A 461,373-nucleotide genomic window follows, 5' to 3' on the forward strand; every position below is an offset into this window, starting at 1 on the left:
GAATCATCATCACCAAACGCTGAAAAACCGCTGCTATGGGATACGACAACACAATCGAAAAAGTAACGATCATCAGCAGTTGCCCAATGAGCATGAGCGAGTACCGGCGCGCGGACCAGCCCACGACCTGCAGACAGCTGATAAAATAGTCGAACTTCGTAAAAGCACGTCCCACTATTTGCGGCACACAAAAAATCGAGGCAATCGTCCAGGAAATCGCCACATTCAATGCCAAATTGACGGTAATAGCATCACCGACATCGGTGCCCAAGAGCGCACTTCGAACATTGATGACGGCCGCAAGAACGCCCATGGAGAAGCCGATGGCCACCACGGCGACAACATTCGATCCCAAAGATGCACGCAGATAGGACAGCATGATTTTTACCGATATTGACCGACCACCTCTGACATCAGCCATTGATCGACCCGCCACCCAGCAGAATCGTTCGGTCGCAAAGATCCGCGATGGCCGCATCGTGGGTCACTATCAACCCATGAGCCTGGCTAGACCGCACTCGTTCCGTAATTTCCTTTATGGCCCGGCTTGCGTTTCCTTCATCCAAACTTCCCGTCGGCTCATCCGCGAACAGAATTCTGGGCTCAGAGGCGAGGGCGCGCGCAATTGCAGCTCGCTGCGCCTGCCCACCCGACACCGCTTCGGGCAATGAATTCCTCTCTCCCCCTACCGCCAAACGGTCCAGCACCTCACCGGGCAACGCCCCACTTGGCCTACCCGCCATTGACCAGGAAAGCTCTACGTTTTCGAGCAGGCTCAAGCCAGGGATTAGCAGATGATCTTGAAAGATCATCGAGACTGATTCCCTCAAGTTTTTCCGCACTTTTCTTTGAGGTAGATTTGATATCTGGATTCCATCCAACACACCTTGCCCCTCAGATAGATGGCCAATACCGGAAAGACCGTGAAGCAATGTCGTCTTACCGCAGCCTGAAGGACCCATCAGCGCCACGACTGCGCCGGCTTCGATGGCAAAGCTCACGTCCCGAAACAGCCACTCACCCCCCCCAGCTGGACCTCCAAACCGAAATCCCGCTTCAACTACTTCAAACAACGTTCTCCCCTTTCTAGAAGACATACTCATTCAAAAATGCGAGCCGGAGAACGCATTTCAGGCGGTCTACATCCCAAGGTACACTGGCGTGGCCACCGGAAACGTGTAGTTGGATTAGATCCTCGCGCTGATCCAGCCTAAATCTCAACTTGTCTCCGTCGGCAATACGGCATTCTTCAAAGGCCTCAAACGCCAATACCGGAAGACGCGAACCCGCCAGTTCGGCACCTATCCCCAGCTCGCATCGGCCCCGATTAGAAAGCCTGCCCAATATAAGACGATTATCAATATCGGAAAAATATACCCTGCTATTGATGGAAATGCAGCGATCGAAGATCAAACCCGAAAACCGAGCATCTCCACGGGCAACCGCCAAAGCGAGAGGAACCAAACCAGCGGAGACTGGCAAGGTCCGTTTCGTCGACCATTGCCTGCAGTGTACGAATATTCATATTCCCCACCTCTCTGCTTGCTCGGGTGTAAACCTATTGATAGCAAGGCTTCCGCCGACGATCAAGTCGCTCAACCTATTATTCGTTTTAAGTTCACGTTTTGTCAACCTATTCGTACGTCACTTTTATCGTAAGCACGCTCGATCATCGAGCGTTGATACGCTGGCGTTTTTTGGTCAATGCCCAGCGCTATAGTCGTTGGCCTAGACTCCAAGCAGCAGTCTGAACCGCTCAGCCCTTTGAAGTCCTTTACGACCGTTTTACGCCCGGGCCGACCCCTTTTCCGACGAAACCCGGTTTTATCGTGGCGCCGCCGTGGCTGCGAGCTCATTGGAGACCTCGGTATTCTTCGCTCGTTGGCGGATTCAAGCGGTCGATGCAACACCGATGATCTCGTCGAGTTTCGCAGCCGGCGTCATCAAGTTCAAGGTTTCCCGCAGACGGGTATTGAGCAGCATTGCGACCTCTGCGATCCGCTCATCGGTGACGTCGCGGAAATCGGTGCCCTTGGGGAAGAACCGGCGGATCAATCCGTTGGTCGACTCATTGGTCCCACGCTGCCACGGCGAATGCGGGTCACAGAAGAACACCTCGCAGCCGGTGGCGACGGTGAAGGTGGCGTGCTGGGCCATTTCCGCTCCCTGATCCCATGTCAGTGACGCCCGCAGGTGCTCGGGCATGGATCCGATCATCTCGCTGATCGCCTCCACGACGGTGCCGGAGGTGTGATCATCGGCGAGCCTGCGCATCATCACAAAACGCGATGTCCGCTCCACCAGGGTGATCACCGCCGATTGCTGGCCGGAACCGATGATCAGGTCGCCTTCCCAGTGGCCGGGCACCGCACGATCCTCGGCGGCCGCCGGGCGCTGGCTGATGTGGGCACCGTCAACCCAGGACTTGGCGCCGCGCCGCGAGGGCAACAGCGACCGGGGCCCGTGTGCGGCGCGACCAGTGTGCAGCGATTTTTCGATCTTGAGTTCCTGGCGCAACGCGCCTTTGCCCTGGACGTAGAGGCACTGGTAAATCGTCTCGCCGGAGATGGTCATCGTCCCATCGTCGCCGAAGCACTCACGCAGATCCAGCGCGATTAACCTGGGCGACCAACCCATGTTGAGCCGGTCGATGACCTCGGCGCGAAGCCGCAGGTTGGCGTCGAGTTTGCGTAACCGTGGCCGCCGCAATGCCGTGGTGGCCCGCTCCTGGGCAAAGGAGGCGACATACGTGTGGCCCGCCCCGGCGCCGCGCCGAAGTTCGCGGCTGACCGCCGATACCGAGGTGCGTGCCAATTCGGCGATGGCTTGTTGCGTGTGGCCCGCCATATCGGCCAAGGCGATGATCTGGCGTTGGGCGTACAGTAGCCGCGCGCCCCGTCCGACCGTCGCCCGATCGGTGTCGGTGTCGATGTCGTGCTGCAATGCGCGGATCGTTTCGTCGAACCTGGCCTGGGCATCGCGGGTTGGCAGCTGACGATGAGGCATCTGCCCATCCTTGCACCACCGCCGGATGGTGTTGTAGGAAAAGCCCAGTTGGCGGGCTATTTCCCTGCGGGTCATCCCCGAGGCGAGCATCTCGCCTGCGCGACGTTGGCATTCATCGCGTCTGGTGGCCGATCCACCGCGGCTGCCGCGCGCCAGTTCGATGCCGGCCGCCCGCAACCATCGCTTCGCGGTGAGGTGGTCAACTCCGGCTGCTGCTGCGGCGTCTGCGGCCGACAGTCCTGTGTCGGCGACCACGGTGATGACATGTTGGCGGGTTTCGAGCGGGTACATGAAACCGTGTCCTTTCCTGGCGGAAAGGTGTTGCATTCACGATCTGAACCCGAGGTTTTGTGGCTCTTCAGGATTTAGAGTGCGTTGATCTTGGTGTGCAGCTGTCCGGAGTGGATCAAGGATCGCAAGATGTAGTGCCCGAGGTTCTTGAACCCCAGAGCGATGCCGCGCAGATGCTCCAGGCGCCCGTTGATCGCCTCGACGGGCCCGTTGGACGCGCCGATATCGAAATACGCCAGCACGTCCTTCTGGCGCCGGTACAGCGTGTTTCCCAGCTGCTTAATCTCCTCTAACCCCTTCGGCATCGTCGATGAACGCAGCGTGCTGATCACCTTCTGCATCAGCTTCTTGCCCTCGGCTTTCTTCGGGTACTGATAGGCGGCGATGATCTGCTGATACACCGACCACGTCACCTCCAAAGCCACGTAGTCTTCGTCGGTGGCCCACAGTTGCTCGAGTCGCCGATGCTGTCGATCAGTGAGGAAGTCAATCCTGGTCAACAGGGTTTTCCGGTTCTTATACAACGGATCGTTTTTCTTGCCCCGCCGCCCGGTGGTCATCCGCTGCAGGCGCTGCCGGCACACGGTCAACTTGTCGGCGGCCAGGTGCACCACGTGAAAGGGATCCATCACCGCCTGCGCCCGCGGCAGGGCCTGTTTGGTGGCGGTGGCGTAGCCGGCAAACCCATCCATCGTGACAACCTCGACCCGGTCGCGAAAGCCCTGCCCACGCTGGCCGAGCCAATCGCTCAGTACCGCGGCGCTACGACCCGGGACCATGTCCAGCAACCGGGCCGGTCCGGCGCCGTCGATGACGGGGGTGATGTCGACGAGCACGGTGACGAACGAGTCCGGCTCACCGGCCCGGTGGGTGTGCTTCCACACGTGCTCGTCCACGCCCAGCACGCGTACCCCGGCAAGGTGGCCGGGGTCGTCATAGACCAGGTGCCGGCAGGCATCCAGGGCGAGGTCGTTGACCAGGTCCCAGCCCAAGCCCAGGGCTTTGGCGGTGGCGGAGATACTCATTTTGTCGATCGCCAACCGTTGCAGAATCCAGCGGGTCACCCGGCGAGTGACGGTGCGCCCGCGTTCGGCGCAGGCCAGTTCGCCCTGGTAGATCCGCTGGGCACAGGACTGATTCAGGCACAGGAACCGCGGCACGCGTACCTGCAACCTGGTGGGGAAGCCGACGACGGGAAGATCGGTCAGCCGGCGCACGACGTGATCACGCAGCCGGCCTGTGTGTCCGCAGCCCGGGCACTTGTCGCAGGAGTCGATGGGACGAGCACTGATGACCGTGAACTCGCCGGCATCCGCGGCATCGGTGATCGTTAATCCCAGCCCCGCGGTGCGGCAAATGGTGTCGGCGACGAGGTTGAACGTAGGCTGCATCGTAGGGTCCTGGTTCGGTCAGATGGTTGTGTGGTAACTCTCATCTTGTACCGGCCAGGGCCCCTACATGTTGTGCCACCCCGACATATCACTTCCCGCTAATTACGCACTCCAGATCCGGATGAGCCGGTTTTGTAAAGATCGAAGCCTGGAGTGCAACCGATCAAGCGCCCCGGAATTGTCTTATCGGCCTGAGCAGTGTGGGTAGGGGGCTCAAAAACACGCGGCGATTACGTTAGCTGACCACTACCATGAGCTTCTCGTGATTAAGGTTCTTGTCGGGTAGGGAGAGTCAGTCGCGGCCGCGGAGCTTGTCGATCTGACGGCGCTCGCGCTTCGTCGGCCTGCCGGCGCCACGGTCGCGCACGGGCAGCGCGGCGAACATCTCGCGCGGCGGCGGGGCGGGGGTCTTGTCCACGTAGCAGGTGCGGGCCACCGGCGCGCCGACGCGCTTGGCGATGGTGCGGGTGACCTCGACGATCGTCTCGCGGTGGTGGGCCCACACGCGGATCTCGTCGCCGGGTACGACCTGCTGGGCGGGTTTGACCGCGGTGCCGTTGATTTTCACGTGTCCGCCGCGGCAGGCATCCGCGGCCTGCGAACGGGTCTTGAGCAGTCGCACGGCCCACAGCCACGCGTCGACGCGCACGGGCGCGGAGTCGTCGGTGTGGTTCATGTTCCGATCCTGGGGTGGGGTGCGGGGTGCCCTCGCCCTACTGGGCGTCGCGGTAGTTGACGATCTTCTGGACCTTCTGCCAGTTGATGAAACCGCCGACGACGCCGATGACCGTCAGCATGACGAACAAGGACCACGACGACGCCAGCAGGCCGAACGCGACGCCGGCGGCGACGCCACCACCGGTCCACACCAGGGCATTGCGGCTGTACCGGCGCACCGCGTCCTTGCGCTGCTGGATCGGGTTCTGCTGATACGGCTGAAGGCTGCTCATGACGTCATTCTAAGCCGAGCCGCGGATGGTCTCGTCATCCCCTGGTCTTACCCGTCGGCGTCGGCGGCGGGATCACTCCCCGGTGTAGGTGCCGGGGCGCTTTTCCATGAACGCGTCGAGGGCCTCCCGGTGATCGCGGGAATGGTGCGCCAGCGCCTGCATGGCCGACGACAGCTCCAACACGCCGGCCAGCGACTGGTGCTGGGATTCGCGCAGAAGTTTCTTGGCCATGCGCACGGCGTTCGGCGGATTCTTGGCCACCCGGTCGGCCAGGGCCCGGGCGGCGTCGAGAAGCTCATCCTGCTCGACGACTTCGTTGACCATGCCCCACTCCAGGGCCTTTTCGGCGGTCACGCGGTCGCCGGTCAGGGCCATTTCGGCGGCGCGGGCGGGCCCGAGGGTCTTGGTCAGCAGCCAGGCGCCGCCGTCGCCGGGGATGATGCCGAGGCCGACGAAGCTTTCGGAAAACCACGCCTTCGTCGAGGCCACGCGCATGTCGCACATGAGGGTGACGTCACAGCCGGCGCCGACCGCCGGGCCGTTGACGGCGGCGATGACGGGGACTTCGCAGTTGTACAGCGACAGGGGGATGCGCTGGATGCCGGCGCGGTAGGACTGGCGGATCTGGTGCGGGGCGCCGCCGAACATCCCGGCGCGGTCGACCATGTCCTTGACGTTGCCGCCGGCGGAAAACGCGGGCCCGGCGCCAGTGAGGATCACCGCGCGGACATCGAGGTCGGCGTTGACGCGGTCGACGTTGGCGACGATCGCGTCGATGACGTCGGGCGAGGAGATCGGGTTGCGGATCTCCGGCAGGTTGATGGTCCACGTCTCCACGTGCCCGTCGCGGTCGACGAGCAGCACGTCCTGGGTCATTGTTCCTCCACGTTGCACGTTGGTCCGGCCCGGTGGCCCGGCGGCCGGCGCCTCCGATTCGTGACCCAGGTTACAGACGATTCACGCGCGGACCGGCTCTTCCGTCCACGTCTCCCCCGCTTCGCCGGACGTCAGCGCACCGTGCGTGATGGCCTGCAGCACCCCGTCGAGGCGGTCGGCATGCCCGGGTTCGATTTCCACGAGATGCTTTGCGACGGTTCCCCATTCGGTGTCCGAGATGACGAAACCGCGGGCGCGAAGTTCGGATTCGACCCGGCCGGCGTCGGCGGCGTCGACGGCGACGGACCTGATCTCGCGGCGCACCCGCCGGGCGCGCGGCACGTCGGCGAGGCATTCGGACACTGCGTCGGAGTACGCCCGCACCAGCCCGCCGGTGCCGAGCTTGACGCCACCGAAGTAGCGAATGACCACGGCGACCACGTCGGTGAGGCCGGAGCCGACGAGGACGTCGAGCATCGGGCGGCCGGCCGTGCCGGAGGGCTCGCCGTCATCGGACGACCGCTCGACGCGGTTGGCCCCGGGCACCTCGTGGATGTAGGCCGAGCAGTGGTGGCGGGCATCGGGGTACTCCGCCCTGGCCAGTGCGATGAGGTCGCGGGCTTCGTCGCCGTCGTCGGCACGCCCGATCCACGTGATGAAGCGCGAACGCTTGATCTCCAGCTCCCCGGTGGTCAGGGAACCCCGGGCCGGCACGATGAGGGGGGACATGGCGCCATTGTCGCACCCGTCGGTCGCCGGGCCGCGCGTCCCCTCTCCCGTCGCCTGCCGTGAACGCGGCAAACCCCTACGATCGATGGCATGAGCAACTACCGCGTCTGGGCCCCGTACGCCGCCGAAGTGGAGCTGTTGACGGGTGATCCCGCCTCCCCCGAGCACAGCGCCATGACCGCCGTCGAGGGCGGCTGGTTCGAAGCCGACAGGAAGATGACCGTCGGCGAGCGCTACGCCTTCCGGATGCGGGCCACCGCCGGGCACGGCGCACCCCAGCAGGATGACGCCGACGCCGACGGCTCCGACGGGTCCGGCACTACCACCGCGGCCGACCCCGTCGGAGACTGGACGATCCCCCTGCCCGACCCCCGTTCGCGCCGCCAGCCCGACGGCCCCCACGGTTTTTCCGAGGTCGTCGACCTGGACGCCCACGATTGGCGGTCGGCGGACTGGACGGGCCGCATTCTCCCCGGCGGCCTGGTCTACGAGCTGCACGTGGGCACGTACGCCGATTCGGGTGATTTCGCCGGCGTCGTAAAGCGACTCGATCACCTGGTGGACCTGGGCGTGACCCATGTCGAGCTGATGCCGGTGCAGCCCTTCGGCGGCGATCGCAACTGGGGCTACGACGGCGTCAGCTGGCATGCCGTCCACGAAGGCTACGGCGGTCCGGCGGGGCTGCAGAAGCTCGTCGACGCCTGCCACGAGCGCGGTCTGGCCGTCATCCTCGACGTGGTGTTCAACCACTTCGGCCCCGACGGCAACTACGTCGGTTTCTTCGGCCCGTACACCTCCGGCGGCGAAACGGGCTGGGGCGAGGTGGTCAACCTCACGGGCCCGGATTCCGACGAAGTCCGCGCGTACATCCTCGACGCCGTGCGCATGTGGCTCGTCGACTACCGCATCGACGGCCTGCGCCTCGACGCCGTCCATGCCCTGCACGATGAAGGCGCGTTCCACATCCTCGAGCAGATGCAGGTCGTCGCCGACACCGTCGCAGCCCAGACCGGAGTGCCGCGCAGCCTCATCGCCGAGTCCGACCAGAACGACCCGAAGCTGGTCCGGCCGCGCGCCGCCGGCGGGTACGGCCTCGCCGCCCAGTGGGACGACGATGTCCACCACGCCCTGCACACCGTCGTGTCCGGCGAGGACCACGCGTACTACTCGGACTTCGGCACCGTGGAGACCCTGGCGCAGACGCTGCGCGAGGCGTTCCACCACGCGGGCACCATGTCGACGTTCCGGGGCCGCGTCCACGGCCGGCCGCTGGATTTGTCGGTGCAGCCGCTGAGCGCCTTCGTCACCTACACCACCACCCACGACCAGACCGGCAACCGTGCCGTCGGCGACCGGCCGTCGATGAACCTCACGCCCGCCAAACAGGCGTTGAAGGCGGCGGTCATCGCCTGCTCGCCGTTTACTCCGATGCTGTTCCAGGGCGAGGAGTGGGGCGCGTCGACGCCGTTCGCGTTCTTCTGCTCCCACGAGTCGGACCTGCTGCTGCGCCTGACCCGCGAGGGCCGCATCCGCGAGTTCTCCCGCGCAGGGTGGAATCCCGAGGACATCGCCGACCCGGCGGATCCGCAGACCTTCGAGATGTCGAAGCTGAAGTGGGACGAGCTCGCCGACGCACCCCACACGGGGCTTCTCGACGCCTACCGCACCCTGTTCGGCCTGCGCCGCACCCGCCCCGCCCTGGGATCGCCGTGGGCGGATTCGGTGGCGACGAAGGTCGAGGGGCGGACGTTGCTGCTCACCCGCAGCGCCGACGGCGACGTCGTGCACCTGGCGGCGAACTTCTCCGACGAACCCGCCGAAGTCAGCGTCGACGCCGGGTACGACGAGCTGCTCCACACCCATCCCGACGCGCCCGCGGCCCTCGGCGACGGCGTGGTCACCCTCCCGGCCTGGGGCTACGCGGTGCTGGGATAGACGCGGGTCGTCCGCGGGCGGCGGCGCAACGGCCGACTGAGCGCCGACCGTCCGTCGGTCGTACCCCGGCCGAGCGCGTCAGGCCTGGCCCGATGACGTGACCTCGTCGGCAGCCTGCCCGCCGACGATCGCGCCGTAGGCCACCAGCACGAAGGTGATGCCGGTGGCGACCATCACCACGACCATCATCTGGTTCAGCCCCATCGGCAGCAGCGTCGCGACGCCGCCGAGGAGGGATGCGACGCCGGCGAGGAGCGTGGGAGTCTTGGCGCGCACGTGGGCCGCCAGCCACGCTTCCTCGCTGGCCATGGTCTTGCGCGTGCGGATGCCTGCGACGGCGTTGCGCTTGATCTTGCCCGACGCCGTGGCTCGCGCCACCCAGATCAGCAACAGCCCGGCGCCCGCCATGACGGCGAACATCACCAGACCCAGGATGTCGATTTCGTTCAACGCGATTCTCCTCGTTCGTGTCGTCGGCCCGCCGGCACCGCTACTCGGAAATGAGATCCGGCAGATCGTCGTCGCCGATGATGTCGTCGGCGGCTGCGACGGCGGCCTCGTTGGACTTCGCGTCGGCGGCGGCCTGGTCGACCGGCTCCGCCTCATGCCCGGCGCCGCCCTCGGTCTCGACCGGCTCCGGCTCCTTCGGGTCCGTCAGGTCGCCGTGGAGCGCATGGGTGACCAGGGCGTCGGCGATGAGCAGGTCGCCCATCACCAGCGTCGGCACCATGTCGGCCAGCTGCGCCCACAGCGGGATGAGGCTGCGCACGACGGAGTCGTCGACGTCGGGGTTGGCTGCCTTCTGGCGGGCCAGGGCGCGGGCGGCCACCGCGATGAGCAGCGACGTGCCCGGCACCAGCGTCCAGTGCAGCGACGGGTCGTCGGCGTCGATGCCGTCGAGCTTGTGGAACCGCACGTTGACGGCCTTGCGCAGCTTCGGCGACGTCCGCGACACCGCCTGGAACAGCGCCCGCGACGCCGCCGCCAGGCCCGGCATGATGCCGGCCTCGACGATGTCGGCGCGGTTGGACACGACTTCGTGGATGGCGGTGAAACGCGCGTCGTCGTCGGTCAGCGGCCCGGGCACCATGCGGTGGCCGTCGAAGACCTGCGCCAGAATCGCGGCGGCCTGCGGCTCCGGCAGCGCGGTGATCTGCACCGACGTCTGGTCGATGCACGCCGACTCCAGCGTCGTGTCCTGGCCCGTGGCCAGGGCGCGGATCAGCGCTTCGCCGCCGGCGCGGCGCAGGTGATCGATCTGGTCCTTCTGTTTCGCCACGCTTGACGACGGATCGGCCAGATCGGCCATCGCCGCCAGGGCCCCGAGCCACGGCACGCGGCGACGACCCGGCGTCGGCGTCTTTTCGGTGAAGTCGCCGAGCACCAGACCGGAGGCGACGAACATTCCCGGCTGGTCGCCCAGGCGGATCGTCGACCCGTTGAGCGCGGCCAGGCCCGTGCGCGGGTCGGCGGTGAGCAGGCGGCGGAGGTTGTCCGGGGTCAGCGACTCGGAGACCTGCGGCATGATCGTGGCGCGACCGGCGCGCAGGGTCTCGAACAGCGACCACACGCCGGTCAGCTCACGCACGCCCGGGGTGTCCGGCATCTCCTCGCCGGCACCGGCGTTCCCCGCCGCCGGCGCCTCGTCCACCACCACCGCGGCATCCGGGGCCGGCCACACGGGATGGCGATCGGACACGTGGCCGATGACGACCTGCGCGACCAAAGTGGCCATCTCGGCGGCGTCGTCGGCAAGCATGCACCGTCCATCGACGACGGGCAGCGCCATCGGCGAACGCCACGGTCGCGTCGGGCACCACACCCACGCGGTCATCGTCAGATCGGCGACGGCCGGATCGACGTCGACGACGAGCTCCGAGCCCTCGCGGACCACCGACCGCACCGGATCGGCGGCGGGGGCGGCGACCAGCGGCACGGACAGCCGACGGCGGCCGGTGACGCGGGTCCAGTCGAGGCTGATGGTGAGGTCGTCGAGCATGGCCACGCGGTCGGCGTAGGAGCCCAAATCGGCGAAGGCGTCGTCGCCGCGGCGGGTCAGCGGCACACGGCAAATGTCGCGCTCCCCCGACTTCACCGCCAGGTGCGCATGCCGCAGCTCGCCGGGCGCGGAGACCCGGAACACGCCGTGGGCGTCGACGCGGCCCGGGCGGGTGCGCAGGGTGCGGGTGCCGCGCACGGGGCTTTCGTCGCACAGCGGGATCTCGAACCGCAGACGGCCCGGCTTGACCCGAATCTCCATGTGGGCGCCCTCGTCGGTGGACAGGTCGACCACGCCGGACGATTCCGCCGCCCCCAGCCGCAGCACGGCGGGCTCGACCTCCAGGGGTTTGTCGCCCGAGGTCACGCGCACTTCGGCGGGGCTCAGGCCCGATTCCTCCGGGATGCGGAAACCGTCGCCGCCGCCGCGGTAGGAGACGTCCAGGTCCGTCTGCTCCGCCACCGCGAAGTGCGACTGGAAGCTGCGGCCCCGCGGGTTGGTCAGGCGGACGACGAACTCGCCCAGCCACGGGTAGTCGTCGTCGGTGAGCACGTCGACCGCGCCACCGGCGGCGGGCACCTCGAGGTCGTAGACCATGATCATGTCCTCGGCGAAGGTGCCGTAGCCGGGGAAATCGGCGACCTGCACGCGCCACGACTCATCGCGTCCGGACAGCGTCGGCGGGAACTCCGCGACGGGCCCGCCGGCGTGGACCGGGGTGCCGTGGACCGTCGACGCACCGTCGAGGCGGGCATGCGGGATGCTCAGCTTCGGGCGGCGCATCGGCGACGCGGAGCGAACTTCGCCGACGACGCCGGGGCGCACCACCTGCAGCGCATGGACGTCGCGCAGATCGGCCTGCGCCACCTGCCACAGCTCCCACTCGGCGGGGGCCGGCTCGGACAGCAACGGCACGTCGTCACCGGTGACGGGGTCGACCAGGCGGGCGTCGTTCGGGTAGACCACGTGCACCGACGTCGAGTGCAGCGACACCTTGTCGGTGACGGACTGGCCGTCGTCGCCGAAGATGAGCACGGGGTCCGCGGTGTCGATGGCGGGCACCCGCCAGCTCGGCCCGTCGCCGAGTTCGACGAGGACTTCGCGCACGGGTTCGGTGATGGGCACGACCGGTCGCGGCGCGTCGTCGTTCAGGGCGACTGCCGGTTCGGCGACGATGGTGCCGCCGTAGGTGACCAGCCACGACCGTCCGGCCGGCGCCGACGGGGTGGGCAGCTGCACGCAGACGCGGTGCTCCTGGTCATCGAAGAACAGCTGCGGGCGGCCGGTGGTGGCCACGACGCCGACGGCGGTGCGCCGCGCCGGGGTGCCGGCGGGCCGGGCGCGCAATTCCTCGCGGGCGGCGTCGAGCAGGATCGACGGCAGGCCGACCTCCTCGGGCCCGAGGTCCTCGCGGGATTCCCAGTTGGCGGGGTCGGCGGCGGTGGCCATGAGGTAGCCGAGGGTCGCCGCCACCAGGGTGCGGGCGCGCTTGGCCGCGGATTGCGACAGCACGCGCAGGGCGCGCGGCACGTCGGCGTCGGCGTCGGCGGCGAAGCCGGACACCATGGCATCGATGCGTTCGCGGACGGGCTGCAGCTTCTGCACCAGATCGCTTGACGACGCCCCGCCGCCACCTGCCCCGCCCTGGCCCCCGATTCCGGCGGCGTCCTCGATCTTCTCGATGACCAGCGGAATCACCGACTGCTGGACGCCGGCGTGGAGCATCATCAGGCGGGCGGAGTCCTCGCGGGTGCCGGGTTCGGCGGGGGCGCCGTCGAGAAGCGCGACATCGGGCAGCCCCAGCTCGGCGAGGATCTCCGGCACCCGCTCGACGACGTACTCGACGAACGCGTCGACGTCCGCCGACTCCGGGTCCAGCTGCAGGCCGGCGGTCCAGTCCGTCCACAGATCCGACGTCGACGCCACGCGGGCGGCGCGACCGACCAGGGACGCCAGCAACACGGCGGGAAAGGAATCGGCGACGCCGCGCGCACCGTCGACGTCGACCGTCTTGAGCAGCGGGCCGAGGAACCCGTCGATGCGCTCCACCTCATCCATCCGGATGCCGCACCAGGCCACCAGGGCCTCTGCGCCGCCATCCGAATCGGCGTCGGCGGCCAGGGCGGTCAAACGCCCCCGAAGATCAAGGTCCGCGGCGGCGAGCCAGGCGCGAAGGGGATTCGGATCATGCGGCGCATCGGCCATGATTGGGTTCACACTCTCCTCTTTTGGGGTCCCGTGGAGCGGGCCCGTCCGAAAGCCCGCGATCGGGCTTCATTCTAACGACGATCGCCCGGGGGCGACCTCATGGGCCGCGTCTCCGCCGGCGCGCACGTCCGGCAGCAGGGCGCGCACGGCCACCGCCGTCGCGACGCAGCACAACACCGCCGTCGCCGCAGCCCAGCCCATGCCCGCGGTGAACGCCGCATCCGCGACGTCGATGACCGTCGCCGCGAGATCCGCCGGCAACGACTCCGCCAACCCGTGGGCGGAGTTGACGTTGTCGGACAACTCCGCGGTCTGGGCCGAATCCAGCGGAAGGTCGACCGTCGACAGCTGGCGCGAATACGCGCTCACCAGCACCGACCCCAGGATCGCGGCACCGAAGGCCCCGCCGAGCTCGTAGCCGGTCTCCGACAGCGCCGACGCCGCACCGGACTGTTCCGGCGGGGCCGAGCCCAGGATGATCGTGTTGGTCACCGGGTCGATCATGCCGGTGCCCACGCCCAACATGACGAACGAGATGCCGAACCAGATCTGGGCGCCCGTGCCCGACGACACCGCCGGCCACGCGCCGGAGGCCTCCACGACGTGCATGGCCAGGCCTGCGGTGGCCAACGTGATGGCGGTGAGCAGCAACGGCCGTGCCGAGAACTTCCCCACCAACTCGCCGGTGACCACCGTGGCCGCCATCGAGGAAATCATCCCCGGCATGAGCAGCAGACCGGCGTGGACCGGGCTGATGCCGAGGACAACCTGCAGGTACTGCGTCAGGTAGAACATCGCGCCGACGAGGAGGAACGACGACATCGCGTTGACCATCACGGCCATCGCGTACGCGCGGTCCCGCAGCAGCCGAACGTCGACGAGCGGGTGCGGCGCGTTGTTCAGGTGCGCCACCAGGGCACCGGCGGCCAGCAGCGCCGCGGTGGCCAGCAGGGCCGGAATCCACCAGGACAGCCCCGCCGTCGCGGCCTTCAGCGCGCCGACGACGCCGAACAGCGCCACCATCGACAACACCGCGCCGACGATGTCGAACCGGCCCGGGGCCTGTGCCTTCGACTCCGGCAGCACCAGCAACCCGCCGACGACCACGGCGACGGCGACGGGCACGTTGATGATGAACACCGAACCCCAGTGGAAGTGCTCCAGCAGCCAACCGCCGAGCACCGGCCCGATGATCGCGCCGAGCGAGTAGCACGAAATCCACACCGCAATCGCCCGCGGCAACTCGTTCTTGTCGGGGAACATCGCCTTGATCAGCGACAACGTCGACGGCATCAGCGTCGCGCCCGCCACGCCCTGCAGCGCGCGGGCGATGATGAGCACCGTCGGGTTCATCGCGTAGGCGGCCATCAACGATGCCGCGCCGAAACCCGTGATGCCCCACAACAACAACTTGCGACGGCCGATGCGGTCCCCCAGCGTGCCCATGGTGATCAGCAGCGTCGCGATGACGAACGCGTAGATGTCGACGATCCACAGCAACTGCGTGCCCGACGGATCGAGGTCGCGCGAAATCGCCGGGAGCGCGAAGTTCAGCACCGTCATGTCGACCGCAAGAATGATCACGGCCAACGCCAGCACCGCCACACCCCACCAACGCAGCGGATACGAGGTCACGTCGGCGTCGTCAAGCTTGTTTTCGATGGTTTCATCGCGCACGAAAGACCCCTTTCTCTCCATGGCGCTGCCGGACCATCACCTGCCGGGGGTACGGCAGCCGGGGTCCTCCCCGGCATTCACCCGCGCATGCGGGGCCACCGTCCTCCCGCCTGGAAAGCAGGGGTCTTCGTCAGGCCGGCCCCGCGGCGTGGTCACCGCGGGGCCAGTCGTCTCAAGTGCACTACACAGCGTAACAGCGGTTTACACGCCCCCACCAACCGAAAAGCGCCCGCGTGACGAGGATTACGTCAAAAAGTCGTACTCCGGGGTGCCCGGCAGCAACCGGCGGCACTCCAACGGCGACGCGTCCATCCTGTCCATCAACGCATCGAGATCCGACGCATTGCGCAACTCGATGCCCACCAGGGCCGCACCCGTCTCGCGGTTGTTGCGCTTCAGGTACTCGAACAACGCGATGTCGTCGTCCGGGCCGAGGATCTCGTTGAGGAACATGCGCAACTGGCCCGGCTTCTGCGGGAAGTTCACCAGGAAGTAGTGCTTCAGGCCGCGGTAGACCAGGGAGCGCTCCATGATCTCCGCATACCGCAGCACATCGTTGTTGCCGCCGGAGATGATGCACACGACGACCTCGCCGGGACGGGCGTTGATCTGGTCGAGCGCGGCGACCGACAGCGCACCGGCGGGCTCGGCGATGATGCCCTCGTTCTGGTACAGGTCCAGCTGCGCCACGCACACCGCGCCCTCGGGGGCGATGATCGTGTGAATGCGCGAACGATTGCGGTCGACGATCTGGTACGGCAGCTCGCCGAGCTTCTTCACCGCCGCGCCGTCGACGAAGGGATCGATGGACGGCAGCTCGACCGGCTCGTCGGCGGCCATCGCGGCGGTGAGGCACGCAGCCCCCGCCGGCTCGACCGCGACGATGGCGGTGCGCGGCGACATGTCCGCGAAGTAGCTGGTCACCCCCGCGAGCAGGCCGCCGCCGCCGACCGGCACGCACACGGTGTCGGGGGTCAGCCCCTGGCCGGACAGCTGCGCCACGATCTCCGCGGCGACCGTGCCCTGGCCGACGACGGTGTTGAAGGAATCGAACGGCTCGATGACCGTCGCCCCCGACTCCTGCGCGTCGGCGCGGGCGGCCGACGACGCCTCGTCGAAGCTGTCGCCGGTGACGATGATCTCCACCGCGTCGCGGCCGTGGTACGCGATGCGGTCGCGCTTCTGCTTCGGCGTCTGATTGGGCACGAAAATGCGGCCCTTCACCCCCAGGGTGCGGCACGCGTAGGCGACGCCCTGGGCGTGGTTGCCGGCCGATGCGGCGACCACGCCGGCGGCGCGCTCCTCATCGGTGAGCTGCACCATCGCGTTGTAGGCCCCGCGGATCTTGTACGACCGCACGTCCTGCAGGTCCTCGCGCTTGAGGAAGACCTTCGCCCCCGTTTCCTCGCTCAGCCGCGGGCAGAACTGCAGCGGCGTCGGGGCGATGACCGACGAAATCCTGGCCTGCGCTTCCTGGATGTCCGCCGCGTGGACGAGACGGCGGGCGGTGTCGGTGGACGGCGCGGAAGAAGCGTTCATGGCCGTAGACGATACTCGCACCGCCGACGGGAAGTGGAACGCGGGGTCCACTGGATGGAACGGAGTCGGGCGGCGCCCAAATGCGCAGGCGGAAATCGACTATCGGGTACCCCATCGCCGCTGAATCCGACAATCGTTTCGGCGCGAACAGTAACGTCGGCGCCATGAACGCTTACGCCGTCTCCCGCCGCAGCGCCGCTGCCATCCTCGCCGTCTCCGCCCTCGTCCTCGGCGCATGCTCCGATTCCGGCGACGCCGCCGACGCAACCACCACCGTCACCGAAACCGCCGCGGAGGGAACCTCCGAGAAGCCGTCGCCCACCACCGAGGAGACGAGCACGTCCGAGCAGTCGGGCACCGGCGACGAATCCGACTCGGACGACGATTCCGCCGACGCCGGGTCCGGCGACGTCACCAAGATCGATGCCGACGGCATCGCATTCGAGATCGACGACATCGGCATGATGTGCTGGGTCGGACAGCAGGCGTTCCTCAACTGCCAGGGCACCGCCGAATGGACGCCGACGACCGGCCCCGGCCCCGCGAATTCGCTCAGCTTCGACATGAACGCCGAAAGCATCCAGGCGATGCAGGCAAATGCCAACATGGCCGACCTCGACATCGAGGAGGTCGACGCCGGCGGCCGCTACGAGGTCAAGGGCATCATCTTCGACCTCAGCGATTCCGGCCGCATGACGTTCACCGACGACCTGTCGGGCACGTCGGGTTACGTCACCGCGGATCGCTACGGCTGGAGCTGACGGACGCCCCCGGTTCGGGACCGGCGGTGCCGAAGCCACCGACGTCCCCCCTCCCCCTCCCCCTGTGGGGACGCTCCTGTGGGGACGGCGCCGGCGAGTCGGCCCTTCTGCCGGGCTATCCCAGGATCCCCGTGCCCATCGTCGCCTTGAGGTCGCCGAACAGGCTCGCCGACTTGGTCACGCGCAGATGCTCGCCGAGCACCATCAACGTGGAATTGTTGCCCTCCTTGAGATTCAGGTACACGTCTGAATCGCCCTTGTTGTTCACCAGCACGGACTTGAGCTTGGCGATGTTCTCCGGCGTGCATTGATCGGTGCGCATGGTCAACCGGATCGGGCTGCCCGCCCCGTTGAGCCCCAGGTCCGGGACCTTCAGGTCATCGCAGACGATGGACAGGCGATCGTCGCGGTACTGGACCCGGGCGCGGACCAGCACGATCGCGTCTTCGGCGACCAGCGTGGACACCATCGCGTAGGTGCGCGGGAAGGCGAGAACCTCCACCGACGCGCCGTTGTGGTCTTCCAGGCCGATGATCGCCCACGGCAGACCGTCCTTGTTCACGCGGCGATCCACGCTGGAGATGATGCCGCCGATGACGACCTCGGTGTTGTGCGGGACTTCGCCGCCGACGATCGTCGTGATCGCCGTGTCGGTCTGCTGCGCCAACGATTCCTCGAAGCCGTCGAGCGGGTGACCCGACACGTAGAGACCCAGCATTTCGCGTTCCAGCGCCAGCTCGTGCTTGCGCTCCCAGTTCTCCTCCGGGATCTTCACCTGGAAGACGTTGTCGGCGTCCTCGCCGGGTTCGTCTCCTCCACCGAAGTCGGCGAACAGATCGAACTGGCCCTTGTCGGCGGCCTTCTTCGTCGGCAGCGCCGCATCGACGGCGTCTTCGTGGATGAGCGTCAAGCCCTTGCGCGGGTGGCCCATCGAGTCGAAGGCGCCGCCCTTGATCAGCGACTCCGTCACGCGCTTCGAACACGGCAGCGTGTCGATCTTGTCCAGGTAGTCGGAGAAGTCCTTGAACGCGCCCTTCTCCCGGCGCGTGGCGATGATCGAGTCGACGACGTCGCGGCCGACGTTGCGGATCGCGCCGAGGCCGAAACGGATGTCCTCGCCCACGGACTGGAAGTTCATGGCCGACTCGTTGACGTCCGGCGACAGAACGCGGATGCCCAGGTGACGGCAGTCCGACAGGTAGATGGCGGACTTGTCCTTGTTGTCCGACACCGACGTCAGCAGCGCAGCCATGTACTCGGCGGTGTAATTGGCCTTCAGGTACGCGGTCCAGAAGGACACCAGGCCGTAACCGGCGGCGTGCGATTTGTTGAACGCGTATCCGGCGAACGGGAGGATCGTGTCCCACAGCGTCTTGATCGCCGCGTCCGAGTACCCGTTGGCCTTCATCCCGGCCTCGAAGTTGATGAACTCCTTTTCGAGCACCTCGGGCTTCTTCTTGCCCATGGCCTTGCGGAAACCGTCGGCCTGGCCGGCGGTGTAGTTCGCCACCTTCTGCGAGATCCTCATGATCTGCTCCTGGTAGACGATGAGGCCGTAGGTCTCGGAGAGGATCTCCTGCAGGGGTTCCTCGAGCTCGGGGTGGATGGGCACGATCGGCTTGACGCCGTTCTTGCGGTCGGCGTACTCCCAGTGGGCGTTGACGCCCATCGGGCCGGGGCGGTACAGCGCGAGGGCGGCGACGATGTCGTTGAACTCGGTCGGGCGCATGCGCTTGAGCAGCTCCCGCATGCCGCCGCCGTCGAGCTGGAACACGCCGAGCGTGTCGCCGCGGGCCAGCAGTTCGTACGTCGGGTCGTCGACGACGTCGAGGGTGTCCAGGTCGATGTGCTCGCCGCGGTTGGACTCGATGTTCTCCAGGCAGTCGCCGATGACCGTGAGGTTGCGCAGGCCCAGGAAGTCCATCTTCAGCAGGCCGATGGCCTCACACGCCGGGTAGTCCCAGCCGGTGATGATCGCCCCGTCGGCGGCGCGTTTCCACATGGGGATGTGGTCGAGCAGCGGCACCGACGCCATGATGACGGCGCAGGCGTGCACGCCGGTCTGGCGCACCACGCCTTCGAGGCCGCGGGCGGTTTCGTAGATGCGGGCGACGTCGGGGTCGGTTTCGATGAGCTGTCGGACTTCGGCGGCCTCGCCGTAGCGCTCGTGGGAGGGGTCGACGATGCCGGCGAGCGGGATGTCCTTGGCCATGATCGGCGGCGGCAGGGCCTTGGTGATGCGGTCGGCGATCTGGTAGCCGGGCTGGCCGAACTGGACGCGGGCGGAGTCCTTGATCGCCTGCTTCGTCTTCACGGTGCCGAAGGTCACCACCTGCGCGACCTTGTCCTCGCCCCACTTGTCGGCGGCGTAGCGGATCATTTCGTCTCGGCGGCGGTCGTCGAAGTCGATGTCGATGTCCGGCGCCGAGGGACGCTCGGGGTTGAGGAATCGCTCGAACAGCAGACCGTGCTCGATGGGGTCGATGTTGGTGATCCACGTGGCGTATGCGACCAGCGACCCCGCAGCCGAACCACGGCCCGGACCGACCTTGATGCCGATGTCGCGGGCGTGGGCGATGATGTCGGCGACGATGAGGAAGTAGGACGGGTAGCCCTTGCCGTCGATGACCTCGATTTCGTATTCGGCGCGGCGGATGTACTCCTCCGGCACCTGGGCGCCCTCGAAGCGCTTCTTCAGGCCCTCCATGACCTGGTGGCGCAGCCACGTCGTCGGCGTTTCGCCCTCCGGCACGTCGGCCTTGGGCATGCGGTCGTGCGGGTGCTCTTCCCAGATCTCGTCGTAGTCGCCGACGCGTTCGGCGATGAGCAGGGTGTTGTCGCAGGCGTCGGGCACCAGGTGGTCCCAGGTGTCGCGCATTTCGGCGGCGGACTTGATGTAGTAGCCGTCGCCGTCGAACTTGAAGCGGTCGGGGTCGTGCAGGGTCTTGCCGGTCTGCACGCACAGCAGAGCCTCGTGGGTCTTGGCCTGGTCGCGGGTGACGTAGTGGCAGTCGTTGGTGACCACGGGCGGCAGGTTGAGCTTGCGGCCGATTTCGAGCAGCTCGGAGCGCACGCGGGTTTCGATGTCGAGCCCGTGGTCCATGAGCTCGAGGAAGTAGTTGTCCTTGCCGTAGATGTCCTGCCACATTCCGGCGGCGGCGAGCGCTTCGTCGAATTGGCCGAGCCGCAGTCGGGTCTGCACGTCGCCGGAGGGGCAGCCGGTGGTGGCGATGATGCCTTCGGCGCGTTCGGCGATGATCTCGGCGTCCATGCGCGGGTACTTGCCCATCTGGCCCTCGTAGGAGGCCATGGACGACAGGTAGAAGAGGTTGTGCAGGCCCTGCACGTTTTCGGCGAGCATGGTCTGGTGCAGGTAGGAGCCGCGGCCGGAGACGTCGTCGCCCTTCTGGTGCGGCTCGCCCCACTGGATGCGCTGCTTGTTGAAGCGGCTCTCCGGCGCCATGTAGGCCTCGATGCCGATGATCGGTTTGACGCCCTTGGCCTTCATCTGACGGTAGAAAGCGTTGGAGCCGAACATGTTGCCGTGGTCGGTGACGCCGACGGCCGGCATGCCCTGCCGCGAAACCTCGTCGGCCAGCAGGTCGATCTTCGCCATCCCGTCCAGCATCGAGTACTCGGTGTGGTTGTGGAGATGCACGAAACTGGAGTTGGCCATGGCTCCGGATTGTAGGCGGTGGCCCGGATCGGGGGCCAATGGCCGCAAAGCTAGAACAAAAACCAACCCCTACCTGCATATATGCATGTTCCGATACGTGTGCAAGGTCACTGCGCCGCAACTTTACAATTCGCCCGCCCCTCCCCATACTTGAGCGCATCCTCACGTTTTTGCCGGCACAACTTCCGGCGATGCGTACCCGGCCGGATCCCCCGGTCGGAACCCTCCAAGGAAAGGACATGCGATGTTCGCGCCCATGCCCGATGGCGTCTACTCCCTCTTCCCGGCCCAGGCCCTGAACAACGCCATCGCCTCGATGGACCGCCGCCCGGTCGCGGCCGGCTACCTCGCCGACGGCGACGTCGTCTCCTCGGAGACCGACGCGACCCGCTACAGCTGGCTCGTTTAACCGCCGACCGCGCCCGATCGCCGGGCCCGGGCCCTGCATCACCGTCGGGTGATGCGGGGCTTTTTCGCTTTACGACGTCGACCTTCACCGCGTTCGCCGCCCCGACACCCCTGCGGCGTTGACGATCTTGGTCGATTCGTCCGTATCTTTCGTTTTCGGGGAGTAACCTTCCCCGCATGAATGCACCGGCCCTCCCCGCATCCGACCCCGTGCCCCGGCGGCTCCGGGCTGCGGTCGCCGACGAGCGCCTGCCCGCCCTCGTCGTCGACCTCGACGCCGTCGACGCCAATGCGGAGGACATGCTCCGCCGCGCCGGCGGAACGCCGATCCGCGTGGCGTCGAAGTCGCTGCGGATCCCCGAGCTGATCAAGCACGTCCTGGCAAAGCCCGGTTTCCAGGGGGTGCTCGCCTATACGCTGCCCGAAGCGCTCATGCTGCACGCCGAAGGAATCAGCGACGACATCCTCGTCGCCTACCCCACGGCCGATGACGCGGCGCTGGCCGAGTTGGCCGCCGACGCCGACGCCCGCGCCGCCATCGCGATCATGGTCGATTCCGCCGAGCAGCTGCCCGCGGTGGCCCGCCACGCGTCGGAGGATGCGCCGCTGCGCGTGTGCCTCGACGTCGACGCGTCGTGGCGGCCCGCCCCCGGCGTGCACGTCGGCACGCTGCGCTCGCCCACGCACTCGCCCCGCCAGGCGGCCGATCTGGCGCGCGCCGTCGATTCCACGCCGGGGCTGCGGGTCATCGGCGTGATGATGTACGAGGGCCACATCGCCGGCGTCGGCGACGCGGGCACCGGCCCCCGCGACGCGGCCATCCGGCTGATGCAGAAACTCGCCCGCAAGGAGTTGGCCACCCGCCGCGCGAAGGTCGTCGCCGCCGTCGAAGCCGTCGTCGGCCCGCTCGAACTGGTCAACGGCGGCGGCACCGGCTCGCTGGAATCGACGTGCGCGGAACCCGCCGTCACCGAGGCAGCCGCCGGATCCGGATTCGTCGCACCGACGCTGTTCGACAACTACCGCGCCTTCACCCTGCGGCCGGCCAGCTGGTTTGTCCTGCCCGTCGTCAGGCGCCCGAAGAAGAACACCGTCACCGTCGCCGGCGGCGGCCGCATCGCGTCGGGACCGGCCGGCCGAGACCGCCTGCCCAGCCCCGTGTTCCCCGCCGGCCTGACCTACGCCCCGGACGAGGGCCCCGGCGAAGTGCAGACCCCGCTGACCGGCGACGCCGCCCACACCCTGCGCATCGGCGCCCCCGTGTGGTTCCGCCACACCAAGGCCGGCGAAACCGCCGAACACGCCAACACCGCCATCGTCGTCTCCGACGGCGCCATCGTCGGCCGTTGGGCCACCTACCGAGGGAAGGGACTGATCTACTCGTGAAGGACAAGCAGTGGAGCAACTGGGCGCGCACCCAGACCTGCGTGCCCGGCACCGTCCACCAACCGGCCGATGCCGGGGAAATCGGCCGCATCATCCGTGACGCCAGGTCGTCGCAAAGCACGGTGCGCCCCCTGGGCGCGGGGCATTCCTTCACGCCCGTCGCCGTCACCGACGGCCACCGGATCCAGCTGGACAACATGGCCGGTTTCGTCGGCCGCGACGACGACGCCGGCACCATCACCCTGCGCGCCGGCACCCGACTGCGCGACGTGCCCGGCATCCTCCGCCCGCAGGGTCTGGCGCTGGCCAACCAGGGCGACGTCGACCCGCAGGCGGTGGCCGGCGCGGTGTCCACCGGCACCCACGGCACCGGACTGGGCTTCACCGGTTTCGCCGGCATGGTCAAGGGCTTCCGCATCGTCGGCGCCGACGGCGAGGAAATCCACGCGTACGAGGGCGCGCCGGGCGTCGCCGGCGAACTGTTCCGCCTGGCCCGCCTGGGGCTGGGCGTCTTCGGCGTGCTCACCGAGCTGACCCTGGAAAGCGTGCCCGCGTTCCGCCTGGCCGCCGACGAACACGCCGAGGACTTCGACGAGGTCCGGCGCACCTTCCCCGAACGCGTCGCCGCCGTCGACCACATGGAGTTCTACTGGTTCCCCGGCACCGACCTGGCGCTGGTCAAGGAAAACACCCGCCTGCCCGGCATCGAAAACGCCGACGGCTCCCCCACCTCCGGCCTGCTGAACCGGGCCGGGGAGTTCATCTCCGACGAGGTCATCAACAACGCCGGCCTGATGGCCGTCTGCGAACTGGCGAAGGCCACCCCGAAGCTGACCCGCCGCCTCAACGCCCTCGCCGCGAAGACCGTCACCACCCGCCGCTACGTCGACGACGCCCACAAGGTGTTCGTCTCGCCGCGCCGCGTCCGCTTCTCCGAGATGGAGTACGCCGTGCCGCTGGAGTCGCTGCCGGAGGTCCTCGACGAGGTGCGCCGCACCATCGACCGCCACCGCGCCTGGGTGTCGTTCCCCATGGAGATCCGCGCCGCCAAGGGCGATGACGTCGCCCTGTCCACCGCCTACGGCCGCGACAGCGCGTACATCGCCGTCCACCGCTACTACCGCGAGGATTACCGCGAGTACTTCAAGTTGCTCGAGCCGATTTTCCTCGCCGCGGGCGGCCGTCCGCATTGGGGCAAGTTGCACACGTTGGGCGCCGAGCAGTTGCGCGAGCGGTACCCGCTTTTCGACGACGTCGCGGAGCTGCGCCGCCGGGTGGATCCGGACGGCGTGTTCCTCAACGATCACCTGCGCGGCCTGTTCGAGGGTTAGCCGTGGAGCCCCGGTGGGTTGCCGACGCCACCCACCGGGCCGCGGACGCTGCTCCCCGTCGTCACTCCCCGTCGTCGTCTGCGGCGAGGGGTTCGACCCGACGGCGCCGGCGCGTGCGGCCGTGGCGCAGCACGATGTCGGCGACGAAGACGGCCACGGCCACCCAGATGATGACGTAACCGACCCAACGGATGGGCTCGAGGTGTTCGCCGGCGATGAAGACGGCGATGAACATCTGCATCATCGGCGTCATGTACTGCATCAGGCCGACGGTGGTCAGCGGGATCTTCTTCGCGCCGATGCCGAACAGCAGCAGCGGCAGCGCCGTGGCGACGCCGGCCGACATCAGCAGCAGCGCGTGTCCGATGCCGTGGGTGGTGAAGGTGCCCGTGCCCTGGCGACCCAGATAGATCAGGTAGGCGACGGCCAGCGGCGCCATGATGAGCGACTCCGCCGTCAGCGACGCCGTCGCCGACAGACGGACTTGCTTTTTCAGCAGACCGTAGAAGCCGAAGCTGAAGGCCAACAGCAGGGCCAGGATCGGGGGCCTGCCGACGCCGATGGTCAGCACGATCACCGAAACGGTGGCGATGGCCACCGACAGCTTCTGCAGCGGCGACAGGCTCTCCTTGAGGAAGACCACGCCCAGCAGCACGGAGACCAGCGGGTTGATGAAGTAACCCAACGCGGCTTCGGCGATGTGGCCGGTGTTGACGGCGTAGACGTACACGCCCCAGTTGATGGCGATGACGAACGACGCCGCCGCGACGACCAGCCAGGTCCGCGCCGAGGCTTCGCGCAGCTCCCGCCACTTGCGCATGACCAGCAGCAGGATGGCCATGACGACGAGGGTCCACACGAACCGGTGCGCGAGGATCTCCACCGGGCCGGCCGGTTGCAGGAGCGGGAAATACAGGGGGAACCCGCCCCACAGCAGATAAGCGAGGAAGGTCTGAATCACGGCGCCACCATATCGGGTGCCGGTTCCGGTTCGGGCAGCGGCAGCGGTCGGACGCCGAAACGCCCGACGACCGCGTCGGCGGCCAGCGCCTCGACGGCGACGACGCCGGGGCGGCCCTCGATCGACCGGAGCTGGCCGAGGGTGCCGCGCACGAGCAGGCCGGTGATCCCGACGCCGTGGTCGCCCTCGGCGGCGATTCCGGCGGAGCGTCCGATCAGGTCGAGTTCGCGGGCGAAGACGTCGGCGCGGGGGGTGCCGGCGACGGGTTCGGGCAGGCTGCGCGAAACGGTTGGCCCGACGAACATCGTGCCCACGCGCAACCCGTCGATGCCGTCGACGGCGGCTGCGGCGGTGGCGGCGTCGGCCGGCGGGTCGAAGGACACCAGCGCCCAGTGGCGTGCGTTGACGTCGGCGGTGGACCCGTCGGCCAGCGGCGGCGGGGTGCGCAGCGACTCCGAGGCACGCGCCGCATAGTCGGCGAGGGGCTCGCCGGATTCGACGCCGACGACGTCGCCGTTGACGTTCATGGGACCGTGGACCCGGTCGGACCCGGCCATGACCACCAGCACGACGGCCAGGCCGATCACGCACACGAGGGAGATGGCCGCCGCAACCGGGCCGACGCCCTCGCCGGACTTCTTCTCGGGCTCCGGGGCCCGGTGGCGGCTCACTGCGCCCTCAGCACGTCGAGGGCGTGCTGCAGGTCATCGGGGTACGGGCAGTCGATTTCCATCCAGCGTCCGTCGGCGGGATGCCGGAACCCGACGGACACCGCGTGGAGCCACTGGCGGGTCAGGCCGAGCTTCTCGGACAGCGCCTCGTCGGAGCCGTACATCGGGTCGCCGCAGCACGGGTGGTTGAGGGCGGAGAAATGCACGCGGATCTGGTGGGTGCGGCCGGTTTCCAGCCCGACCTCCAGCAAGGTGGCGGGGGCGAAGGCCTCCAGGGTCTTGTAGTGGGTCACAGCGGGTTTGCCGTCGCGGCGCACGGCGAAGCGCCACCCGGCCGACGGGTGCCGGCCGATGGCGGCGTCGATGGTGCCCGACGACGGATCGGGGTGGCCCTGCACCAGCGCGTGGTACGTCTTGGTCACCTCGCGGTTCTTGAACGCCCGCTTGAGCACCGAGTACCCGCGCTCGGAGCAGGCCACGACCATCACGCCGGAGGTGCCGACGTCGAGGCGCTGCACGATGCCCTGCCGCTCCGGCGGGCCCGACGTGGAGATGCGGAACCCCGCCGCGGCCAGGCCACCGATGACGGTCGGCCCGGTCCATCCCACCGACGGGTGGGCGGCGACGCCGACGGGCTTGTGCACGGCCACCAGGTCACTGTCGTGGTAGAGCACGTCCATGCCCTCGACGAGTTCCTCCTTGGGCATCAACGGCGCCTTCACCTCGGGCAGCAGCACCGACAGCCACGCGTCTTCCTGCAACCGGTCCGATTTGCCGACGGTGGCGCCGTCGATCTGCACGTCTCCGGCTGCCGCCAGCTCGGCGGCCGCGGTGCGCGACAGGCCCAGCAGCTTGGCCAGCCCGGCGTCCACGCGCATCCCCGCCAACCCCGGCGGCACAGGCATTTGCCTGGTCTCACGCATCGACGCCACTCTCCCCTCGCTCGCGGTGGTCGGCGTCCAGCTGGTCGTCGTCACGCTTTGCGACGGCGCCCGCCTCATCCCCGTCGTCCTCGTCCGCGGAATCCCCCACGAGTTCGTCGACGTCCGAGGAGAACATGATCCACGCCGCCAACATGATCACGCCCACGGTGATCGCGGCATCGGCGAGATTGAACACGGCGAAACCGCGCACCGACAGGAAGTCGACCACGTGCCCGAAGTAAAACGACGGATCGCGGAACAGCCGGTCGATGAGGTTGCCCGCCGCGCCACCGGCGATGAGCCCCGCCGACACCGCCGGCCACGGCGTGCGCAGCCACTTCGAACCGACGGCCACGGCGACGATGAACGCGATCTGGATCGTGGTGAACAACCACGTCGACTCCGTGCCCATGGAAAAGGCCGCACCGGGGTTGCGCAGCAGCGTCAACTGGAACCACTGCCCGATCACGTCCACCGGAGGCTCGCCCTCCAACGCGTCGACCGCGATGATCTTCGTCACCTGGTCGACCACGGCCACCGCCGCCACCGTCGCGGCCAGCAGCCCGCGCTTCGGGCGCCGATCCGACCACCGCCGAGCGGGGGCGGGGCCGGGCGGGGAACTCGTCGCTGATCCTGGGGTGCGGGAATTGGTCACCCGCCCATCATCGCCCATGTCCCCCGTTCGGGGCCAACGACGCTGCGAAGGTAGCCTGGACCGGGTGAAGATGCGTCGCCTTGCCCCCATGTTGCTCGCCGCCGGCCTGGCCCTGTCCGGCTGCGCCTCCGACTCCACGCCCGAGACCGCCCCGGTGCCGCTGGAAATCCCCACGGTCACCCTCGTCGACGCGGGCGACGGTGCCGCCGACGTCGTCGAATGGGCCGATGACGGGGCGACGCAGGAAACGTCGATCATCGTCACCCAGGGCTTCACCCAGCGCGCCGAGGGCGACGGCGCGGACGAGTCGGCCAACTCCACGACCCCGGACACCCGCCTGGAGATGCCCGTCACCGTCACCGCCTCCGGCACCGGCGACGAACGCTCCGCCGAAGCCGAGCTCGGCGTGCCCTTCGGCTCCAACGCCGAACTCAACGACGACATCGCCACCGCCGAAGGGTTCGTGGCGATGTGGGACGGCGACGCCGCCGGCCGCATGCTCGAACTGCGCGTCGGCGCCCCCGAGGAGTCCACCGACACCGCCCGCGCCGGCACCGAGGCGGCGCTGCTGCAATGGGCGCGGCTGCCCATCGTCTTCCCCTCCGAGCCCATCGCCCCCGGCGCGGTCTGGACCGTGGAAAGCCACGTCGGCGGCGATTCCTCGCAGCGCCAGACGCTGACCTTCACCCTCGAGTCCCGCGACGGAGACGACGTGGAGCTCGACGTCGAGGTCGAACAGTCCCCCACCGTCACCGCGCTCGACGCCGGCGACGGCCTGACCCTGCACGTCGTCGACTCCGGCACCGAGACCCGCACCGGTGAGCTGTCCATCGACCTCGGCTCTCCGCTGCCGACCGCGGGCCTCATCGACTACGTCACCACGATCACCTACGGCGAGCGGACGGACGCGGACACCGGCGACGGCATGGGCCCCGATGCCCGCATCGTCCAGCAGTTCCACCGGGCCGTGCAGTTCGGCAAGTAGCCGGACTTAGGCCGGCGGGGCCTCCGGGGCCGGCTCGGCCGGGGGAGCCTCCGGAGCCGGCGGCGCCTCGGGGGCGGGCTCGGCCGGCGGGGCCTCCGGGGCCGGTTCAGCCGGCGGAGCATCCGGCGCGGGCTCGGCCGGCGGAGCGTCCGGCGCGGCCGGATCCTCCTCGGCCGGCGGCGGGGGCTCGACGCCCTCGGGCAGGCACATCGGCGGCACCTGGTCCGGGGCGACGTTCTTCACCAGCTCACACGCCCACGTCTGCGACAGCTTCCACTGGCCGTCGACGTTGCGGAACTCGACGCTCTCGATCAGCTGGGGCTCCTGCTCCGGCAGGATGAAGTTCACGCCCGCCAGCACGGAGTCGGGGGTGTAACCGGGCAGCACCGGCTCCACGACCTCGAGGGTCGCACCCGACTCCTCCTTCGAGCGCGTCATGACGTCGAAAAGCTCCGCGGCTTCCTCGCCGTTTTCGACGGTCTGGGTCTTCTCCTCGATCGGCAGGTTCGGGTCGGTGGCGCGGGCCAGGATGTCGTTGAGCTCCATGGCCGTCGGGAACGCCGCAACCTCCGCCGTCGACGTCGTGGTGGCCGAGGTGGACTCGTCGGTGCCCTCCCCGTCATCGCCGCACGCCGCGAGGCTCAGTGCGGTGACGCCCGCGATCAGCGTCGCGGTCAGGCTTCGGTGGAACTTCATGTCACTCCTCATCGGACCGGGCGGGCCGACGGCCGGGCCCGGGATCCTTTGGCGGTGTTTCCGGTTTGTTCGGTACGCCCGACGATTCTACACCCGTCGGCACCTCCGTAGAGTGGTGCGCATGTCCGACACCGATGCCACGCCCGCCCGCCTCGTCGTCCTGACCACCGGCGGAACGATCGCCTGCACCAGCGACCGACAGGGGCATCTGCTGCCCACCCTCGACGGGGAATCCCTGGTCCGTCCGATCGCCGACCGGTTCCCCGCCGGTTCCGTCGAAATCGAGGTCCGCGAAGTCGCCCACCTCGACTCGGCGTCGATGACCCTGGCGGAGGTCGACGAACTCAACGCCGTCATCCACGAGGTCTTCGCCGATCCCTCCGTCGACGGAGTCGTCGTCACGCACGGCACCGACTCGATGGAGGAGACTGCGATGGCCGTCGACGTCTTCCACGCCGACGAACGTCCGGTCGTCTTCACCGGCTCGCAGAAACCGGCCGACCACCCGGAGGCCGATGGCCCGAACAACCTCTTCGAGGCCATGGTCGTGGCGATGGACGCCTCCGCCCGCGGCATCGGCGTGCTCATCGTCTTCGGCCACGCGGTGTTGCCCGTGCGCGGCGCCGTGAAGTGGCACACCACCGATGAGCTGGGCTTCGCCACCAACGCCCCCGAGGATCCGGTGCGCCCCGCTCCCCTGCCCCTCAAGGAGCTTTCCGACGTCCGCGTGGACATCATCGCCGCGCACGCCGGAAGCGACGGGACGTTCGTCGACGCCGCAGTCGACGCCGGCGCCGCGGGCCTGGTCGTCGAGGGCATGGGCGCCGGCAACGTCGGCACCGACATGGCCGCGGCGATCGGCCGCGCGCTGGAGGCGGACATCCCGGTGGTCATGTGCACCCGCGTGCCCCGCGGCGACGTCCACGGCAGCTACGGCGGCGCCGGCGGTGGCGCGACGCTGGCCGCCCGCGGCGTCGTCGGTTCCGGCTGCGTCCACGCCCCGCAGGCGCGCATCATCCTCGCCGCCGCCATCGCCGCCGGCGTGCACCCGCAGACCCTGTTCTAGGGATTCGGGTTCCGGGCTTCCGGGTTTTCGCCCGTCGCCCCGGGGTCGGCGGCATCCGCCGGCGCGCCGGTTTCCTTGGGCGGTTGGTCCGCCCATTCGGCGGCGTCGTCATGCTCGGTGAACCAGTCCTCCCAGTCGAGGCTGCACAGCGGCGAGCATTCGCGCAGGTCCGGGTCGTCCTCGGCCAGGCTGATTGCGCGGCCCGGCCCCGTCGTCCGCGACTCGAAACGCACCGACACCACACCATGGCCCGCCCCCTGCACCCACCCGTGCCCGTATTCGGGATGGTGGACGTCGGACGTCGGCGCCCACTTCGAATCCGAGGCGCGAAACGTGGGCAGCGTGCCGTCGCCGGTGAGCTCCACCAGTCCGGCGGGCACGTCGGCCAGGCCCGGGACGGTGTCCTCCACGACGTGGCCGCGATCCAATTCCGGGAAAAGCACCGACTGCATCGTCGCGTCGAGTCCGGACAGCCCCACGCCCACCAGCCGCACCGGACCGATCGAGGCCGGGTCGAACGCCAGCCGGTGGGCCACCGACAGCAGCGTCTCCGCGTCCTGCGTCGCGTACGGCAGCGTCTCCGACCTCGTGTGCAAGCTCAGATCGGACAACCGCACCTTGACGGTGATGGTGCGGGCGCCGCGGCCGTCGGAAAGCAGCCGCCCGTGGGCCTTGTGCCCGGCGCGCTCGATGGCCGAATGCACCTGCGCCATGGATTCGAGGTCGCGCGGGTAGGTGTACTCGGCGGAAATGGACTTCGCGATGTCCCGTTCCTTCACCGGCCGGTCGTCGATGCCGCGGGCCAGCAGCTGCAGCGCGGGCCCGACCGTGCGCCCCAGGGTGAGCTCCACGTCGCGCGGCTTGAGGGCCGCGAAGTCGGCGATCGTTTCCACGCCCTGCGCCTTCAACTTGGCTTCCGACACCGGTCCGACTCCCCAGAGCTTGCCGACGGGCAGCGGGTCCAGCAGTTCGTGCTGCCGGGACCTTTCGATGATGTAGACCCCATCCGGTTTCGCCAGCCCCGAACCGATCTTGGCGAATTGCTTGCCCGGCCCCGCCCCGATCGACGACGGCAGGCCCGTCTGGTCGCGGATGTCGGCCCGCAGCCGTTGGGCCCATTCCTCCACCGTCGCGGCGTCGGCGCCGACGAGTTCGGCGGGCTCCATGAACGCCTCGTCGACGCTGAGCTGCTCGACCACGGGAACCCGGTCGCGGATGATGGAGAACACCCGCCGCGACACGGGTCCGTAGATGCCCTTGCGGGGGCCGACGACGACGGCGCCGGGCGGCATGAGCCGTCTGGCCTGCATCATCGGCATGGCCGAATGGGCGCCGTGGGCGCGGGCCTCGTAGGAGCAGCCGGCGACGACTCCACGGCCGCTGACGCCGCCGACCAGCACCGGCCGGCCCCGCAGCGTCGGCCGGGTCAGCTGTTCGACGGACGCGTAGAACGCGTCCATGTCGATGTGGAGGACCCAGCGATGCATGATTGCCCAGCATAGGCGCCGCGCATCGACCGGTCCTGCGCGGGCTCCGTCCGGCGCATCACGCGACGTCGAGGTCCCGTCGCCCTCCCCGCACCGCATCCGCGTCCTTTTTCGTCGACCGCACGTGGGAGCGTGCGGTCACCAGCGACAGCGCGTACTCGACCGCCACCGGCGGCACATCCATCGCATCCGCGACACCGACGATGACGTCCTTGGCCCACGACACCGGCACCGCCCTGCCCATTCCCAGGTACCGCAGCACCCGCACTCCCGGATCCAACGCATCGGAGCCGGCGAGCAGGCGCATGTGGCAAAACGACGTCTCCCCCAATCCGTGCACGCTCGTCCATTCGTTGCGCAGGGCCATCGGGCTGATGCGCAGGCGTCGGCGGAAGCTCTCCAGGCCCACGATGCCCGCGTCGTCGAGCACCGTGGCCGCTTCCTCGGCGATCGTCGTCTTCAGCCGCCCCGCAATGCGGTTGCGCGGGAACACCGGGCGACGCGCGGCGGGCTCCTCCTCCGGCCCGCGGATGGGCCCGGTGCCCTTCAGCCCCGGCAGGTTGCGCAGCGCCACGGCCAGATCCCACGCCGTGACCGCCGCGATGCCCTCCTCCATCTGCCAGTGCCGCCACCGGTCGACGATCCGATCCACGTCGGCGTTGCGCGCCCGCACGGAAAACACCGCGTCGATGATGCATTCGGCGATGTCCGCCCGGCGCGCCCACGTCCACGGCCACGTCTTGCCCGGCCCGAACTCCTCCTCCAGCAACCGCGCCACGGCATCGACCGTGCCCAGGTACTCCAGCTCCTCCGGTCCCGGGCCGACGAACTCCTCCCACGCCGCGTCGTTCATCGCCGATTCGTCCTTCATCCCCGATTCCCCCTCGTCATTTGCGGGCCCGGCCCATCCGGTGCCCGTCGCCGGAAACGTTACGGCCCCCGCCCGCCGAGCGCTGCTCGGGAGGCGGGGGCCGAAGGTGGAACTGTGGATCGATCGGGGGCTGTGGATGCTCCCCGATCCGCGCCGTCGGCTAGGCCTTGACGACGTCGGCGGTGCAGCCGTCGCCAAGGTCGTGGGTCAGGGCGTCACCGTCGACGACGACCTCGAACGACGTCGCCAGCACCTCCGCGGCGATGAGGTCCTTGTGGCGCTCGGCCCACTCGGCGCGCTCGGCCGGGACGTTCACGGTCACCGTGATGCGGTCGGTGATCTCCAGGCCGGCGGCCTTGCGGGCGTCCTGCAGGCCGCGGATGCGGTCGGCCGCCCAGCCGCGCGACTCCAGTTCCTCCGTGACCGTCATGTCCAGGACGACCAGGCCGTCGACGCCGTCGACCTCGGCGGTGGACTCGGCGTCGTCGGCGACCAGACGGCGGGTGTACTCGCCGTCCTCCAGCGCGATGCCGCCGGCGACGACCACGCCGTCGACGACCTCGTAATCGCCGGACTTCACGGCCTTGATCACCGTCTGCACGTCCTTGCCCAGGCGCGGGCCCGCCGCCCGGGCGTTCACCGCGACCTCGAAGCGGCCGACGGAGGCGACGTCCTCGGTCAACACCACGTCGTCGACGTTGACCTCGTCGCGGATGATGTCCTTGAACGGCTCCAGCGCACTCGCGTCCGGGATGGCCACCGTCAGCTTCGGCAGGGGCAGACGGTTGCGCAGCTGATGCGCCTTGCGCACCCGCGAGGACGCCGAACACACCGCACGAACGTCATCCATCGCTGCAACGAGCGCCGCGTCGTCGGAAAGCTCGTCTGCGGTGGGCCACGGCTCGAGGTGCACCGAACGGCCGCCGGTCAGGGACTTCCAGATGACCTCCGACGCCATCGGCAGCATCGGCGCCGCCAGGCGCGTCAGGGTCTCCAGCACGGTGTACAGGGTGTTGAAGGCCTCCGGGTGCTCCTCGTCGCCCGCCCAGAAACGATCGCGGGAACGGCGCACGTACCAGTTGGTCAGGGCATCGCAGAACCAACGGATCTCGTCGGTCGCCCCGGCGATGTCCGTGTCGTCCAGCTTGGCCGTCGTCGCCTTCACCGTCGCCGCCAACTTGGCCAGGATGTACCGGTCCAGCACGTTGTCCGAATCCGTCGCCCGCTGCGCCGGCTTGGAGGCGTAGAGCTGCAGGAAGGAGTAGGCGTTCCACGTCGGCAGCAACGCCTGGCGCACGCCCTCGCGAATGCCCTGCTCGGTGACGATCAGGTTGCCGCCGCGCAGGATCGGCGAGGACATCAGGAACCAGCGCATCGCGTCGGAACCGTCGCGCTGGAAGACCTCGTTGACGTTCGGGTAGTTGCCCTTCGACTTCGACATCTTCAGGCCGTCGTTGCCCAGCACGATGCCGTGGGCGACGACCTTCTTGAACGCCGGGCGATCGAACAGCGCCGTCGACAGCACGTGCAGCGTGTAGAACCAGCCTCGGGTCTGGCCCGAGTACTCGACGATGAAGTCCGCCGGCGAGTGGGTGTCGAACCACTCCTTGTTCTCGAACGGGTAATGCTTCTGCGCGAACGGCATGGAGCCGGACTCGAACCAGCAGTCCAGGACCTCCGGCACGCGGCGCATCATCGACTTGCCCGTCGGGTCATCCGGGTTCGGGCGGACCAGCTCGTCGATGTCCGGGCGGTGCAGCGACTTGGGGCGGCGACCGAAGTCACGCTCCAGCTCCTCCAGGGAGCCGTACACGTCGACGCGCGGGTACGCGTCGTCGTCGGACACCCACACCGGGATCGGCGAACCCCAGTAGCGCGAACGCGAGATGTTCCAGTCGCGGGCGCCCTCGAGCCACTTGCCGAACTGGCCGTCGCGCATGTGCTCCGGCATCCACTCGATCTGCTCGCGGTTGAGCTCGACCATGCGGTCGCGGAACTTGGTCACGGCCACGAACCACGACGGCAGCGCCATGTAGATCAGCGGCTCGCCCGAACGCCACGAGTGCGGGTAGGAGTGCTCGATGGTCTGGTGGCGCACCACGCGGACCGCCGACTTCAGGTCGCGGATGATGTCCTTGTTGGCGTCGAAGACCAGCTGGCCCTGGTACGGCGGGGTCAGGGACGTGAACTTGCCGTCCATGTCCACCGGGATGACCAGCTCGATGCCGTAGCGCTGGCAGGTGATCATGTCGTCCTCACCGAAGGCCGGGGCCTGGTGGACGATGCCGGTGCCGTCTTCGGTGGTGACGTAGTCGGCCACGAGGATCTGGAAGGCGTTGGGCTGGTCGGCGAAGAAGTCGAAGATCGGCTGGTAGATCAGGCCCTCCAGCTGCGCGCCGGTGTAGGTGGCCACGACCTCGCGGTCCTTGCCCAGCTCCTTGGCGAAGGACCCGACCAGGTTGGACGCCAGCAGGAAGGTGCGGCCGACGAACTCGGCCAGCCCCTTCTCCCCGACGCGGACCAGCGAGTACTCGACGTCGGGGTGCACGGCCAGCGCCAGGTTGGACGGCAGGGTCCACGGGGTGGTCGTCCACGCCAGGGCGGCGGCGTCGGCAAGCTCCGGATGCTCCGCCAGCGTCGACTCGCCCGCCGACCCGGCCACCGCGCCGGTGATCGGGAACGTCACCGTCAGCGTCGGGTCCTGGCGCATCTTGTACGAGTCGTCCAGGCGGGTCTCGTGGTTCGACAGCGAGGTGTGCTCGGCCCACGAGTACGGCAGGACGCGGAACCCCTGGTAGATCAGGCCCTTGTCGTAGAGCTCCTTGAACGCCCACATCACCGACTCCATGAACCCGGGGTCCATGGTCTTGTAGCCGTTTTCGAAGTCGACCCAGCGCGCCTGGCGGGTGACGTACTCCTGCCATTCGTTGGTGTACTCCAGCACGGAGGAGGCGCAGTACTCGTTGAACTTGGCCAGGCCCATGTCCTCGATCTGGCCCTTGTCTGTGATGCCGAGCTGCTTTTCGGCCTCCAGCTCGGCGGGCAGGCCATGGCAGTCCCAGCCGAAGACGCGGTTGACCTGCTTGCCGCGCATGGTCTGGTAGCGCGGGACGATGTCCTTGACGTAGCCCGTCAGCAGGTGGCCGTAGTGCGGCAGGCCGTTGGCGAACGGCGGGCCGTCGTAGAACACGTACTCCTCGGCGCCGTCGCGCTCGTCGATCGACGCGCGGAACGTGTCGTCGGACGCCCAGAAGTCGAGGACGCGGTCCTCGAGGGCCGGGAAGCTGGGGCTGCCGGAGACGTCACCGAACTGGTCGGTGCGGGGATAGGCGCCGCCTGCGGGGGTGGGCTTGTTCACGTTGGTCCTCCATGGTCGCTGGTCCCCGGCCTGGGCCGGGTGAAAAGTGCCACGGGGACGCCTGCCGGCGCGGTACCACCCCGCTTGACCGGTTTCCCCCTTCGTCGGGAGGAGCGCGGCCCGCTCATCGTCCGGGCTGTGCGGGCCCGACCCGTCCGGTTCTACTGGGCGCGTCCCCTGCCCCGCCGCTGGTGACTGCGGGGCGCGGTCGGCGCCGTTCTTCCGGAACGCTCCCCGGTGATTGCCGGATCATCGCGCATACGAGGCACAAGTATAGACGGGCCGGCACGCAACGGCGAAGCGCCCGCCCCGTGTCCCGCGCGATGCGGGAACGGGGCGGGCGCCTGCGTGCGGGGTCGCTTTACGACGCCCCGCGCACGGAGCCTTTCGGCCCGGTCGGTTGTTGCGGCTAGTTGTTGTAGCCGTCGGCCGGAGCGGCGGACTCGCGGGAGTTGAGGTCCTCCAGCTGGGACTCGAGGAAGGTCTTCAGGCGGGTGCGGTACTCGCGCTCGAAGATGTGCAGCTCCTCGATGCGGGCCTCGAGGGCCTCGCGCTGCTCGTTGACGGTGGTCATGATCTCGGTGTGCTTGCGCTCGGCATCGGCCTGCAGCTCGGCGGCCTTCTCCTGGGCGGTGCTGATGGTCGCCGAGGAGCGGGCGTCGGCGTCGGAGATCATCTGCTCGGAACGCTGGCGGGCGTCGTTGAGGGTGGTCTCGGACTCCGTCTGCGCCTCGGAGATCATCTGCTCGGAGCGGCGGCGGGCGTCGGCCAGGGTCTCGTCGGCCTCGCGGCGGGCGGAGGACAGCGTCTCCTCGGCGCGGGCGTCGGCGTCGGCGATGGTGCTCTCGGAGTTGGTGCGGGCGATCGACAGCATCTCGTCGGACTCGCGCTTGGCGTCCGAGGTGAGGCGGTCGGCCATCTCCTGGGCCAGGCCCAGGACGCGGGCGGCCTGCATGTGGGTGTCGGCCGTGGCGGGCTCGTCGGCGGCGGCCGGGGCGGACACGAAGCCCTGCTGCTGGGTGCCGGCGTCGGCGGAACCGGCGGAACCGGCGGCCTCGGCGCGGGACTCGGCCTCGGCGGCGCGATCCTCGGCCTCGCGGACGCGGTCCTCGGCCTCGGCGCGCAGGCGGGCGGACTCCTCCTCCAGGCGGCGGTCGTACTCGGCGCGGAGCTCGGCCTCGATGGAGGCGCGCAGCGCGGTCTCGTCGACCTCGGGAGCCGGGACCGCGGCGGGGGCGGCCGCACCGGAGCGGGCGTCCTCGAGGTCGCGCTCCAGATCCTCGACGCGCAGGCGCAGGTCGGCGTTTTCGTCCTGCAGCTCGCCCAGCGCGTCCTCGACGAGATCGAGGAACTGGTCGACCTCGTCCTCGTTGTAGCCGCGCTTGCCAATCGGCGGCTTGCTGAACGCGACGTTGTGCACATCAGCTGGAGTCAGCGGCATGGAGAGTTCCCCTTCAAAATTCGTGGACGCTGTATTTTCACGGGACGCACCCGCCATCGTTGGCCGGGAACCCGCACGTCGGAACCGGACTCTCGCCCGGGTTCCGGGCGGGAAAACGCGATCCAAAAACGACGATACTTGTTTCTTCCCGGACCATACTACCGGCATCACACCTGCAACACACGTCCAGCGCACCACGAAAACCCCTCGATGCACCCGGGTTCGGTTGGTTAACACCCGCCCCAAACCCTAAACCTCCCGCTCAACCTGGGACTTTGAGCACATGACCGCAATCGCCGCCCCCGGGCGCCCCGGTCCGCGACCGTCCCCGAATATGCGGCGGCGGGTCGGATGCGGGGCGAAAACCCCACCCCCGACCGGGCCGGGACAAAGAAAACCGGCGGCCCACCATGTGGTGGACCGCCGGTCGGCGGGCATCAGAATGCGACGCCCTGCAGCACCATGCGAATGATCATCAGGATGAAGAAGAGCACCAGCACGGACATGTCCAGCTGCACGCCGCCCATCGGCATGGGCGGAATGGCCTTCCGCAGCGCCTTCACGGGCGGGTCGGTGATGGTGAAGATCACCTCGCCGACGACGGAAAACGCCCGACCCGGCTGCCACGCGCGCGAAAACGACTGGATCATCTCGATGACGATCCGCGCCAGCAGCAGGTAGGTGAACAGCTGGACCGCGATCAGAAGTACGCCGAGGAAAATCTGCACGTCTGAAGCTTAGACGGACAGTCGGTCACGCTCGGCATCGGAGAGCGTGACGCCCCCGGGCAGCAGCGTGAACCGGGTGCCGTCGGCCTCGATGACGCCGCGCAGGGCGAACGCCAGGCCGGCGACGAAGTCCAGGTAGCGCTTGCGCTCGGCCGGCTCGAGGTCGACCAGGTCGAACACGACGATGTCGCCGTCGCGGAAGGCCTCGCCGATGTCCTTGGCCTCGGAGTACTTGTCCAGGAAGTCGGTCTTCGGGGTGATGTGACGCACCGTCGGGGTGACGGGACGGTCCAGCGGACGCAGGTGCGGACGGGCGTAGGCGTCGTCGCGGTCCAGGTCGTGGTCGGAGCGGTCCTGCGGATCGTAGTCGCGCACGCCGGCGCCGCGGGACGGGTAGTCGCGATCGGAGTCGCGGTAGTCGTCGTAATCGCGGCCGTAGCGGCCGGACGAGCGGTAGTCGTCCTCGTAGGAATCGCGCTCGAAGCGGTCGTCGAAGTCGACGTCGCCCTGGGCCGGGGTCAGGCCGAAGAAGTCGGAGAACTTCCTGGAGAAGTTGGACATGTTCATCCTTTGCATGTCGTGGTCGGTGGTGCGGTGCTGCTCACAAACGTACCCGGGCGGGCGTGGCCGACAGGGCAGACACGCCCGGCCGAGGTGATGCGCCGGGACTTTTTCCGCCGCGTCCGTCAGGCCTCGCCGACGAGGACGACGACGCCGGCCTGGCGCCCGGTCGTGCCCTCCCGCCGGTAGGAGAAGTAGTCGGTTTCGGCGATCGTGCACCGCGGCTCGGCGTTGATGTTGGTCACGCCCAGCCCATGCAGTTGCCGCATCAGACCGGCGCGCACGTCGAGGCCCGGGGTGCCCTTCGTCGTCGTGGTCCGGGATCCCGGCAGATGCTTTTCGACGTCCGCCGCCATCGCTTCGGGCACTTCGTAGTTTTCGCCGCCGGCAGCGGCGCCCAGCAACGCGTGGATGTTCGCGGGGGTCGCCCCGAGTTCGACCATGGCCGCCACGGCCTTTGCGACGATCCCGTTGCGCGCCCCGATGCGTCCGGCGTGGACGGCGGCGATGACTCCCGCGTCGTCGTCGGAAAGCAACACCGGCACGCAATCGGCGACGAGGACGACCAACGCCAGGTCCGGCACCCTGGTGACGATCGCATCCGTGGCGGGCACCGGCTCATCGCGGGGCCCGTCGATGACGGTGACCGTGTTGGAGTGGATCTGCTCCATCCACACGAAACGGGCCGGGTCCAGCCCCATGCCCTCGGCGAGGCGGCGACGATTGGCGGCGACGGCGGCCGGATCATCGCCGACATGATCGCCCAAATTGAAGGAATCGTACGGGGACGCGGAAAACCCGCCGCGGCGGGTGGTGAGCACCTTGCGCACGCGGCGGGTTCCGCTCCCCTGCGGGGAGGTGTCGGTCATCGGCCCAAGCCCCTACGCCCAGCCGGGCAGGTCGAGGCCGTCGTCCTTGGGGGCGCGATCGTCGCGACGGTCATCGCGGCGGTCGTCGCGGTGCTGCCCGCCCCGGTAGGTGTCGCGACGCGAACCATCGGTGAACAGGCCGCCGGAAACGCGGGACCGCGGGGTGAACCCGGTGTCGCGGTCGTCGCGGCGTTCGTCGCGACGGTCATCGCGGACCTCGTCGCGGGCGACCGGCTCACGGACGGGCTCGCGGACCGGCTCGCCGCCACCCAGGTTGTCGCCGCCCGGCAGGGACGACGGGCGCTCCTCGGCCTCCGGCTTCGGCTGCGACGGGGCGACCGTGGCCTTGCGGGCGCGGTCCTCGAAACCGGTGGCGATGACGGTCACGCGGACCTCGTCGCCCAGGTTGTCGTCGATGATCGTGCCGAAGATGATGTTCGCGTCGTCGTCGGCCTGCTCCTCGACCAGCGTCGCCGCCTGGTTGACCTCCATCAGGCCGATGTCGGAACCGCCGGCGAAGGACAGCAGCACGCCCGTCGCGCCCTCCATCGTGGTCTCCAGCAGCGGAGAGTTGATGGCCATCTCCGCCGCCTTCTGCGCGCGGTTCTCGCCGCGGGCCGAGCCAATGCCCATCAGCGCGGAGCCCGCCGAAGCCATGACGGAACGCACGTCGGCGAAGTCGACGTTGATCATGCCCGGGGTGGTGATCAGGTCGGTGATGCCCTGCACGCCGTTGAAGAGGACTTCGTCGGCGGCGCGGAAGGCCTCCATCATGCCGATGTTCTCTTCGCCGATCTGCAGCAGACGGTCGTTGGGGATGACGATGAGCGTGTCGCAGGCTTCCTTGAGCTGCTCGATGCCCTCCATCGCCTGCTTCGTGCGGCGCTTGCCCTCGAAGGAGAACGGCTTGGTGACGACGCCGACGGTCAGCGCGCCGGCCTTCTTCGCGATCGATGCGACGACCGGGGCCGCACCGGTGCCGGTGCCGCCGCCTTCGCCGGCGGTGACGAAGACCATGTCGGCGCCCTTGAGGGTCTCCTCGATCTCGTCCTTGTGGTCCTCGGCGGAGGTGCGGCCGACCTCCGGGTTCGCACCGGCGCCCAGGCCGCGGGTGGCCTCGCGTCCGATGTCCAGCTTCACGTCGGCGTCGGTGAACATCAGGGCCTGGGAGTCCGTGTTGACGGCGATGAATTCGACGCCCTTCAGCCCCTCCTCGATCATGCGGTTGACGGCGTTGACGCCGCCGCCGCCGACTCCGACGACCTTGATCACGGCGAGGTAGTTGTTCGGGGAGGTCATGTGGCTCTGCTCGCCCTTCCTTTGTTGCGTTCCCGGCTTTGTTGTCCGCCCCATCATCGTTCATGAAATGGCGTTGGGCCGCCATCGCGGACCCGGCGTGTCGGCACCCTCAAGTAAAGGTTGAGGGCTAAGTTGGAGCCCGACTCCCCCATTGGCACCATCCGCCACACGGCCATGCCGTCGTCCCGGATGGAATCGCCGGTGGGGAAAATCAGTTGCGCAGCGTCGGCTCGGCGGGGTTGGAGACGTTCCAGCGCTGGCCCTCCCGATCGATGACGATCTCGGCGGCGCGGCCCTTCTCCCGGGCCCGGTCGGACGAACCGAAGTAGATCTCCCGACCGTCGTGCAGGATCAGGGAAATGTCCGTCTGCCCCGGCGCATCCACGCGGGCGACCTCCCCGCGCACCCGCTCGGGCAGCACGTCGAGCACGTCCAGGACCGCACGCACGATGTCCGGATCCGGATCGAGCTTGCCCGGCTCGGGATTTTCCACCCGCGGCACGCGGACGACCTCCACGCTTCCCGGCGGCGGCGGGGCTACGAGGAATTCCACCCCTTCCCCGTTGAAGAGGTGTTCGCCGTCGGTGGCCCGCATGTGGATCACCGCCGCGTGTTCCTGCACGTCGACGGTGACCGCCGACGGCCACGAACGGCCGACGGTGACCTTTTCCACCCATGGTTCGGCGGCCACGGCGCGCGCGGCCGCATCGGTGTCCACGCGGGCCAGTTTCTCGCCGACGACGATGCCGGTGGACTCGGAGATCGCGGCGGCGTCTCCGTTGACGACGCCCTCCACGCGGATCTCCTTCACCGTGGCCACCGGGGTGAACCACAGCACCGCCCACGCGACCGCCGCGACGACGACCAGCGCCAGGGCGATGATCCCGCCGCGTTTGACGCCTCCGGCTGCGCGCATCAGCCGAGCTCCCTCAGGATTTCGTCGGCGAGCATGGTCACGCTGCCGGCGCCGATGGTCAGGATGACGTCGTCGGGACCGGCGACCTCGCGCACACGGGCGGGCGTGGACGTGAAGTGGGGCTCGAAGATGGTCGGGACGGTGACCGACCGGGCGATGAGATCGCCGTCGACGCCCGGTTCCGGCTCCTCGCGGGCGCCGAAGACGTCGAGGACGATGACCTTGTCCGCCAGCGACAGCGCCTCGGCGAACTCGCCGGCGAACGCCTTGGTCCGCGAGTACAGGTGCGGCTGGAACACGGCGACGACGTTGCCGCAGCCGGCCTCGTCGACGAGTTCGCGAGCGGCACCGAGCACGGCGCGGACCTCGGTGGGATGGTGCGCGTAGTCGTCGTAGACGCGGACGCCCGCGAACTGCCCGCCCTCGATGCGTCCGTGGTAGTCGAAGCGGCGGCGCACGCCGGTGAATTCGCTGAGCCCCCGGGCCATGCGCACCGGATCGGCGTCGACCAGCGCACCGGAGACCAGGGCCGCCAGCGCGTTGAGGGCCATGTGACGGCCCGGCTGACGCAGCTCGAAGGTGATTCGATCGCCGAGCACGGTGGCCTCCACGCGGGCGCCGCCGCCGTGTGCGGTCCAGCCGTGGAGGACGCCGCCCGGCTCCAGCTCCGGGTGCGCCTCGAGCGCCTCGGGCCCGCCGTAGGCGTAGACGCGGATTCCCGCGGCCTTGGCGCGCTCGCCCAGCGCGGCGGCGTGCTCGTCCTCGGCGCAGACCACCAGCGCACCGCCGTCGACGATGCGGCCGGCGAACGCGTCGAACACCGCGTAGTACTTCTCGGCGGTGCCGAAGAAGTCCAGGTGATCCGGCTCGATGTTGGTCACCACCGCCACCTGCGGCGAGTACGTCAGCAGGGAGGCGTCGGATTCGTCGGCCTCGGCCACGAAGACGTCGCCGGTGCCGTGGTGGGCGTTGACGCCGGCCTTCGACATCAAACCGCCGACGGCGAAAGATGGGTCGAGGCCCGCGGCCTGCAGCGCGGCGACGCTCATCGACGTCGTCGACGTCTTGCCGTGGGTGCCGGCGATGAGCACGGCGCGGTTGCCCTCGAGCAGCATGCCCAGGACATCGGACCGCTTGAGCACCGGAATGCCCAACTCGCGGGCGCGGGCCAGCTCGGGGTTGGTCTCCGGGATCGCGGCGAAGGACACCACGACCGCCTCCGGCAGGCTTCCCGACGCATCGAGGTTCGCCGCGTCGTGCCCGATGGCGACGGTGGCCCCCATTGCGCGCAGGCCCACCACCGCGCGGGAGTCCTTCATGTCCGAACCGGACACGGTGACGCCGCGGGCGAGCAGCAGCCGGGCGACGCCCGACATGCCGGCGCCGCCGATGCCGATCATGTGCACGCTGGCCGGCAGGGTCCCCGGCGCGGGGGCGGCGCCGGTGGTGGTGGAATCGCTCATCTGGTGGTCACCTCGTGGAAGCAGCCGGGCGTCGGGCCCGGGACGTCTACAACTGTTCAATGTTATCCGCGACCGCTCATCGCCGTTCGCGGCCGTCGGCGGCGGTTCGAGCCCATTCACGGCTGGTCGCGACCAACCGCGGGCGTCATCCGCGGGCGCCGCGCACCGCCGCGTCGAGCACCCTGCGGGCGATCGCGTCGGCCGCGTCGCGATGTCCGGACGCCGCCGTCGCACGGGACATCTCGGAGAGTCGGTCGGCGTCGGAAAGCAAGGGAATGACCAGGTCGCGAATCGACGCCGGGGTCAGCGACGCGTCGGCGACGAGCAGGCCACCGCCGGCGTCGACGATGTCCGTGGCGTTGAGCGCCTGCTCGCCGTTGCCGTGCGGCAGCGGCACGTACACGGCGGGCAACCCGACGGCCGAAATCTCGGCGACGCTCATCGCACCCGAGCGGCACAGGATCAGATCCGCCGCCGAATACGCCAGGTCCATCCGGTCGACGTAGGGCACGGCGACGTACGGCGGGGTCGCGTCGGCGCCCCGGCCCTCCGGCAGCGTCACGGTGTTCTTTTTGCCGTGGGCGTGGAGCACCGCGATGCCCTTGGCGGCGAAGTCGTCCGCGGCACCCGAGGCGGCCTCGTTGATGCTGCGCGCCCCCTGTGAACCGCCGGTGACGAACAACACCGGACCGTCGGCGGGCAGACCGAAGAACTCGCGGGCCTCGGCTCGCAACGCGGCGCGGTCCAGCGTCGACAGCGCGCGGCGCACGGGAATGCCCACGACGTCGCCCGGCATGCCGGAGCCGGACACCGCAGCCAGTCCCTCGCCGCCGAGCTTGACGCCCAACTTGTTGGCCATGCCGGCGCGGGCGTTGGCCTCGTGCACCAGGAACGGGATGCGACGGCCACGGCGGCACGCCAGGTACGCCGGCGCCGCCACATAGCCGCCGAAGCCGATGACCGCGTCGGCCTCGACGTCGTCGAGCACCTCACGCGTCTGCGCCACCGCCCGGGCCACGCGGAAGGGAAGCTTGAACAGGTCGCCGGTGGGCTTGCGCGGCACCGGCACCGGCGGGATCAGCCGCAGGTCGTAGCCGCGCGCCGGAATGAGGGTGGTCTCCAGGCCACGGTGGGTGCCCAGGGCCGTGATGCGGGTATCCGGGGCGATCTCGCGGATCGCGTCGGCCACGGCGAGCGCCGGTTCGATGTGCCCGGCCGTGCCACCGCCGGCGACGACGATGGACAGCGGACGCCCGCCGGGTCCCGCGTAGGCCGATTCCTGCGGAGTCGCTTCGCTCACCTGGTCCTCCTGTCGGGGCCGCCCGGCCGGCGGTTGCCGCGGCCGCGGGGACGGCGATCCCCTCGTTCGGATTCACGGTACCGTTCCGCGACGCCTCGGGCGGAACCGCCGGGACGGCCCGTCCTGCTCTGCGGACGCGGGCGCGGTTCGGGGCGTTCGACGGCGGCGGTGCGGGTGGAGCGGTATCCCGGGCTTGCTTCACGACGCCGCTCGCGTGCCTCGAAGCGATCGCCGACGACATCGTCGGATCCGGTGACCGGAGGGCCGAATCGGCGGGTGTCGCGATGGCCGCGCGAGGTGCGCTCATCGCGATGCGACGGGTCGTACGGCAGCGGCTCGGGAATGCCCAGGATGCGGTCGATCGCCGGACGCCCCGACGTCTGCATCGCCGACACCGACTCCGGCTCGTGGCGCGCGCACGTGGCCAGCAGGCCCATCGACAGCAACGTCACGATGGCCGACGTGCCGCCCGCCGAAATCAGCGGCAGCTGCAGACCCGTCACCGGCAGCACGCCGACGACGTAACCGATGTTGATGAACGCCTGGACGACCGTCGCCGTCGTGATCGTTCCGGCCATCAAACGCAGGAACGGGTCCGCCTGCCGCTGGGCGACCCGCAGGCCCACCCAGCCCAGCGCGGCGTAGAGCAACACGACGATGACGGCGCCGATGAAGCCCAGCTCCTCGCCGATGATGGCGAAGATGAAGTCGTTCTTCGCCTCGGGCAAGTAGAACCACTTGGCGCGCGACTGCCCCAATCCCACGCCGGTCATGGAACCGTCGGCAAGCGAAATGATGCCCTGGTACGACTGGTACGCCGGACCCTGGGTCTCCTCGAAACGACCGAACAGGGTGTTGAAATACACCGAAATGCGAGCCGAGCGGAAACCCGTGGTCAGCGTCGCGATGCCCACCACGGCAACGCCGACGCCGACCATGCCGCCGATGACGTAGCGCGGCAGACCCGCGAACCACAGCAGCGCCAGCACCACGAAGCCCATCGACGCGACCATGCCCAGGTCACGCTGGAAGAACACCAGCCCCAGGACCAGCGCCGACACGATGCCGAAGGGCAGGAAAATCTGCTTGACCTCGGTGGCCGTGCGCAGGCGCTCCGACAGGAACTTCGCCCCCCACACCGCCAACGCGACCTTCGCCACCTCCGACGGCTGCAGGGACACGTTGCCGACGTAGATCCACGACTGCGCGCCGGTTTCCTCCAGGCCGACGCCGATGCCGGGAATGAGCACGAGCACCAGCAACGCGAACGCGACGACGAGACCCACCGGCGCGAGTTTGCGGATGGCCTCCACCGGGATGCGCATGGACAGCCAGAACAACAGCAGACCGACGGCGACCATCGCCGCCTGCCTCATGAAGACGCTCCAGACGCTGCCCTCCGTGCCCGACGACGCCATCGACGACGACAGCACCATGACCAGGCCGATGCCCGTCAGCAGCGCCGTGATGGCCAGCAGGACGTGGTAGTCGAACAGCGGGCGGGAGATCCAGTCGCGCAGCATCGCGCGCGTCTCCGACCCCGCGGCGGCGCCGTCCTCAGGTCGGTCGGCCTCGGCCCGGCGGCCGGGACGCACGTCGGCGTCGCGACGATCGGATCGCGTGCCGCGGTCCGGACGGCCGGATCGCGCGCCGCGGGCGGGGCGGGTCATCGACGGTCACCCTCGCGGGTGGCGGCGCGGGCGGCATCGGCGAAGAAATCGCCGCGCTGGGCCATTCCGGTGAACATGTCCAGGCTCGCGGCGGCCGGCGCCAGCAGCACCACGTCGCCCTCCTGCGCGGCACCTGCTGCGGCGGAGCAGGCCTGTTCCATCGCCGAGGCGGGATCGGTCTCCCCGATCACCGTCACCGGCATGCCCGGCGACGCCGCGGCGAGCGCCCCGGCAATGACCGGACCATCGACGCCGAGAACGACCGCCGCACGCATCCGGTGCGCGTGATCGGCGATGAGCGTCGTCACGTCGGCGCCCTTGAGCTGGCCGCCGGCGACCCACACGACCGACTCGTGGCCGCGCAGGGCGGCGTCGGCGGCGTGCGGGTTTGTGGCCTTCGAATCGTCGATCCAGTCGACGCCGCCGGCCGAATGGACGACCTGGCCGCGGTGCGCACGGACGGTGAAGCCGGCCAACGCCTCGGCGATGTCGACGGCGCGCACCCCGATGGAGCGCGCCAGCGCGGTGGCCGCCAGCGCATCGAGCACGCCGGCCGGCCCCGGGGGCGAAATGCCCTCGATCGGCGCGATGTCCACGCCGCCGAGTTCGGTGCCCTCGTGCGGTTCGTCGGTGGCGCGGTCGCCGAAGGCGCGGTCGATGATGCGCCCGTCGCGCACGCCGATCTGCCCCTCAGCCGGCTCACCGATGGTGAACCCGACCGCCGCCGGCGCAAGCTGCCCGGCATCGGCCAGCGCCCGCACGTGCGCGACGACCTCGTCGTCGTCGAGACCGAAGACGGCGACCCCACCGGTCAAGGCACGCGCCTTGTCGGCACCGTAAGCCTCGAAGGACCCGTGCCAATCGATGTGATCCTCGGCGAGGTTGAGCAGCGCACCGGCGTCCGGACGCAGGCCCGGAGCCCAATGCAGCTGGAAGCTCGACAATTCGGCGGCGAGGACGTCGACCCGACGTTCGGCCGTGAGCGCATCATGCAGCGCCACGCCGATGTTGCCCACCGCCGCGCCACGGTCGCCGAGCATGGCGGCCAGCATCGCGGTGGTCGTCGTCTTGCCGTTGGTGCCCGTGACCACAAGCCACGTGCGGGGCGCCCCCCACACGCCGGCTCGATCACCGGCGAAGGCGACCGCCACGTCGCCGACGACCGGCGCACCGGCATCGGCTGCGGCGACGAGCAACGGCGTGTCCGGCCGCCACCCGGGCGAGGTGACCACCGCGGCGGCGTCGGAAAGCAAACCCCGAGCCGCATCCGACGTGCACCAATCGACGCCGTGCGAGTCGGCCATGGGTCGGCCCCGCTCCGGGGAATCGTCGACGAGGCGGATCCCGGGGCACCCCAGGTCCTTCAGAAGCTTGATCGCCCCCTCCCCGGACACGCCCGCACCGGTGACCAACACCGGGCCGGAACGCACCAATGCCACGAGGTCGGTGGCCGCACCCGCCGCCGTCATCGCAGAACCCCCGATTGCACCAGCCAGTCGGAATAGAAGATCGCGGACCCGAGCATGTTGAAGATGCCCGCCAACAACCAGAAGCGGACGACGACGGCCGTCTCGGCCCACCCCTTCGCCTCGAAGTGATGGTGGATCGGCGCCATGCGGAACGGGCGCTTGCCCGTCGTCTGGAACGCCGCGATCTGAATGGCCACCGACGCGACCTCCAGGACGAAGATGAAGCCGATGATGACCATCAGCAGCTCGGTCTTGGTGACGAAGGACAGACCCGCGATGAGACCGCCCAACGCCAGCGAACCGGTGTCGCCCATGAAGATCTTCGCCGGCGCCGCGTTCCACCACAGGAAGCCCAGGCAACCGCCCAGGCCGGCCGCGGCGAGGATGCCGACGTCCAGCGGATCGCGGACGTCGTAGCAACCGGCGACGATGGCGACGTCGCAGGAGTTGCGGAACTGCCAGAACGCGAGGGCCGTGTACGTGCCCAGCAGCAGCGCCACCGCGCCCGCCGCCAGACCGTCGAGGCCGTCGGTGAGGTTCACCGCGTTGGTCCACGCCGCGATGACGATGAACACGAACACCATGAACACGATCATCCCGATCCACACCGGGCCCGGGGCGAGGTTCCACGTGGTGATGTCGCGGGCGAACGACAGGTTCGTCGATCCCGGCGTGATGCCCGAGGCGTCCGGGAACTGCAGCAGAAGCACGCCGAAGAGCAGGGAGGCGGCGAGCTGGCCGAGCAGCTTCGCCGTCTTGTTCAGGCCCAGGTTGCGGCCCTTGTACAGCTTGATGAAGTCGTCGGCGAAACCGAGCGCGCCCATCGCCAGGGTGAGGAACAGCACCAGCAGGCCCGAGGCCGTCGGCCCGGCACCCGTCTGGAGGTACCCGATCAGATGCGAACCGAAGTAGCCGACGAGAATGCCGGCGATGATGGCGATGCCGCCCATCGTCGGGGTGCCGCGCTTGCGGAGGTGGCTCTTCGGCCCCTCCTCGCGGATCTCCTGGCCGATGCCCTCCGCGGAAAAGCGGCGGATGAGCACCGGGGTCAGGAAGACCGACACGATGAACGCGAAGGCCCCGCTGTAGATGAGTTGAGTCACTTACCTCGCCTCTCGGTCGAATTCTGCTGCGTCACCGGTGCCAGAGCGTCGGCGACCCGCCATAGGCCGTCGGCGTAGGACGCCTTGATCAGGACGACATCACCGGGTCGGAGTTCCTTTGCGACGGCCTCGGCCGCCGCGTCGGTGTCCGACGCCCGCACAGTATTTAACCCCATGGCCTCGGCCGCGTCCGCGAGGGCACGCGCGTTGGCCCCCTCCCCGACGGCGACCAAGCGGTCGACGCCGCGGTCGGAGAGGTAGCCGGCGAGGGCCGAGTGCTCGTCGACGGCGGTGTCGCCGAGTTCGCCCATCTGACCCAGCACGGCCCAGGAGGTCGCGCCGTCGCGGGCGCCGGCGGCCAACACGAGGGCGTCGACGCCGGCGCGCATGGAATCGGGGTTGGCGTTGTACGAGTCGTTGATGACGGTCACGCCGTCGTCGCGCTGCCGCATCTCCATGCGCCGCTCGGAGGCGGCGACGTGGGCGGACAGGGCCTCGGCGACGGCGGCCGGGGCCAAGCCGGCCTCGATGCAGACCGCGGCGGCGGCCAGGGCGTTGGGCACCTGGTGGGCGCCGTGGACCCGCAGCGCAACCGGGTGGGCGGAGCCGTCCGGGCAGTGCAGGGTGAAGGATGCGCGGGCGAGGTCGTCGACGGTGACGTCGGTGGCCCGGTAGTCCGCGTCGTCCGAGTCCACCCCAAAGGAGACGACCTTGGCGCGGGTGCGCGGCGCCATGCCGGCGACCAGCGGGTCGTCGGCGTTGAGCACGGCGACTCCCCCGTCGGCGGCGGCGGGCAGCGCTTCGACGAGTTCGCCCTTGGCCTGCGCGATCGCTTCGCGGGAGCCGAACTCGCCGAGGTGGGCGGTGCCGACGTTGAGCACGGCGCCGATGCGCGGCGGGGCGATGCGGGCCAGGTGCGCGACGTGGCCGATGCCGCGGGCGCTCATTTCGGCGACCAGGTAGCGGGTGTCGCGGGTGCAGCGCAGCACGGTGTACGGGTGGCCGATTTCATTGTTGAACGATCCCTTGGGCGCGACGGTCTCGCCGTCGGTGCGCAGGATCGTCGCCATCATGTCCTTGACGGAGGTCTTTCCGGCCGAACCGGTCACGCCGACGACGACCAGGCCGTCTGCGGCCAGCTCGTCGACGTCGCGGCGGGCCAGTGCGCCCACCGCCCCGAGCACCGCGGCTCCGGAGCCGTCCGGGTCGTGCGCGAACGCCTCGGCGTTGGAGTTCTGCGCCCCCAGAGGCTTGACGACGACCGCCGGCACGCCGACCGGCCGGGCGGCCAGGATCAGGGCCGCACCGTCGGCGGCGGCGCCTGCGGCGAAGTCGTGGCCGTCGACGCGGGCGCCCGGCAGCGCCAGAAACACGGAGCCGGGCGTGATGCGCCGGGAGTCGAATTCGACGGGACCGGAAACGGGGGTCGCCGGGTCCGCGTCGTGGAGTTCACCGCCGACGATGTCGGCGATTTCCCCCGCGGTGCGTTCGATCATCTAGTTCTCACCTTCCTGGGCGGCGCCGCCTGCGGTGTTTCGGTCGCGGCGCGCGAGCGCCTCCCGGACCTGCTCGCGGTCGTCGAAGTGATGCATGACGCCGTTGATTTCCTGGCCGGTTTCGTGGCCCTTGCCGGCGATGACGACGGCGTCGCCCGCCTCGGCGAGACGGATGGCCAGGTCGATGGCCTCGGCGCGGTCACCGATGTTCTCGACTCGGATGGGGTCGGTTCCCTCTGCGGCGGCGCGCTCGTCGGCGGCGTCGACGGCACCGGCCGTGACGGCCTCGCGGATGGTCGCGGGGTCCTCGGAGCGCGGGTTGTCGTCGGTGACGATGACGACGTCGGCGACGCGGGCGGCCTCGGCGCCCATGAGCGGGCGCTTGGAGGAATCCCGGTCGCCGCCGGCTCCGACGACCGCGATGACGCGACCGGAGGTTTGGGCGCGCAGGGTGCGCAGCACTTCGCCGACGGCGGCGGGCTTGTGGGCGTAGTCGACGACGGCGAGGAAGTCCTGCCCCTCGTCGATGCGCTCCATGCGGCCGGGGACGGCGACTCGGGCGATGCCCGAGGCCGCTTCGGGACCGTCGACGCCGAGTGCGGCCAGCGCGGCCCAGGCGACGGCGGCGTTGGCGACGTTGAACGCACCCGGCAGCGGAACGTCGAGTTCGACGGGACCATTCGGGCCAGTCAAGGTCACGTGCTGGACTCCGTTGTCGGCGACCGAGACGTCACCGGCGCGCCACGTGGCCTGCGGCGCCACGCGGGATCCGGCGTCGGCGACCACGGCATCCTGCGCGTGGGCGGTGGCGACGGTGTCCACCGTCACGCCGGGGGCCTCGGCGATCTCCGCCATACGGCGGCCCCAGGAGTCGTCGACGCACGACACCACCCGCGGGGCGTGCAGCGCGGACTCGGGGCGGAACAACGCCGCCTTGGCGTTGAAGTAGTCCTCGAGCCCGTCGTGGAAGTCGAGGTGGTCCTGCGAGAGATTGAGGAAGCACGTCACGTCGAACGCGACTCCGTCGACGCGCCCCAGCGACAGCGCATGGGAGGAAACCTCCATCACCACGTGGGTCACGCCGTCGTCAAGCATCTCCTCGAAGAGCCGCTGCAATGCGGGCGCCTCGGGCGTCGTCAGGTGGCTGGGCACGGACCGGCCGTTGATTCGGGTGCCCGTGGTGCCGATGAGCCCCGTGCGATTGCCGGCCGCCAGCAGGGCGCCCTCGAGCAGGTACGTCGTGGTGGTCTTGCCGGAGGTGCCGGTGACGCCGACGACCGTGAGCTTTTCCGACGGCCGACCGTGCGCCTCCGCCGACACCGCGCCAAGCACCGCGCGGACGTCGTCGACGAGCAGAACCGGGCGGTCCGGACCGCCCGCGTCCCTCAGGATCTCCAAGCCCGCCGCGTCCGTGAGGATCGCCGCGGCCGGCGACTGGTCGGCGTACGACGCACCGTGGACCCGGGTGCCGGGCAGGGCCGCGAACAGCCCGCCCTCCGGGGTTTCGGCGGCGTTGAGCTCGACTCCGGTGATCGGAAGGTCCGCGCCGGTGTCCATGCCGGCGTCGGACGGCAGCACCGTGCCGCCGATCAGTTCGGCGAGGTGTCCGAGTGTGACGGTCATGTGCGCTCCTTGTGTGGTGGATTCGGTGTCGGTCCGGCCGCCGGGTGGTGGTCGACGGTCACGGTTGCAGCAGCAGGGTCCCCTCCTCGCGGGGGGACGGCGGGACGTTGTAGCGGTTGAGGGCCCAGGCGGCGATGTCGCTGAACAGCGGCGCCGCGGATTGGCCGCCCTGGCCGTGGACGCCCCGGACCGGCTCGTCGAGCATGATGCCGATGACGAACCGCGGGTCGTCCGCGGGGGCGATGCCCGCGAAAGTGATGTGGTACGCGGAGTTCGAGTACCTGCCGGTGTCGGGGTCGACCTTCTGGGCGGTGCCCGTCTTGCCGGTGAGCTGGTAGCCCTCGATGCCGTCGCCGGCTGCCGTGCCGGACTGCAGACCCGTCGGATCGGACTGCAGCACCGACTGGAACATGTCGCGGACGGTGCGCGCCGTCTCGGGGCTGACGACCTCGACCGGGTCGGGTCGCTCGGCCTCGACGACGGTGCCGTCGGGCGCGGTGGTGGACTTGATGATCCGCGGCGGGACGCGCACGCCGTCGTTGGCGATGGCCTGGTAGATCCCGGTCATCTGCAGCAGCGACATGGCCATGCCCTGGCCGATGGGCAGGTTGGCGAAGGTGCCGCCGGACCACTGCGGGCGCTGGGGCACCAGGCCGGAGGATTCGCCGGGCAACTCGACGCCGGTGGACTGGCCCAGGCCGAAATCGTGGATGAGCTCGGCGTAGCGGTCCGGGCCGAGACGCTCGGCGAGCATCAGCGTGCCGACGTTCGAGGACTTGCCGAAGATGCCCGTCGTGGTGAATTCCTCGGGGCCGTGCTGCCACGCGTCGTTGACGGTGACGCCGGACATGTGGATCGAGCCGGGCACGGTGAGGACCTCGTCCGGGGTGGTCACGCCGTCCTCGATCGCGCCGGCGGCGGTGATGATCTTCGCCACCGAACCCGGCTCGAACGGGTTGGACACCGGCGTGTTGCCGATGTTGCGGCCTTCCTCGACCTCGCGGCCGATGTCGCGGTTCGGGTTGGCCGTGTCGGACTGCGCCATGGCCAGGATCTCGCCGGTCTTCGCGTCGAGGACGACTGCGGAGGCTTCCTTCGCCCCGGAGTTGTCCTTTGCCTGCTGCACCTGCTGCTGCACGAAGTACTGCATGTCCGCGTCGATCGTCAGCTCGTAGTCGGTGCCGTCGATGGGCGGGTGCTGGTCGCGGGTGGAGCCGGGGATGGCGATGCCGTTGGCGGCGATGTCGACGGTGCGGCCGCCGTTGACGCCCTGCAGCGTCGCGTCGCGGGAGGCTTCGAACCCGAACTGGCCGACGCCGTCCATGCCGATCTTGCCGATGATGTTCGCACCCACCGCGCCGTTGGGGTACTGGCGGATGTCCTGACGCTCGGAGACGAGTTCGGGGAATCGTTCGACGACGGCGGCGGCCTTGTCGGGGTCGACGTTGCGCACGAGCACCTCGTAGGAGCTGTCCTCGTCGCGAAGCTTGTCCAGGATCTCCCGCGAGCTGATGCCCCCGGGGGTCTCGCGGATGCCGTCTTCCGCCGGCTCTTCCGCTGCTTGACGACGGCGACCCTCGCGGCCCTTGTCGGCGTCGAGGTCGGCGACGTCGAGCATTCCGGGAAGGGCGTCGGCGATGTCGCGGAGTCGCTGCTCGTACTCGGGGTATTCGTCCGGGTAGAGCTCGTGGGCCTCTTCGAGGTGCGCCCGCAGGCTCGAGGGGTGGGCGGTGATGCTGCGCGCCTCGAGGGTGAACGCCAGCGATGCGCCGTTGCGGTCGGCGATGGCACCGCGGCGGGCGGCGTCGACGATTTCGATGGTGCGCTGATTCTGGGCGCGGGCGGCCAGGTCGGGCCCGGCGACGAGCTGCACCCAGCCGAGGCGGACGATGAGGACGGCGACGATGATCGCGCCGATGACCTGCAGGGCCCTGCGGCGGCGCTGGAACTCGGTGCCGGAGGTGTCGATCCGTTCGGACGACGCCAACGCCCTGTTGCGGCGCGGCGACGGACGCGTCCCCGACTCGACGGGGATACGACGATCCCGGCGGTCCCGGAATTGCCCGGAATCGCCGCGGTCGTCAGGGGTACGGATCATGCCTCGTGCCTTCTCGATGAACGGACCACGGCGGCGTGCCGTGGTCGCATGCGGGCGTCAGTCTACAGCCGGGGCGGGCGCCCCTTCGGGATTGACGTCGTCCGCGGGAGCCGGTGCCGGGGCGGGGGCCGGCGCAGGTGCCGGGGCGGGGGCGGGAGCCGGGGCGTACGGGGCCTGGGCGGGCAGCTGCGGGGCCGCCGGGCTGGCCTCCTGGACGGCCGGGGCCTGCATGCCCGGGACGTATTCGGTCTCGGCGGGGTCCGAGGTCGGGGCATCGGGGCGCTCGGCCGCACCGTTGATGTCGACGATGCGCTGGTGCTCCGGGTCACCCGGACGCACCTCGTGGACCGCGCCATCCTCGCCGACGACGAGGATCGCCGGCTGTTCGACGTTGACCATGCCCATCTCGGTGGCGCGACGGGCGATTTCCGCGGTGGACCGCTGGAACTCGACGTCGCGCTCGAGGACGGAGATGCCGTCGCGCAGACGCTGCTCTTCCTTGCGGGCCGCGTTGAGTTCGAAGGACTGGGAGGTGGACAGGCCGGAGAGCACCATCGCGAGGATGATGCCCAGCACGACCACCATGATCGAACCGGCGGCGAAGCGGACGGTGGAACGGTCCTCCGTCGTGTTCGTCAGGCGGCGTCCCCTGAGGGAGACGACCTGCCGGGAACCGGTGCGCCCCCGGTACGCCGACCTGCGGCCCTTGTTTCGGCGGTGCGGGGCGGGGGCGGCCGGCGAGTGGACGCGGCCACGCCCGATCGTGCGGGTGGGGGCGTCGTCCGTGATGGTGGCTGCCATGGCTTCTCCCGTGGTCTACGCCGCAAGCGGCGGGTCGGTGGTGCGGTGGTGGTGAGTGGTGGTGCTGGGGGTGCTGTTATTCGGTTGTCGCCTTGTGGTGGTGGCCGCCGAGGGCTTTCCCGACTTCCGTCAATCCGGCCTGACGCGTTCGATGCATCGCACGCGCACCGGTGCGGCACGCGGGTTGTCCGCTATCTCCGCTGCGTCCGCCTTTTCGGCGCCGCGGGTGACCAACCGGAACTTGGGCTCGTGACCCGGAAGCTCCATCGGCAGCCCGGCCGGCGTCGTGGACTTCACGCGTTCGGCGAAATCACGCTTGACCAGGCGGTCCTCGAGGCTCTGGTAGCTCATGAACACCGCCCGGCCACCGACGGCAAGTCCCTCGCACGTCATGGGCAGGACGTTTTCCAGCGCCTCGAGCTCCCGATTGACTTCCACGCGCAGCGCCTGGAACGTGCGCTTCGCGGGATGCCCTCCCGTTCGGCGGGATGCCGCGGGGATGGCGTCGTAAAGCAACTCCACGAGACGGCCCGACGTGGTGAACGGCTCCTTCTCGCGTTCCCTCAGCACGGCCGCGGCGATTCGGCCCGCGAAACGCTCGTCGCCGTACGTCGAGAGGATCCGCGCCAGATCACCGTGCGAGTACCCGTTGAGGACGTCCGCCGCGGTCGGGCCCGTGGTGGGGTCCATCCGCATGTCCAGCGGCGCGTCGACGCGGTACGCGAAACCACGGTCGACCTGGTCGAGCTGCATGGAGGACACGCCGAGATCGAACAACGCGCCGGCAAGACCGACCTCGCGGGCCAGCGCGATGGCCGGGGCGTCCGGGGCGAGATTGCCGGAATCCTCCGGGTCGAAACCCGGGACCGCGACGGCGCCGTCGATGCCGATGACGTCCGCGAGTCCGTCGAACCGCGTCTGGACGCCGACGAACCGATCGCCGAAACGAGCCAGCCGCTCACGCGCCGACGTCAGCGCGGCGGCATCCCTGTCCAGGCCGATGAGGTGCAGGCCGGGGAACGTCTCCAGCAGGTGCTCCGCATGACCGCCGGCGCCGAGGGTGCCGTCGACGACGACGGCACCGGTCCCGTCCGGGGAGCCAACGCCGGTGATGCCTGGTTCGAGGAGCTCGGTGACCCGATGCAGGAGGACGGGCACGTGGCCGTGCTCGCCGGATTTGCGGTCGCCGGGAGTCGATGCGGTGGCCGCTGCCGAGGCACTTTCCGGCACGACTTCAGCACCGTTGGCCACTCCAGTCACATCGTTGACATCGGTCATCGGCACTCCCTCCGGAAGAATCGCAATCGGTTTCGTTTACCTCGCTCGGCGTCATCCGCGGGGCGCGTGCACAGGGCCCTGCCCGAACCGGACCTGGTATCGGGGAAGTACACCAGGGTCGGTTCGGACAGAGTCCTTGCGGACGCTCCCGTCCCGGGCGGCGCGGCGAGTCCTACAGAACCCCGAACAGCGAATCGTCTTCGCCGTCGGAGAAGTCCTCTTCGTGCTCCGCCTGGTAGGCCTCCCAGGACTGCTTGTCCCAGATCTCCAGAAAATCGATGGATCCGATGACCACGCATTCCTTGGTCAGGCCCGCGTATTTGCGGTGATCCGCCGACAACGTGATGCGCCCCGACCCGTCGGGCCGCTGTTCGTCCGTGCTCGCCGCCAGGTTGCGGATGAAGGCGCGGGCCCGGGTGTTGGTCCGGGATGCCTTCGTCGCGCGCTGTGCGAGCTGGATGAACTCGTCCTTGGGGTAGACGGCCAGCGAGTGGTCCTGCCCCTTGGTCACCATCAACCCGCCGGCGAGTTCGTCGCGGAACTTCGCCGGGAGCGTCAGGCGACCTTTGTCGTCCAGCTTCGGGGTGTAGGTGCCGAGGAACATGTCGTTTCCGGCTCCTCTCCCCTTGTCCGGCCGACGCGGTGGCGCCGCATCTCGTCATCTCATCGGTATTCGTCTTTTTTCTGCGATGTCGGTCGACCTCTCCAACATCACGGCCCACAGTACCCCACTTTGCCCCACAAGCAACACCTTCCGCCCCACTTTCCTGCGGTTTTTCAGCGCCTTTAACCTGTCAACCTGCATATTCGCAGGTGGAGCGTCCGCCCGTGCGCAGTGTCACGCAGCATGCTTGACGACGATTTCCACCGACCGGCGCGTCGCCTTCAAGTGCCGCAGGTCACACACCAAGGGGCGTGAGCAAAAGCGGAGGATCCGGGCGCGAACTGGCGAAATACAGCCTTCAAACAGGCCAAATGCAGGACCCATCGCGGATTCTCCCCTTTTTCGCCCCACGCGCCAATGCCCACCATCCCCCTCCCGGCAATGGCCAACGAAACGCCAGTGGGGCGAAGTGGGTGGCCGCGGTGGGGCGAAGTGGGGCGCTGCGGTGGAGCGGAGTGGTTAATGCGACGGATTGGAGTGGGACGCGGCAGCGGAGCGGTATCGGTCGCCGCGGCTGAGCCTCGTGGCGCACGAAAAAGGCCCCCTCATGGCGAGGGGGCCGGATGGCGGGTTATGCCGACGTGAGTCGTTGGATTACGCCGATGTGCATACGCCGACGCACACGGCCCGAACCCGCGAACCACGGCGCGGGATGGCGTTCCTTCGGGCTGGTTCGTCAGCGGTCCTGGAAGCGGCCGCGGAAGCGGTCTTCCATGCCGCCGCCTGCGGGTCCCTGGCGGCGGGGCTTCTTGGCGCCGGATCCGCGGGAACCGCCGACGCCGACGGACACGAGGGGGGAGCCGTCACCCGATCCGGTCAGCGCCCACACGCCGGCGCCGAACATGGCCAAGAATCCGATGATGCTCAGCGCCAGGAACCACAGGCTGGTGGTCGCCAACGCCATGCCGCCAACGAGAAGCAGCAGACCGACGCCGATGATGGCGATGACCCGGGGCGAGAATCCGCGCGGCGCGCCACCGTGTTCGAACCCCATGGATTTTCCGGACATCGTGGAGCCGAACTTCGGATCCTCTGCATACAGCGCCGATTCGATCTCGGCCAGCATCCTCTGTTCCTGCTCGGAAAGTCCCATGGGTTTCCTCCCCTGACTCACGGTCGGGCTACTCGTACTTCACATCATCCACGCCCCCCGGCGGCGACACCTGCCACCGCCGACGGCGAACGCTCTATGGGGTTCAACGGCCGACGCGCCTCTTTTGTTCCCGAACCTGCCCCCGCATTCCACGTGACCGGCCGGGGGCCGGAAGAAATTCCGACGGGTGTCGCCCGTAGGGCCAGTGTACGCACGTCTCCCCCAGACAAACCACCGCTTTCCCACATGATCAGGCGACGTCGGGAAGCATTCCGAAATCGGCCTCCACCTCGGCGAGAAAATCGGTGGCCAGAGCCTGCACTCGCCGGGCCTCCAATTCATCGACGCCACGGGCCAGCCCGATGCGCACATCCTCCCATCGCGGCGTCAGAGCCTCGAACCGCGCGGCCCACGGCGCGTACGCCGGAGCGTGCCTGCGCACCCGCGCCCAGGCTCCGTTGTCCGACTTGCGTCGCCGACCGGGCTTCTCGGCGATCGCCGCACCGGCCACCCGCAGCGCCGCCTGGTACGACAGGTCCAGTCGGTCAGCCGGCGACGCGGTCTTGGCCTGCGCGAGCAGCGAGTCCGCCCGCCCGAGGAAGGAAACGGCCTGAGCGGACAGCCCCGACGGCGCCACCACCGCACTCCTCCCCTGTTCCACGCGTGCCATTGGTCTTCTCCTTTCCTTCCATGTCCATCGCCTCGTCCGACGCACCACCACAGGCATCGACGAAGCTCCAATCATTCGTTCGATGGGTTCCGCACCACCGGCCCACCATCGCCTCCGCGACACCCCGAACAGTAAGGGCCTCCCCGGATTCCCCTTCAGAATATTCGAACACCCATTCGCACGCAAGGTTCGTTTACGCGCCCGAACACCGACTTTTCGCCGCGCCGCTGGCAACCCCGGTTAAGCTGTACGGGTGCGATACAGCGTCCTCCCCATGCCGGAACGGATTTTCCGGCTTCGGCTTCATGAGGCCGTCTCCCTTTACGTCGAGGCGATGGGCTATGACCCGTCGATCGTCGACTCACGCGTTCGGGCGTGGGCGTTCGCCCGTCACGAGCCGGGGTGGGCGGCGGTGGCCGCAGTGGCGCATCCGGAGGACGTCGCCCCGCATGTGGCGTTGGCCGACGTTTCTTTTCCTTTGGTCGGCGTCGCCTACTGCCAGTCGGGTACGCCGACTCAGTGGTGGCATGTCCAGGTTCGTGCGGGGATGGCGGAGCGCCGCACTCCCCTTCACGTCGTGTCGGACACGTTGACCGATTACGTGGAGTTGGCCGAAATTCACGTCGATCCGCGGCATCAAGGTGCCGGCCTCGGCGAACGCCTCATCCGCGAGCTCATGCACGGTCGTCGGGAGCGCCGTGTTCTCCTGTCGACTCCCGAGGTTCCCGCCGAGGCCAACCGTGCCTGGCGTCTGTACCGGCGCCTGGGTTTCGGCGATGTGCTGCGTCATTTCCATTTCGCGGGCGATTCGCGCCCCTTCGCGGTGCTCGGTGCCCCGCTTCCCTTGACCGCGGATGATTCGCTTGACGACGCCGCCGCCCCTGCGTCCACCCGACCGGAGGGAAGGAGTCCCCACGATGACCGCTGAGGGACTTCGTCGCCGGTTCATGGCACTGTTGGCGGTGATCGTGCCGGTGTTCGCGTTGGCGGGATGTTTCACCGCCGATGCTGCGGTGACCATCTCGGGGTCCGACCGCGTCAACGGCACCGTGCATGTGGCGATGCCGCAGAACGCGACGTCGCGGGAGAATCTCTGGGAGATTCCGGAGAACTTCGGTGATGCCGTGACCGTGGAGACGGGCCAGTCCGGCGACAGTCGCACCGCGACGTACACGCTGCGCGATCTCACGTTCGATGAGGTGCACGACCTCGTCGGTTCCGCGGCGGGCGACGCGATCGATCTCGAGCTCGAGCGCGTCGGCGGCAATCAGGTGTCGTTGAACGGCAAGGCCTCGCTGACCCGTTTCCCCGGTTCCCGGGTGACGTTGGCCATCGCGTTCCCCGCGCCGGTGACCGGCACGAACGGCACGGTCGACGGCGGGCACACGGTGCGCTGGACCATGGAGGGCGCACGCGACTCGACGTTTTGGGCGACGTCCCCGGCGGGCAGCACCGACCGTGACCAGCTGCTGTTGTGGGTCGGTTTGACCACCGCCGCAGGCATCCTCGCCGCCTTGTTGGTGGTTTTGTGGGCGCGCCGCGACCACGACATGCGCGACTGATCAGCGCTCCACCCGCCGACTCCCCAACTGACGGTCAGAAACCGCCCCGGACCATGTCCTGCCCGGTTCCCCACGCCGGCGCCATGCCGAGGTTGTGCAGGACCTCTTGGGTGGCGCGGGCGAAGTTGAGGGTCATGAAGTGGATGCCGGGCACGCCCTCGGAAATGAGGCGCTCGGCCATTTCGGTGGTGACCTCGATGCCCACCTTTCGGATCTCGTCGCGGTTGGCTTCCTCGTCGCCGGCCGCCGCACGCGTCAGACGCTCGTCGAGGGCAGGCGGCAGCGCCGAACCGGACAGCTCCAGCTGACGACGCACCGACCGCATCGACGTGATCGGCATGAGCCCCGGAATGATCGGCTTCGCGCCGTGTTCCGGGTCCGCCGCCACGAGACGGTCGCGCAACCGCAGGTAGTGGTCGACGTCGAAGAACATCTGGGTGATCGAGTACTCCGCGCCGGCACGCAGCTTCGCCAGCGTGTAGCGGGTGTCGGACTCCAGGTCGGGCGCACGGAAATGGCCCTCCGGGAAGGAGGCGATGCCGATTTCGAAATCGGCGAATTCCTCCTCGTCGCGGATCAGCTCGATGAGTTCCGAGGCGTACTGCAGACCATCCGGGGTCGGCGTCCAGTCGCCCAGCGGGTCGCCCGGCGGGTCCCCGCGCAGGACCAGCAGGTTGGTCAGGCCGCGTTCGAGGTACGCGCGCAGGATCTGCCGCAGCTCCGGAACGGAGTGTCCGACCAGCGTCAGGTGCACCAACGTGGTCAACGGCTCGCGGGAAACGCGTTCGGCGATGCGCAGCGTGCGGTCTCGGGAGGAACCGCCCGCACCGTACGTCACCGAAGCGAACGACGCCCCCAGGTCGTGGAAGGCCTCCGCGGCGCGCAGGAGTCGTTCTTCCGCCGCGTCATCCCGCGGCGGCATGAACTCGACGGAGAACGGGATCGGGCCGGGGCTCGGCAGGGTCAACGCATGGCGGATCGGAACCTGGCGGCCCACCGCCGGTGGCGGGAATTCGGACATGACCGGTTATCTTATGGGGAGAATGCCAGACGTGGCCGACCCGGGTCTCGTGTGGCGACGAATACAGGCGAATGCACCCGAAAGGTGGCGTAATGGCCGACTCTGCGAAGTACCCGGTGATCGACCCCGGAATGTCCCCCCGCGACGTCCCCGCCGCGGTGACCGGAGCGTTGACCGATTTCTTCGACGCCCGGTCGGCGATGGTCGCCGACATCGACGAGGAGTTCTCCCGGGTCATCGGTGCGCTGAGCGACTTCACGCTGCTCGGCGGCAAGCGGGTGCGGCCCGCCTTCGCCTGGGCCGGTTGGCTCGGCGCCGGGGGCGACAGGGGAATGCACGCCGATGTCGAGGACGCCGAGGCGGTGTTCCGGTCGGTGTGCGCGCTGGAGTTCATCCAGGCCTGCGCGCTGATCCACGACGACATCATCGACGCCTCCGACACTCGCCGCGGCAATCCGACGGTGCACAAGATTTTCGAGGCACGCCACAGAGACAACGGCTGGCGCGGCGACGCCGTCCACTACGGCCATTCGGTGGCGATCCTGGCCGGCGACATCGCCCTGGCCTGGGCCGACGACATGTTCCACGGGTCGGGTCTGACCGATGCCGCCCGCAATCGGGCCCGCGAGCCGTGGTGGCGCATGCGCACGGAGGTGTTGGGCGGCCAGCTGCTCGACATCACGGCGGAAGCGTCCGGCGATTCGCGCGTGGGCGTCGCGGAGAAGGTCAACCGCTACAAGACCGCCGCCTACACCATCGAGCGTCCCCTGCACATCGGTGCGGCCATCGCCGGCGCCGGCGACGACATCGTCGACGCCTACCGCGAGTTCGGCATGGACATCGGCATCGCCTTCCAGCTTCGCGACGACCAGCTCGGCGTGTTCGGCGACCCCGAGGTCACCGGAAAGCCGGCGGGCGACGATCTGCGCGAGGGCAAGCGCACGGTGCTGGTGGCCACCGCCCTGGAACGTCTGCGCGTCACCGATCCGGACGGCGCGCATCATCTGGACGAGAAGCTCGGCCGGGTCGACGGTCTCGACGACGTCGCCGAACTGCGGGATCTCATCCACGCTTCGGGTGCCGACGAGCAGATCGAGCTCGAGATCGACCGTCTGACCCGCCGTGGCCTGGAGGCCCTGGAGTCCGCGCCGATCGTCGAGGAACAGCGGGAGCGTCTGGCCGACATGGGCCGCCGCGCCACCGCCCGGGCCTGGTAGTCCCCGGCCCCGCCGGCCCCCGCCGGGTCACCCGCCCGGATCATCCGCCACAGACATCGAGGTCGAACCCCCTTGCAGAATCCCGCCCCCGCCTTCATGAAGTTCCTGCCGCTGTCGCCGGTGCCGGGCCCCCGGCGCCGCGTCCCCGCCGGTGATGGAGGACGGGAGCGGGACATCGTCGTCATCGGCGCGGGCCTGGCCGGGCTGACCGCCGCGCTGCATCTGACGGGTGCGGGCCACCGCGTCACGGTCGTCGATTCGGCCGACCATGTCGGCGGTCGTTGCGCCACCGAGGAGGTTCGGGTGCCCGGCGCGGGCGTGACCGTGCGCACCGACACGGGCGCCACGGTGTGGACGATGCCCCAGCTGGTCGAGTCGGCGCTGTCGGCCGTCGGCAAGCGGATCTCCGACGTGGACCCGGCGTTCCGGGTCGAACGCCTGGCCCCCGCCTACCATGCGATGTTCCACGATGGCCGGGCGCTGGACGTCTACGGCGACGCTTCCCGCATGGCCGCCGAGATCGCCCGGTTCGCGGAGGCAGGCGGCGATGATCCCGCCCCGCGCGTCGAGGGGTATCACCGGTTGCGCGAGTGGTTGGCGGAGATGTTCGCGTCGGCGTATCCGCATTTCATGGCGGCGAGTTTCGATTCTCCGCTGGACATGGTCGGTGATTCCGGCACGGCGGGCGATTTGGGGCATCTGCTTCAGCTCGGGGCGTTCGGTTCGTTGGGCGGCCGGGTGGAGTCGCTGCTCGGCGATGAGCTGTTGGCCCGCGTGTTCAGTTTCCAGGCCCTGTACGCAGGCGTTGCGCCGAAGAGCGCGCGGGCGGTGTACGGCTGCATCGCGCACATGGATACGTCGATGGGCGTCTTCTACCCCACCGCGTCGCGCACGGGGTCGGGCATGGGTGCGATCGCCGAGGTCATGGCGGAGGCTTTCGTCGGTGCGGGCGGCACGTTGCGTCTGTCCGCTCCGGTGACGGGTCTTGCGGTCGACGGTCGCGGCCGCGGCGTCACCGCGGTGGAATGCGGCGACGAGTCCCTGCCCTGCGACGGCATCGTCGCCACCGTCGATCTTCCGGTCGTGAAGGGTTGGCTTGACGACGCCGGCGCTCCGGCCAAGAAGCGGATCATCCCGACGAGGTCATCTCCGTCGGCGATGGTCGCCCACGGTGCCGCGCCGGTGGAGGTGACGAGGAAGTGGCCCGATCGGCATCATCTGATCTCCTTCGGCGAGGCGTGGGACGACACGTTTCGCCAGATTTCCTCGCCGCGCGGCGGTTCCCTCATGTCGGATCCGTCGTTGCTGGTCACCCGTCCCGCCTTCACGTGCCCAGACCGCATCGTCATCGACGCCGAGGGCCGGGAGTGGGAACCGGTCAGCGTCCTCGCGCCGTGCCCGAATCTGGCGTCGGCCGACGTCGACTGGGATCTCGTCGGCCCCGCGCACCTGGCGGAGGTCACCGCCGTCCTGGAGGACCGGGGGTTGACGGGCATCTCCGAGCGCTGGTCCGTCGGGCGACTCGACACCCCGGCGACCTGGGCCGAGCAGGGCATGATCGACGGCAGCCCGTTCGGGTTGGCGCACCTGTTCCGCCAGACCGGGCCGTTCCGTCCCCGCAATCTTTCCCCGCGCCTGCCGTCGAACCTCGTGTTGGCGGGATCCACGACGGTGCCGGGCGTGGGAGTGCCCACCGTCATGCTCTCCGGCGCTCTGGCCGCCGATCGATTCACGGGCGGTGCGGTCCGGTGACCGCCGACGCCGCAACCACGTCCACGCCGTCGCCGGGCACCGCACCGGTCGTCGACAAGCCCAAAGCGGCGCCGGCGGCCCGCGACCGCTGGTGGACCGACTCCGCGAAGCTCGGCTTCGTCGGCGCGCTGTTCGTGGCCCTGGGTTCCTACGGCGCCGGCGCGACCCGCTACCGCGGCGGCATCGTCGACGCGCTGGGCCTGGGGTGGATCACCTACGGGCATGGTTTCGCGCTGTTCGAGATCTTCATCTGGGTCGGCGTCGTCGGCATCCTCGCCGCCTGGCTGCTCGCCGGCCGCCGGCTCATCTTCGACCGCCCCGCCCCCGCCGTCGACCGTCTGCGCACGCTGAACCGGTCGCTGCTGTGGTGGCTCATCCCCCTGTCGGTGTCGGCCCCGGTTTTCTCGCGCGACATCTACTCGTACCTCATGCAGGGCGCGATGATGCGCGACGGCTTCGACCCGTACAGCGAAGGCGCGGCGGTCAACCCCGGCCCCATGCTGCTGGAGGTCTCCGCCGACTGGCGCAACACCACCACCCCGTACGGCCCGCTGCATTTGGGCATCAACGAGGTGATCACCCGCATCGTCGGCGACAACATCACCATCGGCATCGTGCTGTTCCGCATCCTGTGCGTGCTGGGGTTCCTGGCCATCGTGTGGTCGGTGCCGCGCATCGCGGTGAAGCTCGGCGGTGATCCGGCGTTGGCGCAGTGGCTGGGCGTGCTCAACCCGCTGGTGCTGCTGCACCTGGTGGCGGGTCTGCACAACGAGTCGATCATGGTCGGCCTGGTGTCGCTGGCGTTGGCGGCGGGACTGATGATGCCCCGCCTGCGCGGCGCGGTCGTCGCGGCCCTGCTCATCGGCGTGGCGGTGTCGTTGAAGGCGACGGCCGTCATCGCGCTGCCGTTTCTGGTGTGGATCGCCGTGACCCGCGGCGGCGAGCTGGCCGACTGGTCCGCCGTCTTCCGCCGAGTGCCGACGTTGCTGGGCTACGGCATCGGCATGTCCGCGCTCATGGTCGGCGCATTGACGGCGGTGACGTGGCTGACGGGTTCGACGTGGGGTTGGCTGACGGAGATCAGCGGCAACACGAAGGTGATCAACCCCCTGGCCGCGCCGTCGGCGGTGGCGGGCGCCATCGCGGCGGTGATGGCGTGGATCGACGACACGGTAGTGTTCAACTCCATCGTCGCCGTCACGCGTCGGGTGTCGTCGGTGATCATGGTCGTCGGTCTGGTGGCGTGCTGGTTCGTCTTCCGCCAGAATCCGCGCCGCAACGTCGCCGGCATGGTCGCGGCCTACGGCGTGGCCGTGGTGTTCAACGCGGTGGCCCTGCCCTGGTACTACGCCAGCCTGCTCACGCCGATCGGCACGTTCCGGCCGCCGCGGTGGCTGGTCCAGGGCACGGTGGTGGCCACGCTGATTCTGTGCCTGTCGTTTTCCGGCGGCGGCAACAACCGCTTTTACGACGTGCCGTGGATGATCGTCATCACCGTCGCCGCGTGGTTCGCCCTGCGGTGGCTGGTCAACGGCGACGTCCGCCGGGCGGTGCGGTGGCGGGGGTCGCTCGACGACGACCCGCCGCGGTGACTCCGCCGTCCGGATGATTTAAGCCGTCCGGGTGGTTTAAAACGCCATCGCCTGGGCGCGGCGGATGACCTCGCGCGCCAGGTGTCCGTGCAACGCGTCGATGGGGCGGCCGGGCAGCGACTCGTCTTCGGTCCACAGCCACGTCAACGCCTCGTGGGGGCGGAAGCCGCCGTCGGAGAGAACGGCCAGGGCGCCCGCGGCGAACTTGTTGACGCCGTCGTCGTCGAGAAGCAGCGCCGGCACCCGGGGCACTCCGCCGCGGTCGACGGCCACGAGCTTGCCCTCCTGCAGCATCGCGTGGACGCGGGTCACCGGCACGCCGAGTCGGTCGGCGACGTCGGGGACGACCAGGGTCTCTTCGTCGGCGGGCAGGACATCGGGGCACGTGGGGATCTTTCTCACGCCGCAACCTTACCGCGCCCGGCGGCGACGTCCGACCGCGTTGGCACCGGCGCGCGGCGGTCGGTCATACTGGTGGGCGTCACATGGGAGGAGAAGGGGCTTATGGCTGAAGTGAGCGAGGGCGACGTCCTCGACGGCCGGTACCGCATCGGTCCGCTCATCGCACGCGGCGGCATGAGTTCCGTGCACCGGGCAACGGATCTGCGGCTGGGCCGGGACGTCGCCGCGAAGGTGATGGACCCCCGATTCGTCCACGACGAGTCCTTCCGCACCCGGTTCGAGCGGGAGGCCCGCGCGGTGGCGCGCATGGCCGATGAGTCGCTGGTCAACGTCTACGACCAGGGCCATGACGCCGCGGGGCACGTCTTCTTGATCATGGAGTTGGTCGACGGCGGCACGCTGCGCGAGTTGCTCCGCGAGCGAGGCCCCATGCCCCCGCATGCGGCGGCCGCTGTGCTGGCCCCGGTGTTGCGGGCGTTGTCGTTGGCCCATGACCGGTCGATGGTGCATCGCGACATCAAGCCGGAAAACGTGCTCATCTCCGATTCCGGCAAGGTCAAGCTCGCCGACTTCGGGTTGGTGCGGGCTGCGGCGGATTCGAAGGTGACGTCGAATTCGGTGATCGTCGGCACGGTCGGGTACTTGTCTCCGGAACAGGTCACGGGCGCGGAGATCACCCCGGCGTCCGACGTGTATTCCACGGGCATCTTGCTCTACGAGCTGCTGACGGGGTCGACGCCGTTTTCCGGCGACACGTCCTTGGCGGTGGCCCTGCAGCGCCTGAACAAGGACGTGCCGCCGCCGTCGGAGGCCATCGACGGCGTGCCGCCGGAGTTCGACGAGCTCGTCGCCCGAGCCTGCGCCCGCGAGCCGTCCGCCCGGTTCGCCTCGGCCGCGGAGTTCGCCGCGGAACTGGAGGAGATCGTCGGCGTGCTGGGGCTGCCGCCGTTTCGGGTGCCCGCCCCGGTCGATTCGGCGGCGCACCGCGCGTCCCGGACGAAGGACGACCTCGCGGCGCCGGATCCGGAGGACGTGCGCGGAACCGAGCTTTTCGACGGCCCGCCGGAGCCCGGTTTGTTCGGGCCACATGCCCATGACCGGATGAACGAAACTCGCCACGACGTTCCGGCCGCTCCCCTGCCGGCACCCGGCATGTTCACCTCCCCCGATGACGGCGACGGCTACGACGACGGTTATGACGGCGAGGAGTACGGCGGCCACCGTCACGACGACCGGTACGCCGACCGGTACGTCGACGACGAATACCGCGACGAGTACGGCGACGAGGACTTCGCCGACCGTCCCGCCGACGACTGGGCGACTCGCCCCGGCGCCGTCGACGAGTGGGGCTCGCGCCACACCGCCGTCGACGCCGGTGCCATTGAGCGACGCGGTGGACGGGCGGCCACGCCGGACCGTCGTCAAGCACGGGCCCGGGAGGGACGCCAACGCACCCGGACCGGCTTCGCCATCTGGCTCATCATCGCCCTCGTGGCGACCCTGGGCATGGGCCTGGGCGCCTGGTGGCTGGGCTCCGGACGCTACGGCGAAGTGCCGTCGATCTCCGGCATGACCGAACAACAGGCGTCGGCGGCCGTGTCCGACGCCGGATTCGAACCGATATCCCGGCAGCAATACCACGACGTCGTGCCGCAATCGCAGGTCATCGGCACCGAACCGCTCGCCGGGGCACGCGCCGTCAAAGGAGCGCCCGTGACCGTCCTGGTCAGCCTGGGCCGCCCCACCGTGCCCGCGCTGCCCGCCGACCGCTCCCCCTCCCGGTACTCGACGATGCTGCGGGAACGCACCCTCGTCGAAGCCACCGGCGACCCCATGTATTCGGAAACCGTCCCCAAGGGCGCGATCCTCATGACCGACCCCGCCGCCGGGCAAACCGTCGCCACCGGGTCGACCGTCACCGTCCACCTGTCCAAGGGACGCGCCCCCGTCAACGTGCCCGACGTCGTCGGACTGCACATCGACGACGCCCGGGAAGTCATCGAGGACGTCGGCCTGACCGTGGCCGACGTCGTCGAGGAGTTCTCCGACACCCACGACCCCGAAACCGTGCTGTCCGTCAACCCCGAACCCGGCACCGGACTGGAACGCGGCTCCGACGTCACGCTCACCGTCAACAACGGCATCGAAGTCCCCGACGTGGAGGGGATGACGCTCGAAGAGGCCCGCAAACGTCTCAGCGACGCCGGCCTCGTCGTCCGCGACGTCACCCGCACCGAAGACTCGCCCCGCAAGGCCGGCCGGGTCGACTCGACCTCCCCGCAGGGCGGCACCATGGTCGAACCGACCGACACCAGCGTCGACATCGTCGTCTCCGACCGCGTCGAAGTGCCCAACGTCCTCGGCTCGACCATCGGCGACGCCCGCGAACGCCTCGAAGAACGCGGCCTGAAACTGCGGATCAACGGCAACGCCAGCGACGACGACCGCATCTACAGCCAGTCCCCCCGCGCCGGCAGCGACGCCAAACGCGGCGACACCGTCACCGTCCGCGGGTTCTAGAACGGGCGCGTCCGAGCCGACGCCGGGCCCGGACCAGCCGCGGTCCTGCCCCGGGACCCGATCGCGGCGCGGGTTCCGGTCCGAAGCCGAACGCCGGGCCGGTCCCGACTCGATCGACGGGCCGGCCCGGCGCACGGGCGATGGACGGGTTGATCCTTAGTTGCGGAGCATCTCCGCGACCAGGAACGACAGCTCCAGCGACTGCTGGGTGTTCAGGCGCGGATCGCACGCCGAGGCATAGCGGCCCGGCAGGTCGACGTCGGCGATGTCCTGCGCGCCGCCCAGGCACTCGGTGACGTCTTCGCCGGTCAGCTCGATGTGCAGACCACCCGGGTGGGAGCCGATGGAACGGTGGACCTCGAAGAAGCCCTGGACCTCGTCGACGATGCGGTCGAAGTGGCGGGTCTTGTAGCCGTTGGACGCGCTGTAGGTGTTGCCGTGCATCGGGTCGCACTGCCAGATGACCTTGTGGCCCGTGGCCTCGACCGCCTCGACGATGGCCGGCAGCACGGTGCGGACCTTGTCGTTGCCCATGCGCGACGTCAGGGTCAGGCGGCCCGGCTCGAACAGCGGATCGAGCTTCTCCACGTAGGCCACCGCCTCCTCCGGCGTGGTCTTCGGGCCGATCTTCACGCCGACCGGGTTGCCGATCAGCGCGGCCAACGCCACGTGGAAGTCGTCCAGGCCGCGGGTGCGTTCGCCGATCCACAGCTGGTGCGCCGACAGGTTGTACAGCTTTTCGTCGCCGGACTCGTCGTGGGCCAGGCGCAGCATCGCGCGCTCGTAGTCGACGACGAGCGCCTCGTGCGAGCAGTAGATGTCGGCGGTCTGCAGATTGGAGTCGGAGACGCCGCAGGCCTGCATGAAACGCAGGGCGTGGTCGATCTCGCGGGCCAGGTCCTCGTAGCGCGCGCCGGCCGGGGAATTGGTGACGAACTCGCGGTTCCACTCGTGCAGGCGGTGCAGGTCCGCGGTGCCGGAACCGGTCAGGGCGCGGACCAGGTTCATGGCGGCCGAGGCGTTGGCGTAGGCGCGGACCATGCGGGCCGGGTCGTGAACGCGGGCTTCCTCGGAGGCCTCGACGCCGTTGACCATGTCACCGCGGTAGCTCAGCAGCCCCTCGGAGTCGCGGTCGGCCGAACGCGGCTTGGCGTACTGGCCGGCGATGCGGGCCATCTTCACCACCGGGGTGGAGGCGCCGTAGGTCAGGACGACCGCCATCTGCAGCAGCGTCTTGATGTTGGCCCGGATGTGGGGCTCGGTGTTGGACTCGAAGGTCTCCGCGCAATCGCCGCCCTGGAGCAGGAAGGCACGGCCCATGGCCACGTCCGCCAGCTCTTCCTTCAACTTGCGCACTTCGGGGGCCACGACGATCGGAGGCACCGATTCCAGAATGCGTCGCACGTTGGCCGCGGCCTTCGGGTCCCACGAGGGCTGCTGCAGCGCGGTGCGGGACAGGGCGTCCTCGAAGCGCTCGCGGATGCCATCCGGCAGCGGCGGCAGGTCGGGGAGATCGTTCATGGGGAGGTCAATGGTCCAACTCACGCGTGCAATCGTAGCCGACCATGTCAACCTCGCCGTCACCGCGGCGGGCGGACCTTCGCGATCTCACGGAAACGCACGAGGTTGTGGCGGGCATCGGCCAGCGCGTCGTGACGCCCGTCGTCCTGGCGGGGCAGGCGCGGCTCGCCGGCCATTTCCCAGTACTGCTTGAGTTCCCTGGTGAAGCGCGGGATCTTGCGGGGCAGGCGGGTCATGTCGCCCCACAACTGCGCGAAGACGACGTGGTCGTAGGCGCCGACCCACGCCCACAGTTCGGGATCGCCTGCGCCGGGTGCCAGGAGAAAGCGCTCGAGTTCGTCGCGGATCACCGACCGCGGCTTCCACAACGGCGACGACGGATTGGGCAGCTGGCCAAGCACGTTGGCCCGCACCCACGGCCCCGCCGCCCGGGCGTCGAACTCCGAGGAAATCGCGTAATACTCGCGGCCGTCTTCTGCGACGACACCGATGGAGACCAGATCGATCGTCCGGCCGTCCTCGATGAACTCGGTGTCGTAGAAATAGCGCACGACGCCCAGGATAGCCCGGGCGTCGTGGTGGTTCTCCGGCGGGGACCCGCCGTTCGCGGGTCCACCGTCCGAGGGGTCGCCGCCCGCGAAGAGTCGCCGTTCGTCGTTTACAGCGCCGCGGGAACGGCGGGGGTCTCCAGGGGTCCACCCGGCTCGGTGCCCTCCGGGTAGCCGTCGCCACGCGACAGCGAGTCCTTGACGTCGGCGGCGTAGGCGTCGACGTAGGCCTGACCGGACAGCGAATGCAGGGCCTTCATCAAATCGTCGGTGAGGGCGCGGGCGCAGGCGTACTCGTCGCCGCGATCGCCGTAATCGGCCGGGTCCAGCGGATCGCCGATGACGACGCCGACCTTCTTCGGGCGGGGCACCCACGTGCCGATGGGGTTGGCCTTGTTGGTGCCGATCATCGCCACCGGGTACACCTTCACCCCGGTCTGCAGCGCCACGCGGGCCAGGCCGGTCTTGCCCCGGTACAGGCGACCGTCGGGCGAACGAGTGCCCTCCGGGTACATGCCCAGCACGTCACCGCGATCGAGGACCTTCACGGCCGCATCGAGGGCGTCCTGCGCGGCGTCGCCGGACTTGCGGTCGATGGGCACCTGGCCGGTGTTGGCGAAGAAAAATTTCTGGATCCGCCCCACCAGGCCGGGCGTGGTGAAGTACTCCATCTTCGCCAGGAACGTCATCTGACGGCGTGCGACCAGCGGGAAGAAGAAGGAATCCATGACCGCCAGGTGATTGGAGGCCATGATCGCGGGCCCCTCGTCGGGGATCTTCTCGCCGCCCTTGTACGTCGGGCGGTTCCACACCCGGAGGAACGGGCCCATGAGCACGTACTTGAAGAACTTGTACCAGGGATTATTCACCCGATCTAATATACAGGCCCTTTCACGTTTGACCAGTTCAGGGCGTTTTTCCCAGGTGACCGGGTGTCCGCCTCGCCAGATCCGCCACGCCGATCATGCCCGCGTCGGCACCCAACCGGGCCACCTCGATGCAGGCGGTGGGCCGGTGTCCGGCACCGGTGACTTCGGTGCCGAAGACCGCGCGGGCCCGCTCGAGGTACTGATCGGCGGCCTGGGCGACGCCACCGCCGATGACGATGAGCTCCGGGTCGAAAACGTCGGCGACCAGCGCCAGCGCACGGCCGACCCAGTCGGCGAAGTCCCCCACGGCGGCGACGGCGAGCGGATCGCCGGTTTGGGCGGCGAGCATGACGTCGGCCCCGGTGGCCGTGCCGTCGATGCACGCGGCGGCCAACGGCCCGGCGAATCGTCGCGTCGTGGCCAGCTCGCGGGCGGTGGCGGCCAGCGCCGTGCCGGAGCAATACCGTTCCAGGCATCCGCGCTTGCCGCACGAGCACGGCCGGCCGCCGGGGACGACGGTGAGGTGACCGAACTCGGGGGCGGTGCCGAACGCGCCGCGGTAGATCTCCCCGCCGCTCATCATCGCACCGCCGATGCCCGTGCCCAGGGCGAACAGCACCCAATCGCGGGCGCCGCGGGCCGCGCCGAAGCGGTACTCGCCCCAGGCCGCGGAATTGGCGTCGTGTTCGAGGGTCACCGGCAACGGCAGCCGTCTCCCCACCCGGGCGGCCACGTCGGCGTCGCGCCACGGCAGGTGCGGCGCGAAGCGGACCACGCGCCGGCCCGAGTCGAGGAATCCCGCCACCGCGAGCCCCACGGCCACCACATCGGGGTGATCGTCGAGCAGCGCGCCGGTCATCTCGACGATGCCGTCCTCCAGGTCCGTCGCGGTGCCGTCCGACGATCGCCGCATGCGGTCGATGACGACGCCGTCCGCGGACACCACGGCCGCGCGCAGGTTCGTGCCGCCGATGTCGAAGCCGATGGTGGGCCCGGCGGGCGCGGTGGTGGGCGTCGTCACGTGGGGCTCCTGGTGGGTGGGGTTGCGGGTCGGGTGGTTCAGCCGCTCACGGCATTTGCGCGGGATCCGCGCGGAACCAGACAAGAATATCCCCCCAACCGTCGACCCACGTATCCGGCGGCGTCACGCGCACCTTCTCCATGACGCAACGGGACAGGATCGCGGGCGCGTCGAACCTCCTGAGGATCCCGGCGACCTGCACGGCCATGCCCCTCGGCGACGCGTCGACGTCCACGGTGGGTTCGGCAAATGCGGCCGGATCGGCGCCGTCGTCAAGCAGGAAAGCTTGACGACGATCCGCGTCCTCCCCCTCACCCGCCTCACCGCCCGAGCCGGTTCCGCCGCTCGAGCCGGCGAATTCCGGAAACGCCAAATGCAGGGGCGCGCGGACGCGCAGCCGAAACAACGGCGCGCCATCGCCGCCGACGCCCAGATCCGCCAGCGTCAGGCGCGGCCGCCGCACGGACTCCGCCGCCGCGTCCGCCCCATCCGCTCCGGCAACCGAGGCCCCGGCGGCACCGGCGTCACCGGTCCCCGCCTCCACCACGACCCCCAGCCACGCCGCCACGGATGCCACCGTCGGATCAACCGGACCGGAGGCTCGCAGCCGAACGCCGCCGCCATCGACGACGCGCTGCCACGACCGGCCCCACGTCCACAACGCCTCCAGCAGACGCGCCCGCCGCGCCCGGTCCCCGAACACCGCCGGCATTGACCGATGCCGGTCGACGCGGGGGCTGATCAAATCGAGCATGTCCGACAACTGCGCCGGGCCCTGCAGCCTGCGCAACCACGACAATTGCCGGTCCGCGGTCTCTCCGATGCGCACTCCGGCCGGCGCGCCCTCCGCCGTCGCCTGGGCCTTCGCCCACACCAACAGCCGCTCCAGACCCGCGAAGCCGGTCAGCGCGTCCAACGCCGACGGGTCGGCGTCCATCTCCCGCAGCAGCCCGATCGCCTCCGCCATCGGGTCCGGCCCCGTCTCCGCCCACGTCAGATCCGCGGGCAGGAAATCCTCCGGGGTCCGGTCGCCCGGGGGCCCCGGCACGAGGTACACCGGGTGGCGCGGCGCCTCCGAAAGGGAGGGCATCGTCGGGTGCCCGGTGGCGGCGTCACCGCCCGGCGCGGGTTCGGGGGTCACTCAGACAGGCCCTCCACGCGGCGCTTCAGCGACTTCAGTGCCGTGTCGATGATGCGGTGCTCGGCCTTGCGACGCAGCATGCCCAGCATCGGCACGGCGGTGACGATCTCCAGCTCGTACACCACCTTCACCGCCCCGCCGTCGGCGTCGGACAGCGTGTAGCTTCCCGACTGCGACTTCTGCAGCTGCGACGACAGCAGCGTCCACCGCACGCCGTCGTCCGCCCAGTCGTATTCCAGCTCGAAGACGTCCTTGAGCACGGTCTCCAGCGTGAACTTGGCGCGCTTGGGGCGCAGCGGACGGTCGCCTTCCTCGGTGACCTCCGCAGCGGTGGTGCCGGTGGCCCACTGCGGGTAGGCGGTCACGTCGCCGACGACGTCGAGGATCCGCTCCCGAGGGGCGTTGATCAGGATCTGTCCCTGCGTTCGGTCGCTCATGCCCTCCGAGATTACCCGCGGCGCGCGTCTCCTGCGAGGATCCTGCGCAGGCGGGCACCCATGACCTCCCAGGTCCAGTGCGTGACGACGTGCCGGCGTCCTTCCTCACCCATCTGCCGGGCCCGTTCGGGCTTCGCGCAGATCGCCGTGATCGCCCGCGCCAGGGCCGCGATGTCGCGACCGTCGACGACGACGCCGGTGACGCCGTCGACGACCGTCTCCGGCGCCCCGCCCGACTCACCCGCAATGACCGGCACCCCGCAGGCCTGCGCCTCCAGGTAGACGATGCCCAGGCCCTCCACGTCGAGTCCCCCGCCCCGGGTGCGGGCGGGCATGGCGAAGACGGTCGCGGCGTTGTAGTGGTCCGGCAACTCGTCGAAAGGCACCGAACCGGTGAAGATGATGTGGTCGGCGACTCCCGACGCCGCCGCCCGGGATCGCAGCGTCACCTCGTAGGGTCCGGCCCCGACGATCATCAGGCGGGCGTCGGGAAGCGCCCTGACGACGGCGGGCATGGCCGCGATGAGCGAATCCTGCCCCTTGCGCGCCACCAGCCGGGAAATGCACACGATCAGCGGCTGATCGGCGGCGATGCCGTGACGGGCGCGAATGCGGGCGCCGGCGTCCGGGTCGGGGCGGAAACGCTCGACGTCGACGCCGGAGGGCAGCCGCTCGAACGCCGTGCGCGGACCGAAGGCGGCCGCAAACCGATTGCGCGTGTACCCGGAGATGTACGTCACCACGTCGGAACCGTCGCCGATGATCCGCAGCGCGCGCCGCGACACCGGCAACATGGACCAGCCGACCTCGTGGCCGTGCGTCGTGGAAATGATCCGCCGCGCCCCCGCCCGTCGGCACGCCCGCGCCAACAGGCCCATCGGGGCGGCCGCGCCGAACCACACGACGTCGATGTCCTCCTCGGCGATGATCCGCGCCGCCGCCCGCGCCACATGCGGCAACGGCAGCAAAACCCGATCCCTCAGGCGGTGGACCCGATACGGCAGCACCGCATCATGGTCACGGGTCTCCGCCCCCGGGATCCGCGTCGACGCCAACACCGTCAACGACTCCGGATCAAGCGTGCCGCAGAAATCCCGCAGATACGACTCGATGCCGCCCTGGCGAGGCGGAAAATCGTTGGTGATCAACAGGACGCGACCATGATCGCCACGCGGGTCGTCGTCACGCGGGTCGTCGTCGCGCAACACCCCGTCGTCCTGTCCCGGAACCGTCATCGGCTGCGGACCGCCCGCGGGTCAGTAGCGAACGGCGCCCATGTAGGGGCCGCCCTGTTCGATCGGGACGACCTGCACCGGCACGCCGTAGGTCGACGCGTGGATGATCATGCCGTCGCCCACGTACATGCCCACGTGCGTGATGCCCTCGTAGAAGCCGATGAGGTCACCCGGCTGCAGCTGGTCGCGGCTCACCGGGGTGCCGCCGGCCAACTGCGCCTGCGACGTGCGCGGAATGGACTTGCCCAGCTGCTGATACGCCCAGTACATCAGGCCGGAGCAGTCGAACGCGTCCGGGCCGGCCGCACCCCACGAGTACGGGGACCCGACCTTGGTCATGGCCGCGTCAACCGCGCCGGACGAGCCGAGCAGCGAGGCCAGGCCGTCGACGATCGGGTTGTCCTTGGCGCGCCACGCCGCGAGCTCCTCGGGCGACAGCGAGTCGACGCGCGAACGGACCTCCTGCGCCCGACGCTCCAGCTCGCCGGACTTCTTCTCCAGCTCGCCGCGCTGGTGCTCCAGGGAGCTGAGCTCCACGCCGGCCAGGGCCCGGGACGCCGCGGCACGTGCGAAACCGTCGGCGGCCTCTCGCTGGTGCCTCGACACCTCCGCCAGCGTCGCCTCCCTTTCGCGGGACATGCGGTTGACGTAGGACGACCGGTCCAGGGCGTCCTGGGCATCGCTGGAGCCGATGACCGCCGTGATCGGGTCGACGACGTCACCGCGCATGCGCTGCCGCGCGAAATCGGAAATGTCGCCGCGGTGCTTGTCCAGCTCGCCGCGGGCGGCTTCCGCGACGCGGGTCGCCGTCTCCACGTCGCCCTCCAGCTGCCGGACCAGTTCCTCCTGCTTGACGACGTCACCGTCGAGACGCAGCACGTCCTGGGAGTTTTCCTCGGTCTCGCGGGCCAGCTCCTCCAGCTCGGCGATGATGCCGTCTGCCGTGAGTTCCTGGGCGACGGCGGAGGGCACGATCGCCGCGGACGCGGCGAGAAACGCCACCACGGCGGTGGAGGCGATCACGTTGCGGAGATGATTCCTGCGGTGGCACACGATGCGGGAGGGCCTTTCGAAAACGGGATGCCGGCGCGCGGGGCGGTCGACTGGCGACGTTCGGCGCAGCATCGCAATACATGCCCTGGTCGGGCGGGCATTCTGCAGTGAACTTTAACAACGGTTTGAAGGCCGGTCGAATCACTTCGGCGTGATTCCGAGAACACTCCACCCACCGCGTGACGGGCGATGCCATCTGTGGCGGGAGTGACCATCGGGCGCTTTCGTCGACCCCGATGAAAACCCCGAAAAGCCGTGAGGCGGGGCCCGGGACGAATCCCGTGGCCCCGCCGATCACGGCAGGATGGCGTCGCCGTTAGAAGCGGACGACGGAGTGGACCGGCATGTAGTCGATGCTGGCCTCCTTGACGACGTCACCGGTCTGCGGGGCGTGGATGACGTTGTTGCCGCCGGAGAAGATGCCGACGTGGGTGGCACCCGGGTAGAAGACGATGATGTCGCCGAGCTGCTTGCCGCCCATGCCGACCGACTGGCCGCCATTGGCCTGGGCCTGCGAGGTGCGCGGGATGGACTTGCCGACCTGCTGGTAAGCCCAGGAGGTCAGGCCGGAGCAGTCGAAGCCACCCGGCTGGGCGCCGCCCCACACGTACGGGGTACCGATCTGGGAGCGAGCGGCGTCGACGATCTTCTGACCGGTGGAGACGGCCGGGGCGGCCGCGACGGAACGGCCGGCGATCTCGCCGGCACCCGGGATGGCGTCGATGAGGCCGGTGACGTCCTGGGCGCCCGCGATGTCGAGGGAGCCGACGCCCGGGATGGCGACCGGCGCGGCGGCGGCGGTCGGAGCGGTCAGAGCGGTGATGCCGGCGACGGTGGCGCCGAAGGCGGCGGCGTTGCGGGCGAAGTTGGAACGGCGGTGGTGCTTACCCATGTTGAAAAAACTCCGTGATCTCTTCCAGTTTCATGCCGACCGGGTTAGCTGACGGGTTCGGGAGCAAAGGAAGCTCTCCCTACCCTCCGACTCGCGCCGGTGGGATTCACCCCGGGATGGAGTGGGTCCCCGGCTCGGCGTCCTCGCGGGCGCCGATTAGGCTTGGTTTCCTGCCATGAGCGGCACCTCTGTGAGGGCCCCGCTTCAATGTCTCGGCAAGATTACGAAACGGGAACGGATCTTGTCCAGCCGCCACGCGAAAACTCCGCCGAAATCACTTCGTTACCGAGTTGCACCCCGTTCCGTTATGCACCCGTTATGAAACTTTGGCGAACGGACACCAAAAGCGTCACGCGACGATAAACTGCCAATGACCAGCACCGTTTATGAAAATGTCGGCATTGCGTCACAGGCCAACGATCGACAACGACGCCACCGAACTCATAACAATGTGAATTGCATCACTTTTTAGAGTTCCACCGTTGACGAGGGCACAACTTTCACACGCGCCACAGCGTCGTGACCACGACCTGCAGCATGCGCAGCCACCATGCGGAGAGCCCACGGCGGCGCAGCTCGCGGAGCCACCATGAGGAAAGCCCATGGCCCCGCAGCATGCGGAGCAGTCTCCGCCGGAGCGATCCGCACCCCCACCTACAATCGACCGGGTGACCGATTCCGATCCCGCCCAGCTATCCTTCGCCGACGCCGCCCACGGCAGCGGCGACGGGGGCGACTCCGGCGAAGGGCGCATTCCCGACGACCTGGGTTTGGGTGACACGACCTTCGTCGTCGTCGACTTGGAGACCACGGGCATGCGGCCCGGTGACGACCACATCATCGAAATCGGCGCGGTGCGGGTGCGCGGCGGAGTCGAGGAAGGCCGTTTCAGCGAACTGATCGATCCCGGAATGCCCCTGCCTTCCTTCATCTCGGATCTCACGGGCATCACGGATTCGGATCTCGACGGCGCACCCCAGTTGGGTTCGGCGCTCCCCCGCTTCCTCGATTTCGCCCGCGGCGCAGTATGGGTCGCCCACAACGCACCCTTCGACATCGGGTTCCTCCGGGCGTCCTGCCGCCAATTGGGGTTGCCGTGGCCCGCACCGACCGTCGTGGACACGCTGCAGTTGGCCCGTCGGCTGCTCGACCGGAATCGCACCGGAAGCTTCCGGCTCGGCGATCTGGCCCGGTACGTCGGGGCCGAAGTCACGCCGAACCACCGGGCACTCGACGATGCGGCGGCGACGGTCACCGTCCTTCATCACCTCATCGAACGCTTGGCAGGCCATTCCGTCGACACCGTCGGCGAGCTCGAACACTTTTCGCCGGACGTCGATCCGGCCCTCAGGGAGAAGAAGGCGCTCATCGCCGACGCGCCGCATGCGCCGGGCGTCTACGTTTTCCGGGGTTCCGCGGGCGATCCCTTATATATAGGAACGGCGGTCGATCTCCGCCGTAGGCTTCTCCAGTACTTCACCGGCGCCGACCCCCGTCGCCGGATGAGGGAAATGGTGATGCTCGCCGAGTCGGTCGACCTCGCCGAGTGCGCGCATGGAATGGAGGCGGAGGTGCGCGAGGCCCGGATGCTCGCCGCGACGCGTCCCCCTTATAACAGACAGCGCAAGGAACCGGGGCGCGGCTGGTACCTCAATCCCCCGACCGCGAAAGCGGGCCCGAAAGTGTCGCGCGTCGCCGCGCACGATGACGCCATCGGCCCGTTCCGCACGCGCAATGCCGCGCAGGCCGCGAAGGAGGCGTTGAAACTCGACGCCGGTTCCTTCCCCGTCGTCGCCGACGAGCTCCGGGCGGGCGGCGGCGACCTCATCGAGCGTCTCGTCGACGATGTCACCGCGGCCGCCGACGCCGGGCGCTACCGCAGGGCGGCGTTTCTGCGGGACATCACCGCGGATCTGATCATCGCCCTCGACGCGCAACAGAAGCTCGGCGCACTCGCCGCCGTCCCCCAGCTGCAGGCGGCATTTCCCGACGGTCGCGGCGGCTGGAATCTCGCCGTCGTCCGGCATGGACGTCTCGCGGCGGCGGGCCGATCGCCCCGTGGCGCGAATGCCGCGCACATCGCCGCCCTGTTGGCCGAATCGGCCGAGACCGTCATCCCCGGCGACGGCCCCTTCCTCGGCGCCAATCCGCATGAACTGCGGGTCGTGCACAATTGGTTGCTTCGCGACGACGTGCGCATCGGACCCAACGACGCCCCCTGGGTGTCACCGGCGCGGGGCGTGGGCCGATGGCGACAGTGGGCGACGGCCGCCGTCGAGGCCCGGAAGAGCTGATCGCGCCGATCAGCGCCCGGTGACCGCGGCGATGACCTCGGCGCACCGACCCGAGTCGAGGGTCTCGCGCGCAGTCTCGAGGGCGCGCGCCATCGCGGACTTCAGGTCACCGCCCTCGAGCCCCCGGGCCGCGACGATCGCGCCGGCCGAGTTGAGCAGCACGGCATCGCGGATCGGTCCCCGCAACTCCCCGTTCCACACCTTCCGGGCGACCTCCGCGTTGTAGGCCGGGTCGCCGCCGCGCAGGGAATCCGCCGGAGCGTAATCCATGCCGTAGTCACGCGGGTCGATGACGTCCTCGACGACCTTGCCGTCGTCCACCACGAACACGCGGGTGGGGCCAGTGACGGTGATCTCGTCGAGGCCGTCCGAACCGCGGACGACGAGGACGCGCTGACCGCGACGGGCGAAGGCGCCGGCCATCGTCTCCATCTGATTCTCGAAGGCGCACCCGATCAGGCTGCACGACGGCTGCGCCGGGTTGGTCAGCGGACCGAGGAGATTGAAAAGGGTGGGCACCGCGAGCTGGGAGCGGACCGGGCCCGCGTACCTCATCGCCGGGTGGTACGTCGCGGCGAAGAGGAAACGGAGAGTGAAGTCCGGGTGTTCCGGCGACGCCACGTTGCCGTCGGCGATGTCGACGCCCAACGCCTCGAGCATGTCCGCGCCACCCGACTTCGACGACGCGGCGCGGTTGCCGTGCTTGAGCACCGGAATGCCCGACGCCGCGACGATGACCGACGACATCGTCGAAATGTTGACCGTGTGGGCTCCGTCTCCGCCGGTGCCGACGATGTCCACGGCACCCGAAGCATCCGGGATGCAGGCGTCGGCCGCGTGCGACAGCATGGCGGTGGCGGCGGCGTCGAGCTCGGCGGCCGTGATGCCCTTGGCGAAGATGCCGAAAGCGAAAGCCGCAACCTGCGCGTCGACGGCCTGCCCCGTCATGATCTGATCCATCGCGAACCGAACGCCCTCCGTCGGCACCTCACGGCGGGCCCCGATGAGCCCCAGGACCTGACGCCAGTTCGCCTGATTCGTGCTCGTGGTCGGCTGGGTCATCGGTGGCTCCTTCTTCCTCGCGAAGCGACGGGACCGATCGTCCCCTGGGCGGGGATCGAATCCGCCCGTCGGCGAACGTACCTTACTTATACGGGGCATGCTCATGCGGGGCATGTCCTTCGACCGGGGACGAACCTCGTCCCCATGCGAGCCACGGCCTCCAATCGGGGGCGGGCCTCGTCCGGTAAATGGTACGGCCCGCAGCTCGACTCCGCCCCACGGGGGCACGATTGCCCCCGCATCACCATTGCATCGATCCCCGGGCCCGCATCCGCTAATATGGGCCCATCGGCACGTCCGGCTCATCGAAGCCTCAGGATGCGCACAGGCCCTGGATCCCCGCGGGGGCGCGGACCACGGAGCCTCGGGCAACGAGCCCGAATGGGGGAAGACGGCATCGTCGTAAAGCAACGCAAGAAGTTCCCGACGACCGGAAAAATTAGTGAAACTCTCAGGGACGAAAAACAGCGACCTGGGGTTTTGCAAAAAACTTTCCCAAAACGGGGGTTGCAACGTGACTCTTCCTTAAGAACAGGCCATACTGTCAAGCGTGACGAGCGCAGTTGAAAACACAGGTATGACAGCACCACGTCGTGCCGCGACACTGAACCGACCGAACATGGTCAGTGTCGGCACGATCGTGTTCCTGTCTCAGGAATTGATGTTCTTCGCCGGGCTGTTCGCGATGTACTTCGTGTCTCGCGCCAACGGCCAGGGCGATTCGTGGGATTGGGGAACCGGCCACCTCAACGTCCCGTACGCACTTACGATCACCGTGATCCTGGTGTCGTCTTCGTTCACTGCCCAGTGGGGCGTGTTCGCGGCCGAGCGGGGCGACGTGTTCGCCCTGCGCAGGTGGTATGCCCTTTCGACGCTGCTGGGTTCGATCTTCCTGATCGGCCAGGCGTACGAGTACGTCACCCTGGTCGGCCACGGCCTGACCATCCAGAACTCCGTCTACGGTTCGGTCTTCTTCATCACCACCGGCTTCCACGCCGCTCACGTCCTCGCGGGCGTGATCGCATTCGTCGTGGTGCTGATCCGTACCTTCAAGTCGAAGTTCACCCCGGCCCAGGCGACGGCAGCCATCGTGGTGTCCTACTACTGGCACTTCGTCGACGTCGTGTGGATCGGCCTGTTCATCACCATCTACTTCATCCAGTAGGCCGTAACGGCCGTCACCCCCGGTGCGGCCTACTACAGCCATCCACTTTCCACGCACAACAAAGGGAAAAAGATGGAAAACCATAACCCCGCAGCAGAGGACCGCACGTCCTCCGCGGCGGCCGGTCGAAAGGCCAAGGGCCGCCGCAAGATGCGCCGCACCGCCTCCGGTGTCATGGCGCTGGCCCTCGCCCTCACGGGCGCGGGCTTCCTGGCCAACGCCGTGACCCCCGACGCTCAGGTCGCCACCGCCCAGCAGGACGAGGCCGCCCTGATCCAGCAGGGCAAGGAGATCTACGACGTCGCGTGCATCACCTGCCACGGCGCCAACCTCCAGGGCGTCAAGGACCGCGGCAAGTCCCTCGTCGGCGTCGGCGAAGGCGCGGTGTACTTCCAGGTGCACTCCGGCCGCATGCCGATGCTCCGCAACGAGGCGCAGGCCGCCCGCAAGACCCCCCGCTACTCCGAGGAGCAGACCCTCGCCCTCGCCGCCTACGTGCAGTCGCACGGCGGTGGCGCCGGCATCGTCCGCGACGAGAACGGCGACATCGCCATGGACTCCCTCCGCGGCAAGAACGCCGGACCCAACGGCGAGATCGACCCCCTCGACGTCGCCCGCGGTTCCGAGCTCTTCCGCCTGAACTGCGCGTCCTGCCACAACTTCACCGGTCGTGGCGGCGCCCTGTCCGGCGGCAAGTACGCCCCGGTCCTGGACCCTGCCAACGAGCAGGAGCTGTACCAGGCCATGCTCACCGGCCCGCAGAACATGCCGAAGTTCTCCGATCGCCAGCTCACCGCTGACGAGAAGAAGGACATCATCGCCTACATCAAGCACTCGGCGGAGACCCCCGGCCCGTCCGGCTACCCGCTCGGCGGCCTCGGCCCCGTGACCGAGGGCCTGTTCATGTGGATTGCCGGCATCGTCGCCCTCGTGGCGGCCGCACTCTGGATTGGATCCCGACAGTGACCGACAACGTGAAGAAGAACTACAGCTCCGAAGAGCTGTCGAAGATGAGCAACGACGAGCTCGCCCGCCTGGGCACCGAGCTCGACGACGTGACCATCGCCTACCGCAAGGAGCGCTTCCCCATCGCCGGTGACCCGGCCGAGAAGCGCGCCGCCGCCGGCGTCATTTTCTGGCTGGCCCTCGCGGTGGTCCTTGGTCTGGCGTTCATCGCCGTGTACCTGTTCTGGCCGTGGGAGTACCGCGGCCACGGCGACGACGGTCTGTGGATCTACACCCTGTACACCCCGATGCTGGGCATCACCATCGGTGGTTCCATCCTCTCCCTGGGCGTCGGCGCGGTGAAGTACACCAAGCGCTTCGTGCCGGAGGAGATCTCGGTCCAGCGTCGCCACGACGGCCCGTCCTCCGAGACGGACCAGAAGACCATCGTCGCTCTGCTGAACGACTCCTGGGAGACGTCGACCCTGGGTCGCCGCTCCGCCATCAAGGGCCTGCTCGGCACCGGTGCGGTTCTCGCCGGCATCGGAATGATCCTGCCGCTGGGCGGCATGATCAAGAACCCGTGGAAGCCCCGCCACGAGATGGACATCACCGGCGACGGCACGCTCTGGACCACGGGCTGGACCCTGGTCGAGAAGGGCGAGAAGGTCTACCTGGGCCGCGACACCGGCGCCATCGCCGAGGAGGGAAGCCACGGCTTCTCCTTCACCGGCGTGTCCCGCCTGGTGCGCATGCGCCCCGAGGACCTGTCCGCCGGTGCGATGGAGACCGTCTTCCCCCTGCTGGAGGAGGACGTCAACGACGGTGACAAGTACTCGCCGGACGCCGAGGTTTACGAGGCTCACATGCACTCGATCCACGGCTCGCGCAACGCCGTGATGCTCATCCGCCTGCGTTCGCAGGACGCCGCCCGCGCCACCCTGCGCGCCGGCCAGGAGGACTTCCACTACGGCGACTACTTCGCCTACTCCAAGATCTGCACCCACATCGGTTGCCCGACCTCGCTGTACGAGGCCCAGACCAACCGAATCCTGTGCCCGTGCCACCAGTCGCAGTTCGATGCCCTGCAGTACGGCAAGCCGGTGTTCGGCCCCGCCGCCCGCGCCCTGCCTGAGCTGCCCATCGACGTCGACGAGGACGGCTACCTCTACGCCAACGGCAACTTCATTGAGCCCGTCGGCCCGGCCTTCTGGGAGCGTCAGTCATGAGCAACTCCAATAACCGCCTCGCCACGATGGCGCGCAACATGGACGACCGCTACACCATGTCGTCCGGCCTTCGTCGCCAGATCAACAAGGTCTTCCCCACGCACTGGTCCTTCATGCTGGGCGAGATCGCGCTGTACAGCTTCATCGTTCTGCTGCTGTCCGGCGTCTACCTGACCCTCTTCTTCGATCCGTCGATGTCGAAGGTCATCTACGACGGCGCCTACGCGCCGCTCAACGGCGTGGAGATGTCCCGCGCCTACGAGACCGCCCTGCAGATCTCCTTCGAGGTCCGCGGTGGTCTGTTCATCCGCCAGGTCCACCACTGGGCCGCGCTGCTGTTCGCCATCTCGATCATGGCGCACATGTTCCGCATCTTCTTCACCGGCGCGTTCCGCAAGCCGCGTGAGGCGAACTGGGTCATCGGCTGCATCCTGCTGCTGCTGTCCATCGCCGAGGGCTTCATGGGCTACTCGCTGCCGGACGACCTGCTCTCCGGCGTCGGCCTGCGAATCATGTCGGCCATCGTCATCGGTCTGCCGGTCATCGGCACCTGGATGCACTGGATGATGTTCAACGGCGACTTCCCGGGCGACATCATCATCCCGCGCCTGTACATCGCCCACGTGCTGATCCTCCCGGCCCTGCTGCTCGGCCTCATCGCCGCGCACCTGGCGCTGGTCTGGTACCAGAAGCACACCCAGTTCCCCGGCCCCGGCCGCACCGAGAACAACGTCGTCGGTGTCCGCATCATGCCGGTCTTCGCCGTCAAGGCGATGACCTTCGGCCTGATCAACGTCGGCTTCCTGGCCTTCCTGGCCGGCACCTTCCAGATCAACGGCATCTGGAACATCGGCCCGTACAACCCGTCGCAGGTTTCCGCCGGTTCGCAGCCCGACATCTACATGCTGTGGACTGACGGCGCGGCCCGAGTCATGCCGGCGTGGGAGCTCTACATCGGCTCCTACACCATCCCGTCCGTCGTGTGGGTGGCCCTGCTGCTCGGCCTGCTGGTCGTGCTGCTGTTCGCCTACCCGTTCATCGAGGCGAAGATGACCGGCGACACCGCGCACCACAACCTGCTGCAGCGTCCGCGCGACGTGCCGGTTCGCTCCGGCATCGGCGCGATGGCCCTGGTCTTCTACACCCTGCTGACCCTGTCGGGCGGTAACGACCTGATCGCCTACCACTTCCAGATCTCGCTGAACGCGATGACCTGGGTTGGCCGCATCGGTCTGATCCTGCTTCCGCCGATCGCGTACTTCGTCACGTACCGCATCTGCATCGGTCTGCAGCGTTCCGACCAGGCGGTGCTGGAGCACGGCATCGAGACCGGCGTCATCGAGCAGCTGCCGTCCGGCGCCTTCATCGAGGTGCACCAGCCGCTGGGCCCGGTCGACGAGCACGGCCACCCGATCCCGCTCGAGTACCAGGGTGCATACGTCCCGAAGACGATGAACCAGCTCGGCGCCGCCGGTGCCCCCGGCCGCGGTGGTTGGTTCTCCCCCGACCCGCAGGACATCGCCGACGAGGCGAACCGCATCGAGGAAGAGAACCACCGCGAGCAGGCCCAGATGCTGCGCGACCTCGAGGCCCGCAACGCCGAAGAGCGTCGCGAACTCGACAAGTAAGGCGCGGCGCCTCAACTGCGCTCCACGAACCGCCCCGGCGGCGAGATGAAATTCTCGCCGGCGGGGCGGTTCCGCATTTCCCGGGCCCCTCAGGGCCTCGCCACATCACGGGCTCACCGCCTCGCCGCCTCGCCACCTCGCCGCATCACCGGCGCACCACCTCGCCGCTATTCAGGAAACTCTCAGTTGCGTAGGCTGGACACATGAACATCTGACGCCTCCGGTCGCCCCGCCGTCGTCGTCAAGCAATCCCCTCCCGGAGGAGTTCGCGCCGACGCCGAGCCAACCGCGGCGACCACTCCCCTCCCCCACCCGCTCCCAGTCCCGCAGGAGGCGCCGCAATGGCCGAATCTCCCCTTCCCTTCATCGACGGCTCCGCCACGCAGCTCGTGGCCAACGGCGTCCACTACGACTACGAGGGCACGCCCGTGCTCAGCGACATCAACATGACGCTTTCCGCGGGTGACGTGCTGGGCCTCGTCGGCGACAACGGGGCGGGCAAGTCGACGTTGCTGTGGTTGCTGTCGGGCCGCCGCAAGCCGACCCGCGGCAGCGTCACCCACGTGGGCACGCGCGTGTTGGGTTCGCAGGAGTTGGAGGCGCCGTTCGAGGCGACGGGCCGCATGCTCGTCGACGAGGCGCTCGGGCCGTCGAAACGGCGCTTGCAGGCCCTGGAGGACGCGGCGGAGGCGATGGCCGCCGCCGAGACCCCGGACGCGGCGGAGGCGGCCGAAAAGGCCTATTCCACGCTGTTTTCGGACGTCATGGCCCACGACGACTGGAACGCCGAGCACCACGCGGAGGTCGTCCTCGACTACCTGGGCCTGTCGGGCGACGGCCCGGAGGGCCCGCTGCTCGACCAGAAGTCGGTCGAGTTGTCGGGCGGCCAGCGCGCGCGGCTGGGACTGGCGCTGACGCTGATCCGCAAGCCGGAGATTCTGCTTCTCGACGAGCCCACCAACCACCTCGACGACCGTGGCCGCGAGTTGGTCATCGACACCATCAACGGCCATCCCGGCGTCGTCGTCGTGGCCACCCACGACCGCGATTTCCTCGACGCGGTGTGCACCGTCATCGGCGACCTGGTGCCGGGCCGCGAGGGCATCGGCATGTTCCGCGGCAACTACACCGACTACGACAAGCACCGCCGCCACGAACGCCAGCTGTGGGAGCACCAGTGGCGCAGCGAACAGCACGAGAAGGCGCGGCTGGAGAAGACCATCGACACCGCCAACGCGGACGCCGGGCCCGTGCGTGCGAAGCGCGACAACGAAAAGATGGGCTACGACCACGCCGGCGGCCGCGCCGATCGTCAGGTCGCCCGCCGCATCCGTTCGGCCCGCCAGCGTCTGGAGGAGCTCGAGGAGGACGGCGTGTCCAAGCCGCCGGCCCTGCTCGGCTTCGATGCCCCGCTGACCAAGCCGCTGTCCACGAAGCGCGCCCCTGCCGGCAGCGACGAGGATTTCCACGTCAAACTGCGTGGCGTCGTCGTGCCGGAGCGCATTCACGTCGGTTCGCTGACGATCCGCCCCGGCGACACGGTGGTGGTCACGGGACCGAATGGTGCGGGCAAGTCGACGTTGCTGAAGGTGATGCTCGGGCGGGTCGCGCCGGCGTCCGGCGAGATGCGCATCGGCCAGGAAGCGCGCATCGCCATGCTCGCGCAGGAGCAGGATTGGGCGGATCCATCGCGCAGCCCGAATCAGCTTTACGACGACAACCCGTCCCCCGCCGTCACTCTCGAGGATCTGGGTCTGCTCACCGCCCGCGACGCGAAGCGTCCCGTGGGTGATTTGTCGGTGGGGCAGCAGCGTCGCGTGGCGTTGGCGCTCGTCGTCGCCGATCCGCCGGACATTTTGCTTCTCGACGAGCCCACCAACCACCTGTCCGTCGACCTCATCGAAGAGGTGCAGGACGCCATCGCAGAGGCGGAGGGCACGATCATCGTGGTGACGCACGACCGCCGCATGGTCGACCGGCTCGAGGCCCGCCACCTGGTCGTCGAGGAAGGCGAGGTCACCGAGCTTCCGAAGGGAAAGAAACCCGTCGAGTTCGCCTGACGGATTCCTTCTCCCACGACGAAGCGGGTCTCGTCACCTCGCGGCGGCGGTGCGGATCACGCTGATCGCGGCCTCGGGGTCGTCGGCCTACATTCGGACCTCCGTGAGTGCTTGTGCAGGCTTGGGGCGCCACGGCGACCATGTGGGAGGCCGAGCCACTGCGGTCTCCCCATCGTCGTTCAGGACGATGCGGACGTTGCTCCCCTGTCCGTTCGTCAGCTCGAGCACGCCGTCGGTCAGCGCGTGCTGCTCGGCCGAATAGTCACGGACAAGCGCCACCGACGAAACCGGCTCATCCGGATCTGGAGTGCGTAATTAGCGGGAAGTGATATGTCGGGGTGGCACAACATGTAGGGGCCCTGGCCGGTACAAGATGAGAGTTACCACACAACCATCTGACCGAACCAGGACCCTACGATGCAGCCTACGTTCAACCTCGTCGCCGACACCATTTGCCGCACCGCGGAGCTGGGATTAACGATCACCGATGCCGCGGATGCCGGCGAGTTCACGGTCATCAGTGCTCGTCCCATCGACTCCTGCGACAAGTGCCCGGGCTGCGGACACACAGGCCGGCTGCGTGATCACGTCGTGCGCCGGCTGACCGATCTTCCCGTCGTCGGCTTCCCCACCAGGTTGCAGGTACGCGTGCCGCGGTTCCTGTGCCTGAATCAGTCCTGTACCCAGCGGATCTACCAGGGCGAACTGGCCTGCGCCGAACGCGGGCGCACCGTCACTCGCCGGGTGACCCGCTGGATTCTGCAACGGTTGGCGATCGACAAAATGAGTATCTCCGCCACCGCCAAAGCCCTGGGCTTGGGCTGGGACCTGGTCAACGACCTCGCCCTGGATGCCTGCCGGCACCTGGTCTATGACGACCCCGGCCACCTTGCCGGGGTACGCGTGCTGGGCGTGGACGAGCACGTGTGGAAGCACACCCACCGGGCCGGTGAGCCGGACTCGTTCGTCACCGTGCTCGTCGACATCACCCCCGTCATCGACGGCGCCGGACCGGCCCGGTTGCTGGACATGGTCCCGGGTCGTAGCGCCGCGGTACTGAGCGATTGGCTCGGCCAGCGTGGGCAGGGCTTTCGCGACCGGGTCGAGGTTGTCACGATGGATGGGTTTGCCGGCTACGCCACCGCCACCAAACAGGCCCTGCCGCGGGCGCAGGCGGTGATGGATCCCTTTCACGTGGTGCACCTGGCCGCCGACAAGTTGACCGTGTGCCGGCAGCGCCTGCAGCGGATGACCACCGGGCGGCGGGGCAAGAAAAACGATCCGTTGTATAAGAACCGGAAAACCCTGTTGACCAGGATTGACTTCCTCACTGATCGACAGCATCGGCGACTCGAGCAACTGTGGGCCACCGACGAAGACTACGTGGCTTTGGAGGTGACGTGGTCGGTGTATCAGCAGATCATCGCCGCCTATCAGTACCCGAAGAAAGCCGAGGGCAAGAAGCTGATGCAGAAGGTGATCAGCACGCTGCGTTCATCGACGATGCCGAAGGGGTTAGAGGAGATTAAGCAGCTGGGAAACACGCTGTACCGGCGCCAGAAGGACGTGCTGGCGTATTTCGATATCGGCGCGTCCAACGGGCCCGTCGAGGCGATCAACGGGCGCCTGGAGCATCTGCGCGGCATCGCTCTGGGGTTCAAGAACCTCGGGCACTACATCTTGCGATCCTTGATCCACTCCGGACAGCTGCACACCAAGATCAACGCACTCTAAATCCTGAAGAGCCACGAAACCTCGGCGACGTCAATCGCCGCGATGATCGTCCGACCGCGTCGAAGGGTCAGCCGTGTTCCGACGGTATGCACGTGGACGGCGCGTTGCGCGAAGATGCCCCACAGGATCAAGAGCGAGTAGGCGGAGCCGACGGCGAGGGCGATCCTCACCGCCGGCCACGGCAACAGCAATTCGATGGCGACGATTTCCACCACCGTGGCGGCAGTGACCATGCCGGGCACGAACCACAGTCCTCGTTTCGCGGGAATCGCAATCTCGCCCTCGGCGACGACCGATATCCCCCGGAATGCCCGTGCCAGATCAGCCCAAATTCCAAGTTCGCTTTTCAGCAGGCGGAAACCGGGGTGTGAACGCAGGACCTTCACAACGGAGCCTTGGATCCGGCCCAAACCGCGGGCACCGCCTCGTCGGCAAGCCGCCGGGCCTTGTCTCGGGGATCGTCCAGGTGCTTCACGGATACGTCGGCGAGCGCGACCCAGGCACGCGCTCCCCGCTGGGATGCGCGGCACCGCGACTCATCGAGCAAATTGCGCCGCAGGAGCGTCCATGTCGCTTCCGTTGCGACTCCCGCAAAAGCCATGAGTTCGAGAGAAGCGACCTCCGCTGCGGCGACCTCCCGCAAATCCTCCAGCGCAACCGGACAATCGTCGTCGGCACTCTCGTGCATTGCACCCAGGAAAACATCCGAGACTGCCCCGCGTATGTCCGACGGCACCCCGAACACTCCGTCGTGCATGGCCTGCAGACGTTGCCGCTGACGCTCCAACTCGGTGATGCGCATGTCGATGGACCCCATTGCCTCACGTATGAGCGAACGACGCGCCGTCTCATCCGCTACCGGAAGACTCGCGATGGCCCGCAGCGGCAGGCCGGCGTCCACCAGCGCCCGGATCCGCAACACCTCGGCGATGTCGGGAATGCGATAGACCCGGTAGCCCGACCCATCGCGAGGGGGCTCGGGAAGCACGCCGGCGGCATGGTAATTCCTGATGGCCCGGGTGGAACAGCCCGCGGCGCGGGCAAGGTCTCCGATGTGCATGGAGTCATCGTGCACCATGACGCCGCGTCAAGGTCAAGCACGTGACGGCAAGATCGGGCGCACCGGGCCTGCATGTCTTCGCCCCCCGAACACGCGCGAACCCCGCCACCGGAAGGCCGGGTGGCGGGGTTCTGTCGCGTCCGCGTCGGGTGATCTGGGGGATCACCGTCGCGGGCTGCCGGTGAGGTGGTTCTTCTCCGGCGGGCCGGTGAGCTAGTGCTTCTCCGGCGGGGTGATGTACTGGGTGTTGAGCCGCGTGGCGGCCCAGATCAGGATGATCGCGCCGAGCACGATCAGCCAGTAGGCCATGAAGGCGATGCCGTAGCCCAGGAGCAGGATGCCCATGGTCATCACGAACGGCCAGATGGAGCTGGCGGAGAAGAAACCAAGGGTGCCGGCACCGTCGGCGACCTCGGCCTCCTCCCAGTCGGCGGGGGCGATGTCGGAGCGGACCTCGGTGAAGTGGAAGTACACGCCCAGGAACAGGGTCAGGAGGGTGGCCATGACCAGGCCGGTGGCGCCGGCCCACTCGAGGCGGCCGTGGTTCTCGTTGATGATGTTGCCGGTGTCCTGGAGGTACATCGTGCCGAAGATGTACACGACGGTCATAACGCCCAGGAACACGGTGAGGCCGTAAAACAGCTTTGCTGCGGACTTCATGTCTGACTTCTTTCTGGAGTCGTCGGGCGGTTACTTGGCGGCGTTCAGGTCAACGGTGTTGGCCTCGCGGTCACCCATGTCGCGGGTGTCCATGCGGCCGGAGTTGAACGGGCTGGTGGACACGGCGAAGGGCTCCTCGCCGATGTGCGCCAGGGCCTCGGCGTTGGTGGCCTCCGGGTTGTCGAGGCGGAACTGCATGTACTCGGTGAAGGCCTCGCGGGAGACGGCGCGAACCTCGAAGTTCATCATCGCGTGGTAGGTGCCGCACATCTCGGCGCAGCGGCCGACGAAGGCGTTGGAGTAGCCGTCACGCGGGTTGTCGACCGGGCGCGACTCGATCATCGCGGAGGAGATCTCCTCGATCTGGAAGCGGCGGTTCGACTTGTTGGCCTCCGGGTGCGGGAAGACGTCGCGCTTGAACAGGAACTCGGGGACCCAGAACGAGTGGATGACGTCGGCGGACGCCAGGTTGAACTCGATGGCGGTGTCGACCGGGACGACCAGGACCGGAACCTCTTCGGTGGTGCCGAGGATCTCGACCTCGTTGAAGTGGAGGTAGGAGCGGTCGGTCTTGGACTGGCCGTGGACCGGGTACTCGACCTGGTCGGGGGCGTCCTCGCCGGCGTGCTCGTCGGTGAAGAACTGCTCCGGGCTCTGGCTCTCGGCGCGGCCCTCGTAGTCCTCGCCGCCCATCAGGTCACCGGAGACGTTGGCGTAGCCGAACTTCCAGTTCCACTGGAAACCGGTGACGTCGACGACGACCTCCGGCTCCTTGTCCATCGCCGTGACCTTGTCCTGGGTCTGGACGGTGAAGAAGAACAGAGCCATGACGATGAGGATCGGGACGACCGTCAGGACCAGCTCGAGGGGGACGTTGTAGGCGGTCTGGCGGGGGAACTCGTCCTTGCCGGCCTTCTCGGCCTTCTTGGCGGTGAAGCCGATCATGGAGTAAATGGTGAGACCCCACACGGCGATGCCGATGATCCAGGCGGCGACCCAGACCCACACCCAGAAGTTGCCCATGGCCTGCGCCTCCGGGGTGACGCCCATCGGCCAGCCGAAACGCAGCAGCTTGAAGAAGCCGTTTTCCGGCGGGTTGACGTCGCAACCGGCCAGCAGGGTCGCGCCGCCGGCAAGGGCGCCGAGCAGGCCGAGCTTACGGGCGGCTCCGTACTCTCTACGCTGATTCACGTGTGTCTGCCTTCCTGATCCACACAATTCCTTAAGAACCCATCAGAGTTCCGTCTTTCCCAAGCAGGTTAGCCCATTCCTGTGAATTCTCCACACCGGACCGACCCCACGGGGTGTCACCAAGTATAGACGGGCTGATAAAACGCTGAGAAGGGGCATGTTCACGGGGGTGGCACCCCACACCATGATTCGGATCACACGGTTGGGGGCGGCGTGTCGCCGCGTCGCGGGCCCGTGCTTGACGACGGTCCGTGCGGCATCTCACCCGGCGCGGGAATTCGTCCGCGCCCGACGGGAGACTATTGTCTTACCGGTCCCCCTCCCCCACGAAAGGTGTTCGCGTAAAGCCATGTGCGGTCTCCTCGGAATTCTCACGGCCCGCTCCGATGCCGCGGAGCTCGTGCCCGCCATCGAGCGTGCGCTGCCCTGCATGCGCCACCGCGGCCCGGATGAAGCGGGCACGTGGAACGACGACGACGTCGTGTTCGGTTTCAACCGCCTGTCGATCATCGACCTGGAGCATTCGCACCAGCCGCTCGTGTGGGGCCCCGAAGACCAGCCGGACCGTTACGCCATGACGTTCAACGGCGAGATCTACAACTACGTGGAACTCCGCCGGGAGCTGTCCGACGCAGGCTATTCCTTCAACACCTCGGGCGACGGAGAGCCCATCGTGGTCGGCTTTCACCACTGGGGCGCCGACGTCGTCAAGCATCTGCGCGGCATGTTCGGCATCGCCATCTGGGACACGGTGGAGAAGAAGCTCTTCCTCGCCCGCGACCCCTTCGGCATCAAGCCGCTGTACTACGCCACCACCGACCGCGGCACCGCCTTCGCATCGGAGAAGAAGACCATTCTCGAAATGGCCCCGGAGCTCGGCGTCGACGACAAGGACGTCGACAAGCGCGCCCTCGTCCATTACATGGACCTGCAGTACGTGCCCGAGCCGGAATCGCTGCACACCGGCATCCGCCGCCTCGAATCCGGTTGCACCGCCACCGTCACCCCGGGCGGCGAAGTCGAGCAGAAGCGCTACTTCCACCCGAACTTCCCCATCCGCCCCGTCCCGAAGGGCGGCGAACAGGCCGTCTTCGACCGCATCGCCGAAGCGCTGGAGGACTCCGTCGCCCAGCACATGCGCGCCGACGTCACCGTCGGGTCCTTCCTGTCGGGCGGCATCGACTCCACCGCCATCGCCACCCTGGCCAAGCGCCACAATCCGAACCTGCTGACCTTCACCACCGGCTTCGAACGCAAGGGCTTCTCCGAAGTCGACGTCGCGGCGGAATCGGCGGCGGCCATCGGCGTGGAGCACATCGTCAAGGTGGTGTCTCCCGAGGAATTCGCCGCGGCGATCCCGAAGATCATCTGGTACCTCGACGACCCGGTGGCCGACCCGGCGCTGGTGCCGCTGTACTTCGTCGCCGCCGAGGCCCGCAAGCACGTCAAGGTCGTCCTGTCCGGCGAGGGCGCCGACGAGCTGTTCGGCGGCTACACCATTTACAAGGAGCCGCTGTCGCTCGCCCCGTTCGACCGTGTGCCCGGCCCGCTGAAGACCGGCCTGGCCAAGCTCGGCGACGCCCTGCCCGAGGGCATGCGCGGCAAGTCCCTGCTGCAGCGCGGCACCACCCCGCTGGAGGACCGCTACTACGGCAACGCCCGCTCCTTCAACTGGGAGCAGCTGAACGCCGTCCTGCCGTGGGCGAAGCGCGAGTGGGACCACCGCGAGGTCACCGCGCCGATTTACGCCCGGTCCGAGGGCATGGATCCGGTCACCCGCATGCAGCACCTGGACCTGTTCACGTGGCTGCGCGGCGACATCCTGGTCAAGGCCGACAAGATCACCATGGCCAACTCTCTGGAGCTGCGCGTGCCGTTCCTCGACCGGGAGGTGTTCAAGGTCGCCGAAACCCTGCCGGTGGATCTGCGGATCGCCGAGGGCACGACGAAGTACGCGTTGCGCAAGGCGATGGAGCAGATCGTGCCGGCGCATGTGCTCAACCGCCGCAAGTTGGGCTTCCCGGTGCCGATCCGCCATTGGCTCGCCGGCGACGAGCTGCGCGGGTGGGCGGAGGACGTCATCCGCGAGTCGCAGACCGACGCGTTGATCGACAAGGCGCAGGTGCTGCGGATGCTCGAGGAGCACCACCCCACCGAGCGCGATCACTCGCGTCGCCTGTGGACGATTCTTGCGTTCATGGTGTGGCACGGCATCTTCATCGAGGACCGCATCAAGCCGGACATCGAGGAGCGCGACTACCCCGTGCACCTCTAGGGCCGCGCGGGGCGGGGCGCGGGGTTGGGGCCGCTCGAGGTTGGCCCGTGCGAGATCGACCCCGCCGGTTCCTTGCTTGACGACGCCCACGAATGTGCGCCAGGGGCCTCCCCGCGCACACTCGTCAAATGTGCAGCCCCGCCAACGCCCACGAATGTGCGCCAGGGGCCTTCCCGCGCACACTCGTCAGATGTGCAGCCCCGCCAACCCCCACGAATGTGCACCAGGGGCCTTCCCGCGCACACTCGTCAGATGTGCAGCCCCGTCGGCACCCCGAAAACATGAAACCCCGCCGCCGACTCGGAAGTCGGGGCGGGGTTCGTCGTTCCGCCGATCGAATGCCGCCGATCGGGCGGTGCCGATCAGCGGCGAACGATCAGAAGGCGCCGATCAGACGACGCCGATCGGGCTCAGCCGATCAGTTGAACGAGTCGCCGCAGGCGCAGGAGCCGGTGGCGTTGGGGTTGTCGATGGTGAAGCCCTGCTGCTCGATGGTGTCGGCGAAGTCGATCTTCGCGCCCATCAGGTAGGGCACCGACTGGCGGTCGACGACGAGGCGGACACCGCCGAACTCCTCGGAGACGTCGCCGTCGAGGTTGCGGTCGTCGAAGTACAGCTGGTAGCGCAGGCCCGCGCAGCCGCCCGGGGCGACGGAGATGCGCAGCGACAGGTTGTTGGCGCCTTCCTGGTCGAGGAGGGCCTTGGCCTTGGCGGCGGCGGCGTCGGTGAGGGTCACGCCGGTGGTCTGTGCGGTGGTCATAGCGTGGTGCTCCTTGTGTTGCGATGCTCGGTCACTTCGTTGAACGCGTCCCGCGGGGACGTTATTCCCTCATCCCGCGTACGGGATTCCGGCGAAGCGCGCGGGGCGTTGACGATATTGACGAAGGATACCCTTGGCACCCTAGTCCCGTGGCGCATCACGGGCCAACCCCTCCGGAACATCCCGCTTGAGCCCCGCCGCCGGGAGCGCACTGGTCCGGCGCGCCACTTTGGGCCGTCGCAGCAGGCCCGATAGGGTGTTTGCCGTGAAGACGCCCTGGAAGAAGAACGAGTCCCCCGCCGCCGATGACGCCGGCGCCGCCGCCGACGCCCCGTCGACCGACGCGTCCGACGCCGATCGCGGCCACCTCCCCACCACCGAGGATGCCGCCCCGGCGTCGTCGGGCAAGGGCAAGGGCAAGGGCAAGGCGTACACGCCGAAGAAGGGCCGTCCGACTCCGAAACGCAACGAGGTCGAGCGTGCCCAGGGCACCCGCCGTGGCCCGATTTCCCCTCCGAAGACGCGCAAGGAGGCCCGCGAGCAGCGCAAGTTGCAGAAGGCCACCATGACCAAGGAGGAGTTGAAGGCGCAGAAGGCCCGCGAGCGTGCGGAGCGCCGGGAGCAGCGTCGCATCGCCGATGAGCGGATGGCGGCGGGCGACCCGAAGTACCTGTTGCCGCGCGATCAAGGCCCGGAGCGTGCGCTGGTACGTGATTGGGTGGACTCGCGTCGCTTCTTCGCGAACATTTTCCTGCCGTTCGCGCTGGTGCTGTTGCTGGTGATGTTCCTGGGCCAGGCGATGCCGCAGGTGGCGAATGTCGCGTCGATCATTTCGATGGTGATGATCGTCGGCTTGGTGGTGGAGGCGATCATCATCGGCAAGCGGGCGAACAAGCTGATCCGCGAGCGTTTCCCGGATTCCGATGCGCCGGGCGCCGGCCTGGGCTTCTACGCCTACTCGCGTGCGTCGCAGCCGCGTCGTCTGCGTACGCCGCGTCCGCAGAAGAACATCGGCGACGAGGTGTAGGTTGCCGGTGCGGACGCTCGTGCTGGGCGGGGCCCGTTCCGGCAAGTCCGCGTGGGCGGAGTCGCTTTTCGACGCCGATGTTTCCGGTGGGGCGACCTCGCGGCGAGTTCCGGTCGATTACGTGGCCACGGCGCGTCCGTGGCCGGGTGCCGACGGGTTCGATTCCGATTTTTCCGCCCGCATCGCCGGCCACCGGGAGCGTCGGCCGGCGCATTGGCGCACGGTGGACGACGTCGATGCCGTGGAGGCGTTGCGACGTCCGTCGGCGCCTTTCGTTTTGGTCGATGACGTGGGCACCTGGCTGACGAACGTGTTCGACCGGGAGCAGCTGTGGGGCTCCCCGCGCGGTTCGGCGGCGCCGTGGACCGATGAGCTGGTCGCCGCCGTGCGCGATTGGGGCGGACCCGGAAGCGGGGCAGGCGAGATGCGCTCCCCGACTGCCGCGGACCCTGCGGCCGATGGCGGGGAGGCGGGCGTCGTAAAGCAAGAGCCGCACCTGGTGATCGTGACTCCGGAGGTGGGGATGGGCGTCATTCCCGAACATCGGTCCGGGCGGCTGTTCCGCGATGAAGTCGGGGCGCTCAACGGGCGTTTGGCCGACGTGTGCGACCGGGTGGTGCTCGTCGTCGCGGGGCTGCCGCTGACGCTGAAGTAGCGCCGGATCAGCTGAAATGGCGCGGCAACCGGGGCGGGTGCCCGAACCGCCACGAACCGGGCCGACCCCGATCCGGTGGCTGGGATAATCTTTTGAACCATGACCAACAATCGCTTCGGTACCGTCGTCGCCCCCGATGAGCATGTCGAGCAGCTCGCCCGCGAGCGCCATGCGCAGTTGACCAAGCCCACGGGTGCCCTCGGCCGCCTCGAGGACCTGGGAATCTGGGTTTCGGCATGTCAGGGCCAGTGCCCGCCGAAGCAGTTGGATGATTGCCGCGTCGTCGTCTTCGCCGGCGACCACGGGGTGTCGGCGCATGGGGTGTCGGCGTACCCGACCGAGGTGTCCATTCAGATGCACGCCAACATCAACGCCGGCGGTGCGGGCGTCAACGCCGTCGCGGGGGTCGCCGGGGCATCGGTGACGTCGGTGGACGTGTCGCTGGACCATGACGCCGACGGGCCTTTCCGCGTGCGCCGTTCGTGCGGGTCCATCGACCGCGAGGACGCGATGACGCAGGAGGAGTGCGACCGGGCCATCGAGGTGGGCAAGAAGCTTGCCGACGACGCGGTCGACGAAGGCGCCGATCTGCTCATCGCCGGCGACCTGGGCATCGGCAACACCACGCCGGCGGCCGTGCTCATCGGCGCGGCGACGGGTTCGGAGCCGGTCACGGTCGTCGGCCGCGGCACCGGCATCGACGACGAGGGCTGGAAGCGCAAGACCGCCGCCGTGCGCGACGCGATGTTCCGGGTTCGCCGGCTGCGCAACGATCCCGTCGAGGTGCTGCGCCGCGTCTCCTCCCCCGACCTCACGGCCATGGCCGCGTTTTTGGCGCAGGCGGCGGTGCGGCGCACGCCGGTGATCCTCGATGGGGTGGTCACGGCGTCGGCGGCGTTGATGGCCGATCAGCTCGCCCCGGGCGCCCGCGCGTGGTGGGTGGCCGGCCACCGCAGCGCCGAGCCGGCGCATTCGATTGCGCTGAAGCATCTTGGCCTGGAGCCGCTGCTGGAGTACGGCATGCGGCTCGGCGAAGGTTCGGGGGCGGTTGCGGCGCTGCCGGTCCTCAAGTCGGCCGTGGCGGTGTTGTCGGAGATGGCGACGTTTGGCGACGCCGGGGTGTCCAACAAGGACGAGGCCCCGAAGGCGGCCAGTGCAGCCGATGTTCCGGCGCCGCCGGAGGAGGATCGTCCGGGGCATCGCGATGGCGGCGAGCAGCCGTCTCAGCGGGACTGATTCCACCGGTGTCGGGTAAGGCGGGGCCGTCCGAGGGCGCGTCCCTCGAGGGCGACCGTTCACAGCACGGCAACGCGTTGGCGGAGGGCGTCGGCACGGCGTTTTCCTGGTTGACCGTCGTGCCCGTGCGCGACGCGAAGGTGTTCGATCGCATCACCGGCCGGCGCGCGTTGACCGCGGCTCCCCTGACGGGGCTCGTGCCGGGGTTGGGTGCGGTGCTGGTGGCGTGGGCGGTGACCGGCTTGGCGTGGCTGTTCGGGGGCGGTGCGACAGGGGTGTTTCCTTCCTGGGTCCGGGGGCTTGACGACGCCGGCCCGTCCTCCGCTTCGCCCTCCGTGTTGGGCCCGGCCGGCGATCCCGCGGGGGCGATCGGATTCGGGGCGGACGCGGGATCGGCGGAGGCTGCGGCGAAGGCGGCGGCTGTCGCGGCGGCGACGTCACCGTTGACTGCGGTGCTCGCGGGCGTGCTGGCGGTGTGCGCGGCCGAGCTGTTGACGCGGGCGATGCACGTCGATGGCCTCGCCGACGTCGCCGATGCCCTGGGGTCCTACCGCGATCCGGAGGGCGCGCGGGAGATCCTGCGTGCCTCCGACACCGGGCCGATGGGGTCGGCTGCGGTGGCGCTCACGCTGGTCGCGCAGGCTGCGGCGATGTCGATCCTGGTCCACGGTTTCGCCACGGCGTTGTTTCCGGCGCCGTGGATTCTCGGCGCGTCGGTCGACCCGGTGCGGGTGGGCGCGGCTGCGGCGGTGATCGTGTTGCCGTTCATCATCGGGCGTGCGGTGGCGACGACCGGGTGCCACCGCAGCCTGCCCCCGATGTCGCCGACGGGGTTCGGTGGGCTCGTCGCGGCGACGCAGTCGACGTGGGTGCTCGTCGCGTGGTGGGTGCCGCTGATGATCGTCGCCGGGGTCCTCGCCGGCGTCGGCGGGGTGCTGGCCTGCATCGCCGCGGTGGTCTTCGCCTTCGGTTTCGGTCGGTTGGCGGTCCGGCGGCTCGGCGGCGTCAACGGCGATGTGCTGGGCGCGATGGTGCAGTTGACCACGCTCATCGTCGCCGTGTTGCTGGCGCTGAACTGAGGGCGCGACCCGTCCTCCCTTTGATTCCTTCCCTGTGAGCGTGGTTCCTCCCCGGTGAACGGCAAAGCCCCACGCTGCGGTTTCGGGCCACGACGCGGCGCCAGCTCCCCCATTTCGCCCCCAAAAGGGGAATTCGAAAAATTGACCATTGACGCATCCGGAATGGTCGGCTTAGACTGAAGGCACACCGCCGGAGAGGCGGAGTAGGAGGCTCGTTTCGGGGCTCGCCCAATGAAATTACGCGCCGTCCGTTTGCCGGGGCGCCACTCACGAGCACACCTTCGACCTCCGGATTCAACGAAATGCGTCTTGCGGAATGACTGCCGCAGGGCGCATTTTCGTGTGCCTGAAATGGTTTTCCCGATCGGCGCGGACGCAATTTTTCGTTCGCAATTATCTGGGGTCACGGGGCCCAAACACGAAAAGGCCCCCGGGAGCCGGTGCAAAAAACCGGAACCCTGGGGCCGTCGTCGTGAAGCCCGGGACGGACCTAGTTTGCGTCTGCGCGGTTCTACGCCTGCTTCGCCTCGACGAGCGTGTGCAGCCAGCCGTGCTCGTCGGGGACGTCGCCGCGCTGGATGCCGGTGAGGCGCTCGCGCAGCTTCATGGTCCACTCGCCGGTCTTGCCGCCGTTGATGGTGAACGTCCCGTCGCGGGAGTCGACCTCGCCGACCGGGGTGATGACGGCGGCGGTGCCGCAGGCGAAGGTTTCGGACATCTTGCCGCTGGTGGCGTCGTTTTCCCAGTCGGCGGTGGAGATGCGGCGCTCTTCGACGTCCATGCCCATGTCGGCGGCGACGGTGAGCAGGGAGTCGCGGGTGATGCCCGGCAGCAGGGAGCCCGACAGTGCCGGGGTGACCAGCTTGACGCCGGCTTCGCATTCGTTGTCCGGGTAGAGGAAGGCGAGGTTCATGCCGCCCATCTCCTCGATCCAGGTGCGCTCGATGGCGTCGAGCCACACGACCTGGTCGCAGCCCTTTTCCTCGGCCTGGGCCTGAGCAGCGAGGGAGGCGGCGTAGTTGCCGGCGAACTTGGCGTCGCCGGTGCCGCCGGGGCAGGCGCGGACGTACTCGTGGGACAGCCACACCTTCACCGGGTTGATGCCGCCGCTGAAGTACGCGCCGGCGGGCGAGGCGATGAGGAGGAAGGTGTAGGAGTTCGACGGGTGCACGCCGAGGGTGGTTTCGGTGGCGATGAGCATCGGCCGCAGGTACAGGGACTCTTCGCCGCCAGCTTGCGGGACCCACGCCTGGTCGATGTCGACGAGCTGGCGCAGGGACTCGAGGAACAGTTCCTCGGGCAGTTCCGGCATGGCCATGCGGGCGGCGGAGCGCTGGAAGCGGCGTGCGTTTTGTTCGGGACGGAAGGTGACGATCGACCCGTCGGCGTGGCGGTAGGCCTTGAGGCCTTCGAAGATCGCCTGGCCGTAGTGCAGCACGGACGATGCGGGGTCCATGGTCAGGGGGCCGTAGGCCTCGACGCGTGCGGAGTGCCAGCCACGGTCGGCATCCCAGTCGATGCGGACCATGTGGTCGGTGAAGTACTGGCCGAATCCGGGGTTGGCCAGGATTTGGGCTCGTTCCTCGTCGGAGCGGGGGGCCTCGTTGCGGACGATGTCGAATGTCGTGGCTGCCATGGGGTACATCGTAGACGCGACTTGTTCGGAGGGGGTCAAGCCCCGGCGCGGGTTCCGGGTCGGGCGGTACGGTGGGGGCCATTGACCGGGATCGGTGAGCGTGCTTTGCGACGTCGGCCGATTCCCTTCCGATTGATCCGTCATTGAAGGAGCGTTTGCATGACCACGTCCCGCAACACGGGCTTCGTCACCCCCAATTCGGCCGTTCTCGAGGAGGTGCTGCCGGCGACGGGCACGCGCGTGTCCATCGAGGCCGCCGGTGATCGGGCGTTGGCCGATCTGGGCGCCGATTGCCTGCTCGTCGCGTTGCTCGACGGCGAGGATCTGGAGTTGGTGGCGTCGTCGGTGCTCGGCGACAAGGCCGCGGACGTATTGGCCCAGTTGGAGGCCGTGGATGCGTCGGCGAAGTTGGAGAAGATCACGCGCATCCCGGCGCCGGAGGGGTGCGGCGTCGCGTCGGTCGCCGCCGTGGGCCTCGGTGACGCGGATCCGGATGCGGAGACGATTCGCCGCGCGTCCGGTGCCGCGGCTCGTGCGCTGGGTTCGGTCGATCATGTGGTTTCCGCGCTCGGCGAGCTCGACGCCGTCGCGGCGGCCGAGGGCTTCGGCATGGGCGCCTACTCCTACGGCGGGCTGAAGAAGAAGGGCGGCTCCGACGATGCCGCCGATTCGGCCGCCGGGGCGAAGGACGGGGCTGCGGACAAGCGCCGCACCCTGACCGTCGTCGGAGCGTCCGACGCCGACGTCGAGCGCGCCGCGGCCGTGGTGGATGCCGTGGCCACCGCCCGCGACTTCGTCAACACCGCGTCGTCGCACCTGTACCCGGAGGTCTTCGCCGACGCCGCCGCGAAGCTCGGTGAGTCGGCGGGCCTCGACGTCGAGGTGCTCGACGACGAGGCGCTGGCGGCGGGCGGCTTCGGTGGCCTCACGGCCGTCGGCGGCGGTTCCGTCCGCGGCCCGCGTCTGGTGCGCCTGACGTGGCACGGCGGCGCGGAGGGTGACGCGAAGGCCGCCGACGGTGCGGCGAAGGTCGCCCTCGTGGGCAAGGGCGTCACGTTCGACACCGGTGGCATCTCGTTGAAGCCGGGCGCGAACATGGACAACATGATCTCCGACATGGGTGGTGCGGCGGCGGTCATCGCCACCGTGGTGCTCGCCGCCCGCCTGGGGCTGGAGGTTCCCGTCACCGCCACCGTTCCGATGGCCGAGAACATGCCCGGCGGCCGCGCCTACCGCCCGGGTGACGTCATCACCCAGTACGGCGGCACGACGGTCGAGATCCTCAACACCGATGCCGAGGGACGTCTCATCCTCGCCGATGCCATCGTCCGCGCCTGCGAGGATGGCCCGACCCACCTCATCGACACCGCCACCCTCACCGGTGCGCAGCTCGTCGCGCTGGGCGGCCGCACTCCGGGCGTGCTGGGCACCGACGAGTTCCGCGACCGCGTCGCCGAGCTGTCCCGCGACGCCGGCGAAGGTGGCTGGGCCATGCCGATTCCGGAGGAAGGTGCCGAGGGCCTGAAGTCCCCCGTCGCCGACCTGCGCAACATCTCCAACTCCCGTGAGGCGGGCATGAGCGTCGCGGCCGCATACCTGCGCGAGTTCGTCGCCGATGACGTCGAGTGGGTCCACATCGACGTCGCGGGCCCGGCGTACAACACGAATGCTCCGTGGGGTTACACCCCCAAGCGGGCCACCGGCGTTCCCGTCCGCACCATGCTCGCGGCGCTGGAGGATCTCGCCGGGAAGTAATTCCGACCGAATCGGAAATCGGCCCACCCGGTCCGGTGCCGGTCACGTTCGCATACCGTTCACCCCCCCCCGCACGCGCCCGACGACGCCGGAACCCGGCACGTCGGGCGCACCTCATAAGCGGGAGGAGCACCACGTAAGCGGGAGCAATTGTGAACCGGTACTCTTGTTCGTGATCACCAACTATTGAGCGATTGTCGAGGAGAGCACACATGGCGACCTCTGTTGAGATGCCCGAACTGGGCGAATCCGTAACCGAGGGAACGATTACCACCTGGTTGAAGAAGGTCGGCGACACCGTCGAGGTCGACGAGCCGCTGCTCGAGGTCTCCACCGACAAGGTCGACACCGAGATTCCGTCCCCGGTTGCCGGCGTGCTGCTCGAGATCCTCGCGGAAGAGGACGACACCGTCGACGTCGGCGCGGTCATCGCCAAGATCGGTGACGCCGACGAGGCCGACGATTCCGGCTCCGACGACGCCGAGGATGAGGCCGACGAGCCCGCCGAGGACGAGCAGAAGGACGACGAGGCCGAGGAGAAGGACGAGAAGCCGAAGAAGTCCGGCGGCTCCGGTGGCGGCAAGGCCACCGACGTCGAGATGCCGGAGCTCGGCGAGTCCGTCACCGAGGGCACCATCACCGCGTGGCTGAAGGAGGTCGGCGACACCGTCGAGGTCGACGAGCCGCTGCTGGAGGTCTCCACCGACAAGGTCGACACCGAAATCCCGTCGCCGGTCGCCGGCACCCTCGTCGAGGTGCTCGCCGAGGTCGACGACACCGTCGACGTCGGCGCGGTCATCGCCCGCATCGGTGACGCCGACGCGGCCGCCTCGGACGATTCCGATGATTCCGATGACGACGAGGACGTGCCGTCGGAGGAGGCCATCGAGGAGGCGGAGTCCAAGGACGACAACGCCACCGTCGACGAGGCCGAGGAGAAGGACGAGAAGCCGAAGAAGTCCGGTGGCTCCGGTGGCAAGGCCTCCGACGTCGAGATGCCGGAGCTCGGCGAGTCCGTCACCGAGGGCACCATCACCGCGTGGCTGAAGGAGGTCGGCGACACCGTCGAGGTCGACGAGCCGCTGCTGGAGGTCTCCACCGACAAGGTCGACACCGAAATCCCCTCGCCGGTGGCCGGCACCCTGGTCGAGGTTCTCTTCGACGTCGACGACACCGTCGACGTCGGTGCGGTCATCGCCCGCGTGGGTGACGCCGACGCCGCCGACGGCGATGCCGAGGTCGCCGCCGCCGAGGCCGAGGCCGAGAAGAAGGCCGAGCCGGAGGAGCCCAAGAAGGAGGCTCCGAAGAAGGAGGCGAAGGCCGCGAAGGCAGAGCAGTCCTCCCCCAAGAAGGACGAGCCGAAGCAGGAGGCCCCGAAGAAGGAGGAGCCGAAGAAGGAGTCCGAGCAGGACACCTCCGGCAACGCCGACGTCCCGTACGTCACTCCCCTGGTGCGCAAGCTCGCCGACAAGCACGGCGTCGACCTGTCCAAGGTCGAGGGCTCGGGCATCGGCGGCCGCATCCGCAAGCAGGACGTGCTCAAGGCGGCCGAGGCCGGCTCCGGCGCCGACAAGGCCGACGAGTCCGCCTCCTCCAACTGGTCGACGAAGGGCGTTCGCCCCGAGCTGGCGGAGCTGCGCGGCACCACCCAGCGCGTCAACCGCATCCGTGAGATCACTGCGGCGAAGACCCTCGAGTCCCTGCAGACCTCCGCGCAGCTCACCCAGCTGCACGAGGTCGACATGACCGAGGTGTGGGAGCTGCGCGCCGAGAAGAAGGCCGAGTTCCAGGACAAGCACGGCGTGAAGCTGACCTTCCTGCCGTTCTTCGCCAAGGCGGTCGTCGAGGCCCTGGTCTCCCACCCGAACGTCAACGCTTCGTGGGACGAGAACAAGAAGGAGATCACCTACCACGAGAAGGTGAACCTCGGCATCGCCGTGGACACCGAGCGTGGCCTGCTCTCCCCGGTCATCCACGACGCGCAGGACATGTCCCTGCCGGAGCTGGCCGCCGCGATCGTCGACATCGCCGATCGTGCGCGCAACAACAAGCTCAAGCCGAACGACCTGTCCGGCGGCACGTTCACCATCACCAACATCGGTTCGGAGGGTGCGCTGTCCGACACCCCGATCCTCGTCCCGCCGCAGGGCGCGATGATCGGCACGGGCGTGATCAAGAAGCGTCCCGTCGTGGTGACGGAGAACGGCAATGACGCCATCGGCATCCGCGCCATGGCGTACCTGCCGATCACCTACGACCACCGTCTCATCGACGGCGCCGACGCGGGTCGCTTCATGACCACCGTCGTCGACCGTCTGCAGGTCGCCGACTTCCAGCGCGACCTGGGCCTGTAGGACCCGAGTCCGCAGTCGGATCCACGGCCACGCCCTCCCGGTTTTTCGACCGGGAGGGCGTGGTCGTTTTTCGGACCGAAGTAGTCGGGGCGGGTCGTCGTCACGCGGACGGGGCTAGACTGCTTCGCATGACGAACACGGCCCGCACGCAGGAATCCCGACCCGCCGACGCAGCCGACGCCGACGCGGCCCACGGCACGCCGGAACCGGTGACGCACCCCGCGTCGTCGATTCGGGCGTCGGACGAGCCGATCGAGGTCGTGGATCTGGGCACGGTCGATTACGTGGACACGTGGCGCAGGCAGGCCGATGCCGCCGCGGCGCGTGCGGCCGGCGAGATCGGCGATCAGCTGTGGGCGCTCGAGCACCCGAGCACGTACACGGCGGGCAAGCGCACGCAGCCGGAGGACCGCCCGGACAATGGGCTGCCGGTCGTCGACGTCGACCGCGGCGGCCGCATCACGTGGCATGGGCCGGGGCAGCTGGTGTGCTACCCCATCGTGAAGTTGGCGGAGCCGCTGGACGTGGTCGATTACGTGCGTCGCATCGAGGAGGCCGTCATCCACGTCGTCCGCGGGTTGGGGCTTGACGACGCCGGCCGGGTCGAGGGCCGCTCCGGAGTGTGGCTTCCGGCGGGCGTCGTCGGGGGCGAGTTGAAGCCGTCGCGGAAGGTCGCGGCGATCGGCATCCGCGTCACCCACGGGGTGACCATGCATGGCGTGTCATTGAATTGCGACAACACGTTGGACTACTACGGGCACATCGTTCCGTGCGGCATCGCCGACGCCGGAGTGACCACGTTGAGCGAGGAATTGGGCCGCGACGTCACCGTGGCGGACCTGCGGGAACCTTTGGTTTCGGCTATCGCCGCCGCTCTGGATGGCGACCTTCGCGTCGCCGATCACGATCTGTAGGCTGGGCGCATGTCTACAGCACCTGAAGGTCGTCGTTTGCTGCGCATCGAGGCGAAAAACGCCGAGACGCCCATCGAGCACAAGCCCTCGTGGATCCGCACCACCGCGAAGACGGGTCCGGAGTACAAGGCGATGAAGAAACGGGTGTCGGGCGCGTCGCTGCACACGGTGTGCCAGGAGGCGAACTGCCCGAACCTGTTCGAGTGTTGGGAGGACCGTGAGGCGACGTTCCTCATCGGCGGCGACCAGTGCACGCGGCGCTGCGATTTCTGCAACATCGCCACGGGCAAGCCGGAGGCGCTGGACCGCGATGAGCCGCGACGCGTGGCCGAATCCGTCCGCGAGATGGGGCTGCGGTACGCGACGGTGACGGGTGTCGCCCGCGATGATCTGCCGGATGGTGCGTCGTGGCTGTACGCGGAGACGTGCCGGCAGATTCGCGAGCTCAACCCGGGCACGGGCGTGGAGCTGCTGGTCGACGATTTCCGCGGCGACGGCGAGGCGGCGGAGGTCGTGTTCGAGGCGCGGCCGGACGTGTTCGCGCACAACATCGAGACGGTGCCGCGGATTTTCAAGAAGATTCGCCCGGCGTTCCGCTACGACCGCAGCCTGGAGATGATTTCGCGGGCCCGTGCGGCGGGTTTGGTGACCAAGTCGAACCTGATCCTGGGCATGGGCGAGGATCGCGACGAGATTCTGGGCGCGATGCGGGATCTGCATGATGCGGGGTGCGACATCCTGACCATCACGCAGTACCTGCGTCCGTCGCCGATGCACCATCCGATCGACCGGTGGGTGAAGCCGGAGGAGTTCGTCGAGCTGTCGGAGGCCGCGTACGAGATGGGCTTCGCCGGCGTCATGGCCGGCCCGCTGGTGCGTTCGTCGTACCGCGCCGGCCGACTGTTCGCCCGTGCGTTGGCTGCGCGCGGCGAGGAGTTGCCCGAGCACCTTTCTTCCCTGGGCGAGGACGTGTCCACCAACCAGGAGGCGTCGAGCCTGCTGAAGAAGTACGGGGCGTCGAAGGATTCGGAGGTCGCCCCGGCCCGCTAGGCCGGCGGAACTCCCGCTCTCCCCCGGGCCCGGCACGCCGCGTGCGTGTCGGGCCGGTTTCGCCCGCCGATTCGCCCATGCCCTAGAGTTGTGGCCATGGCGAAAAAGGACGAGCTGAAAGCTTCGAAGAAGGCCGAGCGGTCGGCCAAGCGCGCGAAGCGCAAGGAGACCCGCGGCCAGATGTGGCAGGCCTTCAAGCTGCAGAAGGCCCGCGACAAGAAGCTGATTCCGTACATGCTGCTGGGCCTGCTGGGCCCGGTGCTGGTGCTGTTGATCATCGGTTTGTTGATCGGCGGCATGTGGGCGTGGTTCCTGCCGATCCTCGGTTTGTCGATCGGTTTCGCGTTGGCGATGTGGATCTTCACCAAGCGGCTGGAGGCGACGTTCTTTTCCGAGGCGGAGGGTCAGATGGGCGCCGCCGGGTGGGCGTTGGACAACATGCGTTCCGGCGTCGGCATCGTGTGGCACGTCACGCAGGCGGCGCAGGCGAATCAGCAGCTTGATGCGGTGCATCGCGTCATCGGCAACCCGGGCGTGGTTCTGGTGGGCGAGGGCGACGAGGCCCGCGTGAAGGCGATGATGGCCCGCGAGAAGAAGACGCTGGCGCGTTTCCTGGGCGATACCCCGATCTACGAGATCATGGTGGGCACGGGCGAGGGCCAGGTGCCGGTGAAGAAGCTGCAGCGCGAGATGCTGCGTTTCCCGCGCAATTACGACAAGGATCAGGCCAACAAGTTGGCGTCGCGCGTGGAGTCGATGGAGAAGATCCGCGATGCCCGTGCGTCGTTGCCGAAGGGGCCGCTGCCGAAGGGCGCTCGTCAGCAGTCGATGAATCGTCGTGCGCGCCGCATGCAGCAGCGTCAGCAGAAGCGGGGCTAGTTCCACCGTTTCGGGTTTTTCGCTTCGGGGGAGTTTCCGGGCCGGGTCGTCGCTTGCCGACGGCCCGGCCCGTCGTCGTGCGCCCGACGTTTTCCGGGCTTTCCGTTTTCGAGCCGGCCGCGCCCCCATACGGGGTGACGGTGGTCGAGTCTTGTCGCGCTGATCACGTTTTCCCAGGTGAGCGGGGTGGGCGATGTGGATCACTCGACGGGTGTTAATCCGCGAGGTGTGCCACCATGGGCGTCGTGCAAATACTCGTTGAAAACCAGTTGCTGGCGTTGCTCGTCATCATGGGCCTCGGTCTGGCCCTGGGGCAGATCCGCATTTTCGGCTTCAAGCTCGGCATCGCCGCCGTGCTGTTCGTCGGTCTGGGTTTGGCCACGTTCGAGCCCGGCATTCAGATTCCGCCGTTGATCTACATCGTCGGGCTGGCTTTGTTCGTGTACACGATCGGCCTGGAGTCCGGCCCGGAGTTCTTTGCCACGTTGCGGTCAACGGGCATCCGCCACAATGCGTTCGGCGCCGTCATTTTGGTGGTCGTCGCCATCGAGGCGTTCGTGCTGATCTCGTTGTTCCCGGTGGACAACGTCGAGGGTGCGGGCACGTTCACCGGTGCGTTGACCAATACGCCGGCGCTGGCCGCGGTGGTCGATGCGCTGCCGAGCATCATTTCGGATGATGCGGAGCTGCAGAGCAAGTTGGAGATGCCGGTCATCGGTTATTCCCTGGCGTATCCCATCGGCGTGCTGGCGGTCATCGCGTCGATCGGCATCGTGGCCAAGGTGTTCCGGGTGGACCATGATCGCGAGGCCCTGGAGGCCGGCGTGGCGGCGCTGCCGTTGCATACGCGCCGGGTGGAGGTCACCAAGGATGATTTGCCGTCGGTGACGGACATGCCGGTGGTGTTCGGCCTGGACATCATCATTTCGCGCATCGAGCACAAGGGGCACCTGTACGTGCCGGCGGAGGGCGACACCCTGGTCGCCGGTGACGTGGTGTCGGTCGTCGGCACGGAGGACGTCATCGAGGCGGCGGCGGAGCGGATCGGCACGTTGTTGCCGGGTGATCCGACCGATGATGGTCGCCTCGATTTCCGCCGCATTTTCGTGTCGTCGGGCAAGGTGTGCGGTGTGCCGTTGGAGCAGCTGCACACGAAGATGGACGGCATGGTCATCACCCGCGTTCGTCGCGGTGACCTGGACATGGTGGCTTCCCCCCAGATGAAGCTGGAGTTGGGTGACCGCGTGCGCGTGGTGGCCACGCCGGATCGCATCGGCGATGCCACGAAGTTCTTCGGCGATTCGTACAAGAAGCTTTCCGACGTCAACCTGTTGCCCATGATCCTGGGCCTGTTGCTGGGCGTTCTGGTGGGCATGATTCCGGTGCCGATTCCGGGTGGCGTTACCCTGACGCTGGGTTCGGCCGGCGGTCCGCTGGTCGTCGCCTTGGTTTTGGGCGCCCTGGGTCGCACGGGCCCGTTGGTGTGGCCGATCCCCTACTCGGCGAATCTGGCTTTCCGGCAGGTCGGTTTGGCGCTGTTCCTGGCCGGCATCGGCACCACGGCCGGCGCGGGGTTCAAGGAGGCCCTGGGCGATCCGTCGTCGCTGACGGTGCTGGGTCTGGCGGCGATCATCGCGCTCAGCTCGGCGCTGCTGACGCTGATCATCGGGCACAAGGTCCTGAAGATCCCGTTCGGCCAGACCGCCGGCATCTTGGCCGGTCTGCAAACGCACCCGGCCGTGTTGACCTACGTCAACGACCAGGCGAAGAACGAGTTGCCGGCGATGGGCTACACCACGGTGTATCCGATGGCGATGATCATGAAGATCATCCTGGCGCAGATCCTCGTCGTCGTCCTCGTGTAGTTCGCTTCCGGGCCCCGCACCCCCGGAAAGGGCGGTCCCGGGCCCGAAGTGGCCGACGCCGCCGGGGTTTTCGCACCCGTGCAGATGGCAGAACCGCCGCCGCCCCTCATCGGGGGCGGCGGCGGTTCGTCGTTCCGGATCGGCGACCCGGGAGCCACGCCGTTACCCGGGAGCCACGCCGTGCACGGTCACCGACGGGAACCGGGTTTTCCGGCTATCCGCGGATGACGGCGGTGCCGGTGGCGCGGTCGTGCATGCCGCGCAGGTCGGAGTCCTGGATGGCCGGCGGCAGGAGCAGCAGCGTCAGGAACGTGCGCACGAACGCGCGCCACAGTCCGACGCGTTCGCCGGGGACGTCGACGCGGGCGACGCCCATGCGCAGGATCCCCTGGCCCGGGGTGCGGCCGAACAGCCACACCGACACGGTGCCGACGATGAGGAAGATCAGCGCCGTCCACGTCGCGGTGAACGACTGCCACGCGATGAACGGGTCGCCGAACTGTTCGATCTGCTCCTGGCTGGGGCCCGCGAAGGGGTACACCAGCGAGGTGAGGAACATGCAGAAAAACCAGTCGAGCAGGATGCCGCCCACGCGGCGCAGCAGCGACGCCTGCGACCCCTCCCCCGATTGCGCCAGCCCGAGGTTTTGCCCGGGGTATTCGGAGAGGTTGTCGGGGTCGTCGAACTGCCCGGGGACCTGGGGTCCTTCGAGCCAATTGCTCTTTTCGGCCATGGGTTCACAGTGTAGCGGCCCGCGGCTTTGCGACGAATCCAGGTCGACTCGTCGTAAAGCGACGGCAACCCGGGCCACCGAAACGGCGTGCCCCGACTGCGGCCCGGACCCACGCGAATCGTGTGGCGCGCGTTACGTCAGACGGGTGCAAAAGACCAGGGTCCTTTTCGATAAAGTGGACTTCGTCATCCGTCACGTTAGGAGTCGCACATGAACTTCACCTCCCCCGCCGAGGTCGTCAAGTACATCGAGGAGGAGGGCATCGAGTTCGTCGACGTCCGCTTCACCGACGTTCCCGGCACCGAGCAGCACTTCACCATCCCGGCGTCCGCCTTCGACGAGGACGCCATCGCCGAGGGACTGGCGTTCGACGGTTCGTCCATCCGGGGATTCACCACGATCGACGAGTCCGACATGACCCTGCTGCCGGACCTGAAGACCGCGCGACTCGACCCGTTCCGCACCGCGAAGACCCTCAACATCCAGTTCTTCGTCAACGACCCGTTCACCCTGGAGCCGTTCTCCCGCGACCCGCGCAACATCGCGCGCAAGGCCGAGGAGTACATGGAGTCCACCGGCATCGCCGACACCTGCTTCGTCGGCGCCGAAGCCGAGTTCTACCTTTTCGACTCCGTGAAGTTCCGCGTCGACGCCCACGCCGGCTTCTACGAGGTCGACTCCGTCGAGGGCTGGTGGAACCGCGGCAACGACGAAAACCCCGACGGCTCGCCGAACCTGGGCTACAAGACCCGCATGAAGGGCGGTTACTTCCCCGTCGCCCCGTACGACCACTACCAGGATCTGCGCGACGAAATGTGCAACCTGCTGCGCGACATCGGCTTCGAGATGGAACGCCAGCACCACGAGGTCGGCACCGGCGGCCAGCAGGAGATCAACTACAAGTTCAACTCCCTGCTGCACGCGGCCGATGATCTGCAGACGTTCAAGTACGTCATCAAGAACGCCGCGTGGCGCGCCGGCAAGTCGGCGACCTTCATGCCGAAGCCGCTGGCGGACGACAACGGTTCGGGCATGCACGCCCACCTGTCGCTGTGGAAGGACGGCGAGCCGCTGTTCTACGACGAGGCCGGCTACGGCGGCCTGTCGGACACGGCGCGCTACTTCATCGGCGGCATCCTGGAGCACGCCGGCGCGGTGCTGGCGTTCACCAACCCGACCCTGAACTCGTACCACCGCCTGGTGAAGGGCTTCGAGGCGCCGATCAACCTGGTGTACTCGCAGCGCAACCGCTCGGCGGCGGTGCGCATCCCGATCACCGGCTCGAACCCGAAGGCCAAGCGCGTGGAGTTCCGTGCGCCGGACCCGTCGGGCAACCCGTACCTGGGCTTCGCCGCGATGCTGATGGCCGGCCTGGACGGCATCAAGAACCGCATCGAGCCGCACGCGCCGGTGGACAAGGACCTCTACGAGCTGCCGCCGGAGGAGGCCGCGGACATCCCGCAGGCGCCGACGTCGCTGGAGGCGTCCCTGGCCGCCCTGCGCGACGACCACGAGTTCCTCCTCGAGGGCGACGTGTTCACCGAGGACCTGATCCAGACGTACATCGACTACAAGTACGCCAACGAGATCGAGCCGGTCCGCCTGCGCCCCACGCCGCAGGAGTTCGAGATGTACTACGACTGCTAGACCGGTCCCGCGGTTCACGGTCCCGCCGCAGTGGTGACCCGGTGATTTTCCGCTTCTTCGCTTTGCGACGATCGCCGCCCGTGCTCCACCGGGGAGCGCGGGCGGCTTTCGTCGTCAAGCGGCACCGTCGGATCTATGCTCGGAGACGAGAGCCGACGTTGACGGGGTGATTCCTTTGAAGACCATGCAACGCCTCACCGAGGCGTACCGGGGCGCCCGCGTCGAACCCATCGACGAGACGACGCGGTACGTCATCATGAGCGACTGCCACCGCGGCGACGGGTCGAAGTCGGACGAATTCCTGAAGAACAAGAACTCCTATACCGCCGCCCTCGACCACTACTGGCGGGAGGGCTTCACCTACGTCGAAGCCGGCGACGGCGACGAACTGTGGGAATACGACTACAAGCACATCATCCGCGCCAACCGAGCCGTGTGGGAACGCCACCTCGAATTCCACCGCGCCGGCCGGATGATCCGCATGTGGGGCAACCACGACGTCGAGCTGCAGGACCCCGACTACGTCCGCGAGAACCTCTGGACCGCCGAGCATCCCGGCACCGGCGAGGTCGGGCCGTTTTTCGACGGGCTCGACCCCATCGAGGCCGTCGTGTTCCGCAGGGCCGAGACCGGGCAGGAAATCCTCCTCGTCCACGGCCACCAGGGCGACCTGCCCAACGATCAGGCCTGGCGATTCAACCGGTTTTGGCTGCGCGTGTTCTGGAAATACATGCACAGGCTCGGCTTCCACAGCCCCACCAGCCCGGTGGCCAACTCGTACAAGCGGCACAAGGTGGAACGCAACTACGTCAAGTGGATCCGCAAGAACCGCACGGCCCTGATCTGCGGGCACACGCACCGGGAGAAGTTCCCCGCCGGCGGCGACATGCCGTACTTCAACGCCGGCAGCTGCGTCTACCCGTCTCACATCACCGCACTGGAAATCGTCGGCGCCACCGTGGCGCTGGTGCGGTGGCGCGTCGACCCCAACGAGGACGGAATCCTGCAGGTCACGCGCCGCGTCGTGTCGGGGCCCACCCCCATCGGGGACTTCGACATCCGGGGCTGATCGCAGCGGTCGGCCCCACCTTCGAACCCCGCCTTGTTTCGGAATGACAAGTAGCGGAGATTGCCCGACAATCTTCGCATGGATTTCGTGCGCGCCCACGATGGCGTCCGGCCCCTGCGGGTCCTTCTGCTCAGCGACTGCTGGTCCCCGACGGTCAACGGCGTCGTCCGTTCCGTCACCGATCTTCGCGACGGCCTGACCGCCGCAGGCCACGACGTGCGGGTGCTCACCGTCGGCGCGGGCGCGTCCACCATCTTCGACGGCCACGTCTACGGGGTGGCGTCGATGCCCGCCGGCGCGGTGTACCCGCATGCCCGCATCGGTCGGCCGGTCAGCGGGACCGTGCTGCATCACGTGGCGGAGTGGGCACCGGATGTCATCCACAGCCACACGGAGTTCCCCACGTTCGGTTGGGCACGGGCCATCGCGCGCCGCTCGGGCGTGGCGCACGTGCACACCTACCACACCTCCTACGAGGACTACACGCATTACTTCTGCCCGAGCCGCCGACTGGGCAAGGCGATGACCAGGGCGTTCATCCGCGACCGGCTGGGCCGCACCGACCGGGTCATCGCCCCGACCGGCAAGGTCGCCGACATGCTGCGCGGCTACGGCGTCACCACTCCGATCGAGGTCATCGGCACCGGCGTCGACGTCGACCGCTTCCGGCCCGTCGCCGATTCCGGTGCCCGGTCCCTCGATGCCTCGTTCGCGGCGCAGCTCGGTCTCGCCCCGGGCGTTCCGGTCGTGCTCACCGTCGGCCGTCTGGCCGCAGAAAAGAACCTTCCCGAGACCCTCCGCTTGCTCTGCCGCATCACCGATGTGCCGTGGCAGTGGCTCGTCGTCGGCGATGGCCCGGCCGCCGGCGAATTAGGCAGCCTCGCAACCCGGCTCGGCGTCGCCGACCGCGTGCACATGGTCGGCGCGGTGCCCGTCGACGAGGCCGCCCGTTACTACCGGCTCGGCGACGTCTTCGTCACCTCGTCGCGAAGCGAAACCCAAGGCCTGACCTGCCTCGAGGCCCTGGCCTCCGGTCTGCCCACCATCACGCCCGACGACGATGCCTTCCGCGGCGTCATCATCGACGGCGTCAACGGCCACCGGTACGCCTCCGACGCGGACTTTCTGTCCACCGTCCGCACGTTGCTTGACGACGACGCCTTCCGCCGGACTCTGTCCGACGGGGCACAGGCCAGCGCCGTGCAATGCGGGCGGGACCGATTCGTCGACGAAGTGCTCGGCTGTTATCGGCGAGCGATGGCCGACACGGCGCCGAATCCCCCGCCGCAATGGCGTCGACTCCGCGCCGGATGAGGAAAACCATCCGTCCCGCCCTGGATTTGGCCGGGTGAACCCAGCCTCCGCCCACACCCCCCCAGGCGACGACAACATCGTTCACCAACGTCCGGCCCCCGCCCCCGCCGATCACCCCCATCTCGGCAACGCCCGATTCGCGAGCTTCCAGGCAAAAGACGATGATCACGCCTCCGGTTCCTCCCCCGATCGGCGTAATCACCCGCACATCAATTCTCGAAGGTGAATAAGGTGCATATATACGCGCCGGTCACACGGCAACGCTTTGCCCAATAGACAGAGGACAAATTAATCGTGCCCTTCAGGGAACCTGCCGACATAATCGACTTCATCGCCAACGAAGACGTCAAATTCGTTGACATCCGATTCACGGATCTGCCGGGAACCGAACAGCACTTCACCATTCCCGCGTCCGAATTCGACGAAACGACCATGTCGGAGGGCCTCGCCTTCGACGGCTCGTCGATTCGCGGGTTCACGTCCGTCGACGAATCCGACATGACGCTGCTGCCGGACCTTTCCACCGCGCACATCGACCCGTTCCGGACCGCGAAGACCCTCAACATCAAGTTCTTCGTGCACGATCCGTTCACCCTCGAGCCGTTCTCGCGCGACCCGCGCAACATCGCCCGCAAGGCAGAGGAGTACCTGCGGTCCACCGGCATCGCCGACACGTGCAACATCGGCGCCGAAGCCGAATTCTTCCTGTTCGACAAGGTCAGCTACTCCACCCAGACCCAAAACGGATTCTTCAAGGTCGATTCCGTGGAAGGCTGGTGGAATCGCAGCGCGGACACCAACCCGGACGGTACGCCGAATCTGGGATACAAAACCCGCATGACCGGCGGCTATTTCCCCGTCGCCCCGTACGACCATTTCCAGAATCTGCGCGACGAAATCAGCCTGGAGCTGGAGGAATGCGGCTTCACGCTGGAGCGACAGCACCACGAGGTGTCCACCGCCGGCCAGCAGGAAATCAATTACCGCTTCAATTCCCTCCTCGCCGCGGCCGATGACATGCAGGTGTTCAAGTACGTCGTGCGCAACACCGCCTGGCGCGCCGGCAAGTCGGCGACCTTCATGCCCAAGCCGCTGAGCCGCGAGGCCGGTTCGGGCATGCACGCGCACCTGTCCCTGTGGAAGGACGGCAAGCCGCTGTTCTACAACGAGCACGGCTACGCCGGACTGTCGGACATGGCGCGCCACTTCATCGGCGGCATCCTGGACCACGCGGCCGCGCTCATCGCGTTCACCAACCCGACGATGAATTCGTACCGTCGGCTCATCCCCGGGTTCGAAGCCCCGACGAGCCTCGTCTACTCCCAGCGCAATCGGTCCGCGGCCATCCGCATCCCCATCACCGGCGCAAACCCGAAGGCCAAGCGAATCGAGTTCCGCGCCCCCGACCCGACGGCCAACCCCTACCTGGCGTTTTCCGCGATGATGATGGCCGGTCTCGACGGCATCCGGAACCGCACCGAGCCCGGCGAGCCGCTCGACAAGGACATCTACGAACTTCCCCCCGAGGAAGCCGCCGGCATTCCGAACACGCCGCCGTCGCTGGCCCTGGCCCTCGACGCGCTCGAAGCCGATCACGAGTTCCTTCTGGAAGGCGACGTGTTCACCGAAGACGCCATCGAGGCGTACATCGAGTACAAACGAGAGTGCGAGATCGCGCCTTCGCTGCTCCACCCGACGCCGTTCGAGTACGAGATGTACTACGACGCGTAGGCGCGCTCGCCGACAGCCCATAACCCGTTTATTCGAAAGGAACACATGACCGCTTCCCCGTATGAAGGCATGCCCCACATCGACTTCCTGTACCTGTCCGAGCCCGAGATGATCGAAGCCGGAGTCACCGACTCCGCCGCCTGTGTGGAAACCATGGAGGAAACGCTGATCCTCCTCGCAGACGGCGACTACCGCATGGCCGGTGCCTCGGCGAACTCGCACGGAGCGCAGATCAACTTCCCCTCCAACCCGGAGCATGAGGGAATGCCGGCCGACGGTCCGGACCGCCGATTCATGGCCATGCCGGCATACCTGGGCGGACGCTTCCGCGCGGCCGGCGTGAAGTGGTACGGCTCCAACGCGGAAAACCGCAACCACGAGCTGCCCCGTTCCATCCACGTCTTCGTGCTCAACGACGCCACCACCGGCGCCCCGATGGCGATCATGTCCGCCAACCTGCTGTCGGCGTACCGCACCGGTGCGGTGCCGGGCGTGGGCGTCAAGCACCTGGCCGTGCAGAACGCCGAGACCGTCGGCATCATCGGCCCGGGCGTGATGAGCCGAACCATCTTCGATTCGGCCATCTCCCAGCGCCCCGGCATCAAGCACCTGAAGATCAAGGGCCGCTCCGCCGGTTCCACCAACCGGGTGGCGGAGTACTTCCGCGAGAAGTACCCGCAGCTGGAGTCCGTCACCGTCGTCGACTCCGAGCGCGAGGCCATCGAGGGGTCGGACATCCTCATCGCCGGCACGTCGACGTCGCCCGACGGCCCCAGCGGCTTCCCCTACTTCAAGCGCGAGTGGATCAAGCCGGGCGCGCTCATCCTGTGCCCCGCCGCCGCCCGTTTCGACGATGACTTCATCACCTCCGACGAAGCCAACCTCGTCGTCGACTACACCGGCCTGTACGAGGAGTGGTTCAACGAAAACGGCCCCGACGTCACCTACGAGCGTCTGCTGGGCATTCCCGGCAACCGTTGGTGGGACATGACGGAGGAGGGCACGCTGCCCAAGGACAAGCTGGTCAACATCGGCGACATCGCCGCCGGCCGCGCCCCTGGCCGCACCGACGACGAGCAGATCTTCTGCTACTCCATCGGCGGCATGCCCGTCGAGGACGTCGCCTGGGCGTACGACGTGTACGAAAACGCCCGCGCCAAGGGCATCGGCACGACCCTCAACCTGTGGGACATGCCGGTCCTGCGCTAACCCGCCGCAACGGCGCGCCCCACCCGGTGCGCCGTCTGCCCCGGCACCGCCGGGCTGCGACGACGGCCGCCGCCTCAAAGTCGAGGCGGCGGCCGATTTTTGCTTCTTCCCTCCCCCGCTCCCACGCACCGGGGCACGCGGAATTTTCTCTCCCGCCCGCCCTACGGTGAGTCGCCCCCTACAGCGAGTCGCCGAAGTCCTCGCGGAACTTCGCCATCAGCGGCGTCACCCAGTCCTGCTTCGGGCGCATGCGGCCGTAGAAGAAGCGCAGGATCTCCGGCTCCTCCTCCCATTCCATGCCGCCGATCATGCGGCGGTTCTGGTACAGCCAGTCGAGGCGGTCGATGACGTAGTTGACCTGCGACAGGGTGAACACGCGGCGGGGCATGGCCAGGCGGACCAGCTCCATGTCGGCCAGCGGCTCGTTGCCTTCGGCGTCGCGCTGCTCCGACATGGTGCCGCGTTCCATGCCGCGCACGCCGGAGACCAGGTACAGGGCGGCGGCGAGCGCTCCGGCCGGGTACTGCTCCTGCGGGATGTGGTCGACGAACCGCATCGCGTCGACGTGGGCGCCCAGGCCGCCGGCGGGGGTGATCACCGGGATGTTGCGGCGGTCGAGTTCGGAGACCATGAACTCGATGAACTGCGGGCCCTGGTTGATCATGTCCTCGTCCATGGTCTCGTCCAGGCCGACGGTGATGGCCTCCATTTCGCGGACGGACATGCCGCCGTAGGTGAGGAAGCCCTCGAACATGGGGACGTATCCGCGCATCTTCTTGTACGTTTCCTCGTCGCGGATGCAGATGCCGCCGCCCCGGCCGAAGCCGAGCTTGCGGGCGGAGAAGTACAGCACGTCGACGAGGTCGGCCATGGCCCGGGTGATCTCGCGGATCGACATGTCCTTGCACGCCTCTTCGCGGGTCTTGATGAAGTGCAGGTTGTCGGCCAGCAGCGATGCATCGAGGACCAGCGGCAGGGAATGCTCGCGGCAGGTTTCGGACACTTCGCGGAGGTTTTCCAGGGAGAACGGCTGGCCGCCGATGAGGTTGGTGCCGGCTTCCATGCGCACGTGGCTGATCGCCTCGGCGCCGCGTTCGGCGATGAGGTCGCGCAGCGCCTCGACGTCGAAGTTGCCCTTGAACGGGTGGTCGGAGGTGACCTCGAGGCCCTCTGGGCGGATGAGCTCCACGACTTCGCCGCCGTTGACGGTGATGTGCTGCTTGGTGGTGGTGAAGTGGTAGTTCATCGGGATGAGGGTGCCCGGGCGGATCATCGTCTGGCTGATGATGTTCTCCGCGGCCCGGCCCTGGTGGGCGGGAAGGAAGTACTCCATGCCGAAGATTTCGACGAGTTTGTCGTGCAGGCGCGTGTAGGTGGCGGAGCCGGCGTAGGCGTCGTCGGCCATGAGCATCGCGGCCTGCTGGTCCTGCGACATGGCGTTGACGCCGGAGTCGGTGAGCATGTCCAGGAACACGTCGGCGTTTTGCAGCAGGAAGGTGTTGAACCCGGCGGTTTCCAGCGCCTCGCGCCGCTGTTCGATCGGCAGCAGCGTCAGCTTCTGGATGATGCGCACCTTGTGCATCTCGAGGGGCAGCTGCTGGCCCCTGTAGAACTTCACCTTCGACACGTCCGGGACTCCTTCGGAAAATAGGTTTGTGCTGGCGTGGTCCGGCACCTTGCCCATCATCCCATGACGTCGGTGGATTCCCCCGTCGGGGTGACGTGGATTGCCGTTGCTTGACGACGTATCGGTCGGGGAACTCGAGACACGAACGGGTAACGATCGTGCGTCCATCCGGGAACAATGGCTTGCGCCGATGGTGCATCTCGTACACCCTGGGTTGAGGAGCAATTCTGCAGCCCCTGCGGCGCACCGTTTTTCCGGTGGCCGTCGCAAAGCGGAGAAGCTCCCGGACAATTTACGAACCTCACCCACGACAAGACCAGGAGAACGACATGCGCAAGACCTCCATCACCCGCACTTCCGCCGCGATTTTCGGCGCCACCCTGCTGCTCGGCGCGGCTGCGTGCTCGACCGACGAGGCCAAGGACAACGCGAACAAGGCCACCGACGCCGTCGAGTCGGCCGTCAACGACGCCACCGCCGGCCAGGACTCGGGCGAGTCGACCGCCGCCGAGGGCGAGGGCTCCGAGGGCATGGATGATGAGGGCGCCGCCGATGACGCCGCCGGCGAGGACGTCGCCGAGACCGACCTGCCCGGCGAGGTCACCGAGGCCGCCGAGGCCGCGAACCTGGGCGCGTTCAAGTCCGCCGAGAAGGTCGGCGACAACGTCCTCGCCGAGTTCGACAACGGCTGGGTCGTCTCCTCCCCCGATGGCGGCACCCACCCGATCGTCGGCAAGATCGGCGAGACCTGGAACGCCGACGGCGCCCTGGACAACGAGGTCGGCCTGCCCACCGACGGCGAGAAGGAGATCGAGGGCGGCTGGGAGCAGCCGTTCACCAACGGCACCATCCAGTGGACCCAGGACGAGGACGGCCAGTTCTCCGCCAAGTACATGTAACCGGCCGGTGCACGTGCGCGCAGGCGTGAACGTGCATCCCGATTGAGAAGCGGGCGCCATGTCGGCGCCCGCTTTTTCATGCCCTCAGCGCGGCGCCGGATCACGGAGGAACAGCGCCAACGACGCCCAGATCGCAGGATTGTCCGCCGGATGCCCGCCGGCGTCCCAGGCGCGGGCCCGCTCGACCTGCCAATCCAACAGGTGCCGGACCGGATCGGAATCGGCGAACGCTTCCGCCACGGCGACGGCGAATTCCATCAGGGGGTTCCGGCCGCCGAGGTCACCACCCATGCGCTTTTCCGAGTCACCGCCGACGTCCACGCCCGCGCCCGGGGTTTCGTACTCTTCGACGAATGCCGCCAACGCCGCCGTCGTCGGCAGCGTCCACGTGCTCGCCGCGACCAACTCCGCGCCGCAGGACACCGCCGTCATGGCCAGGCCGAACGGTTCGGGATGGCGCAGATCCGTGCCGGCGCCGCAGCCGATCAGTCCGACGCGCCTCGGCGCCCGCCATCCCGCGCGCAGCAGATCGCCGGCGCTGACGGGCGTGGTCAGGTGCATCGTCGTCGACTCGCCCGACGCCTTTTCCGCTCCCGCCGCCGAGACGTGGCCGACGAAAAGAAATGATTCGGCGGTGGCGCAGGCGTCGTAAAGCCAATCCGCGTCCAACCGCAGCCCCGGCTCCCCCAATGCGGACCCGTCCCCCGCGCCCGGCCCGAGAACCGGCCGCATGCCCGGCGCCGCCGGATCGAGTGCGATGATGCTGCCGTCCCCGTCATGGGGCGCACGCGCCTGCACGGTGATCGACGCCGGCACGCCGACGACCACGTCGATGAGCTCGCCGAGCATCCGTCGCTCCGGCCCCACCCGCAGCGCCGACCACGGCACCCGCGCCAGCGACGGGCTCGGTTCGATGACCAGGCGGTCGTGGCCGGCCAGACGCGCGGGCAGCTCCGGCGGCAGCAACACGTCCGCGAGCTGGGAGAAATACGTCGCGGTGTCTCCCGGCGAACGAAACGCCCCGTCGCGCAGCGTCCGCCGCACCGCCTGTTCCTCCGACTCGTCGCCCACCGGGTCCGGCAGCGACCGGTCGAAGGAGTCGCGGACGAGTCCGAGGAATTCCGCCCGCAACCGCACCGCCCCGGGGTGGCCCGGAACGGCGATGCCCCGCGCCCCCGCCTCCACGGGGTCCGGGTGCGGGACGACCTGGTTTCCGCCCTCGACGTGCCAGCCGACGTAGCCGTTGACGGCCTCGGCGAACGTGAGCCTGTGCATGTGGCCACCTTAAACGCGCGACGCCCGCCGAGCACGGGCTCGCGGGCGGTGGGGTCGCGCCGTCGGTTACGGGCAGGTGACCTTCATCTCGAAGGACTTCTCGGTCGGGCCGGCCATGGGGTCGTTGATGTCGGCGGCGGTGACGGTGCCGGTGATCTCGTACGTGTCGCCGTCCTTGGTGGCGGTGGCCTCGTTGCCCGGCACGCCCGGCGCGTAGGCCAGGGCCTCGCCGGACTCCAAGGAGCCCAGGCCGACGGCTTCGACGGTGAGGCTCTCGGCGTCGAGCACCGCGGAGACGCCGCTGGCCTCGGCGGTGTTCTGCGAGCCGATGGCGATGTTCATCTTGCCGCCCTCCTCGGCGCAGACGACTGCGGCGTCGGTGATCTCGAGGGCTTCGCCGTCGACGGTGACGCTCCATTCGGCGTTGCCGGAGGCGTCGATGCCCTGTGCCTTCTCGGCGGCGTCTCCGCCTCCGGTGCAGGCGACGAGGCCGGTGCCCAGGGCCAGGACGGTGGCGGCGGAAGCGGCGTACTTGATGAACGAGCGGGACATTGTTCTTCTCCTCAGGTCTGCCGGAGACTTCGTGGTCTTCCGGTGTCTTCCCCGGCGCCTCTGTGGCGTTGCCGGTGACCTGAAGGTATGTCGCGCCTGGGGCCTACCGATCACGAAAAGCACGTCCCCGGTTTACAAAAGACCTGGTCGGAGGGGTTCGCCTTTACCTCGACAGGCGCGCCGCGAGCTTTTCGACGACGAACGCCGCACCCGATTCGGCCGCCTCTGCGGTGCCGCGCGCGAGTTCCAGGCGGGTGGCCGCGAAGTCGCGTACCCGGTCGCGCACGTCGGGGGTTTCGGCCCCATCGCCGGCCGGGTCGACTGCACCGACGCGCACGTCGACGTCGTTGGCGTCGAGCGCCCAGGCGTCGGCGGCGTCCATGTCGACGGTCAGCACCGCCACGCCATCGGCGTCGAGTCGTCCGGCCACGTCCACGTCGCCGACGGTCGCGTGTACGGCGATGCCCGTCGCATCGGCGCCGCCGACCAATGCGGCGCGCACGGTGAGCTCCACCGTTTCGGCTGCGTCCAGGGTCCAGGACACCGCGCTTTCCGACGAGTCCAGCGTCCCGGCCGGAACGCCCCGCCACTCATGGGAGGCCGTCCCGGCGGCCATGGCGTCGTCGTCGGCGTCGCGGCGACCACCGGCGACGAGCGCGTAGTCGTCGCGCCACATGCCGCTGCGCTCGGGTGCGGGTTCCTCCATGAGCTCGAGGGCCGCATGCGCCACCTCGCGGACCTCCGGGTCGAGGGAGCCGGCCCGCTGGCGCAGCCCCTCGGCATGCGCGCGCAGACCGGCGAGCTCCGGGCCGTCGACGGCATCGGCGCCGTCGGCGAGCACGTCGTCGAGGTCCGCAGCCGACAGCGCCAACTCGGCGTGCAGCAACACCCCGTCGAGCGCGGCGACGCCGTCGATGGGGCTGGCCGGCCACCACGCCCGCAGCCAGTGGCCATGGGCCATGCGCCGCAGATCGGCGAGCAATTCGCCGTCCCACTCCACGTCGACGGCCACCGCCGCAGCGCCCTCCGCCAACTTCGCCGGGCCCGCCGCATGGGCGATGACGGCGGCATGCCCGCGTTCGCCGATCAACCGCCACAACCAGTCGCACTCGGCCGGATCGGTGATGGTCAGCGTCGGAAAGCAAGGTCCGCCGACCTGCCACTCCAGAACCGCCCCACGCGCCTGAACCGCCTGGACCAGCGGCGGCGGGCCGGCCACCGGCTCGCCGAGGACGTGCAGCGCCTCGACGTGGGAGAACTCGAGTCGATCGGTCATGCCGCGGCCTCCAACGCCGTGCGGATGAGCTGACGATGGTCGTAGACCACCGATCGCGTCACCCCGGACAACAGCTCGCGGGCCTCGTCGGCGTCGACGGGTTCGCGCCCCAGCACATCGAGACCGTGAAGCCGCGGCCACAGGCGGTTGAGGTACGGCTCGTGGAACTCGGCGAGCTGCGCGACCACCCGCTCCTGACGCGCATCGACGGCGCCGCCCTGCACCAGCAACCGGCGCACGTGCATGATGTACGCCTCCTTGCGCAGCCGGGCCTGCAACTCGCGGATCAGGCGCGGCCCCTCGGGCAGCCCGCGGTTGAGCGGCTGCAGACCGGCGGCCACCGCGATGCCGGTGAGGAACGTGATGTGCGCGCCCTCCCCCGAAAGGCCGAACGGCGCGAGTACCCGGGCGACCTCGTCGGCGACGAAATCCGCCACGCCGTCGCCTCCATCGTCGCACCCCCAGCCGCCGATGTCGCCGACATCGCCATGCTCCCGGATGCGCCGCAGCGCCGACCGGCACCGCGAATCCACCGAACGATCCAGAACCCGCCCGCCATCGCCGACCAGCGGCGGCGGAGCCGACGGATCCGAGACCGACAACGCCACGTCGGATTCCGGGGACTCGAAGGCGGCCAGGAAATCGGCGACCACCCCGCCCCGCGACCGCAGGGCCAGCCCCGCCTCCGCGCACGCCCCCGACTCCACCAGCGCGTCCCACGACGGAGCCGCGGATTCCGCTTCGTCGAGAAGCATCCACGTCTCGTCGGCGAGGACGGCGAAATCGGGGTCGTCCGGGCACTCTCCCTTCCCCGCCCCATCGGCGCCGGTCTCCCCGCCACCGGGCTGCCCGCCACCGGTCGTCCACTCGTCGGCGAGCTGCCCGGCAATCGCGTCGGCGACCCCCGGCGCCGCCAGATGCGCCGCGATGTCGGCGGCGGTGACCTCGGCGGAATGAATCTCGGACAGCACCGCATCGCACTTGGCGGCGACCTCCCCGGCATCGAGGTCGCCCGGCGCGCCGCGCATCACCGCCAACTCATGGGCCCGGGGAAAGTACAGCTCCTGGGCGTTTCCCTCCGTGATGCCCCGGCGCCTGCGGGCCCGCCGCAGCTCCAGAAACCACGCCGACGCGTCGGAAAGCCGGACTCGATTGTCCGCGAGCAACGCGGTGAGATCCGCGGCGGCCGCGTCGTCGAGAAGCGGGGCCGCCAAATGCGGGCGCAACCGGGGCCGGATGATCAACGGATCGATGAGGCACTTCACCGCCCGCGCCACCGGCTGGCCCGCCTTGTTGCACAACGCCGGCGCGTCGATGGCCGCCCGCGACCAGCACTCCGCCAGCACGAGCGTCCGGGGTCTCCCCCCGACGGCGACGTCGACCACCTTGCGCGCCCTTTCCATGGGATCGTTTCCTCCGTGACCACAATAGACGCTCACCATCGCCTGCGGGCACTGCTGACGCGGGCGGAAGCCCTGCTCGAACGCGGTGAACCCGGGTGGCGCGAGCTCCTGGACGACGCCCGCGCTATGGCCGACGCCTTCGACGCGGACCCGGCGGCGGACCCGTCGGTGCGCGACGACGCGCGGATGCGCCTGGGACTGTTCGACGGCCACGTGGCGATGCTCGCCGGTGATGGCCGCGGGGCACTCGCCCACCTCGACTCGGCTCTCGACCATTTCGAACGCCATCGCATCCGCTCGGGGTTGCCGCGCGAATCCTTCGGCGACGTCGAATTTTCCCTGCGCTCCGCCCGGCTGGCGGTGCTGCACCACCTCGACGAACGCGACGCGGTCGACTCCGAACACGCAGAGCTGCTGGCCATCGCCGGGCACACGACCGACCCGGAGGACCGGGAAATCCACCTGTTGTTCATCACCGGCGACCTGGCGCGCGACCGCAACGACCCGCACACCGCCGTCGCCGCCTACCGCCAGGCCGTGCGCGCCGCCCGCAAACGACGCGACCTGCTCGGCCCCGCCCTGGTCAGCCTCGCCGGGGCGGAAGCCGCCGTCGGCGACGCCACCGCCGCCGAACGCACCGTCGCCCGGGCCGCCGCGCTCGTCGCCGACCAGCCGGATCAGATGGCGCGACTGCAGGAGGCGAAACTGACCATCGCCGCGCTGCGCGACGACGCCGGGGCCCTGTCCGCGGCGGCCGACGACTACCTGGAGTTGGCCACCGAACACGCCGACGCCATCCACCGCTCGATGCTGACGGAAGCCGCGACGGGCACCGGGCTGGCCGCCCAGCGCCGCGGCGACCATGCCGGCGCCGCCGCCCACTACCTGGAGCTGGCGGACCGGGCGGCGACCCGCACGCACCGGGCCCAGCTGCTCGCACGCGCCGCCGAGGCGATTCACGACGGCGCCGCCGCCACCGCCGACGCCGCGGCGCGGGCCCGGGCCCTGTCGCTTCTCGACGACGTCGACGCCCTCGTCGCCGACGACCCGTCGATGGCCGCAGGCCTCACCGTGCTCCGGGCGGTGCTGGCCACCCGCTGGCCGTACACGACCCACGACGACTACCGGGAGCTGCTGCCCCACGTGCAGGCCGCGGCCATCGCAATGCGCCACACCGCCCTTGCCGCCGAAACACCGCGGGCCCGGCGCGCCCACGCCGCCGCCCACGCCACCACCGCCATCGAGCTGGCCTGCCACATCGCCTTCATCACCGGCCGCGCCGACCAGGTGGCCGCGATGGTCGACTTCGCCGCGGCCACTCCGGCCCTGCGCGCCGTCGGCCCGTCGCTTCTGGTCGGCCCGCCCCCGCCGACGCCCGGCCTCGACGACGCCCACCACATCGCTTCACGACGATTCGGGGTCCGGGAGAGGGCCATCGGACAACAGTGATCGAATCGAAACGCGACGTCGGCGGGATTTCGCGCTGCTCCCGCCAACTCCCACCGGCAATGCCTCAGGTACAGGGCCTCGGGCGGGCACCGCAGACGCGAGAACTCAGAAACCGCCCGACGTCACCCCGATGCCGACAAACACGATCCCGAGGAGCACCACCGCCAACGCCACGAAGCCCAGTGGCACGGTCCCGACCAGGACCTCCCGCGGGTCCCGGGGGTTGTACCTGACCTCGACCTCCTTGCCGATCACCAGATCTGACGTGGACATGTTCGTCCGGGCCTCGTGCTCCACGCCCCGTTCATCCCGGAAGGCCACGATCTCCCGGAACATCGCGCACTGCTCCTCCTGGTCGAAATACTCCTCGCCCCCGATGACGTGCCCGACGGACTTCGGCCACGTCCGTGCCCGCAGCGCGAACCCCGCCAGCACGACGCCCACCATGATCACCAATGCACCGGGCACTCCAAACCCGATCAGCCAGATCCACCCGCCGATGCCAGACGGCATGCCGATCACCTCTTCTTCCGATTCTCCCGCGAACTTCCGCGGCAACGAGCTCCCCGCATCGCCGCCACGGTGCACGACCGGCACCCGACTCCCGCAGGCGCATCCGGCCCACGGCCATCGCGCCCTGCACCAACCGATCATCGCCCACCACCGGCGGCCGCGCAGCACCACATCCCCCACCCCCACGCAAGACGCGCAGCCGGTGGCCGTCGTCAAGCAAACCCTTCAGTAAGGTTGGGCCCGTGGACTACATTTCGACGCGCGACCCGAAGCGAACCCCCGCCAAGTTCTCGGACATCCTCCTCGGCGGGCTGGCGCCCGACGGCGGCCTGTACCTGCCGGCCGAATACCCGCAGGTCGACGACGCGACGCTGACCCGCTGGCGCGGCATCCTCGCCGACGACGGCTACGCCGCCCTGGCCGCCGAAGTGCTGCAGCTGTTCGTCGACGACATCCCCGCCGACGACCTCAAGGCCATCTGCGCCCGCGCATACACCACGCCGAAATTCTCCGACCCCGACATCGTCCCCGTCACCGAACTCGAAGACGGCCTGCACATCGGCCACCTGTCCATGGGCCCCACCGCCGCATTCAAGGACATGGCCATGCAGCTGCTCGGCGAACTGTTCGAATACGAACTCGCCCGCCGCGACGAAACCCTCAACATCCTCGGCGCCACCTCCGGCGACACCGGATCCTCCGCCGAATACGCCATGCGCGGCCGCAAGGGCATCTCCGTGTTCATGCTCACCCCCGCCGGACGCATGACCCCCTTCCAGCAGGCGCAGATGTTCGGCCTCGAAGACCCGAACATCCACAACATCGCCCTCGACGGCGTCTTCGACGACTGCCAGGACGTCGTCAAGGCCGTGTCCGGCGATCTGGAGTACAAGGCCGCCAACCGCATCGGCGCCGTCAACTCCATCAACTGGGCCCGCCTGATGGCCCAGATCGTCTACTACGTGTCGTCGTGGATCCGCATGACCGACGCCAACGACGAGAAGGTCAGCTTCTCCGTGCCCACCGGCAACTTCGGCGACGTGTGCGCCGGCCACATCGCCAAGTCCATGGGCGTGCCCATCGACCGCCTCATCGTGGCCACCAACGAAAACGACGTCCTCGACGAGTTCTTCCGCACCGGCGCCTACCGCGTGCGCACCTCCGAGGAAACCCTGGCCACGTCGAGCCCGTCGATGGACATTTCGCGGGCCTCGAACTTCGAGCGCTTCATCTTCGACCTCCTCGACCGCGACGCCGAGCGCGTCGCCGAGAAGTTCGGCGTGAAGGTCAAGCAGGGCGGTTTCACCCTGTCCGGCGACCCCGCCTTCCCCAAGGCGTCGGCCGTGCACGGGTTCCTGTCGGGCCGCTCCACCCACGCCGACCGCGTCGACACCATCCGCGACTGCTGGGAGCGCCTCGGCGTCATGGTCGACCCGCACACCGCCGACGGCATCCACGTCGCCCGCGGCCTGCGCGACCAGGTGTCCACCCCGATCGTGTGCCTCGAGACCGCGCTGCCGGTGAAGTTCGCCGACACCATCATGGAGGCCACCGGCCGCGAACCGGACATGCCGGAGCGTTTCGCCGGGATCATGGATGCGCCGCGCCGCGTCGTGGACCTGCCCAACGACGCCGACGTGGTCAAGAAGTTCATCTTGGACAACATCGCCGAGAAGTAGGCCGAGAAGTAGGGTTCGCCCGTTCCGTTCGGGGCGTCGCCGGGGTGACCGGTGGCGCCCCGTTTCGCTGCTACCCCGAGCGACCGCCCCGCTCTTTCCCCCAAACCACGGGGTCGACCCGCCACACCGCCCGCGCGCCCCTTCCGCTGGCCCCCCTCTCTCCTAAACCACGGGGTCCAAAACACGGGGTCGACTCCAAAGACGCCGCAAACCACGGGGTTGACGGCGATCCCGTGGTTTGGACCCCGTGGTTTGGAGATTTCTGGGGCGCCGGAAAGCACGCCCCGCGCCGCAGTCGGTGAGAAGCGGGCGCCTGCCCACGCCGCCCCCGCTGAGCAATACCCCCGCCGAACACCCCTGTGAAACGCGCGGGACAAACCCAAGCGAACGGCGCAATCCCCCGCTTTTACCCCCGAACTTCCGGTAAAACCCGTGATCAATCCGTTATCTGGATTTTCCTCTTCCACCGACCAGCGAAATCGGCAAGAATCGGCCCCTGCACATCCACGCACCACCAGCCCGCCGCCGAAGGAGGCCCTCCGTGCAGCGATATTCCGCCGAGACCGACCACCCCGAAACCAACACGATCGGGCATGGGGCCGCGGTCGCAATCGACGCGTCTGCCACCCGCGACGCGGACACGCCCGCTGCGGCGACGGTGTCCACGGCCATCGCCGACGTCATCCTCGCCCGCGCCGACCACGTCTTCGGCCTGGTGGGCAACGCCAACTCGCACGTGGTCAGCCACCTGACCTCCCGCGGCTTCCCGTACACCTCCACCCGCCACGAAGCCGGCGCGGTCGCCGCGGCCGACGCGTTCTTCCGGGCGGGCGGGGGCATCGCGGTGGCCACCACGACGTGCGGTGCGGGGTTCACCAACACCATCACGGCTCTCGCCGAAGCGAAGGCCGCCCGGGTGCCGATGGTCTACGTCACCGGTTCGGCCCCCGCCGCCGGGGCGCGCCACTTCGACCTGAACCAGGCGGGGCTTCTCGACGCGCTGGGCATCGACCACTTCACCCCCACCCCGGAAACCGCTGCCGCCGACGCCCACGCGGCATTCGCGCTGGCGCAGACGCACCAGGAGCCGGTCGTCCTGCTGCTTCCGTTCGATCTGCAGACCGCGCCCCTCGTCGACGGCGGCGACGTGTTGTCGCGCCCGGAGCTCCTGCGCCCGGCCCACGCCACGCCGACGCGCCCGATGTCCGACGGCCTGCGCGCCGATCTCGCCGGCGTCGCCGATGCGTTGGCTTCGGCCCGCCGCCCGCTGATCCTGTCGGGCCGGGGCGTGGTTCGCGCCGGAGTCGCCGATGACGTCGCGGCCCTGGGCGACCGCATCGGGGCGTTGCACATGCATTCGGCGATGGCTCGCAACGTCGTCGGCGGCCCGTGGTGCATGGGCACCGCCGGCGGCTTCACGCATCGGGCGCACGTTCCTATCGCCCGCGACGCGGACGTGGTGCTGGTTCTCGGGGCGAGCTTCAACGCACACCAGGTTCGGGGCGGTTCGTTGTTCTCGCCGGATGCGACGGTGATTCATCTGACGCTGGAGGAGCATCCCTCCAGCCGCGAGGTGGATGTGCGCGTGCTGTGCGATCTCGCGTCGGTGATGCCGGTGCTCGATGAGCTGGTCGCCGAACGTCTCGCCGACTCCGACGGCACCACCACCGCCGGCCCCGACGCCGCCGTCATCTCCCCCACTGCGCCCCGCCGCACGTGGCGCGATGAGCTGGGCGCGCTGCCGCCGGCGGAGGACCCGGTGACGCAGCCGGAGCTGTTCCACGAGCGCGGCGCCGACGGTCGCCTCGATCCGCGGGCGGCGCTGCGCGAGTTGGACCGCATCCTGCCGAAGCGGCGCACGGTCTGCACCGACGGCGGGCATTTCCTCGGGTGGGTGCCCATGTACCTGGACAGCCCGGATCCGCGGGCGCAGGTGTTGGTGGGCACGGCGATTCAGACGATTGGCCTGGGCTTTCCGACGGCCATCGGCGTCGCCGCGGCCCGACCGGACGATTACACCGTGTTGGTCACCGGCGATGGCGGCGGTTTGATGGCGCTGTCGGATGCGGAGACGGTGTTCCGCACGGTGCGGCGGGGTGCGGTCGTCGTGATGAACGACGCGGCGTACGGCGCGGAGCTGCACCAGTATCGTGCGGAGGGCCTGGACACCGCGTCGATGGTCATCGACGACGTCGATTTCGCCGCGGTGGGCCGTTCCTTCGGTGCGCGCGGGGTAACCGTCGCGGACATGTCGGACTTTGCGCGGGTGTCGGAGTTGCTTGACGACGACCCGTCGGGCGTCATCGTCATCGACGTGAAGATTTCCCGCGAGGTCATCGCCGACTTCATCTCCGAGGTGCTGAAGAAGCAGTAAGCGTCATCGCCGGAAAACGGTGGCGCCACCGCCTGGAAGGAGTGGACGCCACCGCGAAAAAACCGGCAGAGAAACCGGCGGGCGTTATTGGCCCAGGTTGGTGTTCGGGAATTCCCCGTCGACGTCGACCTTGCCGGCGGACTCGTTCCACGTGAACGTCAGGGTTCGGGTGTAATTCGGGGCCGCGGCGTTGGCTTCGCCGGATTCCATGAGGGCTTCCCAGTCCTTGTACTTCACCTCGAACCAGCCGTCGCCTTCGCCGACGATCTGGCCCTGCTGGCGGTAATCGGAATCGACGCCGAGGTATTCGCCGTCGTGGAACATGAGGATCTTGGTCAAGAACTGGGCGCTGCCCTGCGGCATCTGGTGGTACAGGGCGTAGGTCAACTCACCGCAGGGGTCGTAGTTGGTCTCCACCAGCTCCCAGTATTCGACCGGATCCGGCGTCGCCACGGTGTCGATGGCTTCGTCGAGCACCGCCGCAGTCTCGTCGATGCCGCAGTTGTCGCCCCCTCCGTCGCCTTCCGTCGTCGTGGTCGTGGTGGTTTCGGTCGTGGGGTCGGTTCCACCGTCACCGGCGGCACCGTTGGTTTCGGTGGTCGTGGTCGTCTCGGTGACCGTCGGCTCATCGCCGCCATTACCGCCGTCGCAGCCCGCCAGGGCCAGGCCCAGGGCGCACGCCATCGCAAGCCCGGCCGTCGCGGGGCCGGTTCGAATGATTCCTCGTCGCTCAAACATCGTCTTCTCCCGTCTGATCCGTCTTCTACTGGTCGTCGGTTTCCGTCATCTACGGTTCGTCGATTCCCGGCGCACCGGTCGTCGGCCCGCCGCCCGCACCGAACTCGGCACGAAAAACGGCGTCGAGGTGGTCGTCGAAAAGCACGAAAATAACCTCGGCCAGATCGTCCAGGGCACCGTCGGGCCTCGATTCGATCGCCCTGTGCGCCGCCGCCGCGACATCCTCGCCGCTCCAGCCGTAGGCACCGGCACCAATGGCGGGCACGGCCACGGACCTGGCGCCGACCCGACCCGCGGCGTCGAGGGCGCTGCGAAACGCCGACTCCAACACCGCGACGTCGGTCTCCCCCGCGTTCCTGTTCGGCCCGACCGCGTGAATGATCCACTGCGCCGGCAGGTCATACGCCGACGTGATCGTCGCCTGCCCCGCCGGCAGGCCGTCGGCGAGCGATTCCTCCCGGAGCCTGCGGCATTCGGCCAGCAACTCCGGGCCCGCCGCCCGATGGATCGCGCCGTCGACGCCGCCGCCTCCCAACAGCGACGAATTCGCCGCATTGACCACCGCGTCGGCCCGCACCTGCGTGATGTCTCCCCGAATGAACGTGATCTTCATGTGGCCCCTCCTCGGTAACCTCGGGCGTTACCTTCGGGTGTACACGTATTTATGCGATCGCGGAACCCTTTGCGGCGGATACGGGCCGCTCGGTCACACCTCCCGGGGGCGTTCGTGGGCGTGGTGGGCCTCCGTCTCCAGCTGCAACGTGGCATGGCCGACGCCGAACTCCTCGGCGAGGCCGTCCTCCATGTCGCACAGGATGGAACAGGCGTCGGAGAAATCGAGGTCATCGTCGACCGTGACGTGGGCGGTGAGCACCACATCGGAGCCGTGAATCGACCAGACGTGCAGGTCATGGATGCCGCGGACGCCGGGGCGCGCCACCATCCACTCCTCCAGCCGCCGCGTGTCCACGTCCGACGGCACCAGCTCCAACAGCACCGCCCCCGCATTGCGGATCAACGCCAGCGCCTGCGGGATCACCAGCAAGGCGATGAGCACCGCCGCCACGACGTCGGCGCGGTCGAAACCGGTCACCCGCACCACCAGCGCGGAGACGAGCACGCCAACCGAACCGAGGGCGTCGACCATGACGTGCAGCAACGCCGCGCGCAGGTTCATGTTGTCCTTGTCGCCGCTGGCCAGGATCGCCGCCGCGAGGAGATTGGCGACCAGACCGATGGCGGCGATGATCAGCACCGTCCCCGACGACACGTCGGCCGGCTCGGACCAGCGGTGGAACGCCTCGACGAGGATCCACACGCCCGCGGCGCCGACGAGAATCGCGTTGAACATCGCGCCGAGGACCTCCGCGCGGCGGAATCCGTAGGACGCCAGCCGCGTCGCCGGCCGCGATCCGATCCATGCGGCGGTCATGGCGACCAGCAGGCCCAGCGCATCGGAGGCCATGTGCGCGGCGTCGGCGAGCAGCGCCAGCGAGTTGGCGACGAGGCCGCCGACGACCTCGGCGATGAGAATGATCGCCGTCAGCCCGAAGGCCATCGCCAACCGGGGAAAGGCCGTGCTGGAGTGGTCGTGATCGTGGACGTGGAACAGACCGTGGCCATGGTCGTGATCATGCGAATGGCCGGAGCCGTGGTCGTGACCATGCGAGTGGCCGTGGTCGTGCTCATGACCCTGAGAGTGGTCGTGTCCGTGTGCGCTGCCCATGACCACAGATTAGGCCCGCCTATGACGCAAATGCATACTTGCAAATGGGAACCGACGCCAACAATGTGCGGCCGGATCAGCCCTCGTCCGTTTCCGGCGAAATCAGGTATTCCACGGTCGTCTCCGGCGCCTCGAGGAACTCCCGCATGTCCGCCACCGCGCCGCAATCACGCCAAGCGGGCACGTCGATGCCGTCTTCGCCCAGCTCGAAAATCGTCGCCCCGGGGATGGCCAGCAGGATCGGCGAGTGCGTGGCGATGATGAACTGCGCCCCGCCCTTCGCCAGCTCGTGGATTTGCGCCAGCAGCGCCATCTGCCGCATCGGCGACAGCCCCGACTCCGGCTCGTCGAGCAGGTACAGCCCATCGGAGAACCTGTGCGTCACCACCGCCCACACCGATTCCCCGTGGGACAGGTGGTGCAATTCATCCGGTCCGTACGTCGGCCCACGCGGCGGCTTCTTCGCGATCTCCTCGAGCATCCGCAGGTGCCCTTCGGCCCGCAGGAAAAACGCATCGGGGGGATTGGCCCGCCGCACCAGACCCATTGCACGGTGCAGCGGCGAGGCGTCGTCGAGCCCCGAGTAGCGCATGTGCCGCGAGCCGCCGTCGGCATTGCACCCGGCGAGCACCGCGATCGCCTCCAGCAGAGTCGACTTGCCCATCCCGTTGTCCCCGGCGATGAGTGTCACGGGCGTGGGCAGGGGAAGTTCCCGCAGGTCACGAAGATGCTTCACGACGGGCAGCCCCAACACCCACCCATCGCCGCCATCGGATTCGGCGTCCCCGAACACGGCGTCGACGTCGGTGAGGCGCAACGCCTTGACGTAGGGCGCACGGTCCGGGTGTTTCATGCCCGTGAGGATACGCGCGGCGAAGGGGCCTACACTGCCAGGAATGACCGTCGATCCACGTACCCGCATCACCGCCCGAGCCTTGACCGTGTGGGCGGCGGCGGTACTGGTGTACATGGCGGCGATCACCGGGCGCACGTCCTTCGGCGTCGCCGGCGTCGAAGCGCTCGACCAGTTCAACATCGACGCGTCCCGCCTGGCGGTGTTCACCTCCGTCCAGGTCGGCGTCTACGCGCTGGCGCAGATCCCGGTGGGGCTGGCCATCGACCGATTCGGGGCGCGCAAGACGATGGTCGTCGGCGCGCTGGTCATGGCGGCCGGCCAGGTCACCCTGGCGTTGACGGCGTCGTACCCCATCGCCATCCTCGCCCGCGTGCTCATCGGCGCCGGCGACGCCAGCGCGTTCCTGTCGGCCATGCGTCTGCTGCCCGCATGGTTCCCGCTCAAGGTCACCCCGCTGTTCACCCAGCTGACGGCGGGGCTCGGGCAGATCGGCCAGTTCATCTCCGCCGTGCCATTCCTCATGCTGCTCCACGCCCAGGGCTGGGTCGCCGCGTTCCTTGCATTGGGCTCCGGAATCGCCATCGTCGGCATCGCCGCGGCCATCGCCATCGCCGACGTGCCCCCGGCCCCTGCCGAACCAGACGGGCATGACGGGCATGACGAGGGGCCGTCGTCACGCGAGGAGGAGCGCGCGACCGTACGCGACATGCTCGGCATCGTGCTGCGCCACCCCGTGTGCTGGCAGGGTTTCTTCACCCACTGGGTCGGGCTGATGCACCAGGCCACCTTCACCCTGCTGTGGGGCATGCCGCTGATGACGCTGGCCATGGGGCTCAGCCCCACCCAGGCCGGCGGCGTGCTGGTGGTCAACACCATCGCCGCGGTCGCCGCCGGGCCGGTGATGGGCGTGCTGTCGGCCCGCTTCGGCGCCCGCCGCGGCACCCTGACCGTGGTCATCTCCGTGCTGCTCATGGGCATGTGGGTGGTGTTCCTGCTTCCCGACGCCCCGCGTGGACTCTCCGCGATGGTGGCGTTGAACATCGCGATGGCGGCCCTGTCGTCGGCTTCCGGCCTCGGTTTCGATTCCGTTCGCGAGGCCGTCGACCGCCGGGTGCTGGCCACCGGCACCGGACTGTCCAACATGGGCGGATTCACCGCCGCCATGCTCGCCGCGCAGGGCGTCGGCGTGCTCCTCGACGTCTCCGCCGACGGCGGCGTCTACGACTGGGCCGACTTCCGCATCGCGTGGACCGCGATCGGCGCGGTCTGGGTGATCGGCATGACCGGCCTGCTGACGTCGATGGCGCTGCGGCGGCGCGGCCACCGGCGCAGCGAGGCCCACTACGAGCTGTAGCGGGCTGCGCGAGTTGCAGCGAGCCGCCCGACTCGTCGCGGGTTCAGTCGCGGCGAGGTGCAGTGGGCGGCGCTAGGAGACCTTCTCCCACGTGCCGCAGCGCGCGGTTTCGAAGGCCACGTCCGACTCGGCGATGGTGACCACCATCTGCCCGGAGCCGAAATCGTTGACGATGATCTCATCGAGGTCACCCGTCGTCCCGGACAACCGCGCCCAGTAACACGAGTCCGCGCCCGCGGCGCGGTAGGTGCCCGGCTCGATGTCGGTGCCCACCAGATACGTGCCGTCGCCCGGGATCGTCGCGCCCGCCGACCCCGGTTCGTCGCCGCCCTCGGGCTCCTCCGCCGGAGGCGCGGTGACCTCGACGGTCGACTCGACGGTGGTCGTCTCCGTGGCGGTTTCGGTGACCGTCGTCGGCGCGGCCTCCGTGGACGAGGAGGAACCGCCGGCGAAGCCGAGCGCGCCGCCGAGCAACAGACCCGCGACCAGCGCGATTCCGCCGATCAGCGCGGTCTTGGAACCGGTGTCGCCGTGTTTGCCGGTGTCGTACTGACCCGATCCGTACTGCGCCGATCCGTACTGGGTGGCGCCACCCGGTGCTTCCCAGCCCTGCCCGTATTGCTGATCGGCGCCGCCGTTTGCGTACCAACCGTCCTGCGGTTCACCCGGCTGCGGGACGTCGTCGTGGGCCTGGGGGCGATAGTCGTTCATCGGGGTCCCTTCATCGGGGAAATGGTCCAAGAAGACAATACCCAGCGCGCGGGCCCGCGGCGGCACACGCGACGTGCCGCTAACCCGGCCCCCAGGGGTTTGCCCGTACTCTGTGAGGAATGACCCCGATTGACATCCGTTCACCTTTCCGCGAGACGCTCCACCGGCTTACGGAGGAGTGCCGCGGCATCACCGACGGCGACAACGCCGCCTACATTCCGGCGCTGGCGAACGTCAATCCCGACCTGTGGGCCACCGCGGTGATGAGCCCCGAAGGCGACCTCTACGCCTTCGGCGACATCGACCACGAATTCACCATCCAGTCGATCTCGAAACCCCTGGTCTACGGCCTGGCCATCGAGGAAATGGGGTTGGACGCGGTGCTCGAACGCGTCGGCGTCGAACCCTCCGGCGACGCGTTCAACGAAATCTCCGTGGACAGGAGCGGCCGCCCGGTCAACCCCATGATCAACGCCGGCGCCCTGACGGTCCACGGCCTGCTGCGGGAGCATTGCGGCGGCAGCGCCGACGACCTCATCCTCGACGGTCTGTCCGAGCTGGCCGGACGGCAACTCGGCGTCGACGAAGAGGTCTGGCGCACCGAATGCGACACCGGCTTCCGCAACCGAGCCATCGCGAACCTGCTGCGCTCCACCGAAACGATCACGGGCGACCCGCTGCAGGTGTTCAGCGGGTACATCCGACAGTGCGCGATCAACATCACCGTGTGCGACTTGGCGACGATCGGCGCCACGCTGGCCACCGGCGGCGTCCATCCGCTGTCGGGCAAGAGGGTCTTCCGAGAAGAGACCGTGCAGTGGATCCTGTCGGTGATGTCGACGTCGGGCATGTACGACTCGGCGGGCAACTGGATGAACTTGGTGGGGGTGCCCGCCAAATCGGGCGTGTCGGGCGGCCTCTTGGGCGTCATTCCGGGCGAGTTGTCCCTGGCGTCGTTTTCCCCGCCGCTCGACGACCACGGCCACTCCGTGCGCGGCAACGCGTTCTTCCACCGCGCCTCGTCGGAGCTGGGCCTGCACATGATGCGCGTGACCGGTCGGCCGCATGGTGCACTGCGTCATCGCGCGGTCGTCGACTTCAACGCCGACGGCGTCCAGGACACCACCCTGCTGCGCCTGTACGGCGACATCGATTTCTGTTCCTACGAGGCCATCGACCGGGAGGTCACCCGCGGCGCGGCGTCCGGCACCGACCTGTTCGTCGATCTCGTCGAGGTCCGTTCCCTGGCCCCGAAGGCGAAGGAACTGCTCGAGGAGCTGCTCACCGCCGCGGGCGAGAAGATCACCACCTACGTCCACGACCCGGCGGACCTGCTCGACCACGACGCCTGCGCCACCCCGCACTGGGTCGACAAGGCCGAGATCCGCAAGTACCGGTCGGATCAACCGGAACGCCGCGCGCCCCGCAAGCTGTTGCGCCGCCGTGACGCGCGCAAGGCCGGCGGCAAGAAGACCGGTTCCCGGACCGCCTCGATGGCCTCGGCGAAGCGGTCGGATCCGCGCCGCAAGCGATGAGTGTCGGCTCGTCGTCAAGCAGTTCGCTGCCGCGACGCATTGCCGGTGCCGGGACTTTTTGCTTGACGACGCCCACCTCCTCGCAGCCGACGTGACACATCCCACACGGCCGCATCGTTGTGGGACGCGAGCGCGACCAATATAGTTGACATGACATCAACTACTGAAGGAGCACCCCGCACATGAAGCTCGGCATCATCACCGGCACCACCCGCCCCGGCAACGTCGGCACCGTCGTCGGCGAGTGGGTCATCGAGAACCTCTCCGCCCGCACCGACGTCGAGATCAAGGACCTGAAGGTCGCCGATTTCGACCTCGACCTGCTCGGCGAGCCCACCATCCCGGGCCAGGCCAACGGCAAGTACGAGGACCCGAAGACCGTGAAGTGGGCCGAGGCCGTCAAGGAGTGCGACGCCTACGTGTTCGTCACCGCCGAGTACAACGCCGCTCCCCCGGCCGCGTTGAAGAACGCCGTCGACCTGCTGTTCGTCGAGTGGAACGACAAGCCCGCCGGCTTCGTCGGCTACGGCTTCGGCGGCGGCCAGCGGTCCATCAAGCACTGGCGCGACATCGTCGGCAACCTCAAGATGAAGGACGCCGAGGCGACCGTGAACATCTTCCTCGGCGAGGAGTTCCCCGGCGGCCGGTTCACCCCGGCGGAGGGCAAGGCCGACGACCTGCAGAAACTCGTCGACGAGATCGCCGCGCTGAACGGCCGGCAGTAGGCCGTCGGCGGGGGCGTCGGCGGCAGGGCGCCGGCGCGGCGCAGAAGATCCGCTATCAGAACAGCGGCGGCTGGGTGGGCACGCCCGGACCGCTGCCGGAATCCGGGCGGCGCAGGGGATCTTCGATGTACGTCGCATCGGCGGCCCCGGCCCCGCCCCCGGAGTCGGACGCGGACTCTGCGGCGCCCTCGGCGCCCGGCCCGGCTCCTCCCCCGGACGCGGCACCGGATTCCCGCTGATCCGAGTCATCGCCCGTCAGCGACGCCGACGGGCGCAGTCCCGGAAGGTCGAACAACGGCGGTTCGATCACGCCGTTTTCACCCACGACGCCGTCATCGACGCCGATGACGTCGAAAAGCGCGTTCTCCTGCGCTGACTGCCGCAACGCGTCGCCACCGCCGCGGCCCGCATCGGCCTCGTCGATCGCGTCCGCCTCGGCATCCCGGCTCCGGTCGGCGTCGACGCCATCGGTCTCGTCATCGTCGGTGAACGGCTCGGCGGCGGGCTCGTCGGGAAGCAACGGCTCCAGCTCCAGGCCCTCGGCGACCCCGCGCAGCTCAATGCGCAGCATCCGCAGCCACGCGGACCCCGCGGTGACGTCGCGGGCCGCCGCCACAATCGCCTTGGCGTCGCCGTCGTACTCGTCGAGCGCGTCGGCCAGCGACTCTTCGGTGAACACCCACTCCGACGTCGCGCCGCACTTCCGACGGTGCGCCATGGAATCCATCGTCACCGCGAGATCATGGCCGGGCACGCCGCGGACCACGGCGACCAACTGCGGACGCCCCACGCGCAGCGAATTCGGGTACAACCGCACCTGCGCCCGCCGCTGCACCGGCACGAAATCCCCGGCCTCGGCGGCGATCAACTCCACCGCTTCGTCAACGTGCGGATCCTGCCCCGACAGCCAGGCGTGGCCCAGCGCCGCCATGACCGCACGCACGGGCATCCCGGCGGCACCGTCGACGAGCAGCCCCAGCGCGCGCATGCCCTCCATGACCCGGTGGAGCACCCCGCCCCACATGTCATCCAGACCGTCGTACAGGGCGCCGCACGTCCAGTTCAGGTGCGAGTCGATGCAGCACGGGTACCACATCATGCCGTCGTCGAGGTCCGCGGCGAGCGCGACCGCTTCACGACGAACCCGCTTGGCGACGTCGGCCAGCACCTCGGCAGGGGGCATCCAACTTTCCTGCGCGTTCTCGCCGACCCAATGGTCGGGGCCGCGGAGCCACCCGGCGACCAGCCAGGCCCAGCGGCGCGAGGCGTCGGCGGAGAACCACCTCTGCGCCGATCGCGCCGTCGGCTGGCCCGTGACCGGGTCCATGAAACCGGCGTCGACGAGCATGCCCACCACCTCGAAGACCACGGACACATCCGCCCCGACGGACGCGGCGAAATCCGACGCGGCGACGGAACCGGGGAAGTCGTGGAGGGCACCCGCCCCCAGGTAACCGCCGTCCTCCCACAACTGCATGACGGCGGTGCCCACCGCCACGGCCGACGTCGCCGCTTCGACGTACGCCTCCGGCGGCGTCCACGCCGTACGCGGCTCCTTCGGGTGCGGCGTGGGCAGGGGCAACCGGTCCATCTTCAACGCCAGGGCCACCGGCGAAATCATCGATGCGTTGAGCACGAAACCCGGCCGACAATCGAATGCGCCCGCGGCGTCGACCGGCTGCGCGTGTTCGCCGCCCGTGGTGTCGTCGGCCGCTTCGAACGTCACCGCCAGCAGATGCTCGACCGCCCATTCGACGGCGGCGGCGCGGCGTCCGCCCCACTCGCGGGCGTCGAGGTAGATGGCCTCGCCGGCGAACAGCAGAAGCGACTTCTTGATGGCATCCGGGGCGGTGTCCACCAGCGCGCGGACATGGCGCGGCGAACACAGGAACGTGCGCAGCCGGGCGAGCAACTCGACACCCGACGGAGCGCCCGGGGCGACCGGTTCATCGTCGACGGGGCTGATGAGCTCCGCCGCCCCCTTCGCGGCTGCTGCGGCGCGGTGCTCGGCGGCGGAGATCAACCCGAGGTTCTCCATCTTGCGAAGCAGCTCGGAGCGGTTGTTGAAGTCGAACACGTACGCCACGGGCGTCGCCATCGTCGGGTCCTGGACCAGGACGTCCGAGATGTGCGGGGGCACGTTCCACACGCCCTCCGGTTCCTGCCACACCAGACCCAGATCCTCGGCGCGGCCCATCAACGCGGTGACGTCGGCCCGGGCGGCGGGGAGTCGGACGGTCGACGGCGGATGGTCGCCGTCGTGGGGCATCGAGTCCGCCTCGGAACCCCACACCGCGACGGCGGTGATGTCGTCGACGGCTGCGGAGTCCTCCAGAACATGCACCAGCTTCACCGCGGCCAGCACATCCGGCGTCGCGGCCGACACGGCGGTCAGGGCGGCCTGCCGCGTCATCAGCAGTTCGGCGGTTTCGGCCCGCGACACCGGGGTGGGACTGCCCGGGCAGGCCACGCGCAGGAGCCGACGCAGCTCCGCCTCGCCCAGACGTCCGACGTGTTCGCCGAAGTCGGGGCTGGCTGCGTAATCGGCCCTGCTCTCCATTCGGGTCATTATGGCCCATCGGGGTCCGGGATGGGGAACCATCCGGCCCTTCGGGGCGTGGGATCGCCACGTCGGCACGCCGGGTAGGACACACACGCTCCGAAAACACGACCACATGGACCCACGGGCCGGCGGTTCCCAAAGGACGGCGTTTAATTCGAGTACGGTGTCGCAGAAGTGCTCGGCCGAACCAACCCACGCTTCACGGAATGTAATCGAATTTTGAACGACCAAACGTGTTACAACATGAGCCAAGCGCTTAATGTCGGCCGGGAAGTTGCACCGACAGAAAGATGCAGATAATGCGGTTCTCCGATTCTCAACGCCGGTTTTGAAGGATATTATCCAATCAACCGAGTTCCTGTGCTTGACCACCGCACTCGGAATTCTGATTCTCGCCACAATCTCACGCCCCTTAAGCTGGTCGGACGGATTTGCTTTTGCGATCACCATCGGATTGATGGCCATCCTCGCCCATCGGCGGTGGGTCAACAATCGGAGGCTGCCTCGCGCACTCGCGGCGCAGGGCGTGGCCCTGGGGGCCTTGGCCGCCGGAGAGCTTTTCCACGCCACGGGGGCACGTGAACCCACCGCCACATTCACCACTGGCCTGGTGTTCATCGCCGCGGTCATCACGGTGTGGCGTATTGGGCAGCGGCGATAGCACCACGTGAGAATCGCTCCCGCCAAGCGGAACCGCGACGTCGCATCGCGCTGACACACCGACGAGACGCCTCGACGCGCCCTAGTCGTGCGCCGGATTCTCCTCTCCCCAGAAGACGCGGTCGACCACGCGGCGGGAGTGCCGGGTGACGCGGAGATAGTTCTCCATGAACCCGGTGTTGTCGTCCGGATCCCAGCCCGCGGCACCGGCGACCTGCGCCAACTGCGGGCCCGGCTGGGGCAGCTCGTCCGTTCGCTTGCCGCGGGTGAGCACCAGGGCGTTGCGCGCCTTCGTCGCCGTCAACCACGCCGTGCGCAACGTCTCGGCATCATCGGCGGACAGGATCTCGTCGTCGGCAAGCGCCCGCAGACACTGCAACGTCGACGTGTTGTGCAGCCCCGGCACCTCATGGGCGTGCATGAAGGTGAGCAACTGCACCGTCCACTCGATGTCCGTCAACGCACCCGACCCCAACTTCGTGTGCGTGCGCCGATTCGCCCCTCGCGGCAGACGCTCGTTGTCCACCCGGGCCTTCATGCGGCGCACGTCGCGCACGACCTGCTCGGACGCACCGCCCTCCGGATACCGGAACCGGTCGATGCCGTGGAGGAACCTCTCCCCCAAATCCTTGTCGCCGGCGATCCACGTCGCACGCAACAACGCCTGGATCTCCCACGTCTCGCCCCACCGCTCGTAATAGGCCAGGTAAGAATCCAACGTGCGCACCGGCGGCCCCGAACGCCCCTCCGGACGCAAATCGAGATCCACCTCCAACGGCGGGTCCTGACTCGGCTTGGCCAACCGACGGCGCAGGGCATCGCAGATGCCGATCGCCCACCGCACCGCGTCACTGTCATCCGCCACCGGTTCCCCGTCGTCGCCGACGGCCGGTTCACACACGAACATCACGTCGGCGTCCGACCCGTACCCCAGCTCGCCGCCGCCGAGACGGCCCATGCCGATGACCGAAACGATCGCCGGCACCGGCTCATCCGGATGCTGCGCACACCAACCGCGGATCTCGGCGGCCAGCGCCGCCTCGAGCACGTTGTCCCACACCAGCGACAACGACGTGCACACGGACTCGACGTCCATGAACCCCAACAGGTCGGCCGACGCAACGCGCGCCAACTCAGCGCGCCGCAACGCCCGGGCCACGCCGATGGCCCGATCCGGGTCCGTATGCCGATTCGCGGTGGCCACCAACGACCGGCCCACCGTCGCCGGATCGGTGTCCAACAGCTTCGGCCCGGCCGCACCATCGCCGAAAAGCTTGATCGTGTCCGGCGACGACAACAACAGACCGGACACGTACGGCGACGTTCCCAAAATGTGCATCAACCGCTCGCCGACCACGCCCTCGTCGCGAAGCATGCGCAGGAACCACGTCTTGTCCACCAGCACATCGGAAAGCTTGCGGTAGTTGAGCAGACCGGCGTCCGGCTCCGCCGTGTCCGACAGCCACTCCATCAACGTCGGCAACAACATCGCCTGAATGCGCGCCTTACGCGAGGTCCCCGACGCCAACGCCGACAAATGGTCGTACGCCCGATCCGGATACAGGTAGCCCAGCGCCGCCAACTGACGCTTCGCCGCATCTGCCGACAACTGCATCGTGCCGGTGTCCTGCTCCACCACGGAATTCAGCAGCGGACGGAAGAACAACTTGTTGTGGAGCGTCCGAATCTGCCGCCCCGTCGCCCGAATCCGCTTCGCCAACGCATCGGCGGAATTCTCCGACCCGGCCGGGGTGACGCCGGCGGCCCGCCCCAACCAACGGCGGGCGGAAACGTCCTCCTCCGGCGGCAACGTGTGCGTCCGCCGCATCTTCTGCAACTGCAGGCGATGCTCCAACAGACGCATGAACTCGTAGCACTCGACCAGGACGCGCCCGTCCTCGCGGCCGACGTAGCCGGCCTCCACCAGAGCCTCCAGAGCCTCCACGGTGGGCAGGACCCGCAGCGACTCGTCGTAACGCCCATGAACCAACTGCAACAGTTGCACCGCGAACTCCACGTCGCGCAAGCCGCCGCGACCCAACTTCAGCTCGCGGTTCTTCAACTCGTCGGGGACGTTCTCGATGACGCGATCGCGCATCGCCTGCACGTCCTCCACGAAGGAATCACGCTGCGACGCCGTCCACACCAACGGCGAAAGCCCCTCGACGTACTCGCGGCCCAAATCCAAGTCGCCCGTCATCGGCCGGGCCTTGAGCTGCGCCTGGAACTCCCACGTCTGCGCCCACCGCTTGTAGTAGGCCCGATGCGAGTCCAACGTGCGCACCAACGCCCCCGACTTGCCCTCCGGGCGCAGGGCGGCGTCGACCTCGAAGAAACAGCGGCACGCCACCCGAATGAACTCCGACGCCAGGCGCGTGGCCCGGGCATCGGCCGGTTCGGCGACGAAGATGACATCGACGTCGGAAATGTAATTGAGCTCCCGGGCACCGCACTTGCCCATCGCCAACACCGCCAGACGCGTCGACACCGGGGCATCCGGGTACGTCGTGGCCACCGCCACCGACAGGGCCGCCGTCAGCGCGGCATCCGCCAAATCCGACAGGGCCCCCGTGACGCGGGTGAACGGGATCGGCGGCTGCCCCGGACGACGCGGCCCACGCGGATACGTGCCCGCCAAGTCCGCCGCGGCCACCCGCATGATCAGGTTGCGGTACGTCCGCTTCATGGCGACGTCCGCCTCGCGCCCGGTCAGCCCCGCCCGGTACAGGCCGGCGTCCTCCAACTCCGGCGACGACGCCGTCGGCTCCCGGTACTCCAGCTCCGCGGCCTCCTTCACCGACTCCTCGTCCGTGCGCACCGGGGTCTCCGGCGTGGCCTCGACGGAGGTGAGCATGTCGCGGAACATGTCCGCCCGGGTCGGCAGATCCGCCAGCAACAGCGACCACGTCGTCGGATTCGCCACCATGTGGTCGCCCAACATCGACGAAGCGCCCAGCAGGGCGAACACCCGGGTGCGCATGAGCACCTGCTGGCGCATCGCCGCATCCAGCGCCGACCACGACGCCCACTCCGGCAACTCGCCGGACGCGATGCCGGCGTCGAGCTTTTCCTTCAACCTCACCAACGCCGTCAGCGCCAGCTCCGGATCGGCGGCGCCGGCCAGGCCCCACAACAGCTCCAGGCCGTCCTCGTCGTACCAGCCCAGTTCCCTCAAATCGGCCGTCGACCGCTCGGCGTCCGGCAACCCGAGGGCGGCCGGGGTCGGCACCGTCTGCCGGGACGTTCGGGGGCGATTCCTCATCACCATGTCGTGATCACCATGTCGTGCTCGTCGTTTCGTCGTCCGGTTCGCTCACCGTCGGCGCGGTCAGTGGTCCAGCGGTCGGTGCTGCATCAGTCCGTACTGCAGCGGCCAGTGCTGCAGCGGTCAGTAGTCCAGGTTCGTGCGCAGCTCCCAGGCCGTCACCTGGCTCTGGTACTCGCGCCACTCGCGCCACTTGTTGCGCAGGAAGAACTCGTGGACGTGATCGCCGAGGGTGTCGGCGACCAGGTCGGACCGTTCCATTTCGCGCAGCGCCTCCTCCAGCGACGTCGGCAAGTCGCGGTAGCCCATGGCGCGCCGCTCGCGGCGGGTCAGCTCCGAAATGTTGTCCTCCGCCTGCGGAGGCAGCTCGTAGCCGTCCTGGATGCCGCGCATGCCGGCGGCGAGGATGACGGAATACGCCAGATACGGGTTGCAGGCCGAATCGACCGACCGGATCTCCACCCGCCGCGACGCCGCCTTGCCCGGCGAGTACATGGGCACGCGAACCAACGCGGACCGGTTGGCCAGGCCCCACGTCGCCGCCGTCGGGGCCTCGTCGCCGAAGACCGTGCGCTTGTAGGAGTTCACCCACTGGTTGGTCACCGCGGAAATCTCCGGCGCGTGCGTCAAAATGCCCGCGATGAAGCTGCGCGCCGTCGACGACAGCTGATGCTCGTCATCGGGGTCGTGGAAGGCGTTGTCGTCGCCCTCGAACAGGGAAATGTGCGTGTGCATGGCGCTGCCCGGCTGATCGGCGAACGGCTTGGGCATGAAGGTGGCGCGCACTCCGTTGCGCATGGCCACCTCCTTGATCAGGTAGCGGAACGTCATGATGTTGTCCGCCATCGTCAGGGCGTCCGCGTAGCGCAGGTCGATCTCCTGCTGGCCCGGGGCGTTTTCGTGGTGGGAAAACTCCACGGGGATGCCCATCGCCTCGAGTGCGTTGATTGCGTGACGACGAAAATCCGGTGCCTTGTCGTGGACGGCCTGGTCGAAATAGCCGCCGTTGTCCGTGGGCACCGGGGGCTGGCCGTCGGTGTCGAGGGAATCGACGAGGAAGAACTCGATTTCCGGGTGAATGTAGGACGTGAAGCCCTGATCCGCCGCAGCCTGCACCTGGCGACGCAGGACGTGCCGCGGGTCCGCCCAGCTGGCCTGGCCGTCGGGCATGGAGATGTCGCAGAACATGCGGGCCGAGTGCAGCTCCCGGTCATCATGGCGCCACGGCAGAATCTGGAAGGTCGACGGATCGGGGCGGGCGATGGTGTCGGACTCCGACACGCGGGAGAACCCCTCGATGGCCGAGCCGTCGAAGCCGATGCCCTCCTCGAAGGCGCCCTCCAACTCCGCGGGGGCGACCGCCACGGACTTCAGATACCCGAGAATGTCCGTGAACCACAGGCGGATGAAGCGAATGTCGCGCTCCTCGATGGCGCGGAGGACGAATTCCTGTTGGCGATTCATGCTCCCCAAGTTACGCGGGCGACCGACGTTCGTGTGGCACGCCGGTGTGGCATGCTTGGCGAATATGAGCACCCGGAAGATGCGCCTGAACGATCTCGCAGCCCGCAAGGCCGAGGGTCGGCCCTGGGCGATGCTGACCTGCTACGACTACTCCACGGCCCGCGCGTTCTCCAACGCCGGCGTCGAAGTTCTCCTGGTGGGAGATTCCGCCGCCAACGTCATGTACGGGTACGACACCACCACCGAGGTGTCGCTCGACGAGCTGATCCCCCTGGCCCGCGCCGTGGTCCGCGGCGCCCCGAACGCGCTGGTCGTCGCCGACCTGCCCTTCGGCGTCTACGAGGCTTCCGACGAGCAGGCGGTGCTCAGCGCGGCGCGCATGATGCGCGAAACCGGTGCCCACATGATCAAGATCGAGGGCGGCGAGCGCATCGCCCCGCGCATCCGGGCGCTTGTCAACGCCGGAATTCCGGTGATGGCCCACATCGGCTTCACCCCGCAGTCGGTCAACGCCCTGTCCGGTTTCAAGGTCCAGGGCCGGGGCGAGGGCGCCGAGCAGCTGCGCCGCGATGCCCGCGCCGTCGCCGACGCGGGCGCCCACGCGGTCGTGCTGGAGATGGTCCCGGCGGAGCTGGCCACGGAGATCACCGCCGAGTCGCCGATTCCGACGTGCGGCATCGGCGCCGGCAACCAGTGCGACGGTCAGGTGCTCGTGTGGCACGACGCCTTCGCGGTCCCGTCCGACGGCCGCCGTCCGTCCTTCGCCGCCGTCTTCGGCGAGGTCGGCGAGATCCTGGAAAGCGGCGCCCGCGATTACGTCGCGCAGGTGGAATCCCGTGACTTCCCGCCCGCCGACAAGGATTTCAAGGGCTGACCGGAGGCCCTGCGGTGACGGCCCGGCCGGGTCGCCGCCCACCCCGCATGCGGGTGACCCCGCCGACGCGCGAACCGGGCATGAACGGCCCTGCCCACCCCTTCCTTCCGGGGGTAGGATGGAGGGCATGAACGATTCCGGCAGCACCCCCGACACGACCGTCTCCGGCAGCACGAAGGAGCGGACCGCACCGTCCGAAAACCTCGAGATCGAGGTGAAGTTCTCCGCGCCCGAGCAGGCGGTGGCCCCCGGGTTCGATTTCGTGCCCGGCGTCGCCGACGTCGAGGTGGACGTCCGCGAGATGTCTGCGACGTATCTCGACACCGAGGATCTGCGCCTGACGCGGGCGAAGCGCACGCTGCGCCGCCGGTTGGGCGGCCCGGACGAGGGCTGGCACCTGAAGACCCCGGCGGAGGCCGGCCGCATGGAGTACGGCGCCGCCCTCGACGAGGGGTTGGCCGAGGGCGAGGGCGCCGAGGCGGTCTACGTGGTTCCGGATGCGCTGCTCGCCCCGGTGCGGTCCATCGTCCGCGATCATCCGCTGCGCCCGATCGCACGGGTCGACAACGTGCGCCACGTGTCCACGCTGAAAAACGCCGCCGGCGAGCCGATCGCCGAGTTCTGCGACGACCATGTCACGGCGGTGTCGTTGCTTCCGGGCGGCGAGGAGACGTCGTGGCGCGAGTGGGAGATCGAGCTGATCGGCGACATCGCCGGCACGCCGGAGGGCGCGGAGCTGTTGGAGCGTCTGGGCGCGGTGCTGGGCATCGCTGGCGCGACGCCGTCGGAGAGCCCGTCGAAGTTGGCCACGGCGCTGGGTTCATCGATGGACGCGGCGCCGCTGCCTCCGTCACCGGCGGATCTGCCGGAGGGCACGCCGGGTCGCGCGGTGGTCGATGCGCTGGCGGCGAATGTGGCGAAGATGGTCGAGTGGGATCCGAAGGTTCGCCGCGACGAGTGGGATTCGGTGCACCAGATGCGTGTGGCCACCCGTGAGCTGCGCAGTCACATGCAGACGTTCCACGGCATTCTCGTCGGCGATCAGTTGCCGCACATGGAGTCGGAGCTGAAGCTGCTGGCGGGTGTGCTGGGCGTGGCGCGCGACGCGGAGGTGGTGGCGGAGCGGTTCGAGAATCAGCTCGGGCGCGACGAGGCCGACGTCATCGACGACGAGATGCGCGAGGAGCTCGTCGCCGACATTCGCCGCGATTACGACCGGGCGCATCGTCGCGTCGTCGCCGCGCTGGATTCGAGCCGGTACCTGACCCTTCTCGATCAGCTCGACGAGCTGCTGGCCGATCCGCCGGTCAACCCCAATGCCGCGGAGGACGCCGAGAAGGCGGAGCAGGAAGCCGCCGAGCGCAAGGCCGCGGAGCAGTCCGGGGTCGAGTCGGCCGACGGTGCCGCTACTTCGCTTGACGACGCCGACGTCGCGGCCGAGGAGCGTGAGGACGACGATGAGCTGTCGTCGGACGAGACCGCGCGACGCATCGTCGACGAGTCGGATGCCGCCGACGCCGCGTTCGGCTCCGGCGAGTCCGGCGACGAGGCCGGTGCGTCGGAAGAGGAGCCGTCGGAAAGCGACGACGAGCCCGAGGCCCGCGACGCCGCGACGGAGCAGGTCGCCGAGCAGGCCCCGGAGAAGAAGCCGGAGAAGGCAACCGAGAAGACGCCGGAGCAGCTGCGCGCCGAGACCAACGCGGTGCTGGCGATTCATCTGTCGAAGGCGTTCGCGAAGTTCGAGAAGCGCCACCGCAAGGCCGTCGAATGCCGCGATGATCGGTCCATCCCGGTCGCCGAGCGCGAGGAGCATTTCCACGACGTGCGCAAGGCCGCCAAGAAGCTGCGTTACTCCGCGGAGGCCGCGCAGTCGGCGGGCATGCCCACCAAGAAGCTGTACGCAGCGTGCAAGACGCTGCAGTCGTCGCTGGGCGATTTCCAGGACACCTGCACCGCCCGCCAAGTCCTGCTGCAGAAGGCCCGCCGCGCCCACGCGCACGGTCAGGACACCTTCGGGTACGGCGTGCTGTACCAGATCGAGCGCATGGACGGCCTGAAGGCGCTGGAGGCCTACGACGACGACGTCGAGGACGTGCTCAAGGCGTACGACAAGCTCGAATCGAAGATGAAGAAGGCTCGCGAGAAGGCCGCGAAGGAAGCGGCGAAGGACGCCGAGAAAAAGGCCAAGCGCAAGAAGTAGGTTCGACGCCCACTGCGGGCGCGGCCCCCATGCGCCGACTGCGGGCGCGGCATCTACGCGCCCGCCGGAGCACGGCCCTTACGCTCCGGCCGGGGGCTTGCCCCAGTCGTCGTCTTCCTCGTCCCAATCGTCGGCGGCGCGGTTGCGGGCGGCGACGCGTTCCATCGCGGCGCGGGCCTCCGCCTCCGAGGCGTAGGGGCCCATCCGGTCGTCCCACCCGCTCTTCTTGCCGCGGGTCACCTCACCGGTCGAGGGCGTGTAGTACCAATCCTTGTCGTCGCCGGCCATGTCATCCTCCTGGGTCGGTCGTGGGCAGGTTGTGTCCAGGCTACCTGCGGGTACTATCTCAGGACATGATCCGCGACGACGCGGCACCCGGAAAACCCGGTTGCCGCGATGCCGTCGCGCCCGCCCACCGTTGCCGTCGAAAGGTCCCCGATGTCCGTTCCCGCCGCCGTCGAACGAGTCCGCGAGTCCGCGGGTCCCGAGGCGACGATCGCGCACGCGCCGGGATCGGTGGAGCTGCTCGGCGAGGCGTGCGCGGCGACCGGCGGCATGCTGCTGGCCACCGCGCTGCCCGTGTCCGTGGCCGTGGCGCTGGAGGAAAACGACGCCGACGAACTCGTCGTCATCGCCGCCCGCACCGGCGAGGAAACCCGCCTGCCCATGCCCGACGCCGTGCCGCCGGCGTACCCGGCCGAAGTCACCGCCATCGCCGCCGCCGTCGTGGCGCTGCAGCACACCACGCACCTCATCCCCCGCACCGGCTCCGGCCTCACCGTGCGCTGGGCGTCGAACATTCCCGCCGGTCGCGGCCTCGGCGAGCTTCCCGCACTGCAGTCGGCGGTTGCGCTGGCTGCCAACGCCCGCTGGGGCGACCGCGACGACGTGCCCACCCGCGCCCGCCTGGCCGCCGCCCTCCACGAAACGTCGGCGGCCCACTACGGCGGCCACTGGCCGCTGCACCCCTACACCGTGGCCCTGCGCAGCCGTCCCGACTCGGTGCTGACGTGCAACCACTCCGACGAAGCCGTCACCCAGACGCCGCGCCCGGACAACCTGTCGCTGATGGTGGCCTACTCCCCCGACATCACCGGCGCGTCGCCGCAGGTGGAGCGCCACGAGTTCTTCACCGAGGCATGCTCCGCCTTCGGCGTGCCCACCCTCAGCGGCCTGCCCGAGGCACAGCCGCGGGTCCTCGAATGGGTCCGCGCCCGCCGTGAGGTCCAGCCCGACGGCGACGCCCCCACCGTCGGTCGCGCCACCCAGTGGCTCGACGACGCCTCCGGCTGCTCCGACCGCGCCCGCGCCGTGTCCGCCCACCTGCGCCACGGCGACGCCGCCGCCGCAATGGCCGGAGTCTCCCACGACGTCACCGTGCGCGACACCGCCCCGGCGGCCGATTCGCCGCTCGGCCGCGTGGTCGCCTCCCTCGACGGCCATGACGCCGTGGCCCGCTGCTGCCCGGCACCCGGCGCCGCCGTGGTCGTCTGGGCCCACGCCGACGACGCCGACGACGTCGAAGCCGCCATCCGCCGCGACGGCGGCACCGTCCTGCGCATCACCGACACCGACGCCGGGGCCGTCATCGACTCACCGTTCTGAGCCGGGGCGCTTTCATGCCGCCCTAATCGGCAGGCCCGGCGCGCTGCTCTGATCCGCCGGCCGGGCCCGCTGTCCTAATCTGCGGGCCAGGCGCACCCCCCCCTAATCCGCCGGCCAGGCGAACAGCACCTCCGCCTCCACGGGATTCGACGGATCGGCGGCGACCAGGCTGACCCGCTGGGCCGTGCCCTCGTCCGGCACGCCCGCGTCGGTCGTCCCCCGGCACTTGGCGAACACCGGCGGCTCGAACACGAACACCTCGACCTCCTCGCCACGGTCGTGGAGCACCGCGGAGTCGAAGGCATGGCCCACCCACGGTTCCAACACCACCGCCTCGGTCAGATCCAGGCACGCCCGGTCCACCCGCGACGCCAGCTGCCCCGACGACGCCATCACCGAAATCGCCTCGTCGACCCCGGCCGTCACCCACCCGGGGACCTCCACCTCCTGCGTGTCGCCGCGCCGGTGAGCCGCGATGGCCAGACAATACTCCAGCCCGAACCGGTCGATCAGCCGTCGCAACGGGGCCGTCACATGCGCGTACGGGCCACCCACGCCCGAATGCACCGGCACGTCGGACGGTGCGGGGGCCGAACCGTCGTCAAGCGTCTCCAACCGCTCGTACCCCGAGCCGCGCAACAGGCGCGACGCATCCTTCATCACCGCCATCCCGCGGGTCGAATCCGCGTCGACGCCCGCCAAAAACGCGCTGACCTCGGCAATGCCCGCATCATCGGGCAGCTCGTACCCCAACGCGCGCGCCGCCACCCGAAACTCCGCCAGCGCAGCCTCCCCCGCCGGCCGCAACGTCCGCAACACCCCGACGCCGGCCTCCGCCATCATCTGACCGGCGACCATCCCCGCCAGCAGCGAGATCTCCGAATTGAAATCCATCACCGGCGGCCGCGCATCCAAGCGCAGCTCCCACCGGCCATCCCCCGTCGGCACCACCGACTGCGACGGCAACCGCAAATTGATCGCTTCACGACGACGCGCCGACCCCTGCCTGGCCCGCCCAACTTCCGGTAGCAGCGCAATCGACGGATGCGGGACCCCGGCATCGAACGACTCCTGCACCGCGACGTACTCCAGCCGCGCCACCGACCGCACCAGAGCCGGGAACACGTCGCGCAACGTCGGCTCCCCATCCGCGTCGACGACGATGTCCCAGACGATGGCCGGGCGGTCGACGTCGGGAAGCAAACTGCCCGCACCCTCCGACAGCGCCGCCGGATGCAGGCGCGTCGGCTCGTCCGGCAGATAAATCGTCTGCCCGCGGCGCATCGACTCGGCCGCCGTCAACGAATCCGGCGCGATGAGCCCGCCGACGTCCGCGATCGCGTACAGCACGCGCCAACCGGCGGTGTCGGGGTCGCCAGCGCCCGCGTCGTCGGTGCCAGTGCCCGCGCCGGCGCCATCCCCGCCCCACGCGCTGATGTGCATCGCCTGATCCAGATCCATGGAGCCGGGCGGGTCGATGGTCACGAACGCGACGTCGCGCAAATCCTTCCGCGCCGCCCGCCGATCCACCGCAGCCGCGGCATCGGCGTGCACCTCCGGGGCGAACGTCTCCGGCACCCCGAACTCGCGGGCGACGGCACGGAAATCGAGGGCGGCCGCAAACAGCTTCATGTCCGCCCAGCCTAATGGCGATCACGGTCCGCGTCGCCGGATACGCTGAGGTGAACCATCCGCACTACACAGGAGCACACATGACCACCCAGGCCCGGCCCGGCACCGACGCCAACGGCGCGAACGGCGCGAACGGCGAGATGACCAAGGCGATTCTCCCCGACTCGGCGCTGCCGACCCACTGGTACAACCTCGCCGCCGACTTCCCCGAGCCGCTGCCGCCGCACCTCCACCCCGGCACCCGTGAGCCGCTGAAGCCGGAGGAGATGGAGCCGATCTTCGCGTCCGGGCTGGTCGAGCAGGAGTTCTCCACCGACCGGTGGATCGAGATCCCCGAGCCGATCCGCGAAATCTACCGCCTGTGGCGTCCGTCGCCGCTGGGCCGGGCGCGCCGTCTGGAGAAGGAGCTGGGCACCTCCGCCCGCATCTACTACAAGAACGAGTCCGTCTCCCCCATCGGTTCGCACAAGCCGAACACGTCGGTGGCGCAGGCGTACTACAACATGCTCGACGGCATCGAGAACCTGACCACCGAGACCGGCGCCGGCCAGTGGGGTGCGTCGCTGGCGTTCGCCGCCCAGTTCTTCGGCTTGGGCGTCGAGGTGTGGCAGGTGCGTGCGTCGTACGATTCGAAGCCCTACCGCCGCATGCTGATGGAGGTCTACGGCGGTTCGGTGCACCCGTCGCCGTCGGATCTGACCGAGGCGGGGCGCGCGATGCTGGCGAAGGATCCCGATACCCCGGGTTCGTTGGGCATGGCCGTGTCGGAGGCGATCGAGGTCGCGGTCAACGGCAAGAATTCGCGGTACGCCCTGGGCAGCGTGCTCAATCACGTGATGTTGCACCAGACGATCATCGGTCAGGAGGCCGCCGCGCAGCTGGCCATGTTCGGCGAGACCGGCCCGGATGTCGTGGTCGGTTGCGCCGGCGGCGGGTCGAACCTGGCCGGTTTGACGTTCCCGTTCATCGGGCATTCGTTGACGGGTTCCGTGCTTGACGACGGCGGCCGTTCCTCCACTTCGACCTCCGCGTCGGGGGCGAAGGGGGATGCGAAGAAGTTCGTGGGAGATGACGCGCCGCGCATCATCGCCGCAGAGCCCGCCAAGTGCCCGTCGTTGACGAAGGGCGAGTACCGCTACGACCATGGTGATGTGGCGGGGTTGACGCCGCTGCTGAAGATGCACACCCTGGGCAGCGATTTCGTGCCGGATCCGATTCACGCCGGTGGTCTGCGGTACCACGCGATGGCGCCGATGGTGTCGCACGCCGTGGAGTTGGGTTTGATGGAGACCACCACGGTGGAGCAGGAGGACGCGTTCGCCGCCGGCGTGCGTTTCGCCCGCTGCGAGGGCACGGTTCCGGCGCCGGAGTCGAACCACGCCATCGCCGCCGCATGTGCCGAGGCCGCGAAGTACGAGGGTGAGCCGGGTTCGGGTCCGGCCATTTTGATCGGTCTGTCGGGCAACGGTTTCCTCGACCTGCCGGCGTACTCGAAGTTCGTTTAGGCGGTTCGACCCGGTTGCCGCATGCGCCGGGGTCGTTCGCCCACCCGCTGAACGTTCCCGGGGTGGTGAATCCGGCGGCCGATCCACCCACCGAACGTTCCCGGGGTGGTGAATCCGGCCATATCCGAGTGCTGCGGTGATTGAGGTGAGGGCCGGGTCGTCGTAAAGCCAGACACGACGGCCCGGCCTTCCGCATGCCCGGCCCCCTACACCAGCCGCAACCACTTCCCCCACGCCCGCCACACCCGCCACATCCGACGCGCGCGCCCCAGAAACGCCCAGAGTCGCACAAAACGGGACAGACGACGAGAGGAAAAGCCCAGGTCACGTGAAGCGGGCATGTCCCGTTTTGTGCGATAGAAAATCCTCTACGGTTGGGCCGGATTGCGTCCGGGGTCTGATCACGTTCGAGGCGAGGGACATCCGGGGCCGGCGAGACCTGGTCATGCCCGGGGTTGGCAGGATCTGGTCACGGCCGGGACCTGGTTACGCCGCCATCAGCGCCTCCACCTCGGTCACACCCGACAGATCACACCCCGCGATCCGTCATGCGGCACCCGCCCGACGCTGCCCCGGCGTGCGATAACCCTTCGGCCAACGAGCCCCGGCCCGGACGAAACGCGCCGTCGTCGCATCACCCGCCGCGACCTTCGCCCTCTGCGCCTCCAAAAACTCACGCACCCGGCGCAGCGCCTCCCCCGACATGATCTGCTCCCACGTCACGCGCAACACGGCCAGCCCCTCGTCGAGAAGCTCCGACTCACGCTTCCACTCGTAGAACGAACGCTCATCGGAATCGCCGTACACCCCGAGAAACTTCCCCTTGCCGTGCACCTCGATCATCGCCAACAAACCCCGATAGGCCAGATCCACGCACCCGATGAACAGCCCGTCAGCGCTGAACACCCGCAACTGCAGCTCCGGCGCCGGCAACCCCGCCTTGATGATCTGGGCGCGCATCAACGACTCCGCGGCACTGTCGGCGAAACGACTCGCGCACGCGACGACGTCGAGCGCCATCCGCGGATTCGCCGAACGCCCCGCCGCCCGGGCCAAATCAATCTGCGAATGCCCCAGCCGCAACGCCGAATCCGCCGTGACCAAACCATGAGCGAACCCGTGCCGCAAAGTCACGTCGGCGACGGTCGCGCCCACCGACGTCACCAACCGCCCCTCGACGCGCCGCAGGTCCTCCGGGCCCCACGTCAGCTTCCGTTCGTGGATCGCGCCCCGCGTCTGGTAGTTCCTGCGCGTGGGATGCGCGAGTTCGATGACGTCGATGCCGGCCGCGGGGTTTTTCGGGTTCGACCGTCCACCATCGCGGTTCGGCGACCGATCGAAGATGTCGAGCCCCCACGCCAGCGCGGCACTGCGCCCGACGACGACCATCCCCTCCCTGGAGTCGACGGCGCTGAGATGGGTCACCCGCCGGCGGGCTGTGGTGTCGAGGTCGTGCCACTCGGCGGTCGGAATGTAGGTGTTCGGGTGCAGTCTGTGCAGCTCGCCGCCCCGCCATTTGCGGGCGAGCGCTTTACGTTCGGATTCCGTGTTCCCCCTGAGAATGTTCACGCCCCATTGGACGCGGTCCGGCGGTAATCGGTTCCATCGACTTTCCGACGACCTCAATGTGGGGGTGCCGAAACCGGGTCGCCGAGGCCGGGCGCCACCGATTCGAGTGCCGCCGTGACTGCCCAAACCCAACCGGATGCAACCCCCGATTCCCGCCCAACGCGACCGCCCGTTACCGACTGGACGCGCCACCGATTCCCGCCCAACGTGACCGCCCGTTACCGACTGGACGCGCCACCGATTCCCGCCCACGCCGCAGCAAATTTGCTATCGCACAAAATGGGACAGGGATCGAGACAAAACCCCAGCTCACAATCACCGCAAATGTCCCGTTTTGTGCGATTCCCCCAGAACTGGGGCCAGAGCGACGCAGGGGACTCAAGAGGTGACCGACAGAGCAACGCCCTCACCGTCGCTCACGACGACGAGTGGCGAAGGGCGAAAAACGCCGACCACAACGACGAGAGAACCACCAAGGGCGAAAACGCAGGGCCACAACTGCGCGCGAAACCGGCAGGCGAAAACCGAAGCAAAAGGTGAACGAGCCGGCCTGTGAGCCGGATTCTGTCCCCGCCGCGCCTTTCGGCCTCGGCGGGTGATGACCATCCATCTCGACGCACCATCGCTGGGCGCCTGAAGCAGCTGACCCTCGGACTTGGGCGGGCAGCCCTCGGTCGTCCGAGCAGGCACACCGCGCGTGCGTGGTGCGCCCTCTTGCCTTGCTCCCGGTGGGGTTTACCGAGCCGTCGCAGTCACCTGCGGCGCTGGTGCGCTCTTACCGCACCTTTTCACCCTTACCCGGTTCGTGCGGACGCATCCGCGCGCCCGGGCGGTTTGTTTTCTGTGGCACTGTCCCGCGGGTCGCCCCGGGTTGCCGTTAGCAACCACCGTGCCCTGTGGAGTCCGGACTTTCCTCGGCGCCGGGCCGGGCGCTTTGTGCGCTGGTCCCCGTGCCGCGGTCATCTGGCCGACTCGCTCACGTGGGGGGATTTTAGCGCACGCGGGCGGGTGTCTGGTGCGGGGTCTGCTTTACGACGCCCCTCTCCCCGCCGTCGCCCATTTTCCCCGGGTGCATCGGGCATCGGTCGCCCCGGGTACACCGGTCAGCTCCGGCCGCCGCTTACCTCAGGTGGGCGGTGTCGTTGACCAGCGTGACCGAGGTGGGCCCGTCGGCGTAGAACTCGGCGACGGACAGCGACGCGAGGTCGAGGTGCAGTCGGGTGAACAGTTCGAACCCGGCGCCGAGGCCCTGGCGGAGGATGGATTTGATGGGCGTGACGTGGCTGACCACCAGGAACGTGCCGGGGCCGAAGTCGTCGGCGATGCGGCGGCGGGCGGCGGCGACGCGGTCGTCGACGGTGCGGAAGGCCTCGCCGCCGGGTGGGGTCAGTTCGGGGTCGGTGAGCCAGCGGGCGTGGATGTCGGCGTCGCGGGCGGCGGCTTCGCCGAAGGTCAGGCCTTCCCAGGTGCCGAAGTCGGTCTCGCGCAGGTCGTCGTCGACGCTGATGCCGAGGCCGAGTTCCACCGCCGCGTATGTCGCGGTTTCCAGGGCGCGGGCCTGCGGGGATGCAATGATGCCGCGGATGTCCCAGTCGCCGGCCACCAGCCGGTCGGCGGCGGCGCGTGCTTGGCGGCGGCCGAAGTCCGTCAGGGAGGGGTTCGACGCCGAGCCGCTGTATCGGCGGTCGACGCTCATCGGGGTTTGGCCGTGGCGCAGCAGCAGCAGTCGCGTGGGTTCGCCGACCGCGCCGGTCCATCCCGGGCTTGCCGACGTCGCCTCCCGGGTGGATCCGCGCTCCGGTTTCACGGAGCTTGCCGACGTCGCCTCCCTGGTCGATCCACGTTCCGGCTTCTCGGGGGCGCTCATCGCCTGTTCACCGCTCCCAGCTTGCTCACCGCTCACCGCTCGCTCACCGCTCATCGCTTGTTCGCCTCGTCGGCGGCGTTGAGGGTCACCGGCCGGACGAGCCACGCGCTGCACTCGGGGCAGGTGACTACCTCTTCCGCCGGCAGCGTTTCGAAGTTGCGCATCGTCGACGCGTCGAGCTCCATGTAGCAGCTCAGGCACGTGCGGCCGTCGAGTCGGGCGACGCCGATGCCGGTTTCGGCGGTGATCTTGTCGTAGCGCGACAACAGCTTCGCGTCGACGGTGCCGCGCAGTTCCTCCATGCGGCGCTTCAGGCCGTCGACCTGCGCCTGCATGTCCCGATCGACGTCGGCGACGCGCTTCTCGGCCAGGCGGATGCGGTCCTCCAGCTCATCGGAGTCCGCGCCGACGTTGATCTCGTGGGCGTCGCGGATGTCGCGGACGTCGGCGATGTGGTGTTCGAGCTCTTCTCGGCGACGGCGCGTCGAGGCGAGGTCGTGCTCCAGGTCGCGGCGCACCTCGGCGTCTTCGGCGTGGTCGAGGCTGCGGCGATCTTCGTCTTCGCGGCGGCGCAGCTTGTCCAGGTCGGATTCGAGCTTCTTCACGTCGACGCCCAGATCCCGCGCCGACAGACGCGATCGGGCGGTGCTGGTGCGCAGTGCGGCGCGTTCCGCCAGCAGCGACGTCAGCTCCGCCCGCTCCGGCGAGGACTGGCGGCGTGCCTCGAGCCCGTCCATGCGCGCCTGCGCCTCGGACAGCTCCAGGATGGTCACCTGGGTGACGGGGTCGAGTTTCATCGGTTCTCCTCGGTGGTGTCGGTGTTGTGGCCGGCGGCGGCGACGGTCCAAGGGTCGGTGCGGATGTCCAGGACCTCCGTCTCGACGCCCAACGCATCGCCCAACAGGTCCGCGGCCTGGCCGCACCACGGGAACTCGCTGGCCCAGTGGGCGGTGTCGACGATGCAGGGCCCGCCCTCGCGCAACGCCTCGTCGACCGGGTGATGACGCAGGTCGGAGGTGACGAACGCATCCACGCCCAGCTTGCGCGCGACGTTCAGGAAAGAATCGCCCGACCCGGAGGCCACCGCCACGCGGCGGATGATCCGCTCCGGGTCACCCGCCCCGCGCACGCCCCACTCGGTGGCGGGCAGACGCTCGCCGACCCGGGCGACGAAATCCTTGAACGGCATCGGCTCATCGAGATCGCCGACCCGGCCGATGCCGAACGCGGCCTCCGGGTCGAGATCGCCGACGAGCGACTCCAGGACGTCGAAGCTCGGCTCCTCATACGGGTGCGCCTCCACCAGGGCGGCATGCACCCTCGACCGCAGCGACGGCTCGGCGACGAACTCGATGCGCAGCTCCTCGACATGTTCGACCCGGCCCCGCTCGCCGAGGAACGGGTCGGCGTCATCGCCCGGGCGGAACTGGCCGCGGCCGGAAAGCTCGTACGCGCACGCTTCGTAATCCCCGACCGAACCGGCGCCGGCGGCGAACACCGCCTCCTTCACCGCCTCGGCATGCGACCCCGGCACCCGCACCACCCAGGCATCGAGATGCCGCCCCGGCTTCGGCGCCAACGGGGCACCCGGGTGCACTCCCAGCAGCTCGGCGAGGCGGTCGTTGACGCCCGGCCGCGCCGAATCGGCGTTGGTGTGCGCCGCGAACAACGCCACCCCACCGCGAATGAGCTTGTGCAGGATCCGCCCCTTCGGCGTGTCCGCCGCCACCGACGACACCCCGCGCAGCAACAGCGGATGGTGGACGACGAGCATCTGCGCACCCGACGCAAGCGCCGCATCGGCCACCGCGTCGGTGCAGTCGAGGGCCACCGCCACCCGCGACACCGGCTCGTCGGGGTCGCCGCAGATCAACCCGACCTTGTCCCACTCCTCCGCCAGCTCGGGCGGGTAGGCGGCGTCGAGAACTCGGCGCACGTCGGCGACGGTCACGTTCATCTGCGTTTCCTCTCGGGTCGAATCGTCGGTCGGGCGGGCCGCGCGGCGGGCGCCGGGGCCCGAGTCACATCAGTTGCTCCACCGGAGCCGAGGCGGGCGCCCCGGCCCCCTCATCATCGTTCACGTTGCAGGGCGGCGATGCGGGTGACCTCCCCCACCAGTGTGCCGACGTCGGCCGGACCACGCACCGCCAACCGCCACCGCGACGTCCCCAACCCCGGGAACGTGTCGCAGCGGCGCACCGCCACTCCCCGATTCGCCAGGGCCAGCCGCACCGCCTCCGGGTCGGCCACCGGTGGCCTGGCCAGCAGAAACGGCCCCGCGGCCGGCTCGACCTCCCAGCCGGCGTCGTCAAGCACCGCCACCATCAATTCCCGCTCCCGCGCAACGTCGGCGCGCTCGAGCTGCAACGGCCGGCCCATCCCATGCTCGGCCACCAACCGCATCGCATGCAGCTGCAACGTGCCCACCGGCCACGCCGGACGACGCCGCGCCAACGCCGCCAGCACCTCCGGCGCACCCAATGCATACCCGCAGCGCAACCCCGCCAACGCCCACGTCTTGGTCAAACTGCGGAACACCAGCAACCCGGGATCGCGCACCGACGCGACCTCGCAAGCCTCCCCGGCATCCTCGGCGACGACGTCCATGAACGCCTCGTCGACCACCACGACCCGGCCCGGCGCGCGCAGGGCCAAAATGTCCTCGCGCGAATGGAGCACCGACGTCGGATTCGTCGGATTGCCCACCACCACCAGATCGGCGTCGTCGGGCACCGCAACCGAACCATCGCGCACCTGCCCCAGATCCCACGGGGGGCGCAGAATCACCCGGTCGACGTCGATGCCCGCCGCCCGCATCACCGCATCCGGCTCCGTGAACTGCGGATGGATCACCGCCGGACGCTCGCAGATGTCCGGCAACAGCGCGAACCCCTCGGCCACGCCCGCCAGCAACAGGACCTCATCCTCCCGCCGCCCGTGCCGCCGCGCGATGAGCTTGCGCACCCGCCGATCCAGCATCGGATCCGGGTAGGCGGACAAATCGTTGAGGTGGCTGCCGAGGGCGTCGAGAAGCCACCGCGGCGTCGCCCCACGCACGTTGACCGCGAAATCCACCAGCGCCCCCCGCGCCGCCACATCGCCGTGGTAACTCACGTCGCCGGTGAACTCGGCCCCGACGGAGACCGCCGCAGCGTCATCCCCCGTGTTGCCCATCATCATGTTGTTCACATTGCCACACCGCCCGGATCGCCGACCACGGGTCGCGGCCCCCATACTGGATGGCATGGCCCCCACCTTGCTCATCGACGTCGACGGCACCATCAGCGATTCCCTCGCGGGCATCCAGGCGAGCTTCCGCACCGCGATGGAGGCGGTCGACCACCCGATCCCCGACAACACGTTCATGTCCACCCTCGCCGGCCCGCCGATGCGGGATTCGATGGCGAAGATCGGACTGTCCGGCGACCGCCTCGACGCCGCGATGCGCGCCTACCGTGCCGCGCAAACCGACGGCGGGTGGGCGGACACCAGGATGTTCCCGGGCTGGGTCGAGCTTCTCGACGGCTGGCGCGCCGACGGCATCCGCCTGGCGACGGCCACCTCGAAGGGAGGGCACTTCGCCCGGAAGGTGCTGGCGGAGTTCGGGATCCTCGGCCGTTTCGACTTCATCGGCGCCGCCGACGACGGCGGGGACCGCCACCACAAGGACGACGTCATCGAACACACCCTGCGCGTGCTGGGGCTGCCCGCCGTGCGCCGCGACATCGACGGCGATGGCGGGGACTCCGGGGATGACGGCAATGGTGGCAATGGCGGCAATGGCGGGAACGCCCTGCCCGGCGTCGTGATGATCGGCGACCGCATCCACGACGTCGAGGGCGCCCGACGCTTCGGCGTGCCGGCGATCCTCGTCGGCTGGGGCTACGGACCCGACGACGAACGCGACCGCGCCGACGCCGTCGCGCACACGCCCGACCAGCTAGACCGCATGGCCCGGGAGATGCTCGGGCTCTGACGAGCCCGCCCGGACGCGGGCGCGGGAGCGGTCGCGGGTGAGGCAACGAGCTCGAGCGCATGCTCGTGTAGGGACTCAGCGCGACTCCGGACACCGGCCGCCGCACCGGACACCGCACGCCCCAATTTCTCCGGCCGATGCGAAATTGGCCCCGGCGGCGCAGGCGATATACCTTGTCATTCGGAAAAATTCACGCCCGCGCGACGGACCCGACCGGCCCCTCATGCGCGGGGCGTCCCCGGCACCGAGGAGAACCCATGTCCGCGCCTGGCCGCACCGAATCCGTCTACGTCGTCTTCGTGTGCAGCGGCAACATCTGCCGTTCCCCGATGGCGGAGATCATCGTCCGCGAAGCCGTCGAAGAAGCCGGCCTCGCCGACGACGTCCTCCTGGCCTCCTGCGGCATCGGCGCCTGGCACGTCGGCCAGCCCGCCGATTCCCGCGCCCGGGCGGAACTGGAAAACTCCGGCCGCGACTCCACGCACGTCGCCGCGCAGCTCGGCGCCGAACACGTCGACGCGACCCTGTACATCGCCATGGACAACGGCCACGTGTCGCAGCTCGTCGCCCGCGGCATCCCCGCCGAGAAGATCCGCCTGATGCGCTCCTTCGACCCGAACTCGCCCGCCGACGCCGACGTCGCCGACCCGTACTACGGCGATCTGTCCGGATTCACCCGCACCCGCCGCGAAATCGAGGCCGCCACCCCGGGGCTCATCGCCACCATCCGCGACATCCTCGAAGACTCCTCGACCCGCTGACCGCTGACCGCAGGCTCGCACCGCCACGCCCCCACCGGGTGCCGCTGACCGAGCGTCGACCGGCGTCCACGGTGAACGGCCGGGGCGGTGGCCGTCGTGAAGCCTACAATTCCTTCAACTCGATGCGCTCGCGGTTCTTCCGCCGGGGATCCTTGCCGCCGAGGCCGCGCACGCGGAACGTCCAGATCTTGTTGATGACGAAGTTCGCCGGCGTGCCCAACAACACGCCGATGAGGTTCGCCCAGTAGAACTTCGTGCGCAGCCCGCTGGAATCGTCGAAGATGTGGTCCGGCAGGGCCAGCGGCGACGTCGGGTTGGTCAGCAGCGTGATGGTGACCAGGCTGACGATCAGCCCCGACAGGCCCGCCAGCAGGAACGGCCCGAACTGGCGGAACCAATTCGGCCGGTTATCCACCCGGAACGTCCACGAACGGTTGAGCTGGAAGTTCCATACGTTGGCGATGAGGAACGCCAACGTCGCGTACACGTGCGACCACCGGATGTTCCACCGGGTGCCCAGCAGGTTGGCGAACACCTCGTGCTCGTTGACGCCCCACTCCAGGCCGATCTTGCGCGCCATGATCGCCACCACGGTATTGACCAGGACACCGGTGCCGCCGACCATGCCGAACTTCAGGAATTGGCGGAACACCGCGCCATAACGCGAACGCGTCGATGCTTTTGCGACTGTGGACACGGGCACCTTCCGGCGGCTGGGCAAACGGGCCCGGGTTTCGGGCTGAGCGACGATTCTACTCCACCGCCGCAGTGCTCCGCCGCAACGCTCCGCCGCAGCCGACGGCGCCGCGCCGGTCGTTTTTCACGCCCACCGCCGACCAACCACCGACCACGCCCCGACCGCCGCCACCATCCCCCCGCCCGTATCCGGGGCGATCCGAGCTAGTGAGTAAGGTGGGCGGCGTGACATCCCGAATCCGCCAGTTCCTGACCCCCGGCTGGGTGCTCACCGCCGTGGTCTGCGTCGCGTTCGCCTATCTCGCGTTCACGGTGCTCGCTCCGTGGCAGCTCGGGAAGAACAAGGCCACGCAGGAGCGCAACGACCAGCTGCGCCACGCCTTCGAGGTCGATCCCGTGGACGCCTCGGAGCTGTTCCCCGCCGACGGGGAGCTGGCGGAGGGCACGGAGTGGCGGCGGGTCACCGCGCAGGGCGAGTTCCTGCCGGATTCGGAGGTCCTGCTGCGCAATCGGCCGGTCGACGGCACGCCGGCGACGCACGCACTGACCGCCTTCCGCGCCGATGACGGAACGATTTACCTGGTCAACCGCGGTTTCGAAACCCCGCCGGATGGCGGCGTCCCGGACATGGAGGCCGCACCGTCGGGTGAGGTGACCATTCTGGGCTACGCCCGCCGCGGCGAAATGACCCCGGAGCGCCCGCCCCTGGAGGGCGGCGAGGGCGAGCCGACGCAGGTCTACGGCATCGACACCGACCAGGTCGGCGAGATCATGGACGTGGATTTGCACCCCGATTACATCCAGCTCGCCGAGGATCAACCGGGCAGCCTGCGCGCCATTCCGCTGCCGACGCTGGAAAGCGGCCCGTACCTGGCGTACGGCATCCAGTGGATTTTCTTCGGCATCATGGCCCCGGGCGCCCTGATCTGGTTCATCTTCGCGGAGGCCCGGGAACGTCGCCGGGACCGGGAGGAGCAGGAGGCCGTCCTGCGTTCCTCGCGTGACGACGAGCCTGCCGCCGCATCCCCCGCCGCGGAGTCGGCGACGGCCCCGTCCGCCACGGCGGGTGGCGATGACGTGGACGTCGTCAAGCCAGAAACGCACGAGGCACGCGATGCGCGTGCGGACCGCGACGGCGGTGAGACCGACGCCGGGCGCGAGAAGAAGGCAGAGCCCGCTGCGGCGGCCGCCACGGCGGAAGCCGACGCGCAGGCTGAACGTGCGCGCCGACTGGCTGCGCGCTACGGCGACTCCGGGCACAAGGGACGGCGCCGCAAGGGCCACGGGCTCGACGACGAACGGTTCTAGACGCGAGGGCGCGTCACCACGCCGGGCGAGTCAACACCGCCACCGCAACGCGAGTGCGCCACCCCGTCACCGCGACGCGAACGCCACAGCGAGCAGACCGCCGACGCACATCGCGGCGGTGATGTCCTGCACGCGACGGGTGAGGGTCACCGCGCGGCGGACGTCGGCGACCGTCGGGGAATCCCCGCGGCCGAGAACCGCGCGCTCCTCCACGCCGCCCTCGTACGCGGTGGCGCCGCCGAGCCGCACGCCCAATGCGCCGGCCGCCGTGGCCTCGGGAACCCCGGCGTTAGGGCTCGGATGGCCGGGGGCGTCCTCGCGCCACGCCCGCCACGCCCCCGCGCGGTCCGGGCCCGCGATAACCGTGGCCACGCCCGTCAGCCGGGCCGGCACCCAATTGACCACGTCGTCGAACTTCGCCGACGCCCACCCGAAATTCCGCCACTTCTCGGTGCGGTAGCCGACCATCGCGTCGAGGGTGTTGCCGCACCGGTGCGCCACGACGCCGGGGGCTCCGAACACCGCGCCCCACAGCAGCGTGCCCGACACCGCGTCGGAGGTGTTTTCCGACAGCGATTCCACCGTCGCCCGGGCCACGCCGTCGAGGTCGAGCCGCGCGGGGTCGCGAGAGCACAGCCACGGCACCAACTCCCGGGAGGCGGCGAGGTCTTCGGCCTCGAGACGGTCGGCCATGCGCTCGCCGGTGCGGGCCAGCGTCGTGCCGCCGAGCGACGCCCACGCCACCGCGGCGAGCGCTACATTCGGAAATCGGCGGGCGGCGACGGTGGCGGCGACGGTCGGCACCGCGACCAGCACCGCCGCGTACGCCGCTCCCCGGGGCTTCGAATCGGCCCACATCCGCTTTTCCAAACGGTCGGCGGCGGTGCCGAACCAGGCGACCGGATGGTGGCGCACCGGGTCACCGAAGATCCGGTCGGCGACGATGCCCGCCGTCAGCGCCGCGGCCCGGCCCACCATGCGTCGCCGGCGGGTGGTGGTCATGTGGGCTCCTCAATTGGGGCGGGGCAATCGTGGCGGGGCACGAAAACCCCGTCCCGGTGACGGTCCGGAAACGGGGTTGTCCCGCCATCGTCGGCGGTGAATCGAGTGCGGCGAGAGGGTTTCGAACCCCCGACCGCTGGTGTGTAAAACCAGAGCTCTACCACTGAGCTATCGCCGCTGATGTCGCGTGGGCGACGTCGCGGAAAACGGTAACACACCCGGTGACTCGGCCGACCTTCGGGCCGACCGGGCATCGGTCGGGGCATCGGCCAGCCGGTGGGGTCGCCGAAAACGGCCATCGCCGCAGGACGGGCCCCAAGGGCGACGCTGCGCCTCGCGCTACTGGCGCTTGACGCCACGCTGAACCAGGCAGTTGGCCTGCCACTGGCCCAGGCGGATCGCGGAGGTGCCGGTCAGGCCCGCCAGCTGCGCGGACTCGTCGATGAGGCCCGGGTCCACGAAGCCGGGGCGGCCGGCGCCGGGGGTCAGCAGCCAGATGCGGCCGTTTTCGTCCATCGGGCGGGCGGCGTCGACCAGGCCATCGACCAGGTCGCCGTCTTCCTCGCGCCACCACAACAGCACGACGTCGACGACCTCATCGGTGTCTTCGTCGAGCAGGTCCTCGCCGAGGAACTCCTCGATCGACTCGCTGATGGCGGTGTCGCAGTCTTCGTCCCAACCGACTTCCTGAACCCGCCGACCCTTTTCGATGCCGAGCGAATCCGCATAATCCCGCGCAGCGCCAGTGGCGTCGCCCACTTCTCCGATCCTCCAAAATCTCGTGAGTGCCGCGGGTCCCGTCATAGACCCGCGTTGCTTTCTCCGGGGAGTTTACCGCCCCGGGGGGCCTTGTACAGGGATCGGGGTCCGGGAGCTTGACGACGACCCCGCCGAATCGCCCCCGCCCACACCGCGGATCAGCGCCGCAGTCACGCCCGACCATGAGGTGTAACGCCGTTTCCGGCCCACCGGACCGGTGGCGACGAGGTGGGCGTCGTCACGCACGAAGACGGCGGAAATCGACCCAAACGCGAATCCGGAAACGGAAGTAGAGTGTTGAGGAAAACGACTCGGGCACCGACCGCCCCATCATCACGGGGGCCGATCGCCCCAACGATCCGGGAGGAACCACATGGCCGACACGGCGGACCGACATGTCGACGAATCCAACTTCGCGCTGATCCGCGATGGCGTCGCGTCCTATCTGAAGGACACCGACCCGGAGGAGACCCGCGAGTGGCTGGAGTCCCTTGACGGGCTGCTGGAGGAAGCCGGCCCCGACCGCGCCCGCTTCCTCATGCTCCGGCTCCTGGAGCGCGCGACCGCCAAGCGCGTCGCCCTGCCTCCGTTGACCTCCACCGATTACGTCAACACCATCCCCACCACCCTGGAGCCCGAGTTCCCGGGCGACGAGGAAGTGGAGCGCCGCTACCGCAAGTGGATCCGCTGGAATGCCGCGATCATGGTGCACCGCGCCCAGCGCCCCGGCATCGGCGTCGGCGGGCACATCTCCACCTACGCCTCGTCGGCCCCGCTGTACGAGGTCGGCTTCAACCACTTCTTCCGCGGCAAGGACCACCCCGGCGGCGGCGACCACATCTTCTTCCAGGGCCACGCCTCCCCCGGCGTCTACGCCCGAGCGTTCCTCGAGAGCCGTCTCGACGAGGACGACCTCGACGGCTTCCGCCAGGAAGTGTCCCGCCCCCAGGGTGGCCTGCCGTCCTACCCGCACCCGCACGGCATGCCCGACTTCTGGGAATTCCCCACCGTGTCCATGGGCCTGGGCCCGATGGGCGCCATCTACCAGGCGCGATTCAACCGCTACCTGCACGACCGCGGCCTGGTCGACACCTCCCAGCAGCACGTGTGGGCGTTCCTCGGCGACGGTGAGATGGACGAACCGGAGTCGCGCGGCCTGATCCAGACCGCCGCCCTCAACAACCTGGACAACCTCACCTTCGTGGTCAACTGCAACCTGCAGCGCCTCGACGGCCCGGTCCGCGGCAACACCAAGATCATCCAGGAGCTGGAGAGCTTCTTCCGCGGCGCCGGCTGGAACGTCATCAAGGTCGTGTGGGGTCGCGACTGGGACGCCCTGTTCGAAAAGGACCACGAGGGCGCCCTCGTCGAGCTGATGAACGGCTTCCCCGACGGCGACTACCAGACCCTGAAGGCCAACGACGGCGCATGGGTGCGCGAGCACTTCTTCGGTCGCGACCCGCGCACCGCCAAGCTCGTCGAGGACATGACCGACGAGGAGATCTGGAACCTGCGCCGCGGCGGCCACGACTACCGCAAGATCTACGCCGCCTACGCCAAGGCCCTGGAGACCAAGGATCAGCCGACCGTCATTCTGGCGCACACCATCAAGGGCTACGGCCTGGGCCACAACTTCGAGGGCCGCAACGCCACGCACCAGATGAAGAAGCTGACGCTCGACGACCTGAAGCTTTTCCGCGACAAGCAGGAGATCCCGATTTCCGACGAGGTCCTGGAAAAGGACCCGGCCCTGCCGCCGTACTACCACCCGGGCGAGGACTCCGAGGAGCTGCAGTACCTGAAGGAGCGCCGCAAGGAACTCGGCGGCTTCGTGCCCGAGCGCCGCGAAACCTACGAGCCGCTGAAGGTGCCCGAAATGGACGCCCTCAAGTCGATTCTCAAGGGGTCCGGCAAGCAGCAGGTCGCCACCACCATGGCGGTGGTGCGCATCTTCAAGGAGCTCATGCGCGACAAGGAGCTGGGCAAGCGTTTCGTGCCGATCATCCCGGACGAGGCCCGCACCTTCGGCATGGACTCGTGGTTCCCGACGTTGAAGATCTACAACCCGCACGGCCAGCAGTACACCCCGGTCGACCATGACCTGATGCTGTCGTACAAGGAGTCCGAGCAGGGCCAGATCCTCCACGAGGGCATTTCGGAGGCCGGTTCGATGGCGTCGTTCATCGCCGCCGGTTCGTCGTACGCCACCCACGGCGAGGCGATGATTCCGCTGTACATCTTCTACTCGATGTTCGGTTTCCAGCGCACCGGCGACCAGATGTGGCTGGCCGGCGACCAGAAGTGCCGTGGTTTCCTGCTCGGCGCCACCGCCGGCCGCACGACCCTGACCGGTGAGGGCCTGCAGCACATGGACGGCCACTCCCCGCTGCTGGCGGCGACGAACCCGTCGGTGGTGACGTACGACCCGGCGTTCGCGTACGAGGCCGCCTACATCATCCGCGAGGGCATCGACCGGATGTACGGCGAGGGCCGCGGCGAAGACGTCATCTACTATCTGACCATCTACAACGAGCCGACGCCGCAGCCGCCCGCCGCCGAGGACCTGGACGTCAACGGGCTGCTGAAGGGCATCTACCCGTACAAGGAGTCGCAGGGCGAAAACCACGTCAACCTGCTGGCGTCGGGCATCGGCATGCAGGCCGCGCTGAAGGCGGCCGACATGCTGGCCGAGGAGTACGACATCCCGTCGTCGATTTACTCGGTGACCTCGTGGAACGAGCTGGCCCGCGATGGCCTGGCCCGCGAGACCGAGGTGCTGCGCAACCCGGCGGAGTTCCACGAGCGTCCGTTCGTGCAGCGCGTCCTCGAGGATGCCGACGGCCCGTTCATCGCGGTGTCGGACTTCCAGCGCGCCATTCCGGAGCAGATCCGTCAGTGGGTGCCGGGCGACTACACGGTGCTGGGCTGCGACGGTTTCGGTTTCTCCGACACTCGTGAGGCGGCGCGTCGTTTCTTCAACATCGACGCCGAGTCGATCGTCGTCGCGGCGCTGGCCGGCCTGGCCCGCGAGGGCAAGCTGCCGGCGTCGGTGGCGCAGAAGGCGGCGGAGAAGTACCAGATCACCGACCCGACGGTGGTGTAGCCGGGCGTGGGCGACTGCGGACGGGAGAGGTCATGACCAGCAGTTTGGGCGATGCCCTGAGCGCTTTGCTTGGCGACGGCGCCGGGGTCGCCGGTGACTCGACGTCGGCCGGCACGGGCGGAAGGTCCGGTGGCCGCGGCTCCGGCGGGGGTGCGCTCGACGGTTTGTCGGGTGCCCGCGCGGAGGTCACCGACGTGCTGTTCCGCGTGCTCGGCGACGACGCCCCGGAAGAGGCGCCGGGCCTGGAGTCCACGCTGCGCGGCGACATCGGGCTGGACCGGTTGGGTGTGGTGGAGTTGCTCGTGCGGTGCGAGGAGGAAACCGGGGTGCGTTTCGCCGACGACGACGTCACGGGCATGAAGACCCTCGGCGACGTGGTGTCCCACGTCGAAAACGACCGAAACGGCTGACCTCCCCGGGGGCCGACCACCGGCCGACTGGCCGCCGCCTACATCACCGCCCGCCGCGTCAGGAGTTCCACGACGTCGCAGGCGGTGTTTTCACGTGCGTCGGCATCATCGGGGTTCTGGGCGGCGGCGTTCGGGTGGCCGTCGTCAAGCAAAGGCGAACCCTGCCCGACGGTGGGCGCCTCCCATGCCTCGAAACCGGCGGTGCCGGGGCGCAGCGGCTCAAGGGCGGTGTCCCAGGCGGTGCCGAGTTCCGCGTCGAGGGCGCGCGCCATGCCGGCGGCATCGCCCCGGTGGGCGGCCATGATGGCGCGGAGGCGCTGCTCGCCGACCTGGATATCGCCGGCGGCGTCGGTGGTGCCGGACCAGGTGCCCAACGCGGGGACGTGGCAGTGGCGTTCGCCCTGGGCGCCCGGGGTGGACGGGTCGGGGTCCTCGGTGATTTCGAAGGTGAGATCCGGCCAGCGGGCGAGATCGCCGACCAGGCGTGCGGCGGCGCCCGCGGGTCCGCGCCAGTCGAGTTCGGCGCAGACGCGGGTGGCATCGTCGGGGCGGGTGCGCCAGATCGACGCCGCGGGGCGGGTGCCGTCGGGCAGCGTGATGCCGGCGCGGGCGATCGCCCACGCGACATGGGGCGTGAGGGCCGGGCGCGCTGCGTGGATCCACAGCACTCCGGTGGAGTCGTGTCGGGACATGGTCACCTGAGTGGTCGGCGGAGAGGCGGTGCGCCACCGGAGGTGCCGGTACCGGTGGCGCGCCGCCTCAAGACGAGGCTCGTCTTCCCCTACGCCCTCGTCGCCGGGGCTTCGCCACCCGTGTGCGGGTCGTCGCGATGCGGTCGGCCGCGGTGCGGCGTGTGCTTTGCGACGGCCCGGGCGGCGATGCCACGTGAACCAATGTGGCCAGTGTGTCGCGGGGCGCGAGACGCGACAAGGGTCAAGTTGAGGTTGACACCCCCGAAGCATGAAGGGGCGGTTGAGACTTGACGGGTGGCGGGGCCGCCATCGTCGGGGGCCGGGGGCGCTCGCCGAGCGGGAAGCCGCCACCGGTGTTAAAACTCTTGTCGTGCGCGTACGACATACCGTTGCGCGTTCGACACTTGAGATTCGGGGGGATCCAATGAAACCAGGGCACACGCCCGACTCCACGCACGGCCGCGGCGCCGAGGATTGCACGAGCGGATGGAGCGGCCTTCGACGCCTGGGCGTCGCCGCGATCATCGCCGCCACCGCCGCAGGTGCGCTGGCCGGCTGCGGTGACGCCCAGGCCGACGCTGATGACGGTAGGCACACTGCAGCGGAGGAAAACTCCCTGCCGCCGGGCGTCATGCCACCCAACGACCCGCCCCAACCCGGTGACGCTCCACTCGGACCGGACGGCCACTACGACTACTCGGCCCCCGGCTTCGAGCTGAAGAACCCGTGCGACACGGAGTACTTCCAGCGAGCATTGGAGTTGGGTTGGAGAGTCCCGGAGTTTGGGACGAAACGCCGCGATGAGCCCGAAGAAATGTATTGCGGTGTCATCAACGACGAGGTGGGACTCGCATTGTTTTCCTTCCCAAGCAACTTCGTCGACTTTGACGCTTCGGAATTTGAAGTCAAGGTCACGGAACAAGCTGGAGTCCCTTTAATCCTTCTCAAACGACCTTCTCTTTTCGGAGAAGCGTGCTTCGTAGGTGTTGAGACGCCCAACGGCATGATCGGCGGGCTTTCTGGCACCGGTGGTTTTTCTCTTCACACCACTATCGAACAGGCCTGCGATGAAGCGACTCGATCGATCTTTCCAATTCTGGGGGTAAATCAATAATGTTCAGAGCAAACTTGTCGGGACTATCAGAAATCCAAACCACGCTGGCGATGGAGTCGAACGCTTCCCTGACAGCTCCCTCTGTCTCGTTGGCCGGGTACTCGCCGGTGCCGTCGATGCAGATGGTCGCCACGCAGCATTCGTCGGCGATCGTGGGTTCGTCGGGATGTTCCGTCGTCGTGTCCGCCGCCATCGACGCCGAGATCCAGTGGTCCGCGGCGAACCTCAAGTCCATGATCACCGCCCTGCAGTCCCACGAGGCCGACACCGGCGCCGCCTTCACGGCGATCGACCCGCTCAACGCCCCGAACAAACTGCAGGTCGCCGATGGCATCGTCAATCACGCCTTTGGCGCCCGACCGCCCTTCAACCCGGGATCGCTGGTCTTCTCCCCCGCCGTCGTCGGGCCGGAAACCGCCGAAACCGCCGAATCCCTCCTGGCGAAGTTCGTCGCCACCAACGACGCCACCATCGGCGAGGCCGTCACCTACTGGTCCGGCTACGGCACCCGCATGGCCGACCTGGCCACCACCCTCGCCAACGCCGCCCTGAAACTGCTCGGCGACAACGAAGGCGCGGCCTTCGACGCCGCCGCCGCAAGCCTCACCGGGCTGGCCGGCCGGGTCAGCAACGTCGCCGCCTCCGCCGGGATCCTCGCCACCCACCTGCAGGCGCTGCCCTCCGTCAAAGCGATGGCGATCAACGCGCTCACCAGCATCGAGGCGCAATCCCGGACCATGACCGATCCGGCGGCGAAGGAAGCGTTCGAACGCGCCGAGATCACCGCGTTCCTCACCGGCCCCTACCTCGGCCAGCTGCAAGCCGCCGTGCCGACGATCCCGAACCTCACCCAGCCCGACTTCTCCGTCAGCACCCCCGATCTCGTCGCCTCCGGCGTCGCGGGCGGCCACGGCGCCGCCGGGGCATCGCAGGTCGGGCTCGCCCCGGCCGGCATGACCACAGCAGCCGCCGCCCCGGCGACGGCGGCATCCACCATGGCCCCGGCCGCCTCCGGCCCGATCACCGGCCCCAACGGAATGAGCCCCATCGGCGGCACCCCATCCGGCGCCCCGGCCGCGGCCTCGACGTCCGGCCCGATCTCCACCATCCCCGGCGGCGCCACCGCTCCCATGGCACCCTCCGGCGCAACCGCACCGGCCGGCTCCGGCTACGGCGCCATGCCACCGGCTCCTGCGGGCATGTCCCCCGCGGGATCCGGCGCAGCAGGTGCCGCCACCCCGGGCTCCCGAGGCACCTCCGGCACCGGCCCCCTCTCCGGCTTCGGCGCGGGTGCGGTCGGCGGTCGCGGCGGCCTCGGCACCCCGACCTCGGGCGGCATCGGCAACTCCGGCACCCGCGGCCGGGGTGGCTTTGCGACGCCCGGCGCCGGAACCACCACCGGCACCGGTACCGGAAAGACGCAGCACACCACGGCGACGGCACTCAACCGCACCGGCCCCAAGGGCGGACACGCCGCAGGTGGGCCGTCGTCAAGCAAAAACGGCGCCGCCCACGCCACCATGCACCGCCGCGGGCCCAGGCCCGACGCCAACGTCGAATCGATCCGCGGCACCGGCCGCGACTTCGAACAGGACGAATACCAGCGGGAACTGTTCGGCGCAGAACCGACGACGGTGCCCGCCGTCATCGGCGCCAACGTGCGCGGATGAGCGCGCAACCGCCCGGCAATGCGCCGGGAGGTTGCCGCCGACGCGGTCATTTCCCATTTGCCCTCTGCACGCCGGGAAACGGCGGATCCCGCGGATGCACGTACGCGACGAGATGGCTCCGGACCCGCCGTCCGCTGAACCGGATCGCTAGTCGATGATTCCCTCAAGATCGCGGAAAACCACCGACACGACGGTATCCGCGCCCACCTTCAGCGGAAACGATGGTGTGCCGGCATCGATCTCGAGAGACGACCATGGTTTCAGGTAAGCGGGAATACTCGGTGCGTCGTATTCGGTGGCGTCCCGCATACCGGAAAAGCGCCGAAGATCAATGAACTCATCGATGTCGGCCACCGACATGAGCGCATCGCTCATGTGGAGCCAAAAATCCAGCAAGAGCCGGAACACAAACCTGCGAAATCGGATCGAATCATCGACATCCCGAAGATCCGCGGGAAGCCCGTCTTCCTCCATCGCCACGTCGAAGGCGATGCGCAGAACATCCGACCCCGAATCGGCGACTCTCCGAAGGAATTCGCGGAGCTGCGGGGCGGCGTGCGCAAACTCACCGGCGATTCCGGCCCCGGGGCGAACGCGCGAACGAACAGCGCCATAACGCGACGACGTTGCGACGACGATGTCGTCCCCATCCCCGCCGCCGTCCCGGCCCAGGGGATCAACCCGGCCCAGGGGATGAAACAGCCAACCGGTGAAAGGACCGCACTCGACCAGAACGTCTTCATCGACATGGTGGTCGGCCCGGGGCGCGTTCGCCGCCGGCGCTTCGCCGTCGACGCTCACCCCGGCGTGGGAACGCATGAGCCTCCAGAAGTCCCCGAAATCGCGGACGGGCCCTTCCCCGAAGAACCCGGTGTCCCGAAAGTCCGCGACCAGCGCCAACAACGACCCCACGGGCATCCGCCTCAGTTCCGTCCCCTCATCGCCGCATACGCCCTCGTATCCGGTCATGCAGGCGAACCCATCGCCGGATTCCTCGACGGCGACGGCCGTGTAATTCCACAGGAACAGCACGGAACCCGGGGACTGCCGCACGCTCGCATGCAGCCACAGCAGATTCATCTCGACGTACGGGCAAAGCTCCAGTTCGGAGTACCACTCGGCCAACGCCGCAGGTTCGACTCCCCCAATCGCCCGCGGGAAAAGCAATTGCACCGTCGGCGGGCACCGCACGCCGGTGTGCTCCCCCACCAAAACCTTGTCCGGCGGCGCGAACATTCCGAAAAAGCAGCCGTCGCCGACCTCGGGAACGTAGTCGGGGAAAGCGGCGGGAGGATCGGGCCACGGTTCGAAACCCGATTCCCGCAGGAAGCCCGCCATCTTTACTCCGCAGCCTCGAACGCCGACCACAGCTCGTCGTTGAAGTCGGTCCACAGCGGCTTGGCCCACTCGCCGAAGGGCCGGTCGGTGAGCACCACGCAGGCGCGGCCCGTCGGCGCGTGCAGCCACAGGAACGTGCCGGCCTGTCCGAAATGCCCGGCGACGTCACCCGGCATCGACTCGCCGAACCACAGGCCCTGGCGGGACTCGGGGCGGGAGAAGATCTCGAACCCCAGCCCCCAGTCAGCCGGCTTCTGCGCCCCATACCCCGGCACGACGCCATTCAGACCGGGAAACTGCACGGTCAGCGCTTCGGCGACGGTGTCGGGGTGCAGCACCGCCGGGGCGAGGATCTCGTCGGCGAACTTCATCAGGTCCGCCACCGACCCCTCGCCGGCGTGGCCGGCCGAACCATGCAGCACAGACGACTCCATGCCCAACGGCTGGAACGTCGCCTCCCGCAGGTACGCCGCGAAACTCATCCCGGCTTCGTCGGCGATGCGGTCGGCGATGATGTCGAACCCCGCCGACGAATACAGCCGCCGCTCCCCCGGCTCCCGCTCCGGCTTGGGCGACGCGAACCCCACGCCGGAGGCATGCGACAGCAGATGCCGCACGGTCGAACCGGGCGGGCCGAGCTCGTCGTCGAGGTCGAACACGCCCTCCTCCACCGCCACCAGCATCGCGTGGGCCGACAGCAGCTTGGTCACGCTGGCCAGGCCATACACGCGCGATGCATCACCGTGGACGACCCACTTCCCGTCGGCGCCGCGGGCTGCGGCGCACACGGATTTCACGGGCCATTCGTCGACTGCGGCAAGGCTGCTGGACAGGGCGGAGGAAAGCTCGGTCATGCTCCCAGGCTAACGCGGGAGTCGGAGACGGCGTCGTCGTCAAGCGAACGGGGCTCGCCCTCGAAGGCCTCCTCGTCGAGAATGCCGGCTCGCTTGGCCACGACCGCCGGAACCAGCGCCTGACCCGTGACGTTGACCGCGGTGCGGCCCATGTCGACGATCGGCTCGACCGCCAGCAGCAGGCCGACGCCCTCCAGCGGCAGACCCAGCGTCGACAGGGTCAGGGTGAGCATGACCGTCGCACCGGTCGTGCCGGCCGTCGCCGCCGACCCGAGCACGGAGACGATGACGATGAGCAGGTAATCCGTCGCCCCCAACTCCAGACCGTAGAACTGCGCCACGAACAACGCGGCGATGGCCGGGTAAATCGCGGCGCAACCGTCCATCTTCGTCGTCGCGCCCAACGGGACGGCGAACGACGAATACTCCTGCGGCACACCGAGACGACGCTCCGTGACGCGCTGCGTGACCGGCATGACGCCCATCGACGACCGCGTGACGAAGCCCAGCGACGTCACCGGCCACACGCGCTTGAAGAACCCGCCCACCGGCAGACCGTTGAGCTTGAGCACCGCCGGGTAGATGACGCCGATGACGACGAGCAGACCGACGTAGATGGCGACGACGAACTTGCCCAGCGAACCCAACGCCTCCCAGCCGTACTCGGCGACGGCGCGGCCGATGAGCGCCGCCGTGCCGATCGGCGCCAGGCGGATGATCCACCACAGGACCTTCTGGATGATCTTCAGCAGCGACTCCGTGCCCCGCAGGAACGGCTCGGCCGGAGCCCCGACCTTCACCGCCGCGATGCCCAACGCAATGGAGATGACCAGCAACTGCAGGACGTTGAACACCGGGTCGGCGCCATCCTCCGTCACCTTCACGCCCAGGCCGAGGATGTTGTCCGGCACGATGCCGGCGAGAAACGCCCACCACGAACCCGTCGACGACGGGGCCTCCGCGGCGGCGGCGTCGACGGAGGAGCCGATGCCGGGCTTGAGCCACACGCCGATGAGGATGCCGGCGACCACCGACGCGAAGGACGTGGCCGCGAACCACAGCAACGTCGACAAGGCCAGGCGCGCGGCATTGGTGACCTTGCGCAGATTGGCCACCGACGTGATCACCGCGGTGACCACCAACGGCGGAACCATCAACTTGAGCAGCTGCACGTACGCGCCGCCGACGGAATCGAGCACGGCGCGCAGCCCGGACCCTTCCGCCGTGCCGCGGGCGACGAAACCGAGGATCAGGCCGATGATGAGGCCATAGATGACCTGGGCCCCGAAACCGGTGGCCCAAGAAGGAACCCACGAAGGAAGAAAGCGGCGATGATCGGTCGCCGAAGAAGAGGTGCTCACGGTAGAGCCTTTCTGATGAGCCCGCGACATCGCGCGTTCGCCGGCACGGATGGGCGCGGGCGCGAACGCGATCGGGGTGCGGGGGTGCGCGAGGTGACGCGCGGTGCAGGATACGGGGATCCGCCGGTGCCGACGTCGGCGGCGGGCGGATCGATCAGACGAAGGTCACGGGGCGCGGACACATGTCCCCGTGCACGTGGCCCTGGTCCAACCAGAGCCTGCGAGTGAGCATCATCGACATGGCCGACAGACTAGAAGCAGACAGATTGGTCTGTCAACAAACGGCCCGGAGACCTCCGCTGGAACTGCCGCTGGAACCGACGCGACGTACCCGCCGACACCCGCGCCCCGATGGTCTACCGTTGAACCATGCTGCTCCATGTGTTGTGGGTCATCGGCATCACCGCCGAAGGCATGACCGGCGCGCTGGCCGCCGGACGCCAGAAAATGGACCTCTTCGGCGTATCCACCATCGCCTGCGTCACCGCCATCGGCGGCGGCACCATCCGCGACCTGATATTGGGCCACTATCCGCTGGTGTGGGTCGAAGATCCGCAATACCTGCTGCTCATCATCGGCGCCGCGATTTTGACGGTGTCCATCTCCTTCCTCATGGAGCACTTCCGGGTGCTGTTCCTGGTCCTCGACGCGGTGGGCCTGTCCGCCTTCGCGGTGATCGGCATCCGCATCGCCCTGGAGATGGGATACGGCTTCATCATCGCCGTGGTGGCGGCGGTGCTCACCGGCGTCTTCGGCGGCGTGCTGCGCGATCTGCTGTGCGACCGCGTGCCCCTGGTGTTCCAGAAGGAGCTCTACGCCTCCATCGCGCTGTTCGCGACGGTCGTCTACTTCGCTCTGGATTGGATGGGCGCCTCCGAAACGGCGACGATCATCACGTCGGTGACCGTCGCCTTCGTCACCCGCCTCCTGTCCATCTGGCGCGGCTGGGGCCTGCCCGTGTTCGACTACCAGGAACGCGACTACCAGCGCGACCCCAACCACCGCCTGTGGAACTTCTTCCGCTGGAACTCCAAGAGCTCGACGGGCGGCAACGGATCGGCCGGCTCGGGCGGCAATGGGTCGGCCAACTCGGTCAGCTCGGGCAACTCGGACGGATCCGATTCCCGCTCGGCCAACGGCGCGAACGATGATCCGGAGGGCCGGCCAACCTCGGATTGAGCGCGCACCCGGCAAACGGCGCCGTCCAACCGCGCCGAAAAGTTCACACTTTCCATTGATGTCCACGGCCGTTTCCGGGGCATAGCGTGATGGACATGACCACGACATCAGGCGCCGCCGGCGACCGCACCGGCACCCCGGAGCGGCGCCCGGGCACCACCGAATCCCCCTATCCCCGCCGCTGGGCGGCGTTGGCGGTCCTCGCCTGCGGCCTCGGCCTGGTGGTCCTGGACGGCACCATCGTCGGCGTCTCCATGCCCACCATCATCCGGGAGCTCGGCCTGGACTTGGCCGGAGCCCAGTGGGTGACCAGCCTCTACGCGGTGGTCTTCGCCGCCTTCCTGCTCACCGCCGGCCGGATCGGCGACTTCACGGGCCGTCGCCGGCTGTTCCTCGTCGGCGTCGCCCTGTTCACCGTCGGTTCAGTGATGGCGGCGTTGGCCACCGGCGGCGGGTCCCTCATCGGCGCCCGCGTGATCCAGGGCCTGGGTGGCGCGGCGATTCTGCCGTCGACGCTGTCGACGGTCAACGTGGTCTTCCGGGGCCGCGAACGTGCCGCCGCCTTCGGCGTGTGGGGCGCGGTGATGGCCGGTGCCGCCGCCATCGGCCCCCTCGCCGGCGGCCTGCTCACCGAAAACATCGGCTGGGAATCGATTTTCTGGGTCAACGTCCCCATCGGGGTCGCCCTCATCGTCGCGGGTCTGGCGGTGGTGCCGGAAACCTCGGTGCGTGACGACGACTCCTCCGCCGACGACACCGCCCATCGTGCCGCGGCACGCCCGACCGACGACGACCGCCGTGCAAGCGACGTGGACGACGAGAACGAAGACGACACCACATTGCTCCGGATCCGACGGTTCGACGTGGCGGGCTTCGTGCTGTCGGCAGTCGGCTTCGGCACCCTGGTCTTCGGCATCATCGAAGGCCCCAAGATCGGCTTCTTCACCCAGATCCGCCCCTTCTCCATCGGCCCGCTCGACTGGCCGGCCAACTTCCCCTCGGCCGCGGGCATCGCCCTGGTCATCGCGACGGTGTCCCTGACCGCCTTCGTTTTCGTCGAAAAGCCCCGGTCCAGGGCCGACGCGCCCGTCCTGCTGGAACTGGGCATGTTCCGCTACCCCACCTTCAGCTGGGGCAACGCGACGGCGCTGATGGTCGCCATCGGCGAATTCGCCCTGGTCTTCGTCCTCCCGCTGTATCTGATCTCCGCCGTCGGACTGTCGACCGTGGTCACCGGCGTCATCCTCGCCGGCATGGCCCTCGGCGCATTCCTGTCCGGCGCCATGGCCCGCCACCTCGCCGCACGCATCGGAGCCCCCGGCGTGGTGCTGCTCGGCCTGGGCCTGGAGGTCTTCGGCGCCCTGCAACTGGCGGCGGAGGAACGCCCCGAGCAGCCGCTGTGGCTCGTCGTCGTGGCCCTGACGATCTACGGCCTGGGCCTGGGCCTGGCCTCGGCGCAGCTGACGTCGCTGGTGCTCGGCGACATCCCGGAATCGCTGTCGGGACAGGCCTCCGCCACCCAGTCGACCATCCGGCAGGTCGGCTCCGCGCTCGGCGCCGCACTCGCCGGGGCGATGCTGACGGTGGGCATCCGGACCAACGCCGGCGACCTCCCGCCGTCGGTGGCCCACTTCGCCGAACCGCTGTCGGATTCGGCGGGCGGACTGCTCAATGCGCTGCGGGCCCAGGGCGCCCCCGCCGACATCATCGCGCCGCTGTCCAAGCTCTTCGCCGACGCGACCAGGTTGTCGCTGTTTTCGGCGGTCGCGGCCCTGACCATCGGCTTCGTCTGCGCCCTGATGGTGCGCCGCAGCCACGCGGAATCCGATGCCGAAGCCCCCACCGACGCACCCGTGAAGTAGAACCACACTCCCCCTCGACGACCACCGCCCCACCGGAACCAACCGGCGGGGCGGCATGCGTCACCGTGCCCCCGGCGGGGCTCGAACCCGCGACCTATGGATTATGAGTCCACGGCTCTAACCGACTGAGCTACAGGGGCGAAAGCGAAACGACCCCGAAAACGGGAAACGCCCGCGCGTGCGCACCGGCTCAATCTACCAAGCCCGGCGGACGACGCGGACATGGACGTCGCAAAGCACGGGCACCGCTCCCCCGGGCGCGTTTCCGCCGCTCATGGCAAAGTTGTGGGCATGCAGAACCACCACCGCCGCCGCCCCGGCACACACCGCACCATCCAGCCCATCGACGCCACCGTCGAGCGCCTGATGCCGGATGCCGACCCCGGTGAGCCGGCCGTGGTGATCTGCGGATCCATCCACCAGGACACCCTCGCCCGCGTCCCCGAATTCCCCGCCCCCGGCGAATCGGCGATCGTCGACGACAGCTCGCTGTCCCTCGGCGGCAAGGGCGCCAACCAGGCATCCGCCGTCGCACACGCCGACGTCCGCGCCATCATGGCCGGCACCGTCGGCGAAGACCCCGCCGCCGATCTCGTCCTTGCGGAACTGGCCGCCCACGGCGTCGACACCCACTCCGTGCGCACCACCTGGGACGAACCGACCGGCTCCGCCTACATCGCGGCGACGCCCGACGGCCACCACATGGTGTTCGTCACCCGCGGCGCCAACACCGTCACAGAGCCGACGGACTTCACCGACGAAATCACCGGAGCCGACGTCCTCCTCGCCCAGGGCGAACTGCGCCCCGACGCCACCGAACAGCTCGGCATGATCGCCAACCTGCACGGCACCCGATTCATCCTCAACCTCGCGCCCGTCACCGTGGTGACGCCGACGCTCATCGACAGCGCCGACCCGCTCATCGTCAACGCCACCGAAGCATGGGAAGTGCTGCGCAAGCTCGGCGCCTCCGAAGGCATCCGCCGCGGCGACCTGGCCGGCCAGATCGACTCGCTGCTGCAGTACTGCCCGTCGGTGGTCATCTCCCTGGGCGACGAAGGCAGCGTCTACGCCCGCGCCGTAGTCGACGGCGGCGACGGCATCGTGTGGCACCAGCCGTCGCTGAAGGTCCCCGCCGAGGACATCGTCGACACCACCGGCGCCGGCGACGCCTTCGCCGGCACCATCGCCGCAGAACTCGCCCGCGGCGGCAGCTTCGAACGGGCCGTCGCCCTGGGCACCGCCGCCGGGTCGCTGGCCGTCCGTTCCTTCGGCGCGACGTCGTCCTACGCGGACTACGCCACCCTCCAGGCCACCGTCGCCGCCGACGATTTCCCGGCGCGCCGCCGCCTGGAGGGCACCACGAAGACGGGCACCACCAAGAACTGACGAACTGACCCGGCGGGGGCGGCGGCTCAGCCGAACACCCGCGACCGCGTGAGCGACCTCGAGCACCGGCGGCCCCACCTTCTCCGCGGCGGTTTCCGGCGAACCGCCGCATTTTCGTTTCGTGTCCAATACCCTGTCGCGCATGACGCAGAAATCCGACGCCAACCACGCCGACGCCTCCTCGTCGCCGATCGCCCACTCCATCCACGGCGAAGGACCGACGCTGGTGCTCATCCACGGCATCTGCCATTCACGGCACGCCTGGGACGACGTGCTGCCCGGGCTCGTCGACCACTTCCGGGTGGTCACCATCGACTTGCCAGGGCACGGCGAAACGCCGAATCCCGATTCGCTTGACGACGACATCGTCGACAGGATGATCGACGAACTCGCCGCCTTCCTGCGCGAAGTTTCGACCGACGGGGAAAAGCCCCACGTGGCGGGCAATTCGCTGGGCGGTTACTTCGCACTGGAGCTGGCCCGGCGCGGTCACGCGGCGACGGCGACGGCGTTCAACCCGGCCGGGTTCTTCCACGGCCCCTGGGATCAGCGCCGCACGGTCGCGCAGTTCCTCGCGCTGCGCGCCATCGGCCGGATCCTGAAGCCCGTGCTGCCGGCCATGGCCAAGACCGCGATCGGCCGCACCTCGATGTTCGGCATGTTTTCGGCGAAGCCCTGGCGCCTCGACCCCGATGCCGTCGTCCGCGACGCGGAGAACATGCTGCGCAACACGGTCATCGACCACGGCCTGGCCGCGGACTTCATCTACTCCCCGTCCGTCGGCGACGCCGCCCAGACCGTGTACTGGGGCACCACGGACCTGACCCTCATCCGCGGTTGGAAGCGCCACCACGACGTGCTGCCCGAGGTGCCACTGCATCTGCTGCCCGGCCTGGGACACGTGCCGATGGTCGACGACGGCGACACCGTCGCGGCCTGCATCCGCCGCAGCGCCCGAATCTGACCGGCCCACCACCGGGCCATCACCGTCCCATCACAGGGCCGCCACCGGATCACCGCCCGCCCGCCACCTGGCCCCCCGGGGGGGGGCGGGCACACGAAAGGGCGCCGAACCGAACCGGTCCCGCGCCCTTCGAGTCTCCTATGGCACGCTAGCGGCTCGGTTCCAGCGCCGGCCGGGCCACCCGCAGGTCATACGACGACGCGTCGAACTTCTTCGTCTTCAACCGGAATTTCCACGTCCAGCTCGGCCACACCGCCGGCGCATTGCCGTGATCGTCGAGGTACCACGAACCGCAACCGCTGACCCACACCGTGTCCGGCAGGCGCTTGCGAATCCAGTCGTTCCACTCGCCCTGGGCGCGCTCCGACACCTCCGCAACATCGACACCGTGGCGGCGCTTCGTCCGGAGCATGTCCATGAAGTAATTCGCCTGGGATTCGATCATGTAGATCATCGACGAATGCCCCAGGCCCGTCGCCGGGCCCATGAGGACCGACAAGTTCGGGTAACCGTGAATGGTGGTGCCCTTGTGGGCGCTCATGCCCTCGCGGCGCCACGCCTCGGCCAGCGACTCGCCGTCACGCCCGTGGACCAACTCGAACGTCGGCGAGTCGGTGACGTGGAAACCCGTGCAGACGATGAGCACGTCGATCGGACGCTCCGTGCCATCCGCCGTCGTGATCGAATGGGCGTTGACCCGCTGAATCGGATCGGTGACCAACTCGACGTTGTCCCGGGCGATCGCCGGGTAATACGTGTTCGAGATCAGCATGCGCTTGCAGCCGATGGTGAACTTCGGAGTCAGCTTCTCCCGCAGCTTCCGGTCCCGGACCTGCGCCCGCAACATCGCCAGCGACACCCCCTTGATCGGGGCCATCAACGCGTCGTTCTTCGTCAGCCCCGGAATCTGCAGCTCACGGAAGAACCAGTCCTGCGCTCGAACAACCCGACGCAGCCCCGGCACGTTGCGCAACGCCGCCCGCTCCCACCCGGCATAGGAACGATCCAGCCGCGGAATCACATACGGGGCGGTGCGCTGGTAGACGTCCAGATGCCCGACGATCGGGGCGATCTTCGGGATGATCTGGATCGCCGAAGCCCCCGTGCCGATCACCGCCACCCGCTTGCCGCGCAAATCCACATCATGATCCCAGCGCGACGAATGGAAGATGGTGCCCTCGAACCCGCCGATCCCCTCGATGTCCGGCAGCCGCGGCTCGCACAACGCACCGACGCCGAGAACGAGCTCACGGGCCGACCACGTCGTGGTCTTCGGCTCCGCGGCCGCGACCTCCCCATCCCGTGCACCCCCGTCGGCGCCGCCGCCGAACACCTTGTCGGCCAACTCCCCCGACGTGGCCACTGCGGTGCGCCCGTCGGCGTCGTCAAGCACATGCGGAAACTCGCGAGTCGTCACCAACCACCGGCCCGCCGCATCATCCCACCGGGCGTCGACCATCTCCGTTCGGAACCGGATATGCGGGTACAAACCCTGCTGAACCGCGACGCTGCGCTGGTAATCGGCGATCTCCGGCTGCGTGCCGAAACTGCGGGACCAATCGAAGTCCTGCGCGAACGACAACGAATACAGATGACTGGGCACGTCACACGCCGCACCCGGATACGTGTTGTCGCGCCACGTGCCGCCCACCTCGTGACCACGATCGATGATCTGGAAATCCTCGATCCCCTCACGCAGAAGACGGACACCGGCGGTGATGCCGGAAAAACCCGCGCCGACGATCAGAACCTCAGTTTTGCGAACCGAATCATTCATGGAACGTACGATAGCGCCCGAGTCGCCGACGCGGGAGGTTTTTCCCCGAGTCCCGGAAAACCCGTCCTACCCCTCTTCCAGCAGGTTGGTCACCAACTCGGCGATGCGCGACCGCTCCGACCGCTGCAAGGTCACGTGCCCGAACAACGCGTTGCCCTTGAGCTTCTCGATGATCGCCGCAACACCGTCATGCCGCCCGACCCGCAGGTTGTCGCGCTGCGCGACATCATGGGTGAGCACCACCCGCGAATTCGAGCCGAGGCGCGACAACACCGTCAGCAACACGTTGCGCTCCAACGACTGCGCCTCGTCGACGATGACGAAACTGTCGTGAAGGCTGCGGCCGCGGATGTGCGTCAACGGCAGCACCTCGAGCATCCCCCGCGCCTGGATCTCATCCATGACGTTCTCGCTGACCAGGCCCTCCAACGTGTCGTACACCGCCTGGGCCCACGGATTCATCTTCTCGCTCTCCGACCCCGGCAAGTAACCGAGATTCTGCCCGCCCACCGCGTACAGCGGCCGGAACACGACGATCTTGCGGTGCCGGCCATGCTCCAACACGGCCTCCAGGCCGGCGCACAACGCCAACGCGGACTTGCCCGTGCCGGCGCGGCCGCCGAGCGAAACGATCCCGACCTCGTCGTCGAGAAGCAGATCAAGCGCAATGCGCTGCTCCGCGGAACGGCCCCGCAGACCGAAGGCCTCCACATCCCCGCGAACCAGCCGAACCGCACCACCCGGCACGATGCGGCCCAACGCCGACTGCGACCCCGCGGTCAACTGCACCCCGCAATGCACCGGCAACTCCGACGCGGGCGTCCCCTCTTCGGTGACGGCATCGTCGGAAAGCTCGACGAACCCGTTGCGGAACAACGAATCGATGTCCTCCGACGCCACCCCCACCTGCGCCAACCCCGTGTAGCCGGTGACCACCACATCCTGCGCGTGGTACTCGTCGGCCGGCAACCCCACCGCACCGGCCTTGACCCGCAGCGGAATGTCCTTGGTCACCAACACCGTGTCCCGGCCCTCCGCCCGGAAATTCAGGGCGCAGGCCAAAATGCGGTGATCGTTGGCATCATTGCGAAAACCCGCCGGCAACACCGACGGGTCCGTGTGATTGAGCTCCACCTGCAGCGTGCCGCCCTCATCGTTGGCGGGCACCGGCAGATCCAGGCGCTCGTGGCGGTGCCGCAGCTCCTCGAGCTGGCGCAACGCCGTCCGGGCGAACCAGCCCAGCTCGGGGTGGTGCCGCTTGGCCTCAAGTTCATTGATCACCACCAACGGCAGCACGACGGAGTGCTCGGCGAACTTCCGCAGCGCGTGCGGGTCGGACAACAGCACCGACGTGTCCAGCACGTAGGTGCGCAGCGCCGTGTCCCGGCGTCCGGCATCGTCGGACCCGCCTGCGGGCAGGGTGGAATCGATGGTGGCGCCGTGCGACGTCGCGCCCGCGGCCACCACCTCCCCATCCCGGATCAGAGGGTTTCGGTCAGTGGTCGCGGTCGTGGTACGCAACGTGGCTCCTGTTCCGCCCGACAGCTTCCCCCTGCCGGGCACACGCCAGGGTAGGTAACGAGGGTGGAAATCACATTGGTGGAAGATGAACTTCCCGTTAAGTTGCGGCTACGCCCACATCATCGCAGTTCAGAGGCTTGACGACGTCCACGCAGCCGCCGTCCGCCCCCGCGCCGACCCCACCGGGCAGGCCCCGAAACGGGTAATTTCGACCCCATGACCAACCCCGGAACGCCCCACGAGCGCCGCGAACATCTGCAATCCAGGCTCGAAACCGCCGTCGGACGCGCGGAACTGAGCATCGGGGAGTACGACGAGCTCTGCGCACGGGTATGGGACGACGAACTCGCCGACGACTCCCCCGAACTCGACGCCATCGCGGGACGCCTGGAACGGATCGAATCGGCCCGCCCCGCCGACACCGCCCCCGCCCCGGATCCGCTGCGCACCGCCCGGAGCGACAACCCCTACCGCCAACCCGACCCCTACCGACCGCGCCCGGAGGGCCGCACCGGCCACGGCCTGGAGCTCATCGGCCGGACCCCGGACTCCGACCGGCAAGAGGGACGCCCCGCCCTGCTGTCCGACAAGAAGTTCACCGGACGCTGGGCCCCGCGCGCCGACACCACATGGTGGGCCCTGCTCGGCGAGGTGAAACTCGACCTGCGCCAGGCAGATTGGCCCGCCGAGCGGATCGTCCTGGATTTCCAGGCCCTCTGTTCCGACGCGAAAATCATCGTCCCGCCCGGCACCGCCATCGTCGACGACACGACGGCGCTGCTCGGCGAAGTGAAGAACAAGACCTCGTCATCCGCACCGGCCAACGGACTGACCGTCGTGCTCGACGGCTTCCTCTTCATGTCCGACTTGATCGTCCGCGACCGCTGATTCATGTCCGACCTGACCGTGCGCGACCACTGACGATTCATGCCCAATCTGACCGTGCGCGACTGCCGACGGGAAAGCCCCGGCCACCCGGCGCGGGGATTAATCCTGCATTTTTCGGTCCTTTAATGGTCCTTTTCGACCGAAAAGACGAAAGCAGGCCAGAGGTTTTACCCTCTGACCTGCTGTTTTGGCTCCTCCAGCTGGACTCGAACCAGCAACCCTTCGATTAACAGTCGAATGCTCTGCCATTGAGCTATGGAGGAATGTCTCCGGCACGTCTCCGTGCAACGGATCATTACTCTACCCAGATCGCATATGGACACCAAATCAGCAGTTCACGCGGCATTTCCACCCCACCGCCGAGCATTGCGAAACTGCGCCACACACCCCACCGGCGCCCGCACCCGCACACCGGACCGGCACCACGGACGACGTCGCAAAGCAACCCCCAACCTTTGCTAACGTGACGCGCGACACGGGGTGCCCGCGACGGACCGGGCTGAGAACACACCCGCCGAACTTGATCCGGCCAACACCGGCGAAAGGATGTTGCAATGGGCGACGCACGCACACCCGCATACCGGCAGTTCCCCGACGACTGGAACGGCGGCTGCATCACCTGCGGCGCCTCCGTCACCGGCCGCATCCCCCGCGTGCTGTCCATCGCCGGCACCGACCCCAGCGGCGGCGCCGGCCTGCAAGCCGACCTGAAGGCCTTCTCCGCCCACGGCGCCTACGGCATGGGCGTCGTCACCGCCCTCGTCAGCCAGAACACCACCGGGGTCCGCGACGTCCACGTGCCGCCGATCGAATTCCTGCGCTCCCAACTCGATGCGGTGTCCGATGACGTCACCATCGACGCCATCAAAATCGGCATGCTTTTCGATGCGCCCATCATCGCCGAAGTCGCCGACTGGCTCGACACGCTGCCCAAGCGCACCAGCCACTCCGACGACGGGGCTTCCGGCGAATCCGTCGACGGCACGATCTCCCCCGAGGGCGCGCCCGCCCCCATCGTCGTCCTCGACCCCGTCATGGTCGCCACCTCCGGCGACCGACTGCTCAAGGCCGACGCCGAAAAAGCCCTGCACGACCTGCTGCGCCACGTCGACCTGGTCACCCCCAACATCCCCGAACTGGCCGTCCTCGCCGGCACCGCCCCCGCCGCCACCGCCGGCGAAGCCCTCGACCAAGCCCACGCCGTCGCCGCCGCCCACGACGTCCTCGTCCTGGCCAAGGGCGGCCACCTCACCGACGACACCGTCATCGACGCCCTCGTCCGCCCCGACGGCTCCGCCGAACGGTTCACCGGACCCCGCATCGACACCCGCAACACCCACGGCACCGGCTGCTCCATCTCCGCGGCCATCGCCGCCCTGTGGCCCCGCACCGGCGACCCCGTGCTCGCCGTCGACACCGCCAAATCCTGGATGACCTCCTCCCTGCGCCACGCCGACGAACTCGACGTCGGACACGGCAGCGGCCCCATCCACCACTTCGCGCGACTGTGGGAACGCGGCCTCGCCCCCAACGCCGCCACCATCGCCGACCAGTGGTGGGAATCGATCGCCGACCTCCGCGACGCCATCGACGACCTCGACTTCGTCAAGGGCCTCGGTTCCGGCACCCTGCCCGAAGAAGCCTTCCGCTTCTACCTCGCCCAAGACGCCCTGTACCTCAACGGCTACGCCCGCGCCCTGGCCGCCGCATCCGCGCTGGCGCCGACGCAGGACGAGCAGATGTTCTGGTCGTACGCCGCCCACGGCGCCCTCGCCGGCGAAATGGAACTGCACCGCAGCTTCCTCGGCGACGACGCCGGCGACACCGGGGCCGGCGCCATCGATGCGTCCCCGGTCACCCGCGCCTACGTCGACCACCTCGTCGCCACCGCCGCCCGCGGCTCCTACGGCGAACTCATCGCCGCCGTCCTCCCCTGCTTCTGGCTCTACCGCGACATCGGCCACCGTCTCATCGCCCTCAACCACCCCAGCCACCCGTACTCGCGATGGCTCGACACCTACGCCGACGAATCCTTCGACGCCGACACCACCAAGGCCATCGACATCTGCTCCCGCCACGCCACCACCGCCACCACCACCGAGCGCGCCGCCATGGACCGGGCCTTCCGACTGTCGTCCTGGCACGAGGTGGAATTCTTCGCCGCGCCGATGCGCCGGTGAGCCGGGCTGCGGGCATGATTCCGGAAGTCTCCCTACGCTGGGACGCATGACCGACAACGACGCGAACCATCCCCGGACCGCTTCCGACAACCCCGAAGGCGCCGCCGGAACCGCCGACGCCGCTTCCGCCGCGGGCGCCCACCGCACCGTGCGCGGCGTCATCGCCCGCTCGAAGGGCGCCCCGGTGGAGATGGTCGACATCGTCATCCCCGCCCCCGGCGCCAACGACGTCATCGTCGACGTCCAGGCCTGCGGCGTCTGCCACACCGACCTGGCCTACCGCGACGGCGACATCGCCGACGACTACCCCTTCCTCCTCGGCCACGAGGCCGCCGGCATCGTCTCCGAGGTCGGAGACGCCGTCACCCACGTCAAGGTCGGCGACTTCGTCGTCCTCAACTGGCGCGCCGTGTGCGGCCAGTGCCGCGCCTGCAAGAAGGGCGAACCGAAGTACTGCTTCGACACCCACAACGCATCCAAGCCCATGACGCTTGCCGACGGCACCGAGCTGACCCCGGCCCTGGGCATCGGTGCCTTCTCCGACGCGACGCTCGTCCACGAAGGCCAGTGCACCAAGGTCGACCCCTCCGCCGACCCCGCCGTCGTCGGCCTGCTCGGCTGCGGCGTCATGGCCGGCATCGGCGCCGCGATCAACACCGGCGAAGTCACCCGCGGCGAATCCGTCGCCGTGATCGGCTGCGGCGGCGTCGGCACCGCCGCCATCGCCGGCGCGAAGCTGGCCGGAGCGACGACGATCATCGCCGTCGACATCTCCGACGACAAGCTCGCCACCGCCCGCGAGTTCGGCGCCACCGAGGTCATCAACTCCAAGGAACTCGCCGCCACCGCACCCGACGCCACCGGCGAAGACGACCCCGTCGTCAAGCAAATCCGGGAACTCACCGGCGGCTTCGGCGCCGACGTCGTCATCGACGCCGTCGGCCGCCCCGAAACCTACGTTCAGGCGTTCTACGCCCGCGACCTCGCCGGCCGCGTCGTCCTCGTCGGCGTACCCTCGCCGACGATGAACCTCGAGGTGCCGCTGCTCGACGTCTTCGGCCGCGGCGGCTCCCTGACGTCGAGCTGGTACGGCGACTGCCTGCCGGAACGCGACTTCCCCATGCTCGTCGACCTGTCCCTCGACGACCGCCTGCCGCTGGGCGACTTCGTCACCGAACGCATCGGCCTGAACGACGTCGAGGAAGCATTCGACACCATGAAGGCCGGCAAGGTCCTGCGGTCGGTCGTGACGCTGTAGCCCGTCCGCCCCCTCCCCACCGCACCATCCCTTTCGACAACCGGAAGAGAGCACCAATGAGCACCGATTCGCACGACGCCGCCAACCGCATCCGAAAGCAGGGCGACCTGCTCATCGACCACGTCGTCACGTCCGGCACGTTCGCCCTCGACGGCGGCGAATGGGACGTCGACAACAACATCTGGGTCTTCGGCAACGACGACGAAGTCATCGTCGTCGACGCCGCGCACACCGCCCAGCCGATCATCGACGCCGTCGCCGGCCGCCGCGTGAAGGCCATCGTGTGCACCCACGCGCACAACGACCACATCACCGTCGCCCCCGAACTGTCCGAGAAGCTCGACGCCCCGATCCTCGTCCACCCCGGCGACCAGATGCTGTGGGAGCAGACGTGGGGCGACCTGGGCCACGCCCCCCTGACGCACGGCCAAAAGCTCGAAGTCGCCGGCACCGAGGTCGTCGTCGTCAACACCCCGGGCCACTCCCCCGGGTCCTGCTGCCTGTACGTGCCCGAAGCCGGCGAGCTGTTCTCCGGCGACACCCTGTTTTCCGGCGGGCCCGGCGCGACCGGCCGGTCCTACTCGGACTTCGACACCATCATCGACTCGATCCGCGACAACCTGCTGACCCTGCCGGAGGACACCATCGTCCGCACCGGCCACGGCGACCACACCACCATCGGCCGCGAGGCGCCGCATCTCGAGGAGTGGATCCGCCGGGGCTACTGACCCGGGATTCGGCCCAAGCGACGCCACCGCATCCATCACACTCCCGGATTTGGGCCAGGCGACGCCATCGTAGCCATCACGCCCCCGGATTCGGCCCCGGCCCCGCCCTCGGTGCCGCCGTAGCCCCGGCGCAAGGATTTTCCGCAAACCCCCTTGTGTCGGGGCTTTCGCATGCCTAAAGTCACGGTTAAGGGGTTCACCACATAGGTGGTTAACCCATGAACCAAAGGAGGTGCTCATGGCCGATCCCCGCCCGATCTACGCGCGCATCGCCGCCGAGCTCCGCGATCACATCGGCAGCGGCGCGTTAAGGGAAGGCGACCGCGCTCCGTCGACCAACGAGCTGTCCGCCTTCCACTCCGTCAACCCCACGACCTCCGGAAAGGCCCTCGCCGAACTCGTCGCCGACGGTCTTCTGGAAAAACGCCGCGGCCTGGGCATGTTCGTCGTCCCCGGCGCGCGCGACATGGTGCTGGCCCGCCGCCGGGCGGCACTGGCCGAAGAGTTCATCCGTCCCCTGCTCGCCGAAGCGCGCGCACTGGGTCTCGACGACGCCACGCTGGACGGGCTGATCGCCGAAGAAAGGAAGAGGAAATGACCATCGGAATCTCCGACGTCGTCGTACGGCGCCGCGGCCACACCATCCTCGATCGGGCGAGCGTTGAACTCGGCCCCGGCATCCACGGCGTCATCGGGCGCAACGGCGTGGGCAAGACGACGCTGCTCCGGGTACTGGCCCACCACATGCGCGTCACCGCCGGCACCGTGCACGGCCCGGGCACCACCGCGCTGGCCCGCGTCGCACCGGACGTTCGATTCGCGGGCGCCACGGTCGGGCAACACCTCGACGTCGCCGCCGTCGGGCATCCGGGCCTCGACCGCGAACTCGCCCTGGAGGTTCTCGCCGCCGCCGGCATCGGCGCACGCACCCGCACCGCAACACTGAGCGCAGGGCGGCGCCAGCTCCTCTCGGTCGCCACGGCACTGTCTTCCGGCGCCGACGCGATATTGCTCGACGAGCCCTTCACCGGCCTGGACGTCGGTCTCCGCCGTGCCCTGCGCGACCACGTCATCGCGGTCGCGGGCGACCGCCCGGACCTGTGCCTCGTGCTCACCTCGCACCGCTCCGAGGACCTCGCGGGACTCGTCGACGACGTGACCACCATCGCCGACTCCGGCATCGTCGTCGGCCCGATCGCCCTCGACGCCGCGCGCTCGGGCTTCCCCACGCTGCGCGGCCCCTCGGCCATGGTCGACGTCATCGCCGGCGAAACGCCGCGCGCGTCCGCGAAGCACCTCGGCGGCATCGCGGAAGTCACGCTGTCGCACCCCCTGTCCTGTTCGGCTTCACGACGAGCCATCGCCGAAGGCGTCACCGTCACCGAACCCGAAGACGGCGAGCTGATCGACCTCCTCGCCCTCCACGGCGCACCCGACGGCCCCGACACCGCCACCCCCACCCCGACCTCCCGCACCCCCGAAACCACGAGGAACGAGCCATGAAAAACGCCATCACCGCCTTCGTCTCCCCCTCCCGACGGGAATTGCTCATCGGCTTCGCCGCCACCGCGTTCTTCCTCGCGGTCGGCAGGTTCGCGGCGGGGGACGGGTTCATCTGGAACATGCTGGCGCTGGTGTCGACGGCCGTCCTCTTCGGCATCGCCGCACACCGGGTACGCGCCGTCCGCGCCCTGGACGTGCCGGCAACCACCTGGTTCGCCGGATTCGCATCCGTCGCCGCCGCATGGAGCCTCGCGCTGGCGGCCGTCGCCACCGCAAGCACATGGCTCAGTTGGCGAAACTCCCCCTGGTACACGCGATACGACTCCTTCGTCGTCGTCGCCGGAAGCGCACCTTTCACGGACACCAACGGCGAACCGTACCTGGTCGACGACGCCGGCACCGCAGCGTGGACGTGGGCGACCACTCTCCTGGTGTTCCTCGTCTGCTTCCTCATGGCCGCCGCCATCGGCGCGGCGCTGGGCACGGTGACCGCATCCCTGGGCGTGGTGACGGCCATCGCCGGCGCGTCGTTGGCCATCGCCGTCCTGTTGGTGGCCACCTGGGGCTTCGGCATCGGCGACGGCGTGGCCGCGCCCTACCCGGGAGCGTTCATCTTCGGCATCCCCATCGCCGCCGTCGCAGCGGCCATCAACTGGGCCGCGGCGAGCACACTCGAACCCTGACCCGCCCCGGAGGCGTCGCAACGTGAGCCAACCAGGATTTCCCGGACCTCCCGAACCACCGGAATGGCCGCCCGCTCCCCCTCAGTCGACCTGCACCTTGAGCGACTCCGCCAACAGCTCGCGGCGGTAGTCCTCGAGGGCCAGCAGGTCGGCGAACATTTGCCGGTAGGCGGCTTCGTCGTCGGCGGGCCGCATGCGGGCGAGCATCGACTTCACCTGCGCCACCTGCCCGCCGACCCACACCTCCTGCAGCCGCGCCAGCACCGACGACGAGTACGCGCGCAGCTGCTCGGCATCGACGCGGATTTCCTCCACCCCGAGCTCCGTGACCAGGGCGCGGCCCACGGCATCGTCGAGCTGCCCCAGCAGGGCCGTCACCCACGGCGCGCCACCGCTTTGCGACGCCACCCCTCCCGCCTTCTGCGTGGCGTCGAACAACGCCCGATACGTCGGATGCGGGAACGTATCCGGCGACAGGGCGTCGAACATCGGGCCGGTGATCACCGGCTCCTGGATCGCCAACTTCATCGCCTCACGCTGCACGTGCAATTCCGGGTCCCGCGGATCCGGGTACGGCAGCAACGGCCGCGCCGCACCACCGCCCGGCGCCCCGCCACCCGCAGCGGCCGCCCCGCCGCCGAAGCCCGGCGACCCCGGCCCCGTGTACTCGTCCTCATCACGCTTCCGGAACGGGCGCCGCCTCGGCCCGTCCGCACGCGACGGATTGCGGGCCTCGTCGCGAACACGACGAACCAACTCCGCCTCGTCGTTCCAACCGACCCAACCGGCGACCTCGCGTGCGTACTCGTCGCGCAACGCCGCATCGCGGATCTGGCCCAGCACCGGCACCACCCGGCGCAAACCCTCGACGCGGCCGTTCGGGGTGGTCATGTCGTAGTCGCTCAGCAGCGTCCGCAGCACGAACTCCACCAGCGGCGTCCGCTGCGCCACCAGGTCCCGCACCGCCGCATCGCCCCGCTCCATCCGCAGATCGCACGGGTCCATGCCCTCCGGCGCCACCGCCACGTAACTCTGCCCGGTGAACTGCTGCTCGCCCTCGAACGCGCGCATGGCGGCCTTCTGCCCGGCCTCGTCGCCGTCGAAGGTGTAGATCAACTCGCCGCGGAAGAAACTGTCATCGAGCATCAACCGCCGCAACAGCTGCAGGTGCTCGTCGCCGAACGCCGTACCGCACGCAGCCACCGCGGTGGTCACCCCGGCGGCGTGCATCGCCATGACGTCGGTGTACCCCTCGACGATCACCGCCCGATGCTCCTCCGCGATCGACTTCTTCGCGTGATCCAGCCCGAACAGCACCTTCGACTTCTTGTACAGCATCGTCTCGGGCGTGTTCATGTACTTGCCCAGGTTGTCGTCGTCGTAAAGCTTGCGCGCACCGAAACCGATCACGTCGCCGCTGATGTTGCGGATCGGCCACAGCAGCCGCCGGTGGAACCGGTCGATCGGCCCCTTCCGGCCCATCCGCGCCAGCCCCGCCTTCTCCAGCTCCTCGAAGCTGAACCCCAGCCGCTGCAGATGCTTCGTCAGCGTGTCCCACCCCGCCGGGGCGTACCCGCAGCCGAAATGCTTGGCCTGCTCCATGGTGAACCCGCGGTCGGTGAGGAACGTCCGCGCGGTCTCCGCCTCCGGCTTGCCCAACTGCATGGAGTAGAACTTCTGCGCCTCACGGTTGGCCGCGATCAGCCGCTGCCGCGTGCCCGGCTCCTCGCGCCTGCCGGTGCCGCCGCCCTCGTAGTTGATGCGGTACCCGATCCGCTCCGCGCACGCCTCCACGGCCTCCGGGAACGTCAGGTGCTCCATCTCCATCAGGAAACTGAAGACATCACCGCCCTTGCCCGTGGAAAAGCAGTGGTAGTACCCGTGATTGGGGCGCACGTGGAAACTCGGGGTGCGCTCGTCCTTGAAGGGCGACAGCCCCTTCATCGAGTCCGCGCCACCCGGCTTCAACTGCACGTATTCCGCGACGATCTCCTCGATCGGCGTACGTTCGCGGATCGCCGCGATGTCGCTGTCGGGAATTCGTCCTCTGGCCATGGCCACCATCGTAGCCGCGCCTCCGGATCGCTTCGCCGGGGACTTGGACCGATTGCTTTACGACGCCCACCCCATGGGAAAATGCCCCCATGGCAGGACACAACGGGAACCCCGGAGGGGCCGGCGGCGGCAACGCCGACGGAAACAAGGGCGGCAGCGGCGACGGAAGTAACGGCGGCGAAATCAACCGAGGCAAGGGCGGCAAGGGCGCGCTCGCCACCGTCGGCGCCCTCGTGCTGGCGCTGGCCGCGGCGTGGCTGGGCATCGACGGAACCGGCGGAACCGACGGCAACGGCGCCAACGGGCACAACGCGACCGGCACCGACGGCAACCGCAACAACGACGGCGGCGAAACCACCGGCAACGACGGCGACACCCGACTCTGCCCCATCGATACGCTGCCGCCGCAAACCGACGACGTCGTCGACCGCATCCTGACCAACCAGGACCACATCTACTCGGCCCACGACGGCAAGCACTTCGGCAACTACGAAGGCGTCCTGCCGAAACAACACGGCAGCTACTACCGCGAATACACCGTCGACACTCCGGGCCTCAACCACCGCGGCGCCCGACGCATCGTCGTCGGCGGCGGCACCGAGGATGACCCCGACGTCTGGTACTACACTGACGACCACTTCGAGTCCTTCTGCGAAATCCCCGACGCCGAAGACTGACCCCCGGGCCCGCCCCACCCCGCACCAGCCACCACGCACATCCCCGACCAGGAACCGCACATGACAGCCCTCTCCACGGCCACCTCGGACACCCCGGACCGCCCGAACACCCCTGACACCGCACACGCCACAGGCACCGCGCCGGCCGCCCGGACCACCCCGGCACCCCTCGCCTGGCTGTACGTCATCGGCGGCCTCATCGGACTCGTCTCCTCGACGACGCTCACGGTGGAAAAGATGGAGCTCGCCGAAAACTCCTCCTACGTGCCCTCCTGCACCTTCGGCGAATCCTTCACCTGCAGCTCCGTCATGACCAGCCCGCAGGCCGCCGCCTTCGGCATCCCCAACCCTCTGCTCGGCATCGCCGGCTTCGCCGTCGTCATGGCCATCGGCGTCATCATGCTCGTCAGCGCCGCCCTACCCCGCTGGTTCCGCGCCACCTTCGTCACCGGCCTCGGCCTGGCCACCGCCTTCTGCCTCTGGCTCGCCTGGCAAGCCGTCTACGACATCCACGCCCTGTGCATCTACTGCATGATCGTGTGGGCCGTGACCATCACCATGTTCTGGTTCGCACTGCTGCGGCTCATGGGCGACGCCGCCGACGCCAACGCCTACTCCACCATCGCGCGCATCCACGGCACGCTGAACATGCTGCGCTTCCCCATCCTCATCGCCGTGATCTTCCTCATCGCCGCCCTCATCGCCATCGAATTCGGGTTCGTCGGCTGACCGCCTACCCCCACGCCGCCGAAACGCCCGCGATCTGCCGATCCAACTGCTCCACCCGCGACTCCGTCATCGACGCGATCTGATCCACGATGACCCGCAACCGTCCCGCATCCGACTCCGCCTGGGCGTACATCCTGCGGTACATCGGATCCAACGCCCCGGGCGCCCCTTCCTTGAAATACTCCGCTACACGGAACAACCGATCCCGCTCCCGATCCTGCCGGCGAATATGCCGCGGCAAATCCATCACGTACAACACCGCAATGGTCTTCAACATCGTCACCTCCGCGAGGATCCCCGCCGGCACCGCCAAATCCGCCTCATAACGCCCCAAGGCCCGATCAATCGGCTGCTTCGGCCCGAAAATCCCCTCCGCCTCACTCGACGACGCCCACGCCTCGCGCGCCGCCCTCCGCGTACCCGCAACCGACGCCGTGACGAACCGGCCCACCAACTCCGACGTCATCCGCTTCAACGCCACCATCGACTCCAGAGAACCGTCATACGACGCCGCCACCGACACCACCGGCAAACTCGCCAACCGGCCGGCCGCCTCGACCAGCTCCGCAGGATCCCCGCCGAACGCCCGCGCCCCCTTGTCCGCCAACGCCGCCAACTCCACCGTGTCCCACAACACCCCCAAATCAATGCGCCCCGACACGATCCCGTCCTCGACGTCATGCACCGAATACGCCACGTCATCGGCCCAATCCATGATCTGCGCCTCAAGACACTGCCGCCCATGCGGCGCCCCCGCCCGAATCCACTGCAAAATCGGAGCATCCTCCTGATAGGCGCCGTACTTCGCCCGCTTCGTCCCATCCGGGGCAATCGGCGTCCACGGATACTTGCACGCCGCATCCAACGCCGCCCGCGTCAGGTTCAAGCCGCACGGGTGCCCCGTGTCATCCAAGGTCTTCGGCTCCAGACGCGCCAAAATGCGCAACGTCTGGGCATTCCCCTCGAAACCACCGCACCCTGCGGCGATCTCATCCAACGCCCGCTCCCCGTTATGCCCGTACGGCGGATGACCGATGTCATGGGTCAACCCCGCCAACTCCGCCAAATCCTCATCCGCGCCCAACTCCGCCGCAATCCCCCGCGCAATCTGCGCCACCTCCAACGAATGCGTCAAACGAGTACGCGGCGTATCCCCCTCATGCGGCCCCACGACCTGAGTCTTATCCGCCAACCGTCGCAAAGCAGCCGAATGCAGCACACGCGCACGATCACGGGCAAACGCCGTACGATGCGCCTCCACCACCTCCGCCCCCGGCAGCAGCGACTGCTTCGCCCCCTCACGCAGGATGCGGTCGAAATCGGAAGGTGAATAACGGAATCGAGCGGCCACGCGCCCATCATGCCGCCGAAACCACCACACCGCCCGTAGGCGCGCGGTACGCCCTCATGCAACTCCCCCAGGTCTCATTCGCGCCGGACACCGCCCGTAGGCGCGCGGCACGCCCACGCACCCACGTATCCTGGAGAACATGACCGAGCACGACCGCTTCCGCCGAACCAGCCGCACCCACCGCCTCGCAGCAACCATCGCAGCCGGTGCACTCGTCGCCCTGTCCGGCCCCCTCACCGGCGTGCTCCTCGCAACCGACCCCGGCCCCATGGCCCCGCCCACCGCACGAGCCGAAACCCCGCAACGCTTCGACGGCCGCATCTGGGACGCCGCCGACGTGCTCACCGACGCCGACGAAGCCACCATCAACGAACGCGCCGCCCAACTCCAACAGGACCAGGGCACCGTCATGCGCATCATCTACGTCAACACCTTCGACGGCATCCAAGCAGAAGAATGGGCCCACCAAACCTGGCAAGCCCTCGGCGGCACCCCCAACCTCGCCGTCTTCGCCGTCGCCGTCGGCGACCGCAACGTCGGCGCATACGCCGGAAACGACGTCGACGCCACCGGCCCCGACCTCGCCAACTCCGCCGTCCCGCAACTCGGAAACGACGACTGGGCCGGAGCCGCCCTCGCCGCCATCGACGAAGCCACCGCCCCCGGCGCAACCGAAGGCCTCGCCGTCCTCGGTGCAGGAGCAGCCGGAGCAGCAGCCCTCGGCGGCGGCGCCGTCGCATGGTCGCGCCGCAACAAAAAGAAGCGCACCGCCACCGAAGTCGAACAAGGCAAAAAGCTCAACCCCGACGACATCGAATCCCACGACCGACTCTCCACCGACGCCCTCGACCAACTCGCCCGCGAAGAACTCGTCTCCACCGACGAATCCATCCGCCTCGCCACCACCGAACTCGACCTCGCCCGCGCCGAATTCGGCGACGCCCGCGTCCGGGACCTCACCCAAGCCCTCGACCACTCCCAACGCACCCTCAACCGCGCCTTCCGACTGCGCCAAAGCATCGACGACGCCCCCGACCTCCCCGAAACCGAACGCCGCGGCACCCTCCTGGAAATCATCTCCACCTGCGGCACCGCCGACGACCGACTCGACGGCGAAGTCACCCGCTACGCCGAAATGCGCGAACAACTGCTCAACGCACCCGACACCCTCGACCGCCTCACCCAACGCGGCATCGCCCTGCGCACCCGCATCCCCAACGCCGCCACCATCCTCGACGGCCTCCGCGCCCGCTACGACGAAGAAGCACTGGCCTCCATCTCCGACAACGTCGACATGGCCACCGAACACGTCAACATGGCCGAACGCTCCGGCGACGAAGCCCGCTCCCTGCTGACCAAACCCGCAGGCGAACAAGCCGGCCTCGTCGACGCCCTCCGCGCCACCGACCTCGCCCTCGACCAAGCCGAAAAACTCGTCGAAGCCATCGAACACGCCGACGACAACATCGCCCAAGCCCTCACCGGCCTCAAAGACCTCATCAACGAAGTCCGCGACGAAATCGCCGAAGCCACCAACCTCCTCGCCGCACCCGACGCCGCCAACATCGACCGCAACGCCCTGGCCGACGCCGCCGACTCCGGCCGCACCGCCCTCGACATCGCCCAAGCAAAAAGCTCCACCGACCCCCTCGGCGCCTGGACCATCCTCACCGACGCCGACGCCACCCTCGACGACCAACTCGAAGAAGCCCGCGACGCGGCCAACGCCTTCGCCCGCAAAATGCAAACCCTGCACAACGCACTCACCGACGCACGCGCCCAGGTGACCGCCGCCCGCGACATCATCGGCACCCGCCGCAGCATCGTCGGCTCCACCGCCCGCACCCGCCTCGCCGAAGCCGAACGCCACCTCGCCACCGCCGAAAACATCGCCGCCAACCCCGGCAACGACCCCGACCACCACCCCCGCCGCGGCATCCAAGAAGCCCGCACCGCCGCCCAACTCGGACGCCAAGCCGCCCAAAAAGCCCGCGACGACATCAACCGCCACCGCCAACGCATGAACCAACACCGCGGCGGCGGCAACTCCGGCGCAATGATCGCCGGCATGGTCCTCGGCAGCATGATGAACAGCGGAGGCGGCTTCAGCGGAGGAGGCAGCTTCGGCGGAGGAGGCTTCAGCGGAGGCGGAAGCTTCGGCGGCGGATCCGGCGGCTCGGCGAGCTTCTGACCGCCGCAGCGAGCCGCGACCTACGCGGCCCAGCCGACAACCGACCGCACCCGGGCTACCCCATCAAACGCGCGGCGCCATCCACATGCGCACACGCAAACGCCGCAGCCGCCAAAAGCCCCGCATCAACCCCCGCCGCATCGGGATCACCCCCGACGATCTCGACGACGACCTCCCCACCATCCACGCGCGTCCTCGCCACCAGACGCCGAGCGCCGACATCCACCACATCACGGCCCCGCCCACCGTCACGCCGCCTCAAACTCAACTCCCCGCCCGGCCCCGACACCACCACATGCGCCACCGTCAAACCCACCGTCCGCGCACGCCACCAATCCCCCGGCGACGACACCGTAAACGTCCGCCCCGACAACCCCGACGGCGTCACCCGCCAACCGGCCGCAATGACAACCCCATCAGCGTCGTAAAGCACACCCCCCTGCCCCGAACCAACCCCCGACCGGCCCGCCGGCACCACCCCCGACACACGCCACGGCCCGGGCGCGCCACCGGGAACGGGCCCCACACCCTCCCCCGGCACACGCCCGGGCCGATCACCGCCAACCATCGCGTCCTACGCCACCCACACCCACACAAGGTAAGCGATCAACAGCAACAGACAGACCGTGAGAATCCACGTCGAACTGACCATCCGGTACTCCAGCACCCGACGCGCCACCCACGACAGGAAAATCTTCTCCTCATCCGGCAACGCACGGCCACCATCGGTGTCGTACTGAATCTCCGCCGCACGCACACCACGATTCGCGCCCGTGAACTGCCCCAACTTGCCGCCGCGAGCATCCTCGATCACGTAATTCTGCGACCCCTCGCACACCACGACCAGGTGGCGATCACCGCCCAAATCAACGTCGATCTTCTTCGCCCGGGCCAACTTCGGACGATCCTTGCCGCCCGCCGTGAAAACCCGGCCATCCGGCAAAGTGGCCACCAGACGCCCATCGCCGACGACATCCAGATCCCACGCACCCCGCGCGGACGCGATCGCCTCCTCCGGGCCAACGCGAACGTACTCCGCCACCTCAGCACCCTCGGCGATCACCGGAATGCGAACCTTGTCGCCGTCCTTGACCTCCTCCCCCAGACGCCAGCTCTCCCACCGCACGACGGTGCCGTCATCCAGGGTCGCCGCATGCGACTCGTCGATCTCCCGCAGCCCCGGTGCCTCCGGAGACTCCGGGGCATCCGGCGTTTCCAGCGTTTCCGAAGACTCGGGAGCACCCGGATTCTCCGGCACAGCCTGCGTCTCCGGAGCCTCGACGTCCTCCGCGGGCGCCACGGTCGGCTCCTCCGACACCCCCTCGGCATCGAGCCCGGGACGATCGTTCTGGTCGCTCATGCGTTGTCTCCTAGCTGACGGCGGGAATCGTCGAAAAGCGAACTAGCAACCGATCAGGCGCTGTGCGAGGTACCCCTCGAGCTCGTCGATCTTCACGCGCTCCTGCTCCATCGTGTCACGATCGCGCACGGTGACCGCGTCATCCTCGAGCGTGTCGAAATCGACCGTCACGCAGAACGGCGTACCGATCTCATCCTGACGACGGTAACGACGACCAATGGCACCCGACGTGTCGTAATCGACGGCCCAGTGCTGACGCAGCTTGTCGGCGACGGCCTCCGCGGTCGGAGTCAGCGTGTCCTTCTTCGACAGCGGCAGTACCGCGACCTTGACCGGCGACAGGCGCGGGTCCAGCTTCAGCACCGTGCGGGTGTCGGTGCCGCCCTTGGCGTTCGGCACCTCCTCCTCGGTGTAGGCGTCGCACAGGAACGCCATCAGCGCACGGGTCAGACCGAAGGACGGCTCGACGACGTACGGCACGTACTTCTCGCCCGTGACCTGGTCGTGGTAACGCAGATCCTCCTTGGCGTGCTCGATGTGGCAGCCGAGGTCGTAGTCGGTGCGGTTGGCCACGCCCATCAGCTCGCCCCACTCGTTGCCCTGGAAGTGGAAGCGGTACTCGAAGTCGATGGTGCGGGCGGAGTAGTGGGCGCGCTCGTCGTCCGGGACGTCGTACTGGCGCATGTTCTCCGGGTTGATGCCCAGGTCGATGAACCAGTTCCAGCAGGCGTCGACCCACTCGTCGAACTTCGCCGGGGCGTCATCCGGGGCGGTGAAGTACTCGATCTCCATCTGCTCGAACTCGCGGGTGCGGAAGATGAAGTTGCCCGGGGTGATCTCGTTGCGGAACGCCTTGCCGGTCTGGGCGATGCCGAACGGCGGCTTCATGCGCGCGGTGGTCATGACGTTCTTGAAATTCACGAAGATGCCCTGCGCCGTCTCCGGGCGGAGGTAGTGCAGGCCGACCTCGTTGTCGACGGGGCCGAGGAAGGTCTTCAGCAGGCCCGAGAACATCTGCGGTTCGGTCCACTTGCCCGGCTGGCCGGTCTCCGGGTCCGGAACGTCGGCGAGGCCGTTGGCCGGCGGGTGGCCGTGCTTGGCTTCGTAGGCCTCCAGCAGGTGGTCGGCGCGGTACCGCTTGTGGGTGTGCAGCGATTCGACGAGCGGGTCGGTGAACGTCGCGACGTGGCCGGAGGCCTCCCACACCTGGCGGGGCAGGATGATGGACGAGTCGAGGCCGACGACGTCCTTGCGTCCGGTGACGAAGGTCTTCCACCACTGGCGCTTGATGTTTTCCTTCAGCTCCACGCCCAGCGGACCGTAGTCCCACGCGGAGCGCGTACCGCCGTAGATCTCACCGCAGGGGTAGACGAAACCCCTGCGCTTGCACAGGTTCGCGACGGTATCGACGACAGACTTCGGGGCCACTGCCTCAAACGCTCCTTGGTTCACGGTGTCCCGCCCCGCGGTGGATCCGGCGGGCACGGGATGACGGTGGGCGGCTTCATCGGCCGCCCCGTGCAATCGACTGTCCGGGTGGACGGTCGACAAGTGTCCCCCACTCTAACCGGCATGGTGAGTTTCATGCCCATCGACCCCGGGATTTCGCCGAGGGTAGTGTCGGGATGCGAAGCAAGCTTTGCGACGACACCTCCCCGGTCCACCGCGAAGGTGCGGTTTGGGGCGGTGATCATGTCGGGATTGGAGAAGTCGGCGATGTCATCCACGAAGGGTTCTGGTGCCGGTGTCGGGTCGGGCGACGCCGGAGGGGCGGCCACCGGTGCCGCCGCCCAGACCCCGAAGATCGGAGTGCGCAGCACCAGGCAGCGCAAGGCCGTGATCGCGGCGATGAACGACATCACGAAGTTCAGCTCCGCAAAGGACATTCATCGGGTGCTCGTGGAACGCGGCGACCAGGTCGGGTTGACCACCGTGTATCGGACGTTGCAGTCGCTGTCGGAGGTCAAGGCCGTGGATGTTCTGCACACCGATGCCGGTGAAGCGTTGTACCGGTTGTGCGGGGATCATCATCACCATCACCTGGTGTGCACCGATTGCGGTGAAACCGTGGAGATCGGCGGCGGCCCGGTGGAGGAATGGGCGGGTGACCTCGCCACCAAGCATGGTTTCCGGTTGACCGGTCATACCGCCGAGGTTTTCGGGGTGTGCGGCGACTGCCAGGAAGAGTCTTAGACGAAGACCGTTTGGCCGTTCCGAGAGGCCGTCTGGTTCGAGATCCCGCCTGGTTCGAAATTCCGTCTAACTGCCGAGCCCATCTAGTTGGACCAGCTCCACCATCCGGTCGACGTCGACTGCGCTTCTCTCCTGTCGGCTTGGTAGGTCGCCCACCAGGATTCGGACCAGCCGGGGGATCTGCGTGCCGCCGGCGAGTCGTTGAACTCGGGGGCCCGGCCCGGTTTCACGTGCCCGACTCGTCCGGTTTCCCGGGGGTGGGTGGCCCGCCCACTGGCATGGCCAGCATCCGCGTCGTCGTTTTCGCGGTGGTGTTCCGGGCAGCGGAGTGTGCAGTTGCCGATGTCGGTGGCCCCTCCGAATAGCCAGGCGTCGATGTGGTGCGTTTCGCACATGTCGGCGGGCTGTTCGCATCCGGGGTAGGTGCACACGGTCTCCGACGCCAGCAGCAGGACTCGCTGCCACAGGTCGGCGGTTCGCCGTGATCGGCCCAGGTCGAGTGGGCGTCCCGTGATGTCGTCGAGCAACGCCAACCACGCGTACTTGTGAGCCCCGAGGGTCACCAGTTCGGGCAGCGTCAGGTCGATGCCGGTGTTCGTCGGGAAGCGTTTGAACACCCGCCGCTCCCCTTCCGGCGGCCCTTCCCGTTGGGCGCTCTGAAGTTCGTCGTCGAAGTCCGAGGCCCTGATCGCCATCACGATCGACGCCACGCCGGCATTCGGGCGGTCGAGCGGTTGCGCGACTCCCGAGTACAGGTCGGCGACGAAGGGGCATCGTTCCGGGTCCCAGTAGGTTGATTCGGTGCGCAACCATCGCAGCAATCCCCGGCCATGGTCCTCCCCTGCGCCCTCCCCTGCGCCGTCGTCCGCCTCCGGCGCGTCGCTTCCGGCCCCGCTCCGGACTCCACCTGCGGTTCCCGCTCTGCGGCTCACCTTCCCGGCGCCTCCGCCTCCGCCGCCCGACTCTCCGGCGGTCGCGGTTCCGCTCCGGACCCCGCCTGGCGCACCGAGATCAACACCATCCCCGGCATCCACCCCGACTCCCGCCGCAGCTCCGGCTCCGCTGTGCTGCAGCGCGAACAGCAGCACGTGGTGGAGGGCGTGCACGCGTCGTTGGGTCAGGGTTCGGGGATCTTTGACGCCGTCGGGCAGGTCGAGGAAGGCGCCGGGCCCGGCGTTGAGGTGCAGCAGCGCGTTAAGCACTGCGGCGGTCGGCGCCGGCAGCATCGCGTCGAGTTTGCACAGTCCGTCGACGTTGGGCGCCCGGACGGTCAGCCTGGCCTGCGAGGTGCCGGCTTTGGTCGCCGATTTCCGTTTTTCCAGGCGTTTGCGGGCTTCGTTGGCGCACATCGACCGGAAGAGGTCGGCGGGCGTGGAGTCGATGTTGTCGGTGATGGCTTCGGCGACGTCCTCCATGAGTCCGTGCTCTTGTCCGGTGAAGCTGCCGAGCACTTCGTTCATTTGGTTGGATCGGCACACTGGGAAGTTGCCTTTTTTGGCGGAGGCTGCGAGTCGTTCGCCGATGGCGCGACGCCGGTGGAGTTGTTTTTCGGCGGCCTCCAGTTCTTCGGGGGTGGCGTCGGCGGGCGGGTCGGGGTCGGGTTCGGGGTGGAGTGCGTCGCGGTATGCGAGCAGGTGGCGTGCTTCGGTGTCGGTGATGTCGAACAGCCTCTTGAGGTATGACCGTGGCGTGGCGCGTCCGCCGCCGCGTTTGTGCAGTTCGTTGACGACGACGGCGTTGGCGTATTCGGCGAAGACGACGTCGGCGGCGCGCATGGCGTGGCGCAGCCTGACGACGCCGGCTTCGACGTGGTTGATCTCGTCGCCGTGGTGTCCGTCGCCGCCCACTGCCCCGATGGGCAGGGTGGTCAGTTGCCGGATCATGCCCTCTATGTTTCGCGTCAGCTTTGCGACGAGTCCCGCCAGGTCGTCGCCCGCCCCGTTGTCGTGTGCCGTCGACATCGCCCCACCCCGAGTGATTGTTCGCTTTCCTGTTCGCACCCCGGACGCTATCAGCAGATCAAGATCGGCCGCGACGCATATTTGTTCGAATCCGCCATTCGGGCGGGCCGCCACCGGCGAAAGCGTCGTCGCAAAGCCGAAAGTGACCGATTCCGCGAATTTTTCCCAGGACCAGCCCCGCTCGCCTCCCCCGTCGTTGTACTCCGGTGGTTCCCGCCTATTTGCCGCCGCCTACTTGACGCCGCCGAAGCGACGGTCCCGCTTGGCGTATTCAACGACGGCGGCGCGCAGGTCCTCGCGGGTGAAGTCGGGGAACAGGCGGTCCTGGAACACGAGTTCGGCGTAGGCGGACTGCCACGGCAGGAAGTTGGAGGTGCGCTGTTCGCCGGAGGGGCGGAGGAACAGGTCGACGTCGGGCATGTCGGGTTCGTCGAGGAAGCGGGCGAAGTTCTTTTCGTCGATGTCGGTGGGCTTGATCTCCCCGGCTGCCGCGAGGCGTGCGATCTCGCGGGCGGCGTCGACGATTTCGGCGCGGCCGCCGTAGTTGACGCACATGTACAGGGTCATGTTGGTGTTGTCGGCGGTCTGGCGTTCGGCGGTTTCGAGTTCCTTGATCACGGAGCGCCACAGTCGGGGGCGTCGGCCGGCCCAGCGGACGCGGACGCCTTTGGCGTCGAGTTCGTCGCGGCGGCGGCGCAGGACGTCGCGGTTGAAGCCCATGAGGAATCGCACTTCGTCGGTGGAGCGTCGCCAGTTTTCGGTGGAGAAGGCGTAGGCGGACAGGTGGGGCACGCCCATTTCGAGGCATGCGTCGACGCAGTCCATGAGCACCGCTTCGCCGCGTTTGTGGCCTTCGGTGCGTTTCATTCCGCGTTCTTGGGCCCAGCGTCCGTTTCCGTCCATGACCAGGGCGATGTGGTTGGGGAGGAATTCTTCGGGGACGGGGGAATCGTGCGGGATGGGGTTTGATTTCGGCGTCGTCACGTTTTCATCATGCCCCACGGGGTGCGGCGGGCCCCAGTCCCGGTGGGCCTCAGTTCCGGCGGGCACCAGTTCCGCTGGGCTCGGTTCCGGTGGGCGTGGCTTTACGACGGTGTGCCGCGTCCCGGTGCGCCGGGGTGGGTTCGGGCGGTCGGCGTGGTCGAGGTGCGGGGGCTGCCGTCTTCTCCCCAGCGGGCGTCGACGAAGGACAGTGCCGCGACGCGTCGGCCGAGGTGGTGGTGGAGGTGAGCCGTCGCCAAGCCTCGGGCTTGTGAGGCGAGGGGGCGGAATCCTCGGCGGTCGGAGACGGCGTCGATGTAGTCCCAGCGGTCGTGGGCGAGCCACCACATCAGGCGGAGGACGTCGGTGGGTGGGGTGGCGGCGCCGGGTGGGCGGCATTCGACGCATACTGCGCCGCCGGCGGCTGGGGCGAATGCCTTGTGGGGGCCGGGTTTTCCGCATTGGGCGCAGTCGAAGAGGCTGGGGGCCCAGCCGGCTTCGCCCATGGCTTTGAGCAGGTATGCGGTGAGCAGGAGTCCGGGGGTGCGGCGGGGTGCGCCGCCATTGTGCCCGCCCAGCGTGCTGCTACGGTGGACGCCGTTTTCGGGGCCGCGTTCATCGGCGTTGGCGGCGTCGGCGTCGGTGACGGCGGTCGCGGCGACATCGGCGGCGGTCGCGGAGTGTGCGAGGGCGTCGAGTGCGTCGACGGTGAGGTCCCACAGGCCCGGCGAGGGGGCGCCTTCTTCGCCGGCGAGGCGTTCGGCGGTTTCGAGGACTCCGCAGGCGCAGGTGTAGCGGGCGTAGTCGTCGACGATGGGTGCGGCCCACGTTCGGATCGTGTCGGCGCCGGTGATGGTGCCGAGGTTGCGGCCGGGGTGGATCTGCACGTCGGTTTCGACGAACGGCGCCAGCCTGGATCCGAAGCGGGATTTGGCGCGACGCACGCCTTTCGCCACGGCGCGGACGATGCCGTGGTTCCGGGTGAACAGGACGATGATCCGGTCGGCTTCCCCCAGGTCGTGACGCTTTACGACGATCGCCCGGTCGCGATAGCTCTCCGCCATCGTTGGTTGCGTGGTCTCCCGTTAGGGGCGCTGCTCGAGGTTCTGCAGCGACTGGGCGGAGCGGATGAGTGCGAGGCTCGATTCCAGCAGCACGCGAACCAGGGCGAGCTGCAGGATGACGGCGATGAGGATGAAGGGCACGCCGAACAGCAGGAAAAGCAGCCCGATGCCGGAGTCGAGGTCGAAGGCGCCGGCTGCGCCGGTGATGATCCACACCAGGGCGCCGAGGGCGACGACGATGGTGACCAGGACGTAGATGGTCTTCACGATCGACGGCGTGGCGTACTGGCGGAAGGAGAAGTCGAACAACGCGGAGAGGAAACTGGCGTCACGGCCGGCGGCTGCGGGGGCGGGGGCGCCGGTTGCGCCGTTGGCGGGGTACCCGGAGTAGTCGGGGTACCCGGCCTGGGGGTTGTGCTGGCCCGCGGTCGAGTAGCCGTCGGCGGGGTTTCCCCATCCGCCGTCACCGGAGTAGTTGCCGAAGCCGTTTCCCGGGTTGTTCGCGTCGGTCACGGTTCACCTTTCGCACGTTTATGGATCGTTTATGGATGTTCTCGCCCGTGGGCGAATGATGAGGTTACCCGGCGCCCCGGATTCCACCGGACGCAGCCCGGAAAAGGGGCACCTTCTCCGGTCTGCCGGACCGCGAGCTCGGCCGTGTCCCGCAGCCTCCCGCTCTAGAACCCCAGGCGTCCCAGCTGCTTCGGGTCGGACTGCCAGTCCTTGAGCACCTTGATGCGCAGGTCCAGGTAGACGTTGCCGCCGAGCAGTTCCATGAGGGACTTTCGGGCCTTGTGCACGGTGGTGCGCATGCGCCTGCCGTCCTTGCCCATGAGGATGTGCTTCTGGCCGGGACGTTCGACGTAGATGACGGCGTGGACGTCGGTGACGCCCTCGCGGTCGGGGTTCGGCATGACTTCGTCGATTTGGACGGCGACGGAGTGCGGCAGTTCATCGCGGAGGCCGCCGAGGGCCGCTTCGCGGATGAGTTCGGCCATGCGCGTGTCGCGGTCTTCGTCGGTGACGTGGCCGGACGGGTAGTACTTGGGGCCCTCCGGCAGCAGCGACGCCATGACGTTGACGAGGGTTTCCAGGTTTTCGCCGGAGTTCGACGACACGGGCACGAGTTCGGCTTCCGCGCCGAGCAGGTCGTGGAGTTCCATGAGGCGTTCGGCGATGACGTCGCGGCCGACCTTGTCGGTCTTGGTGACGATGCCCATCATCGTCGTGTTCGGGCATTCCTTGCGGACGGATTCGAGGATCCACCGGTCGCCGGGGCCGATTTTTTCGTCGGCGGGCACGGACATGGCGATGAGATCGACGTCGGCGTAGGCCTCGGCGACCATGTCGTTGAGGCGGTGGCCCAGCAGTTTGCGGGGCTTGTGCAGGCCGGGGGTGTCCACGACGATGATCTGGCAGTCGTCGCGGTGCACCACGCCGCGCACGGGGTGGCGGGTGGTTTCCGGTTGGTCGGCGGTGATGGCGATCTTCTCGCCGACGAGGGCGTTGGTCAGGGTGGATTTGCCGGTGTTGGGGCGCCCCACGATGGACACGAATCCGGAGCGGTGGCCCGGCGGGGTGGCGTAGTCGTCGGAATCGCCGCCGATTCCGGCGCCGGCCAGCATGTCGTCCAGGTTTCCCATGTCAGTTCTCCTCTTGTTCGTGTCCCGCGGCGGCGTCCGCCGGTTCCGGGTCGACGGGTTCGACCACGACGGCGTGGACCCGCATGCGGCCGCGGCGGTCGCGTGCGCCTTCGGCGGTGAAGCGCAGTCCGGCGGCCTCCACTTCGGCGCCCGGCAGCGGGACGCGTCCGAGACCGTAGGCGAGCAACCCGGATACCGTGTCGACTTCGTCGTCGACACCGTCGTCGAATCGGACTTCACGTCCCTCGGCTTCGTCGTAAAGCTCCACGAGTTCGCCGAGGGACAACCTGGCCATGACCCGGTACCGGCCGTCGCCGAGGGGTTCGATGGGCGCCCGTTCGTCTTCATCGTATTCGTCCGCGATCTCGCCGACGATTTCCTCGAGGATGTCCTCGATGGAGATCAGCCCCGCCACGCCGCCGTACTCGTCGACGAGGATGGCGATGTGGTTGCGGTCGCGTTGCATTTCGTCGAGCAGGTCGTCGAGGGGTTTGGAGTCCGGCACGAACGTGGCGGCGCGCATGACGTCGGTGACGGGGACGCTGCGGCCACCGTCGGTGAGCGAGTAGGTCTGCTGCACCAGGTCCTTCAGGTAGACGATGCCGACGATGTCGTCGGCGCCGTCGCCGATGACCGGGATGCGCGAGTGGCCCGACCGGACGCACAGGGCGACGGCCTGGCCGGCGTGCTTCTCCGATTCGATCCACACCATTTCCGGGCGCGGCACCATCACCGACCGTGCGGACGTCGACGCCAGGTCGAAGACGGATTGGATCATGCGGCGTTCGTCGTGTTCGACGATGCCGCGTTCGCGGGCGATGTCGACCATTTCGCGCAGTTCGACTTCGCCGGAAAATGGGCCGTCGCGGAAGCCGCCGCCGGGGGTGAGCACGTTGCCCACCCAGATCAGGAGCTTTTCGACGGGGCCGAGCAGGCGGGAGACGGCGCCGAGGATGACGGCGGAGGCGAGCGACACCGCGTAGGGGTTGCGGCGTCCGAGGGTGCGCGAGGTGACGCCGAGGACCAGGTAGCTGAACAGCGTCATGGCCACGATCGCCGCGGTGATCGCCCAGGCGTCGGACCGGATGTATTCCATCGCGAGGACGGCGACGAGGACGGAGCCGGAGACTTCGCACACCGTGCGCAGCAGCACGAGGACGTTGACGTTGCGGGCACGGTAGTCCAGGACGCGGACCAGTGCTTTCGCACCGGCGACTTCGTCGCGGACCATTTCATTGGCGCGCGCCCGGGAGATGGACGATACGGCGGTTTCGACGGTGTTGAGTACGCCGGCGATGGCCATGAGGAGGATGACCGCGAGGATCATCCATGCCGATGCGGTCATCGCTGCGTGCCCGCCCCACGGTCGTCGTCGTTTCGGCCGTCACCGTCGCGGCCACGGCCGGCGTCGCCACGGCCGGCGTCGCCACGCGCGTCGCCACCATGTGCGTTACCAGCATGCGCGTTGCCGCCATGCACATCGCCGCCGAGCTGTTCGTCGAGTTGCTCGCGGTCGGCGGCCGACGGGAAGGCGCCCGGGTTGATGGGCTTGGCCGGGAAGTCGGCGCCGCGGCGTTCGACGTCGTCGTACCAGTCGGCGAGCAGGCCGTTCTGGAGCGCGAACATGCGGCGCTCCTCGTCGGCCTCGATGTGGTCGTATCCGAGCAGGTGCAGCAGGCCGTGGACGGTGAGCAGGACCAGTTCGTGGCTGAGCGGGTGGCCGGCCTTCTCCGCCTGGCGGGCGGCGAAGTCGGGGCACAGCACGATGTCGCCGAGCATCGACGGGCCGGGTTGCGGCGCATCCGGGCGGCCGGAGCCGGGGGTGAGCTCGTCCATGGGGAAGCTCATGACGTCGGTCGGGCCGGGCAGGTCGAGCCAGCGGATGTGCAGGTCCTCGATGGTCGGTTCGTCGACGAGGTGGATCGACAGTTCCGCGGCCGGGTGGACGTCCATCCGGCCCAGGGCGTAGCGGGCGACGTCGATGAGCGATTCCTCGCTGACGCCGCGGCCGGATTCGTTGAAGACCTCGATGCTCATCGTCTCATGCTCCTGTTTCCACTGTCGTTGCCCGTGTTGTCGCGGCCCATCACCGCTCGTCCCCCGAGTCCCACATCCAGTCGCGGCCGGGGCCGGGGTTCGTGCCGCCGCCGCGCTTGTTCTTGCCGCGCCCGGTGCCGTCCCGCCCGGCCACGTCGCGCTTGTTCTTGCCGCGCCCGGGTTTCGTGGATTCGGTCGTCCCACGTTCGGCCCTCCCGCGCTCGGTCTTCGCCCGCTCGGTTTTCGCCCGTTCGGCGCGTTCCTGCTCGGCGGCGTCGTAGTCGTCGTAGGCCTCGACGATGGCGGAGACGAGCGAGTGCCGGACGACGTCGGCCGCGCCGAGGTGCGGGAAGGCGATGCCGTCGATGTCGCCGAGGATGCGGCGCACGACGTCGAGGCCGGAGCGCTGCCCGCGGGGCAGGTCGACCTGGGTGGCGTCGCCGGTGACGACCATCTTGGCGCCGAAGCCGAGTCGGGTGAGGAACATCTTCATCTGCGCGGGCGTGGTGTTCTGCGCTTCGTCGAGGATGATGAATGCGTTGTTCAGCGTCCGTCCGCGCATGTACGCGAGCGGGGCGACTTCGATGACGCCGGACTCCATGAGTTTCGGGATCATCTCCGGGTCCATCATGTCGCGCAACGCGTCGTGGAGGGGCCGCAGGTAGGGGTCGATTTTTTCGTGGAGGGTGCCGGGCAGGAAGCCGAGGTTTTCACCGGCTTCGACGGCGGGGCGGGTCAGGATGATCCGTTCGACGTCCTTGCGCTGCAGCGCCTGGACGGCCTTGGCCATGGCCAGGTACGTCTTTCCGGTGCCGGCGGGGCCGATGCCGAAGATGATGGTGTTGCGGTCGATGGCGTCGACGTAGTCCTTCTGGCCCTGGGTGTTGGGGCGGACGATTTTGCCCCGGCGGGCGATGATCTCCGCGCCGAGGACGTCGGCCGCACCGCCGGATCCGCCGGCCGCCCCGTCGCGGGCGTCGTCCCCGACGATGCCGACGGCGCGCGTCACGGAGTCGGTGGACAGTTCGTGGCCGCGGCGCGCCATGGATTCGAGTTCCTTGAAGGCCCGGGCCGCGGTGGCGACCTGGGAGGGGCGGCCGGTGACGGTGACGGTGGTGCCGCGGGCGTGGACGTCCGCGCCGAGGAGGTTTTCGAGGAGGCGCAGGTTGCGATCGGCGTGCCCGAATACGGTCGGTGCGTGCGCGGGGTCGAGTTCGACGATCGCCTGGGTGCGGTGGTCGACGGCGTGTCGTTCGGGGCGTCGTCGTTCGGGTTGTCGGGTCGGATCCGTCACGCCGGGTGGAACCTCGTTTCCTTGGCGGGTTGGTGGTGCGGGTCGGTGAGGCGGTTGGTGGTCGGCGCGCCGGGGGCGGGGCGTCGACGGGTTTGTCACGATCTTAGGTCGTCTCACTGGTCGGGCGTGCACCGGCGCATGAGTTGCGGCAGGGATGGGGCCGCGACGGCGACGGCGATGACGCGGACGACGTGCATGACCACGACGATGCCCGCGCCGCCGCGTTCGGCGACGAACCCGAATACGAGCTCGCTGGCGCCGGGTGCGGTGGCCAGGTAGGAGTCGACGCCGCCGGTGATGCCGAACATCCACATCGCCCAGGCGGACAGTGCGGTGGTGGCCAGCAGCATGCCGACGCCGGCGAGGACGTACGGCAGAGCGCGGCGGAATTCGGCGATGTTGGCCATGGTCATGCCGGAGCCGGCGGCGGTGCCCAGGACGATGAATGCGACGGCGACGGCCAGCCGCGGCATGTCGGGGGCCAGTTCGGGCCAGATCATGGCGCCCGCGGCCCCGGCGAGGATGGCGGGGATGATGAAGGGTGCCGGGAACTTCGGCATGAGCTTTGCGACGGCGGCTCCCAACGCCATTGCGGCGGCGATCATCGCCCAGCTCGACCAGTCGCCCGCCCATTCCGAAATCCGGGACGCCGAGTCCATGGCGGTTGGGTCGGCTGCGCCGCCGATGGGGGCGACGGCGTCGTCGGGGCGGGCGTCACCCGGTCCGTCGAGAAGCAGAATCACGGCCGGCAGGCTCAACGAAACGACGAGCAGGCGCAGGTACTGGGAGAAGACGACGAATTTCTCGTCTGCGCCGGCTTCGCGGGCCACCGCCAGCATGAGGGATGCGCCACCCGGCAGCGTGGCCACCACCGATGTGGCGCGATCGACGCCCGCGCGGCGGTGCAGCAGGGACGATGCGGCGAAGGCGACGAGCATCGACGCGACCGTGACCAGCAGGGCCAGGGGAAGACCCGCGGCGAGCTCGCCGGGGCTGGATTGTGCGACGGGACCGACGGCGAGCAGCGCGATGACCGTCTGCCCGAAGCGGTTCGGCCAGGGCCTGGTCCACTTCACGTTCGGGGCGGCGCGGCCGCCGGCGACCAGCGACAGCACCACGGCGACGACCATCGGGCCGACCAGCCATCCCGCCGGCACGCCCGCCCACGACGCCACCGCGCCGCCGAGGGCGCACAGCAGCCAGGGAACGAGGAATGCGCGGGCGGATTTCACGTCGACCACGCGGTCCCGGCTCAGCCCCAACGCCGGGTCAGCGGACCCAGCGCCGAGGTCGCGGCCGCACCGGCCAGGGCCGTGCGCAACACGGTCGGGCCGAGGACCAGCGGCGTCGCACCCGCCGCGCGGAACGATTCGAGCTCCGCGTCGTCGACGCCGCCTTCGGGGCCGACGATGAAGATGACCTCGCCGACGTCGGCGGCGGCCCGGGCGACGTCCGCGAAGGCGCGATTCTCCTCCTCGTGGAGCACCGCGGCCACTCCCCCGCGTCCGGTCACCGTCTCGATGAGCGCCACGACGTCCTTCGTCGAATGCAGTTCGGCCACCGGCGGGATCCAGGCGCGGCGGGCCTGTTTGGCGGCCTCGCGGGCGGTCGACGCCCACTTGTCGCGTGCCTTGCCCGCCTTCGCGCCGGTCCACTTGGCCACGCACCGTCGCGCCGACCACGGGATGATCGCGTCGACGCCGGCTTCGGTCATCAGATCCACGGCCAATTCCGCCCGGTCCGACTTCGGCAACGCCTGGACGACCGTCACATGGGGCGTCGGCCGCTCATCGACCTCCGAGGAGAGGACTTCGCAGGTGACTCGGGCACCGTCGGCAAGCGAAATCCGGGCCCGGGCCCGCCGGTCCCGGCCGTCGACGAGGAACACCTCGTCGCCGGGCCCCAGGCGCTGCACCTTGACGTGACGCGCCTCCGGGCCCTCCAGGGCGATGACGGAGCCGGGGTCGGGCACCGCGCCGTCGAAATCGGCGAGGAAAACGGGCAGTCCCATGGCTCTCCTGTTCTGATTCGGCGGGCGGCTCCGTCGACGGTGTCCGGGCGACGGTTGGTCCTAGCGGCGGTTGCGGAAACGCGAGAAGAAACCGCGCTCGGTGGCCTTGTCGTCGACGAGCCGCGTGCCCTCGCCGCGATGGTCGCGGAGCTTCTCCAGCAACTCGCGGGACTTGCCGTCGAGCTTGGTGGGCACCTGCACGTCGACGTGGGCGATGAGGTCGCCGGAGCCTTCGCCGCGCAGGCGCGGCATGCCGCGGCCCTCCACCCGCATGGTCTGCGCGGGCTGGGTTCCCGGTTCGACCTCGACGGCGATGTTCTCGCCGACCAGGTCCTCCACGTCCAGGGAGGTGCCCAGCGCCGCGTCGACCATGGGCACGTGGATGGTCACGTGCAGGTCGTCGCCTTCGCGGGTGAACACGGGGTGCGGCTCGGCGTGGACCTCGACGTACAGGTCGCCGGCCGGCCCGCCGCCCGGGCCGACCTCGCCCTGGCCGGCCATGCGGATGCGCATGCCATCGGAGATGCCCGCCGGAACGTTGACGGTCAGGTCGCGGCGCGACTTCACGCGGCCGTCGCCGCCGCAGTTGGTGCAGGGGTCGGCGATGATCTCGCCGGTGCCCTGGCAACGGCCGCATGGACGCGAGGTCATGACGTTGCCCAGGAAGGAACGCTGCACCTGCTGGATTTCACCGGTGCCGTTGCAGTCGCCGCACACCTTCGGCTTGGCCTTCGACTTCGAGCCCGTGCCCTCGCAGATGTCGCACAGCACGGCGGTGTCGACGGTGATCGGCTTGCGCACGCCCGTGAAGCACTCCTCCAGGCCGAGCGAAATGCGCAGCAGCGCATCGGAACCGGGCTGGACGCGGGAACGGCGCTGACGCGGGCCGCCGGCGGCGCCGCCGAAGAACGCCTCGAAAACGTCGCCCAGGCCACCGCCGCCGAAACCGCCGAAGCCTCCGCCGCCGACGCCGCCGCCCTGCTCCATCGGGTCGCCGCCCATGTCGACGATGCGCCGCTTCTCCGGGTCGGAGAGGACCTCGTGGGCGACGGAGGCCTCGCGGAACTTCTCCGCGGCCTCTTCGTCATCCGGGTTGCGGTCCGGGTGGTACTTCAGCGCGAGCTTGCGGTACGCCTTCTTGATCTCCGTGTCGGAGGCGTCCTTGGACACGCCGAGGATGCCGTAGTAGTCACGAGCCAACGTCAGTTACTTCCTTATGCATCTGTGGAAAACCAATTGTCGGTAATCAGCGAAGAGTCACCGGAATTCGGGCGGCCCGGCCACCGGCGGGCCGATGGGGCAGCCGTCGGAAGAATGTACCAGCGTGCGGGCCGTCACCCGTCACCGAGGACCCGGCCGACGTACTGTGCAACGGCGGCGACCGACGCGATTGTTCCCGGGTAGTCCATGTAGGTGGGGCCGACGACGCCGAGACCGCCGAGAATCGCGCCCGCCGTCCCGTAGCCGGTGGACACGACGGACGTGCCACGCAGTTCCTCGTCTTCGTTTTCTTCGCCGATGGACACCCGCACCTGGTCGAGGTCCTGCACGGCCGACAGCAACTTGAGCACGACGACCTGCTCCTCCAGCGCGTCGAGGATGTTCGGCAGGGTCGACGGCAGGCGCCCGTGCAGGCCGGAGCGCGTCAGGTTGGAGGCGCCGGAAAGGATCAGGCGGTCGTTGGGCTTGTCGATGAGCGACTCGATGATCACCGTCGAGCAGCGGATGACGATGTCGCGGACGTCGGCCGGCGCGTTGGCCGCCAGGTCGGCGATGGACGCCGAAGCGTCGGACAGGGTTTTGCCGGCCATCGTGCGGTTGAGCAGGTCGCGCAGCGCCGACACCTGGTTCGGGTCGATCGGCGCGGCGAGTTCGACGTTGCGCTGTTCGACGCGGCCGGTGTCGGTGATGATGACCACCAGCAGGCGCACGTCGGCGAGTTGCACCACCTCGCAGTGCCGCACCTGCGACGTCTGCAGCGTCGGCAGCTGGACGACGGCGACCTGTCGGGTGAGCTGGCTGAGCAGCTGCACCGAGCGGCGCAGCACGTCCTCCAGGTCCACGCCGCCTTCGAGGAATTCGAGGATCGCCCGGTGCTCCGCCTTCGACAGCGGCTTGACCTTCGAAATCGAGTCGACGAACAGTCGATAGCCCTTCTCCGTGGGGATGCGCCCGGAGGAGGCGTGCTCCTGCGTGATGAACCCCTCGGCCTCCAGCACCGCCATGTCGTTTCGGATGGTCGCCGAGGACACGCCCAGGTTGTGGCGCTCGACCAAGGCCTTCGATCCGACCGGCTCCTGCGAGGACACGTAGTCGGCGACGATGGCGCGCAGCACCTCGCGGCGGCGCAGTTCGGTCTGGCTGGACATCGGGCGCTCATCTCCTTTTCGCGTCGTCGTCGGGCCCGGCGGGCTCCCGTGCATCGAGGGCCGAGTCTACCGGCCGACGGCGGTGCGCTTCCCCAGCGCCATGTGCGTGACGACGACCACCGCAACCGGGATCATCGCAACCAGGGACAAACCGGTGTACCCGATCTGGACAAGCACCGGCCCGCCGATCAATCCGCCGAGCACGCCCGCCAAGTTCATCGTCATGTCGGTCCGGCCCTGGACGGCGGCGCGATCGTGCTGCGGCGTGGCCGTGGTGACCGCCGCCGATCCCGCCACCACCGACGCCGACCAGCCCAGGCCCAGCAGGGTCAGCGCGACGGCGAGCATGGGCAAGCTGAACGGCGCGATCCAGATGACGACCGCGGTGGCCAGGAAAATGGTCTGGCCGACGAAGATCATCGCGGTCGTGCCGAACCGGTCGACGGCCCAGCCAAAGACGGGCGACAGGGCCCACATGCCGGCGATGTGCAAGCTCATGACGGCGCCGATGATGGTCAGCGATGCGCCGAAGTTCGCCATGTGCAGCGGTGCCATGGACATGAGGGTGACCATGACGAAGTGGGCGACGGCAACCGCGCCCTGGCCCGCGAGCACGACGCGGCGATCGGCGGGCACCACGGCGTTGGGTTCGGCGGTGGCGGGCGCGGCGTGAGCGGTTGGAGCGGTTCCTTCTCCTTCGGCGGACGTCGATCCTGCCGGCGTTCGCGCAGCCGCATTGGCCGCGGCCGCATCGGTGAGTCGCGCGACCTCGAGCGGATCGGGGCGCAGCAACAGCGCGTACAGCAGCGTGGCGCCGACCTGGGCGACGACGGTGACCAGGAAGGGCCCGGTCAACTCCGGCAGGCCGAACGCCGTGGCCACTCTTCCCGACGGGGACATGAGCAGCGGCCCAGTGACGGCGCCCACGGTCGTGGACCACATGACCGTCGACAGCATCAGGCCGCGGCGGTGCGGCAGGGCGGCATCGGCGGCGGCGAACCTCGCCTGCAGCCCCACCGCCGAACCGACGCCGAGAACGAGGAGCCCGGCGAGCAGCAACGGGGTGCTGTCCGAGACTGCGGCCAACGTCGACACCACGGCGCCGACGGCAGCCAGGCCGGAACCGACGGCCAACGCGAATCCGCGGCCCTTCGCGATGGCCAGCCGCGCCAACGGCACCGACGCGATCGCGGCACCGAGCGTGCTCAGCGTCGCGGCGAGCCCCGACAGTTCCGGGGATCCGGATACCTCAGCGACGAGCAACGCGCCGACGCTCACCGCGGCGCCGACGCCGAGGCCGCCGAGGATCTGGCCGATCACGAGCACCGCGATCAGCCGCGTGCGCGTGGATTGGGCGACGGCCGCCAGCTCGGGCGCGGATTCGCGGCACGGGTTGCCCGCCTCCGGGGCCACGTTCGAACTCATGCGGGGAACCTTAGCCCCCAATGCGGATCGCGCGCTCAGCTGAGGATGTCGACGATGATCGCGTCGGCCAGCAGCCGGCCCGCATCGGTCAGGCGAACCCGATCGCCGTCCAGCGCCAGCATCCCGGCGGCCTCCTGCGCACGCGCCCGCTCGAGTTCCTCTGGCCGCAGTTCCGACGTCGGCATGCCCTCCGCCAAACGCAACCGCAACATCACTCGTTCGATGTGGCGGTCCTCGTCGGAAAGCGACTCCGAATCGTGGATGGGCAACTCCCCGCCCGACACGACGGACGCGTAGCGGGCAGGGTGCTTGACGTTGTGGAAACGACGGCCGCCGAGATGCGAATGCGCCCCCGGGCCGGCGCCCCACCAGTCGCCGTCGCGCCAGTAGATCATGTTGTGGCGGCACTCCCCGCCCGGCCTCGCCCAGTTGGACACCTCGTACCAGCCGTAGCCCGCGCCGCGGAGGGTGGCGTCGATGCGTTCGTAACGGTCGGCGAGGTCATCGTCGTCGGGCATGGGCAGCTCGCCGCGACGGACCTTCCGCGCCATGGCGGTGCCCTCCTCCACGATGAGCGAATACGCCGACACGTGATCGACGCCCGCCGACAGCACCGCCTCCAGCGACGCGTCGAGGTCGGACATCGACTCCCCCGGCGTGCCGTAGATGAGGTCGAGGTTGACGTGGTCGAAGCCGACGTCGCGCGCCTCCCGGGCGGCCTCCACCGGACGGCCCGGCGTGTGGACGCGATCCAGCGTCGCCAGCACGTGCGGGGAGACGGACTGCATGCCCAGGCTCACCCGGGTGAAACCGGCCTCGCGGATGCCCTCGAAAAAGTCCGGCGACGTCGATTCCGGGTTGGACTCCGTGGTCACCTCGGCGTCCGGGGCCAGGCCGAACGTGTCGCGCACGCCGTCGAGCAGGCGCGCCAGCCCCTCGGCGCCCAACAACGACGGGGTGCCGCCGCCGATGAACACGGTCTCGGCGGGGCGGACCCCACCGCCGCCGGCCGAAGCCGAGTCGAGGGACTCCACCGCCAACTCCAGCTCGCGGACGATGGCGTCGAGATAGCTGCCCGTCGATGCCGCCGACCCCAGCTCACCGGCGGTGTAGGTGTTGAAATCGCAGTAGCCGCACCGCGTCGCGCAGAACGGGACATGCAGATAGATGCCGAACTCCGGGCGCGGGTCGCGCTGGCCTGCCGACGTTGCCGCAGCCGCCGGGTCGCCGTCGTTGACCGGCCCCGTCACACGCGCTCCGCGGCACGGCGCTGGGCGACCTTGCGAACGACCTCGTCGATGCGGATGCGCTCCATGAGGAACGCGGGAGGACGACGCCCGCGCAGCGTCTTCGCCACGGCGGGGTGCGTTTCGGGGACGGTGACGCACCAGGCCGCGGCGGCATTGAGGGCGCGGCGGCCGCAGCGGGCGTACAGCGCCGGGATCTGCACCGACCCGAGGACTTCGACGCCGCGGATGTTTTCGGCCGACACCCAGTCGGCGAGATCCTCCAGGTACGCGGCCGTGCTCTCCGACCGCGCCAGCAACGCATGCGCGACCGTCGGCACGGCGACGGGGTGCCGCAACGGCGCGGGAATGGCCGACAGCGAAGCGACGTCGACGGGCTTCGGCTCGGGGCCGGGCTCGCGGTCGGGCATCGGCCCCAATTCGCCGCGGCGAATGCCGGACGTGAACGCCTGCCGCAGACCGGCGAGTTCGCCGACGAGCGGGCGGGCGTCTTCGACGGCCTCATCGACGATGTCTGCCAGCTCCAGCACGCATTCGTCGACCAACTCGCGGTCGACGTCGGCGATGGCCTGGGCCAGGTGCTCGATGTGCTCGGCGACTTCATCGCCGATGTCGTACAGCTCCTGGGTGATTTCCCGGAGCCGGAGGCGCGCGTCGTAATGCTCCACCGCGGTCCTCCTCGCCGGTCGGGCCCTGCCGGGCTGATCATCGCCGCCGGCGTTCGCCGGGGTCGTCCTCGGGGCGCCGGGGCCGATTGCGCGTTCCCCCGAAAACCTCGAACGACCCCACCATAAGGGTGCGCGGGCCGCTGCCCGTGGAGCGACACCGGCTCGGCGGGTGCGTGTCGGCGCGGTGGGTGCGTGTCGGTGGGCGCGGGGGTGTGTCGGCTCACGAGGCTGCAGGGGTCGACCCGGGCTGCCGGGATTCGGCCGTCGTCGACAAGCGCAACGGCCCGGCACCCCATGTGGGGTGCCGGGCCGGAAACCCTGGCGGACCGCCCATGAGGGCGGCCGACGAAGGTTCTAGCTGTACCCGGCCATCAGGTTGGTAGCAGTCGGCTGACCGGCGGGTGGCCTCCGAGTGCGCTGTGGCGTCGTTCAGTGTTGTAGTACTCCAGCCACGGCGCAAGGGCTGCCGTCCGATCGCTGTTACAGGCGTAGATCTGGCGGTAGGCCCACTCGGTGGCCAGAGTGCGATTGAGGCGTTCGACCTTGCCGTTCTGCCATGGACAATGCGGCTTGATGAACTTCTGGACGATGCCATGTTTGGCGCACACCTCACGCAATGAGTAGCGGTAGGCCCAGGCATTGTCGGTCATCAGCCGCTCGACCCGGTCGATGCCGTGCTCGGCGAAGTAGGCGATCGCCCGTTCCAGGAAACCGGAGCAGGTGGCCCCCTTCTCGTCGGGGAGGACCTCGCTGTAGGCCAGGCGGGAATGGTCATCGACCATCGAGTGGACGTAGTCGTAACCGACTCTGGTCTTGCGGTCGCGTGGGGCGTTCGGGCGGCCATGGGCGCGCCATCCACCACCGTCGGGGATCTTGCCCAGCTTCTTGACGTCCATGTGCACTAACTCGCCCGGCCGGTCGCGCTCGTACCGCACTGCGGTGGTCTTGGATGAGCGGATCACCTCGCCGGTGATCGGGTCACATTGGCGCAGGTACGGCACACCGTGGCGGCGCAGAATACGCGAGACCGTCCGGGCCGGCACCCCGACGCGGGGACCAAGGACGTCCGGGCCCTCCCGATGCTCGGCACGCGCGGCAAGAACCTGCTTCTCGACCTCGGCACTGGTCTTGGTCGGCGAGGTGTGCGGGCGCGAAGAACGAGTCTGCAGGCCGGCCTCGCCCTCGGCGGCGAAGCGGTCGATCCAGGTCTTCACGCACTTGCGGGACACACCCATCGCCGCGGCGATGTGGGATTGGGTCCACCCGCACTGATGACGCTCGACGATCAGCCGGCGACCATGAACGGTCAAACGAGCACTACCGTGGGACACGAGAACCTCCGGTTTGGAAGTGGGCCTTAGACAAGCCACATCCCATCCGGAGGTTCTCGCTTAATCAACCAGGCTCGCCGCTACCAACCTGATGGCCGGGTACATCTAGCGGGTGTACATGTCCTCGATCTCGCGGGAGTACTTGTCGACGACGACGTTGCGCTTGACCTTCATGGTCGGGGTCAGCTCGCCGGCCTCCTCGGAGAGGTCGCACGGGAGGATGTGGAACTTCTTGATGGCCTCGGCGTGCGAGACCAGCTCGTTGGCGGAGTTCACCGCGTCCTGGATCTCCGCGCGCAGCACCGCGTTCGCGGCCAGCTCACGCACCGGGGTGTGCTCCGGCACGTTGTGCTCGGCCTTCCACTTCTCCACGGCCTCCTCGTCGAGCGAGACCAGCACCGAGACGAACGGGCGACCGTCGCCGATGACCACGGCCTGCGACACCAGCGGGTGGGAGCGCATGCGGTCCTCCATCGGGCCGGGCGACACGTTCTTGCCGCCGGCCGTGACGATGAGGTCCTTCTTGCGGCCGGTGATGCGCAGGTGGCCGGTCTCGTCGAGCTCGCCGAGGTCGCCGGTCTTGAACCACTCGCCGTCGAAGGCGGCCTTGGTGGCTTCCTCGTTCTGCCAGTAGCCCTTGAAGACCACCGAGCCCTTGAGCAGGATCTCACCGTCGTCGTCGATCTTCACCGCGCAGCCGCCGACCGGACGGCCCACCGTGCCGATGACCTGGTCGTTCGGGTTGTTCACCGTGATGGCGGCGGTCGACTCGGTCAAACCGTAGCCCTCGTAAACGGTGACGCCCAGGCCGCGGAAGAAGTGGCCCAGGTCAGAGGACATCGCCGAACCACCGGAAATGGTGTACTGCACGGCCTCGCCCATGGCGGCCTTGATCTTGCCGAACAGCAGCTTGTCGTACAGCTTCAGGCGCAGCTTCTGCGCCGTCGTCGGGCCGGACGGGGTGTCCAGGGCCTTCGAGTACTCGATGGCGGCGGCCTCCGCGCGCTCGAACAGCGCAGTGCCGAAGGCGCCCTTCTCCTTCGCACCGGCCTGCGCCGAGTCGCGGACCTTCTCGAACACGCGCGGCACGCCGAGGATCAAGTGCGGGCGGGAACGCTGGAACTCCAGGGTGACGGTGCTGGTGTCCGCCCAGTGGGACTGGGTGGCGCCGCCGACGATGGCGGCCAGGGACACCGCGTTGGCCAGAACGTGCGCCAGCGGCAGGAAGGTGAGGATGCGGTTGCCCGGACGGGCGATGACGCCGATGTCGTTGGTCAGGATCGCGCGGGCCTCCGCCAACCAGTTGCTGTGGACCAGCATGCAGCCCTTCGGGCGGCCGGTCGTGCCGGAGGTGTAGATGACGGACGCGAGGTCATCGCAGGTGGTCGCGTCGATGCGGCTCTGCACCTCGGAGTCGTCGATGTCGCGCCCCTCGTACATGAGGGTGTCGACGGCGGAGGCGTTGATCTCGAGCACGCGGCGCAGCTGCGTCGGGGACTCCGACAGCGGGGCGTGGCCCGAGTCGTCGATGACGAGGTTCTTCATCCGCTCGGTGTGCTGGCGGCTCTCGGTGATCGCGAAAACCGCGCCGGAGTCCTCGATGATCCAGCGAATCTGGCCGGCGGAGGAGGAACCGTAGATCGGCACGATGGTCGCGCCCGCCATCCAGATGGCGATGTTGATCAGGTTCCACTCGTAACGGGTCTCGGACAGCAGCGCGACGCGGTCGCCCTTCTGGACGCCGTTGGCGATGAGACCCTTGGCGACGGCCATGGCCTCATCGTGGAACTCCTGGGCGGTGACGTTGACCCACTCGAAGTTCTTCGGACGGGTGAACATGACCAGCTTCGGGCGCTTGGCCACCAGCTCCTGCATCGCGGTGACGATCGTTTCCTTCTCACCCACCACGTACTTGGCTTCGCTGCTGTACTCCCGCATGGTGCTTTCCGTCTCCTTCTGGTCGTCCATCGATTCGCGTGACCGCGGCCGCCGATGCTTCGCCGGCGCGCGGATGTCACCCCGCCCAGTCGACTGCGGCGTCGCACGAGGAGGTGTGACATCGATTACTTCTATTACTTCGGCAACTGTACGACACGCGCATCACGCCGGTGCGAGAACCGGGCATAAAAACGGAATCGTTATGTCGATGCATCGATCGCCACCTCCAAACGGGGCGAGGACGGTCGCCGTCGGACACGCGGATGACCGTCGCCCGCGAGCAGATCGGCGACCGCCGCTTCCGGGCCGGACGATGGCCAGCTTCTCCGGTCGGGTGGACATTCCGCGTCACTGGCATGATGGGACGCGTGACCAACGAAGACGCGCAGCTTCCCGTGACCGCCCCCCTGACCGATCTCGCCGCCGACGTCGGCGTCGCCACGCGCTATACCGCGCAAAACGGCGAAGAGGCCACGGTGTCCAGGGCGACGATCCTGAAGATCTTCGCGGCGCTCGACGTCGATCTCGGCCCCACCCCCGACGACCCCTCCGACGAGGACATCATCGCCGCCCGCGAGGCGTGGACCGATGCGCGCTGGCGTCGGCTGCTGCCGCCGGTGGTGGTGAGCACCAGCGGCTCCTACAAGGAGGTCATCGTTCACGTCCCCGACGGCACCGCCGTGTCCGTCACCGCGATCCTGGACGACGGGTCGGAGTGGCCGTTGGCCCAGGTCGAGCACAACGTCGCTCCCCGCGAGGTCGACGGCGTTCTGCTCGGCGAAGCCGCCTTCGCCGTCCCGGAGAATCTGCCCCTGGGGTGGCACCGCCTGCGCGCGGTCAACGAGGACGCGACGGCAGAATGCGAGCTCGCCGTCACTCCGGGTCGGCTGTCGACGGCCGACAAGTTCGTCGATAAGCCCGCGACCGGTGTCATGGCCCAGCTGTACTCGGTGCGCTCCGAGCGGTCCTGGGGCATCGGCGACCTGACCACCCTCGGCGACCTGGCCAGCGTGTCGGCGCGCGCGGCGGGCGCCGACTTCGTGCTGGTCAACCCTCTGCACGCCGCCGAGCCCTCCCCGCCGGTGGAGGACTCCCCCTACCTGCCCACCACGCGCCGCTACGCCAACCCGCTGTACATCCGGGTGGAGATGATCCCCGAGTTCTCCTACCTCGACGAGGCCGACGCCGCCGAGCTGCGCGACCTGGCCGCGGGTTTCCGCGAGCTCAACCGCTCGGCCGACGAGATCGACCGCAACCCGATCTACGCCGCCAAGCTGCGCGCCCTCCACGCCATCCACCACATTCCGCTGTCCGAGGTGCGCCGCGCCGACTACGAGCGGTTCCTGGCCGAGCAGGGCCGCGGCATCCTCGACTACGCCCGATGGTGCGCCGACCGCGACATCGAGATCCGCACCGCCGCCCGTGACGACGACGAGTTCGCGAACGGAGAGTTCGCGGGCCTGGTCACGCCGCTGGGCGCCCACGAGGACATCGAAGATCTGCGCGGGGAACTCGTCGATTTCCATTGCTGGCTGCAGTGGATCCTCGATGAGCAGCTTCGCGACGCCCAGCGCGCGGCGACCGAGGCGGGCATGCGCATCGGCATCATGGCCGACCTGGCCGTCGGCGTGCACCCGGGCGGGTCCGACGCCCGCAACCTGGCGGAATGGATGGCCCCGGATGCGTCGGTCGGCGCCCCGCCGGACGGTTTCAACCAGCGCGGCCAGGACTGGTCGCAGCCGCCGTGGAACCCGCACAAGTTGGCGGAGGCCTCGTACAAGCCGTGGCGGGACATGCTGCGCACGGTGCTGCGCCATTCGGGCGGCATCCGCGTCGATCACATCCTCGGGCTGTTCCGGCTGTGGTTGATGCCGCGGATGGAGTCGCCGGCCAACGGCACCTACGTGTACTTCGACCATGAGGCGATGGTCGGCATTCTCGCGTTGGAGGCCGAACTCGCCGGCGCCGTCGTCATCGGCGAGGACCTGGGCACCTTCGAGCCGTGGGTTCAGGAGTACCTGGCTCAGCGCGGCGTCATGGGCACGTCGATCCTGTGGTTCGAGTCGGATGGTCCGGGGGTGCCCAAGCACCCGTCGCACTACCGCCGCCTGTGCCTGTCGTCGGTGACCACGCACGATCTGCCGCCGACGGCGGGGTATCTCGCGGGCGAGCACATCAAGCTGCGCGACCGTCTCGGCCTGTTCTCTGCGGACGTGGAGGAAGAGGAGGCCCGTGACCTGGAGTGGGTGACGGCGACCCTCGCCGCGGTGGATGCGGCGGGCTGTTTCGAGGGGCTTTCCGACGCCGACGGACCGGTGTCCGGCCGGGATTGGAAGAACATCTCCCGCGACGAGCTGCCGGATGCGGCGCCGCTGATCGTCGGTTTGCACCGGTATCTCGCGCGCACTCCGTCGGCGCTGACGTGCATGGCGCTGGTGGACATGGTCGGCGACCGTCGCACGCAGAACCAGCCGGGCACGACCCACGATCAGTACCCGAATTGGTGCGTGCCGCTGACGGATCACGAGGGCCGTGCGCTTCTGGTGTCCGACCTGCCGGACCTTCCCCTGTTCGGGGCGGTTGCGGAGGCTTCCGCCAGGGGTTGACGGTCATCGGGGATCCGCCATGTGCCCGTTCCGCGGGCACCCGGTCCCCCTGCGCCCGCCCCCGGCATGCGAACGGGCGGCCCCCTGCGACAATCGTGGGGTGACCGATACAGACTCCCGCCCCGCAGTCTCGACGATCCTCGTCGTCGGGCTCATGTTGTTCGCGATGTTCTTCGGCGCGGGCAACCTCATTTTCCCGCCCCAGCTCGGCATCGAGGCAGGCACGGCCTATGGCCCGGCGATGGCCGGTTTCCTGACGACGGCGGTGCTGCTGCCGGCGTTGGCGGTGATCGCCGTGGCGGTGTCCGGCAACGGCATCGTCGACATCGCCTCCCGGGCGGGCAGGGTTTTCGGCCTGGTCTTTTCCATTGCGGTGTACTTGTCCATCGGCGCGCTGTACGCGATTCCCCGCACGGCGAACGTGGCGTTCGAGACGGGTGTCGCGGGTGTGGCGGGGACGTCGTCGGGGTGGGCGTTGTTCGCGTTCACGGCGGCGTTTTTCGCGGTGTCGCTGTGGTTGTCGCTGCGTCCGGGCGGCATCGTAGATTCGTTGGGACGTTGGTTGACGCCGGCGTTGCTGGTGCTCATCGTCGCATTGGTGGTCGTCGGTTCGGTCGTGTTGACGGCCGAGCCGGGTGCCCCGACCGAGAAGTGGGCGGGGTCGCCGTACGCGACGGGTTTCCTGGAGGGGTACCTGACCATGGATTCCCTGGCGGCGTTGGTGTTCGGCATCGTGGTCATCGATTCCCTGCGGTCGCGGGGCATTGACCGGCAGCGTCAGGTGGTGACGTCGTCGATTTTGGCGGGCGTGATCGCGGTGATTCTGCTCGGCCTGGTTTATCTGGGGCTCGGCCAGTTGGGCCAGGGCATCGGGGGCGAGTACACCAACGGTGCGCTGTTGTTGTCGGAGGCCGCGACGCGGTCCTTCGGCGCGGCGGGCGCGTGGGTGTTCGCGCTCATCGTTTTGCTTGCATGCTTGACGACGGCCGTCGGTTTGATCACGTCAACCGCGGCGTTCTTTTCGTCGCTGACCCCGCGCATCGGTTTCCGGGCGTGGGCGGTCGGTTTCACGCTGGCGGGCCTGGTGATGTCGAACCTGGGCCTGGATGCGATCATCGGCATCGCGATTCCGCTCAACGTGTTCCTGTACCCGATGGCGGTGGCGCTGGTGTTCCTGACGTTGCTGCAGGCGGCGCTGCCGTTCAAGTTGACGTGGTCTTACCGGGTGCCGGTGGCGGTGGCGGGCGTGTTCGCCCTCATCGACTTGGCCCGGACGCTCGACGTCGATCCGGCGTCGGCGGTGCCGTCGTTGGCGAATTTGCCGTTGTACGAGCAGTCGTTGGCGTGGGTCGTCCCCACCGCCGTCGTCTTGGCCGTCTGTCTGGTGGTCGATTACGGCAAGCGGCTGCCGGCGCCGGAGCCGGGTGAGCCGACGGCGTCCTTCGGGGCGGAAGGCGCGCGGGCGGCGAACGTTCACCCCTGATCCGCGGGCGCGGTCAAGGCGGTCCACTCTCCGGGAGTGGACCGCCTTTTTGCCATTCGGGGTACTGCCCGTCCGTGCGCCGTCGGCCCGTCGTTTGCGGCCCGTCGTTTGTGGTCCGGTGTACCGGGCCGGACGGCGGCACGATCACATCTGCGTCATGACTCCGGCGACGAGCACCAGGATGATCAGCACGATGAGCGCGATCTTGACCGGCGACTTCCGCATGTTGGGCTCTCCTCTTTCACTGTCCCGGCATCAGCTGGGGTCTTGCTCCACCAATTCGATTCGCGTCCGTCCTCCCCGGCCGGGGCGTTTCGTCGCCCACTTCCGGGAGAGGCGGCCGACGACGACGTCGATGAGGCCGATGAACGCGAACGCCACCACGCCGCCGACGGGCACGAGAAACGCCAGCAGCACGGTGGTCTGCCCGAGCACCGACAACTGCGTCAGCCACTGGCCGACCGAGTCGACGGTTCCCTCGAGCGCTTCATACACGGCGGTTCACATTACCCGACGTCGGCTCCCGCCAGACCCCGGCGTTCGAGGAGCGGGCGGATGTCCTTGTCGCGTCCGCGGAACGTGCGGTAGGCCTCGGTGAAGTCGATGGCGCCGCCGCGGGACAGGATCGTGGCGCGGAAGTGGTCGCCTCCGGCGCGGGTGGCGCCGCCGTTGTCGGTGAACCAGCCGTAGCCGTCGGCGTCGAGGGCTTCGGCCCACAGGTAGGAGTAGTATCCGGCCGAGTATCCGCCGGCGAAGATGTGGTTGAAGTACGTGGACCGGTAGCGCGGGGCGAGGTTGGCCACGTCGAGGCCGTATTCCTCCAGCGCCTTCTGCTCGAATTCGCCGACGTCGGTGACGGCGGCGGCCTCTTCCGGCGACAGCGAGTGCCATGCCAGATCCAGGGCGGAGGCGGCGAGGTACTCGGCCGTCGCGAAGCCCTCGCCGGCGGTGCGGGCGCGCTTGACTGCCTCGACCAGGTCGTCGGGGATGGGTTCGCCGGTGTCGACGTGGAACGCGTAGTTGGCCAGGATCGACGGCTCCAGCGCCCAGTTTTCGTTGATCTGGGAGGGGAACTCCACGAAGTCGCGCGGCACGTTGGTCCCGGAGAACCGCGGGTAGCGGACGTCGGACAGCAGCCCGTGGAGGGCGTGGCCGAATTCGTGGAAGAGGGTGGTCACCTCGTCGAGGGTGAGCAGCGCCGGCTCCCCTTCCGCGGGCTCGGCGATGTTGAGCACGTTGACGACGACCGGCTTGGTGCCCAGCAGGTGCGACTGGTCGACGAAGGAGCTCATCCACGCCCCGCCGCGCTTGGTCGGCCGGGAGAAGAAGTCGGTGAGCAGCAGGCCGATGCCCGAATCCCGGGACTCGGCTCCCGCGCCACCACCCGTATCGGCGCCCGCTTCCGTGCCCGCTTCCGCTCCCCCATCGGCGCCGCCGTCGCGGACCTCCCACACCGTGACGCCGGGGGCGTAGCCGGCGAGGTCCTCGCGCGGGACGACGTCGATGCCGTAGAGCTTCTTGGCGACGTGGAAGACGCCGTCGCGGAGGACACGGTCGAGCTGGAAGTACGCCTTGAGCTTTTCGCCGTCGACGGCGAATTCCTCGGCGCGGCGGCGCTCGGCCCAGTACGGCCAGTCGGGTGCGCCGACGTCGCCCGCCCCCTCGACGGACTCGGCGTCATCCGCGCCGTCGATTCCCGCTCCGGCGCCGACGGTTTCTTCGGCGGCCAGGTCCGCGACGCGCTTGTACTCGCCCTCGGCGTTGGCGACGGCCGCCGGCGCCAGGTCGGTGATCAGCTTCTTCGCGGCGGCCACGTCCCCGGCGGTCTCGTCGGAGATGACGTAGTCGGCGTGGGTGTCGTAACCGAGCAGCCGGGCCTTTTCGGCGCGCAGGCGCACCTCCTCCAACAGCATCGGACGGTTGTCGTGGCCCGCCCCCGTTCCGCGCGCGATGGATGCGGCGTAGACGCGGGCACGGGTGTCCGGCGACTCCAGGTCGGTGAGGATGGCCTGCACGCTCGGCAGATCCAGCGGAATCAGCCACCCGTCGGCCCGGCCGGCCTTGCGCGCGTAACGGGCGAGATTGTCCTTCGCGGCGTCCGACAGCCCGGCGAGATCGGCCTCGTCGGCGACTGCCACGGCACGGTCGTTGGTGTCGGCCAGCAGGTTTTCGCCGAAGGCGGTCGACAGCTCGGACAGGCGGGCGTTGATTTCCTTCAGACGCGCCTTGCCCGCATCGTCGAGGTCGGCGCCGGCCCGGCGGAAGTCGCGGACGACCTTGTCCAGCAAACGGCGGGCCTCGTCGTCGAGCTCCGGAACCTCGGACGCCGCAGATGTCCCGCGGTCGGCATCCCCCGCATCCGGACCCGCCCCGCCGGACGACGCGGACGTCGACTCGTCGTAAAGCTCCGCCACCTTCTTGATGCGCGCCCACAACCCCTCGTTGAGGCGCACGCCATCCATGTGCGCGGCCAGCTCCGGGGCGATGGCGGCCTCGATGGCCAGCCGCTCCTCGGTCGCGTCGGTGCCGGCGATGTTGAAGAAATACGCGGCCACGCGATCCAGCAGGCGGCCCGACTTCTCCAGCGCTTCGAGTGTGTTGGCGAAGGTCGGGGCCTCCGGGTTGTCGACGATCGCGGCGATCTCCGCGTCATGGTCGACGAAGGCCGTGCGAAACGCCGGGATGACGTGCTCGTCGCCGATCGACCCGAAGTCGGGCAGACCGTACGGCAGCGTCGACGGCGTCAGAAGCGGATTGGCGGCGATGGTCTCGGAAGACGATGCGTTCATGGGGCCCCACCTTAGCGCCGACCCGGCGGGGCGCCGCCGTGCGCGTTGGGCCATTCCGGCTCTCGCCCGCGGCGGGACGCTTACGCTGGGCGCATGGACGATTCCCGCCACGCGACCGATGGCCGCCCCGGAGATCTCACCGTCGGCGCCCCCGCCGGCGCGTTGACGGGGCGCGTTTCGGGTGGGGTGCTGCGCATCCACACGATCCCGTACGCCACGGCCGAGCCGTTTCGTCCGTCCACGCCGGCGCCGCCGGGCCCGCACGACGGCCGTGAACCAATCGGCGATCCGCTCGGCGACGGGTCCGGCACCGCCCTGCGCGAGGGCGTCGGCCACATGCAGCTCACCGTCACCGCGCCGGTCGACGGCGTTGGTGCGGCCGCCTCCCCGGATGGCGCTAGCTCCGCGGGCGGGAGCGTCGGCGCGCGCCCGATCCTCCTGTGGATCCACGGCGGCCGTTTCGAAGAGGGCCACCCCTCGGAACCGTGGTGCAGCACGCGCCGTTTCGCGGAGGAGGGCATCGTCGCGGTGTCGCTGGGCTACCGCAAGCGGTTCGACGGGTTTTGGCGCACGCGGGGCGACGGTCGCATCGGAAGGCCGGGCGCGGCACCCTATCGTGCCGTCGATGATCTGCTCATCGCGCTGCGCTGGGTCCGCGACAATGCCGCCGCGTTCGGTGCGGATCCGGGCAACGTCACGTTGTCGGGTCAGTCGGCGGGTGCGGGCCTGGCTCTGGCGCTGGCGTCGGATCCGCGGTCTGAGGGGCTGGTGCATCGGGTCATCGCCATGTCGCCCGGGTTGTCGCGGGGTTCGGGCAGTGCTTTGCGACGGCTGCTCGCCCGCATCGGAGGAGTCGGGCCGTCGGGAACGGCCGATCCCGGGATCATCGACCGGGCCTACCGACTCGTCGCCGCGGTCGCCCCGACGGATACCGCCGTGGGCCCGCGCATCCGGGAGATCCGGCCGCGGGTGCCGCTGATGGTCACCGCCACCAGCGAGGAGTTCCACTTCGTGCCGCCGCTCATTCGGGCCGATGGGCTGCCCGGCGCGCGGGCGGCCGCCCGCGTCATCGGCGCGGCCCACGGCGGGCTGGGGCCGCTGCCGCCCGAGGCCGGCGATCGGCCGATCGGCGGGGTCATCTCCGATGCGGCGATCCGCGCCAGTGCGGTGGCCGTCGCCGATTCCTCCGTCGCCGCGGGGATGCCCACGTGGGTCGGCGAGTTCCGTCCGGGCGAGGGCACCGGCATCGGGCCCGACGGGCGCGTCACCGACGGTGCCCCGCATTGCGTCGATCTTCCCCGGTTCTTCGGCCGCGAGGACGGGCACCCGTTCCACGGTGAAGTCGTGTCGTTCATTCGCACCGGCGACCCGGGGTGGCCCCGTTATTCACCGCCGGAGCGCACGGGGCGCATCTGGTACGGCGGAGGGCACCTCGCCGTCGAGGCCGACGAGCCCGATCCGTGGGGCGGGGTCCGGAGAATGTTCAGTCGCCGGTGACGGCCGGGTGATCGACGCGAGGCGATATCAGCCCGAGGCGATGTCAGCGCGAGGCGATGAGGTACTCGCCGAAATACGGAAGGGAGAATTCCAGTCGTCCGTGCTTCGGTGCTCGGACCAACTCACGTTCGAGCAGCCGTGCCCGTCGCGGTGACAGCCCCTGGGGAGTGAAGCCGAGGCGGGCCGCGACCTCGCCGGTCGCGACGGAATCCTCGCCAGTTTCGGCCATGATGTCCGCCATCGCCTCCAGCACGACGCGTTCACCGTCGGGGACACCGCTCATGGATGGTTTGTGCACCTGGATTCCCATTCGCTCGATGGCCCGGTCACGAATCGCCGCGATGTCGGCTGACGTGATCGCCGACTTGTCGTCGAGGGAGGCCCGCGCCCATGCGAGCGAGCCGACCAGCTGAATGAGATACGGGTAACCGCGGGAAATGTCCGCGGCGTCCGATGCCGCCCGTTGGTCCATCGGCTTTCCGCCGTCTGCCGACGTCCGAACCAGCGCATCGACGGCTGCGGCACGATCCACCGGACCCAGTTCGAGACGTTCGGCTCGCCGGAGGAACGTGGTTCCCTCGAGCTGGAGCAGTTGATCGATGCCATGGGGCAGCCCGGCGGCGGCGAAGGCGACGTCGAAGTCGTCGCGGACGAGGTCCTGGTAGGCGATCGCCAATCGTTTCATTGCATCGGGGGCGGCGCTCTGGGCCTCGTCGAGGGTGATGAGCAACCCGGTCCCACGGGGCCGGAGGAGGGCGGAAACCTCGCGCAAACGCCCGATGAGGGTCGGCGCCGGGCGGTCGTCCACGGGCGCCGACAAACTGATCGAACCGATGCCGCCGATCGACGCGCCGGTCACCGCACGGCGGGGCGGTTCATCGGCGAGGTCGGAGATCAAGGCGGGAAGCGTCGAGTGGACGAGATCGTCGATGAGCGACTCCCCCACGTGCACTCGCGCGATCACCCACCCCCGCCCACGCGCGACATCTTCGAGTTCGTTGAGCAAGACCGTCTTGCCGATGCCCCTCGCCCCGCTGACCAGGATCGCCCGATACGGGCTGCCGGGTCCTTCCGCCAGGGCGAGCTCAAAATCCGCCAACAACCGGTCACGTCCCGCCAACACGTGGGGCGATACCCCGAAAGTCGGGCGGAACGGATTTCGGGGGCGCGGCGGGGTCGTCATGTCGGAGTTCCTTTCACCGAATGTGAACGACGAATCCGGTCTTCGGCGGCCCGGATCCTCATCGTCGCACCGTACATGACGGTTGAGATTTGTTAGATCTCTTAGATACTACGAACGAGTTTAGACTTGTTAGACCCGATAGATTTGTTAGATCTGCCCGAGCTCGTTAGATCTCGGCGATCCGGTCAGATGCCGACTTCCAGGACGATCTGCAGGATCTGCCAGCACACCAACAGGGTGATCAACGTGATCAGCACCGCCCACACCGCGCGGTACTTCATGAAGAGATTGTCGCCGTGGGGATCGTCGTCGTGACCGGCGCCGCGCCGGTCCAACGGTCGCGGATCGGGGCTTCCGTCCCACTGCCCCCGGGGTTCGGGGTCGCCGTCCCAACGGGGATCGAACTCGTCTTCTCGTCGCTGCGGTTCCATGCCCCCATCATGCCGAAAGCCAGTGGTCTCCACAGTGCCTTTCGCCCGTCGGGAATCCGCCACGACTGCTAGCGTCGGCCCCATGCCGCTCGACCTGTTGGATCCCGACTGCCCCGGCCTGACCCCCGTTTCCCCGAAACTCGCCACGTTGCGCCGCATGATTGCGTCGGCCTGGCTGCTTCCGCCGCTTCTCGTGTCGGTCGCCCTGGCCTTGCTGCTGCACCCGTTGTGGTGGTTCATCGCCGGCGTGTTCGCGGTGATTCTCCTCTGGGATTTTTGGCTCATCGGCCGTCGGGTGTCGGCCCACCGGTACCTGGAGGACGCGGACGACATGATCATCGCCAGCGGCCGTTGGTGGCGGTCGGTGACGGTCGTCCCCTACGGGCGCATCCAGTTCATCGACATCGACGAAAGCCCGCTGCTGCGGTTGTTCGGCTTGGCCACGGTCAAGCTCAACACCGCTTCGGCCACCTCGGACGCGCAGCTGACCGGGCTTCCCCGCGCGGAGGCCCGGGCCCTGCGCGAGCGCTTGTCCGGCCGTGCCCGCGAGAGGATGGCCGGGTTGTGACGGCGCCCATCGGTCCGGGCCGCCACCGCGTCCACCCGCTCACTCCCCTGTTGTCTGCCGGCCGCTTCCTGGCGGCCGCACTCGCGGTCGCCGTCTTCAACATCATCCGGCAGGGGACCTTCCCCCGATCCGTGGCGGACGCGTTCACGGATGGCGGGACGACCGCATGGCTGGTGGCGACGGGCGTGGCGATCGCCGTCCTCGTCATCACCGTGATTTTGGCCTGGGTGTCGTGGCGGTACCGCTTCTTCGAACTCGCCGACGACGAAATCCGCATCGGTTCGGGATGGCTCGTCAGGTCACGGCGCTCGGCGCGGTTCGACCGGGTTCAGGCCGTCGACGTCAATCAACCGTTGTTGGCGCGGTTGGTGGGCCTGGGGGAAGTGAAGGTGGAGACGGCCGGCGGCGGTGATTCCGACCTGACCATCCGCTACCTCGGCCTCGACGACTGCCGGGCTCTGCGCTCCGCCGTCCTCGAAGCGAAACGGGAAACCGAGAATCCCGGTGGCCCGGCAGTCCAGGAACCGGACGCCGGGGACACGAACGGCTGGGGCACCGTCCCCGTCCCCGATTCGACCGTGGCGATCCACGGCCCGGTGTCGCCGCTGCGCCTCCTGGGTTCGGTGATCATCGGCCCGGGCCTGCTCCTGCTCGTCGGCCTTCCCGTCGTCTTCGGCGCAGCCACCGTCGCCGTCGCCGCCTTCGGTCTGGGCAACGGCATCTCCGTCGGGGAAGCCCTCGCCATGACGGTCGGGGCGATCGCGGGCACGTCGTTCGTCGGCGTCGGCATTTTCCTCATGGGCCTGGTGGCGTCGATGTGGCAGGGATGGAATCAATTCCACGGCTTCACGCTGTCGGCCGACGACCGGCGGGGACGTCTGCACGTCAGCGCCGGACTGACTTCCACGCGCCGCCAGACCATCCCCGTCCGCCGCATCCATGCCCTGGCGATCATCGAACCGGCCTGGTGGCGGCCGCTGCACTGGGCGAAGGTGCGCATCAACGTCGCGGGTTACGCCGGCGAAGGCGCCAACGTGTCCACCACTCTCCTGCCGGTGGCCTCCCTCGCCGAGGCCGACGGCGTCGTCGACGGCGTCATCGGCCGCATCACCGGTCTGCGCCACCAGCCGTCCGAAGCCCGGTGGGCGTCGCCGAAACGCTCCGTCTGGCTGTCGCCCATCGACTGGCGCAACCAGGTCGTGCGCATCACGCCGCGGGCGTTGGTGGTCACCTCCGGGCGTCTGCGCCGATACCGCGCGGTCATCCCCTGGTCCCGCATCCAGGGCCACACGCTGCTGCAGGGGCCCATGTCGCGGGCGCTGTCGCTGGTCGACGTGCGCATCGAGCTCGTCGGCGGCCCCGTCTCCGTCACCGCGACGCAACTCGCGCCGGACGATGCGGCGCGGCTCATGAGGGTCCTCGACGAAAGGCGCGGCGCGTAGTCGTCGTCAAGCGACGAAAACCCGGGCCCCTGCCGATGCGGGGACCGGCGACGCGAAACCGGACACCCCGCCCCGGCCGGCAGCCGGGAATCGGAGGGGCCCGACGACGATCGACTGCACGATGACCGGCGTTTCCCTACCCTGGCCACCATGCATGACTGGTACCGAAGCGCGGTGTTCTACGAGGTTCTCGTGCGCGCGTTCAACGACTCGGACAACAACGGTTCGGGCGACCTGAACGGGCTGCGGAACAAACTCGACTACCTGCAGTGGCTCGGCGTGGACTGCCTGTGGCTCCCGCCGTTCTACGACTCGCCCCTGCGCGACGGCGGGTACGACATCCGCGACTTCCGTGCCGTGCTGCCCGAATTCGGCACCGTCGACGACTTCCGCCTGCTGCTGGAGGAAGCCCACGCCCGCGGCATCCGCGTGATCACCGACCTGGTGATGAACCACACCTCCGACACCCACGAATGGTTCCAACAGTCCCGCATGGACCCCGACGGACCCTACGGCGACTTCTACGTCTGGACCGACGACCCCGACACGTACTCGGGCGCGCGCATCATCTTCGTCGACACCGAAGACTCCAACTGGACCTACGACCCGGTGCGCGGCCAGTACTACTGGCACCGCTTCTTCTCCCACCAGCCGGACCTCAACTACGACAACCCGGCCGTGCAGGAGGCGATGATCGACGTCCTGCGGTTCTGGTCCGACCTCGGCATCGACGGCTTCCGACTCGACGCCGTGCCGTACCTCTTCGAACGCGAGGGCACCAACTGCGAAAACCTGCCCGAAACGCACGCGTTCCTGAAGAAGTGCCGCGCCATCATGGACGAGGAATACCCGGGCTGCGTTCTGCTCGCCGAGGCCAACCAGTGGCCCGAGGACGTCGTCGAATACTTCGGCGACCCGGAAGTCGGCGGCGACGAGTGCCACATGGCGTTCCACTTCCCGCTGATGCCGCGCATCTTCATGGCCGTGCGCCGGGAGTCGCGGTTCCCCATCTCGGAGATCCTCGACTCGACGCCGGACATTCCGTCGTCGGCGCAGTGGGGCATCTTCCTGCGCAACCACGACGAACTGACCCTGGAAATGGTCACCGACGCCGAGCGCGACTTCATGTACGCCGAGTACGCGAAAGACCCGCGGATGAAGGCGAACATCGGCATTCGCCGTCGCCTGGCGCCGCTGCTGGAAAACGACCGCAATCAGCTGGAGCTGTTCAACGCCCTGCTGCTGTCGCTGCCCGGTTCGCCGGTGCTGTACTACGGCGACGAGATCGGCATGGGCGACAACATCTGGCTCGGCGACCGCGACGCGGTGCGCACCCCGATGCAGTGGTCCCCGGACCGCAACGCGGGGTTTTCCCGCTGCGACCCGGGCCGACTGTACCTGCCGACCATCCAGGACCCGACGTACGGCTACCAGGCCATCAACGTCGAAAGCCAGATGAGCTCGTCGAATTCGCTGCTCAACTGGGTGCGGCGGATGGTGCAGGTGCGCAAGAAGTACCGGGCGTTCGGCCTCGGCGATTTCCGGGAGCTCGACAACGGCAACCCGTCGGTGCTGACGTACCTGCGCGAGCATGACGACGAGCGACTGTTGTGCGTCAACAACCTGTCCAAGTACCCGCAGGCCGTGGAGCTGGACCTGTCCGAATTCGCCGGGGCCACCCCGGTGGAGCTGACCGGTTCCGTGCCGTTTCCGGAAATCGGCGCGGATTCGTACCAGGTCACGCTGCCGGGCCATGGCTTCTACTGGTTCGAGCTGCTGGACCCGCCGGAGGCCCCGACCGTCGCGGAATCGTCGTCGGCGCCGACGGTGCCGGTGGCGCAGGCGATTTCCGACGCACCGGTGGCGGCGACGGCCGACACGTCCGATGATTCCGATGAACGAGAGGCGAATCGATGAACGACAACGTCAATGCAACCCCGATCAATGGCGGTGCGGCAGGTGGTCCCGGAGCCTCCGCAGGTGGTTCCTCCGGCCCCGTGTCGCTTCCCGACGTCGACCTGATCGCCTCCGAGCTGACCCGCACCCTGCCGGCGCAGCGTTTTTTCGCGGACAAGGCCGCCGGCATCGACCGTCTGGAAGTGCTGGTGCAGGCCCCGGTCGTACGCGGCGACGCCGATGCCCCGGACGTGGACGTGCTGTTCGTGAGGGTCCACTCCGGCGACGCCTCTCCGGCGTACCTGTTGCCGATCGCGTGGGGTGACGCCTTGCCCGCGGCCGGGGAGGATGCGCTGCTGGCCGCCGGCGAGGGCGTGATCGGCTACGACGCGCTCGTCGATCCGGCGGCGGTGACGGCGTTGGGCCGGGTGTTGGCCGCCGACGGTGCGTTGGGCCCGATGGAGCTCAAGCGGGTTCCGGGCGCGGAGCTGGCCGTGCCGGAGAAGGGCCGCCCGATGGGCGTGGAGCAGTCCAACACGTCGGTGATTTTCGACGACGAGGTGATGGTGAAGTTCTTCCGTCGCCTGCACCCGGGCACGAACGCCGACGTGGAGTTGCTGGCGGCGTTGTCGGCGGCGGATTGTTCGTCGGTTCCGCATTTGTTCGGCTGGGTCGAGCTGGTGGTCGACGGCGAGGCGTACACGACGGCGATGCTGCAGCAGTTCGTGCCGAATTCCGCCGATGGCTGGTCGATGGCGTTGACGTCGGTGCGCGACATCATCCGCGAGGGGGATCTGCAGCCGGAGGATCTGGGCACCGATTTCGGCGTCGAGTCCGCGGCGTTGGGTGCGGCGGTGGCGGAGGTCCACGACATGTTGGCGGCGACGTTGCCGGTGCGGCGTCGGATGTCGGGCGAGGAGCTCGTCGCGCCGATGCGGGAGCGGCTGCGGCATGTGGCGGGGATCGTCCCCCAGGTCAATGAGCTTTACGACGCCGCCGAGGCGGTGTTCGCGAAGGCCGCCGCGTCGGTGGGGTCGGATGGTGTTCCGGTGCAGCGCATCCACGGTGACCTGCATTTGGGGCAGGTGTTGCGCACGCCGCGGCATTGGCTGCTCATCGATTTCGAGGGCGAACCGTCGCGTCCGTGGGATGAGCGTCGTCTGCCGGATCATCCGATGCGCGATGTGGCGGGCATGGTGCGGTCGTTCGATTACGCGGCGCATTACCCGTTGCTGACGGGCCGCGAGGATTCGCGCCAGCAGCGGTACCGCGTCGGCGAGTGGGCGCAGCGCAACGTCGGGGCGTTCCTGGACGGGTATGCGTCGACGTCGGGCCGGGATCCGCGTGACGACGCCGCCGTGCTCGACGCTTTCATCTTGGACAAGGCGATTTACGAGTGCCTGTACGAGGCGCAGAACCGTCCCGGTTGGCTCGAGCTGCCGTTGGCGGCGGTGTCGCGGCTGCTTGACACCGAATAGACCGCTTGGTCTATAGTGGCGGCAGGTCCAGAGTTGCGGCGGGTTTCACATGGCCCCGGGACGTCATCGCCGCACGGCAACCGCGGTTCGAGCCTCGGTGCCTTCCCGGGAAGACCGGCCACCGCCGACATCTCCGGCGGTCGGAAGAACTCGACCGGGAGGATCCCCAGCCATGCGCACGACCCACACCGTTTCCGGCTCCGACGCCGCGATCGCGACCATTGCCGCCACCGCGCCCGACGTCCCCGACGCCGTGAACGAGACGCCCGACTCCGCCACCGACGTCCATCGTCTCCGCTTCGCCGCCACGTGGCACCGACGCGCCACGGCGAACGACTCGTACGGCGGGGCGTCGTCAAGCGATCCGGCCCTGCGGCCCGCCTACCCCGCGCCGGCGGCGGCCCCCGACGCCCCGCCCGCCGATGCGCTGCACGCGACCGTGGATTCGCTGACCGACACCGGCGACGGGGAAACCCTCATCTTGCGTGATGCCGCCGGCCGCCGCCTGCATTTCTTCCGCGAGGGCCTGTTCCGATGGTCGACGCGCACCGCAGCCGAGGTGGTCGCCGCCGCCGACGTCGCGCCCGGCCCCGCCCCGCGCCGTCTGTGGGTGCGCCACCCCGGCAACGGAACGTGGTGGACGGATACGGCCGTGTGCCATTTCATCGACTGACCGCTCCCGGCGCCGATGCCCGGCGCCCTCATGTCCGACCACCCCGACGCTGAGCAGCGGCCACACCGGGCCGCGATACGTCAGCGGCCACTGACGTATGTTATGGTCAGCATATGCTGACCATTGCCTCTCGTCTCGACGTGATGCATCGCCTCGGCCGCGCCATGGCCGATTCGACGCGATCGCGCATCCTCATGGCCCTCCTCGACGGCCCCGCCTACACCGGCGCCCTGGCCGACGAGTTGGAGCTGACCCGCACCAACGTCTCCAACCACCTGGCGTGCCTGAAGGACTGCGGCATCGTCTTCGCCACTCCGGAAGGCCGCCGTACCCGATACGACATCGCGGACCCGCACCTGCGCAAAGCACTCAACGATCTCCTGGACGTCACGCTCGCCGTCGACTCCGACGCCCCGTGCCTCGACCCGTCCTGCCAGGTGGAGGGCTGCTGCAACGCGAGCGCCACCGCCCACGCCGACGTCGACCCCGAGGCCGTGCCCGCACTCGAGGAGACCGTCCGATGACCTCGGCCTGCGGCTGCTCGCACGACGCCCCCGAGCCCACGGACTTCTCCGAGCCGGAGGCCCCGCCGACGCCGTGGTGGCGCGATCGGGAGGTGCTCGTCCCGGTGTTCTCCGGCGTCGCGCTGGTCGCGGCGTTCCTGATTGGCCTCGCGGCCCCCGACGCCGCCGAATCCGCCTCGGAGACGACGCTGGGCGGCGCATGGACGCTGCCCGAATCGACCGTCGGCATCGTGTCGCTGGCCCTGTATTGGGTGGCGCTTCTGCTCGGCGCGTCGACGTTCGTGCCCGGTGCGCTGACCGGACTGTTCCGGCACGGGCGTCTCGGCATCGGCCTGCTCATGACCATCAGCGCCATCGGCGCCGTCATCCTCGGCTACGTTGCCGAGGCCGCGGCCCTGGCGTTCCTGTACTCGATCTCGGAGGCTCTCGAGGACAAGGCGATGGACCGCGCCCACCGCGGTCTGCGGTCGCTGTTGTCGCTCATCCCCGATACCGCGACCGTCGTCGATCCGGATTGCGGGTCGCGCCGCACGATTCCGGCGCGCGAGATCCGTCCCGGCATGCGGTTGACGGTGCCCGCGGGTGGGCGGGTGCCCACGGATTCTTTGCTTGACGACGCCCGCGCCACGGTGGATTCGTCGGCCGTGACGGGAGAGTCGATTCCCGTCGAGGTGTCCGCCGGCGGGGAAGTGCTCGCCGGGGTCATCGCGGTCGGCGCCCCGATGACGGTGACGGCGACCGCACCCGGCGACGACAACTCCCTGACCGCCGTGGTGCGCCTGGTCGAGGACGCCCAGGCGGAGAAGGGAGAGCGGGCGCGCATCGCCGACCGCATCGCCCGGCCGCTGGTGCCCGGGGTGCTCGTGCTCGCCGCGGTGGTGGCGTGCGCCGGTTCGCTGTTCGGCGACCCGGTCGAGTGGATCACCCGCGCCCTCGTGGTCCTGGTGGCGGCCTCCCCGTGCGCGTTGGCGATATCCGTTCCGGTGACCGTCATTTCGGCGATCGGCGCGGCCAGCCGTTTCGGGGTGGTGGTCAAGTCCGGCGCCGCGTTCGAACGCCTCGGCGCGATTGAGCGGGTGGCCATCGACAAGACCGGCACCCTGACCCGCAACGACCCGACGGTCACCGAGGTCGTCGTCGCCGATGGAGCGGCATCGCGCGGCCACGACGCGGGCGACGTCCTCGACTGGGCCGCGGCCCTGGAGCACGATTCCACGCATCCGCTGGCCACCGCGATCATCGCCGGGGCGCGGGATCGACGCGATCGGAAGACGTCGGGGCGGGCTGATTCGCCGGCGGATACGGTGGTCGCCGACGGTGCCGTTCCCGTCGCCGTGGACGTCGCCGAACAACCGGGCATCGGGTTGAGCGGAACCGTCGGCGGGGCGCGGATTTCCGTGGGCAATCCCCGCAGCCTCGACCCCGGCGTGTTGGCCGACGACGTCGAGCGGCTGGAGGCGGCGGGCAACACCGCCGTCGTCGTCCACCGCGACGGCGCACCGGTCGGCGTCATCGCCGTGCGCGACGAACTGCGCCCCGAGGCCGCCGACGCCATCGCGGCGTTGCGGGAGGCGGGCATGGACGTCGTCATGCTCACCGGCGACAATCGCCGCACCGCACGCGCCCTGGCGGCCTCGGCGGGAATCGACGACGTCCGCGCCGAGCTGTCGCCGCGGGACAAGGCCGACGCGATCGCGGGCATGGGCGGGCACGTGGCCATGATCGGCGACGGCGTCAACGACGCCCCGGCGCTGGCCTCCGCCGACGTCGGCATCGCCATGGGCGCCACGGGTTCCGACGCCGCGGTGGAATCGGCCGACGTCGCATTCACCGGCCACGACCTTCGTCTGCTCCCCCGCGCCCTGGACCACGCCCGCCGGGGTCGGCGGATCATGGAGCAGAACATCGCCCTGTCGCTGCTCATCATCGCCGGGCTGCTGCCGTTGGCGCTGTTCGGCGTGCTCGGCCTGGCGTCGGTGGTGTTCATCCACGAAGTCGCCGAGATCGTCGTCATCCTCAACGGCCTGCGGGCGGCGCGGGCGAAGGCCTGATATTCCCCCTCTGCCCCGCCGCCCCGCCCCGCCACGTCGAGGGGAATAGTCTTCACCGCCGCGGGGTTGCATGGAATCGGTGCGCCGCCTCCAGCCTCGACCGGTGACCCCGGTCGATCCGGGCGCCCGCACCGGTTCGTCCCACCCCGACAGGAGACCCGACCATGCAGTACCTCGCCCGAATCCTCGGCACGACGAAAGTGCTGTGGCCGTTTTACGTGGGCATCGTCGTCAGCTCGATCGGCACCGCGATCGCCGCGCTGGTCAGCCCCTTCCTGATCCGCAACGCCACCGACGCCATCGTCGACGCCGTCGGCGCGGGCGACCCCGACACCGTGGCGCGGGCGGTGACCACCATCATCTGGCTGTCCATCGGCCTGCTCGTCGCCGATCTGGTGCAGACCATCGTGCACAACATCGGCGGCTATCTCGGCGACGTGATGACCGCGCGAATGCGGGAGATCCTGTCCACCCGCTACTTCGCCAAACTCCTGTCGTTGCCCCAGCGCTACTTCGACGACCAGGTCACGGGCACCATCATCGCCCGCCTGGAACGATCGATCACCAACGTCACGCAGTTCCTGCAGTCGTTTTCCAACAACTTCTTCCCCATGCTCCTCACCGTCTTCGCGGTGCTGGGCATCACGGGCTGGCATCACTGGCCGCTGGCGCTGCTGCTGGCGGCGGTGTTCCCCACGTACATGTGGCTGACGGCGCTGACGTCGAAGCGGTGGCAGAAGATCGAGGGCAAGAAGAACGCCCGCGTCGACGTCGCCGGCGGCCGGTTCGCCGAGGTCGTCGGCCAAGTGAAGGTCGTCCGCTCGTACACCGCGGAAACCCGCGAGGTCCGCGACTTCGCCGCCCATTACGACGCCACGGTCGACCTCACCCGCGAGCAGTCCACGTGGTGGCACCGGATGGACGCGCTGCGCGGCGGCATCCTCAACGTCATCTTCTTCGGCATCTACCTGCTGCTGTTCCTGCGCACGCTCCACGGCGATTTCTCCATCGGCACGATGGTCATGCTCATCCAGCTGGTGAACATGGCCCGCCAACCGGCGACGATGATGAGCTTCCTCGTCGACTCCGCCCAGCGCGCCATCGCGGGCTCCCGCGACTACTTCGACGTCATGGCCCTGGAATCCGAGGAGTCCGCACCGAAGGAACTCATCGCCGCCGCCACCACCGACGGCGGTGCAGTCTCCCCCGCGGGCTCGTCGTCACGCGAAACCGACCGTGGGGCGACCGCGGACGGCACGGTTGCCGCGGCACCCGCGAGGCGCCTGACGCCGCCGCACGACGGCTCGCCGGTCATCGAACTCGACGACGTCACCTTCGCCTACGACGAGGGCAACCCGGTGCTTCGGGGCGTGACTTTCCGGGCCGGGCGCGGCGAAAAGGTCGCGTTGGTCGGCGAGTCCGGCGGCGGCAAGTCGACGTTGGTCAACCTCATCCTCGGCTTCTATCGGCCCGCCGGCGGCACGCTGTCGGTGTGCGGCGCCGACGTCCGCGACGTCGACATGGACGAGCTGCGCAACTCCATCGGAGTGGTGTTCCAGGATGCGGCGCTGTTTTCCGGCACCATCCGCGAGAACATCGCCTACGGCCGCCCGGACGCCACCGATTCCGAGATCGAGGACGCCGCCCGCCGCGCCAACGCCGACGGGTTCATCCGCCGCTTCCCCGACGGGTACGACACCACCATCGGCGAGCGCGGCCTGAAGCTGTCCGGCGGGCAGAAGCAGCGCGTGGCCATCGCGCGGGCGATTCTCAAGGACGCGCCGGTGCTGCTTCTCGACGAGGCCACGTCCGCCCTGGACACCAAGGCCGAGCGTGAGGTGCAGCGGGGCTTGGAGCAGCTGATGGAGGGCCGGACGACCATCATCATCGCGCATCGCCTGTCGACGATTTCGAACGTGGACACCGTCGTGACGCTGGATCGGGGGCGCGTCGACGAGGTCGGCTCGCCGGCCGAGTTGGCGGTGTCCGGCGGCATTTACGCGGAGTTGCTGAAGCTCACCGCGTCGGCGTCGGCGGCCGACCGCAAGCGGCTGAAGAAGTACGGCCTGGAGGTCTGACCCGCGGCGCCGGCGGCTCAGATCGCGCGCTCGCCCCAGGAGACCAGGTCGCTGGTCAGGATTTCGGGGCGGCGGGGGCCGTCGTACGCGAACAGGGTGACGTAGTCGGCGAAGGTGAACGCGTCGGCGGCGGTGTGCTCTTCGGTGACGGGGGCGGCCAGTGCGGCGGTCATGTCGGGATTCTCCGGGGGTTCGTGCGGTGCTGTCTTCGTGCTTTGCGACGGATGGCGTCCGCGCGGCAACCGTGGGGCCCGAAAAAAGGGGGCGCGCGCTACGGTCGGGGCGCGGACGAAAGACAGCAACACATCGACGACGACGGAACCGCACGATGCATGTTCGCGTGGACCATCGGGTGCTCCTTTCGTCGATGTGGCGTTCCCGGACCGGAGGATCCGGGTGGGTGCCGGTTCTTCCCGGCGACTAATGAACAGCTTAGTCTATTCCGGTGCCGGGGCAAGCCCCCTCCCCCGAAATATTCACGATGAATCCAATCGTGAATCGGAGCCGCCGTGGAAGCGGGATCAGGGCCGCGGCACGATGTAGCGGCCGACCGCCGGCACCGCCTCGACGGTGACGGGCAACGTCGCCATGGCGTCACCGTCGGCGTAGGAGCAGTGGCCGCCGACGCCGAGGTACTCGACGCGGGCGCTGCGGGTGCGGTGGACGGTGACCTCGTCGAAGTTGACGTGGTCGCCCGAGAACAACTTGGAAAGGGTCCGCACCGCCTTGGCACGCGAGGCCTCGCCGATCACGGTGAGATCCAGCAGCCCGTCGGAGTGATCGGCGGACGGGCAGATCGCCATGCCGCCGCCATAGCTGCGGGTGTTGCCGAAGGCCGCGAGCGTCACCGGCGCGTCCAGGACGGTGCCGTCGTCGAGGGTGATGCGAAGCGGCATGGGACGGAGGTGGACGAGCTCCGCGGCGATGGCCATGTGGTAGCGACTGCGGCCGGGCGGCCAGGACATCCGGTTGACGCGGTCGGACACCAGCGAGTCGAAACCGGAGCACATGACGGTGCCGAACCAGCGCGACGTGCCGTCGTCCGCGGTGATCCGCCCGAGATCCGTGGCGATGGTGAACCCGTCGGCCACGACGTCGGCGGCGGCCTCCGGAGATCCGGGCAGGCGATGCTCGCGGGCATGGTCGTTTCCCGTGCCGGCGGGAATGATCCCCAACGGCAACCCAGTGCCGGCCTGCGCCTGCAGGGCCAGGTTGATCATGCCGTCGCCGCCGACGACCACGAGCGCGTCGATGCGATCGTCGGCGACCAGCCCCGCCAGCAATTTCCGCGTGGCATCCGTGTTCCGCCCCTGCACGGCAACGACGGACACTCCCCGTTCGGTGAGGCGGGCCACCGCACGGTCGGCCGCGCGTGACGCGAGACCGCGGCCGGCGCGCGGATTGGCGACCAAGCCGACCGTGCCGATGCCTACCCGGCCCATGGGGTATTTCTCGGGATCGAACGTCACATCCCCAGTGTGCCAGGATCGGAGATTTCCGCAGCTCCAGCGCAGGTCGCGACCTTCCCGACCGAAAGGCGCCCCGGAGATGATCGTTCGTTTATGGCCCGCGCCGTCCTCCGCCGACAGCTTTTGACCGCGTACGCGGACCCCGCCACGGACGCGGATCGCGACGCGAAAAATCTATAGACCCCTCGGTCTACTTTGGGGTGTGCACGGGTGTATGGTGAGCCGCATGTCTGACGTGACCTTCCCCGACATCGACACTTTGCGCGCCCGCGGCACCTTGAAGTGGACGGCCTACCCGGCCGACGTGCTTCCGCTGTGGGTGGCCGAATCCGACGCCGCGACCTGCCCCGCCGTCCTCGACGCGGTGCGCGCCGCCGTCGACCGCGAATACTTCGGCTACCCGCGCCGCAGCGTCGCGGACCTCGCCGAAGCCACGTCGGATTGGTACGCCGACCGCTACGGATGGCGCCCGTCCCCCGACCGGATCCACCCCGTCGCCGACGTCGTGCGCGGCGTGACCCTGGCGGTGCGGTACCTCACCCGTCCGGGCTCGGCGATAGTGCTGCCGGTGCCCGCTTACATGCCCTTCTTCGAGGTCGGCCCGGCCACCGACCGCGACATCGTCCACGTGCCCACCCTCCCCGACGGCCCGGATCCGGCCGCCGTGGAAAAGGCCTTCGCCGACGGCGCCGGCAGCCTGATCCTGTGCAACCCGAACAACCCGTTGGGCTTCACGTTCACCGCCGAGCGCCTCCGCGAGCTCGCCGACATCGCCGCGAAGTACGATGCGCGGATCATCTCCGACGAGATCCACGCCCCCGTCGTCCTCGAGGGCGAGCACGTGCCCGCCGCATCGGTGTCCGACGTCGCCGATTCCGTGACCATCACGGTCACCGCCACGTCGAAGGGCTGGAACACCGCCGGCCTGAAGTGCGCGCAGATCCTGCTCAACGAGGCCGACGACGCGACGTGGCGGGGCCTGACGCACGTCATCAAGGAGGGCGTGTCCACCCTGGGCATGGTCTCGGCGACCGCCGCCTACCGCGACGGCGGGGCCTGGCTCGACGAGTTCAAGGACGTCCTGCGCGCCAACGTGGACACCATCGAGCGCCGCCTTCCCGAGGTCGCCCCGGGCGCGGTGTTCACCCGCCCGCAGGCGTCGTACCTGGCGTGGATCGACTTCCGCGGCGTCGACGGCATCGTCGACCGGGACGGCAACCCGGTGGAACCGCAGAAATGGCTGTTGGACAACGCGAAGGTCGCCCTCAACCCGGGCCCCGCGTTCGGCGACGGCGGTGCCGGCCATGTCCGCCTGAACTTCGCCACCTCCCCCGAGATCCTGAACGAGGCCCTCGACCGGATCGGCGCTGCACTGGCCCGATGAACGCCCAAACCCCCGGAGGCCGTGACCTCCGGGGGTTTCGCATGCCCGTGCCCGCGCCGTCGGCGCGAACCTAGACGCGCACGCCGTTGACCGTCAGGGATCCGTCGGCGTTGACGGTGACGTTTGCGGCCATCGCGGCGGCCATGTTCATGCGAACGTGGGAGGCGCGGCCGTCGGTGCGGTCGAGCGGGTAACCGGAGTCGATGGCGGTGGCCTCGAGGACCTTGACGCGCTGCTCGTCGGTGAGCTGCGGGTGCGTGGTGGCCAGCAGGCCCGCGTACCCGGCGGGCACGGTCACGCCGACGCCGGCCTCGCCGACGCGCTTGAAACCGTAGGTCATGCGCTCGGTGTACTGGGCGACGGCGGCCTCATCCGACATGTACGGGGTGTCGGCGGCGATGCACTCGGCCAGCGTGGTGCCACAGCGCCACTCCAGCTCGGCGCGCAGCTCGGCGGCGGCGGCCTCGATGAGCGGGCGGAACTCCGGGTCGGCCCAGCGGTCGGCGGCGGCCTGGTTGCCCATCATGCGGCCGCCCATCACGTCGAGCGGGTAGTGGACGCCCATGACCAGGCGGGAATGGCCGGCCTCGGAGGCGCGGGCCTGGATCTGCGGGGCGACCTCCGGCAGCATCATGGACATCAGCGTCGCCGTCCAGGCGGCCTTGTTGGTGTGGCCCGACGGGTAGGACGGGGTCTCCGAGTACGGGTCGTCGTCGCCCGGGTTGTCGCGGTAGTAGCGCTCGATGCGCTCGGGGGCCACGACGAACGGGCGGTCGTAGTTGTAGGTGTACTTCTCGACGAAGGTCGACGACGCGATTCCGCCGGCGCGGGCGAGGTTGCCGGACAGCAGGGCGGAGGTCTTCGGCAGACGGCCCTCCTCCACGGCAGCACGGAAGTGGGCGCCGAGGTTCTGGCCGAAGGCGGCGGAGAGATTGACCATCGGATCGTCGTGGTCGTCCTGCAGGGCCAGCAGCTGAGCCTCGCGGTCGTCCTTGGCGGCGTTGTTGATCCGCACGACGATCTCGAGGTTTTCGTCCATCACCTCGGGGTGGTTCTGCTCGAGGTCCCGGAAGGGGTGGACGACGTAGTGGTAGAACCAGCCTTCGTTCGACGTGTCGGAGGTGAAGGGGCGGGCGAGGCTGTCCGCCGGGAACGGCTGCGGCACCGGGGCGCCGTCCGCGCCGGCACCCTGGTCCTGGCTCGGGATGAAGCTGGGCGCGCCCATCGGCGGCAGGCCGGCGGAACCGGATGCGGCGTCGCCGGTGGAACCGGATGCGGCGTCGCCCTGGTCTCCCGGAACGATCGAGTCGCCGGCGCGTCCGGGGATGATGTCGCCGAGGCCGGGGATGGCGTCGCGGGTCGGCAGCTCGGGGATGGCCTGAGCTCCGGCGGTGGGCGCCAGCGGCAGGGTGAGGGCCAGGGCGGTGACGGCGGCGGCGGAACGCAGTCCGGCGCGGGAGATGCGGCGGGAACCGGTCTTCACGGTGCGGGTACTCCTGATGCGTGGGTCGAATTCTCGAAGGCGGCGGACGACGACGCGCCGACGGCGATCGTCGTCAAGCTGAGATCGCAAGCACCTTAACCCGATTTTCTTGCCAGTTGGCGGCAGAGCGTCAACGCCCGGGTTAACAGACCGTTAACGCCGCACCATGCGTTCGGGGCCGGAAGAAAACTTCCGGCCCCGGGGGCTCATCGTCGTCCTGCTTTGCGACGCCCACGTGGGGCGCGCTGCGGCCTACTTCGAGGAGTAGTCGTAGAAGCCGATGCCGGACTTGCGGCCGTAGCGGCCGGCCTCGACCATGCGCTTGAGCAGCGGCGGGGCGGCGTAGGTCGGCTCGGAGTACTCGTCGAACATCGCATCGGCGATGAACTTGATGGTGTCCAGGCCCACCATGTCGGCCAGGGTCAGCGGGCCCATCGGGTGGGCGCAGCCGTTGACCATGCCGGCGTCGATGTCCTCCTTGGTGGCCACGCCGTCCTGCAGCATGCGGATGGCGCCGAGGATGTACGGCACCAGCAGCGCGTTGACGATGAAGCCGGAGCGGTCCGTCGCCTTGATGACGGTCTTCTTCAGCGCCTCGGACACGTAGGCATAGGCGCGCTCGGACTGGACCTCGCCGGTGGACAGGGTGACCACGTGCTCGACGAGCGGCAGCACCGGCACCGGGTTGAAGAAGTGCAAGCCCATGACGCGCTCCGGGCGCTTGGTCGACGCCGCGATCGACTGGATCGGCAGCGAGGAGGTGTTCGACGCCAGGATCGCGTTCGGGTCCTCGACGACCTCGTCGAGCTGCGAGAAGACGCTGGCCTTGACCTCGGGGTTCTCGACGATGGCCTCGATGACCAGCTGGCGGTCGGCGAAATCGGCGAAGGAGGTGGTCCAGGTGATGCGGCCGAGGATCTCGTCGCGGTCGGACTGCTCCAGCTTGCCGCGGGACACGGCCTTGTCCAGGGACTTCTCGATGCGCGCCTTGCCGCCGTCGAGGTACTCCTGCTTGGCCTCCCACACCAGCACGTCGCTGCCCGCCTTCGCGCAGACCTCGATGATGCCGGAGCCCATCTGACCGGCGCCGACGACGCCGACGCGGGTGATTTCATTCGCCATGTTCGGTTCACTCCCGTGGATTTCGTTGCGGGGCGATCACCGTCGGCGGGCCGAGGGGCGTTGTCGCGGCATCGGCGGCTGCCCGTTGGCCTTCGCCGATCCCCGTGGCCATCGGCCACCCCGGTGATCGCGCTCACTTGCTTCCGCCCACGTTACCGGCGATTCACCGGTTCCGCGCCCGAATCGGCGCATCCGGGCGGCTCAACTGCAGACGGCTCAGTTGCAGGTCGCTCACCCGCAGGACGCCGACCCGCCTCAGTTTCGGGGCAGCTGCTCCAGCTTCTCGGCCAGGGTCTCGAGGCGTTCGACGGACTCGCCGGCCACCTCGGCGACGTCCGGGTCGCCGGCATCGACGAGATCCTTCCAACCGGCCGTCATGCGAGCGACGTGCGGGCGCGCCAAGTCGACGAACGCCTGCTCCGCCTGCTCCCCCGACGCGCCGAGCACCAACTGCAGCTCTTCGTCGGTGATCATCGACGTGCCGCCGTCGGAATCCAGGCGGTCGGTCTGCATTTCCAGGATGCCGCGCAGCTCTCCGGCGACCGCCTTGGCGGGGCCGGACACCGCCCCGTCCTCCTGAATGTGCTCGGTGACGGGCAGCAGCTGCTCGGCGTCGGCGACCAGGTGGGCCGCGTACTGGCGGGAGACGTCGGCATCATCGACCGAAGGCGCCGACCCCTGCGGCGGTTCCTGGTTTCCCGCGGTGCTCGGATCGTAGCCGCACCCGGTCAGTGCCAAAGCGACCGCGAGGCCGACCGTCGCAAAGCCATGGCGGACGCCGGCACGACGCCGGTCCATGCGTGCGGAACCCACTAGACCTCCAGCTCCCCCATGCGGTCCCAGTCGTCCTTGCCCTCGAGGGTCTGCGACACGATCCGCGGGGTCTCGCGCAGCAGCGGGCGCATGGCGTCCAGGCCGGCCTTGAAGTGGTCGGAGGTGACGTGCGCCTCGGCGGCGTCGTCGTCGAACGCCTCGATGAGGACGTACTCGTTGGGGTCCTCGACGGAGCGGGACCACTCGAACCACTTGTTGCCGGCCTCCGCGCGGGTGGCGGCGGTGAAATCGGCGACGTGGGTCATCCACTCGTCGGCGTATTCGGGCTTCACGGGGAACTTGACCACGATGAAAATCATGACGCCAGCATACGTGCACGTCGTGCCCCCGCCACCCGCCTCGAGGTCGCCGGCGCGGGTGCCGGGGCGGGTGCGGGCAGGTCCTCGAGGAACTTTCCGTACAGGGCCAGATTGCGCCTGCGGGAGCGCCTGAGCTGCCGGAATCCGACTCCGCCCAGTTCCACGCGGCTGCGCTTGCGGTGCTTTGCGACGAAGTCCCCCGCTTCGCCGTGGGCGATCAGGGAAACCAGGAAATCGACGTATCTGTTGAACGGCGCACCTTCGATGGCGCGCGGCGGCACGTGTCGGATGCCGGGGATCGGGATGTCCAGGCACGAAGACAGTTCGTCCGAGTGCGGATCATGCCCGAGAACGCCGCAGCCGCAGACGTCGTTGGCGGAACGGTGGGTGAACACCCGGTCAACCGGCATGCCCAGCTGGGCGAGGTCGTCGTACGGCACTCCCGGGCAGCCGCCCATGATCACCGCCTCCACGGGCTCGTCGCCGCGGGCGGCCAGCACCACCGCCATCATCGCCGCAATCGAGGCGCCGAGGCTGAAACCGTCGACGATGATCCGGTGGTCCGGCCCCTCCTCCGCCCGGATGGCGCCGATGAAGTCGGCCAGCGCCACGCCGCCGGTGCAGACTCGGGAACCGTCATGGGTCCACATGAACGACGTACCCGGCACGTCATGGCCCGCCCACACCACCGTGCGGATCTTCGGCCCGGCATCGCGGCGCAGCGACCGGCGCACCGCGAACACGTTGCCCGAATACCGGTCGATGTCGGAGATGAACGCCCGGGCGCCGGGCACGAACACGACCGTCGCGTCGGCCTTGGCGCCGATGAGATCCATCGCGGCATAACGATGGCCCGGTCCCACCAGGACCGGGCGCAACCCCTGCTCGTCACGGGCGTGCCGCTTGATCTGCTCGAAGTCCGCGACATCGGGCAGCCGGGCGATCACCTCCGCGGCCACTCGGGCGCGAACGTCGAACGGGACACCGTCGGCAAGCAGGGGCTCTGAAGCGAGGATCGTGCGCACCCCCGCAACCTAACCGGCCAACGGGAGATGCGCTCGGCGAGCGGCCCGCCGAAAACTACTTCGGGGGGTTTTCGCCGGAGGTTTCGCCGGAGTTCTCCCCGGCGTTCTCGTCGGCGCCTTCGCCGGTGAACTCACCGTCGATGCGGACGTCGCCGCTGATGACGAGCGTGCCGTCGTCGTCGTAGGAGTAGTCGATCGGCGGGTACTCGTTGCCGTCCTCGTCGTAGCCGGGCGCCGGGGCGGCCTCGTGGGCGGCGAGCTTCTCCGGCGTATCCGTCTTCTTCCACTCGCGGGTCCGCGGCTTGCGCACCGCCATGTGGTCGTCGCTCATGCCCTTGACCAGCGACCACATCATCACGAAGTGCATGAAGAAGAACGGCACGCCGATGAGGATCACCACCTCCTGCAGCGCGAGGATGCCCGTTTCACCGGAGATGACCAGCATCGCGCCGGCGACGGCGCCGATCATGACGCCCCACAGGATGCGATACGACGTCGGCGCCTTGTTCTCCTCGCCGGTCGACATCATGTCGGTGACCATCGCCGCCGAGTCGATGGAGGTGACGAAGAAGATAATGATGACCAGCAGCGCGATGATGCTCACCACGAAGGCCATCGGGTACTGCTCGAGCAGGATGAACAGCGCCGGCGACGGGTCACCGCCTTCGACGACCGGTTCCGACAGGATGCCCGGGTTGGCGGCCTCCAGCTCGAAACCGGCGCGGCCGAAGATGGAGAACCAGATGATGACGAAAATCGTCGGCAGCGCGATGACGCCGGCGATGAACTGACGCACCGTGCGGCCACGCGAAATGCGGGCGACGAACATGCCGACGAACGGCGACCAGCAAATGGTCCACGCCCAGTAGAAGACCGTCCACGTGCCCTGCGACCACTCGGGATTGAGGTTGTAGGAGTCGGTCCAGAACATGATGCGCGGCAGCTCGCCCGCATAGATGCCGACGGTGTCGACGACCTGCTTGAGCAGCGTCAGGGTCGGGCCCATCAGCAGCACGAAAATCATCAGCGCGACGGCCATCCAGATGTTGAGGTTGGACAGCAGCTTGATGCCTTTGTCCAGGCCGCGGGCCACGGAAATCGAGGCGATGATGATGATCGCGGCGATGAGCAGCAGCTGGACGGTGGAGTTCTCGGCCAGGCCGAGGACGCGGGAGGCGCCGGAGTTGATCTGCATGGCGCCCATGCCCACCGACACGGCGATGCCGAAGACGGTGCCGATGATGGCGACGGCGTCGATGAGTTTGCCGGGCCATGCGTAGATCTTTTCGCCCAACAGCGGGGCGAAGATCGACGACACGCGCGGCGGCAGCTTGCGCTTGTAGATGAAGTAGCCCAGCGCCAGGCCCGGCAGCGCCATGATCACCCACATGTGGATGCCCAGGTGGTAGACGGTGAAGGCCATCGCCTCCTGGCGGGCCTCGATGCTCATGGCCTCGAGGTTGCGGGGCGAGTTGATGGCGTGGTTCATCGGCTCGGCCACGCCCCAGAACATGAGCATGGAGCCGGTGCCGCCGGCGAAGAGCATGCCGAACCATTCGGCGACGGTGTACTCGGGTTCCTCGTCGTCGTCGCCGAGCGTGAGGTTGCCGTAGCGGGAGACGAAGATCGCGATGAGGTAGATCAACGCGGTGGAGACGCCGCCGATGAACAGCCAGCCGAGGTTGCCGGTCACCCAGCCCGACGCGGCGGAGTACGCCTCGCGGGCGGTGTCGCCCAGGGCGACGGTGAGCACGACGAAGGCGAGGATGAAGCCGACCGAGGCGAAGAAGATCAGCGGGTCGGTCTTGAGCCAGCGGAAGCTGGTCCTCTTCTTGCCGTTTGCGCCGACCTCCGCGATGGACCGGGGTTTGTCGTCGTTATCGCGATCGTCGCTGTCGCGACCAACCTGATCGGATACGGTGTCGGATGATTTCTCGTCGGAGGTGGAATCCTGGCGACTCATGCGTGGGGCCTTTCATGGCTCGTTGACGCTGACGCAATTATCGTAGCCTCACGGCAATCGCATTCACTGACGTGCCCTGGTCACCCGGGGCGCACCCCATCGGGTGTCACGGGAGGTTCGAGTGGAGGGTTATCGCGCGGGCGAGCGCGCGCTCGCGGTGTACCTGTCGTCGATCACGGGTTTCATCGACGCGCTCGGGTTCCTGTACTTGGGCGGGTTCTTCCTGTCGTTCATGTCGGGCAACACCACGCGTCTGACGGCGGCGATGGCGGAGGGCGCGTGGGATGTGGCGGGCAAGGCCGCCGGCGTCATGGCGCTGTTCCTCGTCGGCGTGATGATCGGCGCGTTGATCAGCCGCCTGGGCCACCGGTTCCTGCCGCCGACCCGGCCGCGTGAGGCGGTGCTGCTGTTCATCTGCCTCACGGCGACGATCGCGTCGATTTGGGTGGTCACCGGCGAGGATCTGCCGGCGGTGCTCAGCCTGTCGTTCACCGTCGGCGCGATGAATTCGATTTTCGAGCGTGACGGCGAGGTGTCCATTTCGCTGACGTACATGACCGGCACCCTGGTGAAGATGTCCCAGCGTTTCGTCGGGGCCTTCTTCGGCGGGTCGCATCGGGCCTGGATCAACTATTTCCTGCTGTGGGCGGCGTTGGCCGTCGGCGCGATCTTCGGCGGCTGGTGCTTTACGACGATCGGCCTGAAGTCCGTGTGGGTGGTCACGGCCATGATCATCGGGGGCACGGCGGTGGCGTTGGCCAATCGTCATCGGCGCCGCAAGGCCGGCCTGCCCGTCTGACGGGTCCGCGGGCGGGTCGTCGTCACGCAAAAACCCGGTGCCACGCCGCCGTCTCCCCGCGGGCGGACGCGTTCTGGGGCAAAATGGTCGGCATGGACGCATCTCCCCTCAACCAGGCTCCCCTGATCCTCCCCTGCAACGGCAAGACGCCGCGGATCCACCGGTCGGCGTGGATCGCCCCCGGTGCGGTGATCATCGGCGACGTCACCATTGGCCCCGACTCGTCGGTGTTCTACGGGTCGGTGCTGCGCGGCGACATCAACTCCATCACCGTCGGCGCACGGACGAACATCCAGGACAACTCCACCGTCCACGTCGACTCCGACGCCGAAACCGTGCTGGGCGACGATGTCACCGTCGGCCACATGGCGCTGATCCACGGCACCCGCGTCGGCGACGGCACGTTGGTGGGCATGAAGTCGGCGCTGCTGTCGCATTCCGTCGTCGGGTCGGGCGCGCTCATCGCCGCCGGCGCCGTCGTGCTCGAGGGCCAGGAGATCCCGGCGCGGTCGCTTGCCGCCGGCGTGCCGGCCAAGGTCCGCCGCGAGCTGGACGACGCGACGGTGGAGGGCTTCATCACCCACGCCGCCAAGTACGTGGAGACTTCCCGCCTGCACGGCGACATCTCGCCGGTGCCGCTGTCGGACGTGCTGTTCGACTGACGCCGGGGCTTTCCGACGCCCGCCGGGGGCCTTACACGTGCAGGGCCGTGAACGGCGGGAACGGCAGCAGCCGCACCACGGTCCAGATCACCAGCACGGCGATGGTGACGTGCGGCAACCACTTCCACTTCGTCCACGTGGGCAGACGCTTGCCCAGGGTCCGGCCCAGCCACACGACCCACGCCCAGGCCAGCAGCACGCCGGCGACCAGCGCGACCGCGTTATAGCGGATCGCACCGGTGAGGTCGAGGTGCGTGAGCGAGTACAGCATCCGCGCCGTGCCGCAGCCCGGGCACGTGATGCCGAGCAGCGCCTTCGTCGGACACACCGGCGTCGGGCCACCTGGGGTCGTCGGGTCGGCGACGGCCAGCGCCGCACAGCCGCACACTGCGCCGGCGGCGGCGATGAGCGGGCCTGCGGGGGACGCGGCGAACCAGTTGCCCGCCCGCTCCATCACCCCGACCGAACCGCCGTGGGCGTTCCCGTCGGCGTGGTCGTGCGCGGGCCCGTGATCGTACGCGGGCCCGTGGTCGTGCGCGGGCCCGCAGTTGCCATGGTGGGTCATTCGATCAGTTCACGTGGAAGTAGAAATGCGCTTGGCCGGTGGAGATCAAGATGATGGAGACGAACAGTCCGATGATCGCGAGGATGACGGTGATGTTCATCCACAGTTTCGCCTTATCGGACGCCGCCTGGGCGCCCTGGTAGTCGCCCATGTTCCACAGGGTGTCGACCTTGTTGGCAAAGACGAGGGCGGCGATGCCTGTGGCCAGGCCCAGCAGACAACAGAACACGAAACCGCCGATGGTCGCGAAAACTGAGGGCGCCATGAAGTTCTGCGGCTTGCCGTCGGCCGGGGCCGATTGCGCACCAAAGGCGCCGTAACTTCCCGGGCCGTAACTCTGTGCAGCGGGCTGACCGTAACCGGACTGGTCGTGGCCGCCCTGTCCGTAGCCCTGGGAGAAGGGATCGCTCGGCTGGTTGTCGTTCGGGGTCGTCATGGAGCTCCCTTTCATCGCGCTCTACCTTCTCGGGCGACGCGTTACGGTGATCGGTTGGTCCGCGGCGGGCTTGATTTTACTCACGAAATCCGTTCGCGCTCGGTGATGCCCGCGTGGGCGACCGGGAAAACGCGATCATTGCGACGGTGAATCCGCCGGTCCCCCGCCGAACCGATTGCGACCAGGTCGTCCGGGACCAGGTCGTCCGGAACTCAGCCGATCGCGGTCGCGTACGCCTCGACCGCCCCGGCGCACGAATCGGCGGCCGGGCCGTGTTCGGTCACCAGCACGTACTGCATGCCGTCGTCGGCGTTTTCACCGGCCAAGCACTGGGAGAACGCGGTGACCAGGACGTCTTCGACGATCCACACGGATTCGGGAGCGTCGGACGACACTGCCTCGCGCGCGGCCTTCGGCTCTGATTCGGCGGCGATGACGTCGTACTGCAGCGTCGGGTCGTTCATCAGCAACGCCAGGCGCCCGGTGTCCGGGTCCTCGAAGTCGCACCAGCCGCGGTCTTCGTCGTGGGTGGTCAGCTCGTATCCCGCGTCGGTCATGCGGGCCATGACCTCCGGGGAGCACATGTCCACCGCCGGTTGCCCGGTCCCCGGCAGGTCGGGACGGGGTGCGGGGCCGACGTCGACTGCGGCCGTGCTTTCCGACGCCGCCCCTCCGTCCGGTTCATCGCCGCAGGCCACGAGTCCACCGCCGAGCCCGACCATCGCCACGACCGCGGCGGCGGTTCGCACGGCCCGCCCGGTGCGACCGGTGCGCATGGTGCCGCCGAAGGTCACGGTCATGGTGCCGCGACGATCTCGGCGCCGGCGTCGGCCATCTCGCGCAGCGCGGCCGCTCCCCGATCCGCGTCGACTGCGGCGGTCTGGTTGGCGTGCACCGTGACGTCGAAGCCCTCGCGCAGCGCGTCAAGGACGGTCGCGCGCACGCAGTGGTCGGTGGCCACGCCCACGACCTCCAGGTGCGTCACGTCGGCGGCGCGCAGGGCGTCGGCCAGCGCCACCCCGGCCTCCGTCTTGCCTTCGAATCCGGAGTAGGCGGCCTCGAATTCGCCCTTGGTCACGTCGATGCGCACGGCGTGCGGGTTGGTCATGGCGAAGTAGTCGAGTGCGCGGATCATCTCCGGGTGGAATTGCGAACCGTGCTCGCCGGCGGCGCAGTGGCGCGGCCAGGTGTCGACGTAGTCGGGGGTCTCCGACCAGTGGGTCCCGGGGTCGATGTGGTTGTCGCGGGTGGTCACCAGCACCGAGTACTTTCCGGCGCGGCCGGCCAGGTGCAGGTACGTGGCGCGGTAGGCCTCGACGGCGCCGTCGACGGCCAGGGAGCCGCCTTCGGAGAAGTCGTTTTGCGCATCGACGACCACGAACGCCGTGGTGGGGCGCTCCTCCGGATCGTCGACCGCCTGCTCGCGGTTGGCGGTCTGCACCGCGCGGTAGGTTTCGGCGAAGGACGGACGGCGCGAGGTCATCTGCGACGGGTCATCGGGGATCTGCAGCGGGTCTGCCTGCGGCGCCCCGGGGGCGTTCGACGGTTCCACCGGATCGCCGGCGGGATCGGGCCGCAGATCGAGCCGCTCGGGGCGGCGTCCGGGCTGGTTCTCCTGCTCGTTCATGGTTTCCGATCATGCCATGCCCGCCGGATCGCCCACCGGTTGCTCGGGCCCGGTTCAGTTCTTCGGCGGGGCCTTGCGGAAGTACAGGCGCTTGCGCACCCGGGCCACCACGTCGCCTTCTTCGTCGACGATGTCGCAGTCGAACCAGCGCAGGTGTTTGTCGCCGTCGGCGGTTTCGGCGCGGATTTCGTCGATGACGTCGGCGGGCATCTCGATGATGGCGCGGATGGTGCCGCGACCGGGTTTGAGGAATTCGATGGACGCCTCGGTGTCCCACACGCGGTAGCCGGGGCCGAGCTGATGCATGGCCAGGATCATGAAGAACGGGTCGGTCATCGACTGCATGGTGCCGCCGAAGACCGTGCCCACGGCGTTGGCGGTCCACGGGCGCAGGCGGTGCTTGACGACGATCCGCGTGCCGTCGTCGGCGGCCTCCTCGACGCGCACGCCCGCACCTAGGTACGGCGGCCACAACCACATGAGTCGCTTGAGTTGCCTGGGAGTCAAACGCATGCCCGGCACGATACCGGCGGCGCCGATGTCGCGGATCCGATTGGGCGCATAAGATCCGGTGCATGAACCATTGCATGAGCAACGTCGGCACCGGCCTCCGGGTGATCGTCCGATGAGCGCCGGCCTCGCGGCGCTGTTGGACGACATCGCCGCCCTGGCCCGAGCGGCCGCGGCGTCGACCGATGACATCGCCGCCGCCACCGGCAAGGCCGGAGCGAAGGCCGCGGGCGTGGTCATCGACGATGCGGCTGTGACGCCGCAGTACGTCACCGGCATCGAACCGAAGCGCGAGTTGCCCATGATCTGGCGCATCGCCAAGGGTTCGCTGGTCAACAAGATCGTCATCATCCTGCCCATCGCGCTGCTGCTGTCGCAGTTTCTGCCGTGGCTGCTCACGCCGATTCTCATGCTCGGCGGCTCCTACCTGTGCTTCGAGGGCATGGAGAAGGTGTGGGAGAAGATCTCGCACGCGCTGTCCGACGAAACGGAGGAGGAAAAGGCCGCCCGCGAGGCCGCCGTCGTCGACCGTGAACCGGCCGACGAGGATTCGCTGGTGAAGTCGGCGATCTTCACCGACCTGATCCTGTCGGCGGAAATCATGGTCATCTCCCTCAACGAGGTCGCCGACGAAACGTTGGTGCGCCGCGCGGTGATCCTCATCATCGTCGCCCTGGCCATCACGGCGTTGGTCTACGGCGTGGTGGGCCTGCTGGTGAAGATGGACGACATCGGCCTGGCCATGGCCAAGAACAACGATGGAGCGGGCGGCAAGCTCGGCATGGGGCTGGTCAAGGCCATGCCGGTGGTGTTGACCGTCATCGGCATCGTCGGCACGTTCGCCATGCTGTGGGTCGGCGGCCACATCATCCTCGTCGGCGTCGACGAGCTGGGCTGGCACTCCCCGTACGAACTCGTCCATCACCTGGAGACGATGGTTCCCGCCGGTTTCCTGGCGTGGTTGGTCAACACCATCTGCTCGTTGATCCTCGGCGTGATCTGGGGCGCCATCCTCATCGCCGTCGTGCATGTCCTGCCCTTCGGACATGGCTCGGACGACAACGAGGGGCAGGGCGCGGGCCATGACGCCGACCGTGCCGCCGGCCGGGTTGACGTCCGGGCCGATGGACACGCCGACGACCGCACCGCCTCCGGCGCCGACGCGCTCACCGCGCACTCCCCGCGGGCCCCGCGCACGCCGCACGTGCGCGCAACCGCGGGGTCGGTCACACCGGGTGGCCTGTTCGTCGGCCGCGGCGCGAAAAAGACCGATCGCAGGGCGAACGAAGCCGACGCCGGCGCGCAGAAGAAGGGGAAGCCGGGCCGGTAGCCCCTACTTGAATTCGCCGTCGACGTACATCCAGCGCTTCGACCGCAGCATGAACGTCGACCGTTCCCACAGCTGCCCCGGCCCCTCGGCGTCGCGGTAGCGGGCGCGGAACTCCACCACTCCCTCGCGGTCGCCTTCCGCCCCGTCGACGACGTCGAGGATTTCCAGGCCCAGCCATTCGACGTCGTCGTCGAAGGTGACGACCTCCGGTCGGCGGCGCGGGTGCCACGTCATCCAGATGAAGTCGGCCTCGTGCGCGGCGTAGGCGCTGTAGCGCGCGGCCATCAGTTCGACCGCGGTCTCCGGCAGGCGTTCGCGGCGGTGCAGGGGCGCGCAGCAATCCCCGTAGCGCGGCACCCCGGCCGTCTCGCCCCCGCCCGCGCCGCCGCATGGGCACGCCGCGCCGTCGTCAAGCCGAATCCGCGTGAAAAGCGGGCCACCGCTCATCGTGCAACTCCCATCCCGTGCAGCTCCCGTCCCCGGTCCCCCGGACCCGATTCCTCCCGGTCACGGTAGCGCATCACAGGAACAGCAGCAGGCTCACCGCCATGACCGCCATGCCCGCGATCAGCCCGTAGATGGCCATGTGGTGGCGGCCGGTGGCCTCCGCGGCGGGCAGCAGCTCGTCGAGGGAAATGAAGACCATCACGCCGGCGACCATCGCGAAGGCGATGCCCATGGTCACCGGCCCCAGGAAGGGCATGAGCACCAGGAAGCCGATCAGCGCGCCCGCGGGTTCGGCCAGCCCGGACAGGAAGGACCATTTCAGGGCTTTGCGACGACTCCCCGTCGCCTGGTGGATCGGCACGGCCACGGCGATGCCCTCGGGAATGTTGTGGATGGCGATGGCCACCGCCACGGGGATGGCCAACTGCGGGTCCTCCAACGCCGAGATGAACGTGGCGAAGCCCTCCGGGAAGTTGTGGATGGCGATGGCCAGCGCGGTCATCGTGCCCATCTTCATCATCCGGCGGCGTTGGGCCGACAGCTGCGGGTCGTCGATGGTGCCCGGTTCATGCGGGTTGATCGGCTCGGGCACCAGCCGGTCGATGACGGCGATCAGTGCGATGCCGCCGAAGAAACCCGCCACCGCCGCCCAGTTTCCGCCGACGGTGCCCCAGGCCTCGGCGAGCTCGGCGATGCCTTTGGGCAGGATCTCCATCATCGAGACGTAGAGCATGACGCCGGCCGAGAAGCCGAGCGTGCCGGCCATGAACCGGGGGCCGGGGTTGCGGCGGCCGACGGAGATCAGGCCGCCGATGCCGGTCGACAAGCCTGCGGCCAGGGTCAGGCCGAAGGCGAACCACAGGTTTTCCACGTCGGTCAGCGGCCTTCTCGCGCATCGTCGTCGCGCGACTTGGCCACTCCCCCGAGCTCGTACACGCGGAAGGCCACGCCATTGCGCTCGCCGACCAGGGCGCCGACGTTCGCCAGCATCGGCGGAATGAAGTCGGCCGGTTTCGGGTGATCCGGCAGATCGGCGAGGTACTCGCGATGGCACTCCAGGGAGGCGACGGCGGCGGCGACGTCCTCGTCGTCGACGGCCACGACATGGGTCGGGTCGCCCGACTGGCCGACGAGGAACACGTCGGGTTCCCACGGCTCCAAGCCCTCATCCTCCGCCAGCTCGCGGAAGATCCATCGGTTGCCGGCGTCGCGGGCGGCGTCGATGGCCGCACGGCCGGCCGCACGGTGGTCGGCCTGATTGAGTCCGTGGGGCGCCTCGAACTCGAAGGTCAGCGTGACCACGGCGTCGGGGCGGAACTGCCGGATCCTGCGCGCGATGTCCCGCCGCAGATCCAGGCCTTCGACCAGGTGGCCATCGGGGTGATCGAGGATGACCAGCTCACCGGCGCCGACGGTGTCGCACGCCGCGCGCTGTTCCTTCGCCCGCAGCGGACCGACCACCTCGGGGGCGCGCTTCATGCCCGCTTCGCCGGAGGTCAGCAGCAGGTAGGAGACGTCGATGCCCGACTTCGTCCAGGCGTTGACCGCCGCGGAAATGCCGTATTCGGTGTCGTCGGGGTGGGCGACGACGCACAGCACCCGCTCCCACCCGCGGCAGTCGAGGGTCTGGATCCGCTTCTCTTTCGGGGTCATGCCATCGACCCTATTCGCTTCAGCGGACTCCGGGGCGGAGCTTCGCTTCAGCGGACCCCGGGGCGGGGCTCACCTTCGGCGAAGCCCGCCGCGGACTGCACGCCGACGATCGCGCGCTCGGCGAAGGAGGGGATGTCGGCGGCGCCGGCGTAGGTGAAGGACGAACGCACGCCGGAGACGATGCGGTCGACCAGGTCCTCGACTCCCCCGCGTCCCGGTTCGAGGCGGATGCGCGCCGAGGAGATGCCTTCCTCGAACATCGCGCGACGCGCACGCTCGAACGCGCCGATCCGGGCGTTGCGGCTTTCCACCGCCCGGTTCGATGCCATGCCGAAGGAGTCCTTGTACCACCGGCCGTCCGCGTCGACCTTCAGGTCGCCCGGCGATTCGTGGGTGCCGGCGAACCAGGAGCCGACCATGACGTTCGACGCTCCCGCGGCCAGCGCCAGGGCGACGTCGCGGGGATGGCGCACGCCGCCGTCGGCCCACACGTGGGCGCCGAGTTCCTTCGCCGCCGCCGCGCATTCGAGCACGGCGGAAAACTGCGGCCGTCCGACGCCGGTCTGCATGCGGGTGGTGCACATCGCGCCCGGGCCAACGCCGACTTTGATGATGTCCGCGCCCGCCTCCACCAGGTCGCGCACGCCGGCGGCGGTGACCACGTTGCCCGCCACGACGGGCACGCCCGGTTCCAGCGCCCGCACGCGGCGCAGCGCCTCGATCATCGTTTCCTGGTGGCCGTGTGCGGTGTCGATGACCAGGGTGTCCGCGCCGGCGTCGAGCAGAGCGCGGGCCCGTCCCTCCACGTCGCCGTTGATGCCGACGGCCGCACCGACCCGCAGCCGACCTTCATCGTCGACGGCGGGACGGTACACGGTGGCGCGCAGTGCACCGCGCCGGGTGAGGATGCCCGCAAGCCTGCCGGCGGAATCGACGACGGGCGCGAGCTTCCGGCTGGCCTCGACCAACCGGTCGAAGGCCTCCTCCGGGGCGACGTCGTCAGGCAGGGTGAGCAGGTTGCCGCTCATGAGCGTGCCCACCTGCGCGAAATTGTCGGCCCCCCGCAGATCCTTTTCGGTGATCATGCCCACGGGCACGTCGCCGTCGACGACGACCGCCGCCCCATGCGCCCGCTTGGGCAGCAGATTCCGGGCATACCCGACGGTGTGGTGCGGTTTGATCGTGATGGGCGTTTCGAAGATGAGGTGCGCCGACTTCACCGTCCGGATGGTCTCCGCGGCGATGTCGGCCGGCACGTCCTGCGGCAGGATGGCCATGCCGCCGCGACGGGCGATGGTTTCCGCCATGCGTCGCCCCGACACCGCCGTCATGTTCGCCACGACCAGCGGAATCGTGGTGCCCGTGCCGTCGGAGGTCGACAGGTCGACGGACATGCGCGACCCGACGGCCGAGCGCGACGGAACCATGAACACGTCGTCGTAGGTCAGCTCGTACGGGGGTTTCGCGTCATCGAGGAATCGCATGCCCACCAGGGTAGGCGCAGCCACCGCATTCGGCGTTCCAACCGGGAACCGTCGCAGAGCCCGCCGGGCACCCCACGGTGCGCACCCATGACATTTGTCATGGGCGAAACCGGCCTCATCGCACTTCCGGCGGCGTCCCCGAAGACGGACGATGAGGTCATGAACACACGACTGGCACTCGAAGTCCGGGGCGCGGCGAAACGATTCGGCCCCGTCACGGCGGTCGACGACGTGTCCTTCACGGTCCCGGTGGGCGAGGTCGTCGCCCTGCTCGGACCGAACGGGGCGGGCAAGACCACGCTGTTGGACATGATCCTCGGCTTTACGACGCCCGATGCGGGATCCATCGAGGTGCTGGGCGGATCCCCCGCGTCGTCGGCCCGACGCGGGGAGGTGGGCGCGATGCTCCAGTCCGGTGGGTTGCTCAAGGATCTCACCGTGGCCGAGACGCTGCGAATGCTCGCCGTGTGCCATGAGAGCACCCTCGACGTCGACGGCGTCATCGAGAGCGCGGGCCTCACGGATTTCGCCGACCGCAAGGTCGGGGCATGCTCCGGTGGCCAGGTGCAGCGGCTGCGGTTCGCCGCCGCGCTGCTGCCGGACCCGGAGCTGCTCATCCTCGACGAGCCGACCGCGGGAATGGATGCCACTGCCCGACGCGAATTCTGGCGCACCATGCACGCCGAGGCCGCAGGCGGCCGCACCATCGTGTTCGCCACGCATTACCTGGCGGAAGCCGACGACTTCGCCGACCGGCTGATCCTCATCCGCGACGGCGCGATCGTCGTCGACGGCCGCCTCGACGAGCTGGTCCGCAACGGAGACAGGACGGTCACCGGGACGTGGATCGCCGCGGAGTCCCCGGTGGAGGTGGCGCGTGCCCTCGGTCTCGACCCCGACGCGGTCACCGTCGACGACGACTCCGTGGCGTTCACCGTCCCCGACGGCGACGCCCTGGCGCTGCACTTGTTGTCCGGGGGGATGATCCGCGACATCGAAGTCCATGCGAGGACCGTCGAGAAGCTGTTTTTCGAACTCACCGGCGCCGATGCCGGGGATGGGAGCCTGACATGAGCGCGAACATCGTCCTCCGGTACACGGGGAAGGAACTGCGTCGGACGCTGCGGATGTGGGACGCGACGTTCTTCATCATCGTCCTGCCCGCCGCCCTGTTCCTCATGTTCGGCTCGCGCGGCGACGCCGTCGATTTGGTCGCGGGGTCCGGCAACATCTCCGCCTTCGTCATGACGTCGATGTCCGTGTACGGCGCCGCCATGGCCACGACGACGCTGGCGGGGATGACCGCCGTTGAACGTGATGCAGGCTGGGGCCGACAGTTGGCCCTGACGTCGTTGAGCACCGGCGGCTACTACGTCGCGAAGGTGCTGGTCTCGTTGGCCGTCGCGATGTTGCCGATCCTGACCAACCATGCCCTCGGCGCCGCCGTCGGGGCTTCCTTCGACGAAGCGTGGATGTGGCCCGCCTCCATCGCGCTCAGCTTGGTCGTCGCCCTGCCGTTCGCTCTCTACGGCCTGGCCGTGGCCATGCTCTTCCGGTCCGAAGCCGCCGTGTCCGCCGCGTCCGGCATGCTCGTGGTGTTCTCCTTCTTCGGCACGCTGTTCATGCCGCTCGACGGCGTCATGCTCGACATCGCGAAGTGGACGCCGATGTACGGCGCCGCGACGGTGGCGCGCTGGCCGCAGTTGGAGGGCCTCATCGCCCCGGCGACCGAAGGTGCCATGCCGGGCCAGGAATCCATGGGTCTGGCCGTGGCCAACATCGCCGCCTGGACGGTGATCTTCCTGGTCATCTGCGTCATCGCCGGACGCAACCGCAACCGGCGCTGACGGTCGCGCCGGACCCGGGCGTCCGAGGCCGGCGACGTTCCCGCCCGGCCCCGGTCCCGGACACGACTTACTCTGGTCGGAGAACACCACCGACCCCGGCCGACCCGCACATCCGACCCGACCATCCGACCCGGCCCACGACCCCGGCCACACCATCAATGCCCCGTCCCCAAGACCGCCCGCGAACCCGGAGGATTTCCGTGTCCCGTCCCGGATGGCAGCCGCCCGAAGAGCTCGACGCCAATGAGCGCCGCTTCACGCTGCTGTTCTCCGGTGTGTGGCTGATCTTCCTCGGATGGCCGATCTACGAGGTGCTCACCTCCCCCGGCAACGGCCCCGCCTCCCGCACGATCGGCGTCATCCTCATCGCCGTCTTCGCCGTCACGTACCTGGTGTGGTTCTCCTGGCCGCGCCCCGTGAAGTCGATTCCCCTCGTCGCGAACACGCTGCTGCAGACGATGATCCTGGCGGTCCTGATCACCGCCGTCGTCCCGTTCGCGGGCCCCACCGTGGCGGGCATGGTCCCCTACGTCATGGCGTTGTGGATGTTCAATCACCGCGTCGTGCTCGGCCTCCCGGCGGCGTTCCTCGTGGGAGCCCTCGGATCCGCGGCGGTGGCGGTGATCGCCGGCCCCCAGTTCGCCTTCGGTTTCCTCACCCCGATCATCTTCACGGCGGGGATCATCACCATGTTCCGGCTGGCGTTCGAGCACTCCGAGATCGAGCGCGAGTTCTCCGAGCGCGTCGCGCTGGCCGAGCAGCGCGAGGAACTCGCGCGCACCGTCCACGACGCACTCGGTCATTCGCTGACCTCCATCACCGTGCAGGCCCAGCTGGCCAAACGATTGGTCGCCGCCGATCCGGCGGCCGCCGAACGCCAACTCGACGGCATCCTCGCCACCGCCCGCGATTCCCTCCGCGACGTCCGGTCGACCGTGGAATTCCTCGACGCGCCGGGCCTCGACGAACAGCTCGACCACGCCCGGACCACGCTGACCGCGGCCGGCATCGAACCCGAGATCCCGCACCGGGACGACGTCCCCGACCTCGATCCCGCCGACCGCCGCCTGTTCTCGTGGTGCCTGCGCGAGGCAATCACCAACGTGGTCAGGCATTCCGGCGCGACGCACTGCGGCGTCGAGATCATCGTCGGCTCCGGCGGACACGATGATCGCGTGGGGGCCGGGGACGCTCCGAAGAGCCGCGACGGCGAAGCGCACTCCGGCGCTATCCTCCGGATCACCGACGACGGCGTCGGCATTGACGGGGGAATGGACGGCGACGCGGTCACCCGCGGCACGGGCCTGCGCGGGCTGTCCCGACGAGCCGAGCGCGCCAACGCCACCCTGGTCCTGTCCGACGCCGACACCGGAGACCCCGATCGCCCCGGAACGATTCTCGAGGTGCGCACATGACCACCGCCGATCCCGCCGCGGGCAACCCCACCGGTGGCACCGCCCCCATCCGCCTCCTCGTCGCCGACGACCAGGAACTCGTCCGGGCGGGCCTGGCCCTGCTGCTCGACATGGAGCCGGATCTGGAGGTCGTGGTCCAACTGTCCGACGGCGCCGACGCGGCGCGGGCGGTCGCCGAGCATCGCGTCGACGTGGCGATCCTCGACATCGAAATGCACTACGACGGCATCCGCGCCACGGCCGACATCACGGCGCTCAATCGGCGCCGGGCCTGCGGCTCCGCGCCCGACGAAACCGGCGCAGGCACCGAAACCGGGGCGGGCACGAACGGCCACTGCGGCGTCCTCATCGTCACCACCTTCGGGCGCACCGGGTACCTGCAGCGGGCGATGGCGGCGGGCGCGTCGGGGTTCATGGTCAAGGACACCCCCGCCGAAACGCTCGCCCAGGCGGTCCGCACCATCCACGCAGGTGGACGCGCCGTCGACCCGGCGCTGGCCGCCGAGGCCCTGGCCGCCGGCCCCAATCCCCTCACGGCCCGGGAGGCGGAGGTCCTCGACGCCGCAGGGGACGGCGCATCGGTCCGCGACATCGCCGCCCGGCTGCACCTGGCCACCGGAACCGTGCGCAATCATCTCTCGTCGGCCATCGCGAAAACGGGCACCGCCAACCGAATGGAGGCCAATCGCACCGCGCAGGCCAACGGCTGGTTGTAGCCCCGCCGCACGCGGCGCTACTCGCCCGAACCGCCGACCGCCGTTTTCGTCAGCCGTACGGACACGATCCGAGTGCCCTCCACCACGGCCGCCTCCAACCGGTAGAACACGCCGTCGGAGATGTCGTCGTCGGCGACGTCCTCGGTGCACTCGTGGGGGATCTGCACCACGTCCCCGGTGCGGCCCATCCGCCCCAGCCGTGCGAGCATCCATCCCGCGACCGTCTCGTACGGCCCTTCGGGCAGGTGGATACCGGTGCGGGCGGCGAAGTCCTGCAGGTTCGTCGCACCGTCGAGGATCCGGCTTTCATGCAGCCCCAACGACGTGCGGCGTTCCTCGTCGTCGTACTCGTCCCAGATTTCGCCGACGAGCTCTTCGATGAGGTCCTCCAGGGTCACCATGCCGTCGGTGCCGCCGTACTCGTCGACGACGATGGCGATGTGCTCGCCCGACTGCCGCATGCGACGCAGCGCCGCCGGCAATCCCAGCGAGCTGGGCAGGTGGGGAATGTTCCGGCAAATCGACGGAAGCGGTTCGTCTTCGAGGCCTGCGACGATCGCCTCCAGCAGATCGCGGACGTGGCAGAAACCGATGATGTCGTCGAAGGTCCCGCGGTAGACCGGGTACCGCGCATAGGGCCCGTCGACGGCCTCGCCGAGCGCCTCGCCGATGGTGGAGTCGGCCGACAACGCCCTCATCTCGCTGCGATGGCGCATGAGCTCCGACAGCGTGTAGGCGCCGGCGTCGAAAACCTCGGTGACCAGTTCCCGCTCCCCGAGCCCGAACCCCTGGTGCGAGCTGACGATCTCCCGGATCTCCTCGGTCGTCATCACCGCCGTCCGCAGGGTGGGGTCGAAGCCGAGCGCCCGCAGGATCAGGCTTGACGACGTGTCGATGACCCAGATGACCGGTGTCATGAGTTTGGCGAACATGTCCAACGGCGGGGCGACGATCACCGACACCCGCTTGGCGTTTTGCATGGCGATGCGCTTGGGCACCAGTTCGCCGAACACCAGACTCAGGTAGGACACGAGCACCGTCATGGCCACCAGCGACACACCGTGCGCGACGGTGGGGGTCATCCCCCAGGTCTCGAGGGTCGGGGCGAGCTGTGGGGCGATGGCCGCCGCGCCGAACGCCGACGACAGGAACCCGGCGAACGTCACGCCGATTTGCACGGCCGACAGGAACCGCCCCGAATCCCGGGCCAGGGCCGCGACCTTCTTCTCCGCCCCGCGTCCCCGCTCCAGTTGCGAAATCTGTGATTCGCGCAGGCTGACCAGGGCCATCTCCGTGGCGGCGAAGATGCCGCCGACCAGGATGAAGGCCATGACCCAGGCGAAGCTCGCGAATATGCCCACGTCTCGAGAATACCCCTCCCCACCCCCCCGATACTCAACCCATCCACCCCGGCCAAACGTGATTTTTCATGCAATAATGGGGGTATCGACGGGGGTGATCGAACAAGGAGGGGGAACGAGGACAGGAAGGGATCGTCGTGAAGCAAACGCAGCAGACCACCCGGAAGAAGACGAAACTGGTCAAGAGCAAGGCCAACTTCAGCCCCGAAGAACTCGCCGGCCTGCTGGAAAGCATGGCGGAGCGCATCCGCGCCGGCGACATGACGCTCGGCGCGGGCGACGCGGCGGTGACCATGGACATGCCGGCGGTGTTCCGCACGACCATGGAGGTCACCGACTCGCGCAAGCGCGCCGGAATCGAGCGCGAGTTGGAACTGGAGATCACCTGGACCGTCGACGAAGACGGCAACCCGGCGGACAAGCCGGGCCCGGTGGCGGGTTTCGCCATTTCGTAGGTGCCCGGGGACGCGGCGGTAGCCTGGTCACGACCTGGAGGTGATCGGGATGCTCGCTGCGTCCATCTTCATCGCGATCGGCACGCTGGCCATCGTCGCCGCCATCGCGTGGCTCGTGCTGCGCCGCCGCGGCGCGGAGAAGCGGTTCCGCACCGATGCGCTCGTCGTCGGGTCGGTGGGCCGCCCCGACGATGATTTGCGGGCGATGGTCCTGCAGGTCACCGACCGCGACGGCACCACGCGCACGGTGACCGACACGTTCCACAGCAACTTCGCCGCCGGCAACGTCGGGCGGACAATCGAAGTGATGGTCGACCCGCCCTCCCCCGACGGCGAGCCGGGCCGCGTGCGCGTGCCGCGGCAGTCCGACCCGACGTTCGTGCTCAACGCCCTGCTCGGCGCGGCGGGCGTCGCGTTCCTCACTGCCGGGGTGTTCGTGCTCGCGGAGGCGATGTTCTAGCGGTGGCCCGGGGGTGGTCTGGTGAGGTTCCGGCGGCGCTCTGGCGATGTTCTGAACTGGCCGACCGTGCCCGGCCGCCGCAAAACCGTGATCGGTAGGCCCCGCGCCGCCCATACCTTTGAGTCAGCCGGGAACGAAACCCGGTGTCACCCCCACCAGGCACGACGGATTCGCAAGGAGCGACGATGGGACTTTTCAACCAGTTCAAGCAGGCAATGACCGGCGACAACATCCGCCGGGGTTTCGAGGGCGCCGCGCAGAGCATGCGCGACATGGCGGCGGATCCGTCGCGGATCATGGCGGATCAGGCGGCGGGCAACGCCTACGGCCAGGAGCTGCGGCGCCTGCAACAGCAGGGAATCCTCGGCTCCGGCGTGATCGTGTCGGTGACGCCGACCGGCGAGGTCGCGGTCGCCGGCGTTGATTGGGCGACGATCGAGGTGTCGGTGACCGTGCCCGGCCGGGATCGTTACATCGCGGTCGAACGCCACATGGTTCCCCGCAACACCGCAGACATGTACGCTCCCGGCACCCGCCACAGCATCGCCGTCGACCCGACCAACCCGAACCACTTCGCCTTCGCGTAGGCAAGGCGCGGGGCCGCCGGCCCGGACGTAGGGTAGTCGGCATGAACGACCTGACCATCGCGCCCGGACCGGGGATCCCCGATGGTCTCGTCATCCCCGCCGCGGACCTCTCCGAGCGGTTCGTGAAGTCGTCGGGGCCGGGCGGCCAGGGGGTCAACACGACGGACAGCAAGGTTCAGCTGTCCATCGACGTCGCCGCGTGCGCGTCGCTTTCCGACGCCCAGCGCCGCCGCGTCCTCCGGAATCTCGAAAGCCGCCTGGACGGCACCGTCCTCACCGTCGTCGCGTCGACGCAACGGTCGCAGGTGCGCAATCGCTCGGAGGCCCGCGACCGCATGGCGGCCATCCTGCGCGAGGCGCTCGCCCCGCCGCCTCCCCCGCGACGCAAAACCAAGCCGACGCGGGGTTCGGTTCGCCGTCGGCTCGCGGCGAAGAAGCGGCGGTCGGAGATCAAGTCGATGAGGCGGCGGCCGGACGTTTCCTAGGGGGGCGGGCCATCGGGGGTTTCATGCACTTGGGTTCACGCCGAGAACCGACGTGACTTTTCCTTCCGGAGCGGATTCGTGCGCCGCATGGCTGTACGTTCCCGACGACGCTCCCGCGACGGGGTTGACCCGGACCGAATCGTCCTCTGGGGCACCTCGTTCGGCGCCGGACACGTGATCCGCGCGGCGTCGCGCGATCCCCGGGTGGCGGCGGTGATCGCCCAATGCCCGTTCACCGATGGGCTGGCCTCGATGTTCACGTTGCCGCCTGCGACGTTGGCCCCGCCCGGCCCGACCCTGCGGCACGTGCGCAAGGCATCGAAGGCGGAGGTGCGGATGCAGCCCGGCGGGCACTTCGACATTTACGTCGGCAACGCCTTCGAACGCAACGTTTCCGAGCAGCTGGACTTTCACGCCCGGCACGTCCCGACTGCCGTCAACCGGACCTGAATCCGCGGGTTTCGGGACGCCACACGGCCCTGCCTCTGGAAGTGGGGATAGCCCGATCCCCGCCAGCAGGGGGCGTGCGACCCCCGGCGGTGGCGTCACGCCTCGAGCACGTAGCGCAGGATCTCCACGACCTGGTCGGTGGTCGTGCACCACGCCTGGGCGGCGGCGTCGACTTCCTTGAGCGGGTGGACGATGTCCTCGCCGTGAAGCGTGACGTACGGCTTGTCCAGGGCCGCGCAGTAGCCGGCGTCGAAGGCGGCGTTCCACTGCTTGTACTGGTCGCCGAAGCGCACGACGACCATGTCGGCCTTCTCGATCAGCGTGCGGGTCCGGATGGAGTTGACCTTCGACGACTGGTGGTCGCGCCAGAACCCGGCGGGCGCCTCTCCCAAGTGGTCGCCGGCGGCATCGCTGGCGTCGTGATCGGTGACCGGCGCCGTGAAGACCACGTCCAGTCCGGCGGCCTCGGCGCCGCGCTGGATTTCCTCACGTCAATCGGTGTGGATCTCGCCGGAAAGGTACACGTTGAAGCTCATGGCCGATTACTCCTTCACTGAAACTTGGATGTGCCCCCGCACCTCCCCCGTTCATCGGCGCACCATACCCGAGTGGCCCTCATTGATCGCGTTCAGCGGCGGTTGCGCAGTCGGGACGTGAGAGCGCCGAGGAGACTCGCGCCGTGGCCCGAGGAGTATCTGGTCCTCTCCGAGGCTGCCGACCGTTTCGCCGAGTTCGGGATCTTCGTCCGACGGCGATTCCGAAGACCTGCGCCTGGCCCCGGATCTGGCGGGCTTCGTTTTCGCCGAGATGATCGAGTCGGCCGCCGAGTTCGACGACGTCGACGAAGTCGTCGACCCGGCGCTCCGGTACCCGGCGCGCAACGAGCCCATCCAGCTTTGGGATCGAAGCAACTGGCATCAGGGCCGATCGCGGCTTCGCCGTTTGCCGCGCAACTGAGGGCGGAGGTGTTTCTCGGCGCGGCGAACCCGAATCCGATCAACTTGTCGACGTACGAGCCGATCATGTTGCCCGCGTGCGCCCGCCGGTTCCCGCGCACGATGCCCAAGTACGCCGAAGCTGACGGTGGCAATCGTCGACGCGCACAGGCCATGCGGGGGCGTGCCATCCCCGACGCTTTACGACGTCCCGTCGCCACGCAAACGGCCGACACCCGGGTCGGCCACCGGCCCCGGGGCCCGGCCCACCACCCGCCGGCGCCCTGGACCGCCACCGGCGGGGCCCGGGACCGCTATCCGCTGACGCTCTGCGCCTCGCCGATCCCCCACGTCGCCGCTTCCCGCCACTGCTCCGCGATGCGGGCGAAGGGCCCATCGGCCTTCTCCAACTCATCGATGGGGCCAGCTTCCACCACCCGCCCCGATTCCATGACGATGACGCGATCGGCGATCTCCACCATCGCGGGGCGGTGGGCGACGACCACGGTCGTGTACGAGCCGCGCAGCCCAGACAGGGCATCGGTCACCGTCCGCTCATTGCGCCCGTCCAGGGCCGAGGTGCCTTCGTCGACAAGCAGGATCGATGCCGGCTTGGCGAGGGCGCGGGCCAGGCCCAGCCGCTGCCGCTCGCCCCCGGACAGCCGATTGCCCAGCTCGCCGACGGGAGTGTCCCAGCCATCGGGCAAGCGCTCGATCGCCTCGGCCAGGCCGCAATTGACGGCGATCGCATCCAATTCCGGCTGCGTCAGATCCGGGTTCACGGCGAGCAGGTTGTCGCGAATCGACCCCGTGTGCAGGACGGTGCGCTGGAACACCATCGCGGCGCGGCCGCGCAGGTCACCGGGGGAAGCCGGTTTCCCGTCAACGTCGACCGTGCCCACGCCGGGAACCGTCAGCCCGGCCAGCAGCGACACCAGCGTCGACTTGCCGCTGCCGGACGGGCCGACGACGGCCGTGATCGTGCCCGGCGCGAAGTCCACGTCGATGCCGTCGAGCCCCGTCGTGCCGTCGGGGAACGTGACATCGACGCCCCGGACCTCCACCGTGGCGGGGCCCTCGCCCGGGCCGCCGGCGCGGACCCGCTCGACTTCCATCAGCTCGCGCACTTCGGACAGGGAGCGCCGCAGCTCGACGACGGCCCCCACCGATCCCGCCTGAACGTTGGCCTGCTCGACGACCCGGAGCAACACCACAATCGACGCGGCAGCCGCGGCTCCGGTCAACGCCGAACGGTCGTAGGACCACCACACCGTGAACCCAAACGCCAACAGCACCAGCTGAACCACGACCGTGAACACCTGCTGCCCGGGGATCTGCCAAAGCAGGACCCTGCGGGTCTTCCGCCGCGCCTCGGCGATGGCCCGGTCAACCAATCGGGTGCTCGCGTCCACCCGGCGCGCGGTGCGCAAGGTCGGCTGCACGAGCGCGAACTCGAAAAGCCTGTCATCGAGACCGGCATTGGCCGCCGCAAACTCCGCCGTGGACCTGTCCTCCAGCTTCGCCGACGCCCACAGCGACCCCAGGCAAGCGATGCCGCCGAGGAACGTCACCGCGCCAAGCGCGGGAGAGACGAGCAGCAGCCCGATGCCCAACCCGAAGATGAACACAATCGAGGTGATCACGGGCCCGATCAGCAGGATCACCGCCGAGGTGACCGTGCTGGCCTTGGTGACCAAATCGCGGATGGCACCTTCCTTTTCGGAAGTCAGCCGAGCATCCGGCCACGAAAGCACGGCACCCGGGGCGTTGCCGTGGATCTCGCGCATGACGGCGATGCCCAGATCGAGCCCCCTGTGGGCGGCGAAGATGTCGACACCCCAACTGCAGGCCACGAACAGCAGCAACAGCGCCAGCCACGGCAACGCCGCCCCGGGGTCCGCCGAGAACAGCGCGCCCAACAGCGGGTAGAGGGTAACGACGGCCGCCACCTGGAGCAGTGCCGACACGGCAACCGCGCCGAAGAAGGACCACAGGGGACGACCTCCCCCGACGACGAAGTGCAGATCCCGCAACATCAGTTCTCCTCCGATTCAACGGCGACGGACACGGGTGCGCCGCAATGCGCATCCCACATCCGCCGATAAGCCCCACCCGCCGCGACGAGCCGGGAATGCGTGCCCTCTTCCACCACTTTCCCCTCGTCCAGGACGAGGATCCGCGAGGCATTCTTGATCGTGTGCAGCCGGTGCGCGATCATCAGCACCGTCTTGCCCGCCAGCAGGCGTTCGAGCCCACGGTGGATCGCGGCCTCGGAGTCCGGGTCGGCCGCGGCAGTGGCCTCGTCCAACACGACGATCGGGGTGTTCGCCAGCAGCGCGCGGGCGATGGCCACCCTCTGGCGTTCGCCGCCGGAAAGACGGTTCGGTTCGACCACGGTGTCGTAGCCGTCGGGAAGCGCTTCGATGACCCGGTGCACGTCCGCGGCCTCCGCAGCCTCGCGGATCTGGGCGTCGGTCGCCTCGGGACGGTTCAGCGCGATGTTGTCGCGGATGCTCGCATGCACCAGCTGGGCATCCTGCAACAGCACCGACACCGAGGAATACAGCTGCTCCTGGGTGAGATCGCGCACGTCGACCCCGTCGATGCTCACGGAACCGCCGGTGGCGTCCCACAGCCGGGCCAGCAACGCCGCCACCGTCGACTTGCCCGCCCCCGAGGGGCCCACCAGCGCGGTGACGCTGCCGGGCTCCAGCGTGAGGGAAAGATCGTCGATGACCTTCCGGCCGCCGCCGTAGGTGAAATCGACGTGGTCGAAACGCACGTGGCCCGGGGGCGCGGGACGATCCACCGGGGGCGCGAGCTCCGGCGTCGCCAGTAAAAGCTCGACGCTGGCTTTGGCGTCAAGTCCGCCCGACAAACTGGCCACGCCCAACCCGAGGTTCAGCAGCCGGCCGCCGAAGGACGTGCCCAGGATGAGGAAGGGGATCAGATCCGTCGCCGGCATCCAGCCCGCCACGACCATCGCGAATCCCGCCACTAGAAGCACGCCCAGCACCGTGGTGGGGCGGTTCGTCATCACCGCGATGATCTTGCGGGGGCCGGTGTCGCGCTGCCAATCGGCCATGAAATCACCGGATTCCCGCAGCGTGCCCTCGAGGTCGACGACCGCTTTCGGCCCGAAGACCGCGGAGGTCCCGCGCGAGCCGATGAAGGCCTGGGTCTGGCCCGCCGCCAGCACCTCGTACCGCTGGTTCTGCAGCACCTTGTCCTTGTCGCGGCGCTGGATTCCCTTGATGACGTAGATGTAGGCGACGATCGGCAGCAGCAGTACCAGGCCCAATCGCCATTGGACGGCGAACAGGTAGATCAGGCTGCCCAGCGCCGCGACGACGGCGCCGACGATGTCGGGCACCGCGTGGGTGACCAGGTAATGCAGTGCCCTGACGTCATCGCCGGCAATCTTTTTGACGTCGGCCGCCCGGCCGCGCATGAACCAGCCCAACGGCAGCCGGGAGAATTTCGCCAAGAGGCGATGCCGCAGCGCCGTGGCGAAGTTGGCGTCCAGGAAGTGAAGCCACAGCACCAGCAGCGTCGTCCCCGCCGCCGAGACGGCCATCGCGACCACCGCCCAGATCGCCGGTTTGGCGAAAGCCTCCGCAGGTGCCCCTTCGACGAACAGCCGGGCCAGTTCCGCGAACAGGATGAAGGGGATCAGCTGCAGCAGGGACAGCGCTCCCTCGACGATGCCTGCGGCGATGAGCGGACGCTTGAGCGGCCGGAGCACACCCCCCTTGCCGGCGTCGGCGCCGGGGGTTTGCCGGGGTTCGGGAGCGTCGGTGGAGCCGACGGCGCCGGCACTTGCGGACGTGGAGGCGCTGGACGAAGCGCCAGTGGTGCCGGCGGTGGCCGAGGCGCCGGAGGCAGCGGAGGCAGCCGCCATGACGTTGACATCGGAGGCGGCGTCCGCGTCGGCGGCGGCAGGCGCAGCCGACGCGCCCTTCGCCTCGGTTGCCTCCGGACCCGCCGAATCGATGGTCTGCGTCTTGCCCATCTGGCGTCCGCGGACCCAGTAGGCATGCGCGTGCAAGGTCGCTCGGTTGAGTCCGAATTTCTTCTGCAGCAGTGTCTTCGCGTGCCGGGTCGACGCGGTTTCCGCGGTCACCCAGGCGTACCAGCCGGCCCAGTCCCCGTCGCTGATCGCCTGGACCAGCGCCTGCCCGTCGGGAAGCTCGTCGACCCAGGACGCGGTGATGTTCGGGCCCTCGGGCAGGGCGATGTGGTCGTCGTCGGGGCTGTGCCGCTCCAGGTAGACGACCACGGGGCTGTCCTCGGGGATGGCGGCGACCAGGGCGCGGATCGCCGGATAGCCGGCGAGGTCCCCGAGCAGCAGGTACCCCGCCGGGGGCGGCTCGGGCAGGGCGAAGGGTTGCTCGCCGTAGCGCATGGCGACGATCCGGTCGCCTTCCTCGCAGTTCACCGCCCAGTGCGAGGCGGGCCCGGCGGGCTCGTGTATGACGAAATCGATGGAGAACTCGCCGGTCGCCGGATCGGGATCGACGAGCGTGTAGCCGCGCTGGAACTCCTTCGGGCCGCCGTCGGGGTCGGGGAACCAGAGGCGCAGCCAGTTCGCCGGCGCTTCCCCCTTCGGATCGAGCAGCCCTTCCGAGCGGCACGTGACCCGGATGAAGTGCGGCGCGAGCCGGCGTTTCCCGATCACGGTCACCGCATGTTCCTTGGCGCCCAGGCCACGGAGTACGACGGCCTCAAACCCCTTCGCCATCGACCACTCACCTTTCGAGGATGGGTCCCGTCGCAAAGCGCACGGGACCGACGCAGACATTTGAAGGGCAGCCTAGCCTAACTATGTGACAGGTTCCATGGCGTCCGACCATCGGCAAGGTAGCGCCACTGCCCAATGCGGCCATCCCCGATCGAAAGGGCGGCACGATGAAGCTCGGCGAGCTCGCGGCGGCCACGGACACGTCGACCGCGACCATCAAGTACTACATCCGCGAGGGCCTGCTTCCGTCCGGGGCGAAGAAGAACCAGACCACGTCCGTCTACGGTCCCGCGCACCGCGAGCGCCTCGAATTGATTTCCGCTTTACGGGTTCTTCACGATTTAGAGTGCGTTGATCCGGGTGTGCAGCTGCCCGGAGTGAATCAGGCACCGCAAGATGTAGTTGTCCAGGTTCCTGAAGCCCAGAGCGATACCACGCAGGTGCTCGAGCCTGCCGTTGATCGCTTCCACAGGGCCGTTGGACGCCCCGATGTCGAAGTAGGCGAGCACGTCCTCGCGCCGGCGCCACAACGTCCGACCCAGCTGGGCCAGCTCCTCCAACCCTTTCGGCACGCCCTTACGCAGGGTGTTGATGATCCGTTCCATCAACTTCTTGCCCTCCGATTTCTTCGGGTGCCCGTAGGCCTGGATCATGTCCTGTGAGAGCCATCCACGTGACCTCGAGTGCCACGTATTCGTCATCGGTGGCCCACAACAGGTCCAGCCGCCTGTTCTGCCGCTCGGTGAGGTAGTTTCTCCTGGCCAGCAGGGTCCGCCGGTGCTTGTACAGCGGATCATCCTTGCGTCCACGCCGCCCTGTGGTCTCACGTTGGAGCCTCTGCCGGCAGCCAGTGAGCTTGTCCGCTGCCAGATGCACGACGTGGAACGGATCCATCACCTTCCTCGCCCGGGGCAGTACCTGGTCGACGGCGGCGGCGTAGCCGGTGAAGCCGTCCATGGTCACCACCTGCACCTGGCTGCGGAAACCAGGGTCGCGTTCCTGCAGCCACGTGCGCAGCACGTCGCGCTGCGGCCTGGGCGGATATCCAGTAGTCGGGCCGGCCCACGGCCATCGGCCAGCGGGGTGAGGTCGACCAGGATCGTCACCAGGTTCGACGGCTGGCCTGGCTTTCGGGTGTGCTTCCACACGTGCTCATCCACCCCGAGGATCCTCACCCCGTCCAGGTGGTGGGGGTTGTCGTAGACGAGCTTGCGGCAGGCGTCCACAGCGACCTGATTGGCCAGTTCCCACCCCACCCCGAGGGCCTTGGCGGTGGCGGCCACGCTCATCCGGTCGATGGCCAGTCGCTGGAGGATCCAGCCGGTCACCCGGTCGGTGAGCTTGGCCCCGTCATTGGCGCAGTTGAGGCAGGCTTGGAAGATTTTCCTCCGACATTGTTGATTGGTGCAGGTCAATCGGGGGACACGAACGTGCAGGCGGGTGGGAAACCCCACGACCGGCAGGTCAACCAGTCGGCGGACAGTGTGATCACGCAGTTTCCCGGGTTGGGTGCAGTCGGGGCAGTGCCCCTCGACAGCGACCGGGGCGGCGTCGATGATGGTGAAGGTTCCGGCGTCGGCGGCTCCGGTGATCGTCAAGCCGATTTCTGCCGTGCGGCAGATGGTGTCTGCGACGAGGTTGCCACTAGGCTGCACAGTAGGGTCCTGGTTCGGTCAGATGGAAGCGTCGTAACTCTCATCTTGTACCGGCCAGGACCCCTACATGTTGTGCCACCCCGAGCCTGGCTCTGCGGTCAGCTACGCACTCCGAAACGCGAAGAGCCCGTAATCGCCGCGATGGGCCACGCTCATCCGCGTACATGAGGGCCAACATTCGGGGAGGTGGAATCAGGGCCGGGATGCCGCGGCGCACGACCGCGGCACTCCCCCGACGAATGGCGGGGAACCCTGGTGCAGCCGAAGGGCATGCCGTATAAACCTCACCATGCGACTCCTTTCGCCCCGAAAATGTCCCGAGTCGACCATCATCGCCCTGTTCGCCCTGTTCGCGGCGCTGTCCGCGTTGGCTCCCATGCTGGTTCCACCGCTGGCTCCGGCCGGTTTCGCGGCCACCGGTTCCCCCGAGGTCCCGTCGTTCGCCGAGCGCGCCGAACGCCTCGGGGTTCCCGGTGGCGCGGTCGCGTACCTCGACGACGGGGCAGTCACCCGCACCGAGGTTTTCGGCGCCGACGGCGAGGGCCACCCCGTCGACGCGGCGACGCCGATGCTCTGGGGCTCGGTGTCTAAACCCGTGGCGGCCGCCGTCGTGAAGCACCTGGCCGACGAGGGCACGCTCGACCCGGCTGCTTCGGCGGATTCGTACGTGCCCGACGCGCCGAATGTACCGGTCAGCGCGCTGCTCGACCACACATCCGGCCTGGGGTTCGGGGCGGGTCACCTCGACGTCGACCGTCCCGACGCAACCGCAATGGACGTCGTCGGCGGCATGTCCGGCGAGACGGGTGAATCGGGCACGGTCGGCGAGCACGGTTATTCCAGCCTCGGTTACCTGCACCTGCAGGCCGTCATCGAGGCAGCGACCGGCGGGGCCTACGCGGACGCGGTCCGCGCGACGCCGGGGCTGAGCCACGTGGGCGCCTCGGCCGCGGATTGTGCCGACGTCCCCCGCGGCCACCGCCTGGCCGGCCCGTTCGCCTGGGCGATGACCACCGGTTACGACGGCGCCGGCGCCGCCTACGGCTATTCCTGCGGGAGCATCGATGATTTGGCCGGTTTCGCCGTCTCCCAGCTCGGCACCGCCGCCGATGTCGCCGATTCGCTTGCCGACGCCGCCCCGACCGGCTCCCCGAAACAGTTTTACGGGCCGGGCTGGCGCGTGACGAACGAGGACGACGGCCGGGCCACCGTGTGGCACACCGGCACGGTCCCCGGGTACTTTTCCGCCGTGTACCACGACGCGGAATCGGGTGACGGCGCGGTGGTCCTGCTCAACGCGTCGGGGTTCCTGCACGAGGAATCGCTCGCTGCGTTGACCCGCTCCGCATTCGACGAGGCCACGGGGCGGACGGTCACTCCCGTCGAACCGGGCGGCATGGGCGTCATCGTTCCCGCGGTCCTGCTCGGCGTCGCGGCGCTGGTGCTGGTGCTCGGCTGGGTGGGGCGCCGGCGCATGCGGCCGGTCGCGTGGATTCTGCTCACGGTGGTCGTGGTCGCCGCGGCGCTCATCGCCGCTCCCCTGCTGATGGCAGTGCCCCTCCGGTACTTCTGGCTCTGGGAGCCCGGCGTCGTCGTGGCCGCCGCAGCGGTGCCCGTCGCGATGCTCCTCGCGGCGGCGATGGCCACGGCGAGCAGTGGGCGGGACCGCGGCCGCAGTTAGGGTGGTCGGCATGAACGACCTGACCATCGCGCCCGGACCGGGGATCCCCGATGGTCTCGTCATCCCCGCCGCGGATCTCACCGAGCGGTTCGTGAAGTCGTCGGGGCCGGGCGACCAGGGTGTCAACACGACGGACAGCAAGGTTCAGCTGTCCGTCGACGTCGCCGCGTGCGCGTCGCTTTCCGACGCCCAGCGCCGGCGCGTCCTCCGGAATCTCGAAAGCCGACTGGACGGCACCGTGCTCACCGTCGTCGCGTCGACGCAGCGGTCGCAGGTGCGCAATCGGGCGGAAGCACGCGAGCGGATGGCCGCGCTGTTGCGGGAAGCACTGGCCCCGCCGTCTCCTCCGCGACGGAAAACGAAGCCGACGCGCGGCTCCGTTCGGCGCCGGCTCGCCGCGAAGAAGCGACGGTCGGAGCTCAAGTCGACGAGGCGGCGACCCGACGTTTCCTAGGACGCACCACCGAAGATTTTCATACAATTAGCGCCATGCCGAGAACCGACGTGACGTTTCCCTCCGGGCACGACTGTTGCGCCGCATGGCTTTACGTCCCCGGCGATGCACCCGCCCCGGGGCCGATCATCGTGATGGCGCATGGCCTCGGCGGGGTACGCCAGATGCGCCTCGACGCCTTCGCCGAGCGTTTCAGCGCCGCCGGCTACCGATGCCTGGTGTTCGACTACCGGCACTTCGGGGCCAGCGCCGGCGAGCCCCGACAGCCGCTTTCGGTGCGGCGCCAGCTCGAAGATTGGCGATCGGCGATCGCGCACGCGAGGAAACTCGAGGGCGTCGACCCGGACCGCGTGATCCTCTGGGGCACCTCGTTCGGCGGCGGACACGTGATCCGCACGGCGTCGCGCGAACCACGGATTGCGGCGGTGATCGCACAATGCCCGTTCACCGATGGCCTGGCCTCGACGTTCGCGTTGCCGCCTTCGACGTTGGCCAAGGTTTCGCTGCTGGCCGCCCGCGATCTTTTCGCGGCTGCACGACACAAGGAGCCGGTGATGATCCCCGCCTACGGGGAGCCCGGTTCGACCGCGCTCATGACCTCACCCGACTCCGTGGCCGGAATCGAAGCCCTCATTCCCCCGGGGGGACGAAACTTCCGGCGACATCACGGCCCGGTTCGGCGCCGACATCGTGCGCTACTTCCCGGGGCGCGACGCCCGCAAGATCCCGTGCCCGGCGCACTTCGCGGTCTGCGAGAACGACACGCTGGCCCCGCCGGGCCCCACTCTGCGGCATGTGCGGAAGGCCCCGAAGGGCGAAGTGCGAATGCAGCCCGGCGGGCACTTCGACATCTACGTCGGCGATGCCTTCGAGCACAACGTCGCCGAACAGCTGGCCTTTCTCGCACGGCACGTCCCGCCTGCCGTCAACGGGACCTGAACACGCGGCCGACGCTATTCGTCGAAGATCAGCTCGATCGGCTCCGTTTCCCGCAGTTCGTGGTCCCAGACGTAAAAGCGGTCGTCGCCGGGCAGGAGAACGATCGCATTGCCCTCCTGATCCTCGGCGACGGGGACGGCGTCCTGCGGGAATCCGTCAGCCTCGGAACGCCACGTTTCGGTTTCCTTCACCACGTGATTCGCGGACCGGGCGAGGCGGCGGCGGTCGGAATCGTCATACACCGGGTACAGGAACCAGTACCCCTCGTCGGCGTCGTCGATTTCGCCGCCATTCTCCGACATCAGGCGCTGCCGCAAAACGTCCGGGAAGGTGAGCCCCAATGCTTCCTCGGCGGCGCGAATTTGTGATTCATCAACGGGAAAAGCCATGGCGGGAGCATACGTCGCCGTTTAACGCTTCGCATTGCGAAACATCAATCCTCGGGGCACGATTCGAGTGCGGAAGGCTCCACCTGACCCAAGGAGTACCTGACGCTCGCCAACGACGGCATGGTGGAGATGTCCCCCACCGGCGCCGACGTCCCGCTTCTGCACTTCAGCACAAACTTCGAGCTGCTCGGGGCCAAGGACATCGCCCGCCGGTTGGAGATGTTGGCCCAGCCTCCGATGCCGGGACATCCTGCCCCCATCTTGCTAGATTCTGGGTCAAGACCACTTGAACGAAGGAACGGTGCCATGACCACCTCGGCGGAATTGCGCGAGATCTCTGCCGCACATGGGCTCACCTGGCCCGAGGAGTACTTGACGCTCGCCGACGACGGCATGGTGGACATGTCCCCCACCGGCGACGAAGTCCCGCTGCTGCACTTCAGCACGAACTTCGAGCTGCTCGGGGCCAAGGACATCGCCCGCCGGCTGGAGATGTTGGCGGAGCCGGACGATTTCCGGAACATCGATCCCGCCGAGGGCCTGTTGCCCTTCGGGATGGAGCCCGGCGGCAACCTCTATTGCTTCCGTACCGGGGCCGCCGGCGCGGGTCCGGTCCCCGTGGTTCTGCTGCAGAACGATGAGCAGGAGGATGAGCGTCTCGCGCCGGATCTCGCCGGGTTCATTTTCGCGGAGATGGTCGTCGCTTCCGCCGAGTTCTACGACGACGATTACCTGGGTGAGGGCGAGCCCCGTCGTAATGCGGAAGCCTGGCTGCGGTCGCACGAGCCCTACCTGGGGCAGGAGCAGGCCGCGGCGCTCCGCGAACTCTTCGCGCGTCCGCTGATCGTGCGTGACGACGACTCGATGGGGTTCCTCGAATTCTCGGAGGTGGATGAGCTGGTGGACCCGGTTCTGCGGTATCCGGAGCGCCACGAGCCGATTCAGCTCTGGGAGCGCGGGTAGCTCCACCTCCACCGGCCGGTGCGTGCGACTCCCCGACGGTGGCGTTACGCCTCGAGCACGTAGCGCAGGATTTCCACGACCTGGTCGGTGGCCGTGCACCACGCCTGGGCGGCGGCGTCGACTTCCTTGAGCGGGTGGACGATGTCCTCGCCATGAAGCGTGATGTACGGCTTGTCCAGGGCCGCGCAGTAACCGGCGTCGAAGGCGGCGTTCCACTGCTTGTACTGGTCGCCGAAACGCACGACGACCATGTCGGCCTTCTCGATCAGCGTGCGGGTCCGGATGGAGTTGACCTTCGACGACTGGTGGTCGCGCCAGAACCCGGCGGGCGCCTCTCCCAAGTGGTCGCCGGCGGCATCGCTGGCGTCGTGATCGGTGACCGGCGCCGTGAAGACCACGTCCAGTCCGGCGGCCTCGGCGCCGCGCTGGATTTCCTCACGCCAATCGGTGTGGATCTCGCCGGAAAGGTACACGTTGAAGCTCATGGCCTGCTTTCTCCTTACGTCGATGGGCCGGTGAACGGCACCCGCAGCCTACCGGGACGCCAATGGCTAGGGTGGAATGACGACGGTTGATGTAACACCGAAATCAACTCCCACTTGAAGTCCACGCAGGAGGGTTTCACCCATGAACCAGCGACGGCGCGAAGTTTTCGACCTCCCCGACTGGTGGCGCCAAGCCGTCGTCTACCAGATCTATCCCCGCAGTTTCGCCGACGCCAACGCCGACGGGATCGGAGATCTGGCCGGCATCACGTCGCGGGTGGACTATCTGCGGGACCTTGGCATCGACGCCGTGTGGTTGAGCCCGTTCTACCCCTCCGCGCTGGCCGACGGCGGCTACGACGTCGACGACTACCGGGACGTCGACCCGAAGATCGGCACCCTGGACGAGTTCGACGAGATGGTGGCCGCGCTGCATGCGGCGCACATCAAGGTGGTGGTCGACATCGTCCCCAACCATTCGTCGAACCGCCATGAATGGTTCCGCGCCGCCCTGAACTCGCCGAGGGGTTCGAACGAGCGGTCCCGCTACATTTTCCGCGACGGCAAGGGGGAAAACGGCGAGCTGCCGCCCAACGAATGGCAGTCGATCTTCGGTGGCGGCGCATGGGAGCGGATCACCGAACCCGACGGCAGCCCCGGCCAGTGGTACCTCCATCTGTTCGCCAAGGAGCAGCCGGACTTCAACTGGGATCACCCGGACGTGCACGAGGATTTCCTTGAGACCCTTCGGTTCTGGAGCGACCGGGGCGTCGACGGCTTCCGCGTCGACGTGGCGCACGGGTTGAAGAAGAACCTGGACCCGGCCTTCGATGCCCTGGCGGATGTGCTGGGCGGGCGGGAGCTGTTCGTCGACGGGCAACATCCCGTGTGGGACCGCGACGAAGTCCACGAGATCTACAAGGAGTGGCGCGACGTCTTCAATGAGTACGAGCCGCCCCGCACCGCGGTCGCCGAAGCGTGGGTCGCGCCGCACCGGCAGGCACGCTACGCATCCCCCGAGGGCCTCGGCCAGACCTTCAACTTCGACCTGCTGCAGGCGGACTTCCGCGCCGACGAGTTCCACGAGATCATCTCGCGCAACCTCGCGGCGGCCGAAGCCATCGGCGGTTCCACCACGTGGGTGCTTTCCAACCATGACGTGGTGCGCCACGCCTCCCGTTACGGGCTGCCCGGCGGCCAGGAGAGCAAGGGCGCTCCGGGAGCGGGGGCGCCCGCCGGCACCGGCAATGACGGAAAGCAGTGGCTTTTCGACGGCGGGGATCCCGCACAGGTCGATCATGCCCAAGGGTTCCGACGCGCTCGTGCGGCGACGATGTTTCTTCTCGGGCTGCCCGGCTCGGCCTACCTGTATCAGGGCGAGGAGCTGGGCCTGCCGGAGGTGGGTCAGATTCCCGACGAGGATCGTCAGGATCCGGCGTTCTTCCGCAACCGGGATGTCGAGGTCGGCCGTGATGGTTGCCGCGTTCCGCTGCCGTGGAGCAGCCGGGGCCGGTCGTTCGGATTCGGCGACGACGGCTCTCACTTGCCGCAGCCGGACTGGTTCGGCGACTACGCCGTCGAGGTTCAGGATGAAGACCCCGCCTCCACCTTGAACCTCTACCGACGAGCCCTCGAACTGCGCGCTGAGCTGCAGGGCGATGAAACGCTCGAGTGGGAGGACGTCACGGACTCGTCTCTGACGTTCCGCCGGCCGGGTGGATGGCGGGTGGTGCTGAACTTCGGCACCGAACCCATCCCGCTGCCCTCCGGGGAGGTGCTGCTGAGCAGCTCGGAACTTGGCGACGGCGGCCTGCTGCCCGGCGAGACCTGCGCCTGGCTGCGCTGATCGGACGAACCCCCGGCCGACACGGTCGGGGGTTGTCCTTTGCCGGGCCCGGCGAAGCACCCCATCATCGGTTGTTGTCTTTGGCGGACGAAACGCGCCTGGCCTACACGATCAGACGTTGAACTTGAACTCCACAGAGTGTCGGCGCAGTTTAACGCGTGCGAGATTCATTCTTGGACCCAGCCCAGTCGCTGGCGTTAACCTTGCACACAACTACGGCGATGGTCCTGGACGGCCTTGCTGACTGAGCACCCGGCACCTCCATCACAGGCGTTCGTGCTCCCCACATCCTTCGCTCAAGCGGACTGCTATTCCGTAAACCGATGTTGTCACCCCTCCAGGACGGTAGCCTTATCAACCCAGCGAGCCAATAGACTGAAAGCCGCGAGCTGCTCCAACGCGACTTGCTCCTCACCACCGTCGTGTGGAACATGCATCCCGGGATTGCGGATAGCCGCGTACAAGCCCTCTGCAAAGGCGCGGGCACCCCGATGCAGGTTCTCAAACGTCTTACTGCCATCATTTTCCATAAGCCGAAGGCGCGGCACATTACGCTTCGGATCGTGGAGTGAAAACGCCTCGTTGAAAAGTGCTGTTTCAGATACGTCTAGGCGGTTCAGTTTCGCTTGGGTCTCTGCATTGACGCGGATGGCAGCCTGCATCACTGCTTGATGGTAGTGCCCGTGATTCCAGTAACCCTTGCCATTTTCCCACGCCCACGGATGCAGACTGGCTGCGTCTAAGTCTGGCGTGTTCTCTCCGAGCTTTTCAGCGAGTTCAGACCGACGTTCAAGCGCTGTCTTGGCCCGGGCCGCTTGACCCCTCAGCCAGCTATACTCCTTGTCCTGGACCGGGAGTTCTTGTCTCCACCCGGGAAGCACTCGGTCAAGAATCATTTCAACGACATGGGCGCGTGCCGCAGCCTCAGTCGGCGATCCACTCATAACGGTTCCAAGGTAGGCGATGCCCGGGCCCATGTCGGGGACTACCTTCGCTGTGACTTGCAGGAACGCGTCTATCTCATTGATCGCCCACTCGGGGTCCAGCTCGGCCATGCCGCCATTATGACGTATGGGGCTGACATGGCCGGAGAGAACTGGTCTGATACCCCCACCAGAAACACCCCGCATTGTTGCAGGCGCGCTGACGCGCGCCCACAATGGAAACCATGAGCGATCCCAACTTCACGATCCGCCAGATCACCTTCGACTGCCACGATCCCTCAAAGCTCGCCAAGTTTTGGTCCGCCGCAACCGGCTGCGAAATCGCCGCGGATTACGGCGATTTCGTGATGGTTGATTCCACCCCGGCGCTGGGATTTCAGCGCGTTGAGGAACCGACACCTGGGAAAAACCGCATGCACGTCGACGTTGGCGGGGCGGAGCGCGAAACCTTAGTAGAGCGTCTCAAAGGCTTGGGCGCTGCCGAACTAGACACCCACGAAGCACCGGGATTGGTGTGGACCATCATGCAGGACCCAGAGGGCAACGAGTTCTGTGTGGGCAGCCCCAAGGCCTAGCTACACATTGAACCTAAATTCAACCATGTACTCATCGAATTTTTCAATCAGTCGCCGAACAAAATCAGCCCAATTACGGACTAGACCAAGGTTAAGCGCATCGGGCGTTGAACCTCGATGCACAATTTCACCTCGTATTATGACCAGCTCGGAAACCTGTTTCCGCACCGCCGCGTTGGTTTTCTTCTGCCATTTGATTTCCCGCAGCGGGCAGAAACCGAGGATACTTTTGTACAGGCTTTCGACACCGCCAACGCTAGCTGTGTTGAATCCGTAACGGCCGTCCGAATCTCCTTCGATTCGCAATCGAACAAGTTCAAGTACAGCCGATCGCCACGAGTCGCCCACGAACACCCACGGATCACTACTTTGCTCAGCCACCCACGACCGTCACTTTTCCGGCAGCTCATCGGCTTTCTTATTCGCCAAAAGCCATTCAACCGTCTCGATCAGTGATTCTTCGACATAGACCTCCCACGCCGTATAGCAGAGGGATGTACCCGCGCGCAGCAACGGCCCGTAACCTGGCCCCGCGGGCTTTCCCGGCTTAGGGTCCTTCTGTGCGGGATGGTGGTCAAGAAGGGAATTGACATCCTCTAAGAGTTCTTGGGCAGCCTCTAACGCAGTCATATCCCTGACTTCCTTTACTTCTTGTTTCCAGAGGTAGTATTAAATTTGAACTCCACGGTACGTAGTCGCAAAGTTACTCCCTCTCGTTAACACCATCAAAAGGAGTGTTATCCAATGAAAGCGTTCGGCTTCTTAAGCTTCAGGCATTACGCCTTCGGCAGCTAGCGCGGGCCATCTGCGGAAAAGATCGCCAAGACTCATCTGGAGATCACCCAGGCTGCGGACGAAATCGGCGTGAACAACGCGTCCTTCCGAGTCCACCACTTCGCGCTGCAGGCCTCCGCCCCGATGCCGCTGCTGTGTGCTGTCGCGGCCACCACCAAAAATATCGAGGTGGGCACCGGCGGCATCGACATGCGCTAGCGCATATCGGGGTTGTAGCGTTTGAGTCATTGACTCCCGTCGTCTACAAGTACCTACACACTTGATCGGTGCTGCACGTTTCAGGGTCCGGGTGCGCGGCGTCCTGTCTGAGGTCTGCGATAGTGTCGCGCAGCACGGAGAGCTGCGCGATCTGCTGCTCGATCTCAGCGAGGCGCACGTCAAGCAGGTCGCGCACGTGCTCGCAGGGCACATGGCCGCCGTCGCGGATGTCGAGGATCTGGTGGATCTGGGCGAGGGTGAGGCCCGCGGCCTGGCCGCGGTGGACGAAGTCGATCCGAGCGACCGTCTCGGGCGCGTAGTCGCGGTATCCGGACGGCGTGCGCTCGGGCGGGGGCAGAAGGCCCTGTTCCTCGTAGAAGCGAAGGGTCTTCGCGGTAGTGCCCGCCCTCTCGGCGAGTTCTCCGATCCGCATTGCTGTCTCCCTCCGTGGCCGCGCTTGACCTTCCCCTGCACTGGAAGGTCCAGTATGGCTGAGACAGAGCAGAAAGCCAAGAGTTGACAGGAGTAGCGATGCCTACGAAGTACGATCTCGCCATCATCGGATCGGGAGGCGGCGCGTTCGCCGCTGCGATCCGCGCCAGCACGCTCGGGAAATCGGTGGTGATGATCGAGCGCGGGACGCTCGGCGGCACCTGCGTGAACACGGGCTGCGTCCCGTCGAAGGCGCTCATCGCCGCGGCCGGCGCGCGGCACGTCGCCGTCGACGCCGCAACCCGGTTCCCCGGGATCGCGACGACGGCGGATCCCGTCGACATGCCCGCGCTGATCGCTGGGAAGCAAGCGTTAGTGGAGTCGCTGCGCGGCGAGAAGTACGCCGACGTCGCCGACTCCTACGGCTGGCAGGTCCTCCGCGGCGACGCCTCGTTCGTGGGCACCCCTGATGCGCCGGTTCTCGATGTTGCCGGAGCCGACGGAAGCGTCGAGACCATCGAGGCCCACCACTACCTGGTCGCGACTGGTTCTCGCCCGTGGGCACCGCCGATCGACGGCCTGGAGGAGACCGGATACCTGACCTCGACCACGGCGATGGAGCTGACGGAGGTCCCCGAGTCGCTGCTGGTGCTCGGCGGCGGCTACGTCGCCCTGGAGCAGACGCAGCTGTTCGCCCGCCTCGGCTCGCAGGTCACGCTGCTCGTGCGGTCCCGGCTCGCCTCGAAGGAGGAGCCGGAGGTGTCGAAGGCGCTCCAGGAGGTGTTCGCCGACGAGGGCATCCGCGTCGTCAGCCGCGCAGTGCCCACCCGGGTCTCCCGCGGCACGGGAGGCGAGGCCGTCGTGACCGCCGCCTTGTCCGGCGGCTCGCAGGAGTTCCGCGCCGACCAGGTCCTGGTCGCCCTCGGACGCCGTCCCGTCACCGATGGCCTGAACCTCGATGCGGTCGGGGTGAATACCGGAGACTCCGGCGAGGTGGTCGTCTCCGACCGGCTGCAGTCCTCGAACCCGCGGGTCTGGGCCGCGGGCGACGTGACCGGGCACCCCGAGTTCGTCTACGTCGCCGCCGACCACGGCACCCTCGTCGCCGAGAACGCGTTCGCCGACGCCGACCGGTCCGTCGACTACGCCCGCCTGCCGCGGGTGACGTTCACCGAGCCCGCGATCGGCGCGGTCGGGATGACCGAGAAGGACGTCCTCGCCGCGGGGATCCGCTGCGACTGCCGCGTCCTGCCCCTGCACCACGTGCCCCGCGCCTTGGTGAACCGCGACACCCGCGGGTTCATCAAGATCGTCGTGAACGCCGAGACGAAAGAGATCCTCGGCCTGACCGCCGTCGCCAAGGACGCCGGGGAGCTCGCCGCCGCAGGCGTCCACGTGCTCGGCAGGACCGTCGCCGAGGTCGCCAACGCCTGGGCCCCCTACCTGACCATGGCCGAGGGCATCCGGATCGCTGCGAAGGCCTTCACCACCGACCCGTCGCTGCTGTCGTGCTGCGCATGAACGGCAACGCAGGCAATCGGGGAGATCTCATCCTGAAGCAGACGATGAGCGCCGATCAGGACCGCGACGAATGGCGCGCCGGTCCCGTCGTCGCTGCAGTGACCGGGCTGCTCTTGCTGGCATGCTGCGCGCTTCCGTCGCTGCTCTGCTGCGGCCTGCCGTTCATCGCGGCGGGCGGAGCACTCGCAGGCGTCGGTGGGCTCCTCGGTAATCCCTGGATCATCGGTGCCGGGACCGCCGTCGTGATGGCCGTCATGGCGGGGATGCTCGTCAGGCTACGGCGGCGGCACCGGCGCCGCAGGTCCGGCTGCTGCGAAAATCCTTCGACCGCTGATCGGAACCGGTAGTTCGAGCGGATCCAGCGATCACTGCCACCTGCGGAGGCCGCTGAAATCGAAGCCCGACGGGAGAAGGAGGAGCAAAAAGCGTTCGAATCAACCGGTGACGAGGATAATACTGAGGCTGGATCCCGGCCGTCGCGACGCGGTCTCCGCTTCCGCCGAGACGAGAAAGGGTTGTGGGCACCTAGGCTGGGCGGCATGAACGACATGACCATAGCGCCCGGCCCGGGGATCCCCGACGGTGCGGTCATCGCCGCCGATCTCGCGGAGCGTTTCGCGAAATCGTCGACTCCGGGCGGCCAGGGCGTCAACACGACGGACGGCAAAGTCCAGCTTTCCATCGATGTCGCCGAATGCGCATCGCTTACCGACGCCCAGCGTCACCGTGTCTCGCGCAACCTCGAGCACCGCCTAGACGGCTCCGTCTTTACCGTGACTGCGTCGACTCAGCGGTCTGTGTTTCGCTAGTGGTCCTCTCGCTTGCACCTGCGACACAGCCTCGTGCCCCCGGGCCGTAGCGTTCGGGGGAGCACAATAGCCCCAGTCCTCATCACGTCCCGGGATCAAAGAGTTCATCGCAGAGGTTAAGCACTACACGTTGAACTTGAACTCCACGACGTTCCGAAGCTGATTAACGTCCTTTCGGCGCCACAGCTCCCGAGAACCCCGATACTTCCGTTTTGGTCGATGCCGTCAAGGACGCCCACACCCGCGCACTTGCCACAGGCGTCGACATCGTGCCTCCGCTAACGACCGTGGGCTGAGACCAAGGTGCAATCATTCAAAATAGTTGAAGGGAAACCTCTCACGCAGTTGCGGATGGATGCTATTCAGAAGGTCCGAAACTTCCTGCTCGTATTCATCGATCTCCTGCCCCTCGTCAAGCTTCTCCTCCAGCTCCGACAACAGGAACGCCATCCTGACAAAACCAGTGAAGTCGATCTTCAGATCGAGGAAGCTCTCTGGCCCTCCGTACTCCCCCTGGTCGTGGTCGAAAAAGAACACTGTCTTGGTCCGTGCACTCAAGAACCACTCATCGCCCTGCCCCGACTGCCCGATAAGCCACAGATCTTCGGGCAAACCTTCGCCACGTGCTCGCCGATTCCACTCGAGCACCTTCTGATAGCCATACAGAACAATGTCCGGCGTGATACTTACCCCGTCATAACGATGAATGAACTCGGTGTACGTTGCATCGATGTCAGGGATCTTGGCTTTGTTTTTGATGGCGGGATCAAGCTGCTCAAGAGAACTGAAAAGCTCGTTCGGATCAATCAACCTCATGATTTTCCCCTACTCATCCGTGACCGGAGACTGGTCACCGAAAACCAGCTCGGCGGGCTGAACCCCAGTGAGTTCGTGGTTTCAAAGATGGACGGCATCGTCGCCCGACAGCATAACAGGCTCATCCGGATCTGGAGTGCGTAATTAGCGGGAAGTGATATGTCGGGGTGGCACAACATGTAGGGGCCCTGGCCGGTACAAGATGAGAGTTACCACACAACCATCTGACCGAACCAGGACCCTACGATGCAGCCTACGTTCAACCTCGTCGCCGACACCATTTGCCGCACCGCGGAGCTGGGATTAACGATCACCGATGCCGCGGATGCCGGCGAGTTCACGGTCATCAGTGCTCGTCCCATCGACTCCTGCGACAAGTGCCCGGGCTGCGGACACACAGGCCGGCTGCGTGATCACGTCGTGCGCCGGCTGACCGATCTTCCCGTCGTCGGCTTCCCCACCAGGTTGCAGGTACGCGTGCCGCGGTTCCTGTGCCTGAATCAGTCCTGTGCCCAGCGGATCTACCAGGGCGAACTGGCCTGCGCCGAACGCGGGCGCACCGTCACTCGCCGGGTGACCCGCTGGATTCTGCAACGGTTGGCGATCGACAAAATGAGTATCTCCGCCACCGCCAAAGCCCTGGGCTTGGGCTGGGACCTGGTCAACGACCTCGCCCTGGATGCCTGCCGGCACCTGGTCTATGACGACCCCGGCCACCTTGCCGGGGTACGCGTGCTGGGCGTGGACGAGCACGTGTGGAAGCACACCCACCGGGCCGGTGAGCCGGACTCGTTCGTCACCGTGCTCGTCGACATCACCCCCGTCATCGACGGCGCCGGACCGGCCCGGTTGCTGGACATGGTCCCGGGTCGTAGCGCCGCGGTACTGAGCGATTGGCTCGGCCAGCGTGGGCAGGGCTTTCGCGACCGGGTCGAGGTTGTCACGATGGATGGGTTTGCCGGCTACGCCACCGCCACCAAACAGGCCCTGCCGCGGGCGCAGGCGGTGATGGATCCCTTTCACGTGGTGCACCTGGCCGCCGACAAGTTGACCGTGTGCCGGCAGCGCCTGCAGCGGATGACCACCGGGCGGCGGGGCAAGAAAAACGATCCGTTGTATAAGAACCGGAAAACCCTGTTGACCAGGATTGACTTCCTCACTGATCGACAGCATCGGCGACTCGAGCAACTGTGGGCCACCGACGAAGACTACGTGGCTTTGGAGGTGACGTGGTCGGTGTATCAGCAGATCATCGCCGCCTATCAGTACCCGAAGAAAGCCGAGGGCAAGAAGCTGATGCAGAAGGTGATCAGCACGCTGCGTTCATCGACGATGCCGAAGGGGTTAGAGGAGATTAAGCAGCTGGGAAACACGCTGTACCGGCGCCAGAAGGACGTGCTGGCGTATTTCGATATCCGGCGCGTCCAACGGGCCCGTCGAGGCGATCAACGGGCGCCTGGAGCATCTGCGCGGCATCGCTCTGGGGTTCAAGAACCTCGGGCACTACATCTTGCGATCCTTGATCCACTCCGGACAGCTGCACACCAAGATCAACGCACTCTAAATCCTGAAGAGCCGCATAACAAGGGCGGCCCCGGCGAACTCCGGGGCCGCCCTCAAGCGGCCGTTCAGCCGATCAGCCAGAGGCTGAACGACGCACTCGGCTACACGTTGAACTTGAACTCCACCGAATTCCGGCAGATACCAACCTCGGGGTGGAACGTGCGCAACATTCGTGCCCGAAAGCCCCTCAAAACCTAGATGATGCAGAGATCGTCAGGGCGTGCCTGCTGCTCGCGAGGCAGGCAACGACTTCCCCATGATTAAACAGGGGGGTGCGTTCACCCCAGAGCGCGGTCTCCTCCAGCGACAGAAAACCCCATCGCTCATAGAAGCGACGAGTGCGCGCATATCCGGGATCTGGGTGCGAGGCTCCGAGAGTCTTCACCTGCAACAGCCGCACCTCACGGCGAACCGCTTCGTCTTCGACGGCCCTGAGCATTGCCGTGCCGACGCCGGTCCCGTGCACTGACCGGTCGACGACGGTGAGGTGCACTTCAGCGACATGCGGAAAGTGGCGATCGATCAGCGTGACACCGACGACCGCTCCCTCGCTGTTACGGACCGTCCATGTCTCCTTGGAGCGAGCTGCTTCGAAGTACTCCTCATTGGATTGCGGCTGCGCGAACCATTCGGGGACCGTGGCGAGCAACCTCGCGACATCCCCAGGCACCTGCCGGTCGAGCCCGGCAACCCATGCAGTGCTGCTCACGCGACCGCGAGAGGCGTGATAGCAGCGACCTTGTCGCGCAGCACTCGGCGCTCCAAGCGCAGCTCGTAGTTCGACTGCAAGTTCATCCAGAACTCCTCGGACGTCCCGAAGTATCGCGCCAGACGGATCGCCGTATCAGCGGTGATCCCCCGCTTGCCGTGCACGATCTCATTGATCCGGCGCGGCGGCACACCGATGGACACGGCGAGCCTGTTCTGCGTGATCCCGAAGCCCTCGATGAAATCCTCCATCAGGATCTCTCCCGGGTGAATCGGCTCGATCAGGTCGCTCTCAGTGGTAGTCGACGAGTTCGACATTGTCCGCACCTCCCTCTCTCCAGACGAAGCAGAGACGCCATTGCGCGTTGACGCGGATGCTGTGCTGCCCACGTCGGTCGCCGACCAGACGCTCTAGGCGATTGCCAGGCGGAACCCGGAGGTCCTCGAGATCCTTCGCCGCATGGATCAGTTCGAGCTTCCGCAAGGCCGCCCGCTGCACCATCCGGTCGACTCGCTTGACATACTGCTCATGCCAGATGCGCTCGGTGTCCTTGCTGCCGAACGATCTGATCACGTCACCAGTGTATAACGGACACCGTCATTAACGCTATACGTTAAACCGGAACTCCACCACGTCGCCGTCGTGCATGATGTAGTCCTTGCCTTCCTGGCGGACCTTGCCCTTGGCCTTCGCTTCGGCCATGGATCCGGCCTCGACGAGGTCGTCGAAGGAGACGATTTCGGCCTTGATGAAGCCGCGTTCGAAGTCGGTGTGGATCACGCCGGCGGCCTGCGGAGCGGTGGCGCCCTTCGGGATGGTCCAGGCGCGGGACTCCTTCGGGCCGGCGGTCAGGTAGGTCTGCAGGCCGAGGGTGCGGAAGCCGGCGCGGGCCAGGGAGTTCAGGCCCGGTTCGGTCTGGCCGATTTCGGCGAGCAGCTCGTTGCGGGACTCCTCGTCCAGTTCCAGCAGGTCGGACTCGGCCTTGGCGTCGAGGAAGACGCAGTCGGCGGGCTCGACGGCCGACGCCAGCTCGGCGCGCTTGTCCTCGTCGGCCAGCACCTCCTCGTCGGCGTTGAAGACGTAGAGGAACGGCTTGGCGGTGAGCAGGTGCAGCTCGCGCAGCGCCGCCATGTTGACGTCGCCCTGCGCGGCGAAGAGAGTGCGGCCCTCCTCGAGCACGGCGAGCGCGTTCTTGACGGCCTCGACCTCGCCGGCCTTCTCCTTGTCCTTCTTCGCTTCCTTCTCCAGGCGCGGGATGGCCTTCTCGATGGTCTGGATGTCGGCGAGGATCAGCTCGGTTTCGATGACGCCGATGTCGCTGGCGGGGTCGACCTTGCCGTCGACGTGCACGACATCATCGTCGGCGAAGACGCGGACGACCTGGCAGATCGCGTCGGCTTCGCGGATGTTGGCCAGGAACTTGTTGCCCAGGCCCTCGCCTTCCGACGCGCCCTTGACGATGCCGGCGATGTCCACGAAGGACACCGTCGCGGGCAGGATCCGCTCGGAGCCGAAGATCTCGGCGAGCTTCTCCAGCCGCGGGTCCGGCAGCTCGACCACGCCGACGTTGGGCTCGATGGTGGCGAACGGGTAGTTCGCGGCGAGCACGTCATTGCGGGTCAGCGCATTGAACAGGGTTGACTTGCCGACGTTGGGCAGACCGACGATTCCAAGAGTAAGGCTCACGCGCCCCATCCTACGGGCCCGGCTTGGCTTTACGACGATGCGGTCTCCCCTGCTCCCGTCGAGGGACCCGGGATCGGGTGGGCGGCCCGTCGTCAAGCACTGCAACCGGGATGTCGGCGACGCCCGGAAGAGGGGGAAACCACCCACGACGCGACCACCCTAATGTGACGGGGGTTACATTCTCCTGATAGAAACCATATGCTGTGACCATTCGGGGCGCATTCCACCGAACATGTGTCACGAACCTTAAGATCGGCTGATAAAATCCAGCCAATTGTCCACCTGTCACTGGAGACACCATGAGCAACCAGAAGACCGGCGCAGCCGGCACGAAACAGGGCCGGGAGGTGTTCTCGACCCGGGCGGCGTTCATCTTCGCGGCCATCGGCTCCGCCGTGGGTCTGGGCAACATCTGGCGCTTCCCGTACGTCGCCTACGAATCGGGCGGCGGCGCGTTCCTGATCCCCTACCTCGTCGCACTGCTGTCCGCGGGCATCCCCCTGCTGTTCCTCGACTACGCGCTGGGCCACCGCTACCGCGGCTCCGCCCCCAAGGTCTTCCGCCGCATCAAGTCCTGGGCCGAACCGATCGGCTGGATCCAGGTCGGCGTCGCGTTCTTCATCACCATCTACTACGCGGTGATCATTGCCTACGCGGCCCTCTACGCCCTGAAGTCCGTCGGCAAGTCCTGGGGCGAAGACCCCGAAGGCTACTTCTTCGGGGACTTCCTGCAGCTCGACGCCGAGCCCCTGTCTTCCTTCGACTTCGTGCTGCCCATCACCGCCACCCTGCTGCTCGTGTGGCTCGTGGTGATCGGCATCCTCGCCCTCGGCGTGGACAAGGGCATCGGCCGCACCGCAACGTTCTTCATCCCCCTGCTCGCCGTGCTCTTCGTCGGCGTGGTCGTCTACGCCCTCACCCTCGACGGCGCGACCGACGGCCTCAACGCCTTCTTCACCCCGAACTGGGGCGCGCTGGCCGACACGTCGGTGTGGATCGCCGCCTACGGCCAGATCTTCTTCTCCCTGTCCATCGCCTTCGGCATCATGCTGACCTACGCGTCCTACCTCAAGCCCCGCTCGAACCTCTCCGGTTCGGCGCTGGTCGCCGGCTTCGCCAACTCCTCCTTCGAGGTCCTCGCCGGCGTCGGCGTCTTCGCCGCCCTCGGCTTCATGGCCGCGCAGACCGGCGTCGGCGTCGAGGAAGTCGTCACCGGCGGCATCGGCCTGGCGTTCGTCGCGTTCCCCGCCGTCATCTCCGAGATGAGCCCCGTCATCGGCCCGATCTTCGGCGTCCTGTTCTTCCTGTCGCTGGCCATCGCCGGCCTGACCTCCCTGGTGTCGCTGGTCGAGGTCGTCATCTCCGCCGTCCAGGACAAGCTGAACCTGCCGCGCGTTGCCGCCGTGCTCTCCGTCGGCGGCGTCATGGCGCTGATCTCCATGCTCCTCTTCCCGACCACGTCGGGCCTGGTGACCCTGGACATCGTGGACAAGTTCACCAACAACGTCGGCATCGTCGGCGTCGCAATCGTCAGCCTCATCACGCTGGGCTGGGTCCTGCGCCGCGGCGACGAAATCGCCAACCACATCAACGCCGTGTCGTCGTTCCGCGCCGGCCCCCTGTGGAAGGTCTGCACCTTCATCCTCACCCCGATCGTGCTGGCCATCACCCTCTTCAACGAGCTGCGCGGCCTGTTCGCCGAAAACTACGAGGGCTACTCCAACGCCCAGATCAACGTGTTCGGTTGGGGCGTCATCGCCTTCATCGTCGTGATGGCGTTCGTGCTCAGCGCCCTGCCGTGGGGCGGCACCCAATCCCTGTCGGGCCCGCCCGGCTCGGACTTCGGCGTCCCCGTCGGGCTCCGCACCGGCAAGAACGGCAACCCGGGCAACTCGCTGGTCAACGGTGGCCACCTGCCCGCCGCGTCGTCGACTGAATCCACCAACGACCGTTACGGAGAGAGGTAGCGCCATGTCCGGAATCGCAATCATCATGATGGTTCTGTTCATCGTCATCATCTGGGGCGGATTCGTCACCGCGTTGGTGAGCCTGTCCAACAACCCCGACCACAGCAGCGGCGATCTCGGCAACCATCCCAACACCACCGACGAGGATCTCGCCGCCCTCGAGCAGCAGTAACCCTCGCCCACCAGGCAGGAGTCGCCCAACGTCCGCTCGGACCGAGTCGAACCTCCTCCCCGGGATTCGGTGGCCGCAAGCCACGCGGGTCGGCCGCACGTGCCAATCAGCATGTGCCGCCGGCCCGCCGCCGTTTCCGGGGTGCACGGGACGCAAGGTGCCAAGCGGGGCACGGACGTGCGGGGCCCGAAGCATGTGATGCCCCCTTCCCGGCAACGCACATTCCCCGCCCAACCCAACGACAACACGGCCGGGTTGCCGCGCCAAACGGGCCGTTGCCCCATAATGGCGGTGTGAGTAACGACGAAAAACGCGGAGATTCGCTCTCCCGCGACGACCGCGACATGATCGACGAGTTCATCGGCGCCGAACCCCTGCGCGCGGACGAAGCGCTGTCCGTGCCGGAGGACGAACTCGGCCCCACCGCCGGATCCGCCGATAACAAGGACCGCGAAGAGGAACGCGACGCGTTGATGTCCGAGTCCGACGAGGAGTTCGTCGACCGGGCCGACGTCATCGGCGAAGGCGCCCGCTGGTTCGCCGGCTGGTGCCTGCGCTTCCTCATCGTCTGTGCGGCGCTGTTCGTCGCCTTCACCGCGCTGGGCAAGGTGTGGGCCGGACTACTGCCGGTGCTGTTGGCGCTCATCGTGGCGACGGTGCTCGGCCCGCCGGCCGCGTTCCTGATCCGCCACAAGTGGCCCGACGCCCTCGCCGCGATCGTTTCGCTGCTGGGCGCGATCGGCATCGTCAGCGGCGTCATCGCGCTCATCGCGCCGACGGTGCGGGCCCAGCTGCCGACGCTGAAGGACCAGTTCACGCAGGGCATCCTCGAGCTGCAGAATCTGGTCCAGGGCCCGCCGTTCAACGTCAAGGACGAGCAGCTGCTCGACCTTCTCGACGAGGCGACGTCGTGGCTGCAGGAGCGCTCGGGTGACATCGCCAACACGGTCTTCCAGGGCATCAGCGTCGTCGGCAGCGCCACGATCACCTTGGTGGTCATGCTGGTGCTGACGTTCTTCTTCATCAAGGACGGCCGCCACTTCCTGCCGTGGCTGCGTTCCATCGCGGGCCGCCGCCTGGGCTGGCACCTCACCGAGGTGCTCACCCGGTCCTGGAACACGCTGGGCGGATTCATCCGCACGCAGGCCGTGGTGTCCATGATCGATGCGGTGTTCATCGGTTTGGGCCTGTGGCTTCTCGACGTCCCGCTGGCGTTGGTGATCGCCGTGATCACCTTCTTCGCCGGCTTCATCCCCATCGTCGGTGCCTTCACCGCGGGCTTCATCGCCGTGGTCGTCGCACTGGTGGCCAACGGCTTCACCACGGCGATCCTGGCGCTGGTCCTCATCATCGTGGTCCAGCAGGTGGAGGGCAACATCCTGTCCCCGATGCTGCAGTCGAAGGCGATGAACCTCCACGCGGCGATCGTCCTGCTGTCCGTGACGCTCGGAGGCACGCTGTTCGGCATCACCGGCGCGTTCCTTGCCGTGCCCGTCGCCGCGGTGCTCGCCGTGTGGCTGCGCTACCTCGGCGACCTGACGGACCTGCGCACGGGCGACAAGACCGCCGCGGACATCCAGTTCGCCACCGAAGCCGGATCCATTTCCGGTCTGCGGACGGAGGCCGCCGGCAAGGCGATGCGCGACCATCTCATGGCCCTGCGCCTCGGCGGGGGCTCGAAGGACGACGAGTCCGGCGCCGCCGATGGCACGGTCGCGGCGCCCGCGGGGAACGACGCCACCGGCGCAGGGTCCGCCGCCTCGGCGACCGCCCGGGCGAACGCGTCGTCGTCAAGCAGCGACGAAGGCCCCACCACGCGCGCCTTCAACCGCATCACCAGCGCGGTGACGGAGCGGTTCCGCAAACGCTGACTCGATTTCCGCGCCCGACATCCCCCCGCCCGCGATTCCCCTCGCCCGACACACCGCGCCTCCGTCTCACCGCAGAGGCCAAACGGTAAGGTCTGGACCGTGTCCGATACCTCAACCCGCGCCAACCCGAACGCCACCCGACGTTCGGGACCGTGGCGACTGCCCATCTGGGCGCCGCCGCTGCTGATCCTGCTGGCGGGGCTCATCGGCATCCTCGGCGGGCTGCCCACCGGCAACATCGGCCTGCCGTACCTTCTTGCCTTCGCGGCGGCGGCGATCGTCGGCACGGCGCTGGTCGATCCCCGCGGGCTGGTCGTGACCGTCGCGCAGCAGCCGCTGCTGTTCACCATCGTCACACCGGTCGTCACGTGGCTGATCGCCTCATGGTCGGATCCCTCCGTCGGCGGTACCACTGGCTCGACGCCGACGAAAACCAGGCTGATCACCGCCGCATACCCGATCGTCCAGTACTTCCCGTGGATGGCGCTGATCCCGCTGATCTGCACGGCGATCGCCATCTGGCGATACCTGGACATCACGCGCGTCAACGCGAAGACGGACAAGGAAACCCGCCGCGAAAACGCCCGCGTGCACAAGGCCGAGGAGGCCACCACCGTGTCGGCCACCCGCGCACGCAAACGGGTCGCCGAATCGGATGCGCGCGTGCGGCATGCACGGGGCAAGGATCCTTCACGACGACCCGCCTCCGAAATCATCCAGGCCGCCGAAGAAAGGCGCCGCCGGGCTGCGGAGCGTGCCCGAGCCGCCCAGGAAGCCCGCCGTGCGCAAAAACCGGCCCCCGCTCCTGCCGCGGAGCGCCGTGGTCCGGCGCGTCCGACCGAGCAGGAGGCGGAGCAGCAACGTCCGGTCCGCCGCCGGGATCCCCGCGCGGAACAGCGGATGATGGAACAGCGCGCCGCCGCCGGCCGCCCCGCCCCGCGCCGCGCCGATGAGTGGCGTGGCGACGAGCGCCGTGCAGGCCGCCCCGCCGATGAGCGTCGTTCCGATGGCCGTCGTGTCGACGAGCGTCGTGTCGAGGGGCGCCCCGCCGATGAGCGTCGTTCCGATGGCCGTCGTGTCGACGAGCGTCGTGTCGAGGGGCGCCGTGCCGGCCGCCCCGTCGACGACCGTGCCGCAGCTCATGCCGGCCGCCGGGACATCCAGCGCGCCGCCCGCCGCAGCGAGGATCCCCGCCGTGTCCGGCGCGATGCCCGCGACGATCGCGGCGTGCGCGAGTACCGCTTCGACGACCGCCGTTCGGCGCCCCGTGGTGACCGTCGCGGCGCCCCTCGGGACGACCGCCGCATGGCTCCCCGACGGGACGATGTCCGACGCGATGATGCCCGCCGCGAAGACCGATACCGGGATGGTGCGCGTTACGACGGTCGTCGTGAAGCACACCCGGAACGCCGACGCGTGCGGGAATGGCCGCCGCGCCACGAACGCCCGCGGCACTCGCGCGACGACCTCCGCCGCGACTGATTCACCGGCCGGCTCTCCGATATTCCGGGCCCTGCGCCGCCGGCGGCCCCCGCCCCACCCGCAAACCACGGGGTCCGAAACACGGGATCGCCCCTTTTAAAGCGCTAAACCACGGGGTCGGCATCGACCCCGTGGTTTGGACCCCGTGGTTTGGGTTCGGAGTGCTGAACCCGTGGTTTGGCGGATTTCGACCCCGTGGTTTGGGCAAGGACGCAACGCCGGCGGGCGTCGTTCGTACCCTGCCGGACCCCGACGTCTAGCGCTGGACGCGGGCCTCGCGCAGCTCGCGCGGCAGGGAGAACACGATCTTCTCGCTGGCCGTGCGAACCTCCTCGACGTCGACGTACCCGCGCTCGGCGAGGTAGTCCAAGACGCCCTTGACCAGGATCTCCGGCACCGACGCACCGGAGGTCAGGCCGATGGTGGTCACGCCGTCGAACCACTCGTCCTGGATCTGGTGCGCGTAGTCGACCAGGTGCGAATCGCGGGCACCGGCCTGCAGCGCCACCTCGACCAGACGCTTCGAGTTGGAGGAGTTCTGCGAGCCGACCACGATGACCAGGTCGCACTTCGGAGCCAGGGCCTTCACAGCGACCTGGCGGTTCTGGGTGGCGTAGCAGATGTCGTCGCTCGGCGGGTCCTGGATGTGCGGGTACTTCGCCTTGAGCAGGTCGACCATCTCCATGGTTTCGTCGACCGACAGGGTGGTCTGGGACAGCCACACCAGCTTGTCCTCGGGGCCGAAGTCGAGGGACTCGATGGACTCGGCGCCGTCGATGAGGTGCACGCGATCCGGGGCCTCGCCTGCGGTGCCCTCCACCTCCTCGTGGCCCTCGTGGCCGATGAGCAGAATCTGGTAGCCGTCGCGCGCGAAGCGCTTGACCTCGTTGTGGACCTTCGTCACCAGCGGGCAGGTGGCGTCGAAGGTGTGCAGGTCCAGGGCCTTGGCCTGGCGGTGCACCTCGGGCGAGACGCCGTGGGCGGAGAACACCAGGTTGGCGCCATGCGGCACTTCGTCGGTCTCGTCGACGAAGATGACGCCCTGCTCCTCGAAGGTTTCGACCACGTACTTGTTGTGCACGATTTCCTTGCGCACGTACAGGGGCGCGCCGTGCATGGCCAGGGCCTTTTCCACGGTCTCGACGGCGCGATCGACGCCGGCGCAGTACCCGCGCGGGGCGGCCAGCAGCACCTTCTTCTCGGCGGCGGTTGCGTCGGTTGAGATAGTCGTCATGGCCACCACCCTAGCCAAAGGCACCTACAATCGACACAAGCCGACCACTTCCCGCCACTTCCCTTCCACCAGGAGCGTTGACATGCCCGCACCGTTGCCCATCCGCCTTGCGGCAGGCATCGCCGTCACCACCGTCGAAGAGGCGTTTCGCCTCCCCTACCGCCTGCGTCGACTGCCCGGTCGCGTCGCGGGTTCGGCGTTGACGTCGGCGGCGGGCTCGGCCATGCGGGCCCGCCAGAATTTCACCGATCTGGTGGCCCGCGGCGACATGGTGTTGGAGGAGCTGGCCACGCCGGTGGAGGAACAGCCGGCGTGGGCGACGTTCGACGAGGACGTCGATCCCGACGCCGCTGCGGCGAATTCGGCGTCGGCGGCGGCGTCCGCGCGCGCCGCAGCCGACGGTGACGTGCCCGCTCCGGAGCAGGTCGCCCGGGATGTCGGGTACGCGGACATGGACGCGGAGGATCTGGAGGATCTGATCCCGACGTTGGATGCGGTGCAGTTGTCGGCGTTGAGCCGCCACGAGCGCACCCTGGGCGATCGTCCGGCGTTCCGCACGCTGCTCGACAACGCCCTGCGCGGCTGACCGGCGGGACGGTACGAGCGCCATATGTCGAAGCTGACCACCACGCCGGAGTCGCCGGTCCAGGTCCGTCGTCTGAATCAGATGGTCAAGGACTGGATCGAGCAGCTGGGCCAGATTTGGGTCGAGGGAGAGATCGCGCAGATCAGTTCCAAGCCGACCTGGAAATTGTCGTATGTGACGTTGCGTGACACGCAGGCGGATGCGTCGGTGTCCGTGACGTGTTCGACGGCGGCGTTGCGGGCGAATCCGCTCAGCACGGGTGACCGGGTGGTCATGTTGGGCAAGCCGGCGTTTTACGCGGGCCGCGGGTCTTTTTCGTTGTGGGCGACGCAGTGGCGGCCGGTGGGCGTGGGCGAGTTGTTGGCGCGCATCGAGCGGTTGCGGGTGGCGTTGGCGGCCGAGGGGCTTTTCGACGCTCGCCTGAAGCGTCCCCTGCCGTTTTTGCCGCGGCGCGTCGGCTTGATCACGGGTCGGGGGTCGGCCGCCGAGCGTGATGTGCTGACGGTGGCGCGGGGGCGATGGCCGGAGGTCGATTTCGAGGTGATCAACACCATCGTCCAGGGCGCCAAGGCGGTGTCGGAGATCATTCCGGCGTTGGAGAGGCTCGATGCTGATCCGTCGGTCGACGTCATCATCATCGCCCGCGGCGGCGGGTCGGTGGAGGATCTGCTGCCCTTTTCCGACGAGGCCCTGGTCCGCGCGGTCAGCCGTGCGCGGACTCCGGTGGTGTCGGCGATCGGCCATGAACCGGACAATCCGCTGCTGGATCATGTCGCGGATGTGCGTGCGGCGACGCCGACGGATGCCGCCAAGCGCGTCGTTCCGGACGTCATGGAGGAGCGCCATCGGTTGGCCGAGCTGCGGGCCCGCTCCGCGGCGGCTTTGCGACGATGGGTCGACCGGGAGGCCCGCATCGTCCGGGATTTGCGCTCGCGTCCCGTTTTGGCGGATCCGATGACACCGATCCGCGCCCGGTCGGAGGACATCGGACGCGGCCGTGATCGTCTGCGCGGGGCGATGACGCGACGTCTGGAGCGCGAGGAGTCGCTGGTCGCCGGGTTGCGCGGAAAGGTCTCCGCACTGGGGCCGGCCGCGACGCTGGCCCGCGGTTACGCCGTGGTGCAGGTCCAGCCGCGCGATGGTTCGGGCGATCAGGTGGTCACCACCATCGATCAGTCGCCGCCGGGTTCGCAGTTGCGCATCCGAGTGGCCGACGGTTCGATCACGGCGGCCGCGATGGGCGTCAAACCCGCCGACTGACCGATGACCGACCGATTACGGGCCGATGACCAACCGACCGACGACTGACCGACCGGTGACCGAGGAATGACCTCCGGTCGACCGGACGCCACGACACCGAACACCAATCCCCGGCCGAGGGCCGGAAACACGAGAGGAACACGCACATGAACCAGGACGTTGTCGGCGCGGGTGACGGCCGCGGAGCCGAGCCGGTGCCCGTCGAAAAGCTCGGTTACGAACAGGCCCGCGACGAGCTGGTGGAAACCGTGAAGCTTCTGGAGATGGGCCAAATGGGCCTGGATGATTCGCTGGCGCTGTGGGAGCGCGGCGAGGCGCTGGCGCGACGCTGCGAAGAGCATCTGGCCGGCGCGAAGGCCAAGGTCGAGGCTGCGCTGTCCCGCGGCGCAGAGGGCGCCGGCGGCGAGGACGACGACCGGGACTGACCGGACCCGGTTGGACCTGATCGAACCCGGTCGGGATTGACCGGACCCGGTTGGTCCCGACCGAACCCGGTTGGCCCTAGTTGGTGTGCTTCTCCACGATCGGCGCGTCCTGCATGGCCTTGGCCAGCACGCGGTACTCGTCGTCGTTGGCGGAGCCTTCGAGAAGCACGCGGGAGTCGCCCAGGTCGGCGACCCAGGTGCGGCGGGTGTTCGGCTCGACGCCCTCCTTCTTCACCCACGTCACGCCATCGACGTCGACCGTGCCGTCGTCGACGCGGGCCTTGCCGTCGGCCGGCAACGACTCGAGCGGGGCGTCGGTCTGCAACGCATGGACGTAATCGCCGTTGGCGGTGACGAAACCGAGGATCGTCGTGATGTGGCCGTCGGCCATGCCGGCGCGCACCGAGTTGGGCTGCCACCCCTGCGGCGTTTCCGGCTCGCGCACCGGATAATCGGCGCGCTGGGCCTCCATCTGGAGGAACGACGCCGAGTCGACTTCCCGAACCGGCCCGTTCTCCGGCTTGCCCGGATTGAAGCTGCACAGACCGGTGAAGCCGACGGTGACCAGCATCGCGATGCCCAAGACCACGAGGGTCATGGTCATGTCGCGGCCATCCTGCAGAATCCTGGGCTTCTCCGATTTCACGCGCCCAAGTATGCCATCCCACGCCGCCACCCCCGAACACGACTGCCCCGCCCGCCGTCATTTCCGAAAAAGTGGAACACTTGAGGTGGAGCCCATGCGGGGCGCGTCCCGCATGGCCGCCGGGCCCCGAAACGGGGTGCGGCGATCCTTTACGCGCCGATCTTCAGACGCTTCATACTCAAAGACGGAGGCCACCCGAACATGAACGCTGTCAATCCCGAAATCCCCGACCGCAACCTCGCCATGGAGCTGGTCCGCGTCACCGAGTCCGCGGCACTGGCCGCCGGCCAGTGGGTCGGTCGTGGTCAGAAGGAGAAGGGCGACGGCGCCGCGGTCGACGCGATGCGCAAGCTCATCAACACCGTGCAGATGAACGGCGTGGTCGTGATCGGCGAGGGCGAAAAGGACGAGGCCCCGATGCTGTTCAACGGCGAGAAGGTCGGCAACGGCGAGGGCCCGGAGGTCGACATCGCCGTCGACCCGATCGACGGCACCACCCTGATGGCCGAGGGCCGCCCGAACTCCATCGCCGTTCTCGCCGCCGCCGAGCGCGGCACCATGTACGACCCCTCCGCGGTGTTCTACATGGACAAGATCGCCGTCGGCCCGGAGGCCGCGGGCAAGATCGACATCGAGGCCCCGGTCGACCACAACATCACTGCCGTCGCCAAGGCCAAGGGCCTGCGCAAGGAGGACGTCACCGTGATGGTTCTCGACCGTCCGCGCCACGCCGACCTGATCCGCGACATCCGCGAGTCCGGCGCGAAGATCCGTCTCATCGGCGATGGCGACGTCGCCGGTGCCGTGGCCGCCGCGCAGAACACCAACTCCGTCGACATCATGATGGGCATCGGCGGCACCCCGGAGGGCGTCATCACCGCGTGCGCCATGAAGTGCATGGGCGGCGAGATCCAGGGCAAGCTGCACCCGCGCGACGAGGCCGAGATCCAGAAGGCCCTCGACGCCGGCCTGGTGCTCGACACCGTCCTGACCACCGATGACCTGGTCAGCTCGGACAACTGCTACTTCGTCGCCACCGGCGTCACCAACGGCGACATGCTGCGCGGCGTCGCCTACCGCGGCAAGGGCGCCTGGACCCGTTCGCTGGTCATGCGCTCGAAGTCGGGCACGGTCCGCAACATCGAGGCCTGGCACTCGCTGGAGAAGCTGCGCCAGTTCTCCTCCGTGGACTACGGCTCGAACGGTTTCCCGGACATGGACCTGTAGAACGCCGTTCGGTGGCCGCGCACATGCCCGCGGCCACCGTCGGCGAGCGTCGCGATCGGCCGTGGTGGCCCGGTCGCGGCGCTCACCCGCACCCGCCGGGGGTGGAGCCCACCACGGGCCCGGCGGGTGCGCAATACTTGGGGATGGAATCCATCCACCTTTCACACCTCAGATGGACCCGACACGAAAGAGGAATTTATGACCGAGCAGCAGTACCGCATCGAGCACGACACCATGGGCGAGGTCAAGGTGCCCGTCGACGCCCTGTGGCGTGCCCAGACCCAGCGCGCCGTCGAGAACTTCCCGATCTCCGGCCGTGGCCTCGAGGCCCAGCAGATCCGCGCGATGGGCCTGCTGAAGGCGGCGTGCGCGATCGTCAACAAGGACCGTGGCCTCCTGCCGGCCGAGCAGGCCGACGCCATCGTGGCCGCCGCGAAGGAGATCGCGGACGGCAAGCACGATGCCGAGTTCCCGATCGACGTCTTCCAGACCGGTTCCGGCACCTCCTCGAACATGAACACCAACGAGGTCATCGCCTCCATCGCGAAGGCCAACGGCGTCGAGGTCCACCCGAACGACCACGTCAACATGGGCCAGTCGTCGAACGACACGTTCCCGACCGCCACCCACGTCGCCGCCACCGAGGCCGCCGTCAACGACCTGATCCCGGGCCTGAAGGTTCTGCAGGAGTCGCTGGCGAAGAAGGCCGCCGAGTGGAAGTCCGTGGTCAAGTCGGGCCGCACCCACCTGATGGACGCCGTCCCGGTGACCCTGGGCCAGGAGTTCGGCGGCTACGCCCGCCAGATCGAGGCCGGCATCGAGCGCATCGAGGCCACCCTGCCGCGCCTGGGCGAGCTGCCCATCGGCGGCACCGCCGTCGGCACCGGTCTGAACACCCCGGCCGACTTCGGCGCCAAGGTCACCGCCGAGCTCGTCGAGCTGACCGGCGTCAAGGAGCTGTCCGAGGCCAAGAACCACTTCGAGGCCCAGGCCAACCGCGACGCCCTGGTCGAGTTCTCCGGCGCCATGCGCGTCGTCGCCGTGTCGCTGTACAAGATCGCCAACGACATCCGCCTGATGGGCTCGGGCCCGCTGACCGGTCTGGCCGAGATTCACCTGCCGGACCTGCAGCCGGGTTCGTCGATCATGCCGGGCAAGGTCAACCCGGTGCTGTGCGAGACCGCCACCCAGGTGTCCGCTCAGGTCATCGGCAACGACGCCGCGGTCGCCTTCGCCGGCACCCAGGGCCAGTTCGAGCTCAACGTGTTCATCCCGGTGATGGCCCGCAACGTCCTCGAGTCCTCCCGCCTGCTGGCCAACACCGCCCGCGTCTTCGCGGAGAAGCTGGTCGACGGCATCGAGCCGAACGAGGAACGCATGAAGACCCTGGCCGAGTCCTCGCCGTCCATCGTGACGCCGCTGAACTCCGCCATCGGCTACGAAAACGCCGCCAAGGTGGCCAAGACCGCCCTCAAGGAGGGCAAGACCATCCGCCAGACCGTCATCGACATGGGCTTCGTCGATGGCGAGAAGCTGACGGAGGAGGAGCTGGACAAGCGCCTCGACGTGCTGGCCATGGCCAACACCGACCGCGACTAGTCTCCGCCGTTCGGCCGCACGCCGGCCGAACCGCTTGACGCGCCGCGCCCCGTCCCCGGGTTTCCCGGGGGCGGGGCGCGGTGTTTTCGTTGGCGGAGCGGGTGCCGCGGGGCGGGCCCGTGCTTTACGACGGGCCGGCGTGTGGCGCCGAGCCGTCGTTCGTCGACGGTGCGGCCGCCGCTTTATCGGTCGTGCACGGTGAAATCGACGGGCAGTCCGACGGTCTCCCCATTGCGCGTCACCAGGATTTCCAGCCTGTAGTCGCCGGCGGGGAGTTGCTTGATCCCCAGAAAGGACGTGGCCGCGGACTGGGGAGCCCGGTGGCACGACACGTTGGGGTTGGCCTCGTAGGACTCGTTGCGCACCCGGTCGCCATCTTCGTCGTAGATGGAAATGTCGATGTCGCAGTTCTTCACCGAGCGATTGTCCCTGCCGGACTTGTCCGCGAGAATCCAGCCGAGCGCGAGGTCCTCGGACGAGTACAGGGGCGCATCGACACCCTTTTCGGACGAATCGACCGGCTTGTAATTGGTCAGCCGGTACTTGATCAGGAACGGGCCGTTGAAGCGGCCGTTCACCTTGTTCTTGCCATCACGGTCCACAACCTTCTGCCACCAGATTCCGTCGGCATCCTTCGTGCCGTAGGTCGCCCTGGACGAGTACGTCGAGGAGGTGCTGGTGGTTCGGGTCGATTGGGCCGCCGCGACATCGGCCGCGGCAATGGTCACGCCGGCGAAGCTCAGGGCACCGGCGGTCAGCAGGGCCGCAGCACGACGAACGATGGGGCGCAGGTTGCCGGAAGAGTTGGTGTGGGTGGACATGGAATCTCCTTTTGAGATAGGTGGGTTCCCGTTGCCAACGGGGATGATGGGGGCAGCCGACGCCGCCTTGGGAGGGGCGCGGGCTGCGGCTGCAGTGATCACACCGGAGTGATCACGTCGGCTCAGCGGAGCGCCGGGCGCCGACGGCGGCGGGGCTTGCGGATCTGCTCGAGCGTCGTCTCGATGACCCGGGACAACGTGTCCAACGGGTTTCCCCGGTTTTCGGCGAGGATCCTGAGGCGATGCGCATCGCGGCGGGCCCACACCGGGGCGACGCCGAATTGCGAGATCTCCGCCGCCCTGAGCTCGATGGCCCTGGCTGCGGTGGGCACCCAGGCGGGGCGAAGAACGTCCTCATCCCAGTAGCCGTCAGTCAGTGCTTCGGAACAGAGCACCTCGGCATGGTCAACGCCATCGCAATCGGCCAGGTCCCAGACGTTGCCGGCGTCCGCTGAGCGCGCCCAGCCCGTGATGCCCAATGCCTCCTCTGCGTTGACGATGCCCGTCACCGCAATTCCGTGGGCGGCAAGCTCGGCGAGCATCTCGTGCATGCGTCGGCTCGCCGCATCGCCGACGTCGGAGAAGGTCTCGGCCAGCGTCGCCAGCAGGGGCTCCCCTTCCGCATCGACGGGCGCCGAGGAACCAGCCTGCGCCCAGTACCGGCGCACCTGCTCGAGGTAGTCGTCGAAGGACTTCATCCACAGCCATTCGGCGTCGCCGTCATCGATGTAGCCGGTCTCGGCGGCCTTCAGCACCACCTCGGGCTGCTCGGGTCCATCGACGTGGAAGCCGGCGGCGAGGACGTGGCGAAGGCCGACCATGTCGAAGGCACGCGAGCGGAACGTGCTCCACGGCAGGTAGACCGTGCTTTCGAAGATCGGGTAGGTGACGGAGCCACCGTCATCGGGCGATTCACCCGGGAAGGAAACCAGCTCGTAGGGAGCCTTCCGCCAGTCGCCGAGCGGTTCGAACCCGGCAAGGCGGAGCTGCTCATCGAGCTTCCGGCCGCTTTCCAACACGAAGGCGGCATCGGCGAACTCGTCGTCCAGCTTCTCCGCCAGACCATTGTCGATGCCGGAGGCATGCTCGCGGCACATCTCGGACAGACCGCCGACGGCGTCATCCGTCAGGTCGATGATTCGGTCGAAACGCCGACCATCGACGAGCAGGGGCGCTTCCGTCGGCGTAACCCGGTGCGGGCTGTAGCGGATCCACAGCCGGGGATGACTCAGCTCGAGGACCGCCGTGAACGACGCGACCGAGTCTCGGAGGGGCGAGGGGGCATGTGATGTAGTCATGCCACTGAACGTAGGCTGCCGCCGTTTACATGTCAACCCCTGTGGGCATGCTTCGCACTGCTACCCCCGCAGTAAATTTCACATTCGACAACTTTTCCTGCGGGTTTAGCGTATTTTCCCACCATTCTCGCACATGAACACCCCCCGGCAAAACCCAGCCACCGACGCAAGCGTCACGCAACACACACTCTTGCCTTACACTGATTTTCGCATGCAGTTGGCTTTACGGAAGCACACTCAAGGAGGAAGACGATGACGGACATCATCTGGAACGAGACGCAGGCCCCGGCGGGCTGGTACCGGGCCCGCTGCGCCACGACGGGCAACGGGCTGCCGAACGCGGCGACCCTGCACTCGGCCACGGGCCCGCACCGCAGCCACGGCGAAGCGATGCTCGCCAACCGTGGTGCGAGGACGATCGTGACGGTGCCCACCGGCGACACCACCGAACTCGGCCGGGCCTGCACGCTGCTCGGCGAGCAAACGAGGGCCGCGTTGCTCGCCGAACTCGACGCGCTCGCCGACAAGGCGGCAGAACACGAAAGGCTCCGCGAGCACTGGGCGGCGCGAACGCTCTCCGCCGAGGCGCGACTCCGGGCCGCGAAGCCCGACGGCACCGAGGCAAAGAAGGCGGCGAAGAGCCTCCACGCCGCGAAGGACCTCACCCGACGCCACGACGCCGCGGCCAAGGCCGCCCGGCGCGCGCACCGCACCCGCGCCAAGCAGCTCGGAATGGAAATCTGACCGAATCCCACCGCGGAAACCGACACCCCGAGCGGCGCCGCACCGCCGCTCGGGGACGTCGTTAAGCGAAAATCAAAGCGTCACATCCCTTACCCAGTCGCCGAAAGCAGGCGTGCGGTGCTCAGATTTCTCGGCGTGCGGATCCCGCAGACGGCTGTCGCGTTCCTCCTGGCGACGTTCGTCGTCTTCGGCCTCGCCTACATCGCACCCGGCGACCGAGTTTCCGCCGCCCCCGAAACGGTCGGGCTGTCGGAGACGGACGCCGCCGCCATGCGCGCGGAATTGGGCCTCGACCGGCCCTTTTGGGAGCAGTACTTCGACTTCCTCCGGGGCCTGCGGGCCTTCGATTTGGGCACGTCGACGACCGGGGTTCCGGTGACCTCGCTCGTCGGGGCCGCGTTGCCCGCCACCGCGGCACTGGCGACGGCCGCCCTGGCTGTGTCGATCCTCGTCGGGCTGACCATGGGCGTCGTCGCAGGACTGACCGATACCCGCCGGGTCACCGTCCCCGTCTTCATCGTCTCCGCGTTCCTGGTGGCGTTGCCGCAATTCGTGCTGGCCATCACCGTGCGCGACACCGCGATCGGTGCGGGGTGGCAGTTCGGTTCGGCGGGGCGGGACATCGCCATCGGCGCGTTGATCCTGCCTGCGCTGGCCGCCGGGCTCGCGTCGGCCGGGTACCTCGCGCGAGTGTCGCGCGCCGAGGTCACCGGTGCCCGCCGCGCCGAGCACGTCCGCATGGCCCGTGCCCGCGGGCAGACGGGTGCGGGCCTCGCTCGTCGGCACATTCTGCGAAATGCGCTGCCGCCCGTCAACGCCTTCGCCGCCACGGAGTTCGCGGGATTGCTCGGCGGCACCGTGATCATCGAAAGGATCTTCAACGTCCCCGGCATCGGCACGCTCCTGTACGACTCCGTGCAGCGCGGCGATGTTCCGGTGACGGTGGCCATCATCATGTGCTTCATCGCCTTCCACATGGTGGTCACGCTGCTTCTCGACGTCGCGCACGCCGCCCTCGATCCGAGACTGCGCAATGGCTGAGGGGCGTGGTGGCGACCAGGTGGGCGTCGTCAAGCAACGAACCCGGCGTCCGGGGTTGCTCGCCCGGCTCGCCGCGGACCCGCGATTCTGGTGTGCGATGGCGATCCTCGCGGCGATGACGCTCGCCGCCGTGGCCCCGAGATTGTTCACCGACGTCGACCCGCGGGCCGCGGACCTGCACCGATCGCTGGAAGGCGCGGCTGCGGGCCACCCGCTCGGATTCAACCGGCAGGGCCAGGACATCTGGGCGCGAATCGTGCACGGTGCGGGACGGTCGTTGTTGATCAGCGTGCCATCGACGGTGCTGGCGGGCACGCTCGGGATCGCCATCGGCGCCGTCGCCGGATTCGTCGGAGGGTGGGTGGACACGGTGCTGACGCGGCTGACGGAAGTGGCGATCGCCATCCCCATGTACTTCGCCGCCATCGCGTTGCTGCACGATTCGGGTCCGGCGGCCATGACCGGGCCGATCGACGCCGGCGATGAGGCGCGCATGACGATGATGCTCATCCTGCTTTTCGGCGTACTCGGATTCCCGATGACCGCGCGGCTCACGCGCAGTGCCGTGCGGTCGGTGGCCAACGACGACTACGTCCGCGCCGCCCTCGCATTGGGCAGATCGCGCACCGGAGTGCTTCTGCGCCACGTGCTGCCGAACTGCCTGGGGCCCGTGATCGCGTTCGCGGCGACGCTGCCCGCCGGGTACATCCTCTCGGCGGCCGGTTTGTCGTATCTGGGACTGGGCGTGGGAGCGGAGGCGGTGAGCTGGGGCCGCGACATTTCGGCGGCTGAACCGGTTTTCGCCACCGACCCCGCTCCCCTGCTGTGGCCGGCGGCGGCGCTGACGGCGTGCATGTTCGCGTTCCTCATGCTCGGCGACGCGCTGAAGGCAGCGTTCGATGATCGGGCGGTGTCGCGATGAGCCGAAGACAGGCGGGGTGGGAGCAGGCGGGGCGGGCCCCACACTCGATTCCGGACGAGGGACCACACGCCGATCCGGACGGAAGGTCGGCGGCACCGGTGTTGCGCTTCGATCACGTGTCCGTGGCGCATCACGGGGCCGCGCCGACGCTCGCGGACGTCTCGTTCCAGGTGTTTCCGGGCGAAACCGTCGCCGTCGTCGGCCGGTCGGGGTCGGGCAAGTCGACGCTGGCGCTGGCCGCGATGGCGTTGTTACCGGAGTCCGCGCGGGTCACGGGCGGGGCGATCACGGTCGACGGTGCGGACCTCACCCGGGCTCGCGAACGCACGTGGGCGGATGTGCGCGGGGCGACGATCGGATTGGTGCCGCAGGACCCGGCCGAGGCCCTCAACCCGTTGATGACGGTCGGCGACCAGATCGGGGAGGCGTTGCCGCCCCGCACCCTGGATGCCGGGGGCCGCGTCGCCGAGCTTCTCGCCGCCGTCGGCCTGGCCGATCCGGCGCGCATCGCGGGTGCGTATCCGCATGAGTTGTCCGGCGGGATGAAGCAGCGCGCGCTCATCGCCGCCGCGTTGGCGGGGCAGCCGGCTCTCGTCATCGCCGATGAGCCGACGTCCGCGCTCGATGCGGATGCCGCCGAGCATGTCCTCGACCTGTTGCAGTCCCGGGTGCGCGATGGCGGCCGGGCGCTCATCGTGATCACCCACGACCTCGCGCTCGTCGAGTCGCGGGCCGATCGAGTGCTCGTCGTCGACGAGGGTCGAATCGTCGAACAGGGCCCCACCGCGACCGTGATGGCGTCGCCCGATCACGAGATCACCCGCGAACTCATCGCGGCCGCGCAACTCCCCGCCACGTCCCGGAGCGTGGCTCCCTCCCCGTCCCGCACGACGCTGCTGTCCGTCCGCGACATCCGTCGCACGTTCCCGGCTCGTCGAGGACGTCCAGCCGCCGAGGTTCTCGATGGCGTCAGCTTCGACGTGCGCGCCGGCGAATGCGTCGGCGTCGTGGGCCCATCCGGGGTGGGAAAGTCGACGTTGGCGAACATCATTCTCGGTCTTGACCGGCCCACGTCCGGGGTGGTCCTCCTCGATGGAATCAACGTCCATTCCCGTCGCGGCAGAAAAAAGAATCTTGCTTTGCGACGGCGCATTCAGCCGGTTTTCCAGAATTCGACGGCATTGAATCCACGAATGACCGTCGGGGACATCGTGGCAGAGCCCCTGACGCTGCATCGCGTGGGCGAGGCTCGGTACCGACGAGACCGCGTTGTCGAGCTTCTCGACGATGTCGAATTGACGGCGGATCTAATGGACCGCCGGCCCTTCGAGTTGTCCGGCGGCCAACGGCAACGTGTGGCCATCGCCAGGGCATTGGCTTTGGCTCCGGATGTGCTGGTTCTCGATGAGCCTTTCCATGCCCTGGATTCCATTGCCCAGTCACGCCTTCTGGTTCTGTTGTCGACTTTGCGTGCGGACCGGGGCCTCGCGAGCATCCTCATCTCCCACGATCGCCGCGTCGTTGACGCGATCGCCGACACGGTCGTCGCCGTGCCGCCCCAGCGCGCCGGTCGCCCCTGAGGCAGGCCACTGTCGGCTACCAACGGACGTCGATGATGGCGTCGATCCCGGTGGTTTCATCGCCGGGGACGACCGTGCACTACCCCCGCCCGGAGCGTCTACGCTTTTCCGTTTACATATTCCCCTCCGATCAACACCCCCGCCGTGAGCGTCATGCCAGCGCCACCCGCCTGACAGTCCCGGCATTCGACATTCGCGACATCGAGTCACCGACACGCGATCTGGAACACATTTCCGCAGGCTACAGTCGCCCATATTACACCCTGCACACAAGTGATATGCAGCCACACAACAGCGAGAGCTGCCACAGTTGCCGATTAGCGCGATCGCCAGCGCGAGCGCCACCGAGAGAATTTCGGAGATTTTGTGCACGCTATTGGCTTTGCGGATAAAGTCGACGCCGTGAAGACATCCCGCCTCAACACCACCGTGAAACCGCTCCTGGCGACGCTCGCGATCATCCCGCTGATGATCACGGGCTGCGGGAGCGGACAGTCCGAGCCACAGACCGTCACGGAGACGGTCAAGGAGATTCCCCCCGTAACCGAGACGGTCACGGAGACGGCTACCGAGACGGCCGAAGAGACGACGCCGAGCCCCACCCAGGCCACGACGCAAACGGAAACCAGTAACCCCAGGGTCAATCCCGTCGGCACGACGGGCGATCCGAGCAATGGTTTCCGCGTGTTGGAGGGCTACGTAATCGAAAGTTGCGACACCTCCGGCAACTACCAGAACGGAATGACCTACTTCACGAACGGCGAGACCGGCTTCACTACCTACTGCGCCAACCAATAACCCCCGAGATGACCTAGAGAGGACCTATTGATGTCAGAAAACATCACGAAGACCGAAGTGCTCAAGCGCATTGGCATGACCCAGAACTCAGCGCAGGAACTTGGCGCAAACCTCGCCCGGTACGTCTACGCATACTTTGACCCGCAGGACTGGGCGGACCGAATCGATGCCCATGAGGACGTTGAGAGCTTCGACGAAAGCCTCGACAACGCTCCAGCTCCTTTCTACGTAGGAATTGGCGTCGGCGATCGTTTTGCGGCGCACATCGACGAAGCGCGCAACGGAATGGAAGGCGCCAAGCGCGAAAAGATCCGTGAGCTCATCGCCGATGGTTCCGCTCCCGATATTCGATTTCTCGCATACGGACTGCCCACTGACGACGAGGAGTCCGTCTCCGGTCGAACTGCAGTGAGGACGATCGAAACGGTGCTGCTCAACTTGTACGGAGTCGAGTACCGCGGAAGCGAAGCCACCAGCCGCGAAAGTTTCGATGACCGGATGGGATACCCGCGGTCGTTGACGAATCGAGCCGGATCCTCGATTGAGGTGCCCTCGGGCTCGCTGCCCGTCGTCTCCGGTGAGATGCGGGGCCTGAACGAGCTCGAGATCAATTCGGTCGAGTCCATCGTCGAGGAGATTCAGGAAGAGTGGGGTATCGAGAACGTCCTTTTCATCGGCATCTCCGGCTCGTACTCTCCCCGGGCAAACATTGACCAGTTGCGGTCGATCACCTGCGAATGGTGGAACTTGCGGGACACTCCTCTGCAGAACGAGAAGTTCGTCGTCCTCGGCTGGTCGCGTGACAACCATCGCGAGTGGCAGGACAATAACGGGAACTGGTCCCGGTCCATTCCGGTCATCCGTGCGGCGTTCGTCGTGGATGCAGGCGAGGTGGAAGAGAGCCTCCATGGAGACCGCGTGAGCTTCACGCACCGCGCGAACTTCGACTCCGATCTCTGGAGCAGCTACGTCGGCACCGCACTCGATCGCACCACCAATCAGATGCAGGGCCAGAAGTGGGGTGTCCCGAAGACGGAGAGCAGGGCCGACTTGTCGTCCATTCGCTTCTGTGACGCCGATGTCGAAGAAGAGTAACGATCGGCTACTCGGTCTCCGCCTGTAATCCTTCCGCTAGAACAGCTCCTTCCCCTTCTGCCTGAGCCGCAGGACGGGGTTGGTGGAGGCCGGCCCCAGTCGAATCGCCCGTCCCGAAAGGAGACGGGCGATTCGCATATCATCCTCCGTTGGTGCCTGGTCGGACACGGTCATCGTCGGCAGCCAACCATTGTCCGGGTTCTCCGGGCCCATCTCGATCAGCCGCTCCCCCTCGGCGTCGATCAGCCAGCCGCGCCCCGCGAAGTACTTGGCACGCGGTCCAGCCTCCGCGCTCAACCGCGTCCACGAATCCTCGTCGACCCGGAAAACATACGGGCACCAGCCATACCTCGACGGCACCAAGTACCGCGCCCCCGGCTGCAGCGACCAGTATCCGCGCGCGGAACTCCACACGCGGTCGGGTCCGTCGACGAGCGACATTCCAATTCGCGTACGCGGGTAGCCCCTCTTCGGAGGCGTCTGATCCTGCGGCCCCAGGTCATTCTCCAGGTCCCATTCCGGCTCTTCAGGATTTAGAGTGCGTTGATCTTGGTGTGCAGCTGTCCGGAGTGGATCAAGGATCGCAAGATGTAGTGCCCGAGGTTCTTGAACCCCAGAGCGATGCCGCGCAGATGCTCCAGGCGCCCGTTGATCGCCTCGACGGGCCCGTTGGACGCGCCGATATCGAAATACGCCAGCACGTCCTTCTGGCGCCGGTACAGCGTGTTTCCCAGCTGCTTAATCTCCTCTAACCCCTTCGGCATCGTCGATGAACGCAGCGTGCTGATCACCTTCTGCATCAGCTTCTTGCCCTCGGCTTTCTTCGGGTACTGATAGGCGGCGATGATCTGCTGATACACCGACCACGTCACCTCCAAAGCCACGTAGTCTTCGTCGGTGGCCCACAGTTGCTCGAGTCGCCGATGCTGTCGATCAGTGAGGAAGTCAATCCTGGTCAACAGGGTTTTCCGGTTCTTATACAACGGATCGTTTTTCTTGCCCCGCCGCCCGGTGGTCATCCGCTGCAGGCGCTGCCGGCACACGGTCAACTTGTCGGCGGCCAGGTGCACCACGTGAAAGGGATCCATCACCGCCTGCGCCCGCGGCAGGGCCTGTTTGGTGGCGGTGGCGTAGCCGGCAAACCCATCCATCGTGACAACCTCGACCCGGTCGCGAAAGCCCTGCCCACGCTGGCCGAGCCAATCGCTCAGTACCGCGGCGCTACGACCCGGGACCATGTCCAGCAACCGGGCCGGTCCGGCGCCGTCGATGACGGGGGTGATGTCGACGAGCACGGTGACGAACGAGTCCGGCTCACCGGCCCGGTGGGTGTGCTTCCACACGTGCTCGTCCACGCCCAGCACGCGTACCCCGGCAAGGTGGCCGGGGTCGTCATAGACCAGGTGCCGGCAGGCATCCAGGGCGAGGTCGTTGACCAGGTCCCAGCCCAAGCCCAGGGCTTTGGCGGTGGCGGAGATACTCATTTTGTCGATCGCCAACCGTTGCAGAATCCAGCGGGTCACCCGGCGAGTGACGGTGCGCCCGCGTTCGGCGCAGGCCAGTTCGCCCTGGTAGATCCGCTGGGTACAGGACTGATTCAGGCACAGGAACCGCGGCACGCGTACCTGCAACCTGGTGGGGAAGCCGACGACGGGAAGATCGGTCAGCCGGCGCACGACGTGATCACGCAGCCGGCCTGTGTGTCCGCAGCCCGGGCACTTGTCGCAGGAGTCGATGGGACGAGCACTGATGACCGTGAACTCGCCGGCATCCGCGGCATCGGTGATCGTTAATCCCAGCTCCGCGGTGCGGCAAATGGTGTCGGCGACGAGGTTGAACGTAGGCTGCATCGTAGGGTCCTGGTTCGGTCAGATGGTTGTGTGGTAACTCTCATCTTGTACCGGCCAGGGCCCCTACATGTTGTGCCACCCCGACATATCACTTCCCGCTAATTACGCACTCCAGATCCGGATGAGCCCCCATTCCTCCGCAAGGAACTGACCGGCCCAGCTTTCCGTCGACGAACGGTAAGACGACGGTTTTTCCACCCCCTCCGGAATCACCCTCACGATGTCCGGCGAAACGATGAGCGGCGGCCCCATCCGGAACAACAACGCCGTATGCCCGGCCGGCAACGAATCGTGCACCGTTTTGCGGTCCAGGGCGGCGTCGGAAAGCAACTCACCGAGCACGTGCCGGGCGGTGTGCATTTCGCGCACGCGGTCAGGAGCGGGTGCGTCCTCGTAATCCGCAACATGCGCCAACAACAGCAGTTCCTGCAGATCACCGGGGTCGACGGCGGCGGACAGATCCGCGGCCCCGATCTTGTTGCCCGGCGCTGGCACGTCATAACCGCCGATCCGCGCAATCCGCCGCAACAACGCCGGCGCCACCGGCACCCTATTGTTCAATCCGTGAATCTGCGCCGCAGTCAACGATTCGGGTGCCATGCCCCAACGTTAAATCAACCACCACCCGAAGTGGTGGGAGCCCGCATTCCCACATTCCCCGTGGCTTAGGCTTTTCCAAGTACAACCCCACCGCCGGTTCCGCGCTTTCCGCGATTTCCTCGCCTTCCGCGATCTCCGGCGTGTGCCGTCGCCACCGCGCCGCCCGCGGGGCCCTGCCTGAGGAGCCCGAATGCCTCCGCTCGCCGCCACGATCGTCAAAGCCCCACTGCGACGATCACCCCGGCATACCGGCGACGGGAAAGCACGGACGGCGAAGGCGTCTACCCAAATCCGCAGCGTCATCGCAGTACTCGCGGCCCTGCCCCTGGCCCTGACCGCCTGCTCCCCCGCCGACTCACTGCCACTCGATGGCGCCGGAGCCGACGGCGCCCGCGTCATCCGCACGAGCCTGGGCAACCCGGACGGTCCCCTCTACCCGTCCGACTCCGGTTCGGTGGAGCAGATTGTCCTGGTCAAGCAGATTTTCGCGGGCCTGACGCGCCACGCGCCCGACGGCGGCACGGTGCTCGACGACGCCGAGTCGATCGAGCCGAACGACGACTTCACCCGTTGGGACATCACCATCCGCGACGGCCGCCGATTCGCGGACGGCTCCCCCGTCACCGCCGACTCCTACATCCGCGCGTGGAACGACGCCGCCTACGGCCCGAATCTGCGCCTCCAGCGCAACTACCTGGAGCCCATCGTCGGCTTCGACGCAATGGACGGCGACGAGCCCACCTCCGAGCTGTCCGGACTGACCCGCACGGGCGATCTCACCTTCACGGTCGAGCTCACCGACCCCATGTCGACGTTCGCGGACGTGCTTGCCAGCGTCGCGTTCAAACCGCTGCCGGACGCCGCCTTCGACGATCCGGAAGGCTTCGGCATGCGGCCCATCGGCAACGGCCCGTACCGCTTGGCCGATGCGCCCGACGCCTGGCGCCAGGGCCGCGACATCAACCTGGTGCCCAACGAGGAGTACCGCGGCGATCTGGTCCCCGACAACGCCGGCCTGACCTTCGTCTTCCACCGTTCGGCCGACGCCGCCTACGCGGACCTGCGCTCCGGCGCCATCGACATCCTGCCGGGCGTCCCGAGCACCGTCCCGGTCGCCGAGCATTTCCCCGACACCCGCTCGTCGGGCCCGGGCTTCGGCATGCGATCCCTGGTCATCCCCGTCGACCAGGCGGGATTCACCGGCGAGGAGGGCCGCCTGCGCCGGCGGGCCCTGTCCCTGGCGATCGACCGTCCCCTCATCGTCGATCGGCTTTACGACGGCCTCGCCGTCCCCGCATCCGGCCCCGCACCCCAGGCAACCCGTGATTCCGGCGCCCCGATCCCCGGCGCGGAGGTGCTCGGCCACGACCCCGAACGTGCCCGGGAGCTATGGCGCGAGGCCGACGAGATCGCCGAGTGGGAGGGGCCCTTCCCCATCCACTTCCCCGGCACCGGCGATGACCGTGCGTGGATCGAGGCCGTGGTCGCGCAGATCGAAAGCACGCTGGGCATCGACGCCATCGCAAAGCCCCTGCCCACCTCCGCCGCATTCGGTGAACTGTCCCGTTCCGGGAAGTACGTCGGGGCGGCGCGGGGCTCCCTCGAACCCACGCTGCCCCTGGCGTCGCAGCACCTTTTGCCGGCGTTCGGCACCGACGGCCCGCTGAACCGCTCCGGGTACTCGAATGCGGAGGTCGATGCGCTGCTCGCCGAAGCCGGCCGCGCCGACGACCCGCGTGAACTGCACCGGCGGATTTCCGGGATCATCCTGCGGGACCTGCCCGTCATCCCGTTGTGGACCGTCGACGAATCGGTCGCCTGGTCCGCCGAACTCTACGGCGTCATCGTCGGCTGGGACGGGTTCCCCGAGTACGCGAAACTCCGGTAGCCCCTGCGTGAACGGGCCCTGTTCGTACGGGCCCTGCTCGAACAGCCCCCTACTTGAACAGGCGGCGGCCCTTCTGCCGCAGGCGCAGGACGGAGTTCGTCGACGACGCGCCGAGCCGGATCGTCTGGCCGGCGACGGCGCGGGCCACCCGCATGTCCTCCTCCGACGCGGGAATCGTGTCGGGCCCGTCGGGATCGATCGTCGGGTAGTACGGGCTCTCCCGCTTGGCCTCCGGAGTCTCCTCGATCTCCCTGATGGGGACCAGCCGACCGTGGTCCGGGTCGATGAGCCACGCCTTCCGCGCGAAGTACCGTTCGGGCTTCGCCCGCTGCTTCGACCTCGACTCCGAATCAGCGCCGTGGGCATCGTCCGCATCGGCATCGTCGTCGGCTCCGACCGAGAGCCAATCGTCGTCATCGACGCGGAACACGTACGGGCACCACCCGAACCGGGAGGGCACGACGTAGCGGGTGTCCGGCTTCAGCCGCCAGTAACCGCGCGCGGACGACCACACCGCCTCCGGCCCATCCGCCAGCGACATGCCGATGCGCACGCGCGGATACGGACGGGCGTCGTACGGGTCATTCGGGTCGCGGAACCCGTAACCGCCGTTGTCGCCCGCATCGAGCCAGTCCACGTGCTCGGAATCGAACATCCGCCAGGCGACGTCGTTGCGGCGCTCCTGCTCCGCGTCGCCCTTCAGTCCGCGGGCGAGATCGTCGGTGGGCACGAACTCCTTCGCGGATTCGCCGCGCGGTCGCACCGGGCCCATCCGCAGCAGGACGACCGTTTCGGTCGACGGCAACAAATCATGGACTTCGTGGCGCGACCGCGCGCGCCCGGAGAATAAATCCGCCAGAACGCGCCTGGCCATGTGCATCTCACGGCGGCGGAACTCCGACGGTTCCTCCTCGTAGCTGGCCAGCTGCGACAGCAGCATCAGCTCGATCAGGTCGGTGTAATCGATGGCGTCGGTCAGATCGACGCCCTTCATCCGCGCGCCGACGGCGGGCTTGTCGTAGTCGGCGACGGTGGCCACGCGACGCAGCAGCTCCGGCGACAGGGTCACGCGGTTGTTGATCGCCTGCAGCTGCGCGGCGGTCGGAAATTCCGCGATCTCTCGTCCGTTCACGTACCGTCCCGTGCCTTCATCCTGATCCGTCATAACCCGCAACATACCCGCTCCACAGGCACCCGTGGCCGCCGCCGGGCCCCTGTTCCCGACGCCGCTCGGGGCATGGCACGTATCGTCGTTCACCAAGAACCAGTCCGGCACGGAAGGACGACCCCATGGCCATCCCGTTCATCGCCCCGACGACCGACCGTTTCACTCACCTGCTGTTTCATCCGCGCGAGCGGGTGGTCGACTGGTTCGCGCGGCCCGGCGCGGTGCGCCGCCTGACGCCGGGGCTGTTGCCGATGACGCCGGTGGAGGAGGCCGCCAATCTCCGCGACGGCACGACGGTGTTCGACATGCCGGCGGGCCTGTCGTGGCGGGCGAAGCATGATCGCGGGGAGTACGTCGCCGGTCATCGTTTCGCCGATTACGTGGCCAACCAACCCTTCCGCCGCATGCTCGGTTGGCGCCACGTCCACCGTTTCGAGGACGTCCGCGGTCCCGGCGAGGATCACCCCGATTGGTGGACCAACGTCGTCGACGAGGTCACCTCCCGCGTGCCGCGCCGCACCATCGCGGGCGTCTTCGCCTACCGGGCGGCGGTTCTCGAGGGCGACTTCGCGGCCGCCGACAGGCTGGCGTCGGCCTTGGCTTCTTCGCGTGACGACGGCCCGCCGACCACCTCGGGCGGCCGCGAACACCCGGTGCGCCCGCATCCCCACAACGCGCTGCCCCGCAAGATCATCGCGGTGACGGGCGCATCGGGCACCGTGGGTTCGATGCTCTGCGCGCTGCTGTCGACCTCCGGCCATGACGTCGTGAAGCTGACGCGAACCTCCTCCACCGAGCCGAACACCCGCACGTGGGATCCGGAGGCCCCGGCCGGCGACCTTCTCGACGGCATCGACGTGCTCATCCACCTCGCCGGAGCGCCGATCGCCGGGCGTTTCACCGACAAGCACCTGGCCAAAGTCCGCGATTCCCGCGTCGGGCCGAGCCGGAAGCTCGCCGAACTGGCGGCGGCGTCACAGGTGGAGGCGGTCGTTTCGGCCTCGGCCGTCGGTTATTACGGAGCGGACCGAGGCACGGAACTTCTCGACGAGTCGGCGCCCCCGGGGTCCGGCCCGCTCGCCGACATCGTTCGGGATTGGGAAGCCGCGTGGGCTCCGGCGCGGGAAGCCGGCATCCGGGTCACGTGCGTGCGCACCGGGCTGGTGCAGGCCGGCGGCGGTGGCCTGTTGCCGATCCTGGCCGGCATCACCTCCACCGGGCTGGGCGGAACGCTCGGCGACGGCGGACAGTGGTTCCCGTGGATCGCCCTGGACGATCTCCTCGACATCTACCATCGCGCCGCCCTCGACCCGAGCCTGGAGGGGCCGGTCAACGCTGTCGCGCCGGGTGGCGTCGACAATGCCGAATACACGCGGACGCTGGCCTCGGTGCTCCGACGCCCGGCCGCGATCCCCGTGCCGAAGGTCGCCCCCTCGCTGGTGCTGGGCGGCCGCGGCGCCGAGGAGCTGGCCTTCGCCAACCAGCGGGCTATCCCCGCCGCACTGCAGGCGGTGGGCCACGAATTCCGCTTCCCGGACCTGAAGAAGGCATTGCGCCACGAGCTGCTGCGGGCGGAGTGAGCACCGCAGCGGAGACCCCAGATCACGGCACGACGGCGGACGTGTCCCGTGCGGTGGTCGGGCCGTCGTAAAGCATGCGTTTTTCGGACACGTCGTTTGGACGGTGGCACGACCCAGCGAATCGGCGCATCCTGGATGCCATGTATCCGGACGTCTACGCAGCCGACCCGAACCACCACGACGCCATGCCCCACCGCCGAGCGGGCGCCTCCGGCCTGAAGCTGCCGGAGATCTCGCTGGGACTGTGGCACAACTTCGGCGACGACCGCCCCTTCGACGGCATGCGCGCCATCGTGCGCCGCGCCTTCGACAGGGGCGTCACCCACTTCGACCTGGCCAACAACTACGGCCCGCCGCCCGGTTCGGCGGAGGAGAACTTCGGCCGCATCGTGGCCAAGGACCTGGCGCCCTACCGCGACGAATTCACCGTCACCAGCAAGGCCGGCTGGTGGATGCAGCAGGGCCCGCATGGGTTCGGCGGTTCCCGGAAGTACCTCGTGGCCAGCTGTGATGCGTCGCTTAGCCGCATGGGCCTGGACTACGTCGACGTGTTCTACCACCACCGCCCCGACCCGGACACGCCGCTGGAGGAGACGATGGCGGCGCTGGATTTCATCGTCCGGTCGGGCCGGGCCCTCTACGCGGGCATTTCCAGCTACTCGCCGGCGACGACGCGGCGCGCGCAGGCCATCGCCCGTGACCTGGGCACGCCGCTGGTGCTGCATCAGCCCAGCTACTCGATGTTCAACCGCTGGATCGAGCGCCCCGGCGACGACGGTTCCCCGGCGCTTCTCGACGTCGCGGCCGAGGAGGGCATCGGCGTCGTCGCGTTTTCCGCGCTCGCGCAGGGACTGCTCACCGACCGGTATCTGGACGGCGTTCCGGAGCATTCGCGCCTGGGCGACGGGAAGATGAACGCGGACTTCCTCACCGACGACACCCTCGCCGCGATCCGAGCGCTCAACGGCATCGCCGCCGACCGCGGTCAGTCGCTGGCGCAGATGGCGATCTCCTGGGTGCTGCGCCGCCCCGAGGTCACCTCGGCGCTCATCGGCGCCAGCTCGGTGGCCCAGCTCGACGCGAACCTCGACGCCGCCGACGCCGAGCCCTTCACCGACGACCAGCTCCGCGCCATCGACGAATGGGCGGTCGACCGGGGCATCAACCAGTGGGAGGGCGCGACGAAGTCGGTGCGCGACTGACGCGCACACAATCCTGCATTGCGGGCAAACTTGCACGGGGTGTATATTTGCACCTCATGGAAGCGAACATGACAGCGGACTGCGGCCTGCGCGAACTCAAGCGCCGCCGCACCCGACGCGGAATCGAGGACGCGGCGCTCACCCTCATCGCCGACCGCGGATACGACGACGTCACCGTCGAAGACATCTGCACCGCCGCCGAGGTCAGCCGCCGTACCTTCTTCAATTACTTCTCGTCGAAGGACCACGCGATCTTCGGCCGCGGGCTGGTCGAGTTCGGCGATGCCGAAGCACGGGCGTTTTCCGACGCCGCGGCACGGCCCGGCGCGACCCCGTACTCGGCGCTGCTCGACGTCGTCGAAACCGCCATCGCCAGCCCTTCGCTGGAAGACGACGACCTTCCCCCCGACGAACGCTCCGAACGACACCGGCGCATGCGCAGGTTGCGGCGGGAGATCATCAACTCCACGCCGAACATGCTCATGGTGTCGATGGCCAGCCGGGCCGCGACGATGCGGCGGATGCGCGGCGCCGTCGCCGATCACCTGGAGGCCCACCCGGAGGCGCGGACCATGCCGGACCTCGGCGCCGACGAGGAAGCCGGGCTGATCACGGGCCTCATCCGCGAGGCCGTGTGGCTCGCCGTCTCCCACGACCGCATCGGCGCCGACGGGTCCCCCATCCACGACGCCGCACGCCTCGTCACCCGATTCGCGAAGGAGTTGAACGCGTGAACCCGACACCCGAATCCGCGAACACCGCCACCACCCCGAGCGGTGAGTCCGCCATGCCCGCGGCAGCCTCCACCGGGGCCTCCGCCGGCACATCCGCCGCAGTCGCCGACCACGCCCGGGTCGTCGAGAGCAACCGCGGCAACCTGGGGCTCATCCTTGCCGCGCTGATCCTGTCGATGCTCATGAGCTCGCTGGGCCAGATGATCTTCTCCACCGCCCTGCCGACCATCGTCGGTGAACTCGGCGGCGTCGAGCACATGTCGTGGGTGATCACCGGCTTCCTGCTGGCGCAGACCATCGCCCTGCCCATCGTCGGCAAGCTCGGCGACATGATCGGCCGCAAGGGCCTGTTCCTCTTCGGCATCTCCATGTTCATCGCAGGCTCCATCATGGGCGCGTTGGCGCAGGACATGACCCTGCTGATCATCGGTCGGGCCGTCCAGGGCCTCGCCGCCGGCACGCTGATGGTGTCGTCGCAGGCGATCATGGCCGAGGTCGTCTCCGCCCGCGAACGCGGCAAGTACATGGGCCTGTTCGGCGCCACCTTCGGCCTCAGCTCCGTGCTCGGCCCGGTCCTCGGCGGCTGGTTCACCGACGGCCCCGGCTGGCGTTGGGGCCTGTGGATCAACGTCCCGCTGGGCCTCGTCGCCCTCATCGCCGCCTGGCGCTACCTGCGCCTGCCCAAGCGCCCCACCACCGGCGACTTCGACTGGGCCGGCACCGCGTTGATGATCATCGCCACGTCGTCGCTGATCCTCATGTCCACCTGGGGCGGCACCCAATACCCGTGGGGTTCCCCGATGATCATCTCCCTCATCGCCGTGTCCATCGTGGCCTGGTGCCTGTTCGTGGTCGTCGAAAAGCGCGCGAAGAACCCCCTGGTGCCGATGGCCCTGTTCGCCAACCGCAACTTCGTGCTGACCACCCTGGCCGGCTTCGCCATGGGCGTCGGCATGTTCGGCACGATGGCCTACCTGCCCACGTACCTGCAGATGGTCCACGGCATGTCCCCCACCGTCGCCGGCCTGATGATGATCCCCATGATGGTGGGCATGCTCGGCACGTCCATCACCGTCGGCTGGATCATCAGCCGCACCGGCCACTACAAGTGGTACCCCGTCGTCGGCATGGCGCTCGTCGCCGCCGCACTGGGCCTGATGTCCACCCTGACCCCCGACACGTCGACCGCGGTCATCGGCGGCAACCTGTTCCTCATGGGCTTCGGCCTGGGCCTGGTCATGCAGGTGCTGGTGCTCATCGTGCAGAACTCGTTCCCCGTCCGCGTCGTCGGCACCGCGACCGCCACGAACAACTTCTTCCGCCAGATCGGCGGCGCCGTCGGATCCTCCGTCGTCGGCGCGATCTTCATCCACCGCATGCGCGACCTGCTGGCCCAGCGCATGCCCGTCGACGGCGCCTTCTCCCACGGGTCCGCGTCGACCCTGACGCCGGCGATCCTCGACACCCTGCCCGACCCCATCCGCGACGTGGTCGTCAGCAGCTACAACGACGGCTTCACGCCGGTGCTGCTCATGCTCGTGCCGCTCATGGCCGCCGCCGCGATCATCCTGGCCTTCGTCCGCGAGGACAAGCTCAAGGAGACCGTGGAGTAACCCCCGCCCTTACGCGCCGACCTGGTCGGCGGCGTTGTCGAGCTTCTCCAGCACCGGCCGCACCGGGTCGCCGGACTCCTCGGCCTCCTTGATGGCGCGCTTCTCGGCTCGTTCCTCGGGCTTTTCCAGCAGGCGCTCGAGGATGATGATGTCGCGCCACTGGCCGGCCATCGGCCCGTAGGTCATCTTCGCCATGTGGTGGTACACGCCGACCTCGCGGAAACCGACCTTGCGGTGCAGCTTCAGCGAGCCGACGTTTTCGGGGAACACCCACGAGTGGATGGACCAGCAGCCCTTCTCGGTGGCCTCGGCGATGAGGTGGTTGAGCAGCGCGCCGGCGATGCCCATGCCCTGCCCGTCGGGATGAACGTAGATGGAGTCCTCGATGACGCCGTTGAAGATCTGGCGCTTGGACACCGACGACGCCGACGCCCAGGCGAGGATCTTCGACGGGTCGTCGTCGGAAGTCGCGACGTAACAGAGGTCGAGCCGCTTCAGCGCGCTGAACCCCTCCCAGTCCGGCGCCGAGTGCTCCCACGATGCGTGCCCCGTGTCGAGGCCGATCTCGTAGATCGCCTGCACCTGCGGGTAGTCGTCTTCGCGCATCAACCGAATGCTGAATCCGCGGTTTCCGTCAGCCATGAGACCAGTCTGTCCGATTTGGCGCGCCACGTCGAATGAATCGACGAAAAGCCTGTTCAGCGTCGCCGTTTCGATGCGCGGGGCCCGCCCTTTCCGCGACCGCCCCGGCCCGTGCCGCCGCCGGATGATCCGCCCCGCTTGGCGCCGGTCTTTCCGGTGGGTTTGCCGCCCGTCTTCGCCGCTTGACGACGAGCCTGTTTGGCCAACGTCTTTTCCCGCGCCGACATTTTCTTCTTCGGGGTTCGATCGTCGGCGAGCGCCGACCGGCGGGAGCCTTCGCGGCGCCCGCGGACGATGCCAGCCAGTTCCTGCGTCAGATCGTCGTCGCCGTCCTTGGGCCACGTCAGCCACAGGGTCGTCGGCTCGGCGCCGGCGGCCGGGGCGATTTCCCGGTGGGTCGTGCCGCGGGCGTTGAGTGCCCGCAGCAGCGGCCGAGGCGCCAACACCACGCCCGCCCCGGTGGCCACGACCTGCAGCATGTCCCGAACCTCCCCCGGGTCGGCCGCCGACGAGGCGTCGAGAAGCACCGTCTCCCCCTCGAGATCCGCACGGTCGACGACCTCACCATCCTTGATCAGAGACAACACGTGTTCCCGCTCGACGGCGATGCCGCAGGCCTCGTCGTAAAGCCTGATGCGGTGCAGGGAATCGTCCTCCCGGGGATCCCTGGCCAACGCCATGTCCGCGCGGCCCGCACGCAGCTCCGCAACCGGATCATTGGCGGAAAACGACGTCAGCTCCAACCCCGTGCGTTCACGGTACCGGCGAAACCACTTCTCCGGCATCACCCCCGGAACGAACGCCACCCGCAACGCCCGCGGCCCCGGCGGCACATCCCGGTCGGCGGCGTCTGCGGTGGCGTCTGCAACAGCGTCGGCGGTGGCATCGGCGCGGGCATCGGCATGATCTGCGGGCACGGTCGGCATGAACACCATGCTACGTCGCCGGTGCTACCGTGGGGCCCATGAAACCCCTGACCGCGGCCAAGAAACTGGGCATCTACCTGCCCGCGACCCCCGAAGATTTCCAGCAGTCGGACTTGAGCCACGAGCAGTTCGTGGAACTCCAAAAGAACCCGCCGGAATGGCTCGCCGAACTGCGCCGCACCGGCCCCCACCCGCGGCCCGAAGTCGCCCGGCGCCTGGGCATCACCATCACCGCCCTCAAAGCCAACGACATGGACAAGCCGCTGACCACCGAAGACATCAAGGCGCTCCTGGCCGACCAGCCCGACTGGCTGCGCGCGGCCCGCACGTCCCTGGCCCAGCAGCGCGCCGACGCCGCCGAGCGAAAGGACGGGGGCGCGCAATGACCGGAACCGTCGAGCTCGCATACGACGTCCACGGGCCGACCGGCGCCGGAGTCGGCGTCGAGGCCTCGGGCGAGGGAAAGAGCGCGCCGACCGCCATCCTGCTGGGATCGCTCGGCGCGTCCCGCGACATGTGGGATCCGCAGGTGGAGGCACTGTCCGAGTCGGTGCGGATCATCACCGTCGACCTGCGCGGCCACGGCGGATCCCCGGCGCCGGTCGGCGAATACTCCATGACCGACCTGGCCGACGACGTGCTGGCGCTCATGGATTCCCTCGGAATCGACCGCGCCCACATCGTCGGCCTGTCGCTCGGCGGAGCGGTGGCCCAGACCATCGCCCTGGACCACCCCGAGCGCCTGCGGACCCTGACCCTGATCTCGACCGCACCGAAGTTCGGCGAGACCGACGCCTGGCTGGACAAGGCCGAGAACGTCCGCGCCAACGGCACCGGCGTGCTGGCCGACACCGTCGTGGGCAATTGGTTCACCGACGCGTGCTTCGCCGAGAACCCGCAACTGCCCGCCCGTTTCGCCGACGGCATCCGCGCCACCTCGGACGAGGGCTACGCCGGCTGCTGCCACGCCATCGCCGGCTTCGACACCCGCGAGCGACTCGCCGACATCACCGTTCCCACCTGGGTCATCGCCGGCGAGGAGGACACGTCAACTCCGCTCGACGTGGTGACGTCGCTGTACGACGGCATTCCCGAGTCGTCGTTGACCGAGATTTCCCCGGCGAAGCACCTGGTCAACGTCGAGGTGCCGGACGCGGTCAATCGGGTGCTGGCCATGCAGTGGGGCGTGTAGGCGACGACGCCGACGAATGTGCGCCACAAGCCCTCACGCGCACACTCGTCAGATGTGCAGCCCCACCCGCGCCGACGAATGTGCGCCACAAGGCCCCTCGCGCACACTCGTCAGATGTGCAGCCCCACCCGCGCCGACGAATGTGCGCCACAAGGCCCCTCGCGCACACTCGTCAAATGTGCAGCCCCACCCGCGCCGACGAATGTGCGCCACAAGGCCCCTCGCGCACACTCGTCAGATGTGCAGCCCGGCAGACGCCCGAACAACCGCCGGGAGCACAAAAGGCGAGGCGGCCATCCTGTTCCAAGGGATGGCCGCCTCGCTCTTCGTGTGCAATTGGAGGTTGCATGTGACTGACTGTCGTGACTGTCGTGGCAGTTGACCACTGAGCGCAACGATAATCCCCGACCTGCACCAACGCGATTAAAACAACGAAAAGCTTGCGTTAATCACCCCCGTGAGGCCATCTCGCACGCCAACTTCGCGCCGTCGTCACCGCAGGTAAACACCGATTTTTTAGGGCACCCTAAGTCACGGGCGGAAAGTTGAAACGGGGGTAGTCGCGACCGTCGCAAAGCATCCCAACCAGCACATTCCGCAGCCCGCCCGCACTCACCGCCCCGCCCGCACGCCCCACCGCAACGTGATACGCCCCTCAGGTTTGGCGAAAATGGGGGCAATGTCACCGACAACGGTGGCCCCAGTCACATATTTATGCATAATGGTTGAGACAGACATTCCGGAGAGCGGCCCGCCGCCCGAGCCACCGGCCCGGACCCGCGCACCGCACCGAACCCACCTCAACCGAGCACGAGGAGACGCCCCCATGAAGGACTTCCTGCCCCGTACCCACTTCAACGAAGAGCACGAGATGTTCCGCGACATGGTCCGCGGCTTCGTCGAGAAGGAGATCACCCCCAACGTCGAGCGCTGGCACGAGCAGGGCATGCCGGACCGCGAGGTCTTCAAGAAGGCCGGCGAGCTCGGCCTCATCGGCATGTCGACCCCGGAGGCCTACGGCGGCGGCGGCGAGATGGACTTCCGCTACAACCAGGTTCTCAACGAGGAGCTGACCAAGTCCGACTGCGGCTCGATCGTCGTGTCCTTCGGCACCCTCAACGACCTGTGCGCCCCGTACCTGGCCAAGTTCGCGTCCGAGGAGCTCAAGCAGAAGTACCTGGCGCCGATGAACGCCGGCGACCTGATCGGCTGCCTGGCCATGACCGAGCCGGGCGCGGGCTCCGACCTCGCCGGCATGCGCACCTTCGCCAAGCGCGACGGCGACCACTGGGTCCTCAACGGTGCGAAGACCTTCATCTCCAACGGCATGCTGTCGGACTTCGCGCTGGTCGCGGCGATCACCGACCCGTCGAAGGGCCGCGCCGGCGTGTCCATGTTCGTGGTCGACACCGGCCTGGAGGGCTACACCAAGACCGGCCCGCTGAAGAAGGTCGGCCTGAAGGCCCAGGACACCGCCGAGCTGCACTTCGACAACGTGCGCGTCCCGGCCGAGAACCTGCTGGGCGAGGAGGGTGCCGCGTTCGGTTACCTGCGCACCAACCTGGCCCACGAGCGCCTGACGGTCGCCGTCGGTTCGGTGGCCACCTCCCGCCGCGCCTGGACCCTGGCGTACAACTACGCGCAGGAGCGCGAGACCTTCGGCAAGCCGCTGATCCAGCACCAGGTTCACGGCCACTACCTGGCGGACATCGCTTCGCGCCTCACCGTGCAGCAGGCGTTCGTCGACCAGTGCGTCATGGCGCACAACGACGGCAACCTCGATGAGACCGCGGCGTCGATGGCGAAGTTCTGGACCACCGAGGAGCAGCAGGACATCGTGACCCGCTGCCTGCAGATGTTCGGCGGCTACGGCTTCATGCTCGAGTACCCGATCTCGACGCACTACCTGGACTCGAAGGTGCAGACCATCTACGGCGGCACCAACGAGATCATGAAGGAGATCATCTTCCGCCGCATCGCCAAGGGCGGCGCCGCGTAAGGTTCGCGGTTCGGCGGGTGCCGGCGCCGTGTGCGGCCCGGTTTCCGCGGCACGGTTGGCGTGCCTCCCCTGATTGCTTTTGCGCTTGACGACGGCCCGTTCCCCCGGTGGGAGCGGGCCTTCGTCGTGGGTGCGGTGGGGCTGTGCAGGGGCGGTGCGCGGCCCACCCCGATCGCGGGACCGTCCTGGTCGCAGGACGCGCGTTCCGGGTGGTCGTCGCCGTGGGCGCGGCGTTGGCGACGTTTCTCATCATCGGCGTGCCCACCGACATCATCCCCAACCCGATGTTCGGCCGGGACGTGCCGGTGCGGCCGTGGGAGCTGCCGGTCCTGGCGGCCACCTCAGGGCTGACGGGCCTCTACTTCGGACTGCAGCGCCCCGGTTCGGCCAAGTCGGGCCCGGCGATCGGCGGCGCAGGTCTGGCCATGTTCGCCGTGGCCTGCCCGGTCTGCAACAAGATCGTGCTCCTCGCCCTGGGCACGTCGGGCGCGCTGCGATTTTGGCAACCGCTGCAGCCGTTCCTCGCCGGGATTTCCCTCGCCGCCCTCATCGCCGCGGTGGCATGGGCGTGGCGACGCAACCCCATGCGCCGACAACGGTTGCGACGCCGAATGTTCGGTGCGCTGAGGCGTCGCAAAGCAAGCCCCGCGACGAAACACCGACGCGACGGCGCCCCCTACCGCCCCGTGAACTTCGGGGCGCGCTTGTTCAGGAACGCCTCGACGGCCTCGCGGTGATCCACCGAGTTGACCAGCCGCTTCTGCGCGCCGCCCTCCAAATCGGCGACCGCCAACATCGCCGCCGCATCCTTCACCATCGCCTTGATCTCCCGGTACGACCCCGTCGGACCCGACGCGAGCCTCCGCGCGAACTCCTCCGCCGCCTCATCGGCGTCATCCCCGTCGGCGACCTGCGTGACCAGCCCCAACTCGAGGGCCGCCTCCGCCGAGACGGGCTGATCGTCGAAAAGCAACTGCAACGCCTTCGCCGGTCCAACCAACTGCGGCAGCAGGTAGCTGATGCCGCAATCCGTGGCCAACCCAATCGACGGGAACGCCGCCTTGAACGACGCCGACCGCGCCGCCACCCGGAAATCGCAGTTCAACGCCAACGACCAACCCGCGCCCGCCGCCGCACCATTGACCGCCGCGACCACCGGCACCGGAATCGCCGCCAGCGCCGCGACCATCGGGTTGTACTCCGTGTCGACCTTGTCCATCGCCGACGGCTCGTTCATGTCCACCAGGTGTTCCTTGAGGTCCTGCCCCGTGCAAAACACCTTCTTCCCGCCCTTGAGCAGCACCGCACGCACCGGGCCGACGTCCGTGGCGCCCGTGCCGGTGGCGTCGGCGTCGGCGTCGGCATCATGCTTGACGACGCACTGTTCCGCCGCATCCTCGAAAGCGCGCCGCAGCTCCAGCCGCAGAGCGCGGTTCAGGGAGTTGTGACCCTCGGGGCGGTCGATGGTGATGGTGAGCAAGCCGGCGTCGCGAGTGACGGTGACGAATTCCATGGCCCTCAAACTACCCGGTGTCCGCGATCCCGGGGTGGACTTAGCCGGTGGTCCTCAACGAGGTCCTAGACGATGGCGCCAAACGACCGTCCTAAACGATGGTCCAGTCCTCGAGGCCCTCATACAGCGGGAAGTCCTCGGCGAGCTTGGACACGCGGGCGCGCAGAGCGGCGGTGTCGGCGTTCTTGCCGGCGGCCAGGGCGGTGCCGATGATGTCGGCGACCTCCTCGAAGGCCTTCTCGTCGAAGCCGCGGGTGGCCAGCGCCGGCGTACCGATTCGCAGACCCGAGGTGACCATCGGCGGGCGCGGGTCGAACGGCACGGCGTTGCGGTTGACGGTGATGCCGACCTCGTGCAGCAGGTCCTCGGCCTCCTGGCCGTTCATCTCCGAGTTGCGCAGGTCCGCCAGCACCAGGTGGACGTCGGTGCCGCCGGTGAGGACGTCGACGCCGGCGTCCGTGCAGTCGGAGGCGGTGAGACGCTCGGCCAGCAGGCGGGCGCCGGTCAGGGTGCGCTCCTGGCGCTCCTTGAACTGCTCCGTGCCGGCGATCTTCAGGGCCACGGCCTTGGCGGCGATGGCGTGCATCAGCGGCCCGCCCTGCTGGCCCGGGAAGACGGCGGAGTTGAGCTTCTTGGCGTAGTCCTGCTTGGCCAGGATCATGCCGGAGCGGGGGCCGCCGAGGGTCTTGTGGACCGTGGTGGACACGACGTCCGACGCGGCGACCGGCGAGGGGTGCAGGCCCGCGGCGACCAGGCCGGCGAAGTGGGCCATGTCGGTCCACAGCTTGGCGCCGACCTCGTCGGCGATGGAGCGGAAGGCGTCGAAGTCGAGGTGGCGCGGGTAGGCGGACCAGCCGGCGATGATGACGTCCGGCTTTTCGGCCAGCGCCTGCTCGCGGACCTTGTCCATGTCGATGCGCATGGTGTCCGGGTCAACGCCGTAGGCGCCGACTTCGTAGAGCTTGCCGGAGAAGTTCAGCTTCATGCCGTGGGTCAGGTGGCCGCCGTGGGCCAGGTCCAGGCCGAGGATGCGGTCGCCGGCGTTGATCAGCGCGTGCAGAACGGCGGCGTTGGCCTGGGCGCCGGCGTGCGGCTGGACGTTGGCGAATTCGGCGCCGAAGAGTTCCTTGGCGCGGTCGCGGGCGAGGTCCTCGACGACGTCGACGTTTTCGCAGCCACCGTAGTAGCGGCGGCCCGGGTAACCTTCGGCGTACTTGTTGGTCAGCACCGAACCCTGGGCCTGCAGGACGGCGCGGGGGACGAAGTTCTCGCTGGCGATCATCTCCAGCGTGTCGCGCTGGCGGGCGAGCTCGCCGGCCATGGCCTCGGCGACTGCCGGGTCGAGTTCGCTGAGGGACTGGTAGCGGACGTCATCGCTGGGGATACCGGTCATGGGTGGCCAACAACCTTTCGAAGGAAGCTACGGGTTCGAAAGGCCATCGTAGTCCCCCGCCTCCAGCGGGGCCGATTCGGTCTGGGTCGTCTCCCCCTGCAGCGAACCACATCACTCACCAACGGCCCGCCTCCTTCTCAGCTGGCCACCTCCCCCCCACGGCGCACGCTCTCCCCGACCGGCGCCCCAGATCCCCCACTCACGGTCCGCCTTTTCTCAGCCCACCACCTCTCACCCGCGACCCACGCTCTCCCCCACAACCACCCAAGCCACTCACGTCACCCGCGCCCCAGATCCCCCACTCACGGTCCGCCTTTTCTCAGCCCACCACCTCTCACCCGCGACCCACGCTCTCCCCCACAACCACCCAAGCCCCTCACGTCACCTGCGCCCCAAATTCCGAGGCATCGCACAAAACGGGACACGCCGATCAGCAAAAGCCCAGTTCGCCGCCGAGCGTTTTGTCCCGTTTTGTGCGATAGAAGACTTGCTGCCCAAAGCCGGGCCCTGACACCGATTACCTGCAAGGAGTAGTGACCCCGGAAAGGGCGGTTGGAGTCGACGAACCAAAGAAGGCCCGCCCAGAACACCACCCAGCCAACCGCGCCGGCGGCGAGGACGACGGCCCACGCGGGAATCTTGAACCTGGTCAGCGCCGCCAAAGCGATCACGGCGACGACGAAACTACCCGGCCCGGTGATGCCATGCGTCCACACGGGGTCGTAGAACGCGGCCCCCAGCAGGCCGACGACGGCGGCGTTGATCGCGGCGACGGCACCACGGGCCCTCGGGTTGGCGGCCTGCTTCGCCCACACCGGCATCACGGCGACGAGCAGCAACATCGACGGAAGGAAGATCGCCAAAGTCGCGACCACCGCGCCGAGCACCCCACCGGACGCCATCCCCAGGTACGACGCGAAAGTGAACAACGGACCCGGCACCGCCTGCGCCAGGCCGTACCCCGCCAGGAAGGTATCGGCGTCGACGACGTCCGGCACCAGGCCGCCCTCCAGCAGCGGCAACACGACGTGCCCGCCGCCGAACACCAGCGCACCCGCCCAGTAGTACGTGCCCCACCACTGCGTTGCGGCGACGGCCATGACGACGAAGAACGCCACCAGCGCACCGATCGACGCCCACGCGGGCACCGAGTACGCCAGATGCGCAGGCTTCGTCGGGCCCTCGGAATCGTCGTCACCACGATCACCCCCGCGGATGAACGCCAACCCGACGACGCCGGCGACGACGATCGCCGCGACCTGCGCCCACGCTCCCCACGTGCCCGGCGCGAGCAGCGTCACCGCCATCGCGCCGATGGCCAGCGCGGCGGTCAACCGCGACGTCACCAGGTTGCCGGCCATTCCCCACAGGGCGACGGCGACGACCGCCACCGCCGCCGCCTTCAATCCCGCGATTGCGCCGTCCAAATCGCCGAAGTACGCCACTCCGATCGCGGCGAGCGCCAGGACGATCGCGGAAGGCGTCGTAAAGCCGATGAACGCCGCCACCATGCCCGGCAGCCCCGCGCGCCGCCAACCCAGCGCCATGCCGACCTGCGACGACGCCGGCCCCGGCAGGAATTGGCACAGGGCGACGACGTCGGCGTACTCCGAGTCGGTGAGCCAATTGCGCTTGCCGACGAACTCCTCGCGAAAATAGCCGAGGTGCGCCACGGGGCCGCCGAAAGACGTCAGACCCAGCAGGCCGAACGCCGAAAACACCTCGCCGACCGAGCCTTTGCGTGTCGACGCTCCCCCGGCGTCGCTTATCCCGCCATCCGCCCCACCGGCACCATCCGCCGCACGAGCGGCACGTCCTTCGCTGTTCCCGGGCTTCGGTTCGGCCATGACAATCCAGCCTAAGGCACCCGGTTGGCCGCCGCAGTCGGAGGAATTGGCATGATGGGGCCATGACCCGCGCGCATGCACCCGGCCCGTACCTGGAGTTCGACAGGCGCACATGGCGCGAACTCCGCGAGTCGATGCCGCAGGTGCTCACCGCCGAGGAAGCCGAGCGTCTGTCCGGCATCGGCGAGAACATCGATCTCGACGAGGTCGCCGAGGTCTACCTGCCGCTGTCGCGTCTGATTCACCTGCGGGTGCAGGCGCATCGCGAGCTCAACCGCACGACGGCGACGTTCCTCGGCGAGGAGTATCAGGGCGTGCCGTTCATCATCGGCGTCGCCGGTTCGGTGGCCGTCGGCAAGTCCACGACGGCGCGTCTGCTGCAGGTGCTGTTGGAGCGGTGGGACACTAATCCGCGGGTGGATCTGATCACCACGGACGGCTTCCTGTATCCGTCGGCCGAGTTGAATCGGCGGGGGATCATGAACCGCAAGGGTTTCCCGGAGTCGTACGATCAGCGGGCGTTGATGCGTTTCGTCACGTCGGTGAAGGCGGGGGTCCGCGACGTGAAGGCGCCGGTGTATTCGCACACCGCCTATGACCGGGTGCCCGGCGAGTTCGAGGTCGTCGACCAGCCGGACATTCTCATCGTGGAAGGCCTCAACGTCCTGCAGACGGGCCCGATGCTGATGGTGTCCGATCTGTTCGACTTTTCCGTGTACGTCGACGCGCGTCGCGAGGACATCGAGCGCTGGTACATCGAGCGTTTCCTCAAGTTGCGGCATACGGCGTTCCGGGCGCCGGGGGCCCATTTCGCGGATTACGCGGATCTGGACGACGAGGCGGCGACCGTCGAGGCGCGCCGCATCTGGCAGACGGTGAACCTGCCGAATCTGATGGAGAACATTCTGCCCACGCGGGTCCGGGCGTCGTTGGTGTTGCGCAAGTCGAGCGATCACACGATTGACCGCGTGCGCATGCGCAAGCTGTAGCGTGCTTTACGACGGCGCCCCTATTTCCCGTCGGCCGTCTCCAACCATTCGACCAGTGCGTCGAGTTCCGAGTAGTCGACGCGGTCGGTGTCGACGCCGTAGGACTCGATCATCTGGATTTCGTTCGGCGACGGGTTCTTCTTCCCCTTGATCATCCGCGTCATGGTCCACATCACCGCCCGGTGTTTGCGGGACATCACGGAGTACAGCAGGCGCCCGGGCAGGTAGTGGCGGTGGACGAGGTCGGAGACGTCGTCGAGGGCCGCGCGGGCGGGGTCCTTTTCGCGGACTTCGTCGAGAAGTGTCATGCCGATGACGGCCAGCGCCATGTGGCGGTCCGGGGTGGCGCGGGCGATGGTTTTCATCAGGTTGGCGCCGCCGAAGGTGCCGGCGTAGTTCGGGGTGAACACGATCACGGGGGCGTCGGGGTGTTGAGTGAGCACCGAGTCGAGTTCATCGGTCATCTGCGTCGAAGCCCCGCCGTCGCCGCCGATGAGCCGTCCCCCGGTGCGGCGGGCGAATTCCGTCGCGTAATCCTTCGTCGATCCGTAGCGGGTGTTGGCGACGACGACGATGGGCTGAACGGGCGTGGTGTTCGACATGGCACCGATTGTGCCCTCATCCGTCGCGATCCGCGCGGGACGGCCGGCGGTTGCGTGGAGTTGCAGAGTGTTTGGCCGTTGCGCGGCGATCCGCGCGGGACGTCCGGCGGCTGCGCGGCGCGACCGGATGTCGGCCGGTCAGCGCCCGAAACGGCGGCTGCGTTGCGAAAAGTCCCGCAGCGCCCGGAGGAAATCGATGCGCCGGAACTCCGGCCAATAGGTGTCGGTGAACCAGATCTCCGAGTACGCCGACTGCCACAGCAGAAAACCGCTGAGCCGCTGCTCCCCCGAAGTGCGGATGACCAGGTCCGGATCCGGCTGCCCCGACGTGTACAAATGACCGCCGATGGCTTCCGGCGTGATCAGCTCGACGATGTCCTTCGCCGCCACGCCCTCGGCCGCGGCGTCGCCGACGATCCGACGCACCGCATCCACGATCTCCTGGCGACCGCCGTAACCGACCGCGATGTTGACCTGGATGCCCGTATTCCCCGCCGTGAGCTCCTCGTCCCGGCGCAACCGATCGGCCATCTCGTCGGGAAGCAACTCGAGATGCCCCACCATCCGCAGCCGAATGTCCTGCCCGGCATCGGCCAACTCGTCGGCGACGTCGCCGATGATGTCGAACAGCAGCTCCAACTCATCGGCCGAACGCCGCAGATTCTCCGTCGACAGCAGATAAATGGTCACCAGACCGATCTGCTGCTCCGAACACCAGGACACGAACTCCGCGATCTTGCGGGCCCCCACCCGGTGACCGTGGCTGACGTCGGTGAACCCGGCTTCGCGAGCCCACCGGCGATTGCCGTCTGCCATCACCGCGACATGGTGCGGGCGCGGCAAACCCTCGAGGGACCGGGCGAGCCGACGCTCGTAGAGCGGGTACGCCAGGCGCCCGAGCACCCGCGGAAGCTGGAACGGTTTCACGCGGACGAGTCTACCGGGCCGCCCCCGTCCCGGTGAGATGGCGCCCGCCACTCGGCGGGCCACTCTCGCACACGTGGCGGGGCGGCTCCCCGGCCCCGGACCAGACGGCGCCGGGAAACCCTACGCCCGCTGCGGACCGTCGCCACGCACCTCACGGCGGGCGCGGACGGCCTCGGCGAGACCGCGCAACAGAGAATCCGTCGTGTCCCAGTCGATGCAGGCGTCGGTGACCGACTGCCCGTAGGTCAGGCCCTCACGGCCGTTGACCACCTTCTGGTTGCCGGCCTCGATGAAGGACTCGATCATGATGCCGTCGATGCCGTCGTCGCCGGCGGCGATCTGCTCGGCGATCTCCCGCACGACCTCGGCCTGGCGGACCTCCGACTTGCCGGAGTTGGCGTGGCTGGCGTCGATCATCAGCGACCGCGGCAGACCCGACTTCTCCAGACGATCCTTCGCATCGGCGACGGACTCCGGATCGCAATTCGGCCCCTTCGTGCCGCCGCGCAAGATGATGTGGCAGTTGGCGTTGCCCGCCGTCTCCACCACCGCGGCCCGACCGTCGTCGTTCATGCCGAAGAAGAAGTGCGGATTGGCCGCCGACACCAGCGAATCCACCGCGACCTGGACGTTGCCGTCGGTGCCGTTCTTGAAGCCGATCGGCATGGACAGGCCCGACGCCAACTGGCGGTGAACCTGCGACTCCGTCGTGCGCGCGCCGATCGCACCCCACGCCACCGCGTCGGCGATGTACTGCGGGCTGTTCGGCTCCAGGAACTCCGCGCCGACCGGCAGCCCGATCTGCAGCACCTCGATGAGCAGCTCACGGGCCATGCGCAGGCCGTCGAGAATGGCGAACGAACCGTCCATGTGCGGATCGTTGATCAGGCCCTTCCAGCCCACGGTGGTGCGCGGCTTCTCGAAGTACACCCGCATGACCACCAGCAGATCGCCCTTCAGCTCGTCGGCGACGACCTTCAGCCGGCGGGCGTAATCGACCGCGGCCTCCGGGTCGTGCACCGAGCACGGTCCGACGACGACGAGCAGACGGTCATCCTCGTTGGCGATGACGTCGGCGATCGCCCGGCGGGCGTCCTCGACGTCATTGGCCAATTTCTCGCCGAGCGGAACGTCGGAAAGCAACTGCCGGGGAGACGGCAGATCATGGAACGCGACGACACGCTGATTCGACGTCGAAGCGGGGTTTTCAAGGGAAGTCGGGGGCGTCATGGCCAGTGCCTTTCGGTGAGTCTTCGGATGTCTGCGCCGGTCGCCGCCCTCCGGCAAAAGGCCGGATACGACGAAAGGCAGCGACCCGATGAACGGGTGCTGCCTTTGGGGCTCCGGCGTGCGCGCGACGATTTCAGGGATGCATGACTGACGGGGTCAGCTGCCGGAGCCCCTCATAAAATAAAATCGCCAGTTACGCACGTCACAAATCCTAATCCTTGGAACGACGATCCCGCAATTCGGGCTCCCCCGAGAAGCGATCCTCGACGGTGGCTTCCCCGTCGACGCCTCCCGAACCCTCTCGGGCCGCCATCGCACGATCGATCGCCTCGACGTCGAACGGATCCATGCCGTGCTCCTCGGCGAAAGCACGACGACGACGCATCCGCTTCATGCGACGGGACAGGTCGACGCCGATCAACAAGATGGTGACCAGCAACAACACGATGACCAGCAAACCGATCGGCGACGCCTTGCCGAAGTCGGCGCCCATCGGGCCCACCGGATTCTGCGCCAGCAGGGCCACGTCCACCACAGCCTCCGCCGCGGCGGCATTCCACAATTCCATTGCCTGGGGCATGTCAGCCATCATTCCTTAATGCTCTGCGGCATCGTCCGCCGCGGATCCATCACCGGGAGCGTCATCCGGCTCGATGCCCGCGAACAGGTCATCCTCCGGCAGGGAGGTGCGCACCCGCGTGCGCGCCAACTCGAATTCCTCCGTCGGCCACACTCTACGCTGCACGTCCGTCGGCACCGCGAAGAAAGGCCCGTTCGGGTCGATCTGGGTGGCGTGGGCCAGCAGCGCATCGTCGCGGGCGTCGAAGAAGTCCCCGCATTCGACCTGCGTGGTCACCCGCTCCATGATGTCGCCGCGAGTGGACACCCACCGCTTCAGCGGCTCGGCCAGGGGGCTGGGCAGACCCCGCTCCACGTAGTAGGCGTCCAACGCCAGCAGGCGACGGCGCACGAAACCGTGGGTGTAGTACATCTTCTTGATCTCCCACGGCTCCCCCAGCTCCGGGTAGAGATCGGACGCCGCCTCGGTCCAGGCGCGCACGGAAACGATGTGCGTCATGATGTGGTCCGGGTGCGGATACCCGCCGTTTTCGTCGTAGGTGATCAGCACATGCGGGCGGAACTCCCGGATGACCTCGATGAGCGGCTTGACCGCGTCCTCCACCTTCTCCCGGGCGAAACACCCGTCCGGCAGCACGGGGGTCGGCGACCCCGAGGGCAGGCCGGAGTCGACGAAGCCGAGCCAACGGTGCTGCACCCCGAGAATCCGGGCCGCCTCCGCCATTTCGCCCACCCGCACGGCGGCGATGTTCTCGACGACTTCCGGACGATCCATCGCCGGATTCAGGATGCTGCCGCGCTCCCCGCCCGTGAGGGTGACCACCATGACGTCATGGCCCTCGGCGGCGTAGCGCGCCATCGTCGCCGCACCCTTGCTCGACTCGTCATCGGGGTGGGCGTGGACCGCCATCAATCGCAGGCTCATGCGGTGTCCTTCCAGTCCGGTACCTGTTCCGACATTCGTTCAGTCTACGGGGCCGATCCGCGGGCCCCGACGCGGGTCGCGGCGAATCGTCCGATACAGTTGGGGGCATGTCGGACACGAAGGCCTCCAACGCGGACCGCGATCGCGGAAGCGACGCCCGATCCACCTCCGCCAAGCGCACCGCCCGTTACGGCGACACCAACCGCCGCCTGCCGGGCAAGCTGATCGTCGTCGGCATCATCGGCATGCTCGTCGTGGCGGCGGCGTACATCTTCGTCCAGATGAACCGGGTGTCCACGCCCGACGTCACCGCCACCCAGGCCGGCTGGGCCCGCGAAGAGGGCCGCGAAGACGACGTGTTCATCTTCACCCTCGACGTCACCCGCGAAGACCCGACGCTCGACGCGTACTGCATCATCTACGCCCTGAACTACGACGTCGCCGAAGTCGGCCGCCGCGACGTGTTCATCCCCGCCGGAGGCCCCTCCACCGTGCGCCTGGACGTGCCCATCCAAACCCGCGAACAGGCCGTGGCCGGAGACGTGTACGGCTGCTCCACGGAAATGCCCGAGTTCCTCTCCGACAAGGCGTCGTAAAGCACCGCGCCCCGACCCCGCTCCGGCACACCCGGGGGCGATTGACGCCGCACGACGTGACGGTGGTATCCTGACCCCGTTCACGGCCCCGGCTGGGGCCGATTTTTCATATTCCGGCTGGCCAGGCCAGCCTTCTCCGCTGACCGGCGACCCGCCGGCGGCGTCGCAGACCAAGGAGGCACCATGACCGACTCCAACAACCCGTGGCTCACGCAGGAGTCCTACGACAAGCTGAAGGCCGAGCTGGACGCCCTGTACGAGAACCGCCCCGTCATCGCCGCCGAAATCAACGAGCGCCGCGAAGAAGGCGACCTGAAGGAAAACGCCGGCTACGACGCCGCCCGCGAGCAGCAGGGCCAGGAGGAGGCGCGCATCCGCTACCTCGAGGACCTGCTGCAGCGCGCCACCGTCGGCGAAACCCCGCAGGAGTCCGGCGTCGCGCTGGTCGGCACCGTCGTGCACGTCTACTACGACGGCGACGAGGACGACAAGGAGACCTTCCTCATCGGCACCCGCGGCGCGGACTCGTCGAACCCGAACCTGGAGACCTACTCCACCGACTCGCCGCTGGGCAGCGCCCTGGTCGGCGCGAAGGAGGGCGAGACCCGCACCTACAAGTCCCCGACGGGCGACGAGGTCCAGGTCACCCTGATCAAGGCCGAGCCGTACGACCCCGAGTTCCAGGACTAGTTCCGGCTTCACGGCATGCGAAAGGGCCCCGGTTTTCACCGGGGCCCTTCGCCGTGTCTGTCGTCGCTTACCTCGTCGCTTTCATCGTTGCTTTACGACGAGCCCGCCGCCGACGCCCAGCGGCGTGCCGGACGGCGGCGGCGGGTGGGTGCGCTCCCTGAAGCGGCCAGTCCCTGAAGCGGCTAGTCCCTGAAGTAGGACAGCAGGCGCAGGATCTCGACGTAGAGCCAGACCAGGGTGACCGCAAGGCCGAGCGCGACGCCCCAGGCGTAGTTGGCGGGCGCGCCGGCGCGGACCAGCTTGTCGGCCTGATCGAAGTCGAGCAGGAAGCTGAACGCCGCCAGGCCGATGCACACCAGCGAGAAGATGATGGCGATCGGGCCGCCGTCGCGCAGCGGGGAGCCGATGCCGAACACGGCCAGCAGCAGGTTGCCGACGGCCAGGATCAGCACGCCGATGAGGGCGGCGGTCATGAAGCGGGTGAACTTCGGGGTCACGCGGATGGCGCCCGACTTGTAGACCCACAGCATGCCGGCGAACACGCCGATGGTGGCGATGACGGCCTGGGAAATCAGACCGAAGCCGGAGGTGCCCGCGACGTCGAACCCGGCGAACATGAAGCTCACGCCACCGACGAACAGACCCTCGAATGCCGCGTAGGTCAGGGTGACCGGGGCGGAGCCGTACTTCTTGCCGAAGGTGGACACCAGCACCGTCACCAGACCGCCGATGGCGCCGACGATGGTGAGGATCATCGACAGCCCCAGGCTGACGTACGCCGCGATGGCGAAGTTGACCGCCGCCAGCGCGACGATGACGGCCAGGGTGATGCCGGTCTTCGACACCACGTCGTCCACCGTCATCGGGCGGGCATCCTGCGCCTGCTGCGAGGCGCCGTACTGGCCCTGGGCGAACGGGTCCTGGCCGTACTGCTGCTGCCCGTAGTGGTGGGCGCCGGCCTGGCCCCGGGCGACGGTCTTGGTGAGCGAGCTGAATGCGGGGTTACTGCTTTCGCGCACGTCGTCCTTCCTTCCGGCCTTCTTAGGGGCCGATCATTAGTTGTCTTACGACACGTATAACGGTCGAACCTCCCCGATTGTTCCCGAACGGACGCATCTTCGCAGCCGGAAAATCCCGGCCGAACCCGCTCCCCGGCGGGGTACGATCGGGATGAGAACGGAACAGACGACGCGGAGGACGACATGGCCGGCGACTACGATCCCGACACCACCGGAGATTTCGACGAGAACACCCTCGACGGTTCCGAGGGACTCGACGCCGACCTCATGACCGGCGACGGCGAGAACTACGTCATGACCCCGCCGGACCGCTGGCGCGGCGCCGAACCCCACGACACCCTCGACCGCCGGCTCGCCGAGGAAAAGCCCGACATCGACCCGGACGACGACCCCGACGCGGATCCGGAACTGCGCTACGGCGACGTCGACGGCCACGAACCCTTCGAGTTCGGCGAGCGCGGCAACCGCGACCCCGACCGCAGCCGGCGACTCGGTTACACCGACAACTGACGGCGGATCGTCGTCACGCGAAACGGCCCCGGGCCCGGCCCCGTTGCGTATCATTTCACCCATGAACGCGACCACGACCGACACCGACCGCGCCACCGGCGCGCAGGACATCCGCAATCCCCTGACGCCCGACGTCGTCGAACGGCTGCTCAAGCGCGCATCCGTCGCGGGCTCGGAAACCCGCACCATCACCTCCCCCTTCACCGGCGAGCCCCTGGCCGACGTGCCCGTCGGCGATGCCGCCGACGTCGAGCGCGCCTTCGAACGCGCCCGCTTCGCGCAGGCCGCCTGGGCCCGCGTCCCCGTCACCTCGCGGCGCGAGGTCCTCCACCGCTTCCACGACCTGGTGCTCACCCACCAGGACCAGCTGATGGACATCGTGCAGGCCGAGACCGGCAAGAACCGCGCCTCCGCCTTCGAGGAAGTGCTGCACGTCGCCATCACCGCCCGCTATTACGGCAACCAGGCCGAGGCGCTGCTCAAGCCCGCCAAGGCCCACGGCGCCCTGCCCGTGCTGTCCGACACCACCGTCCACCACCACCCCAAGGGCGTCGTCGGCGTGATCAGCCCGTGGAACTACCCCCTGACCCTGGCGATCTCCGACGCCGTCGCCGCGATCATGGCGGGCAACGCCATCGTGCTCAAGCCGGACTCCACCACCCCGTTCTCGGCGCTGGTGGCCGTCGACATGCTGTACCGCGCCGGGCTGCCCGAGGACGTCGTCCAGGTCGTGCCCGGCCCCGGCTCCGTCGTCGGCCAGGCGATCGTCGCCAACGCCGACTACCTGATGTTCACCGGCTCCTCCGCCACCGGCAAGGCGCTGGCCCAGCAGTGCGGCGAGCGCCTGATCGGTTTTTCGGCGGAGCTCGGCGGCAAGAACCCGCTGATCGTCGCCGAGGACGCCAACGTCAAGGCCGCCGTGGAGGGCGCCCGCATCGCCAGCTTCACCAACTCCGGCCACCTGTGCGTTTCCATCGAGCGCATCTACGTCGCCGACGCGGTGTGGGATGAGTTCGTGCCCGCCTTCGCCGACCGCACCAACGCCATGAGCCTGGGCCCCGGTTACGGCTGGGACGTCGAGATGGGGTCGCTGCAGTCGCAGGGCCAGTTCGACATCGTGCAGAAGATGGTCCACGACGCCGTCGAGGCGGGCGCCACGGTGCTCGCCGGCGGCCGCGCCCGCCCGGATCTCGGCCCCCTGTTCTACGAGCCGACTGTGCTCACCGACGTCCCCGAGGGCGTCGAGCTGCTCACCGAGGAGGTCTTCGGCCCGGTCGTGGTGGTCCAGCGCGTCGCCGACGTCGACGAGGCCATCCGCCGCGCCAACGATTCCCGCTACGGCCTCAACGCGTCGCTGTGGTGCTCGCCGTCGCGGGCGAAGTCGCTGGCGCCGAAGATCCAGGCCGGTTCGGTGAACGTCAACGATGGTTTCGCCGCGACGTTCGCCTCCGTCGACGCCCCGATGGGTGGCTTCAAGGAGTCCGGCGTCGGCCGTCGGCAGGCTGCCGAGGGTCTGCTGAAGTACACCGACGCGCAGACGGTCACCGTCCAGCGGTTGTCGCCGATCGCGCTGCCGATGCTGGAGCGCGAGACCTACGCGAAGGTCTTCACCACCGCACTGAAGCTGGGCAAGAAGTTCGGCGTGCTGCCATAGGAAGCGCCCGCCAAGCAGCCCCGCGCACTGACGCCCCCCCCCCCCCCCGGGCCGGTGATCATTCATCGGCCCGGGGTTTTCCCAACGGTGCCCCCGGCGAGACTCGAACTCGCAACTCGCGGATTTTAAGTCCGCTGCCTCTGCCAATTGGGCCACGGGGGCTTGACGACGTCCCACGACCAGCGCGGGCCGTCGCAAAGCACAAAAAGGCCGCCGCAGAGAACATCACCGTCATAACCGCATAACGCAACCTCCTCATTCCACGCGCACGACGGAGCCACGGTAGGCGGCAGGCCCGATCCCGTGAAAGCTGGAAAACGCACGCGAGAAAGCCGAAGTCTGCGAGTATCCCAGGTCGATCGCAATGCGCCGTAATGGCATACCCTTAGCTATTTTCGCCTTGGCCAACGTCATTCGCCGGATCATTGCCCATTCGGAATACCGAACGCCCGTAGCCTGCTGGAACCACTCACTCGTGGCGGAGGCGGAAACGCCCGTAAGGCGGGCGACCTCCGCCAGGGACGCCGTGGCCCAGCGCGCGTCGGCGATGTCCACCAGCCATTCGGCTGACAGCGATGTGTCCGGATCTCGTTGGCGTCCAGCCAGGACATCCGATTGCACACGCCGTTTCGCACCGCGCGGGGCGCCCTCCCACCGAGTTATGCCCCCGACGATGTCAAGGACGCTGACCGCCCACCCACCTTTCGGCTTGAGCTGCGTATACGAGGAAACGACCCGATGCAGCAGAATCTCCTCCCACTCCGCATCCGTAGGCACCGAAAAGGCCACTCGCGGCGGCTGCCCGACGATCCCAGCCGGGATATACCCCAGCGGCAAAGCCAGGGCACCGGCATCGACGGCCACCTCCACCGGCGATCCGGCAGGCAACACGGCGACGTCACCCCTTTTCAAGCCAAGCGTTTTTCCCGCGATCCGCACCGTTGCTGTACCCCGGAACATCCACAACACAACGTGAGCACCATTGATCCGCACGCCGGTGTGTCCAAGCGGAATGGCGGGCACCCCCACACTCGACAGACAATTCTCAGCGCGATTCACCACTTTCTCACGTGTAACGACGGGTTGCTCGCGACCGGACCGTTCCGGACGGAACGCGCTGGGCGGCATGCCGAACCTCAAGCGGAATGCCTTCGATAGCGCCCCAGGCCCGGAATACCCGACACGATGAGCTGTCCACCCGACCTCCTTGCCCAGGCGCAAGAATTCAGAAGCAGTCTGCAACCGGGCTTCCGCTCTCCACGCAGACGGAGACATCCCCGTTTCGTCCAAGAAGCGCCGGTGGAGGGTGCGCTCGCTTATGCCCCTCGCCCTCGCAAGTTCATGCAACGGGGGACAACCGGCCAAATCCGCCATCACCGCTTCGGCGACGGCACGGGCCTGTGGACTATGCGGCAGAGGAAGCGTCAGACGGTCGGGGGAACTCCTCGGTTCCGGAAGCTCCGGCTGCCCGTCTCGTCGACGGACAGATTCGCCAGGGGGCACCGCGCGTTCGACCGCCCCCAACAGCGCGTCGCTGAAACCATGGTGCCCGGCGGCCAACTGCAGATACCCGAGGTTCATCGCGAACTCGTAGATGAGCCTGTCCGTCATCGCTTCCGGCACATTCAGGACTTGCAGTGGTGCCGCCGCAACGGGGGACTCGCCGGCGGTGCGCAGTTCAACTGGGATGACCACCGAGCCCCGCGAAACCTCAATACCAAGGGATTGTCCGCGGGCGACAAGTGCGGCTGCCCCGGCGTGGACGCGAACGCGGTTCCCATTTGCGCGGACATCGGCCTGCCCGGTGCGCACCCACACCAACATCGGATGGTGGCAAACCCGTCTGGCCAGCGTTTGAGCGGGCACACCGATTCTTCGAATGCGATCCACGTCCCCGACCTCGAGCGTCACCTATTTCTCCGTCCTCCCACCACGCAGCACCACTGTCATCCAAATGGCAACTCAGGATAACTTAATCAGATAAGGACACCCTACACTGGCGAAATCGCGGGGTTCAATGTCTGCCCCAGGCACTTGACCCCGTGTTTTTCCGCTACGACCAGGAAAGGCCCCATGTCTATTCCCCTCATCAGGCTTGCCGTCGCCGCAACGACGGCCGCTGCGCTTCTGCTCAGCGGTTGCACCACTGAGTCCGACAGCACCGAAACCCCAAACAGTGCAGCAGCGGACGCAGCCACCGGCGAATGGCCACGCACCTTCGACCACGAAGCGGGTTCCGTCACCCTCGAGTCTCAACCCATGCGGATCGTCTCCACTTCCCCCTCGATTACGGGGTCACTGTTGGCCATCGATGCGCCAGTGATCGCAACCGGCACCCCGCCGAAGACGATGCTCACCGACGACAACGGCTTCTTCGTCCAATGGGCGGACGTTGCCGTCGAACGAGGCGTGGAAGTCGCGTACTCAAATTTCGATGTCGACCTCGACGCCATCGATGCCCTGGAACCGGACCTGATCATCGGCTCCTCCAGCGGCGGCGACGCCACCATCGATGAGTTCGACCAACTGTCGGACATCGCGCCCACGGTCATGCTCAACTACGGTCAGCCGTCCTGGCAGGATCTGACCACCATGCTCGGCGAGCTCACTGGCCGCGAAGAGGAAGCCACCGCCGTCATCGACGAGTTCGCTTCCTGGGTCGGGGAACAATCAGGACGTGTGGCCCCGCCAGCCAAGCCCGTGACCGTCATGTCCTACCTCGGTGCGGAAGGAGCGTGGGTCTTGGACCAAGACAGCGCTCAGGCCCAACTCCTCCAGGAACTCGGCTTTACCTACGCGGACCTCCCGGAACGACTTGGCGATGGTGGACCAAACGGGGTCACTGTGGTGACCCAGGAGAACATCCCGGACGTGTTGGCCGACAGCGGCGCGGTGTTCCTGCTGCCCAGCGGTGGGCCGGTGGCGGTCAAGGATTTCACCGGCAATCCGCTGTTCGCCGGCATCCCGGCGGTGAAGGAAGAACAGGTTTACTCACTGGGCGATCATTCGTTCCGCCTGGACTACTACAGCGCCAAACTCACCGTCTCTCACATCGTGGACTTGTTCGCCCGATGAGCCAGCGCAGCTGCCCGCAAGCGATGCGATCCGCCGCCCCAGTGACGGACATGCGGGCCCGGAACAAGCTCATGGTGGGCATCGCCGCAGTTGTTTTCACCGTCGCCGCAGTCATGAGCCTGTGGTTCGGGTCCAACGGCATCGCACCCGGCACGGTGGTCGGCGCACTATTCGCCTTTGACCCAGCTGATTCGGAGCATTTGATCATCGTAGAGTCCAGAGTGCCGCGCCTCGTACTTGGCATTGCGGTTGGCCTCGCGCTCGGGATGGCCGGAGGGGTGATGCAGTCACTCACCCGCAATCCCCTGGCTGACCCTGGTGTCTTCGGAATCAACTCGGGCGCCGCCGCCGCCGTCGTCGCCGCGATCACCTGGTTCGGCGCAACCTCGGTATCCCAGTACATCTGGTTTGCTTTCGGTGGCGCGACCATTGCCGCAGCCGTGGTGTTCACCGTCGGTGCCGCGCACCGCGAATCCGCATCGTCGGGCCGCCTCGTTTTGGCGGGAGCGGCATTCTCCATGTCCGCCGGGTCGCTTACGGCGATGTTGCTCCTCGGCAACGACCACACATTCCAGCAATTCCGATTCTGGACGGTCGGTTCATTGCAGGGACGGGACATGGAGGTGGTGTTCACCATCACCCCCTTCATCGTGGCGGGCGCCCTATTGGCGCTGGCGCTGGCGGGCCCTCTCAACGCGCTGTCCTTGGACGACGATTCCGCCCGCAGCGTGGGCGCGAGCCTTCCGCTGATCCGCTGTGCGGCGGGCTTGTCCGTGATACTTCTTGCGGGCGCTGCAACGGCGGCCGCCGGGCCGATCGCCTTCATCGGGCTGGCGGCACCGCACATCGTTCGCGCGGTCCTGGGACCGGACAATCGACGAGTGCTGCCCGGCATCGCCATCGCAGCTCCAATCCTGCTCGTCGTCACCGATGCGATCGGAAAGATCGCCGCAGCCCCACAAGATCTGCAGACGGGCATCGCCACCGCGCTTTTCGGCGGGCCTCTGTTAATCGCACTTGTGCGCTCGTCGGCGGTGATCCGGTCATGAACACCGCAGTTGTCCGGAGGCCCACCCGACTGGTCCACCCCCGTTTGCCACGACCGTTCGTTCTCGGTGCCATCACCGTCGCATTCATCGCAGTCATCGGTTACGCGCAGTTGACGCTGGGCAAAATCGACCTATCGCCGGGTGAAACGTGGCACGCCATTTTTGGCCAGGGTGAGCCGCGGGCAGTCCGGTCAGTACAATCCCGCAGGCTCCCGCGTCTGATTACGGGATTATGCGTCGGAGCCGCACTGGGCGTGTCCGGGGCGGCGTTCCAGTCAATTTCGCGCAATCCGCTGGGTTCGCCGGACATCATCGGGTTCACCGCTGGCGCGGCGACGGCCGCGACTGCGCAGATCCTCTTCTTTGGTGGAGGAGTCTCTGCCACCGCAGCCGCGGCATTACTAGGCGGCATTGCCACAGCCGCAGCCATCTATGTCCTGGCCCTGCGGGGCAGGCAAGTCGGCGGTCCCCGGCTGATCCTGGTGGGCATCGGGGTCGCCGCTACACTCGCGGCGATCACCGATGTCTTGATCGTCCGCGCGGATGTCCACGACACAGCCCTAGTCCAGCAGTGGAACGCAGGATCTCTCAGCGGACGAGGCTGGCCCCATGCGCTTGCAGCACTGGCCACGGTGGCCATCCTGGTGCCTTTCATGGCTGTTATCGCCCGGCGGCTGTCTCTGATGGAAATGGGGGACGACACCGCCGTTGGGCTGGGCGTCGCAGTCGAACGTGACCGGCTCGCCGGCATCGCGGTCGGCGTATTGCTCATCGGTGCCGCCACGGGGCTCACCGGACCGATCGCCTTTATTGCGCTGGCCGCACCACACATCGCACGCTTCGCTGTTCGCGGGCCCGGAGTTCCGGTATTCGGATCCATGCTCGTTGGTGCCGTGCTGCTGGCCGGCGCCGATGTCGTTTCCCAATTCGCGGATATGGGCGTGCGCACCCCCGTGGGACTGGTCACCGGGTTCCTGGGCGGCATCTATTTGATGGGGCTGGTAACCCGCTTGCCGTGACAACCGCGCCACAGGCGGACCGCCGTCATCCCCCCCTCTCAACCAACACTCAACCACCACGATTTCGGGCAGCACTGCACCTGATCACGAGAAAGGAGACCACCGTGGGAAAGGAAACCGCCTTGCGAAAGGGGACACCCACGCCGCCAGATCCGGGGGCGCGACCCGCGCCTGAGCTGCGGTGCACCGCCATGACGCTAGGCTACGCGGCTGCGCCCATCTTCTCCGACTTGTCCCTGAGCATTCCGCCCGATGGGTTCACCGTCATCATCGGACCCAATGGCAGCGGAAAGTCCACCCTGTTGCGCGCGCTGGCACGCATGTTGCGCCCAGCACATGGCACCGTGATCCTCGACGGCACCGACATCCTGTCAATGCCGACGAAGGCCGTCGCCCGTCGCCTCGGACTCCTGCCCCAATCCCCCTCTGCTCCACCGATGATCACCGTATGGGACCTTGTGCGCCGCGGACGTTTTCCACATCAAGGCATAATGGGCGGAACGTCGCGCGCCGACCGCGAGGCCGTCGCAGCGGCACTGGACGAGGTCGGGCTGGCAGACCTGGCGCACCGCCCCGTCGACGAACTCTCGGGTGGGCAGCGCCAGCGCGCATGGATCGCCATGTTACTCGCGCAACAAACGCCGATCATCCTGTTGGACGAACCGACCACGTATCTCGACATTGCCCACCAGCTGGGCGTACTCGACTTATGTTCCCGACTCCATGACTCCGGGCGGACGATGGTCGCGGTTCTGCATGACCTGAATCTGGCCGCTCGATATGCGACGCACGTCATCGTGGTTGCCGATGGTCGAATCGCATCTTCGGGTCCCCCTGAAGAAGTGATCACCAAACCGATGTTGCAAGAAGTCTTCGGTCTTCAGGCCGCAGTCACGCCCGACCCGTGGAATGGCCGCCCTTTGGTAATTCCCCGGGACTCCCGTTCGTACGTCCCCGTCGCCGCAGCGGCCACGCGCATAACCACCACCGACGTTTGAGCGGAAGCACCGACCTCCGCAGCAAACACCGCCGCTCCCCCACGAACCACAGCGGCTACCCGAACAGATTGAAAGAGATAGAGGAACATGACTTCACACGATCGGCCAACCCCCGTTCGTCTCGACAACGCCGCCGACCATGACCGGGACATCAAGGAGTACCGGGCGACGATCACGTCGGTGACCCGCCCATCGCCCTCGATTCTGCGCATCGCTGCCCACCTGCCGGGCAGCCAAGCAGTTCCGGAATGGTCCCTGCCCAACGTCGCGATCCGCTTTTACCTGGACGAACGCTACGACCGGCACACCCGCGTGTACACCGTCCGCGAGTATGACGCCGACTCTGAAGAGGCCATCATCGATGTCGTGCAGCATGGGACCGAAAGTCCGATGATGCGCTGGTCCCGCGACGTGGCCGCCGGTGACGTGCTAGTGCTCACTGGCCCGCGCCCTCATGCGGTGGTGCCGCGGCCCAAGTCTCGGCGGGTGGTGCTTTTCGCGGACGACACGGCGATCCCGGCACTGGCAGCGCTCCTCGACCAGTGGCCGGCGGGCTACTGGGGGACGGCGTGGGCCTGCACGTCCGATCTTGCGGCGGTCGCGGAGCTCCATCGGCCAGCGGGCGTCGAGATCATCCATCTCGATCCTGCCCACTCGCCCGATGCGGCGCCGTTGGCGTCGGCGGCTCTCGGTCTCGCCGATCCTCGCGGGCTGGGGGTGTGGGCAGCTGGAGAGCGCGACGAAATACGAACCATCCGCCGGCATTTCCGCCGCACTGTGGGTCTGCCGAAAGAGGATGTCGCGGTGTTCGGCTACTGGAAGCGCGGGGTTTCCAACACGGATATCGACCGACATCGCAAAGAGGTCTACGAACGGCTCGCCGCAGAAGGCCGCGGCATGGAGTCCGTCGACGACCTATCGTTGCCGATCTGAATCCGCTGCAGATCATGCCCCGAAACGGTGCCCCCGGCGAGACTCGAACTCGCAACTCGCGGATTTTAAGTCCGCTGCCTCTGCCAATTGGGCCACGGGGGCTTGACGACGACCCACGCACCACGCGGGCCGTCGCAAAGCAAAAAGTCGCGGGAAACCCGCCCAGCCGTGCCGGCAGGCGGGCACCTGCGCGGCGCCGGACGGGACCTAACCTTGCGCGCGGGCCAGGCGCTCGTCGACCAAACCGGCGACGATGCCGTCGAGAATATCCTTCTCGCTGACGTGGAACTCCAAGGGCACCGCATCCCCGCGGGAACCCTTCTCCTTCGCCGCGCCATTGACCGCCTCGAACATGTCCATCAAACCGTCGATGACCATCACCCCGCCGGCGAAAACATCGGCGCGACCCGGATGCATGACCGGATTCTCCGCCAACGTCCGACGATCCGTGGCCAACACCGACTGATTCAACGACCGCAACGCACTGAAACGCAACGTCGACAGGTGAATCGCCGACGGATCGTACGTCTCCAGACCCTGCGCCAACGCCGACAACGTCGTGTACGTGCCCGCGCAACCCACGATCGTGCGCGCCCCCGCCACCGGCACCTCCGCCAGCACCCGCTCGACCTGACCGGCGACGTAATCATGCGCCCGCTTCAGCTGCTCCGGCGTCGGCGGCGAATCGACGAGGAAACGCTCCGTCAGACGCACGCTGCCCATCGGCACCGACGCCGCGGCATGCACCGTGCCGTCGTAATCGCCGACGACGACCTCCGTCGAACCGCCGCCGACGTCGATGACGCAAAACGGCCCCTCCTCCGGGTGGAAATCGTCGACCGCACCGCGAAACGACAGCGCAGCCTCCTCGTCACCGGAAATGACCTGCGCCTCCACGCCCCAATCGGCGAGGATCTCGCGGGTCATGGAGAAAAAATCGTCGCGGTTCGACGCATCGCGCGACGCCGACGTCGCCACCATCCGCACCGCCTCCACGCGCTCGACGCGCATGAGCTCCGCGAAACCGGTCAGTGCCTCGCGAACGCGCTGCAAGGCGGCGTCGGCCAGACGACCCGTCGCGTCAACGCCCTCGCCCAAACGCACGATCTCCATCACGCGATGCAGCTCGGTGAGCTCCAGCACGCCATCGTCGCCGCGGCGGACGTCGGTGATGAGCAGGCGAATCGAATTCGTGCCGCAATCCACGGCCCCGAAGCGGGTCATCCGTCGCTCCTCTCGATGCCGAGGTCGGCGCACGTCGGCCAGTCCGCCGGAATCGCCGTGCCGCGCAGGCCCGTGCCCTCGGCGGCCAACGCCACCGCCTCAGTGCCCAAGCGGAAATGGTCCGGCCCCTCGGCCAGCGCATAGGCGATGAGCACGTGCAGGCACTTCACCCGATCCGGCATGCCGCCGCCCGAAAAATCGGTGCCCAAATCCTCGATGGCGTTGCGCTCGCGCAGGTAGTGCTCGTGGGCGGCGCGGTAATCCGCGGCCAGCTCCTCGTCCTCCAGCAAACGCGCCGACATGTCCCGCATGACGCCGGCGACCTCGAGGCGCGACGCCTCGGCCGTCAGCCTCGGATCCGTCAGGTAGTGCAGCGTCGGAAACGGGGTGCCGTCGTCCAGGCGCGGGGCCGTCTTGACGACGCCGGGCGCGCCGTCCGGGCAGCGGTAGGAGATCTCCAGAACGCCTCGCGGGGCGCGGCCGAGCTGAACGGCCACGGCCTCCAGGTCTGCGGGGTCTACGGTCACGGCGATCCTCCTGTCCCCGCCGGCGGGCGGCCGGGGTGATTCACGGGCTTGTCATAAAACTCTTGCCGTACGACGACGGCGGCGGCCACGTCCCGAAAAAAAGGCACCGGCCGGGTGGCAACCTTACCGGCATCGGGACCCATTATTCGACGTGGGGCTCCGCCTCCGGCCCGGGTTCCGGCTCCGGTTCGGGGACGGTCGGCAACCGATCCGGGCGGGTCGCCTCGTCGCGGGCCGGGTTGGCGGGCTTCTCCTCCTCCGGCGGCAGCGACACCGAATCCCACAGCTGCTCGTACCAGGGCTTCGCCGGCGCGGCTTCCTCGCCGACCGGGTCCTCCCCCGAAACCGCGCCGAGGGCGGGGTCGATGATGCGGAACGGGGTCTCCCCCTCCTCCACCAGGCCGAGCCGAATGCGGGCCTGCTCCTTGATGTAGGCGGGGTCGGAGAAACGCTCCTTCTCCGCCTGCAGCTCGCGGGTACGCTCCTCCATCCGGGCGATGTTCTCCCGGGTCTCCGCCAGTTCGGCGCGTTGTTCGGCGAACGTCCGCAGCGGCATGGCCAGCGTGAGCACCAGGAACACCAGCAGCGCGGCCATCGTCAGCGTCTGGCCGGTCGTCAGCGACCCCAGGCCGCCGCCCGCCCGCCGATTCGACGCGGGCGCGGCGGTCGTCCCCCGCCCTCGGCGGCCTCGCGCTGTTGTACCCATGCCCGGAATCATACCCGCCGGGCCATGCCGAAAGGGGCCGGGTCGATGAACGACCCGGCCCCTTTTTCTCGGCCGACCTCCGGCTCACCCCGCCCGCCCGTCATCGGGCCGGGGCGGGGCGCCGCAGTCGCCTACTTATCGTCGCCTACTTCTTGAAGCGCGGGAACGCGGAGCGGCCGGCGTAGACCGCGGCGTCGCCGAGCTGCTGCTCGATGCGCAGCAGGCGGTTGTACTTGGCCACGCGCTCGGAGCGGGCCGGGGCACCGGTCTTGATCTGGCCGCAGTTCAGGCCGACGGCCAGGTCGGCGATGGTGGTGTCCTCGGTCTCGCCGGAGCGGTGCGACATCATCGACTTGTAGCCGTTGTTGTGCGCGACGGCGACGGCCTCGAAGGTCTCCGACAGGGTGCCGATCTGGTTGACCTTGACCAGCAGGGCGTTGGCGGCGTTCTTCTCGATGCCCTCGGCCAGGCGGGCCGGGTTGGTGACGAAGAAGTCGTCGCCGACCAGCTGGACCTTGTCGCCGATCTGCTTGGTCAGCTCGACCCAGCCGTCCCAGTCGTTCTCGTCCAGCGGGTCCTCGATGGAGACGATGGCGTACTCCTCGACGAGCTCGCCGTAGACCTTGGCCATCTCCTCGGCGGTGTGCTTGCCGCCCTCGAAGTTGTAGACGCCGTCCTCGTAGAACTCCGACGACGCCACATCGAGCGCCAGGGCGACGTCCTCGCCCAGCTTGTAGCCGGCGGCCTCGATGGCCTCGTTGATCAGGTCCAGGGCGGCGCGGGTGGAGTCGACGGAGGGGGCGAAGCCGCCCTCGTCGCCCAGGCCGGTGGACAGGCCCTTGTCCTTGATGACCTTCTTCAGCGAGTGGTAGACCTCGGCGCCGACGCGCAGGGCCTCGGAGAAGGTCTCGGCGCCGATCGGGGCGATCATGAACTCCTGGACGTCGACGCCGGAGTCGGCGTGGGCGCCGCCGTTGAGGATGTTCATCATCGGCACGGGCAGGACGTGGCCGTTGGGGCCGCCCACGTACTGGTACAGCTCCAGGCCGGCGGACTGGGCGGCGGCGTCGGCGACGGCCATGGACACGCCGAGGATGGCGTTGGCGCCGAGCTTCTTCTTGTTGGGGGTGCCGTCCAGATCGATCATCAGCTTGTCGATCTTGCGCTGGTCGTCGGCGAACTCGCCGAGCAGCTCGTCCTGGATGGCCTCGAGGACGTTTTCGACGGCCTTCTGGCAGCCCTTGCCGAGGTAACGGTCGCCGCCATCGCGCAGCTCGTAGGCCTCGTGCTCGCCGGTGGAGGCGCCGGAGGGCACCATGGCGCGGCCGATCGAGCCGTCTTCCAGTGCGACCTCGACCTCGACGGTCGGGTTTCCGCGGGAGTCCAGGATTTCGAGCGCGTTCAGTCCGATGATGGGGGCAGCCATATGTCACCTTTCCGCCGGAACCCTTCCGGCCACATGCTTCCGATTGTGGCACGTTTGCGCGGATCGCGCCGCCGCGGGAACCCCGGTTTCGAACCCCGATGGGGGGCGGCTTGACGACGACGCCCGCCGGGCGGCCCGAACGGCCGTCAGGCGGGTTGGTTCAGGGCGTAGTTCGCCGCGGCGTCGCGGACGTCTCGGACGTATTCGTCGGACTGGTTGTACGACCGGATCGCCGACGTCCATCCTTCGGCGGTGGCCAGGTCGCGGCCGCCGGAGCACAGCAAACGCGCCGCGGATGCCGCCGCGTCGTCGATGTGGTGGGGGTCGGCGACCCCGTCGCCGCTGGCGTCGACGCCGTAGCGGTGCCACGTCTCGGGGATGAACTGCATCGGGCCGACGGCGCGGTCGAACTCCGGGTCGCCATCGAGGGCGCCGCCGTCGGTGTCCTGGATTTCGGCGAATCCGGGGGAGCCGTCCAGGGGCACTCCGATGATCGGCGGACGCACGACGCCGTCGTCTTCGATCTCCGCCGGCTTCATCCAGTTGCCGGTGTAGGTGCCGTGGCGGGTCTCCACCTGCCCCAGACCGGCCAGGGTGTTCCACGTCAGGTGGCATTCCGGCCAGGACTCGGCGGCGATGACTTCGGCGTTGCCGTAGGCGCGCACGGCGGCTGCGGGAATGCGGGTGGCCTCGGCGATGGGCTGCGCCCACTGGGCCAGATGATCGGAGCTGCGGCCGGGGGCGTGGACGTCGATGTGCGGTGCGGGCTCCGCCGCCGCCGGCGGGACGTTGTCCGGGATCGGCTGTTTGGAAAACGGCGCCTCCACCGGCCCGACGAACATCGTCATCGCCCCGACCATCGCGATGATCGCCAACACGGCGACCGTCGTAAAGCCAAGGCAACCGCACCCCGAATTGCGGCGCCGCCCCTTCTTCCCGGACCTGCCCCGGGCGTCACCGGACCACGACGGCACGTCGCGGCGCTTGCCACGTCGGCCGCCGCCACGGGAATCAGCGAAGTCGGACACGGGTGCCCATCCTACGGATCAGGCGGCCCGACGGGGAAAGGCCGTCACCGCATCGTGTCGACGGGCACCGACCAATCGCCGGTCGAGTCCGGACCGTCCGGGTAGTCCGGGTAGTCCTCCGGGTACTCGCTCGGGTACTCGTCCCCGGCGACGGGCTCGGCATGGTCGGCCGTGGCCTCCGCGTCGGCGGTCGGCTCCGGCTGACCCAGCGAATCGAGGTGGGCCAGGAACTCGCGCGCGACGAAACGGGTGCGGGCCTCGCAGCCCGACTCCAACTCCAGGCCCGGGGTCGGGCACATCAGCTCGACGGGGATGTCCGAATCCGACAGGCCGAGCTGCCGGGCGCGGCGGATGGCCTCCTCCGCCAGCGACAGCGCCGGCAGGTACTCGGCGGGCTGCGACCGCGGGCCTCCGCGACCGGCGGCCCACGCGGCCTCCTGCTCCTCCACCGGCATCAGCTCCGCGCCCTCGCCGATGTCGCGCGAACCGTCGAAAAGGTACGGCTTGCGCGAACGCATCTTGTCCACGAACGCCCCGGCGACGTCTTCGATGTCGAAGTCGTCGGCCACCTCCGCCTGGAACAGCACCTGCAGCAGCAGATCCGACAGCTCGCCGCGGATGTCGCCGCCCTCGTTGACGGCGTCGATGAACTCGAACGCCTCCTCGATCAGGTACGGCAGCAGGCTCGCGTGGGTCTGGCCGGCCTCCCACTCCCCCGTGCGGCGGGCGGCGGCCATCACGTCGATGGCCTCGGCCATCCGCGGGAAACGCTCGGCGTCTCCGGCCCCGAAGGCCGCGGTGCCGGACGACGGGTCGTCGTCAAGCGTCGAGGCGGACGCCTGCGAGGAGCCCTGCGGGGAACCCCCCGATGCGGCCCCGGCAGACTTCGCGTCCTCGGACCCTTCGGCGTTCTCTGCATCCGCTGCAACCGTCGCAGCCTCCGTGCCCTCGGACGCAGCCGGCGCCGACGACGGTGCCGGGGCGGCGACGGCGGCGGGCGACGGGGCGGCGACGGCGGCGGGCGACGGGGCCTCGTCGAGACCGACGCCGTACACCTTCTCCCCCGCGGCGATGCGATCAACCACCTCGTCGTTGTCGACGTCGGTGGTCACCAGCACCTCCGCCTCCGAGACGGAACGCCCGCCGGCGTCGGCGATCGCCCACCGGATGCGGATCGACACCTCTTCGGTGTAGGCCACCTCCCCCGTCAGCAGATTCGCCGCCTCCAGGGGAATTGCGGTGGGAAACCGCGGGTCCAACACGATGATGGTCATTTCCGATCCTTTCCGCCGTGAGCGCCGCCGACGATGTCCATGACGGGAATTCCCGCCATGCCGGTCAGGAAATCCGCGACCCACTGAACGAGCGCGACATCACGCACCGGCTTGGCTCGCAGGCCCTTCCCTTCCTTCGGAACGGCCACGGAAACGGTCCGCGATGCGGCCCGATACGTCGATTGCGGATGCAGGCGCTTCAAACGCACCTGCTTCGAATCGGCGAGCTCCATGGGCCCGATCTTAATGTGCGAACCCGTCGCCTGAACTTCATGCACGCCGAATTCGCGGCAAATGATGCGCAATCGGGAAATCGCCGCGAGCCGCTGCACCTCCACCGGAGGTTCCCCGTACCGGTCCGACAACTCGTCGAGGACGACGTCGACGTCCTCCAGGGCCTGCGCCGACGCGAACTTCCTGTACGCCTCCAGGCGCAGCCGCTCCGAATCGACGTAGGACGCCGGGATATTCGCGTCGACGGGCAAATCGATGCGGATCTCCTTCGGTTCCTGCGCCGACGCGTCGGGCGTTTCGCCGTCGGCGACCGCCTTCAACGCGGCGACCGCCTCGCCGACCAATCTGACGTACATGTCGAAACCGACGCCGGAAATGTGGCCGGACTGTTCCGCGCCGAGCACGTTTCCCGCGCCGCGCATTTCCAGGTCCTTCATCGCCACGGCCATTCCCGCGCCGAGATCATTGTTCTGCGCGATGGTGGACAGCCGATCGTAGGACGTTTCCGTCAAAGTCTGGTCCGCCGGATACAGGAAATAGGCGTAGGCGCGTTCGCGGGAACGGCCCACCCGGCCGCGCAGCTGGTGCAGCTGCGACAGGCCCATGTGGTGGGCGTTTTCCACGATCAGCGTGTTGGCATTGGCGATGTCCAGGCCGGTTTCCACGATCGTCGTGCACACCAGCACGTCGAACTCGCGGTCCCAGAACCCCTGGACGGTGCGTTCGAGCATGTCCTCGCCCATCTGGCCGTGAGCGACGACGACGCGGGCCTCCGGCACCAGGTCGCGGACCTTCTGGGCGGCCTTGTCGATGGTGCTGACCTTGTTGTGCAGGTAGAACACCTGGCCGTCGCGCAGCAGCTCGCGGCGGATGGCCGCGGCGATCTGCTTGTCCGACTGCGCGCCGACGTACGTCAGCACGGGATGGCGGTCCTCCGGCGGGGTGAGGATCTGGCTCATCTCGCGGATGCCGGCCATCGACATTTCCAGGGTGCGCGGGATCGGCGTCGCCGACATCGTCAGCACGTCGACGTGGTTGCGCAGCGCCTTGATGTGCTCCTTGTGCTCGACGCCGAAGCGCTGCTCCTCGTCGACGATGACCAGGCCCAGCTCCTTCCACGTCACGCCGGTCTGCAGCAGACGGTGGGTTCCGATGACGATGTCGACGGTGCCCTCGGCCAGCCCCGTGATGATCTCCTTCGCCTCGCGCGTCGACGTGAAGCGGCTCAGGCCTCGGATGGTCACGGGGAAGCCCTCCATGCGCTCGGAGAACGTCGCCAGGTGCTGTTGGGCCAGCAGGGTCGTGGGCACGAGCACCGCCACCTGCTTGCCGTCCTGCACCGCCTTGAACGCGGCGCGCAGGGCCACTTCGGTTTTGCCGTAGCCGACGTCGCCGATGAGCACGCGGTCCATCGGCGCGGGCTTCTCCATGTCGGCCTTGATCTCTGCGATGGCGGTGAGCTGGTCCTCGGTTTCGGCGAAGGGGAAGTTGTCCTCCATCTCCGCCTGCCACGGCGAGTCGGGCGCGAAGGCGTGGCCCGGCGCGGCCTGCCGCTCGGCGTAGAGCTTGACCAGTTCCTCGGCGATTTCGCGGACCGCGCCGCGGGCCTTGCGTTTGGTGCTCTTCCAGTCGGAGCCGCCCATCTTCGACAGGGTGGGTTTTTCGCCGCCGACGTAGCGGGTGAGCTGGTCGAGGCTTTCCATGGGCACGTAGAGCTGGTCGGGCGGCCCGCCGCGTTTGCCGGAGGCGTATTCCAGCACGACGTATTCGCGCCGCGCCATGTCATCGCCGGTGCCGATGGTGCGTTCGGTGAGTTTGACGAATCGCCCGATGCCGTGGGTGTCGTGCACGACGTAGTCGCCGGCGGTGAGGGCCAGCGGGTCGACGCGGTTGCGGCGTTTGGCGGGTTTACGGCGTCCGCCGCCGATGTCGGTGACCCGGTTGCCGGTGACGTCGGCTTCGGCGATGACGGTCAGTGCGCCGCCGTCGGTGCGGGGGAACACCAGGCCGCCGTGGCTGACGCCCTGGTAGACGGTGATTCGTCCGGGTTCGGGCTGTTCGGGGCCGGTGGCGATGCGGCAGGCGATGCCGGCCTCCCGGAACTTTTCGGCTTGACGACGAACGCCGGCCGGCGTGCCCGCCACATAGGCGACTCGTTGGCCGTCGACCGTGGCTTGACGCAGCTGGGCCATCATGGCGCCGATGGCCTTGAGGTCGCCGCGCGGTTCGGGGCCCGGCTCGTAGGTCAGGGGCAGGACGTCGTCTTCGGTGACGCCGCCGTCGAGCATGCCGGGCGGGGACATCGTCCACCAGGGGGCGCGGCGGACGTCGTCGATGTGTCGGTAGGCGCTGGCCTCCAGTCCGTCGGACGGGATCGGCGCGCCGCCGCCCATCGCCGCGGTTTCCCATGCGGCGGCCATGAACTCTTCGCCGGTGGTGATGAGGTCCGCGGCACGCGAACGAATGCGTTCCGGCCCGCACAGCAGCGTGTGGGCGCCGTCGGGAAGCAGTTTCGTCAGCGGCACCAGGGGCCGGTCGGTGAGCAACGGGATGAGGGCCTCCATCCCGTCGACCCATTGCCCTTCCGAAATGCGCACGAGCATCTCCTGCACGTCACCGGAACGCTCGCCGGCGAGTTCCCCGGCGCGCGCCCGAACGTCGTCGTCGAGAAGCAGGGCCCGGCAGGCGTGGACGTCGACGGCGCCCAACGGTGCGGCGCCCTCCTCCTCGGAGATGGTGCGCTGGTCGCCGACGGAGAACAGGCGCAGTTCCGTGATCTCGTCGCCCCACAACTCCACGCGAACCGGGTTGTCGGCCGTGGCGGGGAACACGTCGACGATGCCGCCGCGCACCGCGAACTGGCCGCGGCGGCCGACCATGTCCACCCGTGAGTAGCCGTGGCTTTCGAGCTTTTCCGGCAGGTCCGGCACTTCCGCGTCGACGGCGAGGCGGATCGGTTCGGCTCCATCGTCGAGCACCGGCTGCACCAGGGACCGCACCGCCGCGACGACGACGCGGACCTTCCCCGACTTCATCCCGGCCAGCACCGCCCGGCGCGTGGCCACCGTGTCCACCGCCGGCGACAGCCGCTCGTGCGGCAGCGTCTCCCACGACGGGAACATCGCCGCGCCCTCGCCGAGCATCGCACGCAACTCCGCGGTCAGATCCTCCGCCTCCCGGCCCGTGGCGGTCACCGCCAGCACGGGGGTTTTCGCCGCCAGCGCCGCGATGAGGTACGGGCGGACGCGGTCGTTGCCGGTCAGGTGCAGCTCCGGGTCGCCGAGATGCTTGACGACGCCGCGCAGCTGCGGTTCACCCGCCACCACCTGGGCCAGCCCCGACAACGGGGCGACCATCGGCACGGCCTTGGCGTTTTTGGTGTTGTTCACGGTCCTCGCGATCATCTGCTTTTTCGTGCATGGGTCGGGTGGGCGGCGGGTCGGGTGCAGCCGTCAGCCACGGTCGTTGAGACGGCGGACCCGGTCGGCGGGATCGGCCTCGGCGCCCGCCCCGAGCACCGCGCCCTCTTCGGCGGCGGGGCCCTCGACGTCGCCGCGCAACACCGGGTGAGACTCCATGCCGGCCAGCCCGTTCCAGCACAGGTTCACGATGTGCGCCGCCACCGTCTCCCGGTCCATCGCCGGGCCCTCCCGCGACCCCGTGCGCTCGTCCAGCCACCACTGCGCCGTCTGCGACACCATGCCCACCAGCGCCTGCGAATACAACACGGCATGGGACTCGTCGAGCCCCGCACGGGCGAACGCGGCGCCCAAAATATGGGACACCCGGCCGGTGGCGTTGCCCAGCAACGTCGCCAAGCCCGACGTCGACGCGGGATCACGGGCGAGAATGGTGAACCCGTCCGTGTGCTCCTCCACGTACTCGAGCAAACCGACCACCGCCCGCTCGATGCGGGCACGCGACCGGCCCTTCGAAATCGACTCGGCGATGACGCGCTCCAGACGCTCCATCTCCTCGGCCACCACCTCGCGGTACAGGCCGTCCTTCGTGCCGAAATGCTCGTACACCACCGGCTTCGACACCCCCGCCCGGGAAGCGATCTCCTCCATCGACGTGCCATCGAGGCCACGCTCGGCGAACGCCCCGCGGCCGACGTCGAGAAGCTGCCTGCGACGTTCCGGCCCGCTCATGCGCCTGCGAACGTCGTTTCCCGGATTTCCCATGCCCCAGAGCCTATCGAAGCCGCGCCGGACCGCCCGACCACGGTCCACCACCTCGATTGCGGGATGCCGCACCGGAAGTTGCTAGTCTGATGCGCGGTGCACGCACGCGACGACCGCGAGCAGCCGGCGATGGAAAGCACCGACATCGCCCGCCTGGTCGAACCGATCGTCCCCGGGCAGCACCGGTCCCCCGTGGTGTAATGGCAACACTCCTGATTTTGGTTCAGGCATTTCAGGTTCGAGTCCTGGCGGGGGAGCCGGACGACCACCCCCGTTGACCTGCTTAAATGCAGGCCAGCGGGGGTTTTCGGTTTTTCGGACGGGGGTATCTTTACGCCTCTTTACGCCTGTTTCTGCGTCTTTGTGAGCCAAAAGTGAGCCAAAAATGAGCCACGGAATCGCGGCTGCCCACCGCTCCCCCGCGGTGATGAACGCGCCGCTCAAATGCGAAAACGGCCCCGACCGCTGCCCGTCAAAGGGGCGGCGGCCGGGGCAGTGCTCGTGCGGTGACCGTGCGTCACGACGTGTCCGGAGGCTCGCGCGGGTACGGGCCACCGTCCGGGAACACAATGTGGACGACGTCGTCCGGGATCAACTCCAGCGACGGTGGCCGCGGCTGAAGGTGCAGGACCGTCCACTCCTCGCGAGCGCGGATATGACTGGCAAGGCGTCGGACGAGTTTCCACGCCTCGGCCCGCTCATCAGCCAACCGCGCCAGCTCTTTTCCCTGCGCGTCGATCTTCTCCGTCGCCTCATCGGTGCGCCGCCGTTCTGCATCGAGGTCGCGCCGAGTCTTCTCGCCCCGGCGGCGTTCCTCGTCGAGATCTTTTCGGGTCTCGGTCAGGTCCTCCCGGATTCGTGAGAGGTCCGAGCGCAGTTCGGTGGTCAACGCTTGCAGGCCGGCAAGATCTGCGTTTCGTTCTTCAAGGCGGATCTTCTCCCGTTCCAACTCCAGCTTCTCCTCGTCGGCCACCCGCTGGAGTTTCAACTTTTCGTCGGCGTTGCGGGATTCCCGCCAGGCGCGCACCCATGCCGCGGCGGCGAGGACGACTCCACCGACGCCGGCGGCGATGCCACCCGGCCCGAACCACAGCTCGACGCCGAAGATCGACGTCTCCGGCTTCATCCCGAAAAGCGCCCTCTAAGCCGTTACCGCCGCTGCGTTGCCGACCTCGGTCGTGCAGAACATCATGCGCGCAGCCAAGAACTCGGCGTCGGAACTCCTGCCGGACTTAATCGACGTTCTTTCGGTCGAGCAATGCGCCCGCCTGACGTACGAGATCCTCGATATTCTTGAAGAACAGGGCGTCGACGTCGAAAGGCTGCTGACCGAATACGACGAGAAGGCCGGCGACGGCGGCATGCAATCCGACGACCTCGCCGCCCGGCGCGATTCGAACACCCCGCCCCGTTCCATCCGGAACGTGGTGGATGATGACGACCCGACGGCCGGCATCGACCCGCAGCGGTACGCGGCGCATCTGAAGACCGACAACATCGACATCGACACTGGGACTGGCAGGCCGGGAACGCGTTCCGAGCCTGTGACCAGTGAATGTCCTAGATTTAATGGGCCCTTCCGGTTTTAGAGTGCGTTGATCTTGGCCTGGAACCCTCCGGAGTGGATCAGTGACCGCAAGATGTAGTGGTTGAGGTTCCTGAACCCGAGTGCGATGCCACGCAGGTGCTCCAACCGTCCGTTGATGGCCTCGACGGGGCCATTGGAAGCGCCGGTGTCGAAGTACGCGAGGATCTCGGCCCGTCGTTTCCACATCGTCCGGCCCAACTGCCCCAGCTCCTGGACCCCGGCGGGAAGATCTTTCCGGATCCGGCACATGATTTTGTACATCCACCTCTTCCCGACCCGACGGTCAGGATGCTCATAGGCTGCGATGATGTCCTGATACGTCCAGTGCGTGACATCCACAGCCGTGTGCCGCTCATCAGCGAACACCGCGTCCAGCTTCGCTTTCTGCCTGTCGGTCAGCAGTCCCATCCGGGTTAGCAGGATCCGACGCACCCCGTACAAGGGATCCCCTGACCGGCCGCGATGCCCACAGGTGTCCTGTTGGATCCGCTGCCGGGTCATAGTCAGCTTGTCGGCGGCCAGGTGCACGACGTGGAACGGGTCCATCACCTTCCTCGCCTTCGGCAGCTGCTCGGTGGTGGCGGTGTGGTAGCCGGCGAATCCGTCCATCGCCACGACTTTCACCCGGTCGCGGAAGGACTTCTCCCGGGCGGCGAGCCAGCGGCGCAGCACCTCAGCGGATCTGCCCGGCACCATGTCCAACAGCCGGGCGGGCCCGGTGCCGTCCACGTTCGGCGTCAGGTCGACGATGACGGTGACGAAACCGGGAGTACCGTCGCCGCGGCGGTGTTTCCATTTGTGCTCGTCCACCCCCAGGACGCGGACTCCGGCCAGGTGGGTGGGATCAGCGTAGATCAGCTCCCAGGCCTGTTCGAGGGCTACCTGGTTGACCAGATCCCAGCCGATGTCCAGGGACTTCGAGATCGCGGCAACGCTCATGCGGTCAATCGCCAGGCGCTGGAGGATCCAGCGGGTGCAGCGGTCGGTGAGCTTGGCTTTCCGCTTCGCGCACACGAGTTGCTGTTGAAAGATCTTTGTCGCACAGGCGGTGTTGGTGCAGGTGAAACGGGGTAGCCGGATCCGTAACCGGGTGGGATGCCCGACGACGGGCAGGTCCACGAGTTCACGGATCCGGTGATCACGCAGCCGGCCTTTCATCCCGCAGGCCGGGCAGGAGGCATCCTGTTCCACCGGGCGGCAGGTGATCCACGTGTGGCGCTCATCGATCGCGGCGCCCGTGATGGTCAGGCCGAGTTCAACGGTCCGGATGATGGTGTCAGCAATAAGAGACGTAGAATCGGGCATAGGTCCTCGGGGCGAAAGATGGTTGTGTAGGAGCTTTCATCTTCGCACCAGGGACCCCTATATCTTGTGGTGGGTCCCGATCCTCATACTTGGTACCTCATCCCGGCTACGCACCCCAGATCCGGAAGAGCCATTTAATGTTGTACCGAGTAACTACAATCCAGAGGGGATCAAATGTCTATCGACCAAGCTGTGTTCGCTCTTGCCAATCGGGTTCGAGAGTTGAAGTCGATCATTGAAACCGAGGAAGCCACATAGACGGCGTTCATCATCCCTTTCATCAATGAGGTTCTCGGGTACGACGTCACCGACCCGCGCGAAGTCGTCCCCGAGTGCACCGCCGACATCGGCATCAAGAAGGGCGAGAAGGTCGACTTCGCCATCAAATCCGGCGATGACTTCCGGTTCCTCATCGAGTGCAAGAAGATCGGCGAACCCCTCGACCTCAACCATGCGAACCAGCTGGTGCGTTACTTCAACGTCACCGATACCGAATTCGCAATCCTGACCAACGGCGAGGTCTACGAGTTCTACGCCCAGCTTGACGCCGCCAACCGCATGGACGAAAAACCGTTCATGACACTAAATCTCGCGGAGGTCGACACGCGCCTCTTCCCGCACTTGGAAATGTGCACCAAGAAGAAGTTCGACTATGAGACCATCGCCGCTCAGGCGGAAGAGCTGAAGTACGTCGCCGAGCTGAAGAAGGTCCTCTCCGCGCTGTTCCGCAGCCCCGACCCCGAGTGGGTACGAATGATCGCCGCGCGCGTCACGACCCGGCGAATGACCGCGGCAAACCTCGAGACGTTTACCAGGCTCGTCGCCGTCGCCTCGAACCAGTACCTGAAGGACGAAGTCAACCGTCGACTGCGTTCCGCACAGGCCCTCGAAGACGCCGTTGACGAACCGGCCGTTCCCGCCGCACCTGCAGCCCCCACCCCCGAGGTCGAGGAGCCCGAGGACGGCATCGTGACCACCGAAGAAGAACTCGAAGCCTTCGGCATCATCCGCGCCATCTGCTGCTCCGAAGTCCCCGCAACCGACGTGACCATCCGAGACGCCAAGTCCTACTGCGCCATCCTCTACCAGGACAACAACCGCAAACCCATCGCCCGGCTCCAATTCGACCGGAAGGTCCCCCGAATCATCATCTTCGACCCTGACCGTAACAAGTCCGTTCACGATCTCGACGCGATCGCCGGCATCTACGATCACGCCGAGGCTCTCCGCGAACGCGTCCGAGCGCTAGCCGCCGAAAACATCTGACGGTAACCCAACACCCACCGCCAAACAGCCTAAGCCAAACCGACGCCTTAGGAGACCGATTTGCTCGATATCCCCGACCAGTTGGCCGCTAGTATGGGACTGCACGTCGACGAAGTGCCGGTCGCCGACGACTGGCCGCACGGTCTATGGGTGCCGAAACGGCGGCAAATCATCCTCCGGTACGGCCTCGATCGCATCACCCGCCGATGCGTCCTCGCGCACGCCCTCGACGTCGCCCCTCACCTCATCCGCGTCTGGCGCGGAGAACACGAAAGGTTATCCCCATGACCCATCCGAACCCCGAAGGCCCCGAGCATTCCACCCCGCGCCCCGAAGCCGTTCATTGGGCCGCACCACCACAGCCACAGGCACCACCCATGCCCATCCCCAGCCCGAACGGCAAGCCCTACTTCCGCTCCGGCGGCTGGCTCGAAGTCCTCTCCATCACCGCAATGGTGATCGGTGCGTTGATGATTGCCTTCGGCCTGATCGATCTTCTCAACGGTACTCCCGGCTCTGGCATGGCAACGGCTCTTGGTCTCGTTGTCGTCGTTCTCGGCGGCATCCTCGCCGCAGTCCTCCGCCTCGGCTCAATGCTGGAAACCACCATCACCCAGCGACGCTGACTGAAAGGACGGCAGCATAACCGCGAACCATCTGTTCCCCGCACGCAAGAGTGCCGCCACCGCCATCGTCTGACAGAAAGAAGAACACCGGCCCCGCCACCAACCAGGGCGCGGGGTCCGCGGAAGGCCGAGGAATCGAACCTCGACGCGGTAACGTCCCATCCCGGTTTTCGGGACCGGTTGCCCACCATGGGCGGGACCTTCCATGACAATGCCCGGCGCGCCCCGTGGTGGGGCGGGCCGGGCTGGGAGTGGGTTTAGCTAGTACGGATTCGCGCCGACGAGGTCTGCCACGTCCTCATAGGCGTCGAAGGGCTCAAGCAACTCGATGTTTGCGCGAACGGTGCTGACGATGTCGGCGTCATCCAGGATTTCGGGGACCGACAGCATGTACCAGTCGAGAACGTGGGCATATTGCTCGCACCTCAGGAAGCCATTCACGACCCGTGCGGCGCCGTCATCTGGCTTGGGCCCGTTGGCCAACACGTAGGAGATGAGCGATTGTGCATCGTCGAATTTCTGTGCCGCCATAGTCATCATCTCCTTTCTGGAAAGGCGTAGCATTCAAGGGCCACATCGTCTATCACCGTGTATTTGACCCATATCTTAGTGCCATCGATTGTACCGGTTGCGGTCACTTTATAGTCGTAATCCGGTTGCCGGTAGCCTCCGTCGCCTCCGCTGGAGGCTCGTGGCCTTTGAATCTCGACCTCGTCGGGGTCGTCGAGAACGTCTCGAACGGAATTTACGATCTTCTGATCAGACCACGACGCCTCAAACTTCGTGCCCGGCCTAACGCTGTCGTGGCGGTGTCCGAATCGGTTGTCCCGCCGGTAGTCGCCCGGCGCGCGGCGTGTCGTTGACGGGTTCTTCCGGCCCCATGGCGGTGCAGTGCTCCAGCTGTAGAGCACATGGACCGGCGATTCAGGTAGGTGTCCCACACTCGACGTTGCCCAGACTCGGTAGTCCCCCTGCTGGCAGCGAGCTTCCAGGCTGCCTCCAGCTCACGGTTGATGGCCGGCAACGGAGCCCCCCCCCCGACCAACCTCGACGGCAACGCACCGGCAGTTGTCGTGATACCGGGTGGCCGCCGTCATTCCCGCGGTATCCGCGGAATATGCCGCACCGCGAGAGGCGAGCATCAGGCACCACTTGCAGGCGCCCGGTTCGGGAACGCGAGCGAACTTCATCCCTTCGGCGATGTTCTGGCTGATTGTCGTTCGCGCCGGCTGCAGCACCAAACGGTTCAAGGCACCCGAGAGATTCTCGAAGGTCGTCGCGTTGAACCCCGCAACCACGGGGTGCGGGGCGGTGCACTGGCCGAGGCTTGCACCCTCGACTGCTGCTTCCACGTGGCTATTCCCAGTTTTCGGGATTCAACAGTCTCGCGTACGCCTCGAAAAGGTCGCGGTCACCATCTGCGTACTCTTCGATGCCAGCGAGGAGAGCGTCGCGCTGCTTCTCCGAGATCCGGACTTTGGCTTCCGCGATGTCTTCCGCGAGACACGACGCGGCATCGGCCGTTTCCCCAGATGTGAAGCGGCCACGGGCCGGTGAATCCGCAAGCTGCGGAAGCGCGAGCAATTCGGCCAGTGCCTGCTCGGTATTCATCAGTAATGGGCCCCCTCGCCTTCGCCATCTGCCTTTCGCCGTCGGTCTCCCAGCCTATTGCTCAGCCCATGGGGCGATTTCCCACCGCCGCCGCATGCCCGAACCACCTCACCCTTGCCCGTTCCGCTTAGGGAACACTTGGTCGAAAGAGCGGGGTGCAGGCCGCTAACCTGCATGCATGGCGCTCTACGAAAAGCTGGTGTCCCCGGCCGACACTTCCGACATGCCGGACGACGTCGCCCGCGACATCCCGGCCAACGGCATGAAGTTCATTGCGGCCAATGGTCTGCAGAACGCCGGCGATCAGGTGATCAACCCGAAGACGGTGCTGCCGTGGCTGCTCACGTCGCAGGGCGCCCCCGGCCTGGCGATCGCGCTGCTGGTGCCCATCCGCGAATCCCTGTCGATGCTGCCGCAGGCGGCGCTGACACCTTGGGTGAAGCGCCGCGCCCACCGCAAGTCGGTGTGGGTGGCGGGGTCGGTGACCCAGGGCGCGATGGCGTTGGTCATGGCGTTGTCCGCGGCGGTGCTCGACGGGACGGCTGCGGCGGTGGCCATCCTTTCGGCGCTGGCGGTTTTCGCGCTGGGCCGTTCGCTCTGCTCGATCGGGTCGAAAGACGTCCAGGGGCGGACGATCCCCAAGGGTCAGCGCGGCCAGATCACGGGCTTGGCGACGATGCTGTCGGGCTTCGTCGCCATCACGCTGGGTCTGGGCATCCGCTGGTTCGGCAGCGACGATCTGCCGACGGCCGTGTTGACGTGGATGATCGCGATTTCGTCGTTGACGTGGTTCATCGGCGCGATCATCTTCCACCGCGTCACCGAACCCGCGGGCGAAACCTCGGAGGAACCCGCCGGATCGTGGGTGCGGGAATCCTGGGAGTTGCTTTCCGACGACGCGCCGTTCCGAAACTTCGTCATCGTCCGTTCGCTGCTGCTGGTCTCCGCCCTGTCGCCGACGTTTTTCGTGGCCCTGTCGGCCGAACGGGGCGACGGGGAACTCTCCGGGCTGGGGCCGTTTCTCATCGCCTCCGGCGCCGCCGCAATCCTCGGCGGCCGCATCAGCGGAAAACTCAGCGACCGGTCGTCGAAAAGCACCATGACCTGGGGTGCCGGCCTGGCCTCCCTGATCCTGCTGGCCGTGATGGCGCAGGTCGCCTTCGCCGAGGGCTGGTCCGGCTGGGCGCTGCCCGTCGCCTACTTCCTGATCACCCTGACCCACACCGGCGTGCGCGTCGCCCGCAAAACCTACGTCGTGGACATGGCCGAAGGCGACCAACGCACCACCTACGTCGCCGTCGCCAACTCCGCGATGGGCGTCATCCTCCTGCTCACCGGCGCCATCTCCGGCGGCCTGGCGATGCTCGGCTCCATGTGGGCCCTCGGATTCTTCGCCGTGCTCGGACTCGTGGGCGTGGCCATGGCCCGCGCCCTGCCGGAAGTGTCGGCGCAAACGCCCGAATAGGCATGACCCGTGGCCGCGGCCCTCGGCGGGTAGGGTTTTCGGGGGAATCCCGGGAAGAAACCAACGACGAACCGCACGACGAACGCACGAGGAGACGCACATGAGCAACGGCACCGGCACGCCCACCGCCGTCGTCATCCTGGCCGCCGGCCAGGGCACCCGCATGAAGTCGGACACCCCCAAGATGCTCCACGGCATCGGCGGGCGCACGATGCTGGAGCACGCCCTGCACGCGGCCCACGGCGTCGACCCGCAGCAGATCGTCGCCGTCGTCGGCCACCAGCGGGACAAGGTCATCGAAGCCATCTCCGAATGGGTCGCCGGCCGGTCCGAGGGATCGCTGTCCAACGGCGTCGGCATCGCCCACCAGGAAGAGCAAAACGGCACCGGCCACGCCGTCCAGTGCGCCCTGGACGACGTCACGCTCGCCGACTTCGAGGGCACCGTGCTGGTGACCACCTCCGACGTGCCCCTCCTCGACGCCTCGACGCTGACCGCACTGCTCGACGAGCACAACCGCAAGCCACGCGCTGCCGTGACCGTGCTGACGTCGACCGCCGACAACCCCCACGGCTACGGCCGCATCGTCCGCAACTCCGACGGCGAAGTCCTGCGCATCGTCGAAGAAAAGGACGCCACCGCCGACGAACGCCGCATCACCGAGGTCAACTCCGGCGTCTACGCCTTCGACGCCGCCACCCTGCGCCACGCCCTGACCCAGCTCGACACCGACAACGCACAGGGCGAGCTGTACCTCACCGACGTCATCGGCATCGCCCGCGAAGCCGACCGCTCCGTGCGCGGCCACCGCATCGACGACGCCATGGTCGTCGCCGGCGTCAACGACCGGGTGCAGCTGGCGACCCTCGGCGCCGAACTCAACCGCCGCATCACCGAAAAGGCCATGCGCGGCGGCGCCACCATCGTCGACCCCGCCACCACCTGGATCGACGTCGACGTGCGCATCGGCCGCGACGTCACCATCCTTCCGGGCACCCAGCTGCTCGGCGGCACGGTCATCGGCGACGGCGCCACCATCGGCCCCGACACCACCCTGCGCGACGTCACCGTCGGCGAGGGCGCCACCGTCTACCGCACCCACGGCACCGACTCCGTCATCGGCGCCGACGCCGAAGTCGGCCCGTTCACGTACCTCCGCCCGGGCACCGTCCTCGGCGAGGAAGGCAAGCTCGGCGGCTTCGTCGAAACCAAGAAGGCCGTCATCGGCCGCGGCTCCAAGGTCCCCCACCTGACCTACGTCGGCGATGCGGAGATCGGCGAGCACTCCAACATCGGCGCATCCAGCGTCTTCGTCAACTACGACGGCGTCAACAAGCACCGCACCGTCATCGGCTCCCATGTCCGCACCGGTTCGGACACCATGTTCATCGCGCCGGTCAAGGTGGGTGACGGCGCCTATTCCGGTGCAGGTACTGTTATCAAGGACGACGTTCCCCCCGGGGCGTTGGCGGTCAGCGGTGGCCCCCAGCGAAACATCGAGGGGTGGGTCCAGCGGAAGCGGCCGGGCACCCCGGCGGCGGAAGCGGCCGAAGCGGCGCAGGTCGCGGCGGCCGACGCCCCCGCCGAATCCGACGGTGCCGCGGGCGATGACCCCGACGCCTCCGCGTAAGCCGAAGACCGATAAGGAAGGCCAGGCCGAGTAGATGACCGGCGAGTGGATCGACAACCAGAAGAACCTCATGCTTTTCTCCGGGCGCGCGCACCCGGAGCTGGGTGAAGCGGTGGCGAAGGAGTTGGGCGTCGAGCTGACCCCGATGACCGCCCGCGACTTCGCCAACGGCGAGATCTTCGTCCGTTTCGAGGAGTCCGTCCGCGGCTGCGACGCTTTCGTTCTGCAGGCGCACCCGGCGCCGCTGAACAAGTGGCTGGTGGAGCAGCTGATCATGATCGACGCCCTGAAGCGCGGTTCCGCCAAGCGCATCACGGCGATCCTGCCGTTCTTCCCGTACGCGCGCCAGGACAAGAAGCACCGTGGCCGCGAGCCGATTTCCGCCCGCCTGGTCGCGGATCTGCTCAAGGCCGCCGGCGCCGACCGCATCGTGTCGGTGGACCTGCACACCGACCAGATCCAGGGCTTCTTCGACGGCCCGGTCGACCACATGCACGCCATGCCGATCCTGGCCGACTACATCAAGGCGAACTACTCGCTGGAGAACCTGTGCGTGGTCTCCCCCGACGCCGGTCGCGTGAAGGTGTCGGAGAAGTGGGCGAACACGCTGGGCGATGCGCCGCTGGCGTTCATCCACAAGACCCGCAGCGTGGACGTGGCCAATCAGATCGTGGCCAACCGCGTCGTCGGCGACGTCGACGGTCGCGTGTGCCTGCTGATCGACGACATGATCGACACCGGCGGCACGATCGCCGGTGCGGTGAAGGTGCTGCGCGAGGCCGGTGCCGCCGACGTCATCATCGCCACCACCCACGGCGTGTTCTCCGACCCGGCCCGCGAGCGTCTGTCCAAGTGCGGCGCCCGCGAGGTCATCACCACGGACACGCTGCCGCAGAACGCCGACGGCTGGGACAACCTCACCGTCCTGCCGATCGCCCCGCTGCTGGCGCAGACCATTCACGAGATCTTCGAAAACGGCTCCGTCACCACCCTTTTCGAGGGCCAGGCGTAGCTTCGCCGCGGCTCTTCACGCCGCCCTTTGCTTGACGACGACCCGGCCACTCCCCGCTAGCGGCCGGGTTTTCGCATCCGTCGGCTCGTCGTCACGCACGAACCGACCCCGCGGGAACAGGGGCGATTTCCGCCCGCAGCCCCCGATCGGGTAACATCCCACGAGTTATGTCTCGGCGAGGGTGGCCCGAGCGCGCGCACCGCGCAAGCGACGGCCCCGTTATCGACGCGACGCATGCCCCACCCGGCACCCGCCGCCACCTCCCCCGAAACGGGAAGCGCGGCCACCCCGGACCAACGCGTGCCACGTGATCGACTCGGCGAACCCCAACGATTTGCAGGAGTCAGATATGGCAAAGCCCAACATCATCAAGCTGGAAGCCCGCGAGCGCACCGAGTTCGGCAAGGGCGCCGCCCGCCGCGCCCGCGTCGCCGGCGACATCCCCGTGGTCATCTACTCGAAGGACCTCGGCGCCCCGAAGCACGTCCTGGTCGACTCCATCGAGTTCCACGGCGTCATCCGCAACTACGGCGTCAACGCCGTCCTCGACCTCGACATCGACGGCGAGCCGCAGCTGTCCATGGTCAAGGCCCTGGACCAGAACCCGCTGACCCTCGACATCGACCACGCCGACCTCCTCGCCATCCACCGCGGCGAGAAGGTCGAGGTCGAGGTCCCGGTCATCCCCGAGGGCGAGCTGGCCCCGGGCGACGCCCTGCTCATGCAGGACGCCGACACCATCCTGGTGCTCGCCCCGGTGCTGTCCATTCCGGAAGAGATCGTCGTGTCCGTCGAGGGCCTGGACGTGGGCGCGCAGATCCACGCCGGCAACGTCACCCTGCCGGAGGGCCTGGAGCTCACCGACGATCCGGAGCTGCTGATCTTCAACATCGTCGAGGCCACCGAGGACCCGGCCGGCGACGTCGACGCCGACGTCGAGGGCATGGGCGAGGCGGAGACCCCGGACGAGCCGAAGGCCGAGGGTGCGGAGGCCGAGGGCGAGGAGTAAAACCCTCCCCCGCAGCCGGCACCCTGCGTCGGTCCCCGACCGATTGCGCGTGCTTTGCGACGAAGCCCCCGCCGGGACGCTGTTTCCGGCGGGGGCTTCGCCATGCCCGGGGTGCGGCCGGGCCTCCACATGCCCGGTGTGGGAAGATGACGGGCATGTTCGGACGCTCGAAGACTCCCCCCGCCCCGTCGGACGCTCCGCCGATCCTCGTCGTCGGCTTGGGCAACCCCGGCCCGAAGTACGCGGACACGCGGCACAACGTCGGTCAGATGGTGCTCGACGAGCTGGCGGAGCGGACCGTGCCCATGCCCTCGACGTTTTCCGCGCACAAGCGGTCCAACGCCGAGATCGTGCAGACCCGCTGGACCGTCGGCGCCGGCGACGCGCAGACCGAGCGACAGGTGATCCTGGCGAAACCGCGGACGTACATGAACGTCTCCGGCGGGCCGATCAGCGCGCTGGCGAAGTTCTTCAACGTCGAGCCGACCGACGTCATCGTGGTGCACGACGAGCTCGACCTCGATCCCGGCGTCATCCGCCTGAAGCGCGGCGGCGGCGAGAATGGCCACAATGGGCTGCGTTCGACCTCGAAGTCATTGGGCACGAAGGACTACATGCGCGTGCGCATTGGCATTGGTCGTCCTCCGGGCCGCCAGGATCCAGCTGATTATGTGCTGCGCAACTTCAATGCCAAGGAGCGCGAGGAACTCGCTTTCACCCTGCCCACCGCGGCGGAGGCAGTGGAGCTAATCGCCAGCCGCGGGCTGGAAATTGCTCAGAACCAGGTGCACGGGCGATAGCAGATAGAGGAAAATGGCAGCAAAGAGCCCCCTTCCCTCCCAACTTTCACTGGGATGAGAAAAGGGGCTATTTTCGCGTTCCCGGGAGCTTCAGTCTTTACAGCTCGTCGGTGTTCGTGCTGCTCGGCGTTTTCGTCGGCGGTTTCGCTCTGTCCACCGAGCGCCTGGCGGTGGGATTCGGGAAGCTGCGGCAGGGCGCCCGTGAGGGGCATCGACCAGATGATGAGGATCAGGCGCCCGGGGAACTCCCCGTCCGGCACGCCCACGACTCGGCATAGCGGCCGCCCTTCGCCAGCAATTCATCGTGCGTGCCCCGTTCTGCGACCGTCCCGTCCTCCGAAAGCACGACGATGAGGTCGGCATCGCGGATGGTGTGCAGGCGATGGGCGACGACGATCACGGTGCGATCGCCGCGCAACGCTTCCATCGTGCCGACGATCGCCCGCTCAGTGGCCGCATCCAGCGAGGACGTCGGCTCGTCGAGAAGCACCACCGGGGAATCCTTCAGAAGCGCCCGGGCGATGGCGACGCGCTGCCGCTCGCCTCCCGACAGCAGCGTCCCCTCCTCCCCCACCGGGGTATCCCACCCGGAAGGCAGCAGCTCCACGATGCGGTCCACCCCGGATCGCCGGGCGGCCTCGCGCAAGCGGTCTCCGTCACCGGGCCTGGAACCGAATCCGGGGTCGGCGAAGACCACGTTGTCCCGCACGGACGCGTCGAAAAGGAACGTCTCCTGGAACACCGGGGTCACCAGCGAGTTCACGCCGTCGGTGCCGATCCGAGGCAAGGGCACCCCGCCGATGAGGATCTCCCCCGAGTCCGGATCATGAAAACGCGACAGCAGCCGCATGACCGTCGTCTTGCCCGCCCCCGACGGTCCCACTATGGCGACCAGCGCTCCCTGAGGTGCACGGAAGCTGACGCCGTCGAGAACCTTCTTATCCCCGTACCCGAAGCTCACGCCGCGGAACTCCACGTCATGCCCGTCGGGCAGCTCCGGTGCGGCAGGTTCGGGAAGGGCGGGGATTGCCCGCAGGTCACGCAACGCAGCCAACGTGTTGCGGCCCGCACCGAAACCGCCGGACAACGCTCCCGCGGTGGTGATCGGTTCGGTGAACTGGACGACCACGATGAGTATCGGCGCCAAATGCGCCGGTGACATCCCGCCCGTCGCGGCGACCGCCACGGCGACGATCACCGCCGCCGTGAACACCGCATGGACGACCGAGCCCAACCGTCCGATGGCCGCCCCCTGCGTCGACGTCGCCTTCGCGAACGCATCGTGTTGGGCCTGGATCGCCTCATCCACCATCGCGTCCGCCGCCGAACCGTCGCCCGCGGCGCGAATCACCTGCTGGCCGCGGGTGAACTCGATCAGCCTGCCGGAGACGGCAGCGACGGCGTCAGCATGCGCTTCGTCCGACTCCCCGCCGACCCGGCCAATGGCCCGGTAGGCGAAGAAGATCACCGGCGCCGACGCGACAAGAACCAACCCGACGCGCCAATCCACCGCCAGAATTCCGAGAGCGATGACGGTCGGCGTAACCACAGCGGCGATGACGGGCCGCAGGATCACGTGCGGCACGGACGCCGCGAACGCGATACCCGACGACGCCATCTCCGAGAAGCGGCCGGCCGTGGACTTGGTGACGTACCCGAGTGGCAACGTCAGCACGCGTTCGCCCAGGGAACGCAACAGGGACGACAGCACCGCTGCGGAATTCGCCCTGCCGACCGTCCCCGCGGCGAGGGACAACACCGCATGGGCGGCCGCGAGGCCGGCGATGACGCCGGTGAAACGCCACGCCGTCGCATCATCTCCCTCGGCCAGAGCCGACAGCAGCGGCAGCAGCGCGACGAACGCCGCTCCCTGGGCCAGCGCGGCAAGCGCGGCCAACGCAATGAGCCACACCAGCGTCATTCTCGAGCGCCGATCCGTCATCGACCACAAGTCCCGAATCATCGATTCCCCGCCTTTTCATCGTCTGCTTCAGTGCCCCGCGGGGCGGATGGTTCGTCGTCGAGCGCGAACGCGCGCCACAAATCCCGGTAGCGGCCACCGCGCGCAAGCAACTCGTCGTGGGTACCCGCCTCCGCGACCGCTCCCCCATCGAGAACGAGGATGCGGTCGGCATTGCGGATCGTGCTCAATCTGTGCGCGATCACGATCACCGTCCGCGAACGGGCCAAACGCTCGATTGCGGACTGGATGAGGGCCTCGGAAGCCGGATCCGCGTAAGCGGTTGCCTCGTCGAAGATGAGCACCGGCGCGTCCGTAACAATCGACCTCGCGATGGCCACGCGCTGCGCCTCACCACCGGAAAAGGTTACGTCGACGTTGACCACCGAATCCAGGCCCTTCGGCAGCGCCGCGATGACCGTATCGAGGTTCGCGAGCTTCGCGGCCGCCATGATTTCGTCGTCGGTGGCGTCTCTCCTGGCCAGCCGGATGTTCTCCCGCAACGGCAGCGTGAACAACTGCGGATCTTGGAACACCACCGACACCGAGCGGTGCACGTCGCGCACGGCGATGTCGCGAAGATCGGCGCCGCCCAGCAGCACCGAGCCTTCAACGGGGTCGTGGAAACGCGCCAACAGCCGGGCGACGGTGGACTTTCCGGAACCGGAGGACCCCACCAGCGCAGTGAGGGTCCCTGGTTCGAACGTCGCGGACATCCCGTCGAGGACCCGCGGCCCATCCCCGTAGGAGAAGACCAGGTTCCGGACCTCGAGCGCGCCTCCGTGCACGGGCACCGGATCGGCGGGCTCGGCGATCGGCGGCGTGCCCAGCACCTCCGCGATGGACTTCAGGGCGGCGATCCCCGCGATGATGGGTTCGGAGTTCATAGCCACCCTCACGATCGCCGCGGAGAGTCCAAGGCCGAGAACCAGCCCGGCGACGAGACCCTCCGGTATGCCGCCCGCGGCGTCCCTCAAAGCGAGGCCGGCGCCGCACACCACTGCGAGGACTGTGGTCGGGGACGTCACCACGTCGATGAGCCCGAGATAGATGTTCGACTGCCGGGACCAGGCGGACCACGCGCGGACGAACGACAACGCCGCGGCATCGTAGCGGCCCGCGCCCTGGCTGGCGCGTCCGAAGGACTTCATCACCGGGATGCCGCGCACCAACTCGATGACCGCAGCCGTCACCTTTTCAGAGGCTCGCTCGTAGTCGCGCTGAAGACCGGCTCCGCGCGAAATCATCACGCCCATCAGGGCGAAGGTGACCAGCACCGGGACGACCGCCACCGCCGCGATCCGCCAATCCACCGCGACGAGCGCGATGAGGGAAAGCAGAGGAACCAGCACCGCCACCACGGTCTCACCGACGGTGTGGCCCATGAGCTGGTGGACAGCCGCGACGTCCTTCTCAACCGACCCGATGATCCCCGACGAGCGCCGGGCGTCCAGCCAACCCAGCGGCAACTTCCGGATATGGGCAACCAACCGGCGCCGGAGGTGGAGCTGCAGGTCGTTATCCGCCCGGTGCGAGAGCATGCCGGCGGCGCCGTCCGCAGCCATTCGCACCGTCGCGGCGACGACGATGACAACCACGGCCAACCACGTCCGATGCACCGGGGCCTCCGGGTACGTCATCGCGATGTCGATGATGCCGACCAGCGAAGCGACGGTAGCCACCGACGACAGGACGGATAACGCGACCACCGCACGCATCCGAGTCCGGATCGGGGCGAGCAGCGACCACGGGCCTACGGTCCCGTCCACGGCGCTCACTTGCCCGCCTCCCCGATCGCGCTTTTCTTCGTGAGAGTGCAGAAGTACACCATGCCGGCGTGTGAGGCTCCGCCCAGCTTCAGCCCGTTGGCTTCGGCGAGGTCCTCGAGCTCGCTGCCCCGGAACACCCGGTGACCCATCTTCGCCATGACGGCCATGTCGACCCGCTCGTTCACGTCGGGATCCTCGGCGAACGTCTGCACGTAAGCGATGCCGCCGTCGGCGAGCAGCCCGGCGACCCTGCTGAGCGCGGCACCCGCATCCTTCATTTGGTGGAGCGCGCCGCACACCCAGATTTCATCGGTCCTGCCGGGCTCTCCCGCGAGCGGCGCGAGGACGTCGGCGACGTGGAATTCCGTCCGGGCCCCGAGCCCGTCGACGGCGGCGCGTTCGCGGGCGATGCGGATCGCATTGGGCGACAGGTCGTAACCGACGATGTTCGCCCTGCGATATCGAGGCTCGGCGGCGAGCATGCGGGCGAGCCACCCGGTTCCGCAACCGAGGTCGAGAACCCGGGCCGGCGCATCCGGCCCGGGATCCAGCGCACGGAGCTTCCGATACACGGCGGCGGCGTCCATCGGTTCACGCGCATAGCGGCTGAGGAACCTCGGCTGGACCTTGTCCTCGTAGGCCGCGAGGAGTCTGCGGTTGTTCTGGACGATCTGGGCAATCGACTTCATCTGGTTCTGTCTCCGGGGTGTGTGGGCCGCGTCCACGCGGCGGTTTCGGGTTAGGTGCTCGGGTTCGCGGGCCGTCGTCGGCGGCGATGCCCTCGTGGACGTGCCCGTCATGCAGACTCCCCCGGCCTCGTTTTCACGGCGATGCCCCACGCCGCGAGCACGGCGATGCCTAAGAACCAGGCCGCGCAGACCACCAGACCCGCAGCCCCGGTGCCGTTGACGGCCTCGCCGGCCGCGGATACGGGGGTGTGCCCGGCGATTCCGCGCAGGAGAGGACGGAAGTGGTCGGCGGGCATGAGCACCGTGTTGACGAACATCGCAACGATGATTAACGGGATGAGGGCCACGGAGCCCTGGGGGCTGGTGATGGAGAACGCGATGTACGTGCCGGTGCATGCGGCCGCCGCGGCAACCATCGCGCCGGTCATCGCGATCCTCCACCACCAGGACGCCTCAGGGGGGCTGTCGGAAAGCAAGGCGGCCACCGCCACGACGACGACAGTCATCGCCATGATCCGGATGAACTCGGCGATGATCCGTGCGGCCGGCACGGCCGCGTACGGCGCCGGCATGGTGATCAACCGCTCATGGAAGCCATTGCTGCGTTCAACGAACACGGTGGCCGATCCCGTGATGGCCAGGATGAACGCCCACGCCGTCACGACCAGGATGACCGCGTTCCGGAGTTCGAACTCTCCGGTGAGCTGCCTGACCAGGCCACCGAACATGCGGTTGACGATGAACAGGTACACGAGCGGAGCAATGAACGTCATGAACCAGAAGTCGGGGCGCCGCAGCCAAATGTGGGCGATGCGCCGCAGATGCACGAAGATGGCGCCAATCATGATTCGCTCCTCGAGGTGAACCGGCGGATGAACAGGACGATTCCGGCGACCGCCGCGACACCGAGCCACAGGGCGGCCTCTTCCCCGGCGCGATCCGGGAAGGCGTCCGGGGACGCCGCCCTAATCACCTCGATCACCGGCGAAAAAGGCATGTGGCGCACGATGTCGCGAAGGGAGCCGTCCAAAGCGGTCGCCGGAATGAACGCGGTGGAGAACATGAGCAGCAGCATTTCCAGCGCCTGGATCGATGAGGCCGTCGACACCGGGGCGGGCATCATCAGGATCACCCCGTCCGTGACCAGGGACAGGACCGCCGCAGCGAGCAGCGACCACAGGACAGTCCACGCGATGTCACCGACAGCCATGTCGAGGCCGCAGGCCCACGCGACGACCAGCAGCGCCGCGATCGACGCGGACATCCGCAGCACATCGGTGACGAGCCTGCCGGCGACATAGCCGCCTGTGGCCCCGGGCAACACGCGCACGCGGTCAACGAGCCCGGATTCGACGTCCTGTCCCACCGCCATCGCCGACGCCGCGGCGGTGAACATCGCCGCCTGGAACAGGCAGCCGCCGAGCACGAAACGCAGGTACCCGAAGCCGGATTGCTCCGCCGAGTACCCGAACACCGCGTACAGGCACAGCAGGAAGAGGGGCGGAACCACGAACATGGAGATCAGCGACGCGGTGTTGCGTCGCAACAGCAGCAGATCCCGACGGAGAAACGCCGCGACCGACGTCGCACTCATCGCGCCACACCCCCTGCGTTCATCGATATGAACACCTCGTTGAGGGTGGGCGGCGACACGCTCAGCGAATCCGGCAACGCTTCCGAGGCCTCCATCGCCTGCGCCACCGCCTCGAGGACCCGCGGTCCGGGGTCGACGTCGAGGGACACCGACTTCCCCGCGACGCGGGCGCCGTCCAGGCACGTTCCCCCGAGGCAGCGGGCGAACGCCTCCGCCTCGGCGGCGGTGGCGAAGGACACGCGGAGCACGTGCGACCCGAAGGCGCGGCGCAATTCCTCCGGCGTTCCGCTGGCGACGATGCGGCGATCCTTGAGCAGATGGACGTGGTCTGCCAGCGCCTCCGCCTCTTCCAGGTACTGGGTGGTCAGCACCAGGGTCATTCCGTCGTCCCGCAGTTGCCGGATGAAGCCCCACAGCTCTTCGCGGCTGACCGGGTCCAGCCCCGTCGTGGGTTCGTCGAGGAACAGCAGCCTGGGCACGACGCACAGCGACGCGGCGATGTCGAGGCGGCGCCGCATGCCACCCGAATAGGCCGACGCCAGCGTCGAGGCACTGTCTGCGAGCGAGAATTGCGCGAGCAGTTCCGTCGCGCGGGCGGCCGCGGCGGCGCGGTCGAGTCCGCGCAGCCGCCCGAAGAACTCCAGGTTCTCCCGGCCGGTGAGGTTCTCGTCGATCGCCGCGAATTGGCCGGTGGTGGCAATGTCGGCGCGCACGCCCGCCGGGTCCTCTTTCACATCGCGCGAGAAGATGCTCACCTCGCCGGAGTCGGCGGTGATGAGCGTCGACAGGATTCGGATGAGGGTGGTCTTGCCTGCACCGTTGTGGCCGAGGAACGACACGATCGCCCCGGCGGGCACGGTAAAACTCACGCCGTCGAGCACATGCTTGCGCATCCGGGCGCCGCGCTTTCCCTTGCGCCCGCCGTCCGGCGGGGCACCTGCCCCGCCTTCGGGCGGGGTGCCCGCTTTGCCCGCAATCGGGTAGCTCTTCGTGAGGTCGCGGACGACGATCGCCGCACCTCGTTCAGCTTGATCCGTCATCGTTTCCCCTTTTCTTTGGTATCGCAGTGGGCCGCTGTCGGCAGCGGCCCCGTGGTCGGGTTGTCATGCGGCACCTCGATATGGATGCCCGCATCGCGGGCGAAGGCGAGGACCGGTTCGAGGAGCCGGGGGTGGCCGACGAGATCCCGGCACCCCGGCGCGACCGGCTTCCCCGCGACCGCCACAACGGTGGCGGCAGCAATCGCCGCGGTCATTTTGTAGGAACCCGGGCCAGTCGCCCGGACGACGGTCGTCTCGGCCGGTGCCTGGTCACGGCCTCGAACCACCTCGGGGGATCGGCGACCACCTCGGAAACCGGCAGCAACACCTGGTCGTACCCACGAAAAAGGGCGTAGACGTGGAAGCCGATCAGCGAAAGGTTGTGGGTCAAAGGCAGCCACGTGAGCATCTTGTTCTCGTACCGGTGCGCGTGGCGTGGGATCGTCGCGCGCAGACCGTTCAGCACGGACTCGTTGGTTACGATGACGCCCTTTGGCGATCCCGTGGAGCCGGACGAAAACTGGATGAGGGCTTCGCCGGCCGTCCCACCTCGCACCGGGAACGCGGGGACCGTCCCGGCGCCATCCCCGGAATCCACGTCCCCCGCCTGAGAGAAGTCCGTTTCAGCATCACCCGGCATCGCCGCACCCGGTTCCACGGCAGCGTCATTGACGATGGACACGTCGAGCAGCCGGTCCTCGCCCACGACCACGGCACCGTTTGCGCCGGTGAGCAGCGTGTGACTGCGTTCGTCGACCAGAATCGGGGCCCCGGGCATCATGTCCGAGAGCGTCCGCACCCTGTCGACATCAACCGGGCCCGACACCGGCGGCGCAAGCGCCGGAACCGCGCCGGCGTAGACGCAGCCCCAGAACGCCCGGATGAGCCCGCGGTTCTCCGAAACTTGGAAGATCACGCGATCGCCGGGGCCGATGCCGGCTTCGGCCAACCGAGTCGCAGCCGCCACCGCCTCCGCATGGACCTGGCCATACGGGACGAAGACGTCCCGCCGATTCTCGACGAAGGTGATCCCCTTTTTCGTCTCATCGGCCTTGTCCCGAAGCACGTCGCTGATGGTCCGGATCGTGTTCATTGGTACCTCTTTCGGTTGTCGGCGCCATGCCGGTGCCGGGCGGACCGGGCCCGCATGGCGTGACCCGGAGGATGTGTCTGAAGGGTTGAAAGGGGTGAAGCAACTGGGTGGGGCGCGTCTCCGCACAAGCTCGGAACCGCTCGCGGGCCCGGGACCCGCCGGTTCTGGGTGCCCGTCAAGTCACTGCGGACACCAGGGCGGCGACGAAGGCCGCGGCGGACGCTGCGGCCGCGAACCCGTCACGCACTCGCCAGGGGTGATCGGTGCGGAAGGTGCGCCGCGGATGGCGGCCGAAGTTACGCATCGCCAGGGTCAGGGACAGCTTTTCGGCGCAGCGCACGGCGCTAACGAACAAGGGAAAGGCGATGCGCGCGGGCGTCGTCGCGCGAATGAAACCGGAGCGGAAAGACTGCTCCGGTCGCATCGAGCGCAATCTAATCGCCCATGTCAGATGGGGGATTTCGCTGCGCAGGAACGCCGCGATGCTCACCCCGGAAATCGCTATGGTGCACCATGTGTAGGGCACCCGGAAGCGTTGCACCATGGCGTCGAAAAGCTCCTCGACGCGCATGCACGCGGAGACCAGGACCGTCCCCGCGAACACGGCCGTCAGCAGCAGTCCGTGATGGATGCCGTGGCGGACGGCCTCCGCCGGATCCCCACCGCCGTAGAACTCGGAGCGCCACCCGAGCAGGCCGAAGAACACCCCAATCAACAGGACGAGGAGGACCTTCCCCGCCGTCGCCCGAACGTCGCGTTCCGCGATTGCAGCGAGTGCGAGGAACGCGACCCCCGTCAGCGCGAGAACGGCGTCTCCGCCGGAGAGCAGCCCGGCGACGAGGACGAGCATCACCGCCGCGACGATCGTGATGGCGTTCAACCCCGCGCGCCTCCGAGCGTCGGATTCACCGGTCCAGGGGCTTTCGTCCCCGGACGTCCGTACGCCGGCCGCGGGCAGTGCGCGATCCCGCCGGGACGACTCCGGGGCAGCCGGCACGTCGGCCGCGGGACCGGACCAGGCGACCTTCCCTTCGGTGACGATGCTCGCCCGATCCGCCCACGTTCGCGCGGCACGGCGGTCGTGGCACGTGAACACAACGGTTCCGCCGGCCCCGGCGTATTCCGCTAGGGCATCCAGTACGATGCTCGAGCTCGGCGAATCCAGGTGCGCCAACGGTTCGTCGAGAAGCAGCAAACGGCGATTGGCCGCCACCGCCAGGAAGATGCCCAACTGTCTTTTCTGTCCGCCCGACAGGACGAACGGCGAGACGGGGTCAAGTGCCCGGGGGCACAGGGCTTCCCGTAGTTTCCGCAGCTCATCGGCGCCGAGTGGCCCGTGCGGGTCCGTGCCGGCCAGCGCGGAGTCGATTTCCGCGGCGACGGTCGCGCGGGTGAACTGGTGCTCGGGGTTCTGGAACGCCAACGACGCGAAGGCGTCGGGGACGCGCCGGGCAGACGCGCCGTCAATCCGGAGGTCCACTCCCGCCTTCATCTGGCCCGACAGCACCGCCAGCAAGGTGGACTTACCGGCTCCGTTGGCACCGACTAGGGCATGAATCTCGCCCCGTTCCAGTGTCAGATCGGCCCCGTTCAGGATCCTCTCCCCGCCTCGGGTCACGTGGGTTCCGGTCAAGGCCAGCAGTGGAACGGCATCCGCCTCCGATTCCGGATTGGGACGGTCCGGCACCCCCGTGCCCGGCGTACTGGCGTCCGGCGTTCCGGCGGTCGCGGCCGTCGTCGCAATGCCCTTCACCGCGATGCCATCCGGCGCTCCGTGGGCGGCGACGCTCCCGTCCGCATCGAGGATCGTCACCGTGTCGACCCACCCGTCGAACGGGCGGAGGTCGTGCTCGATGAGCAGGATGACGCGCCCCGGGGCCCGCAAATCACGGATGGCGGCGAACAGCGACCGGCGACCGTCCTCGTCGACGTGGGCCGCGGGCTCGTCGAAGATCATGACCTCCGGCGCCCTGGCCACCGCACCGGCGATGGCCATCCGCTGGCGTTGCCCGCCCGACAAAGCCCACGGATCCTTCTCCGCGAGCTCTGACAGCCCGAGCTCCGATAGAGCCTCGGCTGATCGCTTGGCGACGATACCGGCTTCCACGAGGGAAAACTCGAGGGCCATGGCCACGTCATCGACGACTCGGAGCGTGAGCACCTGCGTCGCCGGGTCTTGCCCGACGAAGGTGACCCGGTCCCCGTCCACGGGGCGTTCGGTGCCGTCGGCATCGATGATGTGCACGAATCCGGCATGGTCGATGGGGATGTGCGAGGGGATCAGTCCAGCGATGAGGTGGGCCAGGCTCGTCTTTCCGCATCCCACGGGTCCCGTGATGGCGTTGATCGTGCCGAAATCGAAGGAGAGATCCACCATGTCGGGTGCCCATCGCCCATCGGCGTGCCGCACGCCCGCGCCACTAACCCGTAACCGGGCCGGGACCGTCCCGCGTGTCGCACCGGCGCACACGGATGCTCCGCCGGTCACCGGGTGACCCCGCGGCTGCGAAGCCCCTTTGCGACGGCAAAGCCCAGGACCAAAAACACCAGGCTCGATGCCAAGGCTACGGCGAAGCTGATCAGGGTCATGGGCGTGGTCGGCGAGTCGACGCCGACTGCGCGCGGGGCCATCGTTCCCATCAGCGCGGAGAACAATATCGCCGAGGCCACGAACTGGGGACGCGTCCACCGCCGGTACAGGGTGACCATGAACGGAAGCTCGATGAGCAATCCTTCCATAATCAGCGCTCCGATTGCGGCGATGCCGAACGGGGTAGTCGCCGCGGACACGACGCCCATGGCAAGGCACGCGATGAGGCTCGCGCCAAGCTTGCGGACGACGATGAGGGGAACAACGCACTGCAGGAACCACAACCCGAGCGTCGCCGCGACGAGATAAACGTGGGCGATGCCGGCGAACACCTGCAGGTAGGTCAGGGGCACGATGATGAGAGACCCCGCAACGCCGATCGCGGCGGCGACGAGCATGTCGCGGGTGGATGGTCGGCCACCCGCTGCGACCGGTGCGACGTGCACCAACCGCCCGTCATCCGTCTGCGACGCCACCGCGCCCCCCGGCTCCCCCTCCGGAGAGGGGCTCTCCGGTCAATCCACGTTTTCCGTTCATCGTCGCCGCCTCGCTTCCGTTGCCGGTTCCCGATCGGGAACACCACCTGAAACAGCATTAGGTTAGGCAATGCTTATCGCCTTACGCAAGGCTCAATTCACTGAAATTACCCCCGCCCCCGTTACCGTGATGGTGTCCCCCTCACGGGGCGCGGTCACCGGGCCCGGTATGGCTTATCTGCGTGGATATTTCCATAATCCGGGGGTGTTGCCACCGGGCACCGGGGATAACCGCTGACAGCTAATAGGGATACGGACCAAACAGAGGTCTCAACGCAGACGTGGGTGCCTGCAACGGATGTCCAAGACACCTGTGACCAGCCGCAACAGAAGGGCACCACCATGCAACCGTCCACAACACCCGAAATCATCATCGGCCTCGACGTCGGCAAAACCGGCCATCATGCCTGCGCGCTGACCGACACCGGCGAGAGAATTTACGACAATCCACTGCCCCAAGACGAAGCCGCACGGCGTGAAATCTTCGCGTCCATGCAGGCCCACGGCAGCGTTTTCATGGTCGTCGATTAACTCAACACGATTGGTGCCTTGCCCATCGCCGTGGCCCGCGACTGCGGTTGCACGGTCGGAGACCTCCCCGGCCTGGCCATGCGACAAGCAGCCGATTTCTACCCTGGACGATCAAACACCGTCCGCCGGGCTGCATTCATCATCGCCGACACCGCCCGCACCATGCTGCACACACTGCGGGCAGTCGACCGCGACGACGAGACGCTATCGGCGCTGAAGATGCCCGTCGGATTCGACGACGAGATCGCCTAAGACGCCGCCCGAACGAAAAACGGCCTTCGCAGCGTGCTCACACAGATTCACCCCGCACTCGAGCGCGTCTTTGCAGGCGAGATTCTCTCGCGCACGTTGGTGCTGGACTTGCTGATTCACTACGAGGGTTCGACAAAACTGGCCGCCGCAGGTCGGGGCCGGGTCCTGAAGTGGATGCGCAACCGCGCCAAGAAGGACCTTGCTGCCCTGGTTGACGCAATTTTCGCTGTCCTTGCCGAGCAAACTGTCACGGTACCCGGCACTGCGGCGGCGGAATTGGTCATTCCCCAGCTGGCGGCGAGCATCAAAGCGCTTCAAGCACAGCGCGACACGATCGCCGGACAAGTCGAGGAGATGCTCGAATCGTTCCCTCTTGCCCAGGTCTTGATGTCGATGCCCGGCGTAGGCATCAAGACCGCCTCCAACATCTTGTTGTCCATCGGCGATTGCTCCGACTTCGCCGACGCCGCACACCTGGCCGCTTACGCCGGCATCGCGCCGATCACCCGGCGGTCGGGTACATCGATCCGCGGAGAGTTTCCCGCCAGGGCCGGCAATAAACGCTTGAAAAACGCGATGTTTCGATCGGCGTGGATCGCGTCGAACTGCCACCCCGCGTCGCGCGACTACTACCTGCGTAAACGGGCTGAAGGAAAGAAGCACAATGCTGCGGTGATATGCCTTGCCCGGCGGCGCTGCAACGTCATCTATGCCCTGTTGACTCGCCGTGAGTTCTTCCGAGAAATCCCTGCTAGAAACATCGCCACGGCTGCGTAGGCCGCTGGGCTGATCACCGCCGGCCCGCATGATGCGGCCCGGCGATCAGTGATGGCTACAACACCCCCATGCGATGTACGTGAAAGTCCACGCCTGACTATTGACAATCCGCATAGGGGCCCCCACGCGGATCGGGACTGAGTGGCGGCCGACCCCTCGGCCCAACAGCGCCCGGGGCCGCCCCCGCGGCCGGACGCCGCCACCTAGGCGCCGAACAGGGCCACTTCCGCCGAGCCGTATTCGACGATCTCAAAATCACTTTCCCGGATCTTCATCCCCCGCCCGTGCTCGATGTCACCGGAGGCCCGGAACTGGAGGCCGAAAACCAGCTCTTCCATGAGCCTCCGCCTTTCACCGCCGCGCGGACGAATGCGCGGTCGGGGATGCCTCGACCCGCGCGCTTCGAACTATCCCCTACCGCCTGGTCCCCCTCCCCTGCCCTCCCCATCGCCTCAAACCTCGTGGTTTAGGAGGGGGAAGATGGCGTTCGAGGGCTCAACCACTCAAGCCCGGGACTGCCGGCCTACAGGTCCTCGAGGTGCTTGCGCTTCGGGAAGATGCGCGGGCGGGTGCCCAGCACCTCCTCGGCGACGCGGACGACCTGGTTCGAGTAACCGAACTCGTTGTCGTACCAGACGTAAAGCACCAGGTGCTTGCCCTGGGCAATGGTGGCCAGGCCATCGACGATGCCGGCGTGGGTGGAACCGACGAAATCGGTGGACACGACCTCCGGCGAGTGGATGTAGTCGATCTGCTGACGCAGCACCGAGCGCAGCGACACCTCGCGGAGGTACTCGTTGACCTCTTCGCGCTCGACCTCGGTCTCCAGGGTCAGGTTCAGCACGGCCATCGACACGTCCGGGGTGGGGACGCGAATCGCGTTGCCGGTGAGCTTGCCCTCGAACTCGGGCAGCGCCTTGGACACGGCCTTCGCGGCACCGGTCTCGGTGAGGACCATGTTCAGGGTCGCCGCACGGCCGCGGCGGGTGCCCTTGTGGAAATTGTCGATGAGGTTCTGGTCGTTGGTGAACGAGTGAACCGTCTCGACGTGGCCGAACTCGACGCCCCACTTGTCGTTGACGACCTTCAGCACCGGGGTGATGCCGTTGGTGGTGCAGGACGCGGCGGACAGGATCTTCTCGTCTGCGTCGATGTCCTTGTGGTTGATGCCGTAGACGATGTTGGGGATGTCGCCCTTGCCCGGGGCGGTGAGCAGCACCTTGGACACGCCCTTGGCCTTCAGGTGCTGGCCCAGGCCCTCGCGGTCGCGCCAACGGCCGGTGTTGTCGATGACCAGGGCGTCGTCGATGCCGTACTCGGTGTAGTCGACGGTGGCCGGGTCGGAGGAGTAGATGACCTGAATCGGGGTGCCGTTGGCCCAGATGATGTCGTTTTCGCGGTCGACGGAAATCGTGCCGTCGAAGGCACCGTGGACGGAATCGCGGCGCAGCAGCGAAGCGCGCTTGACGATGTCGTCGTCACCGTTCTTGCGGACGACGACGGCGCGCAGGCGGGCACCGTTGAACACGGCCTCACGGGCGAGGAGAATGCGGGCCAGCAGACGACCGATGCGGCCGAAGCCGTACAGGACGATGTCGGCCTTCGGGGTCTCATGCGCGGTGCCGATGACGTCGGCGAGCTCACGCTCGAGGTACTCGCCCAGGTCGCCGCCCTCGGCCTCGAACTTGGTGGCCAGCGCGCCGAGGTCGATGGAGGCGGTGCCCAGATCCATCTTCACCAGGTGCTCCAGGATCGGCAGGGTCTGCTCGAGCGGAAGCTCCTGCGAGGTGATGCGCCGGGCGTAGCGGTGCGACTTGATGATCGACGTCTCCGTCGGGTTCTGCAGCAGACGGCCGAAAATCGAGGTGACGACGTTCTTCTCGCGCCGCAGCTGGCCGAGCAACGGAATCATCTTCTCCGCGAGGACGACTCGCTCGTTCCAGTCGCTGTAGTTGATCGGTGCCGGCGTCGCCATGGATCCTCCTGGGGTTCAAGGGGGCGTTCGTGAGGGCGGGATTATTCCGCGGCGAAGGAACGCCCGGGGGTTCTTTCGCGTGCTTACGGGGGTACTTTTCGGTTCGAAGAGTCCTCCTTCAAAAGTACGTCTTTCCCGCAACGCACGTCCCACCGGGTGCACCGACACGCCCAAAGGGGTGTACCGGCCGACGACACGCGCAACCGACCCGGCACCCGCCCGCGCCCCTGCACCGAAAACGCCGCGACCGGCCACCCCATGGGTGACCGGTCGCGGCGGGTCGTCGTCAAGCAACCCGCGACACAAGCGCGGCGCGGGCCGCCGACGGGAAACGCGCGGAAAACCTACGCGTGCCCGTCCTCCGACGGATTGTCGGGCTGGACGGTCCACTCCGGCGGGACATCCTTGCCGGACTCCTCGTCGCGTTCAGCGTCCTCGGGGGTCGCCTGCACGATGCCCGCCGCGTGATGCGACGGCGCGTAAATGGAGTACAGACGCAGCGGCTCGTCGCCGGTGTTGACGACGTCATGCCACTTCCCCGCCGGCACCACGATGGCCCAACCGTCGGACACCTCCTGCTCGAAGCTGAGGTCGTCCTTCGCCGGGCCCATCTTGCAGACGCCCTTGCCGGCGTCGACGCGCAGGAACTGATCGGTGTCCGGATGCACCTCCAGGCCGATGTTCCCGCCCGGCTCGATGGACATCAGGGTCACCTGCAGGTACTTGCCGGTCCACGCCACGCTGCGGTAGTTCGCGTTGTCGCGGGTCTCGGTCTCGATGTCGAAGGCGTTCGGCTTGGGTCCAATGTCGCTGATGCTCATGTGAGTCACCTTTCCGTCAGATTCCATCTGACTTGCTCAAACAAACGCCGACACGGGGCGGGCGGGCCCCGGACAATGCCGGCGAGCGCCGGAAGACGCGTCCGACCCCATGGTGCCACCGGAAAGCCGATCCGCGCATGGAACGCCGCGACCACCTGGGCCGTCGCCGCGGCTTCGGGGTGATCCGGGTCGACCGATAGACTGCGCACCATGAGCCGGAACGACGAAGCACACGCCGCCGAGGCCGCCACCGACGCCGCGACCACCGCCGACGCCACCACGGGCAAAGCTCCCGCGGTCCTCGCCACCGGGTCGATCCCCGCCGGCGACGCCGACGTCGTCGCCGCACTGCTCGACGGCGAATTCACCCTCGCCGAAATCGACGACGCACTCGACGCCTACGAGGGCACGGGCATGGACCGCTGCCTCACCGCCGCAATGGAACTGCGGGCCCTGCTGCACGACGGCGGCTGGTACTTCGCGCCGGACTCGGGGCTCGTCGAATTCCTGTTGTTCCCCTCCGACCCGGCGGCCGTCGACGCCGCCCCGACGGTGACGTTCGGCGTCGAATGGCCCACCAACCCCATCACCGGCCTGCCGCGGGCGGTCCACGACGTGTCCGTGTCCGCGCCGCTTCCCGACGACCCCGACTCCGCCACCGCCATCCGCTTCCGTTCGGTCAAGGAGTTCGCGCCCTACGCCACCGCCGTCAAGGACCCCGACCCCGACAACTGGCCCTCCGCACTGCAGGACCGGCGCTTCGACCCCGACGACGAAATCCGCGCCTACGCCGAACAGTTGAGCAAGAACGCCGCCGACGAATAGGACGACGGTCGGAGCCACGGGTAGAGCCACCCCCGGAGCCACGCCCGGAGCGACGGAATCGTCGCAAAGCACCGCGACTATCCTTGACCACCTGCCACCCGCAGAAAACGACGACGCAAAGGAATCCATGAACACCCTCGCCGATGAGGCCGCACGCCGCCGCACGTTCGCGGTCATCGCGCACCCCGACGCCGGCAAGTCCACGCTCACCGAGGCGCTGGCGCTGCACGCGCACGTCATCAGCGAGGCCGGCGCCGTCCACGGCAAGGCCGGCCGCAAGTCCACGGTCTCCGACTGGATGGACATGGAGAAGGACCGCGGCATTTCCATCGCCTCGTCGGCCCTGCAGTTCGAGTACGCGCCGGAAAACCACGACGGCGAGCCGTACATGGTCAACCTGGTGGACACCCCGGGCCACGCGGACTTCTCGGAGGACACCTATCGAGTGCTCACCGCCGTCGATGCCGCGGTCATGCTCGTCGACGGCGCCAAGGGCCTGGAGCCGCAGACGCTGAAGCTGTTCCGGGTGTGCAAGTCCAACGGCATCCCGATCATCACGGTGATCAACAAGTGGGACCGCCCGGGCAAGGCGCCGCTGGAGCTGATGGACGAAATCGTCGAGGAAATCGGCCTGCAGCCCACCCCGCTGTACTGGCCCGTCGGCGAGGCCGGCGACTTCCGCGGTCTGCTCCGCCGCGGCGAGGACGGCGAGGCCGAGGAGTTCATCCGCTTCGAGCGCACCGCCGGCGGGTCGACCATCGCCGAGGAAACGCACCTGACCCCCGACGAAGCCGCCGCCGAGCAGGGCGACACGTGGGAGACCGCCGCCGAGGAGTCCGAGCTGCTGTCGGCCGACGGCGCCGACCACGACCAGGAGATGTACCTGGCCGGAGACACTTCGCCGGTGATCTTCGCCTCCGCCATGCTCAACTGGGGCGTGCACCAGATCCTGGACACGCTGTGCGAGTTGGCCCCCGCGCCCGCCGCCCGCGAGTCCGATCCCGCCGCCGTCGAGGCCGCCGCGGCCGGCGGTCAGGGCGCCATCGACGAAATCCGCCGCCCGGAGGACGATTTCGCCGGCGTCGTGTTCAAGGTCCAGGCCGGCATGGACGCCCACCACCGCGACAAGCTCGCGTTCATGCGGGTCGTGTCCGGGGAGTTCGACCGGGGCATGCAGGTCACCCACGCCCAGTCGGGCCGCAGCTTTTCGACGAAGTACGCCCTGACCGTGTTCGGCCGGACGCGCTCGACCGTCGAAACCGCCTACCCGGGTGACATCGTCGGTTTGGTCAACGCCGGTTCGCTGGCGCCGGGCGACACCATCTACTCGGGCCGCAAGGTGCAGTTCTCGCCGATGCCGCAGTTCGCGCCGGAGCATTTCCGCACCCTGCGGGCCAAGTCGCTGGGCAAGTACAAGCAGTTCCGCAAGGCCATCGAGCAGCTCGACGCCGAGGGCGTGGTGCAGATCCTGCGCAACGACGCCCGCGGCGACGCCGCCCCGGTCATGGCCGCCGTCGGCCCGATGCAGTTCGAGGTCATGATGGCCCGGATGGAAAACGAGTACAACGTCGAAACGGTCGCCGATCCGATCCCCTACTCGGTGGCTCGCCGCACGGACGAGAAGACCGCGCCGGAGTTGGCCAAGCAGCGCGGCGTGGAGATCTTCACCCGCTCCGACGGCGCGCTCATCGCGTTGTTCGGCGACAAGTGGAAGCTGTCCTTCATCGAGAAGGAGCACCCGGAGTTCACCCTGGAGACCCTGGTCGCCGACTAACCACGATCGCCGAGCCGCGCCGAACCGACGCGGTCCTCGGCGAAGCCTGCGAAACCTCGAACCGCGGACTCGGCCGTCCGGTGGTTCAATGAGGGCCGTGACTTGGACGCGTGACCTCATCCCCGATCAGACCGGACGCACCGCGGTCATCACCGGCGCGAACTCCGGCATCGGTTTCGTCGTCGCCACCGAGTTGGCGCGGCGTGGGGCGGACATCATCATGGTGTGCCGCAACCTCGAACGGGCCACCGCGGCGCGGACCCGCATCGACGCCGCCGGGGCCGGATCCGTCGGCGTCGTCCTGGCCGACATGTCGGAGCCGGATGACGTCGAACGCGCCGCCGCCGAGATCGCCGGCCGCACCGACGCGGTCGACGTGCTCGTCAACAACGCCGGGCTCATCGTGCCGGGCGATCACGCGGAGAATTCCCTCGGCTGGGAGATCCACTTCGCCACCAATTACGTCGGCGGGTTCCTGCTCGCGCGGCATCTGCTGCCCCTGTATCGCGATGTCGTCGGCGCCCGCGTCGTCGAGGTGTCGTCGTTGGCCCACTCCCACGTCCGCGATTTGAGGTGGGCCGACCCGAATTCGGCCGATGTCCGCGGTTTCCGGGCGTACGCGCAGTCGAAGCTGGCGTGTTTGATGTTCGGCCGGGAGTTGGATCGTCGCCTGGCGCAGGCCGCCGCGTCCGCTGTGGACGGTGCGCGGGCGCGGTGCGTCATCGCGCATCCCGGCATTGCGGCGACGGCGTTCATGCGTCGGCTGCCCGGGTTGTTGGGCAGGATCGGCGAGCCGGCCGTCGACAAGCTTTTCAGCGATGCCGACATGGGCGCCGATCCCCTGCTCGCCGCGGCGACGGACGAGACCGTGCCCGGCGGTTCCTTCCTCGGCCCGACCGGACCGTTCGAGGCCAAGGGCGACGTCGGGATGGCGAAGTCGTCGAAGGTGTCGAGGGACATCGGCAAGCAGGCCCAGTTGTGGGTGCTCACCGAGGAACTGACCGGCGTCCGCTTCACCGTCTGACGCCGCCGCGCGGCACGAGCGCTACCCGCCCAGCCGCGCCTCCAGGTGCTCGCCGAGCACCCGCGAGCATTCCGCGATGCCGTCGACCCACAGCGTGCCGGCGGATTCGTCGGCGGGGTCGGACACCAGCTTGATCAGTTCCACGGGCACCCCGTACCTGCGGGCGACCCACGCGATGGCGTAGCCCTCCATGTCCACCAGGTCGGCGGTGGCGGCGAGGCGGGCGCGGGTCGCGGAGTCTTCCACGAACAGGTCGCCGGTGGCCAGAACTTTTCCGGTTTCCGCGGTGCTTGACGACGGCCCCTCCCCAGCCTCGTCGGCCGGCACATCGAGGGCGATCGGAGGGTATGCGTCGGCGCCCGCCAACCTGCGCACGGCCGAATGGGAGAAATCGTGGAGCACCACGCGGCTGATGCGGTGGACGCCGTGCAATCCGGACGACGGGCCGTCGTGAAGCGCACCCGCGGTGCCCACGTTGAGCACCGTCGTCGGCGACGGTCCCCGGGCCAGCGTCTCCGACAGCGCAGCGGTGGCGTTGATGCGGCCGATGCCGGTGAGCAGCACGGGAACGTCGACGGCGAGGTGTTCGGCTTCCTCGCGCGTGGCCACGACGAGCAACGGCGCCTCGGGATCGACGGGGGCGAGCAGTTCCGGAACGGTGATCATGGGGCCAGGGTAGCGATGACCAGGGTGGGAGAAAATCATCGTTGACACGAAAGCGACACGTGATTAGGTTTGCGCGACAACGCTTCGCGTGGCGTGAATCACCGTCGATTCGTCGAGGGCGGGCCGCCCACGCACGGGGCGCCCCGACCGCCGCACTCGGCGCACTCGGCACACCCGATCCCACGCACCACCAGGAGGACCGCAATGACCACCTACGCCCACCCCGGGTCCGACGGCGCGAAGATGTCGTTCAAACCGCGCTACGGCAACTGGATCGACGGAGGCTTCCAGGACCCCGTCGACGGCAACTACTTCGAAGTCGTCTCCCCCGTCACCGGCGAAGTGTTCACCGAAGTCGCCCGCTCCACCGCGAAGGACATCGAGAAGGCCCTCGACGCCGCTCACGCCGCGGCCCCCGCCTGGGGCACGACGCCGCCGGCCGAGCGGGCGAAGGTGCTCAACAAGATCGCCGACCGCATGGAAGAACACCTCGAGGAAATCGCCGTCGCCGAGACGTGGGACAACGGCAAGCCCATCCGCGAATGCCTCGCCGCCGACATCCCCCTGGCCATCGACCACTTCCGCTACTTCGCCGCCGCCGCCCGCACCCAGGAGGGCCGCCTGTCGCAGATCGAGGAAGACCTGGTCGCCTACCACTTCCACGAGCCGCTCGGCGTCGTCGGGCAGATCATCCCCTGGAACTTCCCCATCCTCATGGCCACGTGGAAGCTCGCCCCCGCCCTGGCCGCCGGCAACTGCGTCGTGCTCAAGCCGGCCGAGCAGACCCCCGCGTCGATCCTGCACCTCATCGAGCTCATCGGTGACCTGCTGCCCGACGGCGTGGTCAACATCGTCAACGGCTTCGGCGAGGAAGCCGGCGCCGCCCTGTCCGGCTCCGACCGCATCGCCAAGATCGCCTTCACCGGCGAGACCACCACGGGCTCGATCATCATGAAGACCGCCGCCGACAACCTCGTGCCCGTCACCCTGGAGCTGGGCGGCAAGTCCCCCAACATCTTCTTCGACGACATCATGGACGCCGACGACGCCTTCCGGAACAAGGCCGTCGAGGGCTTCTCCATGTTCGCCCTCAACCAGGGCGAGGTGTGCACCTGCCCCTCGCGCGCGCTCGTCCACGAGTCCATCGCCGATGACTTCGTGCAGCTGGGCATCGAGCGCGTGTCCAAGATCCGCCGCGGCGACCCGCTGGACACCGAGACCATGGTCGGCGCGCAGGCGTCGAAGGAGCAGCTGGACAAGATCCTCAAGTACATCGAAATCGGCAAGACCGAGGGCGCCAAGCTGGAGCTCGGCGGCGGCCAGGCACAGCTCGAGGGCAGCCTGTCGGGCGGCTACTACATCGAGCCGACCATCTTCTCCGGCGTCAACGACATGCGCCTGTTCCAGGAGGAGATCTTCGGCCCGGTGCTCGGCGTGACCACGTTCTCCTCCTTCGACGAGGCCGTGAAGATCGCCAACGACACCATGTTCGGCCTCGGCGCCGGCGTGTGGTCGCGGTCGAACAACAACATCTACAAGGCGGGCCGGGCCATCCAGGCCGGTCGCGTGTGGTGCAACGCGTACCACGTGTACCCGGCGCACGCGGCGTTCGGCGGCTACAAGAAGTCCGGCATCGGCCGCGAGAACCACCTGATGATGCTGTCGCACTACCAGCAGACCAAGAACCTGCTGGTCAGCTACGCCACGAACCCGACCGGCCTGTTCTAGTCGCCGCAAGTCGCCTGCACCGGTGGTTGTCCCGTCCGTAGGATGGGCCGCGTGACTTTCCGATCCGACAATTCTCGTTCCGCCCGCGCCTCCCATGCCGAGGAGCGCGCCCGCCTGCTGGTGCAGGAGGTGCTGGATCGCGATGAGCGCCTGCGCTCGAATCTGTCGTCGCCCGACGTCGATCCGTGGGAGCACCGGTTCATCGCGGACGATTCCATCGTGGAGGGCCCGATCGCCTCGTGGCGCGACGACGCCACGCGGGCCCGCCGTCTGCTGCGCCGCTACGACATTCAGTCGGGGTACCGCGAGAAGATGCGGGACATGGAGCGGCGCATCGACTCGATGCTGCATCTGGCGGAGAGTCTGGAGGAAAGCTGGGATGCCGCGGCCGCGGCGTCGAAGAGGCTTTCCGACGCCGAGGCCCGCGACGCAGAGGCCTTCGAGCGGGAGCGCACCCGGCAAAACGATGCGGCGGAGGCGAAGCGTCGTCGGGAGGAAAAGCGCGAGGAGCTGCTGCGCAAGGCGGAGCATTTGGCCTCCGATGCGTTGGATCGGACGCGCGACGTCGGCGGCGAGGTGTTCCGCCGTTCCCTCGACGCCGGCCGCGAGGCGCTGGAGAAACTGCCCGGCCTGAGCAACTGGCAATTCCCCCGCTCCGGCCGCAAGCACCGCGACGACGAGCCCCGTGAGGTCCGCAGGGCCGAGGCCCGGGATCTTCGCCATCAGCCGCCGCGGCCGGAGGATTAGGGGTTCCCGCCAATCCGGATTCGGCGCTAGGGTCGCGGTCATGTGCGATACCCCCGATCACGCCGATTCCGCCGGTCACCCCCGGCCCACCGATTTCCCCGCCGCCCCGGCCGACCTGCGCCTGGTGGTGGTGGACATGGACGGCACGCTTCTTAACGACGCCGGTGAGCTGCCCGCCGACCTGCCCCGTCTTCTCGATCGGCTCGGCGCCGCCGGCGTCACCTTCGCTCCGGCATCGGGCCGACAGTATGCGACGCTGCGCGACATGTTCGGCGGCATCCGCACCGAATCCGGTGCGGCGGTCGAGACGTTCATCGCCGAAAACGGCAACGTCGTCGCCCGCGACGGCGAACTCTCCGCAGCCGACGGCATGGATCCGGGCATCGTCGACGAGGTCATCGACGCCGTGCGCGCCGCCCGCGCCGACGGTGCGCCGATGGGTCTCATCGTCTGCCATCCGGAGGTCGCCCACGTGGAAATCGACCAGCCCGGTTTCAACGACGAGGCCGCGAAGTACTACCACTCGCGGGCCGTGGTCGACGATCTCCACGAGGTCAACGACGGCGTCATCAAGCTGGCCATCTTCGACGACCGGGGCTCCGGGCTCGACGCCGCCCCGATGATGGAGCGCCTGGTCGGCGACCGACTCGAAGTCGCCGTCTCCGGACGGTGCTGGGTGGACATGATGGTCCCCGGCCGCCACAAGGGCCACGCGGTGCGCGCGCTGCAGGAACGTCTCGGCGTCACCCCGGCGCAGACCGCCGTGTTCGGCGATTTCCTCAACGACCTGCAGATGATGGGCGCCGGCGACATGTCCTTCGCCATGGCCAACGCCCACGACGACATCAAGGCCGCCGCGAACTACCTGGCGCCGTCCAACACGGACTCGGGGGTCGTCGTCACGCTGGACAGGCTGCTCGACGAGGCCGCCGCCGCACGATCCTGACGCTGGATCCGCAGCCAGGTGACGAAACCCCAGGTGACGAACCCGCCGTAGAACAGGTACAGCGCCGCCGAAGGGTAGTAGCCGCCGAGGAACAGCAGCGGCACGCCGACGACGTCGACTGCGATCCAGATGAGCCAGAACTCCGTCCATCCCTTCGCCATGCCCCAGGTGGCCAACATCGACCCGACGAAGATCCATGCGTCGGCCCACGGCCCCCACGAGCCCAGGGCCCCGAAGATCCTGGCGAAAATGACGGTGCCTCCCACGGCGAACGCGAGCATGACCATGCGCTCGCGGCCGGTGGCCCATCGGGGCATCACGGCGGCGTCGTCACGCCCGGAACCGTCGCCCGCGACGACCCGGCGCGTCTGCGCCCACCGCCACCAGCCGTACACGCTGACCAGCAGGAACATCACCTGCCGCCCCGCCTGGCCGTACAGGTCCAGGTCCTGCGGCGTGTGGAAGACGCCGCCGAGGAACACCGTGAACAGCAGGATGTTGCCGGCGATGCCCACCGGCCAGGCCCAGACCAGGCGGCGCATGCCCAGATACGCCGAACCGAGGCCGAAAAGATTGCCGACGATCTCGCGCACCAAAATGGGCGCTCCCCCGATGGTCAGCTGCGCGGTCAAAAAACCGACGAGTGCGGACATGACGGAATCCACGGTGGATCTCCTTCTCTCCCATCCGGACTATGACCGTCGGTTCCGGGTTCCAACCGGATCTGCTGACCTCCCCTGAGGGAGCGCTCGCGGACTCGTCCGGGCCACGCGTGGCCCGGCGTCACCGCCGGTGGGGAATTCCACCCCGCCCTGAGAATGTTCGCTGCCGACGTTAGCAGCGGTGCGCCGGAGAGTGGCCCGAATGGGCGGAAAAGTCCACGCCAATTGCCCATCATGGATTCGCATTAGTAGGCTGGGGTCATGTCCGAGACCAGGGTGCAGCGCAGGGTGCAACGCAAGCCCCGAAAGCGTCGCCGCGCACCCGGTTGGGTGCCCGACCAGCACGGCGCCTGGTTCATGGTCACCGTCCCCGCGATCACCGGTGTCATCCTGGCACCGTCGTGGACCGCGATTCCCCTGCTGCTGACGTGGTGGCTCGGTTATTTCACGTTCTTCGCCGGCAGCGTCTGGATCCGCTCGCGCTTCCGCGAACGCAACCGCCCGCCGGTCCTGGTGTACGGGTCGCTTACGGCCATCGCGGGCTTGACGACGCTGATCTTCGACTGGCGGCTCCTCATGTGGGTCCCGGCGTTCGCGCCGCTGGTGGCCGTGGCCGTCTTCGAAGCATGGAAGCGGCGTCCGAGGTCGCTGGCATCGGGCGTATCCACCGTCGTCGCGGCCTGCCTCATCCTGCCCGTCGCCGCCTGGGCCGGGGGCGGCCTGGACGCGGAGGCGTGGGCCGCATTCGCCGTGTACCTGGCGTACTTCGTCGGCACCGTGCCCTACGTGAAGACGCTCATCCGCGAGCGCGGCTCAAAGCCCTGGTTCATCGGATCGGTGGGCTATCACGTCGTCGTGCTCGTCGCCGCCGTCGTCGCCGTGCTCGGCACCGGCGGGGATCCGTTCCACCCGGCGACCATCGTCGTCGCCGTCGTAATGCTCGCGCGGGCGACGCTCATGCCGATCACCGGCGCCCGCCGCGACAAGCCGTGGACGCCGAAAACCGTCGGGCTCCTCGACGCCGCCATCACGGTGCTGGTGGTCATCGTCGTGCTGCGCTGAGGCGCCCCGTTCTCTGCGGTCGCGGGCTCCCCGGTGCTGCGGTAGTTTCCCTGAGCATGAGGGGGGACTCATCCGGCGCATCGACGCCGTCACGACAGATCATCGTCAATCCGACCGCACGCCCGCAGGTTCCGCTGCTGGACCGCCGGGCGCAACCCGGCCGCGAGGAGCCGGCGCCGCTGCGCGACGACCCGCGGCCCGCAGAGGGCAACGATCATCCGCATCGGGTTCCGGCCCGGGATCACGTCGACGTCGGGCAGCGGCCAATGACGGTCGGCGACATCGCCGGCCTGGTCGCCGAACGACCGCGGCCGGGCCGGGGCTGGCGGGACATGGTGCGCCGCGCATCGGGCGGCCGCGTCAACCCGGGCGAATCCTCCGCCGAGCGCGCCGAACGCGAACTGCTCGAACGCATCCGGCGTCCCGTCATCGGCGACTACCGCGTCGCCGTGCTCAGCGTGAAGGGCGGGGTGGGCAAAACGTCGACGACCATCGGCCTCGGCGCGACCTTCGCGTCGCTGCGCGGCGACCGCGTCATCGCCATCGACGCCAACCCCGACTTCGGCACCCTGGCCCACCGGGTGCCCGACCCCAACCCCGCCACCGTGCGGGACCTCCTGCGCGCCCCGTCGACCGACCGCTACGCCGAAGTCCGCTCGTACACGACCCAGGCCCCCTCGCGGTTGGAGGTGCTGGGCAGCGAACGAGATCCGTCGATGAGCGAGGCCTTCTCCGCCGCCGACTACGACCGCACGCTCGACATCCTGCGCCGGCACTACAACATCCTGCTCACCGACTGCGGCACCGGAATCGTGCACGGGACGGTGTCGGCGATCCTGGCCCAGGCCAACTGCCTGGTGCTCGTGGCCACGCCCGCCCTCGACGGAGCCCGATCGGCGTGGGCGACGCTGGACTGGCTGTCCGCGCACGGGTGGGCGGACCTGGTGTCGTCGACGGTCGTCGTCGTCAACCAGCTCACCGACGCCGGCGTCGAGGCGGAGGCGCTGCGCGACCTGTTCGGGCAGCGCTGCCGGGCGGTGCAGGTGATCCCGCATGACCCGCACATCGCGCGCGGCGCGGACATCGACATCGACATGCTGCGGCCCGCCACGCGCATGGCCTATCGGGAACTCGCGGCGATGATCGCCGACGACTTCGCCCCGCCCGGTGGACGGCACAGGTAGTCGAGCCAGCACGGGGGCCGACTGTCGCCGGTGGCTGAACCGGCGCCGATGGTCAGGCCGACTGGCAGGTCGGGCAGTAGAAGACCCGACGCGATTCGATCGGGACCTCGACAACGGGAGTGCCGCACACGTGGCACGGCTGCCCGGTCCGGCGGTAGACGTACACCTCGCCGCCGTGGTCGTCCTCGCGGGGTTCCCGCCCCATCGCCTCGGGCGTGTGCTCGGGCCGGACGGTGTCGATGCGGCCGACGCGCACGCCGTCCTCCATCAGCTCGCGCAGGTCGACCCACATCGCCTCGAGCGTCCCGACATCGAGGTCCGCCCCCGACGTCAACGGGTGGATGCCCAGGCGGAACAGGGTCTCGGTCCGGTAGATGCTGCCTACGCCGGCGTAGAGCTTCTGGTCGACGAGCAACGCGCCGATGGGCCTGCGCGACCGGCGCACGCGGTCGACGATCTCGGCGGGGTCGGCGTCGCCGCGCAGCGGGTCCTGCCCCACCTTCGCAATCGCCGCCGCCCGCTCCTCGTCGGTGATCAACCGGCACCACTGCGGCCCGCGCAGATTCGCCGATTCCTCGCCGTTGGACACGTGCAACCGGACCTGCCCCGCGACGTCGTCCGGCCCCTCGAACTTCAGCTGGCCGATCAACCCCAGATGAATGTGGATGATGTGGTCCCGCCGCGGCACGTCGAACTCGAAGAACAGGTGCTTGCCCCACGCCTCCGCATGGTCGAGCTCATGGCCGTCGACGACCGCCGCCTCCGCCGCAAACCGCCCCTGCGGGCTGGTCACCGACAGCGGTCGGCCGGTGAACCGTTCGTTGAAATCCCGCGCAAGACGGTGAATCACATGACCTTCGGGCATGCCTGAACCATAACGGCCGCCCCGATGCGCACATCGGGGCGGCTCGGTTTTCCGAAAAGGATGACCGGGCTCGAAGAAGGAGCGGCCGGTCTTGAGAAAGGCGCGGCCGCCCCCTCCCCCGGGCCAACTCCCCCGGGTCCATCCCCGCGGCCGCAGGCCACGTCCCTCGGTTACTTCCCGATTGCCTCACGGTACGGGGTCGGGTCGACCTCGTCGGTGGACGTCGGGTTCCACTGCGCGTTGCGGTCCTTGTCCACCAGCACGGCGCGCACGCCCTCGGCGAAGTTGGGGTCGTGGCGCAGGATGCGGCCGATGTTGTACTCGTTGCGCAGGCCGGCACGCAGGTCGACGCCCTCGGCGGCGTTGGCGGCGTACAGTTCGGCGCCGGCGACGAGGGACGTCGGAGCGGCCGAGCGCAGCAGGTCGTTGATCACGCGGCGCTCCTCGCCGGAGCACGCGCCGCCGTCGAGGGCGTTTTCGATCTCGCGCCAGGTGTCGAAGCCGAAGACCTGACGGACGCAGGGGGCGAACGCGGCGAGCTTCGACTCGCCGGCCTTGGCCGGGTCCTCGGCGAACTCGTCGAGGGCGGCCTCGATGCCGTCGGCGTCCACGGCGGCGAGGAAGTCCGCCAGCGACTCCTGCGGAACGAAGTGCGTGGCCCACCCGGCCCACAGCAGGTCGGCGGCGTTGAGGCGGTAACCGGTCAGTCCCAGGAAACGCGCGATCGCCGGCTCCGGCTGACCCGACGCCGCGGTGACATGCTGCGAGAACCACGAAATGCCGACATCCGGCAGGAATCCGATGGCCATCTCCGGCATCGCGGCCGAGGCGCGCTCGGTGACCACGCGGTGCGAACCATGCAGCGACACACCGAGGCCGCCGCCCATGGCGATGCCGTCGATGACCGCAACGTAGGGCTTGGAGAACTCCGCGATCGCGGCGTTCATCTCGTACTCCTCCGAGAAGAACGCGTCGCCCTCGGCGGAATCGCCGGCGATCTGGGCGTCGCGGATCTGACGCACGTCGCCGCCGGCGCAAAACGCCTTCGGGTGCTCGGACACGACGACGACCTGCTCGACGGCGTCATCGTCGCGCCACGCGTCGAGCGCCTCGTTGATGTGCCGGACCATGCCCAGATCCAGCGAATTGAGCGCCTTGGGTCGGTTGAGGGTCAGGCGGCCCGTGCGGCCGGAAACGTCCTTGATCACAGAATCGGTCATGCCGCCCAGTGTGGCACAGGACACAGATTGGCCGCCACAAAAGGGTTAACCGCAATTCGCACAAGGGGCACCCGCCGCCCCCACGGCATCGCTTTACGACGACAACGACCGCCCACGCCGAGCAACGTGGACGGTCGGAACGTCGTAAAGCAACGACAACCGGAAACGGACGCGGCGACGCCCGGCGGCGACGCTACTTCTTGCCGGACTTGCCCTTGCCCGACTTTTCGGCCTTCTTGGCCTTCTTGGCCTTCTTCGCCTTCTTGGCCGCCTTCTTCGCCTTCAGCTCCTCGTCCTCGAGGTGACGCGCCACATCCGGCACGTAACGGAACTCGGTGCGCGGCGGACGCTCGTACTGCGCCTGCGACTCCGGACGCTCCGGAATCTCCGGCATCTCGCGCTCGATGCGCTCGTACGGCACGGTCGACAGCAGGTGGCTGATGACGTTGATGCGCGAACGCTTCTTGTCCTCCGACTCCACCGTGTACCACGGCGCCGACGGAATGTCGGTGTGGACGAACATCTCGTCCTTCGCCCGGGAGTAGTCCTCCCACCGCGTGATCGACTCCAGGTCCATCGGCGACAGCTTCCAGCGGCGCAGCGGATCCTCGCGGCGCGACTCGAAGCGGCGGACCTGCTCCTCATCCGACACCGAGAACCAGTACTTGCGCAGCATGATGCCGTCCTCGACCAGCAGACGCTCGAAAATCGGCGCCTGGTGCAGGAAACGGCGGTACTCCTGCGACGTGCAGAAACCCATCACGCGCTCGACGCCCGCCCGGTTGTACCAGGAACGGTCGAAGATGACGATCTCGCCGGCCGTCGGCAACTTCTCCACGTACCGCTGGAAGTACCACTGGCCCGACTCGCGCGACGTCGGCGCCGGCAACGCCTCGATGCGGCACGTGCGCGGATTGAGGTACTGGGTGATGCGCTTGATTGCGGAACCCTTGCCCGCGGCGTCACGGCCCTCCATGATCACCACGAGGCGCGCACCGGTCTCCACGACCCACTGCTGCATCTCGACGAGCTCGGCCTGCAGGCGCTTGAGCTCCTTTTCGTAGGCGGCTTTCTTGAGCTTCGGCGGGCGCTGCACGTCGTCGTTATTCATGCCCCGAAGTTTACCCGCAGCAGCCGGGCCCGCGACGCCCGGGGTGTGACATTCGGCGACGATACGACACGAAACGACAACGAAACGACAAGGCCCCGCAGCGGATGCGGGGCCCGACGTCGACGCCATGTCGACCAGCGTTTGTTGCGGCTAGCTGCGGCTAGTTGCGCGAGTAGAGACGCAGCGTCACCTGCGCCGTGATGCCGGCGAACACGGCGCCGACGAGGATCACGATCGGCGCGACGGCCCAAATGTCGCCGGTGGTCACCGGGGCGACGAGCTGCGCCTGGTACAGACCCTGCATCGCCGGATCGACGACCGCGGCCTTGCCCGCGAACAACCCCGCGATGGCCAACACGCCGCCGATGATCGCCGCGAACACGGCCTCGAGCACGAACGGCGCCTGCGTGAACCACCGGGTCGCGCCGACCATGCGCATGATCTCCGCCTCCGTGCGACGCGAGTACGCGGCGATCTGCACCATGTTGGCGATGAGGAAAACCGCCGCCAACGCCTGGATGCCGGCGATGAGGAACGTCGCGTTGCGGATCGAGTCGAGGTTCGACGCGGCGTTGCCGATGTCGTCGCGCTGGTCGGTGACGTGGACGACCTGCTCCATGTCGAGCACCGGATCCAGCGGCGACGAATCCGTCGGATCCTCCAGGCGCACCAGCAGCACGGCCGGCAGCGACTCCGGGGTCGCGTTGGCCACCAGCGCCGGGTCGGTGCTCTCGAACAGCGCCACGAAATGCTCGTAGTTCTGCTGGCGGTTGCGGTAGGTGACCTGCTCGATTCCGTCCTGGGCCTCCAGGGTGTCGCGCACCTCGGCGCACGCGGGCGACGAGCACGTCTCGTCCTCGGCGGAGATGGCCTCGTCGAGTTCGATGAGCACCTCCACGCGATCGAGGTACAGGTCCTTGGTCTTGTCGGTCATCTCGGTGACCAGCAGTCCCGACGCCAGCAGCGCCAGGGAGATGGCGGTGGTGATGATCATCGCCACCGTCATGGTGATGTTCTTGGTCAATCCGGAGAGGGCTTCCCCGAGCACGAAGCGGGTCTTCATCGTCTTTTCGCCTGCGTCCTTCGTTTTTGGTCGTCGTTTCCGGGGCGGCCCTAGCGGCCCAGGCCGTAGACGCCGGTGGCGTCGTCGCGCACGAGTTTGCCGTTGTCCAGCTCGAGCACGCGGCGGCGCATGGCGTCGACGGCGTCGCTGTCGTGGGTGGACATCACCACCGTGGTGCCCAGCCGGTTGATCCGGTCGAGCAGCAACATGATCTCGCCGGAGGTGTCCGGGTCGAGGTTGCCGGTGGGCTCGTCGGCAAGCAGGATCAGCGGCCGGTTGACGAACGCGCGGGCGATGGCCACGCGCTGCTGCTCGCCGCCGGAGAGCTCATGGGGCATGCGGTTGGCCTTGCCCGCCAGGCCGACCAGCTCGAGGGTTTCACGGACGGCCGGGTCGATCTTGTCGCGGCTTTTACCGATGACCTGCAGCGAAAAGGCCACGTTGTCGAACACGTTCTTCTTCGGCAGCAGTCGGAAGTCCTGGAAGACGTAGCCGATCTTCTGGCGGTGCTTGGGCACGTGCCGACGCGGCAGCTTGGCGACGTCCTTGCCGCCGATGAGCACCCGGCCGGAGTCGGCCTTCTCCTCGCGCACCATCAGGCGCAGGAAGGTCGACTTGCCCGAGCCGGACGGGCCGATGAGGAAGACGAACTCGCCCTTGCCGATCTCGGCCGACACCTCGTTCAGCGCCGGTCGAGTGGAGGTGGCGTAGGTCTTGGTAACCCGGTCGAAAGTGATCACGGCCATCACCCTAGTGGTCACGCGCACCATGTGTCACATGAGTTGCGGCACATGGCACGGCCCCGCGGCGGCCGGGAACCTAGTCCTCGTTCTCCTGGTCCATGCGCCAGCGGATGCCGGCCTCCAGGAACGCGTCGATGTCGCCGTCGAGGACCGCCGACGGGTTGTTGACCTCGTGGCTGGTCCGCAGGTCCTTGACCATCTGGTACGGGTGCAGCACGTAGGAGCGCATCTGGTTGCCCCACGACGCGTTGCCGCCGGCGCCCAGGGCATCCATCTCCGCCTGCTCCTCCTGGCGCTTGCGCTCCAGCAGCTTCGCCTGCAGAACCCGCATGGCCGAGGCCTTGTTCTGGATCTGCGACTTCTCGTTCTGACAGGTGACGACGATGCCCGTCGGGATGTGCGTCAGCCGCACCGCCGAGTCGGTGGTGTTGACCGACTGGCCGCCCGGGCCGGAGGAACGGTAGACGTCGACGCGGACCTCGTTGTCCGGGATCTCGATGTGGTCGGTGGTCTCCACGACCGGCAGGACCTCGACTTCGGCGAAGGAGGTCTGGCGGCGGCCCTGGTTGTCGAACGGCGAGATGCGCACCAGGCGGTGCGTGCCCTGCTCGACCGACAGCTGGCCGTACATGTACTCGCCGTGGACGACGAACGTCGACGACTTGATGCCGGCTTCCTCCGCGTAGGAGATGTCGTAGACGTCGACCTTGTGGCCGTGCTTTTCCGCCCATCGCGTGTACATGCGCATGAGCATTTCGGCGAAGTCCGCGGCGTCGATTCCGCCGGCGCCGGCGCGGATGTTGATGACTGCCTCGCGCTCGTCGTACTCGCCCGACAGCATCGTGGTCACCTCGAGCGACTCGATGTCGGCGCGCAGCTCGGCGCGCTCGGCGTCGGCCAGCTCGGTGGCCTCGGCGGCGGCGTCGCCGTCCTCTTCCTCGGCGAGTTCGTACATGACGGGCAGGTCGTCGAGACGTCGGCGCAGTTCCGTGACCTTCTTCAGCTTCGCCTGCACCTGCGACAGCTGGGAGGTGACCTGCTGGGCGTGGTCCTGGTCATCCCACAGCGACGGGTCGGCGGCCTGCGCCTCCAGTTCGCGGACCCGATCGGACAGCTCCGCCGGGTCGACCACCTTTTCGATGGTGGTCAGCGTCGCGTCGAGGTCATTGAGGTCAGCGGTCACGTCGGGATTCACGCGCTCCACTGTAGCGAACGGGCCCCGCGGGTTTTCGGGGGCTGCGCCGTCGAGCCTTCGTCAACGGCACGCCGGGTGCGGGATCGGCGGCCGCGTGCACAATGGGATCCATGACGGATGACGCGATGACCGCCCGGACCGGTTCCTTCGATGATGCGTCGCTCGACGATGCGTCGGTGGCGGCGCACGTCGTGGCGCGCGCCGCGGAGTTGGCGGCGCGGATGCGGGCGGAGGGCCTGGAGACGGAGTTCAAGACCTCGGTGTCAGACGTGGTCACCGCCGCCGATCGCGCGGCCGAGGAGCTGGTCGTCTCGGAGTTGGCCCGGCTGCGCCCGGACGACGGCATCCTCGGCGAGGAGGGGTCGGCGAAGGAGGGCTCGTCGGGCCGCACGTGGGTGATCGACCCGGTCGACGGCACGTACAACTTCACGTCGGGTTCCGATTACTGGTGCTCGGCGGTGGCGCTGGTGGAGGGCTCGCCGGACTCCCCCGACCGCGTGATCCTGGGGGCGGTGCACCGCACGACGGGGTCGACGACGTGGGTCGGCGGCCCGGACCTGCCCACCACGCGCACCGACGAGCGTGGGTTGGTCGAGCTTTCCAGGCTTGACGACGCCGACCCGGCGGCCCTGAGCGCGGGCACCTACCTGCACTCGACTTGGCTTGGCGACGACGCCATGGTGGCGCCGTGGCTCGAGGCGGCCGGAAAGTTCGCCACGTGGCGGATGCTGGGGTCGGCGTCGATGGATCTGGCCGGGGTGGCCGAGGGCCGCTTGGGCGCCTGGTTCCAGCATTCGGTGGCGTCGTGGGATTGGCTGCCCGGTCATGCGCTCGTCGCCGGCGTCGGAGGTTCCTCCGCCCTGGTCAACGGGTGGCGCATCGCCGGTCCGGCCTCGGTCGTCGACGAGTTGGCGCGGACGCTCGACTCGTAGGAACCGGGCGTCGGCCGGCAGGCGGGCGTCGCAAAGCAACCGCCCGCCACAAGGCACCGCTCTACGGGTACTGCCCTACAGGTGCAGCACGCCGATGAACACGAGCAGGAACGACACCAGGTACCCGGCGCCCCGCGACACCCGCGCCTGATTGTCGCGCGCCAGGGCGAAGACCCGGCCGAGCCACGAATCCGGGCGATGGCGGACGACGCCGACGGCGATGGCGACGAGCGTCGGCAAGCTCAACGCCACCGACGCGTAGAGAATGAGCCCCAGATACCGCTCCACCACCGGAATCCCGCCGGCCGAAAGCACCGCCAGCCCCGCGAAAAACGGCACCGACGTCACCGACTGGATGGCGCCGAGGACGAAACCGGTGGCCACGGTCATGATCGACGGGGTGCGCAGCGGCGCGAGGATCTTCTCCACCAACGCCGACGAATCGCCGCCGCGGAAGGTCAGCCCCGCCGTGGCCACGCCCGTGATGATCAACAGCACCCCGAACAACGGCGACCCCACCAGCGCCGCGACCTGATCCCCCAGGCCGTCGAAGACCACCAGCACCGCCAACGCCAGCACCGCCACGCCCAGCCAATCGCCGAACACCAGCAACGGCGTAATGCGACGGTACCGGCCGGCGGGCAACATCATCCCCAACGCGACGACGACCGCGATCAGCAAAACATTGATCGAATCGAGAAACGCGTAGGTCAGGGCGTTGAGCATGCGGGGCCTTTCCGTCGGGCCGGTCTAGACTACCCCTCATGAGCGCCTTCTCCGACGACCTCGCCCTCGCCCACCAGCTCGCCGACCTCGCCGACGCGGTGACCATGCCCCGCTTCGGCGCGGCCGACCTCGACGTCGAGTCCAAGCCGGATCTCACGCCCGTGTCCGACGCCGACCTCGCCTGCGAGCGGGAACTGCGGGCGCTGCTGTCCGAGGAACGCCCCGACGACGAGGTGCTCGGCGAGGAGTTCGGCGGCGACGCGACCTTCGAGGGCCGCCAGTGGGTCATCGACCCCATCGACGGGACGAAGAACTTCGTGCGCGGCGTGCCCGTGTGGGCGACGCTGATCGCGCTGCTGGTCGATGGCGTGCCGGTGGTCGGCGTGGTGTCCGCCCCGGCGCTGGGGCGTCGCTGGTGGGCGGCGAAGGACGGGGGCGCGTGGACGTCGGTGGCGGTGGGTTCACCCGCGACGTCGGAGGCCCGCGCCGAATCGCCGGGTGCGCCGGCCCCGAAGCGGATCACCGTGTCCCGCGTCGGCGACGTCGCCGACTGTTCGGTGGCCATTTCCTCCCTGACGGGTTGGCGGGACCGTGGGCTGCGCGACCAGTTGATTTCGCTTACCGACGACGCCTGGCGCCTGCGCGGTTACGGCGACTTCTTCTCCTACTGCCTCGTCGCCGAAGGGGCGGTGGACGTCGCCGCGGAGCCGGAGGTGTCGTTGTGGGACCTGGCGCCGTTGGCGGTGCTGGTGGCCGAGGCCGGCGGGCGTTTCACTTCGCTGGCCGGCGAGGACGGGCCGCACGGCGGTGACGCCGTCGCCACCAACGGTCTGCTCCACGACGCCGTGCTCGGCTACCTGAGGTAGGCGCCGCACCGGGCGGGCCGTCGCCCACATCCGCAAACGAGCACCCGTCGCCCAAAACGACTCACTATCACTCGCCGTTTCCGCAGGTCACGGCGAATGGCCCTGAGTCGTTTTGGGCGAATGTGCGTCCTTTGGCCGCCATTCGCCCCGGCGGCACCCTTTGGCCGTCATTCGCCTGGGCGGCACCCTTTGGCCGCCATTCGCCCCGGCGGCACCCTTTGGCCGCCATTCGCCTCGGCGGCGCTGGCCGCCAGGCAAGCCGTCGTCAAGCAACACCCGATTACACCCGCCAGGCACCCACGCCTACCCACATCGCGTGAGGCGAAGCTAACCTGATCCGGGAAAATCCGCGACGAAGGGAACGCGCATGGCCAAGGGCGACAAGGGCAAGAAGAAGGCCAAGAAGAAGGACGCCGCCAAAGCCAGGAAAAAGGCCGCGGCAACGACCTCGCTACGCCTGCCCGAATGCTCGAAAGCCGAGGCCAAGGCCGCGAAGAAGCTCGCCGGCAAGGACCCCTTCAAACTCGCCGCGATGACGCCGAAGAAGAAGTGCTGCAAATCCGGCACCCGCTGCCTGCGCTGCCCGGTGGTGCTGCACAAGCTCAACCGCGAGATCAACAACGGCGAAGTCGACCGCGCCGCCCTGCTGCTCGTCGCCGCGAAAGCGCGGATCCGGTAACCGGAGCTCCTAGGCGGAACCCCTACGCCGGAACCCCCTACGCCAGGCGGAACCCGCCGCCGGGGCCGCCGTGGAGGTTCATGTCGTCGATCTGCGCGCGGACGGACGTCACGATCGTCGGCGCGAACACCGGTCCCTGCAGCGGCGTCAGGCACGCCGGGGCGGAATCGGCGCCCATGACCATGGCCACCAGACGATCGCCGACGAACACCGGCGCGCCGGAATCGCCGGGCGCGGCGCAGATCTGGGTGGACACGTGCGGGTCGGCGGCGGAACCGGGCGCGCCCTCGACCCACGTCGGGCCACACGTGCGGCCGGTGGCGATGCCCTGCTTGCACGCGATCTCCCCCGCCTTCGGCAGATCACCGACCGACGCGACGCGAGTGTCGCCGTACGTCGAGGTCGGCACCGCATTGCCGTGGAGGACGAGCACCGCGTAGTCGAACGTCGCGTCGACGCGCTGGACGCTGCCGATGACGCCGGCTTCCTTCGCGTCCATGGACCGAACGGGCGCGCCGACGCCGCCGCAGTGCCCGGCGGTCAGCGCGATGAGCCGGTCGCCGGCGTCGCGTCCGGCGGCGGTGACGGTGCAGACGTTGCGCGAGTCGCCGTCGCCGACGAGGATCGGCGTGCCCGGACCGACCAGCGCCCTGCCCTGGGCGGCGAGCCGGTCGGCTTCGGCGGGCGCGGTCGGCGAAGAGAACCACACGCCGTCGACGCGCCTGTGCACGGGGCCGGGGGTGGCGCCGAGGATCTTCGACACGACGTCTTCGTCCACGACGTGCGGTTCCATGGCCATCTCCAGCATGGAGTAGTTCAGCGCGTAGTCATGCTTGACGACGGTCGACGGCTCCGGCGCCACGACCCGATCCTCGGGTGCGGCCGGCGCAGCCGTGGCGGGGGCGATGCCGAGACCGACCGAGGCGAGCACGGAGCAGGTCATGGCGGCGATTCGGCCGCCCCATCGCCGTGCGGGCATCCGTCGTGTCGCCCGCGCCCCCTGCGCCAACCGCGCCAATCGCGCCGCCTGCGCTCCCCGCACCGCCTGCGCTCTCCGCGATGCCCGAGTGTCGCCCATTTGCGCCGCCACGCCCCATCCGCTCGTCGTAACCAACCCGGGAAAGGTGCCGTGGCCAGTCATTTTCACGGATCACGGCGGCCCATTTCCGGATAACGGGGCAACCATACCGCGCGGCACGGATCTGGGGCCAATGTTGCGCAAGTTACGGGTGTGACTTGTGTGCTCGGGGCGGGAAGGAAGCTCGACCGCATCGCACTCCCACATGGTTTCTGACGGTCGCCACAACGACCGCCAGACCCAACCCCCGGAAACGCCGAGGACCCCAGACACGACGAAGGCCCCCGGCGCAATGCCGGGGGCCTTCATTCACGTTGGTAGCGGGGGCCGGATTCGAACCGACGACCTCTGGGTCATTGCTTGGAATGGTCGACATCTCCACGTGGCCCGATACCCACTGGCGCTACGATCCCTCGAACTCTACGTGGCATCGCGCTCGCCAACTCCGCCCGACGTGCCAGCTTGCGGGCATGCCATCACGCCAGCTGGCGGGAACACCCTGCGGGGCAAAGTGCTTTCATGTTGCTCTCCGATAGCCCTCTGCTACTGCCGAGCCCTTTTTGATGGGAAGACCCGATACGCCGATGGGAACTGCGACTTCGCGCCCAAGGCCAACAATCGGCAACGATCGACACACGGGTCCGCCATATTCGCCGGCTCGCGCGCGACCTCGACGCCATCAGCCCGTCCGACTTCTGCTCTGACAACTTTATCGAGTGGAGCGGCGCGCAGGAGTGGGCACCTGAGACCCGCCACGGATACCACGCAAGCGCCCGGTTGTTCTTCCGCTGGTGGGCTACCCAGAACGACGGCACCGCATCTCCGGCAGACGTCCTCACCGGGATCCGGCGCCACACTCCGCCGCCGCGACCAACGCCCGAGGACATCCTCCACGACGCGATCGCGGCCGCCAAGCCACGCACCCAACTCATCCTCCGACTAGCTGCCGAACTGGGCCTACGGCGCAGCGAAATCGCCACGCTTCACCGCCGTCACCTCACCGAATCCCCCGACGGTTGGACGCTCACAGTTCACGGAAAAGGAGGCCGCACACGCGTCCTCCCAGTCACCGCCTCCCTGGCCCCCACAATCCGCCATGCCGGCGACGCCTCGATCTTCCCTGGCAAATCGACGGCCACCTTTCACCCCGATGGGTCTCAAAGCTGGCTGCACAGGTTCTTCCGCCGGGCTGGTCGCTCCACACGCTGCGGCACCGGTTCGCCACCACCGCCTACCGGCATGGCGGCCACGACCTTCTCGGAGTCCAGCAAGCGCTCGGACACGGCTCGGTCCAGACCACTCAGCGCTACACGGCCGGATCACCGGACTCGATCCGAGCAATGACAGCCTCCGCAGCGATCACCTACACACTTTCACCCACCACACCTCGAAGGACCACAACTATGCGCATCGCCATCTGCAACGTCAAGGGCGGCACAGGCAAGACGACCTCCGCCATCATGCTCGCCGCCGCCGCAGATGCCGCCGGCCACACCGCCCGCGTCCTCGATGCCGACCCGCAAGGCTCCGCATCCGACTGGGCCGCAATCGCCGAGGACGCAAGCGACCCACTGCCCTTCGACGTCGTGCCGGTCAACGCTCGCTCACTGGCCCGCAGATCGTCCGCTCCGGAAGTCGACTGGGAGATCGTCGATTGCCCACCCGGAATGCCCGCGGTGATCAACGCAGCCATTGACACCGCCGACGCCGTCATCATTCCCACCTGTCCCTCAGGAATCGAAGTCGCGCGCATGTGGGAAACCCTCGACCTCGTCGGCCACCGGCCCGCCGCAGTGCTGCTGACGTCCGCACAGCTCGGCACCCGCACTCTCCGCGACACCCAAGAAGCGCTAGCCGACCAAGAAGTCTCGGTCTTCAGCAACGTGATCCCGCAACGACAGCAGATCAAGATGAGCTGGGGCCGGCGACCGGCATGGCCGTGGCACGGCTACGACGGCGTTCTCACTGAAATCGAAAAGGAGCTCCGATGACGACCAATCCCATGCGCCCCCGGCGCCCAGCACGCACCAACGCCACCACAGCATTCAAAGCACCTACCGACAACCGCGTGAAGATCACCATCCGCATCAGCGAAGAAATGCGCCGTGACCTCCACATTCAGGCCCGCATCGACGACACGAGCGTAAATGAACTGCTCATCGAGATGATCTCGGCATACCTCGCAGACGGCACCCTAGGACGGCGGGCATGACCGTCGAAACCGATCTCATCAAAAACAGCGATGGCACTTTCAGTGTCTTTACCGCCCCCGTCTCCGCCGCCGGAGCCTTCGTCGCCGTCGCCCCCCGATCAAGCAGTCGCACTCCAGATCATCAACGACCTCCGCGATCACTACGGCCTGGTAAAGGGGCTCATCCGGATCTGGAGTGCGTAATTAGCGGGAAGTGATATGTCGGGGTGGCACAACATGTAGGGGCCCTGGCCGGTACAAGATGAGAGTTACCACACAACCATCTGACCGAACCAGGACCCTACGATGCAGCCTACGTTCAACCTCGTCGCCGACACCATTTGCCGCACCGCGGAGCTGGGATTAACGATCACCGATGCCGCGGATGCCGGCGAGTTCACGGTCATCAGTGCTCGTCCCATCGACTCCTGCGACAAGTGCCCGGGCTGCGGACACACAGGCCGGCTGCGTGATCACGTCGTGCGCCGGCTGACCGATCTTCCCGTCGTCGGCTTCCCCACCAGGTTGCAGGTACGCGTGCCGCGGTTCCTGTGCCTGAATCAGTCCTGTGCCCAGCGGATCTACCAGGGCGAACTGGCCTGCGCCGAACGCGGGCGCACCGTCACTCGCCGGGTGACCCGCTGGATTCTGCAACGGTTGGCGATCGACAAAATGAGTATCTCCGCCACCGCCAAAGCCCTGGGCTTGGGCTGGGACCTGGTCAACGACCTCGCCCTGGATGCCTGCCGGCACCTGGTCTATGACGACCCCGGCCACCTTGCCGGGGTACGCGTGCTGGGCGTGGACGAGCACGTGTGGAAGCACACCCACCGGGCCGGTGAGCCGGACTCGTTCGTCACCGTGCTCGTCGACATCACCCCCGTCATCGACGGCGCCGGACCGGCCCGGTTGCTGGACATGGTCCCGGGTCGTAGCGCCGCGGTACTGAGCGATTGGCTCGGCCAGCGTGGGCAGGGCTTTCGCGACCGGGTCGAGGTTGTCACGATGGATGGGTTTGCCGGCTACGCCACCGCCACCAAACAGGCCCTGCCGCGGGCGCAGGCGGTGATGGATCCCTTTCACGTGGTGCACCTGGCCGCCGACAAGTTGACCGTGTGCCGGCAGCGCCTGCAGCGGATGACCACCGGGCGGCGGGGCAAGAAAAACGATCCGTTGTATAAGAACCGGAAAACCCTGTTGACCAGGATTGACTTCCTCACTGATCGACAGCATCGGCGACTCGAGCAACTGTGGGCCACCGACGAAGACTACGTGGCTTTGGAGGTGACGTGGTCGGTGTATCAGCAGATCATCGCCGCCTATCAGTACCCGAAGAAAGCCGAGGGCAAGAAGCTGATGCAGAAGGTGATCAGCACGCTGCGTTCATCGACGATGCCGAAGGGGTTAGAGGAGATTAAGCAGCTGGGAAACACGCTGTACCGGCGCCAGAAGGACGTGCTGGCGTATTTCGATATCGGCGCGTCCAACGGGCCCGTCGAGGCGATCAACGGGCGCCTGGAGCATCTGCGCGGCATCGCTCTGGGGTTCAAGAACCTCGGGCACTACATCTTGCGATCCTTGATCCACTCCGGACAGCTGCACACCAAGATCAACGCACTCTAAATCCTGAAGAGCCGGTAAAGGAAATCGCCGGACAGTGGCGACTTCGTAGTTTCCATGGCCGTAGCGATATCACCGGACACCACGTCAGCACCTTCGCCGCCCCCAACGATGCACACAAATGGATCGCCGAAAACTGGCGACGAACCAGAAAGGCCGGACGATGAACGCAACAAACCTGCCCTATATCGAGCGCATTCCCGACCCCGACGAACCCGGGCGCCAGCTCGCCGAAATATGCATCGAGATCATCGACCGGAGGGTCCATATCCATACCGGAATCGAAGAAGACCACACGACGATGAGCCTGCAACAGGCACGGCGGTACTACGACGGCCTACTCCGGGCAACTGAAGCTGCCGCGCATTACCGGGACGACCTCGACGCCGTCGCGAGCACGTGACGGCACGCCAGCATGACAGCGCCTAAAAGATTGGCTAACGCGGAGGCTCCGCCTCCTTGTTCCTCATTTTCGCTCACCCGTTCCCCACCAGCGCGGCAGCATCCAGGCTGTAAGGCACACTAAAAAACAGCGATCGATCCCCCTGCAAACAAAGTAGGCAACCGTGAACACCTCAGCGTCCACCATCCCGTCGGCCGACTCGTTCCTGGCAAGCGGAGACTTCTGGAGCAACGTCCTCATCGGAGGACTCATCCTGATCGCGATAGCCAGCTGGCGCACACGGTCAATGGGCCGACTGATCCCCAGAATCCTCCTATGGGGCTTCACGTGGTTCATCGTCATGACGATGGGCGCTGGCTGCGACACCGCCAGGTGAAATACCCCAACAACATCCTGGAAGGCGACCATGGTCGGCTGAAGCGGATCCTCGGGCCGAAAGGCGCGTTTAAGAACCGGACATCTGCATATCGGACGTTGAAAGGGATGGAGGCGATGCACTCATTGCGGAAAGGGCAAGGCACGATGTTTGCCTACGGGCAACCGAACCCGGACGCGGTGATCGTCAACCGGGTCTTCGAGACGGCCTGAGAACGCCCACACGCAGCGGCCATCAGGGAATGAGAAACTGAGTCTTCGCTGCTCTCCCCCCAACTTTGCAACAGCACCCTCGTGAACCGGTTGGCCCGTGGGCGCTACTGACTGGGTGAGAGCTGCGATGGGCAGTGCGAGGTCGTGGGAGGCGAGAGTACAGAGTGGCGTGGTCAGGTTCAGCGGTCGAGACGGATGAGGCGTTGCTCGTCCGAATCGGCGCCGCCGATGAGCGTGCCCTCGCTGAGCTCCACGCGCGCTATGCGTCGGTGGTGTTCGGCTTCGTCCTGGCACGGACGCCGGACCGCGGGGTCGCGGAGGAGGTCAGTGCTGACGTGTGGCTGGGCTGCTGGCGATCGGCGCGCGCGTTCCGGCACGACAGTCGGGTGCTGACCTGGCTGCTGGGGATCGCGAAGCGGCAGGTCTACGCGCACACCCGGCGTAAGCGTCTGGCACAGGTGCCGCTGGATGAGTCCGAGTACGCGATCCCCGCGGACGACAGTGATCCTGCCGATCTGGTGGCGTCCGCCGAGGAGGCCCGTGCGCTTTTGGCGGCGTTGAGTGCGCTTCCCGCCGATCTGAGCGAGGCCGTTCGGCTGGCCTGGGTGCACGAGCTGCCGTACGAGGACATCGCAGAGCTGGTGGGCGTCCCGCGGGGAACGATAAAGAGCCGGGTGTCTCGCGCCCGGCGCCTGCTGTGCGAGGAGTTGAGGAGGAACGATGACTGAACACAGTGCTGACACCGGCGGCGATGACGCCTTCCGTGAGGTCCTGCGCCGTTGGGAGAGCGAACAGGGCGAGGCGCCCGCGTTCGATCTGATCCGGCGTCGGATCGCGAGCGCACCGTCTCCGATGGATGCTCCCCGGTGGCCTGCCCGGCGGAGTGCGAAGTTGGCAGCGGTTCTGGCATGGGCGCAGATGCGGGTCGTGCCGTGGCTGATCTTGCCGGTCGCCCTGGTGACTGTGACGATGGCGATCTTCGCGGCCCGCTTCTTCGGAGTGACACAGGGAGGATCGGCCGGCGACACCGGGTTCGCTTCCGTGATGCTCGCCGGGATCGCGGTCACGGTGACGATGGCGCTGTCGTCCGCGAAGCCCGACTCGATCGCCCTCGCGACCCCGCTCGGCCCGCAGGTGGTGGTGCTCGCACGGATCGCTCTCGTGCTGGTCGTCGACGCCGTCACCGGGCTTGCGGCGTCCGGCCTGGTATCGGCCTGGGGGTATACGAGCGGCCTGCCGGAGGTCGTCGCGAGCTGGCTGATCCCGGTCGCGCTGGTCGCGGGAGCCGCGACGTTCGCCTCAATCTGGGTCGCACCCTGGGCCGGCATCGCCGCCGGGTTGGTGCTCATCCCCATGGCCGCCCCGGTGTCCGAAGCGATGTTCTTCTTCGGCCTGTCCGGGCTGCTGTGGAACGCGCTGACCCCGCTCGGCCTGCTGGGAGCAGGCGCGGCCCTACTGGGTGCGGCCGTCACGACGGCGCGGCGGGCCGCGATCAGCGGACTGCAATCCGCGTGAACCGATCCGCCTCACCCCGCTACTGACCTTGTAGATGCAGATTCTCAAGAGTTCAGGAGCAGGAAGTGACGAGAGCAGCGATCCGAGCACAGGGCCGACGCGCCGGCCTGATGGTGCTCGCTGGGCCGATCCTCGCCGGGGCCGTGGTCGTCCTCGCAGGCTGGTTCGCGGCCGACGCCTGGCAGCCCTCGCAGGCGATGACACTGGTGAACTGGCTCGCGCAGGTGTTCGTGATCGCCACCGGTGTCTGCGCCGCGGTCGCCCTCACGGGTGACCCGCTGATCGAGTTGCACGAGTCCACGCCGACCGGCTTCCGGCGCGTGCAGTTTCTTCGCGCCGCGCTGGTGGCACTGTCCGGGCTGAGCGGTGCGACGCTGATGTTCTTCCCCCTGCACGCACTGCGGGTCTGGCCCCGCGACGAGGGCTGGACGTCGGTGGCGTCGCCCGCCGGCGCGGTCGTGATCATGATCGTCGTCGCACTGGTGGCCGCGGCGTTCGCGGGCACGGCATCGACCACCACCATCGCGGTCGTGGCGGCATGGATGTTCCTCGCGATGCTCTGGGACCCCTACGTCTTGCCGCTGCCGCAACAGCGCGGCATCCCGTTGCTCGTCTCGGCCGGACTTCTCGTCGCCGTCTGGCAGCGGCTCGCCAACGCGGAACGCAACATCGCAAAGGTGGTCGCGGCATGACGGTTCTCGCACTCGCTCGCACGCACTCGAAAGTCGCCCGGAGGCAGAAAGCGCTGTGGTTCACCGCGATCCCGCTGACTGTGTTCGCCACCCTGCTCGCGGTCATCTCACCGGCCCGGCCCGGCACCGGAGGCATCGAAGACCTCGCGTTCTCCGCACAGCTGATCGTGATGTTCACCGGCGTCGCCTACGCCGCCGCGTTCGCCGACTTCTTCACCGCCCCCTCACGGCTAGGTATCAACGAACTCGAAGCCTCAACCCCGGTACGCCCCCTCGCCCTGCACACAGCGAGAATCCTCGGCACCTTCGGCGTCGTCGTCGTTCCCGCACTGGCGGTGCTCCTGCTCATGGGCGTCGTGCAGACGCTCAGCGGGCATCCTTGGTCGATCCCGGTGGCGGTGGCGGTGACCGCGACGATCGTCGTCCCCGGCGTCCTGATCGCCATGTCGTTGTCGGCCCTGCTCGGCGCGATCCTGCCCCGCGCACTCGGCCGTATCGCGGGCGTGCTCGTCTGGTTCTTCCTGATCTTCTCGTCCTCGCTCCTGCCGCTGCCCACGCCGAACGGCACCGTGCTCACCGTGATCGGCGATGCGGTCGCCAGCGGTTACTTCGACACCGACCCGATCTACCCGCCCGCCGGTTCGCTCGCGTTCGACGGCACCGTCTGGACCGCGACGCTCTCGCTGGTTGCACAGCTCGTCATCATCGTCCTTCTGCTCTCTGCCGGGTCCGCGCTGACCGGGCGCATGGCCAAGCGTTGAAAGGAAGCCGCATGTTCATCTCCATCGACCACCTGGGCAAGGACTTCCGCAAGAAGCCCGCCGCTCTCGATGACGTCACCCTCGATCTGCCGCAGGGCATGATCGGGCTGCTCGGCTCCAACGGTGCCGGGAAGACCACGCTGATGCGCATCCTGTGCGGGATCATCCAGCCCACGAGGGGCCGGGTGCTCATCGACGGGCACGACCTCGCCGACGCCGGTGCGCGCCGGGCGGTGAAGAAGACGCTGGGCTACCTGCCGCAGGACGTGGAGCCGTACCCGAACCTCACCCCGCTCGAGTTTCTCGACTACGTCGGCGTGCTCAAAGGCATCGACAGCGCGACCGACCGCAAGCGGCAGGCCCGCGAGCTGGTCGCCCAGGTCGGCCTGAACGACGCTAAAGATCGCAAGGTCGGCGGGTTCTCCGGCGGCATGCGTCGGCGGGTCGGCATCGCGCAAGCACTCATGGGTGACCCGGAACTGCTCGTCGTCGATGAGCCCACGGCGGGATTGGACCCTGAGGAGCGGATGCGGTTCCGCACCCTGCTGGCGAGCCTCGGGCACAACCGCACGGTGATCTTGTCCACGCACATCCTCGATGACGTGGCGCAGACCTGCCCCTACGTGTTCGTCCTCCGGGAGGGACGCCTGCGCTACGACGGACCCACTGACGGGCTGATCGACGCTGCCCGAGGCCGCACCTGGCTCACCGCCTCCCGCACCGCGCCTCCACCGGAGGACGTCACCGTCGTCAACGCCACCACGACCGGTGCCGGCACGCAGTACCGGATCGTCACCGACACCCCGCCTGCGGACGCGACGCCGGTCGACCCGAACCTTGAAGACGGCTACATGGCCCTCACGATCCCGAAGGAGCACGCATGAACATCCACCGCACGACCATCCGCATGTCCGCCGCGGTAGCCGCGGCACTGCTCGCCCTCGGCCTCGCCGGATGCAACGGAATGATGAACCCCGAGGATTTCCCCGAAGATGGCCCTACCCGCACCGCGACCAGTAACCCGCAGGACGTCACGGCCGATGACTTCGGCCATTCGTGGAACCTCGACGTGGACCACGGCACCGTCAGCTGCGAGAAGAATGACAAGGGCGATCCCGTGCTGCGCTTCACCTCTCCCGACGGCACCGAATACGCCCTCAACTCCGTGGACGAGAACGCCGACCTGCCCCCGATCGGCGACATCTCCGACGGCTCGATCGGCACGCTGCGCACCTTCGCGTTCACCGTCTGCGACGCCTGACCCAATACCAGAGAGGAGCCGCTGTATGACAGTCCAACCCACACCCACCCCGGCACCGCAGATGGCGATCCGCTGCACCGACGTGCGCCTGCAGCGCGGCGACACGGTCGTGCTCGACGGCCTCGACCTCCACGTCCAGCCCGGGCGCGTCCATGCGCTGCTCGGCCGCAACGGAGCCGGCAAGTCCACCACGTTCCGGCTGCTGCTCGGACTCATGCAGCCCGACTCGGGAACGATCGACGTCCTCGGCCAGCCCCCGGCGTCCGGCCCGAAGAACCGGGCCGCACTGGAACGCATCGGCGCGAGCATCGACGGCCCCGCGATCTACACGCACCTGAGCGCGTTCGACAACCTCCTCGTGCACGCCCGGCTCACCGGGGTCGGACGGGCACGGATCGAGAAGGTGCTCGACATCGTCGGACTCGCCAGCACGGGCCGCAAACGCGCCCGCCACTTCTCGATGGGCATGAAAGCCCGGCTCGCACTCGGCATCGCCATCCTCACCGAACCGGACGTGCTGATCCTCGATGAGCCTCAGAACGGTCTGGACCCGCAGGGCATCGTCGAGCTGCGCCAGCTGCTCCGCGACTACGCCGCCGCGGGCCGGACGGTCCTGGTCAGCTCCCATCAGCTCGGCGAGATCGCGCAGCTCGCCGATGACATCTCCGTCCTCGCCGACGGCGTCTGCCGCTACGAAGGATCCCTCGCAGACTTCGCTGCCCCAGGACGGTTGGAGGAGGAGTTCCTCAGGCTGACCATGCCCAGCGCCACACGGCAGGAGGCTGCATGATGGGCGCGCTCACCTCTGCGATCCGGGCGGAAGCAGTCCGCACGAAAGGGTCAGCGGCGGCTGCGCTTCCCTGGGTCGGGATCATCCTCGCCGGCATCAGCACTGCCGGCATCCTCATCACGCCCGAGAACCAGGAACGCGCGGCACTGCTGTGGCAGACCCTCTACGTCACCGGCATGGCCGCACCACTCATGACGCTCCTCGCCGGCCTCACCACCGTCCGCGAGACCACCGCCCGAGACGGCGGCACCCTCTGGAGAGCCACCAGCCCGCGCACCATCATCGTCGCGCGATTCATCGTCCTGGCCGGCCTCTCCGCCCTGTTCCACGCGCTCGCGTTCTGGCTCGTCATCCCGCTCGCCGTCGCTGTCGGCGCCCCGACCGATACTCCGCGCCTCCTGTGGGCCGGTCTTGCCTGCTGGGTCGCGACGCTCGGCCTCCTCGCGCTCGCGTTCATGCTCACCGAACGGTCGGGCACGATCCCCGTGTTCCTCGCCGCCTGGGTCTGGCAGGTCATCGGCGCTCTCGCCGCCGAGACAACCGCCTGGTTCGCGATCCCTCCGACCTGGGCCGTCCGAGCGATGCTCCCGGTACTCGGAGCACACCAGAACGCCGAACCCCTCGCCGCCGGCGACCCGCTCGCCACCGAATCACCCGCCCTGGCGCTCACGCTCAGCGTCCTCCTGACCGCACTCGTACTGGTTCTGCGAGTGCTGCTGCCGGGCACGCTCCGCATGGAACGCGGCACGGACAGCCGACCGGTCGGACGCCGCAGCACCCGGGAAAGCGCCGTCGGCGCGATCCGTGCCGTGATGCGCTCCCGCGCCGTCATGCCGCTGTGCGCTGCCGCGATCCTGCTCGCCGTCGCCACCGCCGCGATCTACCCGAACTCGTACCTGCTCGGGCTGCACACCTACGCGATGCTGCCCCTCGGGGCCTGTGTCATCGCCGTGCTCACCTGGCAGGCTGTCCTTCCGGGATGGCGGGTGCTCATCCTCCGCAAGGCCGCGGTTCCCGCCGCTGTGCAAGCCTGGCTGCTGCTCTGGGTCAGCGTCGTGTCCGTGGCGGTGACGGTCACCGCTCTCGCCAACTCTGTACGACGAGGCCACAGCAACGCCACATCCCTGCTCGCCATCACCCAATCCGGGATGCTCTGGCTGATCCTTGGCATCGCGGGCACTCTAGGGGCGCTCTGGCTCACCGTCCGCTTCGGCGCTGGCTGGGCGCTCGGCGCCGCGGTGATCTTGACCATCGTCGGCGTCACCCTCGGCGGCGACATCCTCGCCGATACCTGGCTGTGGATTCTCGGACCCACAGCATGGCCGCTCTCCGCTGACACGCCGCAACGATTCCTCGTCGCAGCGCTGGTCGCCTCCGCGTTCGCCGTTCTCACCTGGCTCCTGAGCACACGCGCCATGCGCAACGCTCCCGCGAGAGCAGCATGACCAGGCGCTTCCGTTTGGTCTGGCGGGTTTCCGCACCGATGGCCGCTGCCGGAGCAGAGCGCTGGTTTAGACAGCAGCAATGAGTGGCCGCACGACTCTCCCCGCCTTTGTCAGCGCGTACTCGTACGATCCATCGCCCCATCGGGCCGGCTGCCTATAACTGCGTGCGGCTCGTCATCGCGCGCGATGGCGCGGCGATCGTGTTCTCCGAGTTCGGCGAGCAGCCCGTCAGCTTCGGCGATGCGATCCTGCTCGGACCCCACGTGCTGTGCGGAATCGAACCCGAAGGGCTACTGACCTTCACGACGATCTACATCGACACCGACCTCGCGTTGGATCAGTTCTTCTGGCAATACTCCACGATCCTGCACGACCGCCTCGACGCCCAGGGCTTCGCGGAGAAGATCTACTCCGAGCCCGCGCAGGTGCTTCACCTCGGCCGGAATCGGGCAGGCCTGGTACTGCCGTGGGTGGATGAGATGGTCACGCTCAGCGCCGAGGGCCAGTTCCATTAACGCTTCCCCCGGTTGCAGTCGCTCTGGTTCGCGGTCGTGGACCTCATCGCCCTGTATGTCCGCGTCTCTCCGGTGCGGCTGACCAGGCTGCAACGCGCACGCTCCCGCCCGACCTCCTCCCATGAGCGAGCGCATGGTCCGCTGCGTCGCGAAGCGATACTCGTCCGCGACCTACTGCACCGTCAGATCGTCCGCCCATGGACGCTGGCAGAGCTGGCCGACTTCGTGAGTCTCTCCCCGAAACAACTCACGAGGGTGTTCACCTCCGCATTCGGTAAGACCCCGACCGCCTATCTGACGATGCTGCGCGTCCAGGAGATGGCGTGCCTGCTCCGTGACACCAACATCACCGTCGCCGCTGCCGGGCAGCGGGTCGGGTGGCGCAGCCGATCACGCGCGACCGAGGCGTTCATCGCGCACACTAGGATCGCACCGAGTCGGTACCGCGACATGCAGCCCGTTGCCACCGGCGTTCCATGACCAACAGAACCGCGGCGCGAGCAGCGCGCCGACGCTTTCTATAGGCCTCGAGATGGCCCCTCGCGTCGCGGATCGCGCTGGTGCGGGTCGTGCTCGAACGCATCGTGGAGCTGCCGTACCCGCTCTGGCCCGTACTCGGTGACCAGCAGCGGTGCTGTTGCAAAGTTGGGGCAGTAGGAAGATCGACGTGAAATAATCACAGCCATGGGTATCGTCTCCGGTCGTCGTTTCCCCGTGACATCATTCTGTGGGCAGTGCGGTGGTACTGCCGCTACGGGGTGAGCTACCGAGACTTGGAGGAAATGATGACCGAGCGGGGCGTGCCGGTTGATCACACCACGATCTACCGCTGGGTCCAGAAATACGCCCCTGAGCTGGACAAGCAAACACGGTGGTACCGGCAGGTGCCTGACTGGCAGGCCAGTTCCTGGCGGGTGGATGAGACCTATATCCGGGTCGGCGGCAGGTGGTGCTACCTCTATCGGGCGATCACCGCCGGTGGCCAGACCCTGGACTTTTACCTCTCTCCGAAGCGGAACGTGGCCGCAGCGAAGCGTTTCCTGGCCAAGGCCCTCAGATCCAATGCGTCAGCCGGGTATCCCAGAGTGATCAACACCGATAAAGCACCCTCCCTAGCCAGGGCAATCGCCGAGTTGAAGTCAGAGGGAATCTGCCCGCCAACAGTGGAACACCGGCAGGTGAAATACCTCAACAACATCCTGGAAGGCGACCATGGTCGGCTGAAGCGGATCCTCGGGCCGAAAGACGCGTTTAAGAACCGGACATCTGCATATCGGACGTTGAAAGGGATGGAGGCGATGCACTCATTGCGGAAAGGGCAAGGCACGATGTTTGCCTACGGGCAACCGAACCCGGACGCGGTGATCGTCAACCGGGTCTTCGAGACGGCCTGAGAACGCCCACACGCAGCGGCCATCAGGGAATGAGAAACTGAGTCTTCGCTGCTCTCCCCCCAACTTTGCAACAGCACCCTTCATCAGGCCTCACGTGAGTCCATGGAAGGCGAAGCCGCCACCTGGACTCCCTTCCTAGACGTCTACCGCACCGTCTGTGCTCCCTCCACGTTCGACGACACCGACATCTCAATCGAGGACGTCCTCGGCTCAATCGACACAAGCACACTCAACTCTGCACCGGAGACTCCGGATAGTTTCGCCGCCGCCATAGACACCATGCTCACGGCGCTGGGCAACGAGGACATCGCGGCCACACTCCCGCCGACGGCCAACGTCGACCACTCCGTTCAGGCCGGCGAGCACAAACCCGAGCTGTAGGCATCCTGCAGGACAACACCGGCATGCTGGCACGCCGTCCTGCGGGCATGCCACCACACCTCCAAGACACACGGCGTCTGCGGTGTCCGACCGACAGGATGGACGCAAGTCACCGCCTGCCAGAACACCCTGCGAAACAACACCCTGAACTGCGGATATCCACAAACAGGTTGAACTTCAGCAATCACGGCAGTACCCTCAGGTTCAGAGGCACCGACCCGAGAAGGATAAAGCTGGGTTCCCGAATGGGAGTAAGGCACTAGGCCGAGAATTCCTTTGCTCCGGGGGTCGGTGTCCTTCTATTTCTTAGGCGCTTTATTTTTCAGCTTATCCAAGTAGCCGCCTGGATCTTCAGACAGGCGACCGACGATAAAGTCGACAGTGTGCGGATTGTACACATAAGATGCATTCTTCTCATGCTCCGCACTCCTATCATAGCTAAATCGTGCATCTCCCTTCATATGATGCCCCGCCGTAAAAAGGGTGAAGTCATACATATTGAAGCGCAAACGAACCTCCCCTCCACGGGAAATCTTGATGCCCTCCCTCCTGGGGCGCTTGTTAACTTTCTCCACAATGACACCCGGAGTATACGGATAATAGCTCATTGCATCCTTGACATCTTTGACTATCGCCACCCCCGCATCAGCATCACGAGCGACAAAAACATTCAGATCAGCATCCCCCTCCTTCTTGACAAGACGCAGGCTAGTCTCAAAGACCGCGGCAACCTGCTGATTTCCCTCAGGGCCAGCGGCGTTGGAAAGGTGCCCCTTTCGCTTCAGCAACTCCTGAGCAGTAGCTACATCATACTTCGCCCTAATCACATCCGGCTCAATACTGCCCCGGCGTATAGCCAGAGCCAAATGATTCTCTGGCATGATCTCACTAACCGAGTCGCCATGCAGATCCTCCAACTGGTCGGCATAATTGGTCACAGAAGCCTGCAAAAACGGCCCATAGAATAGCTCATACTCGTCTGTTATGAAATGCGTATTGGTATTTCGGAATCGAATCAACTCCCGCATATTAACCCTGAGTGGCGACTTTTCATTGGTATATATCTTCTTTAGGCAGTCCTCAAGAGCAATAGTGCGGTCAGGATTGTCCGAGTAATAGATCGAATCAATGCCTCGCTCATCAATGAGATACGCCTTCAACATGAGCTCCCATGCATTACAAAGGAAAATTGAACACGCTTCCGCATGATACTTAAGCGTAGGCCTGTTGTAGAGTTCAACGGCTCTTCCGGATCTGGGGTGCGTAGCCGGGATGAGGTACCAAGTATGAGGATCGGGACCCACCACAAGATATAGGGGTCCCTGGTGCGAAGATGAAAGCTCCTACACAACCATCTTTCGCCCCGAGGACCTATGCCCGATTCTACGTCTCTTATTGCTGACACCATCATCCGGACCGTTGAACTCGGCCTGACCATCACGGGCGCCGCGATCGATGAGCGCCACACGTGGATCACCTGCCGCCCGGTGGAACAGGATGCCTCCTGCCCGGCCTGCGGGATGAAAGGCCGGCTGCGTGATCACCGGATCCGTGAACTCGTGGACCTGCCCGTCGTCGGGCATCCCACCCGGTTACGGATCCGGCTACCCCGTTTCACCTGCACCAACACCGCCTGTGCGACAAAGATCTTTCAACAGCAACTCGTGTGCGCGAAGCGGAAAGCCAAGCTCACCGACCGCTGCACCCGCTGGATCCTCCAGCGCCTGGCGATTGACCGCATGAGCGTTGCCGCGATCTCGAAGTCCCTGGACATCGGCTGGGATCTGGTCAACCAGGTAGCCCTCGAACAGGCCTGGGAGCTGATCTACGCTGATCCCACCCACCTGGCCGGAGTCCGCGTCCTGGGGGTGGACGAGCACAAATGGAAACACCGCCGCGGCGACGGTACTCCCGGTTTCGTCACCGTCATCGTCGACCTGACGCCGAACGTGGACGGCACCGGGCCCGCCCGGCTGTTGGACATGGTGCCGGGCAGATCCGCTGAGGTGCTGCGCCGCTGGCTCGCCGCCCGGGAGAAGTCCTTCCGCGACCGGGTGAAAGTCGTGGCGATGGACGGATTCGCCGGCTACCACACCGCCACCACCGAGCAGCTGCCGAAGGCGAGGAAGGTGATGGACCCGTTCCACGTCGTGCACCTGGCCGCCGACAAGCTGACTATGACCCGGCAGCGGATCCAACAGGACACCTGTGGGCATCGCGGCCGGTCAGGGGATCCCTTGTACGGGGTGCGTCGGATCCTGCTAACCCGGATGGGACTGCTGACCGACAGGCAGAAAGCGAAGCTGGACGCGGTGTTCGCTGATGAGCGGCACACGGCTGTGGATGTCACGCACTGGACGTATCAGGACATCATCGCAGCCTATGAGCATCCTGACCGTCGGGTCGGGAAGAGGTGGATGTACAAAATCATGTGCCGGATCCGGAAAGATCTTCCCGCCGGGGTCCAGGAGCTGGGGCAGTTGGGCCGGACGATGTGGAAACGACGGGCCGAGATCCTCGCGTACTTCGACACCGGCGCTTCCAATGGCCCCGTCGAGGCCATCAACGGACGGTTGGAGCACCTGCGTGGCATCGCACTCGGGTTCAGGAACCTCAACCACTACATCTTGCGGTCACTGATCCACTCCGGAGGGTTCCAGGCCAAGATCAACGCACTCTAAAACCGGAAGGGCCAGTTCAACTGCCAGGGCAAATGCTTCTTTACTCTTCTCGAGAAGGCGAGCACAAGTTGGGTCTTTTTCATTCTTCTTCACCCGGACGATTCTACTCGACAGGAAGCCACCACCGGGCTTTCGGCCGTATTAGCTGCTGGCCTAGGCGACCAGGAAAAACCTCACGCGCAGCTTCACCCCGCTAGATACCGTAGGAGACGTACGTCACCCCGGAGATGGCGCTTGGGGAACCGCTGGCTAGCTGGCATGCCACCACACCTCATTCCCTGAGATCTACGCCGTACCTAGCTTGACGGCTATGGCATTCACGCAGGAAGAGCGCTTCGGCGCCCACGAAGACCAGATTGACAACCTCACCGAAGCCATCGAAGCACAGCAACGAACTCTCGACGTCCTCATCGACGCAGTCAACAAGATGCGGCGCACCGCAGGGCTGGCCCCGCTCGACATCGTCGTCTCCGAGGACGAGTAGTGGCCACGAAGGAAGAGCGACGTCAAATCGCCGAGAAGAACCTGGCCGAACTGCACGAGAACATCGCCGCTGCCGTCGAAACGATGCAGACACCGGAGGGCTGGAAGGCATGGCTGGACATCACGTCCAGCTTTCCGCAATACAGCCTCAACAATCAGCTCGCACTGCTCAAACAGTCGGTAGACCGTGGAATCAATCCTCGGGCATTCGCCAGCTTCCGCCGGTGGAAGGAGGCCGGTTACCCCGTCCAAAAGGGGCAGCAGTCGTTTCGGGTCCTCGGCCCCGTACTGAAGAAGAGACCTCATGATAAGGAATCCGGCAAGCCCCTCACCGACGGTGAAGCCGACAACCGTGATTCCTCGACAATCGTGTGGAAGCGCGTTCCCGTCGCATTCAAAGCCGTGCCTGTGTTCGAGATCAGCCAGACCGAAGCGGCCGAGCTGACGCAGATTCCGGAAGAACTGGTGCCCGAGAAGCTCACCGGGCTGGCCCCAGACGGTCTCATTGATCGGCTGACGGACTATGCCGCTTCCCACGGCACGCCCGTGGAGTACCAGCCACTCGCCGAACTTGGAGGTGCCAACGGCTACTTCCGTGCCGACCATGACGGATCCAACCGAAAGATCGTTGTTGGGACTGACCTGGATGAAGCCGCCCGTGCCAAGACCCTTATCCATGAGATCGCACACATGCGTCTTCATGTTGGCAACCAGGGCATGTCCCGGTCGACGCAGGAGATCGAAGCAGAGTCCACCGCCTACGTTGTCGCAGCCCAGTTCGGCCTCGACACCAGCCAATACACCTTCCGCTACGTAGGCGGCTGGTCGGGCTATGACGCCGACGCGATCAGGGAAACCGCCCAGCGAGTCATCGACATCTCCGGCGAAATCACCGACGCAGTGCGCGTAATTGAGGAGACCAGCACCAATGATGCCGCCAAAGAACGCGCCATCGACCTCACCTCCCGCACCGAGGCCATCGCCGAGCGGGCAACCGAGACAGCGGATTCGCTGGAGGCTGCACGGGCCGGCATCAGCCTCGCGGACAGCGCTGAGTACCCTGCCGCAGCCGTGCGGCAGTCCGCATACAGCGCGGCCGCGCACCATGGTCTCGGAGTCGCATCAAAAGTCCTTCACGACGGCACGCTGAGCTTCACCCGCGACGACGCCGCCAATCTGACAGTGGAGATCAACGAGGACGCTGGAGGTGTTCGGCTCAGTTGGACGAGCTACGACTGGGAACCGCACGGAATGGAGTATCAGCGCGAGTGGGAGCAGTCCTTGTCATCCACCGACGCGCTCGACTCGATCAGAGCTACGGTGCGATCGTGGGCAGCTGAGTCCAACCCCATCGAGACGCGTGGGATGGAGGACATCGACGAGCTCGCGGCCGCGACGTCGAATACACCGGCAACCGCGACCGAAGACCCCGTCTTCACGACCGAAGATGTCGCTGACGACGAGACACTGGACGATGAAGGGGCGATCCACAGGGGAAGCTTCATTCTCCGACGGACGGCACATCCCAGCGGGCGTATAGAGGTAACCGACTCATCCGGCAATGTGCACAACACGGCGATGATTGCCGACCTCACCAAGATCCGCCAACTCGTCGACGTCTGGCAAATCGATCGAAATCTCATCGACCAAGATCACCTTTTGCTTAGCGCACCCGACCTTCAGTTGGAGCAGATGACGTTCTCCAAGGACTACTCAGAGCAAGCTCAAATTGCGCGACGCATTTACGACAATCGGACTAACCGGCCAGGAGTGATCCACAGTGCCGGCACGTCAAAGCCGACTGTCCCCGGCCCTGCCGACGTCGGACTGGCTCCCGTTGAACTCGCCGAATACGCGCGGGATTACCGGCTCTTCCGGATCTGGGGTGCGCAGCCGGGATGAGGTACCAAGTATGAGGATCGGGACCCACCACAAGATATAGGGGTCCCTGGTGCGAAGATGAAAGCTCCTACACAACCATCTTTCGCCCCGAGGACCTATGCCCGATTCTACGTCTCTTATTGCTGACACCATCATCCGGACCGTTGAACTCGGCCTGACCATCACGGGCGCCGCGATCGATGAGCGCCACACGTGGATCACCTGCCGCCCGGTGGAACAGGATGCCTCCTGCCCGGCCTGCGGTGACGAAGGCCGGCTGCGTGATCACCGGATCCGTGAACTCGTGGACCTGCCCGTCGTCGGGCATCCCACCCGGTTACGGATCCGGCTACCCCGGTTCACCTGCACCAACACCGCCTGTGCGACAAAGATCTTTCAACAGCAACTCGTGTGCGCGAAACCGAAATCCAAGCTCACCGACCGCTGCACCCGCTGGATCCTCCAGCGCCTGGCGATTGACCGCATGAGCGTTGCCGCGATCTCGAAGTCCCTGGACATCGGCTGGGACCTGGTCAACCAGGTAGCCCTCGAACAGGCCTGGGAGCTGATCTACGCTGACCCCACCCACCTGGCCGGAGTCCGCGTCCTGGGGGTCGATGAGCACAAATGGAAACACCGCCGTGGCGACGGTACTCCCGGTTTCGTCACCGTCATCGTCGACCTGACGCCGAACGTGGACGGCACCGGGCCCGCCCGGCTGTTGGACATGGTGCCGGGCAGATCCGCGGAGGTGCTGCGCCGCTGGCTCGCCGCCCGGGAGAAGTCCTTCCGCGACCGGGTGAAAGTCGTGGCGATGGACGGATTCGCCGGCTACCACACCGCCACCACCGAGCAGCTGCCGAAGGCGAGGAAGGTGATGGACCCGTTCCACGTCGTGCACCTGGCCGCCGACAAGCTGACTATGACCCGGCAGCGGATCCAACAGGACACCTGTGGGCATCGCGGCCGGTCAGGGGATCCCTTGTACGGGGTGCGTCGGATCCTGCTAACCCGGATGGGACTGCTGACCGACAGGCAGAAAGCGAAGCTGGACGCGGTGTTCGCTGATGAGCGGCACACGGCTGTGGATGTCACGCACTGGACGTATCAGGACATCATCGCAGCCTATGAGCATCCTGACCGTCGGGTCGGGAAGAGGTGGATGTACAAAATCATGTGCCGGATCCGGAAAGATCTCCCTGCCGGGGTCCAGGAGCTGGGGCAGTTGGGCCGGACGATGTGGAAACGACGGGCCGAGATCCTCGCGTACTTCGACACCGGCGCTTCCAATGGCCCCGTCGAGGCCATCAACGGACGGTTGGAGCACCTGCGTGGCATCGCACTCGGGTTCAGGAACCTCAACCACTACATCTTGCGGTCACTGATCCACTCCGGAGGGTTCCAGGCCAAGATCAACGCACTCTAAAACCGGAAGGGCCGGTTATCTGTGGAACTCCGCAAAGCTCCGCCATGGGTCGCCTCGACAACTCACTCACGCCGCGGCGGTAGCCATGCTCGTCGTCGGAGCGATCGGTTTCGCCGTGGCCACGCTGCTGGCATGAAGTCGGCTGTTCGTCTGCTGCGTGGAGGCTAGCTGCCCCATCGCCAGTCGGGCTCCGATCCCTCTACCGGGAGTTCTGATCTTTACATGACGTTGGTTAATAACCGCTCGACGGCTTGCCTCCACCTAAAAAGGCGAGATAGAGCGAGACGGAAAACGAGCTATTCCTCTAGCTCAATATCAAGGCCAATGAGTTCAATACCCATCAGGCGACCGTCGGTCGACACATCAATAGCGCCGGCCATTTCCCCGTCCTCCCAGCATAGCTGAATATTATGGGAAAACTCAGGGTCCCCCCTCAACCCCTCTAACGTCACCGAAACGCAGCCATCCTGCATGACCACCTTCGCGAGAAATTCAGTCTTCATATCACGCCCTCTTGAATACAAGGATAGTCACAACCCAGGCATTATCATTCAAGGAGACAACGATTCTGCTCTTTTGATCCGTGATCTGCCACGTGTTGTGCCTCTTGTCCCAACGATAACTCTTCGGATTAGAGACCGCGTCCTCGACCATCGACTTCGAAACGCCCCTCTTCCGCATCCGATCCAACGCGTGGGGCGTGTAGCCGGCAATGTAGCTCGGCGGCCGTGCCCCATGAAGGGGAACGACTTGAACGTCACCCCCTCCAAGGGCCGACTGCACGGAAGGCGCCGCAGCTGCAAGCTCCGGTACAGGTCTCGCACTCGCAATGGGCGAGACCAGCGATCCGATCACGAAAGCACAAACCACGGCGGAGATCATCCGGCGCATTCTCATAGCTTCCTCCATAGGTTTGAATGAGCACTACCTTGGTGCCGAGCGTGTCATAGGTAATTCCACTTGTCTATGAATCCCTTACTGACGGGGGGGTGATACACCCCTCCCCGTGGATGACCCCATGCCCAGCTTTCACCCGCCGAAAACCGGCCCACATCGCTTAACCAGGGGCAACGCTGACCTCAAGGCCCAGACTCACCGACTCAGAGTCGCGCTACTCATGCAAGTACCTAGACACTCTCGGCGGGGGGGGGGAGAGACAACTCCGTCCCACCTAACGGCTCGGCCTTCTGGAATCACCGCCACCCGACATCGAGAGCCGGACTGCCGCCGAACAGTCGGGCAGATAGCCATCGTCAACCGTCCATCAACCCCTGCGATCGCTCTGCATCCCGAGCAGCGGCGACCAAGGGGCGTATAGCCCGGGCAGTGCATACGGGCACTTCGGAGCCCCTTTCGCCCCCGCGATCTCTGCGACAATGGGATACGACAATAGGGACCGCACGGGAGGCGAAGATGGCCCACGCGATGCACCGCAGGACGGCATCAACACAGATCTGGTCAGCATGCTGATCGGCTACGCTCGTGTGTCCACCGAACGCCAGGACCTCACCGCACAGCGGCACGCCCTACTGGCCATCGCCGCCGAACTCGCCAGCCGCGAAGTCGCCCTGAGCCTCGGCGGTACCGTCTACGATCCCACCGATCCGGTCGGCAAGCTCACGTTCACGACGCTGGCCATGGTTGCGGAATTCGAAGCGGATCTCATTTCGGCACGCGCAAAAGAGGGCATGGCGATCGCCCGAGCTCAAGGCAAGCTCAAAGGCCGGCAGCCGAAGCTCACCGCGGCCCAACAGCGTCACGTCCGCGAGCTGGCTGCCGATGGACGGCATACCCAGTCCGACATCGCCGAGCTGTTCAGCGTATCCCGACGAACTATCGGGAGAATCCTGTTGGACCGAAAACGAAGAAGACCCCTACCAGCGTTTCCACTGGTAGGGGCTTTATCTTAGTAGCGGGGGCAGGATTCGAACCTACGACCTCTGGGTTATGAGCCCAGCGAGCTACCGAGCTGCTCCACCCCGCGTCGACTGCTTGAACACCGTAACACGGAACCGAATGATTCCATAATCACGCCGCTCGCAGCGGGTGCCGGCCACACGAGATGTTCTCTCGCCGACCAACGGGAAGTAACACTAGCACCGAGCCCCGACGCTTGGCCAATCCCCTGGTCAGCGCGGTGCACGTGCTTCACGACGACCGCCGGCGGGCACCCCGGCGAGACGATTGACCAAACGCAAAACCGGGCCGCACCGGGGAAGGAAGCCCCTCCCACGTGCGGCCCGGTCGTCGCAAAGCAACCGGCGGCGGCTACTGGCCGTTGGCCTCCTGGTAGTCGGCGACCGCCTTGTCCAGATCCGCCAGCGCCTGGCCCTGGGCGGCGAAGTCACCGTTTTCCTGGGCCGTCTTCAGGCGATCGAGGATCGTGGAGATGCGGGCCGCGGCTTCGTCGCGCGCGGCCACGTCGACCTCGCGCTCGGCCTCCGGACGGGCCTTGCCGGCCTCCTCCTCCGCCGCATCGTCGTCGGTGGCCTCGTCGTCGGCGACCGCATCCTCCTCGCCACGCTCCCGCGCGACATCGCTGGAATCGATGCCCACCTGACGCAACGCCTCCGACACCGTCGGCGCATAACCGACCTCACCGCGGTACGACACCAGAATGCGCAGCAGCTTCGGGAACGCCGTCTCCTGCCCCTGACGCTGCGTGTACACCGGCTCGACGTACAGGATCTCGCCATCGCCGACCGGCAGGGTCAGCAGATTGCCGTTGGTCACCACGTTGGTGCCCTCCAGCAGCGTGCGGTCCTGGGCGACCTCATCGGCGGACATCATCGTGTCCTGCGCCTGCTTCGGACCCATCGTCTGGGTGTTCGTCGGCAACGCGCGGATGGTGATGCGACCGTAGGTCTCCGGATCCGACGACACCGTCATATGCGCCGACAGGAACTCGCGCTCCAGACCACGGAAAGCGGAAATCAGCTGGAAACTCGACTTCCCCGTCTCCGGGTCCGCCGCCACCACGTAGTACGGCGGCTGCGACAGACCCTGATCCTCCGGGGCCGTCGGGTCGTTCGGCACCGACCAGAACGCGTCGTTGGTGAAGAAGATGCCCGGGTCGGACACGTGGTAGCGGGCCATCAGCTCACGCTGGACCTTGAACAGATCCTCCGGGTACCGCAGGTGATCCTGCAGCGCATCGGAAATCTCCGACTTCGGCTTCACCACATCCGGGAACACGCCCTGCCAGGCCTTGAGCACCGGATCATTCTCGTCGAACTCGTAGAGCTCGACCGTGCCGTCGTAGGCGTCGACCGTCGCCTTCACCGAGTTGCGGATGTAGCTGACCTCACTGTTGGGCAGCGGACGCGACGTGCCGTCCGGGTTCAGCGAATCCTGCGTCGCCTCCTGGAGGCTGGTGCGTTCCGAGTACGGCATCGACGCCAACGTCGTGTAGCCGTCGACGATCCACTTGATGCGGCCGTCGATGACCGCCGGGTACGTGCGGGTGTCCGTGGTCAACCACGGGGCGACCTTCTGCACGCGCTCGCGCGGATCACGCTCGTAGATGATCTTCGACTCCGGGCCGACCCGCTCCGACAGGAGGATGTTGACCTCCTGGTAGCGGGTGGCGAACACCAGACGCTCGAACAGGTTGCCCACGCTGACGCCGCCGGCGCCGTCGTAGGTGAAGTTGCGGCCGTCGGCGTCGTACTCGTAATCCGTGCCGTCGCCGGAACCGCCGACGATGGCGTAGTCCGCATCCGAGTTGGCGATGACCGGCCCGTAGTAGATGCGCGGCTGCTCCAGCTCCAGGTTCATGCCGTTCGGGTCCTCCGACTCGAACAGGTCCGCCACGGTGTACAGCGGGTAACCGCCGCGGGCCGAACCGGCCTCCGCCGCGACCTCGTCGACCCGGTTGGCCGGAGCGGCGACGAAACCGTTGCCGTGCGTGTACACGGTGTGGCGGTTGATCCAGTCATTCTGGTTGCCCTGCAGGGTCTGCGGGTTCATCTCGCGGGCGGCGACGACGAAGTCGTGCATCTCCCCGTCGACCTCGTAACGGTCGATGGACAGCGACTCCGGGAAACCGTAGAAGTTCTTCAGCTGCCGCTGCTGCGTGAACGTCGGCGACAGCACCTCCGGGTCGAGGATGCGGATGTTGGCCAGGGTGTTGGTGTCGCGGGCGATGGACTCGGCGCCCTCCTCCTGCGAGGCGGCGTCCTCCTCTTCCTCGCCCGGCACGCCCCAGTCACGCTCGATGGTGACCTTGTCGTCCGTCAGACCGTAGTGGTAGCGCGTCGACTCGATGTTGCGGGCGATGTACTCCCGCTCCTTCGCCGCACGGTTCGGCGACACGGAGAACTGCTCGATGATCAGCGGCCACGCCACGCCGATGATGCCCGCGGAGACCAGCATGAGCACCGTCGCCATGGCCGGGATGGACAGGTTGCGAAGGAAAATCGACGCGAAGAACGCGCCGGCCACGACGATCGAAATGACCAACAGCACGATCTTCGCCGGCAGCAGCGCATTGATGTCGGTGTACGAACCACCCGTGAACGTCTGGTGGCGGTTGCCCAGCATGTCGTAGCGATCCAGCCAGTAGGCCAACGCCTTGAGCAGCATGAACACGCCGGCCCACGACGCCAGCTGGGCGCGCGCGGCACCGGAGACGCGGGTTTTCTCGCCGACCGTCGGATTGCCCGCGCGGATGCCGCCGAGCATGTAGTGCGTCACCAGCGACAGCAGGAACGCGACGATGACCGTCAGGACGGCGGTGTCCACCAGGAACCGCCAGAACGGCAGGTCGAAGGCGTAGAACCCGAGGTCCTTGTGGAACTGCGGGTCGGTCTCGCCGAAGCTCTCCCCGTTGAGGAAAAGCTGCACCGTCCGCCACGCCGACTGCCCCACCAGGCCGGCGAACAGACCGAACACCACCGGGATGCCGATCAGCGCCGGCTTGTGCGACGACTCGATCATGCGGCGGTAGATCGCCTGCGGGCTCTGCGGATCCAACGGCCCCGGGTCATCGGGGCGGTGGCGCCAGGCCAGCCACATCGACAGGAAGACGACCGCGCCGACCACCGCGCCGACGAGCACGAACAGGATGATCCTGGTCACCCATGCCGTGGCGAACACGCCGCGGAAACCCACCTCCCCGAACCACTGGAAGTCGACGTAGACGTTGACGATGACGGGGACGAGCAAAGCAAGGATCGCGAGGATCATCACCGTGGTGGCGAGCCACCCCGGCCTCGGCATGCCCGTGCGGCCCAGTCTGGTCGGGCTTGTGGACAAGGGGTCTCCTAGTCGTTACGGGTTGTGCAGTCTCCCCTACTCTATTGAAAAACCCCCTGGGGCAAACCCCGGGTCCGCGATGTTCGCCGAGGGCCGCCAGACTTTCCCCGTCCCCTCCCCCGAGGCGCCCCGCGCGGGCCGTCGCAAAGCAACCCCGAACCCCGGACAGAAAGGCGCCACCATGCCCGACGCACGCACCATGTCCCCGCAGGCCCTCAACCGCGCGGTGCGCGAAGCGGTCGACTTCGTCCACGCCGAAGGGTGGGACGCGCCGCCGACCCTGTTCGCGCTGGTGCCCACCGAACTCGTCGCCGACGCACTCGACCCGGACCTGCTCGACGAGTCGCCGCTGACCGTCGTCGTCCAGGAGGATCTGCCGGAGGGCATCGACGGCGGCTCGCCCGAGCTGTCGGACTTCATCGCCCGCACCTCGTGGCCGGAGGGCGTCGTCGGTGCGGTACTGGCGCAGGAGATCCTCATCGTCGCACCGGAAGACGCCGACTCCGTCGAGGGCCTGACCCTGGAGGAGGTGCGCGCGTCGGCGGGTTCCGGGGCCGCGCGCCAGGCCCGGCTGTTCACGGGAGTGCTTGACGACGGCCCGTCGCTGACCCTCATCCAGCCCCGCCCCACCGACGCCGAATTGGCCGAGAAGGGCCCGTTCGCCGAGGACGACGTCGAGCTGCGGTCCGGCGAGGGCGTGGCCGATGGCGTCGTCGCCGCGCTGAGGTCGACGTTTTTGGCGTAGGCGGCGCCGGGCCACGAATTCGGCCTCCGGGACCGCGTGACAGGTGCACGGCCAATGCAACGTTTCCCCGACCACGGTTGACTTAGCCAAACAAAAGGGGTTTCATAACGGGCAGATAACGCCGCCGAAGCGCACCGCCACCGCCCCTTCCGGGCACCGCACCCCTCCGGGGACGCGAATCGGCGTCGCAAAGCAACCGTCGCGCACCCGCCCACCCGAGGCCACGCGCACCTCCCGACGAAGAGGACACCACATGAAGCCGACCACCGCCCGCCGCACCCTCACCGCCGCCGCAGCCGCGCTCACCGCCGGCGCCGCCCTCCTCCCCGGCACCACCGCGGCGGCCAACCCCAACGGCGAGTACGTGGCCTTCGGCGACTCCTTCGTGGCCAACCCCGGCGCCACCGACGAAGCCAACGGCACCGGCCGCCCCGGCCACGTCTGCCCCGTGTCCACCACCAACGTCGGCCACAACGTCGCCGCCCAGCTCGACATGACGCTGCACGACTACACCTGCAACGGCACCGTCGCCTACGTCCCCACCACCCCGAAGCAGCTCGGCGGCTACGTCGACACCGCCATCAACAACGGCCACGTCAACCACAACACCAAACTGATCACCATCGCCATCGGCGCCAACGACGCCATGCAGGCGTTCTGGGCCCCCAACGAAATCCAGGACGACATGTACCACCAGGCGGTCACCGGCACGATCAACCGCCTCAAGGAGCACGCCCCCAACGCGCGCGTCATGGTCATCGGCATGCCCGAGATCATCTCCCGCGACGGCGAGCACTACATGTGCCCGGTCAACGTCTTCGGCAACGCCCCGCGGGTGCCCGCCGCCCCGGCCCGCATCTTCGAGGACAACCTGCAGGCACGGCAGGCGCGGGCCGCCGAAGCGACCGGCGCGACGTTCATCAACCTGAAGGACGTCTCCAACGTCGACGCCGCCATGTGCGGCCCGGACGGCGAGCGCCACGTGTCCGCGTTCGTCGACTCGGACACCGCGAACTACAACATGCCGAACCACCTCACCCACCATGGCTCCCGCGTCGTCGCGACCCAGGTGGCCGACGCGTACCGCGGCTAGGACGCGCGGCTCGGGTCGGCTCGGGTTTACGCCCCTCTATTCTTGCCGCCCCTTTCGCCTTCTGGTCCGCTCCCGTTTGTCCGGGGCGGGCCTTTTTGCTTTGCGACGCCCACCGGGAGCCCACTGGCGCCCTCCCGACCCCACGAATGTGCACCACAGCCCTCCCAGCGCACACTCGTCAAATGTGAAGCCCGCCAAACCCCACGAATGTGCACCACAGCCCTCCCAGCGCACACTCGTCAAATGTGCTGCCCCGCCGGGAGGCTGCCGGCACCCGATTGACGCCCGCCGAGCCCACCCACGCGCAAACCACGGGTCAAAAACACGGGGTCGACCAGCCTCACTCCCAAACCACGGGGTCCAAACTGCGGGGTCGATCCGTTTTCGGCCTTAAACCACGGGGTCGACACCGACCCCGTGTTTTGGACCCCGTGGTTTGACTGCAGGGTGATGGACCCCGTGGTGCGGGCAAAGCGTGGGCACGGCCAAAGCGTGGGCAAAGCGTGGGCACGGCCAAAGCGACGTGCGGCGGCACCGCGTAAAGACGAGCGGCGACACCGCGTACGCGTAAACGAGCCACCCACCACCTGAATACAAAAGAACCCGCCCACCGTTTCCGATGAGCGGGTTCCGAGTGGAGCCGCCGGGAATTGAACCCGGGTCCTCCGCCAACTCGCCAGGGCTTCTCCGTGCGCAGTTCGCGCGTGGTCTCTGCTCGGCCCTCCGGTTCAGTCGAACATGACCGGATGACGGGCCCAGCCGCAAGTATGCGTCCCCGCCGACCCTTGCGACCAAGTCGGCGAGCAAGCCCCACTAAACGATGCCAGGGTCCGGATCAGAGGCCTACCCGGTCTGACAGACACGCGGTCGCTGAATTAGGCAGCGAGGGCGTAGTCGCGCTGAGTGTTCTCGGCGCTTAATTGGTTGCTGCGACGCTTGCGGTGGTCTCCAGCCTGCACCGGCACGCTTCCCCTGGCTCACCGTACGGAGTCGAAACCAAGTCGGCCCCTCACGTTCCCACCGGAGGGGATGCTGCGTTGCCCCGGCGGGATAGACAAGGGTAACGCCGTGGTTCGGGGGAAGTCAAGGCCCGGTGCACCTCGGAGACGGTGCGTCGCGCCCTTCCCCGGCTCGGTCACCCCTTGATGCCCTTGATGCGGCGGCCGAGTTCGCGGGTGATCTCGCGCTCCTCGGTGCGGCGCTTGATGTCCTGGCGCTTGTCGTAGTCCTGTTTGCCGCGGGCCAGCGCGAGTTCGACCTTGAGCCGGCCGCCCTTGAAGTACAGCTTCAGCGGGACCAGGGTGTTTTTGCCGTCGCGGGTTTTGCCGATGAGGGAGTCGATTTCCGCGCGGTGCAGCAGCAGTTTGCGGTTGCGGCGCGGCGAGTGGTTCGTCCAGTTGCCGTGGGAGTATTCGGGGATGTGGAGGCCGCGGAGCCACACTTCGCCGTCGTCGATGGTGGCGAAGGCGTCGTTGAGCGACGCGCGCCCTTCGCGCAGGGCCTTCACCTCGGTGCCGACGAGCACCACCCCGCATTCGTGCGTTTCCAGGATGGTGTAGTCGTGTCGGGCCCGGCGGTTCGTCGCGATCACCGGATTCGCCGATGCGCCCTTCTTGGACTTCTTCTTTGCCATATCCCGCGCCATCTTAGTCCCTTGCCCGTCGGCGACGGCGATCGCTCCTTCCGCGCCCGTGCTTGACGACGGCCGTTCCTCTTACGGTCCGGCGAACCTCTCCCCGCCGCCGTTATGGCGGCCCGCTCTCGATGGCGGGGTGCCCCGCCGCCGTTATGGCGGCCCGCTCTCGATGGCGGGGTGCCCCGCCGCCGTGATGGCGGCCCGCTCTCGATGGTGGGGTGCAGGTTCCATGGAGTTGGGCGAAGGTCAGCTGAGTTGGACGTCGATCAGCGTGAATCGGTGATTTGAGTTCACCCTTTTGGGTACTTTGGAACGAACCATCCGGGGACGAAGCCTCCGCAGGATTTGCCTCTCTTTCCCCGGACCACGACGACGGTGCCCCCGAACCCAGGAGCGACCATGACCACCGACGCAGGCAGACGATCCCCGCACCAGGGCCGGGGAACGACGGCCACCGCCGCAGGCGACGACCGAAATGACGGCCCCGAGAAGCCGAAGGGATTCCTCGCCACGCTGGAACGGGTGGGCAATGCCCTGCCGAACCCGTTCTGGTTGTTCGTCATATTGGCGGGCGTCGTCATCGTCTCGTCGTGGCTGGGCTCCATGGCCGGCATGTCGGCCGAAGACCCCGGCACCGGCGAGGTCATCGAGGTCCAGAACCTCATGACCGCCGAATACCTGCAGAAGATGGTCACCGATGCGGTGGACAACTTCGTCACCTTCGCCCCGGTCGGGCTGATCCTGGTGTGCATGCTCGGCGTCGCCGTCGCCGAGTACTCCGGTTTCATCGGCGCGGCGATCCGCTCGGCGGTGGCCAGGGTCCGCTCCCCCATGTGGTTGACCTTCGTCGTCGCGCTGGCCGGCGTCACCGGTTCGATCGCCTCCGACGCCGTGTACGTCATCCTCATCCCGCTGGGCGCCGCCGCCTTCCGCGCGGTGGGCCGCAACCCGATCGTCGGCGCGATGGTCGCCTTCGCCGCCTCGTCCGCCGGCTTCAACTCTTCGCTGGTGCTCAACATCACCGACGTGCTGCTGGCCGGCATCTCGACGACGGCCGCCCAGTTCGTCGACCCCGAGTACGTGGTGTCGCCGCTGGCGAACTACTTCTTCTCCATGGCCTCGGCGGTCGTGCTGGCGATGATCATCACCGCCGTCACGGAACTGTTCATCGTCAAGCACACGAAGAAGACGATCGACGAATCGCAGATCAACTACGAGGCCGCGGCCTTCACCACGCCCGGCAACGGCGACGACACCGACGACTCGGCCGGCTCCGAATCCGCGGGCACGTCGTCGGAAAGCAACGGCGAGAATCTCGGCGAGACCCGCTCGAAGGCGGAGCTGCGCGACGAACTCGAACTCGATGCACGCGAAATCGGCGCCCTGAGAATCGCCGGATTCGCGGCGCTGGCCACCGTCGCCGCATGGTCCGCGCTGCTGTTCATCCCGGGGTCCCCGCTGCGCGGCGAGGGCGACGGCATCCTCAATTCCCCGCTGCTCACCGACATCGTGGTGCCCATCGCGCTGCTGTTCGCCATCACCGGCATCGCCTACGGCATCGCATTCGGGTCGATCCGCGACTCCTCCGACATCCCCGGCTTCATGGAAAAGGGCCTGTCCACGCTGACGGCGATGATGGTGCTGTTCTTCGCGGTCGCCCAGTTCACGTCGTACTTCTCGTGGTCGAACCTGGGCCAGTGGACGGCGATCAAGGGCGCCGAGCTGCTGACCCGGGCCGACCTGCCGCCGCTGGTGCTGTTCGCCGCACTGGTGCTGATGGTCGCCGCACTGAACCTCTTCATCACGTCGGGTTCGGCCCAGTGGGCTCTGATGGCCCCGGTGGTCGTTCCGATGCTGATGTACGTCGACATTGCGCCGGAAGTGTCGCAGATGCTGTTCCGCATCGGCGATTCGCCGTCGAACATCATCACCCCAATGTCGCCCTACTTCGCGCTGGCGCTGACGTTCCTGCAGAAGTACTACAAACCGGCGGGCGTCGGCACGCTGATGTCGCTGGCGATCCCGTACTCCATCGCGATGCTGGTGGGCTGGTTCGCGTTCTTCGCCATCTGGTACCTGCTCGGCATTCCGCTCGGACCGGGCGTGCCCGTGCGCTGACCGAGCCGGGACTTTCCTTCCCGCCCCTTTTCCTCCCTCTCCCTTCCTTTCTCCCCTCCCTCCTTCCCCGGCGCCGCCAACCCCGGCAACCGCGTTGCCCGACGAGCCCCCGACGGCCCGCACCGATTCACGGTGCGGGCCGTCGTCATGCGGAAACCGGGTTTCTCCCGGGCGACCACCGCTCCTGTGCACTCCGGCAAGCGTCGAAAAGCCCGGAAAGCCCCCGAAGTGACTCCGGGAACGCTCCGGAACAGACTCCTGGTAAACCCCGGAAAGCACCGAAAAATACTCGCCGAAGACAGGTAAATACCCCCACCTAACCCACCCAGTGCCACCCCTATCTTCATAAGTTCGATGCGCCTAAGTTAGATTACCAACCATGACTCACACCATCGAAGAAGGGAAGCGCCTGCCGTGACCATCCGATCCACCGCCCTCAAGGCGGTCGGCGCCGTCGCCGCCGCCGCACTGCTGCTGACCGGCTGCTCCTCCGCCGATTCCGGCGCCTCGGGCGACTCCGACGCGCTCGAGGTGTACGCCACCACCGGCTACCTCGCCGACGCCGTCGCCAACATCGCCCCCGATGCCGAGGTGACCACCATGGTCGGCCCCGGCGGCGACCCGCACACCTACCAGCCGTCCACCAAGGACATCGAGACGATCAACGCCGCCGACGTCGTGTTCTGGAACGGTCTCCACCTGGAGGCCCAGATGACCGACCAGCTGTCCTCCCTCGGCGACCGCCAGCTGGCCGTCGGCGATCAGCTCCCCGAGGACATGCTGCTGGACTGGCCGGAAACCGACGACGAGGGCAACCCGCTGCACGACCCCCACGTCTGGAACAGCCCCGAAGCGTGGACCGAGGTCGTCGGCCTCGTCGCCGACAAGCTCGCCGACGTCGACCCGGACAACGCCGACGAGTACCGAGACAACGCCGAGGACTACAAGGGCCGCATCGAAGAGGCCGCCGCCGAGGCGCGCGAGAAGCTCGCGGACATCCCCGAGCCCCGCATCCTCATCACCGGCCACGACGCCTTCAACTACTTCGGCGACACCTTCGGGCTGGAGGTCCGCGCCACCGACTTCGTGTCCACCGAGGCCAAGCTCAGCGCCGGCGAACTGTCCGAGCTGGCCGACCTCATCGCGGAGAAGAAGGTCCCGGTGATCTTCCAGGACAATCAGGCCAACCCGCAGGCGATCACCAGCCTCAAGGAAGCCGTGCGCTCGCGCGGATGGGACGTCGAGGTCTCCGACCAGGAGCTCTACGCCGATTCCCTCGGCGCCGACGCCGGGGTGGACACCTACCTCGGGGTGTTCTCCCACAACGTCGACGCCGTGGCCGAGGCGCTGGGGAAGGCCTCCCGATGACCGCCCCCGCATGCGAGGCCATCGGACTGTCCGTCGCCTATGATTCGGCGCCGGTCCTGCGCAACGCCGACGTCACCGTGCCCGCCGGCGTGGTGATGGGCATCGTCGGCCCCAACGGCGCCGGCAAGTCCACGCTGCTCAAGGCGATGCTCGGGCTCATCCCGCCGCTGACGGGGCGGTCCCTGTTCTTCGGCGAACCCCTCGCCCGGGTGCGCGACCGCGTCGCCTACGTGCCCCAGTCCGCCGGCGTCGACTGGGATTTCCCGGCCCAGGTGTCGTCGGTGGTGCTCATGGGCACCTACGGCCGCCTGGGATGGTTCCGGCGGCCCGGCGCGGCCGAACGCGAACGCGTCGCCGTCGCCCTCGAGCAGACCGGGATCACGGATTTGGCCGACCGTCAGATCGGCGAGCTGTCGGGCGGCCAGCGCCAGCGGGTGTTCCTCGCCCGCGCGCTCGCCCAGGACGCCGACCTGTTCTTCATGGACGAGCCGTTCCAGGGCGTCGACGCGAAGAGCCGCCGGGCGATCGTCGACGTGCTCCACGGGCTGCGCGAAAACGGCAAGACGGTGGTGATGGTCCACCACGATCTGGCCACGGTCACCGAGTTCTGCGACTGGGTGACGCTGCTCAACCGCAGGGTCGTCGCCTCCGGCCCGGCCGCGGAGACGTTCACGCGCGAGGCGATCGCCGAGACCTACGACTTGACGGAGGGATTCCTCCGATGAGTTTCGCGGTTTTCTTCGCCGACCACACCTACCGGATGGTGTTTTTCGGCACGGCCCTCATCGGCCTGGTCGCCGGTGCGCTGGGGTCGTTCGCGTATCTGCGCAAGCAGTCGCTGGTCAGTGACGTCGTGTCGCATGCGGCGTTGCCGGGCACTCTCGTCGCCTTCCTCGTCGCGACCGCGATTCCGGGGTTGAGCGGCCGGAACATGATCGGGTTGATCATCGGCGCGGTCGTCGCCGGGGCGTTGGCCGCCTGGTACGCCAATACGGTGGCGGAGACGTCGAAGATCCGCATCGACACGGCGATGGCGGTGACGTTGACCGTTTTCTTCGGTGCCGGCATGTTGCTCATGCGCATCATCACCAACCGGCCGTACCCGGACAAGGGCGGCATCCAGGATTACCTTTTCGGCAATGCGTCGGTGATCACCCGCGCGGATCTGCTCACGTCGATCGTGGTCGGTGCGCTGGCCCTGGTGCCGATGCTGCTGTTGTGGAAGGAGTTCCAGGTCCGCACCTTCGATCCGGTGTATTCGTCGGTGCTGGGTTTCAAGGCGGGGATCATCGACGGGATCATGTTCACGTGCATCGTCGTCGCCACCGTCATCGGAGTGAAGGCGGTGGGGCTGGTGCTCATGGTGGCGTTCGTGGTCACTCCTCCGGCTGCCGCGCGGCAGTGGACCCGCAGCTTGCCGACGATGGTCTGTCTCTCGGCGGCCATCGGGGCCGTGGGCAGCGGCGTGGGAGCGTACTTGTCCATTGCCCTGGGGAAGGTGCCGACGGGCCCGTTGATCGTGTTGACGTTGTTCGCCATCTTCCTGGTGTCGATGCTGTTCGCGCCGAGGCGCAGCGTGGTCACGAAGGCCGTGACGCGCGCACGTGGCCGGGCTTCCCTGGCCCGCGAGCTGCGGGCGGAACAGGCCGATCACGCCGATCATCCCGGTCACGAGAGTGACGAGAATGACCCGGCCCGGATCGAGGCAGCGAACGGGATGCGGCGGGAGGTGGCCCGATGAGCTTCGTCACCGGAACGTTGCTGCTCGCGGTGGTCACGGCCCTGGCGTGTGCGTTGCCCGGCGTGTACGTGGTGCTGCGCCGCGATTCCATGCTCGTCGACGCGATCGCGCATTCGGTGTTGCCGGGCATCGTGGTCGGCTACTTCTTCACCCGCAACCTGGATTCGCCGTGGCTGATCCTCGGCGCGGCGACGGCGGGGTTGATCGTGGTGTTGGGCAGCCAATGGCTCACCGACTCCGGTCTCATCACCGGCGATGCCCCTCAGGGCCTGGTGTTCCCGGCGTTGTTCAGCGCGGGCGTGATCATGGTGACGTTGAATTTCGCCAACGTCCACCTGGACACCCACGCGGTGTTGGTCGGCGACCTCAACCTGGCGGCCTTCCGTCATCTGACCGTCGGCGGCACGTCGATCGGCCCGGAGTACCTGTACGTCATGCTCGCGGTGCTGCTGATCGACGTCGCGTTCCTCTGGGCCTTCCACCGTCAGCTGACGGTCACCACGTTCGACGGCCCCTTCGCCGCCAGCATCGGCATCCCGGTCAAGAGCGTCAATGCGGCGTTCATGTTCCTGGTGTCGGTGACCGTCACCGCCGCCTTCAACGCGGCGGGGGCGATCCTGGTCATCGCACTGGTCGTCGTGCCGGCGGCGACGGCTCATCTGCTGACCAAGACCCTGGCGTCGTTGTTCGCGGTCACCGCGGCGGTCGCGGTCGGCGGCGCCGTCGCCGGGTTCTGGGGCGCCTACGCCCTCGACGCCGCGACGAGCGCCGCCATGTCCGTCTGTTACGGAGCCATCTTCATCGCCGCGCACCTGTTCACGCGGATGCGGGTGCGGCGCTCGCGGCGCTCGCACCGTGCGCAGTCGGCGGGATCGCCGGAGTTGACGGAGTCTCTCAGCCGCGCGGCGTGACCCAGATGGCGTCGGTGGCGGTGCGGCCGAGCGGCAACGCCACGCCTCCCGCGTCACCGGCGCCATCTGCACTGTCTGCACCGTCTGCGCTGCCCGCGTCATCCGAGCCTGCTCCGTTGTCGAGGACGATGACCTCCACCGAATCGGAAAAGGGCGCCCCGGGGCGCAGCTGCAGCTCGGAGCCGACGCCGATGCCGTGTCCGGCGAAGAATTGCAGCAGCTCCGGGTCGTCGTCGGAGATCCGCTCCACGGTCACCCGCCGGCCCGTCTCCACTCCGGTGAGCACGACGACGCCCCGCAGGGTCGGGTCCCCGCCCGCCCGGGGGATGGGGTCGCCGTGGGGGTCGCGTTCGGGATGGCCGAGCTTGTCGTCGATGCGGTCGATCATGAACTCGGAGACGGCGTGTTCGAGGGATTCCGCCTCGTCGTGGACCTGGTCCCAGCGGTAGCCGAGCACCTCCACCAGGAAGGTCTCGAGCAGCCGGTGCCGGCGCACCATCTCCAGGGCCAACGCGCGTCCCGCGTCGGTGAGGGTCACCGACCCGTAGCGTTGGTAGTCGACGAGGCCGAGGCGGCCGAGTTTGCGCACCGCGTCCGACGCGGTCGGCAGTTTCACTCCGACGCGTTCGGCCAGCGCCGTCGGCGACACCGGTTCGTCGTTCCATTCCTGCAGCGTCCACATGGCCTTCAGGTAATTCTGGAAGCTCGCCGACAGCCCCGACAGGTCGGGAACGTCGGGGGTCGGGGCCGCGCCGCGGTCTGCCCCGGAGACGCCGCCGGCCTCAGCGCTCATCGGACACCACGCCTTCGACCATGCGGTGCAGGGCCTCGCGGACGGTCGCCTCGTCGGCGCCGCCGGCGGTCACCATTTCCGCGCCGCGTTGGATGGCGGAGTCGATGAGCGGTTTGGCGGCGACGGCGACGGGCCCGCCGACGGCGTCGAGCAGTTCGTCCAGCACGGGGTCGAGGGCGCCGTGCACCTCCTGCACCCGCGGGTCCATGAAAGTCTCGGGCAGCTGTTGGGCGGCGACCATCAGGGCGCCGTGGTCCCCTTCGACGAACAGGCGGAAGGTTTCGTCGACGTAGACCGTCAGTCGCGCCAGCGGGTCGTCTCCGGCGGCGTCCATCGCGGTGGCGATGCCGTCGGTCCAGGTGGGGATGATGTCCAGCAGCAGTTGGACGACCAGGTCCTTCCGCGACTTCACGTACAGGTAGATGCTCGACCGGGCCAGGCCCATGGCTTCGGCGACTTCGGTGAGGGTGGGCACGTTGCCGCCGGATTCGTTGATCAGCCGTTCGGCCGAGGCGAGAAGCGCCCGATGCTGCGCGGCCCGGTGCTCCACGACGGTGGGGCCGGTGATCTTCGGCATGGCGTCTCCTCTCGGTCCGGGGCCGCCTGGGTCCGTTCCTCACCGTACCCCGCCTTCCGGCGGTTTCCTAAGGCTTGACGACGGCCCGGCCCAATTAGTCGATAAGCCTGATCGTGCCGGCGCCCTTCGCGTCGACGCTCTGCGGGCACAGCTCACGTTCACGACCATGACGTGAAATTCGCCTCGTCGCAAAGCCCTGAAGCGTCGTCGCGCGTACCCTTCGGTGACATGCCGAGCAAGAACGTGACCTTCACCGGATCCACCGGCCACACCCTCGCCGCGACGATCGACCTGCCCGACGGCGAGCCCCGCGCCTGGGCGCTGTTCGCCCACTGCTTCACCTGCAACCGCAAAGTGCCCGGCGCCGCGCGAACCTGCCGTGCGCTGGCCAAACAGGGCATCGCGTGCCTGCGTTTCGACTTCACCGGCCTCGGCGAATCCGGCGGCGACTTCGCCGACACCACCTTCCTGACCAACGTCGACGACCTCGTCGCCGCCTACGAATTCATGGAGGCCGAGTACCGGGCCCCGTCGCTGCTGGTCGGGCATTCCCTCGGCGGCGCCGCCGCGATCCTCGCCGGGCAGCGGATGCCGAAGGTCAAGGCCGTCGCCACCATCGGCGCCCCCTTCGACCCGGCGCATTCGATCTACCACTTCGCCGACGCCATCGGCGACATCGACGCCCACGGCACCCAGATGCTGTCCATCGCCGGCCGCGACATCCCCATCTCCCGCGAGTTCCTGGAAACCCTCGCCGAGATCAACCCGGAAACGTACATCCACAAGCTGCGCACCCCGCTGCTGCTGCTCCACTCCCCGACGGACCAGACCGTCGGCATCGACAGCGCCCAGAAAATCTTCCTCGTCGCCCGCTACCCGAAGTCCCTGATCAGCCTGGACAAGGCCGACCACCTGCTGATCAAGCCCGGCGCACCCCAGCGCGCCGCGGATCTGATCCGGACCTGGGCCGAGCCGTACCTGCCCGAGTCGGCGTAGCTTCCCGACACCGCGTGGGCCGCCCGCGGCCGATTCCCCGGACGCACGGGTCGGGGGCGTGGCAACATTGCGGCATGACCAAGCCCACCGAGGAGCAGCCGCCCCACCCCAAGCGGGTTTTCGACGACGACGCCTACCGCAACGAAGCCTTCCGCTACACCGGGGACGACGGCGAGCGGACGACCCCCGCCTCCGAGACCACCGCCGACGTCACCGAGGCGCAGCAGCGTCGACCGCACCCGGCCCCGTCGGCGGGCGCCCCGCGTTGGTACGCCCCGGCCGGAGTGGTCCAGGGCTTCCGCGCCCCCGTCGCCGAGAAGCCGGACGCGGAGGTGCTGCGCGCCACCGGCATCCCCTACGCCTACGCAAATCGCCACGAGGTTCCGCAGCCGCTGACCGAACTGCCCGACGGCATCGTCGTCGCCGACCGGCCGGGCCCGACCTGCCCGCAACGCCCCTCGCCGGCCGCGAAGAAGATCGCCCCGCACGCCCGGCCGCGCCACCACGACGAGCACTGCCAGCACCTGGCCCTCACCATTCCCGACGGCACCTCCCCCGACGCGAAATTGCCGGTCATGGTGTGGATCCACGGCGGCGCGAACATCTCCGGCGGCGGCGACCTGCCCCGATTCGACCCCTCGCAGATGGCGGCGGACAACAACGTCATCGTCGCGTCCATCACCTTCCGGCTGGGCGCGTACGGATTCCTCGGCGGCGGCGACGACCGTGCCGACGGCGTCCCGCCCGCGAACCTGGGGCTCATGGACATCCGGTCGGGGCTGGAGTGGATCCGCGCCAACATCTCCGCGTTCGGCGGCGACCCCGACCAGATCACCATGTTCGGCCAGTCCGCGGGCGCCGACCTGATCCTGGCGCTGATGGTCGTCGCCGGCGCCGACAAACTGGAGGCCTCTGGGCCGGGACGGCGGGACGTCGACAAGCCGTACGCGCCCCCGTTCCGCCGGGCGATCCTGCAGTCCCTCCCCTTCGGATTCCTCGGCGGGCGCACCCCCATGTACGACGCGATGGTCGCCGCCGCCGGCCCCATCGACCGGGCCACGAGCCACGACGACATCGCCGCCGCCGAGGTCCGCGCCACCGAGGCCGCCCGGTCCTTCAAGAACGGTCAGGCCATGCCGTGGGGCGTGCGCTACGGTGCGGCGCCGCTGCCGGACGAGTCGCTTTTCGACGCCTGCCTCGACGCCATCGCCGGGGACATCGACATTTTGCTCGGACATACTCCGCGCGAGTCGGCGCTGTTCCTCCACGACGCCCCTGAGGTCGCGCGTCTGAAGAAGGTGCCCGTCGCCGGCGGACCGGTGTTCGAGGGGATCCTGCGGGCGGTGACGAAGAAGACCTACGGCGGGTCGTCGGCGTTCGCGGAAAAGTGGGCCGCCGCCGGTGGCAAAGCCCTGCACTACACGCTGACATGGGGTGCGAAGCGCAGCAAGTACCGGTCCGCGCACACGTGCGACCTGCCGCTGCTGTTCGGCGACGAGTCCGCGTGGCGCGACTCCATCCTCCTGGAGGACCAGATGTGGACCGACGTCCGCCGCGACCGGAAGTCCATGCAGGCGATGTGGACGCAGTTCGCCAAAACCGGCGGCATCGCGCAGGTCCTCCTCGACGCCGCACCGTTCCTGACGGTGGAGAAGGTCGAAGCGACGTAACCGTCGGTGACGGGCCGGTGACGGGCCGGTGGCGGGCGGCGGCCACCGGGGTGCCGCCCGCCTACCCGGAGGGGGACCGCTACTCCAGTTCCTCGCCCGCTTCCATCCACCGCATCTCGATCTCCTCGCGCTCCTCGCGCAGCGCCGTGAGCTCCCCGTCGATCTCCGCCAGACGGGCGGTGTCCAGGTTGGCGACGTCCTCCGAGATCTTCGCCATCTCGTCGTTGAGCGCCGACTCCCTCTGATCCAACTTCGCGAGCTGCCGCTCGAGACGGTTCATCTCCTTGCGCAGCTCACGCTCCTCCTGCGAGGACAGTTTCTTCACCGAGTCGCCGGAACCCGCGGCGCCGGCTCCCCCGGCGCCGCCACCGGCGGGCGACGACGCGGACGACGAGCCGTCGTCAAGCGCGGAACCCGAACCCTCGCGCACCGGCGCCGCCCCGCCCACGCCCGCCGCGGCCATCGCACGACGGCGGCGAAGATACTCGTCGATGCCACCCGGCAAATTGGTCAGGCCACCATCGCCGAACAACGCCCACGTGGAATCGCAGACCCGCTCGATGAGGTAACGGTCGTGCGAAATGACCACCAACGTGCCCGGCCACCCATCCAGCAGATCCTCCAGCTCCTGCAGGGTGTCGATGTCCAGGTCATTGGTCGGCTCGTCGAGCAGCAGCAGATTCGGCTCCGACATGAGCACGCGCGTCAACTGCAGACGACGGCGCTCGCCACCCGACAAATCCCCGATCGGGGTGCGCTGGCGCTTCGGGGAAAAGCCCAGGCGCTCCGCCAACTGCGACGCCGACAACTGCTTGTCGCCGACCTCGATGTACGTGGCCACATCCTCGATGGCGTCGAGCACGCGCATGTCCAACGGCAAATCGTCGAGCTCCTGACGCAACCACCCCAGACGCACGGTCTTGCCCTCGATGCGCTTGCCGGCATCGAGCGGATGTGCGCCGGCCAGCGTGCGCAACAGCGTCGTCTTGCCCGAACCGTTGACGCCCACCAGGCCGATGCGTTCGCCCGGCGCCAACCGCCACGTCAGATCCCGCACCAGCTCCCGGCCGTCCGGCGCCGACAGCGTCGCGTCCTCCAACTCCACGACGACCTTGCCCTGGCGGCGCCTGGAAAACGCCATCAACTCCACGCTGTCGCGGGGAGCCGGCACATTGGAAATCAGCGCCTCGGCCGCCTCGATGCGGTAGCGGGGCTTCGACGTGCGGGCCGGCGCACCGCGGCGCAGCCACGCCAACTCCTTGCGCGCCAGGTTCCGACGACGCGCCTCGGCGGCATCGGCCTGGCGGGCACGCTCAGCGCGGGCGAAGGTCCAGTCGTTGTAGCCGCCGTCATAGAAATCCACCTGCCCGTCGTGGACCTCCCACGTCTTCGTGGCCACTGTGTCCAGGAACCACCGGTCGTGAGTGACCACCACCAACGCCGACCGACGCGCCATGACGTGGTCGGCCAGCCACTGCACGCCCTCCACGTCGAGGTGGTTCGTCGGCTCGTCGAGGATGAGCAGGTCCAGGTCCCGCACCAGCGCCGCCCCGAGGTTCACGCGGCGGCGTTCACCGCCGGACAGTTCCCCGACCTTCGTGTCCAACCCCAGATCATGAAGGCCGAGCCCGTCGAGGACTCCCCGGATCTTCGCGTCGCCCGCCCACTCGTGCTCGGCGACGCCCAGCGGGGCGATGACGCTGTCGAAGATCGTCGCCTCCGGATCCAACTCCGCGCCCTGCGTGACATGCGCCATGGCGAGGTCGTTGTTGCGCGACACGCGGCCGGAATCCGCGGGCTCGTCGCCGGAGAGGATCTTCAGCAGCGTCGACTTGCCGCCGCCGTTGAGTCCGACGACGCCGATCCGGTCCCCGGTTTGGACGCCGAGGCTGACGCCGTCGAGCAGGGTCTTCAGCCCAAAGGTCTTGCTGACGTTCTCCAGGTTGATCAGGTTCGCCATCTCGGCTTCTCGGACTCCTCGTTCAATGCGGTCGGTTCAATGCGGTCGATGCTGCTTGTGGTGCTGGTGCCGGTTGCGTCGGTGGCGCCGGTTTCGTTTGCGGCGCCGGCTTCGACGGCGCCGCCGGATTCACGTCAGCCGCGCACCCGGCGCGGGGCCGGAGGCGGTGAGCGTGGCGGCGCAGGTGCCCGACGTGGCCAAATGCGCCGCGACGTCGAGGGCGTGTTCGCGGTCGCGGCACAAAAACGCCGTCGTCGGCCCGGAACCGGAGACGATGCCCGCCAGCGCACCGCCGTCGAGGCCGGCGCGCAGGGTGGTGCGCAGCTCCGGTTTGAGCGAAATCGCCGCGGGCTGCAGGTCGTTGGCCAGGTGCGCCGCGAGTTCGTCGGGCGATCCGGAGGCCAGGGCCTTCATCAGCTCATCGGGGGCCGCGGCGCGGGGGACGTCGCGTTCCTCGCGCAGCCGGTCGATGGTCCGGAACACGTCCGGGGTGGACAGCCCGCCCTTGGCCAGCGCCAACGCCCAGTGGTACTCGCCGCGCACGAGAATCGGCGCCAGATTTTCGCCGCGCCCCGTGCCCAGGGCCGTGCCGCCGAGCAGGCAGAACGGCACGTCGGACCCGAGGTCGGCGGCCAACTCCACCAGTTCGTCGTCGGTCAGCGGCAGTTCGAAGAATTCGCGGGCCGCCACCAGAGCCGCAGCCGCGTCCGCCGAGCCGCCCGCCATGCCGCCGGCGACGGGGATCGCCTTGTCGATGTGGATCGCCGCCACCCGCGGCACCCGGGATTCGGCCTTCTCCACGGCGGCGATGACCGCCCGCCACGCCAGATTCGAATCGTCGACGGGCACGTGCGCGGCCGAATCACCGGACACCGTCAGCTCGGCGACGTGCCCCGACGCATCGCCGTCGGGCACCTCCGTGAGAGTGACCGTCGTCGGCAGCGACAGGGATTGGAACACCGTGACCAGTTCGTGGAATCCGTCGTCGCGCACGTCGCCGCAGCCGAGGTGCAGGTTGACCTTGGCGTGGGCGGTCGCGGACACCTCCACGAGGCGACGGTCGCCGGGTTCGGTCCCGGGCCGTGCGGGCGGGGTGGACGACGAATTCTGGGAGCTGGGCGGGTTCACGTCGTCCGAGTCTACCCGGGCGCTACACCTCGCCCTCCCAGTCGAAACCGCCTCCGCACAGTTCCTCCGGGCAGCCGTTCCACGTCTTGGCGAAGTGCGCGATGATCGCCTCCCCCGTGGTCATCGGGTACTTCGGCTCCACCCGGCCATGCACCGCCTTCGCGGACCGTTCCACCGCGTCATGGAAGAACCGGCAGACTTCGACGTACCGCCACATGTCCATGATCACGCGGCACACCTCCGGGTGCGTGATGACATCGCGATCACGGGCACCCCGGCCGAGCGCCCGGTCGATCATGCGACGCACCAGGGGGCGGTCGACTTCGTGGTCTTCGCCGCAATCGCACCACCCGGAACCGCGGTTCGGCATCTCCCACACGTCGGGAATCTCCACGGGCGGCACGGGTTCGGCGGGCTCGGCGGGAGCAACGGGCACGGCGGGTGCAGCAGGTGCAACGGGTTCGGTGATGGGCGAGGTCATGGCGGGTCTCCTTCGATTCGGCGGCCCCTTCGGCGGCGTATGCCGTCACCCTAGAAGACGCCCCGGATCGCCCGGCCGGATGAACCCCACATCGTTCGAACATCCGGGCGTCTCCCACCGGATGCGACCGCGGTGCATGCCTCCCCGGCCGTCTTTGGCATACGGTCGTGGCAATGGGACAGCAACGTCGCAAAGCAGATGAACCGGTGACCATCCTCGCCATCGCCGACGAGGAACGCCCCGCCCTGACCATCCCCGGAGGCGTCGACTTCGGCCCCGGCAACCGACCCGACCTGCTGCTGTCCGCCGGCGACCTCGACTTCCGGTACGTCACCGCCGTCGCCGACGCCGTCGACGTGCCCTGCGTCATGGTGCCCGGCAACCACGACCCGTCGCTGGAGGGCTTCACCCTCACCCCCGTCGGTTGGGTGCGCGCGGGCCGCCACGACCGGTGGCCCGGACCCGCCGGGGCGTGGGCCGCCGACCGCGACATCGTCGACGTCGCCGGACTGCGCATCGCCGGGCTCGGCGGGTGCGCGCGCTACTCCTCCGGCCCGAACCAGTGGACCGACGCGCAGGCCAGACGGAGGGCGCGCCGCGTGCTGCGCAAGGCCCGCCGCGGTCGCCGCAACGGACGCGTCGACGTCCTGCTCACCCACGCCCCCGGCACTCCGGGCGCGGCCGCGGCCCACGTCGACGGCACGGACCCCGCGCACCGGGCGCTGCCGGCCGTCGACATGCTCGTCGACGCCCTTCGCCCGGCGCTGCACCTGCACGGCCACATCCATTTGCATGGCGCCGACAGGCGGGTATTCTCGCTGCCTTCGGACGACGGGACGCACGCGGCCGCCGACACCACCACCGCCGGTACCGATGCCTCGGGCACCGCACCCCACCCCGCACCCGAGCCCCCGCCCGGCGCGCGCCCCCGGACGCTCGTCGTCAACACCGTCGGTTGGACGCTCACCCGCGTCCACCCGCCGCGCACCACCCCACGCGCGGAATTGATCCTGAAAGGACGCTGACCATGGCCGACACCGGTTTCCCCGACGCCGACGCCCAGGCCGACTTTGCCCGCGCCCGCCGCCGCGCGCGCCTGAGCAGGGCCGTGTCCCGCCTGCGCCGCCAGCCCGACGACGTCACCCAGGTGCTGCCATACGACGAGGTCGTCGCCGCCCTCGGCGAAACCGGGCGGCGCGAGCTGGGCCTCATGGACGTGCCCGTCGACGCCATCGTCGGTTCCGTCGACCGCACCGGCCAGTTCGACCGCGCCTTCCGCCCCATCACCGCGACCACCCGCGATCGGTGGGCCCGCATCAACGCCGCCCAACGCCGCGGCGAAACCGTCCCGCCGGTGCGGTTGCGCAAGGTCGGCGGCATGTACTTCGTCGTCGACGGCCACCACCGCGTGTCCATCGCCCGCAACCGCGGGAATCCGACCATCGACGCCTACGTCACCGAGACCCTCACCAGCGTCGACGCCGACGGCATCCACTCCAACCGCGACCTGGTGCTCAAGGACCACCGCCGCATCTTCCTGGCCCGCGTGCCGCTGTCGGACGATCGCGCCGCGACGATCATGCTGCCCAATCCGTGGAAGTACGCCGAGCTCGCCGAAAACGTCGAGGCCTGGGGGTTCCGCGCCATGCAGGCCGAGGGCGCCTTCCTCGACCGCCGGGAGGTCGCGGACCGGTGGTTCACCACCGAGTACGAGCCGGTCGTCGCCGCCGCCCGCGCCATCGGCCTGGCCCCCAACCACACCGACGCCGAGCTCTACCTCTGGATCGCCGCCGAGCGGTACCGCCTCATCCGCCGCCACGAGTGGACCGACGAGGTTTTCGAGCGGGTACGCGAAACCGGCCGCCAGCCCGACTGATTCGGGCCGACGGCCGGCAGCCCCGGTCATTGCTTGACGACGACCCGCCTCCCGACCGCAGCGGCCGGGAGGCGGGCTACGCCGGGGGCTGATGCCGGGGGCTACAGTCCCAGGTTCTCGCCGGTCTCGGCGTCGAAGATGGAGACCTTGGCGGGGTCGAACCACAGCGTCACCTTCTCGCCGCGGCGCACCGGCGACTCCGCCGACAGACGCGCGACCATGGTGCCGGTGGACTTGTCGTCCAGACCCGCATCCGCGGCCGCCGCCGACGACGCCACGCCACCGGCGCCGTTCTCCCCCGTCTCCGGGGCCGTGAAGTGCACGAACTTGTCGGAGCCCATCGACTCGAGGACCTCGACGTCGACGTCGGTGACCACGCCATCGGCGCGTTGCCCCTCATCGACGAGAGTCGCGTCCTCGAACGCCTCCGGACGCAGCCCCACGATCACGTTGCGATCCGCCACATCGCCGATCGCCGACGCCAGCTCGTCGGAAAGCGGAATGTCGCCGATTCCGGTGGACACCACTCCCCGATTCAACCGCCCCGGCGTGAAGTTCATCGACGGCGAACCGATGAAGCCCGCGATGAACAGGTTCTTCGGGTGGTCGTAGAGCTCCTGCGGCTCGCCGACCTGCTGAATGACGCCGCCCTTCATGACCACCACACGGTCGCCCAAGGTCATCGCCTCGGTCTGGTCGTGCGTGACGTACACCGTGGTGACGCCCAACTGAGCCTGCAGACGCGAAATCTCCGCGCGCATCTGCACGCGCAACTTCGCGTCGAGGTTCGACAGCGGCTCATCCATGAGGAACACCTTCGGACGGCGCACGATGGCGCGGCCCATCGCCACGCGCTGACGCTGGCCACCCGACAGGTTCGACGGCTTGCGGTCCAGGTACGGATCCAGGTCGAGGATGCGCGACGCCTCCGCGACCTTCTCGTCGATCTCCTTCTTCGGCAGCTTCGCCAGCTTCAGCGGAAACTCGATGTTCTCCCGCACCGTCATGTGCGGGTACAGGGCGTAGGACTGGAACACCATCGCGATGTCGCGGTCCTTCGGGGCGACGTCGTTGACGCGCTCGCCGCCGATGAGCAGATCACCGTCGGTGATGTCCTCCAAACCGGCGATCATGTTCAGCGTCGTCGACTTACCGCAACCCGACGGGCCGACGAGGATGATGAACTCCCCGTCCTCGATGTGCAGGTTCGCGTCGTCGACGCCGACCGCGCCGTCCGGGAACTTCTTGGAAACGTGCTTGAGTTCGATTTCGGCCATGACTTGCTATCCCTTCACTGCGCCGGAGGTCAGGCCGGCCACGATGCGGCGTTGGAAAATGACGACGAAGATGATGATCGGGATGGTGATGACGATCGCCGCCGCGGCGATCGAACCCGTCGGCTCCTCGAACTGGGACGAACCCGTGAAATTGGCCATCGCGGCCGGGGCGGTGCGGGAGGCCTCCGTGGAGGTCAGCGACACCGCCAGCAGGAAGTCGTTCCACGCGAAGATGAACACCAGGATCGCCGCGGTGACGATGCCCGGAATGGCCAGCGGAGCCACCACCATGCGGAACGCCTGGAACGGCGTCGCACCGTCCATCTGCGCGGCCTTCTCCAGCTCCCACGGGATCTCCTTGAAGAAGGACGACAGGATGAAGATGGCCATCGGCAGCGCGAACGTGATGTACGGCAGGATCAGACCGGGCCACGTGTCGAACAGGCCGACCTTGCGCTCGATGTCGAACAGCGGGCTGACCAGCGACACCTGCGGGAACATCGCGATGAGCAGCGACACGCCCAGGATCAGGGACTTGCCGGGAAACGTCAGACGGGCGATGGCGTACGCCGCCATCGTGCCGACGATGACGGCGATGAGCGTGGTGATGATGCCGATGCCGATCGAGTTGATCAGCGCCCGGGTGAACTCGGAGGTCTGGAAGATCCCCTTGTAGTTGTCCAGCGTCCACTCACGCGGGATGAAATGCCCGTCGTGCAGGGTCGCCGTGGTCTTGAACGACAATGACGCGATCCAGGCCACGGGCACCAGCGCGTACAGGACGACGAGAACCAACGCGATGGTCCACAGCGCCTTTTCTTTACCGGTTCCTTGTTTCATGGCCGATCACTCCTTCCCGTTGCCCGGGGTCGATGCGCCGAGCCCCTTGACGAAGATGATTGCGATGACGGCCACGCAGAGGAAGATCAGCACCGAGATGGCGGAGCCGATGCCCAGGTTGAACGCCTTGAACAGGTTGTTGTAGCCGAGGATCGACACCGAACCGGTGCCGTTGTTGCCCTTGGTCAGGATGTAAATGTTGTCGAACACGCGGAACGCGTCGAGCGTGCGGAACAACAGCGCCACGATGATCGACGGCTTCATCAGCGGCAACGTGATCTTGAACAGGCGGTGCCAGAATCCCGCGCCGTCCAGCTCCGCAGCCTTGAGCACGTCGTCGGGCACCAGCGCCAGACCCGCCAGCAGCAGCAGCGCCATGAACGGCGTCGTCTTCCACACCTCGGCCAGGATGATGATGAAAATCGACGGCCACTGTTCGGTCAGGGGCGCCGACCCGTCGGGAAGCAGATTGGCCAGGTAACCGGTACCCGGCGTCCAGGCGTAGTTCCACGAGAAGGCGGCGGCGACGGTCACGATGCCGTAGGGCACCAGGACCACCGTGCGGACGATGCCGCGGCCGAACATCGCCCGGTGCATGACCATCGCGATGGCCAGGCCGAGGATGAACTCCATGATCACCGAGGTCACCGTGATGAACACGGTCACCCACAGCGACTCCCACCAGTAGCCCGACGACAGCACCGCGGCGTAGTTGTCGAAACCGACGAACTCGCGGTCGTCCGGGAAACGCAGGTCGTAGCGCTGCATGGACAGCCACACCGCGTAGATGATCGGGTACGCCGTCACGGCGAGCATGAGGATCACCGCAGGTGCGACGAGGATCATGCCCAGGCGGCGCTCGGCCTTGCGGCCGTCGGAGTACTTCTGCTTCGCCTTCGCGTCCGACTTCGCGGTCGTGTCCGGCTTCGTCGTCGCGCCCGCAGAACCGGTCGCCTCAGCGGAGTCGACGGATGCGGGCGTCGTGCTGTTTGACGCGGTCATCACGGCACCAACCCTTCGGATTTGATGGCCCGGTCGATCTCATCCGCCAATTCGGGGACGAGGGTCTCGGGGTCGATGTCGCCGGGCGGGCTCAGGCGCGACGCCAGGAGAATCGACACGGACTGATACGCCGGCGACGCCGGGCGGACGGCGACCGACACGGTGCGCTCGTCGGGAAGCAGGCTGCGTTCCTCGGGGCCCAGGTCCTCCGGGTCGAGGGTGTTGAGCGATTCGAAGATCTCCCGGTAGAAGGGGTATTCCTCGATGAATTCGTCGGTGGCCTCGGTGTAGAGCCTGGTCAACGTCGGCGGCAGACCGCCGGTGAGGGCGTTGTGCAGTTGGTTTTCCTCGTTGCGCAGGCATTCGATGGCCTCGAACGCGAGGTCCTGGTTCTTGGAGGTCGACGGCACGGCGATGTTGAGACCGCCGATGGTGGCCTTGGACGGCTCGCCGGCGACCATGCCGGGGTAGACCGTCCAGCCGAGGTCATCGAAGGCCTCCTGGGCGGCGGCGTCGCCGCTCTCGGCCTTCTCCTTCAGCCCCGCGTACACGAACGGGTAGTTGACCTGCATGAAAGCGTCACCGCGGTCGAAGGCCAGGCGGCCCATGTTTTCGTCGAGCTGCGAGGTCGACGGGTCGGCGCCCTTGGCGGTGGCCACGGCCTTCATGGCCGTCAGCGCCTGCTTGGCGGCGTCGCCTTCGTCGATGGTGGTCTCGCGGCCGGTGTCGTCGACGATGGTTCCGCCGGCGGCTTCGAGCATGGAGTTGAACCACACCACGATGCCCTCGTACTGGGCGGCCTGCACGCCGACGTAGGACGGCTTGCCTTCGTCGGCGAGCTGTTCGCCGAGTGCGGCGATTTCCTCCCACGTCGCCGGGGGCTGCGCTTCACCGTCGGGGCCCTGCGGCATGAGGGACTTTCGGTACCACATGAGCTGGGTGTTCGTGTTCAGCGGCGCACCGTACACCTTGTCGTTCCACGTGGCCGTTTCCATCGGGCCGGACAGGGTTCCGTCTTCGACTCGCCGTGCGACGTCTTCGGGGAACTCGACCGCCCATCCGGCTTCGGCGAACTCGGCGGTCCAAGTGACGTCGAGGCCCATGATGTCGAACGAGTCGTCGCCGCCGACGATGCGCCGGGCCAGCTGAAGGCGCTGGTCGTCGGTCTGCTTGGCCGAGACGTCGTATTCGATGACGTATTTTCCGTCCGCCTGCTCGGAGCACTTCTGGGCGGCCGCGCTGTACTGGTCGACGCCGTCGGCCGGCCCCATGAACCGCAGGACGGTGGGGCCCGCCTCGTCCGTTCCGCACGCCGCGAGAACCGGCGATCCGATGGTCAGCGCGGCGAGCAGCGCGGCGGTCTTCTTCTTCAGCGCGGATCGCGGGCGGAGCCGGACGCCCCGCCCTTCCCGATCCCCGACCGGGGATCTTCGTTGCTCGGGCGTCATCGTTGCATCAGCTCCTCTGCACGGGATGTGATTAGCCACCTCTCAGTGTACGACGATCACTGTTTTGGGTGGAAGGTTCTCTTTCGGGAGGGAGATTTTCGTCGAGCCGATATCGCCGTCACCTCCTCGCGGACTTAGACTTTCCTCATGATCGACGACCTCCACCACGACCGACCGGCCATGAGCCGCCGCGAATCCGCGGGCCGGGCCCGGCTGTCGGAATGGCCGGAGGCGGACGGCTGGGTCTGCAACGTCCTGCTGTGGCGGGGCGATCGTCTGCTGGTGCTGTGCCGCGCCCCCGGTGGATACTTGGGCGGCCAGTGGGATCTGCCGGGAGGAAAGAGCGAGCCGGGCGAGGAGCCGTCGGCCGCCGCACTGCGGGAGCTGATGGAGGAGACCGGACTGACCGGCACCATCGGCCCGGAGGTGGCGCATTGGTCGAACCCGGACTCGAAGGGCGGCGATTTCCGGTTTCACATCGTCACTTTCGAGGCCTTCGAGCATGACGACGCCGACGGGGGCACGGGAGCCGACGGAGCCGCGGAAAGCACCGGAGTCGACGGGACAGCCAAGCCCGACGGCCATGCACTCCCCGAGGTCGTGCT

The 461,373-nt window shown here is 68.1% G+C and carries 400 protein-coding genes, 7 tRNA genes, 2 other RNA genes, 13 pseudogenes and 4 riboswitches (2 of these 426 only partly in view); of the genes and pseudogenes, 197 read left to right on the forward strand and 225 right to left on the reverse strand.

Going from position 1 to position 461,373, the window contains the following annotated elements:
• The 8 genes from CFREN_RS08180 to CFREN_RS08215 form a co-directional block, all read right to left on the reverse strand.
• A protein-coding gene (locus CFREN_RS08180) for a hypothetical protein (RefSeq protein ID WP_141743067.1) crosses the window boundary here: on the reverse strand, positions 1 to 421 show its beginning. Its footprint begins 956 nt before the window's first position; 421 of the gene's 1,377 nt are visible here — the first part of the coding sequence; its start codon is at positions 419 to 421; its stop codon lies off the left edge, out of view.
• Positions 414 to 1,001, reverse strand: coding sequence for an ATP-binding cassette domain-containing protein (locus tag CFREN_RS08185; RefSeq protein ID WP_209652637.1), 588 nt, complete (start codon positions 999 to 1,001; stop codon positions 414 to 416). The genes CFREN_RS08180 and CFREN_RS08185 overlap by 8 nt, the downstream gene beginning before the upstream one ends.
• A gap of 889 nt (positions 1,002 to 1,890) precedes the next feature.
• Positions 1,891 to 3,297, reverse strand: coding sequence for an IS30 family transposase (locus CFREN_RS08190; RefSeq protein WP_209652636.1), 1,407 nt, complete (start codon positions 3,295 to 3,297; stop codon positions 1,891 to 1,893).
• Between the two features lie 74 nt (positions 3,298 to 3,371).
• Positions 3,372 to 4,688, reverse strand: coding sequence for an ISL3 family transposase (locus CFREN_RS08195; RefSeq protein ID WP_209651996.1), 1,317 nt, complete (start codon positions 4,686 to 4,688; stop codon positions 3,372 to 3,374).
• Between the two features lie 292 nt (positions 4,689 to 4,980).
• Positions 4,981 to 5,364: an RNA-binding S4 domain-containing protein gene (locus CFREN_RS08200; RefSeq protein WP_070519441.1), complete on the reverse strand. Its 384-nt coding sequence runs from the start codon at positions 5,362 to 5,364 to the stop codon at positions 4,981 to 4,983.
• A 37-nt stretch (positions 5,365 to 5,401) separates the two neighbouring features.
• Entirely contained in the window at positions 5,402 to 5,638 is a 237-nt protein-coding gene (locus CFREN_RS08205) for a hypothetical protein (protein WP_035122518.1), read from the reverse strand.
• A 72-nt stretch (positions 5,639 to 5,710) separates the two neighbouring features.
• Positions 5,711 to 6,514, reverse strand: a complete 804-nt coding sequence (locus CFREN_RS08210) for a crotonase/enoyl-CoA hydratase family protein (protein WP_209652634.1) — start codon at positions 6,512 to 6,514, stop codon at positions 5,711 to 5,713.
• 81 nt (positions 6,515 to 6,595) lie between these two features.
• The gene (locus tag CFREN_RS08215) at positions 6,596 to 7,243 is read right to left on the reverse strand and encodes an IMPACT family protein (RefSeq protein ID WP_209652632.1); all 648 of its coding nucleotides are present in this window, start codon (positions 7,241 to 7,243) and stop codon (positions 6,596 to 6,598) included.
• Between the two features lie 90 nt (positions 7,244 to 7,333).
• Here CFREN_RS08215 and treZ point away from each other — a divergent pair, with 90 nt between their 5' ends.
• On the forward strand, positions 7,334 to 9,178 hold the full coding sequence (gene treZ, locus CFREN_RS08220) for a malto-oligosyltrehalose trehalohydrolase (RefSeq protein ID WP_209652629.1): 1,845 nt from the start codon (positions 7,334 to 7,336) through the stop codon (positions 9,176 to 9,178).
• A 78-nt stretch (positions 9,179 to 9,256) separates the two neighbouring features.
• On the opposite strand, the gene CFREN_RS08225 is transcribed toward treZ, so the two are convergent.
• The 4 genes from CFREN_RS08225 to ilvA form a co-directional block, all read right to left on the reverse strand.
• A complete protein-coding gene (locus CFREN_RS08225; protein WP_070519437.1) occupies positions 9,257 to 9,628 on the reverse strand; it encodes an SdpI family protein in 372 nt (123 codons plus the stop codon).
• 40 nt (positions 9,629 to 9,668) lie between these two features.
• Entirely contained in the window at positions 9,669 to 13,394 is a 3,726-nt protein-coding gene (locus CFREN_RS08230) for a hypothetical protein (RefSeq protein WP_209652627.1), read from the reverse strand.
• Positions 13,395 to 13,451: 57 nt separating this feature from the next.
• Positions 13,452 to 15,062: an MFS transporter gene (locus CFREN_RS08235; protein ID WP_209652625.1), complete on the reverse strand. Its 1,611-nt coding sequence runs from the start codon at positions 15,060 to 15,062 to the stop codon at positions 13,452 to 13,454.
• Positions 15,063 to 15,305: 243 nt separating this feature from the next.
• Complete coding sequence (ilvA, locus tag CFREN_RS08240) at positions 15,306 to 16,601, reverse strand: threonine ammonia-lyase IlvA (RefSeq protein WP_070519434.1); 1,296 nt, start codon at positions 16,599 to 16,601, stop codon at positions 15,306 to 15,308.
• Between the two features lie 164 nt (positions 16,602 to 16,765).
• Here ilvA and CFREN_RS08245 point away from each other — a divergent pair, with 164 nt between their 5' ends.
• Positions 16,766 to 17,362: a hypothetical protein gene (locus CFREN_RS08245; protein ID WP_209652616.1), complete on the forward strand. Its 597-nt coding sequence runs from the start codon at positions 16,766 to 16,768 to the stop codon at positions 17,360 to 17,362.
• 115 nt (positions 17,363 to 17,477) lie between these two features.
• Here CFREN_RS08245 and dnaE read toward each other — a convergent pair whose 3' ends face one another.
• Positions 17,478 to 21,038 (reverse strand): DNA polymerase III subunit alpha, encoded by a 3,561-nt coding sequence (gene dnaE, locus CFREN_RS08250; RefSeq protein WP_209652613.1) that lies wholly within the window; start codon positions 21,036 to 21,038, stop codon positions 17,478 to 17,480.
• A gap of 244 nt (positions 21,039 to 21,282) precedes the next feature.
• Here dnaE and CFREN_RS08255 point away from each other — a divergent pair, with 244 nt between their 5' ends.
• The 3 genes from CFREN_RS08255 to CFREN_RS08265 all read left to right on the forward strand — a co-directional run bounded on the left by CFREN_RS08255 (position 21,283) and on the right by CFREN_RS08265 (position 24,163).
• Entirely contained in the window at positions 21,283 to 21,447 is a 165-nt protein-coding gene (locus CFREN_RS08255; protein WP_168161348.1) for a hypothetical protein, read from the forward strand.
• A gap of 176 nt (positions 21,448 to 21,623) precedes the next feature.
• On the forward strand, positions 21,624 to 22,832 hold the full coding sequence (locus CFREN_RS08260; RefSeq protein ID WP_209652611.1) for an alanine racemase: 1,209 nt from the start codon (positions 21,624 to 21,626) through the stop codon (positions 22,830 to 22,832).
• Positions 22,829 to 24,163 (forward strand): D-arabinono-1,4-lactone oxidase, encoded by a 1,335-nt coding sequence (locus CFREN_RS08265; RefSeq protein ID WP_224369849.1) that lies wholly within the window; start codon positions 22,829 to 22,831, stop codon positions 24,161 to 24,163. The genes CFREN_RS08260 and CFREN_RS08265 overlap by 4 nt, the downstream gene beginning before the upstream one ends.
• A gap of 61 nt (positions 24,164 to 24,224) precedes the next feature.
• Here the strand turns inward: CFREN_RS08265 and rarD are convergent, their stop codons facing one another.
• The 4 genes from rarD to lspA are packed head-to-tail and all read right to left on the reverse strand — an operon-like array spanning position 24,225 to position 27,373.
• Entirely contained in the window at positions 24,225 to 25,124 is a 900-nt protein-coding gene (rarD, locus tag CFREN_RS08270) for an EamA family transporter RarD (protein WP_070519429.1), read from the reverse strand.
• On the reverse strand, positions 25,121 to 25,795 hold the full coding sequence (locus CFREN_RS08275; protein WP_209652607.1) for a hypothetical protein: 675 nt from the start codon (positions 25,793 to 25,795) through the stop codon (positions 25,121 to 25,123). The genes rarD and CFREN_RS08275 overlap by 4 nt, the downstream gene beginning before the upstream one ends.
• Positions 25,792 to 26,718, reverse strand: coding sequence for an RluA family pseudouridine synthase (locus tag CFREN_RS08280; RefSeq protein ID WP_209652605.1), 927 nt, complete (start codon positions 26,716 to 26,718; stop codon positions 25,792 to 25,794). Before CFREN_RS08280 ends, CFREN_RS08275 begins: the two co-directional genes overlap by 4 nt.
• Positions 26,711 to 27,373 (reverse strand): signal peptidase II, encoded by a 663-nt coding sequence (gene lspA, locus CFREN_RS08285; RefSeq protein WP_246580211.1) that lies wholly within the window; start codon positions 27,371 to 27,373, stop codon positions 26,711 to 26,713. The genes CFREN_RS08280 and lspA overlap by 8 nt, the downstream gene beginning before the upstream one ends.
• 64 nt (positions 27,374 to 27,437) lie before the next feature.
• Here lspA and CFREN_RS08290 point away from each other — a divergent pair, with 64 nt between their 5' ends.
• Positions 27,438 to 28,358 (forward strand): hypothetical protein, encoded by a 921-nt coding sequence (locus CFREN_RS08290; protein WP_209652601.1) that lies wholly within the window; start codon positions 27,438 to 27,440, stop codon positions 28,356 to 28,358.
• Between the two features lie 6 nt (positions 28,359 to 28,364).
• Here the strand turns inward: CFREN_RS08290 and CFREN_RS08295 are convergent, their stop codons facing one another.
• Complete coding sequence (locus CFREN_RS08295) at positions 28,365 to 29,054, reverse strand: WKL family lipoprotein (protein ID WP_035122506.1); 690 nt, start codon at positions 29,052 to 29,054, stop codon at positions 28,365 to 28,367.
• Positions 29,055 to 29,175: 121 nt separating this feature from the next.
• Between CFREN_RS08295 and CFREN_RS08300 the strand changes: the two genes are divergently transcribed.
• The gene (locus CFREN_RS08300) at positions 29,176 to 30,120 is read left to right on the forward strand and encodes an asparaginase (protein WP_209652599.1); all 945 of its coding nucleotides are present in this window, start codon (positions 29,176 to 29,178) and stop codon (positions 30,118 to 30,120) included.
• Here CFREN_RS08300 and CFREN_RS08305 read toward each other — a convergent pair.
• The 22 genes from CFREN_RS08305 to CFREN_RS08410 form a co-directional block, all read right to left on the reverse strand.
• Entirely contained in the window at positions 30,117 to 31,607 is a 1,491-nt protein-coding gene (locus CFREN_RS08305) for a DNA polymerase IV (RefSeq protein WP_209652597.1), read from the reverse strand. The genes CFREN_RS08300 and CFREN_RS08305 overlap by 4 nt on opposite strands.
• A gap of 58 nt (positions 31,608 to 31,665) precedes the next feature.
• Entirely contained in the window at positions 31,666 to 32,478 is an 813-nt protein-coding gene (locus tag CFREN_RS08310; protein WP_209652595.1) for a DUF8548 family protein, read from the reverse strand.
• 160 nt (positions 32,479 to 32,638) lie between these two features.
• On the reverse strand, positions 32,639 to 35,836 hold the full coding sequence (gene ileS / locus CFREN_RS08315) for an isoleucine--tRNA ligase (RefSeq protein ID WP_209652593.1): 3,198 nt from the start codon (positions 35,834 to 35,836) through the stop codon (positions 32,639 to 32,641).
• Positions 35,837 to 36,245: 409 nt separating this feature from the next.
• Positions 36,246 to 37,277, reverse strand: a complete 1,032-nt coding sequence (locus CFREN_RS08320; protein WP_070519422.1) for a DivIVA domain-containing protein — start codon at positions 37,275 to 37,277, stop codon at positions 36,246 to 36,248.
• Positions 37,278 to 37,714: 437 nt separating this feature from the next.
• Positions 37,715 to 38,005: a YggT family protein gene (locus CFREN_RS08325; RefSeq protein ID WP_070519421.1), complete on the reverse strand. Its 291-nt coding sequence runs from the start codon at positions 38,003 to 38,005 to the stop codon at positions 37,715 to 37,717.
• A gap of 9 nt (positions 38,006 to 38,014) precedes the next feature.
• Entirely contained in the window at positions 38,015 to 38,566 is a 552-nt protein-coding gene (sepF, locus tag CFREN_RS08330) for a cell division protein SepF (protein ID WP_070519444.1), read from the reverse strand.
• A gap of 125 nt (positions 38,567 to 38,691) precedes the next feature.
• The gene (pgeF, locus tag CFREN_RS08335) at positions 38,692 to 39,435 is read right to left on the reverse strand and encodes a peptidoglycan editing factor PgeF (protein WP_209652590.1); all 744 of its coding nucleotides are present in this window, start codon (positions 39,433 to 39,435) and stop codon (positions 38,692 to 38,694) included.
• 12 nt (positions 39,436 to 39,447) lie between these two features.
• A complete protein-coding gene (gene ftsZ / locus CFREN_RS08340; RefSeq protein WP_070519419.1) occupies positions 39,448 to 40,734 on the reverse strand; it encodes a cell division protein FtsZ in 1,287 nt (428 codons plus the stop codon).
• A 211-nt stretch (positions 40,735 to 40,945) separates the two neighbouring features.
• Positions 40,946 to 41,650: a cell division protein FtsQ/DivIB gene (locus CFREN_RS08345; protein WP_070519418.1), complete on the reverse strand. Its 705-nt coding sequence runs from the start codon at positions 41,648 to 41,650 to the stop codon at positions 40,946 to 40,948.
• Positions 41,650 to 43,113 (reverse strand): UDP-N-acetylmuramate--L-alanine ligase, encoded by a 1,464-nt coding sequence (gene murC / locus CFREN_RS08350; protein WP_070519417.1) that lies wholly within the window; start codon positions 43,111 to 43,113, stop codon positions 41,650 to 41,652. The genes CFREN_RS08345 and murC overlap by 1 nt, the downstream gene beginning before the upstream one ends.
• 145 nt (positions 43,114 to 43,258) lie before the next feature.
• Positions 43,259 to 44,413: an undecaprenyldiphospho-muramoylpentapeptide beta-N-acetylglucosaminyltransferase gene (gene murG / locus CFREN_RS08355; RefSeq protein WP_239251976.1), complete on the reverse strand. Its 1,155-nt coding sequence runs from the start codon at positions 44,411 to 44,413 to the stop codon at positions 43,259 to 43,261.
• Complete coding sequence (gene ftsW, locus CFREN_RS08360) at positions 44,410 to 46,083, reverse strand: putative lipid II flippase FtsW (RefSeq protein ID WP_070519416.1); 1,674 nt, start codon at positions 46,081 to 46,083, stop codon at positions 44,410 to 44,412. Before ftsW ends, murG begins: the two co-directional genes overlap by 4 nt.
• On the reverse strand, positions 46,080 to 47,552 hold the full coding sequence (gene murD / locus CFREN_RS08365; RefSeq protein ID WP_209652588.1) for a UDP-N-acetylmuramoyl-L-alanine--D-glutamate ligase: 1,473 nt from the start codon (positions 47,550 to 47,552) through the stop codon (positions 46,080 to 46,082). Before murD ends, ftsW begins: the two co-directional genes overlap by 4 nt.
• Entirely contained in the window at positions 47,549 to 48,655 is a 1,107-nt protein-coding gene (mraY, locus tag CFREN_RS08370) for a phospho-N-acetylmuramoyl-pentapeptide-transferase (protein ID WP_070519414.1), read from the reverse strand. The genes murD and mraY overlap by 4 nt, the downstream gene beginning before the upstream one ends.
• On the reverse strand, positions 48,652 to 50,151 hold the full coding sequence (locus tag CFREN_RS08375) for a UDP-N-acetylmuramoyl-tripeptide--D-alanyl-D-alanine ligase (protein ID WP_209652586.1): 1,500 nt from the start codon (positions 50,149 to 50,151) through the stop codon (positions 48,652 to 48,654). Before CFREN_RS08375 ends, mraY begins: the two co-directional genes overlap by 4 nt.
• A complete protein-coding gene (locus tag CFREN_RS08380; protein WP_209652584.1) occupies positions 50,152 to 51,774 on the reverse strand; it encodes a UDP-N-acetylmuramoyl-L-alanyl-D-glutamate--2,6-diaminopimelate ligase in 1,623 nt (540 codons plus the stop codon). It abuts the gene before it with no gap.
• A gap of 58 nt (positions 51,775 to 51,832) precedes the next feature.
• On the reverse strand, positions 51,833 to 53,872 hold the full coding sequence (locus CFREN_RS08385) for a peptidoglycan D,D-transpeptidase FtsI family protein (protein WP_083291164.1): 2,040 nt from the start codon (positions 53,870 to 53,872) through the stop codon (positions 51,833 to 51,835).
• 57 nt (positions 53,873 to 53,929) lie between these two features.
• Positions 53,930 to 54,673 (reverse strand): cell division protein FtsL, encoded by a 744-nt coding sequence (gene ftsL, locus CFREN_RS08390; protein WP_209652582.1) that lies wholly within the window; start codon positions 54,671 to 54,673, stop codon positions 53,930 to 53,932.
• A gap of 129 nt (positions 54,674 to 54,802) precedes the next feature.
• Positions 54,803 to 55,951, reverse strand: coding sequence for a 16S rRNA (cytosine(1402)-N(4))-methyltransferase RsmH (gene rsmH / locus CFREN_RS08395; protein WP_209652580.1), 1,149 nt, complete (start codon positions 55,949 to 55,951; stop codon positions 54,803 to 54,805).
• A gap of 172 nt (positions 55,952 to 56,123) precedes the next feature.
• On the reverse strand, positions 56,124 to 56,555 hold the full coding sequence (mraZ, locus tag CFREN_RS08400) for a division/cell wall cluster transcriptional repressor MraZ (protein WP_035124155.1): 432 nt from the start codon (positions 56,553 to 56,555) through the stop codon (positions 56,124 to 56,126).
• Positions 56,556 to 57,291: 736 nt separating this feature from the next.
• The gene (locus CFREN_RS08405; protein WP_070519050.1) at positions 57,292 to 57,708 is read right to left on the reverse strand and encodes a DUF3040 domain-containing protein; all 417 of its coding nucleotides are present in this window, start codon (positions 57,706 to 57,708) and stop codon (positions 57,292 to 57,294) included.
• A 250-nt stretch (positions 57,709 to 57,958) separates the two neighbouring features.
• A complete protein-coding gene (locus CFREN_RS08410; RefSeq protein WP_209652578.1) occupies positions 57,959 to 58,378 on the reverse strand; it encodes an SAV_6107 family HEPN domain-containing protein in 420 nt (139 codons plus the stop codon).
• 274 nt (positions 58,379 to 58,652) lie between these two features.
• On the opposite strand from CFREN_RS08410, the gene CFREN_RS08415 reads away from it, so the two are divergent.
• Together CFREN_RS08415 and CFREN_RS08420 are read left to right on the forward strand one after the other, a co-directional pair.
• On the forward strand, positions 58,653 to 59,306 hold the full coding sequence (locus CFREN_RS08415; protein WP_209652576.1) for a GNAT family N-acetyltransferase: 654 nt from the start codon (positions 58,653 to 58,655) through the stop codon (positions 59,304 to 59,306).
• Entirely contained in the window at positions 59,296 to 59,940 is a 645-nt protein-coding gene (locus CFREN_RS08420) for an LppM family (lipo)protein (RefSeq protein WP_209652574.1), read from the forward strand. Before CFREN_RS08415 ends, CFREN_RS08420 begins: the two co-directional genes overlap by 11 nt.
• Positions 59,941 to 59,974: 34 nt before the next feature.
• Here CFREN_RS08420 and metF read toward each other — a convergent pair whose 3' ends face one another.
• A complete protein-coding gene (metF, locus tag CFREN_RS08425) occupies positions 59,975 to 60,961 on the reverse strand; it encodes a methylenetetrahydrofolate reductase [NAD(P)H] (RefSeq protein ID WP_070519045.1) in 987 nt (328 codons plus the stop codon).
• A gap of 92 nt (positions 60,962 to 61,053) precedes the next feature.
• Between metF and CFREN_RS08430 the strand changes: the two genes are divergently transcribed.
• The 3 genes from CFREN_RS08430 (at position 61,054) to CFREN_RS08440 (ending at position 65,522) form a co-directional block, all read left to right on the forward strand.
• Complete coding sequence (locus tag CFREN_RS08430; protein ID WP_070519042.1) at positions 61,054 to 62,178, forward strand: polyprenyl synthetase family protein; 1,125 nt, start codon at positions 61,054 to 61,056, stop codon at positions 62,176 to 62,178.
• Between the two features lie 72 nt (positions 62,179 to 62,250).
• Positions 62,251 to 63,930: a phytoene desaturase family protein gene (gene crtI, locus CFREN_RS08435; RefSeq protein WP_224369878.1), complete on the forward strand. Its 1,680-nt coding sequence runs from the start codon at positions 62,251 to 62,253 to the stop codon at positions 63,928 to 63,930.
• Positions 63,927 to 65,522 (forward strand): alpha-(1->6)-mannopyranosyltransferase A, encoded by a 1,596-nt coding sequence (locus tag CFREN_RS08440; protein WP_209652573.1) that lies wholly within the window; start codon positions 63,927 to 63,929, stop codon positions 65,520 to 65,522. The genes crtI and CFREN_RS08440 overlap by 4 nt, the downstream gene beginning before the upstream one ends.
• Before the next feature lie 36 nt (positions 65,523 to 65,558).
• On the opposite strand, the gene CFREN_RS08445 is transcribed toward CFREN_RS08440, so the two are convergent.
• Positions 65,559 to 65,924 (reverse strand): Rv2175c family DNA-binding protein, encoded by a 366-nt coding sequence (locus tag CFREN_RS08445; protein WP_070519041.1) that lies wholly within the window; start codon positions 65,922 to 65,924, stop codon positions 65,559 to 65,561.
• Positions 65,925 to 66,026: 102 nt separating this feature from the next.
• On the opposite strand from CFREN_RS08445, the gene CFREN_RS08450 reads away from it, so the two are divergent.
• A complete protein-coding gene (locus CFREN_RS08450) occupies positions 66,027 to 68,444 on the forward strand; it encodes a PASTA domain-containing protein (RefSeq protein ID WP_209652571.1) in 2,418 nt (805 codons plus the stop codon).
• A 156-nt stretch (positions 68,445 to 68,600) separates the two neighbouring features.
• Here the strand turns inward: CFREN_RS08450 and CFREN_RS08455 are convergent, their stop codons facing one another.
• From CFREN_RS08455 to CFREN_RS08495, 9 genes are all read right to left on the reverse strand, one after another.
• Positions 68,601 to 69,989 carry a class II 3-deoxy-7-phosphoheptulonate synthase gene (locus CFREN_RS08455; protein ID WP_070519037.1) on the reverse strand — a complete coding sequence of 463 codons (1,389 nt, stop codon included), beginning with the start codon at positions 69,987 to 69,989 and terminating at the stop codon, positions 68,601 to 68,603.
• Positions 69,990 to 70,024: 35 nt separating this feature from the next.
• Complete coding sequence (locus CFREN_RS08460) at positions 70,025 to 70,516, reverse strand: polyadenylate-specific 3'-exoribonuclease AS (RefSeq protein ID WP_035124188.1); 492 nt, start codon at positions 70,514 to 70,516, stop codon at positions 70,025 to 70,027.
• Positions 70,517 to 70,623: 107 nt separating this feature from the next.
• On the reverse strand, positions 70,624 to 71,382 hold the full coding sequence (locus tag CFREN_RS08465; RefSeq protein ID WP_209652568.1) for a lysophospholipid acyltransferase family protein: 759 nt from the start codon (positions 71,380 to 71,382) through the stop codon (positions 70,624 to 70,626).
• Between the two features lie 37 nt (positions 71,383 to 71,419).
• Positions 71,420 to 72,403, reverse strand: a complete 984-nt coding sequence (locus CFREN_RS08470; RefSeq protein WP_209652566.1) for an ROK family protein — start codon at positions 72,401 to 72,403, stop codon at positions 71,420 to 71,422.
• A 46-nt stretch (positions 72,404 to 72,449) separates the two neighbouring features.
• On the reverse strand, positions 72,450 to 73,544 hold the full coding sequence (locus CFREN_RS08475; RefSeq protein ID WP_209652564.1) for a hypothetical protein: 1,095 nt from the start codon (positions 73,542 to 73,544) through the stop codon (positions 72,450 to 72,452).
• On the reverse strand, positions 73,541 to 73,981 hold the full coding sequence (locus CFREN_RS08480; protein WP_070519030.1) for an SRPBCC family protein: 441 nt from the start codon (positions 73,979 to 73,981) through the stop codon (positions 73,541 to 73,543). Before CFREN_RS08480 ends, CFREN_RS08475 begins: the two co-directional genes overlap by 4 nt.
• An 11-nt stretch (positions 73,982 to 73,992) precedes the next feature.
• Entirely contained in the window at positions 73,993 to 75,216 is a 1,224-nt protein-coding gene (locus CFREN_RS08485) for a glycosyltransferase family 4 protein (protein ID WP_209652562.1), read from the reverse strand.
• A gap of 21 nt (positions 75,217 to 75,237) precedes the next feature.
• Positions 75,238 to 76,269, reverse strand: a complete 1,032-nt coding sequence (locus tag CFREN_RS08490) for an NlpC/P60 family protein (RefSeq protein ID WP_425321484.1) — start codon at positions 76,267 to 76,269, stop codon at positions 75,238 to 75,240.
• A gap of 316 nt (positions 76,270 to 76,585) precedes the next feature.
• Positions 76,586 to 77,161, reverse strand: coding sequence for a C40 family peptidase (locus CFREN_RS08495; protein WP_209652558.1), 576 nt, complete (start codon positions 77,159 to 77,161; stop codon positions 76,586 to 76,588).
• 17 nt (positions 77,162 to 77,178) lie between these two features.
• Positions 77,179 to 77,334, reverse strand: a riboswitch (cyclic di-AMP (ydaO/yuaA leader).
• A gap of 495 nt (positions 77,335 to 77,829) precedes the next feature.
• Between CFREN_RS08495 and CFREN_RS08500 the strand changes: the two genes are divergently transcribed.
• Positions 77,830 to 79,455, forward strand: a complete 1,626-nt coding sequence (locus CFREN_RS08500) for a DEDD exonuclease domain-containing protein (protein WP_246580212.1) — start codon at positions 77,830 to 77,832, stop codon at positions 79,453 to 79,455.
• A 9-nt stretch (positions 79,456 to 79,464) separates the two neighbouring features.
• Here CFREN_RS08500 and trpD read toward each other — a convergent pair whose 3' ends face one another.
• Positions 79,465 to 80,517, reverse strand: coding sequence for an anthranilate phosphoribosyltransferase (gene trpD, locus CFREN_RS08505; RefSeq protein WP_209652554.1), 1,053 nt, complete (start codon positions 80,515 to 80,517; stop codon positions 79,465 to 79,467).
• A 550-nt stretch (positions 80,518 to 81,067) separates the two neighbouring features.
• Here trpD and ctaE point away from each other — a divergent pair.
• The 6 genes from ctaE (at position 81,068) to CFREN_RS08535 (ending at position 89,278) form a co-directional block, all read left to right on the forward strand.
• Positions 81,068 to 81,682, forward strand: a complete 615-nt coding sequence (ctaE, locus tag CFREN_RS08510; protein WP_141742891.1) for an aa3-type cytochrome oxidase subunit III — start codon at positions 81,068 to 81,070, stop codon at positions 81,680 to 81,682.
• 150 nt (positions 81,683 to 81,832) lie between these two features.
• Entirely contained in the window at positions 81,833 to 82,648 is an 816-nt protein-coding gene (qcrC, locus tag CFREN_RS08515; protein WP_371327295.1) for a cytochrome bc1 complex diheme cytochrome c subunit, read from the forward strand.
• Positions 82,645 to 83,856, forward strand: coding sequence for a cytochrome bc1 complex Rieske iron-sulfur subunit (qcrA, locus tag CFREN_RS08520; protein WP_070519022.1), 1,212 nt, complete (start codon positions 82,645 to 82,647; stop codon positions 83,854 to 83,856). Before qcrC ends, qcrA begins: the two co-directional genes overlap by 4 nt.
• The gene (qcrB, locus tag CFREN_RS08525; RefSeq protein WP_209652551.1) at positions 83,853 to 85,484 is read left to right on the forward strand and encodes a cytochrome bc1 complex cytochrome b subunit; all 1,632 of its coding nucleotides are present in this window, start codon (positions 83,853 to 83,855) and stop codon (positions 85,482 to 85,484) included. The genes qcrA and qcrB overlap by 4 nt, the downstream gene beginning before the upstream one ends.
• 341 nt (positions 85,485 to 85,825) lie before the next feature.
• A complete protein-coding gene (locus CFREN_RS08530) occupies positions 85,826 to 87,544 on the forward strand; it encodes an ABC-F family ATP-binding cassette domain-containing protein (RefSeq protein ID WP_217124657.1) in 1,719 nt (572 codons plus the stop codon).
• Between the two features lie 417 nt (positions 87,545 to 87,961).
• Complete coding sequence (locus CFREN_RS08535) at positions 87,962 to 89,278, forward strand: ISL3 family transposase (RefSeq protein WP_209651995.1); 1,317 nt, start codon at positions 87,962 to 87,964, stop codon at positions 89,276 to 89,278.
• On the opposite strand, the gene CFREN_RS08540 is transcribed toward CFREN_RS08535, so the two are convergent.
• The 4 genes from CFREN_RS08540 to ctaC all read right to left on the reverse strand — a co-directional run bounded on the left by CFREN_RS08540 (position 89,275) and on the right by ctaC (position 92,189).
• Entirely contained in the window at positions 89,275 to 89,664 is a 390-nt protein-coding gene (locus CFREN_RS08540) for a hypothetical protein (RefSeq protein ID WP_209652549.1), read from the reverse strand. The genes CFREN_RS08535 and CFREN_RS08540 overlap by 4 nt on opposite strands.
• Positions 89,661 to 90,338 carry a helix-turn-helix domain-containing protein gene (locus tag CFREN_RS08545; RefSeq protein WP_209652547.1) on the reverse strand — a complete coding sequence of 226 codons (678 nt, stop codon included), beginning with the start codon at positions 90,336 to 90,338 and terminating at the stop codon, positions 89,661 to 89,663. Before CFREN_RS08545 ends, CFREN_RS08540 begins: the two co-directional genes overlap by 4 nt.
• A 213-nt stretch (positions 90,339 to 90,551) precedes the next feature.
• A complete protein-coding gene (gene ctaF / locus CFREN_RS08550; protein WP_070519015.1) occupies positions 90,552 to 90,998 on the reverse strand; it encodes an aa3-type cytochrome oxidase subunit IV in 447 nt (148 codons plus the stop codon).
• 30 nt (positions 90,999 to 91,028) lie between these two features.
• A complete protein-coding gene (gene ctaC, locus CFREN_RS08555) occupies positions 91,029 to 92,189 on the reverse strand; it encodes an aa3-type cytochrome oxidase subunit II (protein ID WP_070519013.1) in 1,161 nt (386 codons plus the stop codon).
• A gap of 349 nt (positions 92,190 to 92,538) precedes the next feature.
• On the opposite strand from ctaC, the gene asnB reads away from it, so the two are divergent.
• On the forward strand, positions 92,539 to 94,464 hold the full coding sequence (asnB, locus tag CFREN_RS08560) for an asparagine synthase (glutamine-hydrolyzing) (protein WP_209652545.1): 1,926 nt from the start codon (positions 92,539 to 92,541) through the stop codon (positions 94,462 to 94,464).
• Between the two features lie 418 nt (positions 94,465 to 94,882).
• Here asnB and CFREN_RS08565 read toward each other — a convergent pair whose 3' ends face one another.
• Positions 94,883 to 95,224: a HesB/IscA family protein gene (locus tag CFREN_RS08565; RefSeq protein ID WP_035123219.1), complete on the reverse strand. Its 342-nt coding sequence runs from the start codon at positions 95,222 to 95,224 to the stop codon at positions 94,883 to 94,885.
• Positions 95,225 to 95,489: 265 nt separating this feature from the next.
• On the opposite strand from CFREN_RS08565, the gene CFREN_RS08570 reads away from it, so the two are divergent.
• The 4 genes from CFREN_RS08570 (at position 95,490) to CFREN_RS08585 (ending at position 99,221) form a co-directional block, all read left to right on the forward strand.
• Positions 95,490 to 96,251 (forward strand): DUF3043 domain-containing protein, encoded by a 762-nt coding sequence (locus tag CFREN_RS08570; RefSeq protein ID WP_209652543.1) that lies wholly within the window; start codon positions 95,490 to 95,492, stop codon positions 96,249 to 96,251.
• Positions 96,252 to 96,258: 7 nt separating this feature from the next.
• Entirely contained in the window at positions 96,259 to 96,906 is a 648-nt protein-coding gene (locus CFREN_RS08575; protein ID WP_246580213.1) for a bifunctional adenosylcobinamide kinase/adenosylcobinamide-phosphate guanylyltransferase, read from the forward strand.
• A 99-nt stretch (positions 96,907 to 97,005) separates the two neighbouring features.
• Complete coding sequence (cobT, locus tag CFREN_RS08580) at positions 97,006 to 98,142, forward strand: nicotinate-nucleotide--dimethylbenzimidazole phosphoribosyltransferase (RefSeq protein WP_209652539.1); 1,137 nt, start codon at positions 97,006 to 97,008, stop codon at positions 98,140 to 98,142.
• Positions 98,143 to 98,150: 8 nt separating this feature from the next.
• The gene (locus tag CFREN_RS08585; RefSeq protein WP_209652537.1) at positions 98,151 to 99,221 is read left to right on the forward strand and encodes an adenosylcobinamide-GDP ribazoletransferase; all 1,071 of its coding nucleotides are present in this window, start codon (positions 98,151 to 98,153) and stop codon (positions 99,219 to 99,221) included.
• Positions 99,222 to 99,732: 511 nt separating this feature from the next.
• On the opposite strand, the gene CFREN_RS08590 is transcribed toward CFREN_RS08585, so the two are convergent.
• On the reverse strand, positions 99,733 to 100,857 hold the full coding sequence (locus CFREN_RS08590) for a branched-chain amino acid aminotransferase (protein WP_209652535.1): 1,125 nt from the start codon (positions 100,855 to 100,857) through the stop codon (positions 99,733 to 99,735).
• 159 nt (positions 100,858 to 101,016) lie between these two features.
• Here CFREN_RS08590 and CFREN_RS08595 point away from each other — a divergent pair, with 159 nt between their 5' ends.
• The 6 genes from CFREN_RS08595 to CFREN_RS08620 all read left to right on the forward strand — a co-directional run bounded on the left by CFREN_RS08595 (position 101,017) and on the right by CFREN_RS08620 (position 109,674).
• Positions 101,017 to 102,612, forward strand: a complete 1,596-nt coding sequence (locus tag CFREN_RS08595) for a leucyl aminopeptidase (RefSeq protein ID WP_209652533.1) — start codon at positions 101,017 to 101,019, stop codon at positions 102,610 to 102,612.
• Between the two features lie 212 nt (positions 102,613 to 102,824).
• Positions 102,825 to 104,966, forward strand: coding sequence for a 2-oxoglutarate dehydrogenase, E2 component, dihydrolipoamide succinyltransferase (sucB, locus tag CFREN_RS08600; RefSeq protein WP_209652531.1), 2,142 nt, complete (start codon positions 102,825 to 102,827; stop codon positions 104,964 to 104,966).
• 128 nt (positions 104,967 to 105,094) lie between these two features.
• Complete coding sequence (lipB, locus tag CFREN_RS08605) at positions 105,095 to 105,880, forward strand: lipoyl(octanoyl) transferase LipB (RefSeq protein WP_209652529.1); 786 nt, start codon at positions 105,095 to 105,097, stop codon at positions 105,878 to 105,880.
• A 9-nt stretch (positions 105,881 to 105,889) separates the two neighbouring features.
• Positions 105,890 to 106,930 carry a lipoyl synthase gene (gene lipA / locus CFREN_RS08610; RefSeq protein ID WP_070519005.1) on the forward strand — a complete coding sequence of 347 codons (1,041 nt, stop codon included), beginning with the start codon at positions 105,890 to 105,892 and terminating at the stop codon, positions 106,928 to 106,930.
• A 96-nt stretch (positions 106,931 to 107,026) separates the two neighbouring features.
• Positions 107,027 to 107,809, forward strand: a complete 783-nt coding sequence (locus tag CFREN_RS08615; protein ID WP_070519003.1) for a DUF4191 domain-containing protein — start codon at positions 107,027 to 107,029, stop codon at positions 107,807 to 107,809.
• Positions 107,810 to 108,054: 245 nt separating this feature from the next.
• Positions 108,055 to 109,674 carry an aspartate:alanine exchanger family transporter gene (locus CFREN_RS08620; RefSeq protein WP_209652525.1) on the forward strand — a complete coding sequence of 540 codons (1,620 nt, stop codon included), beginning with the start codon at positions 108,055 to 108,057 and terminating at the stop codon, positions 109,672 to 109,674.
• A gap of 214 nt (positions 109,675 to 109,888) precedes the next feature.
• Here CFREN_RS08620 and CFREN_RS08625 read toward each other — a convergent pair whose 3' ends face one another.
• A complete protein-coding gene (locus CFREN_RS08625; protein WP_070519406.1) occupies positions 109,889 to 110,407 on the reverse strand; it encodes an RDD family protein in 519 nt (172 codons plus the stop codon).
• A 210-nt stretch (positions 110,408 to 110,617) separates the two neighbouring features.
• On the opposite strand from CFREN_RS08625, the gene glnA (CFREN_RS08630) reads away from it, so the two are divergent.
• The 5 genes from glnA (CFREN_RS08630) to CFREN_RS08650 all read left to right on the forward strand — a co-directional run bounded on the left by glnA (CFREN_RS08630) (position 110,618) and on the right by CFREN_RS08650 (position 117,377).
• Entirely contained in the window at positions 110,618 to 112,054 is a 1,437-nt protein-coding gene (gene glnA, locus CFREN_RS08630) for a type I glutamate--ammonia ligase (protein ID WP_035123197.1), read from the forward strand.
• 184 nt (positions 112,055 to 112,238) lie between these two features.
• Positions 112,239 to 113,123 (forward strand): metallophosphoesterase family protein, encoded by an 885-nt coding sequence (locus CFREN_RS08635; protein ID WP_141742924.1) that lies wholly within the window; start codon positions 112,239 to 112,241, stop codon positions 113,121 to 113,123.
• Between the two features lie 78 nt (positions 113,124 to 113,201).
• Positions 113,202 to 114,437 carry a glycosyltransferase gene (locus CFREN_RS08640; RefSeq protein WP_209652523.1) on the forward strand — a complete coding sequence of 412 codons (1,236 nt, stop codon included), beginning with the start codon at positions 113,202 to 113,204 and terminating at the stop codon, positions 114,435 to 114,437.
• A gap of 294 nt (positions 114,438 to 114,731) precedes the next feature.
• Positions 114,732 to 116,168, forward strand: coding sequence for a type I glutamate--ammonia ligase (glnA, locus tag CFREN_RS08645; protein ID WP_209652521.1), 1,437 nt, complete (start codon positions 114,732 to 114,734; stop codon positions 116,166 to 116,168).
• Between the two features lie 45 nt (positions 116,169 to 116,213).
• Complete coding sequence (locus tag CFREN_RS08650) at positions 116,214 to 117,377, forward strand: ornithine cyclodeaminase family protein (RefSeq protein ID WP_070519410.1); 1,164 nt, start codon at positions 116,214 to 116,216, stop codon at positions 117,375 to 117,377.
• A gap of 178 nt (positions 117,378 to 117,555) precedes the next feature.
• Here the strand turns inward: CFREN_RS08650 and CFREN_RS08655 are convergent, their stop codons facing one another.
• Positions 117,556 to 119,004 carry a tryptophanase gene (locus tag CFREN_RS08655; RefSeq protein WP_246580214.1) on the reverse strand — a complete coding sequence of 483 codons (1,449 nt, stop codon included), beginning with the start codon at positions 119,002 to 119,004 and terminating at the stop codon, positions 117,556 to 117,558.
• Positions 119,005 to 119,333: 329 nt separating this feature from the next.
• Between CFREN_RS08655 and CFREN_RS08660 the strand changes: the two genes are divergently transcribed.
• On the forward strand, positions 119,334 to 119,903 hold the full coding sequence (locus CFREN_RS08660; RefSeq protein WP_209652519.1) for an LGFP repeat-containing protein: 570 nt from the start codon (positions 119,334 to 119,336) through the stop codon (positions 119,901 to 119,903).
• Between the two features lie 84 nt (positions 119,904 to 119,987).
• Here the strand turns inward: CFREN_RS08660 and CFREN_RS08665 are convergent, their stop codons facing one another.
• From CFREN_RS08665 to CFREN_RS08680, 4 genes are all read right to left on the reverse strand, one after another.
• Positions 119,988 to 121,178, reverse strand: a complete 1,191-nt coding sequence (locus tag CFREN_RS08665) for a CHAT domain-containing protein (RefSeq protein ID WP_070519401.1) — start codon at positions 121,176 to 121,178, stop codon at positions 119,988 to 119,990.
• A gap of 66 nt (positions 121,179 to 121,244) precedes the next feature.
• Complete coding sequence (locus tag CFREN_RS08670; RefSeq protein ID WP_209652516.1) at positions 121,245 to 121,730, reverse strand: lipoprotein LpqH; 486 nt, start codon at positions 121,728 to 121,730, stop codon at positions 121,245 to 121,247.
• A gap of 163 nt (positions 121,731 to 121,893) precedes the next feature.
• On the reverse strand, positions 121,894 to 123,006 hold the full coding sequence (locus CFREN_RS08675; RefSeq protein ID WP_209652515.1) for a hypothetical protein: 1,113 nt from the start codon (positions 123,004 to 123,006) through the stop codon (positions 121,894 to 121,896).
• On the reverse strand, positions 123,003 to 124,409 hold the full coding sequence (locus tag CFREN_RS08680) for a hypothetical protein (protein WP_209652513.1): 1,407 nt from the start codon (positions 124,407 to 124,409) through the stop codon (positions 123,003 to 123,005). The genes CFREN_RS08675 and CFREN_RS08680 overlap by 4 nt, the downstream gene beginning before the upstream one ends.
• 15 nt (positions 124,410 to 124,424) lie before the next feature.
• On the opposite strand from CFREN_RS08680, the gene CFREN_RS08685 reads away from it, so the two are divergent.
• Positions 124,425 to 125,858, forward strand: coding sequence for an ATP-binding protein (locus CFREN_RS08685; protein ID WP_209652511.1), 1,434 nt, complete (start codon positions 124,425 to 124,427; stop codon positions 125,856 to 125,858).
• A 105-nt stretch (positions 125,859 to 125,963) separates the two neighbouring features.
• Here CFREN_RS08685 and CFREN_RS08690 read toward each other — a convergent pair whose 3' ends face one another.
• The gene (locus tag CFREN_RS08690; protein ID WP_168161352.1) at positions 125,964 to 126,371 is read right to left on the reverse strand and encodes a DUF3592 domain-containing protein; all 408 of its coding nucleotides are present in this window, start codon (positions 126,369 to 126,371) and stop codon (positions 125,964 to 125,966) included.
• A 242-nt stretch (positions 126,372 to 126,613) separates the two neighbouring features.
• Here CFREN_RS08690 and thrC point away from each other — a divergent pair, with 242 nt between their 5' ends.
• On the forward strand, positions 126,614 to 128,050 hold the full coding sequence (thrC, locus tag CFREN_RS08695) for a threonine synthase (protein ID WP_070519562.1): 1,437 nt from the start codon (positions 126,614 to 126,616) through the stop codon (positions 128,048 to 128,050).
• 541 nt (positions 128,051 to 128,591) lie between these two features.
• Positions 128,592 to 130,424: a thiamine pyrophosphate-binding protein gene (locus CFREN_RS08700; protein WP_246580215.1), complete on the forward strand. Its 1,833-nt coding sequence runs from the start codon at positions 128,592 to 128,594 to the stop codon at positions 130,422 to 130,424.
• 84 nt (positions 130,425 to 130,508) lie between these two features.
• On the opposite strand, the gene CFREN_RS08705 is transcribed toward CFREN_RS08700, so the two are convergent.
• From CFREN_RS08705 to CFREN_RS08720, 4 genes are all read right to left on the reverse strand, one after another.
• Complete coding sequence (locus tag CFREN_RS08705; RefSeq protein ID WP_209652509.1) at positions 130,509 to 131,162, reverse strand: LppP/LprE family lipoprotein; 654 nt, start codon at positions 131,160 to 131,162, stop codon at positions 130,509 to 130,511.
• A gap of 49 nt (positions 131,163 to 131,211) precedes the next feature.
• Complete coding sequence (locus tag CFREN_RS08710) at positions 131,212 to 131,775, reverse strand: O-acetyl-ADP-ribose deacetylase (protein WP_209652507.1); 564 nt, start codon at positions 131,773 to 131,775, stop codon at positions 131,212 to 131,214.
• A 93-nt stretch (positions 131,776 to 131,868) separates the two neighbouring features.
• Positions 131,869 to 132,888, reverse strand: coding sequence for a cation diffusion facilitator family transporter (locus CFREN_RS08715; RefSeq protein WP_209652505.1), 1,020 nt, complete (start codon positions 132,886 to 132,888; stop codon positions 131,869 to 131,871).
• 76 nt (positions 132,889 to 132,964) lie between these two features.
• Complete coding sequence (locus CFREN_RS08720; protein ID WP_209652503.1) at positions 132,965 to 133,741, reverse strand: AAA family ATPase; 777 nt, start codon at positions 133,739 to 133,741, stop codon at positions 132,965 to 132,967.
• 43 nt (positions 133,742 to 133,784) lie between these two features.
• Between CFREN_RS08720 and CFREN_RS08725 the strand changes: the two genes are divergently transcribed.
• Entirely contained in the window at positions 133,785 to 135,098 is a 1,314-nt protein-coding gene (locus CFREN_RS08725; protein WP_209652501.1) for an MFS transporter, read from the forward strand.
• Positions 135,099 to 135,170: 72 nt separating this feature from the next.
• Here CFREN_RS08725 and CFREN_RS08730 read toward each other — a convergent pair whose 3' ends face one another.
• Entirely contained in the window at positions 135,171 to 135,809 is a 639-nt protein-coding gene (locus CFREN_RS08730) for an Rv1352/Rv1906c domain-containing protein (RefSeq protein ID WP_224370055.1), read from the reverse strand.
• Positions 135,810 to 135,928: 119 nt separating this feature from the next.
• Between CFREN_RS08730 and glsA the strand changes: the two genes are divergently transcribed.
• Complete coding sequence (glsA, locus tag CFREN_RS08735; protein WP_209652499.1) at positions 135,929 to 137,344, forward strand: glutaminase A; 1,416 nt, start codon at positions 135,929 to 135,931, stop codon at positions 137,342 to 137,344.
• A gap of 182 nt (positions 137,345 to 137,526) precedes the next feature.
• The gene (locus CFREN_RS08740) at positions 137,527 to 138,069 is read left to right on the forward strand and encodes an NADPH-dependent FMN reductase (protein ID WP_209652497.1); all 543 of its coding nucleotides are present in this window, start codon (positions 137,527 to 137,529) and stop codon (positions 138,067 to 138,069) included.
• Between the two features lie 55 nt (positions 138,070 to 138,124).
• On the opposite strand, the gene CFREN_RS08745 is transcribed toward CFREN_RS08740, so the two are convergent.
• Positions 138,125 to 140,629 (reverse strand): hypothetical protein, encoded by a 2,505-nt coding sequence (locus tag CFREN_RS08745; protein WP_209652495.1) that lies wholly within the window; start codon positions 140,627 to 140,629, stop codon positions 138,125 to 138,127.
• A gap of 367 nt (positions 140,630 to 140,996) precedes the next feature.
• Between CFREN_RS08745 and CFREN_RS08750 the strand changes: the two genes are divergently transcribed.
• Entirely contained in the window at positions 140,997 to 141,293 is a 297-nt protein-coding gene (locus CFREN_RS08750) for a hypothetical protein (protein WP_209652493.1), read from the forward strand.
• A gap of 81 nt (positions 141,294 to 141,374) precedes the next feature.
• Here CFREN_RS08750 and CFREN_RS08755 read toward each other — a convergent pair whose 3' ends face one another.
• Positions 141,375 to 144,560 carry a bifunctional [glutamine synthetase] adenylyltransferase/[glutamine synthetase]-adenylyl-L-tyrosine phosphorylase gene (locus tag CFREN_RS08755; RefSeq protein ID WP_209652491.1) on the reverse strand — a complete coding sequence of 1,062 codons (3,186 nt, stop codon included), beginning with the start codon at positions 144,558 to 144,560 and terminating at the stop codon, positions 141,375 to 141,377.
• Positions 144,561 to 144,680: 120 nt separating this feature from the next.
• A complete protein-coding gene (glnA, locus tag CFREN_RS08760; protein WP_070519542.1) occupies positions 144,681 to 146,021 on the reverse strand; it encodes a type I glutamate--ammonia ligase in 1,341 nt (446 codons plus the stop codon).
• Between the two features lie 64 nt (positions 146,022 to 146,085).
• Here glnA (CFREN_RS08760) and panB point away from each other — a divergent pair, with 64 nt between their 5' ends.
• Both panB and CFREN_RS08770 read left to right on the forward strand, forming a co-directional pair.
• Entirely contained in the window at positions 146,086 to 146,895 is an 810-nt protein-coding gene (gene panB, locus CFREN_RS08765) for a 3-methyl-2-oxobutanoate hydroxymethyltransferase (protein WP_070519540.1), read from the forward strand.
• Positions 146,896 to 147,022: 127 nt separating this feature from the next.
• The gene (locus CFREN_RS08770; protein WP_209652489.1) at positions 147,023 to 149,095 is read left to right on the forward strand and encodes a CYTH and CHAD domain-containing protein; all 2,073 of its coding nucleotides are present in this window, start codon (positions 147,023 to 147,025) and stop codon (positions 149,093 to 149,095) included.
• A 78-nt stretch (positions 149,096 to 149,173) separates the two neighbouring features.
• Here CFREN_RS08770 and CFREN_RS08775 read toward each other — a convergent pair whose 3' ends face one another.
• The gene (locus CFREN_RS08775) at positions 149,174 to 149,383 is read right to left on the reverse strand and encodes an SPOR domain-containing protein (protein ID WP_209652487.1); all 210 of its coding nucleotides are present in this window, start codon (positions 149,381 to 149,383) and stop codon (positions 149,174 to 149,176) included.
• Between the two features lie 150 nt (positions 149,384 to 149,533).
• On the opposite strand from CFREN_RS08775, the gene CFREN_RS08780 reads away from it, so the two are divergent.
• Positions 149,534 to 150,700 carry a galactokinase family protein gene (locus CFREN_RS08780; protein ID WP_209652485.1) on the forward strand — a complete coding sequence of 389 codons (1,167 nt, stop codon included), beginning with the start codon at positions 149,534 to 149,536 and terminating at the stop codon, positions 150,698 to 150,700.
• A gap of 102 nt (positions 150,701 to 150,802) precedes the next feature.
• Here CFREN_RS08780 and CFREN_RS08785 read toward each other — a convergent pair whose 3' ends face one another.
• Entirely contained in the window at positions 150,803 to 152,332 is a 1,530-nt protein-coding gene (locus CFREN_RS08785) for an RNB domain-containing ribonuclease (RefSeq protein ID WP_209652482.1), read from the reverse strand.
• A 140-nt stretch (positions 152,333 to 152,472) separates the two neighbouring features.
• On the opposite strand from CFREN_RS08785, the gene CFREN_RS08790 reads away from it, so the two are divergent.
• Positions 152,473 to 153,837 (forward strand): TrpB-like pyridoxal phosphate-dependent enzyme, encoded by a 1,365-nt coding sequence (locus CFREN_RS08790; protein ID WP_209654595.1) that lies wholly within the window; start codon positions 152,473 to 152,475, stop codon positions 153,835 to 153,837.
• A gap of 546 nt (positions 153,838 to 154,383) precedes the next feature.
• Here the strand turns inward: CFREN_RS08790 and CFREN_RS08795 are convergent.
• The 6 genes from CFREN_RS08795 to cobC form a co-directional block, all read right to left on the reverse strand.
• On the reverse strand, positions 154,384 to 155,406 hold the full coding sequence (locus CFREN_RS08795; RefSeq protein WP_209652480.1) for a hypothetical protein: 1,023 nt from the start codon (positions 155,404 to 155,406) through the stop codon (positions 154,384 to 154,386).
• A 537-nt stretch (positions 155,407 to 155,943) separates the two neighbouring features.
• An RNA gene (rnpB, locus tag CFREN_RS08800) (RNase P RNA component class A) lies at positions 155,944 to 156,381 on the reverse strand.
• Positions 156,382 to 156,526: 145 nt separating this feature from the next.
• Entirely contained in the window at positions 156,527 to 157,273 is a 747-nt protein-coding gene (locus CFREN_RS08805; protein WP_371327304.1) for a histidine phosphatase family protein, read from the reverse strand.
• A 50-nt stretch (positions 157,274 to 157,323) separates the two neighbouring features.
• Positions 157,324 to 158,070: a zinc ribbon domain-containing protein gene (locus tag CFREN_RS08810; RefSeq protein WP_209652478.1), complete on the reverse strand. Its 747-nt coding sequence runs from the start codon at positions 158,068 to 158,070 to the stop codon at positions 157,324 to 157,326.
• Complete coding sequence (locus CFREN_RS08815) at positions 158,067 to 159,230, reverse strand: Nif3-like dinuclear metal center hexameric protein (protein ID WP_209652476.1); 1,164 nt, start codon at positions 159,228 to 159,230, stop codon at positions 158,067 to 158,069. Before CFREN_RS08815 ends, CFREN_RS08810 begins: the two co-directional genes overlap by 4 nt.
• Positions 159,231 to 159,343: 113 nt before the next feature.
• On the reverse strand, positions 159,344 to 160,462 hold the full coding sequence (cobC, locus tag CFREN_RS08820; protein ID WP_425321483.1) for an Rv2231c family histidinol phosphate aminotransferase CobC: 1,119 nt from the start codon (positions 160,460 to 160,462) through the stop codon (positions 159,344 to 159,346).
• Positions 160,463 to 160,517: 55 nt separating this feature from the next.
• On the opposite strand from cobC, the gene CFREN_RS08825 reads away from it, so the two are divergent.
• Complete coding sequence (locus CFREN_RS08825) at positions 160,518 to 161,249, forward strand: HAD hydrolase-like protein (protein ID WP_209652467.1); 732 nt, start codon at positions 160,518 to 160,520, stop codon at positions 161,247 to 161,249.
• Between the two features lie 257 nt (positions 161,250 to 161,506).
• Complete coding sequence (locus CFREN_RS08830) at positions 161,507 to 162,010, forward strand: low molecular weight protein-tyrosine-phosphatase (protein ID WP_209652465.1); 504 nt, start codon at positions 161,507 to 161,509, stop codon at positions 162,008 to 162,010.
• Between the two features lie 103 nt (positions 162,011 to 162,113).
• Here CFREN_RS08830 and CFREN_RS08835 read toward each other — a convergent pair whose 3' ends face one another.
• Positions 162,114 to 162,713 (reverse strand): GtrA family protein, encoded by a 600-nt coding sequence (locus CFREN_RS08835; RefSeq protein WP_371327302.1) that lies wholly within the window; start codon positions 162,711 to 162,713, stop codon positions 162,114 to 162,116.
• A gap of 218 nt (positions 162,714 to 162,931) precedes the next feature.
• Between CFREN_RS08835 and CFREN_RS08840 the strand changes: the two genes are divergently transcribed.
• Positions 162,932 to 164,014, forward strand: a complete 1,083-nt coding sequence (locus CFREN_RS08840; RefSeq protein ID WP_209652463.1) for an SURF1 family cytochrome oxidase biogenesis protein — start codon at positions 162,932 to 162,934, stop codon at positions 164,012 to 164,014.
• Between the two features lie 66 nt (positions 164,015 to 164,080).
• Here the strand turns inward: CFREN_RS08840 and cbiB are convergent, their stop codons facing one another.
• The 3 genes from cbiB to CFREN_RS08855 form a co-directional block, all read right to left on the reverse strand.
• The gene (gene cbiB / locus CFREN_RS08845; protein ID WP_244979508.1) at positions 164,081 to 165,016 is read right to left on the reverse strand and encodes an adenosylcobinamide-phosphate synthase CbiB; all 936 of its coding nucleotides are present in this window, start codon (positions 165,014 to 165,016) and stop codon (positions 164,081 to 164,083) included.
• A gap of 106 nt (positions 165,017 to 165,122) precedes the next feature.
• Positions 165,123 to 165,194 (reverse strand) — tRNA-Val (locus CFREN_RS08850).
• Positions 165,195 to 165,355: 161 nt separating this feature from the next.
• Positions 165,356 to 165,775 carry a DUF3052 domain-containing protein gene (locus CFREN_RS08855; RefSeq protein ID WP_070519520.1) on the reverse strand — a complete coding sequence of 140 codons (420 nt, stop codon included), beginning with the start codon at positions 165,773 to 165,775 and terminating at the stop codon, positions 165,356 to 165,358.
• A 373-nt stretch (positions 165,776 to 166,148) separates the two neighbouring features.
• On the opposite strand from CFREN_RS08855, the gene aceE reads away from it, so the two are divergent.
• Together aceE and CFREN_RS08865 are read left to right on the forward strand one after the other, a co-directional pair.
• Positions 166,149 to 168,878: a pyruvate dehydrogenase (acetyl-transferring), homodimeric type gene (gene aceE, locus CFREN_RS08860; RefSeq protein WP_209652459.1), complete on the forward strand. Its 2,730-nt coding sequence runs from the start codon at positions 166,149 to 166,151 to the stop codon at positions 168,876 to 168,878.
• Positions 168,879 to 168,910: 32 nt separating this feature from the next.
• Positions 168,911 to 169,288 carry an acyl carrier protein gene (locus tag CFREN_RS08865; RefSeq protein ID WP_209652457.1) on the forward strand — a complete coding sequence of 126 codons (378 nt, stop codon included), beginning with the start codon at positions 168,911 to 168,913 and terminating at the stop codon, positions 169,286 to 169,288.
• Between the two features lie 38 nt (positions 169,289 to 169,326).
• On the opposite strand, the gene CFREN_RS08870 is transcribed toward CFREN_RS08865, so the two are convergent.
• Entirely contained in the window at positions 169,327 to 169,980 is a 654-nt protein-coding gene (locus tag CFREN_RS08870; protein WP_209652454.1) for a DUF3145 family protein, read from the reverse strand.
• A 424-nt stretch (positions 169,981 to 170,404) separates the two neighbouring features.
• On the opposite strand from CFREN_RS08870, the gene CFREN_RS08875 reads away from it, so the two are divergent.
• Positions 170,405 to 171,094 (forward strand): hypothetical protein, encoded by a 690-nt coding sequence (locus CFREN_RS08875; protein WP_209652451.1) that lies wholly within the window; start codon positions 170,405 to 170,407, stop codon positions 171,092 to 171,094.
• A gap of 122 nt (positions 171,095 to 171,216) precedes the next feature.
• Positions 171,217 to 172,764: a hypothetical protein gene (locus tag CFREN_RS08880; protein WP_217124659.1), complete on the forward strand. Its 1,548-nt coding sequence runs from the start codon at positions 171,217 to 171,219 to the stop codon at positions 172,762 to 172,764.
• Between the two features lie 147 nt (positions 172,765 to 172,911).
• Here CFREN_RS08880 and CFREN_RS08885 read toward each other — a convergent pair whose 3' ends face one another.
• From CFREN_RS08885 to CFREN_RS08895, 3 genes are read right to left on the reverse strand one after another with little or no spacing between them, the layout of a single operon-like run.
• Positions 172,912 to 174,102, reverse strand: coding sequence for a hypothetical protein (locus CFREN_RS08885; RefSeq protein WP_209652448.1), 1,191 nt, complete (start codon positions 174,100 to 174,102; stop codon positions 172,912 to 172,914).
• A gap of 2 nt (positions 174,103 to 174,104) precedes the next feature.
• Positions 174,105 to 174,956 (reverse strand): serine hydrolase domain-containing protein, encoded by an 852-nt coding sequence (locus tag CFREN_RS08890; RefSeq protein WP_209652446.1) that lies wholly within the window; start codon positions 174,954 to 174,956, stop codon positions 174,105 to 174,107.
• Entirely contained in the window at positions 174,953 to 176,347 is a 1,395-nt protein-coding gene (locus CFREN_RS08895) for a dicarboxylate/amino acid:cation symporter (RefSeq protein ID WP_209652444.1), read from the reverse strand. The genes CFREN_RS08890 and CFREN_RS08895 overlap by 4 nt, the downstream gene beginning before the upstream one ends.
• A 339-nt stretch (positions 176,348 to 176,686) precedes the next feature.
• On the opposite strand from CFREN_RS08895, the pseudogene CFREN_RS08900 reads away from it, so the two are divergent.
• Together CFREN_RS08900 and CFREN_RS08905 are read left to right on the forward strand one after the other, a co-directional pair.
• A pseudogene (locus CFREN_RS08900) lies at positions 176,687 to 177,340 on the forward strand (trimeric intracellular cation channel family protein); the annotation flags it as partial.
• A gap of 251 nt (positions 177,341 to 177,591) precedes the next feature.
• On the forward strand, positions 177,592 to 179,358 hold the full coding sequence (locus tag CFREN_RS08905; protein ID WP_209652439.1) for an MFS transporter: 1,767 nt from the start codon (positions 177,592 to 177,594) through the stop codon (positions 179,356 to 179,358).
• Positions 179,359 to 179,424: 66 nt separating this feature from the next.
• Here CFREN_RS08905 and CFREN_RS08910 read toward each other — a convergent pair.
• Positions 179,425 to 179,498 (reverse strand) — tRNA-Ile (locus CFREN_RS08910).
• Positions 179,499 to 179,649: 151 nt separating this feature from the next.
• On the opposite strand from CFREN_RS08910, the gene CFREN_RS08915 reads away from it, so the two are divergent.
• The gene (locus tag CFREN_RS08915) at positions 179,650 to 180,747 is read left to right on the forward strand and encodes a ribokinase (protein ID WP_244979507.1); all 1,098 of its coding nucleotides are present in this window, start codon (positions 179,650 to 179,652) and stop codon (positions 180,745 to 180,747) included.
• 142 nt (positions 180,748 to 180,889) lie between these two features.
• The gene (locus CFREN_RS08920) at positions 180,890 to 181,711 is read left to right on the forward strand and encodes an alpha/beta fold hydrolase (protein ID WP_209652437.1); all 822 of its coding nucleotides are present in this window, start codon (positions 180,890 to 180,892) and stop codon (positions 181,709 to 181,711) included.
• A 148-nt stretch (positions 181,712 to 181,859) separates the two neighbouring features.
• On the opposite strand, the gene CFREN_RS08925 is transcribed toward CFREN_RS08920, so the two are convergent.
• On the reverse strand, positions 181,860 to 183,488 hold the full coding sequence (locus tag CFREN_RS08925; protein ID WP_209652435.1) for a flavin-containing monooxygenase: 1,629 nt from the start codon (positions 183,486 to 183,488) through the stop codon (positions 181,860 to 181,862).
• A 66-nt stretch (positions 183,489 to 183,554) separates the two neighbouring features.
• Positions 183,555 to 184,919, reverse strand: coding sequence for an RNA 5'-3' helicase PhoH2 (phoH2, locus tag CFREN_RS08930; RefSeq protein ID WP_246580224.1), 1,365 nt, complete (start codon positions 184,917 to 184,919; stop codon positions 183,555 to 183,557).
• A gap of 306 nt (positions 184,920 to 185,225) precedes the next feature.
• Between phoH2 and CFREN_RS08935 the strand changes: the two genes are divergently transcribed.
• Positions 185,226 to 185,897: a LiaF domain-containing protein gene (locus CFREN_RS08935; RefSeq protein ID WP_070519499.1), complete on the forward strand. Its 672-nt coding sequence runs from the start codon at positions 185,226 to 185,228 to the stop codon at positions 185,895 to 185,897.
• A gap of 188 nt (positions 185,898 to 186,085) precedes the next feature.
• On the opposite strand, the gene CFREN_RS08940 is transcribed toward CFREN_RS08935, so the two are convergent.
• A tRNA-Asn gene (locus CFREN_RS08940) sits at positions 186,086 to 186,160 on the reverse strand.
• Positions 186,161 to 186,363: 203 nt separating this feature from the next.
• Positions 186,364 to 186,461: riboswitch (TPP riboswitch) on the forward strand.
• Here CFREN_RS08940 and CFREN_RS08945 point away from each other — a divergent pair.
• From CFREN_RS08945 to CFREN_RS08970, 6 genes are all read left to right on the forward strand, one after another.
• Positions 186,452 to 188,077, forward strand: a complete 1,626-nt coding sequence (locus tag CFREN_RS08945; RefSeq protein ID WP_244979506.1) for a bifunctional hydroxymethylpyrimidine kinase/phosphomethylpyrimidine kinase — start codon at positions 186,452 to 186,454, stop codon at positions 188,075 to 188,077. Its footprint overlaps the riboswitch before it by 10 nt.
• Before the next feature lie 190 nt (positions 188,078 to 188,267).
• The gene (locus CFREN_RS08950) at positions 188,268 to 189,335 is read left to right on the forward strand and encodes an S-(hydroxymethyl)mycothiol dehydrogenase (protein WP_244979679.1); all 1,068 of its coding nucleotides are present in this window, start codon (positions 188,268 to 188,270) and stop codon (positions 189,333 to 189,335) included.
• 56 nt (positions 189,336 to 189,391) lie between these two features.
• The gene (locus tag CFREN_RS08955; protein WP_209652431.1) at positions 189,392 to 190,063 is read left to right on the forward strand and encodes an MBL fold metallo-hydrolase; all 672 of its coding nucleotides are present in this window, start codon (positions 189,392 to 189,394) and stop codon (positions 190,061 to 190,063) included.
• 238 nt (positions 190,064 to 190,301) lie between these two features.
• A complete protein-coding gene (locus CFREN_RS08960) occupies positions 190,302 to 190,661 on the forward strand; it encodes a GntR family transcriptional regulator (protein ID WP_035121833.1) in 360 nt (119 codons plus the stop codon).
• Positions 190,658 to 191,566, forward strand: a complete 909-nt coding sequence (locus tag CFREN_RS08965; protein WP_209652429.1) for an ATP-binding cassette domain-containing protein — start codon at positions 190,658 to 190,660, stop codon at positions 191,564 to 191,566. The genes CFREN_RS08960 and CFREN_RS08965 overlap by 4 nt, the downstream gene beginning before the upstream one ends.
• Positions 191,563 to 192,249, forward strand: a complete 687-nt coding sequence (locus CFREN_RS08970) for a hypothetical protein (RefSeq protein ID WP_209652419.1) — start codon at positions 191,563 to 191,565, stop codon at positions 192,247 to 192,249. The genes CFREN_RS08965 and CFREN_RS08970 overlap by 4 nt, the downstream gene beginning before the upstream one ends.
• 81 nt (positions 192,250 to 192,330) lie before the next feature.
• Here the strand turns inward: CFREN_RS08970 and dnaG are convergent, their stop codons facing one another.
• A complete protein-coding gene (dnaG, locus tag CFREN_RS08975; protein ID WP_070519579.1) occupies positions 192,331 to 194,304 on the reverse strand; it encodes a DNA primase in 1,974 nt (657 codons plus the stop codon).
• Positions 194,305 to 194,393: 89 nt separating this feature from the next.
• Between dnaG and CFREN_RS08980 the strand changes: the two genes are divergently transcribed.
• Together CFREN_RS08980 and CFREN_RS08985 are read left to right on the forward strand one after the other, a co-directional pair.
• On the forward strand, positions 194,394 to 194,981 hold the full coding sequence (locus CFREN_RS08980) for a guanyl-specific ribonuclease (protein WP_209652417.1): 588 nt from the start codon (positions 194,394 to 194,396) through the stop codon (positions 194,979 to 194,981).
• Positions 194,982 to 195,041: 60 nt separating this feature from the next.
• Positions 195,042 to 195,710, forward strand: a complete 669-nt coding sequence (locus CFREN_RS08985) for a vitamin K epoxide reductase family protein (protein ID WP_209652415.1) — start codon at positions 195,042 to 195,044, stop codon at positions 195,708 to 195,710.
• Positions 195,711 to 195,714: 4 nt separating this feature from the next.
• On the opposite strand, the gene CFREN_RS08990 is transcribed toward CFREN_RS08985, so the two are convergent.
• On the reverse strand, positions 195,715 to 197,061 hold the full coding sequence (locus CFREN_RS08990) for a deoxyguanosinetriphosphate triphosphohydrolase (RefSeq protein WP_209652413.1): 1,347 nt from the start codon (positions 197,059 to 197,061) through the stop codon (positions 195,715 to 195,717).
• A gap of 139 nt (positions 197,062 to 197,200) precedes the next feature.
• Here CFREN_RS08990 and CFREN_RS08995 point away from each other — a divergent pair, with 139 nt between their 5' ends.
• Positions 197,201 to 199,252 carry a TPM domain-containing protein gene (locus tag CFREN_RS08995; protein WP_209652411.1) on the forward strand — a complete coding sequence of 684 codons (2,052 nt, stop codon included), beginning with the start codon at positions 197,201 to 197,203 and terminating at the stop codon, positions 199,250 to 199,252.
• A gap of 574 nt (positions 199,253 to 199,826) precedes the next feature.
• Here CFREN_RS08995 and CFREN_RS09000 read toward each other — a convergent pair.
• A complete protein-coding gene (locus tag CFREN_RS09000) occupies positions 199,827 to 200,612 on the reverse strand; it encodes a hypothetical protein (RefSeq protein ID WP_244979505.1) in 786 nt (261 codons plus the stop codon).
• Between the two features lie 42 nt (positions 200,613 to 200,654).
• The gene (locus tag CFREN_RS09005) at positions 200,655 to 202,040 is read right to left on the reverse strand and encodes a glycine--tRNA ligase (protein WP_070519488.1); all 1,386 of its coding nucleotides are present in this window, start codon (positions 202,038 to 202,040) and stop codon (positions 200,655 to 200,657) included.
• Between the two features lie 288 nt (positions 202,041 to 202,328).
• Between CFREN_RS09005 and CFREN_RS09010 the strand changes: the two genes are divergently transcribed.
• Positions 202,329 to 202,805: a Fur family transcriptional regulator gene (locus tag CFREN_RS09010; protein ID WP_141742931.1), complete on the forward strand. Its 477-nt coding sequence runs from the start codon at positions 202,329 to 202,331 to the stop codon at positions 202,803 to 202,805.
• An 83-nt stretch (positions 202,806 to 202,888) separates the two neighbouring features.
• Here CFREN_RS09010 and CFREN_RS09015 read toward each other — a convergent pair whose 3' ends face one another.
• The 17 genes from CFREN_RS09015 to CFREN_RS09095 all read right to left on the reverse strand — a co-directional run bounded on the left by CFREN_RS09015 (position 202,889) and on the right by CFREN_RS09095 (position 222,774).
• Entirely contained in the window at positions 202,889 to 204,766 is a 1,878-nt protein-coding gene (locus tag CFREN_RS09015) for an HNH endonuclease signature motif containing protein (RefSeq protein WP_209652408.1), read from the reverse strand.
• 231 nt (positions 204,767 to 204,997) lie between these two features.
• Positions 204,998 to 205,726, reverse strand: coding sequence for an isoprenyl transferase (locus CFREN_RS09020; protein ID WP_035123866.1), 729 nt, complete (start codon positions 205,724 to 205,726; stop codon positions 204,998 to 205,000).
• 125 nt (positions 205,727 to 205,851) lie between these two features.
• Complete coding sequence (gene recO / locus CFREN_RS09025; protein ID WP_209652407.1) at positions 205,852 to 206,811, reverse strand: DNA repair protein RecO; 960 nt, start codon at positions 206,809 to 206,811, stop codon at positions 205,852 to 205,854.
• A 21-nt stretch (positions 206,812 to 206,832) separates the two neighbouring features.
• A complete protein-coding gene (locus CFREN_RS09030; protein ID WP_070519482.1) occupies positions 206,833 to 207,324 on the reverse strand; it encodes a DUF4282 domain-containing protein in 492 nt (163 codons plus the stop codon).
• 164 nt (positions 207,325 to 207,488) lie between these two features.
• Positions 207,489 to 208,436, reverse strand: coding sequence for a GTPase Era (era, locus tag CFREN_RS09035; RefSeq protein ID WP_244979675.1), 948 nt, complete (start codon positions 208,434 to 208,436; stop codon positions 207,489 to 207,491).
• Between the two features lie 19 nt (positions 208,437 to 208,455).
• A complete protein-coding gene (locus CFREN_RS09040) occupies positions 208,456 to 209,799 on the reverse strand; it encodes a hemolysin family protein (protein ID WP_209652403.1) in 1,344 nt (447 codons plus the stop codon).
• Positions 209,796 to 210,491: an rRNA maturation RNase YbeY gene (ybeY, locus tag CFREN_RS09045; RefSeq protein ID WP_209652401.1), complete on the reverse strand. Its 696-nt coding sequence runs from the start codon at positions 210,489 to 210,491 to the stop codon at positions 209,796 to 209,798. The genes CFREN_RS09040 and ybeY overlap by 4 nt, the downstream gene beginning before the upstream one ends.
• A gap of 49 nt (positions 210,492 to 210,540) precedes the next feature.
• Positions 210,541 to 211,785 (reverse strand): PhoH family protein, encoded by a 1,245-nt coding sequence (locus tag CFREN_RS09050; protein ID WP_209652399.1) that lies wholly within the window; start codon positions 211,783 to 211,785, stop codon positions 210,541 to 210,543.
• Between the two features lie 113 nt (positions 211,786 to 211,898).
• Positions 211,899 to 213,026 carry an AbrB family transcriptional regulator gene (locus tag CFREN_RS09055; protein WP_209652397.1) on the reverse strand — a complete coding sequence of 376 codons (1,128 nt, stop codon included), beginning with the start codon at positions 213,024 to 213,026 and terminating at the stop codon, positions 211,899 to 211,901.
• 11 nt (positions 213,027 to 213,037) lie between these two features.
• Positions 213,038 to 213,796, reverse strand: a complete 759-nt coding sequence (locus CFREN_RS09060) for a 16S rRNA (uracil(1498)-N(3))-methyltransferase (RefSeq protein WP_209652395.1) — start codon at positions 213,794 to 213,796, stop codon at positions 213,038 to 213,040.
• Positions 213,797 to 213,856: 60 nt separating this feature from the next.
• A complete protein-coding gene (gene dnaJ / locus CFREN_RS09065) occupies positions 213,857 to 214,996 on the reverse strand; it encodes a molecular chaperone DnaJ (protein WP_070519474.1) in 1,140 nt (379 codons plus the stop codon).
• Positions 214,997 to 215,130: 134 nt separating this feature from the next.
• On the reverse strand, positions 215,131 to 216,165 hold the full coding sequence (gene hrcA / locus CFREN_RS09070) for a heat-inducible transcriptional repressor HrcA (protein WP_070519472.1): 1,035 nt from the start codon (positions 216,163 to 216,165) through the stop codon (positions 215,131 to 215,133).
• Between the two features lie 66 nt (positions 216,166 to 216,231).
• Entirely contained in the window at positions 216,232 to 217,590 is a 1,359-nt protein-coding gene (locus CFREN_RS09075) for an MFS transporter (protein WP_070519470.1), read from the reverse strand.
• A gap of 35 nt (positions 217,591 to 217,625) precedes the next feature.
• Positions 217,626 to 218,840, reverse strand: a complete 1,215-nt coding sequence (gene hemW / locus CFREN_RS09080) for a radical SAM family heme chaperone HemW (protein ID WP_209652393.1) — start codon at positions 218,838 to 218,840, stop codon at positions 217,626 to 217,628.
• Positions 218,837 to 219,505 (reverse strand): hypothetical protein, encoded by a 669-nt coding sequence (locus CFREN_RS09085; protein ID WP_070519468.1) that lies wholly within the window; start codon positions 219,503 to 219,505, stop codon positions 218,837 to 218,839. The genes hemW and CFREN_RS09085 overlap by 4 nt, the downstream gene beginning before the upstream one ends.
• 371 nt (positions 219,506 to 219,876) lie before the next feature.
• Complete coding sequence (locus tag CFREN_RS09090) at positions 219,877 to 220,836, reverse strand: IS481 family transposase (RefSeq protein ID WP_209652391.1); 960 nt, start codon at positions 220,834 to 220,836, stop codon at positions 219,877 to 219,879.
• Between the two features lie 105 nt (positions 220,837 to 220,941).
• Entirely contained in the window at positions 220,942 to 222,774 is a 1,833-nt protein-coding gene (locus tag CFREN_RS09095) for an AMP-dependent synthetase/ligase (protein WP_070523784.1), read from the reverse strand.
• 359 nt (positions 222,775 to 223,133) lie between these two features.
• On the opposite strand from CFREN_RS09095, the gene malQ reads away from it, so the two are divergent.
• Entirely contained in the window at positions 223,134 to 225,380 is a 2,247-nt protein-coding gene (gene malQ, locus CFREN_RS09100; protein WP_246580227.1) for a 4-alpha-glucanotransferase, read from the forward strand.
• A gap of 100 nt (positions 225,381 to 225,480) precedes the next feature.
• Positions 225,481 to 226,863, forward strand: coding sequence for a branched-chain amino acid transport system II carrier protein (brnQ, locus tag CFREN_RS09105; RefSeq protein WP_246580217.1), 1,383 nt, complete (start codon positions 225,481 to 225,483; stop codon positions 226,861 to 226,863).
• A gap of 255 nt (positions 226,864 to 227,118) precedes the next feature.
• Here the strand turns inward: brnQ and CFREN_RS09110 are convergent, their stop codons facing one another.
• Together CFREN_RS09110 and CFREN_RS09115 are read right to left on the reverse strand one after the other, a co-directional pair.
• Entirely contained in the window at positions 227,119 to 227,358 is a 240-nt protein-coding gene (locus CFREN_RS09110; RefSeq protein ID WP_209652387.1) for a hypothetical protein, read from the reverse strand.
• 11 nt (positions 227,359 to 227,369) lie between these two features.
• Positions 227,370 to 229,652, reverse strand: a complete 2,283-nt coding sequence (locus tag CFREN_RS09115; protein WP_209652385.1) for a M3 family metallopeptidase — start codon at positions 229,650 to 229,652, stop codon at positions 227,370 to 227,372.
• Positions 229,653 to 229,745: 93 nt separating this feature from the next.
• On the opposite strand from CFREN_RS09115, the gene CFREN_RS09120 reads away from it, so the two are divergent.
• The gene (locus CFREN_RS09120) at positions 229,746 to 231,149 is read left to right on the forward strand and encodes a carboxylesterase family protein (RefSeq protein WP_209652383.1); all 1,404 of its coding nucleotides are present in this window, start codon (positions 229,746 to 229,748) and stop codon (positions 231,147 to 231,149) included.
• 43 nt (positions 231,150 to 231,192) lie between these two features.
• Here the strand turns inward: CFREN_RS09120 and CFREN_RS09125 are convergent, their stop codons facing one another.
• Entirely contained in the window at positions 231,193 to 232,332 is a 1,140-nt protein-coding gene (locus tag CFREN_RS09125) for a DUF8462 domain-containing protein (protein ID WP_209652381.1), read from the reverse strand.
• 185 nt (positions 232,333 to 232,517) lie between these two features.
• Positions 232,518 to 232,763 (reverse strand): hypothetical protein, encoded by a 246-nt coding sequence (locus tag CFREN_RS09130; RefSeq protein ID WP_209652379.1) that lies wholly within the window; start codon positions 232,761 to 232,763, stop codon positions 232,518 to 232,520.
• An 82-nt stretch (positions 232,764 to 232,845) separates the two neighbouring features.
• Here CFREN_RS09130 and CFREN_RS09135 point away from each other — a divergent pair, with 82 nt between their 5' ends.
• From CFREN_RS09135 to CFREN_RS09170, 8 genes are all read left to right on the forward strand, one after another.
• Entirely contained in the window at positions 232,846 to 233,331 is a 486-nt protein-coding gene (locus CFREN_RS09135) for a PH domain-containing protein (protein WP_224370150.1), read from the forward strand.
• Positions 233,328 to 234,773, forward strand: coding sequence for a PH domain-containing protein (locus tag CFREN_RS09140; protein ID WP_209652377.1), 1,446 nt, complete (start codon positions 233,328 to 233,330; stop codon positions 234,771 to 234,773). The genes CFREN_RS09135 and CFREN_RS09140 overlap by 4 nt, the downstream gene beginning before the upstream one ends.
• A gap of 150 nt (positions 234,774 to 234,923) precedes the next feature.
• A complete protein-coding gene (gene treS, locus CFREN_RS09145) occupies positions 234,924 to 236,690 on the forward strand; it encodes a maltose alpha-D-glucosyltransferase (protein WP_209652375.1) in 1,767 nt (588 codons plus the stop codon).
• Positions 236,687 to 238,147 carry a maltokinase N-terminal cap-like domain-containing protein gene (locus CFREN_RS09150; RefSeq protein ID WP_244979502.1) on the forward strand — a complete coding sequence of 487 codons (1,461 nt, stop codon included), beginning with the start codon at positions 236,687 to 236,689 and terminating at the stop codon, positions 238,145 to 238,147. Before treS ends, CFREN_RS09150 begins: the two co-directional genes overlap by 4 nt.
• A gap of 24 nt (positions 238,148 to 238,171) precedes the next feature.
• A riboswitch (SAM riboswitch) is annotated at positions 238,172 to 238,302 on the forward strand.
• Between the two features lie 17 nt (positions 238,303 to 238,319).
• Positions 238,320 to 238,820 (forward strand): hypothetical protein, encoded by a 501-nt coding sequence (locus tag CFREN_RS09155; protein ID WP_209652373.1) that lies wholly within the window; start codon positions 238,320 to 238,322, stop codon positions 238,818 to 238,820.
• 113 nt (positions 238,821 to 238,933) lie between these two features.
• Positions 238,934 to 239,344 (forward strand): Cd(II)/Pb(II)-sensing metalloregulatory transcriptional regulator CmtR, encoded by a 411-nt coding sequence (gene cmtR, locus CFREN_RS09160; protein ID WP_209652370.1) that lies wholly within the window; start codon positions 238,934 to 238,936, stop codon positions 239,342 to 239,344.
• The gene (locus CFREN_RS09165) at positions 239,341 to 241,395 is read left to right on the forward strand and encodes a heavy metal translocating P-type ATPase (protein WP_209652369.1); all 2,055 of its coding nucleotides are present in this window, start codon (positions 239,341 to 239,343) and stop codon (positions 241,393 to 241,395) included. Before cmtR ends, CFREN_RS09165 begins: the two co-directional genes overlap by 4 nt.
• Before the next feature lie 164 nt (positions 241,396 to 241,559).
• Positions 241,560 to 243,473 (forward strand): ABC transporter ATP-binding protein, encoded by a 1,914-nt coding sequence (locus tag CFREN_RS09170; protein ID WP_070521400.1) that lies wholly within the window; start codon positions 241,560 to 241,562, stop codon positions 243,471 to 243,473.
• Positions 243,474 to 243,490: 17 nt separating this feature from the next.
• On the opposite strand, the gene CFREN_RS09175 is transcribed toward CFREN_RS09170, so the two are convergent.
• Both CFREN_RS09175 and CFREN_RS09180 read right to left on the reverse strand, forming a co-directional pair.
• On the reverse strand, positions 243,491 to 243,646 hold the full coding sequence (locus CFREN_RS09175; protein WP_168161382.1) for a hypothetical protein: 156 nt from the start codon (positions 243,644 to 243,646) through the stop codon (positions 243,491 to 243,493).
• 348 nt (positions 243,647 to 243,994) lie between these two features.
• Positions 243,995 to 244,915: a diacylglycerol kinase gene (locus tag CFREN_RS09180; RefSeq protein WP_209654576.1), complete on the reverse strand. Its 921-nt coding sequence runs from the start codon at positions 244,913 to 244,915 to the stop codon at positions 243,995 to 243,997.
• A gap of 253 nt (positions 244,916 to 245,168) precedes the next feature.
• Here CFREN_RS09180 and CFREN_RS09185 point away from each other — a divergent pair, with 253 nt between their 5' ends.
• On the forward strand, positions 245,169 to 246,326 hold the full coding sequence (locus tag CFREN_RS09185) for a MalY/PatB family protein (protein WP_209652367.1): 1,158 nt from the start codon (positions 245,169 to 245,171) through the stop codon (positions 246,324 to 246,326).
• A 70-nt stretch (positions 246,327 to 246,396) separates the two neighbouring features.
• Here CFREN_RS09185 and CFREN_RS09190 read toward each other — a convergent pair whose 3' ends face one another.
• From CFREN_RS09190 to CFREN_RS09215, 6 genes are all read right to left on the reverse strand, one after another.
• Entirely contained in the window at positions 246,397 to 247,809 is a 1,413-nt protein-coding gene (locus CFREN_RS09190; protein WP_246580218.1) for an acid phosphatase, read from the reverse strand.
• A 252-nt stretch (positions 247,810 to 248,061) separates the two neighbouring features.
• Positions 248,062 to 248,931 carry a 3-hydroxybutyryl-CoA dehydrogenase gene (locus CFREN_RS09195; protein ID WP_035122993.1) on the reverse strand — a complete coding sequence of 290 codons (870 nt, stop codon included), beginning with the start codon at positions 248,929 to 248,931 and terminating at the stop codon, positions 248,062 to 248,064.
• Positions 248,932 to 249,186: 255 nt separating this feature from the next.
• Positions 249,187 to 249,744 (reverse strand): hypothetical protein, encoded by a 558-nt coding sequence (locus tag CFREN_RS09200; protein WP_209652365.1) that lies wholly within the window; start codon positions 249,742 to 249,744, stop codon positions 249,187 to 249,189.
• Positions 249,744 to 250,064, reverse strand: coding sequence for a putative quinol monooxygenase (locus CFREN_RS09205; RefSeq protein WP_102212366.1), 321 nt, complete (start codon positions 250,062 to 250,064; stop codon positions 249,744 to 249,746). The genes CFREN_RS09200 and CFREN_RS09205 overlap by 1 nt, the downstream gene beginning before the upstream one ends.
• On the reverse strand, positions 250,061 to 251,089 hold the full coding sequence (locus CFREN_RS09210) for an alpha/beta hydrolase (RefSeq protein ID WP_209652363.1): 1,029 nt from the start codon (positions 251,087 to 251,089) through the stop codon (positions 250,061 to 250,063). The genes CFREN_RS09205 and CFREN_RS09210 overlap by 4 nt, the downstream gene beginning before the upstream one ends.
• Positions 251,090 to 251,144: 55 nt before the next feature.
• A complete protein-coding gene (locus tag CFREN_RS09215) occupies positions 251,145 to 253,052 on the reverse strand; it encodes a BCCT family transporter (protein WP_209652361.1) in 1,908 nt (635 codons plus the stop codon).
• Between the two features lie 121 nt (positions 253,053 to 253,173).
• On the opposite strand from CFREN_RS09215, the gene CFREN_RS09220 reads away from it, so the two are divergent.
• Together CFREN_RS09220 and CFREN_RS09225 are read left to right on the forward strand one after the other, a co-directional pair.
• Positions 253,174 to 253,851: a YoaK family protein gene (locus tag CFREN_RS09220; RefSeq protein WP_070521412.1), complete on the forward strand. Its 678-nt coding sequence runs from the start codon at positions 253,174 to 253,176 to the stop codon at positions 253,849 to 253,851.
• A 92-nt stretch (positions 253,852 to 253,943) separates the two neighbouring features.
• Complete coding sequence (locus CFREN_RS09225; RefSeq protein ID WP_070521459.1) at positions 253,944 to 254,513, forward strand: gamma carbonic anhydrase family protein; 570 nt, start codon at positions 253,944 to 253,946, stop codon at positions 254,511 to 254,513.
• 31 nt (positions 254,514 to 254,544) lie between these two features.
• On the opposite strand, the gene CFREN_RS09230 is transcribed toward CFREN_RS09225, so the two are convergent.
• The 5 genes from CFREN_RS09230 to CFREN_RS09250 form a co-directional block, all read right to left on the reverse strand.
• A complete protein-coding gene (locus CFREN_RS09230) occupies positions 254,545 to 254,967 on the reverse strand; it encodes a DUF2752 domain-containing protein (protein WP_209654572.1) in 423 nt (140 codons plus the stop codon).
• Between the two features lie 115 nt (positions 254,968 to 255,082).
• Positions 255,083 to 255,514, reverse strand: a complete 432-nt coding sequence (locus CFREN_RS09235) for a CD225/dispanin family protein (protein ID WP_168161384.1) — start codon at positions 255,512 to 255,514, stop codon at positions 255,083 to 255,085.
• A gap of 212 nt (positions 255,515 to 255,726) precedes the next feature.
• Positions 255,727 to 256,314: a hypothetical protein gene (locus CFREN_RS09240; protein WP_209652359.1), complete on the reverse strand. Its 588-nt coding sequence runs from the start codon at positions 256,312 to 256,314 to the stop codon at positions 255,727 to 255,729.
• The gene (locus CFREN_RS09245; protein WP_244979500.1) at positions 256,311 to 257,141 is read right to left on the reverse strand and encodes an isochorismatase family protein; all 831 of its coding nucleotides are present in this window, start codon (positions 257,139 to 257,141) and stop codon (positions 256,311 to 256,313) included. Before CFREN_RS09245 ends, CFREN_RS09240 begins: the two co-directional genes overlap by 4 nt.
• A gap of 54 nt (positions 257,142 to 257,195) precedes the next feature.
• Positions 257,196 to 257,654: a DUF4442 domain-containing protein gene (locus tag CFREN_RS09250; RefSeq protein ID WP_070521417.1), complete on the reverse strand. Its 459-nt coding sequence runs from the start codon at positions 257,652 to 257,654 to the stop codon at positions 257,196 to 257,198.
• Between the two features lie 112 nt (positions 257,655 to 257,766).
• Between CFREN_RS09250 and CFREN_RS09255 the strand changes: the two are divergent.
• A pseudogene (locus CFREN_RS09255) lies at positions 257,767 to 258,687 on the forward strand (DUF808 domain-containing protein); the annotation flags it as partial.
• 297 nt (positions 258,688 to 258,984) lie between these two features.
• On the opposite strand, the gene CFREN_RS09260 reads toward CFREN_RS09255, so the two are convergent.
• The 4 genes from CFREN_RS09260 to CFREN_RS09275 form a co-directional block, all read right to left on the reverse strand.
• Positions 258,985 to 259,428, reverse strand: a complete 444-nt coding sequence (locus CFREN_RS09260) for a YchJ family protein (protein ID WP_168161385.1) — start codon at positions 259,426 to 259,428, stop codon at positions 258,985 to 258,987.
• Between the two features lie 73 nt (positions 259,429 to 259,501).
• Positions 259,502 to 260,308 carry a zinc transporter ZupT gene (zupT, locus tag CFREN_RS09265; protein ID WP_209654569.1) on the reverse strand — a complete coding sequence of 269 codons (807 nt, stop codon included), beginning with the start codon at positions 260,306 to 260,308 and terminating at the stop codon, positions 259,502 to 259,504.
• On the reverse strand, positions 260,305 to 261,081 hold the full coding sequence (locus CFREN_RS09270; protein ID WP_209652355.1) for a PIG-L deacetylase family protein: 777 nt from the start codon (positions 261,079 to 261,081) through the stop codon (positions 260,305 to 260,307). The genes zupT and CFREN_RS09270 overlap by 4 nt, the downstream gene beginning before the upstream one ends.
• Positions 261,082 to 261,128: 47 nt before the next feature.
• The gene (locus tag CFREN_RS09275; protein WP_070521422.1) at positions 261,129 to 262,565 is read right to left on the reverse strand and encodes a GuaB1 family IMP dehydrogenase-related protein; all 1,437 of its coding nucleotides are present in this window, start codon (positions 262,563 to 262,565) and stop codon (positions 261,129 to 261,131) included.
• An 87-nt stretch (positions 262,566 to 262,652) separates the two neighbouring features.
• On the opposite strand from CFREN_RS09275, the gene CFREN_RS09280 reads away from it, so the two are divergent.
• The 4 genes from CFREN_RS09280 to CFREN_RS09295 all read left to right on the forward strand — a co-directional run bounded on the left by CFREN_RS09280 (position 262,653) and on the right by CFREN_RS09295 (position 266,543).
• Positions 262,653 to 263,639, forward strand: coding sequence for an ABC transporter ATP-binding protein (locus tag CFREN_RS09280; RefSeq protein ID WP_239251444.1), 987 nt, complete (start codon positions 262,653 to 262,655; stop codon positions 263,637 to 263,639).
• Positions 263,636 to 264,412 (forward strand): ABC transporter permease, encoded by a 777-nt coding sequence (locus tag CFREN_RS09285; RefSeq protein ID WP_209652353.1) that lies wholly within the window; start codon positions 263,636 to 263,638, stop codon positions 264,410 to 264,412. The genes CFREN_RS09280 and CFREN_RS09285 overlap by 4 nt, the downstream gene beginning before the upstream one ends.
• A 200-nt stretch (positions 264,413 to 264,612) precedes the next feature.
• On the forward strand, positions 264,613 to 265,827 hold the full coding sequence (locus CFREN_RS09290) for a sensor histidine kinase (protein ID WP_070521427.1): 1,215 nt from the start codon (positions 264,613 to 264,615) through the stop codon (positions 265,825 to 265,827).
• The gene (locus CFREN_RS09295; RefSeq protein ID WP_209652351.1) at positions 265,824 to 266,543 is read left to right on the forward strand and encodes a response regulator transcription factor; all 720 of its coding nucleotides are present in this window, start codon (positions 265,824 to 265,826) and stop codon (positions 266,541 to 266,543) included. The genes CFREN_RS09290 and CFREN_RS09295 overlap by 4 nt, the downstream gene beginning before the upstream one ends.
• A gap of 17 nt (positions 266,544 to 266,560) precedes the next feature.
• Here CFREN_RS09295 and CFREN_RS09300 read toward each other — a convergent pair whose 3' ends face one another.
• Entirely contained in the window at positions 266,561 to 267,904 is a 1,344-nt protein-coding gene (locus CFREN_RS09300; RefSeq protein WP_246580219.1) for a hemolysin family protein, read from the reverse strand.
• Positions 267,905 to 268,041: 137 nt separating this feature from the next.
• On the opposite strand from CFREN_RS09300, the gene CFREN_RS09305 reads away from it, so the two are divergent.
• From CFREN_RS09305 to CFREN_RS09325, 5 genes are all read left to right on the forward strand, one after another.
• Positions 268,042 to 268,359, forward strand: a complete 318-nt coding sequence (locus CFREN_RS09305) for an amphi-Trp domain-containing protein (protein WP_209652349.1) — start codon at positions 268,042 to 268,044, stop codon at positions 268,357 to 268,359.
• 49 nt (positions 268,360 to 268,408) lie between these two features.
• Positions 268,409 to 268,819, forward strand: coding sequence for a DUF3592 domain-containing protein (locus CFREN_RS09310; RefSeq protein ID WP_141743019.1), 411 nt, complete (start codon positions 268,409 to 268,411; stop codon positions 268,817 to 268,819).
• A gap of 185 nt (positions 268,820 to 269,004) precedes the next feature.
• A complete protein-coding gene (locus CFREN_RS09315) occupies positions 269,005 to 269,406 on the forward strand; it encodes a hypothetical protein (protein WP_070521444.1) in 402 nt (133 codons plus the stop codon).
• 41 nt (positions 269,407 to 269,447) lie between these two features.
• Entirely contained in the window at positions 269,448 to 269,891 is a 444-nt protein-coding gene (arfB, locus tag CFREN_RS09320; protein WP_209652347.1) for an alternative ribosome rescue aminoacyl-tRNA hydrolase ArfB, read from the forward strand.
• An 87-nt stretch (positions 269,892 to 269,978) separates the two neighbouring features.
• On the forward strand, positions 269,979 to 270,341 hold the full coding sequence (locus CFREN_RS09325) for a S9 family peptidase (RefSeq protein ID WP_239251439.1): 363 nt from the start codon (positions 269,979 to 269,981) through the stop codon (positions 270,339 to 270,341).
• Positions 270,342 to 270,436: 95 nt separating this feature from the next.
• Here the strand turns inward: CFREN_RS09325 and CFREN_RS09330 are convergent, their stop codons facing one another.
• Positions 270,437 to 270,823 (reverse strand): YtoQ family protein, encoded by a 387-nt coding sequence (locus CFREN_RS09330; protein WP_224784025.1) that lies wholly within the window; start codon positions 270,821 to 270,823, stop codon positions 270,437 to 270,439.
• 325 nt (positions 270,824 to 271,148) lie between these two features.
• On the opposite strand from CFREN_RS09330, the gene CFREN_RS09335 reads away from it, so the two are divergent.
• Positions 271,149 to 271,298 (forward strand): hypothetical protein, encoded by a 150-nt coding sequence (locus CFREN_RS09335; protein WP_168161347.1) that lies wholly within the window; start codon positions 271,149 to 271,151, stop codon positions 271,296 to 271,298.
• A 292-nt stretch (positions 271,299 to 271,590) separates the two neighbouring features.
• Here CFREN_RS09335 and CFREN_RS09340 read toward each other — a convergent pair whose 3' ends face one another.
• Complete coding sequence (locus CFREN_RS09340) at positions 271,591 to 273,312, reverse strand: ABC transporter ATP-binding protein (RefSeq protein ID WP_070519397.1); 1,722 nt, start codon at positions 273,310 to 273,312, stop codon at positions 271,591 to 271,593.
• Entirely contained in the window at positions 273,312 to 276,017 is a 2,706-nt protein-coding gene (locus tag CFREN_RS09345) for an ABC transporter ATP-binding protein/permease (protein WP_209652345.1), read from the reverse strand. The genes CFREN_RS09340 and CFREN_RS09345 overlap by 1 nt, the downstream gene beginning before the upstream one ends.
• 167 nt (positions 276,018 to 276,184) lie before the next feature.
• On the opposite strand from CFREN_RS09345, the pseudogene CFREN_RS12835 reads away from it, so the two are divergent.
• Positions 276,185 to 276,334, forward strand: a pseudogene (locus tag CFREN_RS12835) (MerR family transcriptional regulator); the annotation flags it as partial.
• 24 nt (positions 276,335 to 276,358) lie between these two features.
• Here CFREN_RS12835 and CFREN_RS09350 read toward each other — a convergent pair.
• Positions 276,359 to 277,672: pseudogene (locus CFREN_RS09350) on the reverse strand (ISL3 family transposase).
• 289 nt (positions 277,673 to 277,961) lie between these two features.
• On the opposite strand from CFREN_RS09350, the gene CFREN_RS09355 reads away from it, so the two are divergent.
• From CFREN_RS09355 to CFREN_RS09365, 3 genes and pseudogenes are all read left to right on the forward strand, one after another.
• Positions 277,962 to 279,353: a serine hydrolase domain-containing protein gene (locus tag CFREN_RS09355; protein ID WP_209652343.1), complete on the forward strand. Its 1,392-nt coding sequence runs from the start codon at positions 277,962 to 277,964 to the stop codon at positions 279,351 to 279,353.
• Between the two features lie 10 nt (positions 279,354 to 279,363).
• Complete coding sequence (gene arfB / locus CFREN_RS09360; protein ID WP_209652341.1) at positions 279,364 to 279,807, forward strand: alternative ribosome rescue aminoacyl-tRNA hydrolase ArfB; 444 nt, start codon at positions 279,364 to 279,366, stop codon at positions 279,805 to 279,807.
• Between the two features lie 35 nt (positions 279,808 to 279,842).
• Positions 279,843 to 280,746 (forward strand): annotated as a pseudogene (locus CFREN_RS09365) (alpha/beta hydrolase).
• 14 nt (positions 280,747 to 280,760) lie between these two features.
• Here CFREN_RS09365 and CFREN_RS09370 read toward each other — a convergent pair.
• Complete coding sequence (locus CFREN_RS09370; RefSeq protein WP_209652339.1) at positions 280,761 to 281,135, reverse strand: SMI1/KNR4 family protein; 375 nt, start codon at positions 281,133 to 281,135, stop codon at positions 280,761 to 280,763.
• Positions 281,136 to 281,441: 306 nt separating this feature from the next.
• On the opposite strand from CFREN_RS09370, the gene CFREN_RS09375 reads away from it, so the two are divergent.
• Positions 281,442 to 282,098: an SMI1/KNR4 family protein gene (locus CFREN_RS09375; RefSeq protein ID WP_209652337.1), complete on the forward strand. Its 657-nt coding sequence runs from the start codon at positions 281,442 to 281,444 to the stop codon at positions 282,096 to 282,098.
• 44 nt (positions 282,099 to 282,142) lie between these two features.
• Here the strand turns inward: CFREN_RS09375 and CFREN_RS09380 are convergent, their stop codons facing one another.
• Positions 282,143 to 282,583: a YtoQ family protein gene (locus CFREN_RS09380; RefSeq protein WP_209652335.1), complete on the reverse strand. Its 441-nt coding sequence runs from the start codon at positions 282,581 to 282,583 to the stop codon at positions 282,143 to 282,145.
• 142 nt (positions 282,584 to 282,725) lie between these two features.
• On the opposite strand from CFREN_RS09380, the gene CFREN_RS09385 reads away from it, so the two are divergent.
• Positions 282,726 to 284,429 carry a glycoside hydrolase family 13 protein gene (locus CFREN_RS09385; RefSeq protein ID WP_209652333.1) on the forward strand — a complete coding sequence of 568 codons (1,704 nt, stop codon included), beginning with the start codon at positions 282,726 to 282,728 and terminating at the stop codon, positions 284,427 to 284,429.
• Between the two features lie 329 nt (positions 284,430 to 284,758).
• Here CFREN_RS09385 and CFREN_RS09390 read toward each other — a convergent pair whose 3' ends face one another.
• On the reverse strand, positions 284,759 to 285,484 hold the full coding sequence (locus tag CFREN_RS09390) for a TIGR02391 family protein (RefSeq protein WP_209652331.1): 726 nt from the start codon (positions 285,482 to 285,484) through the stop codon (positions 284,759 to 284,761).
• Positions 285,485 to 285,597: 113 nt separating this feature from the next.
• Between CFREN_RS09390 and CFREN_RS09395 the strand changes: the two genes are divergently transcribed.
• Positions 285,598 to 285,948, forward strand: a complete 351-nt coding sequence (locus CFREN_RS09395) for a VOC family protein (protein ID WP_342356252.1) — start codon at positions 285,598 to 285,600, stop codon at positions 285,946 to 285,948.
• On the opposite strand, the gene CFREN_RS09400 is transcribed toward CFREN_RS09395, so the two are convergent.
• Positions 285,949 to 286,329 carry a HEPN domain-containing protein gene (locus tag CFREN_RS09400; RefSeq protein WP_209652327.1) on the reverse strand — a complete coding sequence of 127 codons (381 nt, stop codon included), beginning with the start codon at positions 286,327 to 286,329 and terminating at the stop codon, positions 285,949 to 285,951.
• A gap of 9 nt (positions 286,330 to 286,338) precedes the next feature.
• Positions 286,339 to 286,578 carry a hypothetical protein gene (locus CFREN_RS09405; RefSeq protein WP_209652326.1) on the reverse strand — a complete coding sequence of 80 codons (240 nt, stop codon included), beginning with the start codon at positions 286,576 to 286,578 and terminating at the stop codon, positions 286,339 to 286,341.
• A gap of 114 nt (positions 286,579 to 286,692) precedes the next feature.
• Between CFREN_RS09405 and CFREN_RS12840 the strand changes: the two are divergent.
• Positions 286,693 to 286,938: pseudogene (locus CFREN_RS12840) on the forward strand (LLM class flavin-dependent oxidoreductase); the annotation flags it as partial.
• A gap of 46 nt (positions 286,939 to 286,984) precedes the next feature.
• Here CFREN_RS12840 and CFREN_RS09415 read toward each other — a convergent pair.
• Positions 286,985 to 287,374 (reverse strand): heavy metal-responsive transcriptional regulator, encoded by a 390-nt coding sequence (locus tag CFREN_RS09415; protein ID WP_209652323.1) that lies wholly within the window; start codon positions 287,372 to 287,374, stop codon positions 286,985 to 286,987.
• 98 nt (positions 287,375 to 287,472) lie between these two features.
• Between CFREN_RS09415 and merA the strand changes: the two genes are divergently transcribed.
• The 3 genes and pseudogenes from merA to CFREN_RS09430 all read left to right on the forward strand — a co-directional run bounded on the left by merA (position 287,473) and on the right by CFREN_RS09430 (position 289,823).
• Complete coding sequence (gene merA, locus CFREN_RS09420) at positions 287,473 to 288,894, forward strand: mercury(II) reductase (RefSeq protein WP_209652321.1); 1,422 nt, start codon at positions 287,473 to 287,475, stop codon at positions 288,892 to 288,894.
• Positions 288,891 to 289,241, forward strand: a complete 351-nt coding sequence (merT, locus tag CFREN_RS09425) for a mercuric ion transporter MerT (protein WP_005293255.1) — start codon at positions 288,891 to 288,893, stop codon at positions 289,239 to 289,241. Before merA ends, merT begins: the two co-directional genes overlap by 4 nt.
• A gap of 192 nt (positions 289,242 to 289,433) precedes the next feature.
• Positions 289,434 to 289,823 (forward strand): annotated as a pseudogene (locus CFREN_RS09430) (peptide chain release factor I).
• 189 nt (positions 289,824 to 290,012) lie between these two features.
• On the opposite strand, the gene CFREN_RS09435 reads toward CFREN_RS09430, so the two are convergent.
• Positions 290,013 to 290,513: a hypothetical protein gene (locus CFREN_RS09435; RefSeq protein WP_209652317.1), complete on the reverse strand. Its 501-nt coding sequence runs from the start codon at positions 290,511 to 290,513 to the stop codon at positions 290,013 to 290,015.
• 252 nt (positions 290,514 to 290,765) lie between these two features.
• Here CFREN_RS09435 and CFREN_RS09440 point away from each other — a divergent pair.
• A pseudogene (locus tag CFREN_RS09440) lies at positions 290,766 to 292,083 on the forward strand (ISL3 family transposase).
• A gap of 186 nt (positions 292,084 to 292,269) precedes the next feature.
• Here the strand turns inward: CFREN_RS09440 and CFREN_RS09445 are convergent.
• Genes CFREN_RS09445 through ychF form a run of 4 tightly spaced genes read right to left on the reverse strand, consistent with a single transcriptional unit; the run spans position 292,270 to position 294,477 of the window.
• Positions 292,270 to 292,791 carry a GNAT family N-acetyltransferase gene (locus CFREN_RS09445; protein WP_209652315.1) on the reverse strand — a complete coding sequence of 174 codons (522 nt, stop codon included), beginning with the start codon at positions 292,789 to 292,791 and terminating at the stop codon, positions 292,270 to 292,272.
• Complete coding sequence (locus CFREN_RS09450) at positions 292,788 to 293,108, reverse strand: HigA family addiction module antitoxin (RefSeq protein WP_070522483.1); 321 nt, start codon at positions 293,106 to 293,108, stop codon at positions 292,788 to 292,790. Before CFREN_RS09450 ends, CFREN_RS09445 begins: the two co-directional genes overlap by 4 nt.
• Positions 293,083 to 293,364 carry a type II toxin-antitoxin system RelE/ParE family toxin gene (locus tag CFREN_RS09455; RefSeq protein ID WP_070522480.1) on the reverse strand — a complete coding sequence of 94 codons (282 nt, stop codon included), beginning with the start codon at positions 293,362 to 293,364 and terminating at the stop codon, positions 293,083 to 293,085. Before CFREN_RS09455 ends, CFREN_RS09450 begins: the two co-directional genes overlap by 26 nt.
• Before the next feature lie 33 nt (positions 293,365 to 293,397).
• Positions 293,398 to 294,477: a redox-regulated ATPase YchF gene (gene ychF, locus CFREN_RS09460; RefSeq protein ID WP_209652313.1), complete on the reverse strand. Its 1,080-nt coding sequence runs from the start codon at positions 294,475 to 294,477 to the stop codon at positions 293,398 to 293,400.
• Between the two features lie 299 nt (positions 294,478 to 294,776).
• On the opposite strand from ychF, the gene CFREN_RS09465 reads away from it, so the two are divergent.
• From CFREN_RS09465 to CFREN_RS09480, 4 genes are all read left to right on the forward strand, one after another.
• Entirely contained in the window at positions 294,777 to 296,444 is a 1,668-nt protein-coding gene (locus tag CFREN_RS09465) for a sodium-dependent transporter (RefSeq protein WP_083291557.1), read from the forward strand.
• 4 nt (positions 296,445 to 296,448) lie between these two features.
• The gene (gene metS, locus CFREN_RS09470) at positions 296,449 to 296,616 is read left to right on the forward strand and encodes a methionine/alanine import NSS transporter subunit MetS (protein WP_070522474.1); all 168 of its coding nucleotides are present in this window, start codon (positions 296,449 to 296,451) and stop codon (positions 296,614 to 296,616) included.
• 344 nt (positions 296,617 to 296,960) lie between these two features.
• Positions 296,961 to 298,487: an AI-2E family transporter gene (locus tag CFREN_RS09475; RefSeq protein WP_209654565.1), complete on the forward strand. Its 1,527-nt coding sequence runs from the start codon at positions 296,961 to 296,963 to the stop codon at positions 298,485 to 298,487.
• Between the two features lie 99 nt (positions 298,488 to 298,586).
• Positions 298,587 to 299,969 (forward strand): DUF6542 domain-containing protein, encoded by a 1,383-nt coding sequence (locus CFREN_RS09480; protein ID WP_209652311.1) that lies wholly within the window; start codon positions 298,587 to 298,589, stop codon positions 299,967 to 299,969.
• A 256-nt stretch (positions 299,970 to 300,225) separates the two neighbouring features.
• Here CFREN_RS09480 and CFREN_RS09485 read toward each other — a convergent pair whose 3' ends face one another.
• Complete coding sequence (locus CFREN_RS09485) at positions 300,226 to 301,203, reverse strand: 4-hydroxy-3-methylbut-2-enyl diphosphate reductase (RefSeq protein ID WP_070519248.1); 978 nt, start codon at positions 301,201 to 301,203, stop codon at positions 300,226 to 300,228.
• Positions 301,204 to 301,285: 82 nt separating this feature from the next.
• Here CFREN_RS09485 and CFREN_RS09490 point away from each other — a divergent pair, with 82 nt between their 5' ends.
• The 3 genes from CFREN_RS09490 to CFREN_RS09500 all read left to right on the forward strand — a co-directional run bounded on the left by CFREN_RS09490 (position 301,286) and on the right by CFREN_RS09500 (position 303,474).
• Complete coding sequence (locus CFREN_RS09490) at positions 301,286 to 301,789, forward strand: hypothetical protein (RefSeq protein ID WP_209652309.1); 504 nt, start codon at positions 301,286 to 301,288, stop codon at positions 301,787 to 301,789.
• A gap of 24 nt (positions 301,790 to 301,813) precedes the next feature.
• The gene (xseA, locus tag CFREN_RS09495) at positions 301,814 to 303,049 is read left to right on the forward strand and encodes an exodeoxyribonuclease VII large subunit (RefSeq protein ID WP_209652308.1); all 1,236 of its coding nucleotides are present in this window, start codon (positions 301,814 to 301,816) and stop codon (positions 303,047 to 303,049) included.
• A 146-nt stretch (positions 303,050 to 303,195) separates the two neighbouring features.
• A complete protein-coding gene (locus CFREN_RS09500; RefSeq protein WP_035123155.1) occupies positions 303,196 to 303,474 on the forward strand; it encodes an exodeoxyribonuclease VII small subunit in 279 nt (92 codons plus the stop codon).
• Positions 303,475 to 303,550: 76 nt separating this feature from the next.
• Here CFREN_RS09500 and CFREN_RS09505 read toward each other — a convergent pair whose 3' ends face one another.
• Positions 303,551 to 304,120 carry a DUF4245 domain-containing protein gene (locus CFREN_RS09505; protein WP_083291127.1) on the reverse strand — a complete coding sequence of 190 codons (570 nt, stop codon included), beginning with the start codon at positions 304,118 to 304,120 and terminating at the stop codon, positions 303,551 to 303,553.
• Between the two features lie 201 nt (positions 304,121 to 304,321).
• Here CFREN_RS09505 and glpX point away from each other — a divergent pair, with 201 nt between their 5' ends.
• Positions 304,322 to 305,347, forward strand: a complete 1,026-nt coding sequence (gene glpX / locus CFREN_RS09510; protein ID WP_035123153.1) for a class II fructose-bisphosphatase — start codon at positions 304,322 to 304,324, stop codon at positions 305,345 to 305,347.
• Positions 305,348 to 305,545: 198 nt separating this feature from the next.
• Complete coding sequence (locus CFREN_RS09515; protein WP_035123152.1) at positions 305,546 to 306,946, forward strand: class II fumarate hydratase; 1,401 nt, start codon at positions 305,546 to 305,548, stop codon at positions 306,944 to 306,946.
• 182 nt (positions 306,947 to 307,128) lie between these two features.
• On the opposite strand, the gene CFREN_RS09520 is transcribed toward CFREN_RS09515, so the two are convergent.
• Together CFREN_RS09520 and CFREN_RS09525 are read right to left on the reverse strand one after the other, a co-directional pair.
• Positions 307,129 to 307,767, reverse strand: coding sequence for a hypothetical protein (locus CFREN_RS09520; protein WP_035123151.1), 639 nt, complete (start codon positions 307,765 to 307,767; stop codon positions 307,129 to 307,131).
• A gap of 122 nt (positions 307,768 to 307,889) precedes the next feature.
• Positions 307,890 to 309,065: a hypothetical protein gene (locus tag CFREN_RS09525; protein WP_209652305.1), complete on the reverse strand. Its 1,176-nt coding sequence runs from the start codon at positions 309,063 to 309,065 to the stop codon at positions 307,890 to 307,892.
• Between the two features lie 252 nt (positions 309,066 to 309,317).
• Here CFREN_RS09525 and CFREN_RS09530 point away from each other — a divergent pair, with 252 nt between their 5' ends.
• From CFREN_RS09530 to CFREN_RS09555, 6 genes are all read left to right on the forward strand, one after another.
• Entirely contained in the window at positions 309,318 to 309,809 is a 492-nt protein-coding gene (locus CFREN_RS09530; protein ID WP_209652303.1) for a hypothetical protein, read from the forward strand.
• A gap of 117 nt (positions 309,810 to 309,926) precedes the next feature.
• Positions 309,927 to 310,850 (forward strand): ABC transporter permease, encoded by a 924-nt coding sequence (locus CFREN_RS09535; protein ID WP_209652302.1) that lies wholly within the window; start codon positions 309,927 to 309,929, stop codon positions 310,848 to 310,850.
• On the forward strand, positions 310,843 to 311,772 hold the full coding sequence (locus tag CFREN_RS09540; protein WP_084082884.1) for an ABC transporter permease: 930 nt from the start codon (positions 310,843 to 310,845) through the stop codon (positions 311,770 to 311,772). The genes CFREN_RS09535 and CFREN_RS09540 overlap by 8 nt, the downstream gene beginning before the upstream one ends.
• 98 nt (positions 311,773 to 311,870) lie before the next feature.
• Positions 311,871 to 313,352, forward strand: a complete 1,482-nt coding sequence (locus CFREN_RS09545; protein ID WP_209652299.1) for an ATP-binding cassette domain-containing protein — start codon at positions 311,871 to 311,873, stop codon at positions 313,350 to 313,352.
• A gap of 402 nt (positions 313,353 to 313,754) precedes the next feature.
• On the forward strand, positions 313,755 to 314,150 hold the full coding sequence (locus tag CFREN_RS09550) for a hypothetical protein (protein ID WP_156968785.1): 396 nt from the start codon (positions 313,755 to 313,757) through the stop codon (positions 314,148 to 314,150).
• A gap of 30 nt (positions 314,151 to 314,180) precedes the next feature.
• Positions 314,181 to 315,245: a GIY-YIG nuclease family protein gene (locus CFREN_RS09555; protein WP_209652297.1), complete on the forward strand. Its 1,065-nt coding sequence runs from the start codon at positions 314,181 to 314,183 to the stop codon at positions 315,243 to 315,245.
• A gap of 36 nt (positions 315,246 to 315,281) precedes the next feature.
• On the opposite strand, the gene CFREN_RS09560 is transcribed toward CFREN_RS09555, so the two are convergent.
• The 3 genes from CFREN_RS09560 to CFREN_RS09570 form a co-directional block, all read right to left on the reverse strand.
• A complete protein-coding gene (locus CFREN_RS09560; protein WP_209652295.1) occupies positions 315,282 to 315,686 on the reverse strand; it encodes a hypothetical protein in 405 nt (134 codons plus the stop codon).
• Between the two features lie 92 nt (positions 315,687 to 315,778).
• Positions 315,779 to 317,095 (reverse strand): ISL3 family transposase, encoded by a 1,317-nt coding sequence (locus CFREN_RS09565; protein ID WP_209651995.1) that lies wholly within the window; start codon positions 317,093 to 317,095, stop codon positions 315,779 to 315,781.
• A gap of 102 nt (positions 317,096 to 317,197) precedes the next feature.
• Positions 317,198 to 317,695, reverse strand: coding sequence for a hypothetical protein (locus tag CFREN_RS09570; RefSeq protein WP_209652293.1), 498 nt, complete (start codon positions 317,693 to 317,695; stop codon positions 317,198 to 317,200).
• Positions 317,696 to 317,885: 190 nt separating this feature from the next.
• On the opposite strand from CFREN_RS09570, the gene CFREN_RS09575 reads away from it, so the two are divergent.
• Positions 317,886 to 319,583, forward strand: a complete 1,698-nt coding sequence (locus tag CFREN_RS09575; RefSeq protein ID WP_209652291.1) for an ABC transporter substrate-binding protein — start codon at positions 317,886 to 317,888, stop codon at positions 319,581 to 319,583.
• Between the two features lie 49 nt (positions 319,584 to 319,632).
• Here the strand turns inward: CFREN_RS09575 and CFREN_RS09580 are convergent, their stop codons facing one another.
• Positions 319,633 to 320,715, reverse strand: coding sequence for a hypothetical protein (locus CFREN_RS09580; protein ID WP_209652289.1), 1,083 nt, complete (start codon positions 320,713 to 320,715; stop codon positions 319,633 to 319,635).
• Positions 320,716 to 320,873: 158 nt separating this feature from the next.
• Here CFREN_RS09580 and CFREN_RS09585 point away from each other — a divergent pair, with 158 nt between their 5' ends.
• From CFREN_RS09585 to CFREN_RS09600, 4 genes are all read left to right on the forward strand, one after another.
• On the forward strand, positions 320,874 to 322,331 hold the full coding sequence (locus CFREN_RS09585; protein ID WP_209652287.1) for a TIGR01777 family oxidoreductase: 1,458 nt from the start codon (positions 320,874 to 320,876) through the stop codon (positions 322,329 to 322,331).
• A 140-nt stretch (positions 322,332 to 322,471) separates the two neighbouring features.
• Complete coding sequence (locus CFREN_RS09590; RefSeq protein ID WP_224370228.1) at positions 322,472 to 323,533, forward strand: aldo/keto reductase; 1,062 nt, start codon at positions 322,472 to 322,474, stop codon at positions 323,531 to 323,533.
• 68 nt (positions 323,534 to 323,601) lie between these two features.
• A complete protein-coding gene (locus CFREN_RS09595; protein WP_209652285.1) occupies positions 323,602 to 324,267 on the forward strand; it encodes a helix-turn-helix domain-containing protein in 666 nt (221 codons plus the stop codon).
• A gap of 53 nt (positions 324,268 to 324,320) precedes the next feature.
• A complete protein-coding gene (locus CFREN_RS09600) occupies positions 324,321 to 325,880 on the forward strand; it encodes an MDR family MFS transporter (RefSeq protein WP_209654561.1) in 1,560 nt (519 codons plus the stop codon).
• A 9-nt stretch (positions 325,881 to 325,889) separates the two neighbouring features.
• Here the strand turns inward: CFREN_RS09600 and CFREN_RS09605 are convergent, their stop codons facing one another.
• Positions 325,890 to 326,522 carry a GNAT family N-acetyltransferase gene (locus tag CFREN_RS09605; protein ID WP_209652283.1) on the reverse strand — a complete coding sequence of 211 codons (633 nt, stop codon included), beginning with the start codon at positions 326,520 to 326,522 and terminating at the stop codon, positions 325,890 to 325,892.
• Between the two features lie 56 nt (positions 326,523 to 326,578).
• Complete coding sequence (locus CFREN_RS09610; RefSeq protein WP_209652281.1) at positions 326,579 to 327,448, reverse strand: LysR substrate-binding domain-containing protein; 870 nt, start codon at positions 327,446 to 327,448, stop codon at positions 326,579 to 326,581.
• A 38-nt stretch (positions 327,449 to 327,486) separates the two neighbouring features.
• On the opposite strand from CFREN_RS09610, the gene CFREN_RS09615 reads away from it, so the two are divergent.
• From CFREN_RS09615 to CFREN_RS09630, 4 genes are all read left to right on the forward strand, one after another.
• Positions 327,487 to 327,834, forward strand: coding sequence for a DUF5997 family protein (locus CFREN_RS09615; protein ID WP_052054382.1), 348 nt, complete (start codon positions 327,487 to 327,489; stop codon positions 327,832 to 327,834).
• Complete coding sequence (gene pcaD, locus CFREN_RS09620; RefSeq protein ID WP_209652279.1) at positions 327,831 to 328,640, forward strand: 3-oxoadipate enol-lactonase; 810 nt, start codon at positions 327,831 to 327,833, stop codon at positions 328,638 to 328,640. Before CFREN_RS09615 ends, pcaD begins: the two co-directional genes overlap by 4 nt.
• An 826-nt stretch (positions 328,641 to 329,466) precedes the next feature.
• Positions 329,467 to 330,639: an acyl-CoA dehydrogenase family protein gene (locus CFREN_RS09625; protein ID WP_070519170.1), complete on the forward strand. Its 1,173-nt coding sequence runs from the start codon at positions 329,467 to 329,469 to the stop codon at positions 330,637 to 330,639.
• A 209-nt stretch (positions 330,640 to 330,848) separates the two neighbouring features.
• Positions 330,849 to 331,376, forward strand: coding sequence for a hypothetical protein (locus tag CFREN_RS09630; RefSeq protein ID WP_209652277.1), 528 nt, complete (start codon positions 330,849 to 330,851; stop codon positions 331,374 to 331,376).
• Here CFREN_RS09630 and CFREN_RS09635 read toward each other — a convergent pair.
• From CFREN_RS09635 to chrA, 3 genes are all read right to left on the reverse strand, one after another.
• Positions 331,316 to 332,152: an enoyl-CoA hydratase-related protein gene (locus CFREN_RS09635; RefSeq protein WP_209652275.1), complete on the reverse strand. Its 837-nt coding sequence runs from the start codon at positions 332,150 to 332,152 to the stop codon at positions 331,316 to 331,318. The genes CFREN_RS09630 and CFREN_RS09635 overlap by 61 nt on opposite strands.
• Before the next feature lie 91 nt (positions 332,153 to 332,243).
• Positions 332,244 to 333,545, reverse strand: a complete 1,302-nt coding sequence (gene glyA, locus CFREN_RS09640; protein ID WP_209652273.1) for a serine hydroxymethyltransferase — start codon at positions 333,543 to 333,545, stop codon at positions 332,244 to 332,246.
• A 302-nt stretch (positions 333,546 to 333,847) separates the two neighbouring features.
• A complete protein-coding gene (gene chrA, locus CFREN_RS09645; protein ID WP_209652271.1) occupies positions 333,848 to 335,392 on the reverse strand; it encodes a chromate efflux transporter in 1,545 nt (514 codons plus the stop codon).
• A gap of 62 nt (positions 335,393 to 335,454) precedes the next feature.
• On the opposite strand from chrA, the gene coaA reads away from it, so the two are divergent.
• On the forward strand, positions 335,455 to 336,381 hold the full coding sequence (gene coaA, locus CFREN_RS09650) for a type I pantothenate kinase (protein WP_070519175.1): 927 nt from the start codon (positions 335,455 to 335,457) through the stop codon (positions 336,379 to 336,381).
• A 20-nt stretch (positions 336,382 to 336,401) separates the two neighbouring features.
• Here the strand turns inward: coaA and CFREN_RS09655 are convergent, their stop codons facing one another.
• The 5 genes from CFREN_RS09655 to mca all read right to left on the reverse strand — a co-directional run bounded on the left by CFREN_RS09655 (position 336,402) and on the right by mca (position 340,644).
• Positions 336,402 to 336,983 carry a flavodoxin domain-containing protein gene (locus CFREN_RS09655; protein ID WP_209652269.1) on the reverse strand — a complete coding sequence of 194 codons (582 nt, stop codon included), beginning with the start codon at positions 336,981 to 336,983 and terminating at the stop codon, positions 336,402 to 336,404.
• 138 nt (positions 336,984 to 337,121) lie between these two features.
• Positions 337,122 to 337,910, reverse strand: coding sequence for an isoprenyl transferase (locus CFREN_RS09660; RefSeq protein WP_070519179.1), 789 nt, complete (start codon positions 337,908 to 337,910; stop codon positions 337,122 to 337,124).
• 120 nt (positions 337,911 to 338,030) lie between these two features.
• On the reverse strand, positions 338,031 to 339,140 hold the full coding sequence (locus CFREN_RS09665; protein ID WP_209652267.1) for a 3-deoxy-7-phosphoheptulonate synthase: 1,110 nt from the start codon (positions 339,138 to 339,140) through the stop codon (positions 338,031 to 338,033).
• 211 nt (positions 339,141 to 339,351) lie between these two features.
• Positions 339,352 to 339,720, reverse strand: a complete 369-nt coding sequence (locus CFREN_RS09670; protein ID WP_239251383.1) for a hypothetical protein — start codon at positions 339,718 to 339,720, stop codon at positions 339,352 to 339,354.
• 15 nt (positions 339,721 to 339,735) lie between these two features.
• Positions 339,736 to 340,644, reverse strand: coding sequence for a mycothiol conjugate amidase Mca (gene mca, locus CFREN_RS09675; RefSeq protein ID WP_070519184.1), 909 nt, complete (start codon positions 340,642 to 340,644; stop codon positions 339,736 to 339,738).
• 107 nt (positions 340,645 to 340,751) lie between these two features.
• On the opposite strand from mca, the gene CFREN_RS09680 reads away from it, so the two are divergent.
• Positions 340,752 to 341,240 carry a DUF4307 domain-containing protein gene (locus CFREN_RS09680; RefSeq protein ID WP_070519185.1) on the forward strand — a complete coding sequence of 163 codons (489 nt, stop codon included), beginning with the start codon at positions 340,752 to 340,754 and terminating at the stop codon, positions 341,238 to 341,240.
• Positions 341,241 to 341,423: 183 nt separating this feature from the next.
• Positions 341,424 to 341,930 carry a transcription elongation factor GreA gene (greA, locus tag CFREN_RS09685; RefSeq protein ID WP_070519187.1) on the forward strand — a complete coding sequence of 169 codons (507 nt, stop codon included), beginning with the start codon at positions 341,424 to 341,426 and terminating at the stop codon, positions 341,928 to 341,930.
• Between the two features lie 182 nt (positions 341,931 to 342,112).
• Here greA and CFREN_RS09690 read toward each other — a convergent pair whose 3' ends face one another.
• Positions 342,113 to 342,949, reverse strand: a complete 837-nt coding sequence (locus CFREN_RS09690) for a Bax inhibitor-1/YccA family protein (protein ID WP_070519189.1) — start codon at positions 342,947 to 342,949, stop codon at positions 342,113 to 342,115.
• A gap of 183 nt (positions 342,950 to 343,132) precedes the next feature.
• Here CFREN_RS09690 and CFREN_RS09695 point away from each other — a divergent pair, with 183 nt between their 5' ends.
• Together CFREN_RS09695 and CFREN_RS09700 are read left to right on the forward strand one after the other, a co-directional pair.
• Complete coding sequence (locus tag CFREN_RS09695; protein WP_035123116.1) at positions 343,133 to 343,459, forward strand: hypothetical protein; 327 nt, start codon at positions 343,133 to 343,135, stop codon at positions 343,457 to 343,459.
• A gap of 61 nt (positions 343,460 to 343,520) precedes the next feature.
• A complete protein-coding gene (locus CFREN_RS09700; RefSeq protein ID WP_209652265.1) occupies positions 343,521 to 345,113 on the forward strand; it encodes a succinic semialdehyde dehydrogenase in 1,593 nt (530 codons plus the stop codon).
• Between the two features lie 88 nt (positions 345,114 to 345,201).
• On the opposite strand, the gene CFREN_RS09705 is transcribed toward CFREN_RS09700, so the two are convergent.
• Both CFREN_RS09705 and CFREN_RS09710 read right to left on the reverse strand, forming a co-directional pair.
• Positions 345,202 to 345,275: transfer RNA gene (locus CFREN_RS09705), tRNA-Leu, on the reverse strand.
• 93 nt (positions 345,276 to 345,368) lie between these two features.
• Complete coding sequence (locus tag CFREN_RS09710) at positions 345,369 to 347,024, reverse strand: helix-turn-helix transcriptional regulator (RefSeq protein WP_209652262.1); 1,656 nt, start codon at positions 347,022 to 347,024, stop codon at positions 345,369 to 345,371.
• A gap of 162 nt (positions 347,025 to 347,186) precedes the next feature.
• On the opposite strand from CFREN_RS09710, the gene fepB reads away from it, so the two are divergent.
• The 5 genes from fepB to CFREN_RS09735 all read left to right on the forward strand — a co-directional run bounded on the left by fepB (position 347,187) and on the right by CFREN_RS09735 (position 352,187).
• Complete coding sequence (fepB, locus tag CFREN_RS09715) at positions 347,187 to 348,188, forward strand: Fe2+-enterobactin ABC transporter substrate-binding protein (RefSeq protein WP_209652260.1); 1,002 nt, start codon at positions 347,187 to 347,189, stop codon at positions 348,186 to 348,188.
• Positions 348,185 to 349,237: a FecCD family ABC transporter permease gene (locus CFREN_RS09720; RefSeq protein WP_244979498.1), complete on the forward strand. Its 1,053-nt coding sequence runs from the start codon at positions 348,185 to 348,187 to the stop codon at positions 349,235 to 349,237. The genes fepB and CFREN_RS09720 overlap by 4 nt, the downstream gene beginning before the upstream one ends.
• Positions 349,234 to 350,256, forward strand: coding sequence for a FecCD family ABC transporter permease (locus CFREN_RS09725; protein WP_209652258.1), 1,023 nt, complete (start codon positions 349,234 to 349,236; stop codon positions 350,254 to 350,256). The genes CFREN_RS09720 and CFREN_RS09725 overlap by 4 nt, the downstream gene beginning before the upstream one ends.
• A gap of 191 nt (positions 350,257 to 350,447) precedes the next feature.
• Positions 350,448 to 351,254, forward strand: coding sequence for an ABC transporter ATP-binding protein (locus CFREN_RS09730; RefSeq protein WP_209654557.1), 807 nt, complete (start codon positions 350,448 to 350,450; stop codon positions 351,252 to 351,254).
• Between the two features lie 87 nt (positions 351,255 to 351,341).
• Complete coding sequence (locus CFREN_RS09735) at positions 351,342 to 352,187, forward strand: siderophore-interacting protein (protein WP_209652256.1); 846 nt, start codon at positions 351,342 to 351,344, stop codon at positions 352,185 to 352,187.
• 28 nt (positions 352,188 to 352,215) lie between these two features.
• On the opposite strand, the gene CFREN_RS09740 is transcribed toward CFREN_RS09735, so the two are convergent.
• The 9 genes from CFREN_RS09740 to CFREN_RS09780 all read right to left on the reverse strand — a co-directional run bounded on the left by CFREN_RS09740 (position 352,216) and on the right by CFREN_RS09780 (position 362,790).
• A tRNA-Leu gene (locus tag CFREN_RS09740) sits at positions 352,216 to 352,289 on the reverse strand.
• 105 nt (positions 352,290 to 352,394) lie between these two features.
• Positions 352,395 to 353,411, reverse strand: coding sequence for a Ppx/GppA phosphatase family protein (locus CFREN_RS09745; protein ID WP_209652254.1), 1,017 nt, complete (start codon positions 353,409 to 353,411; stop codon positions 352,395 to 352,397).
• Positions 353,408 to 353,938 carry a DUF501 domain-containing protein gene (locus CFREN_RS09750; protein WP_035123119.1) on the reverse strand — a complete coding sequence of 177 codons (531 nt, stop codon included), beginning with the start codon at positions 353,936 to 353,938 and terminating at the stop codon, positions 353,408 to 353,410. The genes CFREN_RS09745 and CFREN_RS09750 overlap by 4 nt, the downstream gene beginning before the upstream one ends.
• A gap of 142 nt (positions 353,939 to 354,080) precedes the next feature.
• On the reverse strand, positions 354,081 to 354,644 hold the full coding sequence (locus tag CFREN_RS09755) for an FtsB family cell division protein (RefSeq protein WP_070519256.1): 564 nt from the start codon (positions 354,642 to 354,644) through the stop codon (positions 354,081 to 354,083).
• A 145-nt stretch (positions 354,645 to 354,789) separates the two neighbouring features.
• Entirely contained in the window at positions 354,790 to 356,070 is a 1,281-nt protein-coding gene (eno, locus tag CFREN_RS09760) for a phosphopyruvate hydratase (RefSeq protein WP_035123120.1), read from the reverse strand.
• A 146-nt stretch (positions 356,071 to 356,216) separates the two neighbouring features.
• Complete coding sequence (locus CFREN_RS09765; protein WP_425321492.1) at positions 356,217 to 356,918, reverse strand: lytic transglycosylase domain-containing protein; 702 nt, start codon at positions 356,916 to 356,918, stop codon at positions 356,217 to 356,219.
• A gap of 224 nt (positions 356,919 to 357,142) precedes the next feature.
• Entirely contained in the window at positions 357,143 to 358,372 is a 1,230-nt protein-coding gene (locus CFREN_RS09770) for a MazG nucleotide pyrophosphohydrolase domain-containing protein (RefSeq protein ID WP_209652252.1), read from the reverse strand.
• Entirely contained in the window at positions 358,369 to 362,010 is a 3,642-nt protein-coding gene (gene mfd, locus CFREN_RS09775; RefSeq protein ID WP_209652250.1) for a transcription-repair coupling factor, read from the reverse strand. The genes CFREN_RS09770 and mfd overlap by 4 nt, the downstream gene beginning before the upstream one ends.
• A 48-nt stretch (positions 362,011 to 362,058) precedes the next feature.
• Positions 362,059 to 362,790, reverse strand: a complete 732-nt coding sequence (locus CFREN_RS09780) for a TetR/AcrR family transcriptional regulator (protein WP_244979497.1) — start codon at positions 362,788 to 362,790, stop codon at positions 362,059 to 362,061.
• 186 nt (positions 362,791 to 362,976) lie between these two features.
• Between CFREN_RS09780 and CFREN_RS09785 the strand changes: the two genes are divergently transcribed.
• Positions 362,977 to 363,047 (forward strand) — tRNA-Gln (locus CFREN_RS09785).
• Positions 363,048 to 363,307: 260 nt separating this feature from the next.
• On the opposite strand, the gene CFREN_RS09790 is transcribed toward CFREN_RS09785, so the two are convergent.
• The gene (locus tag CFREN_RS09790; RefSeq protein ID WP_209652248.1) at positions 363,308 to 363,916 is read right to left on the reverse strand and encodes a hypothetical protein; all 609 of its coding nucleotides are present in this window, start codon (positions 363,914 to 363,916) and stop codon (positions 363,308 to 363,310) included.
• Positions 363,917 to 363,953: 37 nt separating this feature from the next.
• Between CFREN_RS09790 and CFREN_RS09795 the strand changes: the two genes are divergently transcribed.
• Positions 363,954 to 364,379, forward strand: coding sequence for a hypothetical protein (locus CFREN_RS09795; RefSeq protein WP_209652246.1), 426 nt, complete (start codon positions 363,954 to 363,956; stop codon positions 364,377 to 364,379).
• Here the strand turns inward: CFREN_RS09795 and CFREN_RS09800 are convergent.
• The gene (locus CFREN_RS09800) at positions 364,376 to 365,683 is read right to left on the reverse strand and encodes an ISL3 family transposase (protein WP_209651956.1); all 1,308 of its coding nucleotides are present in this window, start codon (positions 365,681 to 365,683) and stop codon (positions 364,376 to 364,378) included. The two genes, CFREN_RS09795 and CFREN_RS09800, sit on opposite strands and share 4 nt — an antisense overlap.
• Positions 365,684 to 365,857: 174 nt before the next feature.
• Between CFREN_RS09800 and CFREN_RS09805 the strand changes: the two are divergent.
• Positions 365,858 to 366,949 (forward strand): annotated as a pseudogene (locus tag CFREN_RS09805) (type I restriction enzyme HsdR N-terminal domain-containing protein).
• A gap of 284 nt (positions 366,950 to 367,233) precedes the next feature.
• Complete coding sequence (locus CFREN_RS09810; protein WP_209652245.1) at positions 367,234 to 367,575, forward strand: hypothetical protein; 342 nt, start codon at positions 367,234 to 367,236, stop codon at positions 367,573 to 367,575.
• Between the two features lie 261 nt (positions 367,576 to 367,836).
• Here CFREN_RS09810 and CFREN_RS09815 read toward each other — a convergent pair whose 3' ends face one another.
• The 3 genes from CFREN_RS09815 to CFREN_RS09820 form a co-directional block, all read right to left on the reverse strand.
• Complete coding sequence (locus CFREN_RS09815; RefSeq protein ID WP_209652243.1) at positions 367,837 to 368,106, reverse strand: hypothetical protein; 270 nt, start codon at positions 368,104 to 368,106, stop codon at positions 367,837 to 367,839.
• 473 nt (positions 368,107 to 368,579) lie between these two features.
• On the reverse strand, positions 368,580 to 368,927 hold the full coding sequence (locus tag CFREN_RS12880; protein ID WP_494337276.1) for a VG15 protein: 348 nt from the start codon (positions 368,925 to 368,927) through the stop codon (positions 368,580 to 368,582).
• Positions 368,928 to 368,931: 4 nt separating this feature from the next.
• Complete coding sequence (locus tag CFREN_RS09820) at positions 368,932 to 369,186, reverse strand: hypothetical protein (protein ID WP_209652239.1); 255 nt, start codon at positions 369,184 to 369,186, stop codon at positions 368,932 to 368,934.
• A 178-nt stretch (positions 369,187 to 369,364) separates the two neighbouring features.
• Between CFREN_RS09820 and CFREN_RS09825 the strand changes: the two genes are divergently transcribed.
• The 5 genes from CFREN_RS09825 (at position 369,365) to pth (ending at position 375,102) form a co-directional block, all read left to right on the forward strand.
• On the forward strand, positions 369,365 to 370,651 hold the full coding sequence (locus CFREN_RS09825) for an MFS transporter (protein ID WP_244979496.1): 1,287 nt from the start codon (positions 369,365 to 369,367) through the stop codon (positions 370,649 to 370,651).
• A gap of 100 nt (positions 370,652 to 370,751) precedes the next feature.
• Positions 370,752 to 372,281: a bifunctional UDP-N-acetylglucosamine diphosphorylase/glucosamine-1-phosphate N-acetyltransferase GlmU gene (gene glmU, locus CFREN_RS09830; protein WP_209652237.1), complete on the forward strand. Its 1,530-nt coding sequence runs from the start codon at positions 370,752 to 370,754 to the stop codon at positions 372,279 to 372,281.
• A 34-nt stretch (positions 372,282 to 372,315) separates the two neighbouring features.
• Complete coding sequence (locus CFREN_RS09835) at positions 372,316 to 373,293, forward strand: ribose-phosphate diphosphokinase (RefSeq protein ID WP_035123086.1); 978 nt, start codon at positions 372,316 to 372,318, stop codon at positions 373,291 to 373,293.
• Between the two features lie 349 nt (positions 373,294 to 373,642).
• Positions 373,643 to 374,302, forward strand: coding sequence for a 50S ribosomal protein L25/general stress protein Ctc (locus tag CFREN_RS09840; RefSeq protein ID WP_209652235.1), 660 nt, complete (start codon positions 373,643 to 373,645; stop codon positions 374,300 to 374,302).
• 155 nt (positions 374,303 to 374,457) lie between these two features.
• A complete protein-coding gene (gene pth, locus CFREN_RS09845) occupies positions 374,458 to 375,102 on the forward strand; it encodes an aminoacyl-tRNA hydrolase (protein WP_209652233.1) in 645 nt (214 codons plus the stop codon).
• A 229-nt stretch (positions 375,103 to 375,331) separates the two neighbouring features.
• On the opposite strand, the gene CFREN_RS09850 is transcribed toward pth, so the two are convergent.
• The 10 genes from CFREN_RS09850 to CFREN_RS09895 form a co-directional block, all read right to left on the reverse strand.
• Positions 375,332 to 377,065: an ABC transporter ATP-binding protein gene (locus tag CFREN_RS09850; RefSeq protein ID WP_209652231.1), complete on the reverse strand. Its 1,734-nt coding sequence runs from the start codon at positions 377,063 to 377,065 to the stop codon at positions 375,332 to 375,334.
• Positions 377,062 to 378,780 carry an ABC transporter ATP-binding protein gene (locus CFREN_RS09855; protein ID WP_342356262.1) on the reverse strand — a complete coding sequence of 573 codons (1,719 nt, stop codon included), beginning with the start codon at positions 378,778 to 378,780 and terminating at the stop codon, positions 377,062 to 377,064. Before CFREN_RS09855 ends, CFREN_RS09850 begins: the two co-directional genes overlap by 4 nt.
• Before the next feature lie 56 nt (positions 378,781 to 378,836).
• The gene (locus CFREN_RS09860) at positions 378,837 to 379,520 is read right to left on the reverse strand and encodes a class I SAM-dependent methyltransferase (protein ID WP_209654551.1); all 684 of its coding nucleotides are present in this window, start codon (positions 379,518 to 379,520) and stop codon (positions 378,837 to 378,839) included.
• A 107-nt stretch (positions 379,521 to 379,627) separates the two neighbouring features.
• Positions 379,628 to 380,365 (reverse strand): ABC transporter permease, encoded by a 738-nt coding sequence (locus CFREN_RS09865; RefSeq protein ID WP_209652227.1) that lies wholly within the window; start codon positions 380,363 to 380,365, stop codon positions 379,628 to 379,630.
• Positions 380,362 to 381,114, reverse strand: coding sequence for an ABC transporter permease (locus CFREN_RS09870; protein ID WP_209652225.1), 753 nt, complete (start codon positions 381,112 to 381,114; stop codon positions 380,362 to 380,364). Before CFREN_RS09870 ends, CFREN_RS09865 begins: the two co-directional genes overlap by 4 nt.
• Complete coding sequence (locus CFREN_RS09875; RefSeq protein ID WP_209652223.1) at positions 381,111 to 382,154, reverse strand: ABC transporter ATP-binding protein; 1,044 nt, start codon at positions 382,152 to 382,154, stop codon at positions 381,111 to 381,113. The genes CFREN_RS09870 and CFREN_RS09875 overlap by 4 nt, the downstream gene beginning before the upstream one ends.
• Complete coding sequence (locus tag CFREN_RS09880; RefSeq protein ID WP_148132123.1) at positions 382,151 to 382,369, reverse strand: hypothetical protein; 219 nt, start codon at positions 382,367 to 382,369, stop codon at positions 382,151 to 382,153. Before CFREN_RS09880 ends, CFREN_RS09875 begins: the two co-directional genes overlap by 4 nt.
• Positions 382,366 to 383,247 (reverse strand): AMP-binding protein, encoded by an 882-nt coding sequence (locus CFREN_RS09885; RefSeq protein WP_209652221.1) that lies wholly within the window; start codon positions 383,245 to 383,247, stop codon positions 382,366 to 382,368. Before CFREN_RS09885 ends, CFREN_RS09880 begins: the two co-directional genes overlap by 4 nt.
• 175 nt (positions 383,248 to 383,422) lie before the next feature.
• Positions 383,423 to 385,624 carry an ATP-binding cassette domain-containing protein gene (locus tag CFREN_RS09890; RefSeq protein WP_244979494.1) on the reverse strand — a complete coding sequence of 734 codons (2,202 nt, stop codon included), beginning with the start codon at positions 385,622 to 385,624 and terminating at the stop codon, positions 383,423 to 383,425.
• A 107-nt stretch (positions 385,625 to 385,731) separates the two neighbouring features.
• Positions 385,732 to 386,235 (reverse strand): ECF transporter S component, encoded by a 504-nt coding sequence (locus CFREN_RS09895; protein WP_244979493.1) that lies wholly within the window; start codon positions 386,233 to 386,235, stop codon positions 385,732 to 385,734.
• Positions 386,236 to 386,715: 480 nt separating this feature from the next.
• Here CFREN_RS09895 and CFREN_RS09900 point away from each other — a divergent pair.
• A pseudogene (locus tag CFREN_RS09900) lies at positions 386,716 to 387,933 on the forward strand (IS110 family RNA-guided transposase).
• A gap of 203 nt (positions 387,934 to 388,136) precedes the next feature.
• On the opposite strand, the gene CFREN_RS09905 reads toward CFREN_RS09900, so the two are convergent.
• From CFREN_RS09905 to CFREN_RS09915, 3 genes are all read right to left on the reverse strand, one after another.
• Positions 388,137 to 388,271, reverse strand: coding sequence for a hypothetical protein (locus CFREN_RS09905; RefSeq protein WP_256388230.1), 135 nt, complete (start codon positions 388,269 to 388,271; stop codon positions 388,137 to 388,139).
• A gap of 185 nt (positions 388,272 to 388,456) precedes the next feature.
• On the reverse strand, positions 388,457 to 389,908 hold the full coding sequence (locus CFREN_RS09910) for a glyceraldehyde-3-phosphate dehydrogenase (protein ID WP_209652214.1): 1,452 nt from the start codon (positions 389,906 to 389,908) through the stop codon (positions 388,457 to 388,459).
• Positions 389,909 to 390,252: 344 nt separating this feature from the next.
• The gene (locus CFREN_RS09915; protein WP_070523176.1) at positions 390,253 to 390,729 is read right to left on the reverse strand and encodes a cupin domain-containing protein; all 477 of its coding nucleotides are present in this window, start codon (positions 390,727 to 390,729) and stop codon (positions 390,253 to 390,255) included.
• Between the two features lie 210 nt (positions 390,730 to 390,939).
• Between CFREN_RS09915 and CFREN_RS09920 the strand changes: the two genes are divergently transcribed.
• The 3 genes from CFREN_RS09920 to CFREN_RS09930 all read left to right on the forward strand — a co-directional run bounded on the left by CFREN_RS09920 (position 390,940) and on the right by CFREN_RS09930 (position 394,352).
• Positions 390,940 to 391,554, forward strand: a complete 615-nt coding sequence (locus CFREN_RS09920; RefSeq protein ID WP_209652212.1) for a hypothetical protein — start codon at positions 390,940 to 390,942, stop codon at positions 391,552 to 391,554.
• Between the two features lie 127 nt (positions 391,555 to 391,681).
• The gene (locus CFREN_RS09925; protein ID WP_209652210.1) at positions 391,682 to 393,328 is read left to right on the forward strand and encodes a peptide chain release factor 3; all 1,647 of its coding nucleotides are present in this window, start codon (positions 391,682 to 391,684) and stop codon (positions 393,326 to 393,328) included.
• Between the two features lie 97 nt (positions 393,329 to 393,425).
• On the forward strand, positions 393,426 to 394,352 hold the full coding sequence (locus CFREN_RS09930) for an SDR family NAD(P)-dependent oxidoreductase (protein ID WP_209652207.1): 927 nt from the start codon (positions 393,426 to 393,428) through the stop codon (positions 394,350 to 394,352).
• 21 nt (positions 394,353 to 394,373) lie between these two features.
• On the opposite strand, the gene CFREN_RS09935 is transcribed toward CFREN_RS09930, so the two are convergent.
• Positions 394,374 to 395,018 (reverse strand): nucleosidase, encoded by a 645-nt coding sequence (locus CFREN_RS09935; RefSeq protein WP_083291627.1) that lies wholly within the window; start codon positions 395,016 to 395,018, stop codon positions 394,374 to 394,376.
• A gap of 204 nt (positions 395,019 to 395,222) precedes the next feature.
• Between CFREN_RS09935 and exaC the strand changes: the two genes are divergently transcribed.
• From exaC to CFREN_RS09950, 3 genes are read left to right on the forward strand one after another with little or no spacing between them, the layout of a single operon-like run.
• Complete coding sequence (gene exaC, locus CFREN_RS09940) at positions 395,223 to 396,746, forward strand: acetaldehyde dehydrogenase ExaC (protein ID WP_209652205.1); 1,524 nt, start codon at positions 395,223 to 395,225, stop codon at positions 396,744 to 396,746.
• A 42-nt stretch (positions 396,747 to 396,788) separates the two neighbouring features.
• On the forward strand, positions 396,789 to 397,493 hold the full coding sequence (locus CFREN_RS09945) for a hypothetical protein (protein WP_246580222.1): 705 nt from the start codon (positions 396,789 to 396,791) through the stop codon (positions 397,491 to 397,493).
• 40 nt (positions 397,494 to 397,533) lie between these two features.
• Positions 397,534 to 398,439, forward strand: coding sequence for a Cof-type HAD-IIB family hydrolase (locus CFREN_RS09950; RefSeq protein WP_209652199.1), 906 nt, complete (start codon positions 397,534 to 397,536; stop codon positions 398,437 to 398,439).
• On the opposite strand, the gene CFREN_RS09955 is transcribed toward CFREN_RS09950, so the two are convergent.
• On the reverse strand, positions 398,355 to 399,092 hold the full coding sequence (locus CFREN_RS09955) for a nicotinamide mononucleotide transporter family protein (protein ID WP_070523189.1): 738 nt from the start codon (positions 399,090 to 399,092) through the stop codon (positions 398,355 to 398,357). The two genes, CFREN_RS09950 and CFREN_RS09955, sit on opposite strands and share 85 nt — an antisense overlap.
• A gap of 18 nt (positions 399,093 to 399,110) precedes the next feature.
• Positions 399,111 to 399,263: riboswitch (FMN riboswitch) on the reverse strand.
• 99 nt (positions 399,264 to 399,362) lie between these two features.
• Here CFREN_RS09955 and CFREN_RS09960 point away from each other — a divergent pair.
• Together CFREN_RS09960 and CFREN_RS09965 are read left to right on the forward strand one after the other, a co-directional pair.
• Positions 399,363 to 400,163: a YwiC-like family protein gene (locus CFREN_RS09960; RefSeq protein WP_209652197.1), complete on the forward strand. Its 801-nt coding sequence runs from the start codon at positions 399,363 to 399,365 to the stop codon at positions 400,161 to 400,163.
• A 56-nt stretch (positions 400,164 to 400,219) separates the two neighbouring features.
• Positions 400,220 to 401,347, forward strand: coding sequence for a MinD/ParA family ATP-binding protein (locus CFREN_RS09965; protein WP_425321482.1), 1,128 nt, complete (start codon positions 400,220 to 400,222; stop codon positions 401,345 to 401,347).
• A 52-nt stretch (positions 401,348 to 401,399) separates the two neighbouring features.
• Here CFREN_RS09965 and CFREN_RS09970 read toward each other — a convergent pair whose 3' ends face one another.
• The 6 genes from CFREN_RS09970 to prfB form a co-directional block, all read right to left on the reverse strand.
• On the reverse strand, positions 401,400 to 402,212 hold the full coding sequence (locus tag CFREN_RS09970; protein WP_209652195.1) for an Fpg/Nei family DNA glycosylase: 813 nt from the start codon (positions 402,210 to 402,212) through the stop codon (positions 401,400 to 401,402).
• A 170-nt stretch (positions 402,213 to 402,382) separates the two neighbouring features.
• Positions 402,383 to 403,432 carry an enoyl-CoA hydratase/isomerase family protein gene (locus CFREN_RS09975; RefSeq protein ID WP_070523155.1) on the reverse strand — a complete coding sequence of 350 codons (1,050 nt, stop codon included), beginning with the start codon at positions 403,430 to 403,432 and terminating at the stop codon, positions 402,383 to 402,385.
• A gap of 193 nt (positions 403,433 to 403,625) precedes the next feature.
• Positions 403,626 to 404,543: a polyphosphate kinase 2 gene (gene ppk2, locus CFREN_RS09980; protein WP_209652193.1), complete on the reverse strand. Its 918-nt coding sequence runs from the start codon at positions 404,541 to 404,543 to the stop codon at positions 403,626 to 403,628.
• Positions 404,544 to 404,703: 160 nt separating this feature from the next.
• Positions 404,704 to 405,606, reverse strand: coding sequence for a permease-like cell division protein FtsX (ftsX, locus tag CFREN_RS09985; RefSeq protein WP_209652191.1), 903 nt, complete (start codon positions 405,604 to 405,606; stop codon positions 404,704 to 404,706).
• Positions 405,607 to 405,656: 50 nt separating this feature from the next.
• Positions 405,657 to 406,346: a cell division ATP-binding protein FtsE gene (gene ftsE, locus CFREN_RS09990; RefSeq protein WP_070523185.1), complete on the reverse strand. Its 690-nt coding sequence runs from the start codon at positions 406,344 to 406,346 to the stop codon at positions 405,657 to 405,659.
• 79 nt (positions 406,347 to 406,425) lie between these two features.
• The gene (gene prfB, locus CFREN_RS09995; protein WP_070523182.1) at positions 406,426 to 407,544 is read right to left on the reverse strand and encodes a peptide chain release factor 2; all 1,119 of its coding nucleotides are present in this window, start codon (positions 407,542 to 407,544) and stop codon (positions 406,426 to 406,428) included.
• Positions 407,545 to 407,654: 110 nt separating this feature from the next.
• Here prfB and CFREN_RS10000 point away from each other — a divergent pair, with 110 nt between their 5' ends.
• Positions 407,655 to 408,476, forward strand: a complete 822-nt coding sequence (locus tag CFREN_RS10000) for an inositol monophosphatase family protein (RefSeq protein ID WP_244979491.1) — start codon at positions 407,655 to 407,657, stop codon at positions 408,474 to 408,476.
• A gap of 75 nt (positions 408,477 to 408,551) precedes the next feature.
• On the opposite strand, the gene CFREN_RS10005 is transcribed toward CFREN_RS10000, so the two are convergent.
• Entirely contained in the window at positions 408,552 to 409,202 is a 651-nt protein-coding gene (locus tag CFREN_RS10005) for a hypothetical protein (protein ID WP_209652187.1), read from the reverse strand.
• A gap of 38 nt (positions 409,203 to 409,240) precedes the next feature.
• On the opposite strand from CFREN_RS10005, the gene CFREN_RS10010 reads away from it, so the two are divergent.
• On the forward strand, positions 409,241 to 410,068 hold the full coding sequence (locus CFREN_RS10010) for an inositol monophosphatase family protein (RefSeq protein WP_209652185.1): 828 nt from the start codon (positions 409,241 to 409,243) through the stop codon (positions 410,066 to 410,068).
• A 367-nt stretch (positions 410,069 to 410,435) separates the two neighbouring features.
• A complete protein-coding gene (locus tag CFREN_RS10015) occupies positions 410,436 to 410,747 on the forward strand; it encodes a hypothetical protein (RefSeq protein WP_209652184.1) in 312 nt (103 codons plus the stop codon).
• Positions 410,748 to 410,784: 37 nt separating this feature from the next.
• Here CFREN_RS10015 and CFREN_RS10020 read toward each other — a convergent pair whose 3' ends face one another.
• Positions 410,785 to 411,690: a chymotrypsin family serine protease gene (locus CFREN_RS10020; protein ID WP_209652182.1), complete on the reverse strand. Its 906-nt coding sequence runs from the start codon at positions 411,688 to 411,690 to the stop codon at positions 410,785 to 410,787.
• Between the two features lie 926 nt (positions 411,691 to 412,616).
• Between CFREN_RS10020 and CFREN_RS12850 the strand changes: the two are divergent.
• The 18 genes and pseudogenes from CFREN_RS12850 to CFREN_RS10105 form a co-directional block, all read left to right on the forward strand.
• Positions 412,617 to 413,129 (forward strand): annotated as a pseudogene (locus CFREN_RS12850) (hypothetical protein); the annotation flags it as partial.
• 99 nt (positions 413,130 to 413,228) lie between these two features.
• On the forward strand, positions 413,229 to 413,816 hold the full coding sequence (locus CFREN_RS10025; protein ID WP_244979490.1) for an AAA family ATPase: 588 nt from the start codon (positions 413,229 to 413,231) through the stop codon (positions 413,814 to 413,816).
• Positions 413,813 to 414,037: a hypothetical protein gene (locus tag CFREN_RS10030; protein ID WP_209652177.1), complete on the forward strand. Its 225-nt coding sequence runs from the start codon at positions 413,813 to 413,815 to the stop codon at positions 414,035 to 414,037. The genes CFREN_RS10025 and CFREN_RS10030 overlap by 4 nt, the downstream gene beginning before the upstream one ends.
• Positions 414,038 to 414,322: 285 nt before the next feature.
• Entirely contained in the window at positions 414,323 to 415,639 is a 1,317-nt protein-coding gene (locus CFREN_RS10035) for an ISL3 family transposase (RefSeq protein WP_070518955.1), read from the forward strand.
• A gap of 118 nt (positions 415,640 to 415,757) precedes the next feature.
• A complete protein-coding gene (locus tag CFREN_RS10040) occupies positions 415,758 to 416,039 on the forward strand; it encodes a hypothetical protein (RefSeq protein WP_209652175.1) in 282 nt (93 codons plus the stop codon).
• Between the two features lie 357 nt (positions 416,040 to 416,396).
• Positions 416,397 to 416,627, forward strand: a pseudogene (locus CFREN_RS10045) (DDE-type integrase/transposase/recombinase); the annotation flags it as partial.
• A 203-nt stretch (positions 416,628 to 416,830) separates the two neighbouring features.
• A complete protein-coding gene (locus CFREN_RS10050; RefSeq protein WP_209652173.1) occupies positions 416,831 to 417,355 on the forward strand; it encodes an RNA polymerase sigma factor in 525 nt (174 codons plus the stop codon).
• A complete protein-coding gene (locus CFREN_RS10055; RefSeq protein WP_209652172.1) occupies positions 417,348 to 418,142 on the forward strand; it encodes a hypothetical protein in 795 nt (264 codons plus the stop codon). Before CFREN_RS10050 ends, CFREN_RS10055 begins: the two co-directional genes overlap by 8 nt.
• A gap of 65 nt (positions 418,143 to 418,207) precedes the next feature.
• Entirely contained in the window at positions 418,208 to 418,834 is a 627-nt protein-coding gene (locus CFREN_RS10060; RefSeq protein ID WP_209652170.1) for a hypothetical protein, read from the forward strand.
• The gene (locus CFREN_RS10065; protein ID WP_209652168.1) at positions 418,831 to 419,595 is read left to right on the forward strand and encodes a hypothetical protein; all 765 of its coding nucleotides are present in this window, start codon (positions 418,831 to 418,833) and stop codon (positions 419,593 to 419,595) included. Before CFREN_RS10060 ends, CFREN_RS10065 begins: the two co-directional genes overlap by 4 nt.
• Positions 419,596 to 419,606: 11 nt before the next feature.
• Positions 419,607 to 420,479, forward strand: a complete 873-nt coding sequence (locus tag CFREN_RS10070) for an ABC transporter ATP-binding protein (RefSeq protein WP_209652166.1) — start codon at positions 419,607 to 419,609, stop codon at positions 420,477 to 420,479.
• A complete protein-coding gene (locus CFREN_RS10075; RefSeq protein ID WP_209652165.1) occupies positions 420,476 to 420,856 on the forward strand; it encodes a hypothetical protein in 381 nt (126 codons plus the stop codon). Before CFREN_RS10070 ends, CFREN_RS10075 begins: the two co-directional genes overlap by 4 nt.
• A 25-nt stretch (positions 420,857 to 420,881) precedes the next feature.
• Complete coding sequence (locus tag CFREN_RS10080; protein ID WP_410206861.1) at positions 420,882 to 421,646, forward strand: ABC transporter ATP-binding protein; 765 nt, start codon at positions 420,882 to 420,884, stop codon at positions 421,644 to 421,646.
• Positions 421,643 to 423,091 (forward strand): ABC-2 family transporter permease, encoded by a 1,449-nt coding sequence (locus tag CFREN_RS10085; RefSeq protein WP_209652163.1) that lies wholly within the window; start codon positions 421,643 to 421,645, stop codon positions 423,089 to 423,091. Before CFREN_RS10080 ends, CFREN_RS10085 begins: the two co-directional genes overlap by 4 nt.
• A 164-nt stretch (positions 423,092 to 423,255) precedes the next feature.
• On the forward strand, positions 423,256 to 423,606 hold the full coding sequence (locus tag CFREN_RS10090) for a hypothetical protein (protein WP_209652161.1): 351 nt from the start codon (positions 423,256 to 423,258) through the stop codon (positions 423,604 to 423,606).
• Between the two features lie 36 nt (positions 423,607 to 423,642).
• A complete protein-coding gene (locus CFREN_RS10095; protein WP_209652159.1) occupies positions 423,643 to 424,086 on the forward strand; it encodes a helix-turn-helix transcriptional regulator in 444 nt (147 codons plus the stop codon).
• Between the two features lie 204 nt (positions 424,087 to 424,290).
• A pseudogene (locus CFREN_RS10100) lies at positions 424,291 to 425,000 on the forward strand (IS6 family transposase).
• A 102-nt stretch (positions 425,001 to 425,102) separates the two neighbouring features.
• Positions 425,103 to 425,381 carry a hypothetical protein gene (locus CFREN_RS10105; RefSeq protein WP_209652157.1) on the forward strand — a complete coding sequence of 93 codons (279 nt, stop codon included), beginning with the start codon at positions 425,103 to 425,105 and terminating at the stop codon, positions 425,379 to 425,381.
• Between the two features lie 299 nt (positions 425,382 to 425,680).
• Here CFREN_RS10105 and CFREN_RS10110 read toward each other — a convergent pair whose 3' ends face one another.
• A complete protein-coding gene (locus CFREN_RS10110) occupies positions 425,681 to 426,685 on the reverse strand; it encodes a DUF3644 domain-containing protein (protein WP_290252834.1) in 1,005 nt (334 codons plus the stop codon).
• 69 nt (positions 426,686 to 426,754) lie between these two features.
• On the opposite strand from CFREN_RS10110, the gene CFREN_RS10115 reads away from it, so the two are divergent.
• From CFREN_RS10115 to CFREN_RS10130, 4 genes are all read left to right on the forward strand, one after another.
• On the forward strand, positions 426,755 to 428,062 hold the full coding sequence (locus CFREN_RS10115; RefSeq protein ID WP_209651956.1) for an ISL3 family transposase: 1,308 nt from the start codon (positions 426,755 to 426,757) through the stop codon (positions 428,060 to 428,062).
• A 310-nt stretch (positions 428,063 to 428,372) separates the two neighbouring features.
• Positions 428,373 to 428,546: a hypothetical protein gene (locus CFREN_RS10120; protein WP_209652153.1), complete on the forward strand. Its 174-nt coding sequence runs from the start codon at positions 428,373 to 428,375 to the stop codon at positions 428,544 to 428,546.
• Positions 428,546 to 430,447 carry an ArdC-like ssDNA-binding domain-containing protein gene (locus tag CFREN_RS10125; protein WP_209652152.1) on the forward strand — a complete coding sequence of 634 codons (1,902 nt, stop codon included), beginning with the start codon at positions 428,546 to 428,548 and terminating at the stop codon, positions 430,445 to 430,447. The genes CFREN_RS10120 and CFREN_RS10125 overlap by 1 nt, the downstream gene beginning before the upstream one ends.
• 97 nt (positions 430,448 to 430,544) lie before the next feature.
• Entirely contained in the window at positions 430,545 to 431,852 is a 1,308-nt protein-coding gene (locus CFREN_RS10130) for an ISL3 family transposase (RefSeq protein ID WP_209652150.1), read from the forward strand.
• A 296-nt stretch (positions 431,853 to 432,148) separates the two neighbouring features.
• On the opposite strand, the gene CFREN_RS10135 is transcribed toward CFREN_RS10130, so the two are convergent.
• A complete protein-coding gene (locus tag CFREN_RS10135) occupies positions 432,149 to 432,355 on the reverse strand; it encodes a hypothetical protein (RefSeq protein ID WP_209652148.1) in 207 nt (68 codons plus the stop codon).
• A gap of 1 nt (position 432,356) precedes the next feature.
• Positions 432,357 to 432,761 carry a DUF4258 domain-containing protein gene (locus CFREN_RS12855; protein WP_353959589.1) on the reverse strand — a complete coding sequence of 135 codons (405 nt, stop codon included), beginning with the start codon at positions 432,759 to 432,761 and terminating at the stop codon, positions 432,357 to 432,359.
• A gap of 467 nt (positions 432,762 to 433,228) precedes the next feature.
• On the opposite strand from CFREN_RS12855, the gene CFREN_RS10140 reads away from it, so the two are divergent.
• Positions 433,229 to 433,762, forward strand: coding sequence for a recombinase family protein (locus CFREN_RS10140; RefSeq protein ID WP_425321481.1), 534 nt, complete (start codon positions 433,229 to 433,231; stop codon positions 433,760 to 433,762).
• Here CFREN_RS10140 and CFREN_RS10145 read toward each other — a convergent pair.
• Positions 433,763 to 433,836 (reverse strand) — tRNA-Met (locus tag CFREN_RS10145).
• A 284-nt stretch (positions 433,837 to 434,120) separates the two neighbouring features.
• Positions 434,121 to 437,072 (reverse strand): UPF0182 family protein, encoded by a 2,952-nt coding sequence (locus tag CFREN_RS10150; RefSeq protein ID WP_209654546.1) that lies wholly within the window; start codon positions 437,070 to 437,072, stop codon positions 434,121 to 434,123.
• Positions 437,073 to 437,289: 217 nt separating this feature from the next.
• Here CFREN_RS10150 and CFREN_RS10155 point away from each other — a divergent pair, with 217 nt between their 5' ends.
• Together CFREN_RS10155 and CFREN_RS10160 are read left to right on the forward strand one after the other, a co-directional pair.
• Positions 437,290 to 437,853: a PPA1309 family protein gene (locus CFREN_RS10155; RefSeq protein WP_035119422.1), complete on the forward strand. Its 564-nt coding sequence runs from the start codon at positions 437,290 to 437,292 to the stop codon at positions 437,851 to 437,853.
• A 253-nt stretch (positions 437,854 to 438,106) separates the two neighbouring features.
• Positions 438,107 to 438,946, forward strand: a complete 840-nt coding sequence (locus CFREN_RS10160) for a GDSL-type esterase/lipase family protein (protein WP_070521617.1) — start codon at positions 438,107 to 438,109, stop codon at positions 438,944 to 438,946.
• Between the two features lie 632 nt (positions 438,947 to 439,578).
• On the opposite strand, the gene ssrA is transcribed toward CFREN_RS10160, so the two are convergent.
• Together ssrA and smpB are read right to left on the reverse strand one after the other, a co-directional pair.
• Positions 439,579 to 439,955: a transfer-messenger RNA gene (ssrA, locus tag CFREN_RS10165) on the reverse strand.
• A 126-nt stretch (positions 439,956 to 440,081) separates the two neighbouring features.
• Complete coding sequence (gene smpB, locus CFREN_RS10170) at positions 440,082 to 440,579, reverse strand: SsrA-binding protein SmpB (protein ID WP_035120343.1); 498 nt, start codon at positions 440,577 to 440,579, stop codon at positions 440,082 to 440,084.
• A 402-nt stretch (positions 440,580 to 440,981) separates the two neighbouring features.
• Here smpB and CFREN_RS10175 point away from each other — a divergent pair, with 402 nt between their 5' ends.
• From CFREN_RS10175 to CFREN_RS10195, 5 genes are all read left to right on the forward strand, one after another.
• Positions 440,982 to 442,700 carry an AbgT family transporter gene (locus CFREN_RS10175; protein WP_209652143.1) on the forward strand — a complete coding sequence of 573 codons (1,719 nt, stop codon included), beginning with the start codon at positions 440,982 to 440,984 and terminating at the stop codon, positions 442,698 to 442,700.
• Between the two features lie 414 nt (positions 442,701 to 443,114).
• Complete coding sequence (locus tag CFREN_RS10180; RefSeq protein ID WP_052053976.1) at positions 443,115 to 444,068, forward strand: metal ABC transporter substrate-binding protein; 954 nt, start codon at positions 443,115 to 443,117, stop codon at positions 444,066 to 444,068.
• Positions 444,065 to 444,793, forward strand: a complete 729-nt coding sequence (locus tag CFREN_RS10185; RefSeq protein ID WP_035120340.1) for a metal ABC transporter ATP-binding protein — start codon at positions 444,065 to 444,067, stop codon at positions 444,791 to 444,793. The genes CFREN_RS10180 and CFREN_RS10185 overlap by 4 nt, the downstream gene beginning before the upstream one ends.
• On the forward strand, positions 444,790 to 445,809 hold the full coding sequence (locus CFREN_RS10190; RefSeq protein WP_070521622.1) for a metal ABC transporter permease: 1,020 nt from the start codon (positions 444,790 to 444,792) through the stop codon (positions 445,807 to 445,809). Before CFREN_RS10185 ends, CFREN_RS10190 begins: the two co-directional genes overlap by 4 nt.
• Entirely contained in the window at positions 445,806 to 446,720 is a 915-nt protein-coding gene (locus CFREN_RS10195; protein ID WP_209652141.1) for a metal ABC transporter permease, read from the forward strand. Before CFREN_RS10190 ends, CFREN_RS10195 begins: the two co-directional genes overlap by 4 nt.
• On the opposite strand, the gene CFREN_RS10200 is transcribed toward CFREN_RS10195, so the two are convergent.
• Positions 446,704 to 447,513 (reverse strand): metal-dependent transcriptional regulator, encoded by an 810-nt coding sequence (locus CFREN_RS10200; protein WP_209652139.1) that lies wholly within the window; start codon positions 447,511 to 447,513, stop codon positions 446,704 to 446,706. The genes CFREN_RS10195 and CFREN_RS10200 overlap by 17 nt on opposite strands.
• The gene (locus CFREN_RS10205; protein WP_209652137.1) at positions 447,503 to 448,090 is read right to left on the reverse strand and encodes a TetR/AcrR family transcriptional regulator; all 588 of its coding nucleotides are present in this window, start codon (positions 448,088 to 448,090) and stop codon (positions 447,503 to 447,505) included. Before CFREN_RS10205 ends, CFREN_RS10200 begins: the two co-directional genes overlap by 11 nt.
• Before the next feature lie 228 nt (positions 448,091 to 448,318).
• Between CFREN_RS10205 and CFREN_RS10210 the strand changes: the two genes are divergently transcribed.
• Complete coding sequence (locus CFREN_RS10210; protein WP_070521634.1) at positions 448,319 to 449,086, forward strand: alpha/beta hydrolase family protein; 768 nt, start codon at positions 448,319 to 448,321, stop codon at positions 449,084 to 449,086.
• Positions 449,087 to 449,160: 74 nt separating this feature from the next.
• Positions 449,161 to 450,756, forward strand: a complete 1,596-nt coding sequence (locus CFREN_RS10215) for a carboxylesterase family protein (protein WP_209652135.1) — start codon at positions 449,161 to 449,163, stop codon at positions 450,754 to 450,756.
• A gap of 79 nt (positions 450,757 to 450,835) precedes the next feature.
• Here CFREN_RS10215 and CFREN_RS10220 read toward each other — a convergent pair whose 3' ends face one another.
• The 3 genes from CFREN_RS10220 to CFREN_RS10230 form a co-directional block, all read right to left on the reverse strand.
• Positions 450,836 to 452,716 (reverse strand): ABC-F family ATP-binding cassette domain-containing protein, encoded by a 1,881-nt coding sequence (locus CFREN_RS10220; protein WP_209652133.1) that lies wholly within the window; start codon positions 452,714 to 452,716, stop codon positions 450,836 to 450,838.
• 129 nt (positions 452,717 to 452,845) lie between these two features.
• Complete coding sequence (locus CFREN_RS10225; protein WP_070521643.1) at positions 452,846 to 453,766, reverse strand: 4-(cytidine 5'-diphospho)-2-C-methyl-D-erythritol kinase; 921 nt, start codon at positions 453,764 to 453,766, stop codon at positions 452,846 to 452,848.
• Between the two features lie 100 nt (positions 453,767 to 453,866).
• Entirely contained in the window at positions 453,867 to 454,325 is a 459-nt protein-coding gene (locus tag CFREN_RS10230) for a hypothetical protein (protein ID WP_209652132.1), read from the reverse strand.
• Between the two features lie 173 nt (positions 454,326 to 454,498).
• On the opposite strand from CFREN_RS10230, the gene CFREN_RS10235 reads away from it, so the two are divergent.
• Both CFREN_RS10235 and CFREN_RS10240 read left to right on the forward strand, forming a co-directional pair.
• A complete protein-coding gene (locus CFREN_RS10235; RefSeq protein ID WP_209652130.1) occupies positions 454,499 to 455,350 on the forward strand; it encodes a metallophosphoesterase family protein in 852 nt (283 codons plus the stop codon).
• Between the two features lie 2 nt (positions 455,351 to 455,352).
• Positions 455,353 to 456,201: a ParB N-terminal domain-containing protein gene (locus tag CFREN_RS10240; protein ID WP_070521651.1), complete on the forward strand. Its 849-nt coding sequence runs from the start codon at positions 455,353 to 455,355 to the stop codon at positions 456,199 to 456,201.
• Between the two features lie 101 nt (positions 456,202 to 456,302).
• Here CFREN_RS10240 and CFREN_RS10245 read toward each other — a convergent pair whose 3' ends face one another.
• Genes CFREN_RS10245 through CFREN_RS10260 form a run of 4 tightly spaced genes read right to left on the reverse strand, consistent with a single transcriptional unit; the run spans position 456,303 to position 460,768 of the window.
• Positions 456,303 to 457,478: an ABC transporter ATP-binding protein gene (locus CFREN_RS10245; protein WP_070521654.1), complete on the reverse strand. Its 1,176-nt coding sequence runs from the start codon at positions 457,476 to 457,478 to the stop codon at positions 456,303 to 456,305.
• Between the two features lie 6 nt (positions 457,479 to 457,484).
• Positions 457,485 to 458,318, reverse strand: a complete 834-nt coding sequence (locus CFREN_RS10250; protein WP_070521656.1) for a carbohydrate ABC transporter permease — start codon at positions 458,316 to 458,318, stop codon at positions 457,485 to 457,487.
• A gap of 6 nt (positions 458,319 to 458,324) precedes the next feature.
• Positions 458,325 to 459,320, reverse strand: a complete 996-nt coding sequence (locus CFREN_RS10255; RefSeq protein ID WP_209652125.1) for a carbohydrate ABC transporter permease — start codon at positions 459,318 to 459,320, stop codon at positions 458,325 to 458,327.
• On the reverse strand, positions 459,320 to 460,768 hold the full coding sequence (locus CFREN_RS10260) for an extracellular solute-binding protein (protein WP_070521658.1): 1,449 nt from the start codon (positions 460,766 to 460,768) through the stop codon (positions 459,320 to 459,322). The genes CFREN_RS10255 and CFREN_RS10260 overlap by 1 nt, the downstream gene beginning before the upstream one ends.
• A 147-nt stretch (positions 460,769 to 460,915) precedes the next feature.
• Between CFREN_RS10260 and CFREN_RS10265 the strand changes: the two genes are divergently transcribed.
• Positions 460,916 to 461,373, forward strand: the 5' portion of a protein-coding gene (locus CFREN_RS10265; RefSeq protein ID WP_209652123.1) for an NUDIX hydrolase. It continues 94 nt past the right edge of the window; the window shows 458 of its 552 coding nt (coding positions 1-458); it begins with the start codon at positions 460,916 to 460,918; the stop codon falls past the right edge of the window.

The sequence above is a fragment of the Corynebacterium freneyi genome (assembly GCF_030408835.1).
GTDB classification, from domain to species: Bacteria; Actinomycetota; Actinomycetes; order Mycobacteriales; family Mycobacteriaceae; genus Corynebacterium; species Corynebacterium freneyi.

Coding starts and splice junctions, on each gene's coding strand:
- CFREN_RS08790 (WP_209654595.1), top strand. CDS start 152,473: ATGACCAAGGCGATTCTCCCCGACTCGGCGCTGCCGACCCACTGGTAC.
- CFREN_RS09415 (WP_209652323.1), bottom strand. CDS start 287,374: ATGCGGATCGGAGAACTCGCCGAGAGGGCGGGCACTACCGCGAAGACC.
- CFREN_RS09670 (WP_239251383.1), bottom strand. CDS start 339,720: ATGCCCCAGGCAATGGAATTGTGGAATGCCGCCGCGGCGGAGGCTGTG.
- CFREN_RS08535 (WP_209651995.1), top strand. CDS start 87,962: ATGCAGCCTACGTTCAACCTCGTCGCCGACACCATTTGCCGCACCGCG.
- CFREN_RS09260 (WP_168161385.1), bottom strand. CDS start 259,428: ATGAGCGGTGGCCCGCTTTTCACGCGGATTCGGCTTGACGACGGCGCG.
- CFREN_RS10020 (WP_209652182.1), bottom strand. CDS start 411,690: ATGACCTGCTCCGTGCTCGCCTCGGTCGGTCTCGGCATCGCCCCCGCC.
- greA (WP_070519187.1), top strand. CDS start 341,424: ATGACCGACTCCAACAACCCGTGGCTCACGCAGGAGTCCTACGACAAG.
- CFREN_RS09925 (WP_209652210.1), top strand. CDS start 391,682: ATGAACACCCTCGCCGATGAGGCCGCACGCCGCCGCACGTTCGCGGTC.
- CFREN_RS09730 (WP_209654557.1), top strand. CDS start 350,448: ATGACGCTAGGCTACGCGGCTGCGCCCATCTTCTCCGACTTGTCCCTG.
- xseA (WP_209652308.1), top strand. CDS start 301,814: ATGTCGAAGCTGACCACCACGCCGGAGTCGCCGGTCCAGGTCCGTCGT.
- CFREN_RS08385 (WP_083291164.1), bottom strand. CDS start 53,872: ATGATCCGTACCCCTGACGACCGCGGCGATTCCGGGCAATTCCGGGAC.
- CFREN_RS09155 (WP_209652373.1), top strand. CDS start 238,320: ATGCGCACGACCCACACCGTTTCCGGCTCCGACGCCGCGATCGCGACC.
- mca (WP_070519184.1), bottom strand. CDS start 340,644: ATGAGCCTGCGATTGATGGCGGTCCACGCCCACCCCGATGACGAGTCG.
- CFREN_RS09285 (WP_209652353.1), top strand. CDS start 263,636: ATGAGCGCGAACATCGTCCTCCGGTACACGGGGAAGGAACTGCGTCGG.
- CFREN_RS08260 (WP_209652611.1), top strand. CDS start 21,624: ATGAATGCACCGGCCCTCCCCGCATCCGACCCCGTGCCCCGGCGGCTC.
- CFREN_RS08530 (WP_217124657.1), top strand. CDS start 85,826: ATGGCCGAATCTCCCCTTCCCTTCATCGACGGCTCCGCCACGCAGCTC.
- CFREN_RS09840 (WP_209652235.1), top strand. CDS start 373,643: ATGGCAAAGCCCAACATCATCAAGCTGGAAGCCCGCGAGCGCACCGAG.
- CFREN_RS09215 (WP_209652361.1), bottom strand. CDS start 253,052: ATGAGTCGCCAGGATTCCACCTCCGACGAGAAATCATCCGACACCGTA.
- CFREN_RS10065 (WP_209652168.1), top strand. CDS start 418,831: ATGACGGTTCTCGCACTCGCTCGCACGCACTCGAAAGTCGCCCGGAGG.
- CFREN_RS09075 (WP_070519470.1), bottom strand. CDS start 217,590: ATGAGTTCGAACGTGGCCCCGGAGGCGGGCAACCCGTGCCGCGAATCC.
- CFREN_RS08305 (WP_209652597.1), bottom strand. CDS start 31,607: ATGCATCGCTGGGTCCTCCACATCGACATGGACGCGTTCTACGCGTCC.
- CFREN_RS08935 (WP_070519499.1), top strand. CDS start 185,226: ATGACCAACCCCGGAACGCCCCACGAGCGCCGCGAACATCTGCAATCC.
- qcrB (WP_209652551.1), top strand. CDS start 83,853: ATGAGCAACTCCAATAACCGCCTCGCCACGATGGCGCGCAACATGGAC.
- CFREN_RS10120 (WP_209652153.1), top strand. CDS start 428,373: ATGGCATTCACGCAGGAAGAGCGCTTCGGCGCCCACGAAGACCAGATT.
- lipA (WP_070519005.1), top strand. CDS start 105,890: ATGTCTACAGCACCTGAAGGTCGTCGTTTGCTGCGCATCGAGGCGAAA.
- CFREN_RS09955 (WP_070523189.1), bottom strand. CDS start 399,092: ATGTCCGCACTCGTCGGTTTTTTGACCGCGCAGCTGACCATCGGGGGA.
- CFREN_RS08420 (WP_209652574.1), top strand. CDS start 59,296: ATGACCGCTGAGGGACTTCGTCGCCGGTTCATGGCACTGTTGGCGGTG.
- CFREN_RS10015 (WP_209652184.1), top strand. CDS start 410,436: ATGGCCAAGGGCGACAAGGGCAAGAAGAAGGCCAAGAAGAAGGACGCC.
- CFREN_RS08890 (WP_209652446.1), bottom strand. CDS start 174,956: ATGACCGAGCTTTCCTCCGCCCTGTCCAGCAGCCTTGCCGCAGTCGAC.
- dnaE (WP_209652613.1), bottom strand. CDS start 21,038: ATGGCCAACTCCAGTTTCGTGCATCTCCACAACCACACCGAGTACTCG.
- CFREN_RS09230 (WP_209654572.1), bottom strand. CDS start 254,967: ATGGAGCGGGCGGGCAACTGGTTCGCCGCGTCCCCCGCAGGCCCGCTC.
- CFREN_RS09295 (WP_209652351.1), top strand. CDS start 265,824: ATGACCACCGCCGATCCCGCCGCGGGCAACCCCACCGGTGGCACCGCC.
- CFREN_RS09820 (WP_209652239.1), bottom strand. CDS start 369,186: ATGAATACCGAGCAGGCACTGGCCGAATTGCTCGCGCTTCCGCAGCTT.
- CFREN_RS09935 (WP_083291627.1), bottom strand. CDS start 395,018: ATGATCACCGTTCCGGAACTGCTCGCCCCCGTCGATCCCGAGGCGCCG.
- CFREN_RS08565 (WP_035123219.1), bottom strand. CDS start 95,224: ATGACCACCGCACAGACCACCGGCGTGACCCTCACCGACGCCGCCGCC.
- CFREN_RS08210 (WP_209652634.1), bottom strand. CDS start 6,514: ATGACCCAGGACGTGCTGCTCGTCGACCGCGACGGGCACGTGGAGACG.
- pcaD (WP_209652279.1), top strand. CDS start 327,831: ATGACCGGAACCGTCGAGCTCGCATACGACGTCCACGGGCCGACCGGC.
- CFREN_RS09835 (WP_035123086.1), top strand. CDS start 372,316: ATGACCGGCGAGTGGATCGACAACCAGAAGAACCTCATGCTTTTCTCC.
- CFREN_RS08925 (WP_209652435.1), bottom strand. CDS start 183,488: ATGAATGATTCGGTTCGCAAAACTGAGGTTCTGATCGTCGGCGCGGGT.
- CFREN_RS09870 (WP_209652225.1), bottom strand. CDS start 381,114: ATGAGTGCGACGTCGGTCGCGGCGTTTCTCCGTCGGGATCTGCTGCTG.
- CFREN_RS09625 (WP_070519170.1), top strand. CDS start 329,467: ATGAAGGACTTCCTGCCCCGTACCCACTTCAACGAAGAGCACGAGATG.
- CFREN_RS10185 (WP_035120340.1), top strand. CDS start 444,065: ATGACCGCCCCCGCATGCGAGGCCATCGGACTGTCCGTCGCCTATGAT.
- ctaF (WP_070519015.1), bottom strand. CDS start 90,998: ATGAAGTCCGCAGCAAAGCTGTTTTACGGCCTCACCGTGTTCCTGGGC.
- CFREN_RS08895 (WP_209652444.1), bottom strand. CDS start 176,347: ATGTCGCGGGCTCATCAGAAAGGCTCTACCGTGAGCACCTCTTCTTCG.
- CFREN_RS09280 (WP_239251444.1), top strand. CDS start 262,653: ATGACATTTGTCATGGGCGAAACCGGCCTCATCGCACTTCCGGCGGCG.
- CFREN_RS09465 (WP_083291557.1), top strand. CDS start 294,777: ATGAGCAACCAGAAGACCGGCGCAGCCGGCACGAAACAGGGCCGGGAG.
- ybeY (WP_209652401.1), bottom strand. CDS start 210,491: ATGAGCATCGAGGTCTTCAACGAATCCGGCCGCGGCGTCAGCGAGGAA.
- CFREN_RS10260 (WP_070521658.1), bottom strand. CDS start 460,768: ATGACGCCCGAGCAACGAAGATCCCCGGTCGGGGATCGGGAAGGGCGG.
- exaC (WP_209652205.1), top strand. CDS start 395,223: ATGACCACCTACGCCCACCCCGGGTCCGACGGCGCGAAGATGTCGTTC.
- CFREN_RS09355 (WP_209652343.1), top strand. CDS start 277,962: ATGCGACTCCTTTCGCCCCGAAAATGTCCCGAGTCGACCATCATCGCC.
- CFREN_RS09605 (WP_209652283.1), bottom strand. CDS start 326,522: ATGGCTGACGGAAACCGCGGATTCAGCATTCGGTTGATGCGCGAAGAC.
- CFREN_RS09540 (WP_084082884.1), top strand. CDS start 310,843: ATGGCTGAGGGGCGTGGTGGCGACCAGGTGGGCGTCGTCAAGCAACGA.
- CFREN_RS09800 (WP_209651956.1), bottom strand. CDS start 365,683: ATGCCCGATTCTACGTCTCTTATTGCTGACACCATCATCCGGACCGTT.
- CFREN_RS08200 (WP_070519441.1), bottom strand. CDS start 5,364: ATGAACCACACCGACGACTCCGCGCCCGTGCGCGTCGACGCGTGGCTG.
- CFREN_RS10055 (WP_209652172.1), top strand. CDS start 417,348: ATGACTGAACACAGTGCTGACACCGGCGGCGATGACGCCTTCCGTGAG.
- CFREN_RS08190 (WP_209652636.1), bottom strand. CDS start 3,297: ATGTACCCGCTCGAAACCCGCCAACATGTCATCACCGTGGTCGCCGAC.
- CFREN_RS08625 (WP_070519406.1), bottom strand. CDS start 110,407: ATGGCCGAAAAGAGCAATTGGCTCGAAGGACCCCAGGTCCCCGGGCAG.
- hrcA (WP_070519472.1), bottom strand. CDS start 216,165: ATGTCCAGCCAGACCGAACTGCGCCGCCGCGAGGTGCTGCGCGCCATC.
- glmU (WP_209652237.1), top strand. CDS start 370,752: ATGAGCAACGGCACCGGCACGCCCACCGCCGTCGTCATCCTGGCCGCC.
- CFREN_RS08970 (WP_209652419.1), top strand. CDS start 191,563: ATGAAAAACGCCATCACCGCCTTCGTCTCCCCCTCCCGACGGGAATTG.
- era (WP_244979675.1), bottom strand. CDS start 208,436: ATGCTGGCCGGCGCCGGAATCGGCGGCGATTCCGACGACTACGCCACC.
- cobT (WP_209652539.1), top strand. CDS start 97,006: ATGACCAACAATCGCTTCGGTACCGTCGTCGCCCCCGATGAGCATGTC.
- CFREN_RS09345 (WP_209652345.1), bottom strand. CDS start 276,017: ATGGCGAAGGGGTTTGAGGCCGTCGTACTCCGTGGCCTGGGCGCCAAG.
- CFREN_RS10025 (WP_244979490.1), top strand. CDS start 413,229: ATGCGCATCGCCATCTGCAACGTCAAGGGCGGCACAGGCAAGACGACC.
- CFREN_RS10150 (WP_209654546.1), bottom strand. CDS start 437,072: ATGCCGAGGCCGGGGTGGCTCGCCACCACGGTGATGATCCTCGCGATC.
- CFREN_RS09120 (WP_209652383.1), top strand. CDS start 229,746: ATGGACGATTCCCGCCACGCGACCGATGGCCGCCCCGGAGATCTCACC.
- CFREN_RS08745 (WP_209652495.1), bottom strand. CDS start 140,629: ATGGAGAGCAGGGCCGATTACGCAGCCAGCCCCGACTTCGGCGAACAC.
- CFREN_RS09920 (WP_209652212.1), top strand. CDS start 390,940: ATGAGCCGGAACGACGAAGCACACGCCGCCGAGGCCGCCACCGACGCC.
- CFREN_RS09490 (WP_209652309.1), top strand. CDS start 301,286: ATGCCCGCACCGTTGCCCATCCGCCTTGCGGCAGGCATCGCCGTCACC.
- CFREN_RS09375 (WP_209652337.1), top strand. CDS start 281,442: ATGACCACCTCGGCGGAATTGCGCGAGATCTCTGCCGCACATGGGCTC.
- CFREN_RS10190 (WP_070521622.1), top strand. CDS start 444,790: ATGAGTTTCGCGGTTTTCTTCGCCGACCACACCTACCGGATGGTGTTT.
- CFREN_RS09485 (WP_070519248.1), bottom strand. CDS start 301,203: ATGACGACTATCTCAACCGACGCAACCGCCGCCGAGAAGAAGGTGCTG.
- CFREN_RS09950 (WP_209652199.1), top strand. CDS start 397,534: ATGTGCGATACCCCCGATCACGCCGATTCCGCCGGTCACCCCCGGCCC.
- CFREN_RS12855 (WP_353959589.1), bottom strand. CDS start 432,761: ATGGAGGAAGCTATGAGAATGCGCCGGATGATCTCCGCCGTGGTTTGT.
- CFREN_RS08870 (WP_209652454.1), bottom strand. CDS start 169,980: ATGTCCCGACACGACTCCACCGGAGTGCTGTGGATCCACGCAGCGCGC.
- CFREN_RS09010 (WP_141742931.1), top strand. CDS start 202,329: ATGTCATCCACGAAGGGTTCTGGTGCCGGTGTCGGGTCGGGCGACGCC.
- dnaG (WP_070519579.1), bottom strand. CDS start 194,304: ATGGCCAGAGGACGAATTCCCGACAGCGACATCGCGGCGATCCGCGAA.
- ilvA (WP_070519434.1), bottom strand. CDS start 16,601: ATGAACGCTTCTTCCGCGCCGTCCACCGACACCGCCCGCCGTCTCGTC.
- CFREN_RS09590 (WP_224370228.1), top strand. CDS start 322,472: ATGTATCCGGACGTCTACGCAGCCGACCCGAACCACCACGACGCCATG.
- CFREN_RS08715 (WP_209652505.1), bottom strand. CDS start 132,888: ATGGGCAGCGCACACGGACACGACCACTCTCAGGGTCATGAGCACGAC.
- CFREN_RS08405 (WP_070519050.1), bottom strand. CDS start 57,708: ATGGGACTTTCCGAGCAGGAACAGAGGATGCTGGCCGAGATCGAATCG.
- CFREN_RS08825 (WP_209652467.1), top strand. CDS start 160,518: ATGGCCCCCACCTTGCTCATCGACGTCGACGGCACCATCAGCGATTCC.
- CFREN_RS08680 (WP_209652513.1), bottom strand. CDS start 124,409: ATGGAAAGGGCGCGCAAGGTGGTCGACGTCGCCGTCGGGGGGAGACCC.
- pth (WP_209652233.1), top strand. CDS start 374,458: ATGTTCGGACGCTCGAAGACTCCCCCCGCCCCGTCGGACGCTCCGCCG.
- panB (WP_070519540.1), top strand. CDS start 146,086: ATGAGCACCCGGAAGATGCGCCTGAACGATCTCGCAGCCCGCAAGGCC.
- CFREN_RS09450 (WP_070522483.1), bottom strand. CDS start 293,108: ATGTCGAACTCGTCGACTACCACTGAGAGCGACCTGATCGAGCCGATT.
- CFREN_RS10010 (WP_209652185.1), top strand. CDS start 409,241: ATGAGCGCCTTCTCCGACGACCTCGCCCTCGCCCACCAGCTCGCCGAC.
- CFREN_RS10030 (WP_209652177.1), top strand. CDS start 413,813: ATGACGACCAATCCCATGCGCCCCCGGCGCCCAGCACGCACCAACGCC.
- CFREN_RS08660 (WP_209652519.1), top strand. CDS start 119,334: ATGCGCAAGACCTCCATCACCCGCACTTCCGCCGCGATTTTCGGCGCC.
- CFREN_RS10245 (WP_070521654.1), bottom strand. CDS start 457,478: ATGGCCGAAATCGAACTCAAGCACGTTTCCAAGAAGTTCCCGGACGGC.
- CFREN_RS09655 (WP_209652269.1), bottom strand. CDS start 336,983: ATGTCGAACACCACGCCCGTTCAGCCCATCGTCGTCGTCGCCAACACC.
- arfB (WP_209652341.1), top strand. CDS start 279,364: ATGAACGACCTGACCATCGCGCCCGGACCGGGGATCCCCGATGGTCTC.
- CFREN_RS09270 (WP_209652355.1), bottom strand. CDS start 261,081: ATGACCCCGAAAGAGAAGCGGATCCAGACCCTCGACTGCCGCGGGTGG.
- CFREN_RS08595 (WP_209652533.1), top strand. CDS start 101,017: ATGACCACGTCCCGCAACACGGGCTTCGTCACCCCCAATTCGGCCGTT.
- CFREN_RS09975 (WP_070523155.1), bottom strand. CDS start 403,432: ATGACCGATTCTGTGATCAAGGACGTTTCCGGCCGCACGGGCCGCCTG.
- merT (WP_005293255.1), top strand. CDS start 288,891: ATGAACGGCAACGCAGGCAATCGGGGAGATCTCATCCTGAAGCAGACG.
- CFREN_RS08730 (WP_224370055.1), bottom strand. CDS start 135,809: ATGAACGACTATCGCCCCCAGGCCCACGACGACGTCCCGCAGCCGGGT.
- ftsX (WP_209652191.1), bottom strand. CDS start 405,606: ATGAAGACCCGCTTCGTGCTCGGGGAAGCCCTCTCCGGATTGACCAAG.
- CFREN_RS09150 (WP_244979502.1), top strand. CDS start 236,687: ATGAACGACAACGTCAATGCAACCCCGATCAATGGCGGTGCGGCAGGT.
- CFREN_RS09125 (WP_209652381.1), bottom strand. CDS start 232,332: ATGACGACCCCGCCGCGCCCCCGAAATCCGTTCCGCCCGACTTTCGGG.
- CFREN_RS09185 (WP_209652367.1), top strand. CDS start 245,169: ATGTCTGACGTGACCTTCCCCGACATCGACACTTTGCGCGCCCGCGGC.
- CFREN_RS09515 (WP_035123152.1), top strand. CDS start 305,546: ATGACCGAGCAGCAGTACCGCATCGAGCACGACACCATGGGCGAGGTC.
- ftsL (WP_209652582.1), bottom strand. CDS start 54,673: ATGGCAGCCACCATCACGGACGACGCCCCCACCCGCACGATCGGGCGT.
- ftsW (WP_070519416.1), bottom strand. CDS start 46,083: ATGACCCGCCCCGCCCGCGGCGCGCGATCCGGCCGTCCGGACCGCGGC.
- CFREN_RS09130 (WP_209652379.1), bottom strand. CDS start 232,763: ATGGAACCGCAGCGACGAGAAGACGAGTTCGATCCCCGTTGGGACGGC.
- CFREN_RS08295 (WP_035122506.1), bottom strand. CDS start 29,054: ATGAAGTTCCACCGAAGCCTGACCGCGACGCTGATCGCGGGCGTCACC.
- CFREN_RS10040 (WP_209652175.1), top strand. CDS start 415,758: ATGGATCGCCGAAAACTGGCGACGAACCAGAAAGGCCGGACGATGAAC.
- CFREN_RS09765 (WP_425321492.1), bottom strand. CDS start 356,918: ATGACGATGTTCGTCGGGCCGGTGGAGGCGCCGTTTTCCAAACAGCCG.
- CFREN_RS08740 (WP_209652497.1), top strand. CDS start 137,527: ATGAAGCTCGGCATCATCACCGGCACCACCCGCCCCGGCAACGTCGGC.
- CFREN_RS08785 (WP_209652482.1), bottom strand. CDS start 152,332: ATGAAGCTGTTTGCGGCCGCCCTCGATTTCCGTGCCGTCGCCCGCGAG.
- CFREN_RS08485 (WP_209652562.1), bottom strand. CDS start 75,216: ATGACGGTTCCGGGACAGGACGACGGGGTGTTGCGCGACGACGACCCG.
- CFREN_RS09960 (WP_209652197.1), top strand. CDS start 399,363: ATGTCCGAGACCAGGGTGCAGCGCAGGGTGCAACGCAAGCCCCGAAAG.
- CFREN_RS10105 (WP_209652157.1), top strand. CDS start 425,103: ATGGAAGGCGAAGCCGCCACCTGGACTCCCTTCCTAGACGTCTACCGC.
- CFREN_RS10205 (WP_209652137.1), bottom strand. CDS start 448,090: ATGCCGAAGATCACCGGCCCCACCGTCGTGGAGCACCGGGCCGCGCAG.
- CFREN_RS08480 (WP_070519030.1), bottom strand. CDS start 73,981: ATGAGCGACCGAACGCAGGGACAGATCCTGATCAACGCCCCTCGGGAG.
- CFREN_RS09745 (WP_209652254.1), bottom strand. CDS start 353,411: ATGACCCGCTTCGGGGCCGTGGATTGCGGCACGAATTCGATTCGCCTG.
- CFREN_RS08815 (WP_209652476.1), bottom strand. CDS start 159,230: ATGAACGTGACCGTCGCCGACGTGCGCCGAGTTCTCGACGCCGCCTAC.
- treZ (WP_209652629.1), top strand. CDS start 7,334: ATGAGCAACTACCGCGTCTGGGCCCCGTACGCCGCCGAAGTGGAGCTG.
- CFREN_RS09780 (WP_244979497.1), bottom strand. CDS start 362,790: ATGGGAAATCCGGGAAACGACGTTCGCAGGCGCATGAGCGGGCCGGAA.
- CFREN_RS09180 (WP_209654576.1), bottom strand. CDS start 244,915: ATGGGCCGGGTAGGCATCGGCACGGTCGGCTTGGTCGCCAATCCGCGC.
- CFREN_RS10005 (WP_209652187.1), bottom strand. CDS start 409,202: ATGCTCAACGCCCTGACCTACGCGTTTCTCGATTCGATCAATGTTTTG.
- CFREN_RS09735 (WP_209652256.1), top strand. CDS start 351,342: ATGACTTCACACGATCGGCCAACCCCCGTTCGTCTCGACAACGCCGCC.
- CFREN_RS09600 (WP_209654561.1), top strand. CDS start 324,321: ATGCCCGCGGCAGCCTCCACCGGGGCCTCCGCCGGCACATCCGCCGCA.
- CFREN_RS10085 (WP_209652163.1), top strand. CDS start 421,643: ATGATGGGCGCGCTCACCTCTGCGATCCGGGCGGAAGCAGTCCGCACG.
- CFREN_RS09560 (WP_209652295.1), bottom strand. CDS start 315,686: ATGTCGCTCGTCGACGGACCCGACCGCGTGTGGAGTTCCGCGCGCGGA.
- CFREN_RS08450 (WP_209652571.1), top strand. CDS start 66,027: ATGGCTGAAGTGAGCGAGGGCGACGTCCTCGACGGCCGGTACCGCATC.
- CFREN_RS10215 (WP_209652135.1), top strand. CDS start 449,161: ATGACCAAGCCCACCGAGGAGCAGCCGCCCCACCCCAAGCGGGTTTTC.
- CFREN_RS09965 (WP_425321482.1), top strand. CDS start 400,220: ATGAGGGGGGACTCATCCGGCGCATCGACGCCGTCACGACAGATCATC.
- CFREN_RS09815 (WP_209652243.1), bottom strand. CDS start 368,106: ATGGCGGCACAGAAATTCGACGATGCACAATCGCTCATCTCCTACGTG.
- CFREN_RS08545 (WP_209652547.1), bottom strand. CDS start 90,338: ATGCACATCGGAGACCTTGCCCGCGCCGCGGGCTGTTCCACCCGGGCC.
- CFREN_RS09135 (WP_224370150.1), top strand. CDS start 232,846: ATGCCGCTCGACCTGTTGGATCCCGACTGCCCCGGCCTGACCCCCGTT.
- cbiB (WP_244979508.1), bottom strand. CDS start 165,016: ATGACCACCACCCGCCGGCGACGCATGGTGGGCCGGGCCGCGGCGCTG.
- CFREN_RS09060 (WP_209652395.1), bottom strand. CDS start 213,796: ATGGGACTGCCCGTTTTCCTCGCCGATTTCGACGGCGCGGTGCCCGAC.
- CFREN_RS08310 (WP_209652595.1), bottom strand. CDS start 32,478: ATGAAGGACGAATCGGCGATGAACGACGCGGCGTGGGAGGAGTTCGTC.
- CFREN_RS09770 (WP_209652252.1), bottom strand. CDS start 358,372: ATGACCATCATCGTGTTGGACCCGCGGTTTCCCACCGCAATTCCCCTG.
- CFREN_RS09115 (WP_209652385.1), bottom strand. CDS start 229,652: ATGAACGCATCGTCTTCCGAGACCATCGCCGCCAATCCGCTTCTGACG.
- CFREN_RS09165 (WP_209652369.1), top strand. CDS start 239,341: ATGACCTCGGCCTGCGGCTGCTCGCACGACGCCCCCGAGCCCACGGAC.
- CFREN_RS08245 (WP_209652616.1), top strand. CDS start 16,766: ATGAACGCTTACGCCGTCTCCCGCCGCAGCGCCGCTGCCATCCTCGCC.
- CFREN_RS10155 (WP_035119422.1), top strand. CDS start 437,290: ATGCCCGACGCACGCACCATGTCCCCGCAGGCCCTCAACCGCGCGGTG.
- CFREN_RS09860 (WP_209654551.1), bottom strand. CDS start 379,520: ATGAAGTCGATTGCCCAGATCGTCCAGAACAACCGCAGACTCCTCGCG.
- CFREN_RS09340 (WP_070519397.1), bottom strand. CDS start 273,312: ATGTTGCGGGATCTGCACTTCGTCGTCGGGGGAGGTCGTCCCCTGTGG.
- CFREN_RS10130 (WP_209652150.1), top strand. CDS start 430,545: ATGCCCGATTCTACGTCTCTTATTGCTGACACCATCATCCGGACCGTT.
- CFREN_RS09475 (WP_209654565.1), top strand. CDS start 296,961: ATGATCGACGAGTTCATCGGCGCCGAACCCCTGCGCGCGGACGAAGCG.
- ftsZ (WP_070519419.1), bottom strand. CDS start 40,734: ATGACCTCCCCGAACAACTACCTCGCCGTGATCAAGGTCGTCGGAGTC.
- smpB (WP_035120343.1), bottom strand. CDS start 440,579: ATGGCAAAGAAGAAGTCCAAGAAGGGCGCATCGGCGAATCCGGTGATC.
- CFREN_RS10080 (WP_410206861.1), top strand. CDS start 420,882: ATGACAGTCCAACCCACACCCACCCCGGCACCGCAGATGGCGATCCGC.
- CFREN_RS08710 (WP_209652507.1), bottom strand. CDS start 131,775: ATGAAGATCACGTTCATTCGGGGAGACATCACGCAGGTGCGGGCCGAC.
- CFREN_RS09275 (WP_070521422.1), bottom strand. CDS start 262,565: ATGCGATTCCTCGATGACGCGAAACCCCCGTACGAGCTGACCTACGAC.
- CFREN_RS09520 (WP_035123151.1), bottom strand. CDS start 307,767: ATGTCCACCCACACCAACTCTTCCGGCAACCTGCGCCCCATCGTTCGT.
- CFREN_RS09015 (WP_209652408.1), bottom strand. CDS start 204,766: ATGTCGACGGCACACGACAACGGGGCGGGCGACGACCTGGCGGGACTC.
- CFREN_RS09335 (WP_168161347.1), top strand. CDS start 271,149: ATGATCGAGTCGGCCGCCGAGTTCGACGACGTCGACGAAGTCGTCGAC.
- CFREN_RS09325 (WP_239251439.1), top strand. CDS start 269,979: ATGGCTGTACGTTCCCGACGACGCTCCCGCGACGGGGTTGACCCGGAC.
- CFREN_RS08665 (WP_070519401.1), bottom strand. CDS start 121,178: ATGCACAGGCTCACGTTCGCCGAGGCCGTCAACGGCTACGTCGGCTGG.
- CFREN_RS09205 (WP_102212366.1), bottom strand. CDS start 250,064: ATGATTTTCATCGTGGTCAAGTTCCCCGTGAAGCCCGAATACGCCGAC.
- CFREN_RS09665 (WP_209652267.1), bottom strand. CDS start 339,140: ATGACGCCCCCGACTTCCCTTGAAAACCCCGCTTCGACGTCGAATCAG.
- CFREN_RS08995 (WP_209652411.1), top strand. CDS start 197,201: ATGACCGAGCACGACCGCTTCCGCCGAACCAGCCGCACCCACCGCCTC.
- CFREN_RS08875 (WP_209652451.1), top strand. CDS start 170,405: ATGAAACCAGGGCACACGCCCGACTCCACGCACGGCCGCGGCGCCGAG.
- CFREN_RS08905 (WP_209652439.1), top strand. CDS start 177,592: ATGACCACGACATCAGGCGCCGCCGGCGACCGCACCGGCACCCCGGAG.
- CFREN_RS10035 (WP_070518955.1), top strand. CDS start 414,323: ATGCAGCCTACGTTCAACCTCGTCGCCGACACCATTTGCCGCACCGCG.
- CFREN_RS09890 (WP_244979494.1), bottom strand. CDS start 385,624: ATGGTGGATCTCTCCTTCGATTTCGGCACGATCAACGCCATCACGGGA.
- CFREN_RS09195 (WP_035122993.1), bottom strand. CDS start 248,931: ATGGCGAATGAAATCACCCGCGTCGGCGTCGTCGGCGCCGGTCAGATG.
- CFREN_RS08215 (WP_209652632.1), bottom strand. CDS start 7,243: ATGTCCCCCCTCATCGTGCCGGCCCGGGGTTCCCTGACCACCGGGGAG.
- CFREN_RS09755 (WP_070519256.1), bottom strand. CDS start 354,644: ATGGGTACAACAGCGCGAGGCCGCCGAGGGCGGGGGACGACCGCCGCG.
- CFREN_RS09315 (WP_070521444.1), top strand. CDS start 269,005: ATGGGACTTTTCAACCAGTTCAAGCAGGCAATGACCGGCGACAACATC.
- CFREN_RS09880 (WP_148132123.1), bottom strand. CDS start 382,369: ATGACCGCGGCGATTGCTGCCGCCACCGTTGTGGCGGTCGCGGGGAAG.
- treS (WP_209652375.1), top strand. CDS start 234,924: ATGCATGACTGGTACCGAAGCGCGGTGTTCTACGAGGTTCTCGTGCGC.
- CFREN_RS08955 (WP_209652431.1), top strand. CDS start 189,392: ATGAGCACCGATTCGCACGACGCCGCCAACCGCATCCGAAAGCAGGGC.
- CFREN_RS10240 (WP_070521651.1), top strand. CDS start 455,353: ATGGCCGACACCGGTTTCCCCGACGCCGACGCCCAGGCCGACTTTGCC.
- CFREN_RS09565 (WP_209651995.1), bottom strand. CDS start 317,095: ATGCAGCCTACGTTCAACCTCGTCGCCGACACCATTTGCCGCACCGCG.
- CFREN_RS09500 (WP_035123155.1), top strand. CDS start 303,196: ATGAACCAGGACGTTGTCGGCGCGGGTGACGGCCGCGGAGCCGAGCCG.
- CFREN_RS10220 (WP_209652133.1), bottom strand. CDS start 452,716: ATGGCGAACCTGATCAACCTGGAGAACGTCAGCAAGACCTTTGGGCTG.
- CFREN_RS08780 (WP_209652485.1), top strand. CDS start 149,534: ATGTCCGTTCCCGCCGCCGTCGAACGAGTCCGCGAGTCCGCGGGTCCC.
- CFREN_RS09850 (WP_209652231.1), bottom strand. CDS start 377,065: ATGATTCGGGACTTGTGGTCGATGACGGATCGGCGCTCGAGAATGACG.
- CFREN_RS08615 (WP_070519003.1), top strand. CDS start 107,027: ATGGCGAAAAAGGACGAGCTGAAAGCTTCGAAGAAGGCCGAGCGGTCG.
- CFREN_RS08375 (WP_209652586.1), bottom strand. CDS start 50,151: ATGATCGAACGCACCGCGGGGGAAATCGCCGACATCGTCGGCGGTGAA.
- CFREN_RS10115 (WP_209651956.1), top strand. CDS start 426,755: ATGCCCGATTCTACGTCTCTTATTGCTGACACCATCATCCGGACCGTT.
- CFREN_RS09610 (WP_209652281.1), bottom strand. CDS start 327,448: ATGCCGACCGTGCCCGCAGATCATGCCGATGCCCGCGCCGATGCCACC.
- CFREN_RS10255 (WP_209652125.1), bottom strand. CDS start 459,320: ATGACCGCGTCAAACAGCACGACGCCCGCATCCGTCGACTCCGCTGAG.
- CFREN_RS09885 (WP_209652221.1), bottom strand. CDS start 383,247: ATGAACACGATCCGGACCATCAGCGACGTGCTTCGGGACAAGGCCGAT.
- CFREN_RS09250 (WP_070521417.1), bottom strand. CDS start 257,654: ATGCGTTTGACTCCCAGGCAACTCAAGCGACTCATGTGGTTGTGGCCG.
- CFREN_RS10210 (WP_070521634.1), top strand. CDS start 448,319: ATGCCGAGCAAGAACGTGACCTTCACCGGATCCACCGGCCACACCCTC.
- CFREN_RS08410 (WP_209652578.1), bottom strand. CDS start 58,378: ATGGCACGCGTGGAACAGGGGAGGAGTGCGGTGGTGGCGCCGTCGGGG.
- CFREN_RS09405 (WP_209652326.1), bottom strand. CDS start 286,578: ATGACTGCGTTAGAGGCTGCCCAAGAACTCTTAGAGGATGTCAATTCC.
- recO (WP_209652407.1), bottom strand. CDS start 206,811: ATGGCGGAGAGCTATCGCGACCGGGCGATCGTCGTAAAGCGTCACGAC.
- CFREN_RS08345 (WP_070519418.1), bottom strand. CDS start 41,650: ATGCGCGCAGCCGGAGGCGTCAAACGCGGCGGGATCATCGCCCTGGCG.
- CFREN_RS09875 (WP_209652223.1), bottom strand. CDS start 382,154: ATGACGGATCAAGCTGAACGAGGTGCGGCGATCGTCGTCCGCGACCTC.
- CFREN_RS08725 (WP_209652501.1), top strand. CDS start 133,785: ATGACCGTCGATCCACGTACCCGCATCACCGCCCGAGCCTTGACCGTG.
- aceE (WP_209652459.1), top strand. CDS start 166,149: ATGGCCGACACGGCGGACCGACATGTCGACGAATCCAACTTCGCGCTG.
- CFREN_RS09825 (WP_244979496.1), top strand. CDS start 369,365: ATGGCGCTCTACGAAAAGCTGGTGTCCCCGGCCGACACTTCCGACATG.
- glpX (WP_035123153.1), top strand. CDS start 304,322: ATGAACGCTGTCAATCCCGAAATCCCCGACCGCAACCTCGCCATGGAG.
- CFREN_RS08720 (WP_209652503.1), bottom strand. CDS start 133,741: ATGAAACACCCGGACCGTGCGCCCTACGTCAAGGCGTTGCGCCTCACC.
- CFREN_RS09555 (WP_209652297.1), top strand. CDS start 314,181: ATGTCAGAAAACATCACGAAGACCGAAGTGCTCAAGCGCATTGGCATG.
- sucB (WP_209652531.1), top strand. CDS start 102,825: ATGGCGACCTCTGTTGAGATGCCCGAACTGGGCGAATCCGTAACCGAG.
- CFREN_RS09700 (WP_209652265.1), top strand. CDS start 343,521: ATGAACGCGACCACGACCGACACCGACCGCGCCACCGGCGCGCAGGAC.
- CFREN_RS09225 (WP_070521459.1), top strand. CDS start 253,944: ATGGACGCATCTCCCCTCAACCAGGCTCCCCTGATCCTCCCCTGCAAC.
- CFREN_RS09240 (WP_209652359.1), bottom strand. CDS start 256,314: ATGACCGTGACCTTCGGCGGCACCATGCGCACCGGTCGCACCGGGCGG.
- mraZ (WP_035124155.1), bottom strand. CDS start 56,555: ATGTTCCTCGGCACCTACACCCCGAAGCTGGACGACAAAGGTCGCCTG.
- CFREN_RS09530 (WP_209652303.1), top strand. CDS start 309,318: ATGACGGACATCATCTGGAACGAGACGCAGGCCCCGGCGGGCTGGTAC.
- CFREN_RS09175 (WP_168161382.1), bottom strand. CDS start 243,646: ATGACCGCCGCACTGGCCGCCCCCGTCACCGAAGAGCACACCGCCGCC.
- cmtR (WP_209652370.1), top strand. CDS start 238,934: ATGCTGACCATTGCCTCTCGTCTCGACGTGATGCATCGCCTCGGCCGC.
- CFREN_RS09615 (WP_052054382.1), top strand. CDS start 327,487: ATGAAACCCCTGACCGCGGCCAAGAAACTGGGCATCTACCTGCCCGCG.
- CFREN_RS08300 (WP_209652599.1), top strand. CDS start 29,176: ATGTCCGACACCGATGCCACGCCCGCCCGCCTCGTCGTCCTGACCACC.
- qcrC (WP_371327295.1), top strand. CDS start 81,833: ATGCGCCGCACCGCCTCCGGTGTCATGGCGCTGGCCCTCGCCCTCACG.
- CFREN_RS08255 (WP_168161348.1), top strand. CDS start 21,283: ATGTTCGCGCCCATGCCCGATGGCGTCTACTCCCTCTTCCCGGCCCAG.
- glsA (WP_209652499.1), top strand. CDS start 135,929: ATGACCCCGATTGACATCCGTTCACCTTTCCGCGAGACGCTCCACCGG.
- CFREN_RS09910 (WP_209652214.1), bottom strand. CDS start 389,908: ATGGCGACGCCGGCACCGATCAACTACAGCGACTGGAACGAGCGAGTC.
- metS (WP_070522474.1), top strand. CDS start 296,449: ATGTCCGGAATCGCAATCATCATGATGGTTCTGTTCATCGTCATCATC.
- CFREN_RS08640 (WP_209652523.1), top strand. CDS start 113,202: ATGGATTTCGTGCGCGCCCACGATGGCGTCCGGCCCCTGCGGGTCCTT.
- CFREN_RS08830 (WP_209652465.1), top strand. CDS start 161,507: ATGTCCGCGCCTGGCCGCACCGAATCCGTCTACGTCGTCTTCGTGTGC.
- CFREN_RS08195 (WP_209651996.1), bottom strand. CDS start 4,688: ATGCAGCCTACGTTCAACCTCGTCGCCGACACCATTTGCCGCACCGCG.
- CFREN_RS10195 (WP_209652141.1), top strand. CDS start 445,806: ATGAGCTTCGTCACCGGAACGTTGCTGCTCGCGGTGGTCACGGCCCTG.
- CFREN_RS09970 (WP_209652195.1), bottom strand. CDS start 402,212: ATGCCCGAAGGTCATGTGATTCACCGTCTTGCGCGGGATTTCAACGAA.
- merA (WP_209652321.1), top strand. CDS start 287,473: ATGCCTACGAAGTACGATCTCGCCATCATCGGATCGGGAGGCGGCGCG.
- CFREN_RS09585 (WP_209652287.1), top strand. CDS start 320,874: ATGGCCATCCCGTTCATCGCCCCGACGACCGACCGTTTCACTCACCTG.
- CFREN_RS10200 (WP_209652139.1), bottom strand. CDS start 447,513: ATGAGCGCTGAGGCCGGCGGCGTCTCCGGGGCAGACCGCGGCGCGGCC.
- arfB (WP_209652347.1), top strand. CDS start 269,448: ATGAACGACCTGACCATCGCGCCCGGACCGGGGATCCCCGATGGTCTC.
- CFREN_RS08705 (WP_209652509.1), bottom strand. CDS start 131,162: ATGTTTGAGCGACGAGGAATCATTCGAACCGGCCCCGCGACGGCCGGG.
- CFREN_RS08280 (WP_209652605.1), bottom strand. CDS start 26,718: ATGCGTGAGACCAGGCAAATGCCTGTGCCGCCGGGGTTGGCGGGGATG.
- CFREN_RS08980 (WP_209652417.1), top strand. CDS start 194,394: ATGGCAGGACACAACGGGAACCCCGGAGGGGCCGGCGGCGGCAACGCC.
- CFREN_RS09945 (WP_246580222.1), top strand. CDS start 396,789: ATGGGCCGCGTGACTTTCCGATCCGACAATTCTCGTTCCGCCCGCGCC.
- CFREN_RS09380 (WP_209652335.1), bottom strand. CDS start 282,583: ATGAGCTTCAACGTGTACCTTTCCGGCGAGATCCACACCGATTGGCGT.
- CFREN_RS10250 (WP_070521656.1), bottom strand. CDS start 458,318: ATGAAACAAGGAACCGGTAAAGAAAAGGCGCTGTGGACCATCGCGTTG.
- CFREN_RS08635 (WP_141742924.1), top strand. CDS start 112,239: ATGCAACGCCTCACCGAGGCGTACCGGGGCGCCCGCGTCGAACCCATC.
- CFREN_RS08960 (WP_035121833.1), top strand. CDS start 190,302: ATGGCCGATCCCCGCCCGATCTACGCGCGCATCGCCGCCGAGCTCCGC.
- CFREN_RS09725 (WP_209652258.1), top strand. CDS start 349,234: ATGAACACCGCAGTTGTCCGGAGGCCCACCCGACTGGTCCACCCCCGT.
- CFREN_RS08415 (WP_209652576.1), top strand. CDS start 58,653: ATGCCGGAACGGATTTTCCGGCTTCGGCTTCATGAGGCCGTCTCCCTT.
- CFREN_RS09695 (WP_035123116.1), top strand. CDS start 343,133: ATGGCCGGCGACTACGATCCCGACACCACCGGAGATTTCGACGAGAAC.
- CFREN_RS09915 (WP_070523176.1), bottom strand. CDS start 390,729: ATGAGCATCAGCGACATTGGACCCAAGCCGAACGCCTTCGACATCGAG.
- CFREN_RS08950 (WP_244979679.1), top strand. CDS start 188,268: ATGGTCGACATCGTCATCCCCGCCCCCGGCGCCAACGACGTCATCGTC.
- CFREN_RS09385 (WP_209652333.1), top strand. CDS start 282,726: ATGAACCAGCGACGGCGCGAAGTTTTCGACCTCCCCGACTGGTGGCGC.
- CFREN_RS08205 (WP_035122518.1), bottom strand. CDS start 5,638: ATGAGCAGCCTTCAGCCGTATCAGCAGAACCCGATCCAGCAGCGCAAG.
- CFREN_RS09570 (WP_209652293.1), bottom strand. CDS start 317,695: ATGGCACCCGAATCGTTGACTGCGGCGCAGATTCACGGATTGAACAAT.
- CFREN_RS09905 (WP_256388230.1), bottom strand. CDS start 388,271: ATGGAAGAGCTGGTTTTCGGCCTCCAGTTCCGGGCCTCCGGTGACATC.
- mfd (WP_209652250.1), bottom strand. CDS start 362,010: ATGATCGCGAGGACCGTGAACAACACCAAAAACGCCAAGGCCGTGCCG.
- murC (WP_070519417.1), bottom strand. CDS start 43,113: ATGAGCGATTCCACCACCACCGGCGCCGCCCCCGCGCCGGGGACCCTG.
- CFREN_RS08810 (WP_209652478.1), bottom strand. CDS start 158,070: ATGAAACTCGACCCCGTCACCCAGGTGACCATCCTGGAGCTGTCCGAG.
- glnA (WP_035123197.1), top strand. CDS start 110,618: ATGAACTTCACCTCCCCCGCCGAGGTCGTCAAGTACATCGAGGAGGAG.
- CFREN_RS08430 (WP_070519042.1), top strand. CDS start 61,054: ATGGCCGACTCTGCGAAGTACCCGGTGATCGACCCCGGAATGTCCCCC.
- CFREN_RS08865 (WP_209652457.1), top strand. CDS start 168,911: ATGACCAGCAGTTTGGGCGATGCCCTGAGCGCTTTGCTTGGCGACGGC.
- CFREN_RS08755 (WP_209652491.1), bottom strand. CDS start 144,560: ATGGTGATGAGGAATCGCCCCCGAACGTCCCGGCAGACGGTGCCGACC.
- CFREN_RS09790 (WP_209652248.1), bottom strand. CDS start 363,916: ATGAAGCCGGAGACGTCGATCTTCGGCGTCGAGCTGTGGTTCGGGCCG.
- CFREN_RS09865 (WP_209652227.1), bottom strand. CDS start 380,365: ATGATTGGCGCCATCTTCGTGCATCTGCGGCGCATCGCCCACATTTGG.
- CFREN_RS09895 (WP_244979493.1), bottom strand. CDS start 386,235: ATGCTCGTCGCCGCCGCGATCGGCGTTGCGGGGTCTCTCATCATCGTG.
- metF (WP_070519045.1), bottom strand. CDS start 60,961: ATGTCCGAATTCCCGCCACCGGCGGTGGGCCGCCAGGTTCCGATCCGC.
- CFREN_RS08775 (WP_209652487.1), bottom strand. CDS start 149,383: ATGGCCGGCGACGACAAGGATTGGTACTACACGCCCTCGACCGGTGAG.
- CFREN_RS08320 (WP_070519422.1), bottom strand. CDS start 37,277: ATGCCGCTGACTCCAGCTGATGTGCACAACGTCGCGTTCAGCAAGCCG.
- CFREN_RS08770 (WP_209652489.1), top strand. CDS start 147,023: ATGAACGATTCCGGCAGCACCCCCGACACGACCGTCTCCGGCAGCACG.
- murD (WP_209652588.1), bottom strand. CDS start 47,552: ATGACGGCGGCGGGTGCGGCCACCGACCTCGTGGCATTGGTGCGTTCC.
- CFREN_RS08985 (WP_209652415.1), top strand. CDS start 195,042: ATGACAGCCCTCTCCACGGCCACCTCGGACACCCCGGACCGCCCGAAC.
- pgeF (WP_209652590.1), bottom strand. CDS start 39,435: ATGACCGACACCTCCCCGCAGGGGAGCGGAACCCGCCGCGTGCGCAAG.
- CFREN_RS08380 (WP_209652584.1), bottom strand. CDS start 51,774: ATGACCGTCACACTCGGACACCTCGCCGAACTGATCGGCGGCACGGTG.
- CFREN_RS10070 (WP_209652166.1), top strand. CDS start 419,607: ATGTTCATCTCCATCGACCACCTGGGCAAGGACTTCCGCAAGAAGCCC.
- CFREN_RS08690 (WP_168161352.1), bottom strand. CDS start 126,371: ATGCCGTCTGGCATCGGCGGGTGGATCTGGCTGATCGGGTTTGGAGTG.
- CFREN_RS10230 (WP_209652132.1), bottom strand. CDS start 454,325: ATGACCTCGCCCATCACCGAACCCGTTGCACCTGCTGCACCCGCCGTG.
- CFREN_RS08805 (WP_371327304.1), bottom strand. CDS start 157,273: ATGAGCGCCCCCGAGAAGCCGGAACGTGGATCGACCAGGGAGGCGACG.
- CFREN_RS08675 (WP_209652515.1), bottom strand. CDS start 123,006: ATGACCGATCGACTCGAGTTCTCCCACGTCGAGGCGCTGCACGTCCTC.
- asnB (WP_209652545.1), top strand. CDS start 92,539: ATGTGCGGTCTCCTCGGAATTCTCACGGCCCGCTCCGATGCCGCGGAG.
- CFREN_RS09170 (WP_070521400.1), top strand. CDS start 241,560: ATGCAGTACCTCGCCCGAATCCTCGGCACGACGAAAGTGCTGTGGCCG.
- coaA (WP_070519175.1), top strand. CDS start 335,455: ATGACCCGCGCGCATGCACCCGGCCCGTACCTGGAGTTCGACAGGCGC.
- CFREN_RS10140 (WP_425321481.1), top strand. CDS start 433,229: ATGGGATACGACAATAGGGACCGCACGGGAGGCGAAGATGGCCCACGC.
- CFREN_RS08885 (WP_209652448.1), bottom strand. CDS start 174,102: ATGGCGGGCTTCCTGCGGGAATCGGGTTTCGAACCGTGGCCCGATCCT.
- CFREN_RS08880 (WP_217124659.1), top strand. CDS start 171,217: ATGGTCGCCACGCAGCATTCGTCGGCGATCGTGGGTTCGTCGGGATGT.
- glyA (WP_209652273.1), bottom strand. CDS start 333,545: ATGACCGGTATCCCCAGCGATGACGTCCGCTACCAGTCCCTCAGCGAA.
- CFREN_RS08920 (WP_209652437.1), top strand. CDS start 180,890: ATGACGCAGAAATCCGACGCCAACCACGCCGACGCCTCCTCGTCGCCG.
- malQ (WP_246580227.1), top strand. CDS start 223,134: ATGGGACGCGTGACCAACGAAGACGCGCAGCTTCCCGTGACCGCCCCC.
- CFREN_RS10160 (WP_070521617.1), top strand. CDS start 438,107: ATGAAGCCGACCACCGCCCGCCGCACCCTCACCGCCGCCGCAGCCGCG.
- CFREN_RS09310 (WP_141743019.1), top strand. CDS start 268,409: ATGCTCGCTGCGTCCATCTTCATCGCGATCGGCACGCTGGCCATCGTC.
- CFREN_RS09040 (WP_209652403.1), bottom strand. CDS start 209,799: ATGACCGCATCGGCATGGATGATCCTCGCGGTCATCCTCCTCATGGCC.
- CFREN_RS08650 (WP_070519410.1), top strand. CDS start 116,214: ATGACCGCTTCCCCGTATGAAGGCATGCCCCACATCGACTTCCTGTAC.
- fepB (WP_209652260.1), top strand. CDS start 347,187: ATGTCTATTCCCCTCATCAGGCTTGCCGTCGCCGCAACGACGGCCGCT.
- CFREN_RS09855 (WP_342356262.1), bottom strand. CDS start 378,780: ATGCGTGCGGTGGTCGCGTTATCCGTCCTGTCGTCGGTGGCTACCGTC.
- CFREN_RS10000 (WP_244979491.1), top strand. CDS start 407,655: ATGACGGATGACGCGATGACCGCCCGGACCGGTTCCTTCGATGATGCG.
- CFREN_RS10235 (WP_209652130.1), top strand. CDS start 454,499: ATGGGACAGCAACGTCGCAAAGCAGATGAACCGGTGACCATCCTCGCC.
- trpD (WP_209652554.1), bottom strand. CDS start 80,517: ATGACCCAGCCGACCACGAGCACGAATCAGGCGAACTGGCGTCAGGTC.
- CFREN_RS09245 (WP_244979500.1), bottom strand. CDS start 257,141: ATGAACGAGCAGGAGAACCAGCCCGGACGCCGCCCCGAGCGGCTCGAT.
- CFREN_RS09635 (WP_209652275.1), bottom strand. CDS start 332,152: ATGGAATTCGTCACCGTCACTCGCGACGCCGGCTTGCTCACCATCACC.
- lipB (WP_209652529.1), top strand. CDS start 105,095: ATGACGAACACGGCCCGCACGCAGGAATCCCGACCCGCCGACGCAGCC.
- CFREN_RS09095 (WP_070523784.1), bottom strand. CDS start 222,774: ATGCGGGAGTACAGCAGCGAAGCCAAGTACGTGGTGGGTGAGAAGGAA.
- chrA (WP_209652271.1), bottom strand. CDS start 335,392: ATGGCCGAACCGAAGCCCGGGAACAGCGAAGGACGTGCCGCTCGTGCG.
- CFREN_RS09525 (WP_209652305.1), bottom strand. CDS start 309,065: ATGACTACATCACATGCCCCCTCGCCCCTCCGAGACTCGGTCGCGTCG.
- CFREN_RS09370 (WP_209652339.1), bottom strand. CDS start 281,135: ATGGCTTTTCCCGTTGATGAATCACAAATTCGCGCCGCCGAGGAAGCA.
- CFREN_RS09680 (WP_070519185.1), top strand. CDS start 340,752: ATGTCGGACACGAAGGCCTCCAACGCGGACCGCGATCGCGGAAGCGAC.
- CFREN_RS10175 (WP_209652143.1), top strand. CDS start 440,982: ATGACCACCGACGCAGGCAGACGATCCCCGCACCAGGGCCGGGGAACG.
- CFREN_RS10135 (WP_209652148.1), bottom strand. CDS start 432,355: ATGAAGACTGAATTTCTCGCGAAGGTGGTCATGCAGGATGGCTGCGTT.
- ppk2 (WP_209652193.1), bottom strand. CDS start 404,543: ATGAATAACGACGACGTGCAGCGCCCGCCGAAGCTCAAGAAAGCCGCC.
- CFREN_RS09595 (WP_209652285.1), top strand. CDS start 323,602: ATGACAGCGGACTGCGGCCTGCGCGAACTCAAGCGCCGCCGCACCCGA.
- CFREN_RS09575 (WP_209652291.1), top strand. CDS start 317,886: ATGCCTCCGCTCGCCGCCACGATCGTCAAAGCCCCACTGCGACGATCA.
- sepF (WP_070519444.1), bottom strand. CDS start 38,566: ATGTCCAACTTCTCCAGGAAGTTCTCCGACTTCTTCGGCCTGACCCCG.
- CFREN_RS09390 (WP_209652331.1), bottom strand. CDS start 285,484: ATGGCCGAGCTGGACCCCGAGTGGGCGATCAATGAGATAGACGCGTTC.
- CFREN_RS08495 (WP_209652558.1), bottom strand. CDS start 77,161: ATGGGTAAGCACCACCGCCGTTCCAACTTCGCCCGCAACGCCGCCGCC.
- eno (WP_035123120.1), bottom strand. CDS start 356,070: ATGGCTGCCCCCATCATCGGACTGAACGCGCTCGAAATCCTGGACTCC.
- CFREN_RS09395 (WP_342356252.1), top strand. CDS start 285,598: ATGAGCGATCCCAACTTCACGATCCGCCAGATCACCTTCGACTGCCAC.
- CFREN_RS08965 (WP_209652429.1), top strand. CDS start 190,658: ATGACCATCGGAATCTCCGACGTCGTCGTACGGCGCCGCGGCCACACC.
- CFREN_RS08915 (WP_244979507.1), top strand. CDS start 179,650: ATGCAGAACCACCACCGCCGCCGCCCCGGCACACACCGCACCATCCAG.
- CFREN_RS08590 (WP_209652535.1), bottom strand. CDS start 100,857: ATGGCAGCCACGACATTCGACATCGTCCGCAACGAGGCCCCCCGCTCC.
- CFREN_RS09235 (WP_168161384.1), bottom strand. CDS start 255,514: ATGACGACCCCGAACGACAACCAGCCGAGCGATCCCTTCTCCCAGGGC.
- CFREN_RS10075 (WP_209652165.1), top strand. CDS start 420,476: ATGAACATCCACCGCACGACCATCCGCATGTCCGCCGCGGTAGCCGCG.
- rsmH (WP_209652580.1), bottom strand. CDS start 55,951: ATGACCGATGTCAACGATGTGACTGGAGTGGCCAACGGTGCTGAAGTC.
- CFREN_RS09720 (WP_244979498.1), top strand. CDS start 348,185: ATGAGCCAGCGCAGCTGCCCGCAAGCGATGCGATCCGCCGCCCCAGTG.
- CFREN_RS09810 (WP_209652245.1), top strand. CDS start 367,234: ATGACCCATCCGAACCCCGAAGGCCCCGAGCATTCCACCCCGCGCCCC.
- CFREN_RS08670 (WP_209652516.1), bottom strand. CDS start 121,730: ATGTCCCGCTCGTTCATCAAGTACGCCGCTTCCGCCGCCACCGTCCTG.
- CFREN_RS08945 (WP_244979506.1), top strand. CDS start 186,452: ATGGGCGACGCACGCACACCCGCATACCGGCAGTTCCCCGACGACTGG.
- glnA (WP_070519542.1), bottom strand. CDS start 146,021: ATGAATCGCCAACAGGAATTCGTCCTCCGCGCCATCGAGGAGCGCGAC.
- CFREN_RS09000 (WP_244979505.1), bottom strand. CDS start 200,612: ATGAGCGACCAGAACGATCGTCCCGGGCTCGATGCCGAGGGGGTGTCG.